Source organism: Methanomicrobium mobile BP (genome assembly GCF_000711215.1).
Taxonomy (GTDB): domain Archaea; phylum Halobacteriota; class Methanomicrobia; order Methanomicrobiales; family Methanomicrobiaceae; genus Methanomicrobium; species Methanomicrobium mobile.
This window is the reverse complement of record NZ_JOMF01000005.1, coordinates 1-360,091: the sequence shown is the minus strand read 5'-3', so window position 1 is coordinate 360,091 and position 360,091 is coordinate 1. Positions and strand designations below refer to the sequence as shown.

The window sequence follows — 360,091 nt, the reverse complement described above, 5'->3', positions numbered from 1 at the left end:
CCATAGAAAAACCGGATTTTTGAGAAAATACTGCGGCGGCATTATTTCCGCGTTTAATGCCATAATTACGGACTGGACGAAGAGGGATTTCAGCGTTTTTCAACAGGCGAATACTCCCAGACATTGCCGTTTTTGACCGCCTTTACGACACCGGCTTTTGCAAGCTTATCGAGAACGCCTTTTATCGCCGATCGCGACGGATTGAGCCTGTGTTTATTGAGCTCGACAAGCGAACTAGTTACCGTGACGGGTGCTCCGAATGTCCTTATATGACGGAGGATTACATCCTGTACCTCGGGAGGAAACTCGGGATGCCGATCTGCGGGGATATCGGAGGCTTTCTTGAAGGCGTTCATTGTATTATTGTATTTATTGCATTTAGTTTAAGGTTGCGGGATGATATTGGTTTTTGCTTTGAATTTATTTGGACACTCAAAATCGGATACAACTAATCAGATTGAGATAATAAATAATTAATTAGAGAGATCGTCAATAATAAAAAAATAATACGTTGAGCTCTTCATTAAAAATATCATTTATGCTTAAAAAACGCATTCAATCTTTTTGATCAACATATTTATAGATATTTCATATAGCTTTTTTTGTTATTTCTAATTCATCATACTGTAGCTATTTCGCAGTTTACAGGCAGTTAACATATAAAATTGCAATTTATATGGCGTAAGGAGATTAAATAAAATATCAATCTATTATGTAAAAATATGCTGAATGTTTTATTAAAAACGATTATTTTAAATAACATTATTCATAACAGCATTTGCGCACATTCCTTTGTTTGAATAATCCATTTAATCCTTCAGATAGTTTTGCGAATGTGACCCAACATCTGTCGAATTTTTCTTCTATCTCATCCCATGGTTCAGCATAAGGAGCAAATATTATCAAGCGTTTCCCCCAATCAGGATACATCTTTTCATCCCATTCATTAATTAATTCTGCATAATTTTGAGGAATATCTGTAGGATATAATGTATTTTTAGATGCAATCTCTCTATATTTTACGTCATCTAATGCATATGCAGATGAAGCTGTGAACAAGACAATAATATGCCTTCTTCTTATGTTTATATCACCACCAACTTCTTCCCATTCGGAATTAATAGCTAAATGTAATGCTTCTAATGCAGACTTTGAACTAGAAACATCACTGCATTCTTTAAAATCATTCATTAATTTACCATATATCGTAAAAATACGTGTTATTGGACTAACTACATCATCTATTTTAATATTAGATATATATTTTTGATATTCCATAACTTCATTGTTTAAATCAAAAAATTTTGATTGACTAATTGCTTTATCGTTATCATGAGAAAAATCTCTAAATACAATTATTTTTGACCTAATTTGTTGAACAGTAACATTTCTACTTTTAAGTTCGTTAACAAGATCAATATGGAAAGTATTGGCAGCGCATTTAGCATATTCGATAGAGTTCCGCATACTTTGTGTAGCATCTATGCAGTAAACAAGATCCAAATTTGCTGTCTTTGACAAATCATTATTTTTTCGACTATGCTCTAATTCTTCTAATTTTCTGTAACAACGATTTATACAACCATCACTTATACAAGCATCACTTTCTTTTCGACTATGCTCTGATTCAAATACTACGGGAAGAAGAAATACACGAGCATTATTTTCATGACAGCCATCTATTCTACAACACTCAGATTTATCTAGCTTAATGTTATTCTCTTCTATTGACTTATATGGATTAGGAATCGCATTCTGACATAATTTGATTGAGTGTTTTAAATTATATTTTAGAAAAACGAATATTTCATTTAATCTATCAACGCCATAATCATCTTTTAATTTATAGGTATATGTGTTAGTTTCCCCAAAAATATTACCAAGCCGCAAATTGATTGGTAATTCTATTTTTGCACCGCATCTTCCGCAAAAGTCAATATCAGACCCATTAAGTGGATTTCCACAAAGTGGACAAAACATACTATGGGCACTATCAGCACTATCGACACAGAAAGCAAAAGGAGTCACCTGTTTATGTTTGATTGCATCTTGCAAAAAATGTTCAACTAAACCATCATGATAATCAGATTTCCAATGCATTTTACCAATTATGCATACAAGCCAAGGACTAAAGTATTCAATTTGATTTTCCTTATATGCCTGTTCAATTAGGAAAATTTCTCTCAATCCTCTTTCCACTGCTTTTGCAAGCGGATTAACTCCATATGCAATATGTGGAAGGATATGAGTGTCAAAATTCATTTCATTCGCAGGTACAAAACTTTGTATTATTTGTATATCAGGTTCATTTTCATATAGACCTCCATATAGACCTTTGTCACCAAATGTGATAATACAGATATCTGTAACAGCACCTTCTGCTTCCAGTTCTTTGCATTTCTCTATAAAATGCATAAGTGACTGATTTATTTCTTCGATAGGTTGACCAGCCATTGCTTCTGATTTATCCACTAAAATTAATATTGGTTGATGTAATCTCTGAGGATCTCTTATTCTGGTGGCAAGATTAAACATAATACTACATCCTTTATGCTGCATAACTTTTGGTACAATCGTTACTATGAAATATTTGATATTTAATAATTATCATTATAGACCTTGTTTAAAAATCCTAAAAGACATATATGAATATTATTTGAAATATCCTTTAGAATTAAGACCAAATTAACGATGTTTGAAAACTATCAAAAAGATGTGATTATATAATTATTATTGCTATTTAGAAACAGGATACAAAAATCTATATATATTAAACGACCTGTTTTTTTTGGTATCGTAAGGCATCAAATATTATGCTGAATCTATGAAATGCATAAATTTACAATATACTGTGCATGATCTCACTAAAGAATGCTTACATATTATCCAGTTTCTTATAATAAGGTAATAGTTTATTGCTGAGAAATGCAAATATAAAAAATACGATATGTTCTGATGAAGAATGCTTATATTTGTTTATGATATCACAGGTTTATTTTGATAGAGAGATAAAATGAATTATCATCCAATTAAGCAAAAAGCCACTTTGCTGTTTTTCTTATTTTTAATATCTATTATAGGAATCCTATTGCTTTTTGAGGTTGATCAGAGAATCAATACTTCAGAAACATCGCTAATTATTGCGATATGTACAATTCTTACAGCAGTTGGAGGTTTATCAAGCATATATTTTATATACAAAGAGCTAAAAGTAAGTGCAGACATTGCCAATGCTGATTTTTTATTCAAATTAAATACTGAATTTTTCAAAAATGACGATATTGTATTAATTTATAAAAAACTAGAAGATTCACTCTCTAATCTTAATGCGAATGGAAGTGAATTTCATAATAATTTTTTTGATGAAAGCGACAAAATTGCAATAGCTCATTATTTGGCTTATTTTAAACTCATATATAATTTGATTGAGAGAGATGTTAACATAATTAACATGAGTGAGATAAATGATTTATATGCATATAGATTCTTCCTCGCAGTTAATGATCCTGAAATTCAAGATATAGAATTAATGCCAAACCAACTATATTATAATGATATTTTCAAACTCTATGATCAATGGATGAAATATAGAGAGGCGCATAATCAGCCAACTATAGGTAAGAGACCTCTAAAACGAAATGATTGTGGACCAGTAATTAAGTAGGATTCAATTGAATATATATTTTTGATAATTGTATGAGAAACCACTCCAGTTTATTGTCTTAACTGAAGCAATATGACATTTTTTGAGAATGATGCCTCGATAATATAATACATTTCTATTACACATTTCCAAACATTACTAAAGTAAGCATGCACATACTAAGTGTATGCGACCATTTGTTTTTGTTAACCTTGCCATGAGTGCGGACGGAAAAATATCCACACGCGAGAGAAGGCAGGTAAAAATATCCGGAAAGAATGACTTCGACCGCGTTGACGTCATCAAAGCCGGCGCCGATGCCATCATGGTCGGAGTCGGAACCGTGCTTGCCGATAACCCGTCACTGACCGTAAAATCGCCGGAGAGAAAAGCAAAAAGGAAAGCCAACGGACGCGACGAACACCCGCTGCGCATTGTAATAGACAGCAACGCCAGAACCCCGCTTGATGCCGACATTCTCCACAAAGGCGAAGGTCCCAGAGTCATCGCCGTATCCGAAAAAGCTCCGCAGGAAAAGATAGAAGAACTCAATCAGTATGCGGATATCTTCGTCGGCGGCGAAGACAAAGTCGATATCGCGGGACTCCTCGAAGCCCTATACGAGAACGGCGTCAAACAGGTCATGGTCGAAGGCGGCGGAACGCTCATAGCCGCACTCTTCAAAGAAAACCTCGTCGACGAAATTTACACCTGCATAGGAAACATAATCATCGGCGGCGCCGACGCACCCACACCCGCCGACGGAATCGGATACATAAAAGAAGAAGACTTCCCGCGGCTCAAACTCATTGACATGGACAGAATAGACGACGGCGTTCTCCTCCGCTGGAAAGTCCTCGGCAAATGCGGTGCCGACTGCAAAGAACCGAGCTGCGACGGCTGCAACTGCAGCGGCAACTGCGGATGAACGGCATCATAAACGAACCATAAACCAACCATAAACCAATAACTCTCTTTTTCCGGCATCACCACCGCCGTGACACTATGGCAAAAGATATACTGCACTAATTAAAATTAATTTAATAACTATGTCGCTGATGATTCTGGGAACCTCCTCGCATGCGGGAAAAACAACAACGGTAACGGCAGTCTGCCGCTGTCTCTCAAACCGCGGTCTTAAAGTTGCACCCTTCAAATCCCAGAACATGAGCCTCAACTCATACATCACCCCCGACGGCAAAGAGATAGCCATATCGCAGGCGGTTCAGTCATTTGCCGCAAGAATAAGCCCCTGCGCCGACACAAACCCGATTCTCTTAAAGCCGAAAGGCAACAGCACATCTCAAATAATCCTCTTCGGCGAACCCTACAGGGACGCCAGAATTGCCGACTACTACAAAGAAACCGATTTCCTCCTCGAAAAAGCGGTCGAAGCCTACCGCCGTCTGGAAAAGGTTTACGGCAACATAGTCGTCGAAGGCGCCGGAGGTGCCGCCGAGGTAAACCTCTACAGCCGCGACATCGCCAACATACTCCTTGCGAAAAAACTTCAGATACCGATTGTGATCGTCGGCGATATCGAACGCGGCGGCATATTTGCGCAGCTTATCGGCACATGGGATCTCCTCCCCGACGACGTAAAAAAGAATGTCCGCGGATTCATAGTCAACAAATTCAGGGGCGACAGCGAACTCTTCAAAGAAGGCGTTAAAATCATCGAAGAAAAGACGGGAATAAGCGTCCTCGGCGTAATCCCGTATACCGCGACCGAACTCCCGAGCGAAGACTCGCTCTCGCTCTATGACAAACGTTCCCGCGACTTCCCCGTAAAGATTGCGGTCATGAAGATCTTCGGACTCTCCAACTTCAACGACTTCGAACTCCTTGAGAGATACGCCTGCCTAGACTACGTGACCCCCGGCACATCGCTCAAAGACTACGACTGCATAATAATCCCGGGAACAAAGAACACGGTCGAAGCCCTCCTAGAACTGAAAAAGCACGGATTTGCCGAAGAACTGAGCGCCGCACGCAGCCGGAAGATCCCGATAATAGGTATCTGCGGAGGATACCAGATGCTCTGCAAAACCATACACGACGAAGGCATCGAATCCGGCGTCAACGCCGATTACGAAGGCTTCGGGCTCTTTGATGCCGTAACGACCTTCGCCGAATACAAAAAGACGACAGTTCAGATAACGCGGAAAGTAAACAGGATCGGCGAAATCCTGAGCGGCGCCGACGAGGTCAGCGGATACGAGATTCACATGGGGCAGACCGACACGGGCAAAGAGCAGAAAGCCCTCGAAGGCGAAGGTTGCGTGAGCGCCGACGGGCTCGTCATCGGCACCTACATGCACGGACTCTTCACAAACGCAAACATATCGCAGTCCCTCCTCAAATACCTCTATTCGCGCAAAGGACTCACTTTCTCCGGAATAAAAGAAGAGGATACCGGCTACGACAAAGCCCTCGACGAACTTGCACGGCACTTCGAAGCCAATACCGACTTCGAAAAGATACTGGAATTTTTCGACACGAAAAGACTGCGGACAGACTGAGACATAAATCCTGAGAAAATTCCTGATAGATAAATCCGGAGAGCATATTTTTGACAGATAACTTCTAAGAGATAATATTCATAATACTCCTAAATCCCTCGCCCGCACGGTCGTCGCACAAAACCGCGGTGACCTTATCGAGATTGACGGGATCCGTGCTCCGACACCGCGAACAGTAGGCTCTGGCAGGCGATTTTACCCAGACGCCGTCGCACTCGAACGAGACCGAATGCACGCAGAAACGGCATTTATCAATCTCCTCGCGTTTACCTGCACAGATCACATGCCTTCCCGCAACATCGACAACCCTGTTTTTGCCGTCGCTCTTATCCGCACCGTTACTTTCGGACATATTTCTAATCGTAATCCTCGACCGTATAACCGTTATCCGAAAGCACCTTCTTCAGATTCTCCTTCCACGCCGCATAATCATCGACGGGGAAGGTCATGACGGAATTATCCCACAGACTCTTTAAAGCCCCGTCATCCGAGACCAGGGTTGTCCTGCCGCGAAGACTTCCCGCAATCGTCTCCGACTTATAGAACCTCATCGAGACGCATTTGTATTTCCTGCAAAACTCCGGGATTGTGTCGTGAACGGCACAGTAATACTTACCCTCATCATCGGCATCCATGAGAAACGGACACCAGCCCTGCTCCACCTTCATCTTATCGATATCGAAATCCCCGCGGAACGCCTTTAAAACGACGGGATAAAACGTCTCGTTTGAGATACCGTGAATCGCGGCATACTTGTCGGGACCCATGACCCCCGTCACCTTAACATACCGTCCCATGCCCATACAGCATCTGCCGCAGACCGTGCACTCGAATTCTGCCATGATTAAGTATCAATCCCGTGATATGATAATATTTTTGCGGGAATGACGGAGAACAATCAACTGTATTATTAGGAATAACAGCCAAAAATCAATTACATGAAAGTATGCATAATGTGCGGCGGAGAAGGCACAAGACTTCGTCCCCTGACATTTGAACGACCCAAACCCTGTATTCCGATAGTAAACCTGCCCTCGATACAGCATCTGGTCTCGCACCTCTCAAATCTCGGATTCAACGACATAATAGTCACAATCGGATACAAAGGCGAGGAGATACAGAACGCACTCGGCGACGGCTCGCTCTTCGGAGTTAACATTACCTATGTCCGCGAAGAGGTAAAGTTGGGCACCGCGGGCAGCGTCAAGAACGCCGAGGAATACCTCAAAGACTCTCCCTTCCTCGTAGTCGGCGGCGACCACGTAACCGATATCGATCTGCTCTCATTCTACAGGGAGCACATAAAAGGCGAGAGTATGCTCTCAATCGGTCTCATCAGCATAGACGAGCCCTGCGAATACGGTATCGCCGAGATAGACGTCAACTACCACATAAAGCGTTTCAGAGAGAAGCCCTCGCCCGGCGAAATATTCTCTAATCTGGCAAGCACGGGAATTTATGTCTGTAACCCCGAGATCTTCGACTACATTCCGAAGGACAAAAAGTTCGACTTCGCAAAAGACCTGTTTCCGCTGCTGATGAAGAAGGGCGCAATCATGAAAGGCTGGCTGGCACGCGGCAACTGGTCGGATGTCGGAAGTCCGCAGTCCCTTCGCGAGGCTGAGCACTGGAAACTTCAGGATATGCGTTATACCGACCTTCGCGGCAATGTCACGGTCAAGGGCGCACATGTAATCGGACCCGTGCAGCTCGGCGATGCCGTCACAATCGGCGAAAACTCAAGGATAATAGGACCCGTCTCAATCGGCAAAGGCACAAAGATCGGCGAGAACGTCCTTATCGGTCCGTATACAAGCATAGGCGAGCACTGCCGGATATCGCACGACTGCAAGGTCTTCTCCTCATCCATCTACAACCATGTCGATATCGGCGGTCAGAGCACAATCTCGGGAAGCATCATCGACAACGACGCTAAAATCGGTCTGCTCTGCAGTATAGAGAACGACACCGTAATCGGTCCCAGAAGCGTGCTTAAGAACCGCACCGTTGTCCACTCTGGAACGAGAATCTGGCCCGAAGTGGTAATCGAAGAAGGACAGGTCGTAAAGGAATACGTCCTCAATGACGCCTTCGAGACCTCGCATTCGGGATCTTAACCGTATATACTCATATCTAATCGGATCTTAACCTAAAAATCAATCAATTACAAAAATTACATTTATACTATTTTATTCCGGATTACGGAGAATTTGGCATTTGCCTGAATTGTCTGAATGCTTAAAAAAAGGATAAAATGATTAATCAAAGATTAATCGGGATTATTGTATCTGTGATACTTGAATCTGTGCGTAATCGTATCCGTATTTCATGGTCAGCATATCATCGGTCTTGCCGATAATAACCGCCGGTCTGCGAAGCGAGGCAGTGGAATTGTCGACACCGGTTGTAGTTGTGGTGTTATATGTGATTGTCAGAGGCACAATCTGTCCGACCTGTGCGTTTGAGAAGTTGCCGCCGATCATGCTGTATACTATTGACGACATGTTGTAGAGCATATTATTTGAGAAATCGAAATTGACTCTTGCAACATCGTTTACGTGCATACCGACCGTCTTTGCGCTGATGGCATTAAGTTCCACATCATAAAGTGCAAACTGAACGACGCCGTCTCCTGCGACATACGCACTTACCGGAGTAATCTGATCGGTCTGAATCGAGCCTGCACGCATGACATACCTGTTTGTAAGTCCCGTGTCAGGATATCCCTGCTTATACATATTCTCGACTACGTTTGAAGATGTGGTAAGAATCGGTAACCCTTCCGTATAATATATCGTATAATCGATTGCTACATAGTTTCCTGCTTCTGCGGTCTTGAATATTGAAAAAAACGAGAACGTGAGCGAAAATCCCAATACACAAGAGAGAAGGATGAATATTATGAATACCCGCGCCAGCGTCTTACTCCTGGCATCCTTATCTTTTTTAGTATTACCCTGTTTTGTCATCCGTATATATTTTTGCGTTTTATGAGATAAATAAATGTATATCTCACCCTAATGATATCCGCACAACAACGAAAGACAACATAATTTATATGACGCGGATAATGCCGCAAAATCTTTAAAAAAACTCGTATATCAAGTATTTGCGACGGACACGAACGTTAGCCGAAACGCGGCTTTACACACTTTTTTCACATACGGCGCACCGTCACCGTAGTCACGCAGTAGTCACCGCCGTTTGAGTATCGGTCATCACACAGTCACCACACAGTCATAACGGCATCAGCCGACAGCAGACAGCATCAATCGCCGTTGACGTCAACGTCGGTCCGCCGCATGAAAAATCTCGGATTAATTACGTCAAAAACCGTAGTTCTATATTTAATGAGAGCAACAACTTAGAATAATGGATAAGAAACGAGTCTGCAATTACATGACCCACGATGTAATTACAATTGACGTAAAAGGAACCGCAAAAGATGTAATTGAGGCAATCCGCAACTCAAACCACGACGGTTTTCCCGTAGTCGACGGCACAAGGGTAGTCGGCTATATTGCGGCACGCGACCTTCTCTTTGTATATCCTTCAACGCCGGTTGACAAGGTCATGAACAGGCATCTTATAGTCGCCGCACCCGACATGAGCATAAACGACGCGGCAAGAGTCATATTCCGTTCCGGCATTCAGAAACTTCCCGTCGTCGACAAAGAAGGAAACATCCTCGGCATTATCTCGAACGCGGATGTAATCCGTTCCCAGATTGAGCATGTTTCGCCAGAAAAGGTCTTCAAATTCATCGATACACTCAAGATGCTCCACGATGTCGACCCGAAGGTAAAGCGTGACATCGTCCCCGTCGACGAGCTTCAGCCGACGCAGTCCAAGATCTACGAGGACGAACTCGAAGGAAGAATCTACGAGATACAGAAAGGGCTTGCCGAACCTATAATAGTAGTCAGAAAACCCGGCAAGTATATCGTGGTCGACGGTCACCACAGGGCGGTTGCGGCGATGCGGCTTGGAATAAAGGAGCTTGACGCCTACGTAATCGATATCGACGAAGACATCGAACTCGGTCTGGAAAAGACGGCTCAGCAGATGAACCTCAGGAAACTCGAGGACATAAAAGTCCTGGATTATGCACGCCATCCGCTTGTAGAGGTAACCCACCGTCTCCTGCGACAGAATCTCGACTCCATGGATAAAAACGAGGATAATGACGACTGAAAAGATATGTCAAAACGGAAAGGTTAAAGTAATTAAAGAAAAAGTTAAAATTACATATAACAAAAAGCCAGATAACAAAATAATGACTCTGCATTAAATAACGGTGATTTGATGGAATTAAAAGAAGAGAAAGTTATGGTGAAGGAAGTAAAGAAGGCACAAAACATCCTTCTTAAAGTAATCGTAAATATTCAACTTGCAGTTTATCTCCTTCTGATGCTGCTGCTTACATGTCTCGTCCTCTTGATGGTATATGAGTATACTTTGTACATTTACCAACTGTTCACCACAACCCCGAAAGAAGGACTTGGGTTCGATCATATACTCGCTGCAATCAGTTCCTTCCTCATAATTCTCATAGGTCTGGAACTTATGGACACAATCAAGTCTTTCATTGTTACACATAAAGTAAATGTAAACATATTCATTACACTTGCATTGATTGCCGTGTGCAGAAAGCTGATCGTTATTGATCTCGTCGAAGCCGATGACATGGACCTGATCGGTCTCGGCGTCATTATAATTGCTCTGGCCGGTGGCTATTACCTGTTCAGAAAAACCGATCTCGCTACGGCGAAAGATAAGAATAAAGATAAAGATAAACTGCCGCCGCAGGAAAGCACCGAATAAATCAATCGAAAATAAATCACTATTGAAAATAAATAAATCGGAAATCAAACCGCAAATCAAAAATCAAACAGAAAATCAAAAATCAAATAAAATTCCGGCATAACCGCCGGCAACACCTTTTTCTACCGATATTTTTAACGACGATATATCACCATGACGACAACCGTAATGACAATCATAACGACAATTATACATACCCCCTTGCAAATCCAAACAAAAAAATATTTTGCCTCACCGATTCAAGTGAAAATAGATACTATGAATATCAAGATATCATTGATTCTGTTAATCGCGGCTGCGCTTTCCGCCGCCCTTGTCTGCGGCTGTACAACCTCGCAGCCCGCGTCACCCGAACAGTCGGGAGATATTGTAAATGTGCTCGAAGTCACGGCATCCGACCCCGTATGGCACACAAACCCCGACGGATCCTGCTATTACGTATCACAGATTGACGTTCTGAATGTCGGAGAGAACGCTGCCAAAAACGTAATGATCAGATGTCATTTAAAGGATGATACTGGCAACATTGTCAACACAAACAGCCAGTATTATGAGGTCATCGATGCCGGCGACCACAAAGGATTCACGGTCACCATCGACGGCGACTGCGGCGGTAAAGGCAAATTCACGATAGTTGCTGTCGCAACCCAGGAAAAACAGTAAATTAAACAGTAAAAAATTAAAATAAATCATTAAAGTAATTATTTAAACAAATCATTCAAACAAACTTTTTTCATCGATTTTCTCAGCGGACTATTGGAATAACCTCTCCGCAATTGACGCATTTATCTACGCTGCCGTCCTTAACAAGCCCGACCCCGCTCTGACGGTAACCGTCGCGTTTTATGAGCAGTGTGCCGCATTCAGGGCAGAAGGTGTCGGAACCGGCATGTCCCGCGACATTGCCGAGATAGGGGTATCTCAGACCCGCATCCTTTGCAATCGAATATGCCTTCTCCAGAGTCCCCGGAGGCGTTGCGGGCAGACTCGTCAGCTCGTAATCGGGATGAAACCTCGTGAAGTGAATCGGCGTATTCTCTCCGATATTGGTGCATACCCATTCGCAAAGCCCCCGAATCTCCGATTCGGAATCGTTGAGCGTCGGAATTATCAGATTCACGACCTCGATATGCATCCCGCAGTCCTTTGCCGCCGCCGTCGAATCCAGAACGGGCCGGAGCCTGCCGCCGCAGATCTTCCTGTAAAACCCGTCGTCGAATGCCTTGATATCGACTCTGAACGCATCGATTATACCTTTAAGGTCGAAGACGGCATCCTCCGTAAGATACCCGTTCGTGACATATATTGTCTTTAAACCCTCCCCGTGCGCCAAAGTTCCGATATCGACCGCAAACTCGTGCCAGAGTGCCGGCTCGTTATAGGTAAAGGCAATACTCCCGCAACGGCGTTCGACCGCGTTAAAGACGGCTTTCTGCGGACTCAGACCGTGGAGCGAATCCGCGGCAGTGCACTGCGATATCTCCCAGTTCTGACAGTGCCGGCACCTGAAATTACACCCGACGCCTCCGAGAGAGTAGACCTTGGTCCCCGGCATAAAATGATACAGCGGCTTTTTCTCTATGGGGTCAACGGCTTCCACCGCAACCCTGCCGTAATTTTCGGCATAGAGGACGCCGTCTTTGTTGTAACGCAGCCCGCATATGCCGTATCCGCCGCTTTTAATCACGCAGCCGTGACTGCATAACCTGCAGACAACGCTGCCGCTGCTTTTGCTGTAGCTGTCACTGCCGCAGGAATCGTCCGCTGACCCTTCGGCACCGGCGCAATCCCCTCGCTTCTCATACTCCTCATGCCTCTCGTAAAGCCTTGCCTCGTGCATACGTCTCTTATCTCTGATCTGTCGTCATACCGAATATAAGTATACTAATAAGGGATAATGATCAAATTTAAATAAGCATGAAAAAGATTGTTCTGTCGCTCGGCGGCTCTATTCTGGTTCCGTCCCTGGAATCCAACAGAATCGCTCAATATAGGGATATACTCAGAGAAATATCCGCAAAATACCGGATATATGTCGTTGTCGGCGGCGGCGGAGAGGCACGAAGATACATAAATGCTGCGCGCTCGATGGATATCGACGAAGCGACCTCCGATGAACTCGGAATCCTGATAACCCGAATCAACGCCTCGCTTCTCATGTGGGCACTGGGCGAAGACGCTTACCCCGATATCGCGGAGAGCTACACGGACGCAATAAAGTTCGGCAACTCGGGAAAGATCGTCGTCATGGGCGGCATCACACCGGGACAGACCACGGACGCCGTCGCCGCCGTTCTCGCGGAGAGGCTGAATGCGGACCTGCTCTTAAACATCACGGCAATCGACGGCATATACTCCGAAGACCCCAAGAAGAATCCCGCAGCGACGAAATTCTCACACCTTACCCCCGACGGACTCATCGACATCGTCTCCGGCGGCAGAATGGGTGCGGGTGCCAACAACATCATAGACCTAGTCGCCGCCAAGATGATCCAGAGAAGTTCGCTTTCCATGATAGTCATCGACGGCACAAAGCCCGAAAATATTCCGGATGCCCTTATTCGCGGTAAATTTGACGGAACGGTCGTCAGCGACGATAAAAAACAGCTTCTGCCGCTCTGAGAATCTCTCGGATCGACATATTTTTTAAGCGCACGGTAGAATACATAATGTCACAAACGGGGTAGTAGGGTAGCCTGGTCCATCCTAGAGCGTTTGGGACGCTTTGACGGCGGTTCAAATCCGCCCTACCCCATTCTTTTATGAAACAGATGAATCGGATCAGCCGCAAAACATTAACCGAAATTCTCACAATTCTCAAAGATTCTTATCTGAAACCCGATACAAAGCTCAATTTTCTCGACTTTGACAACCCTTTCCAGATACTTGTAATGACCGTTTTGTCTGCACAGACAACGGACAACAACGTCAACAAAGTCAAACCGCAACTCTTCTCCAGATATCCCGACTGCAAGGCTCTTGCGACTGCCGATCAGGAGGACGTCGAGGAGATAATCAGGAGCACGGGATTCTATCACGCAAAAGCAAAGAACATAATCGCGGCTTCGAAGATGCTCCGCGACGATTTTAACTCCGAGGTTCCGGGAACCATAGAAGAACTGACAAAACTCCCGGGCGTGGGACGAAAAACGGCAAACATCGTCCTCTCACACGCCTATAACATCAACGAAGGCATTGCGGTCGACACTCACGTAAAACGCCTTGCCGGAAGACTAGGAATGACGAAGAGCAGCGATCCCGTCATAATCGAACGCGATCTCATGGAGCTCGTCCCTAAAGAAGAGTGGGGACTCATAAACTTCCTCTTAATCTCGCACGGCAGAAACGTCTGCGATGCCAGAAAACCCCTCTGCGACGAATGTAAGCTCAAAGGACTCTGCAGAGAATACAAAACCGGGAAATTACAGTAAAATCGACGAATACACGAAATAAACAAGCCCAGCGACAACGGCGGCGCAGGGAATGGTAAGGAACCACGCCGCAACAATCTCGCGCACGTTTGTCCACTGAACCGCGGACGTATAGCCCCTTGTCAGCCCCGCACCCATGATAGCGCCGCTGATTGCATGAGTCGTCGAGACGGGAACACCCAGAGCCGTCATGAACGAGAGCACAATACTTCCGGACGCCGCCGCGGAAACGCCCTGATACGGTCTGATTCTTGTTATTTTATTTGCCATCTTATCGATGACCTTCTGACCGCCGAGGAAAGTTCCGAGCGAAATCGCAAAACAGGACGCGAGAATAACCCACAGCGGCACGTTAAAAGAAGAGATCATGCCCGCCGCAAGGAGCATGGCGGTGATAATACCCATGGCATTCTGCGCATCGTTCGCTCCGTGACCGATCGCCTGAAATGCGCAGGTAAAGACCTGAAGCGTTCTGAACCTTTTATCCAGCATCTGCGGGTTTTTCCTGCGGCAGATCTTCATGATAATGATTCCGAAGAGGAAGGCGGATATCATACCCAGCATCGGAGAAACGACAATGAAGATTATTACCGCAAAAAGACCGGATATCTTGATGGCGCCCGTGATAATCAGAATCGGCACCGTGAACGCAATGCCTGCAAGAAAAGAGATGGGTATGTATTTTGTTCCGTCCTCGTTATGCATTCTCGCAACAAGAATAATTATTCCCGCGGTCACAAAGCCGCCCATGATAACCGAGACAATGAGGACGATAACCGACTGCATATCGGGAAAGATTATCGCACCCAGACCGCCGACGGCAAAACCGGCGCCCACAAGACCGCCGACAAGAGCATGACTGCTGGAGACGGGGATTCCGAAATGCGATGCCAGATAAACCCAGAGAACCGCGCCCACCATCGCGGAGAAAATAAGGTGAATGCTCAGAAACGACGAACTGACAATACTCTCTCCGATAGTCTCGGCAATCGCCGTCGTGAAAAGAAGCGGACCGATAAGACAGCATACCGACGCAAGCGCTATAGCCTTTATCGGCGAGAGTGCTCTCGTTGCAATAACCGCGGCAATGGAATTGGCGGCATCATTGAGACCGTTGACAAAGTTGAACATTAGGGCAAGGAAGATGCCGAGCCCGATTATGACCATATCCATTTTTGAGTCTCTTCCGGTGGTTTATGAGTTTACGGGTTTACGGGTTTATGAGTTATGAATTTACTAGTTTATGATTTACGAGTGCTTTATGGCGATATCTCCGAGAATATTCGCAACATCTTCGCATCTGTCGGTGGTTGCCTCAAGAGTTTCATAGACATCCTTCATCTTGACAATCTTTATGGCATCGGTGGTCTTGAAGAGCTCCTGAAGAGAGACGGCAAGAACGTCGTCGGCAAGATTTTCCAGACGGTTTATCTCTATACAGCATTCGTCTACGATTGCCGGCTGATTCATTGTCCTTGTCGCACTAATGGCCTTCTCTATCTGCTCGGTCTGCTGAATTATGATCTTTGCGGACTCGAGCATGTAAGTATCGGTAACGCCGATATCGTAAAAGAACATCTTTCGGGATGCATCGTCGATTGCGTCCAAAACATCATCCATACTGGCTGCAAGCCGCGATATTTCGTCCGGCTCTATGGGAGTCACAAAACTCTTGTTCAAAAGCTGGTATATCTCGTGAGATACCACATCACCCTCATGCTCATAAGACTTCATGAGATGACACATGTTTTTGACGTCATCAAAGTGCTCAATCATTGAACAGAGATGAAGGGCGGCTTTATGTGTTATTGCCGCGTGTTTTTCGAACAGATCAAAAAAAACATTATCCTGTGGAATTAGCCAGTCGCGGAAACTCAATTCGGATTGCACCTCGATCTATTAAATAAAAATATGTACTGAAACTACAAAAAGTTTCGTTATTTGTTGAAATTTTTAAAAAAATACTTATTTTAGCGTTTTAGTTTTATATACATCAATGTTCACAAATGATATTTGCCGTAATAAAAAGGGCTACAATATTTCGACAGAAACTTCGACAAAAAATAACATATCAATAATAAATAATTGACAAAAAGTAACGAAAAAATATAATTATACCGTTGCCGCATTAATCATCATGAAAGTATTAGGTATTTCATTCAGCCCGAGAAACGGGAACAGTCAGGCTCTTGTGGAGCACGTCCTGAAAGGCGCAAAGGATGCGGGCGCGGAGACCGAACTCGTGAGATTCTGTGACTTACAGGTCAAAAACTGTAAGGGATGCGGATTCTGCAAGGCGCCGGGGAACGACACATGTTCCATAAAAGACGATATGCAGGACCTCTATAAGAAGATCGATTCCGCGGACGCAATCGTCCTCGGCGCACCCGTATACTTCGGGCGCATGAACGCCCCGGCATATACCTTCATCGACAGACTTTATGCCATGCTTAATCCCGACTTCTCGCTGCGTATCTCCGGCGGCAAAAAACTTGCCGTTGCCGTGACCTGCGGAGGCGGACCCGTCGAGGATATGGAAAAGATCAACGGTTATCTGACGACAATTGGCGGATTCTTCGGCTGGACGGGTAAAGGTCTTGTCTGCGAGGGAAATCTCATGGAGAAGGATGCCGTCCTGAAATGCGCCGACAAATTAAAGGAAGCCGAGAAACTCGGCAAGACACTTACAGAATAAATCTTTTTTTTCGTTTTTCGTTTTTTCAGTATTCACAATGCAGGACATGTCCTAAATGTAAGACAATGCCGCAAGTGTAAGACCATGTCTGACAAAAGCAAAGTTTTGATTATAAGACTCATAAATATAAATAACTTTGTATATGATTTGACAAAGATCCGCGGAAATCCGGGAACATCATCATTTTTTCTGTGAATTATCGGAAAAATGCGGCTTTCAAAGAACAAAAATAGGAAAGTATATATGCATTTACGTATTATTAAAGGCAAATCGGAGTGAATATCATGGCAGCAGTTAGGAAGAAAAAGAAGACAAATTCTTCTGATCGCAAGAAGGAACTGTTAAACCTCTTTAGTGATATTTCAGGCAAAACAGAGATTGTGGAACCGATGAAGAAGATTCACGGAACCCTGCGCGATAAGGATGCCATAGAGCGCAAGGTATCCTTAATTATGCGTGAGATTCTTGATCAGGGACACTTCAAGACCAAGTTAAAGCCGCGCGATCTCGCAGCCCTCGTCTGCGGATACTACGACGGCAAGAACGACACCGAGATTGCACGCGAACTCGGCGACGAAAAACTCTCAAAGACCGTGGCAAGAGCAAGAGTGCGCTTAAAGCTCTTCCGCGATCTCGACTTCAAGATGCCTTTCGAGAGGGGAACAATGGAAGGTCTTCTTGAATCCGGAAAGACAATGAAAGAGGTCAGCGAAGAACTCGGAATAAGCCCGTCGACACTTCGCGAATACCGTCACGTAATCGAGCAGGAAGAGGACGAGACACTCAACCCGTATCTCGAGCGCATCAAGGACGTCATGGAAGACCGCGATCTGACCGAGTCCATGACAGGAACTCTTGCAAACGACGGTCTCTCGGAGGCAATCGACACCACCGAAGCCGAACTGGCGGATCTTACATAATTTCCGCTTTTTTCTCTCTTTTTTTGCAGCTTTTTTGTATATATTTTGTATCTTTTTTGTATCTTTTTTGTATCTTTTTTGTATCTTTTTGTATCCGTACTCAAAACATCCGACTGTTCGGACAACCTATCAGCAGATTTAATTTTGCGGCTGTCGATTATCATAAATCATGTCGGACGGCGAGGGTATTGACAGACCTTTTTTCAGGGACAAAACCGCGATTGCGGTCTTAATCCTGGCAATCGTCGCAATTCTTCTCATATGCATGGCGGACGAGGCGATGCGCCCCGCGGTAACCTCAATCTATATGAGCGGAGCCCCAAACGACATCGTATACTTCTCCGACCCGCACTTAAAGGACTATAATCTCGATTATATCAATGACTCCATAGAATACATCAACAGCCTTAACCCCTCGGTAATCCTCATCGGCGGCGACTTCGTATCGACATACTATGAAGACCTCTCGCTTCAGAAGGTCTGGCAAAACCTGAAAGCGCCGCATATATACACAATCTTCGGCAACCACGACTATCAGGCAGGTTCGGGAGGGCTTGCCGGTCCGAATAAGATGTATCGGATTGCCGCGCTTGCGAATACCTCGGTCGACGGCTACGATATAAGCATGATACGGGACGATATCACAAACCACACCCTTGCCGCGGAACTCAAGACCGTCCTCGAGGATGCGGGTATTACCGTTCTGAGGAACGAAAAAGCCGAGATTGACGCTGGCGGCATTCGCATGAGAATCGTAGGTCTGGACGACGGCTGGGCGGGACTCTCCGACCCGCATGCCGTAAACATCACCCCCGACAGCGCCGACTGCTTTACCGTATACATGGTTCACGAATTCGAGTGCGCCGCCGACTGGGACGCAGACATTGTCCTCTCGGGGCACACGCACGGCGGTCAGTTCGCCGTGCCTCTGTTATACATCCTCAATGCCGCCAAAATACTTCAGATAAGCGGCTTTGTAGAAGACGGCAGTGACGGAAAGACGCCGCATTACATCACGCGTGGTCTCGGAGGCGCGGGTGCGGCGGGAATAGAGATGAGATACCATGCCAGACCCGAGATCGTCGTGATAAATCCCTCAAAAGAGATTAAAGGAAGCAGTCTGATCTTCTTCGACGAAAATATAAGCTATCTGCGGCACATATAGCCGCGGCATGCAAAACGTATATCACTTATTCTTTGTAAAGTATTCAACATGAAGATCAAATGGCTCGGACATGCCTGCTTTCTGCTCGACGGCTCGAAGAAGATACTGATAGACCCGTATATGCCCTTCGGCAACTTCGGCTGCGCGGATAAGGCGGATTTGGTCGCGGTGACACATGCGCATTCCGATCACCTCGGCGAGACGATAAAACTGAGGAAGACAACAATCTGTCATAACGAACTCTCAAATTACCTGCGCAGGAAAGGGGTGGATACAATTCCCATGAACCTCGGCGGATCCATCGAGACCGAAGGTGTCAGATTCACCATGGTGCCCGCACTTCACTCCTCGTCCATAGAGGATGACGAAGCAATCGAACTGGAGATGCCGCCGATGTACGGCGGAACCGCGGCGGGATTTGTAATAAAGATGGACGGCGTCAGCGTGTATCATGCAGGCGATACGGGTCTGTTTTCGGATATGAAACTCATACACGACCTGTATCATCCCGACGTCGCAATCCTCCCAATCGGCGACAAATACACCATGGGACCATCGGAAGCCATGGTTGCGGCGGAGTTCGTCGGCGCCCCTCTGGTAATACCCATGCATTACAACACCTTCCCCGTCCTGAATCAGGATGCCGCGGCTTTCAAAGCGGCAATCGAGAGGGTAACCGACATGAAGGTTGCCGTCATGAACCCCGGCGAAGAGATTACGGTAGACTAATCTGCCGAAAAAATAGTATATTTTTTAGATTCCGGTTTTTGTTTCGGATTGTGCTTTTTTATTCAGAAATCGGTCATTACTCTGAACTGATCGATCTCTTCCTTGTTCATCTCGTCAAGGAACTGCTCTGCCGCATTCTGGATGTTCTTGCTTGCGGTGATTGCGCGTCCGACAACAATGATGTCTGCGCCCGACTCGAGAGCGGTCTTGACGACATTCTGCCTGATACCGCCTGCGGTCGCAACAATGAGCTTTCCGCCCGCTGCCTTCTTGATATCCTTAATCTTACCCCAGTTCGGCTTTGAACCCTCGGTATCGATTGCACGGTGCATCTCGACGATTCCGGGTGCCGCACCGCGTTTTGCAAGCTCTGCGACGAGCTTAACGGGGTCGCTGACATTGAGCATATCGATGACCGCATAGATACCCGTCTTTCTGGCTTCAAGGATAAACTTCTCGATGGTCTCAATCGGCGCAAGACCCGATACGACAACCGCGTCCGCAGAGGCGTTTGCCGCCATTCTTGCCTCGAGGTTTCCGGTATCGAGTGTCTTTAAGTCCGCGATAATGAACGAATCGGGTCTGATCTCTCTTATCTTGCTCAGAACGGAAAGTCCGAACTGCTTGATGAGCGGAGTTCCCGCTTCGATGAGGACGTGGTCGCTCTTCGGAACCGCCTTTAAGACTCTCTCGACCGTTCCCATGTCAACGAGATCCAGTGCAACCTGCAGGTACGGGGGATCCCAGAGCTTTGCGACCTTGAATCCCATGACTGCGTGACTTGCGCGGTCTTTCTCCTTTATGAGCGTCGCTTTGTCGGGGAACTTGTCGAACGCACGCTGAATTGCGAGTTTTGTCGAACCGTAATTGTAGCGGTAGATGCGGTTGTAGTCCTTCGCGTCGGGGTGCAGGAATGCGCTGACCAGAAGAACCATATCCTCGGGGTCGCATTCGCGTTTGTCGAAAACGCCTTCTTCGTATGAATCCGCGACTGCCTTTGCAACCGCAGCCTGAACGGCGCCGAACATCGCATTAACCTGAGCCTCATGCTTGAGTGTGACTTTCGGTATAATGAGTGTTGCCGGCTTTGTAAGAAGATTCGGTCTTACAACCGCAAGAAGCGGGGTGTGTCCTGCAGAAAGCTGTGATGCCGCATTTGCAAATGCCATTCCAACGGGACCCATTTTGTCGCCGATAATGAGGTCTATGTGCGCAAGCTCTGCGCCTTCGCCTTCGAGTGCTTCACCAATTAAATACATATCAGGTATCCTACCTGCTTATATATGTGTCGTGGAAGTAAAAAAGCATAATCATAAGTCCATAACAATCGGGATGCCGGAGATGCTTTACGCTCCCCGCGATTACTTTGTGAAAAGTGGGGTTGGTGAGATTTGAACTCACGATCGACGGGTCTCTCCGAACATGCGTTTTATCACGCTTTATCATCAATATGCAGTCATCTGCATCAGCGCTCCAACGGATCATCACAGGATTTCTCCTCAGCAGACCCATTGTTCATCATACGCAAAGACCGTTGGAGCCCGTCGCCATGCCGGACTAGGCCACAACCCCTGACTTAAGAAGTCTTAGTTATATTTGAGAATCATAAATTTAACAATTACTATTTGTCTCATGTCAACTCATGTCAGACCTCTTCCAAACGGCACGGGAAAAGACTCTGAGAAACGGCGCCGATAACCTGCGTTGAAAACAGGCATTGATGACCTGAGTTGAGAAACGGCATTGATAACCGCATTGCGTCACGGCGCTCAACGGATTGAAGCAGGCAACCGCTTCCTTAATCCGCGAAAGTTCTGTGATTCCTGCGGTAAATTCACAGTGTTATCCATTACGTATATTATCCGAAACGACAAAAATGTAGGAATATGGCTATGATGAGCTACGCAAGCGGATTATCGGACGTACCTCTGATAGGAGAGACTATCGGAGAGATGCTTGAAAGAATCGCCCGAGAATATCCCGATAACGAAGCTCTGGTCTCGATAGATCAGGGCATAAGGTGGAAGTACAGTGAATTCCTCGAAAAAGTCGATGAACTCGCACTTGCCCTTATGTCGCTTGACGTCAAAAAGGGAGACCGTGTAGCCATTTGGGCAATGAACTATGCACAATGGGTCCTCGTTCAGTTTGCGACCGCGAAATGCGGCGCAATCATGGTCAATATCAATCCGGCATACCGTTCCTTCGAACTTGAATATGCACTGCGCCAGTCCGAGATTCATACCCTGATTCTTCAGGGACGCTTCAAGGACTCCGACTATGTCGGAATGTTCTATGAGGCATGTCCGGACGCGATAGAGGCACAGCCCGGAAGGATATCCTCCGAGAAGTTCCCGTTCCTGAGAAACGTCGTTTTCATGGGCGATATCTCGTATAACGGCATGTACACGTGGGATGAGTTCATTGCGAAGGGTCATTCCCTCGATAAGGAAGAGTTGAAAGAGCGCGAGAAGATGCTCTCCTTCGACGACCCCGTGAATATTCAGTATACCTCCGGAACCACGGGATATCCGAAGGGCGTTGTGCTGACGCATCACAGCGTGCTTAACAACGGTTACACAATCGGCTCCGGCATGGGCTTTACCTCAAAGGACAGGTTATGTATCCCCGTTCCGTTCTACCACTGCTTCGGAATGGTCTTATCCAATATGGCATGCGTCACGCACGGTTCGACCATGATTATACCGTCGCCGGCGTTCAATGCCGAAGCCGTCTTAAAGACGATAAACGACGAGAAGTGTACGGCAGTTCACGGCGTTCCGACGATGTTCATCGCCGAGCTTAAGCACCCCAACTTCCACAAATACAAGTACGATACGCTCAGAACCGGCATCATGGCAGGTTCTCCGTGCCCCATCGAGTACATGAAGGAGGTAAACGAGAAGATGCACATGAAGGATATCGTCATCGTTTACGGTCAGACCGAGACGTCGCCGGGGGTCACAATGACCACAACGAACGATACCCTTGAGAGAAGGGTGACGACGGTCGGCAGGACATTCCCGCATGTCGAGTTGAAGATTATCGATCCGAACACGCAGAGAATCGTCGAACGCGGCGAAACGGGAGAGATCTGCGCACGCGGTTATGTCGTAATGAAATGTTACTACAATAACCCGAGCGCAACCCGCCAGACCATAGACGCGAACGGCTGGAACCATACCGGCGACCTTGGCATAATGGATGAGGAAGGTTACGTCAAGATCGTCGGCAGACTGAAAGAGATGGTCATCCGCGGCGGAGAAAATATCTACCCGCGTGAGATCGAGGAGTTCTTCCACACCAACAGAAAGATCGAGGATGCTTACGTCATAGGCGTTCCCGACGAGAAATACGGTGAAGAACTCATGGTCTGGGTAAAGCTTCGCGATAAGGAGACCATGACCGAGGAAGAGCTGAGAGAGTTCTGCAGCGGCAAAATCGCACGGTACAAGATTCCGAGATACATCAAGTTCGTCGACTCCTTCCCCATGACGGTCGCGGGTAAGATCAGAAAGGGCGAGATGAGAGAGATCTCTATTGCCGAACTCGGCCTGGAAAAGGCGGCAAAGATTGAGACGGCATAAAACAGCCTTTTTTTATTTTTTCCGTCTTTTTTCAGTATCCTGCAGTTTTGAATTTTGTACATGCCGAAAACTATTCCGCATACAGAAAATTTTCACATACAAATAAATCTATTGAAAAAATAGTGTGATTATGGCATGCCCTTCAGCCTTCAGCTAACTTGTTTATGCTGTTGTCGCCGCTGCCGCCGCACTGCTGTCCAAAAATTTGGTTGAGACCAGTATCTCTATCTTATAGCTCTTCAGCATATTCGGATTGATGATGAAGTAATAGTTACCCTCACCCTCGTAGAATCTGTGCTGCCAGTAGTATTCATTGAGATTCTTACGGGTCGGAGCCGGAATATCCTTATCCTTATCCTTTTCTTCACCTACCAGAACATCCTCGGGTTTATCATTATATTTCTCATCCTTATCCTCATCATCAACAGGCGGATTTACGGGCAGAACACCCTCGGTTCTGGAATTGAGAATATATACGATGCCATCGGGCTTATCGGCATCCATTACCTGAATATTGATAGAAGGGACAATAAACTGCTGATTTTCAACCTCGACACCAAGACCTTCGCCCTTGCTCTTGAAGAATCCTTCGGTCTCGCCTGAATCCGAGTTCTCATTGCCTTTATGTTCCAGATAATACTTATAGCGGTCCTGATACTCTTTTAGGGTTATTTTGCCGCTCTGATACTCTTCCATCAATTGATCGGGACCGGTAACATTGCGGATTACTTTATCGTCATCGGCCTCATTACCCACCTTGCCCATGGACTCGATTGAGACCTTCATGTCCCAATACGGGAACGGAATCCGGATTATCTGAGTCGTTGCATCCCACTGACCGTCTATGGTTGCGTATGTAACAAACTCTTCCTTCTGGTACTGCTCGTCGCCGGGCATCCTGAAACCGAAATCCTTCGATGAGGCAAATTGGATATTGTACGTGGAGGGATCCACAAACTGAACACTCTTTGCGACCCCGTCCCATGAGGAAGACGACGATTCGGAAGATCCGGCCTGTGAACTCGCGATTATCGGAGTGTAAGGCGCAGACGGAGCGCCGGACGGAATGGGTATATTCGACACATCCCTCGTCTCGGAAGATTGCGGGAGAATAGCCACAGGCTCTCCGTTCATTATCGGCTTCACTACAACTGCAAGCAATATCACAATCGCAATCGCCGCAATGAAGAAGACGAGATCCTGCTTTTGCATAATTAAGATTTGTTTATATTAACATATATAACGTTGTCTTTATACAACGGCAACAGGGTCAAAAAAATGGGTCAAAAAAGGGTAATTCGATAATTCGGTTAAAAATATTTTACATTGTGCACATGATTGCGCACAACGATCAGACACGCACTCCTCTGTCCACCATGGACATGCCGACGCCGTGAGCCTTCTTATCATCGTTATATTCCCTGAACTGCCTCAAAGAAACGGTTAAATCGCGTGTAAAGGCAAAATAACCGATCTGTGTGTTCCTGCAGAGGTTCATTGCCATATCCATGAGACCACGCGGGTCGGGGCGCGCTTCTCCTAGCCATATATGGAAGATATTGCCGCCGTCGACAATCGGGAAGAAGACATGCTCTATCTCCATTCTCTTAGTAAGCGAGACGTCGGCGCCGGGTGTCACATGAGTGCCGTTCGTGTAATAGATGGGCAGATCGAAGGTTGTGCCTATCTTCTTCATCGCCGTCTCCATATCGCCTTTTACGACCTTTTTGGCATATTCGGAGAATCTGTCATCGATTAAATCGGCGACACTGAAACGCTGTCCCGTGGTCTCCGCAGGCGTCCTTGCAAGAGCAATCGTGATTCCGTGCTTCTGCGAGAGTGTTCTGGCATACATCTCAAGCTCGGTCATGGTGCGGACGGCAAGCCTGTAGGCATCCTTTCCTTCGTGGAGCTGATGACCGGTGTGGTGCTGCACCATCTCGTTTACGCCGACAACGCCGATTGTGTAGACAAGACCCGAGAAGTCGACAGCCATCGAACCGCGCTTTAAGCGTTCGGGGTCATTGGGGTCCTTCGGGCGCTGCATTGCAAACGGCATCCTGCCCTTTGACTTGATGTTGTCTATCCATCTCTTCTTGATCTTGAAGACCTCGACGGCGGCATCCATCAGTTTCTTAAGTTCGGCAAAGAGCCTCTGATCGTCGCCTTCCGCCTTGTATGCCGCTCTCGGACAGTTGATTGATACGACCTGAAGAGAGCCCATGGAGAAGTGTTTGCCATCGCGGAAGTATAGTTTGTCCTCAAAGAGGGTATCGCTGTCCGCTTTGGCGGAGAACTGGTATGCACAGCACTGGTAGCATGATATGCCTTCGCCTGCGCCGCGATACTCGGGTATCTGATTGTCGTAATAGGGCGTGCCGTATTTCGAGGCAAGCTCAAAGGTCATGAGGTATAAGTCCTGATAAGTGGGCAGATCGGGATTTTCGCGGTTGAACTCCTCATCCTCTTTCATGAAATCGGGCTCTATGCTTATCTCGGGCTTGGGGAAGTTGAACGGCTTGCCCCAGTAATCGCCCTCGAGCATGACTTCCATCAGCGCCTTGAAAAGAAGTCTTACTTCGCGCTCGAATTCGCCGTAAAGTCGTTCGGGCGCCTGTTCTCCGTCCCAGACCTTTCCTTTGTAGACGCAGGGTTTGTCCTTCCAGAGTTTCGGAACGCCTGGGGAGAGCTGAACCGAGGAGAAGACGACCTGACCGCCGCGGGCAACCATCATCTGCGTCATCTCATAGACGAACATCTGCATATGCTGCTTTATGCAGTCGTAATCCGCGCCTTCAAAGTATGGTGCGAGGAAGGTCAGGAAATTGTAGTATCCCTGACCGCCGGCAAAGTTGGTCTGTGCACTGCCGAGTGCCTTGACCGCGTGAAGTATGGCAACTTCGGGGCGCTTTGCCGGTCCCGCCACGGATGCCTTTGTTCCGTTGCCGTCCGGCATCAGACCGTAATAGAAGAAATAGCGCAGATCCCAGTCCTGACAGAACGGTCGCGTTCCGAAATATTCGAGATCGTGGATGTGCATGTCGCCGGATAAGTGGTAATCCGCAAGTTCGGGCGGCATCTGAAGGAGATACTGCTCCTTGCTTATCTTGTCCGCCTTTTTCTTATGCGCAGTCTCGGCGTTTTCCTGAAGGTTCGCATTGTCCTTTGCCCCGAATCCTCTGCCGACATCTATCAGATGCGCATCGTATACCGGCGTTCCGACTCTTGTCGAGACATTCCTGTATTGCGGCATATCGCGCTCAAGGAGCACAATATTGAGAACCTCGCGAATGAGCGGACCCGAGAGAAATTTAAGACCGAGCTTTAATATTCGCTGCTCGACCGTGAGAGCTATCTCTTTGGCGGTCTCCATGTCGATGGCTTCTCCGCCGTAGAACTCTTCGACCAGTTTTGTCTCGCTCAAAAGCTGTTTGACTATCCACTCCCGGTCCCAGTCGAGTATGAGTCCGCGCGACGTTCGGACTTTAGGGAGCGGCGAGACGGAATATCCCGTAAGGGTCTGCTGGCGGGATTGTTTATCTTGCCTGACCATCAATCAGTCCCCTTTGCAATGTGCAAGGATATCATCTTCGCGCAGCTGACCGCCGCTGAAAAGATCACGTGATGTCAGAAATTCGTCCTCCCCTATCTGAAGAACGGGCGCTTCTCTTACGAAGACATTGTTCATTCGCAGTTCAGTCATATTTTCAGGAGATGCCATGTCAAGCTCATCGTATGCCACATCATGACTTTTCAAAAAATTCTTCAGTTTTTCACAGTTTGGACAAACTTCCAAAGAATATACAATTATTTTTGGACTATCAGACACAAGAAATCCCCCAAAGGTGATTGTATGATAATTTAGATTGGATAGTAAAATAAGTTTTTATTCGGAACATATGACCCCATAAACTACCGCATATAAACATACGGACACTATATAAGGCAGGACTTACGGATGACGGATGAATTATGCGGGGGCAATGTGCGGTATGATAGGCGGTATGGAATACGGGATAGATTTTATTCTGTTCCGGCGCCAATTATTAGCGATGACAAGGGTATTTGTTGCGGCGGAACTGCCGGAGAGCGTAAAGCAAAGCCTCTCCGCGTATGAAGAGAGCCTTAAGCGGTCGGATGCGAGGTTAAACCTCGTGGATCCCGATTTGTCGCACATTACCCTGAAGTTTATCGGCGAAGTCGATGCCGTTAAACTCAAAAAGATTGAGGAACGCCTCTCCGCAATCAAATACAGCCCGTATACGATGCGGCTTTCCGGAATATCGTTCAATAATCCGAGATCGCCGCGTGTCGTCTGGGTAAACGGAAGCGACGGCGGCGGATCGGCACGGCTTGCCGCGATGATTGAGGAGTCGCTTGCCGACCTCGGCATTCCGAAGGAAGAGCGGCAGTTTAAGATACATGTTACGCTCGCGCGTATCAAAGAGTATCATCCATCCCTCATGCCGATAGTGAAGGGGCTCGGCGATGAGGATGTTGCCGAGTTCGAGATAACGGGCTTTTCCTTAAAGAAGAGCGTGCTGACCCCGAAAGGTCCGATATACAGCGACATAATGAGAGTTGACTTCTGAGATGACGCAACGGTTCAATGAATACGAGACGGAAGTGCTGGAATCCATACGCCCCGGCGACGGCGAGAGAGCGGAGATACTCGGTCTCGGCGGGGAACTTGCAGACGCGGTTAACAAAAGCGGCATTGCAAAGGGAATGATTACGGGCTCGGTCGCACGCGACACATGGGTATCGGGAGACAGGGATCTCGATGTCTTCATGCTCTTCCCCCCCGAACTTACGCCCGAAGAACTGGAAGAGAAGGGACTTTCGCTTGCAAAAGCCATTGCCAAGGAGTTCGGCGGCGATTACGTCGAAAAGTATGCCCAGCACCCCTATCTAAATGCGGATATCCGCGGCTTCGACGTTGACCTTGTTCCGTGCTATGCGGTCGAAGATGCCTCAAAGATTAAGAGCGCGGTCGACAGAACGCCGTTTCACACCCGCTATATGAAGAGCAGGATAGCGGACAAGACCGATGACGTGAGGCTTCTCAAGATGTTCTCGAAGGCATGCGGCGTTTACGGCTCGGATCAGATGACCGGCGGCTTTGCCGGGTATCTCTGCGAGATCTTCATCTGTTATTACGGCGGTTTCCGCGAGTGCATAAAAGCCGCGGCCGAAGACTGGCATACGGGGTTGGTTATCGATTTGGAAAAACATCAGGCGAAAGAGTTCGATGATCCGCTTATCGTGATTGACCCCACCGACCCGAGAAGGAATGTTGCCGCATCGCTTACTCAGACAAGAATGTCGGAGTTCTGCGAGTTTGCACGCGGTTACCTGAAAAATCCGTCTGAGGAGTTCTTTGTCCGCAGGACGGGAATGCCGATGTCAAAGAAGGAACTCTCGGCACGGCTGAAAGAGCGCGGGACTGCGCTTTACGGCATTGTCTTTAAGACGCCCGGGATTATTCCCGATGTCATAGTGCCGCAGCTGAAGAGAAGCGAGGGGTCAGTCGCCGCACTTCTCGAACGGCACGGTTTCGGAATAAACCGCTGCGGCTCGTTTATGGGGGACGATAACTGCATAATTCTCTTCGAGATGCTTACGGACAGCCTTCCCGCGGTCGAAAAACGTCTCGGACCGCCGGTTCGTGAGAGCGAAAACTCGGAGAGATTCATTGCAAAGCATCTGGGTAAGACGATGTCGGGACCGTATATCAAAGACGACCGATACTATGTCGAGATCCTGCGCAGGTATCCGACCGTCATGTCGCTTCTTAAGTCCCGCGATTTCGTCGAATGCGGACTGGGAAAGCATGTCAAGAACTCGGTTATGAAGAAATACGATATTGTCCGCGGCGCCGAATGCCACAGCGACGAGTTCGCGGTATTCCTCGGCGGGTTCTTCGAGGAGAAATCTCCGCTCGTTAAGATTCTTGAACGGAATTGAAAAGAATTGAACGGAATTGAAAAGAATTAACGGAATTGAAGAAATGATGGAAAGTGATGATTAAAAGAAATGTTGAAAGGACATAAACACTTTTAATCATGGGCGACAACTTAAGAGGGACCAATGAATAAAGAAGGAGAAGCACTTACTGCCGGGAACTTTGATGCCGCTCTCGAATACATGGATGTTCTTGAGAGTAAGAGCATTATCTCGGAAAACGCCGGGGAGATAGCCAAAAGCGGTTCCTGCGAGGCGCTGAACGATTTTTTAAGGGTGCTTTACTACAATAACTGGCTCATAAATACGAGATGGCAGGACTGGACGGGTATCGCCGAGACACATCTCGGTCACCCGGAACTGCTGGAAGAGGCGGATGTCGAGACAATCCGAAAGATTCTGACCGTCCATGTCAGAATCGACAGGCTCTTCCCCGGCGACATCGCCGATATTATCTCGAAGGGCTATATGTTCGCCATATTTAAGCGGATTAAAGAGCTGTATCAGGAACAGTATCCCGCGGACAGCGAATAATACCGCCATTTATATCGTTTTGTATACCTTCATGTATACTGTCATTTATATCGTCATGTATACAGTCATGTATACCTTTATGTCATTTCCGCAATGATTTATCAAAAGAAGTCAATTATATCATAATGACCTCGCTGAAACTTATCTCATGGAATGTCAACGGCATCCGCGCCTGCGCCAAGAAAGGATTTTCGGACTTTATCGGCACCGCCTCCCCCGATATTCTCTCGGTTCAGGAGACGAAAGCCAACGAAGATCAGTTGACCTCGGTCATACGTCACCCGAAAGGGTATTTCTCGTATTTTTCTTCCGCCGAAAGAAAAGGATACAGCGGCGTTGCGACATTCACGAAGACCGAGCCTCTTTCCGTTGAGAGAGGCTTCAATATCGGCGAGTTCGACGGCGAAGGGCGCGTTCTGAGACTTGAGTATCCCGATTTTTATCTCTTCAATATTTACTTCCCAAACGGCGGCGCATCCCCCGAGCGCCTTGATTATAAGATGCGGTTTTATGCCGAATGCCTGAAGCAGTTCAAAGCTCTCACGGATGCGGGGAAAAACGTTGTCGTCTGCGGCGACGTCAACACGGCGCATAAAGAGATTGATCTGGCAAGACCGAAAGAGAACTCTAATGTATCGGGTTTTCTGCCGATGGAACGCCGGTGGATAGACGACCTTATCGGGAGCGGTTTTTACGACACTCTCAGAATGTTTGACGAAAGCCCGGGGAGATACACATGGTGGGACATGAAATCCCGTGCCAGGGACAGAAATGTCGGCTGGCGTCTGGATTATTTCTTCGTGAGCGAAAGCATGAAGGAGAACGTGAAAGCGGCGGCGGTTATGCCCGAGATCTTCGGCTCGGATCACTGTCCGATCTCGATTGAAGTGGAGTTTTAAGACCGGCAGTTGCGATGCGGTCTAAAGGCGATCGGCACCGGTGGTCGGCACTTTCCGGGACATATTCATCGAACAACTTAAACACTCATAAATCTGATAAAACCTAAAAGAGATATAACTAAAAGAGACAGGAATACAATGGCAGGCGGAATGGAGATAAGAAAAGCACTCGATGAGATAGTTGACCGCGATTACACATTTATGCACATCTGCGGCACTCACGAGGCGTCGATTGCACGTTCGGGGCTGAGGAGTGTTCTGCCCGAAGGACTCAAGATTGTCATGGGTCCCGGCTGTCCCGTATGCATAACGCCGCAGGGGGAGATCGATGCGGCGCTCGAACTTGCGGCAAAAGGCTGTATTATAGCGACATACGGCGACCTCATGCGTGTGCCGGGGACAAACGGCAGTCTGGATACCTGCGGCGGCGACGTCCGCGTTGTTCAGGGCGTCCATAAAGCCGTCGAGATAGCCAAAGAGGTTCCCGATAAGGAAGTCGTCTTTATCTCGGTCGGATTCGAGACCACCGCACCCACGGTTGCCGCAACGCTCCTTACGGAGCCGCCGGAAAACTTCAGTATACTGTGCTCGCACAGGTTTGTGCCGCCGGCGATGAAGTTCCTTCTCGAACAGGGCGAGGCTAAGCTCGACGGATTTATGCTCCCGGGACACGTATGCGTCGTTACGGGATACGCGATGTACGAGCAGTTCAAGGTCCCGCAGGTTGTTGCCGGATTTGAGCCCGAAGATATTCTTCTCGGTCTGTATATGCTCGTGAAGCAGGCAAAAGAGGGAAGGGCGGACGTGGAAAACGCCTACCCGCGTGCCGTCGAAAGAATGGGCAATCAGAAAGCCATGAAGATGCTCTACGAGGTCTTTGAGCCCACCGACGTCGAGTGGAGAGGCTTCCCCGTGATCCCCGATTCCGGTCTGAAACTCAAGCCCAAATATGAGAAATACGATGCTTTGAAGAAGTTCGGCGTCGAGATTAAGCACGTCGAGAAGAACTCGGCATGTATCTGCGATAAAGTCCTCAGAGGCATCCGTGACCCGACCGACTGCAAGCTCTTCGGCAAGGCGTGCACACCGAGGAAACCCGTGGGTCCGTGTATGGTCAGCCACGAAGGCGCATGCAGAATCTGGGCGCTTTACAATCAGAAGCGCTGATGTCAGCACCCCGGCATCCAATCGCCGATTGACAAGATTAATCACGCATTAATAACAGATAATATCGGGTTATATCCGATTATACCGGCGATTGATCGGCATTCCGCCGATGAACAAATCATACAAAAATATACACAAATTCAGAATCTAATTTATATCCAAATTTATATCCAAATTTTTAATTTTGTGCCCTGATAGGGTAGAGGATATCCTGAGAGCCTCCGGAGCTTTCGACCCGGGTTCAAGTCCCGGTCAGGGCGCTCTTTAGTTACGTTTTTATCATACCTGTAATAATACTAATTCATATTTGAACATTGGCGTGAATATGCATTGTCGGTGCATTGAGCTGCAGAGTGCATGAAGTACATGAGTGTATGAACTGCATGAGCAAAATAAGTGCACGGGTGCATAAGAAAGAGTTGAACAAATATGTCTGATTTGGAAAGCCTAGCTAATTTTTCGGTTAACGTAACCGCGATGACCGAGAATATCGGTCCCTTCATTCAGGAGATGCCGGATAAGATAGTCAACGGCGATCTCGTTGCAATACTGATAGCCTTTATTGTCCTTTACTGTGCGATCTTCCTTTTGATCAAATCGGCGAAGTATCTGGTTGCGTTCATAAAGAAATTCATGATCTTTGCAATATTTGTCCTTGCACTCTATATCTTCGTCAAAGAATTCCTCTTCAAAGTGCTGACCGAAGGTTTCACGCCGGATGTGATCGTAGTCGGCGGTTTCGGTCTCTTCTGCGGCATAATCGCGGTCATTGTGGCTCTCTCAAGCGTAATAGGTGCGCACAGAAAGAGGAAAGAGGAACAGGCAAAGAAAGAGGCGGAAACAGCGGCGGCATCGTCTGCGGCAGCGTGCCCGTCGGGTATGCCCGTATATCAACCGCCATATCAGCCGCCCTATCAGACGGCAACGCCGGGCGCGGAGCAGCCGCAGCAGGCATCCGCTCCGCAATATCAGTATCCGCCGAATTACGCCCCGAATTATGCTCCGAATTATCTGCCGCCGCAACTGGCAATGCTGACAAAGGATAACTCCATAGGAATGGTCATTATCTCACTTGCGGTGGCTGAATTCGGTGTTTTCTCATCGAAGACGATAGCGGCGGCAACGGTGGATACGGGAATAGTGTTCTTCATTCTGTTCATGATCGCGGCTTTCGTCTTCATAAAACTGACATACCACAACTACCGCACGGGACTGTGGCATTTCTGTGTCGCATTCATGATAGGGCTTGCCATGACATTCCTTCTGGGTTATTTCTGGGCCGGAATACCACTGGAGACGCTGACGACGGATAAATTCTTCTCATCCGAAGCCCTTGTGGCACTCATAACGGGTCTTTCACTCAGTCTGTTCATGAGCGGCAAGGGATAAAACAAATAATTACTCTTTTTTGGACTTTTTTGCAGAATTTTGTTATTTAATATTTTGTTATTTAATACTATACGGTCAGTACGGATAGAGTATGAAGAATCCCAGACACAGGAAGAAGAATAACCACGTACTCCGGTTCACTTCGTGTATTCTGCCGCAAACCGCCTTCATAATCGGATATACAACGAAAGCACTGCAGATACCGATTCCTATGTTGTAAGTAAAAGACATCATGACTACGGCGAAGATCGCAGGCAGATACTCGGTCATGTCCTTAAAGTCGATATCGATAATCGATCTGAACATGATGAATCCGACGGCAATCAGGACCGCTCCGGACGCCGCCGAAGGAATCGCGGCAAACAGCGGCGCAAAAAAGAGACTTGCCCCGAAGAGCAGCGCGATAAATACGGCAACAAGACCCGTTCGTCCGCCGCATGTGACCCCCGATGCCGATTCGATAAAGACTCCGCATGTTGTCGTTCCGAAGACAGGCGCTGCCATATTTGCAAGCGAATCCACCAGAAACGGCTTTTCTATATTATCGAGGTTGCCTTCCCCGTTCAGCAGACCGCCTTCACGCGAGACGCCGATTATACTTGTCATGGTATCCAGAAACGAGAGTATGAATATGGAAAAGATAACGGAGAGCATGCCGAAGGTAAGGGCTCCGGCAACATCCATCTGCATGAAAGTCGCCGTTATGTCGGGAGGCATGCTTACTACGGCTTCGGGAAGGGGCGAGAGTCCGAGAAGGAATGCCGCAATCGTCGTAACTATCAGACCGATGAAGATTGCCGCACGGACTTTGCGCACCATCAGTACAAGTATGATCAGCAGACCGATGACGGCGAGCAGGACATTCGATTCATAGAAATATCCGATGTGAACCGGCGAAAACGAACCTTCTATGCGTATGATGCCGGTATTCAGCAGACCTATAAGAATTATGAAAAGCCCGATACCTGCAGTGAAACTGCATTTCAGGTTATACGGTATCGATTCGCAGAGGACTTTTCTGCCGCCCATCAAGGTTATCAGCATAAGGAGAATGCCGCTTAAGAATATCGCTCCCAGTGCCGTCTGCCACGAATAACCCATAATGCCGCAGACCGTGAAGGCAATAAAGGCATTCTCACCCATGAAGGGCGCAATCGCAAAGGGACGGTTGGCATAGATACCCATTACAAGAGTGCCCGTGAATGCGGTGAGTATTGTTGCCGCCATTGCGGCTTCGAAGGGCATTCCTGCGGAAACGAGAATTGATGGGTTTACGACGATGATATACGCCATCGCGAAGAATGTGATAAATCCGGCATATGCCTCGGTCTTTACCGTAGTACCGTATTCATCGAGATGAAACAGTTTATTTAAAAATGCCAAAAAAAACACTCCTCCACGTGCCGGATTTATTGCGATTGTATCTGAAAGATTCGGTATTTATTTTTAGTATTTATGGAATAACAAAATTTTGATTGGTGAGCGGATCTAAGCATAATTTTCTCATTCCCCGCCGCCATCATAATGCCAGAGTATCTTTTTGCATGTGCAGTGATTTCCGAGATGGCAGACCGCGATATCCGTGCAGACAAACGATTCGGGCATTGCGGGCAGATTCCGTATCTGATATATGTCCCCGTTTCCGAGGGTGATATGCGGCGAAAACCGCCGGCTGTCAACGTTTTCGAGATAGTCCGATGAGTAATCGAGGGTGAAATCCGTTATCGGAATTTTGTCGGGATATACCATATCGGGAGTGACTCTGCCGAGATTGAACTCTTTCAGGACCGAACTTATCTCGGACTGCATCTCGATTATAATCTCGTCTTTTACTATGTCCATCCCCGAGACGATTACGTTCTCCGAGGTTTTTACGGCCGCAAAGCCCTTATACGCGGCAGTATAGGGGAGGTAGCGGTCGCCGATACGTGCGAGTGATTCGGCGATATCGTCCACGGCGTCCAATTCGATTGCGCCCATGGCAAGCGAGACATGCGGAAGTGTCCTTGTAAGACTGAGAGGGACGCGGTTGTCAGCCGATCTCCTGATAATTTTTTTGTTGAGTTTTACGCAGAGTTCCGCAATATCCTTAGGAGGAAGAAGAACTATGTCAACGGCAACAGTCTTTGAGACCTGCCCGGGATATCTTTCCTCGGTCATGCATAAGTATGGTATCTGAAATTATATCTGATTTTATATCGGGTTTTCATCGGGTATTGCTCATATTTCGGCTGACGTGAAACCGCACAAACCGCCAAAACCGCATTAACCACCCAAACCGCCCGAACCGCGTTAACCACCCAAACTTCCCGTCCGGGAGTCTGGGGTTTACAATGCGGGTTTACGGCGACACTATCATTATCTTTATTAATCTGAGAGATCGACGAATATATATGACCATTGAATCTGATATTGTAATTCCCGCTGACGTCCCTAAAAACGCGGAAGCGAAATATAAAGAGAATTATAAGCTGATTACGGGAGGCAGCGGAAGGCTGATGCTCTTCGCCGGCGACCAGAAGACCGAGCACTTAAACGACGACTTCTACGGTGCCGACATCCACCCAGATGATGCCGATCCCGAACATATGTTCCGCATCGCAAGCGGAAGCAGAGTGGGTGTTTTCGCATCGCAACTCGGTCTTATCGCACGCTACGGCAAGAGTTATCCGAATGTGCCATACCTTGTAAAGATTAACTCGAAGACTCATCTTGTCAAGACCGATCAGAAAGACCCGTTAAGCACACAGCTCTGGACCGTGCAGCAGGTCGTTGATCTCCGCGACAGTTCTAAACTTAAGATAGCGGCGGTCGGATACACTATCTATCTCGGCAGCGAATACGAGGATGTAATGCTTTCTCAGGCGGCGCAGATTATCAACGAGGCACACAAATACGGTCTTGTCGTCGTTCTCTGGATTTATCCGCGTGGCAAGGCGGTCAAAAACGAGAAGGACGCTCACCTCATCGCGGGCGCGGCAGGAACCGCGGCGGCGCTGGGCGCGGATTTCGTCAAGGTCAATCCCCCAAAGGAGGAAGGCAAGGATTCCGCGGAACTCCTGAAAGAAGCTGTAAAAGCGGCGGGAAGGACAAAACTTGTCTGCGCCGGCGGTTCGAGCACATCGGCGGAGAAGTTCCTCTCACAGTTATATGCGCAGATTCACACCGGCGGCGCCAGCGGCAACGCAACCGGCAGAAATATCCACCAGAAATCGCTGGATGAGGCAATCCGCATGTGCAATGCGATATCGGCCATAACAATGGACAATGCGGACGTCGCCGCCGCACTCAAGATATACAACGGCAATAAGGCAACCAAGGCTGCAAAGCCTGCAAAGGCAACCAAAGCGGCTTCCGCAAAGGTAACTGCCGCAAAGGCGACCGCGACAAAAGCAGCAGCCAAAAAGGCAACGAATACGAAGGCTGCCGCTGCAAAAACGACTGCAACAAAGACAAGCGTAGCAAAAGCACCGGCAACCAAAACAACGGCAACAAAAGCAGGCACAACAAAATCAGCCGCTGCAAAAACTACCGCTGCCAAAGCAAAAGCGACCAAGTCAAAGGCAAAAAAATAAATTATAACGGCTGAAAAGCCGACCAATAAACCTACAATCTTTTTTAGGACGCAGTTAACAATCTGTTTTATTATTCCGCATACGTATTATTCCGCAGATCTGTAGAAGACTCCGCGTTCGCCGCGTGCCTCGGTTATTTTCCCTTCGGCGACGAGAACACCCAGATATTTGTTGACTTCGTTCATGTGCAGACCCGTTATTTTTACGATATCGTCAAGGGTGCAGGGTCTTCTTCTGACAGTCCGAAGAATTACGTCGGAGATATCTCCCGAGTAGGCTTTATTCGAAGAGCGCGTCGCGGGTTTTCCGGCTATCTCGATATTGTCATGCCTGAGTTTTCCGGCAATCTCCTGCATCCTTATGTCATCCGCGGGTCTTATCCAGTCAACTGCACCCGGGCGGTCGAGCGTGTTGAGCTGAATCTTGTCGGGGCGTATCTTTGCAATCTCGGCATTTATGCGCCCGATCTCCTCATCGGTGTCGTTGATTCCGGGGACGATGAAGATCTCGAGCCATATCTGACCCGTATACTCCGTGCGGAACTTTGCAATGCCTTCGTTTACGACCGCTGCCGAGAGGGAATGATGCGGTCTGTCAACCTTTTTGAATTCGGTCTCGCCTGCGCAGTCGAGAGAAGGTATGACAACATCTATGTCGAGGCAGTCGCGCCTTACCTTTTCGTCATGGAACAGACTGCCGTTTGTGAGAAGCGCCGTTTTATACTCGGGGTAGTTCTCCTTTACGAACCGCGTTACTTCGCTTATCCGCGAGTACAGGGTCGGCTCTCCGGAGCCGGAGTATGTCACGAAGTCGAGTCGCGGATGAGTCTTCAAAATGCCGTCGAGCTCTTTGAGAACGTCATTCAGCGGGACGTATTCTCTTCGTTCCACGGTCAGATTCGTTGTTTTTCCCGATTCGCAGTATATGCAGTTATATGAGCATGTCTTTGGCGGTATCAGGTCAACGCCGAGAGAGATTCCGAGTCGTCTTGAAGGCACGGGTCCGAAGATGTATCTGTATTCCATCGTGTTATTCCGTTATTTTGTCATGATATTGTAGTCATGCCAAATATATAGAAATATCACGCGAATGATTCAAACCACGATAATTCAATAAATAATCTAATAAACAGGAACCGTCAATTTAGAAGTATGTACGGGGTCTCCACATATTGCCTGATAGATAAGCCGCTTGAGAACGCTCTTACGCTTCTCTCCGATGTTACGAAGGTTGTCGAGATTATGGACGACGGTCTTCACTATATGGATACGCCCGAGATTCTGCATTCTTTCTCGTATACATACTATATTCATGCGCCGGCGCGGACCGTCAACATCGCATCCCACCTCGATGCCATAAGGAAAGCCTCCGTTAAGGTCATCCGTCACGCAATGGATATGGGCGCGGATGCCGGGGCAAAAGGCGTAGTCGTCCACCCGGGTTTCGCCCCGTGGCTTCAGGAGCGGGATGTCAGCGTTTTTCAGCTTCATAAATCCCTTATCGAGCTTAAGAAGCACTCCGAGGAGCTGTCGATTCCGGTATTTGTCGAGAATATGCCGAAGAGCAAATACTTCTTCCTTCAAAAGCCCGACGAACTCTCGCATTTTTCAGAGTTCGAGTTTGCCCTCGATGTCGGGCATGCGCACATCTGCGGCGTTCTCGATGATTTCCTCAAGGTGCCCGTGTCGCACCTGCACATTCACGACAATAAAGGTAATGCGGACTCTCACGCCGCCATCGGTGACGGGACCGTCGATTTTGCGCCGATCTACGATCTCATCAGAAAAGAGAATCTGTGTCCGATAATCGAGACCGAGACATTTGACGGCGTTCTGCGCTCGGTTACGCAGTTGAAGAGAAACGGCATCGTTTAATTCCGTGTTATGCCGTATTCAGAAATCCCCTGTTTTTCGATCAATCCCCATGGTCATTTAGTTAAGGTTTTATATTTTTCATATCCATATTATGATGCACTTTTGTTGCCTCGGTGGCTTAGCCGGTAGAGCGCGTCCTTGGTAAGGACGAGGTCGCGGATTCAAATTCCGCCCGAGGCTTTGTTTTTGTTTGTTTTTATGTCGCACAGTCATATACCGAATTTTTAGGACGGTATCGCGCATTACGAGAATAAAATGCAATAATAGGCATTAAGGCAAATCAATCCGGCGCGCATTAGAACATCAAGACGAAAAGACCGCGGGAAAACATAGGTATCGGCAACTTGTGCAAAAAATGCACAAGTTGAAAAATTAGGAAAGTCGGCACTTGTCAATGATTGCAGGTATCATTCATCTTCTTCATCTACGGCACAAACACCATAGTATTTTTCGAAATATGCAAGCAATTTATCAATGATTCTTTGTTTTTTCTCCGCACGGTCTCCCGATCCGAATCTGCTCATCGGAGGCATCAATTCATCAATACCCGTTCCCGTAGTCTTTATTCCGCCGACCTTGAACGAATAATCAATAAACTTTCTTGTCTCTTCTTCTTTCAGATTTTCTTCCTCTATGATCCTAGTAAGTTCTTTCTCCTTCTCCTGCCCGACAAACTCATACCATGCATCCATGACATCATCAACATAGTTGACTCTTGAAATGAATATCTCGATAAGTTCCTTCTTACTTCTGAGTTCGGGAGAAGCATCAACAGCTTTCTGAATTGTAATGAGTACCTCTTCATCATGGCACTGAGAGTCGTGATACTTCTTGACAAGCACGAGAATATAGTCGATATTAATCTCAATCTGCTTGATAAGCTCAATTTCGAATACAATGTCCTCGGTAATATCCACTTTCTCGCCGGAAAACATTCTGTTTTTCCACTCATCACGAAGATCCTGATATCTTCCGAGATAATCCTGAAGATCACGCTCTGAAAGAAGTTCCATATTCTCAAACTCATCAAAACAGCTTAAGATATTTCTGACTCTCAGGATAACTCCGAACAGCCTGATGAAATCCTTCTGATTCTGTTCTCCGATGATACGAGGCTCTTCAAGCGGGAATTTTGTCTTAAGTTCGTTGATGAGATCCACATATCCGAGATGTACTTTTCCGTCCGCGTCTTTATAGCCGTAATAGTAATCATTGAAAGTACGCATTAGGACAATGCCTGAAGCGTCTTTGTCACCGAAAAGGGATATGGCACGGTCTACACGCTTTTGAAGGTTTCTGAAGCATATGACATTTCCGAAGGTCTTTACGGAATTCAATATGCGGTTTGTTCTTGAAAATGCCTGAATCAGTCCGTGCAACTTCAGATTTTTGTCAACCCATAAGGTATTGAGTGTAGTTGCATCAAATCCCGTAAGGAACATGTTTACGACGATAAGGAGATCAATTTCCCTGTTTTTCATGCGAAGAGATACATCCTTGTAGTAATTCTGGAACTTATCGCCGGATGTGTCATAGTTCGTATGGAACATCTCGTTATAGTCTTTGATAGCGTTTTCAAGGAAATCTCTTGAGTTTGTATCAAGTGCGGATGTATCCTCGGGGTCTTCTTCGTCGAGTATTCCGTCGGATTCCTCTTCGTTTGCTCCGTAACTGTATATTGTCGCAATCTTGAGTGATTTTGACGGATCCGCTTCCATCTGCTTCTTAAACTCGGTGTAATAGAGTTTTGCGAGATCAACTGAAGAAACGGCAAATATGGAATTAAAGCCGCCAATCTTCTGTTTCTGCCGGATTTCCATAACTTTTCCGCGTTTGCTTGCAGCTACATCGGAGACATTGGTCAGTGTGTTAAATGTGTAAAACCTGTTTTTGCGATAGGTTTTCTGGTCAAAATGATTCAGAATATATTCTGTGACGAGAGAGATTCTCTCAGGTGCCATGTAGACTTTTTCGCGGTCGATGTCCCATACCGGTTCATCGATTATGTCATCGTCCATATCCATTGTCTTGATGTAATCAACGCGGAAAGGCAGAACATTCTTGTCATTGATGGCATCTACTATTGTGTATGTGTGAAGCTGATCGCCAAAGGTCTGTGCCGTTGTGAAAAACTGCGCAGTCTTTCCCGATCCCGCATTCACGGCAAATATCGGTGTGCCCGTGAATCCGAAGAGATGATATCTCTTGAAGTTTTTCACGATTGCCGCGTGCATGTTTCCGAACTGACTGCGATGACATTCATCGAATATTATGACGAAATGCTTTCCGAATGCCTCATGATTGGGATTTTTCTTTACAAAGGTCGAGAGTTTCTGAATGGTCGTGATGATAATTTTACAGTTGTCATCTTCAAGCTGTTTCTTCAGAATTGCCGTTGATGTGTTGCTGTTTGCCGCTCCTTTTTCAAAGCGGTCATACTCCTTCATTGTCTGGTAGTCAAGATCTTTTCTGTCAACTACGAAGAGCACTTTGTCTATGTACGGCAATGAAGACGCTATTCTTGCGGTCTTAAAAGAAGTCAGAGTCTTTCCCGATCCCGTAGTATGCCAGATATAGCCGCCGCCCGCTACGGTTCCGTATTTCTTGTAATTGTTCGCTATTTCAATGCGGGTTATGATGCGTTCGGTTGCGACAATCTGATAAGGACGCATGACCAGAAGCGTGTCCTCCGCCGTGAAAACGCAGTACTTTGTAAGGATGTTCAGAAGCGTGTGCTTTGAGAAGAATGTCCGCGTAAAATCTACGATATCGGGGATTATTCTGTTGTTTGCGTCTGCCCAATAAGATGTAAATTCAAAAGAATTGCTTGTCTTTTCCTTTTTTGAGGATTGCGGAAGATTTGCTTCCTTGATATGATTGTTCCTTGTAGTGTTGGAGTAATAAAGTGTGTTGGTGCCGTTTGAGATAACAAATATCTGCACATACTCATAGAGACCTGTACCTGCCCAGAAACTCTCCCTCTTATAGCGGTTGATCTGGTTGAATGCTTCGCGGATTGCCACACCCCTTCTCTTAAGTTCGACATGCACCAGCGGAAGACCGTTTACAAGGATTGTTACATCATAGCGGTTGTCATGCTTTGCGCCTTCTTCCCTGCCGATTACGTACTGATTGATTACCTGTACTGAATTGTTATGCACATTTTTCTTGTCAATCAGTTTGATGTTCTTGCTTTCGCCGTTATCGCGTTTTAATACCTGAACATAATCTTCCTGAATTTTCCTTGTTTTCTCCTTAATGTCCTCATTGGTATTTGCTACGGATTCAGTAAAGAAACGGTTCCATTCATCATCCGTGAAGGTATAGCCGTTCAGCTTTTCAAGCTGTTTTCTGAGATTCAGAATAAGGTCTTCCTCTGAATTAATTTTCAGATATTCGTATCCCTGCTCTCCGAGCATCCTTATGAATTCTTTTTCGAGTGCGGCTTCGCTCTGATATCTCTCTGATCTGACCTTTACAGGAGTGTATTCCGTAACGACAGTATTCTCGTTTGTCTCGGCGATTATGTTAAAATATGGCATAAAGCATCCCCCTCTTCAGTTTTTTTCTTTGAAAGTCAGAAGTTTGTCACGGTAGTACTCATACTGCTTCTGACGGGCTTCAATTTCGGCAGGAAGACCACTGCTCAAATCGTTACAAATTGACTCAAGATTGTCTAAAATCTCAACAATTCGCTTCTGAGTTGAGATTTCTGGGATTGGTATTTTAACCATGCTTAACATTTCTCTACTGACATGTGGAACACCAGCCCCACGCTTCATATCATTAAGTTCTTTTTCTTTATTTTTGAGCACATAATAGAGATATTTTGGTGTAGCAAGTTCTTTTTTAGCCTCAAAACCAAAACCATCCGTCACAAAAATGGGTTGATCCCAATAGGATACAAAACCAGCAGATACCCCACTTCTCGCTACTACAACAATCTCCCCTTCATGATTCGATTCATCAATATAGTAAGCAGGTTCTTGTCCCCCCATAATAACAGGAATATTGCCTGATTTTGATGTTTTCTGTGTTATGTATTTTCCTCGAAAAACATCTGCAACATCCGAAAGATACATTTTCTCAGTATCACCACCATAATAACTCAGCAAGTTATTTCTGTAATACTCATACTGCTTCTTTCTTGCTGTAAGCTCCGCTGTAAGCTCCGCTGTAAGCTCCGTGAAATTGTCAAGCAAGTGGACAATTTCACGTTGTACCTCTAAAGGAGGAACGGGGACTCTTACTCCATTCAGTTTAGAAGGAGTAACTTCAATCACTTTAGTACCATGAGCCAATTTTTTCTTTTGATCATAAAACAAAGCGGAATTAAAGAAATATACCAAATATTTTGGATTTTGATTATGACGGATAATGGCTGTATGTCCACCAACCGCCACATCGCTATCACCAAGCCAGGCAACACATTTACAAACACCCTCTACATCCTCACTGGTCACTGCCATAATGATGTCCCCGGTAACTGCCATTTTTTGTCGAAGTGCTGTCTCCTCGCTGACAAAAGTGAATGTCTTATCCGTAAACAGACCATATTTTGTATGTATCTGACCATAGTGGATGCACGGAACACCAGATTCCGTAAAATCTTTTTTCTGAAGATTCCCGCCACGTGTAACTGTTGCTATTTCAGAAAGAGGCTTATACTCCACTCCGTTAGGGCACAACTCCGCAATAAGTTCATCCAATTTACTCATGCTTCACGCCCTTTTACCTTTGGAATGCTTTGGAACTGATTCGGATTTTTCCGATTTTTCGGGATTGTCGGCAATTGCCATACCGCTTCCCGTTTGTACGGTATTGTCGATAAGTTTATTGACATCCGATATTGCTTTTGGTTCGTGCTTCTCGTATGCAAGACGATTCGATTGCCCAATCGTGTTATCTGCTCCTTCAATCTCGGCAACTATCTTATCTATCGCATCACGAAGAACCTGCTCCCTTGCGACGATCTCTTTTAACTCGGCGTTAAGCTTTACGATATCGATAATTTCTCTTCTATCCTCGGGTGTGACATATGAAGAGACCGAAAGATTGTAGTCATTTTCGGCAACCTCATCATAAGAAGCCCTGTGTGCATAATGTGCCTTCTCTTCACGGGAAACAAACTCATTTACTATATTGTCTATGTTTTCATCCGTCAGTTTGTTGTTATTCGTTACCTTGATGCATTCCTTAGAGGCATCTATAAACAGGATACTGTTATCAGCCTTACCCTTCTTTAAGACCAAAATACACGTTGCAATTGATGTTCCGAAGAAGAGATTATCGGGAAGCTGAATCACGCAGTCCACATAGTTGTTGTCTATGAGATATTTTCTGATCTTCTTCTCCGCTCCGCCCCTATACATAATTCCGGGGAAGCATACGATTGCAGCAGTTCCGTTGTTGGCAAGCCACGAAAGCGAATGCATAATGAAAGCCATATCCGCCGCTTTCTTCGGTGCAAGCACTCCGGCAGGTGAATATCTCGGATCATTGATGAGTAAAGGATTCTCATCGCCAGCCCAATGTATTGAATACGGCGGATTTGAAACGATTGCCTCAAACGGCTCATCATCCCAATGCTGAGGAGATATAAGCGTATCCTCGCAGGCGATATCGAACTTGTCAAAAGGAATATCGTGCAGGAACATATTGATACGGCAGAGGTTGTAAGTGGTAATATTAATTTCCTGCCCGAAAAATCCGAGACGAACGTTTTCCTTACCGAGAATTTTGGCGGCTTTCAAAAGAAGCGAACCCGAGCCGCAGGCGGGATCATAGATCTTATTGATCTGTTTTTTTCCGCCAACGGCAAGCCTTGTCAAAAGTTCGGAGACTTCTTGAGGCGTATAGAATTCTCCGCCGCTCTTACCCGCACTTGAGGCATACATACTCATCAGATACTCGTAGGCATCGCCGAAGGCATCAATGGTATTGTCCTGATAATTGCCGAGTTTCATATCGCCGATTCCGTTAAGAAGTTTGACAAGTTTCTCGTTTCTCTTTATGACCGAAGAACCGAGTTTATTGCTGTTTACGTCGATATCGTCAAACAACCCCGCAAAATCGGACTCACTCTCGGATCCTTTTGCGGATTCTTCAATGTGATTGAATATTCTCTCAAGGGTTTCGTTCAGGTTTTCGTCCTTATCCGCTCTTTTACGCACGTTGCAGAACAACTCGGAAGGCAGAATGAAAAAGCCTTTTTCCTTTACAAGACCGTTGCGTGCACTCTCAGCCTCATCATCGCTGAGTTTAGCATAGTCAAAAGAAGAATGACCTGCGGCATGTTCGCCGGCATTAATGTAATTTGTCAGGTTCTCGGAGATATAGCGATAAAACATGAATCCGAGAACATATTGCTTGAAATCCCAGCCGTCAACCGCACCACGCAGATCATCCGCAATACCCCAAATTGCCTTATGGAGATCGTCTCGTTCCTGCTCCTTCTTGTTGTCTGCCATGAATGACTCCTATTTTTACTGATATTTAGAATAAAATCAATCTTTCTTATTTTAATTACAAGTACCCCCTGACAATACCTGTAAACACGGCTGAAAATTTAATTCCAATCTAAACTGTACCGCCGACAATATTTATCATTGTTCACTAAAATTATGTAAATTATATAAATAGTGTGAAAATCGATATTCAAAAAGCATTGGATTATAACCCTTCGGTATTACCATAAAGCATGGGATTATAATCCAGTGCTTTGCATGTCTATACAACAATAACCGATATACTCATGAAATTCAATCCGTGCGCAATCGCAATAACCGATCAAAGAGTCCCGTAAGAATTCGTCAACACTGTTGACGAAATCTGAAGATGGGTTATCCGGAATTTCCGAGACAGTGTCTCGGATTTCTGACCGATGGATTCTTCAACGCATTACCGCGGCACTATTACCCTGAGAAAACTCTTAACGAAAAAAGAAAATATAAAAAAATCCGTAATTTTTCACTTCTTATGCATGCACGGGGTGCATACATACTTGCCGTCCACTTTACCGCAGAGACCTTCGGCGACCTGCTCGCCGCAGACCGAACATACGACGTTGTCAAAGATTCTCGCCTTGTCTGGCACAAACTCCTGCGTCTCTTTCACGACGAAGAGATCCTTTGCGGGGATAGCAAGAATTGCGTCCGTATACTCATGCATAAGCTCATGCAGGCGCTTTGCATCTTCCGGCGTTCCTTTGCCCGAAAAAACCTTGGGGCGAAGTGCGACAAGCTCGGAGTTATTCGGCACCGCATTCGGATTCGCAACAAGTCTTACGGATTTACCCGTCTTTCGGTTGTAGAACGAAAACGCATTCTTCCCCCACTTGTTCACGAAAAGATTGCCTTTGCCTGCCGTACATCCGAGTGTGACCTGAATCGCATCGACCGTGCAGGAATCGGTCTCCGTTATACAAACTACCTCTTCATCCTCCGAAAATTTAAGGTCGAGGAGTTCCGCCGCAAGTTCCGCGGCTTTATATCCCATGGCAAGACCGCCGCAGGAGTGACCGTGGAATGCTATGGCATCTTCAAATGACTTCATATGAAATTACTATTAATCGTAAAACTATATAATCATGTCCGATTGAAAAAGTAACCCTAATTCACATAGAGAATCAATATCATTAACAATAAGTATGAATAAAATTAAAAACAGTTATACTATGAAAAAAGCTGTAATGATACCGATCATGACACTGAAAGAAAATATGAACAATCTCTCATACACTCAACCGGAGATCTGATGGCTGAAACTAACATAATACCCGTGGGAATGGTATCTTCGCCGTTCAAAGAACGCGGAGACGCGCCCCGTCAGGGCAGACTTACCGATGAATTGAGCAAAATCACCATATGTCCGGAGTTTGCCGACGCACTCCTCGGACTCTCGGAAGGAGATGACATCTTCATCTTCTGCTGGTTCAACAGGTCGGACAGAAGCGTCCTGCAGGCTCATCCCGGCGGCGACGAAACACGTCCGATTAAAGGTGTATTTGCAAGCAGATCACCGAACAGACCCAATCCGGTCTCTCTTACCCTTGTAAAGCTCGTAAAAATAGAGAGAAACATACTCACGGTAAGAGGTCTAGAAGCGTTTGACGGGACACCCGTTGTCGACATCAAACCGTACAGCGAAGAATTCGACATACCGGGAACAGAATGACGACAGAAGATAAAGCCGAAGAGATAAGCAAAACCGAATATACGGTCGATACTGTCGAAGATAAGGCTGAAGACAGGGCAGAAGAAACGACTGAAAATTCGGCGCAATGTACGGCTGAAAATAAGGTCGAAGACAGGACCGAAGGCAATGTCGAAGACTACATGTCTTACGTCGGCAGAAAATACACGGCAATTTTCCTCGGAATAGCGGTCACGGTCGTCATGTTCCTCGTATCCATATCGGTCGGTTCCGTTTCGATTCCGATTCCTGATGTCATCTCAACCATTCTGGGCGGTCCGGGTGGAACAAGCCTTGTTGAAAGGGTTATATGGAACATAAGAATACCGCAGGCACTTACGGCCATCGCAGCCGGCGCAGGACTTGCCGTCGCAGGTGTCGCCATGCAGTCCGTGCTCAGAAACCCGCTGGCATCGCCGTTTACCCTCGGACTTTCAAATGCGGCGGCATTCGGTGCGGCTGTGGGCATTCTCATCTTCGATGCGGGAATGACGGGCAGCAACATGATGGATGCCGTTGTCATCAACAACCCGTATCTGACGACAGGCATGGCATTTATACTGTCCATGCTGACGACGGTCCTAATACTTGCCATTACGAGAATCCGCGGAGCAACCCCCGAGACCATGGTTCTTGCCGGTGTTGCCATAAGTTCGCTCTTTGCCGCGGGACTGATGGCGGTTCAGTATTTCGTCGACGATACACGCCTTGCATCGATAGTATTCTGGCAGTTCGGAGATGTCGCACGTGCCAGCTGGTCGGAACTCGGACTGATAGCATTAATTGTTCTCATCTGCTCAATCTACATCTTCTGCAAGCGCTGGGACTACAACGCGGTCGATGCCGGTGAAGAAACCGCAAAGGGTCTCGGAGTCAATGTCGACATGACAAGAATAACGGGAATGGTAGCCGCGTCCTTAATCAGCGCAATCGTCGTGTCATTCCTCGGGATCATCGGTTTCGTGGGTCTTGTCTGTCCGCATATGATGCGAAGAATCGTGGGGGACGACCACAGGTTCCTGATTCCGGCAAGTCTGGTCTGCGGATCGCTCCTGCTTCTGGTCGCCGATACCGTGGCAAGGACGATTATCGCACCGCATATTCTGCCGGTCGCGGTTCTGACCGCATTCCTCGGAGCGCCCATATTCATCTACATTATAATTAAAGGGAGGAGAATATGACAGGAGATCATACTCACGACGGCGTCATGCACGAACACCCTCATTCACACCGCGACGTCGTGCATACTCATCCTCACTCGCACGGAGGAGGATGCGGAGGATGCTGCGAACATCACAGGGATGATGACGACTGCCTCGCTCTTCTGAGAGCCGATGCCGTTGAATTCGAATACGGCACGACAAAGATCCTTAAAGACATCACGGTAGAAGTCTCACGCGGTGAGATTCTGGCAATCCTCGGACCCAACGGCGTAGGAAAATCCACGCTTCTCAAATGCATGAATATGATTCTCAAACCGAAGGCGGGAACAATTCTTATAGGCGATATGGATCTCTCGAAGATGTCGGGCAGGGACATAGCCAGGAACGTCGGCTACGTGGCGCAGAGAAACGAGTCGGCAAGAATGACGGTCTTTGATACCGTTCTTCTCGGCAGAAAGCCGCATCTCGGCTGGAAGATCACGGAACACGATTATGATCTTGTCTATGACGCTCTTGAAAAGTTCGGACTTTCGAATATGCAGCTGAGGTATATCGACGAGATCTCGGGGGGAGAACTTCAGAGAGTCTGCGTCTGCCGTGCCATTGTTCAGGAACCGTCCGTCCTTCTTCTCGACGAACCTACGAGCGCTCTGGATATGTCGCGTCAGATGGAGATCTTAAAGCTTATCCGACATGTCGTGGACTGCCATAACTGTGCCACGATTATGACCATGCATGACCTGAATCTGGCTCTGAGGTTTGCGGATAAGTTTGTCTTCATGAAAGGCGGCAAGATCCATAAGATCTGCGACAAGTCGGGCGTTACTCCCGAACTTATCGAAGAAGTATACGGTATTGCCGTCGATGTCATTTCGCATAACAATATGCCTATCGTTGTGCCGAAATTCTGAGATCTGATATCGGATTTCATGAATTTCCGGGATACTGCCCCGGATTTATTCTTCTTTTTTCGGTCCGCGGATAACCGGGGATAACCGCGGCAAACCGCGGAAGTCACTTTTCTTTGCAACACCCATAAACTAATCATACCGAATTTCAAAAATAACTATTAATCACATACAAAATCAATATCTATAACAATAAGTATGACAAAAATTAAAAATGGTCACACTATGAAAAAAGCATTAACAATTTTGATCATGATTGCCATGCTTGCGGCGATTGCCTTTGCAGGCTGCACATCCGGCTCCGGCAGCGCAGGAGGATCCGCAACGGCGGCAGCTACCCAAACGGCAACGGCTGCCCCTGTCGCAACGGGTACGGAAACACAGACAGACAGCGCAACAATCACGATAACCGACGTCGCCGGGCGCAGTGTTGTTGTTCCCGACAATCCGTCAAAGATAGCGGTATCGGGCTCGGGTTCATCGCGATACTTCGCATGGCTCGGAGCAACCGACAAGATGGTCGCGGTTGACTTCCAGGACAGCAGTCTCTTAAAGCGCAAAGCCGAAACCAGACCGTATATGCTGGCAAATCCGCAGATTAAAGAATTACAGGTTTTGGGAGCATCAAAAGGAGTCGTTGATCCCGAACTTCTCATGAAAGCAAACCCCGAAGTCGTCTTCATGTCGGGTGTCTCCGATACAATCATTCAGAACGCCAACGAACTCACCGAAAAGACCGGAATACCCGTAGTTCTCTTCTACTCCGGCGACTATGTCACGAGCACGGCTAAAGTCGAGGAATCGCTCAGGACAATCGCAAAAGTTCTCCACAAAGAACAGCGTGCCGAGGATGTAATCAAATACTTCGCCGACACAAGAGCCGATCTTGAATCAAGAGCCGCAAAAGCCGACGGAACCGTTAAGCCCACGGTATACATAGGCGGAGTCTCCTATAACGGTGCACACGGATTCGACGGAAGCGACCCGACATACTATCCGTTCACGGTTCTCTCCGCAAATAACGTTGCGGCAGGACTCGGATCAACGGCAAGCACAGGATATGCTGCCGTATCCAAGGAACAGATCATCGGATGGGATCCCGAGATTATCTTCGTTGACCTCAACACAATGGAAGCCGCGGGCGGCGGAGGTATCTACGAACTCCAGACCGATCCGTCATACAGGGAATTAACCGCGGTAAAGACCGGCAAGATCTATGCACTCAACCCGCATACATCGATGGGTACGAACCATGAGACCAGTATGGCCAACGCATACTATGTCGGAAAGGTCCTCTACCCCGATCTCTTCGCTGACATTGACCCCGAAGCCAAAGCCGATGAAATATACACCTTCGTCGACGGAGCGCCGGTCTTCAAGACACTGAAAGAAAATATGGAAAATCTTTCATACACTCAGCTGAAGATTTAATCCCGAAACTGCCCGATACGGAGTGCCGAAGGAGTTGTATCTTTCCCGTTCCAAGATGCGGGGATACAACCCGATGGACCTTCCGGTATACGGACTGTTGAATTAAAAAAACTTTTTAACCCATTTTTTTCTGAGTTTGGCGGCGCAGACCCCTAACTTTCGGCAGGAGATGACGGATAAGGATGACGGTTCACCTTCCGCACTGAATTTCCGAGACACTGTCTCGGATTTTTGAAAACTGTTTTACAGACTGCTTTGTACTTTATTTAAGCAGATCAGACTCACTTCATTTTCCCTTCAATATAATCCATTCACCCTTCTTATTTGAACCGATACGTTTGATTTTACCTTTTTCAACCATTGACTGCAATGCTCTCTTAATCGTCGAAACGGAGCATCCCATACGTTCCGCCATATCCTTTCGGGTCAAATTTGAATTTTCCCGTATCATATTGATGATCTCCTTTTCTCTGGCATCCGGATTTATAGGTTCATTTATAGGCTCATTTATAGGCTCATTTATAGGCTCATTTATAGGCTCATTTATAGGTTCATTTATAGGTTCATTTATAGGTTCATTTATGGGGTCATTTATGGGGTCATCATGACCCGATAAAAACCTGCCGCTGTATGTAACCATTTTCAAAGCTCATCCGCCACCCCTATTAACTCTCATTAACCTGCCCCGAAAATCAGCCAAATCAATGTAACCCATCTGCCCGCCGCCGCATGTGACTTCCGCACAAAAGCCAAAATTATGCGCGTTTTTTTGAAAATAACATGATAATTACGGATGTGCTATTTTGCGTGACATATCTGACAAAATCGCAACATAAGTGTGATACTTTTTAAAAAAGTTATGAACCGAAATTCAGACGAGAGATACCCTTAAAAGGCAGATGACAGAAAATCTGATTATATGACCGATGTCGGCAGCAAAAATTGTTCAACGGCAATATTTTTTGCAATATTAGCTGCTGCACTCTTCGCCCTCAGTGCACCATTCTCGAAGATGTTCCTTGAGGAAGCGGCACCGATGATGACCGCAGGTATGCTCTACCTCGGCGCAGGCATCGGCATGGTCTTCATCTGGGGCGGCAGAAAAACACTGAAGCGGGAATCTAAAGAGACATCCCTCTCGAAGAAGGACAGACCATACGTCATCGGTATGATCCTTCTGGATATCGCCGCACCGATATCTCTGATGTTCGGACTTACCATGACGACGGCGGCAAACGCCTCTCTCCTCAACAACTTCGAGATAGTCGCAACGTCGGTAATAGCGCTTGTAATCTTTAAAGAGATAATATCCAAGCGCCTGTGGCTTGCAATCCTTCTGGTGACGATCGCAAGCATACTGCTTACGGTCGACGATTTCAGCAATGTCAGTTTCTCGTTAGGCTCTGTCTTCGTCCTTGCCGCCTGCGTATTCTGGGGCTTAGAGAATAACTGCACCAGAATGATCTCGGACAAGGACCCGCTCGAGATAGTCCTCATAAAAGGACTCTTCTCCGGCTTCGGTGCACTCGTTATCGCTCACATTGCCGGCGAGACACTTCCGGCACTTTCGCTCTGTCTTATGATACTCCTGCTCGGCTTCGTATCATACGGCATGAGCATATATTATTATGTCTCGGCTCAGAGAACGCTCGGCGCCGCAAAGACCAGCACATTCTACGCAATAGCGCCGTTCCTCGGCGTAGGTTTCTCGTTCATGCTCTTTCACGAGATGCCGTCGGCAGTCTTCATAACTGCCTTAATAATCATGATAATCGGCGCTTACCTCGCGACCGAAAACGAATGATCAAATCTCACCACCTTTTTTTTTGAAGATTTTCATCGGATCAAAAGCCCCGGACAAACATTTTTCGGATGAACAATCCCTTTTTGGAAAAACGATGATTAGCCTTATTTTTTGAAAATAAAATGAAATATTATAAATATTTTCTTAATACGGTAACACGATTTTCAAATTTTGCATACTGCCGGATACAAAAATTACAATAGGTATTCGCAATTTCAAACAATATCCGGATATGTAAGAAAATACACGATCTTTCATAAAAATTGTCCGAAAAGTTGTGTTCACGAGAACAAAATTAAATATTAGTTAACACAATTACTTCTTATGCACATTATGGAAGGCTATCTGCCAATGGAATGGTGTATCGTATGGTTTGTCTTATCCATACCGTTTATCATCGTGGGTCTTTGGCAGATGAAAAAGCTAATTGACAAAGATCAAAAGGTTCTGCCTCTTATGGCAGTCTGCGGAGCGTTTGTCTTCGTATTGTCGGCACTTAAAATACCCTCGGTAACGGGAAGCTGTTCGCATCCGACAGGTACCGGTCTTTCGGCATCGTTCTTCGGACCGTTCGTTACCGCAGTTCTCGGAACAATCGTACTGATCTTCCAGGCACTGCTTCTCGCACACGGCGGTCTTACGACACTCGGTGCAAATGCATTCTCGATGGCTATCTTCGGTCCTCTCGTTGCATGGGGAGTCTTCGTGGCACTCAGAAAAGCAGGTCTCGGTCTGGGTCTCTGTGTAGGAGTTACCGCGGCTGTAGCAAACCTTGTGACATACACAGTTACATCGTTTCAGCTTGCTCTTGCATTCCCGATTGACGGCAGCATCGTTGCGGCATTCACTGCATTCGGAACAATCTTTGCAGTCACACAGATTCCGCTCGCAATCATTGAAGGTATTATCTGTGCTCTTGTAGCCAAGTTCATCGTCCGCGTTAAGCCTGAGATCTTAAAGAGTCTCGGAATTATCGAGGATGCCGAAATCGCAAAAATTCAGGGTGAGGCAGCATGAAGCGTTCTACAATTGAAATCATAGTAGGCATTCTGATCATTCTCGGTCTTGTCGTCTTTGCATTGGCAACAGGAGGAGACTCCGAATGGGGCGGCGCTGACGGCGGTGCCGAGGACATGATCTCTGAAACAGGTTACGAACCTTGGTTTGAATCACCGTTATGGGCACCTCCCAGCGGTGAAGTCGAGTCACTTCTCTTCGCACTTCAGGCGGCAATCGGTACCGGTGTTGCCTGTCTGATCTTCGGATACTGGCTCGGTCAGTCAAAGAGAAAGGACGAGAAGGAAGCATAAGCTTACCCAAACTCCCTAATTAGAACCTTTTTTTTCAATTATATATCCGGAATTTATCTGAAACGGACGGACAACATATCGGTTCCGCCGGTTTTGCGTAAAGAGATTTTTGCGGACATAAAATTTGCAGATAAAAAACAGCATAAAAAAGCGGCGTAAAAAACGGCGTTATTGTTAATATGCGGCGTTAATGTCAATATCCGCAGACGACGGAAAACAGTCTGTGATTTACTTTCGGAGGAGAACCTGCCGTACCTTCGGAGATCTCCTCGTCCTCATATCCGAGATTGGAGCAGACCGCAATCTTTGTCTCCTTAGGAAGATACTTACTCAGTTCCTCTACCGAAAATTCGGGATCGGCGATGATGAAGACGGAATGACCCGCCGCTATGTCCCTTGCCGCAAGTTCCATGGCATCGCGGTGATTTTTGCCGTGTGCGTTCACAATCGCCGCATTCGTCCACATGGCATGGAGTCTTGCATAGGCACACTGCATGGACGAGATTCCCGAGACTATATCGCCGTCAAGATAACCCAGACCCGCCATCATGGGATCGCCGGTCGAGAGAACGACCGCATCCTTCGGAAGAGTCCTGAGAGCCTTGTAATCCGTAATCTCTTGAGCCTGCGCATCCGATGCGATATACTCCTTTGCAAGCGCAAGCGCACGGTCCGAGCCGTAGATCAGTTTCGCACGGCGTATCGCATCAATAGCCTCCTGCGTAAGCATGTTTTCTCCGCAGCCGACACCCACAATCTTCATTTTGTATCACCTATTACCTTGCCGCTTCTGTCTATGATAACTATCCGTAGCCACGGATATCTCGCCTTTGCCGCGTCAAGCTCGAAGTTCATGGCGGCAATACCGTTTTCGGAGGCAACCAGCTCTTCCACGGTCTTAAATCCCCTTGAGACGGCAACGTCGGGATTAAAGAATCGCAGAATAAGTCCCGGAAGACCGCAGATTACCGCATCCGCACATTTTTCCGCGGATGAGAGAGCCTCGCTTATCTTTGAACCCGCAAGAACGACCTCATAATCGGGAAAGAGAAGCCGCGAATATCTCAGACCTATTCTTCCCGTGGTAACAACAACCTTATCCGTCTTTGCTATTCTCTCGCCTATGGTCTCGCTTAAATGATCGTCCCACGGCTCGACAAAGCCCGTGGTTCCCACAATCGAGATGCCGCCTATGACCCCAACTCTCGGATTCAGGGTAAGCTTACCTATTCTTTCGCCGTCGGGAATCGTCAGAATAACTCTGGCACCCTTAAGCCCGGCATGGCGGCAGGCATCCTCCGCCGCCCTTAAAATCTCTTCAAAGGCACTCTTTCCGATAGCGGGGGAACCTTTAGGGTAACGCGGCGTATCCCTCTCATATCTGCCGATACCTTCTCCTGTATCGACCGAGATCCCGTCGGCAGGCTCAGCCGTGGCACGTATGAGAATCCCCGAAGTAATATCCGAGGGATAATCGCCCGAATACTTTCTCGCCTCGCCGACGCCGTTTATACCGGAAGAAGGGATATCCGCTCTGATTCCGCAGGGCAAAAGAACGGGGGATACCGATACGGGCGACTTAAGGGAAGCAACAGCTGCATATACCGCCGCCGATGCCGTGGAACCCGTGGTAAATCCCCTTTTTAAGACCCTGCCGCTCGCGGTCAGCACCCCGAAACCACTGCGAACTAACTCGAGCGACTCGGCGTCGCAGAGATCAATCCAGGCTTTCGGATACTCAAAACCGCTCACAGGGTCTTTCATAACAAATTCTCAATAATGCGGCGCTCTTCAACGCCGGTTCAATGCCGGTTCAACGCCGAACCACGCCGTTCAATGCTTCTCGGCATACATGGTGATAATCTCGTTGAGCGATGCGACAGCCACCGGAGTTCCGCCGCGTGTGCCCTCATTGGAGACAGCCGATACATTCGTCTTCGTCCTTAAAAGCTCCTTGGATTCGGCAGCGTTCACGAAACCGACCGGCGTTCCTATGACAAGTGCGGGAATAATGCCCTTGTCTATGAACTCGCAGACCGTGATAAGAGCCGACGGCGCATTGCCGATTACGACAATCGAGCCTTCAAGCCTGTCCTTAAGCGCGATAAATCCCGCGGAACTCCTTGTAATACCCTTGGCGCTCGAGATCTCCGCTCCGTAATCCAGTGCGCACTCAACCTTTGACGAATGACCTCTCTTCTGGATACCCATCGAGACCATTCTTATATCGGTAAAGATATCGGCACCGTTCTCCAGGGCTTTAAGTCCCGCCTCCACGGGACTGTTCTGAAACCTCATGAGATCCGCCATCGCCCAGTCGCCGACCGCAATCGAGCATCTCTGACGAATTCTGTCCTCCGGCGTCTCGTTACCAACCATCTTTCTGGCAAGTTCCCGGCTCCTTGAAGAGATGGAGAAACCTTCGGGTGTATCCGCGCCGATATCAGTATACATATTTTCTGTGATATCCTCTGGGTGTAATGATTCCTCTGACATTTTCGTTCTCCTTCCAAATTCTTGTCTCCTCTCCTCCGATTATCAGGATCGAATGCATATCCACGAACCCGTCATCCTCGGCAAGTTCTTTGAGTGTAGTTATACATTTAGTCTCGCCATCGCGAAAAACATTTTTGACTATGCCGACGGGGGTCGAACCGTCACGGTGTTTAAGAGCGATTGCAAGAGCTTTTGAGAGATTTTGCGGTCTTCCGTTACTTTTCGGGTTGTAAAGGGCAACCGGCGTTCCCATTTGGAATGCTAGATCAAGCCTCTTTTCGATAACCTCCCACGGAGTAAGCAGGTCGGAGAGACTTAAGGTAACGTAATCTCCCGAGAGCGGAGAGCCTAAGCGGGATGCCGCCGCCGTTGCCGCCGTAACTCCGGGGAGAACAATGACCTCCTGCTTCGGAAACTCCCTCTCCACGACCTCGAGTACGATGCTTGCCATACCGTATACGCCCGCATCTCCGCCCGAGATCATGACGACGTTGTTGTTTGCGGCAAGCTCCGCCGCCTCTTTTGCACGGTCGACCTCTTTACCCATGGAACTGTAGATTACCTTCTTTCTGGCGATGATGTCGCCCATCAACTCAAGGTAAAATGCGTTTCCTATGATTATATCCGCGGATTTCACCGCTTCCGTTGCCGCCGGAGTCAGCTGTGCAGCAGATCCGGGACCAGAACTGACTATCCAAAGTGTTCCCATTATATCACCAGTTAATCTTTTATTTTGCGATTGCAATCGTTACCCGTCCGTAGACGGTCTTCTCAAGGATCAATACGCCCTCATGCGATACCGACATGGCGCACGGCTCGGAGACACCGCAGAGCCCCAGCCTCTCGGCACACGACTTCGAGGGAGGCATCTGCGAATTTATCGTCTCGTCATCGAGGAATATCAGATTGGCATTGAGTTTTTCGGCGGCAGTCTTCAGACCCTCCTCGTGGAATTTCTTTATCGTCGTTGCAAATATCTTCGCATCGTCCACGGAAATTCCCGCCTTCTTACAGCCTTCACGGACTGCCGAAATTACCTCATCCTCGGTCGTCCCCAGTCTGCATCCTATTCCTATGACATACTTTGAATCGTTTACGAGGACGGAGACCCCGGGATTTGCCACGATTACCTTCGGCGGATTTACTCTGAGAATCGGGACATCGGAATCGAGAATGGCGCCGTTGACCTTCCTTGTCGAGGACCTGTTGACGACGGTAAGGTTCTCCGATTTGGCAATCTCCTCAACCGACTTCCTGCCCATGACCTCGGTTGCCGTCGAGATAACCGGCGTTATCCCAAGACCCGCAAGCCGCTTTGCGCAGTCGTTTGCGCCGTGGTGACCGCCGATAACGGGGATTGCATACGAGAGGTCGGGGGTGACCACGACAACCGCCGCATCGTGCCATTTATCCGTAAGATAAGGCGCACAGCCTCTTACGGCAATACCCGCGGACATTATCGCCACTATACAGTCGGCATCCCCGTAGATATCGCCGAAGATGTTCTCACGATAGAGCATAAGCTCGGCATCGAGAAAATCCGCGACCTTCTTTCCCGCTTCTTCAAACCGCGGCAGAGTAACAACTGTGCACTTCATCGGCAGGTTCAACCGTAAAGGTGTGAGTTCGTATATTTCGCATTTATTCCGTTTACGGCGTTTCCGACGATGATAAGCGCCGAACGCTCGATTCCCGCCGCATGCACCTTCTCGGCTATGGTCTCGATTGTTCCGCGGATGATCTTCTGATCGGGCCACGAGACATGATAGATAACGGCGACCGGCGTATCCCTGCCGTGCTGAAGTTTCTTCATGACATTATCTATCTCCGAGGTCGAGAGGAAGATCACCATGCTGGTCTTATGCGCCGAAAGCTCGGCAATCGCATCCTTTTCCAGGGTATCACCCGCCGAACGCGTAACGATAACCGACTCCGAGACACCGCGGAGGGTATACTCGGTCTGAAGAGCCGCCGCCGCACCGAACATCGACGAGACGCCCGGCACAATCTGCGCATGAATACCTTTCGCCTCGAGAACTGCCATCTGCTCTACGATTGAGCCGTAGATTGACGGATCTCCCGAGTGAAGCCTCACGACTTTTTTGCCGGCAAGAACTCCTTTCTCAATCTCGGCGCAGATCTCTTCAAGCTTCATGCCCCACGAGTTCAGCTTGACCTCCGCGGGCGACTTCTTGACGAGTTCGGGATTTACGAGCGAACCCGCATAGATGAGAACTTCGGCGGATTTCAGGAGTTTCTCTCCCTTTACCGTGATAAACTCGGGATCTCCGCAGCCGGCGCCGACAATATAGTAAATCTTCTCTTTCATGTCCTTCATATCCGTCATATCCGTCACGGCAGTCATAGTTTCCTCGCTGCCATTATGCTGAAATAGTTCGTCTTCTCGGGCATCTCGCCTTTGTAGACCGTCTCGCCGTCCATATACATCCTCTCGACCAGAACGAAGTCATTGAACCCTTCTTTGCGAAGCTCCGCCTCCCTGACTTTGGGTTTCGTGACCTTCATCATGATCTTTACCGAAGGATCCGCGGGACCGTCCGTGACCGTAAAGGCGCCGTTTACGGCTATCTTCGCATGCGAGGCAAACGCCGTTATCGAACTGATTCCGGGGATTGTCTCGACCTCAAGCTCGGGATAATGTTCACGAACCGCGTTTGCAAGCCTTGAGAAAGTCGAATAGAAGTTGGGATCTCCGATAAGACCGAAGACCGCACTGCCCGACTTTGCCGCCGGAAGAATCTTCTCGGCATTCTGCCTCATGCACTCCGAGATCACAGATTCGTCCCTTGTCATGGGGAAATCAAGTGTCACGATATTCTTTGCATACGGTTTTACAAGTTCGAAAGCGATACCGCCGGGGACGAAAACCGTATCCGCCTCTTTTAAAGCTCTTACCGCTCTCAGAGTCAGAAGTTCCGGATCTCCGGGTCCTAAGCCTATTGCTGTCAGCATTTTCTCTCTCCGTGAATTATGTAAATGGGATTATTCGGTTTAAACATGGTTCTTCCCGTAAGCTCGTACGACCTTGAGACCTGAAGGTGAACGGCCTCGCAAAAGATACCCAGCTCCTTCATCTTATTGATTGCGGATACGGCAGTCTCGATAAGGACGGCATTGACCACGATACTGCGGACACCCTGCGATACAAGCATCTCAAGGACTTTTTCGATGTCGCGGCTTCCGCCGAGAAATGCGCAGTCTATCCTCTTGTGCGACGCCGCAAGAAAATCGAGGGCTTCTCCGTGGAATATCTCGATGTTTTCCGCACCGCAGTTCTTTCGGGTCTCTTCCGTGATTCTGCACGCTTCTTCGCGTGCATCAACCGCATAGACAAGACCCGCAGTCTTTGCAATCTCCTTTGTTACCGTACCCGTCCCGCATCCGATATCCGCGGCGATCTCACCCTGCCGGATACCGAGTTTGAAAAGCGATACCGCCATGACTTCCGCGACGGTAGGTCCTCCCGGCAAATTCATTTCCATCTGTCCTGAACAAATATTATTTTACTCAATTTAAATTAAATATCCTTTGTCCTTTGCATTCCGTCCGGAATTCCGTCTTGGATTCCTTCTGTGATTCCGTTTGTCATTCTGTTTGTCATTCAGTTTGTCATTCCGTTTGCGATTCCGCAAACCCGAATCATAATCTGACTACTTTTATTGCCGCTCCTCCCGCATCTTCAAACATCTTTACTCTCAGCTTTACCCGATCCAGCATGCCTCCGCACGTAAATATAAGGGTATCCTCGCCTATGAGAGCGGCAAGCATCGCCTTATCGATAATACCGTAGGTGTAGTCGAGACTGACTCCGGCATTGAAACACTTCTTCTTGGGACGTGTTCCCATTGCACCGACCTTGCAGTTCTTCTCGGCGATAATCGCTTTTACGGCATCTTCATCGATACTGTCGGTATCAACCGTATAAATTGTGCCGGTAACTCCTTCATACGAACCTTCGATGAGATGCATCATCTCGGGCACGCCCTTGGGAGGTTTGGCATCCGCGAGTTTTCCGCGTTTGACAAACTCGGTATACAGATTAAGCAGTGCCGGCGGGGTAAGTCTGGCTTTCAGCATCAGTGAATCGTCGGTAAAGACCTCCTCGGGAGTGCCGTGATGGAGAATTCTGCCTCCCGCAATTAAAAGGACTTCATCCGCCCACGAATAAGCAAGTTCGACATCGTGCGTCGAGAGAATGATTGTCGTTCCGTCTTCCTGAAGCTCATCGAGCAGATCCATGATCTCGGCGGCGGTCGCGGGATCAAGCGAGGCTGTCGGCTCGTCAGCCACAAGAATATCGGGTTTCATGGCGAGAATGCCCGCAATCGCAACCCTCTTCTTCTCGCCGCCGGAGAGGTGGTGGGGCGGGCGTTTCTCGTAGCCCGAAAGACCCACGGCAAAGATGGCGTCATGAACGCGGCTCTCAATCTCGGCGGGATCGAGATGGAGATTTGCCGGACCGAAGGCGACATCGGTATAGACGCTGGGCGCAAATATCTGCGAGTCGGAGTTCTGGAAGACAAGCCCTACCTTTGACCTGATCTCTCTCAGACCCGCCTTGTCATAGTGTATATGTTCGCCGTTGACGCGAACCGTACCCGAATCGGGTTGAAGGGTGCCGTTGCACATCAAGAGAAGTGTCGTCTTTCCGGCACCGTTGGGACCTACAATTGCCAGTTTTTTCCCGCGTTCTATCTTAAAAGAGACCCCGTTCAGTGACGGCGGTCTTCCGGCATACGCATATGTTACATTATCAAACTCAAGTATATCGCTCATAAAATCATCTCCAAAGCAAGAATAACAACAAGTAAACTCAGATATGCAAAGATTATCACCGCATATTTAACGGAAGTCTGCGTATCCTCCTCGGGAAGCAGCATTACTCCGTCATAGCAGCGCGAATTCATCGAGAGGAAGATGTCTTCGCCTTTCTCCCACGTGCGTATGAAAAGCATCGAGGTCAGCATTGAGAATGCCGAGATCCAGTCCTTAAATGTCGAATATCCCCCCCGCATTACCTGTGCATTGTGGATATCTATCGCTTCGCCGATGAAGACGAAGATATAGCGGTAGATAAGCATTGTAAGGTCTATGAACTCCTGCGGCAGATGAACATCCCTTAAGACCTTGAAGAGAGAGGTCACGGGGGTTGTTACCGTGAGGAAATACAGCGAGCACATGCCCGCAAATGTCCTCGCAAGGACCAGCATTGCAAGATTCAGTGACTTATCCGTTATCTGAATGTGAAAACCGGCAAATGTAAAGAAGTCATATATCGTCTCACCGCCTCCTGTCACAAAGAGCAGAACGACGGCTCCGGTAAGTCCGAAAGCAAGCGGTATAGTAAGCAGAGAGAGGTAAATCCTGACCGGGACTTTTGCAAGAACGAGGCTTGCAAATATCATTGATATAAGTACAAATAACGGGAGATAGATTACTGGGGACAATACCGCAATTACAGTCGCCGCGATGCACAGCACCAGTTTTTGTGCCGCAGGCACTTTACGCAGCGGACTTGAAATGGCAAGATCATCGAGGACATCCTCGGAAAATATCGATTGCTTCTCTGATTTTTTCTTATGCAGATGTAAATGAAAACCGCCGCCCATACGCTACACACTCATACAGATATATATCTATACAATCTTCAGTTATATAATACAAATTAAAATGATAAAGAAAAAAGCGCTTACTGCGATGAGACGTGCCCTGACACAAATGAATTAAAGACTCGGAGAACAATGATCAGATAAACAATACCGATACAGTAACAGGACCCGGATGCCCATGACAAGGATACCCAGAATCATAATTGCCGGCACTCACAGCGGATGCGGCAAAACAACTACGGCTTCAGGAATAATGGCGGCTCTGAAAGCCCGCGGTCTTAAGGTTCAGCCCTTCAAGGTGGGACCCGATTTTATAGACCCGAGTCATCATACCGCGGTATGCAAACGGCAGTCGAGAAATCTCGATCCGTTCATGATGGGCGAGGATAACCTCATCCGCACCTTTGAATCGGCATCGGAGGGTGCGGATATCGCGGTAATCGAGGGGGTCATGGGACTCTTCGACGGCATTGACGCAAGCGAGGTGTCAAGCACGGCTCATGTGGCAAAGATCCTTGATGCACCCGTCGTCCTCGTGGTCGACGTCAAAGGCATGTCGCGGAGTGCGGCGGCGCTCGTCAAGGGCTATACGGAGTTTGACCGCGATGTGAAGTTTGCCGGCGTTATCCTCACGAAAGGCGGAAGCGAGAAGCACCGTGCCGGCGCCTGCGGTGCGATAGATATCCCGATCCTAGGCTGGATCCCCAAGAGCGATCTGATGTCGGTGGAGAGCAGGCATCTCGGGCTCTTCATGGCGGGCGAAGATTCGAAACTGAAGGATACGGCATCCTTCATCGAAGAGCACTGCAACCTCGATGCCGTGATAGCGGCGGCAAACGGCGCCGGCGATGTTCCGAAGACCCCGACGGGAGCCGATGCCGGCGCGAAAACCGGTTCGGAATCAGTAAAGGTTGCGATTGCAATGGATGACGCTTTCTGCTTCTATTACCGCGACAATTTCGATTACCTAAAAGCCGCGGGTGCGGAGATACTCTTCTTCTCGCCGCTGACCGACAGACTTCCGAAAGCCGATGCCTATTACTTCGGCGGCGGCTATCCCGAGCTTCACCTTGCAAAGCTTCAGGATTCTCCGTGCAGGAATGACCTGAAGAAAGCGGCGGACGCGGGCATCCCTGTCTTCGGTGAATGCGGCGGTCTGATGTGGCTCGGAAGAAGTATCACGACCGCGGACGGAAAGACATGCAAAACCGCGGGTCTTCTGGATTCGGAATCGGTAATGCATACGAGGTTTCAGGCGCTTGACTACTCAATCGGCACCACCTGCGGCAACTCGTTCCTCGGGAAGGGTCTCGGATTCAGGGGACATGAATTCCATTACTCAAGGACGGTTGCCGACGCCGACGCCCGCTTCGATTATATACTCTCCAGAGGAAAAGGGATAGACGGCGGCATGGACGGTCTGGTCTGCGGCAGTGTGCTTGCGGGATACACACATCTCTACTTCGGACCCGAATTTGCAGTGAAGTTCGTTGACGGCATTAAAAAGTCAAATAAGCAATAAGTGAAACGGGCAATAAATGAATCGGCTGAAAATAGGCTGATAATAAGCTGAAAATAGGCTGAGAATACCCGAATATTTCCCGAATATTCGCCAAATAATCCCCTAATTCAAATCTTTTTTGCCGTGATTATTGTCATGCTGCCGGCGTTGACCGTGATGATGCCGCCGGGGAAACCGACATAGTAGTTCTTTCCCTTTCTTTCGACAGAGGAGTTTTCGTCGAGTATCTTCTTTCTGCACCAAACAACCGCGTCGGTTTCGTCGTTCAGCCCCAGATTTCTTCTGATTCGAAGCGCACCGAGTTCGGTTGTATGCAGTCTGTCAATATCCGACAGCAGTTTCGATCTCGCATCGGCATCGCAAAACATGCTAAATTCTCGCTAAAATCGTAAAATAACAACAAAAAGCGCCCCGACCGGGACTTGAACCCGGGTCGAAAGCTCCGCAGGCTTTCAGGATATCCACTACCCTATCGGGACATATAATACATCAGATTACCGAAACCGTTCTAAAACCTGTGCCTAAATAAATTAGAGTTTCTAACATATATAAGTAATCAATTGAAACAAAAAGTAATCAATTGAAACAAAATGTAATCAATTGAAACAAAAACGATATGCCGAAGATATTCAAAAAGTATTGAAAAAATGGAGATCAGCCGAGATTGCTCTTGGGAACCTCGATTTCGGTGGTAACATTCGCGATTGCCCCCATGATCTCGACATGCAGATTGCCGGGCGAAAGATACTTGAAACTGCCACGGTCTTTCTCCTTGGTGAACGGATCTATGACATATTCGGCAAGAACCTTGCTTGTATCCTTGTCGTAGACAACAATCTTGTAGTATGAGAGAGGGCTCGGATACGAGACTTCCACGGTAAACTCTTCCTTCTCGCCGAACTCGCTCGTACCTGTCTTGGTGCGGTTCACGAGCGGCACGGTCGCGTCATAGTAGAAGACCATCGGCGGCGTCTTCAGGAAATAATCGAAAGCGGTAACGCCGGATAACTGCTTGCTCTCGGTAAATATCGTCACATATCCGTCATCGTCATTTTCCGGAGGCGGAATGTGGTATCTCAGTGTATTTTCATTCTCCGTGGGAATCGGCGTTGCCGGAGTCACATAGCTCTGAGGCAGAGGTGTTTCGGTCGGCTCTGCGTTGACGTCCTCATCGGGTATTGCTTCGGTCGGATCGACAGGCGATACGGTAGGGGTCTGTGAGTTATCCGGCGTTACGGAATTACCTGTATTCGAACTCTGACCCGGCAGCTGCACCCCCGTGCATCCCGAAGACAGCGCCGCGGTTATAAGGATTATTGCCATGAAAATGAGCAGAATTTTTACCCGCATTATGAAAAATACGACGTGTTTATATTTATGAATTAAGATTTTCCCATGATCCGCAGAGTCTGGGGACAGAAAAACGCGGGAAGGAAAGCGGGTTAACTTATCAAAAATAATTTTTGATTGCGCCGACAATACATTAGCATGGACAAGAGTCATATTCAGGAGATACCGATAAATGCCGCCGTCATCACGGTTTCGACTACGAGAACCGAGAAAGAGGACAAGAGCGGCGACGAGATAAAAGCGATCTTCAAAGCCGCGGGAATACCCGTCGACTATTACGCAATCGTTCCCGACAATGAAAGCAGGATTCGGGCTGCCTGCCTCGAAGCACTCGAAAAAGCCAACTGCGTTGTGATAAACGGCGGCACGGGCATTACGCACGACGACTGCACGATAGAGGCAATAACGCCGCTCTTACAGAAGAAGATGGACGGCTTCGGCGAGATCTTCAGGCTTAAGAGCCTTGATGACATAGGAACCGCCGCGCTGCTCTCGAGAGCGGTCGCGGGAATTATCGACAAAAAAGCAGTCTTCTGTATCCCGGGATCGACCGGCGCGGTAAAACTCGCAATGAACGAGATAATCATCAAAGAGCTGCGCCACATCATCACGCACGCAAGTAAATAGAAGAAATAAATGAAATAAAAGAAATAAAATAAATCATAAACGCGCCGGACGCGCGATTATCTCAAAACATCATACTTTTTTGCGGGCATACAATATGCCGCTTTTAACTGAAAAACACTCAAAATACCCATATATGTTGAAATGCCCGTATATAATCGTAAAAGTGACAGTTAACAATCGGAAAAACTCGAAAAAACGATGCAATGCGAGGGAAGGGATTCGAACCCTCGAATACCTACGTAACAAGGCCCTCAACCTTGCGCCTTTGACCTGGCTCGGCAACCCTCGCCCGTTTGACTCTAATAAGAATGATCTATTAATTAAAATAGATTACGATCCGAATATCACATGACGCCGCATAACGGCGTGAAAGAACATATATGTTCACAGATGAAATACTATTCATATGTGGGCATCAATACTGAAAATATTCTCGGATTCTCCGTCGCAGACAAAAGTAGTCAAATTCCTTCTTGAGAACGGATTCGGAATCAACGAAAACGGCAAGATAATCTGTAACGGCATAGAAATTCCCGCGACACATCTGGGGAAAGCGACCGGCACCGACAGGCGCGTCGTTGACGCAACCGCAAAACGCATACTCGAAACCCCGCTCGTGCGCGAGATCTTCTTAAACATGCGTGCAACGCCGGATATCACCGAAATCGCCGACAAACTCAATTTTGCGGTCATCACAATCTACCCGAAGGATGCTGGGGAAAAAGGAATCGTCGGCGCCGCCATAGAAGTTCTTACGCGCCACAACCTCTCGATACGCCAGATCTTCGTGACCGACCCGCAGCTCTCCGAAGACCCGAGACTCGTAATAATCGTGGAAAAGTCCATGCCCGCCGCGGTATACGAAGAACTCAGAGCGCTGCCGCAGGTAAGAAAAATAGTCCTGTAATTTTTGAATTTTTCAACAAATTATCGGATTTTTCAACAGGAAATTTAAATTTATTGCTTTTTTTCGGAACGGAGTGTTCTCAGACCTTCAATTTCATCCGAAAGTCTTGCAATCCGCTCACGTGCCTCGGTTCTCAGACCCGATTTCAGGGCAAGACTCATCCTCTCGCCGATTGTGATTACATCCGCGCCCTTCACGAGATTATCGCAGTGAGCTACAATCTTCTCCTCAAGCGTCAGGGGAATACAGTCATGCGCATCCAGACCGTATTCCGCGCACTCTGCGGCGGGAAGCCCCGCGCCGATATGCCGCTCGACAATCAGGCATATATCCTCGGAAAAACCGAGTTTGCGGCAGATATCCGCGCCGACCTGGGCATGCGAGATATCGTGCGTCACCGAGCGCCCGATATCGTGAAGAACCGCGCCCGCCTCGACAAGATTCGGATCGGCATCGGGTATCTCACAGGCATACCTGACCGAAAGATTGCGCACGGCAAGACAGTGCTCGATAACTCTCTCGCTGCAACCGGCGTCCTTCAAAAAACCCGTAAGCTCATCCAAAGAATATTTTTTGGATATCAGGATAAAACCCCAAAAATGTATTTTAAGATCTGCCGGCAATCAGTCAAACTTGCCCAGATTCTCTTTAATCCTGTCAACGCGGCGCCTTAAGGCCTCGGAGAGAAGATCGTTGTCGAAGTGATCCATCTTCTGATCGCAGTTCTGACAGATGAAATCGCGGTTCAATGCCTCGTCGAACGTGTATCTGAGACCGCACTGCGGGCAGATATAGAAATCGTTCATCGATTCGTATTCTTCACGTGCCTGAAGAATCTCAAGAACCGCTTCGGTATCCTCAGTAAGACAGTTGTCGATGTTGTCCAGCCGCAAAACCCAGAGATATGTAAGCCATCCGGTCTCCGAATTCTTTATTCTGCGGTATTCCGCAAGACGCTTGCCGTACAGGGTATAAAGCGTATGTCTTACCGCGTTGAGGTTGATGGACGTTGATTCTGCGAGATCCTCGTCGCTGAACTCTCCTTCGGGAGGGAATTTCTCAAGAAGTGACATGCCCTCTTCGCCTATCATGCGGAAAAGGTATGCACGCACAGCCTCATTTTTAAGTACTTCTTCGGGCGCTACCATCTGCATATATATCTGTCAACTTTTCTTATAGTTTTATCCAGTGATTCCAGGGCATCGGCCCTTGACGCACCGCAACCGTATACACTCATAACGGCGCCGCCTTCCTCGATTTTTGTGCCCAAAGCGGGAATATCCGCGATATCCGCGCCGCATTTCGAGAGATCGTCCTTCACGGTCATATCGCGGGGTGCAAAGATAACCTTACGCGCCGCATACTGCAGGTATTCTCCCGTGTATGCGTGCGGCAGTATGCCGCGGGATGCGTCCACATGCGCCTGAAAGAGGTTTATGCCCCGCGATCTCTCGACAACATCCATTGTCGCCTGAAAACGCGGATTTATCTCGATTGCCCAAAACCTGTCATCCGCCGCCATGAAATCCACACCGACCGATCCGACGCAGCCGCTCAAAGAGACCGCTCTCTCGGCGCATTTCACAATCTCGGATTCCAGAGGGTGTTTCATCGGTGTGATTGCTCCCGAAAATCCGTAGGCTCTCTCGTCGCTGCCGCCGCGGAGGATCTGCTCGTTAAAAGAGACGGCAACGGCTTTTTTGCCGTCGGAGATGCAGGAAACGCTGCAGGGGATGCCGCCTACAATCTCCTGACGGATATACGGCTCGTTCTCCCACATCGCGCACCACCGCGCCTCGTCTTCGGCGGTCTCCGCCTTCGTGTTTCTCCACCCGCCGGCACCGTTGCATGGTTTAATCATCGCGGGATAGACGCCTTCGGGCAGGATCTTCGGGCACGGAATGCCGTTCTTCTCAAAAAATTCCTGTATATTTTTCTTATCGAGGAAGTATGCCGCAACCTTGGGATCGCTTCCGCAGATCTTCTGACCTACCGAAGATAAATCAAGGCTCTCCGCGCAGGATGTAGCCGCGACAATATCGAAATGCATCCTGCGGCAGACATCCTCCACCGTGCCCTGCAACTCGGAAAGCTCCGAGAATCGCGTGCGGGACGCGGTTACCGCTGCAAGGTCGAGATCGCAGAAACTGTCCACGCAATGAACCTCATACCCCGCATTGTGTGCCGAGGTCGCGACATGCCTTGTCGCAAAACCTGCGACAAGAACCTTTCCTCTGCCGTTTCCCGCCATACTCTCTTCCGTAATGCTCACTCCGATGCCCTCGGCATTGCCGATTCAGTCCGCACCGTCGCCGTCCTGCTTCGCCGTCTCGAACCTCTTGCCGTGCTCGGTCGGCAGGATCTTTATCTCGGAGTTTGGGAAGTCCAGATTCATCGTCTTTCCCTGGAAGAGATGATCCAGACAGAGAGCCAGACTGGATATCTCCGAATGCGGCTGCGTGGTAACCGATACATTGTAGTCCGCAAGCCCGTACATGTCCCCGGGCACCTTCTCGGCGCCGACGACTATCAGAATCTTCTTCTCGTTTCGGATTTTGTCCTCGACATCGGTCAGGCGCAGACCGTACATCGTAAGGTGAACAACGACGCCGCCGCTCTTCTTCCAGTCATTTATGCACTTCTTCCACGAGACATTGTTCTCGACAAAGAAATCGCCGCCCCAGCGTTTGGCAACATCTTCGATTGACTTCTTTACGCCGATATCGTCCGCCGCAAGATACATGCCTTTTGCTCCGAGTGCTCTTCCCGTCAGACCGACATGGGTTGTCACACGCTGATCGCGTTCGGGGCGGTGACCTATTCGCAGTACACAGACCTCTTCCATTATACACATCTCTTATTCATGCAGATCTCTTATAATTCGGATTCTCTTTGATGACGCCGTTTTCGACGATCACGGGGCTGTTAACCGAGTTTGTAACGCATCTGATCTGATTGCGAAAGATTGTCTCCTGCAGAGAGAGAACTCTCGCGCAGACCAGAGGGCTTCCGTCATCCTGAGTTTCCTGATATATCTCAATCAGGCAGTTTTTTTCAAGCCTTGTCAGTGATTTCAGGACATCCTCTTTTTCGACGCCGCAGATATCGATTATCTCGCGGACGGGGTATTTCTCGCCGGCAACAAGGATATGATATATCTTCCAGTCTAAGTCCTCATCCCGCATTCTTAAAGATTTGTGGTGGATGCAGGATATATTTTATTGAATGAATGCAAATTTTATAGGACTAAATCCGACCGATTCGGTAAATTCCGCGCGTGCGCCGCAAAACATAGGGATATGACGGACACGGCGCGTAAGAGATGATTATTCGGTCAGACAAAATGTAAAATTACAAAATTAGATGATTATGAAGATACAAAATTACGAAAAAATACAAAAATACTAAAAAATACAAAATTACGAAATTACAGGATGCAAAACTGAGGGAGTTCCACGGATATGACAGATTACGAGACATTAGCAAAGATTGCCGACGACATCCTCGACGAAGCCGATGAAGATTTGGCCCGCATGACGGAACTGCTTGCGCTTCAGGACAGCGCCGTCCTGAACGAACTTCTTGTTTCGGATTTCCTCAATGCATATCAGGTATTTTACTATTACTTCAGATTCGAACCGCCGGAACTGATTCAGGACATACTCATGCTCGAGCCCGCAACCTCGCTGCGTTACGGGATACATATCGACGACTGCGAGCTTGCCGAGATCTACTTCGGCGTCGTCAACTCCGAACCGGTTATCTTAATCACCGACGGCGACATCGAGATAAAGAGATTTACGGGCGTCAATGCCTATACCGATTCGGAAAAATTCATCAAAGAGAACCTGTTCCAGTGAGTCCGCGGTTCCCTTTTTCAGTTTCCTTTTTCAGTCCCCTTTTTCGCCCTTTTTCAGTCCGGTTCAGACCTTGAGATCAATCATGACCTCTTCGTCATCCTCGCGGTATCTCACAAAGAGTGCAATAATCGGGCAGGCGGCGATGGGGATTATCATCAGGAACATCGCGTCCGTAAGCGAGCCCATCGAATCCGCCATATAGCCCGTGAGCGCCGCGCCTATGCCGCCGACACCCATAGAAAATCCCAGCGTAAGCCCCGATGCGAAACTGACACTGCCGGGGAGAAGCTCCTGGGTCATGGTGACCGAGGTCACGTAGCAGAACGACGCAAAGAACGCATACGAGAAGATGCCGATATACATGAGCGGACCCGTGAAGAGGAATATCGCGCAGAAGAACGGCAATGCCGAGACAAGACCGAATACAAGCATCTTTTTGCGACCGTATCTGTCCGAGAGGACGCCGCCCGCGACCTGACCGACGACGCCGCAGAGAAGCATGACGGTGACTATTACCGAGGTTTCAAGGGTTGTAAAGCCGCCGTTTCCGAGAATAAGGAGCGTCGGGAGATATGTCACCATACTCGTATATCCCCATGCGCGAAGCGAGCAGATGGTGACGACAAGACCCGCGGGAAGCCACCAGTATCTGCCCGTCTTTTTGACGCGCTTCACACGCGGCGTTTCCTTAACGGCGGTATCCGGCGTTTGAGTCCTTGCAAGTCTTTCACCGCGATAGAGCCATGCGGAACCGACAATTCCCGGGATAACCAGCCAGATAATGCTCGGAAGACCCCAGAAGGATATCATCGCACCCGCAATCAGCGGGCCCAGCGCATAGCTTATACTGCCGCTCGTGGTAAAAATCGAGTTATACAGACCGAGTTTATGCGGCGGGCAGACGCGGAAGACATGATTCATCGCTGTCGGATGGAAGAGGGCATGACCTATGGCAGCGCCGGTAACAAGGCAGATTATCGCCGCATAATTGCCGGTCAGCGCAACCAGACATATACCCACCGAGCCTATGAAAACGCAGAGCGCCGTGCTCGGTCTCCAGTCGTGTCTGTCGCTGTAAAGACCTACAAAAGGCTGCGTTACCGAGGATACGACATTGAATACGGTTACGATGAGCCCCGCAAGGAAATACGACAGACCCATCGAGGATATGAGCGCGGGAAGCATTATCGGCAGAATAGGAGTATAAAGATCGATTAAGGCGTGACCCGTGATTGCGCCGTAAAGTCTCCTCTTCTGCAATGCGTCCATATAATATCATATGTTATTTGTCAATTTCCCGTAATGAAACGATTGCCCGCGATGAAAAACGAAGCGAGGACAGGTCACGGCTTTCCGACAAAATCGCAAAACAAAAAAAGGCTCGCAGAGCAAAAACTGCAAAAATATGAAATTTATGCGAAGGTGATCAGTTTTTCATCAACGGCGGCGGGGACAATCTCGGGGATCTTTCCCGATCTTATGACCGTGCCGCCGCAGACCGCAAAGATACCTTCGGCACCGCCGCGGGTAAAGCGCTCGAGAAGTTTCGCGTTCTTCTCATCGGCATCGGGATCGGCGACCGGCAGAAACTCGTTGCATGCCGCCGTTGCCCAGGCATCCGCAAGCGAGACATCCGGCGAGAATACGGTCACGGAATCGAAGACGCCGAATGATATGGACGGACCTACCGTTGCCGAAGATGTGCAGACGCCGTAGATCTCGTCGGTCGCCGGCAGAATAAATGCGTATTTGCCGCTGATCTCGGAACTGCCCGCAAAAAGCCCGATTCTTACGGGGCGGTCGGCAATATACGCGATGTCGCCGCCGTTGTCGATAACCGCATACTTTGCGCCCGCATCCCGCATTGCCTCAACCCCCGCCCATGCGATTGTTCCCGCAACCGCGGCCATGGGTCCCGTAAACGAGCGCTCGGATGCCGCAATCATACGTTTCAGCGTCACGGAACTCTCAAAGATATCGGACTTCAGAAGAATATCGTCCATGGGGGTAAGAGTGGCGCCGAACAGCGGCTCTTCGGCAATCGCCTTCTCGACATCCTGTCTTGCGGCAACCATGGCTTCTTTTGCCGCGTCGATATGGGACTGCTCCTCGGCAAGAATGGATGTAATGGTCGTCTTATACTTGAAATATTCACGAATCATATAAGAACACACTATAAAAGTAAAGATTTGAGGATTTATAAATTCCTCAGATCACCGGGTTTTTGTTTTTTGTTTTTTGTTTTTTTGTTTTTTATTTTTGTTAGGCTTTTTTCTGACCAATCGAATACGCTGAATAAGCACTTTTGACCTGCACGTTTTAACATGACGGTTAGACTTTCACGGAAAAGTTTGGTGCTTAAGATGCCTTAAGCACATTAAGCACATTAAGCGCCTTAAGCACCTGAACACAGGCACATCAAAGCACGAAGCACGCTTAAGCACGCACTTTCAATGCTCTCTGCGGACAGGATATTGTACACTTGCCGCAGAGCACACACTTCTCGGTATGAAGGTGTAAGTTCCAGTCGTCATCGAAGTAGAAGACTTCCTGGGGACATATACTTATACATGCACCGCACTCCACACATTCATTCTCGTCACGTATGACCGAATCGACAAGCTTCTTGTAATCCACACCGAGTTCGCGGAATTTGCTACACACTTTCTCCGCGTCGGAGTCCTGAACATCAATCAGAACTTCTCCGCACAATGACTCGATATATGCTTTCTCGACATTGATGAGAGCGCCGGTTGCAAGAATGACCTTTGCAATCACGGGCTCGCGACCCTGTTTTTTGGTAAACGTTAATTGTAATTTCATTTGGTCCACCTCTTACCTACGAGCTTTCCTAAGTCAACCGCGTTCAGGAGTCCGACAAGGTGTCCGTTGGCGTCAACAATCGGAAGTGCGCTGATCTTGTTCCTCTCGAGTTTCATGACCGCGATATCGACTACCTCGTCGGGTGTTGTCGTTACAACGTTCTTTGACATGATCTCCGAGACCTTGCCGTCCTGGTTCTCTTTGACAACCGCCTTTGAGATATCGTAAGTCGTCACGATACCGACAACGCCGCCTGCTGCGTTAACGACCGGCAGATGGTTGGTCTGCGCATTCAGGAGTTTCTTGGCAGCGCTCTTTATGTCCTCGGTCTCGTTGATGCTGACGACATTGGAGGTCATGATCTCGCGGATCGTCGGCGGGCGCTTGGACTCTCTCATCGGTTTTACAACGATTGTCGGGTCGGATTTCCTTGTCGGCAGATTGACCGTGAGCTTTCCGCTCTCAACCCATGACTTGAGTTCGGCTGCAACCTCTCTTGCCTTCTTGAAACTCGAGAGTGCCGAGGTCCTTACCTCTTCGCCGTTTATCTCGACTGCGCCGCTCTTTAAGTCGGCATAGCTGACCTGTGCGAGGACCGGTCTGTTCCTGCTCGGGACACCGTAATCGACGATGTTTGTCTTGATATCCTCATCGCGGACGGCAGTGTTTCTGACGACGTCGATGTCGGTAACCGGAATGGGTACTCCGAGACCGAGATAGAGCGTTACACCGTATCCGGTCATGGCTGCGGCTCTGACGAAATCGGTCGACATCTCCTTCAGGTTTCCTGTCGTCATGATGGTTGCGAACAGTGTTCCCGGGGAGTTCTGCGTACCGGGTCCGACGATCATACCCTGAGCGCCGCCGAGGAATATCGGAACACCGCTTCCCGTGCACTTCAGTTTCGGATCGTTGATTAACGGCGAGAGACAGCCCGCACCCGAGTAACTTACATTGCCGCATCCGGGGAGGAGTGCGCCCATGTATGTGTGGATTGTGCGGTCAGTCGAGTTCGTTGCCGCCGCATACCTCTGATACGAGTTTCTCGGGTTGCACATGATTGCCTGGTTGAAGTCCTCCAGAAGCAACTCGTTCTCAATCGACTTTCTCGGGTAACAGTCCGTTCCTTTTGCCTGTGCCCTGATCTCAACGGTCTTGCCGCTGATTAAATCCTCGATTACGTGTGCACCGCCGTAGTTGATGCCGCGCGTGACGGATTCCTGGGTTGCGCCAAGGTATGCATCGACGGCTGCGAGACCTGCATACATTTCGACGTCGTTAATCCAGGCTCTCTCCATTCGGATCGGCGGATCGGCGTGCCCGAAGTTAAAGAAGGCACCCGATGAACACATTGCTCCGAAAGTACCTGTCGTAACGACATCTACTTCCTTTAACGCACCTTCCTCACCGAGTTCGGCAACAATTGACGGCATTTCTTCTGCCGTGACAACCCTTGCGGAACCATTGAGGATTTTTTCATTAATCTCTTCGATGGTTTTTGTCATACAAAATAATTCAACAATTGTAATATTTATAGCTAACTTTTATGATTGTGAGTAATGCTGTGAATCACAGTGTTATTTGTTTAACGCGCACAAAACGCGTCCCGCGACGGGTACGGGACGGATACCGAATGAATATTGAATGACGTCCGGAGGGGGTGTAGGATGACTGTTGGATGACTATTATATTACAGTCAAACCAATGGATAATCATGGATCTAACGGATTTTATCAGGAGATTGGAGGACATAGCACCGCCGGAGATCGCCGAGGATATGGACGACGGCAAGATAGGGCTCGTGATCGAGGGGAAAAGGGAGATTACACGTGCCGCATGCGCACTTGACGCCACAAAATATACGGTCACGAAAGCGGCGGAGTCAGGCGCCGACATACTGGTCGTCCATCATCCCCCGATATGGCATGCCGTTCACAGGATAACGGGTCTGAAAAAGGATATTTTTCTGCCGGCATTCAAATCGGAGATGAATATCTACTCCATGCACACGAATTTCGACCACGCGCGCGGCGGAATCAACGATGCGCTCGGAGAATTCCTGGAACTGAAAAATATCGAATATATGTCGCTCGGCGTCATCGGAGACTGCACAATGAGTCTTAAGGAGATCTCGCAGAAACTCGGCGGCAGTATGAGAGTCTACGGGGATATCGGCAGACTTGAGAAAAGCAGGTCAGAAGGCGGTAAGTCCGAAGGAAAAACGTTCAGACTCGCCGTCGTGGGAGGAAGCGGATTTGACGCCGAACTTATCGAAGAGGCAAAGGAAGCGGGTGCGGATGTCTTTTTGTCCGCGGAACTGAAGCATGACACCATAATATCGCAGGACATTATCCTTGCGGAGTCGACGCACTATGACCTTGAGTCAATCGGCATGAAGAAACTTGCCGAAAAGATGGGCTGGACATTCATAGAAGACAGACCGCAGAGGCACGACATATAAGGGGAAATAAGGGGCACGACAATAATCCCCCGAGAATCCGACAGAATAATCCGACAAAACAGGAAAAATGACCGACGGCAGTAAAGATTCGGATACCGGAAAGAATACGGATAAGGATACCGTAAAGCATACGGAAAAGGATCACGGGAAAGATTGCGGAAAGGATACGGGAAAAGTAACCTACCGCATAAAACTCGACGCCCAGAGATGCGAGGATATCCGTTCAATCTACGGCAAAAAAGCCGATAACGCACTTACCGCCGTTGAAGAAGGCAGGGTCTATAAGTATCTGGATTTCTTCGTCGTCAAAGGGAATACCGGCGAATACGTGGTGGTTGACGACTTCTGCACCTGCCAGGACTTTGCATTCCGGCAGATCGAGTGCTGGCATATACTTGCCGTAAGGATAGCCAAATATTCGGGCGATTACACCTGCATTGACGAATGGTACCTTGACAGACTGCTGAAAAACAATCCCGAGTCTGAGAGCGGCAAACAGTAAACAATCGTTTGTCAAAACGATCAAAAACGAAACAAATTTGAATAAAATCCTATTTTCTAATGCAAACTATAATACGATTTCAAAGCTAACGTAACTAAGATTACAGCGTGGTTTCCTATGCTTGAAGAAGAATATCAACTTGATTACTTCAAATCACAGGGTCTGGTAAGAAAAATCTGTAAGAAATGCGGAACGGCATTCTGGACAAGGGATCCGAGCCGTGAGGTCTGCGGCGACGCACCCTGCGTACCTTACAGTTTTATCGGTGATCCGGTATTCAAGCCTCATTCACTCAGTGAAATGCGTGAGGCATACCTCTCCTTCTTTGAAAAAGAAGGGCATACCCGAATCAAAAGATACCCTGTAGCGGCAAGATGGAGAGACGACATCTACCTGACAATAGCATCAATAGCAAACTTCCAGCCCTTTGTCACAAGCGGCACCGTTCCGCCGCCGGCAAACCCGCTCACCATATCGCAGCCCTGCATCAGACTGAATGATCTGGATTCGGTCGGACGCTCGGGCAGACATCTCACTACATTCGAGATGATGGCGCACCACGCCTTCAACTCGGACAACGAGCAGATATACTGGAAAGACAGAACCGTGGAGCTCTGCGATAAGTTCATCGAGTCCATCGGCGGCAACCTCAACGACGTCACATACCTCGAACACCCGTGGATAGGCGGCGGAAACGCAGGTCCCAGTGTCGAGGTCATGATAGGCGGTCTCGAAGTCGCAACTCTGGTCTTCATGGCATACGGCAAAACCAAGAACGACAAACCTCCGGTTGATATGGAAGGAGTCCCGTATTATCCGATAGATTTGAACATTGTCGATACGGGATACGGTCTGGAGCGTTTCGTATGGGCATCGAAGGGTTCGCCGACAATCTACGACGCCGTCTTCCCCGAGATGGTCAATCAGCTTATGGCATCGGCAGGCATCGAGCATCTCCTCGATGAGCCGGAGTTTACGAAGATTCTCGGAATGAACGCGAAATATGCGGGTCTGATGGATATCTCGGGTTCAAACCTCATCACGATGAGAAAGGAGGTCGCCAGGAACATCGGCGTCTCCTACGAGAAACTTCAGTCAATCATGGAGCCTGTCGAGCGCGTCTACGCAATCGCGGACCACACAAGATGTCTGGCTTACATGCTCGGCGACTGTATCGTCCCGTCGAATGCGCAGGAAGGTTATCTGGCACGTCTTGTCCTCAGAAGAACTCTGCGCATGATGAACGAAATCGGCATGGACTCACAACTCTACGACCTTATCGAGACTCAGATGAAGACAATCGGCATCGAGTCCTTCGAGCAGGAGCCCTCCGTCATCCGCGAGATCATATCCAACGAGATTGAGAAATACAATCAGACGATGCAGCGCGGAACAAGGATTGTTCAGAAGATTGCGGGCACATACAAGAAGCAGAACTCGGCAATCCCGCTCAAAGAGCTCATGACTCTCTACGATTCCCACGGAATTCCGCCGGAAACCGTCAGAGACATTGCAAAAGAGGAGAACACGGAGATTGATCTGCCCGACAATTTCTACTCCCTCGTCGCCGACCTTCACTCAGAGTCCGAGAGCGAGGAGAAAGCCGACCCGTATGCCGAGATCAGGCAGAGAATCAACTCGCTTCCGGCAACACGCCGCATGTATTACGAGCAGACCTCGGATATGGAATTCGATGCAATGGTCATCGATTCCTTTGACAACTATATCATCCTGGACCAGACCCTCTTCTATCCCGAAGGCGGCGGTCAGCCTGCGGATATCGGTCAGCTGATATCGCCGGATTCCATGGTCAAGATCGTCGACACCATGAAACTCGGCGACGTCATCCTTCACAAAATCAAGGACGGAGCCGCGACAATAAAGCGCGGAACTCATGTCAAGGGTATCCTCGACGAAGATTACCGCAAGACCATGATGAGACACCACACCGCAACCCACGTGCTTCTGCATGCGGCAAAAGAGGTTCTCGGTGCTCACATTCATCAGGCAGGCGCTCAGAAGGGCTACGATTCGTCACGTATCGACCTGCGCCATTTCAGACATATCACGCAGGACGAACTCAACAGAATCGAGCTTTGCGCAAACAATATCATAGTCTCGAACCTCCCCGTCTCCACGGAATGGGAGGACAGGACGAAAGCCGAGCAGAAATACGGCTTTGATCTCTATCAGGGCGGAGTTCCGCCGGGTAAGTCAATCCGCATCGTCAAGGTTGCCGGAGATGTCCAGGCATGCGCAGGTACTCACTGCCGCAGCACGGGCGAGATAGGTTCGCTCAAGATCATCCGCGTAGAGCACGTCCAGGACGGTATCGAAAGGGTCGAGTTTGCCGCAGGTCTCTCTGCAATAAGATACATGCAGAAGACCGAGGATATCCTCGACAAGTCCGCCGATACGCTCAGTGTCCAGCGCGAGAACCTTCCATCATCCGTGGACAGGTTCTTCACCGAGTGGAAAGATCAGAAGAAGAGCATAGAGAACCTCCAGTCGCAGCTTGTCGACCTTAAGATGAAATCGCTTACGGGCGAGAAGATAAACGGCGTTACGGTCGCGGTTCACGAGGTTGACGCCACACCGAAGGAACTTGTGGCGATTGCGACGGGCTTTGCCAAAGACGGCGGCATAGGTCTTGTCGCAGGCGGCAGTGCCGGAAGCGACAGTATTCACGTTGTCTGCGCATCGGGACACAAGGATGTAAACGCGGGCGAGATCGTAAAGACGGTCTGCAACATCCTCGGCGGCAAAGGCGGCGGAAAACCGGGACTTGCACAGGGTGTGGGATCCGACAGGACTCAGATATCCAATGCACTCAATGCGGGAAAGGAATTGATCTCCAAATTCCTCTAATCCCGATTCATAATCATACAATCCCATATCATACAATCATATACATTCTTATAGAATCCAATCCATTTTTTAACCGAAATGAACGAAGATGTTGTGATACTGGAACCCGGCGATGACAGGGCACAGAAAATCGGAAAAGCTCTGGCTAACCGGACGGCAAACGACATCATTTCAATGCTCAAATCTTCGGATATGACCCTTTCCGAGATATCCGAGAAACTTAATCAGCCCATGACCTCGACGAAGTATCATGTCGAGAATCTGCTCGATGCGGGGCTTATCGAGGTTAAAAAGATAAAATACAGCGAGAAGGGGCGCGAGGTCAAGGTCTATGCCGCTTCCGGTCAGGTGGTTATAGTATCGCCGGGCGTCAAGGACATTCGTCAGATTCTCCTTAAGTATGCCTCGGTCTTCGGAATCTTCCTCTTTGCGGCGCTGATTATGGGTGTTGCGGCAAACACGGTCTTTGCGGGAATGCCCATGATGAAAAACGCGGCTCCGGCGGAGAACGCCGAAGGGGTCTATATGAACACGGTCTACTGTACCACGGACAATGCACCCTACCACGTCATGACCGCTCCCGCAACTCCCGTGAGCAACAATACGGCGGACGATGCCGCGGGCAAACAGTCCGACGTCGGGCATCCTCCCGACACCACGGGCGTAACCACGGGCGCGGACGAGAATATCAACGGCTCCGAGAGAATTGTTCAGTCCATGAGTACGGATATGAGATCTCAATATCAGATGACGGTTGCGGCGGGAATGCACCCGGCAGAGCCCGTGAAGGATAACTCGATGAGTTATATAATCATGGGATTCATCATCGGCGGCGCTACCGTCATAGTCTGCCTTGCCCTGTTTGAGATATACTCGGCAGGCAGGACAAGACGCGAGAGAGAAAAGCAATAAAAACTGAAATAAACTGAAAATACCTACTGAAAATATCAGTTGAAAATCTCATCTAAAATTATTCTGTTTTTTTCCGAAGAACTCTTCCGTAGCCTTCAGCTCTTCGGGAGTGTTCACGTTAAAGGTAAGTGCGGGTTCGTTGAGAAGAATCTTCAGTTCGTTCTGCGGCGCCGACGGGCTGCTGCCGTCAAAGATGTTCAATCCGCAGGGGCAGGCTTCAATGCCGTCAACGGACTCGGAATACTGACATTTTATGCTGTTTTCCATGAAAAGCGCCTTCGGCACCCAGACCGAGCAGGCGTTCATACCGGAATCCGCCCATCTCTCACGGACATCTTCGATTATCCGCGAAGTTATCCCGGGAAGGTCGGCAACGCATGTGAACATCGGCATATCTTCGTCTATCTCGAGGGCACATTCGGAGAGATCTTCGACATAACCTATGCCTTTCGCCTGAAAGAACTCTATGCCGTGCGCACGGCACCAGTTCTTCGTCATCGGCACCTTGGGAGTAACGACCGCAAGGACCTCCAGACCCGCGTCGACAAAGGCTTCATGAACATATGAGATCATCGGACGCCCGCAGACCGTGACAAGCGGCTTCTCGCCGAGATTCATGCGGGTTCCAAGCCCGCCCGCCATTATCAGTGCCAGCACTTCTTCAATGCCTCCGCAAGCCTCTCGTTCTCACCGCGGGTTCTCACCGCTACCCTCACGGACCGCGGCAGTCCGAAGGAGGCACAGTCGCGGATGAAGATGCCTTCGGCAAGCATCCTCTTTGTAAACTCCCCCGAATCGATTCCGATTTTGCCGATATTGAGGAGTATGAAGTTCGCGCTTGACGGCAGATACTCAATGCCGATAGCGTCAAACTCCCGATAGAGCCATTCCCTTTCCGCCGCTATGCGTCTTCGCGACTCCCCGAGTTCGTCGAGATGTTTCAGCGCCTCAAAGGCGAAGCTCTCGGCAAAGGTATTCAGAGTCCAGGGCGGACGCATGACCTCCATCCTTTCAATCAGTTCGGGATCGCCGAATCCGAAACCGATTCGGAGTCCCGGGACCGCGAAGGACTTGGTAAAGGAACGGCTGACAAAGACGTTTTCACGACCGCATCCTATGAGCGATTCCGCACCCGTGGCGAGTTCGTTGAATGCCTCGTCGAGAAAGAGCACGGAACCGCGCTGCGATTCGGCAGCCGCGATATCGAGAAGTGCATTCTTCGAGAGAAGTTCACCCGTGGGATTGTTGGGATTGCATATGACGCGGACACGGGTTGCGGCATCAGGTTCGTGAACGACCTCTCCGCCGGCAAGCCGTATCGAGAGATCGTATTCGCCGAAGGTGTGCTTTTCGGTGAGGACGTGACCCCCCGCATTCAGCGCCGCCCTGAAAAACGTGCGAATCACCTCTATCGAGCCGTTGCCGACGGTCACCTCATCGGCGCTGCATCGAAACTTACGCGCCACCGCGCTTTTGAGCTCGCGGTAGGAGTCGTCGGGGTATGAAGAAAGTGCATTAAAATCGGGTTTCCAGTCAATCGGCGGCACAAAAGGATTCAGATTTGCACTGAAGTCAAGGACGGACTTGCAGCCCGACGAATCACCGAGCTGACGCAGACCGCCGTGCTCCACCTTCTCGAACATGCCGGATTTCATGAAAAATACACACTCCTTTTTCAAAATAATTGTCTTTTTGAGATAAAACAATTTTGAAAGCCGCCTGTGAATCAAACCACAATTTTTATATAGTTACGCGTGAAAAGTAATGATTGTCCCTAAAACAAATGTCTGACAAACAGCAAACAAATGTCAGACAAATAGCAGACAATTGTCTGCTTAAAGTCGGACACGTGGTTTCAATGATGGAAAGAGTAACAATCAGATTGCCGACACAGCAGGTAGCAATGCTTGAAAAATTGGTGGAGGCAGGAGAATTTCCAACAGTTTCCGAGGCAGTAAGGTATTCTGTCAGAGAACTCATCGGAAAACACGCTAACAGAGTGATTAGGGACAGCGAACAGATCTCCTTCGAGATGTAAGGGGTAAATTATACATCGCGACGGAGAAATGCGGGAACTAATCACAAATAAGAGGTTTAGGAGGTTATTTGGATGCAATCAATAATCAACGAGGCGTTAAAGCACGCCGAATATGACTTAGGATCGAAGAAGGCAGCAATAGTCGGAGGAGACGACGATTTCCTCGGACAGCCGAGAATTGTAATTGTCGGATGCGGAGGCGCCGGCAACAACACAATCAACAGACTTTACCACATGAAGGTAAAGGGTGCGGAGACAATCGCGGTCAACACCGATAAGCAGCACCTTGAGATGATTCAGGCAGACAAGAGAGTTCTTGTCGGCAAGTCACTCACAAAGGGTCTCGGCGCCGGCGGTTTCCCAGATGTGGGAAAGCGTGCAGCCGAGATGGCAAGAACAACACTTGAAGGACTCCTTCACGACGCAGACCTGGTCTTCATCACGGCAGGTATGGGCGGAGGAACCGGAACAGGTACGGCACCCGTAGTTGCTCAGATTGCAAAAGAGCAGGGCGCAATTGTCGTCGGAATGGTAAGCTACCCGTTCCAGGTCGAGAAAGCACGCCTGATGCGTGCCGAAGAAGGTCTTGAGGCACTTTCAAATGCGGCAGACTCGGTTATCGTTCTTGATAACAACCGCTTAATGAACTTCGTCCCGAACCTTCCGCTCGGACAGGCATTCTCGGTAATGGACCAGCTTATCGCAGAGACCGTAAAAGGTATCTCGGAGACAATCACCGAGCCTTCGCTCATCAACATCGATTATGCGGATGTCCGCGCAATCATGAGCAAGGGCGGAGTTGCCGTCATGCTCGTAGGCGAGAGCAAACAGCAGAACAAGTCCGAGAGCGTCGTTCACGAATGTCTCAACCACCCGCTCCTCGATATCGACTATCGCGGCGCAACAGGCAGCCTGATTCACATCACCGGCGGCAGCGACCTTACTCTTGCCGATGCCGAGGATATCGCAAGCTCGCTCACATACGAACTCGATCCGCACGCGGATGTTATCTGGGGTGCAAGAATCAACAACGAGTTTGAGGGCAAAGTCAGAGTAATGGCAATCATGACCGGCGTCAAGAGCGCTCAGATCATGGGACGCAGCCACTCAATCACATCAACGATGTCCAGATCGGAGATCGCACAGGGACCGTTCGAGAGACAGTCTGCGGGACGTTCAATGGGCTCAATGGGTCATGCTCAGGCATCATCCGGAAGAAGAGCGGCAGTCGAACAGACAAGCGGCGGACTTATCGACTTCATCCGCTGAATACGTCTCACGCTGAGAACTATCCAATATCACAGAGCAATTATTTGCCGAAACATTCCATGACAACCCCCTAAAAAATATTTTTTGGGAGGCACAAGAGATAATCACCGTTCGATTCCGGGCGAGAGAAAAACGCAGCTCCGGAAGAACAGACACAATCAAAACAGACACAATCAGAAACTATCAGACCAAAATTAAACACAATCAGACACAAATACCGCAAAACCACATAAAACCACAACAGACACAACAAACACAACAAACAAAAGCACAACAGACACACAACACAACAGAATAACCGGCATTACCGGAAATACAGATAACCCAATAACTCAATAAAAATACCCCCAATATTCGCACAAATCACTATTAACACAATTATTCACACAGATTAACCTACACACATTTCATAAACCGAATTTCAGACACTAAACACCGAATTTCGGATTCCAAAACATGCACCGCAGCGGACTAAGAATCTCAGTCCGTGCCGACACTTTTCTGAGATTTTTACCGAGTTTTTTTACTGAGTCTTTTGAAAAATGGTTTGTGAGATTATTTAGACATTTTACATTGATTTCAATTTAGCAATTAAACATCATATCAAACCGAACTCATCAAGTGTCCACTGATGCTCACTATCTTTTCCAGTCTCTTCCTCGCTCGGTTCCTCGGGAATATAATTCTCCAAACCTTTGGTTTTTTCAAACTCGCGGAGGTACTTGAACGGATATGGGACGATAGTGAAGCGGTTGAGTCTGACGAACGGCACCAGCATCATATCAAATACGACTTCCGGAATCTTCTCCCTTCCTTCCAGCGTCTTTATCTTTAGAAGACCTGCAGACCAATACAATCCGAACTTAATGTCCTCCGAACGAACACCAACGAAGTAATAGCATTCATTCTTCACATACGCGTAACGCACATCCGTGCATGCTTTCAGATACAGCTCGTAATCCGATTTCGTCTTTATGCCGCCTGTCAATGATACAGATTTGTCATCGGCATGGTTTTTCTCGTTGTCCCTAAGTTTCTGACGAATAGAGTCTAACTCAGGGATCATCTTTACATCAGTAGAAAGGAATGCATACGTGTTCTCGCCATCGCTCATCACACCTTTGATGTTGCTCTGGTTCCTATTGAATTGATTCCAGATTAACTGGAGTCCAAATTCCTCTTTAACCTCGGCTTCCTCTAGGATCCTATAGGACATATCCCCGTTAGGATTCATCTCTAGACAGCCCATCTTGTCACTGTACTTTGCTTCCTTCCTGTTTTCGGGATCGGGGTTCTCTATTCTGACACGATCGTAGAACCTCCATGTACGGTCCAAAGTGCTGACAGGCTCTACATTCATTAGGTGTTCCTTGTACCATCCGAAAAAGGTCTGGGTGTTGTTGATTATGTCACCTTTGATAATGAACTCCGAAAGCCACATCTCCAGACTATTCCTGCGGTTTCCAGGGATCTTTCCGCTCTGAATCTCTTCATGTAGGGCCTTCAAACTTGCAGGATCCTTGCGATGATATTTCTTGGCGAAACTTTCCACCGAAATATGCTGGACCATTGCATCATCGTAAGCCTTGTGATTAGGATCCCTAATTTTCTTTGAAATGACCACTATATTGTATTCGCCCTTCACAACATCCTCGGAAGGAACTGTATCAACATTGAACAGCACCTTGAGTTCCATGCTGACGCCTTTTACTATTGACTCTGACGTGGGACTCTTGACCTTATCGACGACGTTAATCTTTTTGTCGCTCCACAGTTCCGTAAGGTATTTGGTAAAACCAGGGTTCTTCTTGGTGTATTTGTTTCCATCGAACAGAGTAGTGCGGACGAATTCCACTTCCAACCCGATATCGGCATACTCACGGCGCATCTTCCTGAGGGTTAGGCGGGTACGCCCCATCTTACTCTTATCAAACTCATCCACACTGCTAATGCCGAGGAAATCGATGCTAGCCTTATTCATTCCGCGATAGCCATGCTTCACATATTCTACGCCGGAACCAAACTTCACTCCTTTGGAGGAGAGTTTCATATATGTGTTGTCGACCATCTGGAATCTTGGGAGATCTTTGAGGTACTTCCTATCGGCTTCTTTCTCATTCATCTTCGCTATGGTAGCGAATGTCTGCGCAGGGAACATCAACTGTGTCTCTCCGAAGAGCTCCACACAGTCCTTGGCTGGGCGTGCCTTTAGATTGAACGTGACCACACGGTCGCCCTTGTAGATGTCTCCGGGTTCAAACGTGTACACTCCGCCATCCAGATTGGAATAGGACAGATTATCCCCATCATCTTCCTTATCCGAATCGTTGTAACTGAGACCAATGAGTAGCAATTCGAAGACTATATCGGGTGCTACCTGACTGTAATTCTCCTCATTGACAGGATTATTTAGGACGATCTTTTTCAGATCCTGGATAATCTTTTCCTTTTCGGAATTGCCATCCAAAAGGATGTAAAACGATGTTCCCCCATACTCATACCGTATGGCCTTGACGGTATGGAACGTACTCAGATGACGTACGGCTTCTTTCCGGATCTCATATTTGCCGTATTCAGCATGCAGGATCGTGTATCTCTTGTTGAATTCCACCTCGTTGACCTTGAAATTCAGACGATTAACCAGTATACCGTCTGTTTGCTTGTGTTCCTTATTCTTACTCATGACTTTCCTCCATAAGTTTCTTAATGAATTCCCCGTTAGGTAATACCTTTCCGTTCTTTACCATATAGATGTAAGGAATTGTAACAATCTCCTTTCCGTTTGATCTTTTGTACGTGTGATAGGGTTCGTATTTTCTGCTGCCGTCCGTGACTATGTTTATCACATAAACCCTGGAACCTTCGCATTTCTCCAGTTTCTCAAATATGAACTTGATCGTCCTCTCTGTCTTTTTCTCGTCATAGTAGTTGCTCTCGTTCCAGTCCTTGAAATCCACAAAAACCCCGTTTCCAAGGGAGTAATCGAACATCTCGTAGTATTTGTCGGGCATCTCGTTCAGCGTAACCTTTCCATCGGTCAGGTGTTCGATCATTTTCTTACCGACGATCTCACCCAGCCCCCCCATGAAGATGTTGCGGAACAGCGGAGGCGACATCAGTTTGTCGTTGGGTTCAAATATTAAGGGAATGTTCTGCTCTTCCAGGTACTTCTTAACGTAATCGATCTCCGACATCAGATTGAGCTTTGCTGTCTCCGGACTTGCGGAGTACCACTTCTTCTCAAGGTCCCCTTTCTCAAGCTTTGCCGGGGGTCCGTCAAAACTAATCTCCAATCCATCCGTTCCGTTCTGGTCAAAGTCAAATTTCAATGTGAACCAATAGCAATCTGACCTATTTGGAGGTGTGATATATCCATACCTATGGATAGTATTCTGGATCTTGCTAAGTCCGTCCATCCTCATCGGACATGTTGGATTGTGGAGAACAAAGTCCCTAAGTTCCTGCCATTTTGCAATGGCTTCTGTATCGCCGCCGTATACTGCGAAACGGAGATCGTCCAGATATCCGACGAAGTTATGTGATGTACGGAGACAATCGTCAAGGATCATCTCCTCACCGTAATCCAGGTCCTCCTTTTCATTCTTTTTGTGCACTTTATCGTAAAGGGCCTCAAATTCATAACTGAGATAGGAACCGTAGTATTCCTTAGGCAAAGCGAACGTTCCTCCATTGACCAATTCGTTGTCTAGGAACAGATAAACGTTGGGCATCTTCAAGCCTGTACGGGACATGCGCCCTATCGCCTGATTCACCACCTGCGCTTTGGCGAGGATATAGGCGAAGCATTTCTTGAAGTGGTTAGGCTGGCGATCCATGTTGGGGGTGTAACACTGTCTGAATGCGTTCTGTATCTCCAAATGCTTCTCATTAAGTGTGATATGATTAGTTGCATCCAGATATTCGGCGTAAAAGAGATAATTATCCAGCGTTCCCTTCTTCCCGAATTCGATCTGTGGTCCTATGTTGGTGGGGTCATCAAGGTAGATAGCATCGAAGTCCTTTTCCTTGCTGAACAGATCATAATCGGGCATGGCACCCCTAATCCACACCATATCATTGGCAAGGTTATCAGGCACATCATATTGAAGGTTCTGCCCTGCACCGAGCGTCTGATATGCGGTTATCAAGAAAACCTTCTGACCGATGCCGTTGCAATCTTTCGCTTTGCCGGAAAGCCTGCTCAAAATCTCGTCTTTCATCCCGTCGTAGTTTGATCCGTTGATCTGTATGATGTATGCTGACGGATTTCCAGCCTCGGGATTAATAATCTCTTCCTCTTGAGAACTGTACCACTTTACTCCGATTGCTATCTTGTGTTTCTTTGCAATCTTCTCGATGACGTAATTCATCTTTTTAACAGTAAATTTTCCATCGGACGAATCCTTGACGTGAGCAGAGAAGAATCCTATCATCGAATAGATATCATCGTGGGAAATGAAAGCCTCTATCGCCTGAGCAACACGCACATATCTAATCTCTGCAAATGTCTTACCGTCTTCGGTGAATCCAAGTTTCCTGTACAGGTCGTCGGCATCGTCCTCATCATCAAACAGATCCTCCCAGATAGCACGGCTGTAGTTGACGACGGGGGGCAGACACTCGCAGTGGAGTATACTTTTTTTATCCTCGAAACCTGCCCTCAGAGAGTGAATCAGCTCATGGATCTCCTTTTTTTCATCGTCATTGAACTCATGGAAGTACACCCCGCCGTCCCTGAGATACTGAAGATGGAAGTTACACAGCGGGGATTCGACTTCTGCGGTAGCAGACATGGCAATTACTTTCGTTCGCTCCGCCATGTGTCTGAGTACCGTCTCCGGTGTGGTGTCGTAACCGGTATAGTACAGATGGGTCTGGAGTTGTTTGTCAATCGAATCCCTCATGCTGATGTAACCGAATCCCCTGCTGAAGAAAATTGGATCATCCAGAGCCAAACGTTTCTCTGAACCGGATTTCAGACGGTTGTGGATGACTTTCGTCTTGATAAATCGGGCAAGGTCAGGCTCCATATCCAGCGCATCGATTACTGAATCAACGCAGTTGGTGAAAGATCTGTGTTCATCGCTAAGAATATCTGATGAATCTGAAGAATCATCTTTCTGCGCATACATATAGTTGAACGCCAAATCACGTACCAGTTTGGCAATCTGAATGAACAATTCGTTAAGATTCCCAAAAAGGCTACTGAATCGGGACGAAGTGGAATTGATTCCCTTTCCTGTGAGAATCCTGTTATAACTCATCTCCATCTCAGTGCGTACTGTGAATGCGTTGCCGACACTGTATGGTTCATAATCTCTGAACATGAATGAGGTGCTGAGAGAATCAGTCAGATTTCCATTATCATCCTGAGCAGACTGTTTGAACAGGTACTCCATGTGATATTTCTGCTGGATCTTTGTGGAATTCTCGATTAGTTTCCTAAAACGCTCAGAGATCAGGATTTTCTTGACTGATATCCACCAAGAGGATTCTGTAATCATCAATGTGGGGAGGTTTCTCCATTGTTGGAGTCTGGGATAGAGATTACGGAATGCACGAACGGCATCTACCTCGTCCTTTTGCTCCTCAATCAGAGTGTCCTGGATAACTCTCTTGAAAGCATCGAATTCATCTATGATAATTATGTGATCAAGTAGTATGGATTGCTCCGAAGGCTCGCCGTCCCCGTTCCCCTTGTCCTTCTGACTCCTCAGATCTGTCTCGGACCATATTGTGAAAGGTGCGGCAACAATCGGATCAATTGTGTAAAGGAATTTTGCATCGGACATTAGGACTATTCTGTAAGTATCGAAATCCACCGCAGGGTAGAGTTCCCTTATCCATTTGTATGTGTCCTCGGTATTGATCTTATTGACTCTGGCAGACGGCTTCTGAAGTGGTTTCAGGACTTTGTGTACTGCGTTTCTGAAATCCCTCTCGGCACTCTCATATTCCGTCCTTACCTGTGAGATGTATAAAGGATCAGTGTTGCTTTTTTTGACCGTTTTATAATGATTCCTGTAATAGGTAACATTCCTTAGAACTCCATCATCGATACCGCTTTCAGCGAACAAGGTCTTGATGCTCTTCTCCATCGAATCCTTGTAGTTCTCGGTGAAAGAATCGATGTTGGATTTCAACGGAAGGACGAGTTTCTTAAACTTCTCCTCCCCCATTTTGAAGTCTATTTTGGCAATCTTAAAAAGAAGATCATATGGAAGATTTTTCGTTTGGTTACAGATAAAAATGAATTTCACATCGGGATCTTTCTGAATAACATCCAGCATTGCATAGCAGGCTTCATGGCTCTTTCCCAATCCGGTAGGGAAGCCCTCGATCAAAATACCGTTCTTGTGCTCTTTGTCAAGACAGAATCTTTCTGTCGCTCTCGCAATTACATGCTGCTTCATATTCAGACTCCTCCAGATCAGACACAAATCCCTACGGTCTTATCCGTTAGCTGTGACATCACAGATTGTGTAGTTATTGTTCGGTCAGTGTATATATCACCTATTATGTAATTTTTGTGAATTAAGTAAATAAGAATAAATTTTGAAATAGCACCGTGATTTTCCTTTAAGCCGGTCACAAATTCGATACGGGTTCGGCATATGACACACAAACATTCGCACATCAAATCCCCCATACGAAACAATTATTATACATAAGTGTGCTATCTTATTGCAATCATTGTGCAGACCACGGCAGGTTGCGCAAAGAACTTAAACAGGGGTAATCGGGGTTAAAATCCGGTTTCCTGTGATGGATGAAGAGCATAGCAAAATACGAACAGCCAGAAGAATACGGACATTACAAAAGTAATACCCGGAAATCAAAACGCTATTGTTTTCGTAAATTACAAATTGCTTTGTACCAGCAGTTTTTTTGCGGGCACCTGTTTTCGGACGCACCATACATGATTAAGGTATGTGTTGAGCATGTTGAACGAAATAATTGAAAAAAGAAAAGTTGTACTCCAGAACTCCGAGGAGCACAAGAACAAAAGAAACGAGTTAAATGCACTTGCAAGCACGCAGGCAAGAGAGCGCAACGAACTTAATGCCAAGACACGCGAATACGTCGACGAGGCACAGAAGAACAAAGAGCTTCGCGACAAGTCAAACGATGACGTAAAGCGCTTAAAGGCAGAGAGAAACGTCTTAAACGACAAGGCAAACGTACTCTTCGAGCAGATCGACGAGTTCAAGAAGGAGCACGGCAACCTCGGCAACAAGCGCGGCATGGCGGAACTTCAGAAGCAGATCGACGCTCTGGAATACAAGCAGCAGACCGAAGCCATGAGCCACGACAAGGAGAAGGAACTTGTCGACAAGATCAAGCAGCTCAGAAACGACCTGAAGAAGCAGGAAGAAGAGCTTGAGCAGAACAAGGATATCCGCGTAAAGCTCCAGGAGGCACGCGAACTCAGAAAGCAGGCATCGGAACTTCACTCAAAGGTTACCGAAGCCGCGGAGAACGCACAGAAATACCATGACGTCATGGTAGAATGCTACAGAAAGGCGGACAAGTCCCGCGAGGCGGCGGACGACGCTCACAAGAAATTTGTCGAAGCTCAGGAATCCGCGGATGCCGAGCACAACCAGTTCATTGCCTGCCAGAAAGAGATCCGCGACTTCGACAAGGTAATCGGCGGACTTCGCAAGAAGACCAAGAAGACCAAGGTCACAAAAGAGCAGAAAGCCGTACGCAAGGAAGCCGAGCAGGTATTCCAGCAGTTCAGAAGCGGAGAAAAACTCACAACAGATGACATTCTCCTGCTCCAGCGCGCAAAACTTCTCTGAAACCGGAAAGTCAGCAAGTGTGTTCCGCTGGAATCTCAGAGGCGGAATAACGACAAATACTTTTTTTATGCAACTCTTTTAAGCACTATTATCAGGCAATTTATTATATATTCAAAAGAAAAACTTATAACATCATGTCTGAGGTGCGAACTCTGGTATTATGCGTCGACAGGGACGATGATATCGGATATAAGGCAAATGTCCTTGAGCCTGCGGTAGGCAGGGAGGCATGCCTTGATACGGCGACGAGATTGGCTCTTGCCGATCCCGAAGATTCAGACGTAAATGCAATTTTTCAGGGAATTAAAACCTATGACGAGCTTGCGGCAAGGGGAGAAAATGTCTTCATCGCCGTCATCGGCGGCAGCCAGACGAGCGAGATAGACGGCGACCGGAGAATCTCCCAGGAACTTGAGCGCATTGTCCGCGAAAACGGGATTAACGAGTGTATCGTCGTTACGGACGGCGCCGAGGACGAGTTCGTCATGCCCATCATTCAGGCATCCGTGAAGGTAAAGAGCGTCAAGCGCGTCATTGTCAAGCAGATGCCGAATCTCGAGAGCACTTACTATATCATCAAGAAGTTCATGGACGACCCCCAGCTTGCAAGGACCTTCCTTGTGCCGGTCGGCATAGCCATGCTTCTTTATGCCGCGGCATGCCTCATGGGAAGCCCGGACATTGCGATAATAATCGTTCTCGGCGTAATCGGAATATACCTGCTCTTCAAGGGCTTCGGAATCGACGATTACTTCAGCTACGCCGTCGTCGGTCTGCACAGGTCGTTCCTCGGCGGCAGGTTCTCGTTCATTGCCTATATCACGGCATTCCTCATAGCCGTTGTCGGAGTGGTTCTGGGACTTACGAGTCTGCTCGAATGGTATTCCGCGGATCAGGGTCTGATATTCTACTTCTTCTCCTTCGTATACGGAGCAATAGTATACTTTGCGGCGGCGCTGCTCATAGCTTCCCTGGGAAAGATAACGGATTCATACTTAAACGACAGACCGTCTCTTGCGGTATCTCTGCCGCTGCCGTTCTTCGCAATAGCGGTAAGTCTTCTGGCATACGGCGCAAGCGTATACATTATCTCGATAAGCACGCCGCTCGAGTTCCCGATAGTGGGTTATGACGGACTGCGCGCACTGATATATGCCATAACCGGCGCTCTGATACTCGGAATAATCGGTATGTATATTCAGAAGTATGCTCTCAGATGGTTTAAGCCCAAAGACGATGTCGAGAACCACAATACGCATTCAAACGAGATTGCGGACTGAATATAATTCAAATTTATAATATCCTTTTTTCACGCTTTTCCGTATCCGTTTTTCCAGCCATTGTAATTTACAGCCTTTGTAAGTTTTTCGAATTTTTCAAAGCGTCGTCGTGTTAGCGACAAAGCCGCAAAGAATCCCGATAGCCGTAGAATCAAAAGTATTGCCATATTGCCGCTGACAGCCCTGCATGACACGCACGCAAGCGGTATAATGTAAATGCGAACGAAAACGACAAAATAAAACGACAAACCAAAAACGGAAAATAAACAGGAAATACAACATGAAATTAAACCGGAAATGAGACTGAAAAAACAGGAAATATAAACAAACAGGAAATATGATCTGCCGGAAGCGTCAGGTCAGCGTCTTTTTATCGGCAGATTCTGCGGATTATCTGAAGTAATGCACAATCGGTGTAGGTTCGGGCGTCACCAGAGTCACGGGCTCACTCTCGATTCTGAGTTTATTGATATCGGTTGATGGAGTTACGGGAACCGGATCACCGAAGTATCCCATTCCGGGAACCTCATTTACATTGTAGAATGTGCGGTCGGTACGTGCCGTCTTCACATTAAGCACAGGAACCGTTACCTGAAAACTCTTTTTCGGGAACCAGTACGAGCCGTCACCGTAGTCTACCGAGGGGTTATTGAGAGTTATTCGGGCGCTCTCCATCGTAGTCGTAACGAAGTTCCCGTCGCCGAGAGAGAACATCTTCTCAAGCTTATTCTTCAGATCGTTCTTGCCCAGGAAGATGACGAGGAACTCAACGCCGTTGTCGATATGATAATTTACATCAAAGATTGCCTTATCCTTTGTAAGTTCAAGGTCGACGGAATCTATGGTGATATAGCTGTATCTGTTCTCCCCGTCCGCAGCTACGGCAGGAACAATGAATGACAGGACTATCAGAAGAACGACAGCGGACTTGAGTATATTCATGAATAACAATGTTTATACTGAAATTATTATATCCTTTATGGTCAGCAGCCCGTGAAAAATTGACTGAAAGTAAAATGATACGAAGTAAAATGATTCGGATTGAAATGACACTGATTAAAATGAAGGGGCTGAAATGAAACGGTTAAAATTATGGGATTAAAACGATAAGGACTAAAATAATACGATTAAAAATATACGATTAAAAGAATTGGATTATTTTTTTGCAAGCCTTATCTCGATAGCGGAGACATTGGTCTTTCCGCTCTCGGTATCGACAACCTCGGTCGAGGTCTCTATTGCGGATTTGCCGACATCCTCAAGGAATCTGTTAATGACAATCTCTGCCGTATCCACGGCTCGCGATATTGCCTTTCCGCGTGCTTTTATGCGGACCTCGGTTGCCCCCTGATTAAACTGCGTAACCACTGCCAAAACATAGCTCATGACGGGTTTGTTCCCGATAAAGATATCATTCTCGGACATATCGACTGTTCCTGCCGTAATCTGATGCTGTAATATGATAAAATAAGATAGTTTCGGATATATAGATTTTTAAATGTATTTTTGACTCTTAAATGAGTTTTTGACCCATAAATGAGTTATCGGCTCATAAAAGAGTTTGTGACTCTTAAATGAGTTTTCGACTTACAATCAGTTCCGCGTTGAGAACCGATGCGCCCGCCGCACCGCGTATCGTGTTGTGACCCATCGCGATGAAACGTCCGCCTTCGCGAACTCTGCCGACCGAGACCGTCATGCCGTTGCCGCGGTTTCTGTCAAGACGCGGCTGTGGTCTGTCCTCCTGATCGAGGTAGAGAACGGATTTCTCGGGCTGGGTGGGAAGTCCGCCGAACGGCACTTTGTAGTTCCTGAAATCGTTGATTATCTCTTCAACGCTGCCTTTGGCATCCGTCCAGACCGCGAGTGTGTGACCGTCGATGACGGGGACGCGGTTGCAGCTTGCGCTGACCTTCATGGGTGCGTCGACAATCTCTGCGCCGTCAAACTTACCCATTATCTTCAGGGTTTCGGTCTCCATCTTCTTCTCTTCGGAACCGATATAGGGTATGACATTGTCATAGATTGCCATTGCCGCAACGCCGTCGAATCCGGCGCCGGAAATCGCCTGCATGGTTGCGACCTTGATATCCGTGATATTACGGTGCTTTATCGCGTTAAGTGCGCTGACCAGCATTATCGTCGAGCAGTTCGGGTTTGTGACGATACAGCCGTCGCAGCCGGCATCATGCTGGACCTCGATGAGTCCGAGGTGCTCGGGGTTGACCTCGGCAATAACGAGAGGCACGTCTTTATCCATTCTGTGCGACGAGGCATTGCTGCATACACAGACGCCCGCGTTTGCGATATCTCTCTCGACCGTCGTTGCAAGATCGGCGGGGAGCGCCGAGAAAACGATGTCGAGACCTTTCGAACTTTCGACGCCGACGGGCTTTACCTTAAGGCTGCCGATGTTCTCGGGCATGGGGGTGTCAAGTCTCCAATTGACCGCATTGCGATATTCTTTTCCTGCGCTGCGTTCCGATGCCATCACGCATTCGAGATTGAACCACGGGTGATTGGCAAGCAGCTGCACAAACCGCTGACCTACCGCACCGGTTGCGCCAAGTACTCCTACATTGATCATAAATAAGAATAGAATCGGATTGAGGGGGTATAAATGTATTATACCGTTTTTAGCCCATGTGGATTGCTTCCGACGGACATTCGTCGACGCAAGCTTCACATTCTACACATTCGTCCGCGTTTACAACCGCAACGTTGCCGTCCATCTTGATTGCTTCGGACGGACAGGTATCTACACAGGTTTCGCATCCTGTGCACACATCCGGATTTACAATAGCTGCCATAAATTATCGGAGTTATATCTGCACAAATTATAAAATACGTTTCGATTTGTGCGAGGCGAAAATGTGTATCTGACGGGTATTATAAATTACGGGCATTATAAATACATCAGATTAAAAAAAAGGTTTTATTTTATCATTAAACATCATTAACCGATGATTATTCCTTGAAACCGAGCACGTCGTTCATCGAGTAGATGCCGGGTTTCTTGCCCGGAATCCAGCCGACCGCTCTTACGACGCCGTGTGCGAAGACAAGTCTGTCGTAAGCGCGGTGGGTGAACTCGATTACCTCGTCGTTGCCCGCAAACATGACTGTGTGGTCGCCGACGATATCGCCGCCGCGGATTACGTGAACGCCTATCTCGTTGCCGCGCTCTCCAACCATGCCCTCACGTCCGTACATCTCTTTGCGGTCGCCGACCTCCTCCTTGATTATGCCGAGGATTGTCTTTGCCGTGCCGCTGGGGGCATCCTTCTTGAAGTGGTGGTGAGCCTCGATTACCTCGATATCGTAATCCGAGAGCTGTTTTGCCGCCTCGCGAATGAGGTGGAAGAAGATATTGACTCCCAGACTGTAGTTGCTTGAGATTACGGCGGGAATGTGACCTTCGATTGCCACACGGAGTTCTTCTCTCTGCTCGGGCGTGAATCCCGTCGTTCCTACAACGACCGCGACACCGTGGCGGGATGCCGCTTTAACGTTGGCGACCGCCGCTGCCGCAATCGTGAAGTCGATGAGAACATCCGGCTTCTTCTCGTCGATGAATTCGTCAATCCTTGACGATTCATAGACATCCTTACCGTAGAACGAGCCGTTGCGGATGTCAATGCCGCCTACGAGTTCCATTATCGGCGAGTCGTTTACAAGACCGCCTATCTTCGTGCCCATTCTTCCGAGAGCACCGCAAATTGCTACTTTAATCATAGTTCTTCAAGACCTCTTTCAGAGTGTTAAGATTATTCGGAGCCATCTCATCGAGCGGAAGTCTTACCGGACCGCCCGCGTGACCCTTGAGACCTGATGCCGTCTTTACGGGTATCGGGTTGGTCTCGATGAAGAGCGCACGGCTCAGAGGAGCAAGCTTGTAGTGCGTCTTCCTTGCGCCTTCGATGTCGCCGGCTTTAAACTGTTCATAGAGCTGAACCATAAGTTTCGGAGCGATGTTCGCCGTTACGCTGATTACACCCTTTCCTCCGAGTGCAAGTATCGGAAGGGTCAGACCGTCATCGCCGGAGAGCAGCGAAAAGTCAAGGTCCTGCGTGCCTTCGATTATCCTCGACATCTGCTCAATATTGCCGCTCGCCTCTTTTACGGCGACGATGTTGGGGTGCTGTGCAAGCTCGATGATTAAGTCCGCGGCAAGGTTCTGCCCCGTTCTTCCGGGGATGTTGTAGACGACGACGGGTATGTCAAGGTCCGCAAGGATATTGTAATGCTTGACAAGTCCGGAGCGATTGGGTTTGTTGTAATAAGGGCTCAGGACAAGGACGCCGTCGGCGCCGATATCTTTTGCGGCTTTCGTAAATCTGACCGCTTCAACCGTGTTGTTCGACCCCGTTCCCGCAAGTACGGGTACACGACCGTCCGCAACCTCGACAGCCTTCTCTATGACCGTCTCATGCTCTTCAAAAGTGAGTGTTGCAGATTCGCCGGTAGAACCGCAGGGTACTATACCGTGAACTCCGCAGGATATTAGATATTCAATATTGGATTCCAGACCTTCCAAGTCCAGATCCTTCTGCGAATTATCCTTAAAAGGCGTGATTAGCGCCGGATAAACTCCCTCAAACATAAGGAAATTTATATGCGCTTTCTTTTATTAACTTTTCTTGTAATTGCGCCGGCAATGCGGTTGCGGACGCATTTTGATCCGATTAATGCTACTTCGTCGACGACTGCCTTGTTTGAGTCGAAGTCGGATGTGAATCTGTCGGTGTGCTTTTCGAGAAGTTCGGCGCTGATTGCCTTTATGTATGTCGGTTTTATTGCCATTTTCTATACCGTTTCCTTAGTTTCTATTATTTATGCGCTCGCCGAGCATAAGAATATTGTTAACAAGCGCTGACGGGTCCATGCCCAGAAGGATTAACGTCGGCGCACAATCCGCGCCTGTTTTATCCGTATTGACATTTTCCGCGCGTTTTTCCGCGCGTTCTTTGTCGGCAGTGGGGTCTGCGACGAAGATTATGTCGGGGACGTCGTCTTTTTTGCAGCAGAACGCCGTTTTCCAATCCATCAAGGGACCCGTTCCGCCCGCATTTCCGCGGACCGCCTCCCTTACTTCAAAGAGCATTTCGCGGGCTTTATCGACAATCGGCTTTGAATACCGGATTATCGCGGCTGAACGGATATCGGGGTCGAATCTCATTGCCGTGAGCGTTACCGATCTGTCGGGATTGCCGACGCCTGCGGCACCAAACAGCAAATCCGGGGAGATCTCCGCGGATATATCGGCGGATACATCCCACGATGCACCGCCCGCGGACATTTTGCCATCCGGCATCACGGAGACTGCGGCGATATCCGCAAGGCTACGCGCATGTTCCGCGGCATGGATGAGGCATATCCCCGCATCGGGTATGAGTTCCCTGCGCACAGTTCCGTCGGCAACCCTGCCGGCGAGTTTTCCGGCGGCTTTCAGCAGTTCGTCCGTTATTTCTTCGCGTTCTTCGGAGTTCATATGATCTTTACCCGTGATCTTAACCATGTCCGCATCCGCTTTTGATGCGGCAGTAATAAGATAAAGATATAGCCTATTACAGCAAAAAAAGATTGCATGAATCCTGTATTACTTGACTGCTCAACGGCGGTCAGCAGCATAATAATCTTCATTATTGCTTTATTGGTGCTTCCGGCTCTTATGCCGCCGGCATATGCAACGCTTTCGTCGATAGTCCTCTTCATTGTCCTTATGTCCTGCGGCGGATACTATATCAGTAAGGAAACGGCAAAGAAGCAGTAAACAGCGGTATATAGAAAATTAACGAAAATAGACTGAATTAAACTAAAATAAACTAAAACAATCCCATATTTGAATAAAAATAGTTCAATCTATTAAAAACAGTTTAATTTTATTTTATCTTCCCGTATCTGATTTTATCTGATTATCGGCATTTTTAGCCGCCCTTTCGCGCTCTTTTGCGTCAATCCTCGCACCTATTCTGTCGGACTTGGGGTGTGCCGGCGATGCGGGGGATGAATGCGCGGACGCTGGCGTTGCCGCGGTTGACGGCGCGGATGCCGACTTTGAAGATGCGCCGGATGTGTTTCCCGTGACCTTCTTCTTATACTTGTAATAGCTCAGAGGGTGCTGAATCTTCTTTGATTTACAGATTGCGTCCTGACAGCAGAGTCCGTATGTCTTCATGGTGACGCACTGCGGCGGCGTGTATTCCGTTCCCCCGCCTCCCGAGATGTGATCCACCTGATACATCGTCATGTCGGCGTTAAAGTCCGGAGCACGCGTGAATACGCCCACAATGCCGCTGATGTCCATGCCGATGGTATGCATGAATGCCGTCAGGGAAAACCTTGCGGTATGCGGGATATTGGTGCCGTCCGTTACCGACGAAATTATGGCTTTCATGCACGGCGGAAACGCGCCCTCGTCGACCTCGCCGAACTGCTCCATTACCCTCTCTTTGTAGACCGCGGATACCTCTTCCGAGAGCGGCTTGAACTTCTCCTTTATCTCTTCGGGTACGGGGAGCGGGAGCTGGCTGTGGAGCATGCTGCGGATGCGCTCCTTTAAGAGTTCTTCAGCCTCGTCGCGGCTGACGGCGACATTGCCCGCGTTTACGTCGCGGTTGACAAGCTGCCACTTGGAGTCGTGAAGGTCCCTTACGAGTTCCACGTATTCGTTGACCTTCATCTCACCCGATCTCAGGTTAATGCCCAGACTGCGTGCGATATACTCCTTCTTTTCGGGTTCTTCGCGCTGAAGGAAATATGCGGCGCGTTCGGATTCGTAGCGGCAGAGTTTGTCGATGACGGGGCGCTCGTTCATGCAGGAGACTATCATGCGTGAGATGGCGTAGGACAATATCTCATGTTCGGGAATTTCGCCCGATGCACCCGTGACATTGTCAAAGACATAATCCGCGTTGAGAGCGGCTTTGATTCTGTCCCGCGCTTTTTGAGCCAGCCTCTTGCCGGATTCAAGCTCCAGAAGATTCGTGAGCGAATATGCCTTCTGACTTACAAGAGAGTGGGCTTCTTTTAAAAAAGGATATTTTACAAGTTCTTTCTTGTCAAATTCTATCGGCATCTTTGTTTTTAAGGAAATAAAGAGAATGTGACCGTTCAGTCAGATTCGATGCGCGGTGCAAGAAGATACTCTACTTTGCCTTCGCCGCCGGCAATCGTGAATACAAACTTCACGGGGTGGTCTTTTCCGAGGAATATCTCGACTTCTTCCGCTTTGCTCATTACACGTCCCATGTCCTTTAAGTAGTCAAGCGAGAAGAGCGAACGCGCTTCCGCCGGAATAAAGGTCTTGAGGTCGGCTGCCTTGATCTCGAGATTGATGTGGTCGGTGTCGCCGTCCGCCTCCATGTAGAAGGTCTCGTTGTCGGGATTGATGCCGAATGCAATCTTATCCGAGACAAGCGATGCCGCCTTGATGGCGTTGTTGAGCTCGGCGCCGGCGATGACGACTTTTCCCGGGAGCTGTATTGACGGGAGGTTGGGGTCTTTTCTTACCGTGTTTACATCCAGAAGTGAGATTGAGTACTTGAATCCGCCGTATGCGAGTTCCATCTTATAGGCGCCGTCGGGCAGATCGAGCGTGAGGACGTCGGCTTTGTTTATAGAGGCGACAATGTTCTTCAGTTTGCTGATGTCAAGACCAATCTGGCTGTCTCCTGCGGCAAAGGTGTTGAATGCCGGTGCGCCGAGTTCGAGCGAGATCATGGCGACGTTTGCCGTGTCGACGGCACGGACCGCCAGTCCGTTTGCACTGATATTTAAGCGGCATTCGCTTACAATTGCCGCAACTACTTCTACTGCTTCCTTAAAAACTTCCGTGTCAATTGCTGCTTTTAGCATTATTTACCCCTCAATTTCCGATACGCCGCATCGATGCACAGAGAAACGGATGTTTCCCGCAGACCGGCAGATCCGCACCGCAGACTTACGGACTGCGGACCGACTGCCGTATGCTGACGCTGTTATGTATCGGCTTTTTGATCTATATTATAGGTTTATTTTACTATGTTTGTATAAATGATTTACTTTATAAGTTCGTTTCATGTCGCCGAACCGCTGCCGATGAAATATAATACAAATCAATAATACAGATCATTATCTATTCGAAAAGTCAATTTATGATACAGTTTTACTGCCGACCGGCGGTATCGGGGATATCTCTGCCGAATCATTGTTTTACAATTCCGCCGGTTTCGGTCGGTTTTATGACGAATAATCGAAATACAGGTGTCGGCAATGGGATCACAATGGGGAGCGGACCGCTTCTACAGAAAATCAAAGCGTGAGGGCTACCGTTCACGTGCGGCTTACAAAATACTGGATATCCAGAACAGATTCGAGATAATAAGGAGCGACGACAACGTAGTCGATCTGGGTGCGGCTCCGGGGAGCTGGTCGCAGGTTCTGCGCGACATGACGGACGGGCAGGTTATCGCCGTAGACCTCAATCAGATAGCGCCGCTTGAAAACGTCATCACGATACGCGGCGATTTTACGACCGAGAAGGTTCAGGCGGAGATCCTCTCGCATGTCGATGTCGTCAATATCGTGGTCTGCGATGCCTCGCCGAAGCTCTCGGGTCAGAAGTCATACGATCAGGCAAGAGCCATCTCGCTTTCCGAGCAGGCACTGCGCTTTGCATGCCTTATCTTAAAGCCCGGCGGCAACTTTGTCGTGAAGTCTTTCCAGGGCGAGATGTTCAAGGAGCTTCTGGACGAAGCACGCAGGAATTTCTATGCCGTAAAAGTCTACAGGACAAAGGCGACAAGGCGCGGAAGCACGGAGACCTATATAATAGCGAAGAACTTCAAGGGCTTTGCGGACAGTTTCTCCACCCACAACTACGAGAGAGAGCCGAAAGTCGAGATTCCCTACGATCCCGAGTTCTTCGACGAGGAAGAAGAATAAACGGATATGAGAATTGACTGATAATGAGAATAACGAATCGGATAGACAGACAGAACATACAGATAATGCGAATAAACAAAGAATAAGAATTAAAGAAGATAAATTAAGATAGTTAACCGAGAGTTAATAATGCAGATAAAAGAACAGTAAATAAAAAGATACTTCTTATAAGTAAAGTAACTACAATAGTATCTGCATAACAATGTGATTGCATGATAAGTGATTAACACGGCAATGCGATTCGCATTCATCATAAAAACTCATATTTAATCTGCACAGGGGAATCAGGAGCAAAGCCGCAAAAATGTATCTTACAGACAGTTTCGGAAGACCGGTCACCAATCTCAGGATCAGCCTTACGCCGCGGTGCAACTTAAAGTGCACATACTGCCACCGCGAAGGCGAGGTAAAGCCGCGTGCCGAGATGCAGCTTGAAGATATTGCGGCGATTATGCAGACTGCCGCCAAGTTCAACATGAACAGCATAAAGCTGACCGGCGGCGAGCCGACCCTGAGAAGCGACATTACCGATATCATAGCGGCGGCTCCAAAGTCCATGGAGATTTCCATGACGACAAACGGCACTCTGCTGGCGCCGATTGCAAAGGACCTGAAAGATGCTGGGCTCTCGCGTGTGAATATCAGTATCGACAGCCTGAAACGCGATGTCTACAAGAATATCAGCGGCAAAGACCTTCTCCCGCAGGTTCTTGAGGGGATAAGCACGGCAGTCGAGACGGGGCTTACTCCGGTAAAACTCAACGTCGTCATCCTGAAGGGCATAAACGAGGACGAGGTCGAGGACTTTATCAGATTCGGCGCCGAGAACAGGGATGTCATCATCCAGTTCATAGAGCATATGGACCTTTCGAAGTCGGCTGAAGACCGCGATGCCCTGACACTCGAAGAGAGCCTTAAAGCGCGCTCGAAGACTATTATCACCCGAAGGATGCATCACCGCAAGAAGTACTGTATCGACGGTGCCGAGGTGGAATTCGTAAGACCCATGCACAATAACGAGTTCTGCGCTTTCTGCAACCGTCTTCGCGTCACATCCGACGGTCAGTTGAAGCCCTGTCTTCTGCGCCACGACAACCACATCAACGTCGTCGGCAAACGCGGCGAAGAACTCGAGGAACTCTTCAGACTTGCCGTCTCGAGAAGAGTGCCGTTCTTCAGATGACTTTTTTTCACAGGAAACAGCCCTCAAATCAGTTTACATATGTTTTTTTGGTTTACGCTCCAAAGTTAACTGAAGAAATATGCTTTTGGAGAAGAACGAATATCATGCGGTTTTGGATAAACTCTATTCAAAGTCCTTAGTATTGGAATCGGTCGGCGATTTTGACCCCGTATTGTACTTCTATTTTATGGATACGCTTGCGCATATCGACTTTTCAATCTGTATTCTGGCTTTCAACTACCACAATATCAGGAACAAGATGAACAGCGAGTATCTCAGATGGCGTATCGACGAGGAAGAGAAAGGCGACCGTGCGCAGTTTCCGGCGTTCATCAACTGGCTCAAGGAGGAGCACAGAGAGAAGTTCGACTCGCTCCCCGAACTCTGGAGGGTCATCTACGACACCAGGAAGCCGGCATCGTACCGCAGTTTCAGAATCGTTATCGACCCCGATGACAATCAGCCGACACCGGTTCAGTCCTTCTCGAAATGGATTGACGAGTTCTTCGAACTGAAGTTTGTCAGAAGTCTCTATAAGGAGGCGTCGCTGGGTAAACTGTTCAATGAATTTATCACAAACAAGCACTAATTAAGAGATATGGATGCCGCCAAAGTATGCTCCGAACTCGTCCGGATAAGGAGCGAAAATCCGCCGGGGGACACAAGGGATGTCATAGAGTATATTGCCGATATTCTGTCGTCTCTGGGTATCAGATACAATATCGACGACGAGGGGAACGGGCACTGCAATCTCTATACTCAATATGACCGCCCCCTTCTTTTCATGGGTCATGTAGATGTCGTTCCCGCCATGGATAACGAGTGGGAAAGACCGCCTTTCTCGGGGGAGATTGCGGACGGTTTTGTTCACGGCCGCGGTTCCACGGACATGAAGGGCGGCTGTGCGGCGGCATTATGCGCAGTCGCGGATTATATCGACGGCAAAGGCGGTAAAATCGGTAACGGCGCCGGCAATCCTGCATCCGATATCGAAAGTCCGTGCAATCTCTGTTTTGTCTGCGACGAGGAAGGCGGCGGGCATCTGGGGTCAAGAAAGATTCTTGCCGGGAAACTGATCAAGCCCTGCGACTGCCTTATCGCCGAGCCGACGCCGACGCTCAACCCCACAATCGGTCAGAAGGGTCTTATCCGTGCGAACGTGGAGTTTATCGGCAACCCGGGTCACGGGTCGCTGTATCCCTGTGCGGGAACGAGTGCCGTCATGAAAGCGGGGGAGTTTCTCTCAAGGCTTAAGGAACTTCACGCTATCGAGTTCTCGACCGATCCCGAGACCGAGACAATATATAAGAGGTCTTCCGAGATCTTCCGCGAGCTTCTCAACGTCGATTCCGCCGAAGAGATCCTCAAGCATATCACGTTCAACCCGGGGATTATCAGCGGCGGCGAAGGCGTAAATATCGTGGCACAGCGCTGTTCTCTCACGTGGGAGATGAGGATACCCATCGGCTGCGATACCGATGAGCTGATTGCGAGGCTGCGTGCGGAGAACCCCGACGACATCATCAATATTAAAGATGTGTGCAAGCCGAATCTCACGAGCAGCGATTCGAAGATCGTCGGCGCCGTCTGCGGCGAGATTGAGAGGGTATACAGGAAAGAATCTTTCCCGATTATTCAGTGGGCGGCTAGCGATGCCAGACACCTTCGTGCCGCGGGTTTCAATGCCATCGAGTACGGTCCGGGTGAGCTGAATACCCTTCATGCCGTCAACGAGAAGGTCTCGGTCGATAATCTCAAGAAGGCCGTTGATGTCTACACCGGCGTTCTCGGGCACTGCAACTGAGTGACCTTAACTGAGTGACCCGTCGAACTGCCGGCTGACACATGACTGCCGCACGGCAGATCGGGTGCGGCAGGGGTGCGGCACGTCCCCATCAAGATGCGGCACCCCCGACCCCATGTGCGGCGCGTTCGGGGATATGATCCTGAAAAAATGTCATTTTTGAAATATATTTTTTTGATTTTATTTTTTGTCGGACAATACGTTAGATCAATAACTAACAAATTTTCCTTTAAACCGAAATTTATTCCGAAATTAAATTTATCATTTTTGAATGCATATTAATAATAAAATAATTACGCGCGCATAAAATTATTTTTTGATCGGGTTGCAAGAAAAAACGTCAATCAAAAAACCGCAAAAATTACTCCTTTTAAGAAATAAATCCCGTTCATAGTGAAAATATTTTTCGATATTTTGCAAAAGACCACTGATTTTTTCCAAAAAATACATTTTTACAAAGTTTTGTTTCCGAATATTTTTTCCTTTTTTAGTCCATAAGGAAACTAACATTCGTATGCATACGAACGAATTCAAAACCTTTATATCATACCAAGATCCAGTATCTATCATGACAATAGTTCACAGCGTTAACAAACACACACTGCCGCCATCGGCGATTGCAGTATTATCCGTATTGGAAGACGGCTCCCCGAAGACCTTCAAGGACATGACGGAGCAGGTAAGTATAGCCCCCAGAACAGTCAGGTATGCACTCAAGCGCCTGAAAGAGAATGGACTCGTGATTGAGAAGTTCAACTTCCGGGATGCCAGACAGGTACTCTACATGAAGAAGATTCAACCCGAATCCGAGACTCATGCAGAGATGGCTTCCACATGAGTCAGTTCATATGCAACATTACAATCTGCGATGAAATTGCGCGGCTTTATCTGCCGCAGGTGCGGGCCGAACTCGTATACAGGCTCGTTACGGTAAAAGGAATCCCCCAGGCCCGGGCTGCCAAGTTTCTCGGCATGTCAAGGGCTGCGGTGTCCCAATATTTGAGTAAAAAACGCGGTTTGGGAGAATACTTCAAAGGGCAGGAGATGGACGGCATCATAGATATATGGGCCGACGGTCTCATAAACGGCGAAGACAGCTTCACAATCTGCGAGATCTGCAAATGTGTCAATAAAAACGAACGACGGACACATTTGGGAAGCAGAAAGAAACCCGCATTTCATTAAAGCAGGAAAGATGCACGCCATCTGAAGCAAACCTCCAAAATTACGACAAATCTCAAAGGTAAACACATTCACAGAATAAAACCCTTCACAAAACAAACTCATCCATACATCCGAAAACGGTAACAGACGAAAAACATCCACCATACAAACACTCCACAGGAAAAAATCCTCAAAATACCCGTTTCACCAACCCCGCGATATACATCGTAAAACCCCCAACCTCATACACCACACAAACCCAAATACCCCAAAACCCCCACAAACCACAAACCCCCAACCACAAACCACTCAACCACAAAGAACCACAAAACATGCATTAATACCTCAAAACAATGCGAAAACCACACACAAACCCCCCCACCCCCCTTACAAACACAAACTAACCGTTCACCACAAAAAACCACAGAATAACCGCACCGGTAATCAAACCACACCGGTCACCAAACCACTAACCACACAACACCACACCACAACCATACAACCCCAAAACAACTTTTAACGGTAACAAACACTCCATAACCGCAAAGGAACAGCCCCCACAAAGGGCAACTCTTCTTTAACTCTTCCCGATTAAAATTGATACATTTATCGTTCACGATTCAGAATATTTACACACAAATCTATACTGGCATACGATATTTCCGGATGCCTGCGTTCTCTGAAAAACCGACGTTTGAAGGGGAATGCCGCCGGAATTATTCGTATCATACGGAGATTTCATATGAGTGACGAGAAAACGAGTCAGGGATGTAACGGAAACTGCAGCGGGTGTGCATCGGCAGCAGGGTGCAATGATCCGAAGAAGTCAGGTCTTCCGCCGAAAGTTGAGATGAATGTCAAGCATGTAATACTTGTGTTAAGCGGCAAAGGCGGCGTGGGAAAGAGCACGGTTTCGACAAACCTTGCGATGGCGCTTGCCAACCGCGGCTATGCCACGGGTATCGCCGATATGGATATTCACGGTCCGAATATTCCCAAGATGCTGGGTATCGAGGACGAGAAACTTACGTCCATGGACGGCAAGAAGATTGATCCCGTTATGGTCATGGGCAATCTCGGCGTTGTCTCCATGGCTTTCCTGCTCCCGGATAAGACAAGCCCGATTATCTGGAGAGGTTCGATGAAGAATACGGCAATCAAGCAGTTCCTCGAGGATGTCAACTGGGGAGAGCTCGATTACCTCGTGGTTGACCTGCCGCCCGGAACCGGCGACGAGGCACTCTCGGTTGCACAGCTTGCACCGCATATCGCCGGCGCCGTCATCGTGACGACACCGCAGGAGGTTGCAATCCTCGATTCCGCAAAGTCGGTTAAGTTCATCGAGAAACTCGAGATACCCGTTCTCGGTATCATAGAGAATATGAGCGGATATGTCTGCCCGCACTGCGGCGAGGTTCTGGATGTCTTCGGTGTCGGCGGCGGAAAGAAAGCCGCAGAGGATCTCGGAGTTCCCTTCCTCGGCGCAATTCCCCTTGACCCGGGCATGAGAATCGCGGGTGACGAGGGTAAGCCGTTCATCACACGCCGCGATGCTTCCGATCAGAGCTCGGCGACATGGAAGAGTGTCGATGCGGTCATGGAGAACGTTATTCTCGAGATTAAGAATCTCGAAAAGGAATAAGCGGGCTCTCAATACTCAGAGAAAATACTTTTTTCATTTTTTTGTTTTCAGATTATTCAGGTTCACCGCGGTTTTCCCGTGATTGATTTTTTACAGGGCAGTCTGCCGCAATCAGACGCAGAGCTTTGGCAGACCGGAGCCGAAGTATACACGAAAAAGGCAGAATAAGGGACAAAAGAACTGACTCAAGAAGAAAACGGTGCCGAAAAACAAATCTGTCTAAAAAAAGTATTAAAAAATGGGGGATGATTTGGGGATGATTATACCCAGCCGCGAACCTTCATTGCTTCGACGACACGCTTGACAGCAACTACGTATGCCGCCTGACGCATGTTGATCTTGTATTCTTTGGATGCGTCATAGACTGCATGGTATGATTTTGTCATGGCTTCGTCGAGTTTCTTGTAGACTTCGTCGATTGTCCAGTAGTGCATGTACATGTTCTGAACCATCTCGTAGTATGAGACGGTAACTCCGCCGGCATTACAGAGGAAGTCGGGGATTACGTGTACGCCGTTCTTGTAGAGGACTTTATCTCCTTCGGGTGTGGTCGGTCCGTTTGCAAGTTCACAGATTACCTTTGCTTTGATTGTCTTTGCAACCTTCTCGTTGATTGCTCCCTCATCGGGTGCCGCTGCGACAATTACATCGACAGGAAGTGCAAGGACTTCTTCGTTTGTGAGCTTCTTTAATTTGTTGTATCCGACAACGGACTTGGTCTTTGCTTTGTGCTCGGAGACCTTCTTGATGTCGAGACCTTTCTCATCGTAGATACCGCCTTTCGAGTCGGTTACGGCTACGACTTTGCCGCCGAACATTTCTTCCGCAAGCGTTGCGGCGTATGTTCCGGCGTTTCCGAATCCGAGGATTGCGAATTTAGCGCCCTTAAGGTTGAGTTTGAGCTCTTTTGCGGCTTCACGGAGTGTGAACATTCCGCCTCTTGCCGTCGAGTCGTTGCGTCCGAGTGAACCGCCGACTACGAGCGGCTTTCCTGTCAGAAGTCCGAACTGGTTCTTGCCCTGGATGGTTGAGTATTCGTCCATCATCCATGCCATGATCTGACCGTTTGTGTATACATCCGGTGCAGGGACATCGGTGTCGGGTCCGATATTCTTCCAGAGTGCTCTGATGTATCCGCGGCTTAAGCGTTCAAGTTCGCCCTCAGACATTTCTTTAGGATTACAGATGACTCCGCCTTTTCCGCCTCCGAGAGGAAGTCCGAGAACAGAACATTTCCATGTCATCCATGCCGAAAGTGCACGAACGGTATCAATTGTCTCTTCGGGGTGGAAGCGGATACCGCCTTTGTAAGGTCCGAGTGCATTGTTGTACTGTACACGGAAGCCCTGGAAGACTTTTGTTGTTCCGTCGTCCATCTTTACGGGGATTGAAACCTGAATCTGTCTCTGCGGCTGCATGAGTACGTTGACTACGCTCTGATCGAGTTTGAGGATCTTTGCACAGTCCAGTAACTGCTGCTGCGCCATCTCGAATGGGTTTACTTTTGCCATTTATTAACATCCTGTCATATAAGACCGCGGTTTTTCTTTACCTGCCGAGTGATATCTGACAATCAATGTTTTACTTTCTTGTATATAAATGTTATAGGAATTATCTTTCTGACAAGCCGAATGACCGCGGCTGCATCTCCGCGTCATCGTGTTTTCGATGCCGGCAGGATCGCGTGATTTTTCGAATCCGGCGAAAATGCGGGGAGACTGAAAACTATTTTAACATAATTATAAATACGATGGCAATGTCCTTCCATCACCGGCGCCGCATAACGCGCAAGGATTTCCGAAGGGATAATGCGAAAAAAAAGATAGAATGAGGTTTTTTTATGACGCAACGACCCGCAGTGCGGGAGGTGTCAAAAATTATTTGATGTAGACGCCGAGGTCTTTGAGACCGTTTATCTGGGCGATGTTTATCGCAAGCGGCGTTATGCTCTCGACGATTCCCGAGACGGCGAGGGGTCCGGCGTCCAGTCCGTAGAGCTGCGAGGTTTCGCGGACGAGCTTGATGACCGTCTTCTTTGCTTCGGGGTCATCGCCGCAGACGGCGACGGTGTAGTCGAGGACTTCGTCGAGGATGGTCCATTTGCGGGCGGCGATATTGTTGAATGCCGTGACGAGTTTTGCGGATTCGGGGAGCATCTTCTTTATCGCAAGTGCGGCGCTGCCTTCTTCGGGCGGGTTGTTGTAGAAGAATCCGTCCTTTCTGATCATCGGGTTTACCGGCGATATGACTATTTTGCCGGCGATATACTTCGGGTCGATTCCGGCAAGGGTCGAGGCTACGTGCTGGAAGGGGAGCGAGATGATGATTAAATCCGCCGCTTTACAGGCTTCTTCGTTTGATGTGCCGCGGCAGGAGCTTACGGTGCCGCGTTTCTTAAGGGTCGCGATTATGCTCTCGGCAGCTTCGACCGCCTTTGCCGGGTCGCGTGAGCCGAGTATTATCTCATGTTTGTCCGAGATACGGAGGGCAAGTCCCTGACCGATATCTCCGGTTCCGCCAATGATTCCGATTTTCATGTTAACACTCTGTTAATGCTAATTACATTCTGTATTAGCTTAAATAAAGATTGTGGAAATGATCTTCCCATACGGCGGATGACTGAGTTGTCCCGGGTCGTCATGCAGCCCTACCAAGTTAATAAATTCAACAAGAACAAAGACTTCTAAGAGAAAGATATGTTTCTTCCGACGAGTATTGCCGAGATGAAAAAACGCGGGTGGGACGAGTGTGATGTCGTAATCGTAACGCCGGACGCCTACGTGGATCATCCCTCTTTTGCAATGGCAATACTCGGAAGGTTTCTGGAGAAACACGGATATCGGGTTGGTATACTTTCGCAGCCGAGATGGAAGGAGCCCGAGAGTTTTTTGAAACTCGGCGTCCCGAGGATAGCGTTTGCGGTCTCCGGCGGTCAGATGGACTCCATGGTCCTGAACTACACGGCAACGAAGATTCCCCGTAAGGAAGACCTGTTCTGCGAGGACAAAAACCCGTTCTTCTCGAGTATCGGCGAGAAAAAATACCGAATCCGACCCGACAGGTGCGTAAGCGTCTATTGCAGTCAGATAAAAGCGGTCTGCAAGGACAAACCGATAGTCATCGGCGGCATCGAGGCATCCCTGCGCCGGATTGCACACTACGATTACTGGTCGGATAAGGTCAGAAAGAGTGTCCTTGTCGATTCCAAGGCGCAGATCCTCATCTACGGCATGGGGGAGTATCCGCTCCTCAAGGTCGTTGAGGCTCTCGAGAAGGGGATTGCGCCGGAGGATATGCGCATCGAAAATACGGTCGTTCTTAGAAAAGAGGCGGATATCGGGGAGCTGTTATCCGGCGCCGCCGGCGATGACGCGGACGGCAACGATCCTAACGCCGCCGTCCTCCTTCCGTCATTCGGGGAGGTATCCTCGGATAAAAGAGCGTTTGCGAAGGCACAGGTGCTCTTTGAGGAGAACGACGACCGCAAAATTGTCCTTCAGAAGCAGGACACACGCTATATCGTGCAGTATCCGCGGATGCTGATTACTCAGACGCAGCTGGACGAAATATACGACATGGACTTCGAACGGCGTATTCATCCGTCGTTCAGGAACGTGCCCGCATTCGAGATGATTAAGACATCGGTCACGTCGCACCGCGGCTGCCTCGGGGACTGCTCATTCTGTGCGATTGCAAGGCATCAGGGAAAGCGGGTGGTCTCGCGAAGCCGCGAATCCGTCCTTCGCGAAGTCGAAAAGATAGCGGCGACGAAGGGCTTCGGCGGCACGATTACGGATATCGGCGGACCTTCGGCGAACATGTACGGGGTTTCGTGCAAAACGGCGAACGGCTGTGCGAAGATGGACTGCCTCAAGGACGGCCGCGGGTGCAGAAACCTTGTCTCCGGCACCGGGGAATACCTGAAACTTCTCGACAGGGCGTCCAAAATCGCGGGAGTAAAGCGGATACAGATTAATTCCGGCATCAGATTTGATCCCTGCATCATGGACGACAGGTTTCTGCACGCCATAGTAAGCCGCTATATCTCGGGGCAGATGAAGATTGCCCCCGAATCCGGCTCGGATTTCGTGCTGCGGTGCATGAACAAGCCCCCGTCCGCCGTCTTCGAGGAGTTCATAGGCAGGTTCGAGGCGGCAAAAGCGGATGAGAATAAGCGTATCTATCTGATTCCCTACATCATCGCCGGTCACCCCGGCGAGGGCAGGAAAGAGGCGAAGGAGACCGAGAGGCTTCTTGCCCGGCATCGGCTGACGGGTAAGCAGTTCCAGATTTTTACGCCGACGCCGATGACGCGGTCTGCGGCAATGTACTATCTCGGCTGCGATCCCTATACGGGAAAGCGGCTTGAGGTCGAGAAGGACATAAAGACGCTCATGAAGCGCAAAGAGAGCATGGCTTACTGACGCCAAAAAAGCGAATGGATTAGAGGAAAAATGAAACTGTTTCACATATCGGATCTTCACCTCGGAAAGAAGTTGAACGAGTTCTCCATGATCGAGGATCAGGAGTTTATTCTGAGAGAGATCCTCGGAATTATCGATGAGGAAAAACCGAACGGCGTTCTGATTGCCGGGGATGTCTACGACAAATCCATACCCTCGGAGGAGGCTATGAGGCTTTGGGATGACTTTCTGATAAGCCTTGCCGCGATGAAGGTGCCCGTTTTTGCCATCAGCGGCAACCACGATTCGGCGATTCGGTTCTCAAATCACGGCAAGCTTGTGGATTCGACCGGCATCCATCTATCGCCGGTCTATGACGGGGCGGCGAAGTGCTTTACGCTCACGGACGGCGGGATTACGGTGAATATCCACATGCTGCCGTTTGTCAAGCCCGTGACCGTTCGCGGTATCTTCGAGGGCGAAGAGATTGCCGATTACACGGATGCCTGCCGCGTTGCCGTTCGCCACATGGATCTCGACAAATCGGACAAATCGGCGAAGAACATACTCATTGCCCACCAGTTTGTGACCGGCGCCGTCAGGTGCGATTCCGAGGAGGTCAGCGTCGGCGGGCTGGATAACGTGGATGCCTCCGTCTTTGACGATTTCGATTATGTAGCCCTCGGGCATATCCACGGAAAGCAGACGATAGGCAGAGAGACCGTGCGTTATTCGGGAACGCCGCTTAAGTATTCGTTCTCTGAAAAAGACCATAATAAATCGATAACGGTCGTAAACGTGGATGCCGGCGGGGTGTCGGTCTCGGAGATTCCGCTTAAGCCGCTTCGCGATCTCCGCGAGATTCGCGGCACTTATGAAGAGCTTACCGCCCGCGACAATTACGCGGGTACGAATACGGATGACTACATACATGCGGTATTGACCGACGAAAACGACGTCGTGAACGCCTTCGGCAAATTGCAGACCATATATCCCAATCTGATGAAACTAAGCTACGACAATGCACGCACCAGAGAGCAGAGGGATGTTTCCGACGCCGTTGACGTGGAAAACAGGACGCCGCTTGAGCTTTTCGAGGAGTTCTACGAGAAGCAGAACAATGCGCCGATGAACAAAGAGCAGCGTGATTTTGTTATCGGGTGCATCGGCGATATCTGGAGGGCGTAAGATGAGACCGTTATATCTGAGATTATCGGCATTCGGTCCGTATGCGGGCAGGACCGAGATTCCGATGGAGAAACTGGGAACGCAAGGGCTGTATCTGATAACCGGCGATACCGGTGCGGGTAAGACGACCATCTTCGATGCAATATCCTTTGCCCTTTACGGAGAAGCCAGCGGTCAGAACAGGGATGCGGGAATGCTACGATCCAAGTATGCGGCGGATGACGTTCCGACCGAGGTCGAACTTGTTTTTACCCATGCGGGGAAGGAATACACGGTAAAACGAAATCCGAAGTATATGCGTGCCGCAAAACGCGGAAAAGGTCAGACCGCACAGAATGCCGATGCCGAACTTCATATGCCGGACGGAACCGTCATCACGAACGACGGAAAGGTAACCGACGCCGTTGAGGGACTTCTTGGCGTAGATAAGGACAGGTTCTCGCAGATTGCCATGCTTGCGCAGGGTGAATTCTACAACCTGCTCTTTAAGGATACAAAGGATCGGATAAAAATCTTCAGAGAGATCTTTAAGACGCAGAATTTCAGGACTTTGCAGGAAAGGCTTAATTCCGAGCAGGATGAGATCGGCAAGCAGGTCGAATGCGATAAGAAGAGCGTTGCGCAATACATAGCAGGCATTAGGGCGGAAAGCGAGAGTCTTCTCGCGGCTGAGGTCGAAGAGGCAAAAACGGGCAGGATGCTGACGTGCGACGTCATAGAACTTCTGGACAGGCTTACCGAACATGATTCGGCGTTGAAAGTGGCTCTGGACAATGAGTTGGCGGGAATTAACTCCGAACTCGAGAAGGTCAACGCGAATATCGGTGCCGCCGAAGCACTTGCGGCGGCAAAACAGTCACTGGAAGAGGCTGAATACGAACTGCCCGCCGAAGAAGCGAAGATCGCCGGTCTTGAAGCGGCATCGGAAGAGGCAAGGGAGGCTCTGAAGAATAAGGCGGAGATTGAAAGAAATTCCGCGCTCATCGGAGAGGAATTGTCGAAATCGAAATATGACGAAGTTAAGAAACTTCAGACCGATATTGACAATTCGGACAGGCAATGCAGAACCAAATCCGCCAATCTGCTGACGCTTGATGAGGCACTCCGCGGTAAAAAAGATGAATTTGAAAAAATGAAGGCAGAGCAGAGTTCACTCAAGGATTCGGCTGCCGAAATTGCGAGACTCAATGCGGCGCTTAAGGAGATTGACGCGGAAAAAACGTCACTCGATGAGTTTTCGACTGCGCTCGGCAAATATCATACCGGGATTGACGAACTTAAAGCCGCACAGGATGAGTACACAAAAAAGGATGCGGAGTTTAAACGGCTCAATTTGCTCTACGAAATGATGGAACAGGCATTTCGGGACGGTCAGGCGGGCATTCTTGCGGCGAAACTTAAGGAAGGGGACGCCTGCCCCGTCTGCGGCTCAAGGTCACACCCAAGCCCCGCAAGGCTCTTAGACGACGTGCCCACCGAAAAAGAACTCAATGCCGCGAAGAAAAACGCGAATAAGGCAAGGGATGACAGAGAAAAGAGCGCAACGGATGCCGAAGGACGCATGAAAACTCTTGAAGCCTGCGAGGCGCAGCTGAGGGAGAAGAGCAGGAAGTTACTCGGAGAAGAGGATATCGAAAAAGCGGAGGCGGGGCTTGACGCCGCTGTCGGGGACTGCGTGAAACGGCGTGATGCGACGAATGCGGCTTTGAAAACGGCAAAAGAGCAGGATAAGCGCAGGACGGCATTGGAAGAAAGGATTCCAAAGCTGGATGACGAGATCGGCAGGGATGCCGAGAGAATTGCAACGCTTAAAGCGGAGATTGCCGCGGATAAATCGGCTCTGGAAGAGAAGACGAAAAGTCTGATTTCACTTAAAGAGGGCTTGAAATTCGCCGACAAAAACGCTGCCGAGGCGGAGAAGAAAAGACTCGACGTACAGGCTAAAGCTATTCAGACTGCCTGCGATAACGCCGTTAAAGCCTTAAACGATCAGAAAACGAAAGTTTCCAACCTTAAGACCGCGATTGAAACCCATAAAAATACAATCAATTCGAGCAAAGCCGCGGGCTTAAACCTTGAGGAGGAGGAGGCAAAACTGGCTGAACTGACTCTTGCTCAGAGTGAATGCGACAGCAGACGAATTTCGGTTAACTCGCGGCTTGACGCAAATACGAAAATACGCGGCGATATCGTCGCGAAATCGTCAAGCATTGCCGATATCGAGAAGAAACTTCAGTGGATAAAGGCTCTTTCGGATACGGCGAACGGTAAGATCAGCGGCAAGGACAAGGTCGAGCTTGAGACCTATATTCAGATGACTTACTTCGACCGCATCATAGACCGTGCCAATCTGCGGCTTATGACCATGTCGGCGGGGCAATACGAGCTGGTTCGGCTGAAAGAGGGAGAGAACAAGCAGAAGAAGAGCGGGCTTGACCTCGGCGTCATCGACCACTATAACGGCTCGGAGAGGAGCGTAAAGACACTCTCCGGCGGCGAATCCTTCATGGCGTCGCTTTCGCTTGCGCTCGGGTTATCGGACGAGGTTCAGTCGTCCGCGGGCGGAATAAAGATAGACACTCTCTTCGTCGACGAAGGTTTCGGTTCGCTGGATGCCGAGGCGCTCAATCAGGCGTATCGGGCGCTTGCGGGACTTACGGAGGGCAACAGGCTTGTCGGAATCATCTCGCATGTCGACGGGCTGAAAGAGCGTATAGATAAGCAGATTGTCGTCACAAAGAACAGGAGCGGCGGCAGTTCCGCAAGAATCAACGTGTAGGGCAGGATATGAGACGCGGCATCGAATCGGATATGAAACATAAGGGACGTGCGGAATGAGACTGGGCGTGCTGTTCTCCGGCGGCAAGGACTCGGCGTATGCGTGCAATCTTGCCGGGATGCATGATGAGGTAGTCTGCCTTATCACGATAGCGTCGGGGAACAAAGAGAGTTACATGTTCCATACGCCGAATGTCAACCTCGCACGCCTTCAGGCGGATGCCTGCGGAATTCCGCTCATCGAGTATGAGACCGCGGGGGAGAAAGAGTCCGAGCTTGCGGATCTCAAGGCGGCGATTGCGGAGGCAAAACGCACATATGATATCGCCGGCGTCGTAAGCGGCGCAATCATGTCGGTTTATCAGGCGTCGCGGGTTCAGCGGATATGCAACGAGCTGGATCTCTTCTGTTTTAATCCGCTTTGGTATACGGATCAGAGAGAGTATATGAATAAGATAATCGCGGGGGGCTTCGAGATTCTCATCTCCGGCGTCTTCGCGTATCCGCTGGATGAGAAGCTGCTCGGCGCAAGGGTGGATGAGAGGTTTATGGCGGCGCTGGACAGGATCGCCGCGAAATACAAGATCACTCTCACCGGCGAAGGCGGCGAGTTCGAGACCTTTACGGCGGATGCGCCGTTCTACAAAAAACGCATCGTCGTCGACAGGGCTGCGGCATCATGCCGGAACAATAACGGGCTTTATACCATCCTTGAGGCTCATCTCGAGGACAAGCCGCCGATTGCACCGAAGGCGGACGCGGACGCCGAAGACAATGCGGATAATGCGGACGGCGACAGCGCCGGCGACACGCACACCGTGCTTATCTGCAATCTCTGTTCGCCGAAGTATCCGCTCTCGGTCGCCGAATACGTCAAACCCGTTGAGAACATCGTCAAAAAGGCGGGTTTCTGCTTCAAAACGCTTCATTACTCGGAGATTGATGCCGCTATGACAAGAGGCGACCTGCCGGATATCTCCGCGATTATCCTCTGCGGCACCGCACTCAAAGACAACGGGTTCGCCGGGAGCATGGGCGATGCCGGATATGCCGACAAATTCCGCTTCATCCGCGATGCCTCAGGCAAAGACATCCCTATTCTTGGAATCGGCACAGGATTCCGGGTCCTAACCAAAATCTCCGGCGGCGACGTGATAGGCGAACGCGATCTCCGAATCGGCATGACAAAAGCAAAGGTCGTTAAGACGAAGGGAACAGCGGAAACAACCGACTCATCATCGGCATCCGCAACATCCGCAACGATCTTTGAAAACAGGGACAACTTCGAAGTCTACGAACTTCACAAAAATGCCGTCACACTGCCCGATTGCTTTGAGGCGCTTGCGGTCGCGGACGATGACGGCGGAAACGGCGAAAACGGAAGAACACTTGCGGCAAAGCATCGCGATAAGGAGATTTACGGCGTTTTGTTCCACCCCGAAGTCAGGAACGAATACGTTGTGGAGAATTTTTTGAAAAGATGTTAGAGGATGTTTTATATTTTAGCTAAACAGAGTAGGTAAATAAATAGAGGTTTTCTGGAGGAGAAGGAATGCTTGAAAAATTATTAGTCGGAGATGGCAAAAAACATTATAATAAAGGAATAGAGTGGTATATTTCCGGAGAATATGATACCGCGCGTAAAGAACTGGAGAAAGCAATTCATACAGATGATTTGAATGCAGATGAGAAATTTAATGCACTTCTTGTCGGAGGGGATTGCCTTCTCAAATTGGGCAACTATTTACAAGCAATCAAAGCACTTAATGAGGCTTCAAAATTTAAAAGGATAAGTCAGAATAATAAAACTAACTTTCAGCAAAACTGGTTATTAGCAAAAGCATATGAGAAAATATCAGATTATTCTCGAACAATAGAGTGTTGCGAGAGTGCTATTACAGAATATCATACAGATCTCATGAGGGACAAAGTTGCTGATGATAGATTTAATGCGTATGCTAAACTTCGCAAAGGAATAGCAGATGTTTGGCTAAATTATTATGACGATGCTATAAATAACTTATGTGATGCTATTGAACTCGTGCAAAAGTCAGGTGATAATTCTTCAGATATTTCGAATCCTAATATGTTTTTTGCTGTTTCCTTGCTTCACATGGGGATAGTATGCGAAAAGCGACTACATCATGAAGAAGCTATCCAACTCATAAAAGGAGCTATTGAACTAGTTCCAAACTCAGATCCTATACCATATATGCCGCATCCGAATACGTTTCATGCATATGCTCTGTATTACCTTGGATTGGCATATAGACGAGTTAATCGCGAAGAATCAGCATGTTACTTTGAACAAGGACTCCAATACTTAAATAATGCCATTGAATTAGCTTTAGAATCAAATTCCTATCTATTTTATCAGTTATCTAGACAAAAAGGGTGGACACTTATATATTTAAATAGATATGACGATGCAGAAAGAGCTCTAAAAAATGCTTTCGGACATTCAATAAATGCAAAAATAAATGCAAAAATTAGGGCAGAAGCAGAAGAAAAAGACTTAATAAATAAATTTCTTATCAAATTACCTTATCTGAAAGATGATCTTGATGCTGAAGAACTTATTTGTAATAAGAAATATTATGATGCCATAGAGATCCATGACAAGATATTAAAGGAACTTGATTCAAATCCAGATCAAGTGAATCATTTATATAAAGATTTTCGTACAAAAATTCTGTGGGACAAGTCTATATGTCTGATTAGTATTCGAAAATATGATGATGCCATAAAGATCTATGAGAATATATTGGAAGAACTTGATTCAAATCCAGATAAAGTGAATCACAGATATAATGATTTTCGTACAAAAATTCTGTGGGAAAATGGTAATTGCTTGATGAGTCTTCAAAAATACAATGATGCCATAAATGTCTTTGAAAATATATTGACAGAACTTAATTCAAATCCCGATCTATTGAATATTTTAGATAAAGATTTTCTTGTGGGTACACTGTGGAATAAGGGCGCATGCCTAATAAGTATTCATAAATATGACGATGTATTAGAAAACTTTGACAAAATCATAAAAATACTTGATTCTAATCCCGAGATTATGGATGTTTTAGATAAAGACTTTCGTGCGAAAATTCTATGGAGTCAAGCTAATTGTCTGAGAGATCTCAAAAGATATGGTGATGCCGTAAAGATCTATAACGATATATTAGGTGAACTGTATTCAAATCAAGAGATAATGAATTGTTTTGGCAAAGACAAGTGTGCGTGGGTTCTGTGGGATAAGGCGATATGTCTAAATGAACTTCAAGAAAATAATGGTGCCATAGAGATCTGTAACAATATATTGGAAGAACTTGATTCAAATCCTGGGATGTTGAATCGTTTTCGCAAAGAAAAAAATACGCGCATTATGTGGTATCAGGGTGATCGTCTGTATGATCTTCAAAAATTTAATGGTGACATACAGATCTATGACAATTTATTGAAAGATCTCGATTCAAATCCGAATATAATGAATCTTATAGGAAAATATTTTTATGCGATTACTCTGTGGGAAAAGGGTTGTGATTGTCTGATGGGTCTTCGAAAATTTGATGATGCCATATATGTATTTGACAAATTATTGAACGAACTTGATTCAAATCCTAATGTGATGAATGTTTTAGATAAAGATTTTCGTGTTGGTACTCTGTGGGTTAAGGGCGAATGCCTGCTGAGTATTCAAAAATATGACGATGTTTTAGAAAACTTTGACAAAATCTTAGAATTACTGGATTCTAATCCCGAGATTATGGATGTTTTAGACGATAATTATCGTGTTAATATTCTGATGGCTAAGGGTTTGATATTAGTTGTATTTTGTAAAAAATATGATGCCGCGATTAAAGTTTTTAAAGAAGCAATCAAATTAAACCCCAATGACCCAGCACCCTATAGCGAAGTTGCTGACTGTTATTACGAATTAAATAAGCCTAGTCAAGCAGAATTATTTATTGGTGAACATTACATTGCACTTGGCGAGTATGAAAAAGCAATTGAGCCGTTAAGAAAAGCCATCGAAGCATGGAACCCGAACGAAGATTATGATCTCGCTTATCTTGAAAGCCGATTAAAATTCGCAAAAGAAAAACTCGGAGATAACACTGTTGATGAAACAGAAAAACCCGTCTGTCCTGACTGCGGCGCAGAACTAAAATCCGGTGATTCATTCTGCCGGAAATGCGGAAGAAAACTGAAAGACGATTAACTGAAGGGAATTTCCCTTCAGAATCTGTGATTTTTTGAAACAAAATGTTATATGTGGTTTTACTAAGGTTGAATTATTTAGGGGTATGACCATTTTGATTGATATGTAATCTGGTGTTATGTCGATTATGATTGTTATGCCATTTCTGATTGATGAATTCTGATTGATGAATTCTGATTGATGAATTCTGATTGATGACTTGTCCTTTTGATGATTTGTCTTATTATGGTTTAGTTTGTCTTTTATGCTGTTTTATGCTGCTTTTTACGCTGCTTATTATGCTGTTTTTAAGTTGTGTGCTGTGATTTTTTAGTGCGATTTATGTGATTTGTGCGATTTGTGCGATTTGTGCGATTTTTGTGATTTGATGAATTATCATGCCTGATTATATGCCTGATTTAATCATGCCTGAATTTGTGATGCCTGATTGGAATTAGTGTTTTTAATGGTGTATCCCGTCATAATGGTGCATCCTTTCAAAACGGATGATATGCCGGTGAAAAGATGATGAAAGGATTATTCACCCTTTTTATCACCCTCATTCGAATTATCATCCTTTCCCTCGCTCTTTACCCCGTCCTTCGCATCCCTGATGGTAATGCACTTCTCGATATCGTAGACGAAGATCTTGCCGTCGCCGTTCCTGCCCGTCATCGCCTCCGTCTTGACTATCTTAACGATGGCATCGACGCACCTGTCCTCGACGACGATCTCAATCTTCACCTTCGGAATAAGATTCACAAGAATCTCTCTGCCGCGGTACTGAAGAGCAATACCGCGCTGCTCACCGCGTCCGCGGACATCCGTAACCGTCATCGCATGGTACCCGCTTGCAATAAGCGCATCCGAAACCTGCTCAAGCTTCTCGGGTCTTATAACCGCCTCTATCTTCTTCATAATATCACCTGTCGATAATCTCCGAATATTCCCGTATTATGCCTCCGAAGCCTACATCTGAGTAGTCTCTCCGTGCTGTGAGATATCCAGACCGATATACTCCTCGCCCTCCGGCACACGCAGTCCTATCGTCTTGTCGATCACAATCGCAATCACATAGGTCACGACCATCGCGTAGACGACCGCGGCGCAGGCATCCACCAGCTGAATCACGAACTGATTCACATTGCCGTAGATAAGTCCGTCAACGCCGTTGATTGCCGCCGAACAGAAGACACCCGTCGCCAGCGCTCCGAAGAAACCGCCGACACCGTGAACCGCCCATGCATCCAGCGACTCGTCAAGACCCTTCTTAACGCGGAAGAGAAGAGCGCCGTAACAGACGCATCCGGCAATTGCACCGATAACGATTGCCGCCATCGGACCCACGAAACCCGCGCCCGGCGTAATCGCAACAAGACCCGCGACCGCACCCGAGATCATACCCAGGGAACTCGGTCTGCTGTGCCACCACGAAAGCGCCATCCATGCAAGGGAGCCTGCCGCCGCCGCAATCGTCGTCACGACAAAGGCATTCGCCGCGATTCCGTCCGCAGCCAGCTCGCTTCCGGCATTAAAGCCGTACCAGCCGAACCAGAGCAGAGCACCGCCGATAAGAGTCAGCGGAATATTCGCCGGCTTCATAGTCTCCTTACCGAATCCCAGACGCCTGCCGATAACAATCGCAGCCACAAGCGCTCCGAAACCCGAACTTATATGAACCACGGTACCGCCCGCGAAATCCAGCGCACCGAGCTGACTCGCCCAGCCGCCTCCCCATGCCCAGTGGGCAAGCGGATCGTAGACCAGCGTCGTCCACAGGAGCGCAAAGAGAACGAAAGCTCCGAGCTTTATCCTCTCGGCAAATCCCGAAGTCAGGATTGCCACGGTAAGTCCCGCAAACACAAGCTGGAAGACCATGAACAGAATATCCGGTATTCCGTCGCCGTCAAGTCCGACGCCGTTCATAAACAGATAATCCGCTCCGCCTATGAAACCCGCGATATCGGTTCCGAACGCCAGTGAGTAGCCGAACAGCACCCACTGAATAGCCACGACAATAAAGGCGACAAATGATAAAGTAATCATCGAAATGATACTCTTCTTTCTTACCATTCCGCCATAGAACAACCCGACTGCCGGTGTCATCAGCATGACAAGGGCAGTACATACGATAATGAATGCTGTATTTCCGCTGTCTATCATTTTACTCTCCACTCCGAGCTTACAGCCGCCGAAAACAGGAGGTTCATTTTCCTCCCGAGGCATCACATACCGCCTCACACGGCTGTATCTTCGGTGTGATAGAAAGAAGTTGTATTCCACCTTTTATAAAGTTAACGTAAAACCCGCGAAAAACCCACGACCGCGACAGGTGCCGCAGACAAAAAACGCATAATCCGAAGGAATTCACACCGTGAAAAGACAAATCAATGAAAAAAAGCGCGGGAACACCGACGAACCTCCGCAACCGTAAAATCGTCGCCAAACCGCGATAACCGAAAAAAGCACCACGAAAATCCGAAAAACACGTAAGAAAAAGATAGCTGAAAGAGAAGCGATGCCGCAAAAAAATTTTATGTGGATCTGTCGCCGATCTCGGCAACGTAAGCATCGAAGAGGTCGGTAACCTCCTTATCCGGCGTCGTCTTCAGGCTTACGAGATAAATGGCAAGCATACTCGCGATTACACCCGGCACCATCTCATAGAGATAACCGCCGAAGATAATCGGGTGAATAAGATACCAGCCGATAACGACAACGCCGCCGAAGACAATACCCGCAAGAGCACCCTGCCATGTCGCCTTTCTCCAGAACAGACCCAGAAGAAGCACGGAACCGAAAGTCGCACCGAATCCCGCCCATGCAACCGAGACAATACCGAAGACCGAACTGTTCGGGTCGAGCGAGATCGTAACCGCCAGAGCCGCGACGATAATCACGGTAATTCTCGAGATAACCAGCAGAAGTGTCTCGGACGCATTCTTATTGAAGAACGTCTTGTACAAATCCTGCGAGATGGCGGAAGAAGCCACAAGCATCTGCGAAGATGCCGTACTCATAATAGCTCCCAGAATACCGCAGTAGACAATACCCGCAATAAACGAGAACAGCGTGGACGTCGTCATCTGAACGAAGACCGTCTCGGGCACATCCAGAGGCGTCGAGAAGAAGATGTTGCCCAGCAGACCGATGAAGATGGCGGACGCAAGCGTCACGATAACCCAGACCATCGCAATTCTGCGTGCCTGCGGAATCTCCTCTGGATTCTGAATACCCATAAATCTCGGGATGATATGCGGCTGACCGAAATAACCGAATCCCCATGCAAGACCCGAAACCACAAGGAAGACCGAGATAAACTCGCCCGTGCCCGGATCCTTAAAGAGCGAAAGCATATCGGGATTGATGGTCGCAATCGTCGCGGCGCCGTCACTGAAGAGCATTCCCAGCGCAATCAGCGGAACAATGAGCAGTGCAAAGAACATCAGCATGCCCTGAATCGTATCCGTAAGACAGACCGCACGGAAACCGCCGGTAAGAGTATATGCGACGATAATAACCACACATATAATCATACCCGTAAAATAGTCCAGTCCGAAGATGGAATTGAACAGCTTGCCGCCGGCGACGAACTGTGCAGCGGTATAAACAACAAAGAAGATAATAATAAAGACAGACGAAATCGCCGAGGTATAGGCTTTCTTGTCGCCGAACCTGTTCTTAAAGAACTCACAGATGGTAATCGAATCGTTAGCCTTCTCCGTATAGACTCTCAGACGTTTCGCAATGAATCTCCAGTTAAGATAGGTACCTATCGCAAGACCGATGGCAGTCCATCCCGCCTCGGAAAGACCCGAGACATATGCCAGACCCGGCAGACCCAGAAGAAGCCATCCGCTCATATCCGAGGCTTCAGCCGATAATGCGGCAACACGCCGGTCAAGCGACCTGTTTCCCAAAATATAGTCATTTGCGGTCTTAGTACTCTTCATATAGAAGAATCCTATGTAGATCATTACACCGAAGTAGATAATGAAAGCCGCAATTATTCCGATCATATTCCAATCAGTCATAATTCACCAATTCTAAGCATAAAATTTCAATGTTACAATATATATTCATATCATTTTGATTTCGGGGAAGGCAGCGGAAGGCACAATCGCGGCAAATTCGAAACCGCCGCCAAAAATCTAATCACCTGAGAAACCAAACGACGTATACAAACGGTAAAACGGTGTGACAATTGATCCTCACAGGCACGGACATAATCTCGATATCCCGCTTCGACGACAAAAAACTCGCAAACAAAAACTTCCTCGACCGCTGCTTCACCCCCGCCGAACAGGAATACTGCCTCTCCAAAGCCAGGCCCGCACAGCATTTCGCCGCACGCTTCGCCGGAAAAGAGGCTGTCGTAAAGGCACTCTCCGGTCTCGACATAAACATGGACTACCGCGACATCGAGATACTCAACCGCAAAAACGGCAGACCCTATGTCGTCCTGCACACAAAGGACGAAAAGATCCTCAAACTTGCCGAAAGATGCGACATAAGCCTGAGCCACTCCGAAAGCGACGCAACCGCATTCGCCGTCATCGACTTAAGAGATACGGACCGGAAAATCGAAAACGGCAGAATAAACGATTAAATCCGATAAAAGATTAAAAGCGACAAAGGATTAAATCCGATAAAAGATTAAATCCAATAAAAGATTAAATCAGATAAAATATTAAAAACGACCGGATAAGAGATTAAAATAAAAAATATAAAAATTATAAAAAATATTAAAAATTTAAAAATTAAAAAGCGGTCATGCCGCCGCTTTCGCTTTTTTCTCGTCAATTTTACCCACAAGCGAAAGGGTTGCCGGCATAATTGCAATCGCGCCTATAAGCGAGAATATAACGCAGATAACCGTCGAAAGACCGAAATCCGAGATAATCGGGAACGCCGAGAGCATCAGCGCCGAGAAACCGCTTGCCGTAACAACTCCCGACACAGTAACGGCGGCGCCGACCTTCTTGACGGATTGCCTGATGGCCTCGCCCGGATTACTGCAGCGCTTCTTCTCCTCAAGATACCTTTCCATGACAAGAATCGTATATTCCGCCGATACGCCGATTGTCATCGAACCCAGACAGGCGCTGATTACATTATAGTGCATGCCGATGATAACCATCACGACCGCATTCCATCCGACAACGCAGACAATCGGAACAAGCGGCGTAACTGCCTCCTTCTTTCTGTACGCAAGCGCCAGATATACGAAAATGAGCACAAATCCGAGATAGGTCATGGCATCCTTAGTATCCGCGATATTATGCATAAGACTCGTATACATATCGAAATCGCCTGTCGGATAGACCTCTATGCCTGCGGGCATCTCCGACCAGACAAGATCGTCGACAACCGTGCTCTTAAGCTGATCCTGCTCCGGGAAACTCAGGATAACGGTCGAGAACGAGATAATAGCCTCGTTATCGCCGGAAAGAACGCCGTCGAGCGAATCCTTCGGGATACTGCTTAACACGGCATTCAGAGTCGCCTGATCCGCGGGCATCTCGCCGCCGTTCTGCTCCTTCACAAGCGTGGCGGGGCTTGTAACCCCCGTGAACTCGTTATGCGTATCCATCATATGCGTCCCGAAATTATCCATCCACTTCATCGCCTCAAGAGACCGCAGGGAATCTCCGCGTACATATAGAGGAAACGCCGTAAGCGAACCGCAGGCTTCCTGAACCTTATCCAGAGTCGTCTTGGCGGGAAGACCCGTCGGCGCCATAGAAGAATCATCCGTATCAATCGGAATCGACGGATCGATATGAATACCCGAAAGGGCGACGACAAGTCCGACAACAAGTATCAAAAACGCCGCCTTTGTCACCTTCGGCACAAGACCTTCGAGAAGATGAGTATATTTATCCTGAAGAATCACGGTCTTGGGCAGTTCGTGATCAGCCTTCGGAGTATATTTCATAATAGAGACCAGAGCCGGGAAACCGAAGAGCGAGGAGACATAACAGCACGTAACGCCTATAATGGCGACCTGCGCAAAGCAGATGATCATCGGAACCGGCGACAGGAACATCGCAAAGAATCCCATCAGGGTCGCAAGCATCGCATAAAGAACCGCAGGACCCGTATTCGAGAGAGTTACCCTATTCGACTCCTCAATAGAATTCCCTTTGCGCATCTCCTCGTCGAAACGGGCATGGAACTGAACCGCATAATCTATACCCAGACCCAGAAGAATCGGAAACGCCGCAATGGCGCCGTTACCCATCTTGACACCGAGAAGACTCATCACCGCGAATGTATAGATAAGACCGAACAAAAGCAGAACAATCGGCAGGAACCAGTATCTCATGTTCGAGAAGAGAATACACAGAACAATACCCATGAACAGGAATGCCGCCGCGATAAGAATCGCGGCATTCTCGATCATTACATCCATCAGCTGCACGTCATACGGAGTAGTACCGGTAATCTCAACCGAGACGCCGGGCGGAAACTCGGCATTCGCGACAAGGGACTCGACACGGGGCACAAGATCCTGCGTAACATCGGTGGAGATACCGCGTTCTATCTCGATATAGGCGAGAGTTGTCTGAGAATCGGGCATTATGGACTGGTAACTCTCTTTGGGAACCGACCTTACCGCCCTCTCGATATCCGCACGATTCTGCGGCAGAACGCCGCCGTTGGCATCCTTGAGAATATCCGCAACCGAGACTGTTCCCGAGACATAGTCCAGACGCTTTGCCTCTTCCTCAAGCATCAGCAGTGCCTGAAGGAATTTCGTATCGTAGACATCTGAGGTCTGAATCAGGAGCACAAAAGAATCCTTTACGAACACATTATTGTACTGGTCGTAACGCATTCCTTCGGGGGACGACTTATCGATATACTGCTCCGAATTGCCTGCCGTCTGCAGATCTGAGATCAATATTCCGCCGACACACAGAAAAACAACCATGACGGCAAGAACCGCCTTCGGAGATCTGTTGACAATATCCGCAATAGCCCCGTATACATCGCTTATTCCAAAACTAATGAAAAACCCTCCAAAAATCTGTCATAAAACCGGAATCAATCCGTACCAAAACCTGCCTGTATCCGATAAAACTATATCAAATTTACAATATCAATATACCAATATCAATTTTACTGTACAATTAAACGATATCAAATTTAACAATATCCAATATGACATTTTAAAATCAATAAATTTAACAATATCAAATCTCGGGTATCGGATCCGTCGGCATAAACCGTTACCCTATGAGATAGTAATAAACCAACAATTTATATTTCAGAGTAAACAGATTTAAAGATAATTAAGTACTGAAAACAGATACATTATTCAATTATTCAAATAACTGACAGTCTTTTGGAGAATGGAAAAAAATGAAACGTATACTTGTATATTTACTGGCAATGATTCTGTTTACCGCGGTAATACAACCCGTATTCGCCGGTGAAAAAATAGTCACGAACGGACCCGACATCATAGTCACGGTAGACGGAAGCAACGTAATCTCGACGGGTCAGGACAAAACACTCGTTCTGGCAGTCCAGAACCGCGGTCTTATCGACATGAAACTCGTTCAGACACAGTACATGACCACGGACTACCTGCCCAACACGGCAAAGAGCGGATTCGTCACGCTCAACCCGGGCAACTCGCCCATCGTAGTCAAATCGGGATCCCAGACCTTCGGAGATCTGCCGGCAGGAAACATGAAAGACCTGTCCTTCGACGTATATATCCCGCAGACGGCTCATTCCGGAACATACCAGATGACTGCCGTCGTCGAATACGAATACATGTATGATAACGAGCAGTACGGAAGCGACGCCATCTCATACACATTCAAGAAGGTAAAGAAAGAGGTACCCGTAACCGTAGTCATAAGCCCCTCGGTCGTCCTTGAGGTAACCAATGTCACATCCAAAAACCTCAACGCCGGCGGCGAAGGCTACATCAGCATGGATATAACCAATATCGGAACGGACTCGGCAACCACGTTTGCGGCATTCATCGAGCCTGCCGGAAGCAGCCCCATATCCCCCGTCGATAACGGAGTCTATGTAGGAGACCTCGCAAAAGGTCAGACCGTCAACATAGAATACAAGGTCGCGGTCTCAAGCACGGCAAACGAGAAACAAAGTTACCCCGTTATCGTATACGGAACCTACAAAGACTATGAAGGACTCGACGCAAAGACGGCGCCGGTGACGGTCGGAATCTCCTTTGACGGCAAGATAAAGTTCGAAGTCGTAAGCGACACGCCTCAGATAAGCTCCGGAGAGAACGTCATCGCCATAGTCTATAAGAACACCGGTCAGGCAACGGCATATCAGGCACAGGGAAGAATAAGCGTCGTATCTCCGTTCTCGAGCAGCGATACCAACTCGTATATCGGCGACATTGCCCCGGGTGAAGAAAAGACGGCATATTACAAGGTTAAAGTATCGTCTGACGCCACTCCGAAGGAATACTCACTCGACTCCGAGATAAGATATGCAGACAGCGATAACAACAACTATGTCTCGGATACCGTCAAAATAATCGTCAATTACAAAGAGTCGGCACCCGTGGAACTCATCGTCATAATAGTCCTCATAGTCGTAATTGCGGGTGCGGGATACTACCTCTACAGCAGGAAGAAGAATAACTGATTCTCCGGAGATTTGGGAATGTATTCGAAAAAACATGCAGACGGATATAGCGGACATAAATCTCTCACGGTATCGGAGAGAGGGGGAGAGCGGAGCCTGCCGAAATATGCGCGTTATGCACATGCGTCGGCATATGCGGCAATCTTTGCCGTTCTCCTCATGCTTGCCGTGCCCTGCGCCGGTGCCGCCGGAGAACACACGGTCGGAAGCACTCCGGCGCTCTCGGGATACGTGAGCGGCACAAACTACTTTTATCCGCAGTCAAACGTCCAGATAACAATAGTGCTGGAGAACGCGGCTCTCGATAAGTCGGCAATCAGGGGCGTGCAGTATACCACGGATGTCATCGAGTCCACGACCGCACTTAACACAATAGGCAGACTCACACCGGGCGATGCACCGGTAACCGTCAAGACCGAGAGGCAGATGTTCGGCAATATTCCGGCGGGAAGCTCCGCAACTGAGTCGTATCAGATCAACATAAACGAGAATGCGCCTGCGGGGCTGTATAACCTCATTCTCGAGACGGAATACAGCTATGTGAAATACAGCAACATTCTTCCCAACGGCATTTGGGACTATACCTATCAGACCGTTGTCGTTCCGGTAGAGATCCCGATTGAGATTCGCGGAGTCGTCAAACCCGAGATTCTCTCTGTCGATGCCGAAAGCATCTCCCCGGGTCTTAACGGAAAGATTACGCTCGTAATAAAGAACGCGGGTTACGAAACAGGAACCAATGCCGCGGCACTGCTCACGTCGCAGGGCGGCATAATCCGTTACATTGACGGCAGCGTATTCATCGGCGATTTCAAGCCCGGAGATGTTACCGAGGTCGTCTTCAATGCCGAGGTAAAAGACGGAGCGGGCATTGGCGTGCACCCCGAGAAACTCACGATTCAGTATACGGACAAATACGGTCAGACCGTAACGTCGACATCGGAGAGCTTCGGAATCCCCGTCACAAACGGCGTTAAATTCGCCGTAACTTCGGGAAGCATCAAGATAGCGCCCGGAGAATCGGGCAAATACGATATCGTTCTGAAGAATATCGGCGACAATACGGCATACGACACCAAGATAAGACTGATCCCCGAGAGCGAAGTAAAGATTGACGACAACTCGGCATCGGTAGGCAAACTCGCCCCCGGCGAATCCGTAACCCTGCCGTTTAACATCGCAATCGACTCTAGTGCCGATGCAATCCCCTATTCGATAAATACCGAGATAAAATACCGCGACGCCTCGGACAGACTCATACTTGCGAAGCAGATAAAGATTGAGGTGGACACACAGCCGCCCAACGTTCTGCTCAATCTGATCACAAATCCGATTACGATATTTGTTATCATCGGCGCAATCCTTGTCGCGGTATACTATACAAGACAGCGCAAAAACGAGTGATCGGGAATTCCGCCCCGATTACCCGACCTCAATAAAACCCAATAAAACACAATAAAACTCAACAAAACCCAATAATACTCAACAAAAAAAAACGAATTCCACTTTTTTCAGCCGCACGCATATATCGGCAGATAAATTAAACAGATTTAAACAGATAAATTGAGTAAATAAATTGACAGATTATTTGTGCAGATAAATTGGGTAAATAAATTGACATATAAATTGAGCAGACAATAACTAAAAAGATGGAACAGCGAAATATTATATTACATCGAAATATGCGGGAGACAACATGACGACACTGAGAGAATATCTTGACAAAACCGACTGCAAAGACGACTTAAAAGACCTCATCGAACTTATTGCAATCCAGGCAGTCCCGATTCGCGACGCATTCATATACAATCAGTCCTACGCGGGAACCGAGAACTCGTCCGGAGATAAGCAGGCGGCGCTTGATGTCTGGTCTGACGAACATATAGTAAACGTGCTTCTCAAATCCAATCTCGTATCTCAGATTGCATCCGAAGAAAGAGACGATATCGTCAAAAACCCGAACGCCAAAGCCGGCTACGCGGTCGTAATGGACCCGCTGGACGGCTCGTCGCTCATCCAGGTCAACCTCTGCGTAGGCACCATTGTCGGAATCTACGACAACGGCGACGCGCTCTCCTGTGGCAATCAAATGCGTGCCGCGATGTACATGCTCTACGGACCCATGACCGTCCTTACGCTCACGGTCGGCAGCGGAGTATATATCTTCGCGCTCAAAGACGGCGTCTACACCATGCTCGAAGAGAATGTAAAGATGCCGCAGGGCAAACTCTACGGCAGCGGCGGTCTCAAGAAAGACTGGATACCCGAGCATGAGAAGTTCATCGACGAGATCGAAAAAGAAGGCGGCAAACTCAGATATTCAGGCTCTTTCGTCGCCGATTTCCACCAGATTCTGAAGTACGGCGGCATATACTGCTACCCAAAGACCAAAGACAATGCAACCGGAAAACTGCGGCTTGTCTTCGAGGCTAACCCGATAGGATTCATAGCCGCACAGGCGGGCGGAGAGATAACGGACGGCGTAAACAACCTCCTTGACGTAAAACCGCAAAAGCCGCACCACAAGACCCCGATATATGTCGGAAGCAAAAACATGACGGAAAAGATTATCCGCATCTGCAAAGAATAATGCGTGTATTTGTGCGGACATACGCGGACACGGCAGGACATGTCATCTCCGCAGATAAGGATTCGTATGGAATAATTAATTACATAACAAAACCATATAATTGACGATGGTTAATAGCATTGTTCTGCCCATAAAAAAAGTGTCAGCACTTGTTGACTCGAAAATCACAGTCGAGATTAAGGATGAGGGCAAATCCCTTCAGGGCAAGCTTGTCGCCGTGGATGAGCACTTAAACATCCTCATGGAAGAAGCGACCGAGTTCATTAACGGCAAGAGAGGAAGAAATCTCGGCACGATTGTCATCCGCGGAAGCAACATCCTGACGATAGCACCTTTAATCTGATTGGCACGTTAAAGACATGACCGAAATTGAAGATGAAGCAATAAGGCTCATTCAATCGACGCCGGAAGGTATACTTCAGAGCGAGCTCTGGAAACTTCTGAATATCGACAGCCGAAAGTGTTCGAGAGTCGTCAAAAAACTCATTGATACCGACATGGTCGACAGGCTCGAGTATAAGTCGGACGGCATCAAGACGTATCTCCTGAAAGCAAAGAAACGTGCGATTGATCCCGGGCTTTTGATGGCATCCGGCGAACTTCTGCCCTGCATCTGCTGTGAGGAGGAGTGCAGCATTCAGGACTGTCCCTACCTCATGGACTGGATGTATCAGCTCGCAATCGACGAGTTCTCGGAAGAGAACAGCGAAAACTGATCTACGAAAACCAATCATATATCACCAATCAAATATCATTTTCACATTTTCCGGAATCTTACATTTTTAAAATTTTCAAATTTTCAAAATTTAAGATTTGCACCTTCCCCGAATTGCCGTATCGTTTACCCATTTTCGTATCTTTTCCGCATATTTTGACAATTTATTTATCTTCCTGCGCCGATAGTCATATACTTGACCGAAAATTCCGCAATAAAAGACCGATCTTCGAAAGTAAACTCGGGAGCAGACAGGGAAGCAGACTCGGAAGCAAACTCTCAGGTTCTTGCCGTCCTTCTGACAGTCGCCATAGTAATAATACTAGCAATGGTCGTGCTTTTATGGGCAATGAGCCTTGAGATGCCGGATGTGCAGTTTCCGTCGAAAACACCCGCAATATTCGAGATTCGCCAGCTGAAAAGCACGGCACCGAACTACGAAGGCAAGATTACCCTCTACAACGGCGGCAAAATCGACTACCTCAACAGCGACCTTTACGCCGAGATATACCGTAACGACGTCCTTTTGCCATGCCGCATCGAGACCTTCAGAGGTACGGATTTCATACCCACGCACCATTACCACGTAAAGACCATAAGCGGATCGGGTTGCAGAAACGATTACTGGAGAAAGGGCGAGAAGGTCGCAATCGATATAACCGACGGTCTCATCAGACCCGGCGACCGCATCAGAGTCGACGTCTTCAGCAAAACCGACAATTCCAGAATATCGACGGACACGAATATAGTGCCGCAATAGTGCCGGACCGGTGCAACAGTGACGATACAGTAACACAACAGTAACGCAACAGTACGGTTACGTGTCCGGGATCCGTAACCGATCTGAAAAGATTATGAAGTTATATTCAGATATATGATAATAATGGATGTAAATAAGGATGAGGTCTGTATCTTCATCCCCACACTTAACGAAGCGCCCACAATAGAAAGTCTCATTCTCTCATTCAAAGAGATAGGTTACAGCGACATACTTGTCATGGACGGCAGGAGCACGGATAAGACCGTCGAGATAGCGAAGGCAGCGGGCGCAAAAGTCAAAATACAATCCGGAAAGGGAAAAGGACAGGCAATCATCGAGGCAATAGAAGAGATAGACAAACCATACATACTGATGCTCGACGGCGACGGCACCTATGTCCCCGCCGATGCCGAGAGGATGCTTGCCCCGCTCTTCGCAAACGACGCCGATCAGGTAATCGGAAACCGTCTGGATACCTTTGAACCGGGAGCGCTCAGCAAATTCAACCATTTCGGCAATCAGGTAATCAATTATCTCTTCAAGGTCACGCACGGAGAATACTTAGGCGATATTCTCTCGGGATACAGGGCGTTTAAGACCGAATCGATAAAGGAGATGGATCTCAAAGAGAAGGGCTTTGAGATTGAGACCGAAATCTCGGTGCAGTCGGTGGCAAACCGCCAGAAAACGGTCATCGTCCCCGTTGCCTACAAACCGCGGCCGGGCTCGCCCACGAAACTTCACCCCGTCCGCGACGGCGCCAAGATAATCTTTGCAATCTGGCGGCTTGCAAAAGTCAGCAACCCGATGTTCTACTTCGGACTTATAGGACTCACGCTCGCAGTGCTCGGACTCCTGTCTGGTATTTTCGTGTTGTATGAGTGGTTCAGAAGCGTTGTTCACACCGAACTTGCAATACTCACCGTTCTTCTGATAACGCTCGGTTTTCAGATATTCATGTTCGGAGTCCTCGCCGATATGTTCCTTGCGTCGAACCGCGAACTTAAAAGAGAAATTCAGAGATTAAAACGCAATTAATCGTTATTCGGACAATTGCGAAAATAAAAACGTTAATCCGGCAATCAGGGGTGATCGCCGGTTAAATACACTATTTTCGAGGCATGCTCGGCTATCGAAGTCATAAGGTATGCTTCCTTCAGAGTTTTGCCGACCGTAAACGTCCCGTGCCCTCTTGCAACGGCGGCATTGCCGTCCGAGAGTGCCGCCGCCACATTGCGGGCAAGCTCTTCGGTCCCGGGTTCGCCGACGGCAACCGGAATTTTCGGGCAGAGCATCTTTCCCTCGCTGTCCTTCGTCATGATAATATCGCGGTCGAAGGAGACCGTCACGGCATATGCCGGATGTGCGTGGACTATCGCCATGACATCGGGACGCTGCTTATAGACCGCATAATGCACTCGCCACTCGCTCGATGCGCCCGCCTCGGGCACGCCGTCATCGGATACGAACTTTACCTCCCCGCATTCGTCAAGATACGAACCGCTCTTTGTGATGTAAAAGCCGCCTTCAGTGCGGACACTCATGTTTCCGAAGTTGCCGCCGACGAGACCCTCGTTAAAGAGTCTCTTTCCGATATACTCGAATTCTTCAGTAATTTTCATATTTGCGCCAAAAATTGAGGATTAAAAAAGTTAAAAAATATTCAGATCAGCGGCGTCAGAAGTTTCTCGAGCGTGGCTGCATCCGTGACACCCTCACGCCTGTGAACAATCTCGCCGTCTTTCTCGATGATCAAAGTGGGGACTACCTCAATGCCGTATGTCATCGTAAGTCCGGGTTCTTTGTCAATATCAATCTTCTTTACCTCGATTGAATCGCCCATCTTCTGTCCGAGTGCATCGATAATCGGGGACTGCATCCTGCAGGGTCCGCACCACTCGGCATAAAAGTCCATAAGAACAGGTTTTGCCATGTTTTTAACTCCTATTTTCTTACACAAAAAATGTCTGATAAAAATAAATACTTTATCATATTGCCATCCCATATTGCCATCATATTGCCATTCGGCATAAATCAGCCGAAATGATTACGGATTATAAGAAAAGACAAAAGAAAAACAAAAAAAACATAAGAAAAACAAAAAAAGTCAAAAAAACAAACGAAAGACAAAAAAAGACAGAATAAGACAGAAAAAGACAAAAGAAAAAACAAAAGAATGACAAAAAATTAAATCCGGGATGAGTCTTTACTCATCCTTTGAATCCGACGAAATCTCTTTTGCGGGCTTCTTTGACAGAATCGCCATGATAATCTTACCGTATGCCGGACGGGTAACGATTACGCCCACAAGGACACCGAGGATCGTGATAATCGCAAATCCCTTGAGTGTCGATAAGTCCATCAGAATCAGCGGCACCATCGCGAAGATGACGGTTGCGGCGGCAACGGTGATGATGACCAGTGCACGCTTGAACCTCTTCAGGTAGACGTTCGGCGACGGAACCTTACCCTCGTGAAGGACCTCATCGGTAACCACGATAAGCTGATCGATACCCGTACCGATAACGGCAATAAGACCGGCGATACTTGCCAGATCAAGCTGCTGAACGTATCTCGAAAATCCGAGAAGGATAATCAGTTCGGCGATATTCGTAAGCAGCATCGGAAGAACTATCGAAGGCTCGTGATATCTGAGATATACCGTGACACCGACAGCGCCCAGCGCCAGAAGTGCCGCGATGATACAGACAAACTTGAAGTAATCTCCCATCTGTGCCGAGACCGAACCCAGACCCGCCGTCGTGACATCGACAGGCAGAGCGCCGGCTCTCAGGTGAATCTCGAGAACCTGTGCCTTCTCGAGACCGTCGTCACCCATACCGGTGGATGCCCTCAGATCGTTGACCGTTCCCGTAAGGAGCTTTGTCGCAAGATCGGAAGAGAGCGGTGCATCGTAGACCTGTTCGCCGTCAAGATACATATTGAGGTAATGCTTCTCCGGTTCCTTCGTTGCGCCGTACTGGATACATGCGTCGCGAAGTGCCTTTGCACCGTCTTCACTGAGCGTGAAGGCTACACCCCAGCTGCCGCTTCCGGGCGGGCTCTGACTCGGACGCGATACACTCGTTACGGAATCGCCGTAGAGCACATGAGCAGTCTCGTTGCCTTCGGTGACGATTCTTATCTCGAACTTACCCTGCGAACTCACAAGGTCCTGAGCCGTGCTGATGTCGGTGCCGGCAAGCTCGATACGGATATAGGTAGCGACATTGTTCGAACCGCTGATGGTGTTGATCTTTGCATCCTGAGTTCCGAGGTTGTTGACCTTATCCTCGAGAATTCTCTTGACATCATCGGCTGTCTCCTTTGAAACTCCCTGAGTATATGCGACCAGCTTTACGTCGCCTATCTCATTGAAGAGATTCTCGACCTCTTCCTGTGTCAGAAGTTTTCGTATCTCTATCTTATCGTCGCTTACGGCAACGGCTTCTATTCCCGCCTTATCCCAGATCTTCTGGGCGAGGGCATCGGCGCTCATTGTCGGCGAACTGAATCTGACAACTTCGGACTGGAAAGAGAGCTGAACCCACGAACCGCCCTGCAGATCGAGACCGAGCTGAATGTTTCCTTCGACACCCTTGTCGAATGCCGGAGGGAGAACGTAGATGCTTAAGATTGAAAAGATTACAAGCGCCAGCATCACAATTACGCGAACATCCGTAAAGATCTTCTTTGCCGTGCTTTCATCGTCTGCCATTTTTGCCTCCCTGTTTTCCGCCCTGTCTTGGGTTTTCTTTCTTTGCGAAATACATCTTCAGGATTCCCGCATTGAACATCCATGTCGTCATCAGGTCTATGACAAGACCTATGAGTAAAACGGCGGAGATGTCGCGGATGATCACAATCTGACCGACGAAAGTGACGACGAACATTACCGCAACCGCGACAAGCGTTGTTGTGGTCATGATGAATCCCGTGTGGAACGCATTTGCAAACTTCTCGTCAATCTTACCCTGCCTCTTGAACAGGCGCGTGGTAAGCAGGATGTTACTGTCCACGGAATAACCGATAAGCATAAGGAGTGCCGCGGTCGTTCCGAGAGAGAGCGTAAAACCGATTACATCCATTATCGTCGCGGTTATGCTGATATCGAAGACACCGGCGGCAACAATCGTCAGTGATGCGATGAAGTTTCTGAACGCAACAAAGACAACGACTGCCATGAGGATGAATGCCATGAGCACTGCCCAGAATGCCTGAGTCTGAAGTGTCTTACCGAATGTCTCCCCAATCAGGTCGATACCTGCGTCGGGATACTTGGCATAGACGTGTTTGGTCATTTCCTGGAATCTGTTCTCGTCGGGGATATTGTCGAAGACGAGATAGTATCCGTTGTTAATGCTCTCACCCACGCTCTTTAACGGATAGTCCTTGAAATACTGTTCAAGGTCTGCCGCCGAGTCATCGGTGAAGACGGTTACGGCAATTCCTCCTGAAAAGTCAATACCTGCTTCAACCGGAAGTCCGGTCGTCACGGTATTAAATCCCAAAAAGATCACGGATACAATGAAAAGAGCCAGCGGCAGCGCAACCATATGCCGCGGATCGTATCTGTTGATGTCGTAGGTAAATTTACCCATGAATAGAGGTATGCTTTTAAAGATCATAAATGATATTGGTCTGAAGGACAAGTGCCGCGGCAAAACGCCGCATTTATTCGTATTTCGACGGTCAGACTCACGGATTCCGCGGTAAACGCGGGTAAACGCGGGGATTGAATAGGAAAAATGCACATTATAAATGCATATTATAGTAGAAGCATATGGGAAATACGGGATTATGGTCGCATGCAAAAGTCACACAGACATTTGCATGGAATATCACACAGAATCTCACGACACAAAATACCACAAAATGCCACAAAATGCCGCAAAATAATGCAAAAATGCAATGTCGTTTTAGGTATGCTGCAATGTCATTTGGTGTATGTGCCAATGTCATTATATGTATGCACAAATGTCGGTTTGCGTTATAATGCGATTAAACCCCGAAATGCCGGATAATTGACCGGGTTTGAATACAGGAGATATACACATGACATACGGGAACAACGGCATGAACGACATGAGCAGTATTATTATTCCCGACCGGAAACGCATTTTTCAATCCCTAAAGGGGCATATTTTGACGAAAATATCCCGAAAAAACAGCACAAGTATTAAATAAAATGCAGATCATATTTTCACACATGAGATCAGTAGCCGATCTAAAAAACGAGATAGAAAAGCGCCTTAAGAGCTATCTGTCGAGAGACAAGAACGGCATACGCCGTACGCTGCTGAAAATTTTCGTGCAGGTGAAGACTATTACCATAGCCGGTCTGCACGAGAAGCTGAAAGAAAACTTTGATGTCAGCTACAAATCGGTTGCATCAATGGTAGGTATCATTGCCTCAAAGATTGGTATCCTTCACGTTATCAAAGAAAAGGACAATGATCAGATTCAGTATATGCTGAAAGAGCAATATGCGGATCTGGTAAATCGGGCTATTTCCGTCGTATAAACTGCGGAAAAGCACAATAAACAGGCATATTTTAAACTGCTCCAGCGATAGCTGTTTTCAAAAGTTTAAAGTCAAATATAGTCATATTGTGCATTGCATAATAATGAAATTATAAGATCGGCTTGAATATTGTACACGATATTGCAGTGTCAATTATGCCCTGCGCATTATATCCGCGATTTTATAGCCTCAGATTCATACAATATCCTCTCACACATAGGAGCACATACGTAATGCTGCACATACTTAATGAGTAATCTATTTTAGCCTTACATGCCGAATAATAAGCAATGTATTCTGAACCTACGGAGAAAAATTCTCCATACGATATCACCGTATCCGAAGAAGTTCGCCGGTATATCCTTGATAAAGGCCACGATTTCAGAGTGTGCACATCCTGCGGCGGTCCGATTCTGCTGTCCACGCTTGTAAAACCCGCAAAACCGACGGATATAGAGATTTATATCGGAAAATACATCCTCTATATCTCAATATATCAGGCAAGATTCATCAGTTGCGTAAGCAAGGATATGATTCCGCAGTTCACGGATTATTCATACACCGCATAAGGAAATTCCGGATTTCCAAATCCCGTTTTTAAAATGTCTTTTGAAGAATTGGACCACACCGCAGACTATCTGTTCCGATGCAGAGGCAGGAGCCCCGAAGAACTCTTTTCCGAGTCCGCAAGAGCCATGTTCTCGATAATGTTCGAGAACAATGACGCGACCGGCGACGCCTGCGTGACAAAAGAGATTGAGGTCGAATCGGATTCGCTCTCAAACCTTCTCATAGATTTTCTCTCTGAACTGCTCTTCGTCGCGGAGGTCGACTGCCTCGTGCTTTCGGGCGTAAAACCCAAGATTACCGGAAATACGCTGAAAGCCGAGGTCACGGGCGAGCCGTTTGTACTTGAGAAGCACGGCGGCGGCACCGAGATAAAAGGCATATCGCGCTCCGGCGTCGAGATTGAGGAGATTTCCGAAGATGACGGGATATATTATCAGGCGGAGATAATCTTTGACGTATAACCCCGCGGAAATCGGTCACGCGTAAATGGGTTCCGCGTAAATCGGCGCCGTCTGCGTCGACTGACTGCATTGACTTTGCATCAACTCCGCATCGGCTTTGCGCCGACATTGCGTCAACATTAAACATAATATAAGTACCGATACAATAATTCAGAATATCATCTAAGATACAATAAGACAAAAAAAGACAAAATAACAAGACAAAATAATAAACAAATATAAGACAGAAACCGAATCCGAGGCTGAGTGATGATTGACAAAATAAACAAAATAAGTGATGTGGAATGGGAATTAAAGGAAGGATTCATGCCGAATATGTCGGTGCCGGCAAGAATATATATCTCGGAACTCCTTGCGCAGACCCTTGAGGAGGGTGCGGTAACACAGCTCGCAAATGTGGCAACCCTTCCCGGAATCCTGAAATACTCGCTTGCAATGCCCGATGTTCACTGGGGATACGGCTTTCCCATCGGCGGCGTCGCCGGATTCGACGCGGATACGGGAATCATCTCACCCGGAGGCGTCGGCTTCGATATCAACTGCGGCGTAAGACTCATAACAACGCCGGTAAAAGCCTCGTCGAACGAAATGCCCAAGATAAAACGCCTAATCACCGAACTCTTCCACACCGTGCCCACCGGCGTCGGCACCCATGCCGAGAAAAAACTCAACGAAAAGGAGCTTGACGACATCATGAACGAGGGTGCGGGATGGATGGTAAACAACGGCTACGGCACACCGCGGGACCTCATCAGATGCGAGGACAACGGCTGCATGAAAGGCGCGGATACGGCGTTTGTGAGCAAAAAGGCGATAGCACGCGGCATTCCGCAATGCGGCACCCTCGGCTCCGGAAACCATTTCCTCGAGGTGCAGAAGACCGCCGAGATAATGGACGAAGAAGCGGCGGCAAAGTTCGGCGTCGAAAAGGACAATCTCTGCATAATGATACACTGCGGCTCACGCGGTCTCGGACATCAGGTCTGCACCGACCATCTGAAAGAGATTGAAGCCGCAACAAAGAAATACGGCATAAATATCCCCGACAATCAGCTTGCCTGCGCACCGATAAAGAGCGACGAAGGAAAGGCATACTTCGGCGCAATGGCGGCTTGCGCCAATTATGCGTGGGCAAACCGGCAGATGATAACGCATATGGTCCGCGAGGTCTTCTGTAAGATCTACGGAACCGAATACGACGAACTCAGACTCGTCTACGACGTCTGCCACAACGTTGCCAAGTTCGAGGAATACGAGATAGACGGCAGAAGAAAGACGGTCTGCGTCCACAGAAAAGGCGCAACACGCTCATTCGGTCCGAATTCGCCCGATCTCCCGAGCGATCTCGTATCGGTCGGACAGCCCGTCCTGATTCCGGGAAGCATGGGAACGGCATCATATCTGCTCAAAGGAACGGCGGCGGCGATGGAGAAGACATTCGGAAGCACCTGTCACGGCTCGGGCAGGGTATTCTCGCGCACAAAAGCAAAAGAAGGCATGAGCGGGCAGGAAATCAAGGAAGATCTCGAGAAACGCGGCATCTTCGTAAAGGCGACGAGCAACAAGGTCATAGCCGAAGAAGCCCCCGATGCCTACAAGTCAAGCAGCGAGGTCGTAAGAGTCGTCCATGAAGCGGGAATTTCCCTGAAGGTCGCCAGATTTGAGCCGTTAGGAGTGATAAAGGGATGAAATCAAAAGCGGGAATAGCCTGCGACACTGCGGGCTTTATGAACAAATATATCGAGGACTGCGGCGTCACATGCGAACTTGTAAGCCCGCAGATGCTCGCAACGCCGTTTTACAAGGGAAATATCGTTGCCCTCGTAATTCCGACGGGTTTCGGAAACAGAATGTATTCGGGTATTCTTCCGGCGCTTCGCGCATCGGCGGACAGAATAGAGAAGTTCGTGAAGAAAGGCGGAAGAGTCCTCTGTTTCGGCGCCATGACCGCGGACAGCAACACATACGGCTGGCTGCCGTTTAAGTGCAGTTACGTTCACGATTACTTCAACGCGCCGATAACGGTCGACAAAAACAATGAGTTCTCCGGCATTACAGCCGATTTCGACGAGAACGGCATTGAATTCGACGGGTATTTCGACGACGACACCGCCCCCGAATGCGAGGTCATTGCCTCGACGAAGGACGGCAAAAAGGTCATGATTGCGAAGAAGCACGGCGAAGGATACTATGTCATAACATCAATACACGAACTGCCGTCAAAGGAGTTTATCAGGAATTTCTGTACTGCCAACGTAGAAATATTATTCTAAACGGAGACACTAACTTTTATATATGATTCATTCGCAATTTTGCGAATTGTTCCCGTATATCAGAGGCAATAAAAGGCATTCAATAGGGTAATCGGAATGAATGAAACAGCAGGAAAGATTTTAAAAATCCTTGAAGAGAGAAAAGAGCCCGTATCGGGCGAAGAAATAAGCAGGATCCTCGGCATAACACGTTCTGCCGTCTGGAAGGATATAAAGGAGCTGAAAGCGCTCGGATACTCCATCAATTCTTCAAGAACGGACGGCTACGAGCTTGTAAGCACTACCGCGGGTCTTCTTCCGCACGAGATAAAAAAATACCTTAAGACGCGTTTTATAGGGCAGGATATCCGTTATTTCGAGAAAACGGAGTCGACGACATGGGTAGCAAAGGAACTCTGCGCCAAGAACGACATAAATACTCTTGACGGAACGGTTATCATCGCCGAAGAGCAGACCGGCGGTTACGGCAGACTCGGACGCGCATGGTCGTCGCCGCCTGGCGGAATCTGGACTACAATCATTCTGAAACCGGATATCTCGGTGGATCGCCTGTTTTTCATAACGATGGCGGCATCGATTGCGGTCGCGAGAACCATAAGGAACATGTATGATGTCGGCGCTCTCATAAAATGGCCGAACGACATTTATATCGGCGATAAAAAGGTAAGCGGGCTTTATCTGGAGTTATCCGCCGAAGCCGACGTTATTCACCACTGTCTGCTCGGTATCGGAATCGACGCGAATGTGACTCCGGAAGTCTTCAATAACGACAAGCCGGTCGCGGTTACGTCGCTTAAGGACGAGACGGGCGCGGATATAAACCGCGTCGAGTTCTTTGCGCAGTTCCTGAAGGAGTTCGAGCTCCGCTACGATTTCGTCATGAAAAACGATTTCGAGCCGATTATCAAGGAATGGAAGAGCCTTTCGCTGACGCTTGACAGAAGAGTGAGGGTTACGACGCCGAGAAAGACGATTGAAGGTCTGGCTATGGATATCGACGACCACGGCGCTCTTATTATCAAGAAAGACAACGGAACCATAGAAAAGGCGGTCTCCGGCGACTGCACGCAGATTTAATCAAATAATACTTTTTTTCAACGGGACATGGGGACATCGGCGATGGAAAAGAAAGATATCCGTTATGTTCTGATAATTCAGTGCGAAAACGCCAGAAAACGGTGCAGCGGTTTTGCCTGTTCGCAGACATTTTTCGAGCGAAAAGCCTTTTTCGAAGTATATCCGCGCGATATTCCCTATATTGCGGTTACCTGCGGCGGCTGCGAGAATCCGTGCGCTCTTGCGGCGGTCGACCACTTCGGCAGAAAACTCGAGAAAAAGACCGATATTCCGAAAAATAAAGTCGCAGTTCATCTTTCTTCATGCATTGTGACCGAGAATCATCACCATGACCGCTGTCCCCATGCCGAGAGCATAAAGGAGGCTTTGAGGCGGAAGGGCTATGAGAACATCACCGAAGGTACCTATATCAGCGCTGCCTCAGAGAAAAAGCGTGAAAACGGAATATACAAGCGTTATTCCTGAAAATGAGCTTTTTATAATGTCGGCAAAGTTCGGCAAAGACTGTCGGATCATATAATATCATAAATTTTTGATAGTATCTAAAAATTAAAACATAATAAAAATATACCTATTTCGTTGCCTTTTATCCTGCAATTCTGCCGGGTTATCTCCGTAAAATTCACGCAATACACATCTGTTAAATATCTTGTCAACCAACTTTGTTGACACAGGTTGACAAGATGTACGGAGACATACGGAGAACGGAGATAATTTATCAAACGGCAATATTTATCGCGCTTTTTGCAATCGGCAGTTATATTGTAATCCCGATGGTTCCCGTTCCCGTCACGCTTCAGACCCTTTTCATTCTGCTCTGCGGCTGCGTTATGAAACGCCATGCCGCAATTCCCGCGGTTTTATACATTGTTCTGGGCACCCTCGGTCTTCCCCTGTTCCATCAGATGACATCTGGCCCCGGGATTCTCATGGGTCCGACGGGCGGATACATGTTCGGATTTATAATCGCGGCGCTCATCGTCGGAATCGCCTGCGAACGAAAGTCAAAGACAATAAAAATCGCCGGACTCGTCCTCGGATCGGCCGCAATAACAGCCTGCGGCGTTATCTGGATATCGATATCGACCGGGCTGTCAATCGGCGATGCCCTGCTCATCGGCGCCGCTCCGTTCGTCATCGGCGATATACTGAAGATTGCCGCGGCGTATCTGATCTCGGAGAGAATCAAAAGCGCGGATGAGGAAGACAGCGCGGATGAAAGCACGAATGAAGGCACGGATTAGGTCAGGATCAGGTTAGGATCAGGTTAGGATAAGGTGGATTGGAAAACGCACGCCGATGCCGACAGGTAAGCCGAAATGATTGAGATAAACAGTCTGAAGTTAAGGATTCTGGAGATTGACAGGCTTTGCGTGCCAAACGGCATCACGTGCATCATCGGGGAGAACGGTAGCGGCAAGTCCACTCTGGCAAGGCTCTTATGCGGGTATTACGAGGCGAAAACGGGCAGTGTCCTCGCGGACGGTGTTCCCGTGCGCAGTCTTGATACGGGATATGTCCCCGAATTCTTCGACAACGGCATTATCTTCGAGAATGTCGCCGATGAGATAACATCGCCGCTGAGGTTTGCTTTCGAAACGCCGGAGAAAATCTCCGAGAAACTCGTCGCCGCTGCGGAACTCCTCGGAATTGCCGACCTTACCGACAAGGAAACGCGAAATATCTCCGGCGGCGAAAAAGCCTGCACAGCGCTCGCAACGGCGATAATAAGCTCACCGCGAATACTTGTCCTCGATGAACCCGACTCGCATCTGGACAGGGAGACATCCGGCAGGATAATGGCGGCGCTTAAGGACCTTAATAGCAGCGCTCTTTACGCAAACGCGGACGACAGCGGGGAACACGCAAAGTTGCGGGACAAGGACAGCCCCTATATCATACACTGCACGCAGAACATGGATATCGCCGCGGATGCCGATTTTCTCATTTTCATGGAAAACGGCAGGGTAAAGTATTCAGGAACCCCAAACGCGGTCTTTGAAAGACTGAAACTGCAGGGGTCGCCTTTCCTTCCCACTAAGATGCGGATTGACGCCGCCGTTGAAAAAACCGCAGATGCGACGACTGAGACTTCCGAAACTGCCGAATTTCCCGCATTTGCCGAAACTACCGTTAATGTATCGGATGCCGGTGCGGAAATCTCCCCAAAACTCGAGCTTAAAGGGCTTAAAATCTCACGCGGCGGGTTTACTCTGAATGCCGATGCCGTCTTTGAAAGCGGCGTGCACATCATTACGGGGAAAACGGGGAGCGGAAAATCTACGCTTGCATACGCCTTATCGGAATCGGGGCTTGCGGATGTCACCGAGGGAGTAGTTTCATCCGCGGGAATCGAAAAACGTGTATTTCTGATGCAGTTTGCCTCATATCACATAACGCAGGCAACCGTGGAAAAAGAGATAATTTCGTGGGGAAAGACCGCGGAAGAGACAGAAAAGATACTGAAATATCTCGGTCTGAGCGAAAGGAGGAACTTTGACCCCGCAAAGCTCTCCGCCGGCGAACTCAAAAGACTTCAGCTAGCCTGCATCCTCTCCGGAGATGCCGACCTTATCATACTCGACGAGCCTTTCAGCACGCTGGATACCGTCAGAAAAGAAGAATTTGCCTCATGCCCGCTCTTTTCCGCCGCGGGATCATGCGGCAGACCTAAAGTCATAATCATATTTACGCACGAAAAGACCGTTCTCCCGCATGCCGACCGTATATGGGAGATAAAAGATAAACGGCTCGTATATCTCGGAAAAGCCTCCGACACGCAGACACTTCGAAGATGGGGCGGCGCACCCGAATATATCGGATACGCACTCTCGAAAGGCGCCGAGCTAAGAGGTGCCACATTCGCGGATGCGGTCTGCGGCATCGGCGAAATCGCGGTTGAAGAAGATGCATCGGCGCACGGGATGAACGGCGGTGATAAACAATGAAAGACGCACGCCTTAAACTACTGAGCGTCTTTCTGCTCTCCGTATCGGCATACGCGTCGGTAACGGGGGCGGCTCTAGCTTTTATCTGGTGGCTCGTCTTCTCAAAGCGCTTAAAGTCGCTGCCGTCGCCGAAGATCTTCCTCGGACTCTTCATGATAACGGGCGCAATCTCACTTCTGATGGAGTATCGCGGACTTCCCGGAATTTCGTATTTCATCCGCATGAGCACGATAATTCTCATTGCGGGCTATGCCTACACGGAGTTATCCTCAAGAGACATGCTAAATGTAATGACATGGCTCCTCGGCGAGAGATACGGCTTTGAACTCGGGCTTATCTCCGCAATCGCCGTTCAAAAAATCCGGCAGCTGAGCACAGACTATGCCCGGACTAAGGTTGCCCACAGGATGAAAGCCGTTTATCGGGGAGGAAAGGACAGACTCCGGTGCGCGGATTACCTCTCCGTCGCCGGAATCATCCTCATAAACTCGCTGAAAGACTCAAAAGAACAGTCGAAAGTACTTGCAATCCGCGGCTACAGACACGGCGGAAGGTTGCAGCCGGTCTTTGATAAATCAAAATCCGATTATATACCCATATTTTGTGCAACGGCGTTATTTCTGTGCACATTTCTTACGTTAGTGACTTATTTATAGTGTGGGAAAGATACCTAATAAGGATTAAAGATCCAAGATAATCGCGGTATTGAGGCTGACAATACGGACAATAAATGAATCTGCATTCAGCCTCAAAGTTGGAGATAAATATGAGTGTGAAAAATCCTGTGAAAATTACAGATACTACCCTAAGGGATGCTCATCAGTCCTTAATCGCAACCAGATTAAAGACTGAGGATATGATGCCTGTTGCGAAAGCAATCGACAAGGCAGGGTTCTTTTCAGTAGAGGCATGGGGAGGCGCAACATTCGACAGTTGTATCCGTTACTTAAACGACGACCCGTGGGAGAGGCTTCGCGACCTGAAATCCGTTCTTAAAAAGACGCCGATTCAGATGCTCCTCCGCGGTCAGAACCTTGTCGGATACAAGCACTACCCCGACGACGTCGTCAGGAAATTCATAGAAGCGGCAGGCAAAAACGGCGTTGACGTATTCCGCGTCTTTGATGCACTCAACGACATAAGGAACATGCAGACATCCTTCGATGCCGTAAAAGACATCGGCGGACACCTTCAGGGCACAATAAGTTACACGACAAGCCCCGTCCACTCAAACGCCAAATTCATCGCAATGGCCGAGGAACTCTATGCAAAAGGCTGCGATTCAATCTGTATCAAGGACATGGCGGGACTCATCATGCCCAACGACGCCCGCGAGCTCATCGCCGGCATAAAGAAGAAGATAGATATTCCGGTTGATCTTCATTCACACTCCACAAGCGGAATATCTCCGATGAGCTATCAGGCGGCAATCGAGGCGGGCGTGGATATCCTCGATACCGCCATGTCGCCGTTTGCATTCGGCACATCGCAGCCCGCGACCGAGAGCATTGTCGCAAGCCTCAACGGAACCGACAGGGATACCGGAATCAGTCTGATAACGCTCCGCGATATCAAGAACAGATGCCTTGAGGTCAGGGACAGATACAAGACCCTCATATCGCCGATATCGGAGAGAATCGACAGCGATGTCCTTATCTATCAGCTCCCGGGCGGAATGATCTCCAATCTCATCTCGCAGCTCAAGGAGCAGAACGCCCTCGACAAACTCGACGAGGTCCATAAGGAGATACCCAACGTCAGAAAAGATCTCGGTTATCCGCCGCTCGTGACCCCGACAAGTCAGATTGTCGGAACGCAGGCGGTCTTAAACGTCATAATGGGCGGACGCTACACCAACGTCACTCAGGAAGTCAAGGATTACCTGAGGGGACTTTACGGAGCGGCGCCGGGCGTCGTCTCACCCGAACTCATAAAACAGATCCTCGGCGACGACAAACCCTATACCGGAAGACCGGGCGACCTTCTGGAGCCGCTCTACGAGAAGATGGGTGCCGAGGCACGCGAGAAGGGCATTGTCTCGAAGGAAGAGGATATCCTCACGTATATCCTCTACCCCGCGATTGCACCCTCCTTCCTGAAAGGCGAGAGGAAAGGCGAGCCGCTTCCGGTGCACGCCGAGGTCTCGCACGACACCTATAAAGTGCCGAGCAGCATGGAGGTCGAGGTCGACGGCGAGATATTTGCCGTCAGAATCCTTTCCGTCGACGGCAGCACGGTCGAGTCCGTGAACTCCATCGGCGCCAAGAAGATCCCGCGTGACATCAAGGGCGGCATTGTCAGCAATATGCAGGGAATGGTTCTCAAGGTCGAGACCAATATCGGCGCCCAGGTCAAAGTCGGCGATACCCTCGTTGTCCTCGAGGCAATGAAGATGGAGAACCCGATTAAGTCGACCAAAGAGGGTAAGGTTACACAGATCTTCGTCGATGCCGGCGATACCGTGCAGACCGGCGACGTTCTGCTTGTAATAGAATAAGGGTAGCAGAGGTTTCAGATGAAATATTTCGATAAGGTGCTGATTGCAAACCGCGGCGAGATTGCAATAAGGATAATGCGCGGGTGCCGCGAGCTCGGTATCGAGACCGTGGCGGTCTATTCCGCGCCGGATTCCAATGCACTTCATGTCAAGTATGCCGATGCGGCATATCTCCTGGGCGAAGCCCACCCGTCCAAGAGTTATCTCAATAAGGAGAAGATTATCGAGACGGCACTGAACGCGGATGCGGACGCGATTCATCCGGGTTACGGTTTCCTTGCGGAGAATGCCGAGTTCGCAAAACTCTGCGAGGAAAACGGCATCAATTTCATAGGTCCGTCCTGGAAGACCATCGAGATGATGGGCTCCAAGCTCGGCTCAAAGCATATGATGGAGAACGCCGGCGTCCCCGTCCTTCCCTACACTCCCGACGGCGTGACCACTCTTGCCGAGGCAAAAAGGATCTCGGCGGAGATCGGTTACCCCGTCATCGTCAAGGCTTCGGCGGGCGGCGGCGGTATCGGTATGCAGGTCGTCAACTCCGAGAGCGAACTCGAGGAGGCTATCGAGAAATCGATGCGTATCGCCAAGTCGGCTTTCGGCGATCCGACCGTTTTTATCGAGAAGTATCTTGTCAAGCCGCGACATATCGAGTTTCAGGTTCTCTGCGACAAGTTCGGCAACCGCGTTCACCTCTATGACAGGGAATGCTCGATTCAGAGAAGGCATCAGAAGCTTGTCGAGGAGGCGCCCTGTCCCATCATGACCGACGAACTCCGCGAGAGGATGTCAAAGTCGGCTCTCAAGGTTGCGGAGGTCTCGGGTTACTACAATGCGGGAACGGTGGAGTTCCTTTACTCCAACGGCAACTACTACTTCATGGAGATGAATACCCGTCTTCAGGTCGAGCATACGATCACCGAGATGATTACGGGCATTGACCTTGTCCGTCAGCAGATTCGCATCGCCGCCGGCGAAAAACTCCCCTTTACGCAGGAGGATATCTCGGTTCACGGTCATGCAATCGAGTGCCGTATCAATGCCGAGGATCCGCTCAATAACTTCGTCGCCGACCCAGGAAAAATAGTAAGATACAGAAGCCCCGGAGGTCCCGGTATCCGTGTGGATTCGGGTATTCACATGGGTTATTCGATTCCGCCGATGTACGACTCGATGATCTCGAAGCTCTGCGCATGGGGCATGGATCGCGACGAGGCAATCGACAGGATGAGGAGAGCGATTTATGAGTATGTTATTCTGGGTGTTCAGACCACGCTTCCCCTTCATCACGCGATTATGAGCAGCCCCGAGTTTATCTCCGGCAATACCCATACGGGTTTCCTGCAGGAAGAGAATATTCAGAAGAATCTCTCGCGCTATCTGAGGGACGACGAGGCAAGGATGCAGACGCTTGCGGCATCGCTCAGGCACGGCAAGGAATCTGCGGCGATAACGGCGGCAGTCAACGTCTACATACGCTCGCAGAATCCGGACTCGTAAGGATTCAAATCATATTTAAAACTTTTAGCACATTTACCCGACTATATTTTTCGTTACTTTATTGCCCTTTTCTTGCTATTTTCCTTTAATTGCCGTTATCGTAGCAATATTGTTTCAAAATGTAACATGTGCCGAATACAAGTTATATATTGTAACAAATGATTGTTGCCCATGTTACATATAGTAACATTACAGGAAAAATGACTTTTTTGACGCTTTAAGTCCTGAATGACTCAAGTTCGCGGACAGCATGTATCGAAGTATGCTGTGTTATGATATGCGCCGCGGCAGAGACATGCTTTTTGTTATCCGAGATAAAAGTAATCTCCTCATTCACGGTTAAACATAAGTCGTGTGCATCAAGCCAGATCTCAAGATCGGACTCATCAAGTTCAATATTCTCAAAACGAATATCGGAAACGATCAGCTTTTTTATATCCTGATAGCTTTTTTCGCGGATATGCAAATTGAGGCGCTCATCAATCTCTTTTTTTCTGGAATTGCATACCTGTGTAAAATCTCTTTTAAACTGTTCAATCCAAAGCCGCAATTCATAGGTCGAACAGATTGTCGAAATTAAATGATTCCTGACAGCATTTCCAATCAGAGGATAATTCTCAAATGAAGATTCTGAAAAACTTCCCCTGTCAAACTCCGCAATAAGCCTCCTGAACTCATTCCTTGCATTGTAAGTTTCCCTGCCGCAGACTCCCGAAGTCTCATTTCTTCCAAAACATTCGTCATGAACACGCTGACTCCACCAGCATTTGACGCCGGAATTAAACACATTACGGGAAGGATTGGAAAGTCTGTGAACTTCGGAGAGATAAAAACCCGCAATAACATTGCTGTCCAAAAAATATGACAAAAAAAGGTCACTCCTATATATTCAATTCAGAACATTATTTCTGAGTTTGGTCATCAGGGAATCAACGGCATCCTTTGCGGAGTCATTGAGATCATTGATCTCTCCCATAGCGCCTGCGGCATCACAGGAAGTCTTATCGAAGAAGACCGTATACTCATCCAAAACACCGGTCACCCATTTATCGAGGTTTGGAGCAAACGCCAGAGCAACAGCCATACCTCCGCCGTATTCGCAGACTTTCTTGAGAAGCGGAGATGATTTTTCGCTGCGGCAGACTTCTCTGACCGCATCTGCGCAGGCAAGGAAACAGTCGTCCCATTCTCCCCACATGTCGACAGGAAACATCTTTGTAAGCTGAGTTAATGCATCGTCAATCTCGGCGTATTCTACGGCGTTAATGACTTTGGGCAGGTTATTCGTTACGGAACAGAGTTTTCGCCCGAAATCGCCTATGACAATACCGTTATTCTTCAGATATTCACAGTCGGCGGGACTTAGCCTGAAATTCTCCTTAGAGATCTCGCCAAACATCCTGGTTTCATCCCAGATACTCAGATTATGGGTAATCTCACTGACTTCGGCTGCGGATTTCGGCTCAATCCAGAGCCGGCTGCCCTCGACAGAGTTCTTTACAGGCTCGGAATATCCTTCCAGAGACGGATTGGAAACCACAGGAATGCATTTTTTGCACAGGTAATCTCCCGACTGCTCCGATACGTGAATATAACCGTTACCTGAGTTATCCATGGTCAGTTCACCGGCAACGCGACCCATGGGTCCGTGCTGCTGAACGATATATCTGTCATCGGTGACAAACTCGCCGTATAAGTTATAGTATACAAGATCGGCGAAAAATGACGTTTTAACAAGCTTGGTTCGACCGAAATCCGCAGATGAACCGGCAACATATGCAAGGATATTGCCAATCGTATCTCTTGTATCCGTAATATCGGCTTTATTCGTCATTTTACCACCTGTTTTTTCCACGCAGATCCCGATTTGGATCTGTAAAAAATGATATGTCAGATATGTATGTTATGCAAGTAGTTGAGTTTTTCCCCGATGCAAATAAAACAAATAATACTCAATCAAACCGATGAAAAACGAAAAGAAGTCAAAAAAGTATGGTTTTCGGGATATCTGTTCGTGATTCCCGCATCCGTGCTTACGCTTTCCACTCGTTGAAGATCTTTGCAAGAATCTCGATACCCTTCTGAATGTTCTCCGGCGAGGCATTCGAGAAGTTGATCCTCGCAGTATTGTCTCCGCCGCCGTCGAAGTAGAACGGATTGCCGGGTAAGACCGCAAGATTCTGCTCCATGGCAAGTTCGAAGAGCTTCATCGAGGACATGCCCTTGGTCAGCGTCAGCCAGACGAACATTCCGCCCTTCGGATACGTGTGCTTTATCGTCGGCGGGAAAAGCTCGTCCATCAGCTTTACCATGAGATCGCATCTCTCTTTGTAAACGGCGCAGATATTCGCTATCTTGGCGTCAATGTCGTTGTCGGCAAGATACTGCGAGATGATTCTCTGCGAGAGATAATTCGAGTGAAGATCGGATGCCTGCTTTGCGGTCGCAACCTTGTCGATGATCTCCTCGGGTGCGCAGACCCAGCCCATTCTCATGCCGGGCGCGACTATCTTCGAGAACGAACCCGTCATGACGCCGTAGTCGGGCATGTACTTCTTTACCGGCGCAAGCACCTCGTCCGTGAACTTAAGTTCGCCGTATGCGTCATCCTCGATGAATATTGTATCGGCATCGTCGAGTATCTTTGCAACCGCTTTTCGCTTCTCGGTCGTGTATGTGATACCCGACGGATTCTGCGAGTTCGGGATGCCGTAGAAGAACTTCGGGCATTCCTGTTCGACAATCTGTGCAAGCTGTTCCGTGTCGGGACCGTCGTCTTCGAGGTCGACGGAGACAAACTCCGGTCCGTAAAGTGAAAATGACTGGATTGCACCGAGGTATCCGGGTCTCTCGAGTAAAACGGCATCGTCCTTGTCGATGAGTATCTTACCGAGCAGGTCAAGAGACTGCTGCGACCCGTTGGTAATCAGTATCTCGTTGGGCGTGACACTGAGACCGTAGCGCTTATTGTAGCGGTCGGCGATGAACTCGCGGAGCGGAAGGTAGCCTTCCGTCGTGGAATACTGCAGGACATTGGCACCGTCCTCGCGTATAACTTTTTCAGCCGCTTTTCCGATACCTGTAGTATCGATTAACGCAGGATTGGGAAGACCGCCGGCAAAAGATATGACTTCGGGTCTTTGAGTGACCTTCAGGATTTCTCTTATGAAAGACTTCGGCGTCTTCATTATCCTCTGTGAAAATCCGTATTTCATAAATATTTTTCGACGCTTTGAGAGATATATTTATCCGAAATGAATTCAGAATCGCCGTTACGCGTAAGAATTTATTGACCCGAATCCCGCCACGAATCCCACCCTAAATCCCGTTACCCAATCTCATGATTCATTACCATTAAGGCAACAGAATACAAACCAGATAGACTACATTAAGGCAACGAAATACAAACCAAATAGACACATTCAGGTGACAGTATTGGTATCATCCGCATTAGTACCGAAAAAAGTCTTCTTTACTTCAGGATCGGGGGCACACAAAGACAGACTGACGTCCTTTGAGATGGCGCTGAGAAAAGCATCCATCCATTGCTATAACCTTGTCGAAGTCAGTTCCATACTCCCGCCGAAATGCCGGATTGTTTCCAGACAGGAAGGTTTGAGCGAGCTGATGCCGGGAAGCATTGTCTTTACCGTTATCTCGCGCCTCTCGTCCAACGAACCCGGGGCGAGGATTACATCCGCAGTCGGCATGGCAATACCGCAGGATCCCGAGACGGACTGGGGATATTTCGCCGAATATCACGCATACGAGGAGTCAAAGGAAGAGGCGGGCGCTTATGCCGAGATGATTGCAAAGGATATGTATGCCGGCGTCTCCGACAAGGTTCCCGCCAAGACCATGAATATCGCGGAATCGGCGATTGTCCCCGCGGACGGCGAATGGACAACGACGGTCGCAGCCGCCGTTTTTATAATTTAAACCCTTTTTAGCCGCACTTACAGAATGCCAAAATAGTGCAAAAATTATGCAAAATGCATGGCAATGGCTTAAGTAGCAGTCGATTCATCGCATGAGGCAATATCTCTATGATGTCACTTCAATGTCATTACTGTAATGTCGCCATTTCAATGTCATTACTGTAATGCCGCCGCCGACGAAAACTATATAGAATATATAACAAATATATATCCAATAAGTAAGCGCTATTTTTCTGCGGAAGTGGGAGCAATGGAGATACGAAAAGTTCAGAAGACGGGCGGAGCCTCATATATAATATCGCTGCCAAAGGACTGGGTAAAGGCATCGAAAATAGAAAAGAACGATCCTCTGGGGCTTATCAGCCAGCCCGACGGATCGCTTACGATTACCCCGCATATACACGGAAAGGTTGCCGAACGCGTCAAAATAATCGATTTAAAAGATATCTACGACTGCGAATATCTCTACCGCCTCCTTATTGCCGCCTACGTAACCGGATTTAACACGATAAAGATAACGACGCCGTCGAGGATACCCTCATTCGCTCACAAAGCCGTCAGAATGTTTATTCAGGCATCCATCGGTCAGGAAGTCTCCGAGGAGACCGAGAAGAGCATGACGATAAAGGATCTCTTAAACCCGGGGGAGATGCCGTTTGAGAACGTAATCTCGAGAATGCATGTAATCATTGAGGGAATGCTTAACGACGCCATATACGCGCTCAAAACTAAGGACAGGGAGCTTGCCGAAGATGTGATATTCCGCGACCGCGACGTAAACAAACTCTACTGGCTGATATCGCGGCAATACAACCTTCTCCTCCGAAATGTCTCGCTTTCGCACGAGATGGGCATGAATGTCGAGACCGCTCTTCACTACATGCAGATAGCCCGCGTCATCGAACGAACAGGCGATCAGGTGGTGCAGATAGCGGAGAACGTCCGCAGCATGATTTTTCTCTCGACGGAGAAGAAGACAAGCGAGATCTTCCAGAATCTTGCCGCCGAAGCCATGGAGATCTTCAAAGCGGGTGTGGACTCCTTCTGCAACCGCAACGTGACGCAATCTCAGCGGATCTATGAGAGAATCGGCAAATACTACCGGCACTGTGACGAATCGAGCAAGCAGCTCATCGAGTCCGCCGGCGGTCAGACCGCGGGAATAATCTCAATCGCATACATTATCGACAATCTGAAGAAGATAGGAGAGTATACGGGCGTAATTTGCGAATCGGCGATAAACTACGGCATTATGACGCAGGATCAGGATCCGAATGAGGATCATGCTGCGGATGCGGAGACGGATGAGGGCACGAACGCGGCACCACGTGCCGACCCTGCAAATCGGCGGGATTGACGCGACTTTTCTGACACGCCCGATCCGATGTACTATGCCGCCGGCAAAAACACGCATTTTCCGCGGAGATTATCTATATATTAATCTATAGATTATGTCGTAAGAATATTGAAAATGCGCATATCTATAAATAACACACCCCGCAACCTGTTATTATGAAAGCAGTCTCAAAGACAGGCTACACCGAGAAAGAGATCTCGGACATGCTCAAAAGAATCGAAGCCGACAACGTAAAGTTCATCCGCCTTCAGTTCTCCGATATCCAGGGACAGATCAAAAACGTCGCCATCCCGCAGATTCAGGCGGAGAAAGCGTTGACAGACGGCATCTCCTTCGACGGATCGTCAATCGAGGGCTTTTCGCGTATAGAAGAGTCCGATATGGTCTTAAGACCCGATATCGCGACATACGCACTGCTCCCGTGGAAACAGAACGGCAATGTCAAAGAAGCCCGTTTTATCTGCGACGTCTACAAGCCCAACGGCACCCCCTTCGAGGGCGACCCGCGATATATCCTCAAGAAAGCCATGAAAGAGGCGGAAGAGATGGGATACACATTCAATACGGGTCCGGAACTCGAATTCTTCCTCTTCAGGATGGTCGACGGCGAACCGAGTCTTGAGTTCAAGGATCACGGCGGATACTTCGATCTGGCGCCTACCGACCGTGCCGAGGACGTGCGCCGCGACATCGTCATTGCGCTGACCGATATGGGCTTCGTTGTCGAGGCATCGCACCACGAGGTCGCGAAATCCCAGCACGAGATCGATTTCAAATACGGAAATGCGCTTGAGATGGCGGACAATGTCGTCACGTTCAGGTTCGTCACGAAGACGATTGCGCTTGCAAACGGCATGAACGCGACCTTCATGGCAAAGCCCGTCTACGGCATTAACGGAAGCGGAATGCACACCAACTGCTCGCTCTTCAAGAACGGCGAGAACATATTCTTCGACGAGAATGCGCCGCTCCAGCTCTCGGATACGGCACTTCAGTTCATCGCCGGCGTTCTAAGCCACGTAAAGGGAATCACGCGTGTCGCAAATCCGACGGTAAACTCCTACAAGCGCCTTGTCCCGGGATACGAGGCGCCGGTTTACATCTCATGGAGTGCGTCGAACAGGACGGCGCTTATCCGCGTTCCGGCACCCCGCGGCAAATCGACCCGTGTCGAGCTTCGAAGCCCCGACCCGACCTGTAACCCGTATCTGACATTCGCCGCAATCCTCGTCGCCGGTCTTGAAGGCATAAAGAAGGAGATGCAGCCGCCGGCGGGCGCAAACCAGAACATCTTTGCAATGACCGAGGCGCAGAGGGAGGAGGCACATATCGACACACTCCCGGGCGACCTCATAACCGCAAACAAATACTTCGTTGAGGACAGCCTCATCTGCAATCTCTTCGGGGAGCATGTCGTTAACAGCATAGACAGCATGGCAAAGATTGAGTGGGATGCTTTCAGAACCACGGTCCACCAGTGGGAAATCGATCAATATCTCACAAGATATTGATACTATCCAATTTTTTTGAGTCATTAGATTCTTTTGATACATTTGCAGAATCCAAATCAACGATCTTTTCATATTCTCCATTCGCCGTTGCCGATTTATATTCGGGACGAACAGAAGTTATTATACGGAAACTGATACAATATTTAATAACTGCAATTGTGACATATCCCAAAGGTTGAGTAAAGATGAGCTTTATCAGATCGGAAAGAAAATGCGTTGAAATCCTGAGAATCCTGAAGGAGCATCAGGAACCCATAGGTGCAAAACGTCTCTCCGAGCTTATGTCCGAGCACGGATTCACCCTTACCGACAGGGCAGTCCAGTATTACCTCAGCTACCTCGACGAGATGGGATTCACGAAAAAAATCGGCAATCACGGTCGCGTTCTGACATCTGCGGGAATTGCCGAGACGGAAAGGGCACTCGTCGACGAAAGAATAGGATATGTCATCTCAAAACTCGAACGTCTGGCGTTCAAGAGCAATTTTAACCCCGAAACGGGAAAAGGCAATGTCGCCTACAACCTCTCATGTCTTCCGGAATCGCAGGTCGATGACGCAATCAGGGCTTTTGACGAGGTCATCAACGAAAAAATCAGCTTTTTTTCGTCGTATAAGATAATCGACGACGATCCACGCATTCCCGAAGGGCAGACGGGAATAATCACGGTCTGCAACATCACGATGGACGGCATTCTCCAGAATCACGGCATTCCCATAAAGATGACGTTCGGCGGCACCATGGCGGTCGCCGACCGAAAACCGACGGGATTCGTCAATCTTATAGGATACCGCGGAACCACGGTCGACCCGCTCATTCTGTTCATAAACGCAGGTCACACATCGATAGATAAGGTCATAAAGACAGGAAACGGCGTCGTCCTCGCAATCGTCAGAGAAGTCCCCGACGCCGCGGTGCCGACCGTAAACAACATAGCCGACGCAATGAAGGAATACGGGTTCATGTTCCCGATTGCAACCGGATCGGGAATCTACAATGTCAGAGCCGACCCCTACAGGACCTCAATCATCGCATACAGCGGCATGAATCTCATAGGTCATGCCGTGGAAAAAGGGCTTGATATCCGCACCGAACTCGGAGCGGGAAACATTCCGTTCTCTATTTTTGAATAAACGTATACAAATAATCAATAATCGGATATCAGCGAAAAATTCGAGATATCCATGAGACCTTTCATCGACTGGACCTCCGCCCATCTCCCCGTCTCTTTGAACGCGGCAATCGGATTTGTGCCGCCGATCATCGCTATACCCTGATAATTTGTATTGACGGGCACACCCAGAAGTTCGGTATTTGGGGCGCCGACATCGAGGACGCCCGTAAATCCTGCGGCAATAAGGTCGTCCAATACCTCAAAGACCGCGGATTCAGACTCCATATGGCATTCGCGGATATTGCCGGTGATTGTGCCGCTGCCGCTTTCGATTACGTCTCCGATAGATGTGCTTCCCTGCGAGATCATGACGGTTATGGGATCGACGGTCGTGTATTCATACTGTATAATGGCGGTAAAACGGCGAGGAATCAGTTTTTCCACTTCAACGAGACCGCCGCCGATGGGGTTGACGTTAATTCCCTTCTGATAGAGCAGAGAGTCAAGAATAAGACTGCACAACGTGCAGATTCCGCAGTAACCCTCGGGAATCGTAAAACCCTCAATCTTCGTTCCCGACGGCGCAAAAATAACCCTGTCGCTCACGCAAAGCCCGGTTGCGTATGCGTCCTTGAAGATCTTTATCGCCGATTCCGTGTCTTCCGATTTTATCAGCGAAAGATTGTATATGACCGACCCCGTGTTCTCAACGGGATTGTAGGTCATATCGAGGGCATTTTCTTCGATTTTGTGATTCAGAAATTTCAGGGGTCTCTGCATACTTATTCTATAGTTTTTGGATTTATACGTAAAAAAGTTATAGAATTGAGGGGCGCCGTCCTGGTCTCCGTCCGTGAAAGGTAAGTTCTATATTACGGCAGCACATATTTTAGCGTGATTAACATGAGTGACGAGATGAAAAAAGACCTTACCTATGCCGAACTTTCGGCGACTCTCAAAGAGATTCTCAATCTGGAAGCCTCGCCCGTCGCCGTCAAATTCGCAAAATCGCCGGAGGGCATCCCGCAGGGCATTCCCGAGATTGACGAAGTTACAAGGCATTGCCAGATGGTTGCCAAAGCCGGTCGCGAGGGTAAGATATTCTATGCTACCGCGGATAAACACTCCTGTGCGGGCGGAAGCTGGGCGCTCGGACTGAAAGGCATCACGCCTTCGCTTCAGAGCGGCGAATTCTACTTCAAACTGGGCAAATACAGTTCATGGGCGTCGTGCATGCGGACAATAAAGAGCGTTCCGCACTGCGAACTTATCGGATCGAACGACCCGCCGACCTACGCAACGGTCTATGCTCCGCTGGAAAAAACGCCGTTTTCGCCGAATGTCGTGATTATCACCGCAAAGCCGGTTATGATGCTGAAGCTTGCGCAGGCGATTGTCTATAAGTCCGGCGGCAGAATCAACTCCGAGTTCTCGGGTATTCAGTCGCTTTGCGCGGATGCCTGCGCACAGCCCTATCTCACGGGTAAGCCGAATATCTCGCTCGGATGCGACGGTTCAAGGAAGTTCTCCGGCATTGCCGATGAACTCATGGTCATGGGTATTCCGGGCGAGTGCCTTGAGGATATTGTCGAGGCACTCCCGATTGTCGCCAACGCACCGGGTTCAAAGACGAAGAAATAACCGTTTCTTCGTTTTACTTCATTCTCTTTTTTTTAAAGCCATTTTTAGGCAGGATACCGGCGGCTTGTCGGTATTTACCACGATTATTACTTTCGCACCGCACGCCGTTTGTATAAATACCGTGCAGTGCAATCTGTGATTGTGTAAGGGCATGAAACCGGACGATAGTCCGGAATGACGGCACCTGCACAAAGATCAAGACAGATCAACCATCACCAACAAATTATCGGCGAAAAATAAAAGACTCCTAAAAGTCTCATAAAAGACTCCCAAGAGACTCTCCGGATTAAAGAAAGTTTGAGAGATTTCGTAAATAATCCGGAATTATCGGGAATCAAAAAATTTCAGATAGAGTTCCTCAAAACCCCTTAATTTAATGAAATAATACATTTTTACAACCTTGCGGCGACAGAAACCATACCCTTCTGCCGCTTCCTTTACTCCGTTATTCTGTCGATTGAAACGCTTCCGTTACCGTTTCAAGCCGCTTTGCTTCCGTTGCCATGCTCTTGAGATATTTCTCGATTAATACACGCTCATCCGCGGCTTTAAACCACCCGATAATCCTCAATCCGAGCGCTGATACGAGAGGCTCGGGGGAGTCTATCGGGAATTCATGCATCATGTTCTCAAAGAGCGTCTCGGTAAATACTTCATGGACTTTTTCGGCGACGTCGAGTCTTGAGACTACTTCTCCGGTTACGTCATCGACGATACAGTATTTATTTGAGCGCACGGCAGCGAGATGCTTGTAGAGTGTCTGACCGCAGGTCTTGCTCTGAACGTAGATCAAAGAATTGATGAGCCAGCTTTTGCGGTTTAACTCGGCGTCGGTGAGTTTTTCGCTCAATACCCCGCGAAGAGCGCTGTAGATACATTCCGTGCAGATGTTGAGACTGCGCAGTTCCCTGAGGATTGCGACTTTTTTCGTCAGGGAACCCGTCGCCTCCTCGAACCTGCTCGAATTCAGCACGTATTCGCAGAATCCGAGTTCGGTAAGGACGATATTCTTCTTCTGCACGTTCTTAACGCTGCTGCTTATCTCGTATGTGAGGAGATATTTTTCCTGCATGTTCTTTACGAGGTTAAATACGGTGGACTGCGGTCTGTTCATCGATTTCGCCAGGCTGTAGACCGTATGCCTCTTCGGGGATTCGACTATGCAGTTTAAGATATCAAGTTCGCTTCTTTTCAACATGGCTGCTCGTCTGCTTACACCATAATATTACTTCCAAAATATTTGACAGTATTGGTCGGCAACTATTATATTATAAAATTTAAATAATATCAATAATTAATGATAGTATCTAAAAAATAAAAGATATTTTAAATATCTCTATTGAATAACCCTTAGAAAGAGTAACAAATACAGGTCAGAAAAGTCGCAACCCGAAGCAACAGAATGCCTAAAACAACCGCAAAAGACGCAATACCATCGAAAATACGGCAATAACGCAATATACTGCAAACAAAAACATGCAGATATACGGACTGCAGACCTAAAGATGAAGGATGGCAGAACAGCGGAAACATCAGCGGAAATGCCATGAGGCATTTTGGAACACATGAACGCACACACAGAGCACAATTGTGCGTAAAACAGCGGTGAGTAAATTAATCAAAAGCAATCTAAAGCAATTGAAATCAACCGAGATCAACCGAAGACAATCGAAGACATAGAGAATAATCTGAATGTTCTGCAAATCGGATTAATGACAAAAAAATAACAGAAACAAAAAAAGATATTTTTCGGATATCGGATTACTGTTCTTTATCTCCGGCAACGTCTTCGCCGGCATTTGCGGTCTTTGCACCCGCATCCTTTGCGTCATCTTCGGACTCGTCAAGTTTATAGTCGTCCATTCCGAGAATCGTCGGAATCCAACTGGTATTCTCGTTATACTTCAGCGCTATGAGAATCATTATCGTAATCGGAACCGAGAGCATCATGCCGATAGGACCGAGAATCCAGGTCCACAGGACAAGCGACAGAACCACAAGCAGCGGCGGCATGGAGAAATCGTTCGCCGCAAACTTCGAGAAGACGAGGTTTTCCACAACCGCATTAATTATACAGATGCCGATTATAACAACGACAGCACCCCAGATGCCGAGCTGAAGCCATGCCAGCACAACCGCGGGAACCGCGACTATAAGCAGACCGATATACGGTATATAACTGAGAATAATTGCCAGAACACCCAGGAAAATAGACAGATCGACACCCAGAACAAAGAGCATTCCGCCGAAAGCAGCACCGAGTACTACATTGGTCTTGGTCTTGACAACAAGCCACTTTATCATGCTGTTGCACATTTCCATATACTTCGAGTCGGTATTCTCATCGTTGCCGAAGACCTTCCTGATGCGCTTGGGCATCACGGGTATCTCCAGGAACAGGAAGGTGGTGATGACGAAGATAAAGAACGCGTTCATCATCAGCGAACTCGTGTCGCCGGCAAACTGCAGCACATATTTTGAGATACTGCCCCAATCGGGTTCGAAATCAGCCAGAGAAGGCAAATTAATGCCGAAATCACTTAAAAACAGATACAAATCCGCAATTCTCTCATAAAACAGTTCGCTGTATTTTCCGATATTGCCTATAAATACATTCAGAGAATAGACAATCAGCAGCAGAAAAGCCAATATGGTGGCGCCGTAAATTGCCATCACCGAAGATACGGCGCCGACATCGGAGAATCCGCGTTTCTTCAGGGAGTAATAAATAGGAGCACCGATCATTGTCAGAATCAGCGAGATGAAGATCATATTGAAGAGATATGCCGTCTGGTTCATCCCGATAAGAATAACCAACAACAACGCACCGTAGAGCAGATACCTGAGCAGTGCTTCGTGATTATAGATCATCTTGTCAGCCATAGTATTCCCATCATTATTCTTCCTGTCAGCATATCATTTTTTTCAAGTTCTCAAAATTCAAAGAAAGGAAATATTATTCAATGCGGCGAAATATGATTATTCATATCTGTTTGCGGTACGAATCACCGCAAACGACCCGAACGACCGGTCGTATTTCAGCGTAAACGGTCTTACCGGAAACGATAAAATGAAAAGGAACAATAAAACGGCATCAACCGGTTCGGTGTCGCTGGTCTTAAAGAATGTGAAGATGCCGGACGGCAGCGTCAGAGACATTACGGTCGCAGGCGGCGTCTGCACGGGAAACAAGCCCGTCGGCACGTCTTTGGACGGAGATGCGGAAACGGTCCTCGACTGCTCGAAATATATCTGCATACCCGCGGCTCTGGACATGCATGTGCATATGCGTGGCGGCGCTGTGCAGTCCCACAAGGAAACATGGGAGACGGGGACAAAGGCGGCTGTCGCCGGCGGAGTGGGCACGGTCGTCGACCAGCCGAACACAATCCCCGCAATCACCGACGGAGAAACGTTCGGAAAGCGCATGGACGAAGCCGCTGCGGGCGCATACTGTAATTTCGCGGTTAACGGCGGCGTCACTCCCGAATCAAAGTTTAAAGAGATGTATGATGCGGGGGCACTTGCGTTCGGAGAGACTTTCTACGCGGAATCGAGTTACGGCACGCCCGTGACGACGGATTTCTTAAAAACGGCATTTGCGGAGATAAAAGCCCTCGGTGCGACGGTCACGGTTCATGCCGAGGAAATATCTGCCGGAGATGACGTCGATCTCAAAGCCCATGACCTCCTGCGAAGTGCGGAAGGGGAGAGAAGAGCGGTTGAAAACATCCTCGCAATCGCACCCGAAGACCTCAGACTTCACCTCTGCCATCTTTCCGCGCCCGAATCCGTGAATGCCGTCATTGCCGCCGCAAAACAATACGGCGCCTCAACCCGCGCCCCTACCTTTGAGGTAATGCCGCATCATCTCCTGCTCTCGCGGGAGATGTTCGACCCCAAGGATGCGTTTGCAAAGGTAAATCCGCCGTTGCGCGACGAAAAGACGCGAAAAGCGCTCTTTGCCATGTGGGATTCCATCGATGTGATTGCATCCGATTCGGCGCCGCACACAATCGCGGAGAAGACGGAAAACACGTTCGGCAATGCACCATCGGGCATGCAGGGCGTAGGGACCATGATGCCGCTTCTGATGCGGCAGGTCGCGGAGAAGCGGATTACTCTCGATTCGCTCATAGAAAAGACCGTGCGTAAGCCCGCCGCGATTCTTAACCTCAGACCGTCGGGTTTCGCCGTCGGCGAACTCGCAGACTTTGCGCTCTATCCCAAAGACCTCGAAAGAGCGTCGGTGAAGATCTCCGCCGACAACCTCTGCGTCAAAGCGGGCTGGACACCCTATGAGGGCATGTCCGCCGTCTTCCCCGAGATTGTCATCGTAAACGGGGAGATTGCCTTCGATAACGGCGACTTCTTCAGGACGAATCCGCGCAAAGTTACCGGACGCGGCTACTCCGCCTCCCCCTAATTCCCCGCAAATGATTTTACCGTAGAATGACGAAACTGTATTGCCGATATTATGCGCATCGTTTTTATAGGTCCCGGATGATCTATCGGCATAGTTCTAGGTGTGATTCACGGGACAACGCGGGTGCGTTACAGGCAAATTAAATTATTCAAGCCCGGCTTTTGGGTATAACGGGTGAAGTTCGGCAAAATGCCGCTGATGATCCATGTTTGTTAATTCCGGGCGACATTATCGGAATAGAGACATCCATAGATTTTCGGAAGAATTTTGGGCAATTCATTTCGACAGGATTCTTTTCGACAGGATTTATTTCGGACAGGATTTCAGTATAACGGAGAAAGCATGGACATATCGGACGCGGTCTCGGAATACAAAAACTCGACGGCAATCACCCTTGACGTCACGGCAGGGAGCAAAAAGACCGTATTTCCGTCGGGCTACAACGAGTGGAGAAATGCCGTCCAGTGCAGGATCGGTGCACAGCCCATCGATGGAAAGGCAAACAAGGTCATCCTCTCGGCAGTTTCCGAATTCTTTAAAGTCCCTGTCGGCAATGTCTCGATAATATCGGGGACGACCTCATCCCTTAAACGCATTCAGGTCGACGGCATATCGGTCGCGGATGCAAAAACTCTTTTGAAAGACGCAATCGCAAAAGCGAAGCAGAATTAATCCCTTAACGACGCGGGCTGCGGCGGGCTACGATTATATATAATACAAAATACCATTAGTCAATTGCTGCCGCAGTAAGCAGGCGCACATTACATCATCATTATGACTTATTCCGCGGGATTACGCGGACATCACGGACAAAAATCACGGGAGGTCTTTTCCATTTACTCACAGGAAAGCACGAAATATCAGATAATAATCAGCTTTGAGACCGAAGGCATCGTAGAAAAATCCGATGTCATAGGGGCGATATTCGGACAGACCGAGGGTCTGCTCGGAGAGGAACTCGACCTGCGCGACCTTCAGAGATCGGGCAGGGTCGGGCGAATCGACGTAAAAACGGCAAGTAAGGGAGGAAACACAAAAGGCGAGATAGTAATCCATTCGTCGCTTGACAAGGCGGAGACCGCTCTTCTTGCGGCATCAATCGAGACAATCGAGCGCGTGGGTCCCTGCGCATCGCAGTTTCGTGTCGCAAAGGTAGAGGACAGCCGGATTGAGAAACGAAAAAAGCTCATCGACCGCGCCAAAGAGATTCTCATCATGTCCTTTGACGAGGGGCTCATCGACACAAACGACCTTATCGATGACGTAAGACAGCATTCGCGTATAGAGAAGATGGTCGAACTCGGCGAGGAGAAGGTTCCCGCAGGACCCAATGTCATGGACTCGGATGCAATCATCGTCGTCGAAGGTCGCGCCGATGTGATTAATCTCCTGAAATACGGCATCAAAAACGCCGTTGCCGTCGAAGGCACGAATATTCCGCAGACTATTGTGGACCTCTGCCGGACGAAGACTGCGACCGCTTTCGTCGACGGCGACAGGGGAGGCGACCTTATCTTAAGCGAACTCATCCAGGTCGCCGATATCGACTTTGTCGCCGTAAGCCCACGCGGAAGGAGCGTTGAGGACATGTCGCGCAAGGAGATAGTCAAACCTCTGCGCTACAAGGTGCCTCTGGAGGTAATCCTCGGCGCCAAGTGCCTCTCAAAGGACGGTGCACTCGATATCAGCGCATTTGCGCCGAACGGCAAAAACCGCGCCGCCGACGGGAAAGCCGCGGCTTCGGAGATTGTCATAGAATCCCCGAAAAATCCGATGGAGAACATAATCGGGCAGGCGACGCTGACGCCGTTTGAGAAGGAACTGCAGATGCAGATGAAAGAGATCAGAAAATCCGGCGTCATACGGTTTACGGACGGAAACGGCTCAATCTTAAACGAATTCCCGCAGGAAGAGATTGATGCGGCGTTTAAGAAAGCTTCCGCCGATGCGAAAGGGTTCATCTCGCCCATGCCGATAAATCAGAGTGTTCTGGACAGAATTTCGGCACTCGGGCTTGAATTTGCGGCATCGCCGGAGTTCTGCGGCATCGTCAGGAAACCCGTAGCGGTTCGTCTGATTACCGTTCCTTAAGATAGATTAAATTGGTTTGAAAAATAACACTGTTATCACATTTATAGAGCGATATTAATGCATAAAGAGGAATTAGTAGCACTTCATCAGTTCATGTATACCATCAAAGAGAACTTTGAGAAGGAGAATCCGTCCGCATCGTTCTCGGAGTACGAATCCCTGAAGGTAAAGCCGACTCAGGTTCACAAGAGCAAGATGGAGCATAAACATGCCATATTCGTTTTGGGTCAGGAGATAGCAAATGCAATGAAGGACATCGAGCCTTCCGCTTCCAAGAGAATTGCGGAGAGAATGCATGAACTTGCACTCAAGACCGAGAAAGAAATTGATGAAGAAGAACCCGAGAATGTCAGGTTCAGATAATTTTTCTATTTTTTTCAAAATTTTGATATTGGATTGTTGATTGATTGTTTTTATGGTTTTTAATTGTTTTTTGCAGTCTATAATTGCTTTTTAACGTTCGTTTTCCGTTATTTCGCTGCCCGCATTCCGGCATTCACATGTGCTTTTCGGTCTCGATGAGGTAATCCGCAAGTATCGAGGGTATCGGTGCCGTCATGCAATGCCAGTTCGGAGTGCCGTTTACCTCCAGAACCGTGTAACCGCCGTCCTCGAGCGGCAGCAGGTCGACGCCGCAGTAGTCGATGCCGATTGCCTTTGCCGCACGCGAGGCGATATCGCAGATCTCTTCGGGGATGACCTCAAGTGCCTCGCCGAATCCGCCCTGATGGATATTGTGGGCAAAGGAGTCCGAAGTCCTTCTGATTGCGCCGACCGCAACGCCGCCGACGACAAACACGCGGTAATCGCAGTTGTTTTTGACGTATTCCTGTATGTAATACGGCGAATCCTCTTTCAGCTCGCTCATGGATTTGAACGGATAAATGCCGTTGCCGTCGAAGCCGTAGACGGGTTTATAAACAACGGTGCCGTGCTTCTCGAGGAATTTCTCGACGCACTTCCTTGAACCCGTGAATATCGTATCCGGCGTCTTAACGCCGTTTTTAAGGAGTCTTGCCGTGGTCTGGGCTTTGCTTGCGCAGGCGGCAATCGCATCGGGCGAGTTTACGACGCGGTTGTTGAGATTGAGGGCACTTATGACCTCGAACTGCACGGCATCCTGTTTTATTCCGCAGACCCAGATGAGGTTGCCCTCAATCTCATTTGAGAAGGGATCTATCTCCGCAAGGTCAAGATAGGAGAATTTAACGCCTTTTTTCGTCAGCGCATCCGCAACCATTCCCGTGGAATTGTCATCGGGAGTGTCGGTCGGTTTTTTTACAATCAGAATCATGGTTCTCACAAATCCAAAAATCTCTGGATAATTTCGTAATTAACTAAACATCGTCAGAAAATATCATTATTGCGATTCAATCGCGGTAAACGCATTACGTCAGTCTGCAATCCGAAACGAAACGGATGCGAAAATAAAAAAAAGAAAATTAAGATTACTGTCTGATTTAATCAGTCTTTAATCAGTCTTTAATCAGTCTTTAATCAGTCTTTAATCAGTCTTTAATCAGTCTTTAATCAGTCCAGTTCCGCAAGTTCGTCCTGTTTTTCCATGGGTTTTGCATGTTTCTTCCAGACTTCCTCGCGGAAGACATGTCCCGAATTGTATGTACAGAACGGAATCAGCTTCAAATCGGGTGTTGCATAGTGAATGCAACAGCGTTTGACACGACTCACGTCGTAGTTGTAGTTATCCATGAAATGCATGGTTCCTATGAAAAGTGCATTCCAGTGGAACTCCTTCAGTGCCTGGAAATCCTGCTTGACAAGAGCCTGATAGAGCATCTTCCAGAACTTCGACGAATATGTGTCGTCGCTTGCGCCCTTAAGCGATTTGCGGAAACCCTTCAGACCCTCGACAAGTGCAACATACTTGTTCAGTATTTTCTTATCGGCATTGGTGTCGTCGAGCTTGTTTGCCATATGGTTGACGACCTCGAAGAACTTGTCGACATCTATCATCTTGTTTACGGGCGTCATCGTGCCGTCTTCGTTGATGAAGACATAGGTTGCCGCACCGCAGTGCTGGTGGCTCGTGAACTCAATCTGCGGCTTTCCGGTATATGCCTCGACGAGATGCGATATAGGAAGGACGCAGGGCACGGGGTAGAAATACTTCTGAAGGAGAACGCCGCCGGTCTGCTCCTCAATCCTCTTCGTGAGGTCGGGGATGGTGACACGCTCCTTTGCCACGTCGTCCTCGGATGCCGCACCGGTAAATGCAACGGGCTGGAAATTGATTCCTCTCACGACATCGACGTTTTCCTTTGCGAATCTGATAATGTCGCCGATCTGGTGGTCGTTCTTGCCGTTGATGATTGTCGGAACGAGGACAACACCCTGTTTGACCTCGCGGCAGTTATCGATTACCCTGCGGCTTATGTTTATGAGCGGATTCGTGTCCTTGGTAACGCCGTCGAAGTGCAGGTATATCGTCGAAAGGCGGGCATTCTTCAGGTCAGCCACGAGCTGCTTGTCGCGGGAAAGTTTGATACCGTTCGTTGCCAGCTGAATCTGTTTGAATCCGAGATCGTGAGCCGCCTGAACGATCTTTACAAGGTCGTCCCTCATCGTAGGCTCACCGCCGGAGAACTGAACCGCGGGAACGGCGCAGGGCTTCTGCGACCGCAGCATCTTCAGGATTTCTATGATCTCGTCATATGTGGGCTCATAGATATATCCGCATGCTCGCGCATTTGCGAAGCAGAACTCGCAGTTGAGATTGCAGCGGTTGGTAAGGTCTATATTTGCAAGTAGAGTGCCGGATTGATGGTTATTGCACAGTCCGCAGGCATGCGGGCATTTGTCCTCGGAGACATGAACCTGCGGATTTAACACGCCTTTTCCTACGGTGTCGTAAGCATCGAACTGCTTGTACATCTCCGCGTCAGACCAATAGAGACTCTTTTGAACGCCATGCTCGGGGCATGTTCTGACAATCCATATCTGGTTATCTTCCTCAATGATCTCGGCTGGGAGTACCGCGCCGCATTTTGGACAAAGACCTTTTGTTGTTTTCAATACCTTTGTTGCACTCATGTCTGAATATCTTATAATTTTATTTTTGATCACTATTAATGTTTTATAGTCTTGTTCGGCTTTTCTTTGAATGCCCCCGCAATTCATCAGACCGTCAGAATGCCGTAAGTCAGGCATTCACGCAATTATTTGTGGTTTTTTCCGCATCATTATCCGACAATCCGTGTCGAATAATTGTGTATATGGTCAAGGTTGAATATATAATTATTCAAAAATAAATATATATTATGTAATATTAAATTCCCGAGAAAAATTCGATATTATACACGACTGTACACGACTATATACGACAATTTCGGTCGCCATCCAATACACAAGCATCATAACTGTTTTGCGGGATACGGGAAAGATATTGCAGGTATTGCCGGTAGTGTCGGTATTTTCGATACTGTCGGAACTGCCGGCTTAATATTTTCGGTTTATGGTTGCAGGCATCATTATATATTCATTAATTTGCAAACATTAGTTATATTGGCGGCTTTTCGATATGGATATTACTGAAATACTGACCTCGCTTTTTGTGGCATTCTGGATAATGATCCCCGCATACGTGCCCAATTCCGCCGCGGCTGTCTTCGGCGGCGGCACGCCCATGGACTTCGGAAAGAACTTCGGAGACGGAAGAAGAATATTCGGCTCCGGCAAGACATGGAGAGGCTTCTTCGGCGGCGTCTTATCCGGAATAATCTTCGGTATTTTACTGATATTCATCGGCGACTACTTCGGATTCGCTATTCATACATATCTTTCGGTAGTCCTGCTGGCATTCGGCGCTTTACTGGGCGACCTCGTAAAGAGTTTCTTCAAGAGAAGACTGAACAAGGAGAGCGGCGAGGAATGGCTTATCGCCGACCAGTACGACCTTGTCGCAGGATCACTGCTCCTTGTCCTCATCTTCGACTATGAATGGACAATAACCAATATAACCTGGCTTGTCTTCATATGGATACTGATTATCACCCCGCTTCTGCACAGGGGCGCAAACATAATAGGCTACATCATCGGAGTTAAAAAGGTACCATGGTAAACGAAATTGCGGAAATACTGATTAAATACAACGCCATCAAGTTCGGCGAGTTCACGCTTGCCTCCGGCGCCAAGAGCACATACTATATAGATATCAAGACGGCATCGACAAACCCGATGCTCCTCAGAGAAATAGGAAAGGCAATCGCGGACAAATACGGCAGCGAATTCGAGGTCGTCGCGGGTGTCGCCGTCGGCGCCGTGCCGATTGCGGTCGCGGTCTCGCTTGCGGCAAACAAGCCCTACTGCATTATCAGAAAGGAGGAGAAGGATCACGGACTTGCCGGGAAGATTGTCGGCGACATTAAGGACAAGAAGGTCCTTCTTGTCGAGGACGTAGTCACCTCGGGCGGCAGTGTCGTTTACGGAATAGAAGCGCTCAAAAACGGCGGCGCAATCATAGGCAAAGTCGTGACCGTTGTCGACAGAGAACAGGGCGGAGCGGAAAAACTCAAAGGAATGGGAGTCGAACTCAATTCGCTTGTCCGTGCGTCCGAGATAATGAACCGAAAGTAAGTGAGTGCAAAGTGAGAGGATACTGACAATACTTTTCGTCTATTGCGGTGAATATATATGTCGATGAAAGTTTTGGTTGTAGGCGGAGGCGGCAGAGAACATGCAATCGCAAAAGCTCTTGCAAGAAATGATGCCTGCGAATTATACGCGGTAATGGCAAAGAAAAATCCGGGCATAGCAGGTCTCTGCAAGGATTTCCTGCTCTGTAAAGAGACCGAAGTCGATAAGGTCGCGGAATATGCCGTTAAGATGAATATCAAATATGCGGTTATCGGTCCCGAAGCACCTCTTGCGGCAGGTCTTGCCGACTGCCTCGAGGAGAAAGGAATCAGCTGCGTCGGTCCGAAACGTCTTGCCGCGCAGATAGAGACCGATAAAGCGTTCTGCCGCAATCTGATGAGGGAATACGATATTGCGGGATGTCCGAAGTACAATATTTTTCACGATCCCGTCAAAGCCGAGGAGTTTATAAGAAACTACGGCGGGGACCTTGCAATTAAGCCGATCGGGCTTACCGGCGGCAAGGGCGTTGCCATCATGGGCGAGCATTTCGATAAGGAAGGCGCAATAAAATACATTCACGAGATCGGCGGCGAGGTCGTTTTGGAAGAGAGACTTCTCGGCGAAGAGTTTACTCTGATGGCTTTCGTCGACGGCGAACACCTCGTGCCCATGCCGCTCGTTCAGGACCACAAGCGTGCCTTCGAAGGCGATGTCGGACCCAACACCGGCGGTATGGGGTCATATACTCTTGCCGACCACAAACTGCCGTTTGTTAAAGCCGACGACTACAAAGATGCGATTGCGATAATGAAAGACGTGGTTGCGTCGATGAAGAAGATGGGCAATGTCTATAAGGGGATGCTCTACGGTCAGTTCATGATTACGAAGGACGGTCCTAAGGTCATCGAGTTCAACGCAAGGTTCGGCGATCCGGAGGCGATGAACCTTCTTACCCTGCTTTCATCCGATTTCTGCAATATTGTCGAGAAGATTGCGTCGGGAACACTCTCGGATGCCGATGTGGAATTCACCCATAAGGCTACGGTCTGCAAGTATATCGTCCCCGAAGGTTACCCCGATTCGCCGCAGCCCAACTGCGATATCGAAATCGGCGATATCGGGGATGCCGTCCTTTACTACGCCAACGTCGTCGAAGAAGGCGGAAAACTCAAGACTCAGACCTCAAGGACGCTGGCTTTTGTCGGCATGGCGGATACTCTCGAGGATGCCGAGAAGATTGCGGAGAAGGCGTGTCAGTCCGTTTCGGGCAAGATTCGGCACAGAAAAGATATCGGAACGGTTGAGGTTCTCAATAAGCGCATTGCACATATGAAGGAGATAAGGCAGTAATGGTCAAAAACGTTTTATCCATCCTCGATCTTACGAAAGAGGAGTTTGACGAGGTCATTTCTCTTGCGGCGGAACTGAAGAGGAAACGCGCCGCAGGTGTCCTCGAGGATATTCTGCCGAAGAAGACACTCGGCATGATCTTCGAGAAGTCTTCGACGAGGACAAGGATCTCGTTCGATGTCGGCATGTACGAGCTCGGCGGTCACGCGATTTTCCTGAATCCGAACGAGATGCAGCTCGGACGCGGCGAGGAGATTCGCGATACGGCACGTGTTCTTTCGCGTTATCTTTCGGCGATAATGATTCGTTCCTATCTTCACTCGACAATCGAGGAGATTGCTAAGTATGCCTCGATTCCGGTTATCAACGGTCTTTCCGATAAGGAACACCCCTGTCAGATTCTTGCCGATGTTCTGGCAATGAAGGAGAGGTTCGGCGATGACCTCTCAAAGCTCCGCGTTGCGTGGGTCGGCGACGGAAACAACGTCTGCAATTCGCTTATTCTTGCCGGCGCACACACGGGATTCGAGATTACGGTCTCGACGCCGAAAGGCTACGAGCCCGATGAGGAGGTCTTAAAGACTGCCGCGAAGCACGGTATTCGGGTGAAATACTTCGAGAATCCGATTGACGCGGTCAAAGGTGCGGATGTAATCTACACGGACACATGGATCTCGATGGGCGAGGAGGACGAGAAGGAGGAGCGCTTAAAGGCGTTCAAGGGATTCTGCGTCGATGACGGACTGATTGCGCATGCAAACAAAGACGTTGTCGTCATGCACTGTCTTCCGGCGCACCGCGGCGAAGAGATCTCCGATGCGGTCATGGAAGGAGAGCACAGCATTATCTGGGATCAGGCGGAAAACCGTCTGCACGCTCAGAAGGCTCTGCTCGTAAAACTGCTGAAATAAATTGCTCAAATAAAATATTGAAATTAATTTTAATCAATATATCAATTTTTTCCGATACTATACTGTAAGTGGTTCCGGCTTTTGCAGGGAGACAATCGCTTGCCGGTACAGGTGCAGGTATCAGTTGTCTATAAGTGCCGTCAGGTCAAGGATCTTGGGACCTTCTCCGGCTTTGGATTTTTCTATTAAGTCGATAATCTCTTCGATTATCTCGAATTCGTTTCGCGGTCTGGCGCCGGCGAGGATGTTGTCGAGGGCGCGGTTCTGGTAGATTTTATGCTGAAGGCGTCCGTCCTTGTATCCCACGACCGCCGCAAAAGAGTTGCATTTGTTGTCAAATACGATTGAAAGGACATTATCGACATTCACATAACTTCCTTCAAGGGATTTTATCCATACCATGCGGTTATTTTTTTAATTGAAGGTTATTAGTTTTTGTTATTCGCAATCGGAGAAAGAGAGACGGGTATAATGATGGATTTCGCAAACGCCGTGATAATCCGAGATATCCGTATCCGCAAAAGCCCTCTGAAGAAAGAATATATTAAAAGACTGCTTAGATTATATGGAAAACAGATAAGCGTGCATTTTGAAGAATACACGTGCAAAAGGGCATATTATGGGACTTCCGAGATACAATAAACTGACAAAAGAAGAATTCGACAGGATAATGAACGACAGAAACTGCACGCTCTCGCATAAGATGATTATCGAAGGCAGAATCAGGCGCGGCGAGTGGGTTATCGTCGACGAGGACGGAAACGTCGACGAAGAAACGCAGGAAAAAATCAAAAACGTCGAGAAGAACATGCGTGAGGCAAGAAAACGCGAGGCGGAGAAGAACGGCACGGATATGAACACGAACCTGAGGGAAGCAAAGGAAACCCTCAAAATCCCCGAGGACGACGACTGCGAAATATTCTGAAACGGCGTTATCTCCGGGTTAAAATAATCCAAGAATTATCGAGAATAATCCGAAAAACGCCTGAAGATACGCATAAGAAATGCGATTAAGGGAACACCATTAAAGAAACGCTATTAAAGAACGCCGACAAAAATTAAGATATGGCATCAAAAGTAAGAGCATCACACATTCTTGTGAAGACGGAAGCGGAAGCAAAAGCGGTTCTCGGAAACCTCAGAGCCGGCGACGACTTCGCGACCGTGGCAAAGAAATTCTCAACATGTCCGTCGGGCAAGAAAGGCGGCGATCTGGGCTGGTTCGGAAAAGGCATGATGGTCAAGGAGTTCGAAGACGCGGCTTTCAAGGCGAAGGTCGGAGAGATTGTCGGACCAGTCAAGACGAAGTTCGGATACCACCTCATCAAAGTAACCGAGACAAAATAAAAAAATAAAACAAAACTACAAAATAAACCCATTAAAAGCAAAATAAAACCAATTAAACAAATAAAAGCAAAAAAATAAATCAAAAAATACGGATTAAAAATTAAGCCGTTAAAAATTATAATAATCTTTTATTTTTACGGCGTTTTTGCGGGATTAATCGCGTTATTCCTCGCCGATGTACTTCTTAAGTTCGTCGAAGATATACTTCTCGACCTTCTGCGCCGTCTCAAGATCGGTGCGGAATGCGAGCAGATTCCTTATATCGCCGTCCATGTTCGCGAATTTCATCTCACGCGGTCTCTCGACAAGTTCCACATCGAACTTCTCCGTGACATCCATAATGATGGAACGGGGGACGCCGGGGGGCAAAAGCACATCGTATTTCTTCGCCGGTTTTTTCTGAGCGGCATTATCGGTCTGATTTTCGGTCATATCTGCCATCCTGTTAAATATTTTATATCGATTATAAAGAGTATTAATGATTCGATCCGATGCCGTCAGGAAAAGAGAACGGGGATTGGATTATTTTCCAATCTTGACACGCCGCGCCATGATGCATTTGCCGCCGCGGACACCGCCTATCGGGTTATTGGGCTTGCCCATGGAGCACATGCACCTGCCCATAAGCGCCGCACCGCGGGCAAGACCGTCGTCGACGAAGACAACATGCTCATAGGGCTTGTCATAGAGACCCATCTCGGAGATGCCGTCCATGATAATCGAAGGCTTCTTGCCGGAGATTGCCGCACGTCCGGTAAAGCCTATCGAGGAGTTGGGCGGCACTATCTTTTCCTTCGCGGCAACCTCGATGAGACGCAGTGCCATCTTGGCGCAGACGTGGTCGATGACGTCGGTAAGGACGTTGATGCCGTTATTCTTGTATATCTCCCCGCCAATCTCCTTGAGCGCTCCCGAGTTGCTGAAATCCGTTCCCGCATCGCAGCCTATCATTGCAATGCCGGATTTAGCCGCCAGATCGGCACAGACGGGCACCATTCCGAATCTGGTGCGGTCGGTCGGCACGATTCTTATGTCTATGAGGTCGTGAATTCTCTCCACGTATTCGTTTACGACCTTGCTCTTCTTGGAGAATCCGCCGAAACTCTTGTCTCCGAAGAGATCCAGTGCCGTTCCGGTCCCGTCCTTTACCTGTCCCGTGCCTCTTACGAGGGCGTCGGGGATTGCGCCGGCAAGACCGCAGAAGTTGCCGATGGTCTTCGCAAACGGCCATTCGGAGTCGGGGTCGACGTCGCTTGTGATCCTGCCGTCAAGCGTCGTTCCGAAATCTATCGAGATACACGGGTTTCTGAAGTCGACCTCGGTCCACTTCGCACCTTCCTTGATTCCCGCCATCGCAAGTTCGCCTTCCATCTCGTTTGCGACCATCTCGACACCCGAGGAGCCTATCGGCGGCGATACGCCGGCAACCGTTCCGCAGAAGGTGAGTTTGTCGGCGAAGCTGAACTGTCTTAATTTCGGCGGCAGATTATCGATACCCATCGGCGGCGTCATCTTCTTGGGGGGCACGCCTGCGGCAAGACAGCCGTTTGCCAGCGAGATTACGAAATCTCCGACCTGATCCGGCGATTCCATCGATGCCACGACACCCGTGCTTCGAACCACGAAGTCAAGGTCGTCCTTGATTGAAAGGTCTGCGTCGCGGTGGCACTTGATGAGCGTATCCCTCACAAGTTCGGTGACGGATTCGCGTGTAATCGGAACGCCGACGAGCGTTTCGCCGAAGATTGTCTCGCCGGGCTTGGGGGGGCGGACGTCGCGGCTCATCGAGACGGTCTTGTTGATTACATAGGTTCTGCCGGTCTCAAGGCTCGTGCCGGTAAGAATGCATTTCGTCGTGGTGTTTCCCATTTCGACGGATGCGACTATGAAATACGGTTTTGATTTATATTCGGGAACCCGCATTCCCGCACCCTGTCCGATAGACGGCGGCGGCGGGCTTTCAACGATATTGGGTGATTTTTTCATAAAACTGAAGAATCCCATAATAATAATCCATACGTTTCCAGATGTTTAATAGTTTCTTTTTATACCACCGCGACACTGCCGCCGCAAACAGCGCGAAAAAGTAAGCGGATGGTGGTTACCGGTACGGAATTACACAAACTCTTTCTGTTTATAAATCAATCTGATAATTTACAGGTGAAAACATGGTTAAACTTACAGCCGACATGAAAGAGACCTACAAAAAGAACATGGAGATTCTCCATGCGGTTCCTCTTGCAACTGCAGACAAAAACGGACTTCCCAACGTTGCCCCGATGGGCGCGGTATGGCTCGAAGACGACGAGACCTTCTGGATCTGCGACAACTTCATGAACAAGACGCTTGCCAACCTCAAGGAAAATCCGCAGGCGGCACTCTATTTCTGGAATCCGGAATCAAAGAGATGCCTTCAGGTAAAGTGCAAAGCCGAGGTTAAGACCAGCGGCGACGACTACAAGACGGCACATGACAGAATGAAAGCCAAAGGTGCCAACTATCCGGCAAAGGGTCTCATTGTTCTTCACATCATTGATATCTATGAGTGCACACCCGGACCCAAAGCAGGACAGAAAGCGGAATAATCCGGCAAATTCAACCCAATTTTTTTTGATTCTGATTTTAAAAAAAAGAGATATTGGGATTATTTTGAGATTTATTTGAGATTTTTTGAATTATTGTGATTGTATTGTGATTTTTCACGGATTTTCCGAAATTCTTCAGTTCTTCTTATTCTTATTCTCAAGCATGCTCTTCATTCTCGCCTGGAAACCGAAGTATGCCGAGAATCCTACGGCATCGTTCTGATCGATTGTGTGGCTCTCGAATGATACAAGATCGTCGGAATAGAGAGCATCGGGCGAACGGCGTCCGGCAACCGTGGCACTGCCCTTGAAGAGAACAAGGTCGACCTCACCGTTGACTCTCTCCTGTGTCTTGTCGATAAATGCACACAATGCCGCGTATAAAGGCTCGTCGATAAGACCCATGTATCCGAGTTCGGACCATTTGTCGTCGACGATGTGCTTGAACGAAAGCTCCTGACGCGAGAGAACAAGTCTTTCGAGGTCGCGGTGTGCCGCAAGAAGAATCGTCGCCGCGGGGTGCTCGTAGTTCTCGCGTGCCTTAAGACCGAGGATTCTGTCCTCAATCATATCATTTCTGCCGACGCCGTTTCTGCCGCCGATCTTGTTCAATTCCATGATGAGGTCGAAGCCCTTCATCCTCTTGCCGTTGATGGAGACGGGAACACCCTTCTCAAAGCCGAGGGTGATCTCCTCGGGCGTGTCGGGTGCATCCTGCTTCGAGACCGTCCAGCCGTAGATATCGTTGTCGGGGTGAACCGACGGGTCTTCCAGAACGCCGCCCTCGATACTTCTGCTCCAGCAGTTTTCGTCGACGGAATACGGCTTTGCCTTGACAACCGGCACAGGAACGTTGTGCTTTGCGGCATAATCCATCTCCCACTCGCGGGTGAGGTTCATCTCACGCATGGGTGCGATAATCTTGAGACCCGCCTTTCTGAAGACGAAATCGAAACGGAGCTGGTCGTTTCCTTTACCCGTGCAGCCGTGTGCGACGGTATCCGCGCCTTCCTTCTTTGCAATCTTTACGATCTCTTCGGCAATAAGCGGGCGGGCAAGCGCTGTTCCCATCGGGTAGCCTTCGTAGGAGCCGTTCGCCTTTATCGACGCAAAAAGCTGTTCCTCGACGAATTTGTCTCTGATATCGATTGTGTAGTGTTTGTCGGCGATCTTGTTTCCTTTGTCCGTCGCCATCTTCATGTCTTCGGGCGGCTGACCGACATCGACTGCGACGGTAATAACCTGATCATAACCGTAATGCTCTTTTAACAGCGGCACACATATGGATGTGTCGAGACCGCCGGAGAATGCAAGAACTACTTTTCCTTTTCCCATTTTATTACTCCGATTATATTTTCGATTAAGCGATTTATTCTATTAAGTTACTTTACGTATAAAGATTTGCAAGATAAATCTGCCTTTACTTATTGCATTTTCAAGAACATAACAGTATGCGGATAAGACAGCGTCACCTGAAAAATACGCGAAAACTGCAGCGGAAACCGTACGCCGAAACTACGCGAAAACGATGCGCAAAAACTATGCGCCAAAAGAGACTTGAACAAAATAATACGTTTGAAAGGATTGGAACGGATTGAAACAAATTAAAAAGGTAAATCGGATGATTTACCTTAATTCAGTCACGTGCTCTCTGTGAGAGCTTCTCGGGGATTACTCTGTCGCAGACGACATAGGTTCCGATGTTTCCGTGGTAGAGAACCGTGACCTTGACTCTGTCCTGATCGAATTTATTGCCGTTAAAGGATACGGAATCTCCGACATTGAACGGAGCCGTAAAGGTCTTGGTCTCGTGTGTGCCGTCGGCAAGGTATGCGTCGACCGTAATCGTGTTGACAAAGTTCTGACCTGCGCCGCCTCTGAAGGTTACGTCGATATTGCCGTAGACATCGTCTTTCGTGACGTCAAAATCAACTTCATACTTCTTTTCGGGTGCCTGGGTCGGTCCAGGGATTAAGTCCGATGAGGTTGTCGGCTCCGCGAAAGGTGTCGCTTGCGCTCCGCCGGCCTGAGTCGGTGCCGCGGTTGCGCTGCCGCCGTTATTCGTCGTACCCGTACATCCCGCAAAGCAGATTACTGCCGCAAAGACTAACAATAGTGAAAAAATAACTGACTTCTTCATGTTAATGAGTTGTTGTTTATCCATATTATCTCTATCTGATTACCGGCATTTCCTGCACGCCTCACGTGAGACCGCATAACAGATCGCATTTACTGACACATATTATAGAACACCTCATGATATTTAAAGATGTTAAAAAAATACATAATATTTGCCGTTAATTTTTAACTTTAAGGCTATATTATTCCAATAATCGTCAAATAACGATTCCGAAACATATATAGACATCTATCTCGCAGTTAAAAGGGATGGATCGAATAAAGCGTATTGGCATAATTTCAGCTGGATTGATGGCTGCGGGAATTACAGGACTTCTTTCAATAATTGGCTTGGTGCCGGTGATCCTAATATTAATATATATAATCAAAGGAATCGCAGGCGCCGGTTTCTTCACCACCCAGAAAGCTCAGCAGGTTGTATATACTTCAGTAGATGCCGCCTCTGTCCCACCTGCTACAACAGATTATACACCTACTTATTATACACCTGCTACAACTTCCCACTCAGGAACAGACCTAATTGGGAACCTAACTGCACATATATTTTCGAACCTCGTCGTCGAGATAATAATAGGCATATTTATCCTAATGATCATTGGATTTATCATAGGTGCATTAATTGCCATAATCTACAATATCGTTGCAAAGTTCACCGGCGGCATAGAGGCTGAACTTGAGCATTATGAACAGGTGAAAACAACCCTCGCAAATCCGACAACGGTAAATGTATATTCAAGACAAAACGAAAGAGATTACAGACGGGATATATATTCAAGACCAAATGAAAGAGTTTACAGAACAAATGACGATTACCAAATGGATGATCAATATTTCTCCAGATAATCTTCAAAATCACTTCTTTTAAAAATTAAATCTAAAATTCAAAATTAAAAATTGAAAAATTAAAATTGTGTTTTCTGTTATCGGAAATCCGTTATCAGAACTTCGGTTTTGTCTTCAGAGCCTCGACGAGGAGTTTAATACCGTCTTCGAGGTCTTTCATATCGATTACTTCGACGGGTGAGTGGATGTATCTGGACGCAATCGAGAAGGGAATGCTCGGAATACCCGCGTTTACGAGGTTGATAATCGATGCGTCCGTGTTGCCGCCGTCGCCGACCTCGAGCTGATACGGAATCTTGTTCTTGTCGCCCGCCTTTCTGAGCCAGTTCGTGAGCTTTGTGTCCGCAATCAGACCGCGACCCGCGGCACTGACAAGCACAAGAACGGGACCCTTGCCCATCTCGACGGAAGCATCCTTCTTCGTGATTCCGGGGTGGTCGCCGGGGATTGTGACATCCGTGGCTATGGCACAGTCGGGGTTGATTGCAAAGGCACTGACCTTTGCGCCCTTAAGTCCCGTCTCTTCCTGAACCGTGAAAACACCGTAGATTGTGTGCGGTGATTTTACCTTCTTTAAGACCTCAATCTGGAGCGCAACGCCGACACGGTTGTCGAGCGCTTTTCCGGTTACCTTGCCGTTTGCGAGGTCTTTGAGTTCGCGGTCGACCGTAATCGGCGTGCCTATCTCGACACCCATTTTCGCGACGTCATCCGCGTCTTTTGCGCCGATATCGATGAAGAACTCCTCGATCTTAAGCTCCTTCTTGCGGTCCTCGGGGGACATCACATGCGGCGGTTTTGCGCCGATAACGCCGACAACGTCGCCCTTGGTGCCGTGCAGAATAACTCTCTGCGTGTATGCCGTCGGAGCATACCAGCCGCCGATGGGCACGAACTTGATGAAGCCTTTCTCATCGATGTACTGCACCATGAAACCGATCTCATCCATGTGAGATGCGAGCATGAATTTGAAATTGTCGCCTTTCTTGACGGTAATCAGGTTGCCGAGCTTATCCTCGTACATCTCGTCGACATAGCCCTTAAGCTCCTTTTTTATAATGTCGCGGATGTTGCCTTCCGCACTTGTAAGACCGTGCGCATTTGAGAGTTTTTCAAGTAATTCTCTTGTCATTGTGTCACTATCCGATTATCTTAGATTCTCTATTTGTCTTATTATTTGTCTAATTATCTGTCTTAGGATTACGCTAATCCGTATCTTAATCCGTATCTTTATTGTTCATCTATCCTTAATGCTCTTTTGTTTGTGACCTGAATCAGGCATAAATCCCGCATTAAGAGAGATTCAAACCGCCGTTGCGATACGCCGGAGCGCTTCCGCAATGTTCTCGCGCGATGCCGCGTAACTGAATCTTGCGTAATTGACCGCATTTTCGCCGAAAGCGTCGCCCGGGATGGCAACGACTCCCGCCTCCAGAATCTTTTCGAACTGCTTACGATCCATCGGCACCAGCATATAGAACGCACCCTCGGGTTTGGGGAAATCAAAGCCGAGTTCCTTAAGTCCGTTATAGAGAAGGTCGCGTCTTACGGCGTATTCGCGCCGCATCTCGTCAACGCAGGCGATACTGCCGTTATACGCCGCAAGCGCCGCATACTGCGAGACCGAGGAGGCACAGGTCTGGCAGTACTGGTGAATCTTTACAGCCTGCTCTATGAAATCCTTCGGCCCCGCAACATAACCGAGCCTCCAGCCCGTCATCGAGAAGGTTTTGCTCGCGGCATTGACCGTAACGACATTGTCGCCGTAGCAGCCCGCGGAATAATGCTTCTTTTCGTAGACAAAATGTTCGTAGACCTCGTCGGAGATTACCGTCGCGCCTTTATCCTCGGCATACTGGACGATTGCCTTTATCGACTCCCCGCTCTCGACGGCGCCGGTCGGGTTCCCCGGGGAGTTCAGTATGAGAACGGCGGCATTGTCCAGCGCCTCCTTGCATCTCTCGACGTCGATATGGAATTTATCGTCAAGCGGGATTCCTTTAGGCGTTCCGCCGGCAATCACCGTGCATTCCCTGTAGGAGACAAAACCCGGGTCCTGATAGAGCACGGTGTCGCCCTTGCCGACAAGGGACTCGACCGCGATATGCAGTGCCTCGCCTGCGCCGGCGGTGACAATAATATTATCCGCCGAATAAGAGAGATTGTTTTCGCGTTTGAACTTCTTCGAGATTGCCTCACGCAGTTCGGGAACGCCGTAATTGTTCGTGTAGCCCGTAAGATTTTTCTCGATTGCCTCTATGCCGGCACGCTTTATGTGCTCCGGAGTCGGAAAATCGGGCTGACCGATACCCAGATTTACCGCGTCGGGACCGGCGTTCTGAAAGAACTTTCTTATGCCCGACATCTCGACGATTCGGGCACGCTCCGAAAATTTCATTGGTTTCATCGCTTTCGTCATGAGGTTTTTGAGTGTTCACTCGATATTTGCATGCCTTCCCTTGAGGTCGCTCTCCTGACACTCGATCTTCTCCATGATTGCGGAGATTATCGAGTCGCTGAAGACCATCGATGCCGTCTCGAAAAGTGTGCCCAGCGGCGCGAAAGACTTGTGCTCGCCCATCATCTGGCGGACTTCGTACTCCTCGGACTCGTCCTTTACCCTGTCGCGGTGGCTCTCGATTACGACCACGCAGTCGGCGATTTTACCGATTCTCGACTCCGCTTTCGAAGTTACAAGGCAGATTCTGCCGCCTATGCTCTTTGCCGTTTCGCAAAGTTCCGCAATCGTCTTTGTCTCTCCCGAACCCGAGAATGCGACGACGATATCGCCGCTGCTCCTCATCGCGGGCGTGATGGTCTCGCCGATTACATATGACTTCAGACCCAGATGCATGAGCCTCATGGCAAAGGCCTTGGCAACAAGCCCCGAGCGACCCGCACCCATGACATATATACGATCCGCACCCAAAATTTCGTTGATAAAACTTGAAACCTGCTGATCCGAGAGGGATTCGCCCATCTCCTTAATCTTCGAGGACATCAGACAGATCATGTCCTGCACGGTTTTACATTCATACATAACTTTATAATTTACATCCGAAACAATAATAGTTTGCCAAAGTCACGGATTGCCGTGATTCGAAAAAATAGAAGATTTTTTAAGAAATTATTCAGGACATTATTCCGGATATTACTTCTTTTTTGCCGATTTCGTCGCCTTCTTGGGCTTCGCGGCCGCCTTGGGTTTCATCTTCTCAATCTCTTCCTCGACTTCCCGATAGCCCTCGTCATAGAATTTCTGCTCGTCGGGGGCAAGGCAGTGAAGAAGTTTCAAAAATTCGCCGGCGTGGACTTTTTCCTCGTCCGCGATATCGTGCAGGACTTCAACGGCAAGTTTGTTATCGGTCGACTCGGCAAGCTGCTCATAGAGTTGAATTGCCTCGTATTCCGCCGCAACCATAAATCGGACGGCTCTGATAAGTTCTTCATCGGTCAGTTTGCGGCCGTTTTTCAGCACCGCAAAAGGAGTTCCAAATTCAGGCATTTTATTATTACCTCAATTTACTAAAAGCAGTGCTGCATATTATGATTTGCGATCCGCGGCATCCCAAACGGCAGTTCTCCCGAATACACTTATCCGATCTCATCCGATCTTATACGATCTTATACGATCTTATTCGATCGTATACGATCTTATCCAATCCTATCCCATATCGGAAAGAAATTATTTGATATCGTAAAGAAATAATAGAAAGGATAGAACAGAAGGGATACCGTGAAACGCAGAAGTCCGGATACGATAAAGGGAGACACTTTCGAAGAGAAGATGAACAATCTTTCGATAGCGGTAGGAAAGCCTATCGACGTCATGGAACTTATCAGGCTCAAAAAACTCTACGGAATAGAGAGTGTCCTGTATTTCGAACCCGAACTGGCGAACAAATCGACATACGAGAAAGACCTTGCCGACTTTGCCGCCGACGACGAATTCGAACGCCCGTTCATTGCCGCCGACAGATTCGTCGATTTCGGAAAGGAGAACGATCCGACCTTTGAAGGCAGACTGAAGGAATTTCCGCTCATGGTAACGGTTCACAGCTTCGGCGAGAGAAAGACGGAGTCGGGAACGCCGATAAAATACATAAAAGCCCTGATGCCGTTCCTTGACGAGTTCGACGTCAACAAAGATATCGGACCCGTAATATCATGACAGCCATGTCATAATATATTCAAAATATTCAAAATATTCAATTTTTTCAATTTTTAAAAAATGCCGTGAAAATCCGTGCAATCACAGATTGTTCACATATCTGGACTTGAGTTTTAACTCGGGCATCTTGCCGCATGCCTTAAGGAATTCCATGACCTTCTGCTTATCTTTAATACCCGGGCGGAGCTCGACGCCGGAGCAGACATCGACCGCATACGGATGAACCTCATCGATTGCGGCGGCGACATTGGACGGATTCAGACCGCCGGCAAGAATCAGCGGCACTTTCGCCGACCTTACGAACTCTTTCGCCGCAGAATCGTTGTAAAGTATTCCGCAGCCGCGGCTCTCGTCGAGAATCACGGCATCGCAGGAATCGGGGACGGTCATGCCCGGTTTCACAACCCGAATCACACTGCCGCGGTAGCCTTCCGGCATGGGAAGATCGGTCGAGATCTGTATCGCCGTTGGGTTCAGAGCCGCTATCCTCTCAAGTTCTTCGGGTGACGTTGTGTGCGTGACGACAACCTTCGCGATGAACGGACCGAGAGCGGAGAATATCTCGCCCGCACGCTCAAAAGTGACGTTTCTGAGCGATTCGTCCGAGATGACGACGCCCAGCGCGTCGGCACCGCAGGACTCTATGAACTTCGCATCCTCAACCGTTGTAACGCCGCATATCTTTACCCGCATAATTTACTCCGATGGTCTTTCTGTATTGCAGTTTGAGTATTTGTTCTGCACTGTAATAAATGCAGAAGAAATGCGGGAGAAAAACATTCGGATGCCGCGGGATGAGACAAATCAATATTGCCATGAAAGACAAACCATATGCATAATATGCAGAGATTGCAGAGATTGCAGATATCCGCATCAATCGTCTTATGAATACCGCAAGAACATATGATTACACAGACAAATGCACCACGAATACGCACACAAATACACTAATGAATAAACAAATGAATACACGGATGAATAACGCTCAAATACGGAAATATCTGATATAATGCCCAACGCCGTTGAAATAACCCTGATTATACTGCTGATTGCGTTTAACGCCCTCTTTGCCATGGCGGAATTTGCCATAATATCCTCGAAGAGCACTCGCTTGAAAAAACTCATAGAAGAAGGCAACAGCGGCGCGGAAGCGGCTTTAAAGCTCTCGGAGGACTCCACGAAGTTCCTCTCGACGATACAGATAGGCATTACCTTAATCGGCATCCTTACCGGTGCTATCGGCGGACTTGCGGCATCGGGACCGCTTGCTCGGTATCTTGCGCAATTCCCGCAGATTGCGCCCTACAGCAGCGGAATCGCCGTGCTCATCTCGGTCGCGATCATCACATACTTCATGCTCATCTTCGGCGAACTCATCCCGAAGAAGATTGCGCTTAACAACACCGAGAAGATTGCCGCAGGCATAGCGCGCCCGATGCAGTTCTTTGCGCTGATTGCAACGCCGTTTACATTCATAATCTCGGCTTCGACCGACATAATCCTCAGGATCTTCGGTCTCGACCGCGAGAAGAACAAAGCCATTACCGAGGAGGAGATTATAGACCTCATCGAAGAAGGCACGGACAACGGTGCCATCGAAAAATCCGAACAGGAGATGGTCGAAAACATCTTCGATCTCGATGACCTGCGGCTCGGATCGCTTATGATACCGCGGCCGGACATCATCGCCATCAACATCGACGATTCGAAAGAGGAGATTCGGAAGGTCATCACCGAAAACCCGCGTTCCATCTTCCCCGTTTATCGCGGCAATCTGGATAACCTCCTCGGCATCATACAGGTCAAAGACCTCTGGACACATTCCTGCGATCTCACCCTCGACAGCATCTCGGGCATACTCAAGAAGCCGATCTTTGTGCCTTCTTCGCTCACGGCATCGGAACTTCTTGAGGAGTTCAAGAGAAATAAGGGACATTTCGCTCTCGTAAGCGACGAATACGGAGGCATTGCGGGACTTGTAACCCTGCACGATATCCTTGAGGCAATAGTCGGCGACATACACTGCGATGACGAGCCCGAGGATGTTCAGGCGGTTCAGCGTGAGGACGGATCGTGGCTCATCGACGGCAATATGCTCATCGGGGACTTTAAGGAGCATTTCGGCATTGACGGAATGCCGCAGGAGAATCAGGGGCAGTATCATACGATTGCGGGCTTCATCATGATGCAGCTTCAGAAGATTCCAAAGGAAGGCGACAGTTTCAACTGGAACGGATACAGGTTTGAAGTTACAAACATGGATGTCCACAGAATAGATAAAGTGCTGGTCGCGGTCGTCAAAAAAGACCGGAATGACGAAAAGCGGGAGTGACCTTCCGCATCCTATTTATTTACCGACCTTTACGGACTTTATTACTGATTTATATTACCGACTTTTTTACCGGCTTTCTTTCTTTTTCGCATCGTTTTTGCCGTCGATAAACCGTATCAGGCGGCAGATGCTCTCGTTGTAAGGCGTTTTTATGCCGTGAATTCCGCCGAGTCTCACAACCGCACCGTTTATGCTGTCAATCTCGGAGTGTCTGCCGTATGCGAGGTCCTGACACATCGAGGTGTATACCGCCGAAAACGAAGGAACCAGATAGGTAAAGAGGTAATCGAGGTATTCGCCGGCGCTCTTCCATCGGATCTCAACGCCTTCGGCGGCGATGACCTCAAAGGTCTCGGCTATTATCCCCGCGATTACCGCTCGCAGATTTTCATCGGATACGGAACCGACGCGGGTCTGAAACAGTGCCGTCAGCGGATTTACCGCGATATTGAGGAGAGATTTCTCCCAGATTGCCGAACGGATACTTTCGGCGGACTCAACCTTTATTCCCGACTGCCTTATCAGAGAGACGATCTCGGACAGTCGCCGCAACGAACCGGCATCTGCCGTTAAGTTGCTCGGATAGACACCAATCTTCAGCGGTTCACTCTCGCTCATGACCATTACGCAGCCGTCGGCGGGCGACCGGAAATTCGTGGTGATTGTGGCGCCGAAGACTGCACACGGGGCATGCAAAGACACGTTTCCGCCGGCATGGAGACGGTCTGCGGGATTTTGCGCCACGGCATTTATCTCCGCGGCATAACTCTGCAGTATCTCCTCGTTTCCAATGCCGTTCTGAAGGCTCACGAGGACGGCGCCGGCGAAGAGCGATGAGTATTCGCGGCAGATGTCCCAGGTATCGGAGGATTTCGAGGTGATGAATATGTAATCGAATCCGAATCTCTCGGCATTACCGCAGGTGCCGCCGGTGTCGCAACTGCCGCATTGCTTATATCCCGCCTCTTTTGCCGCAATCGCGGCTGAAAGCTCCGCAAACGAAGAAAAGACCGCCATGCCCGTGACCCTGCGTTCGCCCCAGACGCCTTCCATGAAGAGACCGCGTTTCTTTATCGCCGCCGAATGCCTTTCGCGGCAGACGACATAAACCTCGCAGACCTCCGAGATCTTACCCGCAAACGAGAGACCCACGGCTCCCGCTCCCAATACGAGCACACGCCCGAGAGCCTTCGGATCTTGAGAATTCGGGCAAAAACCTTCCGAATTCACGGCTGTATCCGTACCTTTGCGAAATTTTGCGGGCGGCATCATTATTAATAATATTCTTTCAGGTTTAAGACGTTATCAGTATCGAAAGAATCGGAAACTATTACTGCAAGCGGATGAGAATTAATCCGATGAGCAAATACGACAAACTGTGGATATGGATCTCCGAGAACGGCGAAGACAGCTTTAAACTGACATATGAGCAGATTCAGGAGATAGCGGGCATTCCCTTAGACCATTCTTTTCTGAGGTATAAGAAGGAGTTGTCGGATTACGGTTATGAGGTTGTAAAGATATCGATGAAGGAAAAGACGGTCGAATTCGGGAAGATAGAGATGACAGAAAAGATATAGAAGATTGAATACGACAGAACAGATTGAGAAAAATAGACCGATCGGGCATATCGGGCACGGGCAGATCTGCGAATGAGCGGATCTTCCCCCGAATATTTCACTGTTCGAATAATTTTAGGTTTTTAATACAATTCCTTATACCTTATGAACTCCGAATATCTATTATAATGAATGCTCCCTCCCGGGTCGTGACCGAATCGGATCCGACCATGCATGCGGACCTGAAGAAAAAGACGGCAAGGCTCTCGATAATATCCAATACCGGACTCTTCATACTGAAGATTGCCGTCGGTCTCTGCATAGGCTCGGTCAGTATCATCTCCGAAGCCATACACTCGGGAATGGACCTCCTCGCCGCCGTCATCGCCTTTGTCTCGGTTAAGATCTCGTCGGAACCCGCCGACACCCGTCACGAGTTCGGGCACGGCAAATTCGAGGACGTATCGGGACTCATCGAGGCATCGCTGATATTCGTTGCCGCACTTCTGATCATCTGGGAAGCGGCATCAAAACTCATCACCGGCAACACCGAAGCAATCCCCGACTACATGCTCTACTCGGGTCTTGCCGTCATGGGAATCTCGGCAATCGTCAACTGGTATGTCTCCGCAAGACTCATGAAGGTCGCAAAACTCACGGAATCGATTGCACTCGAGAGCGACGCAATGCACCTGAAGACCGACATCTACACCTCAATCGGCGTCTTTATCGGTCTTATTCTGCTCATGGTCACCGGCATTAAGGAGATAGACGCAATTGTGGCAATCGGCGTCGCCTTCGTGATAATCCATGCCGCATACGACCTTGCAAAACGCTCGGTTCTCGACTTAATCGACTATTCGCTTCCCGAAGAGGAGAAAGAGAAGATCAAGGCGATAATATGCAGCCACAAGACCGAAGACATAGGCTTTCACGGTCTGAGGACAAGACGCGGCGGTCCGAACATCTTCATCGAGTTCCACCTTGTCGTCGCCGGCAGTGAAACGGTCACGGAATCGCACGAACTGGAGGACAGGATAGAAGCCGATATCAAAAAGGAGTATCCGAGAGCACATATCACAATACATGTGGAGCCGTGCCGCGATCTCTCCGAATGCAAAAAATGCGGTGAATTCTGCAGAAAAAAGAATAAAGCCGACGACGTCTGCGACAATTAAGCGAAAAACACGATACGGAGTAGCGGGGCGGCTTTACCGCATAAAAGGTACTACGGGACATCCGATCCTCACATAATTTGCAACAGATCAAATTTTTTGTATTAAGAAAAAATTTAACATTTTTAATACCCAATCATATCTTATGATTCCCTTAATGCACAATCTCAAAGGGAAGAAGGTCGTCATCTTCGGCGGCGGAGATGTGGGACTCAGAAAAGCGCGTTATTTTATCGGGGAATGCCGCGTAACCGTAATCAGCATGGACTTCTGCGAAGGTTTCTCCGACCTTAAAGGAAGCGGTGCGGCGGAATGCGACGGCGAAAACTGCGGCTTAACCCTCATAAAAGCGGATTTATCCGCCCTTACCGACGAAGAACTTTCGGGCTGCATCGCCGACTGCACGGTCTGTGTCGCCGCAACCTCGGATATAAGTCTTAACAACCGCATTCATGCAATATCCGTGAAGAAGGGTCTGATGTTCGACAATGCCGACGGAGTTGAGGGAAACATAATCGTCCCCTCGGTAATACGGGGCAGAAACTACAGCATTGCAATATCCACGGGCGGCAGGAGTCCCGCAACCGCACGATATATGCGGCGATATTTTGAGAAAAACGCCCCGCAGTTCGATGAGATGATAGAACTCCAGTGCGAACTCAGGGAATTACTCAAATCCGAAACGGAATCTCAGAGCGAGCGAAAGAGAATCATAACCGCAACCCTCGACGACGAAAACGTCTGGAAGGAACTCAAAAACGGCAAAAACACGGCAATGGAATATATAAGGAAGGTATACCTCTGATGTCGACGGAAAAAGAAAAACACGAACTGCTGATACCTGTTGCCTGCGCAGGCATAAACCACCATGACGCAAGCGTCGAAGAACTGGAAGCCTTCCGGTTTGCCGACGAAAAAGCCTTTCTTGCGAATGCAAAAGCGGTCTTCAAGGGCGTCATCCTCCTTCAGACCTGCAACCGCATAGAGATCTTCGTTCAGGGAACGGCGCAGGAACTCGAGAGATATCTGCATTCCATCGGAAAAACGGGTTTCTGGACGCTATCTGGCAGGGAAGCCCTAAACCACCTGCTGCGGCTGGCATCCGGCATGGACTCGATGATAATCGGCGAAGACCAGATTCTGGGACAGCTCCGCAAGGCACTCGCACTCGCTCAGGAGGCGGGCACATCGAGTCAGATAACCGACCTCTGCATAAACAGGGCGGTGCATACCGGCATCGAGGTGCGCATACAGACAAATATCAATAACGGCGCCGTTTCTATAGGCTCGGCAGCGGTTCAGCTGGCAGAAGAACTTATCGGAACGCTCGAAGGAAAGAGGATCACGGTCGTAGGCGTAGGCGAGATGGGAAAACTCGTGGCACAGGCACTCGCCGCCAAAAATCTCATAGGCATCTATGTCACAAACCGCACCTTCGAGACCGCAAAGACGCTTGCCGAGGAAATCGGCGGAAAAGCGGTCTTAATGGACAGACTTTACGACTACATAGCCCTCTCCGACGTCGTCATATCCTGCACGGGAGCGCCGCACTACGTCATACACAAAGATAAACTCGAAGAAGCCTTAAACAAACATATCTGGCCGCTCGAAGAGGGTAGAAAACCCGTCATACTGATAGATATTGCCCAGCCGCGTGATATCGAGGAGAGCATCGCCGGAATAAGCTGTGTAAAACTCTTCACAATCGACGATCTCAAGACCATCAGCGAGAAAAACCTCGACATGCGAAGGCACGAAGCCGAGCTTGCCGAACGCTTTATCCTCGAAGAAGAGAAGAAGTTCATCACCGAACTCAACAGAACGGCATCAAGCGAATACCTCGCACAACTGCACACATGGGCGGATTCGATAAGGATTCGCGAACGCGACAAAGCACTCTCGCGCCTTTCCGACGCCGATGACAAAACAAAAGAAGTATTTAATGATTTTTCAAAAGTATTAGTCAAGAAACTGCTGACAGATCTGACCTTTGCAATACGCGGCTGTGCCGAACAGGCGGATACGGGAACCGCGGAGAGCCTTGTCCTTGCGGTAACCAAAGGTGAGATAAAAGGAGATATAAACGGAAACATAGGAATAAAAGGAAAATAACGAAAAAAAACAGAAGGAAGACAGAATTAAGGAGAGAATAAAGGGAGAAAGAATAAAGGAGAAAAAATAAGGGAGAAAATACCATGTATCCGCAAAGAAGACTCAGAAGATTAAGAACAAGAAATATTCAGCCGCTTTTCAAAGAGACCGTCCTTACAAAAGACGACCTGATTGCGCCGTATTTCTTTGACGAAACGATTACCGAGAAGAAACCGATTGACTCGATGCCCGGGCAGTTCAGGTATCCTATATCAGAAGCCGCGGATCTCGCACGCCGCTTGAAGTCACTCGGACTGCGTGCAATGCTTCTCTTCGGAATTCCGAAAGAGAAAGACGCTTTCGCAACCTCGGCGTGGGTGGAGGACGGCGTCATACAGAAGACCGTCGCCGAGATTAAAGCCGCCGTTCCCGATATGGTGGTCATTACCGATGTCTGCGCCTGCGAATACACATCGCACGGTCACTGCGGAATCGTCGGCGACACTCACTGCGGACCCGACCTCCTAAACGACGAATCGCTCAAAGTAATCGCTCAGATTGCGGTATCGCACGCCAAAGCGGGCGCGGATATGGTAGCGCCGTCCTGCATGCTCGACGGCATGATACTTACGATAAGAGAGGCTCTTGACGAGGCGGGATTTGAAGATATACCGATAATGTCCTATTCCACGAAGTTTGCAAGCGCTCTCTACGGTCCGTTCAGGGATGCGGCGGACTCAAAGATGTCCTTCGGAGACCGCTCGACCTATCAGATGGCGTGCGAGAATCCACGCGAGGCTTTCCTAGAATCGCAGACCGACCTCGAAGAAGGCGCCGATATCCTCATGGTCAAACCCGCGGGCTTCTACCACGATATCATAGCCTCGGTGGCAACTCTCGGTCTTCCGCTTGCGGCATATCAGGTGAGCGGGGAGTATTCGATGATCAAAGCCGCCGCCGAAAGAGGCTGGCTCGACGAGAAACGGGTTGTACTCGAGAGTCTTATCTCAATCAAACGTGCGGGCGCCGACCTTATCATAACCTACTTTGCGGAAGATGTCGCGGGATGGCTGAAATGAGCAGAAAGAGCAACAAAGACACTCAGGTGCAGAAGAAAGGAAAGAGCGAGAATCTCTTTAAACTCGCAAAGACGATGATGCCGGGCGGCGTCAGCAGCCCCGTGCGTGCGATTAAACCCTATCCCTTCTATACGAAGAGCGCAAAGGGGGCATTCGTCGAGACCGAGGACGGCGAGAGGCTCATAGACTGCGTCATGGGTTACGGTCCGCTTTTCTTAGGTCATCAGCCCGAATGCATAAAGACCGCAATCAGGGAACAGCTCGAAAACGGCTGGCTTTACGGAACGCCGTCCGAGCACGAACTCGAACTGGCAAAACTGATCATCAGCGATCATCCCTCAATCGACATGTGCAGATTCGTCTCCAGCGGCTCGGAGGCGACGATGGCGGCAATCCGTCTTGCACGCGGATTTACGGGCAAAAAGAACATCGTCAAGGTCGAAGGCGGATTCCACGGCGCTCATGACGGCGTTCTGATTAAGGCAGGTTCGGGGGCAACAACCATGGGCGTTCCCGACTCCGCGGGTGTTATCCCCGAAATTGCGGAGCACACCCTTCAGATACCCTATAACGACCCGCAGTCCCTTGAGGCACTGCTCTCGAAGAATGACGATATCGCGGCTTTCATAGTCGAACCCGTCATGGGCAATGTGGGTCCGATTCTGCCGAAGAAAGACTATCTGACCGAGGTTCGAAAGATAACAAAGGAGCATGACGTGCTCTTCATCTGCGACGAGGTCATCTGCGGATACAGAGTGGGTATCGGCGGTGCACAGGTAAAATACAATGTCGTCCCGGACCTGACAACTCTCGGAAAAATCGTCGGCGGCGGTCTGCCAATCGGCGTCTTCGGCGGAAGGCGCGAGATTATGGAGATGGTCGCACCCAATGGACCCGTATATCAGGCAGGCACTTTCAGCGGCAACCCGCTCTCAATGACGGCGGGAATCGCGATGATAAAGGAGATTCACAAAGAGAAGCACCTCTACGATGCCCTCGACAAATGCACGGATTTCCTTAAGAATTCGCTTCCCGAGGAATATCAGAACTCCTTCGTGAAACTCGGCTCAATGTTCAAGCTCTTCTTCAGAGAGGCGCCGCCGCAGAACTACATCGAGGCGAAGCAGAGCGATACCGCGAAATTCGGCAAATTCTGGAAGGGCATGATGAAAGAAGGCGTATTCCTTCCGCCGTCCCAGTTCGAGACAAACTTCCTCTCGATCGCACACGGCGTCGATATCGTCGAGAAGATAGCCTCCGCCTACTGCAGTGCGCTTCAGGACTGCTGATCCCGGTGAGACGGTGAGATACACGGTTAAAGGAACGGATTTAACGGATTAACATGACGAAAGAAAACGGATGTACCTGCGGGCAGACACCCTGCACATGCGGGGCTGAGAGCGCAAATAGCGCAAACGGCGGAGAGAACGGGGATATTGTTCTCAGGGCAGGCACACGCGGCTCGCGGCTCGCGATGGCTCAGACAAAGCGTGTCTGCGGAATGCTCGAGAAACTGGGCATTAAGACCGAGATTGTCGTTATCAAGACAATCGGCGACGACAGAACAAATGTGCCCATGCATCAGGTCGGCGGTCAGGGAATCTTCGTTCGGGCGCTCGACGATGCGATAATCAACGGCGAGGTGGATTTCGCCGTCCACAGCATGAAGGATATCCCCGCCAAACGCCCCGAAGGTGTCGTCACATGTGCGGTCTTAAAACGCGACTCGCCCTGCGACTATCTCGTCCACAACTGCCCGCTCGAAGAGGTTAAGGTCATCGGCACTTCAAGCACGCGGCGAAAGGCACAGCTCCTTCGCGGCGGTCTTAACCCCGAAATAAAGGAACTTCGCGGCAACGTGGATACGCGGCTTAAGAAACTGAATTCCGGCGACTACGACGCCATTGTCCTTGCCGAGGCGGGCATGCAGAGGCTTGAGATGGAACTTCCGGGGACGCAGCTTATGCCGCAATGGTATGTCCCTTCGCCGAATCAGGGCATTATCGCGGTCGTCTGCCGCGACGACAAAGAGCTTGCCGCAAAGTTTGCGCCGCTCAACGACGAGACAACGGCTCGCGACTCTCTCTACGAGAGGATAGTCATGGAAGAGATCGGCGGCGGCTGTTTCACGCCGCAGGGCATATTCTGCGAGAACGGATTCATGATCGCCGAAGTTCTCTCTCTGGACGGCAAGGTTCAGCAGAGAATCGAGGATAACGTAAGTTCGGTCGAGGACGCACACGCCATCGGTCAGAAACTGAAGGTAATCGCGGCCGACCTCATCGAAGATGCACGCCGGAAACTCGGAATAAAGGCATTCTGAAAGATTAAGAGGACTGAATAAGGATTCAACAATAAATGCGGAGAGGTAAAATGACAGGCAAAGTATATTTGGTAGGCTCGGGTCCCGGGGGACTGGGGCTCATGACGTTTCGCGCCAGAGAAGTAATCGACAAAGCCGATGTGATCCTTTACGATCAGCTTCCGGGCGACGAAATTCTGGCATCCCTTCCCGATGTCGAGAAGGTCGACGTCGGCAAATACGGCTCCATGCACACGAAGGAGCAGGACGAGATAGAGCGCCTTATGGTAAAATACGCACAGGAGGAGAAGACGGTCGTAAGGCTCAAGGGCGGCGACCCCTTCCTCTTCGGTCGCGGCGGCGAAGAGATGGAGACTCTGCGTAAATTCGGAATTCAGTGCGAGATGGTGCCGGGTGTCACAAGCGGCATCGCCGTTCCCGAATGCGTGGGAATCCCCGTCACGCACCGCAGTTTCGCCTCGCAGGTCACCTTCCTCACGGGGCACGAAGACCCCTCCAAGCCCGAATCCGCCATCAACTGGAAGTGGCTTGCGGAGAGCCCGGGCACCATAGTCGTCTATATGGGCGTAAAGAACCTCGCAAAGATTGCCGATGCGCTCATTGCCAACGGCATGACCGCCGAAAAGCCCGTCGCCATAATCGAGAACGGACTTCGCCCGAATCAGCGTGTGACGGTCGGCACTCTCAAGACCATAGCCGCCATTGCCGCCGAAAGAAAGGTAAAACCACCTTCCATCATAGTCATCGGCGAGGTCGTAAGCCTCTATCGCGAATAATCCGTAAAAACGGGCTGTTCAAGAACAAATCATTTTTTTAGTATTCAACTCTTAAAATACGAAACCAATCAAAAGTGATTAAAAAAATATTTTTGGATTTTTTGGGTTTTTCGGGTTTTTTTGGTATTTTGCGATAATCTACTGCTGCTTCTTGCGGTAAATCTTCTGAAGTGCGTTGTAAGGAGTATAAAGATCTTCAACCTCGCGTCCCATGAACTCGGTCTTTCCCATGATATAATAACCGTCGGGAACCAGTGCCGGGTGGAACATCCTTGCCAGATCGTCCTTCTGCTTCTCCGTAAAGTAGATGGTGACGTTTCTGCACAGAACCATATCCAGGAAGTTCGTAACCGCACGTCCGCCGAGAAGATCGTGCTGTGAGAATCTTATCATCGACTTGAGGTGATCCTTGACCTGATACTTGCCGTTCTCAAGATGATTGAAATGGCGGCTGATCTGGGTCTCAGTGAGATTCTCAAGGGAACGCTTATCGTAGATACCCTCCCTTGCCTTCTTAAGGACTTCCCTGTCGATATCGGATGCGAAGATGGTGACAGGAACATCGGTCCTGAGCCTTAACGCATCACTGATAATCAGAGCAAGAGTATACGGCTCTTCACCCGTGGAACAGCCTGCGCTCCAGATACGCATACGACCTTTTTCCGCGATAATCGAGGGTATAATCTCGTTCTTGACGACATCGAACACTTCCTTGTCGCGATAGAATTTCGTGACGTTCACGGTAAGGGCATTACGCAGATGCTCCTGCTCATCGGTATTCGAGAGAAGATACGCATTATAATCCTTAAAATCGGATTTACCGGTAATCCTCATCCTTGACAGAACACGGCGTTTGATATAATCTTCTTTGTAGGATCCGCACTGAAAACCCAGAATCTTCTGGATGGTTCGTGTCAATGCCTGAAAGTCTGCATCTGATTCAACCATTTTAAAACCTATGTATTGTCAATTTATTTTCAGAGTATTTATGTCTAAGTATATGGATAATCAAAAAAACGGATTTCGGAGAAAAATTAATGATGTTTATTTATCCGACTTAAACCGACCCATGGCGCCGCTAAGCTCGACCGACATATCGTGCATGGTATGCGAAATCTCGCCGAGTTCATGGGTTGTAGCCGAAATCTCCTCGGAAAGACCTGCAATACTGTCAATCTTGGAGATGTTGTCATGCGTCATCTCGCGTGCCTTATCGATAAACTGCATGAAATCGTTGGTATTCATTGCCTGCGTCTCGGTAGCTCTCGAGATCTCGACCATGCTGTCGAACGCAATCTCGATGTCCTCGACGATTCTGTTGAGTGCGTTTATTGCCGCATTCGTGCTCGTGATACCCTGCTGAATCTCGGCATCCAGATGCCGCATCGAATCCGTGGTCTTCTCGCTGTTCTTCGTGATGCTGCTGATGAGATCCTGAATATCCACGGTCGCCTTCTTTGACTCTCCCGCAAGGTTCTTGACCTCGCCCGCGACAACCGAGAATCCTCTGCCGTGCTCTCCCGCACGTGCCGCCTCAATCGCCGCATTGAGCGCAAGAAGGTTTGTCTGCTCGGCAATGCCGCTGATTAACTTCACGATATCGTTGATCTTGAGCATCTCGGCATTGAGAGAGTTAATCTCGTCGACGCTCTTCTTGGATATCTCGCCTGCCGCCTGAAGTTTCTCGTAAGCCTCCTTGCCGATGACCGCCGCCTGTTTACCCTCTTCGGTCGCAAACTGCGTCTTCTTCATGACCTCCTGCGCCGTGCTGGATATCTCCTCGATGGATGCCGAGAGGTCGGATACGCCCATGCTGATATCATTGAACTGGATATCGAGGTTATGCATGTTGTCCGAGGAATCGCAGGCATTCGTGGCAAGCTTCTCGGTCGCGGCTATGATATCGTCGTTGTTCCTGCGCAGACTCTCGGCGGTCTCCTCGATACGCGTGGTCTTGTTGCCGATATCGGTGAGAACCCCTCTGAACGAATCGACCGACTCATTGAACTTCTCCTTGAGCGTCGCCAGCGGATCGTCCTTCTGAATCTCGGCATGGGTGATTAAGTCGCCGTTGGAAAGCCCGACCATGTTTGCGGTTATGAGCTTGGCACTCTCCTCAAGGATTGCGGATTCCTGCTTTGCCGAGGCTATCAGGTTGCGGACGTCGCTCTCGTTCTTGCGCAGCATCGTAATATCGTTGTAGACCACGAGAATATTGGAAACCTCGTGGTTTGCGCCGAGAATCGGGATGGCGTATTCCTGAAGGATATGCTCGGTTCCCGAGAACTTGACCGTAACCTCGGAATAGGTGCGGTGTCTCGATTTGAGAACTTCCGTTATGTCGTCGCCTTTCCTGTCGATGACATTGAAGTTGCCGATTCTGGTATCCAGAATATGATCCTCGGATATGCCGGACATCGTGCAGAACGCCTTGTTAGTCACAAGTATGCGCATACCTGTGTCGAGGAGCAGAATGGGCATCGGGTTTTCCTGGACGATTGTCTCGGAACGCTTCTTGAGAGAGTCTATCTGCTTAATCTTCTTCTGGATATCGGCAGACTCTTCGGTCTCCTTCGTGATATCGTTGTAGACAATGAGAATGTTTCTTACGGTGCCGTATGTGTCGGCAATCGGGATGGCATACTCACGCAGATAGCGCTCTCCGGACGGGAACGAGACTCTGACATATGCCGTTCCCCTTGCCCTTGTCTCGAATGCGGCGGTTATCTTGTCGCCTTTTCTCTCGAGGACATTGAAATCGCTGAAATTCATCTTGACGATATCGGAGAAAGTCATGCCGCTCAGCTTCTCGAAAGCCTTGTTGGTAACCGTTATCATCAGCCCCGAATTAAGCAGAAGCATGGGCATCGGGTTTTCCTGAACGATTGTCTCGGAACGCTTCTTTAAGTTCTCGACCTGCTCTATCTTTGCGTTGAGCTTCTTTAAGTCCTCGGAAGGCTCTGAGAGGCGTGCTTTAAGCGCGGCATTCTCGTCTTTCAGCTTTTTCGTGAGGTCACCGGTGTCGGAGAGCTTCTTCTCGAGCTCGGCGTTCTTCTTCTCCCCGGACTTGAGTTCGGCGGTAAGCTTTGTGTTGCACTCCGTAAGCTCGACAATGCGTCTGTCGGCATCGGAATGTCTTGCCGCAATCTTGGATTTCTCGTCCTGTAACTTTGCGTGCTCGGCACTGAGGCGCTGAATCTCGGATTTAAGCTCTTCTTCGCCGCTCTTATAGTCCGTGTTCTCGGCTTTGAGTGCGGTTATCTCGTTGAGCAGAGCCTCTTTTTCCGCCGCGACATTCTCCATGGATTCCCTTAAGGATTCACGGGATTTCTCCTCGGCATCGCGAAGTGCGGTCTTAAGGTCTTCAATCTCGGAGACACTCTCGTTGTATCTGTCAGCGGTCTCCTCGCATCTGCGCTTGAGTTCTTCGACGACGGCATTCTTATTCGAGATCTCGGTCTCGAGAGACGATACCTTCGAGTTGTTCGATTCTATCTCGGACTCGAGATTCGAGATTTGAGTGTTGAGAGATTCAATCTCGGACTCGTGATGGGATTTCATCGAGTTATTGCTGTCAATCGCGGATTCCAGACGCGATATCTCGGATTTGTGGGAACCCACCTCGTCTTCAAGGCGTGAGATCTCGGATTTCTGCGAGCCGACCTCGGATTCGAGGCGCGATATCTCGGATTTGCGGGACTCAATCTCTGAGTCGCGATCCGATATTGCGGATTTAAGCGACGCGATCTCGGATTCGAGAGATTCCGCTTTGGACTTCTCCGAATCAGCGGCGGCTTTAAGGGACGCTATCTCGGATTCCAGCGATTCCGCTTTGGACTTCTCCGAATCAGCGGCGGCTTTAAGGGACGCTATCTCGGATGCGAGCGAATCGGCTTTGGCTTTCTCGGCAGCCGCAGCGGTTTTAAGGGATTCGCTTTCGGAGACGAGCGAGTCTATCTTTGCCTTATACCCGGTTTCAATCTCGTCAATGCGGCGCCTTAACTCTTCCTCGCCGCTACTGTTTCCGGCGACCGCCGCGGCACCTGCGGCTTTGGCGTCATTGGCGGCTTTCCGGGCTTCTTCGGCTTTTGCGGCATATTCGGCACTTGCGGCTTCCGCCGATTCCTTGGCTGCCTTGAGTTCGCGGATATCCTCGAGGAGTTTCTCTTTCTCGCGGGTAATCTCACCGACAAGCGACTCTTTCTCGGAGACGGCGACGTTTGCGGCACTGAGCTCGGATTTGAGGTTCTCTATGCTCTCGTTGAGCCTGTTTACCTCGCTCTCGTAGTTTCTGAGATCCTCGACGCTCTCGGCACTCTCGTCGCCGGTACCTGCCGAGCCGTCCGCAGCCGCCTCACTCTGTGACTCCAGCGACGACAAAAGCTGATTCAGACGGACGGCACAGGCTTTCGACTTCTCGTCGCTCTGATCTTCGTTGACTCTGACCGACCTGTTGCCGGATATGAACTCCTCGACAACACCCGTACAGTGCAGGACGAAAGCAAACGACGAGTCCTGTACGACGGTAGTACTCGGTTGTTTTGTCTGTGCACCTGTAAACAGGGCTTTTCGCCCGGGTCTCTGCGGACGCATGTCTTCAGTCATTTACTTCCACCTCGCTATTATCTCGGATATTTCGTTGTATTTTACCGCCGCCGGACTCTCGGGAGAGATATATGCAAGCGGCATTCCTTCGGTCTGCGCACGATAAACCTCGGAATCGTAGGGAACGGTACAGACCTCCTTTATCTTGGCTTTTATCTCCTCTTCGATGCTGTTCTGCCGCGCTTTCTCGTCGTCGTCCGTACCCTTTCCCGTGATCATGTGCCAGAATGCGAGCCTCATCTCCTCAAAGGGAGCCTTTCTCTCGCAGAGCGCACCTGCGCGGGTCAGAATCGCCATGTCCGCGGATCTGCTGCGTCCCGTAATCTCTTTAATATCGGAAAAGATGCAGTTTAAGCTCTCGAGACCGTTTCTTGCGAAGATACTCGAGTCCAGTGTAAGGACGATTCTGTCCGCCGCTACTATGCCGTTTATAACAAACTGACCCATGCTTGGCGGGGTGTCGATGAGTATATACTTATACTCGGAAAGAACAGGTTTGATGGCGTTTTTGAGCAGCGAAGCGCGTTCGTTTATGCTGTAAAGGTACGGCTCGACTCCGACCAGATCGAGAGAGGATGGCGCCAAATAGATTCCGGACGGTGTTTCTGTTATTATATCTTTCAGAGAGACGTCGGGGAAGCCTTCGAAGACGTTCATGAAGACGTCGTAGATGTTCTTTTCCTGCGAATCGGGATTGATACCCAGCCCCGATGTTGCGTTTGCCTGCGGATCGCAGTCGATAACCAGAACTTTATCGCCTTTCTTCTGAAGGCAGCCCGCAATACTCAGACAGGAAGTGGTCTTACCCGTACCTCCCTTGTGATGCGCAAATGTAATTACTGTAATAACAACACCATCCTTTTCCTTAATATATACTTTATCTCTATTTTAAAAAAGATGTTGCATTCAAGCAAATATTCTTTCAATTGTTTTTCACAAAAGATCAAAAAATATGGTATAAGGGTATTTGAAAAAGGACATTTTAATGACGGAAATTTAAAGAAGGATTTTTGAAGAAAAAATCCGGAGAAAAAATTTGAAGAAAAAATCCGGAGAAAAATTTAAAGAGATCCGAAAGAGATCTTAAAGAGATCTAACAGACTCTCGGGACGGGGTCGCCGACGGGTGCTTCTATAAATCTCTCGCCGCCGATTGCGGTCTCCATGATTACGGACTTTCCTTCGACGACTCTTCCGACTATTGCCGCATCTTTGCCGTATTTTGTCGCCTTTATCGCCGCAAGAATCTTCTCGGCATCCTCAGCCTTTACGCCCATGATGACCTTTCCCTCGTTTGCGACATCGAGCGGGTTGATTCCCAGAAGTTCGGAGGCGCTCTTTACGCTCTTCCTTATGGGGAGCGCCTCTTCCGAGATTCTCACCTGAACGCCGGCTTTGTCCGCCATCTCGTTGATGGCGTTGGAGAATCCGCCGCGTGTCGGGTCTTTCATGGCGTGGACCTCGCCGGCATCCATCGCAGCCTTTACAAGACCCCATGTCGGCGCCACATCGGACATAATCTGCTCTCCGAGGTCAAAGCCTTCGCGGGTGGTGAGGATGCACAGACCGTGGTCGCCTATCGTTCCGCTGACTATGATTACGTCGCCGACCTGAAGACCGCAGTCGCGGACGGGCTTGTCGACAACGCCGATTCCCGCGGTATTGATAACAATGCCGTCAAGCTCCCCCTTAGCGACGACCTTGGTATCGCCGGTGACGACCGCCGCTCCGCACTCCCCGAGCGCCGCGTCCATCGATGCCACAATCTTCTCGAGAATCTCTATGTCAAAGCCTTCTTCGATGACCATCGCACATGTGAGGGCAATCGGTCTTGCGCCCATCATGGCGAGGTCGTTTGCCGTTCCGCATACGCTGACGCGGCCGATGTCGCCGCCGGGGAAGAACATGGGGCGGACGATGTGCGAGTCCGTGGTAAGAACAATGTTCTGCCCGTTAATCGGGATAACGGCGCCGTCGTCGAGGGATTCAAGCCCGATTCCGCCGGCGTTGTTATGCGTGTATTTCGTAAGCGTCTTTCCGAGAAGTTCCGCAAAAACAGCCCCTCCCGCTCCGTGCATCATATTTACCTGAGTATCTTTCATAAAATCATCCGCGTTTATTCATCGGAAATTTTCATAGTTTTCATAGTATATTATCAAAAATTCATTCTTTATTGTCATCGGAGAATGTCCGATGCCGTTATTCATCGACTTCAATCTCGATATTCGTGACCATGACCTCGCGACCTTCGACAATCTCGGGCATTGCGCCGCACTTGGGGCAGACAAACCGTTCGTTTCCTTCGTAGCCGCACTTGCAGGTCGCTTTTACGGGAACGGTCGATGATTCGAGTTTGCAGCCTTTAAAAATCGGGTCATCCTCGCACATGGTCTCGAACAGAAAGGCGACCTGTTCGGGATTTATGAGAGTCATCTCGCCGAATCCCACACAGACCTTCTTTACCTGAGTGGCAAGGTTATCTTCCGCCGCTTTCTTCGCGGTCATAAAAATATCGTATGCGATTGAATACTCGTGCATCACTCCTCCATAGCCGCGTAAACGTCCTTGAATACCTGACGGGTCTGGAGTCCTTCCTCACGTGATAATTTCTGTATTGCAAAACCCACGTGGACGAGGACATATTCGCCGACTTTAACGTCCACGAGGTCGATTCTTACTTCCTGCTGCAGATCGCCGTAATCGACGAGTGCAATATTGTCATCCTTTATCTCCAGCACTTCCGCCGGAATTGCTATACACATCTTCTTACCTCTCCCATTTCAGATATATTGTATCTTATATTGAAAATATCTACTGTCTACTATTTTAAAAGTTTGAAAAGTGCCATCAGGCATCGTCCCGAATGACGCCCGCCACCCGCGGGGATATCGCCTGCCGCATCGCATTCCCTGCACTGACCGGTTGCGGTATTCCTGCGGCAGATACGGTTCGGCGTGGTAATATTAATCCTCGTAGCTGTTCATTCTTACGTGCCTTATCTTTGTCAGCTGCCACCGAAAACTGCGGCAATCAAGCTTTCTGAGTCCGCTCATTTCTCTGGTAATCCTCCGATACATTTCTTTGGCGTCCCTGAGATCTTCTTTTGTAGGTTTGTAATAGCCGACGACCTCCCCTCCGAATTGAGAACTGTTATACAGAGTGGGTGAAAATCTGCCAATAGTTTTGGACGTGTCGTTTCTTTCGGGATGGGATTTAAATTCCTTATCTTTGATTCCGCGAAGAATCACGCCCGATATTGTTTCACCGCCGCGTCTGTTTGACATCAGCCTGTGATATGCGTCGTCGGTGATCTCAATGGTTTTCATGTTTACTGATTAATGCTGAAAATATAAAATGTAGTTCTTTCACTTCCTGCCGAAATCCGCAGGTTGTCAGCATATACGGTTCAATTCCCCGAATGAAACCCGGTTAAGATTAACACAAAAGTATTCAACTTTGAAATACAACTGAATTTTACGCAATCCTCTTACAGGGAGGGTTGATCAGGGAGAAGACAAAATGACCGAATGCGATTTTTATGCAGAAGGCTTGAAACTTGATGCGGAAGAAAGAGCAAGAAAGGCAAAAGCAAAAAAGAGTAAGTCCGCAACGGTAAGAAAAGCAATTCGGAGAGCCGTGAAGACAAAGGCTGAAGAGAATTAAGATAAAAAAGAAATACTTGGGGAACCGAGACAGGGAGAAGATCATAAATGACAGAAGTTATACCGGATTACGTCTCAAAGGGGCAGTAAACACTCCGTAGCCATTTCAAATACTGACTGGTCTGAGATGATGTCTGATAATCCGTATATCATTACTCATAATCACCCAAATGGATCAAGCTTTTCTGATGCTGATTTAGCAACTTCAGTAGAAGCACATATCCATGAAATGCGCTGTTTCGGTAAAAAATATGAATACAGTATATCGGGATTCGATAATCCGAACCTGAAGATTGATGCCAAGGAGATTAAAGACACATGGAATGGTCTCCAGAAGAAAATAATGGTTCGCGATATAAGTAAGATTCTAAGTCTGACGCCTTCACAAAGCGAGGCATATTTCTATCAATGGACTGATGAGGTTATGAGAGAGTTGACAAAAAAATATCGCGGTCTGAAATACAAAAGAATCTTAAGGTCAGGATTCAGATATTCTAAATCAGGGAGATGTTAAAATATGACTGAAGTAACTTACAACGACATGATGAGAGCGGTAAAGAAGGAGGCAAAAAAGATTAAAGCCATGGAAGCAAAAAAGTGTAAGACTGCTAAGGCAAAAAAGAATTAATACGCCTTTTCATACTCTTTTTTGCGTTCAGGAAGTTTTGATAGTCTTTGTAAAATTCCATGAAGTTTGGATTCTGATTGATATAATTGATAGCATCATCGATTACGGAGTTAATCTCTTTTTCTGCATCCTCGTGAGCGGCGCTCCTCAGTTGGCACATCGTTTCGATTGCGTTTAATCCGCGTATTTTGTCGGATTTCATGAAAGCGGAATGATATTTCGCAGGTTTACATTTTTTCATTGAGCTTAGCAAACGGGCGAGCTATGAGGATACGGAAAGGGCACGTATACGCGAATGTCAACTGACTTAACACCCCCTGATTGACAAGTTGTCAACTGATATGTTAAATTTTGTCAGAATTTGAAAAGGGCTTTAAAACGGAATTATTTTAGTTGACATCTTTTGAAGGTCATATATATTGGTTTTCGTGACCGTGAGATATAGCTGTTAATTTTGCTCGGATTGGTTTTCAGGCATGTAAGCCGTGACAAAGTGAGTGCTAAGAAGAGTCAGAAATATTGAAAAGTTGTGGTAAAAAGAAGAGAGTTATTTTTTGCGGTTATCGACTCTAACCCAGTCGGTGCCTTTTAAGAAATCACGTTCCATTTCATCTACAAGTTTTTTATCTGCTTTTGTGATCTTACGTTTACCTGGTAAAGGATCGCCTAAACCATATTTTGCACCGTTTAACATGCCTACTGATACCATGTCCTACATTATGTCAGTCTGAGGTAATAAACAATTGCTTTGCCCCAGATTTTTGACTTAACATATTGCCGTATATCCATGACAAGATAATGACTGTGTTTTTGTATTAACCACTCATCCTCAATTTCGTCAAGATATATAGCCTTATCTCGTTTTTTTAGCTTTAAAAGGAATATGATGTTTTCACCGTTTGAATTTTTACCGGAATATTCTAAAGCCTTACCTTCTGATGTTGAAAAACTGCTAAATCCTTTATCAATAACAGTTTTACCCACAGCATATTTTTTTAATTTTTTGAAATTTCCCACCCCTTTATAGACTGTGAGTTTTTTAAGATCTACGCCAGATTTGTTAATTGCTCGTGTTATTGCCCTGATTAATGATTTAAGACATTTTAATTCTGCTTTTGGGAAATCTGATTTCACAAAATCCCCTCTGAGATAGCCGTTAATTACATCACAATCTGTATTAGGTCTTTTTTTCTCTAAGTTAATACTCCAATTATATTGCTGGAAGTTTAAGTCCCTATAATGCTTTAACGCTGATATTTCATTTGTAGTTAATTCATCTGTTCTTTTATCAAATTCCTCCATGTCTAAATAACCTCCTGATTCTTTTTCATAACTCCTTTAAATCCTGTAAATATCGTTTCCGTGCGGTCGTTCGGGTAGATGCCGAGCAGCTGACCGTTAACATACATGTCCGGCATAGGCTGTATGTCGGCAGGGTAGACCGTTACTGAACTTGAAGCATAAACGCCCTTGATATCAATTGACACTTTAATTACCGTAGGCTCGTCTACACGTGCTACAATGATGTCGGGCAGCATCTGCCAGAGTTGACCGCCGATTTGTCTGTAGTAGGTTATGTCAATAGCCTTGGCACTGTATGCATTGTATTGTATCTCCTGACCTGTGCCGGTCTGATGGGTTGCATATACCGGTTGTTCCGTCCAAGGTCGCTGTATAATCCGTGCGGAAGTATCGCCGGAGACCACATAGAGAAGAGAAATAACTGCAAGAGCCTGCGACGAGCTAAATTTTATAGTATCGGAACAGATTCTCTGAACATGAAGACCATTGAGATTTCAAATGCCGCATATAACAGAATAATGTCGAAAAGACGCGGGGACGAATCGTTATCCACGGTAATACTGCGTGAAATCAAAAAAGGAAAGAAACAGATGTCACTTCGCGATGAACTCGACATGATTAAAAAAGAAGGAACGTATTACCCTATTGATGAAGTTTATAACAGGCTGTGTGTCAAAAAATAATTGACAAATATCACTTAAAGGATTTATTTTGGCGGACATTTTTTGAAGGTCATGTCTGTCGGTTTTCGCGGCTGCTAAATACGGCTGTTAATTTTGCTCGGATTGCTTTTCGGGCATGTAAGCCGTGACAAAGTGAGTGCTAAAAGAGTAGAAATATTGAAAGGTTGCGGTAAAAAGAAGGGAGTTATTTTTTACGGTTATTTGACTCTGACGTAACCTGTATTTTTCATAAATTGACGTTCCATTCTTTCTACACTTTCCATATCTTCTTTAGTGCGTTTGGATTTGCCGATTACTTTCGTACCGACACCGTATTTTGCAGTCTCGCGCATAATGGCTGATCCCCTGAATGTTTCTTTAGTATCGGATTTTTCTTTAAGGGGAGTTATTTTCTTGTCACATTTAATTTCACGAAGAATTACCGCCGATAATGTCTCATCTCCACGTCGCTTTGACAGTATCCTATTATATGCCGCCTTGGAGATCTCAATTTTTTCCATATTTACTGTTATATACTGAAGATATAAAATTTAGTTCATCGCCGACTATTGAAGAATCCGCCGATCTCAATCGAAAAAAATGTGATAAGACAAACGGAGATATTAACGCATTGTCGTAAATCACGAAACAGAAACAATACAAAATCAGGAAAAATATTGGATAATTGGATTATTCAACAAGTTTCTCTTTTTCCGGGTCCCATGTCGGCACTTTCTTACCGAAGACCATCAGGATGCCGACAAGAATCGCCATCTCGATAAGCAGGGTAATCCAGACATTGAGTCCGAAACCTACAAGGAGATAACCGAAGATAACAACCGCCGCAATCGATACGGCATAGTAAATCTGGGTATCCACGTGGTCGATAAGACTGCATCCCGCACCCATGGATGAGAGAATTGTCGTATCCGATATCGGAGAACAGTGATCACCAAAGATTGCGCCCGTCAGTACACCCGACGAACAGACAACAATGTAGGAATAGATGGAATCAATCTCATTGCCGTTGTGGTGTCCCGAGATTGCCGCCGAAAGCGGAATAACGAGAGGCAGGAGAATAGCCATCGTTCCGTAAGCCGTTCCCGTCGCAAACGAGATGATACCCGCGATTATGAAGATGAGCGCCGGCACAATCCACATCGGCAGATTCTCCGAGAGTGCGCCGATAAGGTAATGGGCTGTTCCGAGGTCGCCGATGATTGAACCTATCGACCATGCGAGTATGAGAATGATACAGACATAAAGCATTGATTTCATACCGTGCGCCCATGTCTCGATACCTTCCCTGAGCGAGAAGATCTTCTGAGCGAAGCCCATCACAACCGCGACTATACAGGCAAGGAGTGCCGCCTGGAACAAAACGATACTTGCATCCGAAGAACTGTATGCCTCACGTATTGCATCCAAAATGCCAAGAGTCATAAACTCTTCTGCCGAGATAAGGCCGTCTCCGGCCATGATGGCGTTGGCGCCGTTGGTGTAGAAGAGGATGATTGCGGAGACAATCAGAACGCCGATAGGGATGATTGCATTCCAGATTTTGTAGGGATTTGCCTTTTCCGAAGTTTCAAGAACCGCACATTCCTCTTTTACCGGCGTCTTTACCGGATCGGCTTCGTTAACCTCGTCGGGAACTTCAGAACCCGCACGAATCGTCTCCCCCGTCTTTCTTGCGCGAATTTCGGCGGCAAGCATGGGTCCGTATTCTCTTAGGAGAAGTGCGGATGCAAAGACAAAGAAGAGTGCAAGAATATTGTAGAAACGATACGGAATCGTGTCGATGAAAAGACTGTAAGCCGAAACGCCCGTTATACCCGCGATTGCGAGACCTTCGTTGAGGTTTACAAGCTCCGTTCCAATCCACGTGGATATGACAAATATTCCGGCAATCGGAGCGGCGGTGGAGTCGACGATATATGCGAGGCGTTCACGCGAGATGCGGAACTTGTCGCAGACAGGTCTCATGATAGGTCCGATGATAAGTGCGTTGGCGTAATCATCGAAGAAGATGATGAAACCCATAATCCAAGTCGTAAGCTGTGCGCTTCTGGGACCTTTTGCCCATTTCTTTACACTCTCGGCAATGGCACGCATTCCGCCCATGCGGGTGATAATCGCGATAAGAGCGCCGATAACAAGAACCTGCATGAGAATTCCGGCATTCCAGCGGTCGGCGAATGTGCCGATGAAATATTCCGTAGACGAGAAGAATGCACCGGCGACGGCGCCGATGATGTCCCCGTGCATGAGTGAAATTATCCACGTGCCCGAAAGCACACCGATAAAGAGTGACAGTATGACGTTTCTTGTAAGGAACGCCAGTACGAGTGCCAATACCGGCGGAATAAGCGTAATTATTCCGAGAATTGCCGCACTTTCTTCGGCATCCGCACCATCCGGAGCAGTGCCCGTTATACCTGCAACAACGGGTATAATAAATGCGGCAATAATTACAATAATGCCGGCAATATCGGCAACTGATGATTTACTGCTAAAACTGACCATAATACCATACCAACCCCGACAAGCAACATAATTCGGGATATAAAAATATCTATAGTGGCAATATATATAATGTCTTAAATGATTCCAATCCGTCTCTAATTCTTAGCCTGCAATTCTTCAGAATCGCAGGTTACGGGTTAAGAATAAACAACCGTAACTAAAAGATAAAAACATTCTAAAATCCGTAAATTCACAAAAAAAACGATAAATTGAGCGCCGAGAAAGAGATTTGAACTCTTGAGGTGAAACACCAGTGGCTTTCAAGGCCACCGCCTTTCCGGACTAGACTACCTCGGCTCACGAATGATCACGAAGAATGCTCACGGCATTTCGTGCATAACATGCGCTTATAATGTTGTCGTATTAGCTTAAAAATATGATGATATTATCTCGGATGATAATACCCTGTTATTTCATTTTTGCTTATCTGCGGCGGATAACCATCGCAACGCCGAGTGCGACAAACGCGGAAAGCATAGCAACCGGCATCATGCTGCCGGACTGAGTCTCCGCAGGCTTTGCGCTGTCGACGAGTTTGCCCGCATTCTCGTTAACCGTGACCATCGAAGCGCCGTCAACGAAGATTGTGGCATATCCGCTGTCTTTTGCATCCGCGGGATAGACCTTCACATAGACGATACCGCCGGAAACGGGAATAGAGAAGGATTCTTCGCCGTCGCCGGTGCGGTCGTTGACCCTGCCGAAATTGCCGGAATCGTCAACATATTCGATGATCCAGTCGCAGTTGTTTGAAGTCGAAACCTTGAGCATTCCCGGGAGTGTCTTTATCTCAAAGGTCGCAGGACTGCCTGCGGACGAAAACGTCTGGGAATTTATTGTCTTCGGCGTCGCCGTTGTCGGCTTTACCGTCGGCGCTGTCGTTGCCGCCGCCGTGGGTGCCGCTTTTACCCGCGATTCGAACTCCTGATATCTGATAAGTCCTTTATTGTCGATGAAAGCGACATAGTAAATGCCGGGTTTGGTAATCGGCACATCCTTATCGAATAATCCCTCTTTATCGGTGGCAATCCACTCCTCCGGTGAAACCGTGCTGCCGTACTCGTCATCTACGCGAATCTGAATACCCGAACTTCCGCGTGTAGTGCTTTTTCCGGCAACGTTGAGAGCGCCGTTATACTCCTGAATTAAGGGAGATGTAACCGTAATCTCATTTTTGCGGTCGACAATGTTAAACAGCTTGAAACTCGTTGAACTCGAACCGAGACCGATATTATTTACATCGTTGACTTCGAGTCTGTATTTGCCGGCATCAAGCTTGGAAGTCGGAATATCAACTCTCCAGACGCCGTCGGTCTGAATCGTGAAGGGGTATATGCCTATCTTATTCTTCTGCATATCCTGTGTATAGAGCACAATCTCCAGAGAATTTCCGGGAGGAATATTACTTGTACCCTCCAAAACCAGCGAATCTCCCAGATTTATCTCGGTCGGCATATCAAAGGTTACAATATAAGCCTGAGCGCCGCAGACGATAAAAGCAAGGAGGATAAACGCATAAGCAATCCTTTTCATAATAAACAGTTTCATCTTTGTACATATATCCTTTCTGACATTTTCAGAGTTGCTCTCTATTCGCAGTTCTTTCCACGATCTTTGCAGGGATACGATACTACGGGATATGCGTTGTCGCAGTCGCCGCCTGCAAATTGTTTTCATATCGCAGATCAAATTATACTGACATAAATGAGATCCGAATACGGCGACCGAGTCGAAAAACCGCTTGCATGCTGGTCGGGAAAAGAGACTCACAACGGAGAAATAATCGACTGCCTGACGATTATCTTCAAATCCGGCGGCTGCTCGTGGAACCGCTGCACAATGTGCGGTTACAAAAGCGAGCGCTACCGCAACGTAACATGCGACGAACTCACGGAGAATATCAAAAGGCAGCTTGCTTATGTGCTCTCGGAATACAAAATCGAGAAATTTCCGCTGATTAAGATATTCACATCCGGCAGTTTCTTCGATTCAAACGAAGTGCCCCCTGCGGCGCGGGATGCAATCGGTGCGGCGTTCCGCGGCAAAACCATTATTGCCGAATCCAGAACCGAGTGTGTGAAATCCGATATTCTTGAAGGATTCAGAGAAATAATCGACGACGGCTCGCAAAAGACGCCGCTTTACGTCGCCATGGGACTTGAGACCTCAAACGACTTCATCCGCGAAAAATGCATAGATAAGGGTCATACCTTCGAGGATTTCAAAACCGCGGTCTCTCAGGCACGCAATGCCGGATGCGGAACCAAGACATACCTCATGATGAAACCGCCGTATCTCACCGAACTTGAGGCAATGAACGACATGCAAAGCTCGATTCGGGACGTAATCCCGTATTCGGACATAATCTCGATGAATCTCTGCAATATCCAGAACATGACCGAGGTCGAGAAACTCTGGAAACAGAACGCATACAGACCGCCATATCTGTGGAGCGTCCTTAAAGTGCTTATTGAAGCGGGCACCCATGTCCTCTGCGACCCTGTTGCCGGCGGCAAAAAACGCGGTCCTCACAACTGCGGAAAATGCGATTACGAGATTGTCGACGCCATAAGGGAGTATTCACTCTCGGGCGATACCGAGATGCTGAAGATGCTTTACGAAAAAGGCTGCGACTGCAAGAACGAATGGGAATTTGTCCTTAAGGAAGAAAAGCCGTTTTGCATGCCGCTGACTCACTGATTGGCGGCATATTTACATTTTTTTCAATTTCGATTTTTTATCCGTTTATTTTATACATTTCATTTATTATTCATTGCATTTTTATCGGAACGGTCGCCGTTTAAGATTTATGGTATTCTGGTATGCCGTATGTTGTAAAGCGGCAAAAGTCTGTTTAAGTGCTCCATTACCTCATCGGCGCTATCCACACCGTAAACGCGGTCATCGGGAATATCGGGATATCTGACCCTCCAGTCGATTCGCGTATCCGCAAGCTTTCCGCTCCAGCCCTCGATGCGGTATCCGATGATGAGCCTGTAAAGCTGCCACGCGAACGCTATCTCCGAAAGCGTCCCCGCACCGCCGCCGATTGCGACAACCGCATCCGAGTTCACTATGATGGTGTTTCGCGCTATGTCAAGTCCGCAGGCAATCGGCGTATCGACATACGGGTTGGCTTTACCCGGGTCAAATCCGGGCAGGATGCCGATTGTCGAACCGCATGTGTAATTCTCCGACTCCTTTGCCCCTTTTGAGACGCCTTCCATTACTCCGGCGATTCCGCCCGTCATCACGCGATATCCCTCGTCTATAAGCCGACACCCCAATTCGCGTGCCAGCTCGTATTTTTCCGAACCGGCGGGCACTTTGGCATCGCCGATTACCGCGATTATTTTTTTGCATGATCTGCCTGACGTGACTGTCATATTTCCCCGGATTTGTTTTACTTAATTATGTATTACTTATTTAATGCATATGAGATTAAAGTAGAAAAATGTGTACACCGTACACATTTTTGGATCCAAAAATGTGTACACTGTACACATTTTGGTAACATAAACTTCGGACAATATATTTTGAAATCTAAAAACGACCAACCCGAAAAAACTCAACCGCATAAAGCACAACACTCAAGACATCTCGGGACATAACTTAAAAATCAGGTAGTAAAATGAAACTTGCAGTAACCTTCAGCGACGGAGAAGTCTTCGGGCACTTCGGAAAGACGGAAGAATTCAAGATCTACGAGATTAGCGACGGCAAAATCATATCTTCAACGGTAAAGGACACGGGAGGAAGAGGTCACGGGGATATCGTCAACTTCCTCAAAGAAGAGAATATCGACGCCCTCATCTGCGGCGGTCTCGGAAACGGAGCCAAAAACCTGATTGAAGCGAACGGAATCAGACTCTACAGCGGAATAACGGGCAGTGCAGACAAAGCCGCCGAAGAATTTGCCGCAGGCAGACTCTCAAGATGCACGGACGCAAACTGCAAAGAGCATGACGACGGTCACGACTGCTCCTGCGGATGCCACTAATCTCTTTTATTCATTAATCTCTTTTATTATTTTCACGCAAATTCTGCAAAAAAAAGGTATCCCGGGTATTCGGGATATTTATTCGGTTCACGGGCTTATTCGCGCAGATACTTCGCAAGAAGCGGCAGGAATGCGCCGGCATCGCTTACAACTCCGATTGCCTGCGAAGAACCGCGGTCATTGAGCTTTGTGACGGAAGCGGGGTTGATATCCACGCAGATGGTCTTGACATATGAGGGCAGACAGTTGCCGACCGCAATCGAGTGCAGAAGCGTGCCTATCATAATGACCATATCGACGCCGTGAAGGTGCTTTCTCATGGTGTCCTGCGCAACCATGGTATCGGTGATGACATCGGGAAGCGGTCCGTCATCGCGTATCGAGCCTGCAAGAACGAACGGGACATTGTTCTTTACGCACTCATACATGATACCTTTCTTGATAAGCCCGCATTCGACCGCGTTCTTGATTGAGCCCGCCCTGATTACCTCGCTGATGGTCGAGATGTGGTGTCTGTGACCGCCGACAGCAAGCGTTCCCGTATCGAGGTTCATGCCGAGCGACGTTCCGTAGAGGTTGTATTCGATATCGTGCGTCGCAAGGGCGTTGCCGGCGAAAAGAACGTCGATGTATCCGTTTCTGATAATCTCCGCAAGCGAAGGCGCCGCCCTTGTATGAACAATCGCGGGACCGCCGACAATGGCAATCTTGCCTCCTCTTGCCTTTATCTCTTTCATCTCAACGGCAATCTTCTTGATGATGGTCTCGCTGGGACGCTCCGAAGAGACCGTATTCTGCATGAATTCGAAGACGTTCACCGAACGGGAACGCTCGGGAGGCGTAATCCTTACGCCGCGGTCGCCGATGACTACTCTGTCACCCTTCTTTATCTTCGCAAGCGGAATGCAGAATGCACGCTTTGCTTTCTCGTCGACGACGATATGACAGTCCATCTCGATATTTTCGACCGTAATCCAGTTATCGTCGTATTTTATGAACGTAGGATGATGCGTGGTTGAATAGAAGCCGTGAGGTAAAATTCTGTCGCCTTCCGCCGTTTCGAGAGTGACATTCTCGACTTCCGGAACGGAGGCTCCGAGGCGGTGAAGTTCGCTTAATATATTGTCCAGTTCCGCTTCGCTTTCGGCGCTGATAATCAGCCTCGCGTAGCTCGGATCCGTCTTATGCTTCCCTATGTCGAATTGGGTTACCTCGACATTGCCGCTCATGTCATAGACCTTATCATAAACGCGGGTGATAAGACCCGAATCTATGATATGTCCCTTGAGTTCAATCTCACGTGACGCTTCCATGCCTATTATATTGACTCCGTAAACTATTATCTTTTGCCGTGAATGTTGTAAATAACCTGATTTACGTTGAATTCCGTCGAGATTTTGGGGTCGTCAGATAAGCGGTTCGGGTTCGCTGCCGAGATTCATTGGGAGTTTGTTTCCCTTTATCATGACCTGCATCTTTGTAGTCCGAATCTTTTCAAGGATTATATCCTTACCCTTCTGTGTCATGGCAAAGACGGGCACTCCGGTGCCGCCCTGAACCAGCGCCCTGCTGCCCGCGACATCGCGGATTGTCGCCGATGCGCAGGCAAATATAAGATCGCATGTTTCCGCGAGTTTTTCGGCATTTTCCCTGCCGTGTCCAGTTGTATGAACACAGATTATGACCGCGTCCGGATATGCCGCACGAATCTTTTCGGCATCGTCGACAAGCGCAACCGTCACGGCGACCTTCCCGTAACCGAGTTCATATGCCTTACGGCATCCCCGGAAGGCGTCGAGTCTGCCGTCGGAGAAGACGACATGACCGCCGTTGGCTTCAATCCTCGCAATTACCTCGGGATATGCGGTTGTCTTCACGATTCCCGATATTTTTCCGCCGATGCCCTGAATCAATCTTGGGTTTGCGGCAACTACCGTTCCGGCGCCGTCGCAGGCGAGAACTGCGCAGTCGATGATTCCCGCCGCCAATGCTGAGTTTAGAAGTTCCGAGGCTCCGAAGAGCACAAAGTCGTCATCCGAGAGAACTTTACGCTGCGGCGTGCACATGCCGAAATCGGCGATTCTTCTCTCGATGTTCTTTTTTATCTCATCCGCTGTCATATCCGAGACCGGATACATGAATCGCTTAGCAAGCGGGCATCCTTTTATTGCCGGCGGCTCCACCGAGACCACTTTGCCGTCTCGGATTGTAATTCTCGCTCTTCCGACTGCCTCTATTATGTGTTCGTCCGCAATATCTCCGTCCGCGATCCGTTCATACGCAATCCGTTCCGCACCTTCGCTCATAATAGCAGATTTGAATTAACAATATTATATAGTGTGCTTTCGGATGCAAATGCAATATGCAAATACGGATAAGATCCAAGATAGTGTATGCAAACCAATGCCGCTGAGATATCGCCTGCACCCTCACGATACTTTGAGATAGATCTTCTCCGCGGCATTGCCATTGTCATGATGGTCTGGTTTCATCTTCTCTTTGACCTGAATTACTTTGCGATAGCGCCGGTGAACGTATCCGAGGGCTTCTGGAGGATATTCGGGTATACGACCGCGATCATCTTCGTTGCCGTCGCGGGAATTTCGGCATACATCAGCAACGAGCGGGCAAAAAAGCGCCTTTCGGAAAAAGACTGCCGGATTAAATCGCTCAAACGCGGTATTTTTATCTTTGCCGTCGGCATCGGAATATCGATTGTCACTTTCCTCGTCATCGGCGACGGGTGGATAGTCTTCGGCATCCTTCACCTCATCGGTCTTTCGATAATCCTGTCGCCGCTCTTCATGCGCTTTAGGTGTTATAATCTGATTATCGGCGCTGCCGTCATTGTCGCGGGTTTCCTTATCCGCGATATCCAATTCAATATCCCGCAGACGTTCCCTGCCCCGCTCCTTATTCCTCTCGGGATAACGCCGAGTTACTTCTATTCCGTAGACTATGAACCCCTTCTCCCGTGGTTCGGCGTTTTCCTCATCGGCATCGCAATCGCCGCTTATCTATACCCGCAGGGAATGCGCCGCAACGGCAGATTCACGGAGATTGCCGGGACACTCGCATTGACGCCGTCCGAAAACCCCCCATCCGATCTCCCTTCCGGCGCAGACATTTCCTCCTCCGCTTCGGTACCCCTTGCACCGCGGGTGCCGCGGAAGACTGCCGCCCTGCTCATCCGATTAGGGCAGAACTCACTGATAATCTATCTGATTCACCAGCCCGTTCTGATACTTCTCTTAAGTATCTTCGCAGGACATCTGCTTCTGTGAGTGAGCCTCAGCGGGTCTGAACCATCTATACCCGCATTTCATTCGGCGATTATTCGTCGAATATCCGATTTTTTACGCATTTCCACGCATTTTCGCCAGTTACATTATCCCGCGACATTGAAATTCGATTGAAATGTTCGGGTATTGATTTTGAAACGGCAATGACACGATGTTGAATCGATATTGCATCGGTATTGAAAGAGATTGGAAAAGTGCCGAAAAGGTATCGGAACGATATTGCCAAATACCGAAAAATGGCGTCGTAAAACGATCCCGACTCATCAAGGTTATATAAACCAACATATGGTTTATGACAATTTTTTACATATTTACTGAATCCTTGAAAATAACAGCATATCATGGTCAAAAAGACAAATAAAACGCAGATTATCGACTTAGCAAATGTCAAAATTCAAAGAGTTTTTGAGATTTTTTTGAAAGAAAGCAGATACATGCCGACCCTCAACCGCGACGTGCGACACGTAAGCTTGAGAGATATCGGCTTCGGCGACGGCACCCACACACGACACGACAGAGGAATTCAGCCATTATACAGCGCTGCCGAAAGACAAAACAGGCAAATCAGATAAGAGCCGTGATTCGAAACGGAAATAGAGATGAAGAAGTAATGACGTATGGATGGAAGCAGGAAAATCCAAAAAAAGGAGCAAAAATACGATAAACAGGAGAATAAACGCGATGAGCGACAAGCATACACTTTGAAAGAATATGTATCTGTCAACCATACAAACATAAACTGACATGAGAATATTAGCTGCGACAGGAAAACACAGAACAATCATACATAAACATACATACACAGACATTCCAAAATGAGATTAATCAGAACCGATGCTCCGATGACCCGATAACTGCATCCGAACAATATACTGAGATCAAAACGAGCAGCACCATGTTGCTTCAATGAAGTCCAAAACGCGGATTGCACACCCGACTATCCGGAGTTTGTAAACACGGCAAAATGCCGACCGGCATTACAGAGATCACGAGCTTCCGATCCTCGAAGTGTCACTCTTTAATTAAAGATATATCAGCCATTGATATACTGCCCCGATCTGCTGCCAGCATTGTTGCCCGCTGGCGAAAAAGCCTCATTACATACACTCGCACCCCATCACACACGCCCACTTCACAACCCTGTTCACACCGACCCAATTTTACCGGAATACAAGTTGAAATCGGTATTATCCGACAATAGTTCATCAGGCAGATCACACAGGACCAAAAAAAGCAAAAATAACACAATTTACCGCATATATTGTTAGATAGTATGCGAACAAAATCAAATTTGTCCACATTTTTGACATATACATAAACCGCATGTAGGTTTATAAAAACCGGTTGCATAATCACAAATACAGTCAATAACCGCAATGAAAAGGGTGCACAAGACCGACAGAAAAGTAAACAGGCAACTAACCGACTATAAATCAGGAATAAAATAAAAAACGGGAATCCGAAAATTCACTCAAAGAGATTTATATCGGAAAAAGCTTCGACATCAAAGAGACCGCGTTCGGTAATCTTGAGAGACGGAATCACGGTCAGCGCCAAGAACGAAAGATGAATAATCGGGCTGTCGGTTATATCGGGCACGCAGATCTTTATAAGTGCCTCATATAAGCCGCATAATTGTTCATTCACCTTCTCATAGGGATCATATGACATGAGAGCGCCGCAGGACAGCGGAAGAACACACTCGTCATCGCCGCAGACACAGGATATGCCGCCGCGGTTCTCGCGAATCAGATTCAGAGCGCGGACTATCTCCTCATCGCTGCACCCTGCGGCAATCACATTATGCGAATCGTGCGAAACCGAGACGGCAATGGCGCCTTTTGCCAGACCCAGACCCTTAACGAGCCCTACTCCGATTTTGCCGGTGCCGTACCGCCCGCAGACAACACATTTGATGATACCTTCCCGCATATCGGGAATCTGCGCCGAATCGATATTCATCCGAAGATTTTCGGTGATAATCTGCCCTTTCACGATGCCGATAACGTGCGCAGTGCCGTTTCTCTTCGGAAGCGCAATGTCGGACACGCTGATTTCCGGCATATCGAAGACCGAGTCCAAAACGGCGGGCTTTACCGGTGTATCAGCGAATTTTGCGGTATCGATACCGCGTTTGTAGGTCTTTACAACCCTGAACTTCTCCGGCGAAGACTCATCTATTATACAGAAATCGGCGAGCCTACCGGCGACAAGCGCACCGCGGTCATGGAGACCGAAATACTCCGCCGCCGAAAGCGTCGCAATCCTGTAGGCAAGATCCGGAGCAAGACCGCGTGCAATCGCATTTCGTATGCAGTCGTCTATACTGCCGTCACTGCAGAGAAAATCGACATGGCGGTCATCGGTCGCAAACATGCATCTCGAAGCCGTATAGGGGTTTACAAGCGAGATCAGCCCCGAGCCGTCCTCCGCGGTGCTGTCGCGGATAAGGATGTGCATGCCGCTGTTCAACTTCTCATAACCCTCCTCATACGACGTGGACTCGTGGTCGCTCCCTATACCCTGCATTACATAGGCATTGAGGACTTTCCCCGAAAGATGCGGGCAGTGTCCGTCGCGAATATCGCAGAGAGCCAGCTTTCGGAATACCTCTTCGTCGCCGCCGATAACCCCGGGATAATTCATCATCTCGCCCAGTCCGATGATGCCGCCGCGGGATGAGGATTTCTCACCGCGGTCTGCGACATTATACGAATCATAGAGCTCCTTCAGATCATCGGCGTTCAAGACCGCGCCCGCCTTGTCAAACGCAGTAGCGGGAACGCAGGAAGGGAGCATGAAAAATATATCCGCCGCTGTCTTCTCGGCTTCGGAGATCATATACTCTATGCCTTTCTTGCCGCAGACGTTCGCTATCTCGTGAGGATCGGCAATAACCGTGGTAACGCCGCATTTAAGAATAACACGCCCGTATTCGGCGGGTGTTAGCAGTGAACTTTCGATATGAACATGCGCCTCGATAAGACCAGGAATCACTTTGGCGCCGCCGAGGTCCGTCTCCTCCTCTCCCTTATAATCGCCCTTACCGACAACAATGCCGTCTTTAACGCCGAAATCGCATAGCTCCCACGTGCACGAGAACGGATTGAAGACGTTGGCGTTCCTGAATACGATATCGCACGGCTCATCCCCCAAAGCCGCACCCAGCAGTTCCTTTCTGAGATATCCTACCATAATTCACCGAAAAGAGAGAGTAATTTTATCTTTTTTTATATCCGCTTTGAATATACCTATACCGTGCCCGTATTGTCTGCACCGGTATTGTTTGCGCCGGCATTGTCTGCGGCGAGATTATCTGCACGGCTATTGTCTGCACCGGCTTTTATGCCGTTGTTCACGGAGATATCTCTTATCTGCGCGCTGTGTCTTCTGCCGTTCTCGAGGACATATAAATAAAGCTTGTACCTGCCGTCTTTCAACTTAACGGGCAGAGAAAACTCGTTGATGCCGTTTCTTAACACAACGGTCGAGACAAGAGTGTCATACTCAACCTGCCTGAAATTATCCAGACTGTAGATTGTAATCTGAACGGACGCATTCTTTTCGGCACCGGCATTCTCCAAGATTACAATCAGATTTGAACCGTCATATACGGGATTTCCGAAAGTACAGTCGGTTATGCAGCCGGCGGTACAGACTGCCGCAGCCGCGGCGGCAATCAGCAGAACCGCATATACAGTCTTTAATCCCAAAGAATCCGAAGACATTTGAAAGAATGTCAGTCTTTGAGGATTTATAATATTCGATTAATAAGTCGGCGCAGTCAGTATGTTCTGGCAACGATTGCGGGTTTTGCGGGCTTGCCGCAGATGATACATCTGCCTTCCTTATCCGCGATATGCTCGGATCTGACCTCGCTTCCGAGAACGCTTACGTCAAGACCCTGCTCTATGGCATCGGCACACTCCTTGTAGCCGCACCACTGAACAACAGCGACACCCTTCTCGACGGCAGCCTTTGCCTCCTCGATGGTCGATGCGGTATTGATCTGCGAGACCGCCTTTGTCATCGCTCTTGCCTTCATCTCCGCTTTGAAAGCCTCCAGAAGCGATTTTATTCCGGCAACCGCCTCGGCTCTCTTAACCGCGGTCTTGACGCCGTAGCGGTCAACCGCCATAACCGTGCCGCCGTCGATATCCCTCTGACCGATCTCGATGCGCAGCGGAACGCCCCTCATCTCCCAGTGATAGTATTTGGCGCCCGGGCGCAACTCTCTCGCATCGATCTTTACGCGAAGACCCGCCGCTTTAATCTCCTTTTCAAGCTCTTTTGCCGCCGCAATCACGGTCTCGGCATTCTTCTTCATGATAATCGGGACGATGACGACCTGAACGGGCGCAACTTCGGGAGGCAGGACAAGACCCTTATCGTCGCCGTGGATACTTATCATCGCCGCAATGCACCTCTCCGAGATACCGTAACAGGTCTGATGGGCAAGTTTCCTCTCGCCGTTCTCGTCCTCGTAGCTTAAATCGAAGGTCTTCGAGAAGTTATCTCCGAGATGGTGGCAGGTGCCGACCTGAAGCGTCCTGCCGTCCGGCATTATCGCATCGGCGGCCATGGTGTAGTCGGCGCCGGGGAACTTATCCCAGTCGGGACGCTTCGAGAAGATGATGGGGACGCAGATTCTGTCGTAGAATTCGCTGTAAAGCGAGATTGCGGTCTCGACCTGCTCCTTTGCCTCCTCCCACGTCGCATGAACGGTGTGAGCCTCCTTGAACGAGGTAATCTCGCGCAGACGAATCAGCGGTCTCGTGTGCTTGGTCTCGTAGCGGAATGTATTGACAATCTGATAGAGCTTTAAAGGCAGATCGGCATGCGAACGCACCCAGAGGGCATACATCGGATAGATTGCCGTCTCGCTCGTCGGTCGCAACGCAAGCTTTACGTCCAGCGGCGTCAGACCGCCGTGCGTGACCCAGTAGACCTCCTCTTCGAACCCTTTGATATGCTCCGCCTCTTTCATGAACTGATCTTCGGGAATAAGAAGCGGGAAGAGAGTCTCCTCATGCTCTCTGTCCATCAGTTCGCGAAGAATCGCATATGTCGAGCGGCGCAGTGAAAATCCGTGCGGATACCAGACATAAAGTCCCTTTACCGGGTATCTTACATCCATTATCTCCGCACGCCAAAGAACGTCGTTATACCATTCGCTGAAATTTTCCTTTGCCGGAAGTGCCGTAACCGTGCTCTCGTCTGCCATTAAAAACTCCTGTTATTCCAAAATATCCGTACCGAAATGTCTGTGGATTGGTCTCTCGGATTTCTCTATCTGATTTGGTTTCCACAAAAATATAATTACGTTTTTCATCCCCCGACCGAACACGGTCACAACCGAACACGGTCACGGCGATTAACACAGCGATTATCACATCGCCTACCGCAGAGATTACCGCAGAACTTACCGAAGCGATTACCTAATCGCATACAGGATCGCTTACATGACCATATTCATCAGAACGGGCGTTATGAAAGACTCGACGAATGCGGCTAAAAACAGCAGCGGGATAACAATCGTCACAAACTTCATGCCCAGCCCTTTTGCGGTATCCGCGGCATCCCCGCTGCCGTAATACTCGCGGTAAACCGACTCCGCGAGCATAAAACCCATTGCCGAAGCGATAAAGAACGCCGAAAGCTCAAAGATTCCGTGCGGCACTATCGAGACCAGCGAGAGCGTAATACCCTTGAGGTTTGTCATGTATCCCATGACAAGACCGATAACGAAGCCGTTTGTCAAGAGCACATAACCCGTCACAACGCCCAGGACGGCGCCGCCGAGAAAGAGGAACAGGGCGGCGGTGAGGTTATTCAGAAATATCTGAATCATCAGCAACATGGGGTCATCGCTCATTGAGAGTGCACCCATCTCGTTCTGGATGGCAACAATTAAGGGCTGCGCCATCTCATCGTTCGGCGCCACAACAAACCATCCGATGAGGAAAAACGCGATGAAAATTGCCAGTGACAGGGCAACCGAATTCCCGTAACTCTTCTCAAACATAGAGCACCATCCGCACCATGTCGCGTATTCCGGGAGCCAGACCCACGACTATCATGGCAAAGAGGATCATGTGCCAGAGCGCCTGATTGCCTCCGTCGCGGCGATACATCTCCAGAATATAGATTCCGGGTATCAGGACCAGCAGTTTTAAGAGATACATCGAGAACGCCGTTCCCGTTGCATCGATGAGAGCGCCGCCGACAACATGCTGCTCCACATACTTCATCTCGTGAAGTTCGAGACCGAAGCTGGTCGCGCTTGCATCGAAGAGCTGACCGAAGATAAGCAGTTTATAGAGGATTTCGTCGACAAACTCCCATTTGAAGACATACCGCATCACAGCCCAGAGAGCCGCGGATGTTGCAAGACCCATGGCGCAGATTGCAAAGAAAACGAAGAGATTTATCTGCGTCTGCGTGATTCCTACCCAGATAAGAGGAATTAGCGAGACGGCAACGCCCGCAACTCCGATGCCGCACATGAGCTTATGGTAACTGTCCACATAGCCCGCGTTCTGAAGCTTTCGCGAGATAAGGAGCGCAAATATCGTGTAAAAGAATATTACGAAGTATATGAGCGGCGTTATGAACAGGACATTATAGGGGAAAGGGATGAAACCCGTATCCTCGACCACACGCGATGTGGCACCGAGGACTACAAAGGGCAGCAAAGCAATTATGAAATCCCCGTTAATCTCGATTTTACTGCGGACAAGCCAGCGATAGACGAGATATACGGCAATAATAAGAATCGTCGCATACGTCAGCGTGTCGACGGGGTTGTATGCGCCGCCGTTGAGAATAGGATCAACATAATATTTGTATAGAAAATCCCTTAACATTTATTGATAAAAGAATGAGCGCAGATAGTATAAAAGTACTTAGAAAACCCGAGTTCGATAAATCCAGATGGATGCAGATGCCGCGAGACGTTCTGATAGGGCACGGCGTTCTGGATCAACTGCCAAAAGTCTGCGATGACCTTTATTTAGGGAAATCTGCGTTCATTATCTCGGGCGAACATACCATGAAGACCGCGGGGGAGCACGCATGCGAGATCCTCTCGAAAGAGCGCGATGTCAGTGTCTTCACCGCAAAGAGCATATCCCCCGACGTCATAGAGGAGGCGGAGCGTGCCGCAACCGAGAACAAAGCGGACTTCATCTTAGGAATCGGCGGGGGAAAAGTCATAGATCTCGCAAAGATCGTCTCATATAATCTCGAATGCGAATTCATAAGCGTGCCGACCGCCGCTTCACACGACGGCATTGCCTCGTCACGCGCATCGGTCATGACGGATGAGGGGAGCGTCTCCCTCAATGCGCATCCGCCGCATGCGATAGTCGCCGATACCGGTATAATCGCAAAAGCGCCGCACAGACTCATGGCGTCGGGCTGTGCGGATATAATCTCGAATTACACGGCGATTCTCGACTGGGAACTCTCCCACAGGATTAAGGGCGAGGCAATCAGCGAGTATGCCGCAACGCTCTCGAAGATGGCGGCGGAGATTCTTCTCAAGAGCGCCAACCTCATAAGCCCGGGCTCCGAGGAGGGTGCATGGATTGCGATAAAGGCGCTTGTCTCCTCGGGAGTCGCTATGAGCATAGCGGGATCCTCGCGCCCCGCATCCGGCGCCGAGCACAAATTCAGTCATGCGCTCGATAAGATATGCCCGAATACGGGAATGCACGGGGAGCAGTGCGGCATCGGTTCAATCATGACGATGTATCTGCACGGCGGCGACTGGCGCTGGATAAGAGGGGCACTCAAGAGCATAGGTGCGCCGACGACTCCGAAGCAGATAGGCATTACCGACGAACAGGCGGTGCAGGCGCTTATGATGGCAAAGACCATACGGCCCGAACGTTTCACGGTTCTCGACATGGGGCTTGAAGAGGGCTGCGCCGAGAAACTCGTAAGAATGCTGTATAAGGAGTGAAATAATATAAGGAGTGAAATGATACAAGGGGTGAAATGACGGATAACGCAAAGAATAACCCGAAGATAACTCTCATAGGAAGAGATCTCGCAAAACCCGATACTGAGTTCATCTACAACGGCGATATCGGCGAGTGTGCGGACTGCCGGCTGCATAAGGTCTGCCACAATCTGATTCCGGGGCGTCGTTACAGGGTTTTGGGGCTTAAGAACGGCTCGGTGCATACCTGCCCCGTTCACAACGGCGGTGTCTGTGCCGTGGAAGTCGTGCCTGCGCCCGTGCCCGTTCTGATTGACAGGAAACTTGCCATTCAGAACTCAAAGATAACCTACGAGAACGACTGCACGGAGAGGCATTGCAGAAATCATCATCTCTGCTTCCCCGACGGTCTGACCGTCAACGGAAAGTATCTGATAACCGATGTCGGCGACGATACCGTCACGGACTGCCTCAGGAACAAAATAATGAAAGAGGTCAGGTTAATCGACGAATAACCGCCTCGATACACTCAATAGACTCAATACACACAATAAACTCAATTAACTCAATACACACAATACAAATTCTCTTTTCATACCGCGGTTTTCATTCCGTTGCCGCCTTCGCAAGAGCAAACGCGGCTTTCTCTATCCTCTCGCGCTCGAGAAGTCCCGCAACCAGATCTTTGGGTATGCTCTCAAGACCCCAGTAAGCCCCGCCGAGCGCACCGCAGACTGCTCCCACCGTATCGGCATCGCCGCCCATGTTGACGGCGGTCACTATCATATCCTCAAACGAGGATGCGTCCATAAAGACCGATACCGCCGCATGGGTCGTGAGCAGGGCATCCATATCGGGATTTATCGGATACCTTTCGCGGTTTTCAAGCATCTCCCGAACCTCTTCGTCCCCGCACTGCATGAGGGCGCCATCGAATGCGGCACGCTTTTCTTCGCCGCGAACCATGCGGCTTATCATCTGATTGACAAAAGCCGTGCATTCACAGGCAATCGGATGCCGGTGCGTAATCCTCGAAGATTCCATGCTGACTTCCCTGACAGTCGCCGGCGGATAAAATATCCCCGCAGGTGCGCCCCTCATGACACTTCCGTTGCTTCGACCCCCGTTGCCCGACCTTCCGCCGCGGGATTCGTAAAGTTCTTTTGCAGGGTCTTTTTGCGAAACGGCAGTATTTTTACGGAGTTCGGCTTCAAAAACAAAACGCGATGTCGGTCCGTAAAATTTCGGAGCGCACAGATACTCGTCGATCATCCGTCTCAAAAAATCATCGCGGGAATAGCCGCAATTGTAAATCAGTGACTCGGCAAACGCCAGAGCAAGATACGTGTCGTCCGTAGCACTCCCTGCCGGAAGTCCGTGAACGCCTCCGGAAATAAATCGCTTAACAGGCACGGATTGCGGAGACAAGCATTCCAAGGGCGCGCCCAGAGCATCTCCGACAGCCAGTCCGATCAGGCATCCCGCTGCACGCAAATAATATAATATAAAGATCACCAATAAAATATATGTTCTTAGGATAGTTACTTATTTTTAAGGAATGGTGAAAAATTGCAGAAAGAGGAACTACTACATCTACACATGCTTTTGTTGCAGGTAAAGAAGTACTATGAAACAATAGACAACGAAGAAATTACGACTGCAAAATACGACAAATTAAAAATCTCTCCTGTACACATACACAAAAATAAAATCTGTCACAAGGAAGCCATTTTAGCACTGGGCGAAGAACTTGTGAACTATATACACCAATCACATTCTCAGACCGTGGAATACTCTGCCGGCAGTGCATCCGAAGAGGTTGCCGTTGAAAACTGACGGGACAGACTACAACACTATTTTAAGGGAATTAATAACCCTGCTTTTATCTGCCGCGAATACCCCTGCGGATGTCCAGAAACTGAAGGCGCAGGTCTGCAAAAAATACGCACTCGATACCTTCCCGCGAAATTCCGAGATATTTGCGGCGGCAAAGGATGATGAGAAGGAGAGACTGCGTTCGCTTATTCAGGTGAAACCCTCCAGAACCATATCCGGTGTTGCACCTGTCGCGGTGATGACGTCGCCGCATAAATGCCCGCACGGTATCTGCCTTCCGTGCCCGGGCGGTCCCGAAAATCCTCTCTTCAACTCTCCGCAGAGTTACACTGGTGAAGAGCCTGCGGCACTCAGGGCAAGACAGCTCGAATACAACCCCTACGTTCAGGTGCAGGCGCGACTGAGGCAGTTCGAGGAACTTGGTCACCACATAGACAAAGCCGAACTTATTGTCATGGGCGGCACCATGACGGCAAGGGATCCAGAATACCAGGAATGGTTCATGCGGGAGTGCATCCGCGCCATGAACGAGTACGGCGGCGAGAACAGGGGCGACATCTTTACCTTCGAGGAACTCTGCAAAGAGAACGAGTCCGCACGCGTAAGGTGCATCGCCGTCACGTTCGAGACCAGACCCGACTGGTGTCTGCCCGAGCATATCGACAGGATGCTCTCACTGGGCGTCACAAAGGTTGAACTCGGCGTTCAGCAGCTTGACGACCGAATCCTCGAGTTCAACAGACGCGGACATACCGTCGCCGATTCGGTCTATGCGAACAAGTGCCTCCGCGATGCCGGCATAAAGGTCGGTTTCCATGTCATGCCCAATCTGCCTTCAGCCACGATGGAAGACGACAGAAAGATGTTCGACACGCTCTTTACGGATGAGCGGTTCTGCCCCGATTTCATCAAGATTTACCCGACTCTGGTGACGCCGGGCTCCGAGATCGAGCAGCTGTGGCGCAGAGGGGAATACAGCGTCTATCCCGAGGACGAACTCGTCGACCTTATCGCCTACGGCAAATCCAGACTTGCCGAATACACAAGGCTTCAGCGTGTTCAGAGGGATATCCCCGCAAAACTCATCCTCGCGGGCTCACACTACAGCAATTTCCGGCAGCTTGCCAAGGACAGACTCACGGAGCAGGGCGGCGAATGCCGCTGCATAAGATGCCGCGAGGCGGGCAGGCACATCACGGACGAGGAGCCGCATACGAAGATCATCGAATACAAGTGCTGCGGCGGAACGGAATTTTTTATTCAGTTCACGGCAAACGATGCACTGATAGGCTTTGTAAGGCTCAGACTCCCGGACAGCCCGTGGCGTAGCGAACTTCTCGGAGGAAAGGACGTTAAGCCCGCGGCGCTTGTCCGCGAGCTTCACGTCTACGGTTCCGTCGTTCCGCTCTCGGAAAAAGGTGCGGGGAACAGGTGGCAGCATCGTAATTTCGGGGATCGTCTTTTAAAGACAGCCGAGAATATTTCAAGAGAGAGAGGTTACACGCGGGTGGCGGTCATGAGCGGCATAGGGGTAAGACCCTACTACAATAAACGCGGCTATATAAGATGCGGACCATACATGATTAAAGAACTTGAATAACCGTCCGAACGGAATTATACGAAATTATCCGAGGTTATCGGGAAATAAAAAGGGGGACAAACGGGATGAATGCGGCTACAAACGAATATCTGAGGCAGAAATTCGGCGGCTATTACGGCAGCCCCGCGTTTTTATCCGCACTCGAGATACCGAAGAATCTCGAGCAGCGCGAATGGGGATTCATCTTCTTCGATAACGCCGACAAAAAAGGCATGAAGAGGCATACCTCTTTCTCTTCGAAGGATGAGGTAGCAAACTACATAAAAAGCATGAATCCGCGTCATGTCTACTATTCCACGGCATACTATTCTCTTCCGTCGGCGGGAACCATGCAGGAGAAGGGCTGGCTCGGCGCCGAACTCATCTTCGACCTCGATGCCGACCACATAGTCCGCACCGCCTACGACGAGATGCTTCGGCGCGTCAAGGAAGAGACCTTCAAGATAATCGATATGCTGACCTGCGAACTCGGATTCACGCATGACGACATTCACCTTGTATTCTCGGGCGGCAGAGGATACCACGTCCATATCGAGATGCCCGAAGTCAAGGGCTGGGGAAGCAGCGAGCGCCGCGAACTCGTGGACTACGTCTGCGGCATAGGACTTGACCCCGAGATTATGCTTCGGGGCAGAGGGGGCGCAGAGAAGGGCAAAGGCGCCACTGCAAACCGCGGCGCCGCAAAGAGTCCGAATACGCCGCCGGAGAACATCCACAGCTGGCATTACAGATACAGGCTCGCACTCCTCGAGTATCTCACGGCACTTAAGCAGATGAAACAGGAAGATGCGGTCGCAAAGCTTGCGGCAATAAAGGGAATCAGCAAGGATTCCGCAAAGGAATTCATCGAGAAGTCGCTTTCGCCGACGATAACCCGTCTGAAAAAGCCCGAAAACACGATAATGCTGAGCAAGTCCAACCGCGTCCTAAAGACCATTCTTACGGGCGAGGACTCGGATTTCCCGAACGTGCTGCGCGAAAAGGCGGCCCTTACAGACGAGCCCGTGACGACGGACGTAAAGCGCCTCATAAGAGCGCCCGGGTCGCTTCACGGCGGCAGCGGATTTAAGGTCGTCAGCGTAGACGTAAAGGCGCTTGACAGGTTCGATCCGCTCATAGACCCCGTGTATTTCGGAACCGCGGAGACCAAGATCGATCTCATGTTCCCGCTCAATATGCCGCTCCTCGGAAATAACTATTCACTTGTAAAGGGAATAAATACTGTACCGGAAGCGATGGCGGTATTCCTCTGCGCCCGCGGTATCGCGGAGTATGTCGGAGGAAAATAACGGGAAAACGCAGGCGTATTGAACAGGCGTATTGAACATATTCGGAAAAAACGGAGGGATAAAGGTGGACTTTGACTATTTAAGACTCATCTCGCTCGATGAGCGCGACAACGGCAAACTTACCTCCATCTCGTCCGACACCTTCGATATGGCGCGGGAATATATCGCCGAACTCTGCGAGGAAGCCAAGTCCGGCGACAATTTCATGACGAAACGCGGGACCGAGCTTATTGAGGAGATTGAAAGTGTTCAGTCCGTCCTTCAGAGCATCATAGACCTGCGGGTAAAGAAGATCATCAATCTTGCCGAAGATCTCTCAAAGACGGGCAGAAGCGATAAGGAACAGATTAAACGCATGACACCTGCCGAGAAGCAGATGTATGACGAGATACTTGCGGCAATATCCCGCTGCCGCGATGCCTTAAACGCCGTCATTCCCGCAGGAACGGCATCGCCGCAGACAAAGACCGCGACAACCGCTCCATCCGCGTCATATGCGCCGTCCGCGACGAATGAGCCGGATACGGAGACTTTGTCCGGCGGCAGTGCCGCAGCCGCGGAACAGACGCCGTCGGTCACCGGATATGCGGATTCGGCATATTCCGAAAACGCGGATAATTCGGGCGCCGCAAATCCGGTAAACGCGGCAGGCGGAGAAATCGGCGCGCAGACTTTGCCCCACGGAACTGCCGCCGCAGATGCGGGCACGGGCGGCGTATCCGGTGCCGCGGAATCCCCGGAGAGCGCGGTTTATGTCGATCCGCTCGACAGCGAGGATGCGGATATCTGGGACGATGCCGATTTCCGCGACTTTGCGGCACAGGGAACTCGGGGAGCACAGGGACCGCAAAGCACGCAGAGCACGGCTGAAACGCAGACCGCCGCAACCTCACCCTCAGATGCCGAAAAGACTGCCGGAAATGCCGTTGCGGCAGGCAATGCGGCAACAGGTGCGGACAACACGCCGATTGAGTACGAACTGCTCTGCGTTAAAAGGGATATTGACTCTTTTATGGGAATCGACAACAAAATCTATACCATATCCGCGGGTGACATTCTGACGCTGCCCGTCGATAACGCGAGAGTTCTTCGGGATCGTAACATAGCATTAAATATCAAGGTCAGCAAATAAATATGAGATTTATTGTGAAGACCCGTGCCCGCGACAAAGAAGGGCGGGGGTCTTTATGACACCCGAAAACCGCGGTGTCATATCCAAAATCTGAAAGGGGCTACACGTTTTATGAAGATGCCAACAAAGTTCAAGACATACTGTCCATACTGCAGAAAGCACGAGATACACGAAGTTGAGAAAGTAAAGAAAGGCCGCGACCTTCACCTTCACTGGATCGACCGCCAGAAGGCACGCAGAAGCAAGGTCGGAAACATGGGTAAATTCTCAAAGGTGCCGGGCGGAGACAAGCCGACCAAGAGAATTAACGTCAGATACCGCTGCACCGCATGCGGAAAAGCACACCTCAGAAGCGGCGTCAAAGCAGGTAAATTTGAACTTACGGAGTGATTAAAATGGTTCGCGTAAACAGAGAGAACAGATCGAAATTCTATACGGTAAAATGCCCGGACTGCGAGCATGAGCAGAAGATCTTCCAGAAGGCAAGCACAACGGTAGAGTGCCTTGTCTGCGGCAAAGTTCTTGCAGTTCCCAAAGGCGGAAACGCAGAGATTAAAGCAGAAATCATTGCTCAGAACGAGTAAATAAGATAAACACAACTACAATGCCGGAAAGAGAATGGCCGGAAGTAGGCGAACTGGTAGTATGCACGGTCACCGAAGTCAGGGACTTTACTGCCGTCGTCTCTCTGGACGAATATAACGAACACGAAGGTCTTATTCCCATTGCCGAGATAGCGCGCGGGTGGATAAAGCATATCCGCGACTACGTACGCGAGGGGCAGAAGGTAGTCTGCAAAGTGTTGAGCGTCAACACGAGCCGCGGGCATATAGATCTCTCACTCAAGGATGTCAACGAGCACCAGCACAAAGACAAGATTCACGAGTGGAAGAACGAGCAGAAGGCGCAGAAATGGATCGGCTTCGTTGCCGAACAGTCCGGATGCTCTGCCGAAGACCTGACAAAGAAGTTATATCGGGAATACGGCGACGACCTGTATCCTGTCTTCGAGGACGTTATGGTGGACGAGGAAGCCACCCTCAAGAAACTCGGTCTGGATTCCAAGGTCGCAAAAGCGCTGGTCACGGTTGCATCCGAGAATGTAAAGCTCCCCAAGGTTACAATCTCGGGAACGCTTATTTTAACATCCAACAAGCCAGACGGCGTTAATATCATCAGAAGAGCGCTCAGAAGCGCACAGCCGGCAATCGATGATGTCGAGATTGAACTGGTCTATGTCGGCGCTCCCAAATACCGCATCAAAGTTACCGCCCCCGATTACAAGTCGGCGGAGAAAGCGATAAACAAAGCCGCAAATGCCGCAATCGGCGTGGTCGAGCGTGCCGACGGCAAAGGCAGTTTCATCAGAAAACAGAAAACCGGCGCAAAATAAGCCGATTGACATTCCAACATTCGATGAGCAGAAAAATCCGCTGCTGTCCGAAAGACGGCAGATATACTCTTTCTTACGTCTGTCCCGTATGCGGAGAGAACACGGTCTGCGCACATCCGCCTCGGTATTCGCCGCAGGACAGATACGGCGAACTTCGCCGCAAAGTCAGATTTCAGGCGGAGAACTGAAAGTCCGATAATGGCATTAAACTTCCGGTCATTTTTCAAAGTATTTTCATATAGTTTCAAAGTAAATCACTAAAGGAGTTTTTCAAATGCACGACATCAATGTAGATTTTTTTGAGACGGCGGAGGACTGTCCCTGCGATATTCTGATTGAGGGACTCCCCGGGGTTGGACTGGTCGGAAAGCTTGCGACCGAGCATATGATAGAGGAACTCGGTGCCGAGAAGATTGCGGAGATAACGTCGATTTACTTCCCGCCGCAGGTCATTCTGGAGGATTGCGGAGTGGCGCGCCTTCCCAACAACGAACTCTACAGATACGAGGACAAGAAGAAGAAACTGCGTGTCATGTTCCTCATCGGCGACTTCCAGAGCGCCACACCCGAAGGTCACTACTTCCTTACCGAGACTTATCTCGATATCGCAAAGAAATTCGGCGTCAAAAGAGTCTACACTCTCGGAGGCTACGGGGTCGGTCACCTGACGGATAAGGCAAGGGTGATTGCGGCTGTAAACGACGAGAAACTCAAACCCGAGGTCGAGAAGGCGGGCGCGGAGTTCACGGAGAGCGAGCCGGGCGGCGGCATCATCGGGGCTGCGGGACTGCTTCTCGGAATCGGCAAACGCATGGATATGGAGGGTATCTGTATCATGGGCGAAACCTCGGGATACCTCGTAGACCCGCGCAGTGCGACCTGCGTGCTCTCGGTTCTCTCGAAGCTGACAGGCATAAAGGTCGACACCACAAAACTTCAGGAGCGTGCGGTCGAGATGGAAGCCTTCGTCAACAGGGTCAAAGGCGCCGAAAAAACCGGCTCCGAAGAGGAACTGAACTACATAGGATAGACCGTATAGAACCGAAGAAATACCGACCGCCCGGTGCCCGACCGGGACCCAAAGAAAAATCTATTTTTATAACCCTAATCAAGATTTATTTATGATTCTGACCGCGGATTTTCATATTCATTCGCCCTTTTCGATGGCGGCGTCAAAGAACACCACACCCGCAATGCTTACGGCGGCATGCCGGATTAAAGGTCTGGATATACTGGGCTCGGGGGATGCTTTTCAGCCGCAATGGCGAAAGGCATGGACTGATTTCGGTGAGAATACCGACGGAGTCACCGTTCTGCCGACATCGGAGGTCGACGGCAAAGGAAAGGTGCACCACCTCATCCTCATGACCGATTTTTCGCAGGCGGAGGAGATTGCCGACCGCCTGCGCCCCTACAGCGCGAATATCGACAAAGGGGGGCGCCCCAACGTATCACTCTCGGGCGAGAAGATACTGAAGATTGTCCACGACTGCGGGGCATATTGCGGTCCCGCACACGCTTTTACCCCGTGGACGGGCATGTACGGGCGTGTCGAGTCCCTCCGCGACTGCTACGGAGACGAAAAACCCGATTTTCTTGAGCTGGGTCTCTCCGCGGATACGACCTACGGCGAGAATATACCCGAACTCGGCGGGCTGCCGTTTCTCTCCAACTCCGATGCCCACAGCGCACAGCTCAATAAACTCGGACGCGAGTTCAATAAGATAGACACCTATTCGCGAAAAGCCGAAGATATCATACGTGCCGTCCTCGACAACAGAATCGTTCTTAACGCCGGTTTCTTCCCAGAGGAAGGGAAATACAACCGCACGGCATGCACGAAATGCTACCGGCAGTTCACGCCCGAAGAGGCGGAAAAGTGCGGCGGCAGGTGCGAATGCGGCGGCAAAATCAAGATCGGCGTCCGCGACCGTGCTTTATCAAAGAGCGTCCCCGCGGAATCCTTCGACGGCAAAAGGCTGAGCCGCCCGCCGTATCTGCATATAATCCCGCTTGCCGAGATTATCGCCGGAGTTCTGAATGCGGCATCGCCGAATACGAAGCAGTGCAAAACTCTCTACTCGGCGCTCGTATCGGAGTTCGGAACGGAGATTGACGTGCTTACGTCGGTGCCGACCGAAAATATGGCGCAGGTAAGCGCACCCGTTGCCGATGCCGTTAAAAGGTTCCGCGAAGGCAGGATTACACTGCACCCCGGCGGCGGCGGAATGTACGGCACCTTCGAGATCTGAAGACCTTTCGAAGACCTTTCTCTCCCGCGCAAACGGACGCATGCATAAATATTAAAGTGCGTATCCGCCAAATATATAAAGAATGATCAAAGTTCGCAGAGAGGTATGCGGGTATTGCGGAGCATGTGTTTCGGTATGCCCCGAAGGAGCAATCGAACTCATTGACGCTTACCTGTCAATAGATGATGAAATCTGCAAAAACTGCAAGATTTGCGTGAAAGTATGCCCGTTGGGATCTCTGGAGGCAATTAAAGAATGAAGAGCGAATACGATGTCCTGGTCATCGGCGGCGGACCGGGCGGTGCGCTCGCGGGCAAGACTGCAGCGGAGAAGGGACTCTCGGTCTGTATCGTCGAGAAGCGCCCGCAGATTGGGGCACCCGTCCGCTGTGCCGAGGGTATCGGCGAGGAACTCATCAACGAATTCTTCACCGAACTGAATCCCAATTGGGTGGCATCCAAGATTAAGGGCGCAAAGATAGTTGCGCCCAACGGCAACTCCTTCTATCTCAACCCTGCCATGGCGGGCAACGAGGTAGGTTACGTCCTCAACCGAAAGGTCTTCGACCGCGACCTTATATGGCAGGCACTCGAAGCGGGCGCGGAATGCTACGTCAAGGCACGTGCGGTTGACGCAATCATGGAGAACGGCGTCTGCAAAGGCGCTAAGATCGAATACATGGGCAGCGTTCACGAGGTCCGTGCAAAGGTCGTCATCGCCGCCGACGGCGTTGAATCCAAGTTCGGACGCTACTGCGGAGTCGACACGACGGTGCCGCTGAGCGAGCTTGAGACCTGCGCACAGTATCTGATGGCGGATATCGATATCGAGCCCGAGATTAATGCCTTCTATGTCGGAAGAGAGGCATGCCCCGGCGGTTATATCTGGATATTCCCCAAGGGCGACAGGACCGCAAACGTAGGTATCGGTATCGCCGGAAACGAATCCAAAAACGGCAAGCGTGCAAAGGATTACCTCGACAAATTTGTGAAGAAGAACTTCCCCGACGGCAAGATCACCGAGATTATCGTAGGCGGCGTCTCAATCTGCCCGCCCCTTAAGTCCACGGTCGAGGACGGTCTGATGTTTGTGGGCGATGCGGCACGCCTCAGCGACCCGATCACGGGCGGCGGTATCTACAACGCCATGTATTCCGGAAAGCTTGCGGCGGAAGTCGCGGCGGAATGCATCAGAAACGGCGATGTCTCAAAGGCGGCGCTCATGAAATACGACACGACATGGCGTGCCTCGAAGATGGGTAAGGCTCTCGAGAGAAACTATCAGATAAAAGAGATCTTTGTCAAACTCGATGACGAACAGCTCAATTCAATCTTAAACTCGGTCAGCAACCTCGTCATGAAGGAATTCTCGACACTGACGCTGATGAAAGAGATAATCAAGATGAATCCGAAGATGATTGCCGAACTTGCACCCTTAAGAAAATACCTGAAATAAGCAAAGTTCGGAGATATTATCTTCAAACAAAAATCAGATAAATTTTTTTCAGATTTTTTTTCAGATTTTTCCAGATTTTTCCGGATTTTTCAGACTATTACAGACAATTAGAGATTTTTGCCGTTATCGTTGCCGTAATTACAGCACGTAATTACAGCATATCGATGAAATTTTCGAGGATCTTAAGTCCTACCGCGCCGCTCTTCTCGGGGTGGAACTGGGTTCCGTAGGCATTGCCGTTCTGAATCGCGGATGCGTAACGCAGGATATAGTCCGTTGAGGTCAGGGTATACTCGCGTCCCGTATCCGCATAGTATGAGTGGACGAAGTAGACGTAACTGCCGTCGGGGATTCCCTTGAACAGCGGCGAATCCTTCTTCTCGATTGTGAGGTTGTTCCAGCCCATATGCGGAATCTTGAAGCCGTCGCGGTCGGGAAAGCGCTTTACCGACCCGGGAACCAGCCCCAGACCCTCGTGGATGCCGTATTCCTCGCCGATCTCGAGGAGCATCTGCATCCCGAGACATATTCCGAGAATCGGGCGTTCTTTCACGTAATCGTAAAGAGCGCTCTTCATCGCCGAAAGTTTCTCCATACCCTCGGAGAAGGCACCGACGCCCGGGAGAAGGACGCCGTCGGCGTCCGCCATGACGTCGAGATCCGAGGTAATAACCGTATCCGCGCCCGCTTTCTCAAGTCCTTTCTTCACGCTTCTGAGATTACCCAGACCGTAATCAAGTATAACTACTCGTGTCATCTTCACCGCCTCTCTGTCGCCACAGGGCATTCGTCCGCCATTCTTCCGGCAGATTGTTCTTCTCCATCCAGTGTCCGAGTTTCTCCTGCCACATCGCCCAGAGGTCGGGATAATCCCTCTGTATTATCTCAAAGGTGGCATGATCGCTTGACGGACACATGAAACAGCCTATTCTGTCGATTCTTCTCTCGTAGAGCACGTTGTATGGCGCTTTCTCCCTAAAGAGATAGAGAAATACGTGAAGCGCCGTCCAGTGCTGAATCGGCGCCGCGGAAAGCTGGACCTTAACCTTATAATTGCGCCAGACACGCGGACTCTTGAGCCTCGCAAGGGATTCGTATTTCCTCTGTCCGATAAAGGAGAGGCATTCGCCCCATCTCTCCTCGATGAGCTTCTTTACCGGCATCAGCTTGCAGACGCTGCAGCACCAGCGGCAGTCGACCGCGGGCGGACCTTCGACCTCGAAATTCTCCCAGAAGGTGTCTCCGGCGCCGGTTCGGATTATCTCAAGATCGTATTTCTTTACGACATCGGCAACGTTCTGATATGTCTCGGGGAACTCGAGCGTGGTATCCGAGAAGACAATCGGAGTTTTTCCGAGCGCTTTTTGGACGATGAGCAGGGTTGCCAGACTGTCCTTGCCGCCGGAATACGAGACATTCACCGGCAGATTCGGGTTCTTCGCAACCACGGATTTCACAAAGGCAATAGATTCGGACTCGACATTGTCGAGAATCACGGAGTTGGAACGGATTGCATCGTCCCACGATGCCTCCCCCTTGACAAAGACGGTCGGTTTCGGTTTTCTTGTCTTTATTACGGCGCCGTTTGTCATCTTCCTTGCATCTTCGGCACTGACGCGTGCCCTTCCGACACCTATGCATTCGCCGCTTTTTGAGAGGATGAAGACCTCGTCGTCGGCTCTCACGCTGTCCTCAATCTCGACAAGTCCGGGTGCGAGCAGGCTTGAACCCCCCTTAATCGACTCGACTGCGCCGTCGTCGACGACAACATACTTCCTCCGCGGCTTTGCATACTCGAACGCATGAATACGCGGCAAAAGTTCCCATCTCTTCTCTGCGGGGATATAGCGGTATGCGCATACGACCGAACCACCCATGATGACCTCCTCCATCCTGTCGGCATCGGGGATCTTGTTCAGGATTACTATATGACCATCGGGGATTAGTTTTTCCCCGAACTGCGCTTCATAAAGGCTGTTTATATGATCGATATCCGACTTGAAGGCGGGGCGGATGTCTCCCGGCGGCGTTACCGATACGGGTCTCGTTTCGGCGCCGCACGAGCACTTCTTGCCGAGAACGGGTGTGTGGCAGTTGTCGCACCAGCTGAGAACCAGTTTGCCGAGTAATATTCTTGCCATTTCTGAATATCCGTAAATTGTAGATATCCGTTGGACTGCAATTGATAAATATTTGATTAAGAATATCGGCACTAATCAGCAATCGATTACTTATCGTTTATTCATCATTCAGAGCGGGTCATTACTGCCGCCATCTTTCATATTTATAAAAAGTGACGACAAAAGAATTAGAAAATATACGGATCACAATCAGGGATCCGACCGATACAATATGACCCGCGTTCGCCCCGTTATCATTGCAACCGTCCTGATTGCCGCCATGCTCGCGCTCTCCGCGGGATGTGCCGATCTCTTTGACGATGCGGAAATATATCCCAAAATAGAGACCTACGACACCGGCGAATACGTTCCCGTATCGTATTCGTTCAATTTTCAGGACAGGATTGTAAAATTAACTGTGCCCGTCGACAAAGCGGTCTATACTGCCGCATATGATGCCGACAAACAGGCATACCTCTATCAGGAGACGATATCCGACGATACATGGACCGATCCGTATTATCGCTCCTTCATCGATGACGAGTCCCTTCCGCCGCTCTATGACGCAATCCTTGCGGAGATGCGGAAGATAAAGTCGGAACTCTCTCTCGACGCCGACAGCTATGCGGAACTTATTATTGCCTATGTCCAGTCAATGCCCTACTACACGAACGCGGTGCGCTCGGAACCGAAGTTTCCCATAGAGACCGTATACGAAGGGAAAGGCGACTGCGACGACAAAAGCCTTCTTGCCGCGGCTTTGCTCTCAAGAGAAGGATACGATGTCGCACTCCTGCTCTTTGACGATGAATCGCATATGGCGCTCGGCATCAGACTGCCGCCGGAAAAGTCACATCTCTCATACGCAGATACGGGCTATGCCTATGTGGAAACCACAGTCGGACACTATGTCGGCTGGCCCGATATAACACTCGATGACGATACGGAGATAACATCGGTTCCGCATCTTACAAAGATCGGAAACGGCACCCTTGCCTACGGGAGCATGAACGAGATTGAGAGCATCTATGCCGCGTATAAAAAATGCGATGCCGTTACCGAGAGTCTTCTGCCGCGTATAGAAGCGAAGGAGAAAGAACTTGACGGTCTGGAGAGCCGCCTGAAGTCCATGGAGGCGACGGCAAGGCGGCTTAAGAGTCAGAACGTTGCGGAATACAACCGCCTCGTGCCGGAATACAATGCGCTCGTAAACCGCTACAATGCCGTAAGCACCGAACTCGACGGCTATATTTCACGCTACAATTATGCCGTAGAATTATCGGAATATATCGCGAACCACACCTATGACAGGCACAGGGTATATGAAACCGTGAGAAATTACGGGAAATAAAGACTTTTTTTACAGTATTCGTTATACCTCGTTATGCTCGGCTATACAAGGTTATACCTCATTATACCCATTATACCCAGTTATACCCAAATCATTAAGATACAGTGAGTATAATGAGTATAATTAATAGAGACAATAAAGATTGAAGAAGGTGTTTCCGACGAAAGATGATGACATATATACTCAAATCGCTGAAATCGAGCGTGAAATCGCGATTTTGCCCGCGGGGAGCATTACAAAGAAGAAAATTAAGGATAAAGACTACTATTATCACCGGATAACCCGCGGCGGGAAGAGAATCGAGAATTATGTGGCATTCGAAGAAGTTCCGGCGCTGAAAGCGAAGATTGACAGACGAAAAACTCTGGAAAAGGAGTTAAAAGAGCTTAAACTCACCGTTCCGAAAACAGATCGCGTCTATGACAGCGGAGAACGCGGATACCTTCGATTCAAGACCGCGGTAAGAGTCGGAAAGCAGCTTGAGTCGCAGATAGCGCTTACTAAAAAATATAAAAGAAGAGAGCCGATTCGGGTGCTTCGTGACTACATCTTCGGACCGCCGCAGGATAAGGTTCTGATAATCTACGGTCTGAGAAGAACAGGCAAAACGACCATGATCAGGCAGATTCTTACGGAACTCTCGCCCGAAGAATTTGAGAAGGCGGCATTTATTCAGGTGACTTCCGCCGATACGCTTGCGGATGTGGATGCGGATCTGAAACTGCTGGAGAAAAACGGTTTCAGATATGTGTTTATCGACGAAGTTACCCTTATGGAGGACTTTATCGAGGGGGCGGCATTATTCTCGGATATCTATGCCGGCAGCGGCATGAAGATCGTTTTATCGGGAACCGATTCCCTCGGATTTGCGTTTACGCGGGAAGAACAGCTTTATGACAGGTGCATAATGCTTCACACCACGTTTATACCGTATCGCGAGTTTGAAGAAGTGCTGGGAATCCGCGGTATCGACGAATACATCCGATACGGCGGAACAATGAGTCTTGGCGGAATAAACTACAACTCCGAAACCCACAACTCCGATAACTGCAACCCCCATACCTGCAACTCCGAAGCCACAAAAATTTATAACCCGAATACGCCGTTTGCGGATTCAAAACACGCGGAAGAATACATAGACACGGCGATAGCAAAAAACATTCAGCATTCCCTGAAAGCATATCAATACGGCGGTCATTTCCGTCTGCTGCGGGAGTTATACGAGCACGGAGAACTGACCAACGTCATAAATCGGGTTGTGGAAAACATCAATCACAGTTTCACGAAGCAGGTTATCGAAAGAACGTTCAGGTCGCATGACATAGCGGTGACGGCGGCAAATCTGCTTAGGGACATGGAGAATCCGATTAACATCCTGGATCACATGAATGCCGGGGAAGTAAATTCCGGAATTATGAAGATGCTTGATATTCTGAATAAAGAGGAACAGACCGTCGGGATTGAAGAAGACCACATGATTCAGATTAAGGAATATCTGAAACTGCTTGATCTTATTATGGAGATAGATCTGGAGTCACTGCCGGAGGTAAGCCGAAAAGGAAAGATCACAGTCATAAGCCAGCCGGGACTGCGATACGCGCAGGCGCAGGCCATTGTCGAAAACATGCTCCTTGACGCGGAATTCCGCGAACTTTCGGCAAGAGAGAGGCAGCGGATACTGGAGAGGCTGCTCTCGGAGATACGCGGCAGAATGATGGAGGATATCGTTCTTCTGGAGACGCGGCTGGCATTTCCCGACAAAAAGGTCTTCAAGGTTCAGTTTCCGGTCGGAGAGTTTGACATGGTCGTATGCGATACAAAGGAACTCACATGCAGGATCTACGAGGTTAAATACAGCCGCGAACAGATACCGGAGCAGTACCGTCATCTAAATAATGAGGATAAATGCGGCATGACGAGCCACAGATACGGGGATATCGTCGGAAAATATGTAATTTATCGCGGAGAGAACACAAAATGCGGCGATATTCAATACCTGAATGTCGAAGAGTATCTCAAGTCTCTCGGTACTCAAAATTAAAAAGATAGATTCGGGTGAAAACTTCACCCGTTAAACCCGATGTGCTTATTCGCGCCCGTTCATATAACGGCGCTTCTGATGCACTCACTCGCTGTCGTGGGTGAGATACCAGTCATTGGCATGCATGAGGTCTTTGGGGGTGCCCACGTCTATGTGAATGCCGTCTATCTTATTGTAAAGAACTTTCTTCTTATCCTCAATCTGAAGTTTTATGGCGTCTGTGAGCTGAATCTCGCCTTTATATCCGGGTTTGGTATTCCTTATGGCATCGAAGATGTCGGGCGTAAACACATATGCTCCGAGCGCACCGAGATTGCTCTTTGCCTCGGATACCGGCGGCTTTTCCACCATATCGATTATGCGGTTGCCCGACGGCGTTATTATGCCGTGTCTGGTCACGTCTTCGACTTCGGCAACGCCGATTGTGGAATCAGCCTTCTCTCTGACGTGGAAATCGATTAAATCCTTAAGGAAGGTCTTGGGCGAGAAGAAGTTGTCGCCGAGAACCACGGTGAAGGTCTCGTCGAGGACGTGCTCGCCGGCAAGAACGGCATCCCCGAGTCCCTTTCTCTCATCCTGCACCACATAGGTGGCATCTATGCCGAAACGCTTTCCCGAGCCGAAATAGTCGGAAAGTCCGTGTTTATGCGGACTTACGACGAATACAACCTCTTCTATGCCCGCAAGTTTCATCGCGGCAACCACATGCTCGATTACGGCTTTGTCGCCGACCGGCAGCAGCTCCTTGGGTATGGCGTTTGTGAACGGTCCGAGCCTTGTTCCCGAGCCTGCCGCGGGTATGAGTCCTTTTCTTACCAGCATATTCCCTCTTTATCTTTAACTGACAATATACGTCTTCCTTCTATAATTACCCTCGACCTCATGCCGTCGAACTCGGCGTCAAGCTTCGTAAACTCGGGCCATTCGGTCATAACAAGGCAGGCGTCGGCATCCTTGAGCGCATCCTTCGCGTTTGCGCAGTAGATTACCTTACTTTCGTCAAAGAGCGTTTTCATGGCCGCGGTCGCCATGGGATCGTATGCGGTTATCTTCGCGCCCTTCTTAATCAGTTCGGCAAGAACGGGGATGGAGCGCGAATCGCGGATATCGTCGGTGTCGTTCTTGAAGGCAAGACCGAGGACGGCGATATGCTTCCCCGAGATATCTCCGATACGCTTCTCAAGAAGTTCAATCATTCTTAGCGGCTGAGCATCGTTGACGCCGAGGACGGACTTTAAGAGAACGGGGTCGATGCCGGAGGATTCCGCAAGGGATACGAGCGCGGATACGTCCTTGGGGAAGCAGCTTCCGCCGAATCCTGCGCCGGCATTGAGGAAGAACGGGGAGATTCTGTGATCCATGCCGACGCCCTTCATGACCTCATAGACGTCGATACCGAGTTGCTTGCAGATATTTCCAATCTCATTGGAGAAGGATATCTTCGTCGCCAGAAAAGCATTCGAGGTGTATTTTATCATCTCGGCGGCGGTGATGCCGCAGTAAAGCCGCTCCGTTCCGATTCCCTCATACATGGCGGTGACCGCATCCTTTGCCTTCCCGCCGCCGCTGCCGATGACTATCCTGTCGGGATTGAGGAAGTCTTCGACCGCAAGACCTTCGCGGAGGAACTCGGGGTTCATTGCAAAGCCAATATCTATGCTTAACTCATCCGCGGTTGCACAGCTTCCCACACCTTTCATAACCGCGGGAAATACGATTTTTTCCGTGGTGCCGGGGGGAACCGTGCTCTTTACGACGACGGTGCGGAACCTGTGCACCCCGCGGCTCTCCGCCTTTCCGATCTCCCTGCCGATTGACTCCGCCGCAGATTCGATATACTCCAGATTTGCGGAACCGTCGGGACGCGGCGGTGTTCCCACGCATATGAGCGCGATATCGGATTCGGCAACGCTGTCATAGTTCAGCGAAGCGCAAAGGTTCCTGCCGACACAGGATTTCAGTATCTCTTCAAGTCCCTTCTCGTAAATGGGCGGTCTGCCCGAGTTTATCATATCGACTTTCTGCGGAATCGTATCGATTATCGTGACGTCGTGACCCGTTTTCGCAAGGCATGCGCCGGAAACGAGACCGACGTAGCCTCCGCCGACAACTGTTATCTTCATATCTGTTATCTTTCCCCGATATTCGCGGCAGATGAGCGGTGCCGCATTAACAGAATATATTTGAATCTTTTAGATTGTATAGTTTTTAGTATGGTCTTTCCGCGGATGTCCGCTTCGGGAACGATCGGGCAGGGTTTTGCCGCCGCAGCATTCGATTAACCGAACAAATGCGGAATAATAACCTAAAAAAATAACCGAAAAAAATAACCGAAAAAAATAACCGAAAAAATAACCGAGAAAAACAGGAAAAAATACAATCATTTATTTATATTATCCCTCATAATAACAATTACAAAGACGGTTACTGCGAAAAGTGCTGAAATATATCAGTCTTTCAGGTACTTGCCGCATTAAAAGGTAATATATATGACGCTCGAAGAGATTGTGGAAATATCGTATCCCCAGCAACCTCACTGTCCGACCGTTCTTCTCCTCGACATTTCAGGGTCGATGATCGTCGGCGACAAGATAGGACAGCTGAATGATGGAATCAGGGCATTCAAGGAAGAGATCGAGAAGGACGAGCTCGCACGGAAACGTGTCGATCTCGCCGTAGTGACATTCGGTCAGAAAGTCGATGTGGCACATGATTTCTCGTCGATTGAGGATTTCGAACCGCCGACACTCGAGGCCGACGGTCTGACGCCGCTGGGAGGCGCAATCAAAAAGGCATCCGAGTTAATCGAGAAGAGGAAGGACGAATACAAGAAAGAGGGTATCGATTACTACCGCCCGTGGATCTTCCTCATCACCGACGGCGAGCCGACCGACATGAACGAAGGCGACGAGCTCTGGAACGAGGTCGTTACATTGATTCACGACGGCGAAAAGAGCGGTAAATTCCTGTTCTTTGCAGTCGGCGTCGACGAAGCGGATATGGATACGCTTGCAAAGATATCGCCGCAGCACAGGACGCCCATAAAACTGAAAGAGAATCACTTCAACGAGATGTTCCTCTGGCTTTCGAGAAGTCAGACCAAGGTTTCGGCGTCAAAACCCGGAGAAACCGTGGTATTGGAGGATCCCTTCGGACTCATGGGCTGGGGCGAGATTCCTTCGATATAAACAAAACGTCAATATAAACAAAATACTTCAAAACAGCATATTACTTACCGTAATCTTTTTTTAATCAGTGTGACTTCCGCATATAATTCCGAATATTATGGTTTTTTATTCTTCAAAATAAGAAAAAATGTAAGAGCAATGAAAGGATCACCGATATCTGTTTACTGCGCATCGGTTCGCGGGCAGTCACATATCAAGTCGGGCAAACCCTGTCAGGACAGATGTTACTTTGAGATTTTCGGGTGCGGCAAAGGAAAAGGAGATGCCGCGGTCATCGCCGTCGCCGACGGGCTTGGCAGTGCGTCACACTCGGAGATCGGGGCGGATATCGCGGTTCACGCCGCCGCTGCCGAGATTAAACGTTATCTCACTACGGACTTCGAGGACGGTCTTACACTTGCGGAGATTACATCCGACGAGACCATACTCCTCGACGCTTTCACAGCTGCGGCGGAAGCCATCGAAAAATATGCCGAAGATGCCGCAAACGGCGTCGTAAAAAAGGATCTTGCCTGCACCCTTGCCCTGCTCTTTTACTTCGGCGGAAAGGCTACCGCCGCACAGGTAGGAGACGGCGCCATTGTCGGCGCTTTTTCCGACGGCAGAATGGAGATAATCGTAAAACCCGTCGATTCCGAATACATCAACGAAGTTACGCCGATTACATCCCCCGACTGGAAATCGCGGATGAACATGACCGCAGGTGCCTCCGCACCCGTGGGGCTTGTCAATGCCGCAGTCTTCACTGACGGCTGCATAGGTGCGGTTACGGTCAAGAAAGACGGCAATATAGAGCCGTTTGAAGGATTTTTCAGACCGCTGTTCGATTATTTTAACTCGAAGAACCGTGAGAACGGTGAAACGGGTGAAAGTGACGGCTCCGAAAACGGAGAAAACGGAGAAAACGACGATAACAAAGGTAACAACGGGAACCGCGACATTGCGGGGCTTTTATCGTCGGAGAAGATGTGCAGCGTATCCGACGACGACAAGACACTTGCCGTTGCATGTTTTAAGGAAGAATAACGATATCGGGGGAAGGCTTTCGGAAATATGGCGGAGATAACAGTATATTCACGAACGCCGCGGACTGCGGGCGGTTTCGAATGCGGCGGTCAGCGCATTACCCTCTCGGGTCCGATTAAAAGCGGCGGCGAAGGCATGATTTACGCCGTGAAATACAGTGACGGCATCTGCGCAAAGGTCTACCACAAAAACAAAATCAACGCCGAACTCCGCGAGAAGGTAAAGGCGATGATAAACAACCCGCCTGGCGATAACCTCACCGGCGAAACGGACAGTTCGCATTCAAGCCTGATTTCTTGGGCGATATCGGCGCTGTATGACTCAAACCTGCCGGATGCGCACTTCCTCGGCTTTACGATGCCGCTCATCGACACCTCGATGTTCCGCGAGGCCCACCGCTACTACGACCCCGACGACAGGATAAAATATATGGGCGGCACTTTTACGTGGCTGTATCTGCTGACGGCGGCGTTCAACATAGCCTCGGTCGTAAGCGCAATTCACCTGAAAGGGCACAGAATCGGGGATATGAGCGCATCCAACATCCTTGTCGCGAGGACTGCCGCGGTATCCTTCATTGACTGCGATTCGTTCCAGATTACCGATGCCGCGTCAAAGAAGACCTACTATACCAAGGTGGCGACCGGCGACTTCCTGCCTCCCGAACTTATGGGCGTGAACTTCAGGACGGACAATATCGACCGCTACTATTCCGACCTGTTTGCGCTCGGAGTCATGATCTTCAGATTCCTCATGAACGGCTTTCATCCCTATCAGGCACGCGGTGCGGGAGTGGACGGGCTGCCGACAATAGAGGCGAAGATTAAGCAGGGCAAATTTGCGTATGAGGGGACGTTTCCGGACGTAAGACCGCCGAAGAACGCACCGCCGTATGCGATGATCTCCCCCGAACTCAGAAGTCTGTTTCACCGCTGTTTTGTCACGGGGCATTCCGAGAAGGAGAAGCGGCCCGCGGCTTCGGAGTGGGCGGCGGCGCTGAAGAACGAGATAGCAAATATCCAGAAGTGCGACCGCAACGACAATCATTACTTCTCGGGCGGTCTCAGGAAATGCCCGTGGTGTGCCGTCATGGCGGCAAATCCGGGTCGGAAAGATCCGTTCCCAGCCGGAAAGATGGGCAAAGGGAACGATGCGCAAAAGACCGTGACCGCAAAACCCCCCGCCGGCGAGAGAGAAGAGAGAGTGCGGACAGGGGGCGGGACCGGAGTAGGGACAGGATTCGGATTCGGAGCGGGATTCGGGTTTTCGAAGCCTGCAAAGTCACAGCCCGTAAAGACGCCTCCGACAACGCCGGTAAGCACTCAAACGGCAAAACCTCAAACGACTAAGCCTCAAAATGCAACTCCTCAAGCGGTAAAGCCTCAACCTGCAAAATCTCAACAGGCAGCGCCGACGCAGCAACCCGCAAAGGCTGCGCCGGTAAAGACCAATCCGCCAAATCCGCCGATGCTCTCGGTCACACCCGACAGCGTAGAGATGAAGGTGATGAGGAACGGCGATGCCGAATTCGTCATAAAGGTCGAGAATAAGGGAGAGAGCACGCTCATCGGCACTCTCGAATCGGATTGCGACTGGCTCACTTTCAGAGGCACGGGAAGAAAAGATATCGATTTCTCCGCCGCTAAGGTCTTCGAAACCGCGGCGGTTATCGACGGTTCAAAGCTGCCGGACGGCGCCGGCGCCGATGCTGCGGACGCCCCGTTCACCGGCAGGATAACGGTCGCGTCAAACGGCGGAAGGGCTGAAATACCCGTTAAAGTTGCGCTTGCCAAAGACCCGAAACTTGAGACCGACCGCAGTAAGATAATCATCAAAGACGCGGATATCGCGTCAGATGCGACTGTCATCAGAAGCGAATTTACGGTCACAAACGGCGGTGACGGCATACTCACGGGCACGGTCACCCCGAACAGGGACTGGATACGTGCCGTTCCCGAAACGATAAGCACGGCAGACAGCGTTACCGTCGCCGTTGAGATAGATACCGAAAAAGCGCCGAATATCCCCCTTCTCTTCGGAAAGATAAATGTCGAGACAAACGGCGGCAGTGCGGAGATTACGGTCGGCGTTACGATACAGAAATAATAATGGATAATCATTTTTTTTGCTCATGCGGATATAAATTTTCGGAGTGGGACTAATTTTATATGCTGATGGGATTACTCTCTAAATAACAAATAAAAACGGAGGTATTATGAAAAGCAACACAAAACTCAGACTGCCATTAGCAATATTACTCATCGTATCACTTGCGGCAGCGGCAATGCCTGCGTCGGCACTGACGATTACCTCATACACTGCCGAGATTCAGGATGACGGCAATGCAATACTGACTTTCAACTACGATATGACCTTTGTGGAATACGTGGGATACTACCTCAATATTGCCAACCCGGGCAAACTGATCAAGGAAGAATACGATAAACATGCCAACATGCCGGGCGACGTCCTCTCATCCGACTCAAAGGGGACAAGCTTCAAGGTTTACGGATATGCAGCCGTGTCAGACGATGTTAACGGAAAAACGATAACAACGCCCTCTCAGTCCTTCCAAAAGGCTGAAGCAATATTAATGGAGCACCCGGTAGCAAAACTTACCACCTTTGATCTCTCGCCGGACATTACGAGAGTCACATTCCCTGACGGATACGTCGAGACTTTCTATAATGAATTGTCAATACCGTCAATCACCCATACAGTAAGACGCTGAACTGACCTTAATCCGACCGAAACAAACGGAACCAACCACAAACCAAAACAACCGCTGAACAGACACAACCACAGACACAACCCACACCTACTCACCAAACAAATCAAACAAAGCAAACAAAGCAAGACCACATAAACTCAACAAACAAAACAGGCAAAACAAACAGACCCAAACAGGCAAAAACAAGCACAAACTCAAACACAAACTCAAACACGCAACGAAGAAGGAAAACAGAACAGGCAACAAACATAAAAGAGGACCAAACGAAGAAAAAACAATGCTGAAGATGACTACAATACAAAACCGATACCGCAAACTTCACTGAATCCATAATTAATCACCTCAAATATCCAATATCACCAAATATAACCCAAATTCAACCAATCTTTTCAACCAATCTTTTCAACCAATCTTTTCAACCAATCTTTTCAACCAATCTTTTCAACCAATCTTTTCAACCACTCCTTATCTTTTTCAGGCATACGCAATTCCACGAATTACGGATATATTTACATTATCGGCGTCAAATAATTCTATGAATCATAAAATATCACGGAATATAACGCATGCCATTGCATATCATGACATATAACGGTGGCACCGTAAGAGGCGCGGCACAGCGAACGTCACAGTTAGTGCCACAGGCAGCGACAGAAAAAGAAGGCTGATAACATCTCGGTAAACTCAATTAAAGACATCGAATCCGCGATTAACGCTATTGACGAAGAGATATCCTCGCTTGAGGCATATCCGCGTGCGGAACTTGAAAAGATAATTAAGGAGGTCGGATTCAGATGCACACTCTGCGGCAGGTGCTGCACGAAGGAATACAACGACCACGTCTTTCTTCTCGTAAAAGACTGCCGCCGCGCCAAGGAAAAATATCCCGACATGATTATGCCGGCGCCGTATTTCGAGATCTGCGACAATCTCGGGTGCTTTTACGTCTCGGGATACGCGCTTAAAGTGAAGGAGAACGGCGACTGCGCATTCCTAAACGAAGATCGCCGGTGCGAAATATACGGCGACCGCTTTGAGATCTGCCGCATCTATCCGTATATGCTCCATCGGGAAGCGGACGAATACGGCAATGTCGACTGGAGACAGATCTCGGGTCTGAACGATCACGGGGAATACAATGCCGAAATCTCCGACGAAGAATGCAGAAAGACCGCGGAGATGACGGCGGCGTATGAAAAAGACTTTTTAGTTCAGGAACGCGATTTTTATAAACGAGTCCTGGAGCATCTCGGCGAAAACGGACTGAAGCCCGTGCGAAGGATATACGACGAGAAGATGAGAGCCTTCGGGCGCGGCGAGCCGATAACGGTTTTCGTCTACAACGGCGACGGTTTCGACGAGAGGGTTCTCGTATCCGGCGATTACGTGATTACACGGTGAAATCCGATAAGGATGAACCATAAGACGGAGAGAACCGTAAGACGGATAGACAGGACACGGAGAAGAATACATGGCAAGAAAAGGACGTAAACGAAAGAATGACAATACAAAGCTGCTTTATCTCGCAATTATCATAGTCGTGATTATTGCGGCGGGATACACACAGAAGGATACCATAATGTCGTCCGTATCGAACGCGGACGTAAAAGACAACAATCAGCACAATTCCGATCTGCTGAAGGTCGGCTCATTCAATATTCAGGTATTCGGGCAGTCAAAGAGCGCAAAAGCCGATGTCATGAATGTGCTCTCCGACATTATACGGACATACGACATCATCGCCGTTCAGGAGATACGGGACAGTTCGGGAACGGCGTTGGACAACCTTATAAAGCAGGTAAACTCCGACGGTTCTTCCTACGCGTATCTGGTAAGCGAGAGACTGGGACGCACCTCAAGCAAGGAGCAGTATGCCTATGTCTACAATACAAGAACGGTATCGCCGGTAGGCACGGCGTTTACCTATCCGCAGACGAGCGATATCTTCCACAGGACGCCTTACATCGCGTCTTTCAAGTCCAACGAAGGCATCTTCAACGCCACTTTCGCGGTAATCCATACCGACCCCGATGATGCCGCTAACGAGATCAAATCCCTCTACGAGGTCGCCGAATACGCAAAAGGCGTCCTGCCCGCCGATGAGCCTGTCATAGTGATGGGCGACTACAACGCCGACGGCAGATACTTCGACGAGACCTCCTACGTGCCGCTGAAATCCGAGAACTATATCTGGATCATCGGCAACGAGGTCGATACTACGGTTGCCTCCGGCGACAACACCTATGACAGAATCGTCTCCACGAAACCGAATATCTTCTATACGGGAGATGCGGGCGCATTCAGATTCGACGAAGTGTATAACCTCACTCACGAGTTTGCCGCCGAAGTCTCGGATCACTATCCCGTGTATGTATTCTTCAAAAAGGACGCCTGAAAACCGGATAAATAAATGAATCAATAAATTATTTTTTCCCTTTTTGAGCTTTTGCTTCCGCTTTTTCGGCTTCTATCTTATCGAGATACGGCTGAGTGTGCTCGCGAACGAATTTCTCAACCGCGTCATAGTTGTCCGGGTTGCAGAATATGGCAAGCGGCGCAAAGAGACCCGTCTTTACGTAGATATAACGACGTTTCGGGTTGTAAGTCACCGAGGTCACATCCTTCCACTTCATCTCCTCCTTAAGTCTGGACGCGGCAAGAGCGGACGAACCCGCAAGAGTGTAATTCCCCTGCGACATGCCTCCTAAGAAACCGACGGCGCAGAGCAGTTTCATCAGCCGCGTCCGGCTCCTCTGAGTCTCGCAGACGAAACTCTTCTCCCCGAGCGTGTTGTGAACGAGATAGTAACCGCCCATTATCGCCATCGCCGCGAATGCGAGCAGGCATATGAAGAGAAAGAGCATAAGCATACCGAAGAAAAACGGGATCATCTCGGGGTCAAAGCCCGTTGCGAGCAGGAGAATGAGGTAAACTATAAGAAAACTCGCGCCGAGAGCGCCGAAGAGCTGCTTCAGTATCAGCGGATTCGTATACATCAGGACTTTGCTGTCCCATTCCATTACAGGTTCGGAATCGGTTTTGCTGCCGGATTTCATATAATCACTGTCCCTCTGTCTATCCCTCGATCTATCTCTATCCCTTTATCTATCCCTCGATCTTACCGATAACTTCGGCTGTCTTTGCCGCAAGCTTCTCTTTTCCCTCTATCGTCGAGACATCCTTTACGGCTTCGAGTAGATGAACCGACTCTTCGAGATAGCTTAAGATGTCGGTGGGGAAGAGGTCGATTCCGTATTCGTCCAGAAGGAACTCGGAGATGTCGCGGTGGTTCATGCCGCTCATTCGCAGTTCGAGGATTTCGGCGGCAAACTTCCTCTCGGCGCATCCGCACAGGGGATTTGTCTTGCAGCGGCAGTTAAGGAATGCCTTGAAGAAGTTCGTGAGCTGGGTCTTCAGGCGCTTATCCATGCGGTTATAGTCCACGGTGGCACAGACAGCCTCAAGGAACTGCCCCTTGAACGCGAATTCGGGAACGCGATATCCCACGATATTTTCGAGTTTTTTTGCGCCTTTAAACCTTGCTTTCTGTGCTATCGACATAATACAAAAAAGATGATTGTGTTTTCGGGTTATATTGTCAATCGTTTTATTGTCAATATCGGATTTATCCGATTTCGCTATGGCTTTTCAGACGTGCATTTCAGACGTCGATGCCGAACTCTTCGTCGAACTTCTTGAGCGAAGCAAGCGCCTCGCCGAGGTCGTCTATCTCGCCGAGCCACTCGTCGAACATGATAGGTTCGTCGTCGGAGTCGTCCTTGAGATATTTCGAGCAGCATTTCTCGCCGTTTATGACCTTGGCGCCGATTGTTGCCGCAATGTCGAGCACCTTCTCCATGTCGTCCTCGGGGAGTTTTCTGCCGGCTTTTACGAGATCCTTGATCTCGCCCTCGCCGATATTGCCCTCGATATATCTCTTGCAGGAGATGAAGAGAACAAGGAAGCGCATCTGAAGACCCTGGACGATATCGGCGATATCGCTGTCGGGGACTTCGCCCATGATGATGGCTTCAACCTCGTCGAGTTTTGCCAGCGCCGTCTTGGCATCGTAACTGCCGTTCTGGAAGACCTTGACTATCTTCATCACCGAGACATTGACGTCTTTGGTGAAGTTGTCCAGCGATGAGAGACCCTCGGGCATCTCGTCGGAGTTTTCGTCGCCTTCGAAATCGGCTTCGGAGAGGACTTTGAGCCAGTTATCCCATCGCTCCTGCGTGTAGTAATAATATAAGACCGAGGTCGGCTCCGGTTTGTCGTCTTTTTTCTTTGCCATAATATGAAAGATAATTTCTAATCTCACTTAAAAAGAAGTTTCGATTTTTACGGGAAATCAATATATGAATCTTTTGAAATTTCAGCGGCAGAGAGTAAAAAGAGTATTATCGGAAGATTTCAATAAATCTTCAGGCAATCTTTTGCAATATTTTCAGGGCTTTACGGTCAGTCTTCGTCGCCGTCTTTGAACTCGTGCGCCTTTACATTGCTTAAGGTAAGTTCTCCGTTTACCGCCCTGTATTTTACGGTGCTTTTCAGGCAGAGTTCGCAAAGTCCGTCCAGATCGAGTTCTTTCTCGTCAGCAATCACCTCGGAAAGATCTGCCGAGATTGCCGGGTGTTTGGGAACGACCCTGCATCCCACATCGCCGACATTGTCCCTGAAAGTTCCTATGCGCCTTCCGATGCGGACGGTCTCCTCCTTGTCATAGGTAAGGAGCGGCTGAAGGAGCGGAATTCCGGAGGGGACGGCGGCGCCGATAACACCCATATTGACTATGGTCTGGGATGCCACCTGACCGAGATTGTTTCCCATGAGTATGCCGTCATAGCCGTAGCGGCGGACTATCTCGCAGGAACAGCGCAGCATGAACCTTTTACAGATGATACAGCGGTTTTTGACGTTCCTGAGTTTAATCAGTTCGTCATAGAAGGGTGCGAGATTCACCTCGTACATGTCGTGGTTGTGCCCGCTCGTCCATCTCGAGAGAGCGCACAGGTTGGCAAGCGCTCCTTTACGTGTGTCGGCGCCCATGTGTTCGCCGCCGTTGAAGTGAATATGCGTTACGACGGTGCCGCGTTTCATGATGAGCCATGCCGCAACGGGTGAGTCTATGCCTGCGGAGAGAAGAGATACGACCCTTCCCTGAGTGCCGAGCGGCAGTCCGCCGGGACCCTCGATAACTTCGTCGTAGACAAGTCCGCCCTCACGACGCGCCTCTACAAAGACCTCGTAATCGGGGTTTGTGAGATCGACTCTCAGACCCTCCGCGGTATCGTAGACCCTGTCGCCGACGGCGGCGCCGAGTTCCTGACTCGTGAACTCTTTGATGTTGGAGCGTCTGGCGCGGACGGCAAAGCTCATGCCGCTCTTAAGCTTCCCTTTCGAGAGTTCGGCGGCGGCGTTGCCGAGCGATTCTGGGTCGTTTCCCGTCATCTCGGCGACGGAAAGACCGACTATGCCGTAAACCCTTGAGACTGCCGCGGCTATCGCATTTACATCGTCGCCTTTTGCACTGTCGCCTATGAGGATTCTGCCGCGATGGAGGACTATCCCGGCATCGATTCCTTCCGCGTCAAGTATGCCGCGAATGTTCTTCGTCAGCAGTTTGGTATAAAAGCGCTGTACGGACTCGCTCTTTAAGAAGAGTTCTCCGTATTTTGCCATCACAGTCTTTGACATGATTATATCCCGTATTATGCAGATAAACGACGGGTCTGAATACCCTGACTTTTAATTTATTTTTAATTTCCGAATAAAAGAAGATAATACCAAAGGGGAAGATACCTGTGGAGTCTCCTCCTTTTGGGATCTCCTCCTTTTTTCTTTCCTTATTACTTTATACTGTCCCGGTATAATATCCGGTCCGTTCTTTCGCGCGTCGGGCAGGGGATAAGTCCGGGTCGGTCAGGTACGGTCAGGGACGATCCGTGACGAATCAGTTCGAGACCGGAAGACCGTTCTCCTCGGCAACCGCCTTGAAGGATTCGGCAAGGTAGTTTGTCTGGCGGTCGGTAAGTCCGTAGACGTTATACTTCCAGATACGTGTGGTACCGGGGATAATTCCGCAGATACCGCGCTTTCTGAGTGCCGCGGAGAAGTAGTAGCCCTTCTTCTTGTGGGTCTCGGCAACCTTGTCGAACGAGTCCTTTGTGTTGACTCTCGTCAGGGTGTGCTGACGCGGGTTGTCACTTAATATGACCGTTCCGTCGATATCGGTGAGAGCATCGGTAACAATCTGACTGTGCTTAACCTCGGTGTCCCAGTTCTCGACACGTTTCTTAACCGCGGGGAACGAGGCGACAAGACCCGCCATGGTTGCACCCATGAGCGAACATCCGATTATCTGAATCTCTTTTATTCCGAACTTTCTTCCGGTGACATCACCCGAGACCTTTGTGGTGTTGAATATCTTATCGGCATACTCGTCCGTGACCGCGACGATTCCCGAAGGTGCGGGTGCCGCCATGCTCTTGTGTCCCGAGCCGACTATGAAGTCGACGCCGAGCTTCTTGCCGTCAATCGGCATCGTGCCGACGGTATATGCGCCGTTTAAGAGAACGGGCACGTCGTATTTGTGAGCCGCCTTTGCAATGCCTTCGATGTCGTGAAGGTTGCCGAACTGATAGTCGACGTGGTCGATATACATCAGGGGCGGGGTCTTCTTGTATTTTGCGATGACCTCTTCGATCTTGGCCGCGGTGTTCTCTGCCGTGATGTGATTCTTTTCGTTTTTGGGGATCTCGCAGGGAATGCCGCCCGCCTGCTCAATCGAGACATACTCGGTGTAGTGCGCAAGCGACGAGAGGATTACGGGGTCGCCCTTCTCGACAAGCGAGTTTGCTATTGCCTGGAAACCGCGTCTGGCTCCGGGGACCACTCTTGCAATACCCATATTGAGCCATTCCGCGACTTCAACGTGGAAATCGGCAAGTGCGGGTTTCTTGATGTAGTCCAGTCTGAAGGGTCTGACACAGTTATCACAGACGGAATAACCGTCGGAATATGACAAAACCGCCTTCTGCGCCTCGGGAGTGAGTCTGCCGCCCGCCTGTGTGGGGCTGACGTTGATAAACAGTTCCTCAATCTCTCGGGCTTCCATCTTTCCTATGTTCGGCATCAGAGCACCTCCTTTTCAAGAATGGCTATCTGCTTTTTAAGACCTTCTATGATCTTTTCCGCCTTCTCTTTGTCTTCTCCCTCGAAATCGTGGAAAGGAGCATTCTGTCTGAACAGCTCCCTCATATCCGTAAGCAAAAACATTGCCTGGAATACTGCGTCTACTCCTATCTGTGACATTGTTTCCTCCAATTTTTAATACATGTTAACCCTTCTACATTATTAAATAATGTATTCACAGGCGGAATTTTTTAATTTAGCTGATTATATTAAATTTTTAGGATAAATTCATCAATCAAAATTCACAATTGTTAATCGGCGTTGCGCGGTCGGATTGATTATGACGATCGAAAGCCTGCAGCACAGCCTGCAAAAAACGCGCCGGAACAATCCATGACACGGCAGGCAAAGTACCGGACAGTAATCGACAATAATCGATAATACACGGTAAAGTACTCGCAAAAAATCCAAAAAAATAAAGCGCCCAGCTCGGAATTCGAATCCGAGTCGCAACCGTGACAGGGTTGCATGATAGGCCTCTACACTAGCTGGGCAATGCAGGACATCAACGATGTCAGCATACTATATTGCACTTAGGGGTTTTTTAATCTATTCAATCTGCTTCGGTCGCAACAGAGCATCAGCTCCGAGGGTTAATTTCAAAGAACAAACGAAAAACAGAACAAAAGCAAAAAAAAACAAAAAACAAACAAAAAAACAAAATTCAAGACGCAAAAGAACGAAAAACAAAAAAACATAGCGCCCAGCTCGGAATTCGAATCCGAGTCGCAACCGTGACAGGGTTGCATGATAGGCCTCTACACTAGCTGGGCAGTTCAACACACCAGACCCACGCGATTTACAGATCCCGCCTCCCGGATTCGAACCGGGGACATCGCGGTAGCCGCGCAGTTGCTCGACATCGTATCGGGCAAACCAAACTACAGCCGCGCACTCTACCAGTCTGAGTTAAGGCGGGGCTGGTGCGCTATATATGTTAAACTGATAAGGCTTTAAACGTTTTCTTTTGTAACTGCGCTGCCGAAGGATTTTCGCGCGAAGTCACAAAAAAGAGCACGGCGCGCAGATAAATGCGGGGATAAACATGCGCAGAAATGTATGAATAATGTGTGAATTCGTGCGTGAATTAATCTGTGAATCAGTGTGCGAATCAATGTGTGAATCAATGTGGGAAAAATGCGTCAAAAAGCGTTGTAAAAAGTATTGAAAAAGGGATCAGTTGGCAGACGGCGGCGTACCTGCGCCTGCGCCGGCAGTGCCCTGTACGGCACTCTGAATCTGCTGCTGAAGCTGCTCGAACTTCGTCTGAAGAGCCTTTTCCTGCTTCTCGAGCGACTTGACGCGAAGCTCAAGAGTCTCGACCTTATCGTTTAAGTCCGCCTCGACCGAAGCCTTGTCCTTCTGCATCATGACCGAACCGATTGTAGTGTATACAACCGCATCTTCCTTTGCCGAGGAAAGCTCCTCGATGGCTTTTCTGGCTTCCTTTGCCGCCATCTCGAAGCTTGCCTTCTGCTGAAGAATTGTCTGAAGCTGCTGCTGTACCTGCTGGAGCATAGCCAGCTGATTCTGAACCTTTGGTGGTATATTATTCATCTCTTATTGCCTCCTGCATCTCTTCGGAGATCTGAATTAATCGTAGCCATGTATTAAGTGCCGCACGAAGTGCCGATATATCGTCAGCCTCGACGGTCAGAACAACCGCCCGCACATCACCCTCCTCGCAGAGCGTGACTTTCGAGGAAGAACGCCCCATATCCTCGTCCTCCGGCAGAACAGCCTGCCAGACGGTCCTTGCATACGGAGTCTCGAAACGAAAGACCGCTTTATTCTTCTTTGGGTTGCCTGAGTCTGAGGACATAACGCCTTCTCTGTGCGCCGTCAAAGATAAGCACATCCTGATTATCTTCTGTTTTACAAACTTTGATATATGAACTCAGTTTATCATAAATAATTTGGTTGCCCGTAACCAGACCTCTTATGAGTTCACCCTCGCGATTCTCCACGGAATACGAGGTGAACATGAAACCGAATACGGGTTCTTCATCGTGAAAAACTTCAATCAAAAAATATCTGCCTGATTTTGAGACAATCAGAAGATCGTCGTCGATGCCTGTAATGTCGCCAAGTCCTGCCTTTCCCCGCGGCGAATAGTGTCCGCCGAGGGAAAATGCAAGATCCTTTGAAAATGTTCTAAGGGGCGGTGCAGGTTTGCGCGAAGTGGTAACTTCCATTTATCGGGCTTTTACAGTCTTGATACCTGCGCCACGCTCTTTGAAAAGAATGCGGTGACCGCAGTAGGGACAGCGGACATTGATATCAATCTCCACTTTTTGTTTGCACCTTGCACACTTATAACCTGACATAAATTAAGACCTCATTTACTCTTTAATTAATGAACGCTCAATTGTACGGAGTGCAACCTTAAGGTTAGGCGTCTGCGGGACATATGCTCCGCCGGCATACTTGTATCCGCACTTCTTGCATTCCCAGATGCCCGTTCCCTTTCTGGTAACGGCTTCGGTTGCGCAGTTCGGACATACGTGTTTTGCCTTTGCAATTTTCTCGACTTCGTTGACGCGTTTTCTCAGGAATCTGCCGTATCTGGGACCGAATCTGCCCGATGTTCCGACAACCCTTCCTTTTGCTCTCTGATTACTTGATTTTGCCATTGTTTCTTAGCCCCGAATTTAGGTCTGTATATATTGGATTTGTAACCTTATTAATTATGACTGGTTTGTTCTTTAATATTTCTTATATGATCCACCGAAAGGCACCTTCGCATGCCGCGGCGGAGGGGGTGCGGAGGGTCTTCTCAGTCCTGACTGAGAAGCTTTACCTCGCCGTCACCCTTGGTGAGACGGTTGACGAGGTCGAAGAATTCGCCCTGAATTCCGGCGGGAATCTTGCATATGCATATCCATGAGCCGTCTTTCTGCCACTCGTCCTTCTCGAGTGTCGTCGCCGCCGCAAGCTCGCCGTATGCCTTGGGCGCGAAGTCCGCGGGTATCTTTACGGCATAGCGCGCTTCCGCAAATTTAATCGGAATCAGCGGTCTGAGGGCTTTCATGACGTCTTTCACCTGTTCGTCGACATGCTTGAACGGGTCGATGCTGACTCTTGCCTCCTCCATTGCCATCTCGATGCGCTTGGGCGGGTGCGGAAGTTTGGTCTGCGGGTTTATCGCGTTGCGCGAGATGAAGGTGATTATCTGGTTGCGCTTCATCTCGACCATCTGTTTTCTCTGTTCCGCGGTCAGGTGAATCTCGCCTTTCGTGATGATACGCTGGGCTATTGTCTCGAAATCGGTCGTTCCGAAGACTTTCTTAAGGGATTCGTCCGAAGCTTTGTCGGTCTTGGATGCGTTCTCGAATACGAACAGTGCCGCAACCGCATCCTCGATATTGATCTTTTCGCCCTGACGTATGCGCGCCGCTTCATCGGGATCCACGAGGATCTCAAACTTCTCCCCGTGGCTCTCGAGCCTTGCCACTACTGCCTGCTCAAGAGATATCAATTTTACACCTCACTCTTTCTTATCGGTCTTTGGTTTCTTTGCCGCCGCGTCGTCTTTCGTCCCGGATTTCTCCGCGGTCTTTGCTTTGGCGGCTTTTTCGGCTTTCTTCTCTTCCTTCTTTACGGCTGCCTCGAATTTGTCGACGCAGACCTTGACCTCTTCCTTGGTCATCTTCTTGAATGACGCGGTCTTCAGGTCGACAATGCCAATCTCGACAGTGTTGACGTCGAATTTGCCTTCGGTCGCGGCATGAAGGGCTTTGAGTCCCATTGGGATTGCGTCCGAAATAGCCATTTTGTCTTTGTAGTCTTCCTCAAAGACCTTCATGACGGCGGCTCTTCCGGTTCCGATTGCGGTTGCCTTGTATTCGAGAAGGGTTCCCGACGGGTCGGTCTCGAAGAGGCGCGGCAGGTCGTCGCTTACGCCCGCAATCAGGAGCGCGGTGCCGTAGGGTCTGCCGCCGCCGAACTGCGTCAGTGTCTGCATGTGGTCGCAGAGTTTCTTCGAGAGTGTCTCGACGTCGATGGCTTCGTTGTATGAGACGTGGTTTATCTGTGCCTCGACTCTGGCGCGGTCGACGAGTGCCCTTGCATCTCCGACAAGTCCCGAGGATGCGACCGCGATGTGCTCGTCGATCTTGAAGATCTTCTCGATTGATGACTGTTCGAGAAGTCTTGAACTTACGCGTTTGTCGACGATTAAGACGACGCCGTCCCTGCATTTGATTCCGAGTGCCGTTGTTCCGCGCTTTACCGCTTCTCTGGCGTATTCAACCTGATATAAGCGTCCGTCAGGGCTGAAAACCGTTATTGCCCTGTCGTATCCTCCCATTTGAGCGTTCATTGGTTGCATTGTAACTCCTCAATATCTTTTATTGTGTAATACAAAGAATCTTGGCTTTTTATTCCCTCTTTATATAAATCAATCTTTTCCCGCGATACTCTCACGGGACGATAGGGAATATCTTTTATGATTATGTCCTTTTTTGCATATAGCAGATTTGTTTCTGCACATTCCGCAGATTCCGCACTGTCCTCACAGCCCTCGCCGTCCGCACGGCTCTCCGCGGCGCGAATCTTCTCTTTAAGCGTGAGTATGGTTCCCGACGTGAGGACGGGTCGGATTGCGCACGGCATATCGCCGATTGAGCAGACGGTCGAGATTGCCGCCTGAAGTTTCTTCCCGGTTCCCCGCGTGCAGCGGATTATTGCCCAGTTTCCTTCGGTGTGGACGACGCTCATGCCGATCTCGGCGGCGACGTTATCGCCGAAGAGGGAGGAGACCGCGTCGTAGACGGCGTAATAGACCGCTTTTCCGTCCGCATCAATGCCGTGCGGGACGATTCTGCACAGCACATAGCGTTTATTGATCCTCAGTGTCGGCGGCAGTGCTTTCATGATATATCCTCCGTGTACCCGTTGTTCTCATCGCATTCACCGGATTCACCGGATTCGCCGGATTCGTCTGATTCGTCTGGTTCGTTGTATTCGGCACATTCGGCGCAGTCGCCGGATTCTTCGCAGGCGGCGCTTTTGTCGAACGGGCTGCCGCTCTCCGACGGCGCACGGAAATTCCGCGGATTTACCGTTACGGCATTCTGCGGATTCAACAGTGCCGATACGGAGTTCAACGCCGCGATGGTCTCTTCGTCGGTCATGCCGAAAAGAGAGCAGAGATTGGAAATCTCGCGAACGCCGCGAAGCCGTGTGTAAGTACGCGCTCCCGAGGATATCGTGAGCATAAATCCGTATTTTCTGTGGAATTTCAGGATATCGGCGTATGCCGCGAGCGCCTTCTGCCTTGCGATACCGCGTTTCCCGATTATCGGCGTGAGATCGATATCGACGGCAACGGACTTTTCAAGGGCGTTTACCGCGCAGACATCGTCGAAGGCGTTTTTGGGAGCATTATCCATGCCTTTCAGGATATTGATTCTGCCCGAAGAGAGCACGCTGCGGTTGAAGGCGTTCTCACCCGCATTGACCGCGACAATAGGCACGGATTCGTATTTTTTGACCTGATTCTGAAAATCCCTGAAGTTTTCGGCTTTTATGACCGCTCCGCGCACAATCTCGACGCCGTATACGCTGAAGACCGTCCTGCCCACGAACTCTTTCGGAATCGCGGCTTTAAAATCCGCGTTCGAGCAGACGAGTCGTGAGAATCCGAGATATTTTGCTTCGAGAGCCATTCGGCGCAGCGACGAACTGCCGAGCGGATACGCAAAGACACAGGCGTCTGATACTGTCATTGTAATATAGTTATTGAAAAAGAGCAATGAATCTTTGTTTCGGGCAGGATTTTCCTGCCCGAATACGGTTAAGAGATGATATGACCGAATTCGCAAAAGGGTATCGGAGATTTTCCGATACCTTCGCGGAATTGGTTTTACTTTCCTCTGTTCTGGTTGGAACGGATGCTCGGGCGGGTGTGCTCGGTTCCCGTGCCTCTCTTGCGCATTCCGCGTCCCTTCATGCCGGCGCTTGTGCGTCCGCGCTCTGCACGTCCGGTGTTCTTGTTGGACGAGAACCATGAGAGGTGAGCGTCCGACTTGATTGCCGGGTGGTTGCCGTCGACGAGGATGACTTCATACCATTTGGATCTTCCGTCTTCTCCGACCCAGTAGGAGTTGAGAACTTCGAGGTTGGTGTATCTGCGTGATGCACGCTCTTCCGCCATTCTCTGAATGCTCTTTCCCATTGTGTTGCGGCGCATTCCCATGCGTGCCGTGCGGCGACCGCGGATGTATCTCGACTTCCTGCGTCCGCCGCGGCGAATCTTTACACGCACTACGATGATTCCCTGCTTTGCGCGGTATCCGAGGCTGCGTGCTCTGTCGATCCTTGTCGGTCTCTCGACACGGATAACGCTGCCTTCTTTACGCCAGTCCTGCATTCTGCTCCAGAGCAGGCCTTTTACTTCGGTTTTGTCCGGGCGCTTCCATGCGTCGCGGACGTAGCCATACATTGATTTTGCCATTGGTATTTCACCTTAAAGGTTCAGCCGATCTTTATTCGGGCCACATTCCTTTGTTAACCGTTCTTCGGGTATTCCGCACGGATGCGGAGGTTACCCTCAAAGGTTCTTTACATATTGGTTATCGTATGCAAAAAAGGTTTGGTATGTTAGGATATTGATTAAGAGAGGTTTTGCGGGGATTATTACCGCCGCTCAGTTTTCAGTTTTCAGTTTTTCTCTTTTCTGACGACGTGGATGTCTTCGATGCCGGTTACTGGATACTGACCGTGTTCGTCCTTTTCGGCGGACTTCACCATGTCCCAGATTGTGAGGAGCGCAATCGAGACTCCGGTGAGCGCCTCCATCTCGACGCCGGTCTTGCCGTAGGTCTTGACCGTGCAGGTTGCTTCGATGCAGTTTTCGTCGGCGATGTCCTCAAAGTCGACGGATACGCCGCCGATGGGCAGCGGGTGACACATGGGGATGAGGTCGGATGTTCTCTTTACGCCCTGTATCGCGGCAACGCGTGCGGTTGCGAGGACGTTTCCTTTTACGACCGTTCCTTCGCGGATTGCCTTCATTGTCTCTTCGCGCAGGTAGATTTTGCCCGCCGCTACCGCAAGTCTGTTTACGTCGGTCTTTTGTGTGACGTCGACCATGTAAGCCTTGTCGTCTTTTATGTGTGTGAATTCTGCCATGATATTGATACTCCGATTTTGTATGTTTCCGATTTTGTCTGTTATTTGTGTTTATGCGGGATATATCTAATAATGTCTCATTTATCCGGCATAATCCTCATGCATCACTCCGATTCTTTCATCACCCGCGCAATCTCGGGAAGGAGGTCGGAGGCGAGGAGACCGTCGCCGTATCTCTCCGCGACAGCCTCGCCGCACTTTCCGAGGACGTATGCCGCCGCGGATGCCGCATCGAAGGCGGGCATTCTGCACAGCAATGCGCCGCAGAGACCCGCAAGAAGGTCGCCGGTGCCGCCTTTTGTCATGGCGGGCGTTCCCGTGCGGTTGAATCGGACGCTTTCTCCGTCGGAGATGACGTCAACGGCGCCTTTCCGGAGAATTACGGCGTTCAGCGTCCCCACATCTGCCGCGGTGCCGGTTTCGGTGTCGGTGTCGGCATCGGCGGCGGCGTTTGCCGCTTTGTTAACCGCGGCGATGAAATCCCTTGCGGCGGTTGCCCGCTCACGGAGAGTGTCCGCGGCGGCGTTAATCTCCGTTCCCGAAATTCTCCGAAATTCTCCGAGATGCGGGGTGAAGATTACCTCCCGCGGTTTTCCTGCGCCGTTTGACTGCGAAAGAAGCGATCCGCAGGGGGTTGGCAGAGGCAGGGGCAGGGGGAGCCTGAGTGCATCGGCGTCGATGACGGCTTTCTTTGCGCATGACGCAAGTCTACGCACGGTCTCATGACTGCGGGTGCCGAGCCCGCATCCGATTACGACCGAATCGGCAAGACCGATGAGCTGTTTCAGCCGCTCTTCGTGAATCGGCGAGAGGTATCCGCCGATATCGGGGTCATAGGGCAGATTTTCGACGATGAGGTCCGGATACCGCATCATAAATTCGGATGCGGGCGGCGTGAAAGTCGCGACCTGAACGATATCGGCGCCGGCTCTCAGCGCCGCAAGCGCGGCGAGATAAGGCGCGCCCTGATACTCCCGGCACCCGCCGATGACGAGGACTCTTCCGCCGGCACCTTTGTGCGCCGCATTTTCTTTCTTGGGAATTGCCGCAATATCCCCTGGTCCCGTGAAGAGTTCCGCCGCGGCAGGTATCCCGATATCGCAGACCTTAATCTCACCCGAAAAAGGCGCATCGGAAGCGGTTGAAGCGGTTGAAGCATATGAAGCGGTTATCTTCTCCCTGTGAAACGCCGCCGTGAAGTCCGACCGCATATAAGGGGTGGGGATATCGGCGCTGACGACAAAAGCGGCGGACGCATTCGCGGACGCAACCATCCGATTCAGCGGCTCGCGAAGTTTTCTTCCCGCGCCTGCGCCGGTTCCGAGGATGCAGTCGGCGATTAATGTCGCCTCATCGAAGAGGCGGGAGAGTTCCCTTACGTCGGCGTCCGTTTCCGCGGCATAAACGCCGATATTCGGGATTTCAAGAATCCTATCCAGATTTTTACGACTTTCGGGGGTGTATCTTTCCGCGGCAGACTTCGGGTAGATTACAGATACTTTTGCGGCGGCATCGCTCCCGGCAAGAGCAAGAATGCGTGCGCAGACAAAACCGTCGCCGCCGTTGTTCCCGCCGCCGCAGAGCACCAGAATCTTCGGCGGGTTTACTGCGGCAGAGGCGGAATCGGCTGCACGTGCGGCGCTGTTCTCACGGATTTCGCGGATTTTATCGCGGATGCACTCCGCAAGTGCCCTGCCCGCATTCTCCATGAGCGTCTCCGCGGATATGCCGAGCGCCATGGCATTTCTGTCAATCGCCCTCATTCGCAGCGGAGACACTCCGCCCTTATGCATGAATCCCGACAATTCGCCGATATCGATATCTTCGGTCGCCATAATTTCAGTCGCTTTTTCGGTAGTCCCAAACGATATACAAAAATTATACCGTGCAGTTTATAGTTATTTCATCTTGTAAAACAGATCAGTAATAATGAGTTTCACACAGGAGATCGCGGATGCCGCCGAAACCATAAAAAATGCCGATTCGGTCACAATAATTTCGCATATAGACGCGGACGGCATCACGAGCGAAGCCGTGCTTCGTCAGGCGATCACGCGACGCAATATCAACCTGGAATCCGTCTTCGTAAGACAGCTCGAACCGATGACGATGAAGCATGTCCCCGACAACGACAGCCTCAAGGTCTTCATCGACCTCGGCGCCGGTCAGCAGAACCTGCTGGAAGAACGCGGTCTGAAAGAGAGCGAGGTCCTCATCATAGATCATCACGTAAGTCAGGATACGGATACGCCGTATCAGCAGGTTAACGGTCTGAAATACGGATACGAGAAGCTTTCGGCGGCGGGAGCGGGCTACTTCGTAGCAAGAGATATCGAGGACTCGAATATCGATCTGGCGAAACTTGCCGTCATCGGCAATGTCGGCGACATGATGGCGCGTGAGAGCCGCGGACTTATCGGACCCGCAAAAGAGATTGCCGACGACGGGGTCAAAGCCGGCAACGTGAAGATTATCGACGGCGATCTGAACAGCTACGGGATATCCACGCGCCCGCTTCACTTCTTCCTCTCGTATTCCAACGACCCCTTCGTGCCCGGCATCACCAACGACGCCGAAGGCGCACAGCGCCTTGTCGAAGAATACGCAAAGATTCCGCTGCGCAAGGATAACGGCAAATTCAGGGTCTGGGAGGACCTTAAATCCGACGAGAAAGACCGCATCATCAAACTGATGAAATACCACCTCATCGACTCGGACGAGCCCGTAGCTCCCGAGAGACTTATCGCACAGCATTATGTCTTCCCCGACGAGCCGCGATATACGCCGCTTAGGAACGCATCGGAGTATGCGACAATGCTCAATGCCTGCGGGCGCTGGGTGAAACCAAAGGTGGGGAGCACGGTCTGTTGCGGCAATAAAAAGAGCACGGAATACACGGAGGCATGCCGCGAAGCCGCGGATATGCTCAGACATCACCGCTCGGTTATCCGCGAGATGATGGAGTATATCCTCGATACGGGCGTAACGGAGTTGTCGCATCTGCAATACCTTCACGTCGGCGACAGATTCCCCGACACCATAGTGGGTATCGGCGCCGGAATGGCGCTTTCGAAGCTGAACTGGCGGCTTCCGATAATGATCCTCTGCTATCTTCCCGACGACCCCGAACTCGTCAAGATTTCGATGAGAACGAACGAGACCATGGTCTCAAAGGGCGTCGATCTTCAGGCGGCGCTTCTGGAAGCGTCGGAGGCGGTCGGAGGCGCAGGCGGAGGTCATAAGATAGCTGCGGGCGCATATATATCCAGAAGCAGGGAAGCAGGCTTTGCCGAGAGAGTAAACGAGATACTGAAGAGGCAGCTGAGTTAAAGGCGGATTAAAGGCAACTGAGTTAAAAAAGAGATTTCGGGAGTAATCAGGAGCAGACAATGTCAGATATGAATAAGGTCAATAAATTCGAAGGAAACAGACGCGACCGTGGCGAAAATCGCGGGAACAGCGGGAATAGGGACAATCGCGAGAGACGTGAAAAACGCGATTTTACAAGGGAAGCGCCGTATGCCAAGGATTCCTACTTAAGCCGCGTCCGCGTCATCGCCGATTACCAGTTCGGAAAGGGTGCGGGTGCGGGGCTTTTCCCCGACGACTGCGAGTTTAAGCTTTCGGCGACAAAGCGCGTGCGCTACATCCTTCTGGGTAAAGAGCGACTGGCAACCCTGCGCGCAAACGACGGCAGGCTCACCCTCAGTCAGACGGGCGCAAAGAGGCTCTGCGAGACCCTGCCCGCACCGGCATACCGCGTTATCGTAAAGGACGAGGTCGGCGAGTTTGTCGCGGCAGGCAAGAACGCGATGGCAAAGCACGTTACTTTTGCCGATCCGCAGATTCGCGGCGATGACGAGGTTTTGGTCTGCAACGAAAAGGGCGAGTTTCTTGCAACCGGAACTGCGGTGCTGAGCGCAAAAGAGATGGCGGAGTTCAACTACGGCGTCGCGGTCATGGTCAGAAAAGGAAACTGATTCAATCGCGGATTGCACAATTTATTACACATTCGCTGCATATTATAAGGAAAGATAAGGAGAGAAAATATGATTCCGGGAGTCAACCCAAAACAGATGAAAGCAATGATGAAAAAGCTCGGCATGAAGATGGAACAGTTCGAGGATGTCGAGCGCGTCATTGTATACACGAAGAAAGGAAATTACATCTTTGAGAATGCCGAGGTTGTCGCAACGACGATGCAGGGCGCAACCACCTACCAGCTCTCGGGCGAGATGAGATTCGAAGAAGCCGAGACGGTCATACCCGAGGAAGACGTTGCCATGGTCGCGGAGCAGGCTTCGGTCTCGAAGGAAGCCGCACTTGCCGCGTTAAAAGAGACAAACGGCGATATCGCCGAGGCAATTCTTAAGCTTTCGGAGTAATCGGGCTGTTCGCACGGGCAGGACAGGCAGGCGATTGTTCTTGCCTGCGAACAATCCGAATTACCGACAACGGACAACAACGACACAACAGACACAGAAGACACAGAAGACATACAACTGAAAACAGACATAATCCATTTTTATGATTCGGGAAAACGACAGAGTGCTTTTGTCGGACGGAAAGCGCGAATTTTATGTGAGAGCGGTTGAAAAGGACTTTTCGACCGACAAGGGCATATTAAAACTCGGAGACCTCATCGGGATGGAGTCGGGGGGGACAATATATTCCCATCTCGATAAGCCGTTCAAAGTTATGGTGCCCAGACCGACCGATTTCTTCAATCATGCCAGAAGGACGGGCGCCCCCATGCTTCCCAAGGATATCGGCATGGTGATTGCCTATACGGGCATGAACCATAACGACAATGTCCTCGACGCGGGCTGCGGAAGCGGAGTTGCGGCAATCTACTTCGGCGGCGTCGCGGGGCATGTGACCTCATACGAGAAGCGCCCCGAGTTTGCCGAGATATGCCGTGCGAATATCCTCGAGGCGGGGCTGGATAACGTCGAAGTCATCGCGGGAGACATGCTCGACGCCGAAGGCGAAGCTGTCTTCGATGTCGTTCATCTGGATATGCAGATTGAGAAGGAGCATATAGAACATGCTTACGCACTTCTGAAAAACGGCGGCTATCTGGCGACTTACACGCCGTTTCTGGAGCATACCTTTACTGTTATGGACGCGGCAATTCCGCTCTTTTCCGAGGTCGTCTGCCATGAGCTTATTGCGCGTGAACTCACAAGGACAGAGCGCGGAACACGCCCGTCCACAAGGGTAGCACATACGGGATACATAACGGTATGCAGGAAATAACCTGTATAACCCGATTATCAAAACACGGCGTGTATCATCACTTTAAATTGCAAAAAACCGCACACTATGCCAAGAACTATATATTCAGAATTGTAAGTAATAAGTAATGACAGGTGGTATTTGTCCCAAATGCGGACTACCAAAAGAATTGTGCATTTGCGAAGAAGTAGCAAAAGAGCAGCAACAGATTAGCGTGAAGATCAACAAGAGACGATATGGCAAGGAAGTAACTGTCATAGAAGGTCTCGATCCGATGGATATTGATCTCGATGAACTTCATAAATTCCTGAAAAGCAAACTCGCCTGCGGCGGCACCATTAAGGATAATATAATAGAGCTTCAGGGCAACCACCGCGAGAGAGTCAAAAAGCTCCTTCAGGACAAAGGGTATAAACTTGACAATATAAACTGATTCGCCGATATCGCAAAAATCCCGCGGGACGGCTGCGACCTGCGAATTAAGCATAATGCCCGTATCCTTTTAAGGATCAAACTTTTTTACGACGCCGAATTACAACGGGAGCGAAGGCTTTCTTTACGCGGTTTTATGCAGTTTTGCGCGGTTTAACACGATTTTACAAAAAAATACAGCGCAGAAAACAGCGCCGTTCAGATAAAGAATCTGAACGCAATCCAGGCGATTGCAAGCATTATCAGCGAATATTTTAGTCCAGCCCTTGCATTGCCTTCGCCCATCTGTCCCGCGACAAGTCCGGAGAAGAACGCCTGAATCATTGCCGCGTGCGAGAAGAGACGGCGGTATAAGTCCATGTCCTGACCGCCGCCGACGGACATGCCGCCGAATGCCGAGGCAGCCGCAGTGCCCGCACCTGCGTCGACCGTGCCCTCCGCCCCTCCCGAATAAAGGGCTGAGCCCGCGTCCGCCATGGTCTGAAGGAAGGTTGCCGACATTATGCCGATGATGAAGAGAAATACCAGAAACGAGATTATGACGATGATAACGTAGATGAGCATGTTGTTGCGGCGTTCGTCGGCGAGATTGACGAACTCGCGGGAGTCGTCGGCAGCGGCTTTGAGGACCTCGCTTACGTTGCCGCCCGCAATGCTTGCTTTGGCTACGAGGTCGACACTGCGTTTTGCAAGCGGCGCTCCCAGAGAGTCGCCGAATCTCACGATTGCGTCGATAAACGGCATGTTCCACGAGATATCGCAGTCCATCTTTTTTATGTAACGCGTCAGTTTTCCGTAGTCGCCGTCCGAGACCGTGTGAACGGCGTTGGGAAGCGTCATTCCGCTCTCGTTCATGCCCGCGAGGTCGCGGAAGAAGTTGGGAAGGGCGACCTCTATGCTTCTTATCCGCATGCTCTCCCGCGTAAAAAGGACGGCATATGGCGTAAGCGCGATAAAAAGCGCGAGCACGACGAGATCGTCGACGCATGACGAGGCAAAGGTCTCCGCGATGCCGCATTCAGCGACCGACCGCACCATGCCCGCGATGAAGACGGTCAACGCGAGCGGAACCGAGATTATGAGGACGTTTTCGGGTTTTTCGGTCAGCATATCGACGGGGTGAGCAAACAGCCTCCCCATGCCTTCCCTGGATTTCTTCTTCAGCGCTATCCTGCGGAGGATCTCTTCCTGCATACCGTCATCCGTGAGTTCGGTATCGGCAGCGGCGGCGGTTATTTTCTGCATCTTTCAGTCCTCCTCATCTCAGATCTCCGGCGTCATCGAGTCTATGAGCAGCACAAAGAGAAGACTGCCGAGCGGGATTATGACGTAGATAACGACGTATAAGAAGACGGGGTCGTCACTGCCGCTTATCGAGGACATAATCGACTGAAGGATTATCAGAAAGAGCGTTCCGGCAACGAGTGCCGTTACATAGGACTCCGAGATAAGTCCGAGCGTCTCGAGGAAGGTCTTCTGCTCCATCCTGTTTTCGCGGGCATACTGCTCCGATTTGTTCCTGAAATAACCCGTGAGGTTGCTTCCCGAGGATATGCTTGCGACCGCGCCCTGAAGGAAGTCCCTCATGCGGGGGCTGGGGGTGTACTGACCGACGGTTACGAGCGCTTCAAGGAGGTCTTTGCCGAAGATATAGACTTCGCGCGTGATATATCGGGCTTCGACGGCGCTCTCGCCGTAGATCTCGCTCTCACCGAGAAGTCTGAAGACTCCCGCGGGCGGGATTCCCGCAGCCGACATCGCGGTTATGTAGTTTATCGCATACGGCAGTGTCGCATCGATATTGCGGCGGCGTTCGCCGGCACGTATGCGGGGATAGAGCATAAATCCGAGCCATGTGACGGCGGAGAAGAGGAGAAAGGCGACGGCTGCCGCGATTACCGCGCCGATGAACAGGCTGTATTCGCTCAGCAGATAGAATATCTCGGGCAGACTGCCGAGGCTGTATACGATGAGCGGCAGCCGCAGGAGATATGTGACCGTGCCTGCGAAGAGCGCCGCAATAAGACCGACCGCGACGGCGCTTATGTATGCCGTTGCCAGATACGCCTCGAAGGAGATTCTCATGCGGGCGCTGAGCATTCCGTTTATCAGCGCGGAATCGGCTTCCCGCTTCGTCTTTATCCTCGCTTTTATCCTCTCGCCGAGAAGGTTGAAGCAGAAGCGTTCATACACGTTCATTCAGATCGCCTCTTACGAGTTCGGTTACGGCGTCGGGGTCGCGGTAATAGGACATGAGGACTTTTCCGACGTCACGGTAGTTTCTGAGTTTTTTGAGCCGCATCCATTCGAGGATCTCCTGACGGCGTTTGAGTTCTTCGAGCATTCGCGCCTCGTCCCAGCCGTGCGTCTCCATGATCTCCTCGAGGATGTAGGATTTGCCCGAGTAGCGTATCTCGTCCGAGGACTGATGCCATCTGAAGACTTCGTTCGTGATAAGCTCGTTTGTTCTCGGGTCTATGTCAAGAATCTCGATTATCTGCCTGTTTCTGCGCACCCGCTGACCGCCCGCCTTTGCCTGCACCTGAATGCACATGAGGTTTAGAGAACTGAGCATGTTTCGCGGGACGTTCATCGGCGGATTCTCGATTCTGTGGACGGCGCCGGCGACGGAATCGGCGTGCATGGTCGAGTACGTGACATGCCCCGTGCTCATTGCCTGAAAGAGCGTCTGCATCTCGGTGCCCCTGACTTCGCCGACGAGGATGTATTCGGGGCGCTGGCGGAGTGAGGCACGCAGGAGTTCGTACATGTCGATGGAGCCTTTTCCTTCCCTGTCGAAGGATTCGCGGGTCACGGCGGGTATCCAGTTCCGATGCGGCAGCCGCAGTTCGCGGGTATCTTCAAGGGTTATTATCTTGGCAAGCGGCGGTATGAAGAGCGAGACGGCGTTGAGCGAGGTGGTCTTTCCCGAGGCGGTGCCGCCCGCGAATATGCAGGATTTTCCGGCTTCGACCGCCATCCAGATATATGCTATCGAGAGCGGTGAGAAGGTTCCCCATTCGATGAGGTCGGTCGGCGTTATCGGTTCGTCCTTGAATTTGCGGATTGTAAACGTGGATCCGTGCGCCGTTACCTCGGTGCCGAGCGTCATCTGTATGCGCGAGCCGTCGGTCATTGTGGCATCCAGCATCGGCTCGGATATGGATACGTATTTTCCCGCTTTCTGCGCCATTTTTATGACGAATGAGTCGAGTGCGGCGGCGCTTTTGTAGACGACGCCGGTCTGCACGGATTCGTATCGGGTGTGGAAGACGAAGATGGGGATATTGAGTCCGTCGCAGGATACGTCCTCGATGTATTTGTCGTGCATTATCGCGTCTATGAGACCTTCGCCCAGGAAATCGCGGACTATGTGATAGATTATTTTTTCGCGGTCGGCGACGGGCATCTTCAGTCCGTAGTCCTCGATGATGTCGCAGATTTCGTCGCGTAGGATCTTCTGCGCCTTCTCTTTGGTGAGGTCTTTCGTGCTTACGTTGAGGGTCTCGAAGAGCCTCTGCACGATTTCCTGCCTGAGTTTTTCCTGCGCCGGGTTGAGAGTCGGCTCGAGGACGTTGTAGGCGTACTCGTTCGTGTTCCTGTCGAAGGTGATTCTTACGTAGGCGTAAGGGGGATTGACGCCGTAGAGCTCGACTTCCTCTATGCCGTCGCCGCCGTCGAAACTCAGATCGACGAGGGCGCCGTGAATCGCGGGGTCGTACTCTTCTCGCTTTCTTTCGACGAGGGCTTTTGCGAATCCGAAGAGCCCTTTCTTCTCCGTCCGCGTCTCTTCTTTTGCGGAGGTGTCGCTGTCGCTCCGGCGTTCGTCCTTCCTTTCTTCATTCGGGTCTTCCTTCGATACGGAATATGCCGAGTATATCTTTTCGATTGCCGAGATTGTCCGTTCATGCTCGGCGGGCCCGGGTTCTTCCGCGGCATCGCCGCCGCGAATCCTGAGTTCTTCGATCTCGAAGGTGGTTGCGCCCTTAAGGGCAAGTTCGGAGATGTCGGCTTCGTCGACCGAGATTATGCCCGCATTCCCCGTGCCGATACCGCCTTTCCTATCCGTGTCGGGTTTCGGATTGCCGTCCGCATCCGTCCGTCCCCGCGTATACGCGTCGATGCAGACTCCGTCCTCCCGCATTGCCGTGTCGTGAATTTTCGTACTGTGCATTGCCGCGTCATGCCTTATCGCGTCATGCTTTGCCGCATCATCCGCGGTACCGCCGTGCATTTTGCCGTCATGTATTCTGCCGTCATGAATTGTGCCGTCATGCATTCTCCCGTCGCGGCTGTCTTCGGTTTCGTCCGCAAAAGATGCGTTCGGTTTCGGCAGCCGCGGGATCGGCTCGGGGTTTGGCAGGGACTTCGTATCGGTCGGGAAGAGCGTATCCCCGTTTAACCCGCCGCCCCTGTTTTTCTTTCCGAACAGTCCGAATCTTTTCCTTATGCCTTCAGTATCCTTCAATGAAAATCCCCCGTTTCCAAGGCGAAAACCGCCCCGCCGCATGAGTGTTAACACCGTTAACGGAATAACCCGTCAGCGAAATCAACAAAATTCTGTTGCCATAAAAATTATACTCTTCTAAACGAACGGGCGATGCGGGAATGCGGGAAAGAAGGAACGAAGGACAAAGATAACTAATATATTGCCGCGGACCGATCTTTATACATTTATGCAAATACTCTCAATACCTTTGGTAATCTCATCAATAGCAATAATAATCACGCTTTTGTATGCTTCATACCGCGATTATATTGAACGCCTTGTGGCGTTTAAGACATGGTATCCCATGCTCGTCATAGGCGTGCCCGTTGCCCTGTATACCTATGCGACGCTGATTCTTTACGAGCCGCGGGCGGCGGTCGGCTACATCTTCCTTGTCGCGATCTTCTGTGCGATGTTCTATTTCTCGTCGGCATACCTGCACATATTCGGCGGGGCGGATGCCTGGGCATTCATCTTCATCACATTCCTTGTGCCCCTCTATCCGATACTGCCGCTCACGGGATTTCCGGCAATCGCTTTCTTCCCGCTGACCGTCCTGATAAATGCCGTGATACTGAATCTTGTCGTGCCGATAGGGCTTCTGATATACAATCTCGCAAAGAGGAACAGGGCGCCGCTCTTCTGCCTCTTCACATGCTACCCCGTCGCGAGCGAAAAACTGACGGAATCGTTCGGATTCATCATGGAGGAGTTCGAGGAGTGCCCAAAGAGCGCCGAGGCGCCCGAAGGCTTCAGGCGGAGATTCCTCACATTCGGCGCCTCGATTAAGAGGATGGTCGGGGGGACGCGCAGGATGTATACCGGCGATCTCAGGAGGAATCCGCAGGAGTATAAGAAAGAGCTTGCCCTCTATAAGAAAGCGGGACATGTCTGGATATCCTACGGCGTTCCGTTCATCATCCCGATTACGGCGGGTTTCATTGCGGCGCTGCTCTTCGGGGACATACTGTTTGCGATAATTCGCTTCATTACGGGGGCAATGTAAATGGAAGGCAGCACGGAAAGCAACGATAAAACTAAAACGGATGATAACGGCAAATGCGACAAAAACGACAAATACGACAAATGCGGCAGCTTTAAGGAACTGCCGCTCCTCTCGGAGATAAAATACGATAAGAACGGGCTTGTGACCGTCGTCGTTCAGGACGCGGGAACAAAAGAGGTTCTCATGACGGCATGGTCGGATGAAGCCGCCGTCCTCGAGACGATTCGGACGGGCTGTGCGCACTTCTACTCGCGGAGCCGCCGGAAGATGTGGAAGAAGGGCGAGGAGAGCGGGCATATTCAGGAGATAGTCCGCATCCTTGTCGACTGCGACTGCGATACGCTCCTCTATCAGGTAAGGCAGAAGGGCGGCGCATGCCACACGGGTCACATGAGCTGTTTTTACAGAACGCTCGAAGGAGAGGATGTCGGAGAGAAGGTTTTCGATCCGGCAAAAGTATACGGAGATTCCAATTAGGGATCGATCTAATTAGGGATTGAATACATTATATAAAAGGGAGGTTTTGTATGAAACTTATACCAGATACCAGCGTCATAATAGACGGACGCATCACCTCGATGATACAGGAGTCGGGTGAATATAAAGGGGCCACAATAATTGTTCCGGAGGCCGTAATAGCAGAACTTGAAGCACAGGCCAACCAGGGACGTGAAATAGGATTCAGCGGCCTTATCGAGCTTCAGGAACTTTCAAAGCTCGCAGAAGAAGGAATAATAGAACTCAAATATCAGGGCGAAAGACCCAGTCTCGACCAGGTCAAACTTGCCAGCGGCGGCGAGATCGACGCACTCATAAGGAAGGTCGCGCTTCAGTGCGATGACGCAAAGTTCATCACCAGCGACTTCGTGCAGTCCGAGGTCGCAAAAGCGAAAGGGCTTGACGTATTATACTTAAAACCGCAGACGGAGAACTTTTCACCGCTTACAATAGAGAAATATTTCGATGAAAACACCCTCTGCGTATGGCTGAAAGAGCGCGCGAAGCCTTACGCAAGGAAAGGCACGCCGAATAACAACAGCCTTGTCAGTCTTTCCGAGAATGTTCTCTCCGAATATGAGTTAAAGCGCATCGCACAGGAGATTCTCGAACGCGCCAGACGCAGTCCCGACGGATTTATCGAGATTGAGAAGCGCGGCGTCACCGTTGTGCAGATCGGCGCCATGAGGGTGTCCATATGCAGAAGACCGTTCTCGGACGGCATGGAGATCATCGCGGCAAGACCGAACCGCGACTGCTCCTTAAGCGACTACAGGAAATGCGCCGCTGTAAAGAAACTTCTCGACGGCGGCAGAAAGGGTATCCTCGTAGTCGGCAAGCCGGGCACGGGAAAGACGAGCGTTGCGCAGAGCATCGCGGTCTACCTTGCCGACAAGGGCTGCTCGGTCAAGACGATGGAGTCCTCGAGAGATCTCTTCGTTCCCGATAAGATAACGCAGTACGGCGAGCTTGACGGCAGTATGGAGAACACATCCGAGATTCTTCTCATGATGCGCCCAGACCATGTCATCTTCGACGAACTGAGAAAATGCTCGGATTTCAATGTTTACTCCGAGCTTCGCCTTGCGGGTGTCGGCGTCGTGGGTGTCGTCCACGCGGGCAGTGCACACGACGCTCTCTTCAGATTCATGTCGAAGACGGAGTTCGGCGTGCTCTCGCAGGTGATTGATACGATTATCGCCGTCAAAGACGGAGATATCGCCAATATCTATGACCTGAAGTTCGAATTCAGGGTGCCCGACAGCCTTCCCGACGACAACGACGAACTGCCGGCAAGACCGGTTATCTCGGTCATCAACACCGAGACGGGTCAGGCGGAGTCCGAGATATTCAGATATGACGGCGAGTCGATTGTCGTCAGGTTCACGGAGGATGAAGAGCCTGCCTCTCAGCCGATGCAGTCACAGTCGATGCAGTCGCAGTCCGTGACCGTGCAGAGCCGGGAGGACAGTTCCCAGCAGTCGCTGCCGATTGAGGAAGACGAAGAGGATATCTCGATGAAACTCGTCGAACGCGACATTCAGAGGGAGATCGGAAGATTCACGAACGGCTCCGTAGACGTGAAGATGCAGAACGAGAACAAGGCGGTTGTCTACATAGACGACAAGGATGTCCCTGCCGCCATCGGAAAGGGCGGAAAGAATGTCGCGGCAATCGTGAACAAACTCAGTATCGGTATCGATATCCGCCCGAGAAGCGAGCTTGCGAGGTCGGCGCCTTCGGTATCGAACGACTACGATCTCTCGCCCTCAATCGATCTTGACGGCACTACGGGCGGCGTCACGGAAAACGGCGTCGAGATAAAGATTGACAAGAAGAATCTCATGATTACCGCAAGAGAATACAGAGGCAAGATTGTGGATGTCTTCGGCGGCAAGGAGTATCTCTTTACCGCGACGGTCAACGACATGGGCGAGATTCACATGTCGAAGAACAACAGTATAGCGATGGAGATGATTCGCCGTTACAATGACGGTGAAGAGATCAGACTCAGACCCGTATGATCAGTCATTCGAGGTCATTGATCCGATTAATCATATATTTTTAAAGATCCAAAATAAATATCCGAGATTTACATCATCACCGGAAGTGAATTATGAGTAAATTTGAGATGAAAGAGTACGAAGAAAAATACTGTCGGGAATGGAAACATGCCTTCGAGGCTGATCCCAAGGACGGCGCCGATAAATTCTATATCAACGTCGCTTACCCTTATCCCAGCGGCGCTATGCACGTCGGTCACGGAAGGACATATATTGCTCCCGACGTAATCGCGAGATACAGGAGAATGCAGGGTCGTCATGTCCTCTTCCCGATGGCTTTCCACGTTACGGGTTCGCCGGTTATCGGTATCTCCAAGAGGATTGCCAGAGGCGACGAGAAGACAATCAAGCTCTACCGCGACTTATATCGCGTTCCGCAGGATGTCCTTAACCGCTTTACCGAGCCGACCGAGATTGTGAAGTATTTCAGCGACGAATACGAGCGCGTGATGAGCAGCTGCGGTCTTTCAATCGACTGGAGACGCAGGTTTACCACGGTTTACCCGCAGTACAGCAAGTTCATCGAGTGGCAGTACAAGCACCTCTACGAGCAGAACCGCGTCAGAAAGGGTGCGCACCCCGTCAAGTTCTGTCCGCAGTGCGACAACCCCGTAGGCGACCACGATCTGCTCGAGGGTGAGAAGGCGGAGATTGTCAAATATACGCTGGTTATGTTCACATGGGGAGAATACAAGGTGCCCTGCGCGACCCTGCGCCCCGAGACGACATACGGTGTGACAAATCTCTGGGTCAACCCGAACGTTACCTACAAGAAGGTGCTTCTCGACGGCGAGAAGTGGATTTTATCACCCGAAGCGGCACACAAGCTCTCGCTTCAGGAGCACGAGGTTAAGGAAGAGGGCGAGATCAAGGGCAGCGAACTCATCGACCAGAAGATGAACCACCACATGTGCGGCAGCGTGCCCGTTCTTCCGGCGGAGTTCGTCGATCCCGACATGGCGACGGGTATCGTGATGAGCGTCCCCGCCCATGCGCCGTTTGACTACATCGCACTCCGCGACCTTCAGAAGCAGGGCAAATATACGGACATTACCCCGATTGCGCTTATCACGGTCCCGGGATTCGGTCAGTTCCCCGCAAAGGATGCGGTCGAGCGCTCGGGTATCGCCGACCAGAACGACCCGGGTATGGAGACGCTGACACAGGAGGTCTACAGCGCGGAGTTCTCGAGCGGAAAGATGTTCCCGCAGTACGGCGGCAAGCCGGTCAAGATTGCCCGCGAAGAGTATGCGGAGCTTATGCGCGAGAAGTACGGTTCAATCATAATGTATGATTTCGACAACCACAATGTGATGTGCCGCTGCGGAAGCCGCGTCTTCGTCAAGATTCTCAAGGATCAGTGGTTCCTGCAGTACAGCGACGAGGCATGGAAGAAGCAGATTCACGAGCAGCTCAACAGGGTCGAGCTTGTTCCGCCCGAGGTCAGGACGGAGTTCGAGAGGACTATCGACTGGCTTAAGGACTGGGCATGTTCGAGAAGAATCGGTCTGGGAACGAGGATGCCGTTCGACAAGAACTGGCTCGTCGAGCCGCTCTCGGATTCGACCATCTACATGGCGTTCTACACCATCGCACACAAGCTGCTTCAAATTGAGCCGGAGAAGCTCACGCCCGAGGTCTTCGACTATGTCTACCGCGGCGAAGGCAGCCCGGACAATCTGCCGATTCCGAAGGAGACGGCGGAGGATCTGAGGAAGGAGTTCCTGTACTGGTATCCGTACGATTTCAGATTCTCGGCAAAGGATCTTATCTCGAATCACCTGACCTTCCAGCTCTTCCACCACAAGGCTCTCTTCCCCGAGAACCTCCAGCCCAAGGGTATGGTCGTCTTCGGCATGGGTCTGCTCGAGGGCGCAAAGATGTCCTCGTCGAAGGGCAATGTCTTCCTGCTCGAAGATGCGGTCCGCGATCTCGGTGCGGATACGGTGAGGATGTTCCTTGTCGGCAGTGCCGAGCCCTGGCAGGATTTCGACTGGAGAAAGGAGCTTGTTACGGCGACGAAGAAGCAGATCGAGAGATTCCACACCACGGTGACCGAGGGCAACGATGCGAGCGGCAGCTGCGATATCGACAAGTGGCTCATCTCGAGGCTTCAGGAGAGGGTTAAGAAGACGGATGAGGCATTACAGCTCTTCCAGACCCGTCAGGCACTTCAGGAGGCTTATTTCGGCATCGATTCCGATCTCAAGTGGTACCGCCGCCGCCTCCCCGAAGGCGTTACGGGTTCCGCGGTCTTAAAGGAGGTTAACAGCGTCTGGATAAGGCTTCTTGCGCCGTTTATCCCGTTCACGTGTCAAAACCTCTGGGAGTTCACCGGCAACAGCGGAAACATCGCGTTTGCGCAGTGGCCGACGGCGGACGAGTCCAAGGTCGACGAGCCTGTCGAGCTTGCCGAGGAGCTTCTCATAAGGACGACGGAGGATATCGAGTCGATTATCAAGCTCATCGAGATCGAGAAGGCTTCGTCGATTACGCTCTTTGTAGCGCCGGAGTGGAAATACGGTCTCTTCAGGAAGATTGCAAATGCCGAGGACAGAAACAATGTCATCGGTCTTATCATGAAGGACGAAGAGATGAAGAAGCGCGGCAAAGAGGCGACGGATGCGACAAAGCAGATTACGACGCTGATTCACCGCCTGCCGCCCGACCTTGTCGGACTTATCGAGAAGAACGATGTCAGCGAGGCTAAGGTCTTCGAGTCGGCGGTCGGCTTCCTCGAGCGCGAATACGGTCTTAAGGTCAAGATTGTGAAGTCGGACGAGTCCTCTCATCCGAAAGCGCGTCAGGCACTGCCCTTCAAGCCGGCAATACTGATTGAGTGACGGATTTTCCGTCCTAATCTCAAATTTACTCTTTTATATTTTTCAGAAACCGGTTTTAAAAAATTGAAAAAAGAAAATTGAAATTTTTATGTTCAGTCTGCGCCTTTCACGGCGTCGGTTGCCTTCTTCTTTCTCTCTTTGGTGTTGTAGCCCGTGACATATTCGAGATATCCTCTGAATCTCTTGTTCGTGTCGAGGACAATCTTGTCGGCTTCCTCTTCGCTGTGGGTCTCGTAGAGTTTGGCGTCCGAGACGGTGTCGACGACGAACATGTTGCCTTTGTCGTTGATCCATGCTTCAAGGAGGGTGAACGAGCCGAAACTGATTGAGAAGTGACCGCCTTTGACCTCAGGCTCGGTGTCAAAATATTTTACGAGCCCGTCTTTTGCTCTGTCCGCAAGTCCGTCCTTGAATCCTCGTTTGATCGAATATTCCTGCATATGTATTAATTTACGGGCTTTACTTTAATGTTTTTTGTATTGAACGGCGTTTGAGGGGATGGGGGTGCAAAGCCGCGGGCACGTAACGACAGCAATATATAAATTATAATCGAATTGGTAGTTACCTAAAGATTGGAGGCAGAAATATGGATGATGATATACGAATTATCTCGGAAGCGCCGGCTTCGGAGGATATTACCGTCTTCTTCGGTTTTCCCGGGAGCGGACTTGTCGGCAGCATCGCCGTTCAATTCCTCGTCGATTCACTGAAATACAAGTATCTCGGAGGTATTACGGGACGGATGTTTCCGCCGGTTGCGATGATGGTTGACGGCGTTATCGCATCGCCGCTTCGAATCTACGGGAAGGATAACTGCGTTGCGGTAGTCTCGGAGATTCCGATTCCGCCGGAGGACTGCTATGACCTTACTCAGGCGCTCCTTGACTGGTTTTCGCAGTATAAGATAAAGGATGTGACGGTTGTCGCGGGTATGGTGACTAATTCGGGAGAGAAACGTGTCTTCGGCGTCGGCAGCGACGATAAGAGCATAGCGGCGATACGGGATCTCGTGAATGTCCTGCCGATGGGGAGCATCTCGGGAATGGCGGGAAGCATCCTTCTGGAGTGCCGTGCGAGGGGTATTCCGGCGATAGGTCTTCTCGGGGAGACCGTGAATATTCCCGATCCGCGTTCCGCCGTCTCCGTTCTGGAGATCGTTAACGGCACATACGATTTCGATATTCCGGTCGACAGACTTCTTGCCGAGGCGGAGAATATCGAGGAATCGATGCAGAGGATTGCCGAGCAGGTCAGCGGTAAGGAAGAGGAGAACGAAGCGCCGAAGATTGAGCATCTTCCGATGTACGGGTGAGATAGATGAAGATTAATGCATTGACGGGTATCTCGGCGGCGGTTATCGCCGAGCTTAAAAAAGGCAAGCCGCGGACGATTGAGCTTCAGAGCGCACACAATATCATTACGCTTATCGATGTGCTCCCCGGGGATCATATCTTTATGACGGAGATCAACGAGGATGATCTCTCGGTCGGCGACCCGGGTATCGTGGTGAACGTTATCAGCGTTTCAATCGGGATGAAGAGGATGACGGAGTATGCGCCGCTGCACTACTGCGAGGAGAAAGAGCGCATGACAGCCCGCGTCAAGGTGCAGTATGTCGATAAGACTTCGGCTAAGTGCGTGGAAGGCTGCGATTGGGAAAAGCCCACGATTGTGGATGTAATACGTTCCTCGGTATACCACGCGGGATAACCGAAAGGGCAGAAAGGGCGATAAGGGCAGAAAGGGATCTGAAAAGCGTATCGAAAAAAGCGTGTCAAAGGCATGCGGGCGTTCGGATGCCGCGTCGGAGGGGCAAGGTGCGGGATAATCCGATACCGTTATGCCGCATAACGCCGCCTGATGCCTTATAATGCCTCCCGCTTTTTTATCCGAAATTGCGATGTGACAAGTTTAATATGCGATAATCCCCAATATAGTAAGGCAAGACTTGAGGCAGTCTTAATTGAGACTTCGGTCATGCGCTATGGATCTGTGGCTTAGCCTGGATATAGCGCCGGGCTTCTAACCCGGATGCCAGGGGTTCGAATCCCCTCAGATCCGCTGTTTTTTCGTGATTTTACGATTTTTCAAAAGTATTTCAAAAGTTTTTCAAAGTTCGTAACAGTTCTTCAAAATTCAAAAAAAAAAGATTACGCCTTTTCCCTGCATTCCGCAAGCCTTTCACACAGCGGAAGAAGTTCCTCAATCTTGGCAACAATGCGGCGCTGTTCGGCGAGGGGCGGGAGTGGGAACAGCATAGGGTATATTTTTTTACCAGATACTACGGGTTGTGCCGAACCGTTGTTCTTTTGACCAAGATCCATGCTTTTCAAGACATAGACTAAAAAATCACGATCAATATACTCTTTTGGATATTTGGTAATGAATGCATTATCAGTTATCCATGCCTTTGAGGGAGTGACATGAACACTACCACAATAAAATCCTACTCGTCCTATAACTATCGTTTCTTCATTAACTAAAGCTTCATTATGGTATCCAACAACACCATTTCCCCCATACACGGGAATATCACCTTTTTTCATCTTATTTGATGTCAAACCCATTCCCGAATTAATCTTAATGAGTTCCCCTAACCTTACCCATTTCCAACTCTCTGGAATGTCAAATGGAATTTCTTTCTCGGTAATCTCGGCAAGCGGCTTCTCTTTCTTAAACCTGCCTTCTTTGATTAGTTCATTCTTCTCGGACTGAATCTGCCGATAGAGTTCTTCCGCAGTGCCTTCTTCGGCTCTCTGCTCTACAAGTTTGCCCTGTATTGCCGCATCGAGAATTTTGTTTTTCAATACTGCACTGTCTTTGATGTATTTGGACTGAAGATCATCAATTATGTCAATTTGAGAAAAAATTGCATCTATTTTATCAGCAATTCTTTTCTGTTCTGATAAAGGTGGTAAAGGAACTAAAAACTGATTTATTGTATCAGATTTTACCCTTTGCTGTCCTACATCTCCTTTATATGATGAATAACCTGCATCGATAAATCTCTGTGAAATTACAATGTAGTATGTGTACTCGGGAAGGACATGTTTCTGGCGCAGTATGATTAATTCTGTTGTTCCTCCACCTATACCATTGGGAAGATTCTTAGCAATAAACGATTTCCTATTCTCAAAACAAGGAGTTATTTTTGCAAACGCTACATCATCGTTCTGAAACTTCGTATGATTCTTAGAAGCAGTTCCCCAATCCTGTATGTCATAAGAAAAATCTCTAATGAAACCCTGCGAGATTTTTTCCATAGGTATAAACGCCGCTTCTATCGTATTATCAGCCTCAACTTTTGGATTTATTTCATAAATTGAAGCTAATCTTACCCATTTCCAATTCATAGGAATCTCAAACGGTATCTCTTTTTCCGTAATCGCGGGTAAAGGCTTTTCCTTCTTTATTTTTCCTTCTTTTATGAGCCGCGCTTTCTCTTCCTGTATCTTGGCATACAGTTCTTCGGCATTACCGTCCGAAGGAAGTTGTTCGGTCAGTTTTCCCTGTATAGCAAGGTCTAAGACCTTTTTCCTCAATGCCTCGGTATCAATCATAAATCGATATCCCCGAGCAGTTTTTTAAGTTTTAATACAGCCTCTGAAATGCCGTCGGACTCCGCCTGCATATCGTTCAGAACTTCCTGTATTGTGCGCTCATCCTTCACCTCAAGGTCAATCCACTTAAAGTCGAGTGTGTCCGCATTCTTTACTTCATCTTCGGAGAAGTGTCTCCAGCGCCCGTTAGGGTTCTCCTCGCTGTATGTCGGCTTTCTGTCCTGCTGATGTCCCGAACGGTAGCACTCTACAAACTCGTCGAAGTCGGCACGTTTCAGAGGATTTGTCGCCAGAGTATGCTTTATGCCCGTGCGATAGTCGTAAACCCAGATGTCCTTTGTCGGCTTTCCTTTCTCGAAAAATATGACATTGGTTTTAACGCCGTTGGCGTAGAATATCCCTGTCGGCAGTCTGAGAATCGTGTGAAGGTTGTAATTCTTCATCAGAATCTCGCGAACCTGCGCAGTCGAACCCTGATCCGTGAGAACGCTGTCGGGAAGAACCACAGCCGCACGACCGCCGGTCTTCACAATCGACATGATATGCTGAAGGAAGTTCACCTGATTATCCGAGGTCTTTACGAACTCGGGGCGGTTTGCATAGACCTCAACGCTGCCCTGCGGTCTTGTTCCGAACGGCGGATTCGTCATGACCACCTGATAGAGATCATCCGTGGTCTCGATGAGTGAATCGCGGAGAGTAATCGGACTTCGGTTCACGCCGATATCGTGAAGGAAGAGATTCATTGAGCCGAGAGTCACCACAAGCGGCGTTATGTCCGCGCCGAAAAGAGCGCTGTTCTTAAGGAATTTCTGTTTCTCGATATCCCTGCTCTGAACCCGCATATGGTCATATGCCGCGAGAAGAAAACCGCCCGTACCGCAACAGGGATCGGCAACGGTCTCGGTTATCTTTGGATCGACAACGTCCACGATGGCGTTGATGAGAGCGCGGGGAGTGAAGTATTGTCCCGCGCCGCTTTTCTTATCCTGCCCGTTATCTTCCAGAATACGTTCATAGATAGCGCCTTTAAGGTCGCCGTCCATCATGTACCAGTTTTCGTCGCCGACCATCTGAAAGACCTTTTTGAGCATCGCGGGACGGTCAATCTTGTTGATCGCCTTTGTAAATATTGTACCGATAAGACCCTCTTCCTCGGAAAGATCACTCAGAATCTCCTCATACTTCTCGACAAGGTCTTCTCCGCTTAAACCCGCGACATCCTTCCATTTGTAGCCGTCGGGGATGGAACTGCCCAGACCGAGTTCCTCTTTCTCCGCATCCATCTTCAGAAAAAGGATATAGGTAAGCTGAGTTATGTAATCCGTAAAACCTACGCCCGCGGATGCCATCACATTCGCGATATCCTTTACCTTTTTGACAAGCGCCGCCTCGCTCTTTTGATCTGCCATAAATTAAGCCGCCCTTAACATAAATCGTGCAAGTGTCTGCATTTCGCTGTTCAATACCGACGGAGTGAAACTCTGTATGCCCCTGCGCCACAGGTCGGCATCGAACTCATTCAGTTCGTTAGCCGAAATTGCACCGTCATTGATTATATATTCGGCAATCTGCCTCATAATATCGACCTGTTCATCCGTAAGATTACGCTGAATCTGTCCGCAGTACAGATTGAACCTCGGCACATATCCCGCAGTAAGACTGGTCAGTCTTTGATTCTTCCTGTATGCATACCGCACAATCTGAATCAGATTGGTAAGGGCTTTCGCGTTCTGTTTTACATCAAGTTCATCGACGTTTCCGTCCGCATCAAGAACCTTGTAATTCTTCCAAATCTGTTCGGCAACATACTGTCTGTTTTCGGACAGCAGGCTCTCACGGAGTTCAACAAGCATATTATGAGTAATGACTGTATCCTCGGAGTTATAGATAATGCGCAGTGCCTCAATGAAATCACGGTTATCCATAAGATATTTTTCGAAACTCTCAATATATGACCGTGCGGTCTCCTGAGAGAATCCCGAATAAATTACCGTATCATCATCCTGTATGGTTAGCGAATAACCCTTCTGCATCTCAATAAGTTTCTTACGGGCGGAAATATTGTTCAGCAGAACCGCAATAAGATCGATTCTTGCGGCATTATCCCCCGACGGGCTTACATATACGGGAAGAATGCCTCTCTCAAATGCGTCCTGAATCCTGTTTGCGATATTACGCGGTGAATATCCGAATTCGTTTACAAACTCGGTAAGATGATTCCCGAACATCGTATTGTTCTCGTAACGGCGATGCACCGACGAACAGTAATCACGAAGATATGTCAGAAATTCGTCGCTTACTTCCCCGTGTGACAGATGCTCAAGAACATGCTCAAGACTCGGTTTCTGTGACCTGTGACTGCCGATGCCTTGGAAAGACTTCTCATTCTCCGTTACACCGACGGCATCCACTATGTAATAGCACTCCTTTGTATCGGCATTCGGAGTAACCTCGCGAAGTTTATCATCGCCGATAGTACGACATCCGCGCCCCCTCATCTGTGTATAGAGAACTTCGGACTTGACATCCCGCATGAAAAGAACGACCTCAAGAGGCTTTACATCCGTTCCCGTTGCCACAAGCGTCACGGTGACCGCAATACGGAAATCCTTCTCAACGCGAAGATCGCGAATAAGCACATTCGAATCCCCTGCCGAATAGGTAATCTTCTGCACGAAATGCTCGGGAACATTGCCGTCAAACTCGGGCGCAAAAACCTCCCTTGCGATCTCGACAATCCGAGTCGCATGGTCATCATCCTTGGCGAAGATAAGAGTCTTAGGAATATACTCCCATTTTTTCTCCCTTTCTGGATATAGTTCGGTATATATGGCATCTTTATACGCCGTAAGGACTTTTCGTATCTGATCGCGGTTTATGACCGAATGATCAACATCTCCCGCGGAATAATCAATATCATTATCAGCCGAATATGTATTTGAATGTCCGGTCTTGCGCGATGTCTCGACAACTTTTGAACCCGCTTCTATGGTACCGCCGTTTTCCGTTATCTCGGTAGCAATACGATATATTCTTGACGGCACATTAACGCCGTCAACCACGGATCTTTCGTATGTATAGTTCTCGATTATGTTATTATTGAAAAATGCTACCGCTTCGGGTGTCGGTGTCGCCGTAAGCCCGAGAATTATTGCATCCCTAAAGTAATCAAGCACGGCTCTCCACTCACCATAAATTGACCTGTGGCATTCATCAACGACTATGAATTGGAAATAATCAGGCGACAGTATCAGATTATTACCGAGCCGAATCGCCTCATTTGCGTTTCTGTCGTTATCCGTATTTGCATTTTCATCCTCGGCATCCTCATCCCCTTCGACAAGTTGTTGACCCGTAAGAACCGCAAAAAGTTTCTGTATCGTTGAGATTACAATATCAGCATCAATATCCGACTCTCTTCTAAGCCGCTTGACAAGATACAGATTGCTCATGGTCTGCTGACGCTCTGTTTTGTCAAAGGTACTGAACTCCGATTCGGTCTGTCTTGCAAGATTATTTCTGTCAACAAGGAAGAGAACCCGCTTTGTCGATGTATAGTTCAAAAGTCTGTATGAGGCAAGGCAGGCAAGATAAGTCTTACCCGCTCCCGTAGCAAGAACAGCCAGATTTCTCTTCAGCCCGCGCTTTAAGGACTGTTCCAGATTTATTTCCGCCTCATACTGACAATCCCTCAGACCGCGTCTGTCAAGATAAGGCAGAGCACCGTATTCCGTCTCCGACAACTTTCCAATCAGTTTGAGCATCTTCTTCGGAGAATGCATCTCGGAGATTTCCTCATAATCGGAATCGGGATTAAGCATATTCTTGAAAAATATCTTGTTGCCGTTTGCAAGGTAGACAAGCGGAATCAGTTTATCAAACCATAATCCGTACCATTTCTGCGGATTATGCGCATACCCTTCCGCCTGATTTTCCACATCATCCCCGAGCGCATTTTCTTCGCGCTTGGCTTCCAAAACGGCGATTGCCTTGTTATCGACAAAAAGAAGATAATCGCTCTCGGTATTTCCCTTCATGAGAGCCTCTTTTACGGCAACGGTATCATAGGGAATATACTCGTCACGCGGGACTATGTTCCATCCCGCATTTTTCAGCTGTTTGTCGATTTTTTCTCTTGCCCGTTCTTCCGGCTGCATCCAAGGCTCTCCTTCTCTGATTCTTCTTACGACCTATTTCCAAAATATTGATTTTAAATTTGATTAGGCATCCGAGGATTATCCTGCCGTGATAATCTCACGCGCACTTATACTATGAAATACACCGCAATAGCAAATAAATGATAGGATTCTTCGAACTGAAAAAGTGTTCTGTCTGTCGCTGTCTGTTGCTGTCGGCAGGCGGCGGTATGTCGACGGCGGCAGGCTGTGACGGGCTTTCGGTCGCTGTCGGTATGCTGTCGGCATGTTGCAGGTAGGGGATGGCAGTGCGGGGCAGGTGCGGGGTAGGGGCGGGGGGATTTTCCCCCTGCGTCATTTTTATATATTAATAGCGCTAAATTTCGTTTATTTGGTGATTTTATGAAAAAATTAGCAGTGATATCCGTTCTTGTCTTCATTGTCCTGTTTGCGGTGATGATTACGGCGGGATGCACATCGAACGCGGAGGCGGGCAATATTCCTCAGCAGACCGAACATGCCCTTCCGGGACAGGTTGACAACTGGAAGACCGATAAGCTGATCGGCGTCTGGGTGCTCTCCTCGATAAACAGTCATACCGACCTCTCGCCCTACAGGGTCGATTCCGCGAAGCTGACCGTCAACGATGACGGCACATACGAGTATGCGGAGATTGAACTCTACAAGACCGAACCTGTCATCACGAAAGGAACATGGTCGAAGATAAACGACGGTTTCTACAAGGTCGGCGACAAAGACTATCAGCTGATAACCAATCAGAAAGTCCTGCAAGCCATCTTCCCGAAGGGAACATATCAGTTCGTGCGTGTCTGACGGCAACGGAAAAACAAAACTTTACTCTTTTTTGCAAGCGGCAATCTCTTTACCCCCGAAAACTTCCGCAACGAAAGCGCCGCCGAGAATCAGAGCCGCACCCAGAATCTGAATCGGAAGAAGAACCTCGGATAATATCAGCGCCGAAAACACGACAGCCGAAAGCGGCTCGATATAGCCCAGAACGGCAACGGACTGCGCCGGAAGGGAGCAAAGCGTAGAAAAATAGAGATAACAGCCAATCCCGGTATTGAATATTCCGAGAACAAGAACGCAGATTAAATCCTCCGGCGGAATGCTCAGGGTAAGTCCGTCGAGAGCAACGCGGATAACCGCGATGGTCAGAAAACCGATGAAAATCTGTAAAAAGGCGTTCTCAAAACCCCTTATCGACGCCGCTTTCTTGTTCGTAATCAGCATAACCGCAAGCAAAACCGCCGACATAAGCCCGCAGAATACGCCCCACGAATTGCCCGAATTATCAAGCAAAGCCGCATTGACGAGGTACATGCCCGCGACAACCGCCATAAATCCGGCAACTCTCGGAACACTCAGCCTTTCGCCGAATAAAAACGGCGACAGAACCAGAACAATCACGGGACCGATATAGTATGCAAGCGTCGACGCACCCACCCCTATCTGCTGATAAGCCTCGAAGAGAAAGAGCCACGAAGCCCCCATCACAATCCCGGACACACAGATATACGCGGCATCACGCGGCTGCCCGAAACAGACGAACGGCTTTCGCAAAATCACAAAAATCGCGAGAAGAAACGCGCTTCCCAGCATTAACCTGAGGAAAACAATGTCGGAACTGCTCATTGCGATGAAACTCGCAACTATACCGTTTGTGCCGAAGATAAACAGCGCAAGCAGAAACTTGAAATACGCAAATCTGTCACTCGGCATCATAAAAAAAGCCGTAAGGTGTGCTTAAAGCACCTTTGTGCCCGGCGCAACCTCGAACTTCGTCGTGAGAAGCGAAGCCTCGTCGCCTGCCGCAAGAATCATGCCGTTTGACTCGACGCCGCAGAGCTTCGCGGGCTTTAAGTTCGCGACCACGACAACGCTCAGACCCACAAGCTCCTCGGGCCGGTAGTAGGGAGCAATTCCCGAAACAATCTGCCGCGGACTCTCCTCGCCGAGATCGACCATAATCTTAAGAAGCTTCTTTGACTTCGGCACCGGCTCGACCTCAAGGATCTTGCCTACCTTCAGCTGCGTTCTGAAAAACTCATCAATCGAAATCTGTTCCACGGGTTCGTTATTATCTTCCATCTTTTTATCTCCTTTATTTTCTGTTTTCGGTTTGTCCGACGCCGTCTGCGCCGGTGCGGAACCTGCCGCATTTGCCGCGGCACTGCCCGCCTCCTTCGCCTTTGCCTCCTCAAGACGCATCTTAAGGGTATTTTCATACTCGGCAACCTTCTCGTCCTCAATCTTCGCGAAGAGAATCTTAGGTGTCGGCAGTTCGCTGTGATCAAAGCCCGTAAGCGCCTCGGAAAGCCTGCAATCCGCGACCTTGCCCTTATAACCGAGAAGCTCCCACGCCTCCTGCGCTTTGACCGGCATGATGCCGTCGAGCAGAATCGTGAGCGCCTTCACGAACTGTAGGCAGTTCCTTATCGTCTGTCTCGCGGCATTCTCGTCCGTCTTCATCAGTTTCCACGGCGCATTCGTCTGAATATACGTATTCGCCGTGTTTCCGAGCGCAAGCACCGCCTCGACCGCCGCCTTGAACTCATACTCGCCTACCGCCTTATCCAGCTGGGCAATCGTGCTCTTTATCGCCTCAAGCACCTGCGGCTCGGCATCGAGGTCGGGGATGCCGCCCATCTTGTTCGCCGCAAAGTGAAGCGTGCGGTAGAAGAAATTGCCGATAGTGTCCACGAACTCGTTATTGACGCGTGCCTGATACTCCTTCCACGAGAAATTCAACTCTTTCGTGTGGCTCGTATACGAGAGAAGATAATACCTCAGATAATCGGGGGAAAGACCGATATCAAGATAATCCTCGTTCGTCCAGACCACACAGCCGCGGCTCTTCGAGAACTTTTTGTCGTCAATCTTCACCATGCCGCTCGCCACAACCGCCTTCGGCGGCTTATATCCCGCGCCTTCGAGCAGGGACGGCCAGAAAACGCAGTGATGATAGATGATGTCCTGACCTATGAAATGAATGACCTCGCCTTTACCCTCGGGCTTCCAGAACTGTTCCCAGTCGCCGCCGGTCGCCTTCGCCCACTCCTTCGTAAACGAGATATAGCCGATTGGCGCATCCACCCAGACATAGACAACCAGATCGTCGTGACCCGGGAACTTCACGCCCCAGTTGAACGACCTCGTCACGCACCAGTCATGCAGACCTTCTTTTACCCACATCGACGCGTAGTTCTTCGCATTCGACGTTCCCTGAATCGTCGGCAGATAACCGTTGAGGAAATCCTTGAAATCGCCGAGCTTGAGGAAATAGTGCTCCTGATCGCGAAACTCCGCGGGGCTTCCGCAGATCTTGCAGACGGGATCTTTCAGTTCGCCGGGCTCGAGGTGCTTGCCGCAGCCCTGATCGCACTCGTCGCCGCGTGCCTTCTCGCCGCAGTAGGGGCAGGTACCCTCCACATAGCGGTCGGGAAGGAACATCTCACAGTGCGGGCAGTAACTCTGGCTTATCGTCTTCTTATAGATATGCCCGTTCTCGATGAGCTTCGTAACAATCTCGGTCGTTGTCTCATGATTCATCGGGTCGTCGGTCATACCGAATCTGTCGAAAAATATGCCCATCTTCTTAAACGTCTCGTCAAAGTGCGCATTGTAGCGCTCCGACATCTGACGCGGCGTTACACCCTCGGTTTCGGCGCTGATGACTATCGGCGTTCCGTGATTGTCTGAACCGCACACAAAAACAACTTCTCTGCCGCAATGTCTGAGGTATCTGACATAGAAATCCGCAGGCACATAGGTGCGCAGATGCCCCAGATGGCACGGACCGTTGGTATACGGCAGTCCGCACGTGACAAGTATCGGCGTATCACTCATGCTTATATATGGGACATAGGAAAATAAATAGAATACTGAACGGAAATCTCAAATGAAAAAAAGGCAGAATTTAATCCTTCAGAGTTTCGGCGCAACGGGCAGGACAATGCCGGCACCGAAGGCCGACGAACTCGCGAAGTGGATTCAAACTCCGAGACCGAAGAAGACGGACTGCGACATAACGACCTATTTTCTGGAGCGGCAGCTCAGGGCTCAGGCGGGCTTTGCGGATATCCTCGGATGCGGCGGCGGATTCTACTATTCGCGCCTTCTTGAGTCAATCGGCGGTCATAAAGAGGGCTACGTCAACGGCGAACTCTATGCGATTCCCGATATGCTCAAAGCCGATGCCGAATGCGTAAAGGCGCTTCAAAAGACGCTCGGAAGGAACTGTTCGGCAACGCCGCTGAACTTCGTTCTGCCTTCACCATCCGCACTGAAACTGAACTACATCTTCTACGACGATATCGGCGAGTATTACAGCGCAATCTGCGAGGTTTACGCCAAAATAATGCGCGAACAGCGTGATCTCGGAGTAAAAAGCCATATCCTCTGCGCAGATCTGTTCGCGCACGACGAACTTGAAGAGCTATCGCGGGAGAGAGTCTTCTTCTGTTCGCCTGCGGCAACATCGCGGCAGCTGAGCAATATCCTCGAGTATCAGACCGCGGTTGCGATAATCCCCTCAAAACTCCCCGTGCTCTTCGAGCTCATGAACGAATACGAGGTCAGAGAGGTCTGCCTCATCAATGCGAAGCCCTCCGATTTCGAGCCATGCCTTGAGCACTTCGACCCCGACTGCATAAAGGCGGGCGGCACGGAACTCTGGCAGGACGCAAAAACGCAAAACGAAACAAAAACAAAACGGCAAACCGAACCCGAAACGGAAAAAGAATCTGCGGCAGAAAGCATGACCGCATTCTGGAAAGATCTTAAAGAAAACAGTTATCTGATGAGAGATTAGGGTCGGAATCAGATTATTGAATCGGTATTGAATTGGGAAATCGGATTCGGAGGCGGATTATTCCTCTTTTACCTTCTCCGCGGCTTCAAAGAACTTCTCGTAATGCTTTGTCTTTTTCAGTATCATAAACGAGAGCTTATCGCCCAGCGAGAACTTGAACGTCCCGCCCGCCGCCGGAGGATGACCGCCGCCGTTAAACTTCTTCGCTATGAGGTGGCTCACCTGCGGCACCGAACGCACCGAGAACTTGCCGTTTTCGGCGACGATGACCTCGATATCGGTACCCATCCTGTCGCGAATGGCGTGCGCCGTTTCACTGGGGTATCCGTAAAGCGGCGCAAAAGCAATCTTATAGCGCCCTTCCATTATCCTTGTATGCTTCAGGCTCTTTTTTATCGCCGCGTTCTTCTCTTCCTCGATTCCGCGGTATATCTCCCGAATTTCGTCGTTGATGAGACCGCCTGCGACAAAACAGTCGCGGACGCACTCCAGATTCTCGCGCTTCGTGCAGACTTCGCCGAGCACCTTCGAATCCGGCACCTCATGCTTCCAGAGGTCGTAGTCGCAGACAATCTTTGCAATCGCACCCGAATGAGCGTCTTCGGGAAGGAGGTCGCTTCTGACAATGCAGGTCGCACAGACCGAGGTATCGACGCGGAGGTATTTGACAAGCGGCTTTATCTCGTTTATCTCGTCGTCAGTCCATCTGTGATGGTCGCGCCATTCCACGACCCAGCCGTTCTCCCTCGCTATCTCAAGCGACCGGGCACAGGCACTGTTGTAACCGATATCGGATATGCTCAATATGTCCCCTTTACCCGCCATCCTTGCGATATCGTCCAGATTCTTCGCAAATTTGGATACGGAGGAGAACTTTGTCACGACATCCTCATATCTCAGTCTGTGCAGGGCGTCGCAGCCGACGGCGTCAAGGTCGTTATGCGTCAGATGGACGATATGACCTTTTCTCTCGTTGATCTCCTGCGATAATTTGATTTTTTTGCCTTTTTTGACGCCGTCAGCCTGCATATCCGAATTATTGCTCATCTTTGACTCTCTCGGGACTCTTTGACAATATATTATTGCGTAATTATATTGATTTTCCGTGATAGTCAACTTTTGCGATATGCTATGCGGTCAGGTTCGGCGTGTATAGGGTTCGGCGTGTACAGTGTTCGTGTGTATTAGGTTCGGTGTGTATCGGTTTCCCGTTTCTCACCATCCTTTTTCGCGATCCGCGAACCGATGAGGAGTCCGTACAGCAGACCCGCCATCATCCCGATGCCGAGATTGATGTGCAGAGCGACGCTTAAGGCAACGCCGAAGCACATTCCCAGAGCCATACCCTCGGAGACGCGGTCGGCATCCCCGTCATTCTTCTTCGTAACCGCAATCCTTGCCATCCTTGCAAAAAAGACGGCAAGCATGAGTCCGATTGCAATCCACGGCAATGCCGCGTCTATAAACACGTAAACGTCGTTCATGACCTTTCTACCCGCATAACGCCGTCATATCCAATCCGTCGGGATCACGTCGCCGGAGTGCACGTAAGTCAGCTTATCCCCCATGACGCTCTTCATGATTTCGTATGCCTTCATGCCCGTACAGTGACATGTGAAGTATTTCGTCGGATACTCGTTCAGTTGACGTGCGATCTCCCCGATCTCCCGCTTTTCCTCTTCGGAATAGTCCGTCTTCTTCATGAGATGAAAGCCGCTGATCGCGATATCCGGCGCGGCACCATACCTGTCGAGATAAGCCTCCATGATATTCGGCATGCCTTTATGGGCGCACCCCGAAACGAGAATATGCCGTTTCCCGTCATGAATCACGAGATAATGCTCGTGATCGAATGAATCCCGCGCATATCCGCTTCCGTCGCGGACAAGCAGGCTCTTATTCGTAAACGGAATCGGATGATTCGCGTGCTTTACGGTGAAAAGTTCAAGTTCGTCGTCAATCCGGAGATCGCCGTCAACCGCGACAGTCTGAGGAAGGTCGACTATCGCGGGGTCAATGCCGATATATCTGAAGCGTTCTCCCGCCGATTCGCCGTCGTCGGAGTAAAAGTCCCCGACCGCCGTCCGCTGCATGTATATCTTCGCCTTTGTGTTGCGGCGGACAAAGGGCATGATCCCGCCCGAGTGATCGTAATGACCGTGACTCAGCACGACCGTATCGACATCCCGAAGGTCTGTGCCCGTCTTTTCGGCATTTTTCAGGGTCTCTCCGGAAGGTCCGAGGTCGACCAGAAACCTGTGAGCGCCGGTCTCGACATAAAACGACAGACCGTGCGCCGCCGCACACCCGTTCTTTCCTTCCGACCCTTCCGTGTCTTCGATAAGACAGACAATTCTCATCTTTAGTCCTTCAATCGTTTGCAGCCGTTTTTTCTTTCGTGCTCTCCGAAATTGCTTTCAATTTCCCGAGTGTGCCGAAATAATACTGAATGCACGTCGCCGCCGCAAACAGAGCGATTCCCGCCCAGAAATTGTAATCGACAATAACGAATACCGACGCGACGTACAAAGCCAGCGTTGCCAGATCTACTATTTTTTTCAACATATTTACCTCATTTTTTCATGTAAACGGCGCAAAAGTGCCGTAAATGTCTTTCAATGCTCTCTTCGATTTCTTTAAGGGATTGCGGCTGTCTGTCGGCTTTGGCGATAAGAAGCACCGCGGGAGCGGTAAGCTCCGTCGCAAGCAGTGCGGGATCGTCCTCTCCGACCAGCCCTTTTTTCATCATCTCTTCGAGTAACTTCGCATACATCCGCTGAATGCCGGTGAGCTGATGCATGGTGGTAACCTCGGCGATTCTTTCGCTGCGGAACTGCTCCTGAACAAGAAGCATTCTTGTCTTTCGGATTACGGGATCGCGGATTGTAAACGCAATCCTGCCCATCTCAGCCCGTATGAACTCTTCGCCGCTCTCCGGCACCCTGCCGATATTCATCTCGGAGCCGAACATCTCTTCGTAATGTGCCTGCGCGGAATCAATGAGAGCGTTGAGGATCTCCTCCTTGCCTGCATAGTGCTTGTAGAGCGACGGCGCCCTGATGCCGACTTTGTTTGCTATCTGCTCGACGCTTGTTCCGTCGTAACCGTTCTCGGAGAACAGCGTCAACGCCGCATCCAGTATCTTTTCTTTTGTGGACATCTCACCTTCCATGTTGCTAATACTTATTAGCCGATCATGGCTAATAAACATTAGCTTTGCACGGCAAAAAAATCGACTCGGGGATAAAGGATCCCGTCATACAGCTTCAACATGAATCGTGCCGGAGATATCCTTTATCCTGTCGCCGCCTTCAACAGCCTCCCCGAGAAGATAGAGACCTGGATATGCGGGGGCATCGCCGTAGTACATAACCGCATTGCCCCACGGCGAGAAGAGCGCAAACGTGCCTGCGTGGCAGTCGCCCTCAATGCCGCCGGTCGTATCGATTTCCTGCGGCGGAGTAAAGATCTTCTCATTATTCGAGTAGTTCCGCACCTCCGCATCAATAGGAAGCATCCCGTACAGGCTCTTTGAAGAAGGGCTGTCGTTAAGCCGGAATATGACGGTACTGGTGCCGTCGGAAACTTTTATCATCATCTCTTTTTCCTCCGCGATAATTCCTGTATGCTCCCGAGAGCCGGATACTGCATTTCCCGCAGACATCATTGCAATTGCCGCAAACACGGCAATCAGAAGCAATGCGATTACGGATATAATGAGGACATTCTTTGTCATATGAACAATAAATCAAATAGTTTATATGTGCAGATATCCAATATTAATTTCGCAAATTCGACTGATGTCGTTTTGTTTGCCTCAGTAGCTCAGACTGGGAGAGCGCCAGACTGAAGATCTGGTTGTCCCCGGTTCAAATCCGGGTTGAGGCACTCTTTTAACCGTTTTTACGATTTTTAAAAAAATAACCTATTTTGCTGTTATCCATACAACATACATATGTGCACAGTTAAGAACTGACTCTATTCTCAATCCTTGTTATTGCCTGAATTAAGTTCCTCGAACATGGCACGCACCGACGGTGCTTTCCTTGTCAGTTTCTTAATTGAGAGATCCTGTGCCTTGTCATTTGCCAGACGCAGATTATTCTCCGAACTTGTAAGCTCGGTTTTTATCTTTTCGAGCACCTTGATGGTTTTATCAATATCATTGATTGCATCGACGAATTTTCTCGACGCAATGTCAAATTTCTTACTGAAATATGTCTTAAACTCATCCATCTCATATTCAAAGTTCTGAAGATCCAACTGCTGGCTCTTCACAATCGCAAGTTCCTTACGGTAATTAAGAGAGTTCATCGCAGCATTCTTGAGAAGCGTAATCATCGGAATAAAGAACTGCGGGCGTATGACATACATCTTTGGATACTTATAGGATACATCCACGATGCCCGAATTGTAAAGTTCATTATCGCGTTCGAGAAGAGAGACTAAAACCGCATACTCGCAGTTTTTCTTCGTCCTGTCCTCATCCAGTTTCTTTAAGAAAGACTCGTTAGTATGCTTCTGCCTTGCATCCGTATCCTCCATCTCGTTCTTCATCTCAAACATGATTGATAGATACTCATCGCCGTCCTCAAAGTCGCGGAAGATAAAGTCCCCCTTGGTTCCGTCAATCGCTTCATTGTCCTTCTCAAAGTATGCGTTCGGAAATGCCGACATGCGTATCTTATTGAACTCAATCTGACAGTGCTGTTCAAGGCTTTCACCGACCATCTTAGTCGATTGCCGCGCTTTAAAGTCCTTGTAGTGCGCAATTTCCTCATCCTTATCTTTAAGGCGGATCTCATACAGATTCTTAAGATCATTTATCTTAAGTTCAATCTCGGCATCCTTGGCGTCAAGCTTACCCTGAAGAACGGTAATTATCTGATCTTTATCCGCAAGTGCTTTTGTATTTGCCAGATCCAAATCCGATATCGCCAGCTTCTTATCAGTCTCATAATTGGAGATTTGATTTTTTAATCTCTCTATCTCTGCATCTTTCTGCATCAGCTCAGAATCTTTGGAACTAATTTTATCTTTCTGTTCCTCCTGCATTTTCAGACGCTCGACTTCCTGTTCGCTCTTCATTTTGGATTCTAGTTCAGCCAGACGACGCTTTATCTCTTTGTCAAATTCCTTATCACGCACTTGTTGAACAATCTGCGCATATCCTGATTCATCGACTTGGAAAACTTGATTACACTTCGGACACTTGATTTCCTGCATTATTCCACAATTTACTAATCTGTGGGTATTTTATATAATATTTCGTTAAAAAGAACATCAAAAAATATCAAATCTAAAACATTGAAATATGCAAATCTCTTAAACAAGCGCCGTAAGATATTCTTATAAATCAGAGCACACATTATTTCATGATCTAACTAACGATTGCACACTCAAACAGATTAAAAACACATCCGAAACAAGATAGTATATATCACTGCCGTCAACGAACGGAGCAATTGGGATAATATGGACAGAGCAACAATCGATAAACTCTTCGCACAGTTCGAATCCTGCCGCCACATAGACAGCGGCGTTGAACTCTGGATGGCAAAAGACCTTCAGAACCTCCTCGGATACCTCGACCCGCGTGACTTCTTCGTCGTCGTCGAAAAAGCAAAACTCGCCTGTCAGGACTCACGCGGCGTCGTGAAACACAACTTCGTCCCCGTCCGAAAACTCGTCAGAAAGAACGGGAAAGTTCAGAAGGTCGTCGCCGACCACAAACTCACGCGTCTGGCATGCTACTATGTCGCAAACAACTGCGGATTCAGAAGCGACCCCATAACCTTCGCACAGGTCTACTTTGCAATCCCCATCCGCAGACCCGACATAATCGAAGAACACTTAAACAGCCGTGATGCGGCGCCGGATGCGGCAGCAGGCAGCCCGTCAAGGAACGGGGATGCGGCGGAGCATACCGAAGAGTTCTCGCACGGCATGGACTTCCGCGGCTTCGGAAGCATAAGCTCAAGGTTCGGCGGCAAAAAACCCGGCTCGGCAAGAAGAAGATAATACATAGAGATAAAAACAGCGATATACCCAATCAAATTCCAAAATCAAATCACGATACACTTTTTTAGCGGCAAAACGCAAAAGCACAAAAACACGCTATTGAAAATTTAAAAAATTGAAAAATTGAAAAATAGTTTTATGAATCATGCAGCCTTTTCTTCGGCGGCGGCAGGCTTCTCCTCGACCGGCTTGCCCTGATAGACATCGACATCGGTCTCGCCGGCGACAATCGGCGCATGATATACATTCGTCTGATAAATCGCATCCTTATTGCAGTTCTCCGCGCAGGAATTGCAGCAGATGCACCAGAGCCTGTTAATGCTCCACGTCCTCTCGTTCTTGTTCACCGTAATCGCATCGGCGGGACAGTGCTTCGAGCACAGACCGCAGAAGATGCACTTATCGATATCAATCTCCATCTGACCGCGGGTGCCCTCAAAGCGCTTCGCAGGCTCGGCGGGATAGCGAATCGTCGCCGGCTTCTTAAACAGCGACTTCAGAACCGTCTTCGTCATCGAAAATAATCCCATTCTCTTTCACCTCTCCGCACAACCGATACACGGGTCGATTGAAAGCACAATCACCGGCACATCCGCCATCTGACAGCCCTCGAGCATCTTCACAAGCGGCGGTATGTTCGCCGACGACGGAGTCCTCACGCGTTCTCTCAGGATATTCTTCGAGCCGTTCGCCTTCACGTAGTGTATGCACTCGCCGCGGGGCTGCTCGACACGCGAGAAGTATTCGCCGTCGGGGTTGCCCTTGACCTTGACCTCGATATCGCCCGCGGGGATGTTCGCCGCCGCCTGCTTAATCAGATCCACGGACTGCGCAAGCTCCTTTGCTCTCACGATACATCTCGAATAGCAGTCGCAGCCCGTCTCGACAATCGGCTTGAAATCCAGACTGCCGTAAGCGGAATAACCCGTCTGCCTCAGATCCAGGGCAATGCCGCTTCCCTTCGCGACCGGACCCACCGCGCCCAGCTTATGCGCATCCTCCTTTGAGAGCATACCCACGCCGACCGACCTGTGCTTTACGCTCGCGTCATCGAAGAATACATGGCAGAGATCCTCTATCTCGCCGCCGATGGAATCCAGCTTTGCGGTCATCTCTTTGAGTTTCGCATCCGAGATATCGCGCCTTACGCCGCCGACCTTACAGACGCCCTGAATGACCCTGCCGCCGGTTGTCTCCTCCATGGCGTCGAGAATCGTCTCGCGAATCCTCCATGCGTTCATGAACAGATTCTCAAAGCCCATTGCATCCGCATAAAGACCGAGCCAGAGGAGATGGCTGTGAAGCCTCGAATACTCGCTCCATATCGTTCTCAGATACTGGGCACGCTCGGGAACCTGCAGGTCCATAATCGCCTCGATTGCCTTACAGTATCCGACGCTGTGCGTGAAACTGCATATACCGCAGATACGCTCGGCAATATAGACAAAGTCCTTGAAATCGCGCTTCTCGACAAGCTTTTCGAGACCGCGGTGGACATACCCTATCGAGGGAATTGCCTCAACAACCCTCTCGTCCTCCAGAACCAGATCCAGATGAATCGGCTCGGGAAGAACGGGGTGCTGGGGACCGAACGGAACAACAATTCTTCCTGCCATCTATGCTTCCTCCTTTTTCTTTTCGGCATCGGGCTTGGTATCGGGCTTCGCATCCGACTTGACATCGGGCTTTGCCCCCGCTGCCGCCGCATTCTCCGACTTTGCCGGCTTGGCCGCTTTGACCTTTGTCACCGTCGGCGTATTGAAAGGATTCTTTACGCTTGTCCTGATGAGATTGCCCTTGAAATCGATGGCAATATCCTTTATGCTCACGCCGAAAAGGTCGTGAATCTCGTTCTCGTAGATGAACGCACAGAGATACACTCCCGTAATACTCGGAACGACAACGCCCTCGGTAATCTTCAGGCGCAGATTCACGAACTTGCAGTCCTTGTCGAAGGAGTAATTTATCTCGAAGATATCGTCGTATTTGCCGCAGCCTATCTGAACAAGGCGGTAACCCTCATCATACATCTTCGAGACCTCGGAGACGAGATTATCAACGCCGACCTCCGTAATCGTCTGCTCTTCTTTATGCATCTTCAGTTACCTCCATCCTTTTTTGCGTCCGCATTCGCACCCGTGTCGGTGCCCTTTTTGCTCTCCGCCGCAAACGCCGCTCTCTTCTCCTCGAGAATGCCCAGAGCTTTCACGACGCCGTCGATGATCTGCTCCGGTCTCACCGAACAGCCCGGGACATAGACATCCACGGGGATGACCTGACCGACGCCGCCCGCGACATTGTAGCATTCCTTGAATACACCGCCGGAACAGGCGCAGATACCGACGCCGATAACGACGTTGGGCTTGGGCATCTGGTCGTAGATATTCTTAATAACCTGCCTGTTCTGCTCGTTGACACTGCCCGTGACCACAAAGATATCGGCATGCTTCGGATTGCCCGTATTCAGAATGCCGAAGCGCTCCACATCATACAGAGGCGTAAGACATGCCAGAACCTCAATATCGCAACCGTTGCAGCTTGAAGCATCGTAGTGTATAATCCATGGGGATTTCGTTAAACCTGACATTTTTCACCTCACAAAATACAGTGCAAACAGATTCAAAAATCCGAGCACCAGAGTAATCGCCCAGCATCCTTTGAAGACGAACTGCCACTTCGCCCTCGATGCCGCATTGTCTATGAATATCTCAAGCAGGTATACCGCCGCGATAACGACTATTCCTATAAGCGGAGCCGCAAGTCCGAAGAACAGGAAGAGGAATCCCAGCAGGAATACAAGCTCGTAAAGGTGTGCAATCTCGATCATGCCGAGCGTCGAACCCGAGAACTCGGTCGTAAGACCCTTGACAAGCTCCTGATGCGCATGGTGCGAGGTCGCGATGTCAAACGGCGACTTGCCGAGTTTTACCGTGAGGATATATACCATTCCTATGAAGAGACACGGAATCAGAAGAATCGGGGCAGTGCTCGAAACGATTATGCCGTAGGTCTCGAACGAGCCGGTTACCATGTAAAGACCGACCGCCGCCACTATAATCATCGGCTCCACCGACATGAGAGCAATCAGTTCCCTCTCGGCACCGACATGCGCATAAGGCGAACCCGTCGAGTAGGCGCCGAGTATGAGGAATACGTGCGCAAGCGTCAGCGCAAAGATGACAAGCAGCAGATCGCTGTTTGCAAAGAGCAGCATACCCGAGATTACTATGAAGACGAGGTAGGCGAAGACCCAGAAGTTCTCCGCGGTCGTGACCACCATCTTCTCCTTCTCGAAGAGTTTTTTTATATCGTAGAAGGGCTGTAAGACCGGCGGACCCACGCGTCCCTGCATCCTTGCCGTTATCTTCCTGTCAAGTCCCGTTATGATACCGCCGACGAGCGGTGCAAGCAGAATAAAGAGCAATGCTCCGATTACCTGCGAAATTCCCGATGTGAAGAATGCCGATGCGGTTGCCGTGTCAATCATAAGACCGCCCCCGATGTAAACGTGTAAACCAGTATTGCGGCAAGAACCGCGAGTATAAGCACGGAGATCACTATTCCGTATCTGCAGTTCTTTTCTTCGCCGAAATACTCCTCGATGTAGTAGTTGGATATGTCGGTCTTCATTGTGCGTCCGAGGCTGCCGGAGAAGTTAAGCTCCGCATCCACGGGTCTGCCGCTCATATACTGTCCCTTTATCGTTCTGCCGTTGCTGAAGTATGCCATCGAGAGCGGGAGGAGGACTATTGTTACGGTCATGATAAACATGGTTATGATGTCTCCCGAACTCAGCAGAACGGGCACGGCAGATCCCAGACTCTCGAGATAGGGTATTATGAGATCGTAGGATATCAGCGGGAAGAATATCGTCGCAAGCACGGTCAGTGTCGTCAGGAAATAGAGCGAGAACATCTCCTGCGGTGTTGCTTCGCGGGCAAGAGGAGTCTTCGGATGCCTAACTTCTATGAGTTTGCCCATCCATTTCGTCCAGAAGAATACCGTAAGGGCGCTTCCGAACGCTATTATCATGATATAGACCGCTCCGAAGGGCTTCATTGCGTCGATGAACGCAACGATTGCCGCCCACTTGGAGATAAGCATACCGAACGGCGCCAGGAACATGCCGGCAATGCCGATGAGCATCATCACGGATACCTTCGGCATCTCCGAGATAAGTCCCGTCATGTCCTCGATGTCGCGGGAGTGCTTCTGATGCTCGACCGAGCCGACCGAGAGGAAGAGGAGCGATTTTGCGACCGCGTGGAAGATTATCAGCAGAATTGCCGCCCAGATTGCCGCTTCGGTTCCGATACCCGCACAGGCAACCACGAGACCGAGGTTGGCTATGGTCGAGTATGCAAGGACTTTCTTGGCATTGCTCTGACCGATTGCGACCGCCGATGCTATGAGGAAGGTGATGCCGCCGACAAGCGAGAGCGCCATTCCCGTATAGGTCATCTCGTATATCGGCGCGAATCTGACGATAATGTAGACACCCGCCTTTACCATCGTCGATGAATGGAGGAGTGCCGATACCGGCGTGGGTGCCACCATTGCGCCGACAAGCCATGAGGAGAACGGATACTGTGCGGATTTGGTGAGTCCAGCAAATCCTATGAGTGCCGCGGGTATTATCGCAACGGCACTGCCGGATGCCAGCAGTTTATCCATGAAGAGATAACCGAAGTCTCCGATGACCGCGACAATGTAGAGTATCGCCGCGGAGAAGGCGATTCCGCCGAGCACATTGAACATCAGCGCCCTGAACGCATTGTTCCACGAGAGCTCGTCGCGTGCATATCCTATCAGAAGGAATGAACACAGCGAGGTTATCTCCCAGAACATGAGGAGCCATACAAGGTTGTTTGAGTATACGACACCGTACATTGCCGAGAGGAACAGGAAAATAAGGAAGAAGAAGAGTTTTCTGTGATCCTTTACATCCTTGTGCATCTCGTGATAGCCTCTCATGTAGCCGACCGAATATACACAGATAATGCCGCCTATAAGACCGATGATGAGCGTCATTATCATTGAGAATTCATCGGCAAAGAGCTCGCCTGCGGCGGGAAGGACGCCGCTGTGCATGAGATATTCAAGATAGAGCACGAATGCAAGCTGTATCGCACCGAGTGCGGTTACGATATACTTCCTGAATTTTAAGCTGATTGCGATGATAAACAGGGCAATCACGAGTTCCGCAACGAAAACGATGAGATCCACGGTTCCGTTGCCTATCGACACATACCGTATTCCTTTTCCGAAGGTCTCGATAAAGAGATATACCGAGCCTGCCGCGGTTATGAGTGCCGCAATCTTCACTATTATGTCACGGGCATTGCCGTTAGGAAGAATGAGCATCAGTAATGCGGCTATGAGCGGAAAAAGAATAAGGAAACATAACATATCCAACATCTAATCCTCTATTGTAAATATCGGATTTATCACTATTTATCATTTACAATTCATCACGTATCGGTTATGCCGCGATAATTTTCGGGATAACGGATTTTGCGGGATTTTCGGCACGCTTCCGCGTGAAAAATCAGTCGCGGATACAAAGTTCCTGAAAAAAATTCACAGTGTTACGTGCGCTTTTTTCGGCATAACTCCAAAGAATTTACAACATATCTTTTGCATACTTTTATTATAATAGAAGCATATTTTCGGCATATTTTTTGAAACATACTTCGGATTGTCGGGGCGGGCGGCGGGGGAGGTTGCGGGGGACGGAGGCGGGGTTGGGTGAGGGGGTGAATGGTGGGAACGGGGAACGACGGCAATATCATATGTTCGGATTTTCGGGCAGAAAGATTATGGATATCACAGCCAAGAAAATAGTATGAAAACTTTAGTCCTGTCCGATGCCGCGTATAATGAACTCTGTTCCCGTCGTATAGGGCGTGAATCCTTTTCAAAAACGATATTGAGGGAACTAAGACCGGCAGAGAAATGCGAAATACGCGAAGAACTGGAGCGATTGAGAAGAGAGCCGCGTTATTCCGCAGAAGAAGCCGAAAAAATATTGGGTACTTAAGGATATGCGATCATCCCAAACGCCGTTAAAATAAAGAAAATCAAAATTGATGCTCTTCAAATGCACAAAGCATCTGAAAAGCACAGGATCGTTTTTGCGATCAGTTATATCCGCTCTTAAGCATTATCTCGCCGGTTTCGGCGTCAATGAGGACAATGCCGCCGTATGACGTGTAATTGACAGGTTTTCCTTTCAGCGTCACGGTATAACTCAATGCGGGGCGACCCTTCTCGACATATTCCACTGAGAGCGTGCAGGACTTCTCGGTTATCTCAATGCCGGGGAACGCCTCGATTGCCTTTGCATAAGCCTCGTCTTCGCTCAGCTTCGGCGTCATCGTGCCCGTATAATCGCGGTTAAGCGCCATATACGAGAGAATTTCGCCGTTAACCGCGTCAACCGCGAGTGTGACAAGATTCAGAGTCTGAACGCCGTCAACCGACTCCCTCCAAGTGAAGATGTAATCCTTGCCCCCCGCCATGTGATCGTTATATTCCGAGTCGATTTCGACCGTATTCATCTTCACAAATTCGGGATACTTATCGGCAATATAGCGCCATGCATTCTCTTTTGCCTGATCAAGCGTTATTGCCTTCTCCTTTTCTCCGCCGCTCCTCTTGTCGTAGAATGAGATCATCTCCACATTGCCGTTATCTTTACTGACATATGCGGCGACTTTGCCGATTCCGTTGCCGCCGTCGACGTTATACTGATAATAATCCCCCTGACTGAAGTAGTCGACTTCATTTGCGAATTTTATGTCGGAGAGTTTCAGACTGTCATCGCCGATGAACTTCAATACGCTCTCTTTTCCTTCCTCAACGGTTATCTCCCCGCCGGCGTCACCGGCTCTAACTGTGCTTTCGGTACTCTTTCCTTCGTCGGCGGCGGTTGTTTTTACGCTCTCGCCGCTTACTTTACCCGCATCGGCACCTGCATTTCCGTTGTCGGCACCTGCGGATGCTGAATTTGACATGCTCACTGCCGGAATGCCGCAGACGACTGCAACCGCAGCAACGACAACAACGACAGCAACGACTGCCGCTGCCGCTATAATTACTCCTTTTTGCATTTTTATCCCCCTCTAAGATTCAATAATCTTCGGATAATACAATCTTTCAAACTTTTTAAGATATAAACAATGCTTAATCGTTCGGAAAAATACGGACAATCTCTAAAGTATTATAAATAGGAAAAATAGAGTCTGATAGGAGAAAGAATGAACTCAACTCACCTCAAAATTACGGCGATTATTTTAGCGGCATTTGTGATAATTATAGCCGATTTGGCATTTTTGGGTTTATTCGACAATTCTAAAAATTATGAAGCGTATTACATATTTGACCCATATTATGTTCTTGAAATGAAACCGGGAAATTACTTGCAGGGTGATGAAGTTCCCTTTGTAATCGATTATGACAGTTCCGATGACAAATGGCAGTTTCGCGATGCTGATGAATGGAATGCAGTAAGAAAAAACGTTTTCGCGGGATACCTTCTTTCGGATAAAATGCCATATTGTGTAAAACTCAAGGATCTCGATTGGTCTCAAGTTGACACAGCCAACAAAACCAAGATTCCGGAATTAAACCATACATTTAATTTTAGGGCAGATGACGGAATACTGAGATACAATATGTATTTCCGCAGCGCAATGAATGTCGAGTGTATTGAGACACTATCAAACATAACATACACTTTATCCAGACAGACTGTAACTGATAATTTAACGAGAGAGGAACTGAAGGACATTCCCGAAGAACTGATTTACAGCAAGGATAAATCAATCAGAATTTCAAATTTGCAGGATCATGAATCAACCACTGTTGAAGATGCATACAACCTGCCGACACCGAAAATCAACGAAATATATTACTTGAGAGTATCTTACAAGGGCATAGACTCAGTGGATGTTCCCGGCAGAACAATCCCGAAACCGGATTTTTATGATCCTATACGTACATCGGTATTCGTGATTAAAGACAACAGGACACGGTTTGACTCACCTTACAATGAATTTACTGCAAGCATATTGGAAACTCAAAAGAAAAGGAACACAATAAACGATACCCGCGGACAGGATAATCAGTAAGTATAGAACTGCCTAAAACAATCTGATAGGAGAAAGAATGAACTCAAAGTACCTCAAAATTACGGCGATTATTTTAGCGGCATTTGTGATAATTATAGCCGATTTGGCATTTTTGGGTTTATTCGACAATTCTAAAAATTATGCAACTGTTAACATATATACTCCGTATTATATTATTGAAATAGAACATGGAAATTACTTTAAAGCTGATGAAGTTCCCTTTGTAATAGATTATGATAACTCCACGGGCAAATGGACTTTTCGTGACGCGGACGAATGGAATGTCGTAAGAAAATACTATTTTGGAGGATACACGCTTTCTGAGGACATGCCATATACATACGACACGGAGAATAGTACCCTGAAGGAATTAAAATATACATATAACTACAGTGCAGATGGCGGAGTGTTGCGATATTTTTTGTATTACCACAACGCAATGAATGTCGAGTGTATTGAGGCACTATCAAACATAACATACACTTTATCACGACAGACTGTTACGGATAATTTAACAAGAGAGGAACTGAAGGATATTCCCGAAGAACTGATTTACTGCAAGGATAAATCGACTAGGTTTTCCAATTTAACACCATATGAATCAATCTGCATGGAAGATACGTATAACCTGCCGATACCGAAAATCAACGAAATATATTACTTGAGAGTAGTTTACAAAGGAATAGATTCAGTGTATGTTCCCGGCAGAACAATCCCGAAACCAAATTATCATTATGATACGCAGACATCGGTATTCGTAATTAAAGACAACAGAACACGGTTTGACTCACCTTACAATGAATTTACTGCAACCATATTGGATACTCAAAAGAAAATGTACACGACAACCCCTATAATCAAAAAATAGCCAGTCATACCTGAAAAATCCCGCAGGATGCCGAAAATAAAACCGTTAAACTGTTAAACTGCTCAACAGTTAATCCGTAAACTGTTAAACAGTCAAACTATTTTTCTTCCGTCAACTTTTTGCGCACAAGAGAATCGGCATAACTGCATTTATCGCGGTTATTTATCCGCAATGCAAGATATATCAGACATCCCGCAACAATCAGAAATATCTCGCCGCCGATGAGCAGTTCGGGCAGATGCTTAACGTGACCGCCGCCTTGAAACTCCATCCCCTTAAAGAAAAGCACAAGCATATAAACGCCATACAACCCGAAGAACACGGATGAAGATAACGCCAGAATAAATTTGAAACTCTGCTTGGGATGAAGAATACACTTTCCTTTCCGCGTCAGCGAATACATATGCCATTTGCGGCTCTTATCCGCGCTGACAATCCCCGCGTTTTCAAGAACGGAAAGATGCTGATGAAGCGTAGATTTGCCGATTGACAACTCATCCGCAAGCGTCGCCGCCGAAACAGTTCCCCCCGCGGAACCGTCAATCGCCCGCAGTATACTTATGCGGACATCCGACGACAAAGCACTCATATCGGATTTGTCAAGCGTAATTGCATCGGATGCCTCGGAATCCATAACTCATCTAAATATCTGTTTCATCATAATTAACTTAGTCACAATCGGGTCGGGCATTCACTGCAAGTCACGCCAGACACGACGCAGGATACGGACTGCTGACTGCTTCCAATTGATACAAAGAATGGATGTCCGTAAAAATACGGACAATCTCTAAACTATTATTAATGAGAAAAAGAGAGTTTTATCATAGAGAGTATGAATATAAAGCGCCTTCTGATTGCGGCGGTAATAATAGTCGTCTTAACAGTCATTTTAACGGAATTTGCAATTTTGGTTGCATTCGAGATTTCAAGCTCAAAGTCCACACATGAGTACTTTGAACCGTATTTTGTCATCGAAAAAAATCCCGGAGCACATTACAGTGACGATGACGTTCCGTTTATAATCGAGCATAACGCCTCCTCGGGCGAATGGCTGTTTCGCGACGCCGATGACTGGAATGTCATAAGAAAGGACTATAAATTTAATTATCTTCTTTCGGAGAAGATGCCTGCATTTGTGCCAATCGAAGAAGTGGATTATTCGGAGATTGACATTGCCAATAATACCAAGATACCCGAATTAAACTATACCTTCAATTTTAGGGCGGATGACGCGACATTAAGATATGATCTCTATTTCAGAAACGGAATGAACGTGGAATGCATTGAGGCATTCTCCAACATAAGATATAATTTATCGCGAAAGATTGTATCGGCGAATTTAACAAGGCGGGAAATTGATAAAATCCCCGAAGAACTGATTTACAGCAGGAATAAAACAGTCAGAATTGCCGATTTACCCGATCATACATCGACCTGCATCGAGGACTCATACAGCCTGCCGATACCGAAACTCAACGAAATTTATTATCTGAGAATATATTACAAGGAAATATACTCGGTGGATGTCCCCGGCAGAACAATATTCATACATAATTATGACACGCTGATAAACGAAACTTACACGATGAAGCCGGCAGTCTTTGTAATAAAAGACAGCAGGACGCGGTTTGACTCACCTTACGATGAATACACCGCAAACCTGTTAAAATACATGAAGGAATCCAACACAAAACTCTGCTGTTCATATGAATGATAAGATAATAATATAAACAGAGAATAAACAGAAAGCCAAGCGCTTGACAATAAGAAAGAAATTCAGCGCTGAAGATCAATAAAACCTAAAACAAAATTATTCACTAAGACAATTATTTTTCGATAAAAATGATTATTTACTGATTTTCATCAGTAAGGATCTGAACGCTCACAATGTCATGCTGGCGTTCGGCAAGCTTGTTGGCTTTAAAGATGTTCTTTCCGCCCTTGCCGATTGCGATACCGCGGTCTTCTTCCTCGATATCGACATTGGCGACACTCTCGCCCTCTTCGTTCTCGGTAATCTCGACCGACTTAACGCGTGCCGGAAGGAAACAGTTCTTGATAAACTGCTTTGCATCCTGCGAAAACTCGACTACCTCAATCTTCTTACCGAGATCCTCGGAAGCCTTCTTGATGCTTGCACCCTGCTTTCCGATTGCGCGACCCATGTCGCCGGGGTTGATAACGAAAATTAAGCGATCGTTCCTCTCATCTATGATACAGTCGCGGCTTCCCGCGCCGGTGATGTCCTCGAATTGCTTCATCAGCTGAAGACTCTGCTCGTTCAAGACAATCTCGCCCATTTAAGCCCTCTGGATTGAAAGGATATCCGAGTCGCCTGCATCGACAATAGCAAGAGCACTTACAAAGTGCGGTCTTCCGCATGAGATACCGAGAGCCTTGCTCGTACCCTCATAGGTGTAGACATTCGCATTCTTCTCCTTGAGGAATGCCGCGAAATCATCAGGGCAGTAGTTGCCGGCGACGACCACGAGTTTTGCTTTTCCGCTTGCGATGCATTCTTTTGTTTCATTCTGTCCGATAACGACGTTACCGGTTTTAATTGCCCGTCTTAATGACGTTTCGAAATCCATTGAAATTCTCCTAAATTTGAATCAATTTGGTAATTTTTGGTTGTGTGTTTTTCTTCATCATATCATTAGCGCCGAAAACCAAAAAAGGTTATTAAACCACTCGGTTTAAACCCCTTCAGTTCTTCTTCGCTATTAACTTTACATCACCGGTACCGAGCTGAATCGGCTGACCGACGATAACATTCTCGGTGACACCCTCAAGGATATCCGTCTCGTTGGCGACCGCCGCATCGAGAAGGTGGTTGACAGTGACCTCGAAGGAAGCACGGGAAAGGACACTCTCCTTCTCGCCCGCGATACCGTGACGACCGATCTGTTTAACCTCACCGTCAATGCACATCATATCGGCGACAAGCATGATATGCCTGACATCCACATCGAGACCCTGCTCGCGAAGTGTGTTCAATGCTTCATCTATGATGGCATTTCTGCCTGCCTCGATTCCGAGGACATCGGAGATTTCGGCGATGTTATTTGTTCTGGTTCTGGTGGTATCCACACCTTCAACCTCAAATACGTCCTTAAGATTAGACCCCTCAGTATATAGTATATACTCTTCGTTCTCTTTGCGGACGACAACACGCTCGATATCATCGATACCCTGAACGATGACCTTCCTCACGTTCTCGGCAAGGGCAAAGAGGTTCTGATAACTGTCCTGATCCTTCGGAATGAAGGTAAGACAGGCATCGGCAAGATCCTCCTCGCACTCGAAATCGCGGTAGTGGTTCTTGTCCCTAATCTTGCGGGGCGCACGCTCGAAGATCTCCTCGATGGTAATCTTCCTCTTCTTGCAGACGTCGCGGTTGATCCTGACACGGACCTTCATGTCGAGCATATCGGTGACAATCTCGCCGAACTCGCTGAGATGCGCCGCCTCAATCTGCCAGCTGACCTCACGCGCTTTTTCGCGGTCGCAGCAGTACTCGTCCTGAAGATAGATAGTCATCGAAGGCGTACTCGGTATCTTCCTTGCGTCCAGAATCTCGATGAGACGCGGCAGACCGAGTGTAACGTTAATCTCGGCCACACCCGCAAAGTGGAAAGTACGCATCGTCATCTGGGTACCCGGCTCGCCGATTGACTGCGCCGCTATGATACCCACGGCCTCGCAGGGCTCAATCCTCGAGTTCGCGTACTCGATGTTAATCCTGTCCATAATCGCGTTGAAGGTCTCGTCGGAGAGATCCTTCTCGCCGATATACGCAATAAGATCGTCCTTGGTCTTCTTCGGGAGGTCGGCAGCCTCGATAACATCAATCTGTGACTGTTTCATTTTCTGACCTCCTCTTTAAGAATACTCTCGACAATACCCTTCACGTCCACCGGGTCACCCGCACATCCCTTCGCGGGATCGGTCGAGTCCTCACCGTACTTGAACTGAATGATTCTGCCGCCGGAAGTCCTTACCGTTCCGTCGTAGCCGACCTTTAAGTCCTGAAGAGCATTGATCATACGTCTCTGCAGGTAACCGCTCTGAGACGTACGGACCGCAGTATCTACAAGACCTTCACGGCCTCCGATAGCGTGGAAGAAGAACTCCGTCGGAGTCAGACCGCTCTTGTAACTGTTCCTTACGAAACCGTGAGCCGTTGCTCCCTTGTCGCCCTTCTTGAAATGCGGCAGTGTCCTGCCCTCATAACCGCGGTTGATACGTGCACCGCGCACAGCCTGCTGTCCGACACAACCCGCAACCTGGGTCAGGTTAAGCATCGAACCGCGCGCACCCGAGACCGCCATTACCACGGCGCTGTTGGAAAGACCGAGGTGACCGCCCGCAATCTTACCGGTACTGTCACGTGCCTTACCCAGAACCTGCATGGTGTTCATCTCAAGAGTCTCCTCAAGGGTACGTCCCGGAAGCGGCTCCAGAGTGCCCGCCTCATACGACCTGATAAGGCGCTCGACATCGTCTTCAGCCTTGTCGAGAGCTTCGCTTATCATACCGTATTCGTTCTTTGTAAGGTCCTCGTCGTCGATACCGAAGGAATATCCGTCATACATGATACCGCGGATTGCAAGCTTCGTGACATCGTCGACGAACTGACGGCCTCTCTCGAGACCGTGCGTCCTGATGATTCTCTGAAGGATTACACCCGCCATCGCACCGATTGACTTCTTATCGATTGTACCGCATACGAGGTTGCCGTCGACAATCTTGACGTAGGCATCCTGAATACTGTTGTTGTTGTCCGCATTCGGAATCTCGGCACATTTCTCGTGCTTGCACTTCGCACAGTTCAGACACGAACTCGAACGATAGACCATGTTGAGGTCGTCGGGCAGGATCATCGAGAAGATCTGCTTGTTTGTCCAGTACTCGACGCCGTTCTCAACCTTGTCCGGTTTGGGAAGGTGCTCGGGCAGACTGTTCATCAGCAGATACAGAACCGCCGATTTGTTAAACCAGCGCTTCTCGTGCGTAAGCAGGAAAATACCCGAGATATGGTCGTGGATTGCGCCGATAACCGGACCGCCGAAACGCGGCGATAGAATGTTTTCGGTAACGCTTGCAAGAAGCTCCGCCTCCGCACGTGCCTCCTCGGTCTGAGGAACATGGAGGTTCATCTCATCACCGTCGAAGTCGGCGTTATACGGAGTACAGACCGCGGGGTTAAGGCGGAATGTTCTGCCGTTCATGATGACGATGTGGTGAGCCATGATACTCATCCTGTGCAGCGAAGGCTGACGGTTGAAGAGAACGACATCGTTGTTCCTCAACTGTCTGTCGACCGTCCATCCGGGCTCGAGCATCTCGGCGATATTCTCCTTCGTCTGATCGGTAAGGCGGACACGTCTGCCGTCGGGTCTGATGGCATAGTTCGCACCGCAGGGCGAGTTGAGCGTCGGGCGGTTGGGTCCCGTAAGGACCATTGCGCGGACCTCGTCGATATTGAACGGAGTAACGCGGATGGGGAAACTCATCTCGTTTGCGATGGCGAGCGGAACGCCTACCTGAGCAATCGAGATATTCGGATCCGGCGAGATAACCGTACGCGACGAGAAGTTGACACGCTTACCGGAGAGCGAACCTCTGAAACGTCCGTCCTTACCCTTAAGGCGCTGCGAGATCGTCTTGAGCGGTCTTCCGCTCCTGTGACGCGCCGGAGGACAGCCTGCGACCTCGTTATCCATGTAGGTCGTCACGTGATACTGGAGAAGTTCCCAGAGATCCTCGATGATCAGCTGAGGCGCTCCCGCATCCTGATTCTCCTTGAAACGCTGGTTGATACGGATGATATCGACGAGCTTGTGCGTCAGATCATCCTCGGAACGCTGACCGTTCTCGAGAATAATCGAAGGACGCATCGTGACCGGCGGCACCGGAAGGACGGTGAGGCATGTCCATTCGGGTCTTGCGACCGCCGGGTTGATTCCGAGAAGCCTTAAATCCTCGTCGGGGATCTTCTCGAGACGTGCCCTGATATCCGCCGGCGTGAGCTTCTGCTCGTTCTTCTTGCCGTTCTCGTCGAGCATTACCTCGGAGAACGTCGTCGGCTTCTCGAAGTTTATCTTGAGCTGCTGTTCGCCGCAGAACGGACATACACGCTCCTTCTTGATATCCTTCTCGGAGATTGTGTCGTCGTTCCTCTCATCCTCCGGACCGAGAACCTTGCTGATTTCATCGGTGCTCAGGAGAAGGCGACCGCAGTTTCTGCAGGTTACACGCAGAAGTTTCCTGATAAGCCTCGTGTAACCCACGTGAATAACCGGCTTGGCAAGCTCGATATGTCCGAAATGTCCCGGACACTCGCTCGCCTTGTTGCCGCATGTCTTGCAGCGGAGACCGGGGTCGATTACACCGAGGTGCAGATCCATAAGACCCTGGGGGTAGGGGAAACCGTCGTCATCGTAGGTATCCGCCCAGATGATCTTTCTGACACTCATCTTGCGGATGTCTTTGGGCGAAAGCAGACCGAACTCTATCTTTCCGACTCTCTTTGGACTTGTCATTTCTGTTTTCCTCCTTTCTCCTATACCTGATCCTCAAGCTGCATTCTCGGTGCGATACCCATACTCTTCATCTCGTCGAGAAGGAGCTTGAACGCATAACTCATCTCAACGCTGTAGATATCGGTCTCGTTGCCGCATGAGAGACAGCGTGTCGTATTCTTGTTTCTGTCAAGGAAGGCGATCATACCGCACTTTGCGCAGACATACTGCTCGACCTTATCGGACTCGTCAAGAAGACGTTCCTTAAGTGCCATTGCAGCGCCGTGTCCGATAAGAACATCACGTTCCATCTCTCCGAACCTGAGACCTCCTTCACGGGCACGTCCTTCGGTCGGCTGGCGTGTGAGAACCTGAACGGGACCTCTCGAACGTGCATGCATCTTCGAAGAGACCATGTGGTAGAGTTTCTGGTAATAGATGACGCCGACATAGATATCAGCCTTGAACTGACGTCCCGTAATACCGTCATACATGACTTCTCTGCCGTTGTTCGCGAAACCGAGCTGTTTTAAGGATTCACGGAGATCTTCCTCGCGTTCTCCGCTGAATGCGGTTGCATTGATTCTTCTGCCCTCGAGCGAGCCCACCTTGCCGCCGAGCATCTCGAGCATATGACCCATTGTCATACGCGACGGGATTGCGTGCGGGTTGATAACAAGGTCGGGTGCGATTCCCGACTCCGTAAACGGCATGTTCTCCTGCGGCGTTATGAGTCCGACGACTCCCTTCTGTCCGTGTCTGGACGCAAACTTGTCGCCTACCTCGGGGATACGGAGATCTCTCGTTCTGACCTTGACGAGTCTCGATGAGTTCTCACCCTCGGTAATGATGACGGTATCGACGATACCGTGCTCGTTGCTCCTCATTGTAACCGAGGTATCGCGGCGCTTCTCAACGGCGATAAGCTCTCCCGACGGCTCTTCGAGGAATCTCGGCGGGGATGTCTTACCGATGAGAACGGCTTTCTCGGCGGCGAAGGTCTCGGGGTTGATGATACCGTCGGTATCGAGGTTCTGATACGACTCGACACCGTGTGCACCCGAGACTTCCTCGTCGGGGACCTCGATCTTGTCGACCTGTCCGCCCGGGTAGCGTCTCTCTTCGCCGTCGTAGGTTCTGAAGAAGTGGGAACGTCCGACACCGCGCTCGATTGAGGCTTTGTTGAAGATAAGCGAATCTTCAATGTTGAAACCCTCGTAGGAAAGAATTGCGACCACAAGGTTCTGACCCGCGGCACGGTCGTCCGAGCCGATGATCCTTGATGTCTGGGTGTGAACCAGAGGTTTCTGGACGTAGTGAAGCTGGTGACCGCGTGTATCTGGTCTTAACTTCATGTTCGACGCACCGAATCCGAGTGCCTGCTTAATCATACCCGCACCCATTGTTACACGGGGTGCCGCATTGTGCTCCGGGAACGGAACGTGAGCCGCTCCGATACCGAGGATAAGCGACGGGTCGATCTCGAGGTGGGTGTGCTCGGGAGTGATGTCCTCTTCGTTGACCGCGATATAGAGATCTTCCTCCTCTTCCGCGTCAATGTACTCGATAAAACCTTTGCCGACCAAGTCATTGAAGTCGGAATCTCCGGTCTTTAACTTCTCAATATCCTCGTTCGTGATTGCCGGTCTTCCGTTCTCGACAATGATGAGCGGGCGGCGTGCACGTCCCCTGTCGGTATGGACGATGATGTCGCCGTTGTATTCCTTATACGAGATATTGACCTCGGTCGGAAGTTCGCCGCGTCTTCGCATCCTGCGGACATTGGCGACAAGGGTAACGGGGTCTTCGCAGAGACCGATTAAAGCGCCGTTAACGAATACTCTCGATTTTTTATGACCTGTGCTCATAATACTTCCCTCTTAAGCTCTTCAACGCCGAGGTTGTAGAGCATTCTGTTGATTACCTGCTCGTCCTTGACGCCCTTGGAGATCTCGACCATCTGTGCGAAGTTCTTTACAAGACCACAATTCGGTCCTTCCGGAGTCTCCGACGGACAGATTCTTCCCCACTGTGTCGGGTGAAGATCACGTGCCTCGAAATGCGGCTGTGAACGTGAAAGCGGCGAGATTACGCGGCGAAGGTGAGAGATGACAGCCATGTGGTCGACTCTGTCGAGAAGCTGGGATACACCCGTCCTTCCGCCCACCCAGTTACCGGTCGCAAGCGGGTGAAGAAGTCTCTCGGTAAGGACATCGGCACGCACCGCCGTTCCGATTGAGAGGTCGCGGTGTCTCATGCTGGCGCGTTCGAGCTGGTATTTGACGTCGCGTGTGAGTCTGTTGAGCGAGATACGGAAGAGATCCTCCATAAGGTCGCCGGCGAGCTTTAAGCGCTTGTTCGAGTAGTGATCCTTATCATCGATTCTCCTTCTGTCGAGAACAAGGTCGAAACATGCCTCAGCCATTCTGCCGAGGAAGTGAGCCTTTGCAAGACGCACGCTCTCGCATGCCTCCTCGTAGCCCTCGTCGCCCTCCTTGAGACCGTCGGGCATGAGCTCGTTCAAGTGCGGGAGGAGATAGCTGTCAAGGACAAACTCGGCACGCTTCTTCTGGTAGTCGCGTGTCTGGTTCGGTGCGAGCTTCTTTCCGACATACATTATGCCTTCCTCGGTGTTGTCGCACTCCGCTTCCTCAAGGTTCTGAAGCATGAACGTGAGGATATCTTCGTCGGTCGAGACCGCTTCCACGATCTCCTGATCGCCGTTGAGACCGAGTGCACGCATAAGGTCAACGAACTTAAGGTGACCGGCGACGGACGGGAACGAGACCTCGAGAAGGTTCTTCTTGTTTCTCTCGACGATGACGAGTGCACGGTATCCGCGGAACTGCGAGAATACCTTTGCGACGTAGATACGCTCGTTGTACCTCTCGGTGAACTCGGTCATGATCTTGTTGGACGCAAGATCTTCGAGTGTCATGAGAACGCGCTCGGAGCCGTTGATGATGAAGTATCCTCCCGGGTCGTGCGAGTCTTCGCCGTGACTGATTCTTTCCTCGTCGGAAAGTCCGCAGAGGTTGCATGCCGTGGACCCGACCATGACGGGAAGCTGACCGATTGTGGTCACAATAGGTTCCTGTCTTTCTTCGCCCTGACAAAGAATCATGTCAAGCTGAATAGGTGCGGCGTAGGTCAGGTTTCTTAAGCGTGCTTCACTCGGATACAATCCGGACTGAGAACCGTCGGCTTCACGGACTACGGGTTTTTCGACGCGGATTTCGCCGAGTTCAACCCAGACGTTGTCGTTGTCTTTGCCCCTCTGTGCAATGTCGGTTTCAATAATTCTCTGTTCATCGACGACTTTCTGAAGGTTGTACTCCAGGAAGAAGTTGTATGAATCCAGCTGGTGTCGCGCTACGTGGGCGCGTGAGAAATATGCCTCGGATAAAGTTTTACGATCTAACAATGAAGACCCCCCTTTTTGCTAAAGGAGTTCATTTCTTTGGTCTCTTTACTACTATGCGGTACGCTTCAGCCTTACCTGCGGTCTTACTGTTGCGAACAATCCTGATAACGTCGTTGATCTTTGCGCCAATCTCCTTTACTGCAGGATCATCATGATAGATGTTGGGAAGCTGGTCGCGTGTGATCTTGAATGCCGCGAGTAACTCTTCGATCTCTTCGGCAGTCATAATCTGATGGTCAGGTACCATTACATGTTTAATTACGGAAAAACCGGTGCCCATCGATAGCCCCTTTTATAGTTAAGATTTTGTTCAGATGCATCACCATTGAAAAAATACCAAAACGCCACATTTGAGTCATAATTGACGTGGCAAGCGGGCCCAAGGGGATTTGAACCCCCGACCACCTGATTAAAAGTCAGGCGCTCTGCCTAACTGAGCTATAGGCCCCCTGATTTTACAATCTATTCAGCATTATTACAATGAGAGATAAGTATATAAAACTTGTTTAAATGTCGCAGTCGCTTTATATGCTTGCTGAATAAATCTTCAAAGCGACGCGCAACCACATTTTCGGGTTCATTATGAAACCTGTTTTTACGACTTGCATTATTCTGGAATTTTTCGCCAAACAGACAGCAATTTACCCGCTGATTTACGCGCCTGCCGGCGATATATTTTGTCAGACGCTGTATAAAATTAACCGCATAATTCCCGAAGGTCGACGATCCGCATTGACCGTCACGGATTATTCCCGACATGCCGCACCTGCCGTAACCCCGCACAATCACGCCAGACACAACACACTTACCATACCCGCACAACACCCGCACCGTACCGCAACACACACCCTCATCGACCCCCCGTCCCTGCCGCAGATGCTGCCGACGCTGCCGGTGCCGATGACGATGACGATGCCGCCGCACACAACCCCCGCGTCCGCGGGAGGTGACAGGATACATATCTATAATTATTCCCTATGCAAAAAGATAGAAACTAACCGTAAACACGCGGCATGGCGGGGGTCGGGGTCGCAGCATACGATAGGATACCGCAACCGCATGCCGCGGGAGATATACGGGATAACAGGTGATGGGGATGTTTGAATTTTCTGCCGAATATCTGATTATAATATTGTTCGGAATCGTGATTGTCTTCCTGCTCGGCATAATATATCTGATGCAATGCCGCATCAGAATCTTAAGGAACGATGTCGAGGGAATAAACAGTACAATGCAGTTTACATGCAATAAGCTGGATGCATTATCGAAGGACGTTGAAGAATTCAATAGGCAAAATAGATAAACTATACATTACAATATGTAATAGCACAGCGTAACGGCAGGGGCGGTAAGTGCCCGAACGTGCAGGTATACGCAGCGTGCCATCGGGGGCCATAGGGTAGCCTGGACCATCCTAGGAGACTGGGGGTCTTCTGACCCGCGTTCAAATCGCGGTGGCCCCATACGTTGTTTTTATTGTTTTCAAAGTTTTTTTCTTCATGAGTATCGGAACATGAGAATCAGAGAAGTTTGTTTCGGATGTCTTTTAACCAGAATCGAGTATGAATGCCGCCTTGTTCTGGACTGTTCAAATCCCGAAAACGAAAAGCGCGTCCAAAACGTCGTCGGCATCTGCCGCGACGAGCTTAAACGCGGTCTTTCGGAGAATATTCCCTCACCCGAACTCTCAAGCCGCGTTCACAGGCTTGCCTGCCGGATGATTGAGCATATCGATCCCTATGTGGAGATTAAGGAGCGGACAAATATCGAGGCGGAAAAACTCCTCGCCGAAGTCGGAGGCAGCCTTAAGACCTTCAGGGACTGTGCGCTGGCGGCGGTCATCGGAAACACCCTCGATTTCGGATCGAAGGAGCATGTGGTCACCGATGACTTCACCGGCTTCTTCAAGGACGAATTCAGGAAGGGGTTCAGCGTCGACGACTGCGACAGAATCGAGAGACTTGCCGCAAGAACCGTATTTCTCTGCGACAACTGCGGCGAGATCGTCTTCGACAGAAAACTCGTCGAATATCTGAAGAACAAGGGCTGCCGCGTCACGGTCGTCGTCAAGGGTGCGCCGATTATCAATGACGCGACCATGAGCGACGCCGTAAAACTCGGCATGGACAAGGTCGCCGACGCCGTTTATACGAGTACGGACGGGATTCCCGAGGTCGGCTTCAATATCCGCATGATAAGCGACGAACTTAAGGAGGAGATCTCGAAGGCGACGCTCATTGTCTCCAAGGGCATGGCAAACTACGAATCCTTAAGCGAATACAAAAAAGTCATGAAACTGCCGCCGGTTGCCTACCTGATGATGGTCAAGTGTGCACCGATTGCTGAGGATATCGGCATAGAAAAAGGCTCAAGGATTGCTTATCTGACCGAATGAGCGGCTGCACTTTTCCGCCACTTATCCGAGGGCGGCGGCGGAGGCAATGGCTGCGGTCGTGGCAGTCAACGCGGGCGGACACCCGCACCATGGCGGCGAATATACTCATTTTAACATTTTTATGCATCCTACTAAGATAAATAACAGAAAATCAATTACCATATATGATAGAAGGAATTATCTCGGTAGGCTGGTACCTGATACTGATAGGTGTCCTCTTTCTTGCAATAGAGACCTTTAACCCGGGATTCTTCATGGGGGTGCCGGGGACTACGCTCATCATCATCGGCATTGTATCTCTCATCGTTCCGGATATCTTTTCGTCGCCGCTGCTTATTGTAATCGCGGTCATAACCGCACTCATATCGGCGGGGATCTCGGTCTGGATTTACAGTCTTATAGGGTCGGGGAGCACAAAACCCGAGACCACAAGCAAAGACTCGCTCATCGGCAAGACCGGTCTTGTCATAAAGGAGGTCGACAGCGACGGCATCTCGGGCAAGGTCAGGATCGGGAATACCGACTGGAGCGCCAGATCGAAGAGCGGCACAATAGCGACGGGGAAGAAGATAAAGGTAGTCTTTTCGGAAGGCGTTCACGTAGTGGTGGAGGAATGCTGACCGCGATTGTCGACCGGTTGCCGATTACGGATTGCCGAATTGACGGATTGACGAAGTAACGGTTTTTCGGATTTAAGTATTGACTTTAAAAACAAAATATTGAGTAAATATAAAAAAGTGATAAAATGGACACGGCATTAACAATTGTATTGGTCATTGCAATAGTCTTCATATTTGCAAAAGGTGTGGTAATCGTTCAGCCTTACGAGCAGGCACTTCAGATAAGGCTCGGAAAGTATATCGGAAGGCTCAACCCGGGATTCCGCTGGGTAATTCCGTTCATCACCGAGATTATCAAGGTGGATCTGCGAACGCAGGTCATGGACGTTCCCAAGCAGGAAGTAATCACAAAGGATAACTCGCCGACGAACGTCGACGCAATCGTCTATGTTAAGGTAATCGACCCCGAGAAATCATACTTCGAGGTCTCAAACTACCGCATGGCAACCGTCGCTCTCGCACAGACAAGTCTGAGAGGAATCATCGGCGACCTCGAACTCGATGAGGTGCTCTACAACCGCGAACTGATAAACAACAAACTCCGCGACATCCTCGACCGCGAGACCGACCAGTGGGGTGTCAAGGTGGAGCGTGTCGAGATTAAGGAAGTCGACCCCATCGGCGCCGTAAAACAGGCAATGACCGAGCAGACAGCCGCGGAACGTGAACGCCGTGCCGCTATCCTCCGCGCCGACGGTGAGAAGCGCTCGGCAATCCTTACCGCCGAAGGTAAACGCCAGTCCATGATCCTCGAAGCCGAGGGTGACCGCCAGTCAAAGATCCTCAGAGCCGAAGGTGACAGGAAATCGAAGATTCTTCAGTCGCAGGGTGAAGCACAGGCCTTGAGAATCCTCTCGCTCGGTTCCAGACCGCTGGACAAGAAGGCGATAACGGTCCTCTCCCTTAACGCGCTTCAGCAGATGGCGGACGGTCAGGCAACCAAGATAATCTTCCCGTTCGAAGTTTCAAGCCTCATCAAGCAGGGCGCCAAGTTCCTCGGCGCCGAGGACGAAGACTTCAAGGACGACTCATGGAAGGAGTTCGATCTGGATGAGTCTATCTTAGGCAAATCGCCTGCCGAAGAGGGAATCGACGATGCATCGGAGTATGTGAAGAATATCGAGAAGAACATTCAGAGCCTCGAAGACCCCACGACGCCGGCGGACGAACCCGCACCGGAATCGTGAAACAGCCGATAACAGAGGCATTTCCGGTGTGATTCCCGAAAACATGGCACCAACATAAAACCCTATTTTTTGACTTTTTACGGATTTAAGCGGCAAATTTTGTTTAAAGATAACGCCCGCGAAGACTTCGCACGCGATTTTCCGCCAAAGATAGAAACCTTTATTGCCGTATGAATCAACTGCAAAACTAATCAATATATTCAAAGGTGCAATATGAATATAGTCAAGATACCCAAGATGGAGGTTGCGGAATACAACCGTCTTATCATGGAAGGATATGTCTGCAGGATAGCGTTCCGCGGCGAAAAATATCCATATATGGCGCCATTTTTATATGTTTTCGACGGCAAATTCCTTTACTTCCTCTCAACCAAGTACGGCAGAAAGAACGACCTCTACAGACTCGATCCGCATGTTTCCGTGGAGATTGAACGTATATCCGCGGATCTGTCCGAGTATAATTTCGTCACGCTCCAGGGCTATCTGATTCAGGAGGAGGATTCGATTACGAAGAAGAAGATACGCCGCATGTTCATAGACATGATTCGCGAGAAGAATCTCTCGAAGAATATCCTCTCGGCACTGGGTCACGAGCCGACCGAGTCACTTGAGTCGATTGCGACCGAAGAAAGAGCGAATATCTGGAAGCTCACCGGCGTTGCCGAGATTGTGGCGTTGAAGAATAAATGAGTAAATGAGCAATGAGCAATTATAATGAGCAATGAGCGGACGGCAGGTCCTGCCGGATAAACTGGCAAATCGACCTGCCCGAAAAAGAAAAGTGTCATAGAGTCAGAGAGTCAAACCATGTCTGCGCAAAAATCACAACCGGCGAGAATTTCAAGAGACCGTGCCGTCAAAAAAGAGATTAAATTCGAATTTTCGCGGGAGGCATATCCCGATATTGCACGGGAATCGGATCTGCCGCAGGAATCGCTTACGGAATTCAATCTTACTCTTTTTCAGAAACTTATCGATTATAAATTCAATGACGAAGCTATTCTCCGAAGGTCACTGACGCGGCTTGCATACGCAAAAGAGAACAGTCTGCCCGAAGATGACTATATGGACGCATACGCCACTCTGGGCGATGCCGTCATCGACGTCGTAGTGATAGAAAGGCTCGTTATCGTAAACAAAGACCACGACAAGGGCGTGATTACGACAAAGAAGACCGATCTCGTGAATATGACGCGGCTTCGAAACCTCGCTTCCGGGCTTGGTCTTCAGAATTACGTGCTCTGGGGAAAGGGCGAGAAGCAGCAGCATATCTGGACGTCGGGGCGTGTTCTTGCCGAATCCGTGGAATCCATCTGCGGCGCGATGTATCTCGACGGCGGCATTGCCGCGGTCAGGGAATTCCTTGAGAAGACGGGATTTTTCTGCCCGAAGAATATGCAGTAGTCATAACAGAACATAACAGAATGCAATAGAATAACAGAATGCAATAGAACATAACAGAATAGCAGAATATATTGCGACTGATTGCTGAAAGTGAAAAAATAAAGGCGGTTATCTGTTCTGATCGGAGTTATGCCGCCGCAGAACAGATAAATTATGAGAGTTCATTTAACGGATTTCATCGACACCTTATAGCCTTCAGGCGTGGTCAGAACATTTGAATCCGAAAGATAATAGGTGTCGCCGAGAGATGTCTCAATCTTACGATCCGTTCCCGACACGGTGATGCTTCCGGGTAGCGTCATGGACATTACTCCGACTTGATCTTTCAGGGTTTCCTGATAGAACAGAATCCCATCTGCACCGTTTCCCGCATTGAATTTGATCCTATAGACTAAAGTAACACCGTCGGGTTCATCGTAAGATCCTTCAATATCATATTTTATATCTTCTTCTACCCATTCGTAATCACCTTCAGAATATGACGGATAATCACCGTCAGAATTTGACGGACTTACGTCGGTATTTACGGAAACACATCCCGCGGATAAGAGAAATGCACACATAATGCATAAAACCGTTACCAAAAAATATTTTCCTTTCATGTTTCTCCGTTTACACGGACTTAAATATATTATTTCGCATTCTTGCAAAGAGAATGGCGCAGACATTTATAAAATAAAAAAAGGTCTTTTTTATGAGTAGGTCACGACCGCAATCCATGAGATCAATTGAATCGATGACATCTATTGAATATATGTGCTCAATTGAATCAATGAGATCGGTTGAACCGATTGGATCAGTTGTTTGGTCTCATCTGCACCGTGTAGCCTTCGGGCGTGGTCAGGACATTTGACGCAGACAGAGTGTATACGGCATCGTTAATCAGCGTAATCACGCGATCCGTTCCCGAATTCGTTACCGTTCCCGATAAAGTCACGGTCATTGAGTTGAAGTCTTTCTTTGACCCTCTGGAGAGCAGAACTTCATTTGAATTGTTGATTGTGTCGAATTTTATCTTGTATGTCAGAACGTCATCATCCGGCGTCGTATAAGTGCCTGTAAGATCGTATTCCGTCTTTTTGTCCACCCAAGTGAAGTCGGAGTCGGTATCGTACGGGTCCGAGAAGTTATATTTGAAGGTGTCTGCTCCCGAATTTACATCGGCGCCGTTGCCGACGCTGACCGTGCAGCCCGCTGATAAGAGAAATGCACCCATAATGCAGATAATCATAAGTGATAATATTTTTAACTTCATGATCTTTACTTTACACAACATTAAATAAATAGATATCATAACGATCTAAATTGTTGCGGGATGCTGAAAATAATGCCGCAGACTATCGCATTAAAAAAAAAGATGGATTCTTCGTCAATGACTAATTATATCCTATATTTTATCTACTTAGTTTAGACACGAGTCACTTCCCTAAGTTGGGAGGTATAAATTACACCCCATTAATATAATCCTATTAACTTAGACTAGTAAATTGACCTCTTTGATACCTGCCGGAATCTTACTACTTATATTATAGGCAGGACCCGATTCAGTAACTATTTCAATATCAAACTTATCGTTTGGTAAAAGCCCTTTGCCGGGGGGTCTTACAAAGATTACAAATTGTTCCTGATTCTCAAGAATCAGATCTGTTGTACCTGGCATACTGTTGAATATATTTATAACACCCCATTGTTTTAATCCGATATATTCGCTGTTAACTTCCTGTGTATCTGCAAGAGATAATTCATAAACATCTGTCTTTGTGCGGAGTTTCATTTTTGCCTTAGTGAAATCATAAGAATCTGCGTTGGCTAATAAACCCAACTTAAACTGGATTCCGTCAACACGTGAATCATATGGATTATCTGATACTTTTCCAAATCCATAGACTTGACCGAGAAGCTCAATCTCAGGACCATTGTTAGCGGACGAAACCCTTGGACCTAAACTAAATGTCGTTGGAGTCGGAGTTGCTGTTGGTATTGGTGTAGGAGTTGGAGTAGGAGTCGCAACTTGCGTTGGTACAGGTGTTGGAGTTGCTGTCGGAGTTGCAGTTTCGGTTGGTACCGGCGTCGGGGTTTCTGTCGGACTCTGAGTCGGAATTGGAGTCGATGTCGCAACCGCGGTTGAACTGCCGCTATCCGTGGGACTGCCTGAACCTACATTTACGTTAACACAACCTGCCGTTATGAGAAAAGCACACAGCAGACATAAAACCATTAAAAAAACTTCTTTAGAATTCATTGGTATTATTTTTGCAGCATACACAAATATAATTATTCATATGACTTTTTCAAATATATCGGAGATAATGTCTTAAATTGTCAATCAGAAAGCAAATTTCAATTTACTGCTGATTGTGATGCTAAAATAAGTCAGCAGGAAAAATCAATAATATTCCTGTGATAATCGGGATACTTTAAGAAAAATCCTCAAGATAATCCGCCCTTTCCCATTTTTCGTCGCGGCATCTCCCGATTGCGGTGATAATCGTGTCAATGCTTACGGGGCGGTAACCGATAACTTCGCAGCTGACATTTATCGTCCGCTCCTTCATATTGACAAACGGATACCTGCACATGCGGGTATTGTGCGTATGACCGTGGATTATCCATCCGGCGAAATCTTTCGGCGCAAACTTCGGGTTATGGACGCAGTAAAATCTGTAGCCCCCGTATTCGAAGGTATAGTCTGAAACGGAGCCGACAAGGTCACGGTTTACGTTTTTGTCGTGATTGCCCTCGACAAAGGTAAGATTGCCGCTAAGCATCCCCAGGAAGCGGTCGGCGGTCTCCTCGTCCGCCTTGTATGTCAGATCGCCCAAATATATGACCCTGTCGCCGTCTTTCACCGTCCCGCGCCAGTTTTCGATAAGAACGCGGTTCATCTCTTCGATGTCGCGGTCGGCAAACGGGCGTGCGGTTGTGCGGATAATGTCGGCATGATTCAGGTGCAGATCCGAGATAAGATAGATTGACCCGTCCCCGCCGCAATCATCGCAATCATCGCAATCATCGCAATCACCGCAATCATCCCGCTCGCAAGGCTCACGGTCCCCCGCAATCTCACCGCCGTCAATGACGCTGTCAATACCCTTTGACCTGCGGTATCTTGCGTATTCATCCTTCATCGAATGCCGATTCTCAAGCATCCGCGGATTGGGATCGGTCAGATCAAAAGTCCTGTATCGTTTTTGATTGACGATAACGGTCAGTTCGGTCAGATCGAATCTTCCGCAGAATCTCCGCGGGTTGTAGGCGGGTCTTATGCCCCGTGCAAAGAACGCCGTTTTTACCTTATCGAAAAAAGTCAGTTCCTCGTGTGCCGCTTTTAAAACCGACTCAACCTCGCCGAACTTCTCCGATTCCGCCAATGGGATGCCGTCCGAAACCCTCTCGAGCGAACCGGCATATTTTGAACCGAGAGCAAGAGCAAGTCTCTCGATTTTTTCTTTTGAAACGGCATCGGGATTACAGCGATAGAGCAATTCGGTAATGCCGTCACGCACCCCATTAAAATTCCTCTTAAGCTTCCTCTTGAACAGCCCGTTTACGGAGAAAGTCAGATAGTTCCAGCCGCGGGTCTCCTCGAGAATAATGCGGGTTACGACTTTGAGGTCGTCGCGATTTTCGGTCCGGATCTTAAAGAGCTTTATCGGTTCGGCAACGGCACCGCGGTATTTCAGATACGGCGCGGCATCCGTAATCTCGGAATACCTGTTATTTATGAGATATTCGTTAAAGCCCCATTCGAGAGCGATCTCTATCTCATAGTTCTCTGTTTTCCGCGGCATTTTCGATGTCCGTAGATATTCAGTAACGGTTCATGTTCTCGAGTTCGTCGCGGATGACGTTTCTGATATCCTCGAGGTCGAAATCCTTCTTATTTGCCTTCCTGAGAAGTTTATCCATAGTGCGAATACCTTCGCTCACGCTGGCGCCGTATGACAACGCTATCTCTTCGGCATCTTCCTGAATACGGATAACTTTGGACATATCTGATATCGGTATGAAAAATAAAAGATGAGTTTTGTCTCTCTGCTTATTCACGCATATAGGTTACATTATACTTATCTTCCAGAACCTTGCCGTCCGGCGACAGATAGAACAGCTCCTGAACGGTGTTGGACATGAACTGCGGATAATCAAGGTAATAGATATATCTGCCGTCTTCACCTATGCAGATAAAGTCCCATGTATCGGGATCGGACTGGGTCAGGTTGCCGTCAAGATACCATGCATCCTTGCCGGTGCCGTTCGCATACATCACATAGGTCAGATCATAGGCTTTATCGCCGGAGATATACTTATTTACGGACTTCCACGTACCTACAATGAGGTCTTTTTTCGCTTCGGATTTATCATATTTCAGATTATATCCGTCGACGATGGAGTTTTTGTCCCCGGCAAGAGTGAATGTCTCGCTCGAACTTATCGTCGGGTAGACGACATCAAAGGTATTGAGCTTAGAATTGCCGATTGTCCACGTAAACGGAACCGCGGCTGTCACCGAACTGTTCCAGTTAAGGTAATAGTATGCCTTTCCCGTGCCGTCAGCTTTGAACGAGTATATAATATCGATTGGCTTATCGTATTTGGCAATCTGAGCGTTAGTCTGCCATGTTCCGACCATGCCGGTGTTTGAAAGATCAGGTGTTGTATCCGTTGTGCCCGTGCATCCCGCGGATACCAGCGCTAAAAGCAATACCGCCGCGGAAAGTGCCGAAAATGCTATATGTGAACTTTTCATCTCATATAACTCGATTTATACATTATTTAATCTTGGGATACCTTCGGTTAAACACACGTCAAACACACGCATGTCTGCATTGACAATGCGCAAAAAACAGTAAAATAAGGCAATAAACAGTAAAATAAGGCAATAAACAGTAAAATAAGGCAATAAACAGTAAAATAAGAATATAGGTTTAATCAATCGACCTTCGGTCGATATTGATGTGGAGCACTTTCGCCGGCTCGCAACCGTTGAAGAGGGTCGCGGATGCCGAGGAGTACGCGCCGATATTCTCGGTATAGACAAAGTCGCCTATCCTGAGATCGGGAAGCTCCGCCGAGAGCGTCAGGGTATCGAAAGCATCGCAGGTCGGACCGAAAACCGACGAAAGTTTGGTCTCTTCCGACTCCTTAAACGAAAGAATCGGATAACTGATATGATCGAAGACCAGCCCGGAATAAGTTCCGTATATGCCGTCGTTGATGTAGTAGCAGGTTTTGCCGTCGCGAACAGCCTTTCCGATGACTTTCGAGACGAGAACACAGGCATTTGCCACAATGAAACGTCCGGGTTCGGCAATGACCAGAATGTCGGGCGGGAACAGACGTTTCAATTCCTCGTTGAAGAGGACGGCAAGCGCCCTTATGGACTTCACCGAATTATTGTATTTTACGGGGAATCCGCCGCCGATATCCAGAATTCTCATCTTCTGACCCGTGCGTGCGTAATATTCCTTCAGAATACCCGAACACATCTCAAGGGCAACGATATAATTCTCGAAGTTTACGCACTGGCTGCCGACATGGAAACTCAGACCCTCCACCGTAAGACCCATCACATAGGCTTCGGTAATGAGATTAACGGCATTCGAGGGGTCGGCGCCGAACTTCGACGAAAGTTCCGAGAGCGAGCCCGTGTTGGGGACGCGGATTCTAAGTATTAATCCCGAATGCGGTGCATGCGCCTTTATCTTCTTTAGTTCCTCGGCATTGTCGAAAGTGAGCAGCGGACCGTACTTATCCAGCTCCTCAAGCATCTCAACCGGCTTTATCGTGTTTGCGACGATGATATTGTTCTTTATCCAATCAAGGCGCTCTTTCTCGGGCATATCCTTAATGTTCTCGTATACGAGATTGAACTCCTTCATTGTGGAAACGTCGAAACTTGCGCCGGCATCGAAAAGAGTCTTGATTATCTCGGGATCCGGATTCGCTTTTACCGCGTAGTATGCCTGAACGTTCGGAAGCCGCGTCGTAAATTCGCTGTACTGTTTCTCTATCTGCTGATGATCTACAATGAAAAGCGGAGTGCCGTGCTCTTCCGCAAGCTTATACAGGAGTTCCTTGTGCTCATCGCCGATATGATGAACAGTGATCTTTCGGTTTGGATCAATCATATGCCCGCCCTTTACCCGATTTAATAAATATTACTGGAATTCGAAAGATTACACAGATACTAAACGGATATTACACATATACTGTCACGGATTCCGTAACGGATACTTCACAGAGATTGTCACGGAGACTGTAACGGATAATATCACGGATAATATTACATACTTGTTGCTGTCGGTAAATACAATTGAGTCAAGGGATAATAAAAAACTTTGCAAACTGAGATGAAAAAAAGTTGATTTATTTCTTCACACCGTGATTCGGCACGTGAGTAAGGCAGGGACACCGTTAGGCGGATTTCCCCGTTTTCGGGCAGGAATTTTTTCCGAATTTCAAATTTTGAACTTCGGACTTCAAACTTCGGATTTCGGACTTTGGACCTCAAACATCGAACTTTGCTCTTATGCACTTCATCGGCATCTCAGAGATGCGTGATGTGGGGGATGAAGATTATCATCACGACCACCATTATCATGAACCAGCTGAGGGAAGCCACTACCATATTCGCGTATTTCTCGGGATACTTCCTCTTCTCAAAGATATGCTGAACACCCTCCTTCATGATGTAACCGCCGTCCAGCGGGACGAAAGGAAGCGCATTGAAGGTCGCGACCGCAAAATTCAGCCAGAATAACCAGAAGAACACCTGCACAACCGTCCAGAAACCCGCGAAGGGCACATCCCAGCAGATGTATTCCGGCGAATCAAAGGCGAGGATACCCAGACCCATGCTGTTGCCGTCCATCATGGTGTTTATCGGCACATAGACCAGGAAAATGGGTCCTATCGGCGACAGGCTCATCGCATTGAAGATCTTCTTTACCTGCGCGGCATCATAGAAGGCGACACCCATAAACCCGTATTCGTTGTTCGAGCCTTTGGGCCACTCGGAAAGGGTGAGCTTGTGATACGAGACGACGCCGTTCTTCTCCGTGCCGAGTTCGACGATATCGCCGGGCTTCGTCTTGTCGAGGTATCCGTAGAGGTCGGCTCTTGTCGATATCGGCACCCCATTATAGGAGACAATCAGCGAATTCGGCTCAAGTCCGGCGTTGTATGCGGGATAATCCTTGTATATGGAGTTGACATAGGGAGTATCGGCTGGCACCGCAAGCCCCATGAGCAGAACCACCGCGATAAAACTCACGAGAGCAACGGCGATATTATTGGTGATGCCGGCTCCGAACATCCTGATTCTTGCTTTCCGCGATGCCGACTCGACATCTTTCTCGTCCGGCTCGACGAAAGCGCCGATTGGGATGACAAAGAATAAAAGACCCGTGCTCTTTACCCTCATCCCTTCAATCCTCGAGAGAATGCCGTGACCGCCTTCATGCACGGCGAGAGTGACGACGAATGCGAAGATTACGGCAAACGAGAGCGGCAGGAACTCGTTTACCCCCGGAATCGCGAGAATATTCTGCGGCTCATAGATGCCCGTTGCCGGCGGCGGCGACATTGCCGTCCGATACAGAGTTAGAAGCATAAGGATTGACATGAGAACGGATACGACCACGACCATGAGTGCGCCGAGCGTTCCGTATGCCCTGAAGAATCGCGTGTACGGAATGAACCTGTCGAAGAATTTTACGTTGTCGGTCTTAAGCGCCAGAATCGGACCGTAAAACATGACATAATCAGGAAACAGATTCCTTTGCCGGATATATTCGACAATCAGGAGGTAAACCGCGATTACCAGAAGTACTATTATGAGCCAATCCATCTCTCTATTAATTAAACTCCCTATATGATGAAATTACTCTTGAGGGATATGTGAGCCGAAATTATTTCGGGCTCAATAATCGAAAAGTGTCCTCTGTCTGAGTTTTGCCTCGACATTCGAGACCGTCTTCCAGCTTCGCCGCGCAATCGCCGGTGTTTTCCCCTCGTTTCGCATGTATCTCTCGAGGAAACTCATGGTTACGGGATCGGAAGGGTATCCGCTGCCGATATCGCCGTATTCCCCCGAGAGCTTCTCTATGAGTCTGTCGCGGGTCACCTTCGCGACTATCGACGCCGCGCTTACGACGGGGAATTTCATATCGGCTTTGTGCTCCGAGATTATCTCGGTATTGCCGGATTTAATCCGCGAACCTATTGTCTCGCTGAACTCGCAGAGATATCTGCCGACTTCAAAGCCGTATCTTACCTCATTGACGTCGCAGGCATCGAGATATATGCGCGAATCCTCCGGCGGCTCCAGTTTTTCAACGGTTTTCGCATGGCAGATGGCGACTATCTCGTTCATTGAATGTATTTTGCGGCATTCGTCGATTTTAACGGCATCGAGGACGACGACCGCGGTTTTATAGCGCGAGACGATATCGTCATACAACTCTTCGCGTCTCTTCGGGGTGAGCGTCTTCGAATCGGCAAACTCGTGCCCGCTCATCTCTTCGGCGGAGACGCCCAGAACACCGCCGACTACCATGGGACCCAAGACCGAGCCTTTTCCGGCTTCATCAATTCCGCAGATCACGCTTTAGTATTTGCCGTTCATGAATTATATTTATAAGCATTGCCGCTTGGGAAATTGTCGTCCGTTCTTGAGAAAATAATCGGCGGAGGGAACAATAGAACAGTTTTTAATGGAATGCCGCTTAATAAGAAAATAATATGTATATCATTATTGTCGGTCTCGGGGGAATAGGAAGAACGCTTGTATCCATCGCGGCGGAACACGGTGACAGTATCGCGGTTGTTGACGTAAAAGAAGAGCGTTGTAATGAGATTCTGGAACATTACGATGTCATGGCAGTCGTCGGAAACGCGACCGACAGATCGATACTTGAGGATGCCGGTATCGACAGGGCGGACGCAATCGTCACCGCAACCGCCGACGATGCCGTAAATCTCATGACATGCTGGCTCGCAAAACGATACAATGTCGCGAATGTGGTCTCTATCGTCAATCAGATGGGACATTCCGACCTGTTCAAAGAGGTCGGCGTAAAGATCACCGAAAATCCCGATGAGCTCGTCGCCAACAGACTCTATTACTGGTCGGGATCTCCCGATATGCAGCAGGTCGCCACGATTCCGGGCGGCACCATCTTTGAGATGACCGTAGAGGAAGGCGCACCCTCCGTCGATAAAGAAATCCGCCAGCTGCGTGTCAAAGACTTTGTCTTTATCGCGATTAACAGGGAAGGAAAGGAACTCATCATCCCCAACGGTCTTATTAAACTCCAGGCAAACGACAAAATTACGGTCTTCACAAAGAAGGAAGCCGAAGAAGCGTCGTTCAAGAGCCTTACCGAGCAGTTGAAAGTACCGAAGACCGAAGAATAACCCGAATATACCTTTTTTGCCGGAGAAACTTTCCCGATGTTCGCTTTTTTCCTGACGATAGCGTATTACTATATATAGTCGCAGAAGAATAGTCTCATAAAATAGCCGCGTTCGGTTTCTTACATGGGGAATAAGATGGACACTACGATCTCAAAAAAGGCAAAAATATTGGTTTTAATTGCGGCAATAATGACATCCGTAATGATTTACGTAATTCTCTTTGTGCCGCCGCCGGTGCAATCGGCATATTACTACTTGGATGAAGAGATGATGAGGCAGTGGATGGGCGGATACTCGCTTCCCGAAGACTTAGTGATTATGTGGTCTGATCCTGAGGATCGCCCGCCGGAGATTGATTATTTCAGCGACAACGACACATTTCAGCTCAGAAAGCCCGAAATGTGGCAAAAACCCGTATATATCGGAGATCACATGAGCAAAAAAGAAACAAGACCGAAAGAGTATGATGATATCTGGTATAATGCAAATGTATCGGTTGACGGAAACAAACTGAGTTATGATTACACCGTATATAACGGAGCAGGTATTGATTGTCGTCATGCCGTCTATAACGTAACGCTGAGCGTCTCAAAAGTCAATACAAGCGTAGAATACATTGATGAAGAATTTATTGCATACCTGCCGGTTGAGGATATAGAAGTAAACAATCTGGCAGCCTCAGAATCAAGAACATACAGGATTAATGCAGATCTGATAAAACCTGAAAAGGACGAAATCTACAAATTAACGTTCACCGTCAATTGGCCCGGTTATTTCACGGATTATAATAATAAAAAGAGATTGAGAGAAGATATCTGTACGAAATGCAACCCCCACAATATGAACCAACCTTCCAGCATCATTGGCTTTTATATTTACGGGGAAGATGCACCTTCATATCCGCAAAGGACATTCACTAAAGAGAGAATACAGGGCGCGGTACCGATATAAAGGATTTTAAATCCATAATAATTCGTTTTTCCGAACAAAAGACCCAATTCCAGCCGCAAACAGACGTGAATAGACGCGAACAGCTGCGAATATGATTCGCCGCCGAAAAAAAGATTAATGGTGTGCGAAGTAGGCAACAACCTTTTCGTTGTCCGCGGAATCTATCCTTGCAAAGCCGACTCTCTCGAACTGAACGACTTTGCCGGATTCCTTTATGACGCTCCTCTCGCAGAAACCTTCCTTATCGCCGTCGGGCGCACGGAGCAGGCACTTCACAATCTGTGAATCGTCCGCCGGCAGCCAGTGAACAATCCTTGCCTTCTCCTTTCTCGCATCCTCAAGGGACTCTCCAGAGTATTCGAGCGAAAAAGTGCCGTCCGCATTCGCGGAAACCTTCGCATTGAAGAGATCCTTGAATCTCACCATGGTTACGTCCTTAAGGTCGGCGGGATCGGCATAGAGAGCGCCGGAAAACTTCAGCTCGCGGTAACCCTTCGATTCGTCGTTGGGGTTTAAGAGCGCTTTTGCGGTCACGGTCGGCGCATTCTTTACAACGCACTTTACGGGATCGGTCACGCAGAAGTAGCGGTTTACTACGGGGTCGATAAGCTCCTTGTTCGCCGCAAAGAGATTCTCCCACGAGAACTGAATATCCGTCTGTCCCACGCCGATATCTATCATCGCGTTCTTAATCGCCTCAGGCAGAATACCGCGTCTTGCAATCGCTTTCATGGTGCCGAGGTGGATATCGTCCCAGCCCGTATAGGTGCCCTCGCGGATACCGTTCTTCATCGCCGTCGTCGACAAAACGACATCGCCGATTGACATCCTGCCGTAATGGTAGTATTCGGGCTGCTTCCAGCCGAAATAATTGTAGATATACTCCTGCCTCTTCGTATTCGCGATATGGTCCTTGCCGCGGATGACATGGGTAATGCCGAGCAGGTGATCGTCGACGACGACCGAGAGATTCATCATCGGATAAACTTTCGCGTCCTTTAACTTAGGATGCGGCGAATCGACGACGCGGAATATCGAAAAGTCGCGCATTGCCGGGTCGGGATGGGCGATATCGGTCTTAAGGCGCACGGTAACGCTGCCTTCCGCGTATTTGCCGGCAAGCATATCCTCCCACATCGCGAGATTATCCTCAACCGACCTGTTCCTGCACGGACATTCCTCCTTGGCGTCCTTGAGCTTCTTGAAACTCTCCGAATCGCAGGTACAGACATATGCCGCGCCCATCTCGATGAGTTTTCTGCCGTGCTCGTAGTAAATCGGGAAACGGTCGCTCTGATAGACGGTCTCGGTGATGTTGAGCCCCATCCACTTTGTATCGTCGATTAAGAGCTGATAGTTCTCCGGCTCGACACGACGCGGGTCGGTATCCTCAATCCTGAGCACGTATCGACCGCCGTATTTCCTCACATAGTAATCGTTCAGATACGCGGCTCTTGCGTGACCGAGATGAAGAGGTCCGCTGGGATTCGGCGCAAAACGCATAACAACGCCGCTTTCGCCGACGTTCTTAAGAGCACGGAGTTCGCGCACCTTCTCCTTCTTCTCTTTCTTTGCGTTCAGAAGTTCGGGTGCAAGCTTCTCAAGTCTTGCAACCCGCTCCTCGGGGCTCAAAGCCTCGACTTCCTTTAAAATTTCGGCAAGAATCGCCGACATCTCCTTTGCCTGCGAGCGAAACTCCGGGTGTTTGCCCATCAGCATTCCGAGAACCGTGCCCGCCTTGGGAACGTTGTTGTGCTGAACGGCGTTGCTCAACGCATGAATCAGAAAAAACTCTCTTGGATCAACCGACATAAAATCCTCTCAGTAATACTAAAAAAATCAGAAGTTTCTGGTGACAAAGTAATCCGTAATGTCAGCCAGAAGCTGTTTCTCGGGACAGTCGCGAAGAGCGGTAAGCTGTTCCTTTGCACGTGCGACATACTCCATCGCCGTATCGGTGACCGCCTTTAAGATACCCTTCGACTCCAGAAGTGCGATGGCCTCGGCGACCTCCTCTTTCGTGAGGTTCGGCTTCTTGAACTTGGAGAGATCGATTCCCGCCTCGCGTGCCTTTATGGCGACAATGGTCTGTTTGCCCTCACTTAAGTCCGAGCCCTGATCCTTGCCGCTCTTCTCCGGCGGCGTTATCAGATCGATTACATCATCCTGAATCTGGAAAGCAATGCCGCTGTAGTAACCCCAGTCGTGCAGAGCCTGAACCTGCTTGACGTTGCCGCCGGCGAGCGTGCCGCCGATTGCCGCAGCAGCCGCATAGAGTTTGCCCGTCTTTTTTCCGACCATATCGATGTATTCGTATTCAAGGACATCGTCGCGGGTCTCGAAAGTCATATCCTCGAACTGACCCTGACAGATCTCCACGCATGTGCGTGCAAGTATCTCGGTGCTCAGGACTTTTGCCGTGTCATCCGCGATACTGCGTGTAATCAGCTCGAATGCCTCGGCATAGAGGACATCGCCGGCAAGAATCGCCGTCGGCATGTTCCAGACACAGTGAACGGTGGGAACACCGCGGCGTGTCGAGTCGTTGTCCATGATATCGTCGTGGACGAGCGTGAAAGTATGGGTAACCTCAAGCGCAAGCGCCGCCGGCAGAATATCGCGTGAACATCCCGCCTTGATTATCTCCGCCGCAAGCAGGGTAACCGCGGGTCTGAGTCTTTTGCCGCCGGCAACAAGAAGATGGGCACTTGCCTTGCTGAGCTGACCCGGTGCGGCTCCAAAGAGTCTGTCAAGTTCCAAATCTATATCTTCAGCGTTTTTTTCCAGAAATTCTTCAAGATTCATTGTATTACCTGTTACTGAATTAAAGCGAATTTTACTGTTTTTTAATTTCGGATTGCATTATTGTTTTAACTGATATCTATTCAGATTGTCCCCGAAAGATATTGAATATATGCAAAAATATTGCGTTTGAGATCCGGCTGAGATTGGGTGAGATCTGCGGATTTCACCTGTTAACCAGAACTCTCATGCCGTTTCTGAGCAGATGAACGTCATTGCCCAGAGTATAACCGCATTCCGCCGCAAGCTTCACGTACTCGCCGGTCATGTCGATATCGCCGTGCGACGGTATGATGTGCTGCGGATTTAAGAGATTTAAGACCTCGTAGTGATCCTCACGCTGTGCATGACCGCTCACGTGAAGACTGTCGAAGATTCTTGCGCCCCTCATGCGCAGAAGGGTTTCCTGATGATATCTCTGACCGAAGTTCATCGGGTTGGGGATGATATTTGCGCTGTAGAGGATTTTGTCGCCCTTATCTATGCGGTAAGGGGTGCCGCCGGCGGCAATCCTCGTCAGAATGGCGCCCGCCTCACCCTGATGACCCGTTACGATGGGCACGAACTTGTCCTTGCCCTCCTTCATCATGCGGCGCATTGTCCTGTCGACGGTCTTGCGGTTTCCGAACATCGATGTGCTCTGCGGGAAACTGACAAGCTTCATCTGCTCGGCAGTGCCCGCATATCTCTCCATGGAGCGTCCCAGAAGAATGGGGACTCTTCCGATCTCGTGAGCACACTCCGCAATCGTCTTGACACGCGCAATGTGGGATGAGAAAGTGCTTACAATCATAGCGCACTTCTCGTCCTCGTAACTCGTCATGACGTCGCGGACAAGCTTCTGAGCGATCCTCTCGCTCGGACAGCGTCCCGGAAGTCTTACGTTGGTACTCTCGATGATGAGAGCCAGAACGCCTTCCTTTCCGAGTTCGCGAAGTCTCGTGAAGTCCGGCGGATTTCCGAGGACGGGTGTCCTGTCAAGCTTGAAATCGTTTGCGTAGATGATGATGCCCGCCGGCGTGTGAAGAACCGCCATCGCCGTGTCTATAATAGAGTGCTGGACGTTAACGAACTCGAGGCTGAGATCCTTTGAGATCTCGTATCTGTATTTCGAGCCCGCATTGAGCGCGAAGACCTTGTTTGAGACACCGAACTTCTTCTCGCCCTCGATCTGCTGCTCGATGAGCTTCGCGGTATAGGGTGTGCCTATAATCGGCGCATTGTAGCGGTGCGCAAGCTTGGGGATGGCGCCGATGTGGTCCAGATGTCCGTGAGTACAGACGATTGCCTTGACACTGCCCTCGACCGTGTTCATTATGGTATCGTCGGGGATTGCCTTCATCTCGATTAAATCGAGAGAATGCATGTTTTCTACCTCGGCATCCTCATGGATCATTATCTGGTCAAGCCTAAGACCCATATCAAAGATAACTATCTCTTTGCCGCAGCGTACCGCGGTCATGTTTCTTCCGACCTCGTTGTATCCGCCGACGGCTATTATTTCAACTTCCATATAATCTCCGTATTTGCAATATTTTTGAATGGTTTCAATAATCCCGAATATTTTCGAATGTTTCCGAATATCTTGGACGATTCCCGATATTTTGGATATTTTCTGATATTTGGATAATTTTGGTAAATTATGATTATTTTTGTTAATTTTGGGTAATTTTTGGTTAATTTTGGGTTAATTTTGGGTTATTTTTGGGTTAATTTTGGGTTATTTTTGGGTTAATTTTGAATGATTTTGGGTTAATTTTGAATGATTTTGGTTAATTTCCGAATATTTCCTTATTTTAAGGATTCAACCCGTTTTCTCAACGACCTTTTTTCTCAAAGATCGGTTATTCTCAAAGACCTGTATTCGATCTGTATTCAACCTGTATTGACCTGTATCTACGGTGTATTCGAGGTCATCTCGCGTGTCAGACCCGTCACGTACTTGCGCGACATCTGTAAACGGCGGCAATCGGTCGCCCCCGTAAGATACATGGCAACCCTGAGCTCCTTCTGAATCTTCTCAATCTCGGCAAGCAGACTGTCGTAACTGACCATTGCTGGCTTAAGCAGGGGAAGTGCCATTCCGCCCAGCGTTGCCCCCAGAGAGAGCGCCTTGGCTATATCCAGACCGCTTCTGAGACCGCCGGTTGCGATAACCGGCTTTTTGCGGTCGCAGATCTCAAGGAGTGATACGGTTGTGGGAATACCCCAGTCGGCAAACCTGTTGCCCAGAGCCGCAAGCGTCTCGTCTTTCGCACGCAGAGCCTCGACCGCCGCCCACGAAGTTCCTCCGAGACCGCCGACATCGATTGCGCTTACGCCGGCACCCCAGAGTCTGTTTGCTGTGCCGCTTGAGATACCGCATCCCGTCTCCTTCACGATAACCGGATACTTCGCACTCGCACAGAGATCGCGGATAGCCTCGAGACATCCGGCGGAATTGTGATCGCCTTCCGGCTGAATAGCCTCCTGAAGAGGATTCAGATGAATACAAAGAGCCTGAGCATCAATCATCTCAACTGCCCTGTCGGCCCACTCCGCGCCCTTCTCGACGAGCTGAACCGCGCCGAGATTGCCGCAGATGAAAGCCTTAGGAGCGGCATCACGGACAATCGTAAAACTGCTCTCAAGTTCGGGATTCTCCAGCGCCGCACGCTGAGAACCCACACCCATACCGATATTGAAGTGCGCCGCCGCATTCGCAAGCGCCATGTTGACCTCGGTGGTATCGGGATGTCCGCCCGTCATTCCCGCAATAAAGAGCGGTGACGAGAGATTATACCCCAGAAAACTGACGGATGTATCTATCGCATCCATGTCGCATTCCGGAAGAGCGTTATGGACGAGCCTTATGTCGTCGAAACCCGAGAAACCTCTCTCGATTGGGTTTGCGCAACAGATCTCCATATGCTCGCGTTTTCTTGAAGATGTGTATGCAGATTTTTCTATAGTATCAACCCCGCATGGTGATATTGAAGGTGATATGAATACGAGGGAGAAGCACAAATATTGGAAAGAACAATGAATCGCGGATTCACACTCGTAAAATCCGCGTTCTTTCGTTCCGCAATGCGGAGATATTTTCTTATCGCTCTCTTATCTTTCGGCGACAACAGTGCCGCCATGGTCGCGCCCGTCTAAAAAGTCTCCCACTCTGGAAACATGGAATATGTTCGATTCTATACCCTTCTCCGAGAGCAGCAGAAGTTCATCGATCTTGCCCTTCATTCCGCCGGTAACATCGACACTTCCGGAACTGCTTATATCCAGATTTTTCACCGATTCGGGTGTGATCCTCCTGACCACGCTGCCGTTCTGGAGCAGCCCCGCAACATCGGTTGCAAGACCTATTCTCTTTGCCCGGATATGGGATGCAAGATAACTAATCAACTGATCTCCTGAAACAATGCAGACTCCCTTATCCTCGTCCATCACGACATCGCCGTGAAGAACGGGCACAATACCGTGCCTGACAAGAAGTTCTATCTGACCGCATTGAAATGAGATTAGACGTCCGTTTTTCGCAGTGCATGCATCAAGCGGATGGATTCCCACGGATTCCACCCCGCTGGCACGAAGCGCGTTTACCACGGCATCGTTCAGTCCACAGACGGCACGATGCGTGATAAATATACCTGCTTTATTGTTTGCATCTAAACCCATATGAATATGATGTTCTTTTGCCTCGGGATGTCCGCAGGAACCGGCGCCGTGAACAATAATCGGGAAGATATTCTTTCTTTCCGCTATCTCGCGTGCAAGTTCGTTTATGCGCGCATAATCCACGCCGCCGTTACCCGCCTTGTCGGTAATTACGCTACCGCCCAGTTTTAATATAATCAGATCTGCCATTGCTGCCATTGTTTCCGTTATCCTCCTCTTTTCTGGCTCCTTCGGTATCCATCGTTGTTATAATCGCTTTGCCTTCCGCCGCCTCGATTGCGCCCGCAACCTTGCTCTTGGAGCGTTTCGGACATAGTGCGATCATGCAGCCGCCGCCGCCCGCGCCCGTAATCTTCGCGCCGTATGCGCCCGCAGCCCTCGATGCCGTAATCAGCCTAGACAATGCCGGATGACCCACGCCCAGAGCCTCGAGCAGGGCATTGTTTATGTCCATATATCTTCCCAGAAGCTTCAGATTCTGGAAATTGTGCATGGAACGCGAGGTTACTGCCTCGATTGCGTCAAGAATAGGGTCGACGACAAGCGGATTGTTCGCACGGAACTCGCCGACCATGGCAACAAGCTCCGAGGTCTTATGCGAGACCATGGTGTTGCCGATTACGATATTGAAGTTCTCCGGCGGCAGCCTGCGGCGCTTTCCGTCCTTAATCAGCACGAGACCGCCGTATGTCGAGACAAAGGTATCCGTGGGGCTTGCCCTGCCCTTCTGCACCTTCTTCTCGATGTTGAAAGCCGTAGACGCAATATCCGAGCGCGTAAGACCCAGACCGAACTCGTCATTGATTGCGCAGAGAGTGGCGACGGTCACCGCCGCCGACGACCCCAGACCCGACGAACTCGGAAGCTGCGAATGAATATAGACGCTGCCCGTAACTCCGAGTTCCTCAAAACAGCCCTCGATATAGGGTGAATTGACCTTCGCCGGATTACGTACCTTCCTTACGGTAACGTAGACACGCGGTTTTATCGCCATCGCAAGTCCCGATTTCCCGAAGACCACCGCATGTTCGCCAAACAAAAACACCTTGCCAGGTGCGCTCCATGTAGCCATTAAATTTTACTCCACAGATATTGCCGCATATCCGACGACTTCCGAATATTCGCCCGTGATATCGCCGCTCGTCGAATATTTCAGGAGTTCCGAGTACTCCGCCCCCATCAGCCGGCAGCATTCCGTCATGGCAATTATCGGACCGTATCCGCAAGCGCTTATCCCCTCGGTGATTATTCTCTTGTAAAATAACCCCGTATCGAGATTGCCCAGCGCATTTATTGCATATATATCGTATTTCTCTGCTTCCGCGGCAGGTATATAGTGCGAGAAGTCGGAGGATGCAACAATTACTGATTCAGTATTTGTAACTGAGATAGCATTATAGATTGCTCTTCCCATCGCAAGTGCATTCCTCTCGGTCTGATTACCCATAAGGATGCAGACGCACTTTGCATTCGGAAAACGATGCTTAATGAAGAGAGTCTGCACCTCAATCGAGTTCTCGCGCCTGCTCATGGCGTAGTCGTCAACCCGCAGATGCTTAGAAAGCTCCCTGATAAGGACGCCGTCCGCGGCGATATCCCCCAGCGGCGTCTCCCAGTCCTGCGACGACATGCAGTCCGAATATCCCGAATGGCTCGGACCGATAATGACGAAAGTCCCCGAAAAGTCCTGCGGAATCGTGCCGTAGGCATATGCGCTCGTAAGCCCCGAATATACAATGCCGGCATGAGGGGAGACTATGCCTTTGGGCATACGCGGCTTATCTTCGGGAATTTCGGATTTCTTTTCGGGAATTCCGGATTGCCCTTCGGACAACCCGGATTTCACTTCGGGCATCATGCCTTCGGAGACGGATTCGGATGAAATGCCGCTCTCCTTCATCTTCGGAGAACAGTTCGCAAAAAAGTCCCGCAACTGCGGATTATCATAGAAAGCATCAAGAGTGCGCTTCAATAAAACAGGATTGTCGGGATAGAACATCCCCGACAACGTTGTCCTGCGTGTCACCATGAAAGTGATACCTCTAACGGTTGCTCTATATTAAAGCAGAGTAACTTATAACTCAATCTCAAAGTCTTCTGGTGTTAATGATGTCGTAACTCCGCGCGACTTGAGGATCTCTCTTGTCAGGAGGAAGTAGATCATGCTTAATGCCTTTCTTCCCTTGTTGTTTGTCGGAATTACAAGATCAATGTATTTTGTAATATTGTTGGTATCACAGAGTGCAACAACCGGAATACCGCACTGAACAGCCTCGTTGATTGCCTGTGAATCGCCGATGGGGTCGGTTACGACAATAACTTCGGGCTCGACGTAGTGTTCCATGTCAGGGTTTGTAAGCATGCCCGGGATGAATCTGCCGACTTTTGCGACTCCGCCGATTGCGTCCGCAAACTTCTTTGCAGGATACTGACCGTACTGGCGGGAGGTGACTACAAGAATCTTTGCAGGTTCAAACTTTGAAAGGAATGCCGCCGCAGTCTTGAGTCTGTCGTCGGTCTGCTGGATATCAAGAATGTATAATCCGTCTGCGCGAACGCGGTAGATGAATTTTTTCATGTCCTGACTTTTCTGCTGTGTTCCTATGTGAACGCCTGCCGCAAGGTAATCCTCAACAGGTACAAGCGATTCGACAAGTTCTATTTCAATATCATTAGTTACGTTCAATACATCAGCTCCATTAATACTTAGCTTCTTTTTACGGTGATAGGTATGACACCCTTCTGATACTCGACAAGAGCAATCTCAAGAGGATCTATCTTATCTGTCTTTACAAGAACCGGCGCGCCCATAGAGATCTGAAGCGAGCGAGCGCCTACAATTCTTGCTCTTTCGTATCGTGTGTATGATTCCATCATGACTCCGCAGATTAATTTTGGGTATGTTTCTCAGATTTAGACAATTATGAAACTTCAAGACATTTACACGAAGTAAACGTCTTAAACGTCTTAAACGTCTTAGTCGTAAGCGTCTCAAAGCTTCATATTCTTACATGAACGTTATCCATGCAGAATGGGGTCGCTGAGATTTGAACTCAGGTTACGGCGTCCCGAACGCCGTAGGATGGCCAGGCTACCCCACGACCCCGCAAATAAAATTTATTGATAAGGATTGAGATCGTCAATGATCTCCTTGTGCGTGAGCAACATACGCCTGCAGCAGTAGCGCTCAAGTCCGAGGTCATCAAGGATCACACGAGGATCTTCACCGGCATCTCTGCGTTTCTTGTATTCCTCCCATTCCGTGGAGATTACTTTTCCACAGGTGAAGCAACGTACGGGTATCATTTGATCTCTCCCTTATATTTTGGACAGTCTTAACGATAAGACTTTTGGAACTTCTTTCTTGCACCGCGACCGTGAGGCTTTTTGGCTTCTTTCTGGCGGGAATCGTTAACAACGAGCGATCTGTCGTATGCAAGGAAGGTATCCTTGATCCTCGGGTCGTTGTGCCATTCGACAATTCCGCGTGCAAGTGCCGTTCTTACAGCCTCTGCCTGTCCCATGTAGCCGCCGCCGGAAACCTCGATACTAACGTCGATTCCGTCAATGACGCCCGGGATTAAGAGAAGAGCTTCCGAAATTTTCATGCGCGAAAGTTCGGTGCCGTAGATCTCAAGAGGGACGGAGTTAACTCTTACACGTCCTTTACCCTCCTTGAGGGTCGCGCGGGCAATCGCAGTCTTTCTCTTACCGCTTGTGTTTATAACTTTTGTAGCCATATCTCAAAACCTCTCTTAGAATTTTGCTCCCAGGCTTCTGCTGACCGCAGCGACCGTCACATACTTGGGTGTCGAAAGACCCTCGATGTGCGCGCACTCGAGTGTCTCGAGTTTTGCGTCCGCGAACTGTGCGGGCACGCCGACATATGCGCGGATGCGCTTGTATGCCGCGGCTCCGCGTTCTCTCTTGTAGGGAAGCATTCCGCGTATTGTGCGTTTTGCGATATCTTCAGGTCTTCTCGGGAAGAACGGTCCGCCCTCGCGTGATCCGCGCTTGCGTTTCTCGTCGTAGTCCGCAAGAATGCGTGCCTTTGCACCGGAGACGACTGCCTGCTCGATGTTGACGATGGCAATCTCTTCGCCGGCAAGTGCGCGCTTTGCGGTGATACTTGCAAGCCTTCCGAGGCGAAGTCCTGTTGCGTCTATTACTGTTGCTGCCATTTGATCTACCTCATAATCCTTACTTTCTTACCCTCGGGATTCGATTTGATGAGGTCTTCAATTGTCATACAGGTTCCTTTTACGGATTGAATCTTTTCAACAGCCGCGTCACTGAAACTCAGTGCAGCAATGCTGATTCCCGACTCTAACATGCCGCTTCCAAGAACTTTACCCGGTACGAGTATTACATCGCCATCCCGGGCATATCTGCTGATCTTGCTTAAGTTGACTTCAGCATAGTTCCTGCTAGGGGCTTCGAGCCTCTTTGCAATCTCGCGCCAGACACCTGATTCATTAGTCCTTGATGCTTCCTTAAGGGCTGCAATAAGGGCTGTGTAACGGGGGTTTGTCTTTCCAGCTTTCATTTTACAATGCTCCAGAGATATTGGTTAATACATCCACCAGACTGTCGGATTTGTCTTTCAGATCTGTCAGTGCGTAGGTCATTATTTCCTTTACCGGCAACGAACCGTCGCTCTCGACAACGAATACGAATTTTGTGTTGTCCGAGGAGATTCTTATTGCGGCATCTTCCCAGCCGCTGCCGACACATGCTTTCTCGCAGAGTTTGCACATCGAACAGTCAATGAGCTTGCCGTCGATTACCTCAACGGATTTCTTTGCGAGTTTAAGGACATGTCTTGCGCATTCGTCCGCGCAGTGTCCGCATGCGTCACAGTTGTCGCCGATTGTGATTACGGGGTATGTCTTGTATCCGCAGGCGAGTGTTGACTGCCATTTTGCATGTTCAAGACCCGTGTTGATCTCGGCATGTGCTTCGAGCACCACTTTCTGACCTTTTTCCAGTTTTACAATCGGAATTTCACCGGTAACCGGTGCGGCATCGGGGTTCTGTGCTATCAGGTCGCTGGACTTGACAAGGCACGGACCTTCGGCACTGAGTGTGTATACAGATTCGCATAAGGAACATCCTTCGCCCCCGCAGGAGCATTCGGACTTTTTCTTATACTCCGAAAGGTTTGTTTTCAGCGGGATAAGCCCCAGACGGTGTGCAAGCATCTCATCGAATAATGCGCTGTTGTTATCGTAGATAATCACATCTTCGATTGCCAGCTTGGGCACATCGCTGATCATTGTTCTGCGAAACGAGTTCGCAAAGGCCGGTATGGACTCCGAGAGAACAAATTTTGCTACCTCGCTCTCAAGTCTGCTGAACGCAATATCCATTGATCAGACTCTCCTGCCCCTTCTTCCACCTTTTACGCGAATGCTGTCGTGTGGAACGGGTGTTACATCCTCTATACGTCCGATTCTCATGCCGGCACGTGCGAATGCACGGATTGCCGCCTGTGCTCCCGGACCGGGGCTGCGCTGCTTTCCTCTGCCGGGTGCACGTACTTTTACGTGTAATCCGACGATGCCTTTGTCCATTGCCGCCTGTGCAAGGTTTGTTGCCATCTGCATTGCGGCGTAGGGGGAACTCTCGTTTCTTGCCTGCTTCACGACCATGCCGCCGCTGGACTTCGTGATTGTCTCAGCGCCGGAGAGATCGGTTACCGTGATTACGGTGTTGTTGAAGGAAGCGAAGATGTGTGCGACACCCCATTTCTCTTTAGACTCTGCGACTGCCATTTTATGCCCTGCCTCTGGATATTATGCGTGCGCGCTCGGGATGAGCGTCGTTTGTCAGCGGGGATGTCGCATCGTATGCAATTGAGGATTCCTCAACTTTTCTGACGCGGTATCCCGGAACCGTGACTCTGCGACCGTTTACGGTGATGTGTCCGTGCGTGATCATCTGACGTGCCTGCTTGGGTGAGCGTGCAAGTCCCCTTCTGTAGACAAGTGTCTGAAGGCGGCGTTCAAGCTCGTTCTCTGCCTTGAGCGAGAGAATTGCACCGATATCGGCGTCTTCGCCGAGCAGTCCGTAGCTTGCAAGGTGACCGAGAAGTTCGTTCTCTTTTCTTGCGATGAGCTCGGCATCGGTCGATGCCGATCTGAGTGCAAGGAGATTTCTTGCCGCGCGGCGGTATCCTCTGAGTGTACTCTGGGCTTTCCAGACCTCGGTCTTGTTACGAAGACCGAACTCAATTACGAGGCGGTTCTCGTCCTCGATACGTGACTTCTCAAAATGCCTTTTGGGCGTTTCGTAAGCTTTGTGGTTCTTTCCCGGATATGCCATGTTTTACACCCGATTATGCCTTCTTCCTGCTGACACCGACCGTTGAGCCGATTCTGCCGGTTGATTTCGTGCGCTGTCCGCGAACCTTCTGTCCGGTCTCGTGGCGAATACCACGGTAGCAACGGATCTTTCTCATGCGGTTGACATCTTCGTCGATTGCCATCCTGAGATCGGTTCCCAGAAGCTGCTTTGCTTCTCCGCCGTAGAAGTCCTTCTGGCGATTTAACATCCAGACAGGTACGCGCTCGATGTAGTTTCTGATAACCTCACGAATGCGCTCTACGGGCTCTTCATCAAGAAGTCCGATTGTGGCTAAGGGATCCACGCCCGCCATCTTTGCAATGCTGACGGAGGTGTGCATTCCGATACCCGGAAGTCCTGTAAGAGCAATCTGTACCGACTTGGTACCGTCAAGATCGTTATCCTCAATCCTGACAAAGTAGTTTATCTCTTTCTCTTCCATTCAACTGCCTCACAGTGAGATTTGCTCGGAAAGCGTTGAGGGAGGGATTTGAACCCCCGAGTCCTTTAAGGGGACACGGGGTTAGCAACCCCGCGCCATACCTAGCTTGGCTACCTCAACAGAGTAATCTCGCATCTTTCGACACTCGCAACACCACAAATATTGTGCTGCTCCATGAATGTTGCCTGTATATATTATCATGAATTGTTATTAATGGTTATGGTTTTTTAAGAGACGGTAAGGGACGGTAAGGGACGGAGATTGAGACGGAGATTATTAAAAGACCGAAACGGAAGAGATGAGTCCCGTGACATCGGGCGGGTTGCGGCGTGCGACTCCCTTTGCGATGAGTCCCGAGACGATCACGGGTAAGGCTATGGTTGCGTCGCAGAAGCACTGGACATTGTGACAGTCGGCGGCTTCCTTGCCCCAGCTTACCGCCTCCTCGAACGTGCATCCCGAAAGACCGCCCCAGTGAGGGGAGTCGACCGTGAACTGAACGGCATAATTGTGACCTTCTTTTCCGGCATCGTGGATTGAGGCGATTACCTGTGTCTGCTGTATGAAGTTCTTCGGGACGCCGCCGCCGACATATATTACACCCGTCCTTTCGGAGTGCTCGACTATGCGGGTGAGCTCATCGGCATCGGCAAGCTGATCGATTGAGATATCGACGCCCCCGCGCCTTGCGCTTACAAGCGCTATTCCTATCGAGGAGTCGCAGAGTGCGGGGACATAAATTCTTACCCCGTTCTTTGCGGCTTCGGACAGGACGGACTCTCCGTTCGGGTTCAGCTTCATGAGATGTCTGCCCAGACCGTAAGCGAACTCCGCCGAGGATTTATTATATGTCATGCCCGCAGGCATTCCGCATGCGAGCTCTCTTCCGAAATCGGCGATAATGCCGTCAATCTTTCTGAATTCATCCTCGTGCGCGAAGACGTCGTATATCCTGTCGATTCCTTTCGAGAAGAGTTCGGCGTCGTCGACATTGTGATGACCCTTGTAGTGATGGACATCGAGGTGCTCGCAGGCGTCATGAAAGATGTTTGCGCCCGTCGATACGATTACGTCGACATATCGCCGTTTTACAAGCTCGATTATTACCTTCTGCATGCCGGCGGGGATCATTGCGCCCGAAAGTCCGAGTATTACCGTGCAGTCTTCGTCCGTTATCATCCGCGTCAGAACTTCCAGTGATTCGCCGAGTTTTCTGCCCTGAAAACCGGCATCCGCCATGTCGCCCAGAAGTTCGTCGATTCGTTCGTTCGGTCTGACTGCTCTTATCCGCTTCATATCGTGCAATTCCCCGTGTATCGTAAGTACTTTAAGTAATTAATATGAGAACGGAAGATGAAAAAATGTAGGTTTCGGGTGCTTTTCTGAAAGCACCGGCATATGAAATCGTTCAATCGCTTTAATTGTCGTTATTGCTTTAATTGTCGTTATTTTTTGTGCTGTCTGTTGTTTTTGTTATCGGTCGGTTCACTTGTATGTTATTTTTTATTTATTTGTTCGTTATCGGTTATTTTGTTGTTCGTTATTTGTTCTATATCAGTTCGTTATCCGTTCATTATTTGTCTGAATATATCCGTATAACCGGCTATAGGCCTGTTAAATCGTCGGCTGAATCAGAGTGCAACGAGCATTGCATCTTTTGAGATTATGCCGACGAGCTTGCCGTCGCGTGTAACCGGTACCGAGCTGATTCTCTTGTTGACTATGAGGTCTTTGACCTTCTCCGTGCTCTCGCCCGCATCGATACAGAGCGCGGGGCTTGTCATGATATCGCTTACGAAGAGGTTTCTGACCTGATTGTCCTGGTATTTCTCGTCGACGGACTCACGGAACTTTCTCATGGAGCGTGCAACGTCGGTCTCGGTCACAACGCCCGCAATCGAGCGGTCTTCGTTGACGACGACGAACTTTGTGACGCCCGCGTCAATCATCTTCCTTCTCAGGTGTATAACGCGGTCGCCGGGGAGCACGGTGTGTGCGTTCTGCATAATCTTGTCAATCGGCGACTGTGGAGTCATGACCGCGAGAAGATCGGTCGCGTCGACCTTGCCGACAAGTTTGTGATCCTCGTTTAAGACCACGACAACCTTGTATTCCTGAAGCAGCGGGACGAGTATCTCGGCATCCTGATCCGGATATGCCGAGGTGAACTCTTCATCCAATTTGTTTGATACGTGGATCTTTGTCGGAGATATGGCGGATGTTTTCTTGCTGCCCAATACATCTGCGATTGCTTTCCTTGAGATGGTGCCGACAACCGCGTCGTTGTTTGTCACGACCAGCGGATCGATACCGAGATCGAGCATCTTATCAAGTGCCTCGGTGATGACCGCTGACTTTGCGATGGTGACAGGCTTTGACATAACATCTTTTATCAATAATTTCTTGCTCATTTTATATACCTCAATTAAATTAGTTTAAATGCATAAACTGCTTTTTATTTGCATCTTTCGCACATTTCGCACTTTTCGCATTATACCGGCAAAAATCATGAGTAAACCCGCCCGCGCAATGCATGCACGGAAAAGGGATTCTCAAACAAACGCAAGCGGTCTCAAAAACGCCGCTTTCAACAATTGATGAAGATAGTTATCATTAAACAAGGTGTGATACTCCCCTCCGATTGTTTATAATTTCCTTAGTATCTTTAATAGTATATCAGTGTATTGATTTGGCTGATTCAATGACTGTCTGCCGAAAAAAGAAAGCATATGCTATTTTTTAGGCTGTCGTGTGTTCAACCGAATCCCCCTTAAAAAGTATGCGGAAAGGGGATTCCGACCGGGACCGCATAATGCCGTATGAGACAGGATATTTTCTCAAATCTTTGTGAGCGCCCTTACCAGATCGAATTCCGTGATTATTCCGGTGAGATGCGAGTTGTCTATGACGGGGAAGGCTCCGATGTTCTTCCTTAGCATGGTATTTGCGATGTCGGTGAGACTTTCATCCGGCACCGTGGTCAGAAGGTTGTCGCTTACGAGATTCCTTACGGGCACGGACATGACATCGGAGGCATTTCCGGTTACCATATCCTTGAAGACCTCGCCGTTGCCGACATGCTTTAAGATATCCATGACGGTAACGATTCCGTAGAGGACGTCGTCGGAGACCACGGGAAGCCTGCGGAACTTCTTTGATATCATCTCTTTGGTGACGCTGCATATGGGTGTGTCAGGCGAGATGACATGAGGTCTTTTTGTCATTACGTCGCCGACGCTCATGTAATTCGGCGTATCGACGAAGGCTTTCAGTATGTCCCTTTCGGTGACTATGCCTATAAGCACGCCGTCTTTGTCGACAATGGGCATTCCGCCGCATTTGCGCTCGACGATTACTTTCGCGACATCCTCAACCATGCCGTCTTCGCCGAATGTGATGAGATTTTTGCTCATAATCTCGTGAACGCTGTCGTTTAAGGCGGAGATAAGATTCCCTTTGTGTTTACCCGAGACAAGGTTGTATTTGTCGCCGCCGCCCATGAGATTGGCAATATCCGTTGCCGTAACGATTCCGATTATCTTGTTTGTACCCGAATCCGTAACGGGAAGACGTCTGAAACCGTTCTTTGTCATCGTTTTTGCCGCATGGATAATGCTCATGGTCTGCGGAACGGAGATTACGTTCGTCGTTGCTATTTCATTTACCGAGATATTTTGTTTCTTCACATCCTTATGCATATTATTCTCCATATCTCAGAGTTTCGACCATGCGGGTCTTTTCTGTTTTTCTTACCCGATTTCGCGGGAGTTTAAGACCGCGACCGCCGACACCCGAAATATTATGGTTGGATTTGATTGGTGCGCACTTCTTTAAGCACGTTTTCGTTTTTTAATTTATTGTAATTGTTGCAGTTTATTATTTAATTCTCTTTGATCTTTAAACCGTTGATCCCTGTCTCAATCCGTGTCATCGCCGTGCGAGCACTTGTGGCAGAGGAAAACTCCGTCGACCGCATAAAGATTGTCCGTCATCTTTCCGCAGGAATCGCAGACGCCCGGATGGTTGTGTGATTCCTCGCCTGACCTGAACTTGAGAAGTTCGGACATTATCTCGTTCAACTCGCTGGTAACGGGGAGAATATCCCTTATGGTCACAAGCCCGATAACCTTCTGCTTGTCGACAACGGGAAGCCTCCTCACCTTGCGCGAGATCATGAGATGAGCCGCTTCATCGACGGTGGTATCCGCATCTATAGTGATGAGCGGAGTGCTCATAATCTCGCCCGCAAAGACTTCGCTCGGCTTCCTGTTGCGTGCCACAATCTTGCAGGTAAGGTCGTCTTCCGTGACTATACCCTTGGGGACGTTATTCTGCAGAACAATGCAGCTGCCCGTTCCTATCCTGCACATCTTCTCCGCTACCTTATCGACACGCGTGTCCGCACTTACGGTAACGGCATTATACTTTATGATCTCCTTGACAGGTACATTTATGTGATACTGACCGGTGCCTATATTATTGTTCATTTCTGATCACCTCCGATTTAATCAGGTTATGCTCTTTGCGCAGCATACCGCTAATTTGAATTGATTTCGGGCAATTTTGCCCGACTTCTGTTGATTTATGTCTGATTTCAGTTGATTTCAGTTGATTTCAGTGAAATATGACTGATTTCGGCGGAATTTTATGGAATTCGATTGAATTCGATTGATTTTGATTGATTTCGATTGATTTTGATTGATTTCGATTGATTTTGATTGATTTCGATGGAATTTGATTATTGTCAACCCCCAAATCCGGCGGAAAACAGCAGACACAGGATGCAAAACATCATTCCGAAATATCCGGAAATATTCAATCTATCTCAAAAATAACCGGATACTGTCTGAATCGTTTACCCTTGCAGCCATCCCGTACCGGAGACGGGTCCTATAACTATTCCTATAACCTGTCAGTATAAAACATTAATGTTAATGACCAAATCATGAGATTTCGAACGTATACGGGATTTATATATTCATAATTTACCGGACGTACCCGCAACCTCCGCGGGCACTGCAACTCCGGGTGAGTTAAAAGGATATAAAAGGTAATATGACGATATTAAACGATATAAAACGAAGATCTGCGTTTTATGCAATCCCGAATCCAATAGAAATCTTATTTATTGAACAAAACATGATATATCTCTATATTGTACATGGTACATAGTAGATATCAGTCAAATTGATCAAATGGGTATATAATCGGAGGATATTTGATGAGCTTTTTATTAAAAACGAAACAACGATTTGCTAAACTTTTCGGCGGTCTCTTCAAGAAAAAACAGATGAGAATCGGAATCTACGGACCGCCGAACGCAGGAAAAACCACTCTTTCCAACAGGATTGTCAGAGACTGGACCGGCGATGCGGTCGGACCCGTAAGCGAGATTCCGCACGAAACACGCCGTGCAAGAAGGAAGGAAGGCGTAAAGATCTCGGATGAGAAAGGCAATTCCATCACAATCGATATTGTCGATACTCCGGGAGTCACCACCAAAATCGACTACAAAGAGTTCCTCGAATACGGCATGCAGCCCGACGAGGCAGTTGTCCGCGCCCGCGAGGCTACCGAGGGTGTTGCCGAGGCAATGCACTGGCTCAGAGAGGACATCGACGGCGTCATCTACATGCTCGACTCGACGCAGGATCCCTTTGTTCAGGTCAACATCATGCTCGTCGGCATCATCGAGAGCCGCGAACTGCCCGTCATCATAGTCGCAAACAAGAACGATCTTCCGGATGCATCGCCGGCAAGAATCAAGAGTGCCTTCCCCCAGCATCCGGTCATCTCCATCTCCGGTCTTGAGGGCAACAACGTCGATGAGCTTTACGAGAAAATGATTGAGTACTTCGGGTGATCAGAATGATTCAGGGAGTGCAAATAGATCTTATCTCATCGGAGCGACTTGAGAACCTGACCACACTCGAAAAGGTGCGACTCATACTGGAAAAAGTCATGGAGGGAAACGTTGTCGTTCTCGAGAAAGGTCTTACACCGGATGAGCAGAGTTTTCTCATCGAGACAACCATGCGCGAGATAACGCCGGACGGCTTTGCCGGTATCGAGATGGAGACCTATTCGGCAGGTTCCGAGAGCAGTCACAAGAGCGGGGGACTTTTCGGAGGACTCTTCGGCAAGAAGGAGAGTTCTACCGCGGGAAGACTCACGGTTATCGGACCCGCAAACCAGATGAAGACCTTAAAGAAGGACAAGGACCTCATCAGCACATGGGTTTCATCCAAATAATGCAATAAAGCAATAAAAACAATAAATAAACAAAAGCGAACAGCGCGACAGAAAAAAGGTGATAGAATATGCCGCATAAGTGCGCACAGTGCGGAAGAGAGTTCAAGGACGGTTCCACGGATATACTGAAAGGCTGTCCCAGCTGCGGCGGCAAAAAATTTCTCTACATAAAGAGGGCTGATTTACACAGGGATGTCCTCGAAGAGAAATCCATAGAGGAGATTGCCGCCGAAACCAAACAGGAAATCATAGAGATTCCACAGAAAGCACCTGAAAGAACCGAAATATACGACAGAATAGAGAGCATAAGGGTCTTAAGCCCGGGTTCGTACGAACTGAATCTCGAGAAACTTGCCTCGGGCGACGACATGATTATGCAGATGGGTTCCGACGACAAGTACATCGTCGATATTCTTTCGATGGCAAAGAAGAAGAAAGAAGGCAAGTCGAAAAAGAACAGATAATTACATTTCATTTTTTACTTTTCATTTTCTTTTTGAATTATTTTTTTAATTCAGTCTTCAATTCGGATTTTTCGGTTTCCGTCAGCGATACTTCCCCGAATTTCAACGTTGCCTCAAAAATAACGGATACGGCACAATCTATTGCATAAATTAATGTAATTGCGACATAATAAAGAAATTATACCGCATAAAACGGCATTACCGCAGTGCGGTAAACGGAGACATCGCATGAAAAAAATACTGTGCATTTTTATCGTTCTGATCTTTCTGCTCGCTTCGGCAGGCTGCGTCGGTGTGAACGGAGGACAGAATACGGGAACCGGAGTCGATAACAATACCGTTCAGAGCAATAACGACGATAAACACCATGTCCTTGTTGCCGTCTTTTCGGCAACAGGAAACACGAAACGGATAGCCGATTCCGCCGCCAGGATACTGAATGCGGATCTCTACGTAATCGTTCCCGAAGTACCCTACAATGAAGAGGATATCTCCTATTCCACGGAGTCCCGCGCAATCAGAGAGCAGTCCGATCCGACTGTCAGACCCGCGATAAACGGTTCGGTCCCCAATCCCGACAAATACGATACGATATTGATCGGTTATCCGATCTGGTACGGGCAGGCACCGCGTATTATCTGCACTTTCCTTGAAAACAACGATCTGAACGGAAAGTCACTTGCGGCATTCTGCACCTCGGATTCAAGCGGCATAGAAGAAAGTCTGGAATATCTGCATACACTTGTACCCAAGAACGTTAAGTGGCTTGACAGCCGTCGTTTCCCCGCCGAAGCCTCCGGGGATGATATTCGCGGATGGCTTGACGGTATGGGACTTACAGCATAAGGCTCAGTACAGGGCACATATAGTGCCTCAGTATGTGGCTTACGGCTGCAAAGGGTGCGGAATAAAAGCCGCATACGGGAGAGCACCCGTTTACATACGCATTTACATACACCTTTACATACACACATACACTTTTTTCGTATCTTCCCCGCCGCACCGGAAGTCTAACCTATAAATTGTTAATATAATAGATCCAATAGATAAGGCACATGGAAATAACAGGCGGAAATTCAAACGAGAAGATTCACTGGGCGGATGTCTGCGCCGCCGATGTCGACAGAGGCGTAAAGCACCTCATCGCCACGGGAATCACACCGTCAGGACCGATACATCTCGGAAATATGCGTGAAGTCGTCACGGGCGACGTCGTCTACAAGGCAATGAGGGCCAAAGGTCTGGATGCGGAACTTATCTACAATGCCGATGACTTCGACCCGCTCAGAAAGGTTTACCCGTTCCTTGACGAGTCCTACGCAAAATATATAGGATACCCGCTCTGCGACATACCCTGCCCCTGCGGCAAACACAAGAGTTATGCGGACCACTTCCTTGAGCCTTTCTTAAAGGCACTCGAAGAACTTGACGTAAAACCCAAAGTTCTCCGTTCGAGCGAGCTTTACAGAAGCGGAAAATACACCGAGCAGATAAAGACGGTTCTCGAGAACACCGCCGAAATAAAAGAGATCCTCGAGAGAGTCTCACAGAGAAAACTGCCCGACAACTGGGTGCCCTTCTACCCCATCTGTAAAGGATGCGGACAGATCAGCAACGCGGAAATTCTGGAGCACGACCCCGAGAGACATATCGTCAAATACAGATGTTCCTGCGGACATGTCGACGAATGCGACTACTCCAAAGGCGAAGGCAAACTCGTCTGGCGTGTCGACTGGCCCATGCGCTGGAATGCGCTAGGCGTTACCGTTGAGCCCTTCGGCAAAGACCATGCCGCAGCCGGCGGTTCCTACGACACCGGCAAAGAGATTGTGGAGAAGATCTTCGGCGGCAAGGCACCTTTCCCCGTCCCGTACGAGTGGATCAGCCTCAAAGGAAAGGGCGCAATGGCATCCTCGACGGGTGTCGCAATCACCATCTCGTCCATGCTCGAGATTGTGCCCCCCGACGTTCTCCGCTACATGATTGTGAGGAGCAAACCCGAGAAGGCAATCAACTTCGACCCGGGAATGGGACTTCTCACCCTCATCGACGAATACTCAAGGGTCGCCGAGAAAGGCGAAAGCCGCGAGTATGAGCTGTCAAAGATATCGGATGTCGCCACCGACATCCCGTTCAGGCACCTGGTCACCGTCGTTCAGATTGCAAAGGACGACGACGCCATCCTCGAGACACTTGCCAGAAGCGGATATAATGTCAGCAACCGCGATGCCGTCATAAAGCGTGCCCGCCGTGCAAAGATCTGGGTCGAGCAGTATGCGCCCGAGAACGTCAGTTTCACGGTGAAGGAAGAACTGCCCGAGTGCGCTAAGTCATTCGGCGACGAAGAAAAACGCGCCATTAAGACTCTCGTCGAAAAACTCTCGAAGGTGCCCGTATGGAACGCCGAGAATATCCACAACGCCGTCTACGATACGGGCACGGAAGCGGGCATAAATCCGAAAGACATCTTTACCTGCATCTATAAGGCGATTCTCGCACAGGAGAGAGGTCCGCGTGCCGGCTGGTTCCTCGAGGCTCTCGGCAGCGACTTTGTAATCAAGAGACTCTCGGAAACGGTGAACTGATGCTGAGTAAGGCGTGCCGGCAGTGCTGCGAGGGGGCAAAGATGGTGCTCTTTGTCACCGGCATCTGCGGCAAAGACTGCTGGTACTGCCCGATATCCTACGAGAGAAAGGATAAAGACCTGACCTTCGCAAACGACCGTCAGGTCTTCGACCCGCAGGACATCATAGACGAGGCAAGGATGATGAGCGCTCTCGGAACTGGTGTCACGGGCGGCGAAGCGCTCCTCAGGGTCGACAGGGTTGTCGAATACTGCCGCCTCTTAAAGAACGAGTTCGGAAAGGAGCACCATATCCACCTGTATACAGGAACGGCGCCGAACGCCGAGATACTTAAAAAACTCTCGGGTCTTGTCGACGAGATAAGGATGCACCCTCCGCAGGAGCTCTGGAAAGATATCCTGAATACGAAGTATATCGAGTCGGCGAAGGCGGCGAAGGAGATGGGCTTTGAGGTCACAATCGAAGTTCCCTCCCTGCCCGGGCTGGAATACCTCATACCAGCGCTTCCGTATCTCGATTACTTAAACATCAACGAACTCGAATGGAGCGAGACGAATGCCGAGGCAATGCGCAGCCGCGGTTACAGCCTAGAGGACGATTACCACAATGCCGTCCCGGGCGCCGAGGTCTGGGCGGAAAAACTCCTCGCGGCAGGCGGCGGCAGGTGCGAGGACGGAACCTGCGGCAAGGTGCACTGGTGCTCCTCCACGTTCAAGGACTCGGTGCAGCTCCGCGAACGTCTCAAGCGCATAGCGGAGAATACGGCAAGACCTTTTGAGGAGATAACCGAGGACGGCACGGTCGTCTACGGATACTGGGTTCCCGAAGGCGGCATGGAAGCGCCGCTTCCAGAAGATCTCGAGGAAGACATGTATGAGACCTTTGAGGATCACATCGAGCTTGCGTGGTGGCTTCTGACCGACTTCCCCGAGGACTTTAAGGGCGAGAAGCAGGTTATAGAGAAGTATCCAAACGACGGCATGATCGTCGAACTTACGCCGCTTTAAACGGAGTAATCGATACGCGGGCACGGCGGAACCGTCCATACCCGCCCCCCTTCGTCAAAGCCCCGGGGTCTCGGGTCAACAAAATGATATTAACGGATACTGTCCTAAAAACTGTATTGAAAGGAATCCGATTATTGAAAAGAATCAGATAACAGATACGCGATTCACGATTCAGCATGATTGGTCTGAAAGATATTGCCGACAGGATATACGAGAAGAAGCTTGCTTCCCAGATAGAGTATGTCCCCGAACATATAGCAATCATCCAGGACGGCAACCGGAGATTTGCAAAAGAGATGGGGATAGACATAGCGACAGGTCACAGACTCGGCGCCGAGAAGACCAGGGATGTTCTGGAGTGGGCAAGGACCATAGGCGTGAAGCAGATCACGCTTTACTGTTTTTCGACCGAGAACTTCAACCGATCCGAGGGCGAGCTGCGCGACCTCTTCAGTCTCTTCATGGACAAGGCGAACGAGGCTCTGGATTCCTTAAACAAAGGTGTCTCGCCCGATAACAGAATTCGTATCCAGATGGTCGGCGACCGCTCTCTTCTGCCGCAGGACTTCCTGAGCAAAATAGAGAAGGTGGAAGAGATGACAAGGGACTACAATACCTATACCATCAATCTTGCCATCGCCTACGGCGGCAGAAACGAGATTCTGTGTGCCGCCAGATCGATTCTGAACAAGGTCTATTCCGGTGAACTCAATGCCGATGATATAGATGTCGATACCGTCGACGAGAACCTCTACAGCGATGTCAGCATCTCCCCCGTAGATCTTATCATCAGGACCGGCAACGAGAAGAGAACATCCAATTTTCTGCCGTGGCTTGCCAACGGCAACAAATCCGCGGTCTATTTCTGCGCACCCTACTGGCCGATGTTCCGCAAGATAGATCTCCTGCGCGGAATACGCCTCTATGACCAGAGAGTCAGGGCTTTAAAACAGAGCAAAACACAGTAAAATGCAGTCAATTTCAATTAATCTGAATAAATCGCAATAAATTGCAACAAATCACAACAGAGCACAATCCTGTTTTATGCACCGTAGCGGCGCTTTCGTATCTGATAATCGCGCAGCGCTCTTAAAAAGTCGATCTCGCGGAATCTGTCCCAGTTGACGTCGAGGAAGAACAGCTCGGAGTATACGGACTGCCATATCAGGAAATCGGTCAGGTGGCTGCCCCCCGTTTTTATCACGAAGTCGGGCTCTACCTTGAACTTGAGATAGGACTCAAGCACTTCTTCGGTGACGTCTTCGGGTGCGATCTTATCCGCCGCCATGCGCTTTACGGCGCTTGCTATCTCCTCGCGTCCGCTCATGCCCACAGCCACGGTAACGGTCATGCCGCAGTCCTCGCCGAGCCTCTCGACCTTGTCGTCGTAGAAGAGATTAAGACGTGCCGCACCGGAAATACCGCGAACCGTATCAAGATGCGGAATGACGGAACTCACGTTATCGGTATCGATATGAAAAATTACCTTAAAAATGCCCAGATTTTTACACCATGAGACAACTTCACTAAATTTCGATGGAGTTCCGGAAATTTCATCCGCCGCAACCATGAAGCAGACCGAATCGGGAAGACTTACGAGTTCCTTTTTCAGCATACGCCCATAATAACGGTGAATTAACATCTCCGGTACCCCAAAGACATTCAGTCGTTCGGTGTATGTCTGTGAAATTCTTCACAAACTAACTATTCTGTTTTATCTCATTACTGATAAATATATAGTATCTGATTCCAAATTTAGGGTGAAAATATGCTTACATTCATCGGTCTCGGACTCTATGACGAGAGAGATATATCGGTAAAAGGGCTCGAAATTATCAAAAGCGCAGATAAGGTATACCTCGAGGGGTATACCTCACGGCTTATGGGCGCTGACGTGCGCAAACTTGAAGAATTCTACGGCAAATCCGTGACCCTGCTCAACCGCGACGATGTCGAGAGATTCCCGGGGAAGATCCTCGATGCCGCCGCAGAAGGGGATGCGGTCTTTCTCACGGGCGGCGACCCCATGGTCTCGACGACGCATGCGGATATCAGAATCCGTGCCGAAGAGAGAGGCATTGCAACCCGCATCATACACGGCGCTTCGATACAGAGTGCCGTATGCGGCCTCTCGGGGCTTCAGAATTACCGTTTCGGCAAGTCATGCTCAGTCCCCTACCCCGAGAGGAACTGGTTCCCCACAACGCCGCTGGATACGATTCTGTCCAACTTCAGGCAGGACCTGCATACCCTAGTCTTCCTCGACATCAAGCCGGACCGCCATATGAGCGTTCCCGAGGGTGTGGAGCTGATATGCCGCATGGCCGAGAAGTGCGGGGAGACTGCGCCGCCTCTCTATGTCGGCATGGCAAGAGCGGGCTCGGAGAGTCCGTCGGTATTTGCCGGCAGTGCTGAGGATGTTATGAATCATGATTACGGGGCGCCGCTTCACATCATAGCCGTCCCCGCATCCCTGCACGAGATGGAGAGGGAGTATCTGGAGATTTTTGCCGGTCTTAAACGGGAATGAGGATATGAGACTTACTTCCGATGAGTACGGCAGAATCTTTAAGGAGCACCTGAATAACTGCTCTATTCTTCCCTGCCCCGACAGCCCCTATTACAGACTTGCCGACGAGATTATGACCATGGCGGTCTCATACGTGAACGACGGCGGGTCGTTCGTCTCGGGCGGCGACCTCGTGAACGGGCATGCCTCGTATGCATACGGTTTCGGATGGCTCGATCTCGGAATTAAAGCGGGGCTTATCGGGATAGAGTGCGTGCCCTCCGCGCCCGAATCGGCGTTCTCGCCCGACCTCACGGTATTCGAATTCGAGGAGGATATGCCCGCCGAACTCTTCGATAAACTCTTCGAGAAGACGAACAGGTATCAGAGGATGCTTACCGCCGCACTTTCGTCGGTGAAGACCGCGCCCGACATCGAAAGTCCGCTGCATAAGTTTGCTGAGAGTATCGCGGAGATTACGGGAGACTACCTCGATTCGGGACGGGAACATCTTGCCGCCGAGAGATACGTCAATGCCCTTGCGCATTTCAGTTACGGATACGGTCTTCTCGACGGCGCCGTAAGGTGCGGACATTTCATCATAACGGGCAACCGCGATCTCTTCACGGTCTGATCTCCGCGTCACTGTAGTCGATTAAAAGTGTATATATGCACTGCGGACAAAACAGATAGAAGAATATGAATATTGACAGGTCACAATGGAAATGGCTGATACTTTCGATAGTGTTCAGCATAGTTGTCCTTGCACTTGTCCTTTATTTTACCATCGACGAAAATACCGTCAATTACCTCAACTCTTTAAAACCGGAATACCTTGTTGCCGCAATTCTCATGCACCTTGCTTCGATGTGCGCATGGGCACTGAGAATGAAGTTCATGGCGCGTTCTCTGGGCTATAAGGTTCCCTTCTTACACTGCCTCAATGCGGTCTTTGCAAATCTTCTGATTGCCGCCGTGACACCGTCACAGGTGGGCGGGGAGCCGGTAAGAATCCATGAGCTTTACCGCGCCGAAGTGCCGCTGGGGGACGCGACCGCGATTGTCATCATGGAGAGGGTGCTTGACGGCATCCTGCTCGGCATCATCGGCGGCATTGCCATCATTGCTATGTGGCTCGGCTCCGAGGAACTGGGTCTTTCAATCACGATTCCGCTCTTCCTGATGTGGGTTCTGATAACGGCATTTGTCGTGGCATTCGCGTATTCCATAAAGAATCCGGCGTTTCTGAAGAATATCGTCAAGAAAATCTCGGGGCTGTTCACAAAGCGGTGGCAGGCGGATAAGATTGAGGAGTTTGCCGGCAAGATAGATTCCGAGGTCGACAACTTCAATCACGCCATGACGAATTACGTCAGCCACTCCAAGACGGGTCTGGTATGGGGAACGCTGTTTACCGTGTTCTACTGGTTCAGCGAGTTCTTTATCGCGTCGCTGATTCTTATGGGTCTCGGGGAGGCACCGCATATAGGGGAGTCTTTTGTCGCGCAGATCATAATCGCGATTATAATGATGATTCCGCTGACTCCGGGAAGCTCAGGTATTGCCGAAATTTCGGCAACCTCGCTTTACAGCGTCTTTGTCCCGTCCTCGATTGTCGGCGTCTTCGTCGTGCTGTGGCGTCTGATTCTCTATTACATGAATATATTCCTGGGCATCTTCGGCTCGATTGTCATCGTCAAGCGTGAGATTGTGAGACAGAAGATCTCGAAGATTAAGGCGGACATCAAAGAGGATATCCGGCAGAAGAAGAGCAATGTCGAAGAAAAAATAATGCCGAAGAAAGAGTAAATTCCGCGGTCGAAATCCCGCGGATTATATCGACCAGTACTGCAGATCGCCTTCTTCGCGCTCGAACTTCATGCCGCAGTTCTCAAGGACTTTCTGCGATGCCGCATTGTCCTTTGAGGTCAGGGCAATGACTTTCTTTACATGCGGCATTGCCTTTGCCCAGCGAAGCATTATCTTTAAGGCTGCCGTCATGTAGCCTTTGCCGCGGTATTTTTCGTCCAGACCGTAGCCAATCTCGACGACGCCGTTTTCGTCGGGCTCTCCCTTGAAGCAGGCGCTGCCGATGGACACATTCTCCTCTTTCAGTATTATCTGCCAGTTTGTGTACCAGACATACTCGTCCTCGTGCTGCACCGCCTTGTCATAGAGTTCCTGCATTGCCGCCTTCGTCTCATCATCGAGTTTCTGCTTCGAGTGCTTGAGCTTGAAGGCATCCTCCATCTTATCGAATCTCTCAAGCATCAGTCTGAACTGTTCGACGCTCAAAGGGATTATGCGCAGTTCCTTTGTCACAAATTCCATATTTTCACACTCACCTTAATCGGAATTCCGATATTTCTCTAAAAGTATTCTGCCGCATTCTTTAGGTAAGTTGCGGTTTTATCGGGAATACCGACGCTTCCGATACAGAGTCTAAAACTTCAAAATCCATAAAAATGGGAAAACAGGTAAAAATTTCTTCAAAAAACGCAAAGCCAAGGTCCAGATTTGAACTGGAGTAATAGTCGCTCTGCAGGCGACCGCGTAGCCACTCCGCCACCTTGGCTGTAATCTCCGCACTTCGCATCTCAGCGCAGTAGTGCATACAAATATTCACAATTGTGAAATATATAGCTATCGGTTTTTTGTAACGCGGTTGACAGTGTGACGCAATTTTGGCGTGATTTTAAATAACAACGTGAATCTACGCGGGATTTCAAAACAGATGATCTTTTGCAGTTTGTTTTCACAATTGTGAATGAGTTCGCAAAGAGATACCGCGTGTGATGTCATGTGACATTGAACAGAACACGCGCCGCACGAAGAGGGGTCGCGCACAGATTATCGACAGTCACAGGCTAACAAAAAGACAGCGCCCGCAGTCATGGAAAAAATCATCGCAAAAAACAATCGCGAGAGCATCCGCTCTTACATCAAAACAATCACAAAACAATTACAAAACAATTACAAAACAATCACAAAACTTCAATCCAATCTCAGACAATTGCAGCGTTGGATGTTTCCCGAGAACTCGCGTATCTGAGTACCGCATCCGACGTGAGCAGGCTTAACTTCCGGGTTCGGAATGAGTCCGGGTGTGACCCTGCTGCTATGGCCGCAATTGAAGACTTCTTTACAGGAACAGTGAACCTGCACAAAAAGTATCATACCAGATATAACATAACGGATTTCGTCTGGATTTTAACGGACCTAAACCAATTACTGAATTATCGGACGTTAGTATCAGTGGACTGAACACGTCGTTGCCTTCGTGCTTACATCCCTGACCTATCAAGCGGGTCTTTTACCCGTGTCCTGTG

354 protein-coding genes, 15 tRNA genes, 2 rRNA genes and 1 pseudogene are annotated in these 360,091 nt (G+C 49.2%); 170 read left to right on the top strand and 202 right to left on the bottom strand.

The window, feature by feature from the left end; translation table 11 throughout:
• Positions 1-89: 89 nt before the first annotated feature.
• Together T502_RS04070 and T502_RS04065 are read right to left on the bottom strand one after the other, a co-directional pair.
• Positions 90-356 (bottom strand): hypothetical protein, encoded by a 267-nt coding sequence (locus T502_RS04070; protein WP_042705798.1) that lies wholly within the window; start codon positions 354-356, stop codon positions 90-92.
• 406 nt (positions 357-762) lie between these two features.
• Complete coding sequence (locus T502_RS04065; protein ID WP_042705797.1) at positions 763-2,535, bottom strand: hypothetical protein; 1,773 nt, start codon at positions 2,533-2,535, stop codon at positions 763-765.
• A 478-nt stretch (positions 2,536-3,013) separates the two neighbouring features.
• Here T502_RS04065 and T502_RS04060 point away from each other — a divergent pair, with 478 nt between their 5' ends.
• From T502_RS04060 to T502_RS04050, 3 genes are all read left to right on the top strand, one after another.
• A complete protein-coding gene (locus T502_RS04060) occupies positions 3,014-3,664 on the top strand; it encodes a hypothetical protein (RefSeq protein ID WP_042705796.1) in 651 nt (216 codons plus the stop codon).
• A gap of 166 nt (positions 3,665-3,830) precedes the next feature.
• Positions 3,831-4,571, top strand: coding sequence for a 2,5-diamino-6-(ribosylamino)-4(3H)-pyrimidinone 5'-phosphate reductase (locus tag T502_RS04055; protein WP_052359143.1), 741 nt, complete (start codon positions 3,831-3,833; stop codon positions 4,569-4,571).
• Between the two features lie 121 nt (positions 4,572-4,692).
• On the top strand, positions 4,693-6,165 hold the full coding sequence (locus T502_RS04050) for a cobyric acid synthase (protein WP_042705795.1): 1,473 nt from the start codon (positions 4,693-4,695) through the stop codon (positions 6,163-6,165).
• Between the two features lie 64 nt (positions 6,166-6,229).
• Here T502_RS04050 and T502_RS04045 read toward each other — a convergent pair whose 3' ends face one another.
• Together T502_RS04045 and T502_RS08530 are read right to left on the bottom strand one after the other, a co-directional pair.
• Positions 6,230-6,517: a hypothetical protein gene (locus tag T502_RS04045; RefSeq protein ID WP_042705794.1), complete on the bottom strand. Its 288-nt coding sequence runs from the start codon at positions 6,515-6,517 to the stop codon at positions 6,230-6,232.
• Between the two features lie 4 nt (positions 6,518-6,521).
• Positions 6,522-7,007 carry a YkgJ family cysteine cluster protein gene (locus T502_RS08530; protein ID WP_052359142.1) on the bottom strand — a complete coding sequence of 162 codons (486 nt, stop codon included), beginning with the start codon at positions 7,005-7,007 and terminating at the stop codon, positions 6,522-6,524.
• Between the two features lie 96 nt (positions 7,008-7,103).
• Between T502_RS08530 and T502_RS04035 the strand changes: the two genes are divergently transcribed.
• Positions 7,104-8,282 carry a sugar phosphate nucleotidyltransferase gene (locus T502_RS04035; protein ID WP_042705793.1) on the top strand — a complete coding sequence of 393 codons (1,179 nt, stop codon included), beginning with the start codon at positions 7,104-7,106 and terminating at the stop codon, positions 8,280-8,282.
• 162 nt (positions 8,283-8,444) lie between these two features.
• On the opposite strand, the gene T502_RS04030 is transcribed toward T502_RS04035, so the two are convergent.
• Positions 8,445-9,134, bottom strand: coding sequence for a hypothetical protein (locus T502_RS04030; protein WP_042705792.1), 690 nt, complete (start codon positions 9,132-9,134; stop codon positions 8,445-8,447).
• A gap of 403 nt (positions 9,135-9,537) precedes the next feature.
• Between T502_RS04030 and T502_RS04025 the strand changes: the two genes are divergently transcribed.
• The 3 genes from T502_RS04025 (at position 9,538) to T502_RS04015 (ending at position 11,652) form a co-directional block, all read left to right on the top strand.
• Positions 9,538-10,359 carry a CBS domain-containing ParB/RepB/Spo0J family partition protein gene (locus tag T502_RS04025; RefSeq protein ID WP_052359141.1) on the top strand — a complete coding sequence of 274 codons (822 nt, stop codon included), beginning with the start codon at positions 9,538-9,540 and terminating at the stop codon, positions 10,357-10,359.
• 111 nt (positions 10,360-10,470) lie between these two features.
• The gene (locus tag T502_RS04020) at positions 10,471-10,989 is read left to right on the top strand and encodes a phosphate-starvation-inducible PsiE family protein (protein ID WP_052359140.1); all 519 of its coding nucleotides are present in this window, start codon (positions 10,471-10,473) and stop codon (positions 10,987-10,989) included.
• Positions 10,990-11,247: 258 nt separating this feature from the next.
• On the top strand, positions 11,248-11,652 hold the full coding sequence (locus tag T502_RS04015) for a hypothetical protein (protein WP_042705791.1): 405 nt from the start codon (positions 11,248-11,250) through the stop codon (positions 11,650-11,652).
• 82 nt (positions 11,653-11,734) lie between these two features.
• On the opposite strand, the gene amrS is transcribed toward T502_RS04015, so the two are convergent.
• Entirely contained in the window at positions 11,735-12,829 is a 1,095-nt protein-coding gene (gene amrS, locus T502_RS04010) for an AmmeMemoRadiSam system radical SAM enzyme (protein WP_084173022.1), read from the bottom strand.
• 77 nt (positions 12,830-12,906) lie between these two features.
• On the opposite strand from amrS, the gene pyrH reads away from it, so the two are divergent.
• From pyrH to nth, 3 genes are all read left to right on the top strand, one after another.
• The gene (pyrH, locus tag T502_RS04005) at positions 12,907-13,611 is read left to right on the top strand and encodes a UMP kinase (RefSeq protein ID WP_042705790.1); all 705 of its coding nucleotides are present in this window, start codon (positions 12,907-12,909) and stop codon (positions 13,609-13,611) included.
• A 58-nt stretch (positions 13,612-13,669) separates the two neighbouring features.
• Positions 13,670-13,744 (top strand) — tRNA-Pro (locus T502_RS04000).
• 16 nt (positions 13,745-13,760) lie between these two features.
• Positions 13,761-14,420: an endonuclease III gene (gene nth / locus T502_RS03995; protein WP_211248141.1), complete on the top strand. Its 660-nt coding sequence runs from the start codon at positions 13,761-13,763 to the stop codon at positions 14,418-14,420.
• On the opposite strand, the gene T502_RS03990 is transcribed toward nth, so the two are convergent.
• Together T502_RS03990 and T502_RS03985 are read right to left on the bottom strand one after the other, a co-directional pair.
• Positions 14,412-15,593 carry an inorganic phosphate transporter gene (locus T502_RS03990; protein ID WP_042705788.1) on the bottom strand — a complete coding sequence of 394 codons (1,182 nt, stop codon included), beginning with the start codon at positions 15,591-15,593 and terminating at the stop codon, positions 14,412-14,414. The two genes, nth and T502_RS03990, sit on opposite strands and share 9 nt — an antisense overlap.
• A 75-nt stretch (positions 15,594-15,668) precedes the next feature.
• A complete protein-coding gene (locus T502_RS03985; RefSeq protein ID WP_342665738.1) occupies positions 15,669-16,310 on the bottom strand; it encodes a DUF47 domain-containing protein in 642 nt (213 codons plus the stop codon).
• Positions 16,311-16,557: 247 nt separating this feature from the next.
• Here T502_RS03985 and T502_RS03980 point away from each other — a divergent pair, with 247 nt between their 5' ends.
• From T502_RS03980 to T502_RS03965, 4 genes are all read left to right on the top strand, one after another.
• Entirely contained in the window at positions 16,558-17,115 is a 558-nt protein-coding gene (locus T502_RS03980; protein ID WP_042705786.1) for a flavodoxin family protein, read from the top strand.
• Positions 17,116-17,399: 284 nt separating this feature from the next.
• Positions 17,400-18,035, top strand: a complete 636-nt coding sequence (locus tag T502_RS03975) for a response regulator receiver protein (protein WP_052359139.1) — start codon at positions 17,400-17,402, stop codon at positions 18,033-18,035.
• Positions 18,036-18,204: 169 nt separating this feature from the next.
• Positions 18,205-19,200: a metallophosphoesterase gene (locus T502_RS03970; protein ID WP_052359138.1), complete on the top strand. Its 996-nt coding sequence runs from the start codon at positions 18,205-18,207 to the stop codon at positions 19,198-19,200.
• Positions 19,201-19,248: 48 nt separating this feature from the next.
• On the top strand, positions 19,249-19,929 hold the full coding sequence (locus T502_RS03965) for a metal-dependent hydrolase (protein WP_042705785.1): 681 nt from the start codon (positions 19,249-19,251) through the stop codon (positions 19,927-19,929).
• Positions 19,930-19,991: 62 nt separating this feature from the next.
• Here the strand turns inward: T502_RS03965 and T502_RS03960 are convergent, their stop codons facing one another.
• A complete protein-coding gene (locus T502_RS03960; protein WP_042705784.1) occupies positions 19,992-21,188 on the bottom strand; it encodes a bifunctional 5,6,7,8-tetrahydromethanopterin hydro-lyase/3-hexulose-6-phosphate synthase in 1,197 nt (398 codons plus the stop codon).
• Between the two features lie 117 nt (positions 21,189-21,305).
• A tRNA-Trp gene (locus T502_RS08875) sits at positions 21,306-21,501 on the bottom strand.
• A 314-nt stretch (positions 21,502-21,815) separates the two neighbouring features.
• On the opposite strand from T502_RS08875, the gene T502_RS03955 reads away from it, so the two are divergent.
• Complete coding sequence (locus tag T502_RS03955; protein WP_042705783.1) at positions 21,816-23,516, top strand: AMP-binding protein; 1,701 nt, start codon at positions 21,816-21,818, stop codon at positions 23,514-23,516.
• A 162-nt stretch (positions 23,517-23,678) separates the two neighbouring features.
• On the opposite strand, the gene T502_RS03950 is transcribed toward T502_RS03955, so the two are convergent.
• The 3 genes from T502_RS03950 to T502_RS03940 all read right to left on the bottom strand — a co-directional run bounded on the left by T502_RS03950 (position 23,679) and on the right by T502_RS03940 (position 27,345).
• Positions 23,679-24,728, bottom strand: a complete 1,050-nt coding sequence (locus tag T502_RS03950; protein ID WP_042705782.1) for a hypothetical protein — start codon at positions 24,726-24,728, stop codon at positions 23,679-23,681.
• A 139-nt stretch (positions 24,729-24,867) separates the two neighbouring features.
• Positions 24,868-27,069: an anaerobic ribonucleoside-triphosphate reductase gene (gene nrdD, locus T502_RS03945; protein WP_052359137.1), complete on the bottom strand. Its 2,202-nt coding sequence runs from the start codon at positions 27,067-27,069 to the stop codon at positions 24,868-24,870.
• A 3-nt stretch (positions 27,070-27,072) separates the two neighbouring features.
• The gene (locus T502_RS03940) at positions 27,073-27,345 is read right to left on the bottom strand and encodes a glutaredoxin family protein (protein WP_042705781.1); all 273 of its coding nucleotides are present in this window, start codon (positions 27,343-27,345) and stop codon (positions 27,073-27,075) included.
• A gap of 223 nt (positions 27,346-27,568) precedes the next feature.
• On the opposite strand from T502_RS03940, the gene thpR reads away from it, so the two are divergent.
• From thpR to T502_RS03905, 7 genes are all read left to right on the top strand, one after another.
• Positions 27,569-28,108, top strand: a complete 540-nt coding sequence (gene thpR / locus T502_RS03935; RefSeq protein ID WP_042705882.1) for an RNA 2',3'-cyclic phosphodiesterase — start codon at positions 27,569-27,571, stop codon at positions 28,106-28,108.
• A gap of 1 nt (position 28,109) precedes the next feature.
• Positions 28,110-29,483, top strand: coding sequence for a CCA tRNA nucleotidyltransferase (cca, locus tag T502_RS03930; protein ID WP_042705780.1), 1,374 nt, complete (start codon positions 28,110-28,112; stop codon positions 29,481-29,483).
• Positions 29,484-29,606: 123 nt separating this feature from the next.
• Positions 29,607-30,014 (top strand): DUF6508 domain-containing protein, encoded by a 408-nt coding sequence (locus tag T502_RS03925; RefSeq protein WP_042705779.1) that lies wholly within the window; start codon positions 29,607-29,609, stop codon positions 30,012-30,014.
• A 125-nt stretch (positions 30,015-30,139) separates the two neighbouring features.
• Positions 30,140-30,913 carry an exodeoxyribonuclease III gene (gene xth / locus T502_RS03920; RefSeq protein ID WP_042705778.1) on the top strand — a complete coding sequence of 258 codons (774 nt, stop codon included), beginning with the start codon at positions 30,140-30,142 and terminating at the stop codon, positions 30,911-30,913.
• 138 nt (positions 30,914-31,051) lie between these two features.
• Positions 31,052-32,080, top strand: coding sequence for a hydrogenase formation protein HypD (hypD, locus tag T502_RS03915; RefSeq protein WP_042705777.1), 1,029 nt, complete (start codon positions 31,052-31,054; stop codon positions 32,078-32,080).
• Between the two features lie 188 nt (positions 32,081-32,268).
• Positions 32,269-32,340: transfer RNA gene (locus tag T502_RS03910), tRNA-Arg, on the top strand.
• A gap of 169 nt (positions 32,341-32,509) precedes the next feature.
• Positions 32,510-33,469, top strand: coding sequence for a hypothetical protein (locus T502_RS03905; RefSeq protein WP_157197457.1), 960 nt, complete (start codon positions 32,510-32,512; stop codon positions 33,467-33,469).
• Positions 33,470-33,544: 75 nt separating this feature from the next.
• Here T502_RS03905 and T502_RS03900 read toward each other — a convergent pair whose 3' ends face one another.
• Both T502_RS03900 and T502_RS03895 read right to left on the bottom strand, forming a co-directional pair.
• Positions 33,545-34,852, bottom strand: a complete 1,308-nt coding sequence (locus tag T502_RS03900; RefSeq protein WP_052359135.1) for an NCS2 family permease — start codon at positions 34,850-34,852, stop codon at positions 33,545-33,547.
• A 120-nt stretch (positions 34,853-34,972) separates the two neighbouring features.
• Positions 34,973-35,629, bottom strand: a complete 657-nt coding sequence (locus T502_RS03895; protein WP_042705775.1) for a 2'-5' RNA ligase family protein — start codon at positions 35,627-35,629, stop codon at positions 34,973-34,975.
• 233 nt (positions 35,630-35,862) lie between these two features.
• Here T502_RS03895 and T502_RS03890 point away from each other — a divergent pair, with 233 nt between their 5' ends.
• On the top strand, positions 35,863-37,044 hold the full coding sequence (locus tag T502_RS03890; RefSeq protein ID WP_157197456.1) for an aldolase: 1,182 nt from the start codon (positions 35,863-35,865) through the stop codon (positions 37,042-37,044).
• An 86-nt stretch (positions 37,045-37,130) separates the two neighbouring features.
• Here the strand turns inward: T502_RS03890 and T502_RS03885 are convergent, their stop codons facing one another.
• A complete protein-coding gene (locus T502_RS03885) occupies positions 37,131-38,069 on the bottom strand; it encodes a radical SAM protein (protein ID WP_042705774.1) in 939 nt (312 codons plus the stop codon).
• 126 nt (positions 38,070-38,195) lie between these two features.
• Here T502_RS03885 and T502_RS03880 point away from each other — a divergent pair, with 126 nt between their 5' ends.
• Positions 38,196-38,918 (top strand): sugar phosphate isomerase/epimerase family protein, encoded by a 723-nt coding sequence (locus tag T502_RS03880; RefSeq protein WP_042705773.1) that lies wholly within the window; start codon positions 38,196-38,198, stop codon positions 38,916-38,918.
• Between the two features lie 107 nt (positions 38,919-39,025).
• Positions 39,026-39,098: transfer RNA gene (locus T502_RS03875), tRNA-Thr, on the top strand.
• A 227-nt stretch (positions 39,099-39,325) separates the two neighbouring features.
• On the opposite strand, the gene T502_RS03870 is transcribed toward T502_RS03875, so the two are convergent.
• The 4 genes from T502_RS03870 to T502_RS03855 all read right to left on the bottom strand — a co-directional run bounded on the left by T502_RS03870 (position 39,326) and on the right by T502_RS03855 (position 46,472).
• Positions 39,326-42,460, bottom strand: coding sequence for a type I restriction endonuclease subunit R (locus T502_RS03870; RefSeq protein WP_042705772.1), 3,135 nt, complete (start codon positions 42,458-42,460; stop codon positions 39,326-39,328).
• Between the two features lie 15 nt (positions 42,461-42,475).
• Positions 42,476-43,636, bottom strand: coding sequence for a restriction endonuclease subunit S (locus tag T502_RS03865; RefSeq protein ID WP_042705771.1), 1,161 nt, complete (start codon positions 43,634-43,636; stop codon positions 42,476-42,478).
• 3 nt (positions 43,637-43,639) lie between these two features.
• A complete protein-coding gene (locus T502_RS03860) occupies positions 43,640-45,388 on the bottom strand; it encodes a type I restriction-modification system subunit M (protein WP_211248140.1) in 1,749 nt (582 codons plus the stop codon).
• A 499-nt stretch (positions 45,389-45,887) separates the two neighbouring features.
• Entirely contained in the window at positions 45,888-46,472 is a 585-nt protein-coding gene (locus tag T502_RS03855; protein WP_042705770.1) for an FmdE family protein, read from the bottom strand.
• 201 nt (positions 46,473-46,673) lie between these two features.
• On the opposite strand from T502_RS03855, the gene tsaA reads away from it, so the two are divergent.
• The 4 genes from tsaA to T502_RS03835 all read left to right on the top strand — a co-directional run bounded on the left by tsaA (position 46,674) and on the right by T502_RS03835 (position 50,613).
• Complete coding sequence (gene tsaA / locus T502_RS03850; RefSeq protein ID WP_042705769.1) at positions 46,674-47,093, top strand: tRNA (N6-threonylcarbamoyladenosine(37)-N6)-methyltransferase TrmO; 420 nt, start codon at positions 46,674-46,676, stop codon at positions 47,091-47,093.
• Positions 47,094-47,254: 161 nt separating this feature from the next.
• A complete protein-coding gene (locus tag T502_RS03845) occupies positions 47,255-48,292 on the top strand; it encodes a FecCD family ABC transporter permease (protein ID WP_042705878.1) in 1,038 nt (345 codons plus the stop codon).
• On the top strand, positions 48,289-49,185 hold the full coding sequence (locus T502_RS03840) for an ABC transporter ATP-binding protein (protein ID WP_084173020.1): 897 nt from the start codon (positions 48,289-48,291) through the stop codon (positions 49,183-49,185). The genes T502_RS03845 and T502_RS03840 overlap by 4 nt, the downstream gene beginning before the upstream one ends.
• Positions 49,186-49,407: 222 nt before the next feature.
• A complete protein-coding gene (locus T502_RS03835; RefSeq protein ID WP_042705768.1) occupies positions 49,408-50,613 on the top strand; it encodes an iron ABC transporter substrate-binding protein in 1,206 nt (401 codons plus the stop codon).
• A gap of 286 nt (positions 50,614-50,899) precedes the next feature.
• On the opposite strand, the gene T502_RS03830 is transcribed toward T502_RS03835, so the two are convergent.
• Complete coding sequence (locus T502_RS03830; protein ID WP_042705767.1) at positions 50,900-51,253, bottom strand: winged helix-turn-helix transcriptional regulator; 354 nt, start codon at positions 51,251-51,253, stop codon at positions 50,900-50,902.
• Positions 51,254-51,532: 279 nt separating this feature from the next.
• Here T502_RS03830 and T502_RS03825 point away from each other — a divergent pair, with 279 nt between their 5' ends.
• The 3 genes from T502_RS03825 (at position 51,533) to T502_RS03815 (ending at position 53,727) form a co-directional block, all read left to right on the top strand.
• A complete protein-coding gene (locus T502_RS03825) occupies positions 51,533-52,417 on the top strand; it encodes a DMT family transporter (protein ID WP_042705876.1) in 885 nt (294 codons plus the stop codon).
• Positions 52,418-52,741: 324 nt separating this feature from the next.
• Entirely contained in the window at positions 52,742-53,434 is a 693-nt protein-coding gene (locus tag T502_RS03820) for an energy-coupling factor ABC transporter permease (protein ID WP_042705766.1), read from the top strand.
• On the top strand, positions 53,431-53,727 hold the full coding sequence (locus T502_RS03815; protein ID WP_042705765.1) for an energy-coupling factor ABC transporter substrate-binding protein: 297 nt from the start codon (positions 53,431-53,433) through the stop codon (positions 53,725-53,727). Before T502_RS03820 ends, T502_RS03815 begins: the two co-directional genes overlap by 4 nt.
• A gap of 193 nt (positions 53,728-53,920) precedes the next feature.
• Here T502_RS03815 and T502_RS03810 read toward each other — a convergent pair whose 3' ends face one another.
• From T502_RS03810 to cbiQ, 10 genes are all read right to left on the bottom strand, one after another.
• A complete protein-coding gene (locus T502_RS03810; protein WP_042705764.1) occupies positions 53,921-54,490 on the bottom strand; it encodes a cobalt-precorrin-7 (C(5))-methyltransferase in 570 nt (189 codons plus the stop codon).
• A complete protein-coding gene (locus tag T502_RS03805; protein ID WP_042705763.1) occupies positions 54,487-55,491 on the bottom strand; it encodes a cobalt-precorrin-5B (C(1))-methyltransferase in 1,005 nt (334 codons plus the stop codon). The genes T502_RS03810 and T502_RS03805 overlap by 4 nt, the downstream gene beginning before the upstream one ends.
• Positions 55,492-55,560: 69 nt before the next feature.
• Positions 55,561-56,223, bottom strand: coding sequence for a precorrin-8X methylmutase (locus tag T502_RS03800; protein WP_042705762.1), 663 nt, complete (start codon positions 56,221-56,223; stop codon positions 55,561-55,563).
• Positions 56,171-56,932, bottom strand: coding sequence for a precorrin-3B C(17)-methyltransferase (gene cobJ / locus T502_RS03795; RefSeq protein ID WP_042705761.1), 762 nt, complete (start codon positions 56,930-56,932; stop codon positions 56,171-56,173). Before cobJ ends, T502_RS03800 begins: the two co-directional genes overlap by 53 nt.
• Positions 56,933-56,951: 19 nt before the next feature.
• Positions 56,952-57,821 carry a cobalt-precorrin 5A hydrolase gene (gene cbiG / locus T502_RS03790; RefSeq protein WP_042705760.1) on the bottom strand — a complete coding sequence of 290 codons (870 nt, stop codon included), beginning with the start codon at positions 57,819-57,821 and terminating at the stop codon, positions 56,952-56,954.
• A gap of 8 nt (positions 57,822-57,829) precedes the next feature.
• On the bottom strand, positions 57,830-58,588 hold the full coding sequence (cobM, locus tag T502_RS03785; protein WP_245597754.1) for a precorrin-4 C(11)-methyltransferase: 759 nt from the start codon (positions 58,586-58,588) through the stop codon (positions 57,830-57,832).
• Positions 58,585-59,196, bottom strand: a complete 612-nt coding sequence (locus tag T502_RS03780; protein WP_042705759.1) for a cobalt-factor II C(20)-methyltransferase — start codon at positions 59,194-59,196, stop codon at positions 58,585-58,587. Before T502_RS03780 ends, cobM begins: the two co-directional genes overlap by 4 nt.
• Positions 59,190-59,720, bottom strand: coding sequence for a bifunctional cobalt-precorrin-7 (C(5))-methyltransferase/cobalt-precorrin-6B (C(15))-methyltransferase (locus T502_RS03775; protein WP_042705874.1), 531 nt, complete (start codon positions 59,718-59,720; stop codon positions 59,190-59,192). Before T502_RS03775 ends, T502_RS03780 begins: the two co-directional genes overlap by 7 nt.
• Before the next feature lie 163 nt (positions 59,721-59,883).
• Positions 59,884-61,020 carry an energy-coupling factor ABC transporter ATP-binding protein gene (locus tag T502_RS03770; RefSeq protein ID WP_042705758.1) on the bottom strand — a complete coding sequence of 379 codons (1,137 nt, stop codon included), beginning with the start codon at positions 61,018-61,020 and terminating at the stop codon, positions 59,884-59,886.
• Positions 61,017-61,853: a cobalt ECF transporter T component CbiQ gene (gene cbiQ, locus T502_RS03765; protein ID WP_052359134.1), complete on the bottom strand. Its 837-nt coding sequence runs from the start codon at positions 61,851-61,853 to the stop codon at positions 61,017-61,019. Before cbiQ ends, T502_RS03770 begins: the two co-directional genes overlap by 4 nt.
• A gap of 178 nt (positions 61,854-62,031) precedes the next feature.
• Here cbiQ and T502_RS03760 point away from each other — a divergent pair, with 178 nt between their 5' ends.
• Positions 62,032-63,375 carry a cobyrinate a,c-diamide synthase gene (locus tag T502_RS03760; protein WP_042705872.1) on the top strand — a complete coding sequence of 448 codons (1,344 nt, stop codon included), beginning with the start codon at positions 62,032-62,034 and terminating at the stop codon, positions 63,373-63,375.
• A gap of 107 nt (positions 63,376-63,482) precedes the next feature.
• Here the strand turns inward: T502_RS03760 and T502_RS03755 are convergent, their stop codons facing one another.
• From T502_RS03755 to T502_RS03745, 3 genes are all read right to left on the bottom strand, one after another.
• Positions 63,483-63,743, bottom strand: coding sequence for a DUF3781 domain-containing protein (locus tag T502_RS03755; protein WP_042705757.1), 261 nt, complete (start codon positions 63,741-63,743; stop codon positions 63,483-63,485).
• Positions 63,744-63,782: 39 nt separating this feature from the next.
• Positions 63,783-63,854: transfer RNA gene (locus T502_RS03750), tRNA-Arg, on the bottom strand.
• Between the two features lie 175 nt (positions 63,855-64,029).
• Positions 64,030-64,698 carry a hypothetical protein gene (locus T502_RS03745; protein ID WP_042705756.1) on the bottom strand — a complete coding sequence of 223 codons (669 nt, stop codon included), beginning with the start codon at positions 64,696-64,698 and terminating at the stop codon, positions 64,030-64,032.
• Between the two features lie 165 nt (positions 64,699-64,863).
• Here T502_RS03745 and T502_RS03740 point away from each other — a divergent pair, with 165 nt between their 5' ends.
• Positions 64,864-65,352, top strand: coding sequence for a MogA/MoaB family molybdenum cofactor biosynthesis protein (locus tag T502_RS03740; RefSeq protein ID WP_042705755.1), 489 nt, complete (start codon positions 64,864-64,866; stop codon positions 65,350-65,352).
• A gap of 204 nt (positions 65,353-65,556) precedes the next feature.
• On the opposite strand, the gene T502_RS03735 is transcribed toward T502_RS03740, so the two are convergent.
• Positions 65,557-65,641, bottom strand: a tRNA-Leu gene (locus T502_RS03735).
• A gap of 117 nt (positions 65,642-65,758) precedes the next feature.
• Here T502_RS03735 and T502_RS03730 point away from each other — a divergent pair.
• The gene (locus T502_RS03730) at positions 65,759-66,259 is read left to right on the top strand and encodes a regulator of amino acid metabolism, contains ACT domain protein (protein ID WP_042705754.1); all 501 of its coding nucleotides are present in this window, start codon (positions 65,759-65,761) and stop codon (positions 66,257-66,259) included.
• 50 nt (positions 66,260-66,309) lie between these two features.
• On the opposite strand, the gene T502_RS03725 is transcribed toward T502_RS03730, so the two are convergent.
• From T502_RS03725 to T502_RS03705, 5 genes are all read right to left on the bottom strand, one after another.
• Entirely contained in the window at positions 66,310-66,801 is a 492-nt protein-coding gene (locus T502_RS03725; RefSeq protein WP_245597753.1) for an HDIG domain-containing metalloprotein, read from the bottom strand.
• A gap of 81 nt (positions 66,802-66,882) precedes the next feature.
• A complete protein-coding gene (locus T502_RS03720; RefSeq protein ID WP_042705870.1) occupies positions 66,883-67,407 on the bottom strand; it encodes a transcription factor in 525 nt (174 codons plus the stop codon).
• Complete coding sequence (locus T502_RS03715; protein WP_245597752.1) at positions 67,401-68,531, bottom strand: ATP-grasp domain-containing protein; 1,131 nt, start codon at positions 68,529-68,531, stop codon at positions 67,401-67,403. Before T502_RS03715 ends, T502_RS03720 begins: the two co-directional genes overlap by 7 nt.
• A gap of 24 nt (positions 68,532-68,555) precedes the next feature.
• On the bottom strand, positions 68,556-69,104 hold the full coding sequence (locus T502_RS03710) for a tRNA (cytidine(56)-2'-O)-methyltransferase (protein ID WP_042705869.1): 549 nt from the start codon (positions 69,102-69,104) through the stop codon (positions 68,556-68,558).
• Positions 69,105-69,120: 16 nt separating this feature from the next.
• On the bottom strand, positions 69,121-69,444 hold the full coding sequence (locus T502_RS03705) for a hypothetical protein (protein ID WP_042705752.1): 324 nt from the start codon (positions 69,442-69,444) through the stop codon (positions 69,121-69,123).
• 276 nt (positions 69,445-69,720) lie between these two features.
• Between T502_RS03705 and T502_RS03700 the strand changes: the two genes are divergently transcribed.
• Positions 69,721-70,119: a hypothetical protein gene (locus tag T502_RS03700; RefSeq protein WP_042705751.1), complete on the top strand. Its 399-nt coding sequence runs from the start codon at positions 69,721-69,723 to the stop codon at positions 70,117-70,119.
• A 63-nt stretch (positions 70,120-70,182) separates the two neighbouring features.
• Here the strand turns inward: T502_RS03700 and T502_RS03695 are convergent, their stop codons facing one another.
• The 4 genes from T502_RS03695 to T502_RS03680 all read right to left on the bottom strand — a co-directional run bounded on the left by T502_RS03695 (position 70,183) and on the right by T502_RS03680 (position 74,447).
• A complete protein-coding gene (locus T502_RS03695) occupies positions 70,183-71,388 on the bottom strand; it encodes an MFS transporter (protein ID WP_052359133.1) in 1,206 nt (401 codons plus the stop codon).
• 143 nt (positions 71,389-71,531) lie between these two features.
• Entirely contained in the window at positions 71,532-72,281 is a 750-nt protein-coding gene (locus tag T502_RS03690) for a UPF0280 family protein (protein ID WP_042705750.1), read from the bottom strand.
• A gap of 274 nt (positions 72,282-72,555) precedes the next feature.
• Positions 72,556-72,942: a 4Fe-4S binding protein gene (locus tag T502_RS03685; RefSeq protein ID WP_042705748.1), complete on the bottom strand. Its 387-nt coding sequence runs from the start codon at positions 72,940-72,942 to the stop codon at positions 72,556-72,558.
• Positions 72,939-74,447 (bottom strand): homocysteine biosynthesis protein, encoded by a 1,509-nt coding sequence (locus tag T502_RS03680; RefSeq protein ID WP_042705747.1) that lies wholly within the window; start codon positions 74,445-74,447, stop codon positions 72,939-72,941. Before T502_RS03680 ends, T502_RS03685 begins: the two co-directional genes overlap by 4 nt.
• A gap of 173 nt (positions 74,448-74,620) precedes the next feature.
• On the opposite strand from T502_RS03680, the gene T502_RS03675 reads away from it, so the two are divergent.
• From T502_RS03675 to T502_RS08525, 4 genes are all read left to right on the top strand, one after another.
• A complete protein-coding gene (locus tag T502_RS03675; protein ID WP_342665736.1) occupies positions 74,621-75,403 on the top strand; it encodes a Nif3-like dinuclear metal center hexameric protein in 783 nt (260 codons plus the stop codon).
• A gap of 67 nt (positions 75,404-75,470) precedes the next feature.
• A complete protein-coding gene (locus T502_RS03670; RefSeq protein WP_084173018.1) occupies positions 75,471-75,905 on the top strand; it encodes an SWIM zinc finger family protein in 435 nt (144 codons plus the stop codon).
• 117 nt (positions 75,906-76,022) lie between these two features.
• Entirely contained in the window at positions 76,023-78,773 is a 2,751-nt protein-coding gene (gene alaS, locus T502_RS03665) for an alanine--tRNA ligase (protein ID WP_042705745.1), read from the top strand.
• 78 nt (positions 78,774-78,851) lie between these two features.
• Positions 78,852-79,685, top strand: coding sequence for an ArsR/SmtB family transcription factor (locus T502_RS08525; RefSeq protein WP_052359132.1), 834 nt, complete (start codon positions 78,852-78,854; stop codon positions 79,683-79,685).
• Between the two features lie 48 nt (positions 79,686-79,733).
• On the opposite strand, the gene T502_RS03655 is transcribed toward T502_RS08525, so the two are convergent.
• Together T502_RS03655 and T502_RS03650 are read right to left on the bottom strand one after the other, a co-directional pair.
• A complete protein-coding gene (locus tag T502_RS03655; RefSeq protein WP_042705744.1) occupies positions 79,734-80,342 on the bottom strand; it encodes an NTP transferase domain-containing protein in 609 nt (202 codons plus the stop codon).
• Complete coding sequence (locus T502_RS03650) at positions 80,330-81,340, bottom strand: pyridoxal phosphate-dependent aminotransferase (protein WP_042705743.1); 1,011 nt, start codon at positions 81,338-81,340, stop codon at positions 80,330-80,332. Before T502_RS03650 ends, T502_RS03655 begins: the two co-directional genes overlap by 13 nt.
• A 203-nt stretch (positions 81,341-81,543) precedes the next feature.
• On the opposite strand from T502_RS03650, the gene T502_RS03645 reads away from it, so the two are divergent.
• The gene (locus T502_RS03645) at positions 81,544-81,723 is read left to right on the top strand and encodes a ribbon-helix-helix domain-containing protein (RefSeq protein WP_042705865.1); all 180 of its coding nucleotides are present in this window, start codon (positions 81,544-81,546) and stop codon (positions 81,721-81,723) included.
• Between the two features lie 72 nt (positions 81,724-81,795).
• A complete protein-coding gene (gene ftsZ / locus T502_RS03640) occupies positions 81,796-82,992 on the top strand; it encodes a cell division protein FtsZ (RefSeq protein WP_042705742.1) in 1,197 nt (398 codons plus the stop codon).
• Between the two features lie 598 nt (positions 82,993-83,590).
• On the opposite strand, the gene T502_RS03635 is transcribed toward ftsZ, so the two are convergent.
• Positions 83,591-85,675, bottom strand: coding sequence for a hypothetical protein (locus tag T502_RS03635; RefSeq protein ID WP_042705741.1), 2,085 nt, complete (start codon positions 85,673-85,675; stop codon positions 83,591-83,593).
• Positions 85,668-89,405 (bottom strand): hypothetical protein, encoded by a 3,738-nt coding sequence (locus T502_RS03630; RefSeq protein WP_157197455.1) that lies wholly within the window; start codon positions 89,403-89,405, stop codon positions 85,668-85,670. The genes T502_RS03635 and T502_RS03630 overlap by 8 nt, the downstream gene beginning before the upstream one ends.
• A gap of 528 nt (positions 89,406-89,933) precedes the next feature.
• On the opposite strand from T502_RS03630, the gene T502_RS03625 reads away from it, so the two are divergent.
• Both T502_RS03625 and T502_RS03620 read left to right on the top strand, forming a co-directional pair.
• Positions 89,934-90,797, top strand: a complete 864-nt coding sequence (locus T502_RS03625; RefSeq protein WP_042705739.1) for a coiled-coil protein — start codon at positions 89,934-89,936, stop codon at positions 90,795-90,797.
• A 134-nt stretch (positions 90,798-90,931) separates the two neighbouring features.
• Positions 90,932-92,077 carry a DUF373 family protein gene (locus tag T502_RS03620; RefSeq protein WP_052359131.1) on the top strand — a complete coding sequence of 382 codons (1,146 nt, stop codon included), beginning with the start codon at positions 90,932-90,934 and terminating at the stop codon, positions 92,075-92,077.
• Positions 92,078-92,467: 390 nt separating this feature from the next.
• Here the strand turns inward: T502_RS03620 and T502_RS03615 are convergent, their stop codons facing one another.
• The 8 genes from T502_RS03615 to T502_RS03580 form a co-directional block, all read right to left on the bottom strand.
• A complete protein-coding gene (locus tag T502_RS03615) occupies positions 92,468-93,019 on the bottom strand; it encodes a hypothetical protein (protein WP_052359130.1) in 552 nt (183 codons plus the stop codon).
• A gap of 213 nt (positions 93,020-93,232) precedes the next feature.
• Positions 93,233-93,502, bottom strand: a complete 270-nt coding sequence (albA, locus tag T502_RS03610) for a DNA-binding protein Alba (protein WP_042705738.1) — start codon at positions 93,500-93,502, stop codon at positions 93,233-93,235.
• A 145-nt stretch (positions 93,503-93,647) separates the two neighbouring features.
• Positions 93,648-94,664 carry an aspartate-semialdehyde dehydrogenase gene (asd, locus tag T502_RS03605; protein WP_042705737.1) on the bottom strand — a complete coding sequence of 339 codons (1,017 nt, stop codon included), beginning with the start codon at positions 94,662-94,664 and terminating at the stop codon, positions 93,648-93,650.
• A gap of 49 nt (positions 94,665-94,713) precedes the next feature.
• Positions 94,714-94,887 (bottom strand): indolepyruvate ferredoxin oxidoreductase subunit alpha, encoded by a 174-nt coding sequence (locus tag T502_RS03600; protein ID WP_042705736.1) that lies wholly within the window; start codon positions 94,885-94,887, stop codon positions 94,714-94,716.
• Between the two features lie 157 nt (positions 94,888-95,044).
• A complete protein-coding gene (gene dapB, locus T502_RS03595; RefSeq protein ID WP_042705735.1) occupies positions 95,045-95,812 on the bottom strand; it encodes a 4-hydroxy-tetrahydrodipicolinate reductase in 768 nt (255 codons plus the stop codon).
• Positions 95,805-96,680, bottom strand: coding sequence for a 4-hydroxy-tetrahydrodipicolinate synthase (dapA, locus tag T502_RS03590; RefSeq protein WP_042705734.1), 876 nt, complete (start codon positions 96,678-96,680; stop codon positions 95,805-95,807). Before dapA ends, dapB begins: the two co-directional genes overlap by 8 nt.
• Before the next feature lie 8 nt (positions 96,681-96,688).
• Positions 96,689-96,880: a 30S ribosomal protein S17e gene (locus tag T502_RS03585; RefSeq protein ID WP_042705733.1), complete on the bottom strand. Its 192-nt coding sequence runs from the start codon at positions 96,878-96,880 to the stop codon at positions 96,689-96,691.
• 16 nt (positions 96,881-96,896) lie between these two features.
• On the bottom strand, positions 96,897-97,595 hold the full coding sequence (locus T502_RS03580; RefSeq protein ID WP_042705732.1) for a thiamine-phosphate synthase family protein: 699 nt from the start codon (positions 97,593-97,595) through the stop codon (positions 96,897-96,899).
• A 69-nt stretch (positions 97,596-97,664) separates the two neighbouring features.
• Here T502_RS03580 and T502_RS03575 point away from each other — a divergent pair, with 69 nt between their 5' ends.
• On the top strand, positions 97,665-97,850 hold the full coding sequence (locus T502_RS03575) for a hypothetical protein (RefSeq protein WP_042705731.1): 186 nt from the start codon (positions 97,665-97,667) through the stop codon (positions 97,848-97,850).
• 114 nt (positions 97,851-97,964) lie between these two features.
• On the opposite strand, the gene T502_RS03570 is transcribed toward T502_RS03575, so the two are convergent.
• A complete protein-coding gene (locus T502_RS03570) occupies positions 97,965-99,155 on the bottom strand; it encodes a DNA primase large subunit PriL (RefSeq protein ID WP_084173016.1) in 1,191 nt (396 codons plus the stop codon).
• A 35-nt stretch (positions 99,156-99,190) separates the two neighbouring features.
• Positions 99,191-99,934 carry a DNA polymerase sliding clamp gene (locus tag T502_RS03565; protein WP_042705730.1) on the bottom strand — a complete coding sequence of 248 codons (744 nt, stop codon included), beginning with the start codon at positions 99,932-99,934 and terminating at the stop codon, positions 99,191-99,193.
• 396 nt (positions 99,935-100,330) lie between these two features.
• Between T502_RS03565 and T502_RS03560 the strand changes: the two genes are divergently transcribed.
• The 7 genes from T502_RS03560 (at position 100,331) to T502_RS03525 (ending at position 106,795) form a co-directional block, all read left to right on the top strand.
• Positions 100,331-101,002, top strand: a complete 672-nt coding sequence (locus T502_RS03560) for an RlmE family RNA methyltransferase (RefSeq protein WP_084173014.1) — start codon at positions 100,331-100,333, stop codon at positions 101,000-101,002.
• Between the two features lie 304 nt (positions 101,003-101,306).
• Positions 101,307-102,185 (top strand): GTP 3',8-cyclase MoaA, encoded by an 879-nt coding sequence (gene moaA / locus T502_RS03555; RefSeq protein WP_042705729.1) that lies wholly within the window; start codon positions 101,307-101,309, stop codon positions 102,183-102,185.
• A gap of 79 nt (positions 102,186-102,264) precedes the next feature.
• Positions 102,265-102,774, top strand: a complete 510-nt coding sequence (locus tag T502_RS03550) for a hypothetical protein (protein WP_042705728.1) — start codon at positions 102,265-102,267, stop codon at positions 102,772-102,774.
• A 9-nt stretch (positions 102,775-102,783) separates the two neighbouring features.
• Positions 102,784-103,989, top strand: coding sequence for a M20/M25/M40 family metallo-hydrolase (locus tag T502_RS03545; protein ID WP_042705727.1), 1,206 nt, complete (start codon positions 102,784-102,786; stop codon positions 103,987-103,989).
• A gap of 568 nt (positions 103,990-104,557) precedes the next feature.
• The gene (locus T502_RS03535) at positions 104,558-104,827 is read left to right on the top strand and encodes a MarR family transcriptional regulator (RefSeq protein WP_042705860.1); all 270 of its coding nucleotides are present in this window, start codon (positions 104,558-104,560) and stop codon (positions 104,825-104,827) included.
• A complete protein-coding gene (locus T502_RS03530; RefSeq protein WP_052359129.1) occupies positions 104,824-105,174 on the top strand; it encodes a transcriptional regulator in 351 nt (116 codons plus the stop codon). Before T502_RS03535 ends, T502_RS03530 begins: the two co-directional genes overlap by 4 nt.
• 721 nt (positions 105,175-105,895) lie before the next feature.
• On the top strand, positions 105,896-106,795 hold the full coding sequence (locus tag T502_RS03525) for an Mrp/NBP35 family ATP-binding protein (protein WP_042705725.1): 900 nt from the start codon (positions 105,896-105,898) through the stop codon (positions 106,793-106,795).
• Between the two features lie 260 nt (positions 106,796-107,055).
• Here T502_RS03525 and T502_RS03520 read toward each other — a convergent pair whose 3' ends face one another.
• Positions 107,056-108,306, bottom strand: coding sequence for a Glu/Leu/Phe/Val family dehydrogenase (locus tag T502_RS03520; RefSeq protein ID WP_042705724.1), 1,251 nt, complete (start codon positions 108,304-108,306; stop codon positions 107,056-107,058).
• 366 nt (positions 108,307-108,672) lie between these two features.
• Positions 108,673-109,332, bottom strand: a complete 660-nt coding sequence (npdG, locus tag T502_RS03515) for an NADPH-dependent F420 reductase (protein WP_042705723.1) — start codon at positions 109,330-109,332, stop codon at positions 108,673-108,675.
• Between the two features lie 159 nt (positions 109,333-109,491).
• On the opposite strand from npdG, the gene T502_RS03510 reads away from it, so the two are divergent.
• From T502_RS03510 to T502_RS03490, 5 genes are all read left to right on the top strand, one after another.
• Entirely contained in the window at positions 109,492-111,219 is a 1,728-nt protein-coding gene (locus tag T502_RS03510; RefSeq protein WP_042705722.1) for a YgiQ family radical SAM protein, read from the top strand.
• A gap of 30 nt (positions 111,220-111,249) precedes the next feature.
• A complete protein-coding gene (locus tag T502_RS03505) occupies positions 111,250-112,386 on the top strand; it encodes an exonuclease SbcCD subunit D (protein ID WP_042705721.1) in 1,137 nt (378 codons plus the stop codon).
• A 1-nt stretch (position 112,387) separates the two neighbouring features.
• Complete coding sequence (locus tag T502_RS03500; protein WP_042705720.1) at positions 112,388-115,165, top strand: AAA family ATPase; 2,778 nt, start codon at positions 112,388-112,390, stop codon at positions 115,163-115,165.
• Between the two features lie 55 nt (positions 115,166-115,220).
• Positions 115,221-116,651, top strand: coding sequence for a diphthine--ammonia ligase (locus tag T502_RS08745; protein ID WP_084173012.1), 1,431 nt, complete (start codon positions 115,221-115,223; stop codon positions 116,649-116,651).
• A 65-nt stretch (positions 116,652-116,716) separates the two neighbouring features.
• Positions 116,717-119,383, top strand: coding sequence for a tetratricopeptide repeat protein (locus tag T502_RS03490; RefSeq protein WP_042705719.1), 2,667 nt, complete (start codon positions 116,717-116,719; stop codon positions 119,381-119,383).
• Between the two features lie 516 nt (positions 119,384-119,899).
• Here T502_RS03490 and T502_RS03485 read toward each other — a convergent pair.
• From T502_RS03485 to putP, 3 genes are all read right to left on the bottom strand, one after another.
• Positions 119,900-120,280: a P-II family nitrogen regulator gene (locus tag T502_RS03485; protein WP_052359128.1), complete on the bottom strand. Its 381-nt coding sequence runs from the start codon at positions 120,278-120,280 to the stop codon at positions 119,900-119,902.
• A 51-nt stretch (positions 120,281-120,331) separates the two neighbouring features.
• The gene (locus tag T502_RS03480; RefSeq protein WP_042705718.1) at positions 120,332-121,525 is read right to left on the bottom strand and encodes an ammonium transporter; all 1,194 of its coding nucleotides are present in this window, start codon (positions 121,523-121,525) and stop codon (positions 120,332-120,334) included.
• 371 nt (positions 121,526-121,896) lie between these two features.
• Positions 121,897-123,381 (bottom strand): sodium/proline symporter PutP, encoded by a 1,485-nt coding sequence (putP, locus tag T502_RS03475; RefSeq protein ID WP_245597750.1) that lies wholly within the window; start codon positions 123,379-123,381, stop codon positions 121,897-121,899.
• A 185-nt stretch (positions 123,382-123,566) separates the two neighbouring features.
• Here putP and T502_RS03470 point away from each other — a divergent pair, with 185 nt between their 5' ends.
• Positions 123,567-123,971: a holo-ACP synthase gene (locus T502_RS03470; protein WP_052359127.1), complete on the top strand. Its 405-nt coding sequence runs from the start codon at positions 123,567-123,569 to the stop codon at positions 123,969-123,971.
• A 162-nt stretch (positions 123,972-124,133) separates the two neighbouring features.
• On the opposite strand, the gene T502_RS03465 is transcribed toward T502_RS03470, so the two are convergent.
• Entirely contained in the window at positions 124,134-126,335 is a 2,202-nt protein-coding gene (locus T502_RS03465; RefSeq protein WP_281172077.1) for an efflux RND transporter permease subunit, read from the bottom strand.
• Positions 126,336-126,730: 395 nt separating this feature from the next.
• On the opposite strand from T502_RS03465, the gene T502_RS03455 reads away from it, so the two are divergent.
• The 7 genes from T502_RS03455 (at position 126,731) to aglJ (ending at position 133,108) form a co-directional block, all read left to right on the top strand.
• Complete coding sequence (locus tag T502_RS03455; protein WP_042705712.1) at positions 126,731-128,005, top strand: COG1361 S-layer family protein; 1,275 nt, start codon at positions 126,731-126,733, stop codon at positions 128,003-128,005.
• Positions 128,006-128,023: 18 nt separating this feature from the next.
• Positions 128,024-129,409: a COG1361 S-layer family protein gene (locus T502_RS03450; RefSeq protein ID WP_042705711.1), complete on the top strand. Its 1,386-nt coding sequence runs from the start codon at positions 128,024-128,026 to the stop codon at positions 129,407-129,409.
• 292 nt (positions 129,410-129,701) lie between these two features.
• Positions 129,702-130,595, top strand: coding sequence for a class 1 fructose-bisphosphatase (locus tag T502_RS03445; protein WP_042705709.1), 894 nt, complete (start codon positions 129,702-129,704; stop codon positions 130,593-130,595).
• Positions 130,596-130,701: 106 nt separating this feature from the next.
• A complete protein-coding gene (locus T502_RS03440) occupies positions 130,702-130,938 on the top strand; it encodes an LSM domain-containing protein (RefSeq protein WP_042705708.1) in 237 nt (78 codons plus the stop codon).
• Positions 130,939-130,954: 16 nt separating this feature from the next.
• Positions 130,955-131,311 (top strand): helix-turn-helix transcriptional regulator, encoded by a 357-nt coding sequence (locus tag T502_RS03435; protein ID WP_042705706.1) that lies wholly within the window; start codon positions 130,955-130,957, stop codon positions 131,309-131,311.
• Positions 131,312-131,506: 195 nt separating this feature from the next.
• On the top strand, positions 131,507-132,070 hold the full coding sequence (locus tag T502_RS03430) for a hypothetical protein (protein WP_042705705.1): 564 nt from the start codon (positions 131,507-131,509) through the stop codon (positions 132,068-132,070).
• Positions 132,071-132,193: 123 nt separating this feature from the next.
• On the top strand, positions 132,194-133,108 hold the full coding sequence (gene aglJ / locus T502_RS03425) for an S-layer glycoprotein N-glycosyltransferase AglJ (RefSeq protein WP_042705855.1): 915 nt from the start codon (positions 132,194-132,196) through the stop codon (positions 133,106-133,108).
• A 44-nt stretch (positions 133,109-133,152) separates the two neighbouring features.
• Here the strand turns inward: aglJ and T502_RS03420 are convergent, their stop codons facing one another.
• The 4 genes from T502_RS03420 to T502_RS03405 all read right to left on the bottom strand — a co-directional run bounded on the left by T502_RS03420 (position 133,153) and on the right by T502_RS03405 (position 136,671).
• Positions 133,153-133,692: an aldolase gene (locus tag T502_RS03420; protein ID WP_042705704.1), complete on the bottom strand. Its 540-nt coding sequence runs from the start codon at positions 133,690-133,692 to the stop codon at positions 133,153-133,155.
• A gap of 41 nt (positions 133,693-133,733) precedes the next feature.
• The gene (trxA, locus tag T502_RS03415) at positions 133,734-134,003 is read right to left on the bottom strand and encodes a thioredoxin (RefSeq protein WP_042705703.1); all 270 of its coding nucleotides are present in this window, start codon (positions 134,001-134,003) and stop codon (positions 133,734-133,736) included.
• 273 nt (positions 134,004-134,276) lie between these two features.
• Entirely contained in the window at positions 134,277-135,788 is a 1,512-nt protein-coding gene (locus tag T502_RS03410) for a preprotein translocase subunit SecD (RefSeq protein ID WP_042705701.1), read from the bottom strand.
• Entirely contained in the window at positions 135,775-136,671 is an 897-nt protein-coding gene (locus T502_RS03405; protein ID WP_042705700.1) for a protein translocase subunit SecF, read from the bottom strand. The genes T502_RS03410 and T502_RS03405 overlap by 14 nt, the downstream gene beginning before the upstream one ends.
• A 608-nt stretch (positions 136,672-137,279) precedes the next feature.
• Here T502_RS03405 and T502_RS03400 point away from each other — a divergent pair.
• From T502_RS03400 to T502_RS03340, 12 genes are all read left to right on the top strand, one after another.
• Positions 137,280-137,594 (top strand): DUF2551 domain-containing protein, encoded by a 315-nt coding sequence (locus T502_RS03400; RefSeq protein ID WP_042705854.1) that lies wholly within the window; start codon positions 137,280-137,282, stop codon positions 137,592-137,594.
• Positions 137,595-137,884: 290 nt separating this feature from the next.
• On the top strand, positions 137,885-138,163 hold the full coding sequence (locus tag T502_RS03395) for a hypothetical protein (RefSeq protein WP_042705699.1): 279 nt from the start codon (positions 137,885-137,887) through the stop codon (positions 138,161-138,163).
• Positions 138,164-138,196: 33 nt separating this feature from the next.
• Entirely contained in the window at positions 138,197-138,625 is a 429-nt protein-coding gene (locus T502_RS03390; RefSeq protein ID WP_042705698.1) for an archease, read from the top strand.
• Between the two features lie 249 nt (positions 138,626-138,874).
• Positions 138,875-140,314, top strand: coding sequence for an RtcB family protein (locus T502_RS03385; protein ID WP_042705697.1), 1,440 nt, complete (start codon positions 138,875-138,877; stop codon positions 140,312-140,314).
• Positions 140,311-140,898 carry a hypothetical protein gene (locus T502_RS03380; RefSeq protein ID WP_042705696.1) on the top strand — a complete coding sequence of 196 codons (588 nt, stop codon included), beginning with the start codon at positions 140,311-140,313 and terminating at the stop codon, positions 140,896-140,898. Before T502_RS03385 ends, T502_RS03380 begins: the two co-directional genes overlap by 4 nt.
• A 96-nt stretch (positions 140,899-140,994) precedes the next feature.
• On the top strand, positions 140,995-141,975 hold the full coding sequence (locus tag T502_RS03375) for a biotin--[acetyl-CoA-carboxylase] ligase (protein WP_042705695.1): 981 nt from the start codon (positions 140,995-140,997) through the stop codon (positions 141,973-141,975).
• Positions 141,976-142,017: 42 nt separating this feature from the next.
• Positions 142,018-142,440, top strand: coding sequence for a CGGC domain-containing protein (locus T502_RS03370; RefSeq protein ID WP_042705694.1), 423 nt, complete (start codon positions 142,018-142,020; stop codon positions 142,438-142,440).
• 218 nt (positions 142,441-142,658) lie between these two features.
• A complete protein-coding gene (locus tag T502_RS03365; protein ID WP_052359125.1) occupies positions 142,659-143,219 on the top strand; it encodes a biotin transporter BioY in 561 nt (186 codons plus the stop codon).
• A 75-nt stretch (positions 143,220-143,294) separates the two neighbouring features.
• Positions 143,295-144,923: an energy-coupling factor ABC transporter ATP-binding protein gene (locus tag T502_RS08520; RefSeq protein WP_052359124.1), complete on the top strand. Its 1,629-nt coding sequence runs from the start codon at positions 143,295-143,297 to the stop codon at positions 144,921-144,923.
• Positions 144,920-145,579 carry an energy-coupling factor transporter transmembrane component T gene (locus T502_RS03350; protein WP_042705693.1) on the top strand — a complete coding sequence of 220 codons (660 nt, stop codon included), beginning with the start codon at positions 144,920-144,922 and terminating at the stop codon, positions 145,577-145,579. The genes T502_RS08520 and T502_RS03350 overlap by 4 nt, the downstream gene beginning before the upstream one ends.
• Before the next feature lie 110 nt (positions 145,580-145,689).
• The gene (locus T502_RS03345) at positions 145,690-147,420 is read left to right on the top strand and encodes a pyruvate/oxaloacetate carboxyltransferase (RefSeq protein ID WP_042705850.1); all 1,731 of its coding nucleotides are present in this window, start codon (positions 145,690-145,692) and stop codon (positions 147,418-147,420) included.
• Between the two features lie 18 nt (positions 147,421-147,438).
• Positions 147,439-148,920: an acetyl-CoA carboxylase biotin carboxylase subunit gene (locus tag T502_RS03340; RefSeq protein WP_042705692.1), complete on the top strand. Its 1,482-nt coding sequence runs from the start codon at positions 147,439-147,441 to the stop codon at positions 148,918-148,920.
• A 217-nt stretch (positions 148,921-149,137) separates the two neighbouring features.
• Here the strand turns inward: T502_RS03340 and T502_RS03335 are convergent, their stop codons facing one another.
• The 3 genes from T502_RS03335 to T502_RS03325 form a co-directional block, all read right to left on the bottom strand.
• Positions 149,138-149,707, bottom strand: a complete 570-nt coding sequence (locus T502_RS03335) for a hypothetical protein (RefSeq protein ID WP_169736977.1) — start codon at positions 149,705-149,707, stop codon at positions 149,138-149,140.
• Between the two features lie 102 nt (positions 149,708-149,809).
• A complete protein-coding gene (locus T502_RS03330) occupies positions 149,810-150,754 on the bottom strand; it encodes a DUF4065 domain-containing protein (protein ID WP_042705690.1) in 945 nt (314 codons plus the stop codon).
• 199 nt (positions 150,755-150,953) lie between these two features.
• Entirely contained in the window at positions 150,954-152,135 is a 1,182-nt protein-coding gene (locus tag T502_RS03325; RefSeq protein ID WP_042705689.1) for an aminotransferase-like domain-containing protein, read from the bottom strand.
• Positions 152,136-152,355: 220 nt separating this feature from the next.
• Between T502_RS03325 and T502_RS03320 the strand changes: the two genes are divergently transcribed.
• The 4 genes from T502_RS03320 (at position 152,356) to T502_RS03305 (ending at position 156,859) form a co-directional block, all read left to right on the top strand.
• Positions 152,356-152,859 (top strand): pyruvoyl-dependent arginine decarboxylase, encoded by a 504-nt coding sequence (locus T502_RS03320; protein WP_042705688.1) that lies wholly within the window; start codon positions 152,356-152,358, stop codon positions 152,857-152,859.
• Between the two features lie 249 nt (positions 152,860-153,108).
• Positions 153,109-154,215, top strand: a complete 1,107-nt coding sequence (locus T502_RS03315; protein WP_084173008.1) for a phosphate signaling complex PhoU family protein — start codon at positions 153,109-153,111, stop codon at positions 154,213-154,215.
• 155 nt (positions 154,216-154,370) lie between these two features.
• Positions 154,371-155,726 (top strand): glutamine synthetase family protein, encoded by a 1,356-nt coding sequence (locus T502_RS03310; protein WP_052359122.1) that lies wholly within the window; start codon positions 154,371-154,373, stop codon positions 155,724-155,726.
• A gap of 185 nt (positions 155,727-155,911) precedes the next feature.
• The gene (locus T502_RS03305; protein ID WP_042705687.1) at positions 155,912-156,859 is read left to right on the top strand and encodes a DUF128 domain-containing protein; all 948 of its coding nucleotides are present in this window, start codon (positions 155,912-155,914) and stop codon (positions 156,857-156,859) included.
• 14 nt (positions 156,860-156,873) lie between these two features.
• Here the strand turns inward: T502_RS03305 and T502_RS03300 are convergent, their stop codons facing one another.
• Positions 156,874-157,620 carry a DUF128 domain-containing protein gene (locus T502_RS03300; protein ID WP_042705686.1) on the bottom strand — a complete coding sequence of 249 codons (747 nt, stop codon included), beginning with the start codon at positions 157,618-157,620 and terminating at the stop codon, positions 156,874-156,876.
• Between the two features lie 123 nt (positions 157,621-157,743).
• On the opposite strand from T502_RS03300, the gene T502_RS03295 reads away from it, so the two are divergent.
• Positions 157,744-158,481 (top strand): DUF169 domain-containing protein, encoded by a 738-nt coding sequence (locus T502_RS03295; RefSeq protein WP_042705685.1) that lies wholly within the window; start codon positions 157,744-157,746, stop codon positions 158,479-158,481.
• A 445-nt stretch (positions 158,482-158,926) separates the two neighbouring features.
• Here the strand turns inward: T502_RS03295 and T502_RS03290 are convergent, their stop codons facing one another.
• A complete protein-coding gene (locus tag T502_RS03290) occupies positions 158,927-159,679 on the bottom strand; it encodes a MarR family transcriptional regulator (RefSeq protein ID WP_042705684.1) in 753 nt (250 codons plus the stop codon).
• Between the two features lie 563 nt (positions 159,680-160,242).
• On the bottom strand, positions 160,243-161,364 hold the full coding sequence (locus tag T502_RS03285; protein WP_084173006.1) for an AI-2E family transporter: 1,122 nt from the start codon (positions 161,362-161,364) through the stop codon (positions 160,243-160,245).
• Between the two features lie 187 nt (positions 161,365-161,551).
• On the opposite strand from T502_RS03285, the gene T502_RS03280 reads away from it, so the two are divergent.
• From T502_RS03280 to T502_RS03265, 4 genes are all read left to right on the top strand, one after another.
• The gene (locus T502_RS03280; protein WP_052359120.1) at positions 161,552-162,907 is read left to right on the top strand and encodes an amidohydrolase family protein; all 1,356 of its coding nucleotides are present in this window, start codon (positions 161,552-161,554) and stop codon (positions 162,905-162,907) included.
• Positions 162,908-163,249: 342 nt separating this feature from the next.
• Entirely contained in the window at positions 163,250-163,579 is a 330-nt protein-coding gene (locus T502_RS03275) for a DUF167 domain-containing protein (RefSeq protein ID WP_042705683.1), read from the top strand.
• A gap of 162 nt (positions 163,580-163,741) precedes the next feature.
• On the top strand, positions 163,742-164,998 hold the full coding sequence (gene dnaG, locus T502_RS03270; protein ID WP_042705845.1) for a DNA primase DnaG: 1,257 nt from the start codon (positions 163,742-163,744) through the stop codon (positions 164,996-164,998).
• A 57-nt stretch (positions 164,999-165,055) separates the two neighbouring features.
• A complete protein-coding gene (locus T502_RS03265) occupies positions 165,056-165,361 on the top strand; it encodes a UPF0058 family protein (RefSeq protein WP_042705682.1) in 306 nt (101 codons plus the stop codon).
• A gap of 133 nt (positions 165,362-165,494) precedes the next feature.
• On the opposite strand, the gene T502_RS03260 is transcribed toward T502_RS03265, so the two are convergent.
• Both T502_RS03260 and tes read right to left on the bottom strand, forming a co-directional pair.
• Positions 165,495-166,292, bottom strand: a complete 798-nt coding sequence (locus T502_RS03260; RefSeq protein ID WP_042705681.1) for an ATP-grasp domain-containing protein — start codon at positions 166,290-166,292, stop codon at positions 165,495-165,497.
• Between the two features lie 236 nt (positions 166,293-166,528).
• On the bottom strand, positions 166,529-168,049 hold the full coding sequence (gene tes, locus T502_RS03255; RefSeq protein ID WP_042705680.1) for a tetraether lipid synthase Tes: 1,521 nt from the start codon (positions 168,047-168,049) through the stop codon (positions 166,529-166,531).
• 535 nt (positions 168,050-168,584) lie between these two features.
• Here tes and T502_RS03250 point away from each other — a divergent pair.
• From T502_RS03250 to argF, 4 genes are read left to right on the top strand one after another with little or no spacing between them, the layout of a single operon-like run.
• The gene (locus T502_RS03250; protein ID WP_042705844.1) at positions 168,585-169,076 is read left to right on the top strand and encodes a CDP-2,3-bis-(O-geranylgeranyl)-sn-glycerol synthase; all 492 of its coding nucleotides are present in this window, start codon (positions 168,585-168,587) and stop codon (positions 169,074-169,076) included.
• Positions 169,070-169,591: an orotate phosphoribosyltransferase gene (pyrE, locus tag T502_RS03245; RefSeq protein WP_042705679.1), complete on the top strand. Its 522-nt coding sequence runs from the start codon at positions 169,070-169,072 to the stop codon at positions 169,589-169,591. Before T502_RS03250 ends, pyrE begins: the two co-directional genes overlap by 7 nt.
• Before the next feature lie 57 nt (positions 169,592-169,648).
• Complete coding sequence (gene purD / locus T502_RS03240; RefSeq protein WP_042705678.1) at positions 169,649-170,944, top strand: phosphoribosylamine--glycine ligase; 1,296 nt, start codon at positions 169,649-169,651, stop codon at positions 170,942-170,944.
• Positions 170,944-171,855: an ornithine carbamoyltransferase gene (argF, locus tag T502_RS03235; protein ID WP_042705677.1), complete on the top strand. Its 912-nt coding sequence runs from the start codon at positions 170,944-170,946 to the stop codon at positions 171,853-171,855. The genes purD and argF overlap by 1 nt, the downstream gene beginning before the upstream one ends.
• A gap of 120 nt (positions 171,856-171,975) precedes the next feature.
• Here argF and T502_RS03230 read toward each other — a convergent pair whose 3' ends face one another.
• Positions 171,976-172,257 (bottom strand): hypothetical protein, encoded by a 282-nt coding sequence (locus T502_RS03230; RefSeq protein ID WP_042705676.1) that lies wholly within the window; start codon positions 172,255-172,257, stop codon positions 171,976-171,978.
• A gap of 187 nt (positions 172,258-172,444) precedes the next feature.
• Between T502_RS03230 and T502_RS03225 the strand changes: the two genes are divergently transcribed.
• Both T502_RS03225 and T502_RS03220 read left to right on the top strand, forming a co-directional pair.
• On the top strand, positions 172,445-172,780 hold the full coding sequence (locus T502_RS03225; protein ID WP_042705675.1) for a hypothetical protein: 336 nt from the start codon (positions 172,445-172,447) through the stop codon (positions 172,778-172,780).
• A gap of 140 nt (positions 172,781-172,920) precedes the next feature.
• Positions 172,921-173,202 (top strand): peptidylprolyl isomerase, encoded by a 282-nt coding sequence (locus T502_RS03220; protein ID WP_042705674.1) that lies wholly within the window; start codon positions 172,921-172,923, stop codon positions 173,200-173,202.
• Between the two features lie 162 nt (positions 173,203-173,364).
• Here T502_RS03220 and T502_RS03215 read toward each other — a convergent pair whose 3' ends face one another.
• Both T502_RS03215 and T502_RS03210 read right to left on the bottom strand, forming a co-directional pair.
• On the bottom strand, positions 173,365-173,634 hold the full coding sequence (locus T502_RS03215; protein WP_042705843.1) for a hypothetical protein: 270 nt from the start codon (positions 173,632-173,634) through the stop codon (positions 173,365-173,367).
• 90 nt (positions 173,635-173,724) lie between these two features.
• A complete protein-coding gene (locus T502_RS03210) occupies positions 173,725-175,188 on the bottom strand; it encodes a methanogenesis marker 14 protein (RefSeq protein WP_245597748.1) in 1,464 nt (487 codons plus the stop codon).
• 182 nt (positions 175,189-175,370) lie between these two features.
• Here T502_RS03210 and T502_RS03205 point away from each other — a divergent pair, with 182 nt between their 5' ends.
• Positions 175,371-175,787 carry a pyridoxamine 5'-phosphate oxidase family protein gene (locus T502_RS03205; protein WP_042705672.1) on the top strand — a complete coding sequence of 139 codons (417 nt, stop codon included), beginning with the start codon at positions 175,371-175,373 and terminating at the stop codon, positions 175,785-175,787.
• A gap of 135 nt (positions 175,788-175,922) precedes the next feature.
• On the opposite strand, the gene T502_RS03200 is transcribed toward T502_RS03205, so the two are convergent.
• Together T502_RS03200 and T502_RS03195 are read right to left on the bottom strand one after the other, a co-directional pair.
• The gene (locus tag T502_RS03200; protein ID WP_042705671.1) at positions 175,923-177,122 is read right to left on the bottom strand and encodes an argininosuccinate synthase; all 1,200 of its coding nucleotides are present in this window, start codon (positions 177,120-177,122) and stop codon (positions 175,923-175,925) included.
• Positions 177,123-177,423: 301 nt separating this feature from the next.
• Entirely contained in the window at positions 177,424-177,951 is a 528-nt protein-coding gene (locus T502_RS03195) for a hypothetical protein (RefSeq protein WP_245597747.1), read from the bottom strand.
• Between the two features lie 224 nt (positions 177,952-178,175).
• On the opposite strand from T502_RS03195, the gene T502_RS03190 reads away from it, so the two are divergent.
• Complete coding sequence (locus tag T502_RS03190; protein WP_042705669.1) at positions 178,176-178,769, top strand: hypothetical protein; 594 nt, start codon at positions 178,176-178,178, stop codon at positions 178,767-178,769.
• 94 nt (positions 178,770-178,863) lie between these two features.
• Here the strand turns inward: T502_RS03190 and T502_RS03185 are convergent, their stop codons facing one another.
• The 4 genes from T502_RS03185 to T502_RS03170 all read right to left on the bottom strand — a co-directional run bounded on the left by T502_RS03185 (position 178,864) and on the right by T502_RS03170 (position 182,274).
• Complete coding sequence (locus T502_RS03185; RefSeq protein WP_042705668.1) at positions 178,864-179,901, bottom strand: M42 family metallopeptidase; 1,038 nt, start codon at positions 179,899-179,901, stop codon at positions 178,864-178,866.
• 171 nt (positions 179,902-180,072) lie between these two features.
• Positions 180,073-181,176, bottom strand: coding sequence for a pyridoxal phosphate-dependent aminotransferase (locus T502_RS03180; RefSeq protein ID WP_042705667.1), 1,104 nt, complete (start codon positions 181,174-181,176; stop codon positions 180,073-180,075).
• Positions 181,177-181,203: 27 nt separating this feature from the next.
• The gene (gene hxlB / locus T502_RS03175) at positions 181,204-181,809 is read right to left on the bottom strand and encodes a 6-phospho-3-hexuloisomerase (protein WP_042705666.1); all 606 of its coding nucleotides are present in this window, start codon (positions 181,807-181,809) and stop codon (positions 181,204-181,206) included.
• A 111-nt stretch (positions 181,810-181,920) separates the two neighbouring features.
• A complete protein-coding gene (locus T502_RS03170; protein ID WP_042705665.1) occupies positions 181,921-182,274 on the bottom strand; it encodes a ferritin family protein in 354 nt (117 codons plus the stop codon).
• Positions 182,275-182,505: 231 nt separating this feature from the next.
• Here T502_RS03170 and T502_RS03165 point away from each other — a divergent pair, with 231 nt between their 5' ends.
• Entirely contained in the window at positions 182,506-182,940 is a 435-nt protein-coding gene (locus T502_RS03165; protein WP_042705664.1) for a hypothetical protein, read from the top strand.
• Between the two features lie 81 nt (positions 182,941-183,021).
• Here T502_RS03165 and T502_RS03160 read toward each other — a convergent pair whose 3' ends face one another.
• Positions 183,022-183,633, bottom strand: a complete 612-nt coding sequence (locus T502_RS03160; protein ID WP_042705663.1) for a phosphoribosylanthranilate isomerase — start codon at positions 183,631-183,633, stop codon at positions 183,022-183,024.
• A gap of 316 nt (positions 183,634-183,949) precedes the next feature.
• Here T502_RS03160 and T502_RS03155 point away from each other — a divergent pair, with 316 nt between their 5' ends.
• Positions 183,950-185,272, top strand: a complete 1,323-nt coding sequence (locus tag T502_RS03155; protein WP_042705662.1) for a hemolysin family protein — start codon at positions 183,950-183,952, stop codon at positions 185,270-185,272.
• Positions 185,273-185,338: 66 nt separating this feature from the next.
• Here the strand turns inward: T502_RS03155 and T502_RS03150 are convergent, their stop codons facing one another.
• A complete protein-coding gene (locus T502_RS03150) occupies positions 185,339-186,502 on the bottom strand; it encodes a ketopantoate reductase family protein (protein WP_169736976.1) in 1,164 nt (387 codons plus the stop codon).
• 128 nt (positions 186,503-186,630) lie between these two features.
• Between T502_RS03150 and T502_RS03145 the strand changes: the two genes are divergently transcribed.
• The 8 genes from T502_RS03145 (at position 186,631) to cobA (ending at position 194,275) form a co-directional block, all read left to right on the top strand.
• Positions 186,631-186,852, top strand: coding sequence for a hypothetical protein (locus T502_RS03145; protein ID WP_042705841.1), 222 nt, complete (start codon positions 186,631-186,633; stop codon positions 186,850-186,852).
• A 167-nt stretch (positions 186,853-187,019) separates the two neighbouring features.
• Positions 187,020-188,009, top strand: a complete 990-nt coding sequence (locus tag T502_RS03140) for a cation diffusion facilitator family transporter (RefSeq protein WP_052359116.1) — start codon at positions 187,020-187,022, stop codon at positions 188,007-188,009.
• Positions 188,010-188,151: 142 nt separating this feature from the next.
• Positions 188,152-188,811, top strand: a complete 660-nt coding sequence (locus T502_RS03135; protein ID WP_042705660.1) for a precorrin-2 dehydrogenase/sirohydrochlorin ferrochelatase family protein — start codon at positions 188,152-188,154, stop codon at positions 188,809-188,811.
• On the top strand, positions 188,811-190,118 hold the full coding sequence (gene hemA, locus T502_RS03130) for a glutamyl-tRNA reductase (protein WP_042705659.1): 1,308 nt from the start codon (positions 188,811-188,813) through the stop codon (positions 190,116-190,118). The genes T502_RS03135 and hemA overlap by 1 nt, the downstream gene beginning before the upstream one ends.
• Positions 190,119-190,201: 83 nt before the next feature.
• A complete protein-coding gene (gene hemB, locus T502_RS03125; protein WP_042705658.1) occupies positions 190,202-191,176 on the top strand; it encodes a porphobilinogen synthase in 975 nt (324 codons plus the stop codon).
• On the top strand, positions 191,173-192,465 hold the full coding sequence (gene hemL, locus T502_RS03120; RefSeq protein ID WP_052359115.1) for a glutamate-1-semialdehyde 2,1-aminomutase: 1,293 nt from the start codon (positions 191,173-191,175) through the stop codon (positions 192,463-192,465). The genes hemB and hemL overlap by 4 nt, the downstream gene beginning before the upstream one ends.
• A 146-nt stretch (positions 192,466-192,611) precedes the next feature.
• The gene (gene hemC, locus T502_RS03115) at positions 192,612-193,499 is read left to right on the top strand and encodes a hydroxymethylbilane synthase (protein ID WP_042705839.1); all 888 of its coding nucleotides are present in this window, start codon (positions 192,612-192,614) and stop codon (positions 193,497-193,499) included.
• Positions 193,500-193,549: 50 nt separating this feature from the next.
• The gene (gene cobA / locus T502_RS03110) at positions 193,550-194,275 is read left to right on the top strand and encodes a uroporphyrinogen-III C-methyltransferase (protein ID WP_042705657.1); all 726 of its coding nucleotides are present in this window, start codon (positions 193,550-193,552) and stop codon (positions 194,273-194,275) included.
• Between the two features lie 138 nt (positions 194,276-194,413).
• On the opposite strand, the gene T502_RS03105 is transcribed toward cobA, so the two are convergent.
• The 7 genes from T502_RS03105 to T502_RS03075 form a co-directional block, all read right to left on the bottom strand.
• A complete protein-coding gene (locus tag T502_RS03105) occupies positions 194,414-195,223 on the bottom strand; it encodes a CheR family methyltransferase (protein WP_042705656.1) in 810 nt (269 codons plus the stop codon).
• A gap of 96 nt (positions 195,224-195,319) precedes the next feature.
• On the bottom strand, positions 195,320-198,880 hold the full coding sequence (locus T502_RS08515) for a methyl-accepting chemotaxis protein (RefSeq protein WP_052359112.1): 3,561 nt from the start codon (positions 198,878-198,880) through the stop codon (positions 195,320-195,322).
• Positions 198,881-199,717 (bottom strand): ParA family protein, encoded by an 837-nt coding sequence (locus tag T502_RS03095; protein ID WP_342665740.1) that lies wholly within the window; start codon positions 199,715-199,717, stop codon positions 198,881-198,883.
• A 256-nt stretch (positions 199,718-199,973) separates the two neighbouring features.
• Positions 199,974-200,981 (bottom strand): hydrogenase expression/formation protein HypE, encoded by a 1,008-nt coding sequence (gene hypE, locus T502_RS03090; RefSeq protein ID WP_042705654.1) that lies wholly within the window; start codon positions 200,979-200,981, stop codon positions 199,974-199,976.
• 97 nt (positions 200,982-201,078) lie between these two features.
• On the bottom strand, positions 201,079-201,417 hold the full coding sequence (locus tag T502_RS03085; protein WP_042705653.1) for a hydrogenase maturation nickel metallochaperone HypA/HybF: 339 nt from the start codon (positions 201,415-201,417) through the stop codon (positions 201,079-201,081).
• Positions 201,417-201,641: a HypC/HybG/HupF family hydrogenase formation chaperone gene (locus T502_RS03080; protein WP_042705652.1), complete on the bottom strand. Its 225-nt coding sequence runs from the start codon at positions 201,639-201,641 to the stop codon at positions 201,417-201,419. The genes T502_RS03085 and T502_RS03080 overlap by 1 nt, the downstream gene beginning before the upstream one ends.
• 201 nt (positions 201,642-201,842) lie before the next feature.
• A complete protein-coding gene (locus T502_RS03075) occupies positions 201,843-202,205 on the bottom strand; it encodes a hypothetical protein (RefSeq protein WP_042705651.1) in 363 nt (120 codons plus the stop codon).
• A 193-nt stretch (positions 202,206-202,398) separates the two neighbouring features.
• Between T502_RS03075 and T502_RS08870 the strand changes: the two genes are divergently transcribed.
• Positions 202,399-202,542 carry a hypothetical protein gene (locus tag T502_RS08870; RefSeq protein ID WP_157197452.1) on the top strand — a complete coding sequence of 48 codons (144 nt, stop codon included), beginning with the start codon at positions 202,399-202,401 and terminating at the stop codon, positions 202,540-202,542.
• A 126-nt stretch (positions 202,543-202,668) separates the two neighbouring features.
• Positions 202,669-203,055 carry a hypothetical protein gene (locus tag T502_RS03070; protein WP_042705650.1) on the top strand — a complete coding sequence of 129 codons (387 nt, stop codon included), beginning with the start codon at positions 202,669-202,671 and terminating at the stop codon, positions 203,053-203,055.
• 661 nt (positions 203,056-203,716) lie between these two features.
• On the opposite strand, the gene T502_RS08865 is transcribed toward T502_RS03070, so the two are convergent.
• Genes T502_RS08865 through T502_RS08860 form a run of 3 tightly spaced genes read right to left on the bottom strand, consistent with a single transcriptional unit; the run spans position 203,717 to position 204,875 of the window.
• Positions 203,717-203,878, bottom strand: a complete 162-nt coding sequence (locus T502_RS08865; RefSeq protein WP_157197451.1) for a hypothetical protein — start codon at positions 203,876-203,878, stop codon at positions 203,717-203,719.
• Between the two features lie 8 nt (positions 203,879-203,886).
• Entirely contained in the window at positions 203,887-204,471 is a 585-nt protein-coding gene (locus tag T502_RS03060; protein ID WP_042705648.1) for an ADP-ribosyltransferase, read from the bottom strand.
• Between the two features lie 2 nt (positions 204,472-204,473).
• Complete coding sequence (locus T502_RS08860) at positions 204,474-204,875, bottom strand: hypothetical protein (RefSeq protein ID WP_157197450.1); 402 nt, start codon at positions 204,873-204,875, stop codon at positions 204,474-204,476.
• Between the two features lie 72 nt (positions 204,876-204,947).
• Between T502_RS08860 and T502_RS03050 the strand changes: the two genes are divergently transcribed.
• Complete coding sequence (locus tag T502_RS03050; RefSeq protein WP_042705646.1) at positions 204,948-205,154, top strand: hypothetical protein; 207 nt, start codon at positions 204,948-204,950, stop codon at positions 205,152-205,154.
• 197 nt (positions 205,155-205,351) lie between these two features.
• On the opposite strand, the gene T502_RS03045 is transcribed toward T502_RS03050, so the two are convergent.
• From T502_RS03045 to T502_RS03030, 4 genes are all read right to left on the bottom strand, one after another.
• Complete coding sequence (locus tag T502_RS03045) at positions 205,352-205,654, bottom strand: hypothetical protein (RefSeq protein ID WP_042705645.1); 303 nt, start codon at positions 205,652-205,654, stop codon at positions 205,352-205,354.
• 169 nt (positions 205,655-205,823) lie between these two features.
• A complete protein-coding gene (locus T502_RS03040; protein WP_084173002.1) occupies positions 205,824-207,659 on the bottom strand; it encodes a Na+/H+ antiporter NhaC family protein in 1,836 nt (611 codons plus the stop codon).
• Positions 207,660-207,873: 214 nt separating this feature from the next.
• Positions 207,874-207,956: transfer RNA gene (locus T502_RS03035), tRNA-Ser, on the bottom strand.
• 126 nt (positions 207,957-208,082) lie between these two features.
• Positions 208,083-209,207: a hypothetical protein gene (locus tag T502_RS03030; protein ID WP_157197449.1), complete on the bottom strand. Its 1,125-nt coding sequence runs from the start codon at positions 209,205-209,207 to the stop codon at positions 208,083-208,085.
• 156 nt (positions 209,208-209,363) lie between these two features.
• Here T502_RS03030 and T502_RS03025 point away from each other — a divergent pair, with 156 nt between their 5' ends.
• Complete coding sequence (locus tag T502_RS03025; protein ID WP_042705643.1) at positions 209,364-210,359, top strand: archaeosine biosynthesis radical SAM protein RaSEA; 996 nt, start codon at positions 209,364-209,366, stop codon at positions 210,357-210,359.
• Positions 210,360-210,466: 107 nt separating this feature from the next.
• Here the strand turns inward: T502_RS03025 and T502_RS03020 are convergent, their stop codons facing one another.
• Positions 210,467-211,045 carry a TIGR00725 family protein gene (locus tag T502_RS03020; RefSeq protein ID WP_042705642.1) on the bottom strand — a complete coding sequence of 193 codons (579 nt, stop codon included), beginning with the start codon at positions 211,043-211,045 and terminating at the stop codon, positions 210,467-210,469.
• Between the two features lie 245 nt (positions 211,046-211,290).
• On the opposite strand from T502_RS03020, the gene T502_RS03015 reads away from it, so the two are divergent.
• Positions 211,291-211,659: a NifB/NifX family molybdenum-iron cluster-binding protein gene (locus T502_RS03015; RefSeq protein ID WP_042705640.1), complete on the top strand. Its 369-nt coding sequence runs from the start codon at positions 211,291-211,293 to the stop codon at positions 211,657-211,659.
• Positions 211,660-211,754: 95 nt separating this feature from the next.
• On the opposite strand, the gene T502_RS03010 is transcribed toward T502_RS03015, so the two are convergent.
• Positions 211,755-212,972, bottom strand: coding sequence for an ornithine cyclodeaminase (locus T502_RS03010; protein ID WP_042705639.1), 1,218 nt, complete (start codon positions 212,970-212,972; stop codon positions 211,755-211,757).
• Positions 212,973-213,065: 93 nt separating this feature from the next.
• Entirely contained in the window at positions 213,066-213,965 is a 900-nt protein-coding gene (locus tag T502_RS03005) for a methanogenesis marker 8 protein (RefSeq protein WP_052359110.1), read from the bottom strand.
• Positions 213,966-214,052: 87 nt separating this feature from the next.
• Here T502_RS03005 and T502_RS03000 point away from each other — a divergent pair, with 87 nt between their 5' ends.
• Positions 214,053-214,943, top strand: coding sequence for a heparan-alpha-glucosaminide N-acetyltransferase (locus T502_RS03000; protein ID WP_042705638.1), 891 nt, complete (start codon positions 214,053-214,055; stop codon positions 214,941-214,943).
• Positions 214,944-216,428: 1,485 nt separating this feature from the next.
• Here T502_RS03000 and ade read toward each other — a convergent pair.
• The 5 genes from ade to T502_RS02970 form a co-directional block, all read right to left on the bottom strand.
• Positions 216,429-218,156 (bottom strand): adenine deaminase, encoded by a 1,728-nt coding sequence (gene ade / locus T502_RS02990; RefSeq protein WP_042705636.1) that lies wholly within the window; start codon positions 218,154-218,156, stop codon positions 216,429-216,431.
• A 56-nt stretch (positions 218,157-218,212) separates the two neighbouring features.
• Positions 218,213-218,674, bottom strand: coding sequence for a hypothetical protein (locus tag T502_RS02985; RefSeq protein WP_042705635.1), 462 nt, complete (start codon positions 218,672-218,674; stop codon positions 218,213-218,215).
• 71 nt (positions 218,675-218,745) lie between these two features.
• Positions 218,746-220,185 carry a proline--tRNA ligase gene (gene proS, locus T502_RS02980; RefSeq protein WP_042705634.1) on the bottom strand — a complete coding sequence of 480 codons (1,440 nt, stop codon included), beginning with the start codon at positions 220,183-220,185 and terminating at the stop codon, positions 218,746-218,748.
• Between the two features lie 234 nt (positions 220,186-220,419).
• Positions 220,420-220,986 (bottom strand): stage II sporulation protein M, encoded by a 567-nt coding sequence (locus T502_RS02975; protein WP_042705633.1) that lies wholly within the window; start codon positions 220,984-220,986, stop codon positions 220,420-220,422.
• Positions 220,979-221,827, bottom strand: a complete 849-nt coding sequence (locus tag T502_RS02970; RefSeq protein ID WP_042705632.1) for a DUF63 family protein — start codon at positions 221,825-221,827, stop codon at positions 220,979-220,981. Before T502_RS02970 ends, T502_RS02975 begins: the two co-directional genes overlap by 8 nt.
• Before the next feature lie 14 nt (positions 221,828-221,841).
• On the opposite strand from T502_RS02970, the gene T502_RS02965 reads away from it, so the two are divergent.
• Complete coding sequence (locus T502_RS02965; RefSeq protein ID WP_042705631.1) at positions 221,842-222,927, top strand: NAD(P)-dependent glycerol-1-phosphate dehydrogenase; 1,086 nt, start codon at positions 221,842-221,844, stop codon at positions 222,925-222,927.
• 35 nt (positions 222,928-222,962) lie between these two features.
• Positions 222,963-223,421 (top strand): UPF0179 family protein, encoded by a 459-nt coding sequence (locus tag T502_RS02960; protein ID WP_042705630.1) that lies wholly within the window; start codon positions 222,963-222,965, stop codon positions 223,419-223,421.
• Positions 223,422-223,512: 91 nt separating this feature from the next.
• On the opposite strand, the gene T502_RS02955 is transcribed toward T502_RS02960, so the two are convergent.
• A complete protein-coding gene (locus T502_RS02955) occupies positions 223,513-224,421 on the bottom strand; it encodes an ADP-ribosylglycohydrolase family protein (protein ID WP_169736975.1) in 909 nt (302 codons plus the stop codon).
• Between the two features lie 54 nt (positions 224,422-224,475).
• Here T502_RS02955 and T502_RS02950 point away from each other — a divergent pair, with 54 nt between their 5' ends.
• The 12 genes from T502_RS02950 (at position 224,476) to T502_RS02895 (ending at position 233,863) form a co-directional block, all read left to right on the top strand.
• Entirely contained in the window at positions 224,476-224,742 is a 267-nt protein-coding gene (locus tag T502_RS02950; protein WP_084172998.1) for a UPF0058 family protein, read from the top strand.
• Positions 224,732-226,342, top strand: a complete 1,611-nt coding sequence (locus tag T502_RS02945; protein WP_042705628.1) for a tRNA uridine(34) 5-carboxymethylaminomethyl modification radical SAM/GNAT enzyme Elp3 — start codon at positions 224,732-224,734, stop codon at positions 226,340-226,342. Before T502_RS02950 ends, T502_RS02945 begins: the two co-directional genes overlap by 11 nt.
• A gap of 65 nt (positions 226,343-226,407) precedes the next feature.
• A complete protein-coding gene (locus T502_RS02940) occupies positions 226,408-227,631 on the top strand; it encodes a DNA primase small subunit domain-containing protein (RefSeq protein ID WP_042705627.1) in 1,224 nt (407 codons plus the stop codon).
• A gap of 64 nt (positions 227,632-227,695) precedes the next feature.
• The gene (locus T502_RS02935) at positions 227,696-228,763 is read left to right on the top strand and encodes a hypothetical protein (protein ID WP_169736974.1); all 1,068 of its coding nucleotides are present in this window, start codon (positions 227,696-227,698) and stop codon (positions 228,761-228,763) included.
• Positions 228,764-228,874: 111 nt separating this feature from the next.
• Positions 228,875-229,153, top strand: a complete 279-nt coding sequence (locus tag T502_RS02930; protein WP_042705625.1) for a 50S ribosomal protein L44e — start codon at positions 228,875-228,877, stop codon at positions 229,151-229,153.
• Positions 229,154-229,158: 5 nt separating this feature from the next.
• Positions 229,159-229,347, top strand: a complete 189-nt coding sequence (locus tag T502_RS02925) for a 30S ribosomal protein S27e (RefSeq protein WP_042705624.1) — start codon at positions 229,159-229,161, stop codon at positions 229,345-229,347.
• A gap of 20 nt (positions 229,348-229,367) precedes the next feature.
• Complete coding sequence (locus T502_RS02920; RefSeq protein ID WP_042705623.1) at positions 229,368-230,156, top strand: translation initiation factor IF-2 subunit alpha; 789 nt, start codon at positions 229,368-229,370, stop codon at positions 230,154-230,156.
• Positions 230,157-230,161: 5 nt separating this feature from the next.
• Complete coding sequence (locus tag T502_RS02915; RefSeq protein ID WP_342665735.1) at positions 230,162-230,344, top strand: RNA-protein complex protein Nop10; 183 nt, start codon at positions 230,162-230,164, stop codon at positions 230,342-230,344.
• Positions 230,345-230,430: 86 nt separating this feature from the next.
• The gene (locus tag T502_RS02910; protein WP_042705621.1) at positions 230,431-231,186 is read left to right on the top strand and encodes a proteasome assembly chaperone family protein; all 756 of its coding nucleotides are present in this window, start codon (positions 230,431-230,433) and stop codon (positions 231,184-231,186) included.
• A gap of 91 nt (positions 231,187-231,277) precedes the next feature.
• Positions 231,278-232,408, top strand: coding sequence for an endonuclease Q family protein (locus T502_RS02905; RefSeq protein ID WP_042705620.1), 1,131 nt, complete (start codon positions 231,278-231,280; stop codon positions 232,406-232,408).
• 82 nt (positions 232,409-232,490) lie between these two features.
• Entirely contained in the window at positions 232,491-232,667 is a 177-nt protein-coding gene (locus T502_RS02900; RefSeq protein ID WP_042705618.1) for a 4Fe-4S binding protein, read from the top strand.
• Positions 232,664-233,863 (top strand): NAD(P)/FAD-dependent oxidoreductase, encoded by a 1,200-nt coding sequence (locus tag T502_RS02895; RefSeq protein ID WP_042705617.1) that lies wholly within the window; start codon positions 232,664-232,666, stop codon positions 233,861-233,863. The genes T502_RS02900 and T502_RS02895 overlap by 4 nt, the downstream gene beginning before the upstream one ends.
• A gap of 151 nt (positions 233,864-234,014) precedes the next feature.
• Here the strand turns inward: T502_RS02895 and hisH are convergent, their stop codons facing one another.
• The gene (hisH, locus tag T502_RS02890) at positions 234,015-234,620 is read right to left on the bottom strand and encodes an imidazole glycerol phosphate synthase subunit HisH (RefSeq protein ID WP_042705616.1); all 606 of its coding nucleotides are present in this window, start codon (positions 234,618-234,620) and stop codon (positions 234,015-234,017) included.
• Positions 234,598-236,004: a phosphoadenosine phosphosulfate reductase domain-containing protein gene (locus T502_RS02885; RefSeq protein ID WP_042705615.1), complete on the bottom strand. Its 1,407-nt coding sequence runs from the start codon at positions 236,002-236,004 to the stop codon at positions 234,598-234,600. Before T502_RS02885 ends, hisH begins: the two co-directional genes overlap by 23 nt.
• A 211-nt stretch (positions 236,005-236,215) precedes the next feature.
• Between T502_RS02885 and T502_RS02880 the strand changes: the two genes are divergently transcribed.
• Both T502_RS02880 and T502_RS02875 read left to right on the top strand, forming a co-directional pair.
• Positions 236,216-237,334, top strand: a complete 1,119-nt coding sequence (locus T502_RS02880; protein ID WP_052359106.1) for a hypothetical protein — start codon at positions 236,216-236,218, stop codon at positions 237,332-237,334.
• A 151-nt stretch (positions 237,335-237,485) separates the two neighbouring features.
• On the top strand, positions 237,486-239,375 hold the full coding sequence (locus tag T502_RS02875; protein WP_042705832.1) for an AAA family ATPase: 1,890 nt from the start codon (positions 237,486-237,488) through the stop codon (positions 239,373-239,375).
• A gap of 84 nt (positions 239,376-239,459) precedes the next feature.
• Here T502_RS02875 and T502_RS02870 read toward each other — a convergent pair whose 3' ends face one another.
• Both T502_RS02870 and T502_RS02865 read right to left on the bottom strand, forming a co-directional pair.
• Positions 239,460-240,197, bottom strand: coding sequence for a sugar phosphate nucleotidyltransferase (locus T502_RS02870; protein ID WP_042705614.1), 738 nt, complete (start codon positions 240,195-240,197; stop codon positions 239,460-239,462).
• Complete coding sequence (locus tag T502_RS02865) at positions 240,188-241,498, bottom strand: UDP-glucose dehydrogenase family protein (protein ID WP_042705613.1); 1,311 nt, start codon at positions 241,496-241,498, stop codon at positions 240,188-240,190. The genes T502_RS02870 and T502_RS02865 overlap by 10 nt, the downstream gene beginning before the upstream one ends.
• Positions 241,499-241,864: 366 nt before the next feature.
• Here T502_RS02865 and T502_RS02860 point away from each other — a divergent pair, with 366 nt between their 5' ends.
• From T502_RS02860 to T502_RS02835, 6 genes are all read left to right on the top strand, one after another.
• On the top strand, positions 241,865-242,563 hold the full coding sequence (locus T502_RS02860) for a vWA domain-containing protein (protein WP_042705612.1): 699 nt from the start codon (positions 241,865-241,867) through the stop codon (positions 242,561-242,563).
• A 138-nt stretch (positions 242,564-242,701) separates the two neighbouring features.
• Positions 242,702-243,589 (top strand): PP2C family serine/threonine-protein phosphatase, encoded by an 888-nt coding sequence (locus tag T502_RS02855; RefSeq protein ID WP_157197447.1) that lies wholly within the window; start codon positions 242,702-242,704, stop codon positions 243,587-243,589.
• Between the two features lie 27 nt (positions 243,590-243,616).
• On the top strand, positions 243,617-245,695 hold the full coding sequence (locus T502_RS02850; protein WP_042705610.1) for a helix-hairpin-helix domain-containing protein: 2,079 nt from the start codon (positions 243,617-243,619) through the stop codon (positions 245,693-245,695).
• Between the two features lie 109 nt (positions 245,696-245,804).
• Positions 245,805-246,320, top strand: a complete 516-nt coding sequence (locus tag T502_RS02845) for a hypothetical protein (protein ID WP_042705609.1) — start codon at positions 245,805-245,807, stop codon at positions 246,318-246,320.
• A 672-nt stretch (positions 246,321-246,992) separates the two neighbouring features.
• Positions 246,993-247,721 (top strand): YkgJ family cysteine cluster protein, encoded by a 729-nt coding sequence (locus T502_RS02840; RefSeq protein ID WP_052359104.1) that lies wholly within the window; start codon positions 246,993-246,995, stop codon positions 247,719-247,721.
• A 70-nt stretch (positions 247,722-247,791) separates the two neighbouring features.
• A complete protein-coding gene (locus T502_RS02835; RefSeq protein ID WP_042705607.1) occupies positions 247,792-248,715 on the top strand; it encodes an endonuclease/exonuclease/phosphatase family protein in 924 nt (307 codons plus the stop codon).
• 28 nt (positions 248,716-248,743) lie between these two features.
• On the opposite strand, the gene T502_RS02830 is transcribed toward T502_RS02835, so the two are convergent.
• The 19 genes and pseudogenes from T502_RS02830 to T502_RS02735 all read right to left on the bottom strand — a co-directional run bounded on the left by T502_RS02830 (position 248,744) and on the right by T502_RS02735 (position 262,483).
• Entirely contained in the window at positions 248,744-249,376 is a 633-nt protein-coding gene (locus T502_RS02830) for a hypothetical protein (protein ID WP_042705606.1), read from the bottom strand.
• A 49-nt stretch (positions 249,377-249,425) separates the two neighbouring features.
• Positions 249,426-249,881 carry a DUF5814 domain-containing protein gene (locus T502_RS02825; protein WP_042705605.1) on the bottom strand — a complete coding sequence of 152 codons (456 nt, stop codon included), beginning with the start codon at positions 249,879-249,881 and terminating at the stop codon, positions 249,426-249,428.
• A 100-nt stretch (positions 249,882-249,981) separates the two neighbouring features.
• Positions 249,982-250,614 (bottom strand): DUF2150 family protein, encoded by a 633-nt coding sequence (locus tag T502_RS02820; RefSeq protein ID WP_042705604.1) that lies wholly within the window; start codon positions 250,612-250,614, stop codon positions 249,982-249,984.
• Positions 250,615-250,781: 167 nt separating this feature from the next.
• Positions 250,782-252,017 (bottom strand): tRNA uracil 4-sulfurtransferase ThiI, encoded by a 1,236-nt coding sequence (gene thiI, locus T502_RS02815; protein WP_052359102.1) that lies wholly within the window; start codon positions 252,015-252,017, stop codon positions 250,782-250,784.
• 256 nt (positions 252,018-252,273) lie between these two features.
• Positions 252,274-253,455 carry an O-phospho-L-seryl-tRNA:Cys-tRNA synthase gene (pscS, locus tag T502_RS02810; protein WP_042705603.1) on the bottom strand — a complete coding sequence of 394 codons (1,182 nt, stop codon included), beginning with the start codon at positions 253,453-253,455 and terminating at the stop codon, positions 252,274-252,276.
• Positions 253,455-253,580, bottom strand: coding sequence for a hypothetical protein (locus T502_RS09185; RefSeq protein ID WP_281172070.1), 126 nt, complete (start codon positions 253,578-253,580; stop codon positions 253,455-253,457). Before T502_RS09185 ends, pscS begins: the two co-directional genes overlap by 1 nt.
• A gap of 740 nt (positions 253,581-254,320) precedes the next feature.
• Positions 254,321-254,433: transfer RNA gene (locus tag T502_RS02790), tRNA-Tyr, on the bottom strand.
• Between the two features lie 257 nt (positions 254,434-254,690).
• Complete coding sequence (locus T502_RS02785) at positions 254,691-255,071, bottom strand: prefoldin subunit beta (protein WP_042705602.1); 381 nt, start codon at positions 255,069-255,071, stop codon at positions 254,691-254,693.
• Positions 255,064-255,336: a KEOPS complex subunit Pcc1 gene (locus T502_RS02780; RefSeq protein ID WP_042705601.1), complete on the bottom strand. Its 273-nt coding sequence runs from the start codon at positions 255,334-255,336 to the stop codon at positions 255,064-255,066. The genes T502_RS02785 and T502_RS02780 overlap by 8 nt, the downstream gene beginning before the upstream one ends.
• On the bottom strand, positions 255,302-255,709 hold the full coding sequence (locus T502_RS02775) for a hypothetical protein (protein WP_042705600.1): 408 nt from the start codon (positions 255,707-255,709) through the stop codon (positions 255,302-255,304). Before T502_RS02775 ends, T502_RS02780 begins: the two co-directional genes overlap by 35 nt.
• Complete coding sequence (locus T502_RS08740) at positions 255,710-255,841, bottom strand: DNA-directed RNA polymerase subunit P (protein WP_084172996.1); 132 nt, start codon at positions 255,839-255,841, stop codon at positions 255,710-255,712.
• A 15-nt stretch (positions 255,842-255,856) separates the two neighbouring features.
• Positions 255,857-256,147 (bottom strand): 50S ribosomal protein L37ae, encoded by a 291-nt coding sequence (locus T502_RS02770; protein ID WP_042705599.1) that lies wholly within the window; start codon positions 256,145-256,147, stop codon positions 255,857-255,859.
• 143 nt (positions 256,148-256,290) lie between these two features.
• Complete coding sequence (locus T502_RS02765; RefSeq protein WP_042705598.1) at positions 256,291-256,992, bottom strand: ribosome assembly factor SBDS; 702 nt, start codon at positions 256,990-256,992, stop codon at positions 256,291-256,293.
• A 126-nt stretch (positions 256,993-257,118) separates the two neighbouring features.
• Positions 257,119-257,844: pseudogene (gene psmA / locus T502_RS02760) on the bottom strand (archaeal proteasome endopeptidase complex subunit alpha); the annotation flags it as partial.
• Positions 257,832-258,389 carry an Rpp14/Pop5 family protein gene (locus T502_RS02755; RefSeq protein ID WP_042705597.1) on the bottom strand — a complete coding sequence of 186 codons (558 nt, stop codon included), beginning with the start codon at positions 258,387-258,389 and terminating at the stop codon, positions 257,832-257,834. The pseudogene psmA and the gene T502_RS02755, both read right to left, overlap by 13 nt.
• Positions 258,386-259,243, bottom strand: a complete 858-nt coding sequence (locus tag T502_RS02750; protein ID WP_157197446.1) for an RNase P subunit p30 family protein — start codon at positions 259,241-259,243, stop codon at positions 258,386-258,388. Before T502_RS02750 ends, T502_RS02755 begins: the two co-directional genes overlap by 4 nt.
• Before the next feature lie 137 nt (positions 259,244-259,380).
• Positions 259,381-259,971: a 50S ribosomal protein L15e gene (locus T502_RS02745; RefSeq protein ID WP_042705596.1), complete on the bottom strand. Its 591-nt coding sequence runs from the start codon at positions 259,969-259,971 to the stop codon at positions 259,381-259,383.
• Positions 259,972-260,177: 206 nt separating this feature from the next.
• Positions 260,178-260,648, bottom strand: a complete 471-nt coding sequence (gene moaC / locus T502_RS02740; RefSeq protein WP_042705595.1) for a cyclic pyranopterin monophosphate synthase MoaC — start codon at positions 260,646-260,648, stop codon at positions 260,178-260,180.
• Between the two features lie 104 nt (positions 260,649-260,752).
• A complete protein-coding gene (locus tag T502_RS02735) occupies positions 260,753-262,483 on the bottom strand; it encodes an NAD(P)H-hydrate epimerase (RefSeq protein ID WP_042705594.1) in 1,731 nt (576 codons plus the stop codon).
• 94 nt (positions 262,484-262,577) lie between these two features.
• On the opposite strand from T502_RS02735, the gene T502_RS02730 reads away from it, so the two are divergent.
• The 5 genes from T502_RS02730 to yciH all read left to right on the top strand — a co-directional run bounded on the left by T502_RS02730 (position 262,578) and on the right by yciH (position 266,319).
• Positions 262,578-263,978, top strand: a complete 1,401-nt coding sequence (locus T502_RS02730) for a single-stranded-DNA-specific exonuclease RecJ (RefSeq protein WP_042705593.1) — start codon at positions 262,578-262,580, stop codon at positions 263,976-263,978.
• 59 nt (positions 263,979-264,037) lie between these two features.
• Entirely contained in the window at positions 264,038-264,628 is a 591-nt protein-coding gene (locus T502_RS02725) for a PUA domain-containing protein (protein WP_245597746.1), read from the top strand.
• A gap of 69 nt (positions 264,629-264,697) precedes the next feature.
• Positions 264,698-265,033 (top strand): nascent polypeptide-associated complex protein, encoded by a 336-nt coding sequence (locus T502_RS02720; RefSeq protein ID WP_042705592.1) that lies wholly within the window; start codon positions 264,698-264,700, stop codon positions 265,031-265,033.
• 142 nt (positions 265,034-265,175) lie between these two features.
• On the top strand, positions 265,176-265,907 hold the full coding sequence (locus T502_RS02715) for a methyltransferase domain-containing protein (RefSeq protein ID WP_042705590.1): 732 nt from the start codon (positions 265,176-265,178) through the stop codon (positions 265,905-265,907).
• A 106-nt stretch (positions 265,908-266,013) separates the two neighbouring features.
• Positions 266,014-266,319 (top strand): stress response translation initiation inhibitor YciH, encoded by a 306-nt coding sequence (gene yciH, locus T502_RS08735; RefSeq protein WP_084172988.1) that lies wholly within the window; start codon positions 266,014-266,016, stop codon positions 266,317-266,319.
• 197 nt (positions 266,320-266,516) lie between these two features.
• Here the strand turns inward: yciH and T502_RS02705 are convergent, their stop codons facing one another.
• The 3 genes from T502_RS02705 to T502_RS02695 are packed head-to-tail and all read right to left on the bottom strand — an operon-like array spanning position 266,517 to position 270,597.
• Positions 266,517-267,563 carry a type II secretion system F family protein gene (locus tag T502_RS02705; RefSeq protein ID WP_042705588.1) on the bottom strand — a complete coding sequence of 349 codons (1,047 nt, stop codon included), beginning with the start codon at positions 267,561-267,563 and terminating at the stop codon, positions 266,517-266,519.
• 18 nt (positions 267,564-267,581) lie between these two features.
• Positions 267,582-268,517 carry a type II secretion system F family protein gene (locus tag T502_RS02700; RefSeq protein WP_042705587.1) on the bottom strand — a complete coding sequence of 312 codons (936 nt, stop codon included), beginning with the start codon at positions 268,515-268,517 and terminating at the stop codon, positions 267,582-267,584.
• Positions 268,504-270,597, bottom strand: coding sequence for a type II/IV secretion system ATPase subunit (locus T502_RS02695; RefSeq protein ID WP_394296303.1), 2,094 nt, complete (start codon positions 270,595-270,597; stop codon positions 268,504-268,506). Before T502_RS02695 ends, T502_RS02700 begins: the two co-directional genes overlap by 14 nt.
• Positions 270,598-270,994: 397 nt before the next feature.
• Here T502_RS02695 and T502_RS02690 point away from each other — a divergent pair, with 397 nt between their 5' ends.
• The 4 genes from T502_RS02690 (at position 270,995) to leuS (ending at position 277,217) form a co-directional block, all read left to right on the top strand.
• Positions 270,995-271,813 carry an A24 family peptidase C-terminal domain-containing protein gene (locus T502_RS02690; RefSeq protein ID WP_042705586.1) on the top strand — a complete coding sequence of 273 codons (819 nt, stop codon included), beginning with the start codon at positions 270,995-270,997 and terminating at the stop codon, positions 271,811-271,813.
• Between the two features lie 99 nt (positions 271,814-271,912).
• Complete coding sequence (hisI, locus tag T502_RS02685; RefSeq protein WP_042705822.1) at positions 271,913-272,290, top strand: phosphoribosyl-AMP cyclohydrolase; 378 nt, start codon at positions 271,913-271,915, stop codon at positions 272,288-272,290.
• 50 nt (positions 272,291-272,340) lie between these two features.
• On the top strand, positions 272,341-274,335 hold the full coding sequence (locus T502_RS02680) for a PINc/VapC family ATPase (protein ID WP_042705585.1): 1,995 nt from the start codon (positions 272,341-272,343) through the stop codon (positions 274,333-274,335).
• Positions 274,336-274,427: 92 nt separating this feature from the next.
• On the top strand, positions 274,428-277,217 hold the full coding sequence (leuS, locus tag T502_RS02675) for a leucine--tRNA ligase (RefSeq protein ID WP_042705584.1): 2,790 nt from the start codon (positions 274,428-274,430) through the stop codon (positions 277,215-277,217).
• A 92-nt stretch (positions 277,218-277,309) separates the two neighbouring features.
• Here leuS and T502_RS02670 read toward each other — a convergent pair whose 3' ends face one another.
• Positions 277,310-277,657 carry a DUF5611 family protein gene (locus tag T502_RS02670; RefSeq protein ID WP_042705583.1) on the bottom strand — a complete coding sequence of 116 codons (348 nt, stop codon included), beginning with the start codon at positions 277,655-277,657 and terminating at the stop codon, positions 277,310-277,312.
• A 146-nt stretch (positions 277,658-277,803) separates the two neighbouring features.
• Here T502_RS02670 and T502_RS02665 point away from each other — a divergent pair, with 146 nt between their 5' ends.
• The 3 genes from T502_RS02665 to T502_RS02655 all read left to right on the top strand — a co-directional run bounded on the left by T502_RS02665 (position 277,804) and on the right by T502_RS02655 (position 279,278).
• Positions 277,804-278,529 carry a proteasome assembly chaperone family protein gene (locus T502_RS02665; protein WP_042705582.1) on the top strand — a complete coding sequence of 242 codons (726 nt, stop codon included), beginning with the start codon at positions 277,804-277,806 and terminating at the stop codon, positions 278,527-278,529.
• 5 nt (positions 278,530-278,534) lie between these two features.
• The gene (locus T502_RS02660) at positions 278,535-278,927 is read left to right on the top strand and encodes a DUF473 domain-containing protein (RefSeq protein ID WP_042705581.1); all 393 of its coding nucleotides are present in this window, start codon (positions 278,535-278,537) and stop codon (positions 278,925-278,927) included.
• Between the two features lie 276 nt (positions 278,928-279,203).
• Positions 279,204-279,278 (top strand) — tRNA-Arg (locus T502_RS02655).
• Positions 279,279-279,367: 89 nt separating this feature from the next.
• Here the strand turns inward: T502_RS02655 and T502_RS02650 are convergent.
• Genes T502_RS02650 through T502_RS02640 form a run of 3 tightly spaced genes read right to left on the bottom strand, consistent with a single transcriptional unit; the run spans position 279,368 to position 284,937 of the window.
• Positions 279,368-280,777 (bottom strand): restriction endonuclease subunit S, encoded by a 1,410-nt coding sequence (locus tag T502_RS02650; protein ID WP_042705580.1) that lies wholly within the window; start codon positions 280,775-280,777, stop codon positions 279,368-279,370.
• Positions 280,774-282,189, bottom strand: a complete 1,416-nt coding sequence (locus T502_RS02645) for a class I SAM-dependent DNA methyltransferase (RefSeq protein ID WP_042705579.1) — start codon at positions 282,187-282,189, stop codon at positions 280,774-280,776. The genes T502_RS02650 and T502_RS02645 overlap by 4 nt, the downstream gene beginning before the upstream one ends.
• A 3-nt stretch (positions 282,190-282,192) precedes the next feature.
• Positions 282,193-284,937 carry a type I restriction endonuclease subunit R gene (locus T502_RS02640; protein WP_042705578.1) on the bottom strand — a complete coding sequence of 915 codons (2,745 nt, stop codon included), beginning with the start codon at positions 284,935-284,937 and terminating at the stop codon, positions 282,193-282,195.
• A 381-nt stretch (positions 284,938-285,318) separates the two neighbouring features.
• On the opposite strand from T502_RS02640, the gene T502_RS02635 reads away from it, so the two are divergent.
• On the top strand, positions 285,319-285,750 hold the full coding sequence (locus T502_RS02635) for a DUF5004 domain-containing protein (RefSeq protein WP_042705577.1): 432 nt from the start codon (positions 285,319-285,321) through the stop codon (positions 285,748-285,750).
• 21 nt (positions 285,751-285,771) lie between these two features.
• Here the strand turns inward: T502_RS02635 and T502_RS02630 are convergent, their stop codons facing one another.
• Together T502_RS02630 and metG are read right to left on the bottom strand one after the other, a co-directional pair.
• Positions 285,772-286,662 carry a DMT family transporter gene (locus T502_RS02630; RefSeq protein ID WP_052359095.1) on the bottom strand — a complete coding sequence of 297 codons (891 nt, stop codon included), beginning with the start codon at positions 286,660-286,662 and terminating at the stop codon, positions 285,772-285,774.
• Positions 286,663-286,683: 21 nt separating this feature from the next.
• On the bottom strand, positions 286,684-288,786 hold the full coding sequence (gene metG, locus T502_RS02625; RefSeq protein ID WP_042705576.1) for a methionine--tRNA ligase: 2,103 nt from the start codon (positions 288,784-288,786) through the stop codon (positions 286,684-286,686).
• Positions 288,787-288,838: 52 nt separating this feature from the next.
• Between metG and T502_RS02620 the strand changes: the two genes are divergently transcribed.
• Positions 288,839-289,750 carry a hypothetical protein gene (locus tag T502_RS02620; RefSeq protein WP_052359093.1) on the top strand — a complete coding sequence of 304 codons (912 nt, stop codon included), beginning with the start codon at positions 288,839-288,841 and terminating at the stop codon, positions 289,748-289,750.
• Between the two features lie 57 nt (positions 289,751-289,807).
• Here the strand turns inward: T502_RS02620 and T502_RS02615 are convergent, their stop codons facing one another.
• The 6 genes from T502_RS02615 to T502_RS02590 form a co-directional block, all read right to left on the bottom strand.
• Positions 289,808-290,797 carry a phosphoesterase gene (locus T502_RS02615; RefSeq protein ID WP_245597745.1) on the bottom strand — a complete coding sequence of 330 codons (990 nt, stop codon included), beginning with the start codon at positions 290,795-290,797 and terminating at the stop codon, positions 289,808-289,810.
• A 137-nt stretch (positions 290,798-290,934) separates the two neighbouring features.
• Entirely contained in the window at positions 290,935-291,234 is a 300-nt protein-coding gene (locus tag T502_RS02610) for a hypothetical protein (RefSeq protein WP_052359091.1), read from the bottom strand.
• A gap of 24 nt (positions 291,235-291,258) precedes the next feature.
• Positions 291,259-292,110 carry an MBL fold metallo-hydrolase gene (locus tag T502_RS02605; protein WP_042705574.1) on the bottom strand — a complete coding sequence of 284 codons (852 nt, stop codon included), beginning with the start codon at positions 292,108-292,110 and terminating at the stop codon, positions 291,259-291,261.
• Between the two features lie 10 nt (positions 292,111-292,120).
• Positions 292,121-292,315, bottom strand: coding sequence for a hypothetical protein (locus T502_RS02600; protein ID WP_042705573.1), 195 nt, complete (start codon positions 292,313-292,315; stop codon positions 292,121-292,123).
• 7 nt (positions 292,316-292,322) lie between these two features.
• Positions 292,323-292,910: a TetR/AcrR family transcriptional regulator gene (locus T502_RS02595; RefSeq protein WP_042705816.1), complete on the bottom strand. Its 588-nt coding sequence runs from the start codon at positions 292,908-292,910 to the stop codon at positions 292,323-292,325.
• Positions 292,911-293,006: 96 nt separating this feature from the next.
• Positions 293,007-293,486, bottom strand: a complete 480-nt coding sequence (locus T502_RS02590) for a cyclophilin-like fold protein (RefSeq protein WP_042705572.1) — start codon at positions 293,484-293,486, stop codon at positions 293,007-293,009.
• A gap of 78 nt (positions 293,487-293,564) precedes the next feature.
• On the opposite strand from T502_RS02590, the gene T502_RS02585 reads away from it, so the two are divergent.
• A tRNA-Phe gene (locus T502_RS02585) sits at positions 293,565-293,638 on the top strand.
• 96 nt (positions 293,639-293,734) lie between these two features.
• Here T502_RS02585 and T502_RS02580 read toward each other — a convergent pair.
• Positions 293,735-294,838: a DUF2130 domain-containing protein gene (locus tag T502_RS02580; protein WP_211248138.1), complete on the bottom strand. Its 1,104-nt coding sequence runs from the start codon at positions 294,836-294,838 to the stop codon at positions 293,735-293,737.
• Between the two features lie 387 nt (positions 294,839-295,225).
• Here T502_RS02580 and T502_RS02575 point away from each other — a divergent pair, with 387 nt between their 5' ends.
• Positions 295,226-295,771 (top strand): hypothetical protein, encoded by a 546-nt coding sequence (locus T502_RS02575; RefSeq protein ID WP_052359089.1) that lies wholly within the window; start codon positions 295,226-295,228, stop codon positions 295,769-295,771.
• 143 nt (positions 295,772-295,914) lie between these two features.
• On the opposite strand, the gene T502_RS02570 is transcribed toward T502_RS02575, so the two are convergent.
• The 7 genes from T502_RS02570 to T502_RS02540 form a co-directional block, all read right to left on the bottom strand.
• Complete coding sequence (locus tag T502_RS02570; protein WP_042705570.1) at positions 295,915-296,301, bottom strand: 4Fe-4S binding protein; 387 nt, start codon at positions 296,299-296,301, stop codon at positions 295,915-295,917.
• Positions 296,302-296,307: 6 nt separating this feature from the next.
• Positions 296,308-297,387, bottom strand: coding sequence for a hydrogenase large subunit (locus tag T502_RS02565; RefSeq protein WP_042705569.1), 1,080 nt, complete (start codon positions 297,385-297,387; stop codon positions 296,308-296,310).
• Positions 297,388-297,867: an NADH-quinone oxidoreductase subunit C gene (locus T502_RS02560; RefSeq protein WP_084172983.1), complete on the bottom strand. Its 480-nt coding sequence runs from the start codon at positions 297,865-297,867 to the stop codon at positions 297,388-297,390. It abuts the gene before it with no gap.
• 2 nt (positions 297,868-297,869) lie between these two features.
• A complete protein-coding gene (locus tag T502_RS02555; RefSeq protein ID WP_052359086.1) occupies positions 297,870-298,358 on the bottom strand; it encodes an NADH-quinone oxidoreductase subunit B family protein in 489 nt (162 codons plus the stop codon).
• A gap of 3 nt (positions 298,359-298,361) precedes the next feature.
• Complete coding sequence (locus tag T502_RS02550) at positions 298,362-299,258, bottom strand: respiratory chain complex I subunit 1 family protein (RefSeq protein ID WP_052359084.1); 897 nt, start codon at positions 299,256-299,258, stop codon at positions 298,362-298,364.
• Positions 299,255-301,189: an NADH-quinone oxidoreductase subunit 5 family protein gene (locus tag T502_RS02545; RefSeq protein WP_052359082.1), complete on the bottom strand. Its 1,935-nt coding sequence runs from the start codon at positions 301,187-301,189 to the stop codon at positions 299,255-299,257. The genes T502_RS02550 and T502_RS02545 overlap by 4 nt, the downstream gene beginning before the upstream one ends.
• 722 nt (positions 301,190-301,911) lie before the next feature.
• On the bottom strand, positions 301,912-302,883 hold the full coding sequence (locus tag T502_RS02540) for a PepSY domain-containing protein (protein ID WP_042705568.1): 972 nt from the start codon (positions 302,881-302,883) through the stop codon (positions 301,912-301,914).
• A gap of 147 nt (positions 302,884-303,030) precedes the next feature.
• Here T502_RS02540 and T502_RS02535 point away from each other — a divergent pair, with 147 nt between their 5' ends.
• Together T502_RS02535 and T502_RS02530 are read left to right on the top strand one after the other, a co-directional pair.
• Positions 303,031-303,903 (top strand): hypothetical protein, encoded by an 873-nt coding sequence (locus T502_RS02535; RefSeq protein WP_042705567.1) that lies wholly within the window; start codon positions 303,031-303,033, stop codon positions 303,901-303,903.
• A gap of 37 nt (positions 303,904-303,940) precedes the next feature.
• On the top strand, positions 303,941-304,771 hold the full coding sequence (locus T502_RS02530; protein ID WP_042705566.1) for a hypothetical protein: 831 nt from the start codon (positions 303,941-303,943) through the stop codon (positions 304,769-304,771).
• A gap of 97 nt (positions 304,772-304,868) precedes the next feature.
• Here T502_RS02530 and T502_RS08510 read toward each other — a convergent pair whose 3' ends face one another.
• On the bottom strand, positions 304,869-305,405 hold the full coding sequence (locus T502_RS08510; protein ID WP_052359079.1) for an ArsR/SmtB family transcription factor: 537 nt from the start codon (positions 305,403-305,405) through the stop codon (positions 304,869-304,871).
• A gap of 198 nt (positions 305,406-305,603) precedes the next feature.
• Here T502_RS08510 and T502_RS02520 point away from each other — a divergent pair, with 198 nt between their 5' ends.
• Positions 305,604-306,485, top strand: coding sequence for a hypothetical protein (locus T502_RS02520; protein ID WP_042705565.1), 882 nt, complete (start codon positions 305,604-305,606; stop codon positions 306,483-306,485).
• A gap of 136 nt (positions 306,486-306,621) precedes the next feature.
• On the opposite strand, the gene T502_RS02515 is transcribed toward T502_RS02520, so the two are convergent.
• From T502_RS02515 to T502_RS02480, 8 genes are all read right to left on the bottom strand, one after another.
• Complete coding sequence (locus tag T502_RS02515) at positions 306,622-307,071, bottom strand: NusA-like transcription termination signal-binding factor (RefSeq protein ID WP_042705564.1); 450 nt, start codon at positions 307,069-307,071, stop codon at positions 306,622-306,624.
• Positions 307,072-307,362, bottom strand: a complete 291-nt coding sequence (locus T502_RS02510) for a 50S ribosomal protein L30e (RefSeq protein ID WP_042705563.1) — start codon at positions 307,360-307,362, stop codon at positions 307,072-307,074.
• Between the two features lie 115 nt (positions 307,363-307,477).
• Positions 307,478-308,638: a DNA-directed RNA polymerase subunit A'' gene (gene rpoA2 / locus T502_RS02505; RefSeq protein WP_042705562.1), complete on the bottom strand. Its 1,161-nt coding sequence runs from the start codon at positions 308,636-308,638 to the stop codon at positions 307,478-307,480.
• On the bottom strand, positions 308,635-311,316 hold the full coding sequence (locus tag T502_RS02500; RefSeq protein ID WP_042705561.1) for a DNA-directed RNA polymerase subunit A': 2,682 nt from the start codon (positions 311,314-311,316) through the stop codon (positions 308,635-308,637). Before T502_RS02500 ends, rpoA2 begins: the two co-directional genes overlap by 4 nt.
• A gap of 20 nt (positions 311,317-311,336) precedes the next feature.
• Complete coding sequence (gene rpoB, locus T502_RS02495) at positions 311,337-313,163, bottom strand: DNA-directed RNA polymerase subunit B (RefSeq protein ID WP_042705560.1); 1,827 nt, start codon at positions 313,161-313,163, stop codon at positions 311,337-311,339.
• Positions 313,160-314,719, bottom strand: a complete 1,560-nt coding sequence (locus T502_RS02490) for a DNA-directed RNA polymerase subunit B'' (RefSeq protein WP_042705559.1) — start codon at positions 314,717-314,719, stop codon at positions 313,160-313,162. Before T502_RS02490 ends, rpoB begins: the two co-directional genes overlap by 4 nt.
• Positions 314,720-314,747: 28 nt before the next feature.
• Positions 314,748-314,999 carry a DNA-directed RNA polymerase subunit H gene (locus T502_RS02485; RefSeq protein ID WP_042705558.1) on the bottom strand — a complete coding sequence of 84 codons (252 nt, stop codon included), beginning with the start codon at positions 314,997-314,999 and terminating at the stop codon, positions 314,748-314,750.
• A gap of 94 nt (positions 315,000-315,093) precedes the next feature.
• Positions 315,094-315,167: transfer RNA gene (locus tag T502_RS02480), tRNA-Lys, on the bottom strand.
• 284 nt (positions 315,168-315,451) lie between these two features.
• Here T502_RS02480 and T502_RS02475 point away from each other — a divergent pair.
• The 7 genes from T502_RS02475 (at position 315,452) to T502_RS02440 (ending at position 320,325) form a co-directional block, all read left to right on the top strand.
• Positions 315,452-315,823 carry a hypothetical protein gene (locus tag T502_RS02475; protein WP_157197445.1) on the top strand — a complete coding sequence of 124 codons (372 nt, stop codon included), beginning with the start codon at positions 315,452-315,454 and terminating at the stop codon, positions 315,821-315,823.
• A gap of 284 nt (positions 315,824-316,107) precedes the next feature.
• Positions 316,108-316,182, top strand: a tRNA-Pro gene (locus tag T502_RS02465).
• Positions 316,183-316,232: 50 nt separating this feature from the next.
• Positions 316,233-317,114 carry a damage-control phosphatase ARMT1 family protein gene (locus T502_RS02460; RefSeq protein ID WP_042705554.1) on the top strand — a complete coding sequence of 294 codons (882 nt, stop codon included), beginning with the start codon at positions 316,233-316,235 and terminating at the stop codon, positions 317,112-317,114.
• Positions 317,115-317,278: 164 nt separating this feature from the next.
• Positions 317,279-317,734, top strand: coding sequence for an NfeD family protein (locus tag T502_RS02455; RefSeq protein ID WP_042705553.1), 456 nt, complete (start codon positions 317,279-317,281; stop codon positions 317,732-317,734).
• Between the two features lie 125 nt (positions 317,735-317,859).
• Complete coding sequence (locus T502_RS02450; RefSeq protein WP_042705552.1) at positions 317,860-318,921, top strand: SPFH domain-containing protein; 1,062 nt, start codon at positions 317,860-317,862, stop codon at positions 318,919-318,921.
• Between the two features lie 213 nt (positions 318,922-319,134).
• Positions 319,135-319,611 carry a pyridoxamine 5'-phosphate oxidase family protein gene (locus T502_RS02445; RefSeq protein WP_042705551.1) on the top strand — a complete coding sequence of 159 codons (477 nt, stop codon included), beginning with the start codon at positions 319,135-319,137 and terminating at the stop codon, positions 319,609-319,611.
• 117 nt (positions 319,612-319,728) lie between these two features.
• Entirely contained in the window at positions 319,729-320,325 is a 597-nt protein-coding gene (locus T502_RS02440; protein ID WP_084172979.1) for a ribonuclease III domain-containing protein, read from the top strand.
• 161 nt (positions 320,326-320,486) lie between these two features.
• On the opposite strand, the gene T502_RS02435 is transcribed toward T502_RS02440, so the two are convergent.
• The 9 genes from T502_RS02435 to rnhB form a co-directional block, all read right to left on the bottom strand.
• Positions 320,487-320,927 (bottom strand): hypothetical protein, encoded by a 441-nt coding sequence (locus T502_RS02435; protein WP_157197444.1) that lies wholly within the window; start codon positions 320,925-320,927, stop codon positions 320,487-320,489.
• Positions 320,928-321,121: 194 nt separating this feature from the next.
• Complete coding sequence (locus tag T502_RS02430; RefSeq protein WP_157197443.1) at positions 321,122-321,580, bottom strand: hypothetical protein; 459 nt, start codon at positions 321,578-321,580, stop codon at positions 321,122-321,124.
• A gap of 219 nt (positions 321,581-321,799) precedes the next feature.
• Positions 321,800-322,567: a hypothetical protein gene (locus tag T502_RS08855; protein ID WP_157197442.1), complete on the bottom strand. Its 768-nt coding sequence runs from the start codon at positions 322,565-322,567 to the stop codon at positions 321,800-321,802.
• Positions 322,568-322,742: 175 nt separating this feature from the next.
• Positions 322,743-324,116 carry a metallophosphoesterase gene (locus T502_RS09030; RefSeq protein ID WP_052359077.1) on the bottom strand — a complete coding sequence of 458 codons (1,374 nt, stop codon included), beginning with the start codon at positions 324,114-324,116 and terminating at the stop codon, positions 322,743-322,745.
• Between the two features lie 19 nt (positions 324,117-324,135).
• Positions 324,136-324,318, bottom strand: coding sequence for a hypothetical protein (locus tag T502_RS02415; protein ID WP_042705546.1), 183 nt, complete (start codon positions 324,316-324,318; stop codon positions 324,136-324,138).
• A 46-nt stretch (positions 324,319-324,364) separates the two neighbouring features.
• A complete protein-coding gene (locus T502_RS02410) occupies positions 324,365-325,072 on the bottom strand; it encodes a hypothetical protein (protein WP_042705544.1) in 708 nt (235 codons plus the stop codon).
• 178 nt (positions 325,073-325,250) lie between these two features.
• On the bottom strand, positions 325,251-326,453 hold the full coding sequence (locus T502_RS02405) for a type III PLP-dependent enzyme (RefSeq protein WP_042705543.1): 1,203 nt from the start codon (positions 326,451-326,453) through the stop codon (positions 325,251-325,253).
• A gap of 419 nt (positions 326,454-326,872) precedes the next feature.
• Positions 326,873-328,174: a site-2 protease family protein gene (locus tag T502_RS02400; RefSeq protein ID WP_042705542.1), complete on the bottom strand. Its 1,302-nt coding sequence runs from the start codon at positions 328,172-328,174 to the stop codon at positions 326,873-326,875.
• 72 nt (positions 328,175-328,246) lie between these two features.
• On the bottom strand, positions 328,247-328,930 hold the full coding sequence (gene rnhB / locus T502_RS02395; RefSeq protein WP_042705540.1) for a ribonuclease HII: 684 nt from the start codon (positions 328,928-328,930) through the stop codon (positions 328,247-328,249).
• 137 nt (positions 328,931-329,067) lie between these two features.
• Here rnhB and T502_RS02390 point away from each other — a divergent pair, with 137 nt between their 5' ends.
• Together T502_RS02390 and T502_RS02385 are read left to right on the top strand one after the other, a co-directional pair.
• On the top strand, positions 329,068-329,742 hold the full coding sequence (locus tag T502_RS02390; protein WP_042705539.1) for a potassium channel family protein: 675 nt from the start codon (positions 329,068-329,070) through the stop codon (positions 329,740-329,742).
• Positions 329,743-329,865: 123 nt separating this feature from the next.
• Positions 329,866-330,693, top strand: a complete 828-nt coding sequence (locus T502_RS02385; protein WP_042705538.1) for a hypothetical protein — start codon at positions 329,866-329,868, stop codon at positions 330,691-330,693.
• 114 nt (positions 330,694-330,807) lie between these two features.
• Here T502_RS02385 and T502_RS02380 read toward each other — a convergent pair whose 3' ends face one another.
• The 23 genes from T502_RS02380 to T502_RS02270 form a co-directional block, all read right to left on the bottom strand.
• Positions 330,808-332,505, bottom strand: a complete 1,698-nt coding sequence (locus tag T502_RS02380) for a glutamate--tRNA ligase (RefSeq protein ID WP_042705537.1) — start codon at positions 332,503-332,505, stop codon at positions 330,808-330,810.
• 27 nt (positions 332,506-332,532) lie between these two features.
• Positions 332,533-333,498: a polyprenyl synthetase family protein gene (locus tag T502_RS02375; RefSeq protein WP_042705536.1), complete on the bottom strand. Its 966-nt coding sequence runs from the start codon at positions 333,496-333,498 to the stop codon at positions 332,533-332,535.
• Positions 333,499-333,661: 163 nt separating this feature from the next.
• Positions 333,662-335,008 (bottom strand): RNase J family beta-CASP ribonuclease, encoded by a 1,347-nt coding sequence (locus T502_RS02370; protein ID WP_042705534.1) that lies wholly within the window; start codon positions 335,006-335,008, stop codon positions 333,662-333,664.
• Between the two features lie 383 nt (positions 335,009-335,391).
• A complete protein-coding gene (fni, locus tag T502_RS02365) occupies positions 335,392-336,444 on the bottom strand; it encodes a type 2 isopentenyl-diphosphate Delta-isomerase (protein ID WP_042705805.1) in 1,053 nt (350 codons plus the stop codon).
• Between the two features lie 147 nt (positions 336,445-336,591).
• Positions 336,592-337,356 carry an isopentenyl phosphate kinase gene (locus T502_RS02360; protein ID WP_342665734.1) on the bottom strand — a complete coding sequence of 255 codons (765 nt, stop codon included), beginning with the start codon at positions 337,354-337,356 and terminating at the stop codon, positions 336,592-336,594.
• Complete coding sequence (mvk, locus tag T502_RS02355) at positions 337,313-338,230, bottom strand: mevalonate kinase (protein ID WP_042705532.1); 918 nt, start codon at positions 338,228-338,230, stop codon at positions 337,313-337,315. The genes T502_RS02360 and mvk overlap by 44 nt, the downstream gene beginning before the upstream one ends.
• A gap of 6 nt (positions 338,231-338,236) precedes the next feature.
• Positions 338,237-339,187 (bottom strand): AmmeMemoRadiSam system protein B, encoded by a 951-nt coding sequence (gene amrB / locus T502_RS02350; RefSeq protein WP_084172976.1) that lies wholly within the window; start codon positions 339,185-339,187, stop codon positions 338,237-338,239.
• Between the two features lie 45 nt (positions 339,188-339,232).
• Positions 339,233-339,844, bottom strand: a complete 612-nt coding sequence (gene rpsB / locus T502_RS02345) for a 30S ribosomal protein S2 (RefSeq protein WP_052359071.1) — start codon at positions 339,842-339,844, stop codon at positions 339,233-339,235.
• A 20-nt stretch (positions 339,845-339,864) separates the two neighbouring features.
• The gene (locus T502_RS02340; protein ID WP_042705802.1) at positions 339,865-340,032 is read right to left on the bottom strand and encodes a DNA-directed RNA polymerase subunit K; all 168 of its coding nucleotides are present in this window, start codon (positions 340,030-340,032) and stop codon (positions 339,865-339,867) included.
• A gap of 158 nt (positions 340,033-340,190) precedes the next feature.
• A tRNA-Pro gene (locus T502_RS02335) sits at positions 340,191-340,264 on the bottom strand.
• A gap of 11 nt (positions 340,265-340,275) precedes the next feature.
• Positions 340,276-340,464: a DNA-directed RNA polymerase subunit N gene (locus T502_RS02330; RefSeq protein ID WP_042705531.1), complete on the bottom strand. Its 189-nt coding sequence runs from the start codon at positions 340,462-340,464 to the stop codon at positions 340,276-340,278.
• A gap of 29 nt (positions 340,465-340,493) precedes the next feature.
• Positions 340,494-340,898: a 30S ribosomal protein S9 gene (locus T502_RS02325; protein ID WP_042705530.1), complete on the bottom strand. Its 405-nt coding sequence runs from the start codon at positions 340,896-340,898 to the stop codon at positions 340,494-340,496.
• Between the two features lie 15 nt (positions 340,899-340,913).
• Positions 340,914-341,339 (bottom strand): 50S ribosomal protein L13, encoded by a 426-nt coding sequence (locus T502_RS02320; protein WP_042705529.1) that lies wholly within the window; start codon positions 341,337-341,339, stop codon positions 340,914-340,916.
• Between the two features lie 5 nt (positions 341,340-341,344).
• Positions 341,345-341,704, bottom strand: a complete 360-nt coding sequence (locus T502_RS02315; protein ID WP_042705528.1) for a 50S ribosomal protein L18e — start codon at positions 341,702-341,704, stop codon at positions 341,345-341,347.
• A gap of 1 nt (position 341,705) precedes the next feature.
• Positions 341,706-342,527: a DNA-directed RNA polymerase subunit D gene (locus T502_RS02310; protein WP_042705527.1), complete on the bottom strand. Its 822-nt coding sequence runs from the start codon at positions 342,525-342,527 to the stop codon at positions 341,706-341,708.
• A 3-nt stretch (positions 342,528-342,530) separates the two neighbouring features.
• On the bottom strand, positions 342,531-342,932 hold the full coding sequence (locus tag T502_RS02305) for a 30S ribosomal protein S11 (RefSeq protein WP_042705526.1): 402 nt from the start codon (positions 342,930-342,932) through the stop codon (positions 342,531-342,533).
• A 1-nt stretch (position 342,933) separates the two neighbouring features.
• Positions 342,934-343,482, bottom strand: a complete 549-nt coding sequence (locus T502_RS02300; RefSeq protein ID WP_042705525.1) for a 30S ribosomal protein S4 — start codon at positions 343,480-343,482, stop codon at positions 342,934-342,936.
• A 13-nt stretch (positions 343,483-343,495) separates the two neighbouring features.
• The gene (locus tag T502_RS02295; RefSeq protein ID WP_042705523.1) at positions 343,496-343,945 is read right to left on the bottom strand and encodes a 30S ribosomal protein S13; all 450 of its coding nucleotides are present in this window, start codon (positions 343,943-343,945) and stop codon (positions 343,496-343,498) included.
• 33 nt (positions 343,946-343,978) lie between these two features.
• Positions 343,979-344,065 (bottom strand) — tRNA-Ser (locus tag T502_RS02290).
• 156 nt (positions 344,066-344,221) lie between these two features.
• Positions 344,222-345,241, bottom strand: coding sequence for a deoxyhypusine synthase (locus tag T502_RS02285; protein ID WP_042705522.1), 1,020 nt, complete (start codon positions 345,239-345,241; stop codon positions 344,222-344,224).
• Positions 345,242-345,576: 335 nt separating this feature from the next.
• The gene (locus T502_RS02280) at positions 345,577-346,356 is read right to left on the bottom strand and encodes a CBS domain-containing protein (protein ID WP_042705521.1); all 780 of its coding nucleotides are present in this window, start codon (positions 346,354-346,356) and stop codon (positions 345,577-345,579) included.
• Between the two features lie 426 nt (positions 346,357-346,782).
• Positions 346,783-347,655 carry a CBS domain-containing protein gene (locus T502_RS02275; protein WP_052359070.1) on the bottom strand — a complete coding sequence of 291 codons (873 nt, stop codon included), beginning with the start codon at positions 347,653-347,655 and terminating at the stop codon, positions 346,783-346,785.
• 207 nt (positions 347,656-347,862) lie between these two features.
• Positions 347,863-348,432, bottom strand: a complete 570-nt coding sequence (locus T502_RS02270) for a CBS domain-containing protein (RefSeq protein ID WP_042705520.1) — start codon at positions 348,430-348,432, stop codon at positions 347,863-347,865.
• 734 nt (positions 348,433-349,166) lie between these two features.
• Between T502_RS02270 and T502_RS02265 the strand changes: the two genes are divergently transcribed.
• From T502_RS02265 to uppS, 7 genes are all read left to right on the top strand, one after another.
• Positions 349,167-349,808: an Era-like GTP-binding protein gene (locus T502_RS02265; protein ID WP_042705519.1), complete on the top strand. Its 642-nt coding sequence runs from the start codon at positions 349,167-349,169 to the stop codon at positions 349,806-349,808.
• Between the two features lie 5 nt (positions 349,809-349,813).
• Complete coding sequence (locus tag T502_RS02260) at positions 349,814-350,197, top strand: DUF2073 domain-containing protein (RefSeq protein ID WP_042705518.1); 384 nt, start codon at positions 349,814-349,816, stop codon at positions 350,195-350,197.
• Between the two features lie 68 nt (positions 350,198-350,265).
• A complete protein-coding gene (locus T502_RS02255; protein WP_042705517.1) occupies positions 350,266-350,661 on the top strand; it encodes a Zn-ribbon domain-containing protein in 396 nt (131 codons plus the stop codon).
• A gap of 228 nt (positions 350,662-350,889) precedes the next feature.
• Positions 350,890-351,507 (top strand): flavodoxin, encoded by a 618-nt coding sequence (locus T502_RS02250; RefSeq protein ID WP_042705516.1) that lies wholly within the window; start codon positions 350,890-350,892, stop codon positions 351,505-351,507.
• Between the two features lie 209 nt (positions 351,508-351,716).
• The gene (gene lysS / locus T502_RS02245) at positions 351,717-353,246 is read left to right on the top strand and encodes a lysine--tRNA ligase (RefSeq protein WP_042705515.1); all 1,530 of its coding nucleotides are present in this window, start codon (positions 351,717-351,719) and stop codon (positions 353,244-353,246) included.
• Positions 353,246-354,253, top strand: coding sequence for a radical SAM protein (locus T502_RS02240; protein WP_042705514.1), 1,008 nt, complete (start codon positions 353,246-353,248; stop codon positions 354,251-354,253). The genes lysS and T502_RS02240 overlap by 1 nt, the downstream gene beginning before the upstream one ends.
• 176 nt (positions 354,254-354,429) lie before the next feature.
• On the top strand, positions 354,430-355,221 hold the full coding sequence (gene uppS / locus T502_RS02235) for a polyprenyl diphosphate synthase (RefSeq protein WP_042705512.1): 792 nt from the start codon (positions 354,430-354,432) through the stop codon (positions 355,219-355,221).
• A gap of 74 nt (positions 355,222-355,295) precedes the next feature.
• Here the strand turns inward: uppS and T502_RS02230 are convergent, their stop codons facing one another.
• The gene (locus tag T502_RS02230; protein WP_245597744.1) at positions 355,296-355,868 is read right to left on the bottom strand and encodes an undecaprenyl diphosphate synthase family protein; all 573 of its coding nucleotides are present in this window, start codon (positions 355,866-355,868) and stop codon (positions 355,296-355,298) included.
• A 153-nt stretch (positions 355,869-356,021) separates the two neighbouring features.
• On the opposite strand from T502_RS02230, the gene dph5 reads away from it, so the two are divergent.
• From dph5 to T502_RS02215, 3 genes are all read left to right on the top strand, one after another.
• Complete coding sequence (gene dph5, locus T502_RS02225) at positions 356,022-356,783, top strand: diphthine synthase (RefSeq protein WP_042705510.1); 762 nt, start codon at positions 356,022-356,024, stop codon at positions 356,781-356,783.
• Between the two features lie 4 nt (positions 356,784-356,787).
• Positions 356,788-357,396 (top strand): DUF357 domain-containing protein, encoded by a 609-nt coding sequence (locus tag T502_RS08500; RefSeq protein ID WP_052359067.1) that lies wholly within the window; start codon positions 356,788-356,790, stop codon positions 357,394-357,396.
• A 65-nt stretch (positions 357,397-357,461) separates the two neighbouring features.
• Positions 357,462-358,571 carry a lysylphosphatidylglycerol synthase transmembrane domain-containing protein gene (locus T502_RS02215; RefSeq protein WP_342665733.1) on the top strand — a complete coding sequence of 370 codons (1,110 nt, stop codon included), beginning with the start codon at positions 357,462-357,464 and terminating at the stop codon, positions 358,569-358,571.
• 24 nt (positions 358,572-358,595) lie between these two features.
• On the opposite strand, the gene T502_RS02210 is transcribed toward T502_RS02215, so the two are convergent.
• From T502_RS02210 to T502_RS09025, 4 genes are all read right to left on the bottom strand, one after another.
• Complete coding sequence (locus T502_RS02210; RefSeq protein WP_042705509.1) at positions 358,596-359,093, bottom strand: GNAT family N-acetyltransferase; 498 nt, start codon at positions 359,091-359,093, stop codon at positions 358,596-358,598.
• A gap of 171 nt (positions 359,094-359,264) precedes the next feature.
• Positions 359,265-359,337 (bottom strand) — tRNA-Cys (locus tag T502_RS02205).
• A 435-nt stretch (positions 359,338-359,772) separates the two neighbouring features.
• Positions 359,773-359,894 (bottom strand): 5S ribosomal RNA (gene rrf, locus T502_RS02200).
• Between the two features lie 95 nt (positions 359,895-359,989).
• A 23S ribosomal RNA gene (locus tag T502_RS09025) occupies positions 359,990-360,091 on the bottom strand; the annotation flags it as partial.

Bases quoted from the DNA above. Each gene is read 5' to 3' on its own strand.
- T502_RS02640 (WP_042705578.1), bottom strand. From the start codon at position 284,937: ATGCAGCCGGAAGAACGGGCAAGAGAAAAAATCGACAAACAGCTGAAA.
- T502_RS03420 (WP_042705704.1), bottom strand. From the start codon at position 133,692: ATGAAAATTACTGAAGAATTCGAGTATATCGGAAAGAGACTCTTTAAC.
- T502_RS03885 (WP_042705774.1), bottom strand. From the start codon at position 38,069: ATGGAATACAGATACATCTTCGGACCCGTGCCTTCAAGACGACTCGGA.
- T502_RS03160 (WP_042705663.1), bottom strand. From the start codon at position 183,633: ATGCGGGTAAAGATATGCGGCGTTACAACGGTTGAGGATGCGAAGTTC.
- T502_RS03820 (WP_042705766.1), top strand. From the start codon at position 52,742: ATGCACATTATGGAAGGCTATCTGCCAATGGAATGGTGTATCGTATGG.
- T502_RS03650 (WP_042705743.1), bottom strand. From the start codon at position 81,340: ATGAAATCCGGCATGTTCGAGAAGGTGGAGCACGGCGGTCTGCGTCAG.
- leuS (WP_042705584.1), top strand. From the start codon at position 274,428: ATGAGTAAATTTGAGATGAAAGAGTACGAAGAAAAATACTGTCGGGAA.
- T502_RS02575 (WP_052359089.1), top strand. From the start codon at position 295,226: ATGGACAGAGCAACAATCGATAAACTCTTCGCACAGTTCGAATCCTGC.
- T502_RS03565 (WP_042705730.1), bottom strand. From the start codon at position 99,934: ATGCTAAAAGCAGCAATTGACACGGAAGTTTTTAAGGAAGCAGTAGAA.
- T502_RS02855 (WP_157197447.1), top strand. From the start codon at position 242,702: ATGAAAGGATCACCGATATCTGTTTACTGCGCATCGGTTCGCGGGCAG.
- T502_RS02885 (WP_042705615.1), bottom strand. From the start codon at position 236,004: ATGGCAAGAATATTACTCGGCAAACTGGTTCTCAGCTGGTGCGACAAC.
- T502_RS08510 (WP_052359079.1), bottom strand. From the start codon at position 305,405: ATGGATTCCGAGGCATCCGATGCAATTACGCTTGACAAATCCGATATG.
- cobJ (WP_042705761.1), bottom strand. From the start codon at position 56,932: ATGGGAACACTTTGGATAGTCAGTTCTGGTCCCGGATCTGCTGCACAG.
- T502_RS03190 (WP_042705669.1), top strand. From the start codon at position 178,176: ATGGATCGAATAAAGCGTATTGGCATAATTTCAGCTGGATTGATGGCT.
- T502_RS02780 (WP_042705601.1), bottom strand. From the start codon at position 255,336: ATGTCCTCAGACTCAGGCAACCCAAAGAAGAATAAAGCGGTCTTTCGT.
- T502_RS08500 (WP_052359067.1), top strand. From the start codon at position 356,788: ATGAGACTTACTTCCGATGAGTACGGCAGAATCTTTAAGGAGCACCTG.
- T502_RS08855 (WP_157197442.1), bottom strand. From the start codon at position 322,567: ATGAATTCTAAAGAAGTTTTTTTAATGGTTTTATGTCTGCTGTGTGCT.
- T502_RS03450 (WP_042705711.1), top strand. From the start codon at position 128,024: ATGTATTCGAAAAAACATGCAGACGGATATAGCGGACATAAATCTCTC.
- T502_RS03895 (WP_042705775.1), bottom strand. From the start codon at position 35,629: ATGACCGAGGAAAGATATCCCGGGCAGGTCTCAAAGACTGTTGCCGTT.
- T502_RS04060 (WP_042705796.1), top strand. From the start codon at position 3,014: ATGAATTATCATCCAATTAAGCAAAAAGCCACTTTGCTGTTTTTCTTA.
- T502_RS03760 (WP_042705872.1), top strand. From the start codon at position 62,032: ATGACAAGGATACCCAGAATCATAATTGCCGGCACTCACAGCGGATGC.
- pyrE (WP_042705679.1), top strand. From the start codon at position 169,070: ATGGTAAACGAAATTGCGGAAATACTGATTAAATACAACGCCATCAAG.
- T502_RS03210 (WP_245597748.1), bottom strand. From the start codon at position 175,188: ATGAAAAAATCACCCAATATCGTTGAAAGCCCGCCGCCGCCGTCTATC.
- T502_RS03445 (WP_042705709.1), top strand. From the start codon at position 129,702: ATGACGACACTGAGAGAATATCTTGACAAAACCGACTGCAAAGACGAC.
- T502_RS02680 (WP_042705585.1), top strand. From the start codon at position 272,341: ATGAAACTTATACCAGATACCAGCGTCATAATAGACGGACGCATCACC.
- T502_RS03205 (WP_042705672.1), top strand. From the start codon at position 175,371: ATGGTTAAACTTACAGCCGACATGAAAGAGACCTACAAAAAGAACATG.
- T502_RS03705 (WP_042705752.1), bottom strand. From the start codon at position 69,444: ATGCGGGATGAGGACTTAGACTGGAAGATATATCATATCCTTGTTGCC.
- T502_RS02260 (WP_042705518.1), top strand. From the start codon at position 349,814: ATGATTCAGGGAGTGCAAATAGATCTTATCTCATCGGAGCGACTTGAG.
- T502_RS03105 (WP_042705656.1), bottom strand. From the start codon at position 195,223: ATGGTTGAATCAGATGCAGACTTTCAGGCATTGACACGAACCATCCAG.
- T502_RS02830 (WP_042705606.1), bottom strand. From the start codon at position 249,376: ATGAAATCCGGCAGCAAAACCGATTCCGAACCTGTAATGGAATGGGAC.
- hisH (WP_042705616.1), bottom strand. From the start codon at position 234,620: ATGACACGAGTAGTTATACTTGATTACGGTCTGGGTAATCTCAGAAGC.
- T502_RS03220 (WP_042705674.1), top strand. From the start codon at position 172,921: ATGGCATCAAAAGTAAGAGCATCACACATTCTTGTGAAGACGGAAGCG.
- T502_RS02375 (WP_042705536.1), bottom strand. From the start codon at position 333,498: ATGAATCTTGAAGAATTTCTGGAAAAAAACGCTGAAGATATAGATTTG.
- cobM (WP_245597754.1), bottom strand. From the start codon at position 58,588: ATGACTGCCGTGACGGATATGACGGATATGAAGGACATGAAAGAGAAG.
- T502_RS03695 (WP_052359133.1), bottom strand. From the start codon at position 71,388: ATGGACGCATTGCAGAAGAGGAGACTTTACGGCGCAATCACGGGTCAC.
- T502_RS02615 (WP_245597745.1), bottom strand. From the start codon at position 290,797: ATGAGCAATAATTCGGATATGCAGGCTGACGGCGTCAAAAAAGGCAAA.
- T502_RS08525 (WP_052359132.1), top strand. From the start codon at position 78,852: ATGAACGAAGATGTTGTGATACTGGAACCCGGCGATGACAGGGCACAG.
- T502_RS03950 (WP_042705782.1), bottom strand. From the start codon at position 24,728: ATGCAAAAGCAGGATCTCGTCTTCTTCATTGCGGCGATTGCGATTGTG.
- T502_RS03535 (WP_042705860.1), top strand. From the start codon at position 104,558: ATGACAATAGTTCACAGCGTTAACAAACACACACTGCCGCCATCGGCG.
- T502_RS03670 (WP_084173018.1), top strand. From the start codon at position 75,471: ATGACCGACGGCAGTAAAGATTCGGATACCGGAAAGAATACGGATAAG.
- T502_RS02610 (WP_052359091.1), bottom strand. From the start codon at position 291,234: ATGAACGACGTTTACGTGTTTATAGACGCGGCATTGCCGTGGATTGCA.
- T502_RS03145 (WP_042705841.1), top strand. From the start codon at position 186,631: ATGAGCAAATACGACAAACTGTGGATATGGATCTCCGAGAACGGCGAA.
- T502_RS02580 (WP_211248138.1), bottom strand. From the start codon at position 294,838: ATGAAGAGCGAACAGGAAGTCGAGCGTCTGAAAATGCAGGAGGAACAG.
- T502_RS03260 (WP_042705681.1), bottom strand. From the start codon at position 166,292: ATGATTCTGATTGTAAAAAAACCGACCGACACTCCCGATGACAATTCC.
- T502_RS03700 (WP_042705751.1), top strand. From the start codon at position 69,721: ATGACAGATTACGAGACATTAGCAAAGATTGCCGACGACATCCTCGAC.
- T502_RS03080 (WP_042705652.1), bottom strand. From the start codon at position 201,641: ATGTGTATAGCAATTCCGGCGGAAGTGCTGGAGATAAAGGATGACAAT.
- T502_RS03980 (WP_042705786.1), top strand. From the start codon at position 16,558: ATGAAAGTATTAGGTATTTCATTCAGCCCGAGAAACGGGAACAGTCAG.
- cbiQ (WP_052359134.1), bottom strand. From the start codon at position 61,853: ATGGGCGGCGGTTTTCATTTACATCTGCATAAGAAAAAATCAGAGAAG.
- T502_RS03280 (WP_052359120.1), top strand. From the start codon at position 161,552: ATGAAAAGGAACAATAAAACGGCATCAACCGGTTCGGTGTCGCTGGTC.
- T502_RS03510 (WP_042705722.1), top strand. From the start codon at position 109,492: ATGTTTCTTCCGACGAGTATTGCCGAGATGAAAAAACGCGGGTGGGAC.
- T502_RS02530 (WP_042705566.1), top strand. From the start codon at position 303,941: ATGAACTCAAAGTACCTCAAAATTACGGCGATTATTTTAGCGGCATTT.
- T502_RS03390 (WP_042705698.1), top strand. From the start codon at position 138,197: ATGTCTTTTGAAGAATTGGACCACACCGCAGACTATCTGTTCCGATGC.
- dapB (WP_042705735.1), bottom strand. From the start codon at position 95,812: ATGATTAAAGTAGCAATTTGCGGTGCTCTCGGAAGAATGGGCACGAAG.
- T502_RS09030 (WP_052359077.1), bottom strand. From the start codon at position 324,116: ATGCCGCGGAAAACAGAGAACTATGAGATAGAGATCGCTCTCGAATGG.
- lysS (WP_042705515.1), top strand. From the start codon at position 351,717: ATGGAAATAACAGGCGGAAATTCAAACGAGAAGATTCACTGGGCGGAT.
- hypE (WP_042705654.1), bottom strand. From the start codon at position 200,981: ATGAAAGATACTCAGGTAAATATGATGCACGGAGCGGGAGGGGCTGTT.
- T502_RS03265 (WP_042705682.1), top strand. From the start codon at position 165,056: ATGCATAAAGAGGAATTAGTAGCACTTCATCAGTTCATGTATACCATC.
- albA (WP_042705738.1), bottom strand. From the start codon at position 93,502: ATGTCCGAGAATGATATCTTTATCGGGAACAAACCCGTCATGAGCTAT.
- T502_RS02500 (WP_042705561.1), bottom strand. From the start codon at position 311,316: ATGACAAGTCCAAAGAGAGTCGGAAAGATAGAGTTCGGTCTGCTTTCG.
- T502_RS03180 (WP_042705667.1), bottom strand. From the start codon at position 181,176: ATGAAACCAATGAAATTTTCGGAGCGTGCCCGAATCGTCGAGATGTCG.
- T502_RS03620 (WP_052359131.1), top strand. From the start codon at position 90,932: ATGTCTGAGGTGCGAACTCTGGTATTATGCGTCGACAGGGACGATGAT.
- trxA (WP_042705703.1), bottom strand. From the start codon at position 134,003: ATGGCAAAACCTGTTCTTATGGACTTTTATGCCGAGTGGTGCGGACCC.
- T502_RS02550 (WP_052359084.1), bottom strand. From the start codon at position 299,258: ATGATTGACACGGCAACCGCATCGGCATTCTTCACATCGGGAATTTCG.
- T502_RS02545 (WP_052359082.1), bottom strand. From the start codon at position 301,189: ATGTTGGATATGTTATGTTTCCTTATTCTTTTTCCGCTCATAGCCGCA.
- T502_RS02390 (WP_042705539.1), top strand. From the start codon at position 329,068: ATGTATATCATTATTGTCGGTCTCGGGGGAATAGGAAGAACGCTTGTA.
- rpoB (WP_042705560.1), bottom strand. From the start codon at position 313,163: ATGAGCACAGGTCATAAAAAATCGAGAGTATTCGTTAACGGCGCTTTA.
- T502_RS02565 (WP_042705569.1), bottom strand. From the start codon at position 297,387: ATGGCAGGAAGAATTGTTGTTCCGTTCGGTCCCCAGCACCCCGTTCTT.
- T502_RS09185 (WP_281172070.1), bottom strand. From the start codon at position 253,580: ATGAGGGAGCTGTTCAGACAGAATGCTCCTTTCCACGATTTCGAGGGA.
- T502_RS03045 (WP_042705645.1), bottom strand. From the start codon at position 205,654: ATGGAAAAAATTGAGATCTCCAAGGCGGCATATAATAGGATACTGTCA.
- T502_RS03040 (WP_084173002.1), bottom strand. From the start codon at position 207,659: ATGGTCAGTTTTAGCAGTAAATCATCAGTTGCCGATATTGCCGGCATT.
- thiI (WP_052359102.1), bottom strand. From the start codon at position 252,017: ATGTCAAAGACTGTGATGGCAAAATACGGAGAACTCTTCTTAAAGAGC.
- T502_RS02695 (WP_394296303.1), bottom strand. From the start codon at position 270,597: ATGCATGACGGCACAATTCATGACGGCAGAATACATGACGGCAAAATG.
- T502_RS03030 (WP_157197449.1), bottom strand. From the start codon at position 209,207: ATGAAACTGTTTATTATGAAAAGGATTGCTTATGCGTTTATCCTCCTT.
- T502_RS03840 (WP_084173020.1), top strand. From the start codon at position 48,289: ATGACAGGAGATCATACTCACGACGGCGTCATGCACGAACACCCTCAT.
- proS (WP_042705634.1), bottom strand. From the start codon at position 220,185: ATGGCAGACGAGAGCACGGTTACGGCACTTCCGGCAAAGGAAAATTTC.
- T502_RS03010 (WP_042705639.1), bottom strand. From the start codon at position 212,972: ATGGAAGCGTCACGTGAGATTGAACTCAAGGGACATATCATAGATTCG.
- T502_RS03375 (WP_042705695.1), top strand. From the start codon at position 140,995: ATGAATGAAACAGCAGGAAAGATTTTAAAAATCCTTGAAGAGAGAAAA.
- T502_RS03880 (WP_042705773.1), top strand. From the start codon at position 38,196: ATGTACGGGGTCTCCACATATTGCCTGATAGATAAGCCGCTTGAGAAC.
- T502_RS03380 (WP_042705696.1), top strand. From the start codon at position 140,311: ATGAAATCAAAAGCGGGAATAGCCTGCGACACTGCGGGCTTTATGAAC.
- T502_RS02820 (WP_042705604.1), bottom strand. From the start codon at position 250,614: ATGGCAAAGAAAAAAGACGACAAACCGGAGCCGACCTCGGTCTTATAT.
- T502_RS02965 (WP_042705631.1), top strand. From the start codon at position 221,842: ATGAGCGCAGATAGTATAAAAGTACTTAGAAAACCCGAGTTCGATAAA.
- T502_RS08745 (WP_084173012.1), top strand. From the start codon at position 115,221: ATGAGACTGGGCGTGCTGTTCTCCGGCGGCAAGGACTCGGCGTATGCG.
- T502_RS02630 (WP_052359095.1), bottom strand. From the start codon at position 286,662: ATGATGCCGAGTGACAGATTTGCGTATTTCAAGTTTCTGCTTGCGCTG.
- T502_RS02250 (WP_042705516.1), top strand. From the start codon at position 350,890: ATGAAAAAAATACTGTGCATTTTTATCGTTCTGATCTTTCTGCTCGCT.
- T502_RS02865 (WP_042705613.1), bottom strand. From the start codon at position 241,498: ATGAAGATAACAGTTGTCGGCGGAGGCTACGTCGGTCTCGTTTCCGGC.
- T502_RS02635 (WP_042705577.1), top strand. From the start codon at position 285,319: ATGAAAAAATTAGCAGTGATATCCGTTCTTGTCTTCATTGTCCTGTTT.
- cobA (WP_042705657.1), top strand. From the start codon at position 193,550: ATGACAGGCAAAGTATATTTGGTAGGCTCGGGTCCCGGGGGACTGGGG.
- T502_RS03625 (WP_042705739.1), top strand. From the start codon at position 89,934: ATGTTGAACGAAATAATTGAAAAAAGAAAAGTTGTACTCCAGAACTCC.
- T502_RS03770 (WP_042705758.1), bottom strand. From the start codon at position 61,020: ATGAGCGATATACTTGAGTTTGATAATGTAACATATGCGTATGCCGGA.
- T502_RS02620 (WP_052359093.1), top strand. From the start codon at position 288,839: ATGAAAAAAAGGCAGAATTTAATCCTTCAGAGTTTCGGCGCAACGGGC.
- yciH (WP_084172988.1), top strand. From the start codon at position 266,014: ATGACAGGTGGTATTTGTCCCAAATGCGGACTACCAAAAGAATTGTGC.
- npdG (WP_042705723.1), bottom strand. From the start codon at position 109,332: ATGAAAATCGGAATCATTGGCGGAACCGGAGATATCGGTCAGGGACTT.
- T502_RS03500 (WP_042705720.1), top strand. From the start codon at position 112,388: ATGAGACCGTTATATCTGAGATTATCGGCATTCGGTCCGTATGCGGGC.
- T502_RS03305 (WP_042705687.1), top strand. From the start codon at position 155,912: ATGAGCTTTATCAGATCGGAAAGAAAATGCGTTGAAATCCTGAGAATC.
- T502_RS03345 (WP_042705850.1), top strand. From the start codon at position 145,690: ATGAGTGTGAAAAATCCTGTGAAAATTACAGATACTACCCTAAGGGAT.
- T502_RS02440 (WP_084172979.1), top strand. From the start codon at position 319,729: ATGTCTGCGCAAAAATCACAACCGGCGAGAATTTCAAGAGACCGTGCC.
- T502_RS02265 (WP_042705519.1), top strand. From the start codon at position 349,167: ATGAGCTTTTTATTAAAAACGAAACAACGATTTGCTAAACTTTTCGGC.
- T502_RS03685 (WP_042705748.1), bottom strand. From the start codon at position 72,942: ATGAAATTACAATTAACGTTTACCAAAAAACAGGGTCGCGAGCCCGTG.
- T502_RS03835 (WP_042705768.1), top strand. From the start codon at position 49,408: ATGAAAAAAGCATTAACAATTTTGATCATGATTGCCATGCTTGCGGCG.
- T502_RS02650 (WP_042705580.1), bottom strand. From the start codon at position 280,777: ATGATTGATACCGAGGCATTGAGGAAAAAGGTCTTAGACCTTGCTATA.
- T502_RS04055 (WP_052359143.1), top strand. From the start codon at position 3,831: ATGCGACCATTTGTTTTTGTTAACCTTGCCATGAGTGCGGACGGAAAA.
- T502_RS02215 (WP_342665733.1), top strand. From the start codon at position 357,462: ATGAATATTGACAGGTCACAATGGAAATGGCTGATACTTTCGATAGTG.
- T502_RS02835 (WP_042705607.1), top strand. From the start codon at position 247,792: ATGGCAAGAAAAGGACGTAAACGAAAGAATGACAATACAAAGCTGCTT.
- T502_RS02405 (WP_042705543.1), bottom strand. From the start codon at position 326,453: ATGATTGATCCAAACCGAAAGATCACTGTTCATCATATCGGCGATGAG.
- T502_RS02665 (WP_042705582.1), top strand. From the start codon at position 277,804: ATGGATGATGATATACGAATTATCTCGGAAGCGCCGGCTTCGGAGGAT.
- T502_RS08740 (WP_084172996.1), bottom strand. From the start codon at position 255,841: ATGTCAGGTTATAAGTGTGCAAGGTGCAAACAAAAAGTGGAGATTGAT.
- T502_RS02720 (WP_042705592.1), top strand. From the start codon at position 264,698: ATGATTCCGGGAGTCAACCCAAAACAGATGAAAGCAATGATGAAAAAG.
- T502_RS02870 (WP_042705614.1), bottom strand. From the start codon at position 240,197: ATGCTGGTAAGAAAAGGACTCATACCCGCGGCAGGCTCGGGAACAAGG.
- T502_RS02370 (WP_042705534.1), bottom strand. From the start codon at position 335,008: ATGGAAGTTGAAATAATAGCCGTCGGCGGATACAACGAGGTCGGAAGA.
- T502_RS04045 (WP_042705794.1), bottom strand. From the start codon at position 6,517: ATGTCCGAAAGTAACGGTGCGGATAAGAGCGACGGCAAAAACAGGGTT.
- T502_RS02910 (WP_042705621.1), top strand. From the start codon at position 230,431: ATGCACGACATCAATGTAGATTTTTTTGAGACGGCGGAGGACTGTCCC.
- T502_RS03385 (WP_042705697.1), top strand. From the start codon at position 138,875: ATGATTGACAAAATAAACAAAATAAGTGATGTGGAATGGGAATTAAAG.
- T502_RS03615 (WP_052359130.1), bottom strand. From the start codon at position 93,019: ATGAATATACTCAAGTCCGCTGTCGTTCTTCTGATAGTCCTGTCATTC.
- metG (WP_042705576.1), bottom strand. From the start codon at position 288,786: ATGAGTGATACGCCGATACTTGTCACGTGCGGACTGCCGTATACCAAC.
- T502_RS02880 (WP_052359106.1), top strand. From the start codon at position 236,216: ATGACCCGCGTTCGCCCCGTTATCATTGCAACCGTCCTGATTGCCGCC.
- T502_RS02485 (WP_042705558.1), bottom strand. From the start codon at position 314,999: ATGGGCACCGGTTTTTCCGTAATTAAACATGTAATGGTACCTGACCAT.
- T502_RS03575 (WP_042705731.1), top strand. From the start codon at position 97,665: ATGAATCCTGTATTACTTGACTGCTCAACGGCGGTCAGCAGCATAATA.
- T502_RS03135 (WP_042705660.1), top strand. From the start codon at position 188,152: ATGATTCCCTTAATGCACAATCTCAAAGGGAAGAAGGTCGTCATCTTC.
- asd (WP_042705737.1), bottom strand. From the start codon at position 94,664: ATGATCAATGTAGGAGTACTTGGCGCAACCGGTGCGGTAGGTCAGCGG.
- purD (WP_042705678.1), top strand. From the start codon at position 169,649: ATGTCGATGAAAGTTTTGGTTGTAGGCGGAGGCGGCAGAGAACATGCA.
- T502_RS03310 (WP_052359122.1), top strand. From the start codon at position 154,371: ATGAAAGCAGTCTCAAAGACAGGCTACACCGAGAAAGAGATCTCGGAC.
- aglJ (WP_042705855.1), top strand. From the start codon at position 132,194: ATGGATGTAAATAAGGATGAGGTCTGTATCTTCATCCCCACACTTAAC.
- T502_RS03000 (WP_042705638.1), top strand. From the start codon at position 214,053: ATGCAAACCAATGCCGCTGAGATATCGCCTGCACCCTCACGATACTTT.
- T502_RS03350 (WP_042705693.1), top strand. From the start codon at position 144,920: ATGAAAGACGCACGCCTTAAACTACTGAGCGTCTTTCTGCTCTCCGTA.
- moaA (WP_042705729.1), top strand. From the start codon at position 101,307: ATGTATCTTACAGACAGTTTCGGAAGACCGGTCACCAATCTCAGGATC.
- T502_RS03805 (WP_042705763.1), bottom strand. From the start codon at position 55,491: ATGAAAGACCCTGTGAGCGGTTTTGAGTATCCGAAAGCCTGGATTGAT.
- T502_RS03340 (WP_042705692.1), top strand. From the start codon at position 147,439: ATGAAATATTTCGATAAGGTGCTGATTGCAAACCGCGGCGAGATTGCA.
- T502_RS02510 (WP_042705563.1), bottom strand. From the start codon at position 307,362: ATGGATTTCGAAACGTCATTAAGACGGGCAATTAAAACCGGTAACGTC.
- T502_RS03370 (WP_042705694.1), top strand. From the start codon at position 142,018: ATGGAAAAGAAAGATATCCGTTATGTTCTGATAATTCAGTGCGAAAAC.
- T502_RS03015 (WP_042705640.1), top strand. From the start codon at position 211,291: ATGAAACTTGCAGTAACCTTCAGCGACGGAGAAGTCTTCGGGCACTTC.
- T502_RS08870 (WP_157197452.1), top strand. From the start codon at position 202,399: ATGACCGAATGCGATTTTTATGCAGAAGGCTTGAAACTTGATGCGGAA.
- T502_RS03710 (WP_042705869.1), bottom strand. From the start codon at position 69,104: ATGGAAGAGGTCTGTGTACTGCGAATAGGTCACCGCCCCGAACGCGAT.
- T502_RS03675 (WP_342665736.1), top strand. From the start codon at position 74,621: ATGACTATTATATTACAGTCAAACCAATGGATAATCATGGATCTAACG.
- T502_RS02770 (WP_042705599.1), bottom strand. From the start codon at position 256,147: ATGGCAAAATCAAGTAATCAGAGAGCAAAAGGAAGGGTTGTCGGAACA.
- T502_RS02540 (WP_042705568.1), bottom strand. From the start codon at position 302,883: ATGCAAAAAGGAGTAATTATAGCGGCAGCGGCAGTCGTTGCTGTCGTT.
- mvk (WP_042705532.1), bottom strand. From the start codon at position 338,230: ATGGCTACATGGAGCGCACCTGGCAAGGTGTTTTTGTTTGGCGAACAT.
- T502_RS03870 (WP_042705772.1), bottom strand. From the start codon at position 42,460: ATGCCATATTTTAACATAATCGCCGAGACAAACGAGAATACTGTCGTT.
- T502_RS03440 (WP_042705708.1), top strand. From the start codon at position 130,702: ATGGTTAATAGCATTGTTCTGCCCATAAAAAAAGTGTCAGCACTTGTT.
- T502_RS03585 (WP_042705733.1), bottom strand. From the start codon at position 96,880: ATGGCAATAAAACCGACATACATAAAGGCAATCAGCGCCGAACTTCTC.
- T502_RS02305 (WP_042705526.1), bottom strand. From the start codon at position 342,932: ATGGCAGTCGCAGAGTCTAAAGAGAAATGGGGTGTCGCACACATCTTC.
- tes (WP_042705680.1), bottom strand. From the start codon at position 168,049: ATGAGTGCAACAAAGGTATTGAAAACAACAAAAGGTCTTTGTCCAAAA.
- T502_RS02590 (WP_042705572.1), bottom strand. From the start codon at position 293,486: ATGACAAAGAATGTCCTCATTATATCCGTAATCGCATTGCTTCTGATT.
- T502_RS04015 (WP_042705791.1), top strand. From the start codon at position 11,248: ATGAATATCAAGATATCATTGATTCTGTTAATCGCGGCTGCGCTTTCC.
- T502_RS03755 (WP_042705757.1), bottom strand. From the start codon at position 63,743: ATGTTTTGCGATGCCGATGCGAGATCGAAACTGCTGTCGGATATTGAC.
- T502_RS03630 (WP_157197455.1), bottom strand. From the start codon at position 89,405: ATGAAGCAGCATGTAATTGCGAGAGCGACAGAAAGATTCTGTCTTGAC.
- T502_RS02900 (WP_042705618.1), top strand. From the start codon at position 232,491: ATGATCAAAGTTCGCAGAGAGGTATGCGGGTATTGCGGAGCATGTGTT.
- pyrH (WP_042705790.1), top strand. From the start codon at position 12,907: ATGAAAAAGATTGTTCTGTCGCTCGGCGGCTCTATTCTGGTTCCGTCC.
- T502_RS02310 (WP_042705527.1), bottom strand. From the start codon at position 342,527: ATGGATATTGCGTTCAGCAGACTTGAGAGCGAGGTAGCAAAATTTGTT.
- T502_RS03550 (WP_042705728.1), top strand. From the start codon at position 102,265: ATGCTTTTGGAGAAGAACGAATATCATGCGGTTTTGGATAAACTCTAT.
- T502_RS03830 (WP_042705767.1), bottom strand. From the start codon at position 51,253: ATGGTTACATACAGCGGCAGGTTTTTATCGGGTCATGATGACCCCATA.
- T502_RS03825 (WP_042705876.1), top strand. From the start codon at position 51,533: ATGACCGATGTCGGCAGCAAAAATTGTTCAACGGCAATATTTTTTGCA.
- hxlB (WP_042705666.1), bottom strand. From the start codon at position 181,809: ATGTATGAATGTAAAACCGTGCAGGACATGATCTGTCTGATGTCCTCG.
- T502_RS03845 (WP_042705878.1), top strand. From the start codon at position 47,255: ATGTCTTACGTCGGCAGAAAATACACGGCAATTTTCCTCGGAATAGCG.
- T502_RS02670 (WP_042705583.1), bottom strand. From the start codon at position 277,657: ATGCAGGAATATTCGATCAAACGAGGATTCAAGGACGGACTTGCGGAC.
- T502_RS02690 (WP_042705586.1), top strand. From the start codon at position 270,995: ATGCAAATACTCTCAATACCTTTGGTAATCTCATCAATAGCAATAATA.
- T502_RS03155 (WP_042705662.1), top strand. From the start codon at position 183,950: ATGCCCAACGCCGTTGAAATAACCCTGATTATACTGCTGATTGCGTTT.
- T502_RS03505 (WP_042705721.1), top strand. From the start codon at position 111,250: ATGAAACTGTTTCACATATCGGATCTTCACCTCGGAAAGAAGTTGAAC.
- T502_RS02660 (WP_042705581.1), top strand. From the start codon at position 278,535: ATGAAGATTAATGCATTGACGGGTATCTCGGCGGCGGTTATCGCCGAG.
- T502_RS02715 (WP_042705590.1), top strand. From the start codon at position 265,176: ATGATTCGGGAAAACGACAGAGTGCTTTTGTCGGACGGAAAGCGCGAA.
- T502_RS03480 (WP_042705718.1), bottom strand. From the start codon at position 121,525: ATGATAGACAGCGGAAATACAGCATTCATTATCGTATGTACTGCCCTT.
- T502_RS03560 (WP_084173014.1), top strand. From the start codon at position 100,331: ATGGGATCACAATGGGGAGCGGACCGCTTCTACAGAAAATCAAAGCGT.
- hypD (WP_042705777.1), top strand. From the start codon at position 31,052: ATGGCAGGCGGAATGGAGATAAGAAAAGCACTCGATGAGATAGTTGAC.
- T502_RS02455 (WP_042705553.1), top strand. From the start codon at position 317,279: ATGATAGAAGGAATTATCTCGGTAGGCTGGTACCTGATACTGATAGGT.
- T502_RS02560 (WP_084172983.1), bottom strand. From the start codon at position 297,867: ATGCATAAAGAAGAGCAGACGATTACGGAGGTCGGCGTTGATAATCTC.
- T502_RS03365 (WP_052359125.1), top strand. From the start codon at position 142,659: ATGTACGGAGACATACGGAGAACGGAGATAATTTATCAAACGGCAATA.
- putP (WP_245597750.1), bottom strand. From the start codon at position 123,381: ATGATCGGAATAATTGCGGCTTTCATTATCTACTTCGGTGTAATGATC.
- T502_RS03960 (WP_042705784.1), bottom strand. From the start codon at position 21,188: ATGTATTTAATTGGTGAAGCACTCGAAGGCGAAGGCGCAGAGCTTGCG.
- hemA (WP_042705659.1), top strand. From the start codon at position 188,811: ATGTCGACGGAAAAAGAAAAACACGAACTGCTGATACCTGTTGCCTGC.
- T502_RS02775 (WP_042705600.1), bottom strand. From the start codon at position 255,709: ATGGAAGTTACCACTTCGCGCAAACCTGCACCGCCCCTTAGAACATTT.
- pscS (WP_042705603.1), bottom strand. From the start codon at position 253,455: ATGCCGAACATAGGAAAGATGGAAGCCCGAGAGATTGAGGAACTGTTT.
- T502_RS03800 (WP_042705762.1), bottom strand. From the start codon at position 56,223: ATGTCAGAGGAATCATTACACCCAGAGGATATCACAGAAAATATGTAT.
- argF (WP_042705677.1), top strand. From the start codon at position 170,944: ATGGTCAAAAACGTTTTATCCATCCTCGATCTTACGAAAGAGGAGTTT.
- T502_RS04035 (WP_042705793.1), top strand. From the start codon at position 7,104: ATGAAAGTATGCATAATGTGCGGCGGAGAAGGCACAAGACTTCGTCCC.
- T502_RS03215 (WP_042705843.1), bottom strand. From the start codon at position 173,634: ATGACCGAAAATCAGACCGATAATGCCGCTCAGAAAAAACCGGCGAAG.
- T502_RS03405 (WP_042705700.1), bottom strand. From the start codon at position 136,671: ATGGGTAAATTTACCTACGACATCAACAGATACGATCCGCGGCATATG.
- T502_RS02320 (WP_042705529.1), bottom strand. From the start codon at position 341,339: ATGGCAGCAACAGTAATAGACGCAACAGGACTTCGCCTCGGAAGGCTT.
- T502_RS03600 (WP_042705736.1), bottom strand. From the start codon at position 94,887: ATGGCAGCTATTGTAAATCCGGATGTGTGCACAGGATGCGAAACCTGT.
- T502_RS02430 (WP_157197443.1), bottom strand. From the start codon at position 321,580: ATGAAGTTAAAAATATTATCACTTATGATTATCTGCATTATGGGTGCA.
- uppS (WP_042705512.1), top strand. From the start codon at position 354,430: ATGATTGGTCTGAAAGATATTGCCGACAGGATATACGAGAAGAAGCTT.
- ftsZ (WP_042705742.1), top strand. From the start codon at position 81,796: ATGCAATCAATAATCAACGAGGCGTTAAAGCACGCCGAATATGACTTA.
- T502_RS03300 (WP_042705686.1), bottom strand. From the start codon at position 157,620: ATGCAGAGACCCCTGAAATTTCTGAATCACAAAATCGAAGAAAATGCC.
- T502_RS04030 (WP_042705792.1), bottom strand. From the start codon at position 9,134: ATGACAAAACAGGGTAATACTAAAAAAGATAAGGATGCCAGGAGTAAG.
- T502_RS08520 (WP_052359124.1), top strand. From the start codon at position 143,295: ATGATTGAGATAAACAGTCTGAAGTTAAGGATTCTGGAGATTGACAGG.
- hemB (WP_042705658.1), top strand. From the start codon at position 190,202: ATGTATCCGCAAAGAAGACTCAGAAGATTAAGAACAAGAAATATTCAG.
- T502_RS02595 (WP_042705816.1), bottom strand. From the start codon at position 292,910: ATGTCCACAAAAGAAAAGATACTGGATGCGGCGTTGACGCTGTTCTCC.
- T502_RS03060 (WP_042705648.1), bottom strand. From the start codon at position 204,471: ATGGAGGAATTTGATAAAAGAACAGATGAATTAACTACAAATGAAATA.
- T502_RS02600 (WP_042705573.1), bottom strand. From the start codon at position 292,315: ATGTTGAAAAAAATAGTAGATCTGGCAACGCTGGCTTTGTACGTCGCG.
- T502_RS02325 (WP_042705530.1), bottom strand. From the start codon at position 340,898: ATGGCTACAAAAGTTATAAACACAAGCGGTAAGAGAAAGACTGCGATT.
- T502_RS02210 (WP_042705509.1), bottom strand. From the start codon at position 359,093: ATGGAATTTGTGACAAAGGAACTGCGCATAATCCCTTTGAGCGTCGAA.
- T502_RS02960 (WP_042705630.1), top strand. From the start codon at position 222,963: ATGACGGATAACGCAAAGAATAACCCGAAGATAACTCTCATAGGAAGA.
- T502_RS02445 (WP_042705551.1), top strand. From the start codon at position 319,135: ATGAATATAGTCAAGATACCCAAGATGGAGGTTGCGGAATACAACCGT.
- T502_RS03275 (WP_042705683.1), top strand. From the start codon at position 163,250: ATGGACATATCGGACGCGGTCTCGGAATACAAAAACTCGACGGCAATC.
- T502_RS03185 (WP_042705668.1), bottom strand. From the start codon at position 179,901: ATGACAAGAGAATTACTTGAAAAACTCTCAAATGCGCACGGTCTTACA.
- T502_RS03200 (WP_042705671.1), bottom strand. From the start codon at position 177,122: ATGGGAAAAGGAAAAGTAGTTCTTGCATTCTCCGGCGGTCTCGACACA.
- T502_RS03865 (WP_042705771.1), bottom strand. From the start codon at position 43,636: ATGAGTAAATTGGATGAACTTATTGCGGAGTTGTGCCCTAACGGAGTG.
- T502_RS03970 (WP_052359138.1), top strand. From the start codon at position 18,205: ATGTCGGACGGCGAGGGTATTGACAGACCTTTTTTCAGGGACAAAACC.
- T502_RS02535 (WP_042705567.1), top strand. From the start codon at position 303,031: ATGAACTCAACTCACCTCAAAATTACGGCGATTATTTTAGCGGCATTT.
- T502_RS02725 (WP_245597746.1), top strand. From the start codon at position 264,038: ATGTCAGATATGAATAAGGTCAATAAATTCGAAGGAAACAGACGCGAC.
- T502_RS03530 (WP_052359129.1), top strand. From the start codon at position 104,824: ATGAGTCAGTTCATATGCAACATTACAATCTGCGATGAAATTGCGCGG.
- T502_RS02745 (WP_042705596.1), bottom strand. From the start codon at position 259,971: ATGGCAAAATCAATGTATGGCTACGTCCGCGACGCATGGAAGCGCCCG.
- xth (WP_042705778.1), top strand. From the start codon at position 30,140: ATGACCTCGCTGAAACTTATCTCATGGAATGTCAACGGCATCCGCGCC.
- T502_RS03815 (WP_042705765.1), top strand. From the start codon at position 53,431: ATGAAGCGTTCTACAATTGAAATCATAGTAGGCATTCTGATCATTCTC.
- T502_RS02295 (WP_042705523.1), bottom strand. From the start codon at position 343,945: ATGGAAGAGAAAGAGATAAACTACTTTGTCAGGATTGAGGATAACGAT.
- T502_RS02895 (WP_042705617.1), top strand. From the start codon at position 232,664: ATGAAGAGCGAATACGATGTCCTGGTCATCGGCGGCGGACCGGGCGGT.
- hemL (WP_052359115.1), top strand. From the start codon at position 191,173: ATGAGCAGAAAGAGCAACAAAGACACTCAGGTGCAGAAGAAAGGAAAG.
- T502_RS03635 (WP_042705741.1), bottom strand. From the start codon at position 85,675: ATGAGTAAGAATAAGGAACACAAGCAAACAGACGGTATACTGGTTAAT.
- ade (WP_042705636.1), bottom strand. From the start codon at position 218,156: ATGGTAGGATATCTCAGAAAGGAACTGCTGGGTGCGGCTTTGGGGGAT.
- thpR (WP_042705882.1), top strand. From the start codon at position 27,569: ATGACAAGGGTATTTGTTGCGGCGGAACTGCCGGAGAGCGTAAAGCAA.
- T502_RS04020 (WP_052359140.1), top strand. From the start codon at position 10,471: ATGGAATTAAAAGAAGAGAAAGTTATGGTGAAGGAAGTAAAGAAGGCA.
- T502_RS04070 (WP_042705798.1), bottom strand. From the start codon at position 356: ATGAACGCCTTCAAGAAAGCCTCCGATATCCCCGCAGATCGGCATCCC.
- nrdD (WP_052359137.1), bottom strand. From the start codon at position 27,069: ATGGTCAGGCAAGATAAACAATCCCGCCAGCAGACCCTTACGGGATAT.
- T502_RS03720 (WP_042705870.1), bottom strand. From the start codon at position 67,407: ATGGTAGCGCCCGAAGAAGTACTTAAAAATGAGGCTGTGCGTGCATAC.
- rpoA2 (WP_042705562.1), bottom strand. From the start codon at position 308,638: ATGAAACAGTCACAGATTGATGTTATCGAGGCTGCCGACCTCCCGAAG.
- T502_RS02845 (WP_042705609.1), top strand. From the start codon at position 245,805: ATGAAAAGCAACACAAAACTCAGACTGCCATTAGCAATATTACTCATC.
- T502_RS03990 (WP_042705788.1), bottom strand. From the start codon at position 15,593: ATGGATATGGTCATAATCGGGCTCGGCATCTTCCTTGCCCTAATGTTC.
- T502_RS03325 (WP_042705689.1), bottom strand. From the start codon at position 152,135: ATGAAATACGGATTTTCACAGAGGATAATGAAGACGCCGAAGTCTTTC.
- T502_RS02300 (WP_042705525.1), bottom strand. From the start codon at position 343,482: ATGGCATATCCGGGAAAGAACCACAAAGCTTACGAAACGCCCAAAAGG.
- T502_RS03230 (WP_042705676.1), bottom strand. From the start codon at position 172,257: ATGGTATGGATAAAATCCCTTGAAGGAAGTTATGTGAATGTCGATAAT.
- T502_RS02555 (WP_052359086.1), bottom strand. From the start codon at position 298,358: ATGTCAGGTTTAACGAAATCCCCATGGATTATACACTACGATGCTTCA.
- T502_RS03395 (WP_042705699.1), top strand. From the start codon at position 137,885: ATGTATTCTGAACCTACGGAGAAAAATTCTCCATACGATATCACCGTA.
- T502_RS03315 (WP_084173008.1), top strand. From the start codon at position 153,109: ATGGAGATACGAAAAGTTCAGAAGACGGGCGGAGCCTCATATATAATA.
- T502_RS04065 (WP_042705797.1), bottom strand. From the start codon at position 2,535: ATGTTTAATCTTGCCACCAGAATAAGAGATCCTCAGAGATTACATCAA.
- T502_RS02520 (WP_042705565.1), top strand. From the start codon at position 305,604: ATGAATATAAAGCGCCTTCTGATTGCGGCGGTAATAATAGTCGTCTTA.
- T502_RS03250 (WP_042705844.1), top strand. From the start codon at position 168,585: ATGATCCCCGCATACGTGCCCAATTCCGCCGCGGCTGTCTTCGGCGGC.
- T502_RS02970 (WP_042705632.1), bottom strand. From the start codon at position 221,827: ATGTTAAGGGATTTTCTATACAAATATTATGTTGATCCTATTCTCAAC.
- T502_RS03455 (WP_042705712.1), top strand. From the start codon at position 126,731: ATGAAACGTATACTTGTATATTTACTGGCAATGATTCTGTTTACCGCG.
- T502_RS02905 (WP_042705620.1), top strand. From the start codon at position 231,278: ATGATTCTGACCGCGGATTTTCATATTCATTCGCCCTTTTCGATGGCG.
- T502_RS03730 (WP_042705754.1), top strand. From the start codon at position 65,759: ATGTGGGCATCAATACTGAAAATATTCTCGGATTCTCCGTCGCAGACA.
- T502_RS02570 (WP_042705570.1), bottom strand. From the start codon at position 296,301: ATGGGATTATTTTCGATGACGAAGACGGTTCTGAAGTCGCTGTTTAAG.
- T502_RS03525 (WP_042705725.1), top strand. From the start codon at position 105,896: ATGAGTGACGAGAAAACGAGTCAGGGATGTAACGGAAACTGCAGCGGG.
- T502_RS03965 (WP_042705785.1), top strand. From the start codon at position 19,249: ATGAAGATCAAATGGCTCGGACATGCCTGCTTTCTGCTCGACGGCTCG.
- T502_RS02850 (WP_042705610.1), top strand. From the start codon at position 243,617: ATGGCGGAGATAACAGTATATTCACGAACGCCGCGGACTGCGGGCGGT.
- T502_RS02340 (WP_042705802.1), bottom strand. From the start codon at position 340,032: ATGGAATCATACACACGATACGAAAGAGCAAGAATTGTAGGCGCTCGC.
- T502_RS03890 (WP_157197456.1), top strand. From the start codon at position 35,863: ATGACCATTGAATCTGATATTGTAATTCCCGCTGACGTCCCTAAAAAC.
- T502_RS02705 (WP_042705588.1), bottom strand. From the start codon at position 267,563: ATGCAGAAAATAACCGCCGCCGCTGCCGATACCGAACTCACGGATGAC.
- T502_RS02645 (WP_042705579.1), bottom strand. From the start codon at position 282,189: ATGGCAGATCAAAAGAGCGAGGCGGCGCTTGTCAAAAAGGTAAAGGAT.
- T502_RS08515 (WP_052359112.1), bottom strand. From the start codon at position 198,880: ATGACTGAAGACATGCGTCCGCAGAGACCCGGGCGAAAAGCCCTGTTT.
- T502_RS03810 (WP_042705764.1), bottom strand. From the start codon at position 54,490: ATGAAGATTGTGGGTGTCGGCTGCGGAGAAAACATGCTTACGCAGGAG.
- T502_RS02700 (WP_042705587.1), bottom strand. From the start codon at position 268,517: ATGAACGTGTATGAACGCTTCTGCTTCAACCTTCTCGGCGAGAGGATA.
- T502_RS03290 (WP_042705684.1), bottom strand. From the start codon at position 159,679: ATGTTGAAAAGAAGCGAACTTGATATCTTAAACTGCATAGTCGAATCC.
- T502_RS02270 (WP_042705520.1), bottom strand. From the start codon at position 348,432: ATGAACAATAATATAGGCACCGGTCAGTATCACATAAATGTACCTGTC.
- T502_RS03410 (WP_042705701.1), bottom strand. From the start codon at position 135,788: ATGGCAGACGATGAAAGCACGGCAAAGAAGATCTTTACGGATGTTCGC.
- T502_RS02275 (WP_052359070.1), bottom strand. From the start codon at position 347,655: ATGGAGAATAATATGCATAAGGATGTGAAGAAACAAAATATCTCGGTA.
- T502_RS03075 (WP_042705651.1), bottom strand. From the start codon at position 202,205: ATGAAAACCATTGAGATCACCGACGACGCATATCACAGGCTGATGTCA.
- amrS (WP_084173022.1), bottom strand. From the start codon at position 12,829: ATGCACGAGGCAAGGCTTTACGAGAGGCATGAGGAGTATGAGAAGCGA.
- T502_RS02385 (WP_042705538.1), top strand. From the start codon at position 329,866: ATGGGGAATAAGATGGACACTACGATCTCAAAAAAGGCAAAAATATTG.
- T502_RS03855 (WP_042705770.1), bottom strand. From the start codon at position 46,472: ATGAAGTCATTTGAAGATGCCATAGCATTCCACGGTCACTCCTGCGGC.
- T502_RS02410 (WP_042705544.1), bottom strand. From the start codon at position 325,072: ATGAAAAGTTCACATATAGCATTTTCGGCACTTTCCGCGGCGGTATTG.
- T502_RS03285 (WP_084173006.1), bottom strand. From the start codon at position 161,364: ATGGCTGACAAGATGATCTATAATCACGAAGCACTGCTCAGGTATCTG.
- T502_RS02240 (WP_042705514.1), top strand. From the start codon at position 353,246: ATGCTGAGTAAGGCGTGCCGGCAGTGCTGCGAGGGGGCAAAGATGGTG.
- T502_RS03020 (WP_042705642.1), bottom strand. From the start codon at position 211,045: ATGACAGTCACGTCAGGCAGATCATGCAAAAAAATAATCGCGGTAATC.
- T502_RS02315 (WP_042705528.1), bottom strand. From the start codon at position 341,704: ATGAAAGCTGGAAAGACAAACCCCCGTTACACAGCCCTTATTGCAGCC.
- T502_RS02360 (WP_342665734.1), bottom strand. From the start codon at position 337,356: ATGGCAGCAATGGCAGATCTGATTATATTAAAACTGGGCGGTAGCGTA.
- T502_RS03545 (WP_042705727.1), top strand. From the start codon at position 102,784: ATGGATGCCGCCAAAGTATGCTCCGAACTCGTCCGGATAAGGAGCGAA.
- T502_RS02860 (WP_042705612.1), top strand. From the start codon at position 241,865: ATGACGCTCGAAGAGATTGTGGAAATATCGTATCCCCAGCAACCTCAC.
- amrB (WP_084172976.1), bottom strand. From the start codon at position 339,187: ATGGTGACACGCAGGACAACGTTGTCGGGGATGTTCTATCCCGACAAT.
- T502_RS02925 (WP_042705624.1), top strand. From the start codon at position 229,159: ATGGTTCGCGTAAACAGAGAGAACAGATCGAAATTCTATACGGTAAAA.
- T502_RS02605 (WP_042705574.1), bottom strand. From the start codon at position 292,110: ATGAGAATTGTCTGTCTTATCGAAGACACGGAAGGGTCGGAAGGAAAG.
- cbiG (WP_042705760.1), bottom strand. From the start codon at position 57,821: ATGAAGTGCACAGTTGTTACTCTGCCGCGGTTTGAAGAAGCGGGAAAG.
- T502_RS02285 (WP_042705522.1), bottom strand. From the start codon at position 345,241: ATGAAGCGGATAAGAGCAGTCAGACCGAACGAACGAATCGACGAACTT.
- T502_RS03580 (WP_042705732.1), bottom strand. From the start codon at position 97,595: ATGGTTAAGATCACGGGTAAAGATCATATGAACTCCGAAGAACGCGAA.
- T502_RS03745 (WP_042705756.1), bottom strand. From the start codon at position 64,698: ATGGCAATAATCCTTATAACCGCGGCGCTGTCTTCGGGATGCACGGGG.
- T502_RS03330 (WP_042705690.1), bottom strand. From the start codon at position 150,754: ATGACGAATAAAGCCGATATTACGGATACAAGAGATACGATTGGCAAT.
- dapA (WP_042705734.1), bottom strand. From the start codon at position 96,680: ATGTTTGAGGGAGTTTATCCGGCGCTAATCACGCCTTTTAAGGATAAT.
- T502_RS03905 (WP_157197457.1), top strand. From the start codon at position 32,510: ATGTCTGATTTGGAAAGCCTAGCTAATTTTTCGGTTAACGTAACCGCG.
- T502_RS02825 (WP_042705605.1), bottom strand. From the start codon at position 249,881: ATGTCGATAGCACAGAAAGCAAGGTTTAAAGGCGCAAAAAAACTCGAA.
- T502_RS02330 (WP_042705531.1), bottom strand. From the start codon at position 340,464: ATGATACCCGTACGTTGCTTCACCTGTGGAAAAGTAATCTCCACGGAA.
- T502_RS02380 (WP_042705537.1), bottom strand. From the start codon at position 332,505: ATGTCGGTTGATCCAAGAGAGTTTTTTCTGATTCATGCGTTGAGCAAC.
- T502_RS02400 (WP_042705542.1), bottom strand. From the start codon at position 328,174: ATGGATTGGCTCATAATAGTACTTCTGGTAATCGCGGTTTACCTCCTG.
- alaS (WP_042705745.1), top strand. From the start codon at position 76,023: ATGCTTGAAGAAGAATATCAACTTGATTACTTCAAATCACAGGGTCTG.
- T502_RS04050 (WP_042705795.1), top strand. From the start codon at position 4,693: ATGTCGCTGATGATTCTGGGAACCTCCTCGCATGCGGGAAAAACAACA.
- dph5 (WP_042705510.1), top strand. From the start codon at position 356,022: ATGCTTACATTCATCGGTCTCGGACTCTATGACGAGAGAGATATATCG.
- T502_RS02280 (WP_042705521.1), bottom strand. From the start codon at position 346,356: ATGAGCAAGAAATTATTGATAAAAGATGTTATGTCAAAGCCTGTCACC.
- T502_RS02975 (WP_042705633.1), bottom strand. From the start codon at position 220,986: ATGTTTGAGAAGAGTTACGGGAATTCGGTTGCCCTGTCACTGGCAATT.
- T502_RS02785 (WP_042705602.1), bottom strand. From the start codon at position 255,071: ATGAATAATATACCACCAAAGGTTCAGAATCAGCTGGCTATGCTCCAG.
- T502_RS02755 (WP_042705597.1), bottom strand. From the start codon at position 258,389: ATGAAAGCACTGCCGCCGACACTGAGGATCAATAAACGCTATGTGCTG.
- T502_RS04025 (WP_052359141.1), top strand. From the start codon at position 9,538: ATGGATAAGAAACGAGTCTGCAATTACATGACCCACGATGTAATTACA.
- T502_RS03005 (WP_052359110.1), bottom strand. From the start codon at position 213,965: ATGAGCGAAGGTGCGGAACGGATTGCGTATGAACGGATCGCGGACGGA.
- T502_RS02750 (WP_157197446.1), bottom strand. From the start codon at position 259,243: ATGACAGTATCAGACGCCTGTGTCTTTGCGTATCCGCTCGGCAGTTCG.
- T502_RS02230 (WP_245597744.1), bottom strand. From the start codon at position 355,868: ATGCTGAAAAAGGAACTCGTAAGTCTTCCCGATTCGGTCTGCTTCATG.
- T502_RS02730 (WP_042705593.1), top strand. From the start codon at position 262,578: ATGAGTTTCACACAGGAGATCGCGGATGCCGCCGAAACCATAAAAAAT.
- T502_RS03780 (WP_042705759.1), bottom strand. From the start codon at position 59,196: ATGCTGACAGCAATAGGCTTAGGACCCGGAGATCCGGAACTTCTGACT.
- nth (WP_211248141.1), top strand. From the start codon at position 13,761: ATGAATCGGATCAGCCGCAAAACATTAACCGAAATTCTCACAATTCTC.
- T502_RS03645 (WP_042705865.1), top strand. From the start codon at position 81,544: ATGATGGAAAGAGTAACAATCAGATTGCCGACACAGCAGGTAGCAATG.
- T502_RS03170 (WP_042705665.1), bottom strand. From the start codon at position 182,274: ATGCCTGAATTTGGAACTCCTTTTGCGGTGCTGAAAAACGGCCGCAAA.
- T502_RS03860 (WP_211248140.1), bottom strand. From the start codon at position 45,388: ATGGCAGACAACAAGAAGGAGCAGGAACGAGACGATCTCCATAAGGCA.
- T502_RS03490 (WP_042705719.1), top strand. From the start codon at position 116,717: ATGCTTGAAAAATTATTAGTCGGAGATGGCAAAAAACATTATAATAAA.
- T502_RS03195 (WP_245597747.1), bottom strand. From the start codon at position 177,951: ATGGATAAACAACAACTCATTAACATGAAGAAGTCAGTTATTTTTTCA.
- T502_RS02515 (WP_042705564.1), bottom strand. From the start codon at position 307,071: ATGGGCGAGATTGTCTTGAACGAGCAGAGTCTTCAGCTGATGAAGCAA.
- T502_RS02255 (WP_042705517.1), top strand. From the start codon at position 350,266: ATGCCGCATAAGTGCGCACAGTGCGGAAGAGAGTTCAAGGACGGTTCC.
- T502_RS03050 (WP_042705646.1), top strand. From the start codon at position 204,948: ATGAAGACCATTGAGATTTCAAATGCCGCATATAACAGAATAATGTCG.
- T502_RS03025 (WP_042705643.1), top strand. From the start codon at position 209,364: ATGAGATCCGAATACGGCGACCGAGTCGAAAAACCGCTTGCATGCTGG.
- T502_RS03925 (WP_042705779.1), top strand. From the start codon at position 29,607: ATGAATAAAGAAGGAGAAGCACTTACTGCCGGGAACTTTGATGCCGCT.
- tsaA (WP_042705769.1), top strand. From the start codon at position 46,674: ATGGCTGAAACTAACATAATACCCGTGGGAATGGTATCTTCGCCGTTC.
- T502_RS02435 (WP_157197444.1), bottom strand. From the start codon at position 320,927: ATGAAAGGAAAATATTTTTTGGTAACGGTTTTATGCATTATGTGTGCA.
- T502_RS08865 (WP_157197451.1), bottom strand. From the start codon at position 203,878: ATGGTATCAGTAGGCATGTTAAACGGTGCAAAATATGGTTTAGGCGAT.
- T502_RS03955 (WP_042705783.1), top strand. From the start codon at position 21,816: ATGGCTATGATGAGCTACGCAAGCGGATTATCGGACGTACCTCTGATA.
- T502_RS03085 (WP_042705653.1), bottom strand. From the start codon at position 201,417: ATGCACGAGTATTCAATCGCATACGATATTTTTATGACCGCGAAGAAA.
- T502_RS02450 (WP_042705552.1), top strand. From the start codon at position 317,860: ATGGACACGGCATTAACAATTGTATTGGTCATTGCAATAGTCTTCATA.
- T502_RS02460 (WP_042705554.1), top strand. From the start codon at position 316,233: ATGAGAATCAGAGAAGTTTGTTTCGGATGTCTTTTAACCAGAATCGAG.
- cca (WP_042705780.1), top strand. From the start codon at position 28,110: ATGACGCAACGGTTCAATGAATACGAGACGGAAGTGCTGGAATCCATA.
- T502_RS03400 (WP_042705854.1), top strand. From the start codon at position 137,280: ATGAGATCAGTAGCCGATCTAAAAAACGAGATAGAAAAGCGCCTTAAG.
- T502_RS02415 (WP_042705546.1), bottom strand. From the start codon at position 324,318: ATGTCCAAAGTTATCCGTATTCAGGAAGATGCCGAAGAGATAGCGTTG.
- T502_RS03295 (WP_042705685.1), top strand. From the start codon at position 157,744: ATGAGTGACGAGATGAAAAAAGACCTTACCTATGCCGAACTTTCGGCG.
- T502_RS03570 (WP_084173016.1), bottom strand. From the start codon at position 99,155: ATGCCGATAGAATTTGACAAGAAAGAACTTGTAAAATATCCTTTTTTA.
- T502_RS03140 (WP_052359116.1), top strand. From the start codon at position 187,020: ATGAATGCTCCCTCCCGGGTCGTGACCGAATCGGATCCGACCATGCAT.
- T502_RS02735 (WP_042705594.1), bottom strand. From the start codon at position 262,483: ATGGCGACCGAAGATATCGATATCGGCGAATTGTCGGGATTCATGCAT.
- T502_RS03690 (WP_042705750.1), bottom strand. From the start codon at position 72,281: ATGATTCGTGAATATTTCAAGTATAAGACGACCATTACATCCATTCTT.
- T502_RS03775 (WP_042705874.1), bottom strand. From the start codon at position 59,720: ATGAATTTGCCGGGAGGACCTACCGTCGCGGAAGTCATGGCGGTATCG.
- T502_RS03435 (WP_042705706.1), top strand. From the start codon at position 130,955: ATGACCGAAATTGAAGATGAAGCAATAAGGCTCATTCAATCGACGCCG.
- T502_RS03070 (WP_042705650.1), top strand. From the start codon at position 202,669: ATGATGTCTGATAATCCGTATATCATTACTCATAATCACCCAAATGGA.
- T502_RS03485 (WP_052359128.1), bottom strand. From the start codon at position 120,280: ATGAAGAAGATAGAGGCGGTTATAAGACCCGAGAAGCTTGAGCAGGTT.
- T502_RS03520 (WP_042705724.1), bottom strand. From the start codon at position 108,306: ATGGCAAAAGTAAACCCATTCGAGATGGCGCAGCAGCAGTTACTGGAC.
- T502_RS02930 (WP_042705625.1), top strand. From the start codon at position 228,875: ATGAAGATGCCAACAAAGTTCAAGACATACTGTCCATACTGCAGAAAG.
- T502_RS03680 (WP_042705747.1), bottom strand. From the start codon at position 74,447: ATGACAAAAACCATCGAAGAGATTAATGAAAAAATCCTCAATGGTTCC.
- T502_RS03975 (WP_052359139.1), top strand. From the start codon at position 17,400: ATGGCAGCAGTTAGGAAGAAAAAGAAGACAAATTCTTCTGATCGCAAG.
- moaC (WP_042705595.1), bottom strand. From the start codon at position 260,648: ATGGCAGAATTCACACACATAAAAGACGACAAGGCTTACATGGTCGAC.
- T502_RS03740 (WP_042705755.1), top strand. From the start codon at position 64,864: ATGGACAAGAGTCATATTCAGGAGATACCGATAAATGCCGCCGTCATC.
- T502_RS08530 (WP_052359142.1), bottom strand. From the start codon at position 7,007: ATGGCAGAATTCGAGTGCACGGTCTGCGGCAGATGCTGTATGGGCATG.
- T502_RS02920 (WP_042705623.1), top strand. From the start codon at position 229,368: ATGCCGGAAAGAGAATGGCCGGAAGTAGGCGAACTGGTAGTATGCACG.
- T502_RS02940 (WP_042705627.1), top strand. From the start codon at position 226,408: ATGAATGCGGCTACAAACGAATATCTGAGGCAGAAATTCGGCGGCTAT.